The sequence below is a fragment of the Acidimicrobiales bacterium genome (assembly GCA_041394265.1).
GTDB lineage: Bacteria > Actinomycetota > Acidimicrobiia > Acidimicrobiales > SZUA-35 > JBBQUN01.
This window is the reverse complement of sequence record JAWKIO010000005.1, coordinates 3210753-3672125: the sequence shown is the minus strand read 5'-3', so window position 1 is coordinate 3672125 and position 461373 is coordinate 3210753. Positions and strand designations below refer to the sequence as shown.

The following is a 461373-nucleotide window of genomic DNA, read 5'->3' as shown; positions in this document are numbered from 1 at the left end:
GACCTTCCCCTGCGACAACCCCGGTGGTGTGGCTGGCGCACCGGGCAAGGCCTACATCAACGCCGACCCAGGCGTGATCCCCGCCGGAACGCTCCTGTCGTCGTCGCAGCCGTTCTTCGCCTACAGCGAGGAAGCGATCTACGACGACGAGACCAACCTGGTCGGTGCGCTCGCCGCCAATCCACCCACGCCGGTCTCGCTCGGCACGACGCCCGGGCCGGTGGAGGGCCTCTACGCCGGATCAGGCACGTTCTCCAGTGCCTCGATCGACACCGGATCGAGCGGCTCGTACGGCTATCTCGACCTGATCGGCAGCCTCCCGACCGGAACGACCGCTCGACTCCAGATCGCCACCGGCGTGGACGCAGCCTCCGCCGACGCTGCCACTCCCGTCGGTCCCGACGGCACCACCTCGACCTGGTACGAGGTGGGCAGCGACCTCGTCGCCTCGATGCACGAGGGCAACACGTTCATCCGCTTCGTCGTGACGCTCACCTCCACCGACCCATTCGCTTCACCCACGATCAGCGAGATCCGCCTGACCACCGACCTCGCCGAGTTCACCGCCGACGCCACCGGCACGGTGACGGTGCCGGTCACCGGTGGCGCCGGCTTGGCGACCCATCAGATTGCTCGCTTCACCACGTCGACACCGCTGGACTACGACGTTCGTGCCTTCTACGCCGGGGGCAGCGGCCTGCCCGATGCGACCACGCTGCGAGTGCGTACCGATCATCCCGACACCCACGTCGAGGCCGCATCGGGAGCGATCATCACGGCGTCGGGCAGCGACCATCCCCACAGTCAGGGCGACGCGTTCGACCTCATCCTCGACGAGGACATCGCACCGGGTTCGACGGTCACGCTCGATGTCACGGTCACGTTCGAAGCCGCTGATGGACTGGTGCTCCAGAAGGACGTCAGCTTCGTCATCACCGGCTGAGCGCCAGCGCGCTGATCAGTCGGTCGTCACTCCGGAGAGTTGCTCGAGCACCTGGGTGAACACCTCGGCGGGCTGAGCGCCCGGCACACCGGCCTGGCGATCGAACACGAACGTGGGCACCGACGTGATGCCGGCCTGCCCTGCGAACTCGAGGTGACTGAGCACCTCGGCCTTGCCCGCATCGCCCGAGAGCCACGCCCGAGCCTGCTCGGCGTCGATCCCGACCTCCTCGGCGAAGCGGATCAGGTTGTCGACCACACCGAGCGACTCGCCCTCGACGAAGTAGGCGCGCATCAGCCGCTCCTTCAGCTCGAGCTGGACGCCCTCGAGCTCGGCCAGCACGAGCAACCGATGTGACAGGAGCGTGTTCGCCCGCACGGCGTTGTCCATGTCGAACTCGAGTCCCTCACCGGCCGCCTCGTTGGTGACGTGATCGATGATCTCGCGGGCTCGCTCGGGTCCGCCGAACTTCTTCTCATAGCCCTCGATCACCGGAAGTCCCGGACCCTGGGGCGCGTGGGGATCGAGCTGGAACGAGCGGTAGGCCACCTGGATCTCGACCTCGGGATGGGCCTCGCGGAACGCCGCCAACCCTCGTTCCCACCGGCGCTTGCCGATGTAGCACCACGGACACACGACGTCGGACCAGATCTCCACGAGCATGCTGTTCGTCAACCCGAGCGGGCCCCAGACATTCCGTGCCGGGACAACTCCGCAGTTCGGACTATGTTCGTCGCGTGCTCCAACGTCTGCGCAAGCATCGGCCCGGTTCGAGGCCGGCCACCGCCTCGACCGACCCGGTCGTGGTCGACCTGCGAGCGGCCCTGTCCCCCGATCGCGTCCGTGACGACGGCGCCGAGCGAGCATTGCTCGGTCACGACGCCTCGGTCTTCGACGGCGGCGTCTCGGGTCCGATCTGCTTCCCGACCTCGACCGCCGAGGTCCAGGCCATCATGCGCATCGCCGCTGCGCACGGTCGGGCCGTCGTGCCTCGGGGCGCGGGGACCGGTCTCGCCGGCGGCGCGATCCCGCTCGGCGCCCCGATCGTGGTCGCCATGACCAAGATGAACTCGATCATCGACGTCGACACCGACAACCGGGTGGCGTGGGTCGAGCCGGGCGTGATCAACCTCGACCTCACGAAGCATCTGCAACCGCTCGGCTTCCACTTCGCACCCGACCCGTCGAGCCAGCAGGTCTGCACCATCGGCGGCAACGTCGCCAACAACTCCGGCGGCCCACACTGTCTGGCCTACGGCGTCACCAACTCCCACATCGTCGCCGTCGAGGTCGTCCTGGCTTCCGGCGACGTTGCGATGCTCGGAGGGTTGGAAGCCGAACCGGCCGGGCTCGACTTGCGAGGCGTGTTCGTCGGCGGCGAGGGCACGCTCGGCATCGCAACGAAGGTGGCGGTCACCATCACCAAGAACCCACCCGAGGTCCGCACGCTGCTGCTCTCCTTCGCTTCGGTGCGAGATGCTGCCAACACCGTCAGCGCCGTGATCGCTGCCGGCATCGTGCCCGCCGCCATGGAGGTGATGGATCAGCGCATCACCGTTGCCGTCGAGAACTATGTGCACGCCGGCTATCCGACCGACGCCGCCGCGGTGCTGCTAGCCGAGGTCGACGGACTGGCCGACGGTGTCGACATCGACGCCGCCGCCATCGGCGACATCGGCCGAGCGAATGGTGCCACCGATGTTCGGCTCGCCCAGACCGACGAGGAGCGAGCACTACTGTGGAAGGGGCGCAAGACGGCATTCGGCGCCATCGCCCAGATCGCTCCGGACTACTACCTGCACGACACCGTCGTTCCCCGGTCGAAACTGGCCGAGGTCCTCGAGCAGATCTATGCCATCGCCGACCGCCACGAGCTCCTGGTGATGAACGTCTTCCACGCCGGCGATGGCAATCTGCATCCGCTCCTCATCTTCGATGCCCGTGAGCCCGGCGTTCTCGACCGGGTCCACGCCGCCGGTGGCGAGATCATCACGGCGTCGCTCGACGCCGGCGGGGTGCTGTCGGGCGAGCACGGGATCGGCGTCGAGAAGCAGGCGTACATGGACCGGCTGTTCACCGACGACGACCTCGATCACCAAGCTCGGCTCCGGCGGGCCTTCGATCCCGACTGCCGGGCCAATCCGGGCAAGGTGCTGCCGACGGGCCACAGCTGTGCCGACATCCAGGCGCTCCGCTCGGTGCCCAAGGGAGTATGGGGATGAGCGGCACTTCCAGTCAGGCCACCCTGGCCTCGCACGACCCGGTGCTGGCTGACTTCGCCGACGAGGTCGGGGCCGACGGAGCCGTCGCCGTCCGCGGTGGAGGGACGCGCTGGTCGCTCGGCGGTCCGCTTGATGACGGCGTCCGCGTACTGTCGGCGCCGTCCGGCATCGTCGAGTACGTGCCCGAGGAGATGATCGTTCGGGTGCGGGCCGGCACCACGGTGGCCGAGCTCGACGCCGAACTGTCGGCCAGGGGCCAACGCACCGCACTCCCCCGGCGCAGCGACAGCTCGACCGTCGGTGGGGCACTCGCCGTGGGCGAGAACGATGTGGCCATGCTCGGCCGAGGCTCGGTCCGATCGGCGCTGCTCCAGGTCCGCTACGTCTCGGCTGAAGGGCGCATCATCACCGGTGGCGGGCCGACCGTCAAGAACGTGACCGGGTTCGACCTGCCTCGGCTCATGGTCGGCTCGCTCGGAACCCTCGGTCTGCTGGCCGAGGTCATCATCCGGACCAACCCGATCCCTGCGGCCTCGCAGTGGCTGAGGTCCGACGACGCCGACCCGTTCCGGGCCCGCGATGCGCTGCTCGCACCCAGTGCGGTGCTCTGGGATGGATCCACCACCTGGATCCAGCTGGAGGGCCACGGTCTCGACGTCGAGGCCGAAGCCCGGGCGCTCCGTGCGGTCGGCAGCTTCGAGGCCATCGATGGACCACCGGCCCTGCCGACGAACCGTTGGTCGCTCGCCCCGGCGGCGTTGCGTTCGTTGGGATCGCCCGACGGTCCCAACGGAACCGGCGCCTTCGTTGCAGCAGTCGGCACGGGACTCGTGTTCGCCGAACGGCCACAACCTGCTCGCCCGATCGATCCGGTCATCACCCAAGTGTCGAACCGCATGAAGCTCGAATTCGACCCCACTGGTCGCCTCAATCCCGGACGCACGCCGGGCAGAACCGAGTAGCCGATGGACCTCGAACTCGATCCCGACGACCTCAACACCTGTGTGCAATGCGGGCTCTGTCTGCCGTCGTGTCCCACGTTCCGGGTGACCGGCGACGAGACCATGTCACCGCGTGGCCGTATCGCCCTGATGCGCCAGGTCCAGAACCACGACGCTCCACTCACCCCCGAAGTGCTTCGTTCGTTCGAAAGCTGCGTGCAGTGCCGAGGCTGCGAGCCTGCATGCCCCTCTGGGGTTCCCTACGGCCACCTGATGGAACGGACGCGGGAGACGCTCGCCGAGGCTGGCGAGCTCACGCCTCGCTGGCAACGACTCGCCTTCAAGCCGCTGGCCCACCCTGGTCTGTTGCGTGCGGGGTCGAAGGCCATCGGGGTCGCCCAGCGCCTCCACCTGGTCCCCGACCGCCTGGGTCTCTCCGCCGAGATCCCGCTCCGCTCCGAGCCACTCACCGCCTCCGGTACCGATGTGTACCTCTTCACCGGTTGTGTGATGGATGCCTGGCAGCGCGAGGTCCACCGAGCAGGCCAACGCGTGATCGAGGCCGCCGGCTTCGGCGTGACCCCGACCAACGATCTCGCGCCGTGCTGCGGGGCGCTTCAGGCGCATGCCGGCCTCACCGGCGAGACCCGGGCGCTGGCCGAGCAGATGATGCAATCGCTCGACCCGGGCGACGGTCCGACGCCACGACCGATCCTGGTTGACTCCGCCGGCTGTGGTGCGGCCATGAAGGACTACGGTCACCTGCTCGGCACCGCCGAGGCCGTCGCCTTCGCCAACCGGGTCTTCGATATCGGTGAGTGGCTTGCTGCACACGTGGATCGACTCCCACAGGTCGAAGCGCTCGATCTGACCGTCGCCATCCAAGACCCGTGTCATCTGCGCCATGTCCAGAAGGTCCATGGCGCCACCCGCACGGTGCTTCGCCCGTTCGTACGCACGTTGGTCGAACTCGACGACGACGGCCTGTGCTGCGGCGCCGGCGGCGCCTACTCGGTGCTCGAACCCGAGCTGGCCGGCCAGATCCGTGAGCGCAAGCTCGGCTCGATCGGCCGAGCTGCGCCCGACGTGGTGGCCAGTGCCAACCCCGGGTGCTCCATGCATCTCGGCGCCGCTGGTGTTCCGACGCTGCACCCGATGGAACTCATCGATCGAGCGATCGCCGCCGCAGGAGTCCCACGATGAACACGCCGCCACTAGGTCGCGTCGCACTCCTCCACCCGGGATCGATGGGGGCAACGATCGGTGCGGCACTCGTGCACACCGGCCACACCGTGCGGTGGTCGGGAGAGGGTCGATCACCGGCCAGCCACGACCGTGCGCGAGCAGCCGGCATGGTCGATGCCGGCTCCCTGGTCGATCTTCTCCACGACGTCGACACCGTCCTCTCGGTGTGTCCGCCCGATGCTGCGGTGATGGTCGCTCGCCAGGTCAGCGAACTGGGCGGCGCCCGCCGCTACATCGACGCCAATGCGATCGCGCCCGAAACGGCTCGCGAGATCGCCGAGATCGTCGGGTTCGGCGGTGGCACGTTCGTCGACGGCGGCATCATCGGCCCGCCCGCTCACACCGCCGGGACCACGCGGCTCTACCTCTCGGGCGACGATGCCGAGTTGGCAGCCGGCGCCTTCGAGGGATCACTCGTCGAGGCCATCGCCACCGATGGCGGAGCCGGCGGCGCATCGGCGTTGAAGCTCTGCTACGCCGGTTGGACCAAGGGTTCCGCAGCCCTGCTCCTCACGATGCGCAGCGCTGCCGAGTCCGCAGGTGTCGCCGATGCGCTGATAGCCGAGTGGGAGCGCTCACAACCCGGACTGGTTCGTCGAAGCGAGCAGACGGCCGCCAGCGCGGCACCGAAGGCGTGGCGCTGGGTCGGCGAGATGGAAGAGATTGCCGCCTTCCTCGCCGCCGCCGAACTCCCCAATGGATCGTTCGCTGCCGCCGCCGAACTGTTCGCTCGGCTCGAGGGCTGCAAGGACCAGGTCGAGCCTCCCCTGTCGCTCGACCAGGTGATGGGCCAGATCAGGCGCTGAGTTCCTCGCCGACGTTGCGATGCCGCAGCCAGCGGATGCCTTCGATCAGCGCGGTCACCGACAGGGCGGCACCGAACGCGTAGAGGAACGCTGCGGTGTGATTGTCCTTGAACTTGTTGCCGAAGAAGTAGCCGAGCGATCCGGCGTAGGTGGCCCACAACAGGCCGGCGAGGGTGTCGAATGCGAGGAACCGCCGGTAGTCCTGCTTGGTCAATCCTGATGACAAGGTGATGGCGGTACGCCCGCCGGGGATGAAGCGAGCGGTGACCAGCAACATGCCGCCCCGGGTTTCGAGCTGCCCTTTCGCCCACTCGAGCCGTTGCTGGCGCGACGGTTTGTGGAAGAAGGATCGTTGGAGCCAATCACCGGCCCGACGACCGATCCAGTAGGCAATCGAATCGCCGGCGACCGCGCCACTCGCCCCGAACAGGATGACCAGCGCCAGCAACAGGTGCCCCTGTCCTGCCGCGATGCCTCCGAGGATGACGGTGGTCTCGCTCGGCACGACCGGCACCACCGAGTCCAGCAGGGCGATGGCGAAGATGATGGCGTAGAACCACGGGTTGGACGACAGGTCCGCCAGACCGCTGAACAGGGAGTCGAGCATTGCGGCAGGGTAGCCAGGTGGGGCCGTGGTCGATGCGCACCCTGACGTCGACGGCAGGCTGGCGGCTCGAAGCCTCGCCGGCGTTCGCTGTCTGATTCAGCGTTCGAAGTGGGCGACGGTCTCGATGTGGGAGGTGTGGCCGAACAGGTCGAACACCCGCACGTCACGTAGTAAAAACCCGGCGTCGATCAGCAGGGCAGCGTCGCGCCCGAGCGAGGCCGGGTCACAACTGACCAGAACCAGCGTGGTGGCGCCGGTGGCGGCGAGGACGTCGACGGCCGGCTTGCCGAGGCCGGCCCGGGCCGGGTCGGCGATCACGACCGTGGCCGGCGATGGCCACCACTGCTCGACCAGGGAATCGTGGACCTCGGCATCAGGTCCGAGGTTGACTCGGGCATCGTCGAGCGACGAGCGATTCGACTCGACGCCGGTCACGTGACGCTCACCGCCGAGCAAGGCACCGAAGAGGCCGCCACCGCAATAGGCGTCGACGAGCGGTCCGTCCTCGGCATTCGCGATCATCTCGGCTGCGGCGGCGACGAGCGCTTCGGCGCCGTCGGTCCGGCTCTGGAAGAACGAGTCGGCCGAGATGCGAAGGCGGACGCCGTCGACGATGTCGGTGATGGCGGTCGTTGCGCCGTCGAGTAACTCGTCTCGCCCGATCAGCTGCACGCCATCGGGCACGGTGCAGCCGGTCGCCGAAGGGGAGACGATCACCAGGCGCTCGCCGGTGTTGCCTCCGACCTTGATCGTCACTTCCTCGGCCCCGGGGAACCGGCCTTGCACGAGGATCTCTTCGGCCAACGGGTGCGCGATCAGGCAATGGTTCGGGACGACGACCCGATGCGACTGGGCAGCGCGGTAACCGGCGCGGTCACCGCTCACCGCCGCCCGGATCGTGGTGCGGTAGCGCTCGGACTCGAGCGGGGCACCGGCGATCACCGGCGGCGACGGGAGCTTGCCGATCCGCTCCAGCGCGTCGGTGACGATCCGCAAGCGAAGGTCATGTTGGGCGCCGATGGCGATGTGCTGCCAGTCGCAGCCGCCGCACCCCTCGGCGACATGGGGGCATGGCGGTTCGACCCGATCGGGTGACGGCTCGACGATCGAGACGATCTCACCTCGGCGGAAGCGCTTCTTGTCGAGCGTGATACGAACCTCGACTCGGTCGCCCGGGACCCCGCTGGCGACGAACACGACTCGTCCATCGGGGCCGACACCAACCCCGTCGCCGCCTTTGGCGATGCGCTCGACCGCCAGTTCGAACGTGTCGGGGGTCTGGTTGGCCCCTCCGTTGTCGTGTTCACCTTCTCTCCCGACAGCTCGTGAGGCACTCGTCGCCGCTCATCACATCACCCGCAACGATCATCGACGGACGCCGAGGTGGCAACTCGGTGCGAATCCGGCCACCATGGTGCGCCGCCGGACCGACCCATGAGGACGACGCCCGGCCTGCACCCTCGCACCACTGTCAAAGGACGTCATGTCGCCCGCTTCCGATCCGCAGCTCCCCGATCTGTTCATCACGCCTTCGGTCCTTCCCGCCGATTTCTCCAAGCTGGGCCAGGCCTGCGAGGAACTGACCGACGCCGGCGTGGACCGTATCCAGTGGGACGTCATGGACGGGCGCTTCGTGCCCAACCTCACCTTCGGCGCCGACGTGATCAAAGCCTGCCGCCCGGCGTCGAACGTGCCGTACGAGGCGCACCTGATGATCGAGGACCCCGACACCCTGATCCCCGATTTCATCGACGCCGGATGCGACATCATCATCGTGCACGTCGAGGCCTGCCGTCACCTGCACCGCACGCTGGCGAACATCGCCTCGCTGGGGGCGAAGCCGGCGGTGGCGCTGAACCCGCACACCCCGATCTCGATGATCGAGAACGTGCTCGATCTGCTCGACATGGTGCTCGTCATGACGGTCAACCCGGGATTCGGCGGGCAGGCCTACATCTCGTCGATGGAGCCCAAGGTCGACGCAACTCGGGCCCTGCTCGACACCGCCGACCATTGGATCGACCTCGAGGTCGACGGTGGCATCTCCAACTCGACCGTCGCCGGTGCCGCCGGGAGCGGCGCCAACGCGCTGATCTCGGGCTCGGCACTGTTCAAGCATCCGGGTGGCCTCACGGCCGGCGTCGATGAGTTGCGTGCCCTCGCCACCGAGGCGTGGACGAAACGCCTGGCCGGCTGAGAGCCGCGGTTGCTCCTGGCCGACGGATCAGCTGGATGCCGCCGACCGAACGGTCGGCGGCCATCGGCCTCAGGAGCTCAGTTCGCCCGTGCGGGTGATCACCCGGTCGAGCAGGCCGTAGTCGCGGGCCTCCTCGGCGGTGAACCACTTGTCGCGGTCGGAGTCGGCCGTGATCTGCTCGACGGTCTGGCCCGAATGCTCGGCGATGAGCTCGGCCATCTGGTGCTTGATCTTGATGAGGTTCTCGGCCTGGATGGCGATGTCGGACGCCTGGCCCTGCACGCCGGCGCTCGGCTGGTGCATCAGGATGCGGGCGTGCGGCAGGGCGTAGCGCTTGCCGGGAGCACCGGCGGTGAGCAGGAACTGCCCCATCGAGGCGCCCATACCCAGACACACCGTGGCGATTTCGGGCTTCACGAACTGCATGGTGTCGTAGATGGCCATGCCGGCGGTGACCGACCCACCCGGCGAGTTGATGTAGAGCCAGATGTCCTTGTCGGGGTCCTGGCCGGCCAGGTACAGCATCTGTGCGGCGATCGAGTTGGCGATCGTGTCATCGACCTGCTGGCCGAGGAACACGATGCGCTCCTTCAGGAGCTCCTGATAGATGTCGAACCCGAACCCTCCGCCGGGCGAGGCGGCCACCGGGGTGCCAGGAACGAGATTGGGCGTCATCGCGGGCTGTGTCATGGGCTGCAGGCTAGCGGGATCCGTTCGGGCTGGAGACGATCGACCACCCTGCCTCGACGGCGTCGACGTCGCCGCTCGTCGCCGTCAGCTGCGTGGGGTGTCGGACAGGAGCCAGTCGAAGGTGATGTTGCCGTCGCTGCCGGTGAGATCGATGTTCGACAGTTCGATGTCGTAGACGTCACCGGTTTCGGTGTCGGTCACGCCGCAGGTCACGACTGCGTCCGGTGTGACGACGATCGACGCCTCACCACAGTCGACGGTCTCCGCTGGAACCTCGACCTCGAACTGGTCCGCCAATGACTGCGCAGTGATGCGCTCGACCTCGCCGACCTTGGACCCGAGAATCACATTCGTGGTCTCGACCTCGACCCGATCGCCGCTCGCCGTGGCCAGGTAGCTGATGGTCTGGCCGGACTCGGTCGTGGCCGAGCAGGTGAACGTGTCGCCGTCGGCGGGCTTGTCGCCGCCCTCGGCGGGGTCGCACGTGGCGGTGACGGCACCGAGTCCGACGGTGTCGGCCAGGTCACCCTCGATCACCTCGACCGCCGCACCGTCGTAGTCATTGCCACCGCAGCCAGCCAACAGGAAGGCACTGGCGATGGCAGCGCCAATCGAGAGAAACATGCGTCGACCCGCAGATCGACGCGGCGTTGCAGAGGGTGCAGTCGGCGCACCGGCGGCAGGATCGACGGCAAGTACTGGGGTCATGGGACGCGAGCTCCTGGATCTGTGGTTGATGCACAGTCTGACGCACGTTCCCGGCCGCGGTTGCACGAACCGTCAAAATTCGACGAACAATCGGTTTCGATTCCGACTACTTGCCGGACTTGCCGCCCTTGCCGGACTTGCCATTCCCGTTGCCGCCATTGCCCTTGCCCGGGTGGTCGTCCTGGCTCTCGACTTCGAGCCCTGAGTCGTCGTCGCCGTCGTCGCTGTCGTCGCTGTCGTCGATCGAGTCGTCCATCGAATCATCGTGATCGGCGTCATCGTGATCCGCGTCATCGTCGTCGTGATCGACGTCGTCGCTCTCGTCCTCGTCGTGGTCCTTGCCACAATCGGTGTGCGCGGCCTGGCTCACGACCGAGCCCTTGCCCTTGCCGTCGAGTCGATCATCGTGGGCGACACCCGAGACGTACTCCCCGTGGTTCTTCGCGTCCTCGCACAGCACGTCGCCGTAGGGCACGCCCTCATCGTCGACGATGCCGGCCGTCTCGGTCACCGACTCGTCGACCTCGCCATCGATCGAGTCCTCCTCCGCAGGCACCTCCTCGGTCGGCGGTTCCTCGGTCGCTGCTTCCTCGACCGGTTGCTCCTCGGGCTGAGTCACGGGCACGAAGGTCTCCTGCGCAACCTCCTCGACCACCGTGGTCTCGGGCGATTCGTCACTGCCGGCGGGCAGCGTGACGGCGCCGGTGGCAGCGGCAGCGGCCGTGGCGGTCGTCATGGCGCCGGCGACAGCCAGGGACACGGCCTTGTTGGCGAGAGCGAACTTCATGATCATGAACGGACCTTTCCGGTGCGTGCGACGTTGCGTCGGCGACGAGGAACGCCGTGGCATCGGCACCAACCGGCCAAAACTTGAGGCGAGCACGACACCCCAGACCGTTCGCCTGATCGCGCTCGCCGCCGCGCTATGTTGCGGGAGCAGTGATCGGGCGCCAGCAGCGCCCGCCACGCATGCGGACGTGGCGGAATTGGCAGACGCACCAGGTTTAGGTCCTGGCATCGAAAGATGTGGGGGTTCAAGTCCCCCCGTCCGCACCATCGGCGATTCGGCCATCCGCTGCGTCGCGATCGGGACGTCGACGCGGCCAGTGAGCGGGGGGCGACGATACGTGGCGGTCGAAGCCTGCAAGACTTCCTGGTGGAACAGGTTTGGTCACGCTGCGTTGTGGGAACACGACGATTTGCGGTTGCCCCGCCACCATCGCCCGAAGGAAGTGCACCATGGCTCATCCCGCCACGCGCCACCCCGCCGCCGTCCCCGCTCTCACCGTCGACTTCACCGACGTGATCGATGCCCTCGTGTCCCCGATCCACGTCGACGCAGCACCGATCCCTGCACCCGACGACCAGGTCGCCGGCCGAGTCCACCTGCGACCAGTGGCTCCCGCCGATCAACGCCTGCCGGCCCATCACGACACGGTGGTCCCTGGCGCGATGGCTGGTGAACTCGTGCTGATGGACGACTTCGCCGGCGAGCTCCGCCGCTGGCTCTCGACGCCGCAGTAGCGCGCTCGCTGCTCGACGCCACCTCTCCTCTCCCACGGTGCCGCTGACGGCACCCACGTACCGCCGACGCCCGACCGAGTGCGCTCGCTTCGACAACTCCGGCATCACGGCATCGTCCCACCGGAGTTCCTGCGGGTCGGGCTCGGGCCGGTAGAGGCGAGGATGCAGTAGCATCGCCGCCGTGGAGCCGGTGGACGTGGTGCAGGCGTATTTCGACGAGGTCTATGGTGAGCGCAAGGTGGCCGCCGCCCGGCGCTTCCTGGCCGATCCGTGCCTGCGACATGAGCACGGCGAGCTGGTCGAGATGTCCCTGGAGCAGAACCTCGACCGCATCGGGCACTTCCTCGAACAGGCACCCGACCTCACCTTCGACAGCCCTATCCTCACCGGCAACGCCGAGTTCGTCACCTCGTGCTTCAACCTCATGTTCGGAGGCCGAGCGATCAGCGGCATCGAGGTCTTCCGGATCGTCGACGGCAAGATCGCCGAGACCTGGAACTCCACCACCCAGTCCGGTCGCTGGGGCTGACCCCCGCATGCTCCGACGTTTCTTCCGCCGCGCCGCCAACCGCACCACCTCCAACCGCAGCGCCTCGGGCCGCCCGGTCTCGAACGGGACCGCGTCCACGGGATCGGTCGACGCCACCTCCGGCATCTTCACGATCGTGCCGCCGTTGTCCGGCGAGCATCGTCGCCAGACCGACGCCGCGCTGGCCTCGCTCGTGCGCAACGGCGTGCTCTACGACGACGAAAACGACCTCGACGAGGTCTACGAGTACGTCCGGGTCAACGGCCCCGACGATCCGTGCGACCCGATCGAGTTCGGCGAGGTCGTTGGTTCGGTTGCGTCCACGCTCGACCCACTCACGAACCTGGCGTTCATCCCCAGATGGTCCGAAGTGACCGCCACCGACGTGGAGGAGTTCGCCGAGTCGATCTGCTGGTTGGCCGGCATCAACACCAGCGCCATCGCGCTGGCATCGGCCAACGACCCGAGCACGCTCACGGTCCGCTTCGAGATCGAATCCGGACTCGAGGTCGCGATCGAGACACGTCTCGTTCCGAAGGGGATTCCCGAGGGACTGATCGAAGGACTCGCCGACTTGCTCGATCCGATCCTCGAACCACGCCGGCTCGTCGTGACCTTCACCCTCGGCCATTGTGTGATCAGCGCACTCGACCCCGCACGCACGGCAGCAGTCAACGACGAGACCAACGCCGGCTACCTGCCGGCACGTCTCCCTTCGATCTGACTCGTGCCGCTGAGGCCCGACCCGGTCAACAGACCGGGGCCGACCTCAGCTCAGATGGTCGAGTGCCATTCGCAGGCTGATCATCGCCCGGCCGCGGTGGCTGAGTTCATGTTTCTCGGCGCTGGACATCTCGGCGAAGGTCTGCCCGTCGCCCTCATCGGGTTCGAAGACCGGGTCGTAGCCGAAGCCGTTGGCACCGCGGCCTACATCGATGATGCGCCCGGTGACCGATCCCTCACCCGTCACGCCGGAGCCGTCGGGCCGGATCAGCGCAACGACCGAGCGGAACTCGGCCCGTCGATCCTCGACACCGTCGAGCTCGCCCAGGAGCTTGGCGACATTCTCGGCGTAGGTTGCGTTCTCGCCGGCATAGCGGGCGCTGTAGACCCCAGGGCGGCCGCCGAGCGCGTCGACGAACAGGCCGGTGTCGTCGGCGATGGCATCACACCCGGTGAAGGTGGCGATCTCGGAGGCCTTCTTGATGGCGTTGCCCTCGAGCGTGTCGGCGTCTTCGATCGTCTCGGGTGCATCTGCCGGGCGAGGTACGACCTCGTAGCGGTCACCGAGCAACTCGACGAGATCCTTCACCTTGTCGGGATTGGCCGAGGCGATGACCAGGCGAGGCTTGCCACCCATCAGGATCGGGCAGGACGGACGGCCGGAGGCTCGGCAACGACCGCTCGCTGGAGTTCGATCAGCTCGGCGATCCCGCTGGAAGCCAGGTCGAGCATGGCATTCAGTTCGTCGCGAGCGAACACGGCAGCTTCGGCCGTGCCCTGGACCTCGATGAACGAACCGGCACCGTTCATGACCACGTTCATGTCGACCTCGGCGGTCGAGTCCTCGATGTAGGGCAGATCGAGGCGGGGCTCGCCGTCGATGATGCCGACACTCACGGCTGCGCAATGCTCGACGAGCGGGTGCTTCTTCAGCCCCAACCGAGTGATGGCGTCATGGAGGGCGATGTAGCCACCGGTGATCGATGCCGTGCGGGTGCCACCGTCGGCCTGGAGCACATCGCAATCGACGGTGATCGAGCGCTCGCCCAGGAGCTTCATGTCGCACACGGCACGCAAGCTGCGTCCGATGAGCCGCTGGATCTCCTGGTCGCGTCCGCTGACCCTGCGACGGATCCGCTCCGGGCTCGACCCGGGGAGCATGTTGTACTCGGCGGTGACCCAGCCCTTGCCACTCCCCCGCATCCACCGCGGCACGTCGTCATCGATCGAGGCGGTGCACAGCACATGCGTGCGACCGAACTTCACCAGGACCGAGCCGTCGGCCATGTCGGTGAAGTCGCGCTCGAAGCTGACCGGGCGGAGTGCGCTTGCGGTACGGCCATCGGGGCGGTGCCCGGCAGGTGCGGTCGAGGAGCTGGCGGAGTGTTCAGTCACAGGGTTCCCATCGTTCGGCGTTCACGAGTTCTGGCCCGAGCAGTCTGCTCCCGATCGCGGCGAACGCGCGCACATCGCCGGAGGAGATGAAGGTGTGTTGCCCGATTCGTGTGTGGTCCGAGTGCTCGAGTCCCGAGCTGTGCATCAGATCGGCCAGCGCGAACGCGGTCTCGTCGGCCGACGACACCAGGACGACGTCGGGGCCCATCACCTCGGCGATGACGCGAGCGAGGTAGGGATAGTGGGTGCACCCCAGCAGAAGGGCATCGACGTCGGCGGCTACGACGGGAGCGAGCAGGCGTTCGGCGAGGATCTTGATCTGTGGCCCGGTGGTGACCCCCCGCTCGACGAACTCGACGAATCCGGGACAGGCGCAGGTGATGAGGTCGACGAGCGGGTCGACCTTGCCGACGGCGTCGTCGTAGGCACCGGACTCGATCGTCCCGACAGTGCCGATGACCCCAACCCGGTGTCGCTCGGTGGCCTGCAGCACGGCCCGCACACCGGGCTCGATCACCCCGACCACCGGGACCGGGAGGTGGTCTTGGAGGAGCGTGAGCGCAGCGGCGGTTGCGGTGTTGCAGGCGATCACCAGCATCTTGACGTCGTAGGCCTCGACGAGGTGGCGACCGATCTCCAGCGAATACGCCCGCACCTCGTCGGCCGGCTTGGAGCCGTAGGGGTAGCGTCCGGTGTCGCCTAGGTAGACCAGGTCTTCCGCCGGGAGCAGGTCGATCGCCGCCCGAGCCACGGTGAGGCCACCGAAGCCGGAATCGAACATCCCAATGGGTCGGTCGCTCACGGGTACGGAGAATACCGGCGCCGCCACCCGACGTGGGCAATACGCCCCGATCGCTGGATGTGTGACGACCACCGCACCTACAGTCGTCTTCGTTGAGTTCGGCCGTTGGGACAGGCGGCAACGTTGCACATTGACCAGCGGCCGAACCAGGACTCGGGCCCCTCGGGGCCCAAACACATCGGGGTGATGACCGATACCACGGCGAACGGCCGGGCCCAGCGGCCCGGCCGTTTCTCGTTGTCACCTGGAGTCGCTCAACGCCCCTCGGCGTTCACCTCGTGCACGAGGTCCATGAGCTGACCGAGGCGGTCGACACGATCATCGAAGCCGTCGGCGACCGGCTGCACCCGTAGCGTCGTGACCCCACAGTCCCGGTAGGCCCGCATTCGATCTCGAATCACCTCGGGAGGACCGATCAGGTTGGTACCGAGGCCGATCTCGACGGGCACCCGGTCGGCCGCAGCGTCTCGGTCGCCCGCTCGCCACAGGCGTTGCACCTCGGCCACGTCGTCGCCGAAGCCCTGGCGGGCGAACGCATTGTTGTAGAAGTTCGTCGACCCCGAACCCATGGCTCCGAAGGTGAAGGCGTAGCCCCGAGCGTGGCGCTTGCCTGCCGCCGCGACGTCGTCGGTGAACTCGACGCTGGCAGCCACCGTGAGATCGAGATCGCTGAGACGGCGACCGGCGATGCTCGCACCATGGGCGATCTGGTCGAAGAAGACGTCGGCGGTCTCGGTGAAGAACGAGTTGCCGATCCAGCCATCGGCCAGCTCACCGGTGAGGGCAAGATTCGCCGGTCCGAGCGACGCGATGTAGATCGGGATCTCGGGCACCGAAGCGGCCGATCGGATCGAGACCCCGGCGCTGTCGGGCAACGGCAACCGATAGAGCTGGCCGTCGTAGGCAAGGCGTTCGCCGGCCACGATCATGCGAACGATCTCGATCGTCTCACGGGTCCGCTGGACGGGCTTGGAGAACTCGACACCGTGCCAACCCTCGATCACCTGCGGCCCGCTCGCTCCGAGGCCGAGCAAGAAGCGTCCGTTCGAGATGGCCTGGACACCCATGGCGTTCATGGCAAGCATTGCCGGGGTGCGGGCCCCGAGCTGAGCGATCCCGGTGCCCAACATGATCCGATCGGTGACCGCCGCAATGGCGGCGAGCGGGGTGAACGCGTCGACACCCCAGAACTCGGCCGTCCAGATGGAGTGCACCCCGAGCCGCTCGGCCTCTCGCGCATAGTCGAGGAACCGCTCGTCGGTTCCCGACGCCATGACGCCGATCTGCAGCGTCATGCGCCATCGCCTTCCACCAGCGCCCGCACGCCCTCGAGATTGGCCTCCATGTTGGTGCGATGTTCGGCCAGTCGCCGGGCGATGATCTTCGCCTCCTTGTCGGGCATCGCTTCGATCGCCGGCGTCAGGCCCGACGGCGCCGGGCCCATCCGGAAGGTCTGCGTGAGGGTGATCGTGTCGCCATTGGCCGCGAGGTCGAATCGCCAAACCGACGACGGGAACTCGGGATCACCGACACACCACTCGAACGCGTGTCCCGGGGTGCACTCGCGGATCGTGCACACGACCTCCCACCCGCCGATGGCCTGGTGCTCGTTGCGGCCCCGGAACCGGGCGCCGACGGCCGGTGCGTCGAAGCCGTCGATCCACTCGACGCCGGCCAGCTCCGTGGAGAACCGGGCCGGCAGCGTGATGTCGGACACGAGGGTCCAAACGTCGTCGACCGATCCAGCGATGTCGGTCGACACCGAAGTGGTCGGCCCCTCGGCATAGGTCCATGCTCGTGTTGCTTCGTCCATCGACCGAACATAGCAGGAGTGAGTTCCGATGTAGAACGCACCGCGATCTCCCTGGTGGAGAGGAATCCACCCGTCGCCGGGACGAGCACCCGAGTGATCCCCTAGTGTTCCGGTTCTGGTCAGGGGGCATCCCCGATTTGGGTTGGGTCGGGCTCACGTAGGTTGAGAACTACCGAAACAACCCCAACCACACCAGCAACACCACACACCGGAGGGAAACCGAAATGTCAGAAATCAACGATGTCCTCGAAGCGATCATGCGCAAGGTCCTCGGCAGCGAGACCGAAGCGTTGGCCTACTCAGAGGATCCGCACGGCTATCTCGTCGACCACGGGGTCAACGACTACGACCTCTCCGAGGTCAACCTGGGCGACACCGTCAGTGGCGTCGCCAACGAGCTGAACTTCAGCCCGCAGGTCACCCAGACGCTGGTCGAGATGCCCGCTCCTGCTCCGGCTCCCTCGGCTGCTCCGGTCGGTGCTTCGGCCCCCGGTGGCGCCACGGCTGCACCGGTCAGCAGCGGCGGTGGCGGTGGTGGTGGCGGTCACGCTGCTCCCGCCCCCACGATGGAGACCATCGAGCAGACGATCAACCAGTACGTCACCGAGGTCTACCAGACCAACGAGTACATCACCGAGAACATCGTCGACAACTCCCGCCACTTCAACCTCGACGTCGAGGGCGAGGTCCACGGCGACATCGAGATCACCGACGAATCCACCAATGTGAGCGCTCTCGGCGACAACTCCGCAGCCGCTGGCGGCGATCAGACCGGTGTGGCCACCGGCGACGCAGCCGTCGCCGCCGGCGATGACATCAAGAACTCCAACATCGCCACCGGTGAAGGTGCGGTCGCTTTCGACGGCGACAACAACGGTGTGGTCAACACCGGCACGAACTCGGGCATCATCGCCGACGGCGACGCCAACGGGGCCGTGGTCGGCGACGGCAACACGGTCAACAACATCGACGGCGATGACAACACCATCGGCGACGGCAACGTCGACTCCGACATCGACGTCGACGGCGACGCCGTGATCGGCGACAACAACCAGACCATCCAGAACTCGGACGACGTGAACGCCGGCTTCGGTTCGGGCGACGTGGTCGACCTCGAGAGCGCCGACATCGGCGGCGATGGCGACACCCAGCTCGCCTTCGGTGGCGGCAGCAACGCCACCCAGGACAACGACACCGACATCGACAACTCGATCAACGACTCGTTCAACGACGAGAGCTTCGAGCAGACGTTCGTCGAGGACAACTCGGTCAACGACTCCGGCAACATCGACACCGACGTCGAGGTCGAGGTCGACACAACGATCGAGGACTCCTTCCAGCAGGACAACTCGATCGAGGACAGCTTCGACACCGAGGATTCCTTCAACGAGGACTTCGAGCAAGACATCGATGCCGAGGACTCCACCCTCGACCACATCGAGATCGAGGACTGATCCTCCACACCTCGTCCCACAACGACGCAACGCCCCGGGAGTCCAACTCCCGGGGCGTTGCGCGTCTCGTGATCTGCGTTGTGTGAGCTGCGTTGCGCGATTCGAATCGTGTGATCCGGGTGGTGTGATCTGCGTTCCGGCGGCCCCGATGACGAGGGCGAGCGAGCCTAGAAGTAGATGACCTCGTCGAGGGTGCCAACGACGTCGTCGAGCGGTGCCGAGTAGGCGCCGGTGGACAGATACTTCCAGGCACCGTCGCAGACGATGAACACGATGGTGGCGTCTTCGTCGAGGCGGTCGGCGAGCTTCACCGCACCGGCGAGCGCGGCGCCCGAGGACAGCCCGGCAAAGATGCCGCATTCGTTGACCAACTTGCGGGTGTATTCGATCGAGTCGGCCGGCCGCACGATGCGCTTGCCGTCGAGCAGCTCCATGCCGCCCCACTTCTCGAAGACGGGCGGCACGTAGCCGTCGTCGAGACTCCGCAGGCCCTCGACCCGCTCGCCGCTCGGCGGCTCGACTGCGTAGATCTTGATGTCGGGCTTGTGTTCCTTGAGATAGGTGCCGACGCCCATCAGCGTGCCGCTGGTGCCGAGACCGGCGACAAAGTGGGTGATCTCGGGGACGTCGGCGAGGATCTCGGGCCCGGTGGTGTCGTAGTGCGCGGTGGGGTTGGCCTCGTTGCCGTACTGATAGAGGAACACCCACTCGGGGTTCTGCTCCGACAGTTCCTGGGCGTAGCGCACCGCTCCGTTCGAGCCTTCGCCACCCGGCGAGGCGATGATCTCTGCCCCGTAGGCCTCGAGCACCTGGCGCCGCTCGGGGGTCACGTTCTCGGGCAGCACGATCTTGAGGTGGTAGCCGCGAATGCGGCAGATCATCGCCAGCGCAATGCCGGTGTTGCCCGACGACGGTTCGATGATCGTCTTGCCGGGAACGAGGTCGCCGGCCTCCTCGGCTGCGGTGATCATCGCCAACGCGATGCGGTCCTTGACCGAACCGGCCGGGTTTTGTCCCTCCAGCTTGGCGAGGATGCGGACTCGGGGGTTGGGGCTCAGTTGGGAGACGTCGATGACCGGCGTGTTGCCGACCAGATCGAGCACCGAGGAGTAGACGGCCATGGGGTTCAACCTCCAGCGACGGCGGGCACGATGGCGACTTCGTCGCCTTCGGTGACCGAGGTGTCGAGTTTGTCGAGGAATCGGATGTCTTCGTCGTTGACGTAGACGTTCACGAACTTGCGCACCTTGCCCTCGCCGTCGAGCAGGTTGGTCTCGAGGCCCGGGTAGTCGGCGATGAGCGCACCGATCACGTCGCCGACGGTGTCGCCGGACACCGTGACTTCGGACTGGCCGTTGGCCTGAGGGCGAAGGACGGTGGGGAGACGGACAGAGATGGTCGACACGATGGGAAACCTCGAGAGTTTGTTGCTTGGCAGTACGCCCGTGACTCGCCACGGCGAGGCGGGTGGATGAATCCTGATAAAGCCGACTGGGCTTATCGGGATTCTAGTGTGCCAACACCACGGACTCTTCGCCTATTCCGAGCGGAGAGTTTTCCCAAACGCTGAAGCTGCGAAGTTCGGGGAAGCCCCAACCGAGGCTCACGATGGCCCAGTGCCACGTGGGCGGGATGAGCGGGTTGACCATCTCGCGCCGGTCGGTCGGCGACGGATAGGCCACGGTGTGGGTGTGGGAATGCACGACGCCCACGATCTGCAGGCCCGCCTTCTCGGCGGCCCGGTCTGCCTTGTCGAACTGCAACGGGTCGAGGGTGAACACTCGACTCGAGTCGGCGGCGTTGCGGATCGGCACGAACTGCTCGATCGGCGCCTCGGCGTCGACGGCGAGGACCACCCCACACGCCTCGAGCGGATAGACCCGCCACGCCTCGGCGAGGATCTCGAGCCACACCTGACGGCCGAGCTCGAAGGTTCGCTCGATCACCGGGGTCTGACCACCATCGAAGATCTCGACCCGAGCGGGTGCGATCTCGGTCGTCATCGGGCGTTTGCCGGAGCGCTCATCGATCGCACCCTAGCCGCCCGATTTGGCAAGGCTTGCCCGGTCACGCCTCGAGGTCGAAGATCGCCCGCCCGGCGATCCGGCCGTTGGCGAGAGCGTCGCACGCCTCGTTGACCTCGTCGAGCGAGAAGCGCTCGGTCACCATGTCGTCGAGCGGGAGGCGGCCATCGGCGTGCCATTCGACAAAGGTGTCGAAATCACGATCGGGACTGCACGAGCCGCCGATCGACCCGATGAACCGCTTCTCGGTCATCAGCACCGTGGTGGCGTCGAGATCGAGCGAGGTGGTCGGGACGCCGACGAGGACGGCGGTTCCTCCCGGCTCGACGCCGAACCGGCCCGGTCGCGCCGCCGCCACGATCTGCCCCATGGTCACGGCATGGCCGATGCAGTCGAACGCGTAGTCGACGCCTTCGATCGGGATCCCGCGGAATCCCAGACCCTCACGCCGGCCCGCTGTGATGGAGCGAATCGCTGCGATCGGATCGCCATCGGCAGCGTTGACGGCGTGCGTGGCGCCGAAACGTTGGGCGAACACCAACTTCTCGTTGTCGAGGTCGACGGCGATGATCGGGTCGGCACCCGCCGCGGCTGCCGCAGTCACGGCGGACAGCCCGACACCCCCGACCCCGAAGATCGCGACCGACTCACCGGGCTGGACCTTGGCGGTGTTCATCACGGCGCCGGCACCGGTCATGACCGCGCAACCGATGATGGCGGTGACGTCACGGGCGACCGATGATGGCGCCTTCACCACGAGCGACTCGTCGGCGATCGTGTGGGTCGCCCATGTGAAGACGTCTGCCGTTGTGGCCGCCGCGCCGTCGCCGAGATCGAGCGCGAACCCGCCTCGCCAGTGCGCCGCGGCTTCGGGGCTTCGTGGCACCCAGGCCACGAACACCATGTCGCCGGGAGCCACGTGTGACACCTCGTCGCCGACCGCCAGCACTTCGCCGGTCGATTCATGGCCGAGCAGGATCGGTGCAGAGCGCTCCCGATGGAGGTGGTGGAGCTGGGAATGGCAGATGCCGCTCGCCGATTGGCGGACGAGCACCTGCGTGGGCCCAGGATCGGGCAGGTCGACATCGCGCACCTGCAGCGGTCCCTCTGGCATGGCAACAACGACACGGGCAGCAGTGGCCACGGTGATCCCCCTTCGATCCTGATCACCCTGCACATTTGTCGAGGCGACGGGTCCCCGCAAGCCGATCCGGCCGTGGCCTCGCTAGCTGTCGTAGCTGAGGAACTGGGTGGCGGCCCAGCCGCAGCGCCGTTCGGCGGAGGCGGGGGTGCCTGGCGGCATCGCCAGCGCGATCGTGACCCACCGAGTACCACGGCTCGAGATCGTGACGGCATCGGGATATACGTCGACCTCGTCGTAGCCGAGCACCAATCGCTGGAGCACGGCATAGCTACTGTCGGCGCCGTCGCGGACGTTGAGCGCGGTGTTCACGCCCACCACCTTGCCAGTCGCCGATGGTTCGCCGGAGGGGCACACGGCCTTGCCTGAAGGTGACGCAAGTTCCGCCGGCTCGGTGAATCCCCACACCGCCAGCTGTTGCGACTCGGTCTTCGGAGCCGGACCGGTCGACGTGGTGGTCGACTCGACGGTGGTGGTGGTCGCTTCCGTCGTGGTGCTCGTCGGTTCGCTGGCCGTGGTGGTGGTCGACGCTGCCGTCGTGCTCGTGATTTCGCTGCTCGGGGTCGACCCGTTGTCGGGCTCCGTGGATGCCGTGGTGTCACTCGTCGTGGTCGATGACGAGGCGGCGTCGGTGTCGCCGTCACCGCGGTTGGCGAGATAGAGCGCACCGGCGGCGAGCAGCGCGGCGACCACCGCGGCCACGAGATACAGCCACCGTTTCGAGGACCCGTCGCTCGCAGCTGGCTGCCCGAACAACGTCGGACCAGTGGGCAACGAGCCCGCTGACGACTCACCGATCGTGATGGAACGGCGGGCCGCTGACATCTCGGCGGCAGGTGACGGGGTCGCCGCCGGCTGCTGACTGGCGGTGGGCGGCCGAGCGGTGGCCGGCTGAGCGGTGGCCGGCTGGGCGGTGGCCGGAGGCTGGGCGGCAGCGGGAGGGGCCGTGGGGGTCGCCTGGGGCTGGGCGGCAGCGGGCGGCTCGGGCGCCTGGGGTGCGACGGGGCTTGCTGGTGCCGGCCCGGAGGCGCTCGCCGCTGCGCCCGCCCCTGCAACTGCGGCACCAACGGCGGCAACCGCACCACCGGCCGCGGCACCCGCAGCTGCACCACCGGCCGTGGTCGGTGCGGTGGGTGTCGCTGCCGGGGTGGCCGAAGGTGGAGCGCCGTTCCACTCCATCGTCTCCCAACCGTCTCCCAGCGGGCGCCATCCGGCCTTCGAGCCGACCTGGTCCCGCATGAACGTCTCGCCCGCCGAGACCAGCATGGCAAGGGCGCGCTGGTCGAGGCCGACGGTCGTGATCACCAGCGGATCGTTGTGAATGGGGTTGACGAGGACCGCCCGAAATCCGCTGAGCTCGCGCCGCTGCTGGGCGTTCGTCGTCACCAGGCGTTCGATCGCAACGACCAGATCGGGTGGCGACAAGAGGACGTAGGTCTGGCCGGCGCCCAACGCACTCGACCCGACGCTGCCTTGACTGCCCACGAACATCAGTGCGTCGTCGAGGATGTGGATCGAGCCGGCCTCACAGTGAGCGCTCGGCGCCTCCCCGATCTGAAAGGCCAGACCGCAGCTCAGGCGGAGCAAGGAGCGAGCGGTTCGAGACGGCCCGAGGGTGTCGTACCCGTCGATGACAGCCTGCCCCAAACGAGCGTCGCGACGCAGCCGGAGCGTGTGCGATCCAAGCGTGAGCGTGGTGACGTCGACCGCTGGGTCACCTGCGGTGGCCGCGTCCGGAAGGTCGACCACCGCAGAGGCGAGCTGAGGAGCGAAGTACGGATTCCCCGCTTCGGTGGTCATGCCCTCACGGTCTGTTGCCACGTCTCACCAACCTCCGGTTGCGATGTGGGCCAGATGCTAGGAGACACGAGAAGCGATGAGGCACATGGGAGGTGTCGATCCGCCGCCTAGCCTGGACTGATGGCCGTGAAAATGGTGGCGACGGCGAAATCCGCCCGCCGGGACTTCGACATCATCGAGAGTTTCGAGTGCGGCATCATGCTGCGCGGGTCAGAGGTCAAGTCACTCCGTGAGTCCAAGGTGCAACTCAACGACGCCTACGCCCGGTTCGAGCACCACGAGCTCTGGCTGGTCGGTCTCAACATCGCCCAGTACACCCGGGCCAGCACGCATGTGAACACCGAGACCACCCGCAAGCGCAAGCTGCTGCTCCACAAGCACGAACTCGAGCGCATCGAGTCGAAGGTCAACATCGACCGCCTGCAGCTGGTACCGATGGCGCTCTACTTCAAGGACGGCCGAGCCAAGCTCGAGCTCGGCATCGGGCGTGGACGCAAGACCGTCGACAAACGCCAGATGCTGGCGAAGAAAGACGCCGATCTCGAGGCTCGCCGCGAACTGGCGCAACGCACCCGGTATCAGTAGTCGACCGGCAGCTACGCCCGCTTCTCGCTGGGGTATGGCGCATCGGCGTGCTCGACAGGCGGCGGCGCCGCCGGCTCGTTGGTGTGCGGGCTGAGCCACTCGGTCCGAGACTGGTTCCGGCCGTGGTGCTTGGCCTGATACAGCAACCGGTCGGCAGCCTGCACCAACGCTCGCGATGCTTCGGGAGCGGTGATCTTGCTGGAGCCGATCGCTCCGACACTCACGGTGACCCTCAGGATCAGACCTGCAACGTCGACCTCGAGATCGGCGACGTTGCGCCGGATCCGCTCCGCCGCCTGCATCAAGCCGTCGGCGTCGGTGACGACGGGAGCAACGAAGACGAACTCCTCGCCGCCGTAGCGGGCGATCATCTCACCCTGGCGAGTGATGTCGAGAAGGCGCTCCCCGATCACTTCGAGCACTCGGTCGCCGGCCTGGTGGCCGTGAGTGTCGTTGAGCGACTTGAACTTGTCGACGTCGATCATGGCGATGCCGAGTGCACCGGTCTTGACCCGACCCGTGATTCGGTCGTTGATGGCGCTGTCGAGGAATCCCTCGAAGCTCGCACGGTTCGGCAGTCCGGTGAGGCGATCGGTATGGGCTTCCATGCGCAGCTGTTCGCGCTCGATCGAAAGCTCGTCGATTTGTGAGGCCTGCAGTGCGGACGCCTGGGCGAGCTCGAGCGAGGTTGCGAGCACCTGGTTCCTGGCCTGCTCGAGCAACGCCGAGTAGTCCGGCGGGGTCTTGATGCTCATCTCGAGCACCTCGGCCATGTCGGCGATCTGGGCGCTGAGCCCCTCGGCGACTTCGTCGATGGCGGACTCATCGAGCCCGATGGCGGCAAGCGCTTCGAGGTCCGCGTCGGTCGTCTCGGCCGCAGTCCCTACGAGCAGTTTGCCGGCGAGACGGGCAACCCGCAGGACGGCGCCGACGTGGGCGACCGGCGGTTCCATCGTGTGGGTGTCTTCCCCGATCGAGAAGCGCAGCACGTCGGCGTAGAACGACGGCACGCCCCAATACTCGAGCGCAGCGATCATCAGGCCGACGTTGTCGGTCCCGAGGCAGTTGCGCTCGGCTTCGGGTGACGGCCAGTTGCTGTCGGACAGCAGGGCGCCGTAGCCCTCCGGCTCGAGGAAGAGGCAGAGCTGTCGGCCAAGGCCGTCGAACAGCCCGGCGAGGAAGGCCTCCGAGGAGGTGTTGCGCACCGAGCGGTGCGCCACTTCCCGAGCGGCGACCGCTTCGACGAGCCCCTCGTGCTGGAGTCGTTGCAGCAGGGCGTTGTCGATGTCGAGGTTCGAGGTGACCGCCTCGCTGATCACGAAACCGAGCGCGGTCAGCTTGACGGTCTGCAACCCCAGCTGCATGAGGGCGCGGTCGACCGAGGTGATCTCGACGCTGCGCTTGAAGGCTGCGGAGTTGGCGAGCCGGAGCATGCGGGCGGACAGGACGGGGTCGAGAGCAATCGCTTCACCCAACTCAGCGAGACCGACACCGGGCTGATCGCACAGATTGACGATCCGCAGCGCAGTGGCCGGAATGGCGGGAAGTGAGGCGAGCTTCTCAACGCTTGGCATGGATGGGGCACTGGACACGTCGGCAGCTTCGGAGGATGAAGCGATGACATGAGGAATGCAGTGGTCGCAGTTCCCTGGGACACCGCCCTCAGACGTGGGTCAGTCGGCCGTGACCAGCACCGACGCGGGCGCGGACCACCGCTGGTCGGCCGTCAGCGTAGTCAGGTCGGAGGCGGCGACCTCGCCGATCACGAGGACCGACGGCGACGGCACCGGGCGACGACCCAACTCGCCGAGGGCGAGACGCTCGACGTGTTCATCGGGAAGGGTGGCCTTCGTGATGACGGCCACCGGCGTGGTCGACGATCGACCGCCGGCGAGCAGCGCAGTGGCGATCTGCCCCGCCCGACGAGCACCCATCAGCACGACGAGGGTGAGACCGCACTGGGCCAGCGCATCCCAGTCGACGGGCGAAGAGTGCGGGTCCTGATGCGCCGTCACGACGCAATAGCCGCTCGACACACCGCGCCGCGTAACCGACACGCCGGCGGCGACCGGTCCCGCCACCGACGAGCTGATACCTGGAACGATCGTCGTCGCCACACCCGCACGGTGGCAGGCGTCGGCCTCCTCGGCGCCCCGTCCGAAGATCGACGGGTCGCCGCCCTTGATCCGCACGACACACTCGAGGCGTCGCCCAAGGTCGACGAGGAGCTCGTTGATGTCGTCCTGCGTTGGTCCGGGCAGTCCCGGCGTCTTGCCGACGTCGTAGCGCTCGGCGGTCGGTGACACGAAGTCGAGGATGTCGTCGCCGATCAGGCGGTCGTACACGACGGCGTCTGCCTCACCCAGGAGGCGAGCCGCCTTCAGGGTCATCAGTTCGGCATCGCCGGGTCCGACGCCAACGAGATGCACGGTCATGTCGGTACTCCTACGGCAGTGGCGAGTCGCCGGGCCAGTTCGTCGTGTTCGCCGGCAGCGACGAGCGGGAGGGCGTCGTTGTCGAGCACCTCGTTCCATCCGGCCACCTCGGTCGGCTGGCCGTTCGCTCGCATGCGGTCTCGCACACCGGCGGCGATGGCGAAGACGGCCAGGGTGTCGTGGTCGAGGAGTCGCTCGATACGTCGACGCAACCATGATGCGGTGGCCGGGCTCCGCCCCCCGCTCGAGATGGCGATGGTGATGCCGTCACGACGAACGACGGCGGGCAGGATCACGCTGCAGTGCTCTGGATCGTCAGCCGCGTTGCACCAGATTCGGCACGTTTCGGCTTCGGCGTAGACCTCGCCGTCGACCTCGGGACGGCCGGTGGCGGTGACCACCAGCCATTGACCGTCGAGATCGCTCGCTCGGAAGGCCCGGTGATGCCGCTCCGCCGCATCGACGGCGTCCATCTCCGGGCTGTGCTGCGGTGCGACCACCGTGACGATCGCGCCTTGCGATGCGTAGGCATCGGCCTTGCGGGCTGCGATCCGGCCGGCCCCGACGACGAGCACCGCCTTGCCCTCGACCCGCAATCCGACGGGGACGATCTCGATCGCCGACCGAGGTGTCGTGGCTGCGGGCTGGAGGTTCCCGGTCACAGGTGGAGTCCGCACTCGGTCTTGTCCGACCCGGCCCAGCGCCCCGAACGAGCGTCGCTGCCGGGTTCGACCGGTGAGGTGCACGGCTTGCAGCCAATCGACGGATAGCCCTGGTCGCGCAGCGGGTTGACGATGATCTGGTGCTGCAGTTCGTAGCCGGCGACCTTCGAGTCGCTCCACGAGATCAGGGGGTTGATCTTCACCAGGCCCCGCCGATCGACCTCGGCCATCGGCGCATCGGCCCGTGACGGCCCGTCGGCCCGACGCAGTCCCGACAGCCAGGCTCGGCGACCGACCAACGCCAGGTCGAGTTGGTCGACCTTGTGATCCGAGCAGCAGAAGCCGGGTCGGCCGGCTCCCGGGAGATGGCGCCACGGAACGACGACCCGCAGCTTCGGCCGGTAGCGCTCGGCGATGGCGAGCATCGTGTTGATGGTCTCGTCGAAGTGGAAGCCGGTGTCGATGAACACCAGCTCGATGGTCGGATCGACGCTGAGGGCCACGTCGACGAGCACGGCGTCCTGGCCAGAGCACAGCAGGCTGAGGTCGCTCCCGAACATCGAAACGGCACGACGCACGGCGTCTCTCGCATCCATGCGGTCATCGAACGAGGCGGCGGCGACCGAGGGGTAGACGATGGGCCGAGGCGGGACGAGTTCGGCGGGCCGGGTGGCGGTGGCAGCGGGCATCTCAGGCACCGGCCTTCTGTCCGGGGCGGGCGAAGGTCGGCAGGCCCTCACTCAATGCTGCGACACCGAGCCGGTTGGCCCAGTCACCGAAGCCCTCACCCTCGAGCCGTCCGCTCTTGTAGCGGTCGAGGAGTGGGCCGAGCACGTCACCGAGCTTGCGGAACGGCACGCCCTCGATCACCGGCTTGGCCAGGCGGGTGCCCGACGCATTGCCGCCGAGCCACACGTCATAAGCCGTCTTCGTCCGGGCAATCACACCGAGTTCGGCAACGTACGGGCGGGCGCATCCGTTGGCACAACCCGTCATCCGGGTCTCGATGCGGACGTCACCGAGCCCCCGATCACCCAGGTAGGAGTCGAGCAGGTCGGTGAGTTCCGGCAGCACCCGCTCGGCTTCGCCCAGCGCCTGGCCGCAGGTCGGAAGCGCCGGGCAGGCCATCGACGAGATGACCGAGAGGCTGAGCTGATCGGCACGAGGAACGCCGTGAGCGTCGAGCAGCGCTTCGACCGCAGGCTTGTCGTGGTCGGAGATGCCGCACAGCAGGACATCGTCTTGCGGGGTGATGCGGATCTCGTTGGCGAAGTTCTCGAGCACGGCGCGCACCGCCGTCTTGCGGGTGCGGCCAGGCTGGTCGTCGAGCCGGCCCGATGGCACCGGGAGGCCGATGAACCAGGTGTCGTCGGTCTGGCGATGCCAACCGAGGTAGTCACGAGACCCGCCCCACGCCGGGAGCGGCAGCGGATCGGCGAGTGGCTTGCCGATCCGGCGCTCCACTTCTTCACGCACCCAGGCAATGCCCTTCTCCTCGACCACGTACTTGAGGCGGGCGTGGCTTCGATCCTCACGATTTCCGAAATCGCGGAACAGCGTGACGATCGCCTCGGCGACATCGGGGATGTCGTCTTCGGCCACCCACGCCATCGGATCACCGAGCCGGGGGAACGTGGAGTCGTCGGAGTGTGAGCGGCCCAATCCCCCACCGACGATGAAGACCGCACCGGGCTCGCCGTCGGGGCTGTCGATCGGCACGATGCCGCAATCCTGGCTGTAGACGTCGATCGAGTTGTCGCCGGGCTCGGCGACACCGATCTTGAACTTGCGGGGCAGGTACCGGTCGCCGTAGATCGGCTCGACGCCCGGGTTCGTCCCGGTGAGATCCAGCGTTGGTGCCGGACCCGACGACAGGGCACGCTCACCGTCGAGCCAGAGCTCCCAGTAGGCCTCGGACTGGGGGCGGAAGCGCCCGGCGAGCGCACGAGCCAGCGAGTCCAGCCGCTCGAGGTTCCGCCCCTCGTAGGGCGCCGAGGTGACCATGACGTTGCGCACCACATCGCCGCACGCCGCGTACGTGGTGACCAGGCCGCAGTTGAGCTGGTTCACCAGCGAGTGGAGGTCACCCTTGTTGACGAAGTGGTACTGCACACCCTGGCGGCTGGTGAGGCGGAGTCGACCGTCGCTGATCTCGTCGGCGAGCCGGTCGATCTCGAACCACTGCTCGGGACGAAGCCGGCCACCGGGCACCGAGCACCGCACCATGCACGAGTACTCGAGTGCTTCCTTCGCCTGGGTCCGCTCACGGCGGATGTCCCGGTCATCTTGTTGGTAGATCCCGTGGAACTTGAGGAGCGTGCCCGATTCGTTGCTGAAGGCCGCCAGGTCGGCGTCGCCGAGTTCGGCACGGATCGTGCCCCGCAGGTGCTCGCTCGCCAGCTTCAGCGCCTCCGGACCCGAGAGCGGGGCGGGGTCCGATGCGGGGTCGGCGGTCAGGTGGTTGCTGGTGTCCATGAGGTGCGTCCAAATCCCGAGTCGTTGAGTCGGGAATGACCCTAGACCTATTCCCGACAAAATCAATCAGGTTTTAGGAGAATGACGCGAGAATGACGAGTTGGGGTCCCGATGCGCTCGCTTCGGGCCTCGGATCAGGCGGCATCGAGCGGTACCCCTGCGACCGACACTCGGTTTCGCCCCTCCACTTTCGAGCGATACAGGGCGCCGTCGGCCTCCGCCAGGAGCTCGGCCGATGTCAGTCCCACGGTGGCCGCAACGCCGATCGAGCAGCCGACGACCAGATCGGCGCCCGCCCACGGAATTGGCTGCCCGAGGATCGGCAGCAGCCGTTCGGCGAGGTCGCGCGCCTCGTGCTCTCGGGTCACGACGACGAACTCGTCGCCACCCAAGCGAGCGGCGGCGTCGTCGGCTCTCAAGGTCGAGCGCAGTCTGGCCGCCGTGGTCGCCAACACGTGGTCGCCGGCGGCGTGTCCCCATGCGTCGTTGATCTCCTTGAACCCATCGAGGTCGAGGTAGAGCAGTGCATAGCCACGGTTGCCCGTTGCGTCACCGTCGGTCGACTCGATCTGGTCCAGGTGATCGAGCAAGGCCCTACGGTTCAGCAGGCCGGTGAGGTCGTCGCGGTGGGCCAGGTCACTGAGACGATTGCTGAGGTCCTGGTTCTGTGAGATGAGAATCACGACCCGGACCGCCAGCACCACGATCATCACGATCGAGATCGCCGACGGAGTACGCCGCCATGCCTCTCCGTGCAGCAGCGGTACGACCAGGCCGACGACCGGCAGGCAGGTGATCAGCTGCTCGGACCGCGCCGACGGCGGTCGAGCCCGCAGGGTCGAGCCCATCGATGGCTGGAGGGCGGCCAGACCGAGAAGCGTCAGGCCGATCATCCACAAGAAGTCGTACCAGGTGCCGAACACCAGCGTGCCGGCGACCGCGTGCTTGAGGTGGATCACCCCGGCGACCGTCGTCACGAAGCCGCCCAACCCGATCGCACCGAAGGCGAATCGGGCCGAGCCGGCGAGGCGGGGCCACAGCAGCACGGTCGAGGCCGACGTCAGCGCGATGGCCACCGGGAACGAGGCGGCCAACAGCATTGGTCCCCGCAGCTGCACCATCGGCTCGAAGACCCACCACCACGACGCCGCGACGAGCCCCACGGTCAGCCAGAGGCCGTCGACGAACAGTCGAGCAAGCGCGAGACGGTCGACACCGCGCCGCCCGAACAGGAAGACGATGACCACGAGCGATCCGGCGACGGCGGGAGCCACACTGAGGGCCGCCGTGGGTGGCCCGTTCGACGATGCCGGGTCCATGGCGAACAACACGATGAGTGCGAGGAAACTACTGAAGAGCATCGCCCAGCCGAGCCGGTCAATGCCTCGCACCTTGACCATGGCCCGCACCACGGTGGCCAGGATCATCACACAGGCCACGCCGAAGCTGACATTGGAGACCCAATCGGTGGCGTCCTGCGAGAGCGGCAGGAGGTAAGCGATGCCGGTGCCGGCGGTGAGCACGGCCCAGGCGATCACCGCAACGGCGGTGAGCCGCTCGACCTTCGGCCGGCGGCGCGCGCGGGTGCGGAGTTCGGCGTCGTCGCCGCGGCGATGTCGTCCCACGAGGCCAAGCGTCGGCAGCGTCAGTCCAGCTATTCGCGTGGTTGCGATTCGCCGCTGACCCATGCGGGTGCAGCCCGAAGGACTGACGTCGGCGACGAGTGGTCAGGTCCGGAAGCCGGCGGCCTGACGAGCCAGCACGTGCTCGCCACGTCGGTCGAGTTCGTCGACTCCGATGCCGAGTTGCTCGGCGAAGTGCTCCCGGAGCAAGGACCACCCCAGCACCGTCGAGAGCGTGACGCAATGCGATGCCTCGACGTCCAAGTCATCGGGCAGGACGCCTTCGTCGATGTAGCGGCGTACGTCGGCGAAGACCTCGTCGGGTTGGTCGATCGGCCGGAAGCCTTCAACACCGTCGATCGCGAGCAACGCCATCACGACTGCCCACCCAGGGTGCTTGTTCGCGTTGCGAAACAGGGCGCGGCGATCGAGCGGGGCGCCGTGCTGTGTTCGCTCGGCTTCGATCGCGGCCCGATGCGTCTCGAGGAAGTCAGCGAGCGCGGAGCGAAGCAGTGCACCGCGACCACCGAAGTAGTGATGGATGAGGCCCCGGCTCACCCCTGCTTCGTCGGCGATGTCCTGCAATCGCAGGTCCGACAGGACACCCTCGCGATTGATGAGGCGGACAGCAGCATTTCGGAGCAGCGCTTCGGTCGCCGCCCGACCGCGCGAGCGTCCGGCCATTTCGGTGGAGGTAGCGGCCATCGCCGAGTAGGTTAGCAAATCGTCAATATTTGACGAAACGCCAAGGAGCGATTCCATGGGAGTGCAAGCGCCACCGACAGCCACGAACGGAACCACCATCTGGACGGGAACGCAGCGGGGCGAGTGCGAGGCGTTTCTCGGCATCCGGTACGCAGTGGCCGAGCGGTTCCAGGCACCGCGGCCCTTTTCACCCAGCGCTACCGAGGACGCATCGGTCCATGGCCATCGATGCCCACAACCTCCGAACCCGCTGCTTCCCGCCCCTGCCGGCGAGATCCAATCCGAGGATTGCCTCTTCCTCGACGTGTACACACCGGCCGCCGATCGGGGTGCACGGCCGGTGCTGGTCTGGATCCACGGCGGCTCGTACGTCATGGGAGCGGCGAGCGACTACGACGGCAGCGCCATCGCCGCTCGCCACGACGTCACGGTCGTTGCGATCAACTATCGCCTCGGGTTGTTCGGCTTCGTCGACGTGTCGTGCCTGGGAACCGACCACGTCGGTTCCGCCGCCAACGGCATCGCCGACCAAATCGCAGCGCTGGGCTGGATTCGCGACAACATCAGCTCCTTCGGCGGCGATCCGGACAACGTCACCGTCGCAGGACAGTCCGCCGGTGCCGGCTCGGTTCTGGGATTGATCGCAGCACCCGCATCGCACGGACTGTTCCGGCGGGCGATCGTCGCGAGCCCCGGTTCCCTGCTTCCCGAGCCGCCAGATCTTCACGTGCCACTCGCCGCCGCACTCGGCGTCACGATCGAAGGACTCGGAGACGCGCTTCTCGGAGCGTCGAGCGATCAGTTGGTCGCTGCGCAGCAGACGCTGGGGATCATCAATGCCGGTATCGACGGCACGGTCATCACGTCCGATCCCATCGATGCGCTCAGCGACACGGCGGCGCCGCTCGACGCTCTCATGATCGGCACCACCGCCGACGAAGGGACACTCTTCACCGCCATGCTCGGCGCCGACTCTCCGGCGCTGGCCGCGGCGACCGCTCTTGGCGTGCGACTCCTCGATCCGCCCGTCGGCGCTGGCCGCTACCTGGCGGGGCTACGAGCCGCGTCACCTGACGCCGACGAGCGGCGCCTCGCCACCGAGGTCTTCACCGACTCGTTCCGGCGCCTGGCCCTCCGCTGCGCCGATGCCAGCGCAAGCGGCAATCGAGTGACCTTTCTCTACCGGTTCGACTTCCCGACGACGAGCTTCGGCGGCGTACTCGGCGCCACCCACGGCTGCGACATCCCATTCATTCTCGACACACTTGACAGTCCGATGACCATGCACGACCCGAGCGACCCAACCACCCAGCACCTGGCCACGGTGTGGTCCGGCGCGATCTGCGCATTTGCTCGCACGGGAAGCCCCAACTTGGACGGTCTTCCCCGCTGGCCCGAATACTCTCCGGAGGCAGCGCCCTCCATGATCCTCGATGCGAAACCCAGCGTCGGGCAATGCGTCGACGAGCTCCGACTCAGCCTCTGGGGCGACCGCGAGTGATTGCCCCACACCCGGACAGAGACCGCCACGCAACTCGGGAACTCGCCGAGCCTCGGTGACGCTAGTCTTGTCATGCTCCCTCGGGAGCGAGCTATTTGACAGAGCATGCAAGCAACATCTGCATCTCTATCGACACGGGGCTGACCGGTTTCGACGTCGAGACGAGAAGTCGTAGTTGCGACCCGAGTTGCTCAGACTCGTAAAACAGGGCATCAACAGAAGCGCCAACAAGGCTGACTTCGCTCTCGCCGCCTGATTTAGGGCAGTGAAGAGGAAAACTGCGAGCCGTGAGGTCACGCGGGGCCAGACCACTACAGCCCGGCAACAGAAGTAGTGGTGGACGGTGGGAGAGACCACTGCCGGCAGGGAAAGACCGCTGACTCCCAGGAAAGACTGTGAGGTAGGGCGCAAGCCCAGCTGACCCGGCAGACCGGTTGCCTTCAAGGCCGGAACCTCGGGAACGGTCGTAGCGGCTCCGATGACTCCTTGGCGGACGGGGGTTCGATTCCCCCCAGCTCCACAACTTCATACGCAGACGTTTCCCGGGATCTGCCAAGGTGCGGATCCCGACTCGTTTACCAGGACTTTTGTCCACAGCTTTCCACTGAGGCGTGAGATCGTTTCTGGGGCGTTACTCCCGCGGTTACGCCCTTTCGGCGGATCGTTACTCCCGCGGTAACTCCCGCGGGGCTAGGCTTGCGCCACGGTTGTTCACCCGATTGCAGCCGGGATGGGGGCGTCGGGCTGTGCCGAGAAAGCCACGCGGGAAACGTACAACTGACAGCGACGGCGGCTACATCGTTGCGGCCAAGAACCCGAACGGCGACGGTTCGGTCTACTTCGAGCCGCCAGCGACGCGAGCCAACGGCACAACAACCAATGGTCGATGGCGCGCCACCTATCGAGGCGCTGACGGTCGAATGAAGCGACTGACTGCGGCAACTCGTGCGGAGGTCGAGCAACGGCGAGCGGAGAAGCTTGCCGAGCTCGAGCAGGTCTCCCCCACCCCGAGCCAGTTCAGTCGTGACACGACCGTCGCCGAGCTCATCGACTGGTGGCTGAACTCGATCGCTCGCCATCAGGTCAAGGCCTCGACCTACGACAGCTACCGCCGTTTCGGCGGCTACTTCAAGACGCAGTTGGGCTCACGCGCGGTGGTCGATGTGCGTGCCGAGACGCTGATTGCGTGGCAAGCCAACCAGCTCGATCGCCACGCTCCGCTCACCGTGCTGAACTCCCGGAAGGTTGCGCGGCAAGCGTTCTCCGAAGCGGTGAAGCTCGATCTCATACCGGCGAATCCGTTCGACCTCGTCCGAGCGCCTCGCGCTCAGCGGGTCAATGCTGGGCGGGCGCTAGCGCCCGACGACGCCAAGAAGCTCATCCTCGCTGCGCAGCAGTTCCGGCTTGGCGCCACGGTCACCTTGCTGTTCTGCCAGGGTTGGCGTGTGAGCGAGGTGCTCGGCTTGGCCTGGGAGGATCTCGACCTCGAGGCCAGCACCGCTCACATCCAGCGCGGCGCCACCTACAGCCCGTCAACCGGCACGGTGCTCGGACAGACCAAGACCTCCGGAGCACAAGGCGTCCACTTCTTGGCACCCGCCTCCGTTGTCCACCTTCGCGAACACAAAGCGCGCAACGAAGCCGAACGAGAAACGTTCGGGCTCGCCTGGCCAACACATTCCTTCGAGGGTCAACGGCTCTCGATGGTGTTCACCACTTCGGACGGATCGCTCGTCAATCGCCAGTCAGTCGTTCACACGATCGAACGGGCAGCACGAGCGGCCGGCCTCGACCCCACCGGACTCGCCACCCACACCGGCCGACGCACCGTGATCACCGCGCTCTACGCCAACGGCGGCCTCGACCTGGCCGACATCGCTCGCCACGTCGGGCATGTCGACACCGCTACCACCGCCGAGTACGTCCGCAGCCTGGGAACCAGGCCCCAAGACACTGCTCGCCGCGCCGCCGAACTCCTCGACCCGACACTCAGCACCGACCAGCCAGACGAGCCCTGAACAAGGGTCGCCTGCTGGGTCACTGGGGATCACCGTGCGGGTCGACACTCTGGCTGGGCGCCAGGTTTCGGGCCGAGGGCAGAGTCCCCCAATCCGCACAGGGGATCGCGCTCCCCATGGCCTCTTTGACCGTTACCAAGTGAAGGTGACGGTTGAAGGAGGCGGACAGTGGATGAGTTGACGCAGCGACCAAGCGGATCCTGGGCGAGCGAGCCGAGGTGCATGATCAATCACGCCGGTTCACGGTCGTGCTGGGAACCCAGCCAGCTCGGCCCGCTCGGATCGATCCTGGGCCGAAAGTGGACTCTCACGATCATCGCCAGCCTGCACGACGGCCCGGTCCGTCACGGTCAGCTCTGCCGCCGTCTGAGGCCGATTGCCCGCAAGGTCCTTCACCAGAGTCTTGACGGGCTCATCGCCGATGGCCTCGTCGAGAAGGTAGTGGACATCGATGAGTGCGGCAACGCCGCAGTCTCGTACGGACTCACGCCGTTGGGTACCTCGCTTCACACCGTCCTCGACGCCATGCAAGCCTGGACTGACCAGCACTCGCCATCCACCCAGACAACGTCATGAGCCAACTGAGCAATGCGCTCACATCGGCCAGCTCGACGCCTCTTCGCAGGCCGGGAACCGATTGGCCGAGGCCACCAGATTGAATCGGGTCGGCTCGAATCCGATCGTCGCCGGAATCAACATCAGGTAGCTCGTCCAAACCACGGATGTCCACCCGCATCGGCTCCCACGCATGCCACCTTCAGATCGATCGGGCCGCCCGCCAACGTCTCTGCTCCGGGCTCCCAGCTCCGGCTGAGATCTACGAACAACGCGATGGCCCCGGACGCCCCGTCATTGGCCGGCGACGAGCACTGACGACAATGACAACACCAACTGTGCGACCGCAGCCCCGCCCCATCGGCGAACGAGAGTGGCGGCGTCGCCTCAAGCGATTCGCTCAAGCCGCCACCAACCATGGCGATCCAACGCCACCCGGAGTTGCTTGCGCCCTGGCTGCCCGCATCGAGGACCCGGCACGCCCTGGCACCCGACTGGCATGAACTACAAGAGCCGACGCTCCGTCCTGACAGCCACTGTCGTCGCGATATCAAAGCGTCACCTACCGGCACTTCACGGGCATGCCCCAGTTGGATATCGGCCGCGCGATATGGGACGACTATCACTGCGCCCTCGTCGGGTACGCGGGCGATACCTGCAACCGGGTGAAACGCCCAGGGCACTCCAACCGGCCGGCCCCTGATCGAACGACCATAACGCTTGCCGTTCATAACGCACTACGTTATGCTCATCGAGATGTTGCAGTCGTTCCGTGACAAAGACGCCGAACGCGTCTGGCACCGGCAACGATCGAAACGCCTCGACCAACCCACACAACGCGCCGCCCTTCGAGAGCTGCTCATCCTCGACGCCGCAGACCAGATCGGCGACCTCCGGGTTCCGCCCGGCAACCGCCTCGAGAAACTCAAGGGCGACCGAGCAAACACCTACAGCATCCGAGTCAACGACCAGTGGCGCATCTGCTTCCGCTGGACCACCGCCGGGCCCGAAGACATCGAGATCGTGGACTACCACTGAGAGAAGATGACATGACCACGCCCACCATGGAACCCATCCACCCTGGTGAGATCCTGATGCTCGACTACCTCGAGCCGCTCGGCATCACCCAACACCGCGTCGCGGTGGCCATCGGTGTACCGCCGCGGCGGATCAACGAGATCGTGCACGGCAAACGCGGGATCACCGCCGACACTGCACTGCGCCTGGCTCGGTACTTCGGCACCAGCGAACGGTTCTGGCTGAATCTTCAGAGCCGCTACGAACTCGAGGTCCAACGAGACCGCCTCGCCGGAACCCTCGACCAAATCGAACCCCTGACCCTCGCGTAGAGCCGTCTCCACCGACGCTCGAGCGGCCAACCCGTAGAGTTTGTGTGGTCGCGGTTCACCGATACCCCCACCGCTCAGGGTTCTGGTCTCGAACAACGCCCCACAACGCCGGTTCTGCGGGTCAGCTGAATGCGTGGCGACCCGGCATTTGGACGATGTTCAACCGCTGCTCGGTCGCGGCCAGGGAATGGGGAGTGCACACCGTGACACCGGCGCAACCGTCATCATCGAGCACTGTGCCACCATGCCTCGCTCGCTCATCGCTCTACGTCAACGTTGCGCAAATGCATCCGCGGACATGTTTCGTCACGTTGCGTGGGGGTGTGACGCGGTACTGCCACGCTCGGTACTTGAAACGTGTCCGCGGACACGTTTCGTCACGTTCGGTGGGGACGTATCGCTGCAACACCACGCTCGGTACATGAAACGTGCGCTGTGACGCACCGGTGAGCGTCGATCACCACGATCAGCTTCGGCTCAGCGATTTTCAGTGCTGGTGATCGATCCCGATCGAGCAACGAGGGGCCATCCCTACCGCTCATGGCCGAGGCACGGAAGGTGCCCCACAACGCCGGTTGCGCAAGTGGTCCCCTGGTGGATGGAACGCACGGGTTTGCCGGGGCGGCTCCAGTCGGCGAGCTTCCGTGCCGATACTTCGCCAGTGGTCTCGCCGTTTCTTGACTCTGGACAGCTTCATTCCGGCTCGTACGTGTTCGTCCGGTCGCGGATGAGGATGGAAGACGACCAGCTTCTCGAGCTACTCGGGCTCGACGCCTACCAACCAACAAGTGCGCTCGTAGAACGCCAGCGATACGTCGTCGTCGGGAACTCGCCCGATTGGACCGTCATCGGGGACGACTGGGAGTGGGCGAAGTTCCACTCACGATCTGCGCCCGACGTTCTCAGCCGAATGACGAGCAAGGCCGAAGAGGTGCTTCTCTGCTCGCTCCCCGACACCGACGACGGCTTCGAGTTCTTCTACTGGCGCGACAACGTGCTAGTCCGGTCCTTCGAGAAGGTCTCCCACGATTGGGGACGGTCCTACGTCGTGGCGGAGACCGGTGCCCGGCTCTCAGCCGAGACCGAACCAATCGACATGCCAGCGGACGAGGCCACCGAGCGGGTCTGGGCGATCGCCCGGTCACTCGACTTCGACTTGGCGGACTCGCTCGGCACCTATCGCGTGTTCGCCGGGCCATCGACAGAACATCACATCGAGCTCGGTGCCGGGCTGACCAACATGCCGCGCGAGATCTTCGACAATCCGCGTCTCGGCCCCCATCTCGTGTGGCGAGGCGACTAGCGACTCCCTCCGCCGTCTTGCCAGCACGCAAAGCCAAGCATCCGGATCGACAGGAACCGGCCTCCGACGGTGGACAGCCCTTCATCGTTGCTCGAGAGCGAGCCGGCGGCACCTGACATCATCGACTCGATGCTTCCGGACGGATCGCAATTCATCGGCCTCGCCGAGGGCGGCGTCGCAACCTTCGGTCCGAGACATCACGTCCACAACCCGCTACGTCGCCCATAGGACGCGACCGCCAGAGTCGAACCATCGCCCTGATCGCCTGCTCGAGGTCGCACCCCTGCCGTCCCATGACCATCGTCGATGATCATCGGACCGAGATCGTGGCAAACCATCGGCCCAAAGCAAAGCTGGATGAGAAAGCAACCGAGCATGCACGCGACCGTCCCCTACCACTCGCCGCAGACCATTGAACGAACGTCCCTGATCGCCGGCCGTGGGACGTAACGAAGGGCACCCTGAGCGCAGCCATTCGGATCAGTTGTCACAATCTCTTGATATGCAGGTCCCACTGGATCGCCATCGGTTCGAAGCCCGCTCGTTCGTAGGAGCTCCGAGCGGGGGTGTGGCCCTCGTCGTTGGCGGTAGCGACAACGACGAACTCCATGGACGCTTCCTGGTAGCGATCGAACGCAAACCGGTTCAGCGTCGTCGCGATCCCATTTCCCTGATGCTTCGGGTCAACGGCGAGAAGATCGATATCAGCCACCCCGTGGTCGTCCATCTCGACCACAACGAAACCGGCCGGCTCACCGTCGATCTCATAGATCCACGCCTCATCGTCAGGGTCGGTGATGGCGCTGCGAATGTACGACGCCTGTGATGCTTCCCAGTCCGGCTCGATACGCACGAAGAGCTCCGGTCCGTACAAGTTCTCGAACGAGGCGTACACGGCTCAGAAAGCCTCCAAGCCGAACCGAACACACTGCTCGACATCGGCGTCGTCGATCGGGCGCACTCCCACCGGCCGGATTGCCATGCGTCCGGGATGCTCCGCCGTCCGATACAACAGCGCCGGCTGGACCGCTCGGCTTTCGAGACCTTCCGAGCGCAGCAACATGCGGGCTGCTTCATGGCCGGGAAGTCCCGGACGTACGCCTCGACATACGCGGCCCCGGCCGCGCTCAGATCGGCGAGCGCTTCGCTCAGGAGCCGCCGACCGACGCCGTCGCCTTGTTCATCGGGGTGCACTGCGATCATCAAGATGTTGCTCATGCCGGTCGAGGTTGCATGGGACGTGACCACCACCCCGACGACGAGGTCGTCATTGAGTGGATCAGGCGAAGGAACGCTTCAGCCACCACATCCGGTGCCTGATCCGGGCCGACGAGACCCGAAGCGAAACGCACCAGTTCAGCGGCGTGCCTGGCGTAGACGAGTTCATCCGACGAGCACGACACCATCATCGATCCTAGGTCGCCGCCGCTCACCCGCCAGGGTGACACCCAGCAAACAAATCCTGCCAAGCAGCTGCTCGTCAGACGGCACCTCCGAGTCAGAAAAGCCGGGACCGAAGCGGGATCAGGCGCTCGCGACTGCTCGACGGCGAACATCCGCATGAAGTGTCCCCTACGGCTCACGCCTATGGCGCTGAAGAATCTCCTCGACAGCGGGTGCGTTCGGCCTGATTGATTGTGTTCACGCTGCGGTTGCGGCCAGCCGGCTTGCGTAGCTGCGCGTTTGTACCGGTCCGTGCGGAATTTGTTGCGGAGGGGATGCGCGATCGTTCGGGTTTGTGACTCTAGACAGTGTGATCGACGATTTCGAAGCGTTCTACCGGGACCTGCATCCGCGACTGGTGTCTGCGTTGGCGACGATCGCCGGCGATCGAGACCTGGCCATCGACGCTGCCGACGAAGCCGCCGCCCAAGCCCTGTCACGCTGGTCGACGGTCGCTGCGATGGACAACCCGCAAGGTTGGGTGTTCCGAGTCGGTGTCAATCATCTGAAACGGCGGGCCCGACGCCGAGCCATCGAAACAACGCTCCTACGAAGACATCGTGACCCGCCCGCTGTGCTCCCGGGACCCACAGGTGAGATCTGGTCGCTGGTTGCCGATCTGAGCCCACGACAGCGGCAAGCGGTCGCACTTCGCCATCTCGGCCAGCTCACCGAACCCGAGATCGCTGACGCATTGGGCGTCTCACGAGGGACGGTGTCGAGCACGCTTCGAGCCGCCTACCAGCATCTCCGCACCACCATCGCCGACGACCTCCCCGAATCCCTAAAGGAGCCCGACCATGCTCGACCTTGACGAACTCGCACGCGACGCCATCGCAACACCAATCGCCCCACCCACCCAGACCCGAACGCTGGTCGAGCGCAACCGTCTCCGACGCCGCCGACAGACCCGGCTCCGCATCGCCGCTACCGCCGCCATCCTCTTGCCCGTCGCCGCTGCGGGCACCTATCTGGCCACGGACACCGCAACACAGACGGTCGATGCCGCCTCCGGTCCGGTGATCGTCTCGGGGGTCTTCGGCGACCATCTCGCACACGGCGACGCCGTGTGGCCCGAACAGCCCGAGCCATTGGACGACATCCTCCAACACCTCAACGATGACGTCCTGCGTTGGCCGGCCATTGATTGGGACCGGTCCGGCATGTCCGACACCGAGGGCGGCATCACCGGCAACCATCCCGACATCCCCGGCCGACGAATCGTTGTCCAAGTCCGCAAAGCGGGCGACGGCTGGCAGATCATCTCCCTCTACCCCTGGCCGAGACTCGTGCTCTCCGACGGCGAACTCGCCGGGTTCGCCGGAGTCGATCTCCCGTCGGACACTGCAACCGTCGAGATCTATCACAACGACGGCGAACACGAAACGCTCACCACACGAACCATCGAACCGGGGACCGACACCGACCAGGCGCTCCGTCTCGCTGAACTCGTGCCACCGGAAAAGGCGGGCACGTTCTTGATCGTCGGCCGGACCGACACCGGGCAAGCAACAATGGTGACGGGCCTCGATATCGGAGCACCTGACCGTCTCACTATCGCAATCGATGACCTTGTCGACGTCGCCGTCCCGGCCCCGCTGCCACCACGGCTGGATCAAGCCTTCATCGACACACCGAACCCTGCAGCCGATCTCGCAGGGACTGCCGTCATCGGCGGGCTTGGGCTGGGACTCGATCTGTATGTCGTGCCCTACTACGACAGTTCCGGTGCATGCCTCTACTTCGACGACAAAGCGCAGCAGGGCACCCACGGTGGCTGCATCGACCTGGCCCAACCCTTCAACGAGACCGGCTACATCAGTTACCAGCAAAATCGGAGCGAAGCGGACGGCTACACCGTCGCTGTCATGCCCGACACCGTCTCGATTTCGCCCGACATCGGCGGAACCATCGACTCGACCGGACAGATCCTCGTGATCCCCGGCAACTACGCCGAACGACTCATCATCGAAGACGGCACCCTTCGCATCAAGCCATGAGCCAACGGAAAACCAGCCACACCCCCGTCCCGCTCAGGCCGACCCGAACCTGTATGGAAACGCCAGCCATCAACGGCTTTGGAGTGCCGCCTTTCACTCACAGTCAGCCACGATCAGCCTGCCCCATACCGCCGGCAGTGGGTGGCGCTGCAGCGCAATGACAATCAGCAGCGAATACGATCGAATGGTGTCTGAACGCGGGCCACGGCGAGCGCTGGAAGGCTTCCATCAAAGTGTCTGCGGCGCCACGACCTTGGACGAGCGCCGGTGATGCTCCTACGGCGACACGCGACGACTATCGCCCTGCTCGGGTTACTCGTCATCGGGATGATCGTGCTCACACGCGACCCAACAGGGCTACGCGACATCAAAACTCTCCCTGTCGGCTTGTACACCGTCGAACGATCTGGCGAGCCTCCGATCTTTGTCTGGTGGGAATCCTTCGACAGCCACTACGTCGAATTCTCGGACGAGTCCGGCTCGACCCACCACCAACTGACCCGTGATTCCAAAGTCATCAGCTGGGAATTGGGCAACGTAATCGACCTGTCGAAGTCTGACTCGCCTCTCGACAACCCCACAGACGAGCAACTCGCCGCCATCGGATACGGCACCGCGCCACGGACCGTGGACACCGCAGACCAAAGGGCTGTGCCAGACGGAGCCCTGACGCCCCCCGGCCTGCTGGCCAGTGACTACACGCTCAACGGGACAACCATGACGCGCGGTGACGAAGAACTCGTTTTCTCCGGCGACGGCATTCCGTTGTCGGCAGTCTTGCGCACGGCTGAAGGACGAGTGGCCACCACAACGATCAGCTTCGAGCCCGGAGTGACCGCTGGCGATGTTGTTCCCGGCTGCACAGCACTGTCCACGATCGCGAAGAGTGTTGTCGCCCAATACCCGCCAGCTGGATGTGACTAGAAACGCCGCCACCACCTCCGGGATCAGGTGGCGGGCTCCAGACGAACCGATCTAGGTCGGCTGGAACCAGCAACTTCAGAAGTGACCCCTATCGCTCACGGACCATGCGCCGAAGAACGCCCCACAACGCCGGCCGTGGGACGTAACGAAGGGCACCCGAGCGCAGCCATTCGGATCAGTCGTCACAATCGCTTGATTTGCAGGTCCCACTGGATCGCCATCGGTTCGAAGCCCGCTCGTTCGTAGGAACGTCGAGCGGGGGCATGACCCTCGTCGTTGGCAGTAGCGACAACGACGAACTCCATGGACGCTTCCTGGCAACGATCGAACGCAAACCGGTTCAGCGTGCTCCCGATCCCATTTCCCTGACGCTTCGGGTCGACGGCGAGAAGATCGATATCAGCCACCCCGTGGTCGTCCATCTTGACCACAACAAAACCGGCCGGCTCACCGTCGACCTCATAGACCCACGCCTCATCGTCAGGGTCGGTGATGGCGCTGCGAATGTACGACGCCTGTGATGCTTCCCAGTCCGGCTCGATACGCACGAAGAGCTCCGGTCCGTACAAGTTCTCGAACGAGGCGTACACGGCTCGGAAAGCTTCCAAGCCGAACCGAACACACTGCTCGACATCGGCGTCGTCGATCGGGCGCACTCCCGCCGGCCGGATCGCCATGCGTCCGGGATGCTCCGCCGTCCGATACAACAGCGTCGGCTGGACCGCTCGGCTCTCAAAGCCTTCCGAGCGCAGCAACACTCGGGCCACTTCATGGCCGGGGAAGTCCCGGACGTACGCCTCGACATACGCGGCCCCGGCTGCGCTCAGATCGGCGAGCGCTTCGCTCAGGAGCCGTCGACCGACGCCGTTGCCTTGTTCATCGGGGTGCACCGCGATCATCAAGATGTTGCTCATGCCGGTGGAGGTTTCATGGGACATGACCACCACCCCGACGACGAGGTCGTCATTGTTCACCGCAACCATCGTTGCGATGTCGGAACCAGAGGTCCATGTGTCGAGCTGCGCGGCTTGGTCTGCTTCCCAGTCCGGCCGCAACGCATCGAAGAGGTCGTCACCGTAGATGGTTCTCATCGACGTGAACCCTTCGGCTTGGGCGGCCACGAGGAGATCGGTGCATCGGACGCGATCGCTGGGCGCGAACGGGCGAACAAGGGTCATCGAGGGCTCGGACAGCGGTACATGCTCGGCGATGCTAGATCGGCCGCGAAACCGGCACCCCGAATTTGGGCCAGCGGCCGATCATCACCCGGAAGTCGAGCGGTCGTTCAAACATCGAGCGGCCACTCGCAACGCTTCGAAATCTGACCGACCGCAATGCCCCATACCGTTCACGCTCGAGTCAGTGAAGAACGCCCCACAACGAATCCTCTTTGTGTCAAGTGGGTCTTCCGTTCGGTGTCGGAGCGCGTCGGGTTGACCCTGTGGCGGTGAGGGTTGTCGGGTTCTAGGTTGGTTGCCGGGTTCGGGAGTGACCTGTCCGAAGAGCCGGCCATTCAGGTGTGGAGCCGGTCACGCTGGACTACGAGTCGTTCCTGGATTGTCCTCCCGGACCCACCCTTCGTTCAGGCGTGGCGGAGTTGTTCAGCGTCGGCGACGAGGTGCCGGTAGACCACGTCGGAGATCCGTCGTTTCAACGCCCGCATCGCTTCCTTGTTGGTCTTGCCGTCGGCGACTTTGCGGTCGAAGTAGAGCCGTCCCTGGGTGCCGGGGTTGCGGAGCTGGGTGACCGCGATCATGTGGATCGCCCAGTTCAGTTGACGGTTCCCTTTCGGGTTGAGGCGATGCCGTTGCTTGTTCCCCGACGACGCTTCGATCGGCGCGGTCGCGTTGTACGACGCGTAGTGGGCACGAGATGCGAACCTGGCGATGTCGCCGGACTGGCCGATGATCGTCGCCGTACAGATCGGCCCGCACCCGTAGATCTGTTCCAACGACGTCGACGACGCAGCCACAGCAGCCCGGATCCGTTTCTTCGACGCTTTCATCTGCGTGTCGTAGCGGTCGATGTCCTCGAGGATCTCACGGCACAACTCGACCCGGAACGCTGCCATCGCATCGTTCGTCTCGATGTTGTCGAGGATGGTGTTCGCCCTGGTCGAAGTCATTTGGGTGGCGACCCCGCCCGGGGTCAGTTCGCCGAGGAGCGCGTGGAGTCGACAGGCCGCAACGTTCTTGAGGCGGCCGAGATCGCGATGGCGTTTGGCCAACAGCCGCAGCACTCGGGTGTGGTCATCGGCCGACACGGTCGCCAATCGTTTCGAGCGCAACGCGGCGATCGCGACCGAGTGGGCATCGTTGGGGTCGTTTTTCTGCGACCGGCCGGTGCTCAACACCCGGACCCGTGCGGCGAGCACGGCGGGGACGTCGACCACTTCCTCGCCGGCGGCGACCAACTGCTGGGACAACAGGTAGCCCAATCCTTGGGCCGATTCGATCGCCCAGCGTCGCTGGTCGAACCGGGCAGCCCAACACAGCAACTCGTCGGTTTGTGATGGTGTCGCTGCGACTCGGATCTCGGCGAGGTTGGTCTCGTTGGTGTCGATCGCGACGGCGGTGTGGGAGCCCTTGTGAGGGTCGATCCCGATGGTCACTTTCATTGTTCATGCCTCCTGGCTCAAAGGGGGTTGAACCGGGGCAGGCACTACTGATTCGGGTCGGTGATCTCACCTCTTTCGAGCCACACCCCAGTCACGGAACCAGCCGGTGAGCAATTCGTTGGAAAGCCAGCCCATCGAAGGCGGCAGCCGGTTTGCAGAGCTCACCAGCCAGCCCCATCAACGCTACGAAACAACCGCAACGCCTGCCCAAAGCCTCAATCAGCCGGCATCGAGACGTTGTTGTGGATCGAGTCACTCGGGCTCCGCTCTCGGGCGGTTGCGGCTATTGGTAGCGGGTGGCGAGTTGGAGTTGCCAGGATTTGATTAGTCGATCGAGGTCGGGGTCGAGATGTCGGGAGGTGGTTCGCTCGAGGACCGCTTGCGCTCTCTCGGGTGCCATCATCACGACTGCGTGAAGTGCGGTTGTGACGATTTCTCGATGGTCGTGGTTGTCGATGATCTGCACGAGGTCGTCGACGCTGTATGGGTCGCGGAGATCCCGGAGCATCTGTACCCCGGCAAGAGCTTGGTTGGTGTTGTCGCTGAGGGCGAGAGACAAGCAGTCCAGGAGAATCTGTGGATCGCGGCGGCGAGCCAGTGCCCGCAGTGCGTACATGTTCCCGCGACGCCACTGGTCAATGAGAACTTCGGCGGCGGCGTCGGTTTGTTGGATCTCGAGTGCGAGCCATGCACAGTGGCGGATCTGGACGGTGTCTCCGATGGTGGCCGCTGCTGTTGCTGGGTTGTTGATGAACTCGGCAATCGTGACCGGTAACAGCGGCGATGCGGTGCGGGCGGCTGCGAGGTAGCCGTACATTGATATCGGTAGAGCGTCCTGACGGGCGAACCCGTCAAGGGCTTTCCATGCCTTGGGATGGTTGATCTTTCTGATGCGGTCGACGGCTTCCGCTACGTGGTACGACAGGGCGTTCACGTACAGGTCGATAGCGCCCTCGATGTCACCGTTCGCGAGCGCGGCGTCTGCTCGTTTCAGGTCGTTGGCTGACGCCTCGCTCGCAGCTGCCATGGCGGCGACAGCTTGTTCGGCTGGCGTGGGAGGCCCCGGCGTCCGTGGTTGTTGGGCTTGAGGTGGCGGGGGTGCCGGCGGTTTGCCGATGATGCCGAGTCGGAACAGGATTGACTCGAAGTGGAACTGCAGCAGAGGCTCGAACTCGACGGTTGGGGCGAGTCGTGTGAGGAGTTCTAGCGCGTCTTCGGACTCGCTGGCCCAGCCGGCGAGCGCTTTGAGCGGTTCGAACTTCCACATCGGCTCAACGGAAGGGTCTTCGATCGTGACCATCAGTTCGTCCAGCGGTGTCGTCCACTCCTTGGCGGCTTCTTCGACCTGTCCGATGAACCATGACTCGAAGTCCGGATACTGGTTGGGGCCCATGACATCTAGATGCAGCACCTGCCATTCGCCTGCGGCGTCGATGTTGAGCGGGTTGAGCACGATCTGGCCGGCCTGTCCCCAATCGCCGATGGTCAAGCAATACACCGCGTGCCCGTCCTTGACGCCTTGTTCGCCGAGGAGGTAGCTCGCCTCGGGCGGAGGCGGTGAGAACTCGCAGCGTTCAAACATCGACACACCGTCATCACCCACCGACGGGTCAACAGCTTCGGTGACAAGGAGATCGAGGTACCAGGGGTCATAGTCCCGCGTCCACGCAACATCGTCGGTCGACAGCAGGTACGCCGGACGGCCAGTGAACGAGTCACCGTCGCTGATACCGAAGGCGCCATTCGTTTCCGCCAGGAACGCCCGGTACGACGGTGGAAGCGTCACGCCGAGCCGTGCTTCAAGTGCAGCGATCTGTGGATCGGTCGCTCCAGCGACGGTCAGATGTCCGGTCTCGCGAACTCGCTGTGGGACGCTGCTCTCGCTGAGACTAAAACGTGTGCGAAAACAATCGCGCGACCACTGTTCAATCAGTTCCGAAGGTACCGCCATGCCCAGATCGTACGGCCACTTCGCTAGCCCAGAGAACACAACCCGATAAGCAGAAGCACCAGGAACAAGCTGCCGGTCAATTCCTTCCCTCACTCACTTCGGGGCCATCGCTATTTGATCTCGGAGCGCTCTCGGAAACCGGTTGCAGCAAGTCTCGACGCGTCCCATACCGCACACGGCTCGAGGGTCGGAAAGCACCACCAAACGCCGGCTTGAGGTCGCGCGCATCGGGCTTGGCATCACGCTGGGGCGGCGAACTCGGCTGGACCTCGTAGCGTTTCCGGAGCATGAGGACACACGCCAACAACGAGCATGGGCAGCCGACCCTCACAGCCATCAGGCGACTGGCCACGGCCTCCTCTCGATGATCGCCGTCGTGTCGACCAGCAGCTGTACAGGCTCGGATACCGCTGAGCCGACGACGACCACTACGACAACGGAGGTGCTGGTCGAGATCGGCCAGACCGAGCGCGACGCCTACACCACGTCGGTTGACAACGAGGCGTGGATTGTTGGTGGCGCCGTGTTGGGGCCGGGGAGTGATCTTCGGGTTCGAGCCACCCGTTGTCCAACTCCCATGGTTGACATCCGAAATGTGGACGATGTCAATATGAACCGCCCTGGGTTCGTTGGAGGCTCCAGACCTTTGAAGTAAGGATGGAGTCATGCCACAGGAGATGTCGGTCGGGAAGCCGACCACGCGTCGTTACAGCGAGGCGGAGAAGGATCGAGCGGTGCGGATGGTGTTCCAGCTCCGTAAGGAGCTCGGCACCGATCACGGGACGATCAAGCGGGTTGCTGTCCAGCTCGGGATCGGGGTCGAGTCGCTGCGGGGGTGGGTGAAGCAGCGTGAGATCGACGACGGGGTGAAGCCGGGAGTGACCTCGGCGGAAGCGGCCCGGATCAAGGAACTGGAGCAGGAGCTGCGGGAGCTTCGCCGGGCGAACGAGATCCTCAAGCGGGCGTCGGCTTTCTTCGCGGCGGAGCTCGACCGTCCATCGAAGTGATCGTCGGGTTCATCGACGACAACCGTGACGAGTTCGGGGTCGAGCCCATCTGCAGAGCTCTGCAGGTGGCTCCGAGCACGTACTACGCGGCGAAGCGCCGTGAGCTGGTGCCCTCGGCGCGGGCGTTGCGTGACGCGGTGATGTTGCAGGTCGTGTTCGCTTTGTGGGTCACGAATCGCAAGGTGTACGGGGCCCACAAGTTGTGGAAGGCGGCCCGCCGGGCTGGGCATGATCTCGGCCGGGACCAGGTCGCCCGCCTGATGCGTGAGCTGGATATCGAGGGTGTTTCCCGGCGTCGCCGGAAGATCTTCACGACCGTGTCGGATCCCGACGCAGCCCGGGCACCGGATCTGGTGAACCGGAACTTCAAAGCGAATGCGCCGAACCAGTTGTGGGTGACCGACCTCACCTATGTGCCGACCCGGACGGGGATGGCCTATGTCTGCTTCATCGTCGACGCGTTCAGTCGCCGGATCGTGGGTTGGCGGGTTGCGTCGCACATGAGGACCTCGATGGTGCTCGATGCGTTGGAGATGGCCCGGATCAGCCGGGGCGGGCACCGGCTGGTCGGGTTGGTGACCCATTCCGATGCCGGTAGCCAGTTCACGTCGGTGCGTTTCACCGAGCGCCTCGACGAGATCGGTGCTCGCCCTTCGATCGGTACCGTCGCGGATTCCTACGACAACGCGCTCGCTGAGACGACCAATGGTCTCTACAAGGCCGAGTGTGTCCGGGGCCCCGATGCGCCGGCGGTGTGGGGCGACGTCGATCAGCTGGAGCTCGAGACTCTCGCCTGGGTGCACTGGTTCAACGAGCACCGGCTTCACGGCCACTGCGACGACGTACCCCCAGCAGAGTTCGAAGCAGCGTTCTACGCTGCCCAACAAGCCGACCCCGCCGGGGTTGGAAACCAATAAACCGAGCCTCCATCAGACCCAGGGCGGTTCAATATCAGCGCGTGGAAGTATTTCGATCCCGCCGATGATGTTGAGGATGCCCGTGACTTGGTCATGCGGATCCCGGCCGAGTTTCCCGCCGGCGACTATGACCTCATGGTGGTCTGTTACAACGATCACGACGTGTCGGACCGGGTCCGGCGTACCGTCTTCGAGGTGGCTGGTGCACCGGTATCGGCGACCGCTATCGGTGATGTGGATCCGCTGGTGCAGCCAACCTATTACTGCCTGCCCACCTTCGATCGCTGTCGACAGCTTCAGCCCTTCCCGCCCGACTTCCCGATCTGACGACGAGCTGAATCGCTCGGCGACACCGAACGCACGACTCCGGAGCGTGTCGGATACCCACCGGCCGTTCCTGCTCGCCGACCGTGACCCTGGTCGCCAATCGTGGGAGGAGTCGATCGACCGACTGTCGTTCCCAGGCGCCCCGAGCCTGGCCTGTACGGCACCAGCAACCCGCAACTGCCCCCTACCACTCACTGCTCGAGCAGCAAACAACGTCCCCTATCGCCGGGATCGAGACGCTCCGGCGCAGGTGCTGGTCTGCTGAAGCTACGTGTATCGCCGGACTGCGGACGCGCACCACGTTCACATCGTCTACGTCCAAGCGGGGTCGATGGCATTGCGCACCACGCTCACTTTGGAGGTGATCATGTCGTCCCCGGCTTGTGCGAATTTCCCACGAATGCGCGAGTGCTAGCGTTTGTCATGGGAGTCATTGCGAAGTTCGGCGACTTGCTTCGTCGGTTGACGGGTGGTCGCTCACGCCGAAGGGAGCGCGTTCGAGAGCGAGCGTTTCGCTCGCAGATTGACGAGGGCAGCCGTCGCTCGCGGGATCTGATCAAGAACCCGATCCCAACCGAAGGACATGGTCGATCGACGGGCGGCTAGGCAGCGCAAGGGTCCTGGGAACTGCGACCCATATCGCTCATGCCGTGAATACGGAAGACCTGCCCCCGACCGCCGGCCGTGGGCCATGGGTCTACGATCGTTTTGTGAGACGAGTTGTCTGCTTCAGTTGGATGGCGCTGTTCGTCGTGGCCGGCGCCTGCTCCGATGCTGACGACGCGGCGGAGAGCGTCAACACACCGGCAACCGAGGCGACGGCCACGCCATCGACGTCTCAGACGGCAACCACAGCGACATCACTGTCGACAACTTCGAGCACGCTGCCGCCGTCCACCCGGGATCGACGCAGCGACGTTGCCGACCTGGCCCAAGCGATCGATGCACGCAGGTTGGTGACCCAAGTCGACGACCAGATCCATCTCTCGGCAGACGGCCAGGTCACGGTCATCGACAGCGACAACGACGCGTGGGTGTGGTCCGATGGCCAGTTCGTCTACTGGTCGACCGCCACCGACACCGGCGACGGCGGGTACGAGTCGCGGACAGTGGCGAGAGCGTTCGACGGCGAGACCGTCTGCCAGCTTCCCGAACCGATCCATCATGTCACCGAGCGGAGCACCGGCGGCTATGTCGCTGCGGTCGAACGAGACCTTGACGAGGGCCCCGCTGATGATGCCCTTGTCGGCTATCCGGCGTTCGCCGTCGATTGCGCCACTGGTGACGAGCAGCCAATCGAACCGCTCCGTTTCGTCGGAGGCGAAACCGGAACGACCAGTGTGATCCGGGTCGGGGGGCGAACGTTCACCGCGTTGGGTGACGCTGAGGGCAACGCCGATGTTGCCAACGAGGACGGGATATCGATCAACGGTGACGACTATGCCGGATATCACGCTTTCAACGCTGATGGTTCGCTGGTTGTCTACGGTGAGATGAGCGAGGGCGTCCATGTTTCGGATGAGATCGTGTGTCGGGACACCGTCACGGGCGACGAGCTGTGGCGGACCATGCTCGAGCTCCCGTTCGGGTACCTGGGGTTCATCGGCGATCAGGTGATTGCCGAACAACCGGTCGAGTTCGCCGGGACGGAGTGGGCGGGCACCGCCTCGGTGGTCATCATCGACGCCAGATCAGGACAGACCCAAGCCAGCATTGCGACCACCCTCAAGGTCCTCCACGCCAGCTGATCGGGATACCCCCTACCATCCGGGTTGGGTACGGCCGGACCCGTCCCAGATCGCCGGCCTGGGGACGCACGCTTTGAGCGCTCGGCCGGGCGTTGTCATCGGGCACGGACGCGTGTCGGTTCGATCGACCCTCGACAGCTCTGGCTATTGGTCGCCGACAAGCTGAAGCAGGAACGCATCGCAGACCACGTCAGCACGGCCGGCTCCGCTCGGTCGGCCACCACAACAACGCCGTTGCGATCGCGAAGCGTGAACACGTGAGCTTCGCCATCCCAGCCGACCCGAACATGGTCGACATGTCGGCCGAGATCGTCGGGAGCGACGAAGCGGAGATCATGAATCCACAAGTCGGGCAACACCCTGCCGTCCCATCGCTCCTGGACCCGAATCAGCAGATCCGCCGACGCTTGCGCCGCTGCGACATCGGGACGATCCCTCAACACTGCCACGACCTCGCCCCAGGACCTCTCGATCACTCAGCGATCGTACGCCACCTGCTCAACGTCGATCGCCTGCGTACGGCAATGGCTCACGCCACCGGCCCGCTCGGGCATTGCCGGATTGGCCGTCGGCAACCACAATGTGGCTGTCGCTGCCTCAAGAATTCGAGCCTGTTTGAGGACTGCGGAACAGAGCGCCGGCTCGCCCATTCGCAGCGGAGCCCGATCCCGAATCTTCGCCCACCGCCACACGCCGAGTCAGTCCCGCCATACCGGTGTCGATGCGATCCCGAGATCGCTGAATTGCTCTGCGCCCGCTTCATCGAGCAGCCATGAGCTCGCCTGATTGACAAGGGTGCCTGGCCCGATTGACCGCATGAGCTTTCTCGGATCCAACACGAGACCACCGTCCTCGGGGCGGCCTAGCGATTGGATCATTCTGGACCGTGAGTAGTCGATCTTGTCTCCGCCGGAGCACCCATTGAGAGTCGGGATGAAGTACGGGTCGCCATCGACAGAGAACTCGAAGTAGAAGACATCGGGTACGAGCGAGTCGACCAGCTCTCGGACCGGCTGCGAGATGTAGTACCCCGACCCGTTGTATGACATCGGCGCTGGTTTCCGGCCAGAGGAACGAACCTGAACGCTAGGTCCGCCCCGACAAGTCGCTGCCAACCGCATCCCTTCGAACACCTGGACCAGGTCCTCAGGTTTGAACGACAGATCCGGCGTCGGGATCTGCGGCCGGAAGTACTTCTGACCTGGTCGTGGGCCTTTGGGCACATCAGAGATCTGAGCCGCCAACTCTCTTCGCCGTTGACTCCACATGCTGATTGGATGGGCAAACGCGTCAGCGCAGAACGCCTCACCGATCTCGATGACACCATCCACCTCGCTTGGACTCTGGCGCTCGAGTGACTCGGCGACCACTCCAATGGGGAGCCATGCTTCGAGCGGCCAGACGGCAAGCTGTACAAGTGGCTCATCATCAAGCACGGTGAGCTGAATCCGCAGCGGACCCCTCTGACGCACAATCCCGATGGGCTCAACGCCAGCGATAGAAACGGTCCAGCCAGAGTCGAACCCTGCCCCGGCGAGCGCTACATCAAGATCGACAAGCCAGTCAGGGGCTTTGACGGTGTCCGGCCACACCGGATGGTCATCATGAACAGCCCGGCTTCCTTGTGCCTCGACCCACCGGCGCCGGACCCTTCGAAGCTCACCGCTTGCGTCGTTGGACATGCCGATATCGCTTAGGTGATCGAGCACCTCCAACTGGTCCGCCCCGGTCAACTCCTTGCGGGTCGATCGGCCGAACAACTCCATCCACTCCCGAACGTCGAAAAACGGCGCTGTGGGCGTCGATCGAACCATGAGCGTCGGTGCGATCGGCAAGACAGACACGCCGGTGCGGGGATCGGACCCAACGACACGGATCTCGCACCCGTCCACCACCGCATGTATCCCCGAAGACTCAATCCAAGGTTCCCGCTGGGAAAGGTCGAGAACGGCTCGAAGCCAATCCGCCTCCCAATGTCCAGCCAGATCGGCAGGTCTGTACATCTACTGATCCCATCTCGGCCGCTGCGCGAACGACTCGTCGACGCATGCGACCAGCATCTCGAACCTCACCCACTGCTCACAGCAAATCCCCGTCGCAACTTTGTTCAGGCGCAAGCTGAAGAGTTCGGCGGGAAGATCAAGCAACGTGAGGTCATAGCTCATTGGCGCCATCCTCGCAGACCTCCGATGCCTGACGTCGGTCAATCCGTGAGCTCGGCCTTCTGCGCTCAAATCCTGCCCCCTACCACTCATGCCCGTAGCACCGAAGAGCGCCCCGAACGCCGGGAAGATGACGCACAATCTCGGTCGGGTGGATGGGAACCGAATGCCGGATACCGCGCGGCTTTCGACTCCGCCACGTCGAGCTGTGAAACGATGAGAGCGTGAATCTCGACGAGCCCGGCGCCCGCTGGACAGGCGTGTGCATCGACTGTGCTGACGATGAGGAGTTGGCCGCGTTCTACGGCCAACTGCTCGGCTGGGAAACGACTGCGAGCGACGGCAAGGGCTGGCGCCAGTTGCGCGATCCTGCCGGCGGGGTGGGGATCAATATCCAACGTGAGAGCTGGTATCAGCCACCGACATGGCCCGAGCAGGCCGATGCCCAGCACAAGATGATGCACTTCGAGATCGAGGTGGACGATCTCGAAGTAACGATCGCAGCTGCCGTCGCGGCTGGTGGTCGGGAGGCGCCTGTCCAGCCTGAAGATCGTGATCCGGAACGGATCCGAGTCATTCTCGACCCGGCCGGCCACCCGTTGTGCCTCTTCGTCACCGGCGAGTAGGCGAGCTCGATAATGGCACGTCTCGGAGCTGGCCACCCGCTCGAGAATGCTCGATCCTGCCGAATCCCGCTCGGGACGGTTCGAGGTTCTCCTAGGGTGCCGGCATGGAAGTGGAGGTGGTGGTTGCGCACAGCGAGCGTGCGACGTTGCGTGTCGGTGAGGTCTTCTTGAAGGTCGACTCGGATCAGAGCCGGACCGATGTAGAGGTCGAAGCAATGGGGTTGGCTCCGGTTCCGACACCTGAGGTGCTCTGGCGGAAGCCACCGGTGCTCGCACTCGCCGCAGCGGCAGGCCGACCGCTCGGTCGTCTCGGTGATCCGTCCTCGGCGTCGACAGCTGCGTGGGTCGCTGCGGGTGCGGCGGTTCGGGCCTTGCATGACGCACCGTTGCCGCCGTGGCCGGGGCGAGGGGTTGAGGCAATAGCGGAGCGGCTCGAAACGGAGAGTGAGTGGCTCACCGCCAACGACGTGTTGCCCACGGAGGTCGTGAACCGCAATCGACGGCTCGCAGAGACGGTGTTGCGGACATGGAAACCGTGCTTCATCCACGGCGACTTGCAGGTCGACCATGTCTTTGTGTCGGGCGACGAGGTGACTGCCATCATCGACTGGTCCGAAGCAGCCCAAGGCGACGCCCTCTATGACCTCGCGACGCTCACGCTCGGCTATCCCGAACGCCTCGACGATGTGATCGCCGGTTACGGGGCCGAGGCTGACCGTGAACTCGTCGCGGCGTGGTGGTCGCTGCGATGCCTGTCGAACATCCGATGGCTGGTTGAACATGGGTTCGGCCCAATCGAAGCGATGCCCGAGGTTGGGGTGTTGTTGCGTCGATGACTCTGCACGCAGGCACGAACCCGGACCGCGTCCGATCAGAACATCACGCTAAGGCGAGCCCTTGTACTGAGCAGAACGGCACCTACGCGAGCGGCAGACTGCCCCATATTGCTCAACAGCTGCGTCGCCAACCCTGCCCCTGAAAGGCCGGCAGTGGGTGACGTTGTAGCGCGGTGACAATCAGCCGCAAATACGATCGAATGGTGTCTGAACGCAGGCCACGGCGGGGCCTTGAAGGCTTCGATCCGAATATCCGCGGCGCTGCGAATTTGGACAAGTGCCAGTGAAGCCAGGACCGATTTGGAGCCGATGCACGTGCAAGACCGTGACACTGAGCAAGAAGCCGAGTTCCGGGGAGGGATACCGCTTCTCGGCGCGGTGACATGGGTCGGGGTCTTCGTGCCGATGATGTTCGGAACGACCCTCGTCGAGGTGCTGAAGGGGGACGGCATCGACGCTGTGGCTGAGCTTTCGGAGGGGTTCATCTTCTGGCTCGTGATTCTCATAGCCGGTGCTGCTCGAGCCTGGTTCGCATGGCGGACGGTGTTCATGGCTGTCGTGACGCTGGACGACCGAGCGATCACGGTGGTGAATCCGACCAAGTCGATGGTGATCGAGGTCGGTGACGCTGTCGTTCATCGGACGCCGCTCGCGTTGCCGTGGAACGGGCGGACGGTGATCAGCCAGAAGTCGAGCCCTTTGCCGGAGTACATCGCAGCAGCCGCGCTGGGCGTTCGATTGCCATTCGGGCGTGATGCCGAAGCAGAGTTCATCCGCAGGGCAGTCGACGCTGGGGCAACGCTCGGAGACAAGCTGTCCGGGGCCGACTGGTTGCGCTGGAGAGTCCGGGGCGCCAGAACGAGATAGACCCCCGTTTCCCTGGCCGAGAGCGGGGCCCGAGTCGAGTCAAGTGAAACGACCAGACGACTCAGAAGACAGCGAGCCAGGCGTGTCCCCTATTGCCCCTCACTCACCCAGCACAGCCGTCCCCGATCGCCGGCAAGATGACGCACATTCTTGATCGGTCCGTCGGCGGGATATTGCCGGATTTGGGGCGAGGGTCCCACGGCTCCGACAGCAGCTGCAGCGCAAGATCTGATGGGCCCAGAGGATCGCTATCCGTTTTCGGGTTGTCTGCAGCGTCCACCGAGTCGGCAGAGGCACCGGTCTGAGCGCGAGCATAGTCGCATGGCGGCCGATGGCTCTCCTCAACTCAGCCGTCGCAGAGGGGCAGCCAAGTTGCTCCCGGTCGCGATTGCGGCGGCGACTTCGCTGAGCATCGTGTTCGCAGGCTGTGGGTCGGACATCCCCGATGACTGGACCGCCGAAGTCGGACCCTGCATATCGATCGAGGAGCTCCAGTCCGAGATCGATCCCAAGCGGGAGGACCCTCCCGTTGTCTCACCTCGTGCAGACCTCGTCTACTACTGCGGAGTCATGGCCGCTCCGAGTTGCGCTGAGTATCCATCCGGTGGCGAACTCATTCGGACCGAATCGGGATTCACCATCCAATACCTGGGTGACGACTCTGAGCTGGCAGCCAAGACACCGGAGGATTGCCGAGGGAGTTTCGCCGTCTGGGCAGCAGAGCGTTTCGAGTTCGCGGATGACGAAGCAGTCGAGTTTCGTGGACGGAACCGATAAGTCGAGCTGCCGCCCGCGCCGCGTGCGACGCGCTGACGTGCGATCGCTCGACCGTCGACTCTTGACCAAAGTGCGGCTGTGGCCCATGAGGTTGGAGGTGGTGGCTGACGATTTGCTTTGCTCAAGGCTGGGCGGTCTGTGCAATTGAAACTCGTGACGGCGTGGCGCCGTCGGTCCGGCCACATGTGCTGGCGATCACCAACGGTCTCGAAGCATTCAGAGCACACCAGAACGAGGACAACGTCAACCTCGGCCAGGGCGATGTCGTCGTTGATCGAATCCCGTCGAACGTCGTCTGTCGGGTATCGGATCCAACTGGCCATGGACACCGGTGCAACGGACGGCGGTTCGCCAGCATGATGACCGACAAACCACCTCGCCGCTGGCGATGAAGACGGCTGACAACAGTGTCTCGATCTAACTGGTTTCCTGGCAGATGATCGCCATCCGGCCGACTTCTTTCGAGAGTGGCACGACGTTCCATTCGACTGACCCAACGGTGTAGGTGATCTCGGTGCCGAGGTCGACGCTGGTGAGATCGGCGGTGCCGGCGCCGTCCTTGCAGTCGATCTCATCGAAGAGCAGTCGGAACGGCATGTCCCTGATCTCTCCGACGTTGATGAGGGGAGTGTTGTTCCACTCCGCGAGCTTGTCGGCAGGATCATCGGGGCCCGAGTACACGAGCACGAAGTGATCCTGCTCATAGGTCCACTCGGCGGGGACGGCCTCGACCGGTCCGAGCGCTACGGCTGTGAGTTCGGGCGCCGGCGATGAGCAGCCAACGCCAAGCACGAGCGGCAAAGCCAGACCGGCGATCACGGTTCGGGCATAGCGTCGGAATCGGGATCGACACGGTCGGTTCACATCTCGATGTCTCGGCGCAAAGGCCAAGTGCGTGAGGCTGCTTGATCCGCCAAGCCGACAAGCCGTTCGGACACTCACGCGGTGAAGCAACAAACCGTTCCCCGAGCGGTGTTCGCCTGCCGCTGCTCGGGCGGAATGTCGGGCGACTCGGCTGGGCCAGTCGTGCGACTGCCCTCGGCTACATCGGCAACTGTGATCGCGCCGCCCACCGTGGCGCCGGGCTGTCGAGGAACGAAGCCACCCACGCGGCCGAAGGAATCGCCCCATACCGCTCACGCCTGTGCCGACAACCAACGTCCCAGACCGCCGGCTTGATGTCGCGCGCGACGAGTCGCATCACCTGCTGTTGGGCGGGTCAGTGACGCCCTCAAGGTTGCCCCCAGCGCAGCCACTGGGCTGGCCATCAGGCCGTCAGACATGCAGCTCCTACTGGATCGTGACGTCCAGCAGGTTCTCGCCGCTGACCGGATGACGATTGGGCTCAAGGCCCGCACGTTCGCATGAGTGCGAGGTCGGGGCGTGACGTGCGTCGGTTCAGCCACGAAGTTGAGTCTGGGCTGTCCTCTGGTCCACGTTCCTCGCCCGCAACGCCGACCTGGCATGGCTCTCACTGATCCCACGTGAGCATCGGCGACAAGTACAGCCCATCTGCCGCACCGTCGAGCTTTTCTGTCAAGTGGAGCACGAGGAGGCTTCCAACGACTTCGATAGCGCCAAGATCGAAGTCCTGCGCCATTGGACGGCGAGTCGAGAAGCTATCTGCCTCGCCGAACACCGCAGGCATCCTTGTGGCGTTCTCCTCCGCCAGTTCGGCCGACTTGTGCGCTACGAGTACTACGAAGTCCTTACTCGGCTGGTTCTGGACTACCACGCTCAACTCGAACCTGACCGGATTACCGAGCTGGGTCTCGCTCGCACGGCCAAAGTCGAGCAAGTTCTGCGTGCAGCCCGTCTCGCAGAGACGCTCGAGGACACCGTCGACCGAGCGGGCCGGGAAGGCCTCGATCTGGTTCCAGGGGCCAAACTGATCGACAGCCAGCGCAACCTCGTCGTATGCACCGCCCGGGCCAGTTTCGATCAGTGCCCGGACATCCCCCACGGTTGCCGACCAGAGGAGGATCCCCTCTGCGAACGCCATCTCGCCGGGCTGACCGATCGGCCTGAGCAACGATTTGCGACTGAAGTCCACGTTCGAACCGAATTCGACCAGCCTAAACGCCCCCAACTCCTCGACTGTCGCAACGTCAGCCCAGGGCGAACTCGAAAGAACACGAGCAATCGCGTCGTCGGAGTCAGCCGAGATGGCGGCAACGATCACGCCGCCATCGGTCGCGATCGCCTCGATCTCATCCGACGCAATACCGATCTCGCTCTCGAAGACCAGCAGGTCGGCATCTGCGCTCGGGCGAGCAACCCACGGCACCCATCGACTGTTCATCGCCCCTTGGACGTACACGCCAACGACGTCGCTGCCATCGCCAGCCAGCGCCATCAGAGTGGCAAGTCGATCGGGCGGCAACCCGGCGCGTTGGACGTCGTCGGCTGCTTCCACTTCCAGATCAGCCGAGACACGCTCGCTTGGCTGCGAGTTGTCGGAAACCGCCGACCCGGGCGATAGCACCACGTCGATGGAGTCCCGTCGGGTGGTGTAGCAGTGCCGTGCGATTCTGTTGGTCAAGTTCTTGGGGCTGCGGGCAATGACGTTAGCGGTTCTCCTTCGTGGTCGACGAGTGGTTCGAGACTTCCGGCGGCGATGTAGCGCCGGTCCGAGGAGATCATTTCGTCGTTGATCTCGACCAGCAACGCCCCGACGAGGCGGATCACCGACTCGGTGTTGGGGAAGATCTGCACGACATCGGTGCGTCGTTTCAGTTCACGGTTCAATCGTTCGATCGGGTTGTTCGACCAGATCTTGGACCAATGCGCCGGCGGGAACCCGGTGTAGGCCAACAGATCGGTCTCCATGCCCTCCAGCTTCGTCGCGACCTCGGGCGACACACCGGCGAGCTGGGTGACGACGTTACGCAACTGGGTGCGGGCCGACCCGGCGTCGGGCTGGGCGAAGATCGTGCGGATCAACGCAGCGATCATCAGGCGGTGCTGATGCTTGGCGACCGACAACAGGTTCCTCATCGCGTGGACTCTGCAGCGCTGCCAGCCGGCGCCCTGGAACACCCGCCGGATCGCTGCTTTCAGCCCGGCGTGGGCGTCGGAGATGACGAGGCGGACACCAGTGAGGTTGCGTTCTTTCAAACTCCGGAGGAACTCGGTCCAGAACGTTTCGTTCTCTGAGTCCCCGACATCGACGCCGAGTACTTCGCGGTAGCCATCGGCTCGGAGACCCGTGGCGATCACGACCGCTTTGGAAGTGACCTGGCCTGCTTCGCGGACATGGACGTAGGTGGCATCCAACCAGACATAGACGAAGCGTTGATGCCCCAGATCACGGTTGCGGAGCACTGCGACATCGGCGTCGATGTTCTTGCAGATCCTGCTGACGCTGCTCTTGGAGATGCCGGTGTCGCAGCCCAACGCCTTGACCAGGTCGTCGACCTTCCGGGTGCTGGTGCCGGTGATGTAGGCGGTCATGATCACCGCCCACAAGGCTTTGTCGATCCGGCGGCGGGGCTCGAGGAGCTCGGGGAAGAACGATCCCTGCCGGAGTTTCGGGATCCCCAGCTCGAGGTCGCCGGCGGGGGTCGATACCAGTTTCGGGCGGTGCCCGTTGCGCAGGTTGGTGCGGGCCAGGGTCCGTTCACCAGGTTCGGCGCCGATCCTCGCAGTGAGTTCGGCTTCGATGAGTTCTTGGAGGGCGTCGGTCAGAATCTCGGCGAGAGATCCGGCAAGGCCGGTCCCGGTGACTGCGTTGGCGACGCGTCTCGAAAGCGGATAGGGCAGACTCGTATTCGGTCATCGTGCGATTCCTTCTCAGTTCGTTTAGTCACTTCTGAGAATCGCACGGTGGCCACCACTCCGGAGGGAATACCCCTCCGATGGTCAGGCCGATCTACACCACGAGACGGGACTCACCCACCACGTCAGTCGATGATGAACACGCACCACCACCCAACACGAGTGACGCCATGACGACAACACCTACAGTCGAAGTGCGCCAGACCTGATTGCGGTTGGTCGTGTTCACCCCGAAAGTATCGGCGACAGCAGGCACGACTGGAGTGGAGTGGGGAAGGGATTTCGCGGTGAGGGGCTGCCCTGCTGAAGGGAAGTGTCATCGTGCCGAAGGGCATCAAGTCATCGCCTGAGTTCCGTGCTCAGGCCTGTCGTCAAGTCACCGAGTTCTCCCGACCGACCCGTGAGGTCGCCCGGGAGCTGGGCATCTCGCATGAGACTCTGCGAACCTGGCTGCGTCGAGCACGCATCGAGGAGTCCCGAGTGGCCGAAAGCGAAGAATCCGATCTCGAAGCCGAGAACAAACGGCTACGCGCCGAGCTGAAGACAGCGAAGGACGAGCTGTATTGGGCCGGCCAGGAGAACGAGTTCTGAAAAAGCGGCGGGCTTCTTCGCAGCCGAACAACGCCCGAAGCGTGGTTCGCAGTGATCGACCAGATCGCTGTTGCTGGGGAGAAGCCCGAATTTCCTGTTGTCCGAATGTGCGGGTGGGCTGGCGTGTCGGAGTCCGGGTTCTACGCCTGGCGTCGCCGCACCCCTCCGCGCCGGCTCGTCGCCGGGAGTGGCTGGCCGGTGAGGTCGCCCGGGTGTTCGCTGCCTCCAACGGGGTGTTCGGCTACCGCAAGGTGCATTCCCGGCTCGTCGATGAAGGGATCGTGGTGTGTGACCGTGTGGTGCGGGATCTGATGGTCGAACAAGGCCTGGAGTCGTGTCATCCAGCGCCGTGGCGGCATCTCACCCAACCCGATGGGACACCGCCGGCCCCCGACCTCATCGCCCGCGACTTCACCGCTGATCGGCCCGGTGTGCGTCTGGTCGGCGACATCACCCAGATCGACACGTGGGAAGGCCCCGTGTTCCTCGCGACGGTGATCGATCTGTACAACCGTGAAGTGATCGGCTGGGCCATGGCCGAGCATCATCGGGCCGAACTGGTGTGCGAGGCGATCGTCATGGCCCGCCGGAACCGGCGGATCCGGCGGCGAGCGATCTTCCATTCCGACCGCGGCACGGAGTACACCTCGAGGGCGTTCCGTCACTGCCTGCGTGTGAATGGGCGGATCCGTTCCTCGATGGGCCAGGTCGGCTGCGCCTACGACAACGCTGTCGCTGAGTCGTTCTTCGCTGCGTTGAAGAAGGAGCTCGTGCATCGCACCGAGTTCCCCACCCGGGCACGCGCTGAGGAAGCGGTTGCCAACTACATCGAGATCTTCTACAACCATCGCAGGCCCCACCAAGCGCTCGGGTACGCCACACCCGCCGCCTACCGGGCCCGTCGAGTCAACTCAACCGCAGCCTGACACCGCGCGATCCAGTACTCACTCCAGAGTGATCCGTACCAGGCAAGCGATGTCGAACACCCGCCGATCGAACGACCACAGCCGCTACGACCCGGCCCGCCCCATACCGCTCATGGCCGAGGCACGGAAGGTGCCCCAGATCGCCGGCTTGATGACGCAGCCTGTAGCGCGTTTCCATAGGGCCGAAGGCATCGATTTCAGCGAGCCCGCCGAACAGTTCACAAGCGACACGCGCCGATCCGCAACTCTCAACTTGGTGAGGATTGTGTTCATCCTGCGTGTGCCGAGACCACTCGACCGGTTTCGTCGAGCGTGAACCTGATTCGGAGTGGATCAATGTCATCGGTGCGTACTTCGTCTTCGGCTAGCTCGACCACGGTCTCGAAACCGGACTCGATTGCCCACCGGTGCACTTCGGCGTCGGTCAACCCGAGGAGCTGGTCCAGCGCGCAGCCGTCCGGACTACTGCAATCCAGGTCTCGAGCATTGACCAACTCTGGTGAATCGGCCGGCTCACTCTCCGGAGATGTGCCATCGGTAGTTGACGTCCTTGCTGTGGCTGGCTCGCCGACGGACAAAGTGATCGGGCGCGGATCGGCACGGGGCAGGTCGCGAACGGCTGCGTCGAGTAGGCCCTCACCGACGAACCGGCGTTCAAGGGCTACGGCGTAGATCGCTGGCCGCAGGGCCCTTTCGCACCCCACGTTGCCGCCTGGATGGAAGAAGTCGAGGACTACCTGGCCGTCTTGGTCGCGTCCGTAGCCGTCGAAGCGGACACCGCATGCACCGAAATTCACCCCGGCGCCGTGGGAGTAGGTGAGGATGACTTCGGTGTCGAAGTCGACGGCGATCTGTTCCGTCTCGGGTCCCTCGCCAAGCAGGGTCCACAGCTTGTCGTAGTCCTCCTGGTTGTCGATGATCTTGGATGCGCCGATGTCGATCGTGGAACCCGCACCGACCCAGCGCCAACCCGGGCCCGACAGCTGCTGCGGGCCGGGAACCACATAGTCGTTGGGATCTGCTCCCTTGACGCAGAGTTCCTCCGGATCAGCGAATGTGGCAAGGGTCGAGAGTGTGGTTTCGTCGAGCACGTTCAGGCGAAGCATTGGCAGCGTGCCGTCACCGCCGAGACTGTCGGCGGCACCGATCCCGGCCTCGATCGCAGTGGTGGCCAGCTCCTGGCCACGTTCGACGGTTGTGTCACCCTTGGGGGCCATCCCTGCTACCGGGCAGCGCTGAAACCCGGAGGCGGAAAGGATCGCCTCAGAGTCGATCTCGGGCCAGGTCCTCACTGGAAGGTCATCCATCGGACTTGCTGCGTCAGCGGGTCTTGAATTGTCGACGCTGGTCGTGGGCGCTGCTTCGACTGCCTGATCTGGGTCGCGACCGGCGAGTTTCCAACCGCTAAACCCGACGACGATCAAGAGTGCTGCTGCAGCGATCAGCTGTGTCTGCGGACCGCGACGGTCGTCTCGATTGTGGGCCAGCTGGTTTGTCTCGAGGGTGCCGTTGTCGACTCTGGTCTGGGTGGCATCGAGTTGGGCTTGGAATGTTGACCGGACGCGTTCGTCGATTGGATCGTTCATTGTTCGGCCTCCTTGTCGGTGAGCGTTTCTGCGAGGCGCTTGCGTGCCTGGTGAAGCGTTGATGTTGCGGTTGAAACCGAGATGCCGAGGAGGTCGGCGATTTCGGCCACCGGACAGTCTTCGAGATAGTGGAGTGCGACCACAGTTCGCTGCCGCATCGGCAACGATGCGACGGCTTCCCATACCGCCAGGTCCCCATGGAGTGTTGGCCCGGCATTTCGTCCAGCCGGTTCACGAACGAGACGAAGAAGCGCCTTGGTTTCGTTTGCCAGACGCCGGCGACGGTTCAGCGAGAGGTTGATGACCACTCGCCGAGACCATGCAGCTGGGTCGTCGTAGCGCGTGATCGTCTCCCAGCGCGAACGGGCACGTTCGAGTGCTTCCTGTGCGAGGTCTTCGCCCGTCGACGCGTCACCAGTCACGGCTGTTGCGAGGACAGCCAACGATGAGAACTGTCGTCGATAGAAGTCCTCGAAGACATCGGGCTGCCTGCTATCAAGTTCCAACTCGGCCGCTCCTACAACAGGTCGCACATCCAATACACCCGCCAGGCCGTCAACATGTCCACTGCACACGCAAGAAAGCCAGAGGCAGTACAGAACCAGACGCGGCCTGAGTCGGCAGGAAACGCCGGGGACCAAGAGCCTCGGGGCCTGCCCCCTACCACCCGCTTCCGCCGCTCAACAGACCGCCCCAGACCGCCGGCCTGGGGACGCACGAGGGAGCCGCTTTCGAGGCTTCGACGCCACGTTTCGAACCGTTCACCGGTCCCGAGGGAAGATCGTGGTGGATAGACGGCGAATGTGTCGAGGTGTCTCCGCACCCTGACACCCCCAGACCTACATCCGCCGACCGGCGACCTCGACCTGGTCGCTACCGCTGTGTCGCAACTGAACCTTCGGTTCATCACCGTCGACCTTGCCAGGTCCCGCGAACACGACGGCCTTCGAATCGTGGAGATCGGCGACGGACAAGTCAGCGACCGGCCACGAAGCCTCGATCCTCAAGCGCTCCTGCAACACATGAATGCGAGTTGAAGCAACCACCCAGGGGCTGTTACCACGACGAGTACGCGCCCCCTACCGCTCCACAATTATCTCCAACGACCTGCCCCACACAACGCCGGCCGTGGGCCGCACTCGGAGCCTGACGGTGAGCTGATGCTACGTATATCGCCGGCTCGGGGCACCCCCGGCCGACCCTCAGGCGCGTATCCTGCACGTTGTGGACGACCGGCAGTTCTCACTACTGGCAAACCTGATTGACGGGCTCGATCGTCTCTACGATCAGAAGTCGAGTGTGATCGACACCTACGCCCTACTTCACGCCACAGGGTGCGCCCTCTCGGGCTCAGATCTCGGTGAGGACATCGCCGCGGCTGCCGACGGCGTGCTGCGGGCGGTTCGTTCCGGAGCCGCAGAGCCAGAGAAGAACAGAGCCGCCCTCGCCGCAACCGACGCGCTCCGCGTGAAGGTATCCGAGGCATGGGGCGAGGGTTATCTGGAGCGATACCCACCGTCCGGACGCGATCCCAAGTAGTAGCGCTTCAGAGGACCTCTCGACTGCCCCAGAACACCGGTTGTGCGGGTAGTGCGGCATGAACCGGCCCGGGCAGAGCCGGCATCCACCAACCTCAGAAGTGACCCATACCGCTCACGCCCCTAGCGCCGAAGAGTGCCCCACAACGCCGGTTCGAGGTGGCGCTCAGTATCGGGATCAGGACGTCCGAGACGCGGTCCGGCTAACCAAGGTCCGAGCACCTGGGGAACCGAGCCTAGAGTCCGAGGGTGTCGATGCAGACGGCAGCTGGGGTCGACCCGGACCCGAGAGCCATGCGCTCGAGCATGCGGTCCCCGTCTCGGCGGCGCCTGATGCGATCGGAACCAGCCGCACGGCTGACGACGTTCCTTGCGGCCGTTTTCATCACAGCGTCGCTCGCTGGCTGCAGTTCGTCGGCCAACGAAGCGCTCCAGCGAAGAACGATCGACTGCTCGACTCGAATCGACGTCATTGAGGATCCGCCAGTGGAGTTCTCCAACGTCGTGCTCGACGCAGTTGCCTTCCCGGCCAACGGTTGGCCCTTCGGGGCCCGCAAAGGTGATCCGGGGACTACGACCGAAGGTTTCGTGTTCACGAAGTTCGGCCTTGTTGTTCGGACCGACATAGCGGTCACTATCGATGTCGTTGAACCCGCTGCCTCAGATTTCGTGATGGACTGGCCACCGCAGAAGAATGCCCCTGCCGGGCATGGTCTCAGCGTCGGCCCCTGCGCTGACGATGACTGGAACTGGGTGGTCTTCGCCGGCGGAATATGGCTGAGAGAGCCGACCTGCGTGACCGTCGACGTGCAGACCTCCGGCAAGTCGGAGAGATTCGACCTCGGCCTTGGCCTTGATTGTGTCGAGCGGTGAAACGACAGCGTCCCCAGAACGCGAACAGTGGACGGCCGCAGGATCGTCCCTGATCGCCGGTTCGGCGTGCACTTCTTGCCGGGTCGTGGTGCTGTCGCACTGGGCTTGACCGCCACTGGGTTCGAGCGGCGCATACCCGGCGTCCGCCGACAAACTCGGGTCACTCTGTCGCTGTCAGCCCGACGCCCTCACCATTCACGATCAGACCAGGCACAACGGCTGCCTCGATCACAGCCGGAACTGAACGAGGCCGCCGAGGCGACAGCACCAGCCCTATCCACACCATCGCTACGACAGCCACCAAAACCGCTGAGACAACCGACGCGACACCGAGCTGGCCCAGCACCCACAGTGCCACTGCACCAAGCAGACCCACACCCACCATCATCCCCTCGAGTCGGCGCCTCGGTGACAGGATCTGATCAACGCGGTCGACGACCGACCGGTCAACCAGTGGCGGCGACCTCAGTAGGTGAACCTCATCCGACGGCAGCGCCGGCCAGCCAACACGTCCCATCGCCTCAGCCAGGGCTCCCGGACGCTCCTCACGAAACGACACGCCGTACACCACGGCACGGCGCCTCGGCCACAACACCAACGGAACCGGGCTGTTCTGATCAGTTGCACGCCGACGAAACGACGGCGACATCACTGGAGCAACCGTCTGCAACGTCACCGTGGGCGCTGCCCACGCAGTCGTCGTGAAGAAATACATCACCGGGAACAAGCCGTACCTCGCGTATCGGGCACGATCAGCGAGCTGAGGGTCCGGCTTCGCCGTGTGTTGCTCGTCTTCGGCGAGGAACGTGTTGCCCCGGGCGAACGACCACACCCGGTCGGCGAAATACACCGGTGCGACCAGCGTGATCACATCAGGCTCGACCACGACGAAACACGGTCGCCGCCACCGGTAGGTACGGAGTCTGACCACCTCGCCGCGCTCGAACCATCCGGGAGCGATCGACCACCAACTCCGGGACACCCCTGCTGCGCCGCTCACGATCGGCGATCGTAACCGCACCCAACCAACCAGCGAGCGAACACCAGCTCCATGGGGATCCGGCCCCACCCGCTAATCCGACACCTGCGCCATGAACGCGTCCCCTACCAATCGCCGAGGAACACACCGGGATCATCCCCGATCGCCGGTTTGAGGTCGCGCGCATCGGGCTTGGCATCACGCTGGGGCGGCGAACTCGGCTGGACCTCGTAGCGTTTCCGGAGCATGAGGACACACGCCAACAACGAGCATGGGCACCCGACCCTCACAGCCATCAGGCGAGTGGCCACGGCCTCCCTCTCGATGATCGCCGTCGTGTCGACCAGCAGCTGTACAGGCTCGGATACCGCTGAGCCGGCAACGACCACTACGACAACGGAGGTGTTGGTTGAGATCGGCCAGACTGAGCGCGACGCATACACCACCTCGGTTGACAACGAGGCGTGGATTGTTGGTGGCGCCGTGTTGGGGCCGGGGAGTGATCTTCGGGTTCGGGCCACCCGGTGCCCAACTCCCATGGTCGACATCCGAAATGTGGACGATGTCAATATCAGCGCGTGGAAGTATTTCGATCCCGCCGATGATGTTGAGGATGCCCGTGACTTGGTCATGAGGATCCCGGCCGAGTTTCCCGCCGGCGACTATGACCTCATGGTGGTCTGTTACAACGACTACGACGTGTCGGACCGGGTCCGGCGTACCGTCTTCGAGGTGACCGGTGCACCGGTATCGGCGACCGCTATTGGCGATGTGGATCCGCTGGTGCAGCCAACCTATTACTGCCTGCCCACCTTCGATCGCTGTCAACAGCTTCAGCCCTTCCCGCCCGACTTCCCGATCTGACGACGAGCTGAATCGCTCGGCGACACCGAACGCACGACTCCGGAGCGTGTCGAATACCCACCGGCTGTTTTGCTCGCCGACCGTGACCCCGGTCGCCAATCGTACGAGGAGTCGATCGACCGACTGTCGTTCCCAGGCTCCCCGAGCCTGGCCTGTACGGCACCAGCAACCCGCAACTGCCCCCCTACCACTCACTGCTCGAGCAGCAAACAACGTCCCCTATCGCCGGGAGGATGACGCACATTCTCGGACGGGTGGATGGGTGCAGATTGCCGGTTTGTCAGCGTCTAGCCCGGATCTTTCATACGGCTGTTGGTGTTGAGATCCGTGTGGTCACGGTGAGTGATGCGAAGGCGGTGCGGATCCGCCCGATGGCGGCCAAGAGTTGGGTGGTCCATGGCCAGTGCTGATCGAGATGAAGAACACGCCCGGTCGGGGTGACCCGGCCAGCGACGGTGAGGAACCGGTGCCGTACCGTTTTCGGTGCCGCCTTCGCCATGGCGGTCCCGGCGCAGCCGATCCGCCGTGCCCAACACAACAGATCGTTCGCGGCGAAACACAACTGCATCCACAGATCGTTGCTGACGATGCAGTCGAACGGCAGGTTCGCCAGTCCGCAGGCTTTGGTATCGCGGATCACGTTCTCGGCCCGGGCACGCTGCCGTTGCCGTAGCTCGAGTCCGGCAATGTCGCCGCCTGCGGTGTCGGTGATGAACGCGGTATGGCGGCGGCCCTCGATCGTGTCGAACAAGGTGAGCTGTGCGCCCGGATGGGGGCGTTCACGACGAACGATCAACCGTGTCCGTTCCGGCCAGGCATCGAGGTTCACCAGGCCGGTGAGTTCGATCACCTCGGCCCCGGCCCGGGGTCGGCCATCGGTGTTGATCGCCGGGACCCAGGCGTCGTCTTGGCACAACATGATGGCGTCGCGTACGCGTTGATCGATCGAGTAGCCGATGGAGAACTCGGCGTTACGTAGCCGTGCTTCTTCGGTGAGCCAATGGTTCGCCCCGCCAGCATCGGCACGGATCACCAACCGATGCTGGATGAGGGTTGGATCATCGCCGAGGCCATGCCCGGCCGCCCAGGCGTCGGGGAGTTGAGCGACCGCGGCGTCCAGGACGGTGATGTGGTCGGCTGCGTTGTTCGCGCCCGCGTTGCCGGGCCGCATGATCCCGCACAGCATTTCGCCGGTCTCGGCGATCATCGCCAGCAACGGGTGATGCCCGTAGGTTCGTTTGTAGTTGGGTGCTGCGTCTTGCTTGTCGGTCTTGGTGGTGATCAGGGTCCCGTCGATATCGATGATCACGTCACCGGCGGGTCCCGCTCCGGCGGCCCATGCCCGAGCCCGGGCGTCACGACGGGCGATGTCGAGACGGCGGAACTCGGCCGGACCGACCCGATCGAAGGTTCGCCACACGGTCGGGTCCGACGCGACCGGGCCGAACATGGCCGGCTGGTTCCGTAACACCGCCAGATCAGCGAGACAGGTCGCTCCGTCGGCCAACGCCAACACCACCTGTGTCAGAGTCCGGCCCGGGTCATGACGACGACCCCCGAGGCCACGCATCGCCTCGGAGAACCCGGCGGTCATCCCGGTCAGATCGGCGGTCTCGGCCAACCATTCCAGACCGGCGTGGGTGGCCAGTCCCGTCCCGTCACCGGTCACCTTGCGTGGTCGAACAAGGCTGCTACCTTGGCTCATGAGAGCCCTCCGTTTCCTGGAATCCGATGTTTGCTTCGCAACACTCATCGTTCCAGGTCGGAGGGCTTTTCGCGAACCCGCTCACCGATCGCTATGCAAGATCCGGGCTAGTCTCGCCTGGTGATCAAGGACCGGCGCCTCTTCCTCATCCGACACTGCCAGTCTGCGGTCGACGCGACACGAGACCCGTCAACCTGGGGACTGACACCACGAGGAGCGAAGGACGCTGGTCGACTCGCTCGATCGTCGCTCTTCTCAGGGACCGCTGTTGTTGCGGCTGGTGATGAGCCAAAGATGGTTGAGTCAGTCCGGCCACTCGCCGATCAACTTGCGATCGGGCTAGGCGTCAGTGCTGGCCTCCGAGAGAGCACAAGCGGGGGCTGGGTCCCTGACTCGGAGTTCGAGCACGTTGTTCGCCGATTTCTCGAAGTGCCTGGTCAGGCTCCTGCAGTTGGCTGGGAGAGTGCGGAGACGACAGTCGACCGGTTCCTCACCGAAGTCGAGGAGCTTGCTGCCACCGAGCCGGCAGGAGACATCGTCGTGTGCACAGGTGGAAGAGTCTTGACGGCAACGCTGATCCAGATCGGGTTGCTCAGCACGGAGGACGCTCTCGACGCCTGGAGTGCACTCCAGATGCCGGATGTCGTCCCTGTTGCGTTCAACAACCGAGGTGAGCCATCGCTACCAGGATCGCCGCTCGTCGACACGATGTTGGACGCTCCCAAAGGCGACGACGGAAATCCGGACTGATCCACGCATCACGGCACATACGCGAGCGGTGGGGTGTCCCATATTTCCGGCCGATCTCAGCCAAGAACTCGCCCCCAAACGCCGGTCCGGGGACGCCCGTCGAGGCCTGGTGGTGGGATGATGCCACCGATATCGCCGGGCTGGTGTCGCTCCGGTGGTCCGAACTGACATCTCGACTTCCCTACTCGGGATATGACGCCGATGTGAATCGGAAGGGCGACACGCCGCTGTACGAGGCAGACGAGCGGCAACGAAGGCGCCCGATCGCCGCCATCGGCCTCAAACGAGTGAATACTGGGATCGATGCTCAGAGCCCCGATCGGAAACTGGATGGCGGTGATCGCCGGAGCGCTGGGCACCGTCAGTTGTCAAACCTCGGGACAGTCCGCAGAGGTACTGGTGGAGATCGGCCAGACCGAGCTGGCTGCCCATGAGGCGGATGTGGACAATCAGGCGTGGATCGTCGGCGAGTCGAGTGTCGCACCGGGGGCCGATATTCGGGTCCGGGCGACGTGGTGCCCGACCCCGAGCTTGCACGTCAATAGCCGTGACTTCAGCTACCAGTTCGGACGGCCATTCGATCCCGTCGAAGACACCGGCGACACGCGTGATCTGGTGATGCGTATCCCGGTTGACGTCGAACCGGGCGAGTACGACCTTCGACTCACCTGTGTCAACGACGGTGACGTCACCAACCGTGTTCGAGAGACGACCATCGAGATTGTCGGTCCCGCGGTGTCAGAGACGCCACTCAGCAATGTGGATCCATCATTGCGGCCGACGCGGTACTGCCGACCCGACGAGGACTGCATCCAGTTCTGATCGACCCCAACAAGCGGTCCCCGTCGTTGGGTTCGCCAAGCAAGAGGTGCATCAGCTCGCCAAGCTTGAGCAACCGGCCCCATCCAGGTGTCTCATACCAATCACGCTCCGATCACCGACGAGCATCCCCGATCGCCGGCTCAAGGTCAATCATCGACGGCTCGAACTTGATGGGTGCCGAGTAGCTGACCAATTCGGTGGTGGCGCTAGTGGTGCCCAATTTTCGTGGATCGGGTGCAACGCTTCTGGTGGGGTGCTCGTCCTTGCAGGAGATGCGCAGGACCGATCACGTCGATGACCAAGGACGGGTCACCGCACGTTCGGCGTCGGCGCTTCGAGTCACTCGAGGCGACGTATCCCGGTTGGGTGGGTCCAGTAGGGCGGACCGTCAGGAAGGAGAGACATTTCGGCGAACTTCTCGAGGATTGCGGTTTGAGCGTCGTTGAGTTCGCCGGTGAGCGTGACCGTCACCTGTGTGTGAGTGAGCTGGCAGTCGAGCGTCACGAAGTCGCTTTCGGGGTCGACTTCAACCGGCCAGGTGGCGGCCAGGCAGCGCCGCAACGAGAGCATCGCCAGTGACAGGAAACGTTCGGTTTCGGCAATGAAGGCCGGGTCGTCTGGTGTGGTGGTGCCGTCCCGGAAACATTCGGCCGAGAACGTGGCAGCGACGGTGACGCTCCGCTGGGTACGGGGCGCCCCGTTGTCCCGGGCGGCAAACGCTTCGCGGAGTGTCACTCCGGGAAAGCGGAGCCCTACGGCTGGGCCTTCGTACCACGGACCAAGGTGGTGGTCACCAGCCGACGTGCGGCTGACGTGGGAGAACTGGTCAGTCTGGGCGAGCAGCCCGTTGATGCAGAAGAGCGCTCGCCGAACCGACGCGCGGTCCCCGGTCACCCGGATCAACCTCTCGTCGTGGTGGATGTCGGCGTCGGAGTCGCAGAGTTCGTCAGCGAAGATCGAATCGAGCCAGATCTCTTCGGAGTAGGCCGGAAGGAATGGAGATACCTGGTGCACGCGGGAGATCTCGCGTTGCCAATCGAAGCCCGCGGCATAGTCGATGCGCGCCCAACCTCCTGGCAATCCGTGGTCCATGTCGTCGATTCCGAGGCCGATATCTCGGAACGAGGCAACGAGTTCACTGTAAACGTTGGCGTCCCAGCCGTTGCAGAAGCCATCAACCTGGAGTCGGCCGTTGACGTATCTGACGCCCATCAGCCCGTAGTTCGGCCCCTTTTCTTGTCCGCCCCATCTGAATTCGACAGCCCCGAGCGCGTTCTTTCGTTTCAATGGTTTCCCGTCCAACGCATCGAGAGCGCCCACGACGAGGTCTCGGTCTTTGATCGTCTTACGCTCGTCGAGGATTCGCGCTGTGACACCGCTCGGCGGGAGGTGTCGATCAAACCAGGACTTGACTAGTCGAACTTGGTTTGGGTTTGCGTTCGGGCAGTTCAGGGCGATCGAAGCTCCTCGCTGTTGCTCGGGGTCGAAAGGCGCAAGGCTGTCAAAACCAGTCACCGGCATGGGCCGGACGAAGGTCGGGCAAGATTTCAATTTCTTCACTCCTTCGAGATCCGGCAAGCGTCGACGCTGCGGTCGCCGATGACGATCACCCAGAACGCAGTCTTCGCCATACTTGCCGCATCCGCATACGGAATCGCACGGTTCGGGCTCCATGATCCGACCTGGGTGATCGAAGGAGCAGGAAGGCTCAGTGGGTCACTTTGGTTCCCATCCGCAGCATCCTTCACGTCGGGATCTCGGCAGAGGTAAGCAGAGGTCCACGTCTATCGGCCACGATCGGCCACATGGAACCCTCTCACTTTCTCGGAGCAGAGTCATCGTGGACCTTGGTCGGTCGATGAATCTGGAACTGGCATCACTCGAGTTCTGCCCCAGAGCGTGACTGCAAGCAACTCAATCCGCACCACCAATCGGTGCTTCCCCAAAACGCCCCAGGTCACAGCGCCGCAGAACCATCCCCGACCGCCGGCTCTCGGAATCATACATTCGTCCACGTTGGTGCTGTGATCGATGATTTTCTGAACTCGGCGACGTCCCTACTGGTGATCGAAGAGCATTGGAGCAATCGTGACTGACGAGAACCTGACCGCCCAGCGCCGCATCGACGCGCCGCCCTGCACCGTGTTCGCCTTGCTGGCCGATCCAGCCAACCACGCTGCGATCGACGGGACCGGATGGGTTCGGGGCCCACGTCGCGAGGGCGTCACGATCACCGCCGAGGGTGAGGTGTTCGACATGGCGATGTTCCATCCGCAGCACCCCGACGGCGACTATGAGATCGCCAATCGGGTGGTCGCCTTCGAGCCGCCTACCGTGATCGAGTGGGAGCCCGGCTTCTACGTCGACGACGGCCAACGCGAGTCCGGCCGCTGGACCTGGCGCTACGACCTTGCAGAGGTCGACGGCCAGACCGAGGTCACCCTCACCTATGACTGGTCGAACGCAACGAACGAGGCACGTGAGCGCTTCCAGTTCCCGCCGTTCGGGGTCGACAAGCTCACCGAGAGCCTGGACAACCTCGCTGCGCTGACGATCTGACCCGGCGGGACCGCGCCACCTACCAAGCCAGGGCAGTCCTCAAAGCTGGGTGCGAAAGGACCTGTCCCCGTACTCACGCAACGCGAGGTCCATCGGTCCCCCTCTAGTCAGTCGCCCGCGGCGAAGCGCTCGAGTCGAGCGGGGAATCACTTCCCAATGTGAGTCCTACATTGATGAAGTGCCTGCCGCAGTGACATTTGTTGAACTCATCGACGAGCTGGAAGCCAAGATCGAAGAAGCGGCCCCTGGGCTCCTCCAGCCGAACCCACCGGCAACAGCCCAGAGCATCAGGCTCGCCGAACGCCTCTTCGGCGAACCCCTCACCAATGAGCTGATCATTCTGGCTGAGCGTCACAACGGCTGCGCAGGATATCCCCTCAACCACTTTCACTGGCCATTGCCAAGCAACACTTTGGAGATGCAGATCCGCGATGCCGCCCCACTCGAGGGTGGCCCCTTCGAACCGCGTTCCACTGCGATCGTGTTCTCCTATCCAGGTGTCACACACCTCGCACTCGCACTCGACGAAAAGCATCGAGGCGAGGTGTACCGGCTGAACGCCCTTGACCACGAGCACAACTGCTATGCGGCCGGTTCCCTCTCCGAAATCTTCGAATCCTGGATCTACTACCTCGACCACGGCTACCTGACGTTCGTTCCCGGAGGACCGGGCCTCGTGCCAACCGGGTCCAGCTACCACTTGGTTTCCGGTGCGGACTCGTTCGACCTCCTCCTCGCTGCATGGCCTCGTGCGAACCCGCTTGCGATCACCAACAATGTCGCCGGGTCAAGCTCCACGGCGAGGGAGTTTGTCGAACGACGTCAGACCGACTTCGGGTTCGACCCTCGGATGGCAGAAGAACACCCCGAGCATTGGGCATGGTGGGAGGCGGCTACAGCTCGCGCCGGGAAGCTTTTTCAAGAGGTCAACGAATTGGAGTCGTAGGTGGCTTCCATAGCGGCCCTGGCGCAGCCCGCGGCCCTACAGGCTCATGTCCCACGAGGGCGGTGGTGGCCCGCCGACACCGTCAGCTATATGTCCAGCACCCTGTTGGACTCGGCCGCCAAAGCGTTCATGGCTTCGAGGTCGTTGCGTTGAACTGGCCTGGTTTGTGTGGAACCTCCCCACGGTGCGGTGCCCCATACCACTCGCTCTCCGAGCGCCGAATAGTGCCCCATACCGCCGGTCTGAGGATGCATCGAACAGATCGGTGATCTCTGTTCGAGGACTTCATCTGGGTCGAAGCGTGATGCTTCCCCTCGGACCGGTCACGGTCAGCAGCTCATCGTCGAGCGTCATGACCGGTTCCGACACCAACAGCTCGAGCATCGCCGTATCGCTCGGGCTGGGGTTCGGACACTCCTCGACCGGGACACCAACGATCGTGTTGCGAGGCTCAACGGTTTGCAGCCCACCGACCTGGGTGTGCACCACACAGGTCTCGAGTTCGACAGTGAGGATGAAGAAGGCCGGACTGATCAGAGACACGGTGGAAGCGTCGACACCGTCGATCGTGGATGACTCGCCATTGAAGCGGACACCGTTCGGGACCACTGGCACATTGCCAGCGGGATCATCGGTCGTGACGAGCAGACGGGCATGTTTCCCGACGAGCTCGACCGAGTCCGCTCCGACCATGACGTGCGGTTCGCCGAACAGCAGCTCGTCGAGTGCTTCGCCGACCTGCCGGTCAGGCTCGGTCGCATCGCACCCCATGCCCTCGGTGAGGCCGCCGCTCACCTGCGTCAGTCGACCGTCATCCAGCTGGTAGTCGAAGGAGCCGCCGCCCGCGCAGTTGCCGCGATCGATGATCGAAACCGAGTTCTCGGCGAACGATTGGAACACGACGTCGACAGGGACCTCTTCGCCGTCGATGGTGATCGACTCGGCCCGGTACTCAGGCCCGACCAGCCAGTGCGCCGCCGGCTCGCTATCGCTGACCTGGACCGTTGTGGTCGTCGGATCGGCGTCGGCGGATATGGCTTGTTCTACTGCTGCTTCGGGCTCGGGATTGTCGGCCGATGATGACGACGAGCCGCAGCCGGTGAAGAACATGCCCGTTGCGAGCATCGCGAGAAGTCGGCGGTTGCCCGAGAGTTGGCGTTCACGTTGGTTGCGGATCATGTTGTATGGACGCTCCCAGTCGTGTCGTGGTTCCAGTTGACGATTTGGCTCAAGCCGACGGTGGCAAAGACTGGCACGAGTGACCCATACCGCTCGCTCTCCGAGCGCCGAAGAATGCCCCATACCGCCGGCTTCGCGACAACAACAGGTTGGCGATTCGGCGAATGAATTCAGCTGGACATGCAGGTTTCGGCGTAGAGGCACTCGACCATCGCGTGATAGCCCCCAGTGCCATTCAAGCGGACCCGGATCACTGACCCCACACGGTCGACCACACTGCCAGCCAACGTGGGCGAGAGCTGAGGGATGCCGTCGATCTCAGGGTCCAAGACGAGCAGCACGGCTTCGTAGCCGATGTCTCCTGGAACATTCATCACGATCGAGACCTTGTCGATGGCAGGATCGAGCCGAAGGTGGAACGCCTGTGGAGGCGGCCCGTCGAAGCCAGCCAGCAATTCGACGACCAGATCGGAGCCCGCCAGTCGCTCGACTGCACCAGCCTGGGCAGCCAATGCCTGCTCGACGTACTCATGGATGGATGACCACACGACCGTCCCGCCAGCTACACCAACTTGGCCTCCACGCCCCAGCGGCCGTATTCCTCCAGCTTTGTCCATGTCAGACCTGTTGTCGTCGGCAGCCCAATCGAGGTAGTCACCCGACTCGGTCTCGACACGCATCAGGTCCGGGCTCCACACCGGATCCTGTAGGGCTGATGCCTCGATGTCGTCGGGTGAGTCCCGTCTCGTGGTGTAGATCGGCCTGACCATCGGAGGGGTATTCCCTCCGGAGTGGTGGCCACCGTGCGATTCTCAGAAGTGACTAAACGAACTGAGAAGGAATCGCACGATGACCGAATACGAGTCTGCCCTATCCGCTTTCGAGACGCGTCTCACCGGGACCGGCCTTGCCGGATCTCTCGCCGAGATTCTGACCGACGCCCTCCAAGAACTCATCGAAGCCGAACTCACTGCGAGGATCGGCGCCGAACCTGGTGAACGGACCCTGGCCCGCACCAACCTGCGCAACGGGCACCGCCCGAAACTGGTATCGACCCCCGCCGGCGACCTCGAGCTGGGGATCCCGAAACTCCGGCAGGGATCGTTCTTCCCCGAGCTCCTCGAGCCCCGCCGCCGGATCGACAAAGCCTTGTGGGCGGTGATCATGACCGCCTACATCACCGGCACCAGCACCCGGAAGGTCGACGACCTGGTCAAGGCGTTGGGCTGCGACACCGGCATCTCCAAGAGCAGCGTCAGCAGGATCTGCAAGAACATCGACGCCGATGTCGCAGTGCTCCGCAACCGTGATCTGGGGCATCAACGCTTCGTCTATGTCTGGTTGGATGCCACCTACGTCCATGTCCGCGAAGCAGGCCAGGTCACTTCCAAAGCGGTCGTGATCGCCACGGGTCTCCGAGCCGATGGCTACCGCGAAGTACTCGGCGTCGATGTCGGGGACTCAGAGAACGAAACGTTCTGGACCGAGTTCCTCCGGAGTTTGAAAGAACGCAACCTCACTGGTGTCCGCCTCGTCATCTCCGACGCCCACGCCGGGCTGAAAGCAGCGATCCGGCGGGTGTTCCAGGGCGCCGGCTGGCAGCGCTGCAGAGTCCACGCGATGAGGAACCTGTTGTCGGTCGCCAAGCATCAGCACCGCCTGATGATCGCTGCGTTGATCCGCACGATCTTCGCCCAGCCCGACGCCGGGTCGGCCCGCACCCAGTTGCGTAACGTCGTCACCCAGCTCGCCGGTGTGTCGCCCGAGGTCGCGACGAAGCTGGAGGGCATGGAGACCGATCTGTTGGCCTACACCGGGTTCCCGCCGGCGCATTGGTCCAAGATCTGGTCGAACAACCCGATCGAACGATTGAACCGTGAACTGAAACGACGCACCGATGTCGTGCAGATCTTCCCCAACACCGAGTCGGTGATCCGCCTCGTCGGGGCGTTGCTGGTCGAGATCAACGACGAAATGATCTCCTCGGACCGGCGCTACATCGCCGCCGGAAGTCTCGAACCACTCGTCGACCACGAAGGAGAACCGCTAACGTCATTGCCCGCAGCCCCAAGAACTTGACCAACAGAATCGCACGGCACTGCTACACCACCCGACGGGACTCCATCATGTCGTCCAGCGCGATCGATTCGAACGGCAACAGAAAGTGGGCGTTGAGCGGCCCGGTGACAATGCTCATGCTCTCTGCGACTTGCGCCGGTTCGATACCGAGCACCGGCGTCCAGCCAGCTGGGTCATCGACGAAGGCCCACAACAATCCATAGCTGATCACGGCGCCACGAGCTGTCAACTCTTCTGCGAATGGCTCGATTGGCTGGCCAGTTGACGGTCGTTCGATGCCTTCACGTTCTGCTGCCATGGCGATGTCGGTGAAGGTGATGTCGGCGAACGAGCCATCGAACTCGATGAGCTCCAGCATCGACGTGCCCAACTTGGCGCTCACGGGCGACGCAGCAGTCTCGTCGGCGCCGCACGACGCCGAGACGGTCAATGCCGCCACGGTCGCCAACACAGCCCCGGTTCGCGAACGACCGCGACGCCGCTCCGATGAATTTTCTGAGACTCTCGCCATTCCGACCGCTTCGCCAACTTCACCGGTGATCATCCGACTCGCATCGGCACCAAACACCGGCAATGAAGAACGAGGTGCAAACAGGAGGCGATCAACGAGGCCGGGTCAGAATCAGGAATCACAGCCAAGTAGGTGGGCTGGAGGTGATCCACCCGGACGTGCCCGCTACCGCTCGATAGCGTCGGCCCACCCACCATCTTTCGACCGCCGACCGCGGGCCGGGTGGCTCGGCGGTCGAAGCTCGGCGGCGTTGGTTGATCGTGCAGTCAACCTGATGCGCGGGTTTGCTAGCCGGCTTGACAGGTGGGCCGGGTGTAAAGGCCGGCGGGAATGACGATGGTCAACGGCCCGGATCTCAGTATCACCTCCTGGCTCGACGTCGAGTTGGGTAGAAAACGGAAGGAGAGGCCTACCTGGGTGTAGCCGTCGGGTAGCGGCGCACTCGACATACGCAGCGTCGTGTCGGACGAAATGATCGGTCCCGGCAGCGCTCGCACTCGCAACCGAGCGGACCAGCCCGCGTCACCAGTGAAGACCGAGCAACCAAACCCGACTGTATTGACGCGCTCGAATGTGGCGGCAGCGGCGGGAGGCGAGACCACGACAGCTTCGAGTCGGCTGCGTACTCGATCGGCCAGCACTCTGAGGTCAGCCTCGTTGGGCAGGACCCAGCCGCTGACCTCCACGATGCTGATCGAGTAACCGACCGCGATCGCTGCCGCCCGGGTGTAGAACACTCTGCCCCCGAAATTGGGTGACAGGTTGGTCATTTCCCATGTCACACAGGTGGAGCACCACGCCGGGACGGTCACGTTCCGGTAGGTGTCGGTTCCTCCGTAGTTGTCGACGAAGTCTGCGCACTCTTCCTGGAATGATCGTTTGATCTCGGCGATCATCGCCGAGGACCGGATCGGGTCGGAGAAGCCGTACACGTCGCTGGAGATGGTGAACTTGGTCATAGCGGCCACCGGGACGTCTTGGATGTAGAACGTGCCGCTGGCGTTCTCGGGCAGGACCAGTGGTTGTTCGCAAAGGGTTCGAGCGGGAACGTCGTTGACCGAGTACATCGGCCCGTCGATCGTGTAGGCGTCGAGTGTCGGGTCGACATCGCCAGGTGCGACCAGAACGACGGACAGATCAGGGCTGGTGCGGGTGAACGGTGCCCGCCGGATGAACTCGTCGTTGGCGACGATCCAGCGGACCACCTGATGTTTGGCCAGACCGTTGTTCATCTGGCCGAGCCAGTAGTCGAACCCGGCCTGGTCGGGGCTGCGACCCAAGATGTTGGTGTACACGACACTCAAGAAACCTGCATTGTCCAGGTTGGTGCCGTAGAGGTTGGCGAATTCTGCTGATTGCGCGAACCCCCAGGCGAGATCGTCTTCGGTGCGTCCGTCTTCGTATTGGTCGATCCAGTAGACCGCACCGGCGACATCCGGTTGACGGTCGAGGAACGCGAGGTAGAGGCGAAGCACACCAGCGTGCTCGTTGCGGTACTCCGGGGAGGCGACCAGTTCGGCCATCGACGCTGGTTGCCCCAGATCGACATCGGACGCGGCCACTGGGGCCACACCAACGGCCCACACCGTGACCGACAAACAGACCGCCGGCAACAGCTTTGTCAACATCTTGTGCAACATCCGCGCCCCTTCAACATTGTTGTGTGGCTGGGGACCATCGCACCTGTCACCCGAACGGTCAAACCACCATGACGCCCACACCGGCGGACGAGCCGTGCCCGACCCGTCCCCGATGCCGCTCGTTCATCGATGAGCGCAGTGGGTGTCCCCAAAACGCTCACCACTCAGGTTCCGAGAACCATCCCCGATCGCCGGTACTGTGACGCGATGGGAGCCCAGCGGATTGCGGCAGCGTTCACACCCGGAGCCCAGGACCTCTACTCGTTGTCGCCGGTGATGACCTGAGTGACGATCTTGCCCCTCGAATGCAGATCGAGCTGGTCGACGAGGCCAGTGGTCTTGCCTACGGCGCGGTGGCGTTGAGTGTGTTGGGTGATCACCGTTTCGAGGCGTTGGTCGACAGCGTGTCGAGCGAGCTGGTCGAGGCCGAGCAACCAGTCATCAATCGCGCGGCCTATCGCCCGGTCCCTCACCTCGATGCACAGATGCTCGAGGCATTCCGTTTCTTCTGAGCTGGCCAGCAACGGCCAGTTCCTGGCAAGGCCAACTCGATGAGGTGTGACCCGAGCTCGAGAGTGGCTCCGAACGTTGCCGACGTCCGAGCGTCAGGGCCACACCGGACGGTCCCTGATCGACATTCGCTGGCGATGCTGCCTTGTCGTGTGGTTGCCGATTTCGTCGGGGTGATGTGGTGCAAGTCGGCGGCTGGCTGCCTTGATGGGTGTCTGACTTGTCGTAGTCGCTGGGAGGCCGCTGTGTCACAGTGTTCGACGTTGCCAACATGACCGCTGATCGCCCCGACGGTGCTGGACTCGACACCTCGAGCGGGCAGCGAAGTTTCGAGGAGTTCTTCGCAGTCCAAGAGCCGCTGCTCCGTCGCGCTCTTGCGGCCGGGTTCGGGAACGATCTGGGCCGCGAAGCAGCCGCCGAGGCGCTCATGTACGGCTGGCAATGGTGGGACCGGGTCGCAGAACTCGACAACCCTGCCGGTTATCTCTATCGAGTTGGTGAGCGGTGGGCCGTTCGCCAACGGCGACGATCAATGCGTGCCACGGGTTGGGCGACGCAGCCATCGACCCCGGACAGGTTCGAGCCGGGCTTGGCCGGCGCGCTCGACTCGCTCACCGCCCGCCAGCGCCAGGCTGTCGTCCTTGTCACCGGATTCGGTCTCACCCACGCAGAGGCAGCGGACTTGCTCGGTATTGCCCGCACGTCGCTGCAAAACCATCACGAACGCGGTCTCACCAACCTTCGCCGCCATCTGGGAGCAGACACATGACCCTCGAGCAACAACTCCGCGAGTACTACAACAGCGACCCGATCACGCTCAACGAGCTCCAGCACCGCATGCATTCGGTCGCTGATCTCATCGATTTCGGACCAGTGGACACCGACGGGTTGACGCTAGATGACCTCGAGATTTCAACCGTGCACGATCTTGGTTCGGCGCCCGCTCGGAAGGTCACCCAGGCGCGCAATCCCGGCTGGGTGTACGCCGCCGCCGTGATGTTGATCCTCGTTGGCGTCGTGGCCGTCGTTCAACGCAGCACGTCCCCAGAAACTGCTGCGGTCGGATCGGCGGACCCGGCGGCTGCGGACATATGGGTGCAGATCGACCAAGGAGACGCGTTCGACCCCGCCCCCTCGGCCACACCGGACGTACTGGTCCAACCCATCAAGCAGAACAGGACCTTCGTCACCACCGTCAGGTCGACCGCTCTCGGCTATCTCGCGATCGGTACCGAACAACGCGACCAAGCGAGCACCGGGGTCGTGTGGCGGTCCGACGACGGTCACACCTGGACCCGGGTCACTGACCCAGACCATCTTTGGGGCGACGTCGAGACCCGACCCGACGGCTATACACGGCCGCCGGCTGCTGGACTGTGGACAATCGCCGAACACGACGGAACCGTCGTCATCGGCGGCTACACGTACCGAGATCCGGCGTCGACGTCGATCACCGCCGCCGCGTGGTCGACCACCGATGGAATCAACTGGACGACCGGGCGCATGCCCGATAATTCGGCTGGCCGGTCAGTGAGATCGATCATCGGGACCGACAACGGGTTCTTGGCGATCTCAGAAGAAGCGACCGATCCCGCTGGCCCGCAACTGTGGCGCTCGGTCGACGGTGTCGGCTGGCATTCTGTCCAATCCGATGGGCTGCCTGACGATGCGGTGGTGAGCTCGATGACAACCACCGATACCGGTACAAGGGAACGCATCGTCGCTGTCGGCTCCGCCGGGAGCCCCGACCCGCGACCCGGACTCTGGTACTCCGACGACAACGGCAACACTTGGCGCTCCGGCACCATCGACCATCGGCCGTCAGATCACCCGTTCGGCGAACTCACCGATGTCCAGACCGGTCCCAACGGGATGATCGGCCTCGGTAGCCGTCAGGGCGAGGGCGCCACCACTGACCAACTCGCCGGCTCGTATCAGCTTGTGGTGTGGGAAAGCAGCGACGGCATTGCATGGGACGAACGACCGATCGATTCAACCGAGAACCGCCCGTGGATGCGGCCGGGACTCGCCGTCGGCCCCGACGGTTTCGTCGTCACCGCCTACATCGAAACCGACGACGGGTATGAGGGGGTCAGCTGGATCAGCGCAGACGGCGGGCCCGTGGAATGGCTTGAGCACCCGACGGGCCGCGCCGGAGGTGTGCCGACAGCGACCAGCGACGGCTACGTGACCATCACGCCAGTCCTCGCCACCACCAAGTCAGGACCCGTTCCACCAGTCGCCGAACCGGCAGAGGTATGGACCCTCTCCACCGCCCGCAACTAACCCGACCCAGCGATCAGAGCAACGACCACGACCACCAAGTCGGCCCAACGTCGACCAGTCCCCGCAGCCGATCCCGATCCACCAACCAGGCGCCATCCCCTACCACTCACTCCCGATCACCGAAGAGCGTCCCTGATCGCCGGCCGTGGGACGGCGATTGAGGCATCCGAGAACGCGTCGACTGCGATGCTCTGAGAGCCCGTCACCGAGAGGTGAAGGTACGTATATTGCAGGGCGTCCGCATCGGTGTTCATGCTCAGAGTCACCCTCGCTGCTCCGAGACGGTCGGCAATCGAAGGACCACCATGCCCGCAAGCAGCGCGACGCCGGTCCCCATCAACCCAGCTGCCATCCAAACGATCGGCACCTGCTGCGCACCTGCCGAGGCCAGCGCAGTGAGCACGCCCAAGAACAACAGCAGCACCCCGCACCCCAATGCGCTACGAAATGCTCCCACCGGAGGGACTGGATTCCTCGCCACACCCAAGAACGCGTAAGACCCGAACGCGACGAGCGGCAGCCCGACGATTGCGGCGAAGAGCGACCAGGTAGCGAGCAGCCCGACAGCAACGGTGACCAAAAGAGCGACGAGAACGAGCACCCGGACCATCGTCCGGCGCACTGTCGAAAGCCTGTTCGGCACTGCTCGCTCATCGAGCGAGCCGCTCATCTCGCCAGAATGGAGCCGATCGTCGCTGGGCCAACTCACAGGACTAGCCCCTGCAGAGGGCGTCGTGAACGAGCTGCGTGATAGCGCCGCCTTTCCTTGCGCCATACGAGTGGCATCAACGAAGTCCGGGTGAACGCCGTCGATGATCACACCGATCGACTTGTCGTATTTCGCCTTGACACCGTTGACATGTCCTTCGGCGAACGGCAGCTTCCCCCAGGGGTGGTCTGTATCGGCAGACCATTTCGCGACGACGAACCAGATCAGGCTCACGGGAAGCAGGAACCATGGCCATATGGTTGTTCGACGAGCTTGGACTGACACCATCTTGGTGGCTGGGAGGCCAGACCGTATGCACACCATCGGGTAGTCCCCAAGCCGGAACCGTTCGATGTCGGTCACGTACTTCACCTTCTCAATCATTGCAGGTGCCTGAACGGCCAGGGAAGGCTGCGCACCACCAGCTGCGGGTGTCTCCTACCACTCACGGTCTGGCACCCGAACACTGCCCCCGATCGCCGGTGTCGTCCGCCAGCTGCAAGGGACCGGGGTTGCGCCAGCTACATGGGACCACTTTGTGAGGGTGGTGGGTCGGTGCGCTGATCATGGTCGGCCCGGTGTTCGGGGTCAAGGATTGGTTCGGTCGGCTCGCGGTCAGCCGGTCGGTTGGACCTGTGGTTTTTGTCGGTCTCGGTAGGACTCGCCTTCGATGACGAGTTCGTAGGCGGCGGAGGTGTATCGGTCGATCGCGGATTGGGCGAGGAGTTGATCGGCCATCAGGCCGAGCCATTCCGATGGGTCCCGGTTCGAGGTGATCACGGTCGAGGTTTTGCGGTGGCGTTCGACGACGAGTTCGTAGAAATCGTTGGTTGCTTGCGGGTCCAGGGTGTGGAGGGCGAAGTCGTCGATGATGAGCAGGTCGATGCGGAGCAGCCTTCGGATCTCGGTGTCGAGACTGTTGTCGAGCCGGGCGATCCGGAGCCGTTTGAACAGTCGGTCGGAGCGTTCGAACCACACGGTCCGCCCTCGCCGTATGGCGGTGTGGCCCAGCGCGGTGGCGAGGAATGTTTTGCCGACCCCGACCGGTCCGAGGATCAGGGCGTTGTGGTGGTTGTCGACGAAACGGATCGAGGCCAACTCGTCAAGGATGCTGCGGTCGTAGGTGACCGCTGCTGTCGGGTCCCAGTTGCCGAGGAGCATTGCCGGGTCGAGGCCGGCGGCTTTGGCTTTACGGGCAGCCGAGGTGGTGTCACGGCGGGTGACTTCGTCGCCGAGGAGGAGTTGGAGGAACTCCGCATGTGACGCTTTCGAGCTGCGGGCGAGGGCGAGCCGTTCGGGGAGGGTGTCGAGGACCTGCCCGAGTTTCAGCCGTTTCAAAGTGGCAGCCAACTCTGGGGTGACGTCGATGGGCGGGGTCATGGTGTCACCGTCTTCCCGGCAGCGAAGTGTTCCGGGTTCCGGGCGAACCGTCCAGTGATCACATTGTCGGGCACCGGCTCCGCCTCGGCGGCTTGGGCTTCGAGGGCCCGTTCGACCATGCGGACCACGATGTTCACGTTCCCGCATTCGGCGTCGACAGCCCGCTGGCAAGCAGCCTCGACGACATCGGGTCCGTAGCGTTCGATCGTTGCGAACAATCGGTAGACGTGACGCATCCGGGTCCACGGCAACGGCCCGTCGAGGACGAGGTCGACGAAGGCGCCAATATGGTCGCCGTGGCGGAACGCTCGACGGCGTTGGGAATCGATGTCACGCATCGCGTAGTCGGTTTTCTCCGATGGGAGATCGGCGGGGTCGGTGATCCGGCCGCCTGCCTTCGGCCGGGGATGGACCTTGACCAGCTGACCACGGTCGAAGATCTTGACCAGCACCCTCGTGGCGGTCACATCGACGTAGCAGCCGGGACGGTCGCCGGGCACCGAATACAGGGCTTTCGCGATTTCGATGTGATGATCCCGGTGAACTTTCGCCCGCCGATAGATCGGCAGATCATAGGGTTCGGCCGGGGCCGGCAGCAGCACGCCGGCTTCGTGATCAGCGAACACGACCGCCGGCTGGGCCTGCATGCTGCGGTGTGTCCGCATGCCGGCACGGCCACGACACCACACCTCGACCGCTGCCTGGGCCTCGGCCATGCAGCCGAAGTTTTCGCCGGCCCAGAACGAGGTCTGCACGAACTGGACCGCCCGCTCCACCCTCGCCTTGTCCTGCGGGGAACGTACCCGGGCCGGGTCGATCACGAACCCTCGGGCCTGCGCGTACTCGACAAACCCCTGATTCAACACCGGGTCCAGAGCGTCAGCCTTGGTGACGATCGTGGCCATGTTGTCCGGGATCACGACGCGGAACACACCGCCGTAGAACTCCCAGGCTGCTTCGAACCCGTCGATCACCGTGGCCATCGTCTGGTCGTGCGACAACCAGACGAAGCTGTAGCGGGAGAACACCGGTGTGAACACCAGCGCCCACACTCGCCGCTTCTTCCCGGTCTCCTCGTCGAACATGCGGCCGAGTTCGCCGAAATCGACCTGCAACTCCGCCCCCGGCTCCCCGTCAGCCAACCGCACCGTCGACGCCTTCACCGGCGGCCATTCGGCGGCGAGGAACCGGTTCAACGTCCGTTCCGGGACGAACACACCCTGCCTCGCGAGCAGTTCGACCATTTTCACTGCCGGCACATCCCCGGCGGCCACCCACGCCTCCACCTTCGACCGGTGCTCGAGCAGCAGCGCCCACGATTCGCCGTGACGATCCGGACGTTTCGGCGCCAACTGAGCCATCAACTCCCCAACGAACCCGTCGGTCAACACGCTCGAGCTATCACCGGCCGATAGGCCCAAACCTTTCGCGATATCGACCACCTTGGTCACGGTCTTTCGGTCGCATCGCACCAGCGACGCGATCCGCCGCAGCCCGTGGCCCATCAGCCACAACCTGAGGATCTCTCTGACTTCGAACACCGGAACCTCCCGGAACGCCATGCACACCGCCTTTCGGGTCAGTCGACGCAACGGCGGCAATCACAGCGTCAACGACACCGACCCCCCGGGACCCTCACGAATGGTCCCTTGCAGCTGGCGCAAGCCTGGTCCCTACCAACTGGCGCAGACCCCCCAAACTGGTCCCTTCCAACTGGCGCACGACACGCCGGTCGGCGGGATATTGGACCGGACGGCCAACGCACCCAGCGCCGATTAGGGGCAAGCGACCATCACCATCAGATCGGTCTTCATCGATACTCGAACAGCGAAGGGCATCTCCATCACCCCTGCCCGCTGAGGAGTGTCGATCATGACCATGCCTACGGATCACCCCCACCGAACAGCTCCAGCGTTGTGTGCGTGGTCGATGCTTGCCGCTCTCGTGCTGGCGGTCACGTTCGGTCTCCTCGCCGCGCTACAGACTGCCACCGTTGCGTGTCGGTATCACACCGTCGATGCCTGCATCCCGGTCCTTGAACCGCTCTTCGGTCTGATCGGCGCCGCTGCGATCTTCACGTGGCTGGCCACTTCTCCTCGACGGCACCGGTCGACGGTGTCGGGTCTCAAGTTGGCGGCGCTCGGAATCGCTCTTTGGGCTGCGCTCAACGTGTCGCTTGCACCGGTCATGTGCCCAGACCCCGGAAGGAACGACGTGATCTGTCACTTCGCTCTGCCGGTCGGCGCCGCAAGCTTTGTCGTGATCGCAGCCATCGGTTGGCCGCTTCAGCGACGCGAACCCGATCGAGATTCCGACGATCACACTCCCGCGTGATCGAACGCTCGAGGCCACTGACCGTCCCCAAACGCTCAAGTTCGCCGCGCCGCAGAATCGCCCTCGATCGCCGGTCAGGGGATCCACCATCACTTGCAGTGTCGGAGCAGTGGGTGGCCATGGCACCTGTTCCCGTGAGATTCGAGCCTCAGAGGGCGGCCCTGCCGGTCACTTGCACGTATCCGATTTCGAGGTCGACCACGAAATAGCGCCCGGTGTGGTCCCAGATCGCTGCGAGGTTGCCGTGAACGCGGAACCCCCAACCGTCATCGATTTCTTGGGCCTCGATGATGGGGTTGCCGTTGAGGCCTTCGGAGATGATGAGCCGGCCGTCGGGCGCACGTCTTGCGAGGTGGACGCCACTGGTTGCGATTTCCTCTGTCGGGGCGATGGTGGTGTCGGTCGCGAGTCGGTTGGCTTCGCTTCCGGAGATCGTTGCCGCTGGTAGCCGGGCGTCGTGGCGCTCCCACAGTGATGTGGCATCGGTGAGCAGGTGGAGCGACGTTGTCTGATCGATGGGCGTGATGCGGTGCCGGGTTTTGAGTCTTCGGTCGGGCATGTCCCAACGCCACACCTCAACGCCTGGTGTGACTGATGCGCCGCCTCGGACTGTGATGATCGCTGCGAGTGAGCTACTGGATCGGGCGAGCTGGTGGCAGATCCATTCCCGCTCCAGTTCCCTCCATGAAACGGTTGGGACTTGTTCCAGCATGTCGAGGTAGGCGATGCCCCTGTGGTCGACAATCGGCCACGAGAGCCCGTCGAAGCTCGTTGCGAAGAGGCTGGCGGCGACGTTGCCGTAGTAGTGATGTCGCCGGGTTGAAAGCTCGAGAACGTGGACCTCGTGGCTGGTGCCCCTTGCGGTGAGCAGAAGGGCAGTGCCGGAGTGGTCGGCGGGAACGAGCCGGTGGCATGGAACGCTCCATTGTGCTTTTGTGCGTCCGTCGTCGGTGAGTAGACGACAGCCGAGTTCTCCAAGTGCGAGGAGTGTCGTCCCGTCGCCGAGGGGTACTGCGTCGTGGATCTCGGTGTTTCCGGGCAGGTGGGCGTTGATGTGAACGGTCACCGGCGTGTGGGTTCTCGCGATGGGTTGCGGGAGGTCTGCCACGAGTAGCGGGTCGGAGCGTTGCCGTAGTGATCGAACTGCGGTTGAGAGCTGTCGATCTGTCTGTGGTTGGGGGATGCGCGCCATGGCCCGGGTCATTCGGCTGGCGATTTCTCGGTCGGCGATCGGGTCGTCAGGTCGCGCATCGGCCATGGAAATCGCGAGTGTGCGCATGGTGGCCGTGCTCGTTGTCCGGTCCTCGATCAGTGAGAAGAGCGAGTTCCGATGCTCCTGGCTCGGGTGGAGCGCTGTCTGGTAGACGCGGAGTGCGACAGCCTGCGTACCGCCGTGGGCGACGCCGCGGTCGATCAGGTTGACCAGGAGTGGACGAATTGTTGTGTCGGGCCAGCCGGCAACGACTGCTCCGACGAGGTCGCCGCTTCGTTCGAGTTGATCGACCCACGCCAGTCGGAGGTCGCGGGCGGCGGCCGGATCTGTTTGGTCGAGCTGGGTGATGACGGCTGAGAAGATGTTGTGTTGTCGGGCGGTTCTGATGGCCCGTTCGTGGTCTCCCGCGAGCCACCACAGTCGGGCTCGGAGGAGCGGCGCGAGGTTGCGGTTCTCGGCGAGAGTTGCTGCTAGTGGGTAGCGCTTGTGCCGCTCGAGTAGGGCGATGCAAAGGCTTGGATTGTTGAGGAGTTCGGCCAGCACGAATGCCGCTTCATCGATTCGGCCGCTGCTCTCGAGCTCCTTGGCTGCCTGCTGGTACAGCTCGGTGAGGTGCTGGCTCACGGTGTGGCCGAAGGGGATGGCACGGCCCTGGCCCGGACCGTTGGTCGAGATTTGCAGCTGATCGCGTCGCGTGGGTAGCCGGAGGGTCCACGCGCCTGCTCCGAGACCACCGATCGGTACGGCCTCGCGCAGCGCCCGATCGAAGTTACCGGTTCTGAACTGCTTGCTGAGGTCGTTGAGATAGCGGGCGTGGCGGCGCCCGACTTCATGCCGCATCGGTGTGCGAAGCACGAGTTTGGCCAGTCCCCCGCCACCACGTCTCGCCGCCGATGCTGATCCTGCCTGTCTGTTTGTTCGCAGCGTCCGCGACGCCGAGTTTCGTGCCGCCTGCTGGTTGAGCTCGCTGCGGAACCTGGACGCTGAACGCGATAGCCGCTTGACCTTTGCCGCCACTCGAAAATCGGGAGTAGGTGGAGGTGGATCGAACTCTGCAACGGTGCTGTGGGCGAGCGGAGCCTCCAGTGGGTCGAGTCGCACGATTTCGTGCGGCAGGGCGATCCAGTCCGACGGATCCAGAGTCGGTAATTGATCGATGGCGACCAACTGCTCAGTGCCGTGCACCCACCGAACGAGCGTGCCTTCTCCGACAGTGCGTCCTGGAGCCGCGGTGAGCCCGTCACCTGCTGCGATCACCATGGTCCCTGGACTGTTCTCAGCGCTCACCTCGCGTTCGTGTGAGAAGAGGAAGAGCCACGATTCGTCTGGCAGAAGCCGGAGCGAAGCCCCATTGGTCCAGTGGTCGAGGACACGTCGGCGGGCGGTGTCGACACCCACCATGTGTGGGTCGATGATGACACCGGAAGCGCGGTGGCGGCCATGGTGGACGAGATCGATCGGTCTCATCGGCGGTTGGTCCCGAGATGTAGCAGCACTTCGCCGGTTGCGAGGTCGGCGACGTCGATTGCCCCGTTGTCCCGTTGCATCGCGAGCAACGGTTCGGTGGGATGGACCGCCACGTCGGCGAGGTCACCGGAGAACTTCGTCAACGTCTTCGACGCCCCTGCAGTGTTCTCGAGCCGCAGTAGCCGACCGCCAGGCGATTGCACGAGCAGCGTCGGTAGTCCATCGAGATGAACCAGGCCGAGGCCTGTTGCCTCGTCGTCGATCCTGATTTCGCTTGTCGCCCCCCGCTGATAGATCCGCCAGTGGCCAGGTCCGACCTCGACACCGAGGTGGGCATGGTTGCCGACCATGACTCCGCGGCCCTGTTGCGGTAACCCGATGGCAACGCCACCGAACCAAAGTTGTCCGGTGTTGCTCCATACCACCCACGGCTGGTCGGCCGTGACACTCGCACCGATAGCCGCAGGGAAGATCCGACGTACCGACGACGGGGCGTCGATGCGCCACCACTGATCGGCGAAGCCGACAACGATCGAGCCGGACAGGAAATAGAGGGGAAGGAGATCGCCTCCCACCAGACCAGCAACCGATGCGTGGTCAAGCCCAAGATCGCTGAGCGAGATATCGATCAAGTCGACTGCGCCGAGCCGCTTCCCCACGACAACGACCCTCACCCCGCCCTCCATCGCAACAAGCGCGACCGTACGGGCTCCAACGACTGAGGCAGCAAGCACCGGTCCGGGGAACTGTCTGGCCCGAGGCCGGGCGCCAGACTCGCCCGGCGATTGGGGCACCCCGACGACCACGAGCTCATCGGCGCCGTCGCCCCGGCACAACAGCCGTCGAGGCGAACCAGGAAACCTGGGGAAACGAACAGGACTACCAGCTGCAGCGATCTGCAACTTGAGGTCTCGTCGAACTCCATGCCCCCGCAGCATCCGAATGCTGGTTGACGAGTCGGGCAGTTCCAAGTTGACGCTGCGTCCGTCGACAACAGCCGAGACCTCTGTCGCCCCCGAAGGACCCCAGCAGGATTCGGTTGCCCATAGACGCCGCCATCGATCAGGGATCACACTGTCGTGAAGCTGTGGCGCTCCGAACAACCAAGAAACAGACGATTCTCGATCGAGCGTTTCGTTCCAGGCGTCCACAGTCTCGGCCGACACCGTCGTAGGCCGCCGAGCCCGCAACCAGGCGCTGAACAGCTCAGGAAGCTCGCCATTGAGCCATGCGCCGGGCTCGTCACCAGCGATACCGACCACGAGCTCGACGTCATGCACCCGAGCGCGACGGGCTAGCACCGCCAGACCAGCGAGCTGCACGAGGCGAGGAGCCCCGATCTGGTCCGGTCCGCAGTCCATCAAGATCGAGATCCGCCCCGGCGGGCGCGGTCGGCGCTGTTCGACACGAAGATACGACAACTCCGCCATCGCGATGCGACGCAGGAACTCGTCGGGCTCGAACTCTGACAGCGCCCAGTCGCTCAACAGCAGCCGATCGAACGGCCCGCGCCGGTCAAGCCCCGCGAAGCCGTCCGGTTCAGCGACGCCGCCAGTGGCCGACGGATCTCCCATTGCGAGGTCGAGTCGCTTCGCCATCCGCTCGACACCCACCGCTACGTCGTCCGCCAGGAACCCCAACGAGGCCTCCCACGACGACAACCCATGCGCGGTCACTCCACGAGTCCTTGGCTAGGCGACTCGAGGCCACGCAGCATCGCAGCCGAGGGCGACCGAGCCGGTGGTGACGCCAACGCTGCCATCGATGGCGTCGCCACGACCACAGCGGCCGACTTCTGCCCGCGACACACTGCACGTCGAACAAGGCGGGCTGGAAGATCCGGGGCAAGAGTGGTCGGGCAGAGAAGGCCGTCGTCCATGCCGAGCCAGATCGCACCCTCGAACCACGGCAGAGCGTCACTGTCGCTCAGGGCGATGAGATACCGCTCGCCAACCACGACTCGTAGATCCTCGAAGGCGTCCACACGATCCGCGAGCAGCGCGGCATAGAGAGCCCTCGAAGCACCCTCGACCATGATCCCGACCACCCCAAGCGGCGGTTCGCGTGGTCCCCATCCAACCGTGATCATGCGCCGCTCGCTACACCCGTTCGATCAGACTGTCTCGTGCCAGTCGCAGGTCATTCGGCATGGCCTCGGTGGAGAAACCCGCATCGATCTCTCTCAACACCGCCTCGACCTTCAATCGGTGATCACCATCACCCGCCGAGGCAGACACAGCAAGCAGCCTGTCGGCCGCCTCCACGAGGCGCCGAGCGCGGGTCAGAGGGCCTGCGGACAGTTCCTCAGCCGCATATGGCAGCGACCGATTCTGCGACGACTGCAGCAAATCGCTCAATACCTCGCGAGCGATCGGCTGAGCCTCAGCCGAGGGGGCGACAAGTGGAAGTGGCCAGAGATCGGCCTCAGTCGCAGCCATACGCCCATCCAGCACCGACGCAGCTGCGACCAGCCCCTGTGCTCGCACCGCCCGCCGATCAGACAACACAATGCCAGCCGACCGCATCCGACGGATCGCGGATCCAACCAACGGCCGGACCTCGCCGAGATCACACTGCGCCCGCGCCCACGCGAGACGGTCAAGAACATCGATACCCACCGGCACAGACGACTGACGCTCGGTTCCGGTCCAGCCAGCCTCAAGCATCGTCTCCAGACTCGAGTCCGAGATCGAATCGACGAACACGTGCACCAAGAAACGATCAGCGAACGCTGCCAAGGAGCTGTCCTCAGGCAGCGCGTTCGTGGCACCAACACAAAGGCGCAACGGGACATGCCGCACAGTGGCTCCACGCCGGAACACCCGCTCGTTCAACACACCCAGCAACGTGTTCAAGATCGCAGTTGATCCAAGAAACACCTCATCGAGAAAGGCAACCTCGGCCTCGGGGAGCATGCCCGTCGTAGCGATCTCGACAACGCCATTCCTGAGGCGCTGGAGATCAACCGGGCCAAAAACCTCGTTTGGCTCAGTGAACCGTCCAAGTAGATACTCGAAATACGAGCCTCCCAGCTCGTTGGCGACTCGACGCACAGCTTCGGACTTCGCAGTCCCGGGAGGTCCAACAACCAAAACGTGCTCGCCGGCCACGGCAGCAAGCAACAACGATTCGACCAGCGACTCCCTATCCGTCAGACCAAGCTGGGCCCGATCAGCCACTCCACGCAAGGCCGACGCATCCGCAACCAACTGAGAGTCCATTGAACAAGTATCGGCGACGACGCCAGAACCCTGAGGGACCGCTCAGCAACAGCCCGGCTCCGGGCAAACACGACTGCCCCCTACCACTCACGACCGGAACGGCCGGATACCGCCCCATATCGCCGGTCCGGGGTCACCCGTCGAGGCCTGGTGGTGGGATGATGCCACCGATATCGCCGGGCTGGTGGCGCTCCGCTGGTCCGAACTGACATCTCGACCTTCCCTACTCGGGATATGACGCCGATGTGAATCGGAAGGGGCATCACGCCGCCGTACGAGGCAGACGAGCGACAACGAAGGCACCCGATCGCCGCTATCGGCCTCAAACGAGTGAATACTGGATTCGATGCTCAGAGCCCCGATCGGAAACTGGATGGCTGTGATCGCCGGAGCGCTGGGCACCGTCGGTTGTCAAACCTCGGGCGAGTCAGCGGAGGTGCTGGTGGAGATCGGCCAGACCGAACTGGCTGCCCACCAGGCGGATGTGGACAATCAGGCGTGGATCGTCGGCGAGTCGAGCGTTGCACCGGGGGCCGATATTCATGTCCGGGCGACGTGGTGCCCGACCCCGAGCTTGCACGTCAATAGCCCTGACTTCAGCTACCAGTTCGGACGGTCATTTGATCCCGTCGAAGACACCGGCGACACGCGTGATCTGGTGATGCGTATCCCGGGTGACGTCGAACCGGGCGAGTACGACCTTCGACTCACCTGTGTCAACGACGGTGACGTCACCAACCGTGTTCGAGAGACGACCATCGAGATTGTCGGTCCCGCGGTGTCAGAGACGCCACTCAGCAATGTGGATCCATCATTGCGGCCGGACGCGGTACTGCCGACCCGACGAGGACTGCATCCAGTTCTGATCGACCCCAACAGGCGGTCCCCGTCGTTGGGTTCGCCAAGCAAGAGGTGCATCAGCTCGCCAAGCTTGAGCAACCGGCCCCATCCAGGTGTCCCATACCAATCACTCTCCGATCACCGACGAGCGTCCCCGATCGCCGGCTCGAGGCCGCACGCCCTGATGCAGTGATGGGCACGAGTCATCTGTCAGCATTAGGGCAGCGTCGGGACCCAACGCAGGTTCCCGGCCGGAGATACGGTCGAGGCATGTCAATTCTTTCGGCCGCAAGCGTTGAGTGAGTCCGACAGCAACGAGGTGTTGAAGAACTCGACCGTCGTTGCATTATTCGCGCATGGCCTATCGTCAGTCCTCGCCATCTTCTCGGTGTTGGGTACCTCGATCGAAGCCAGCGCGAAGGCCGGGTTGTCGGCGTTCATCTTGGTGCCGACGCTCCTCGTCGTTCTGATGATCGTTCAGAGGCGGATGATGCCTCACGACGAGGGTTCAGAAGTGCCCATCGTCGGCGCATGCGGCTTTGGAACGCTATGGGCATTCACGATCCTCAGCTTCCTCTCCGTCCTCTGAGCTCGGAGGTCGCGCCAGACCGGGTGTCCCGATCGACCCGGCACGCCGCCAAGAACCTGAGCAACACATCGAGGTCACCCCTCGGCTGGTCGAGCACGCCTGGGCGGTCGATTGTCAGCATCGACTCCACGGACGATTGCACCATCGTTCTGGAGTGACGTCCGGATCGTTCGAGGCGGTGTTCAGGCTCGGTTGAGTTGACTCAAATACTCGTCGGTAGGCGGCGGGTTCCGCCCCGCAGCCCTTGATGGGACCTGCGACATGGTTGCTCGAGGATCTCGATGTAGTTGGCAACCGCTTCCTCATGTAAACCCGACGCCAGAGAAACGCAAGGAAGAATCTCGATGAAACCCAGTAACTATCTTCAACGCCGCGAAGAACGACTCAGCGACAGCGTTGTCGTAGGCGCAGCCGACCTGGCCCATCGAGGAACGGATCCGCCCATTCACACGCAGGCAGTGACGGAACGCCCTCGAGGTGTACTCCGTGCCGCGGTCGGAATGGAAGATCGCTCGCCGCCGGATCCGCCGGTTCCGGCGGGCCATGACGATCGCCTCGCACACCAGTTCGGCCCGATGATGCTCGGCCATGGCCCAGCCGATCACTTCACGGTTGTACAGATCGATCACCGTCGCGAGGAACACGGGGCCTTCCCACGTGTCGATCTGGGTGATGTCGCCGACCAGACGCACACCGGGCCGATCAGCGGTGAAGTCGCGGGCGATGAGGTCGGGGGCCGGCGGTGTCCCATCGGGTTGGGTGAGATGCCGCCACGGCGCTGGATGACACGACTCCAGGCCTTGTTCGACCATCAGATCCCGCACCACACGGTCACACACCACGATCCCTTCATCGACGAGCCGGGAATGCACCTTGCGGTAGCCGAACACCCCGTTGGAGGCAGCGAACACCCGGGCGACCTCACCGGCCAGCCACTCCCGGCGACGAGCCGACGCGGGGGTGCGGCGACGCCAGGCGTAGAACCCGGACTCCGACACGCCAGCCCACCCGCACATTCGGACAACAGGAAATTCGGGCTTCTCCCCAGCAACAGCGATCTGGTCGATCACTGCGAACCACGCTTCGGGCGTTGTTCGGCTGCGAAGAAGCCCGCCGCTTTTTCAAGAACTCGTTCTCCTGGCCGGCCCAATACAGCTCGTCCTTCGCTGTCTTCAGCTCGGCGCGTAGCCGTTTGTTCTCGGCTTCGAGATCGGATTCTTCGCTTTCGGCCACTCGGGACTCCTCGATGCGTGCTCGACGCAGCCAGGTTCGCAGAGTCTCATGCGAGATGCCCAGCTCCCGGGCGACCTCACGGGTCGGTCGGGAGAACTCGGTGACTTGACGACAGGCCTGAGCACGGAACTCAGGCGATGACTTGATGCCCTTCGGCACGATGACACTTCCCTTCAGCAGGGCAGCCCCTCACCGCGAAATCCCTTCCCCACTCCATTCCCGCCAGCCTGTCATGACGGCCCCTGCCCTCGACGTCGCTCAACACCGGACCGAAGACGTAGATCCACAGGCCAAGCATCGCAATGGTAAAGGAAGCGTTGACCACTCGTGTCAACACCAACACCTCACCCGCCAGCAGACCCAGCGCCGCCAGATAGAACACCGTTGGCAGCTGTTTGACAGAGGTTCGAATCGCTGCCCGAGACCAGCCGAGAGCATCGCGTGCGACGGGCGCGACCCGCAGCCCAACAAGGGCCTTGCCCGGGTCGCTCCGAATCGGGCGACGCCGAGCCAGTCGACGACCACGATCACGACCAGGCCCGTGAGCCAACGCCCAGTCGCGCTCCCGACGCCACTCCAACCAATCAGAGCTGCCAACACCGTCGTGTCGAGCCACCACGCAACCAGTCGACGCCCGACGAAACGACCCCGCTGCGGCCCGGAAGAGGCAGCAGGCCCGCTTGGAGGAGACGGACGATTCGACGGCCGCTTGCCATCTCTCCGAGTCATCGAACCGCGTTTCGCGCCGTTGGCGAAGAAGTCATCGGAAGCGATCGCTCTGGGTGGCCCAGGGAACATTCGAGGCGATCACGAACCACAACAACCCGGAGAACGAGTCGACCCGGCGTCCGGTAAACAGCCCCACGATCAGCAGCCGCTCTCGCACGGTCAACACGTGCGCCGCCGGGACCCACAGAAACCCCAACCGGTAGCGGGCAGCGAGAACGTCACCGGCAAGCACGTCGAGACCCAACAGGCGGGGCCGAACCTCCACCGAATCGGTCGAGAACCGAGTGACCCCGCCCTTTCGCTCGATCTCGATGGGTTGGTGGTCAGATCGAAAGAACCATCGAAGCGGGACCCGCCCGTTCGGGCCGAGGCGGGCCCGCTCTCGACTCGAGATGCCGAGCGACGAGACCACCAGTTGCTCCCCGCCGCACCCCAGCACGCACTGGCCCATCTCGGGATGGCCGACCGTCACCTTCGGATCATTCGGAAACATCACAGCGGCTACCCGACGTCCGCAACGAAACGACTTGAACAGTCCGCTGTCCGACACGAACCTCACGGCGCCCGGTCGATGGTCACCGATCCAACGGTGCGGCCGCGCAGCTGTCGGCTCCCGGCGGCATCACTCGATTGCACCCGAACTCACCCTTTCGGACCATCGCTGCCGACCAAGACCCATCCAACGATGTGACATCGGAAACTTCGATCGCCTCGATTCTTCCAGACCCCTGCCGTCCCATAACCATCGTCGATGATCATCGGACCGAGATCGTGGCAAACCATCGGCCCAAAGCAAAGCTGGATGAGAAAGCAACCGAGCATGCACGCGACCGTCCCCTACCACTCGCCGCAGACCATTGAACGAACGGTGAGGTAGGCCGCTGGCTTGGTGGATCGTTCGCTGCGGTTGAGGTCCCGACCAGGCCGTGGTGGTGGCGTTTCTCAGCGCACCGGCCCGGGACCAGCAGCCCCCGCAGGTTCAGTTCCGTTTCGCCAGCGGCCCCTATCGAACCGTGCGTGCGGTTCTCCCGCACACGGCTCTCCGACATCGTTCATCGTCAGGCATGCGCAGTGCTCCAACGTCGGACGCTTCCGGTGAGTCGATAGATGCCGAGTCCGGTGGCCCAGTCGTGATTGAACCGGGTGACCCGGAGTCGGCCTCGGGTGGCGTACTTGACGCTGGCCAGCTTTGACAGCCGCCAGTGCACGTAGCTGTCGATGGCGGCGAACTTCCGGTTCGAGTTGCCGTGCCGGAAGTAGGCCCCCAGCCCCGCAGCACGGGGTTGAGGTCAGCGACAACATGTTGCAGGTCGCGGCTGGCGAAGCGGCGGTCGGTGCGTTCACGAACCTTGGCCCGAACAGAGGCCATGGCTCGTGCCGACGGCCACTTCGACAGGTAGCGGCGATCTCCCCACTTCGACGGTGTCTTGCGGTGATGAAACCCCAAGAAGTCGAAGCCGTCCTCACCATCGACGAGGCACACGATGCGGGTCTTGTCGGGATGCAACCGCAACCCGAGGACGGCCAGCACCGCCTCGATCCGGCGGCGGGCTTCTTCGGCCCGTTGCCGGCTGGTGGTGAGGACCACGAAATCGTCCGCGTAGCGGACCAGCGTCCCCAGACCAGCCATCGACGCCCACGCCTCATCGAGGACGTGCAGGGCGATGTTGGCCAGCAGCGGGGAAATGGGTGAGCCTTGCGGTGTTCCCGTCTCCGAATCAGACACGATCCCACCCTCGAAAATCCCCGCTCGAAGCCAAGATCGCAGCAGCTTCAACATCGACCTGTCTGACACCCGCCGGGCCACCTGGGCCATGAGAGCGTCGTGGTCGATCTCGTCGAAACACGCCTTGATGTCGGCATCGAGCACCCAGTCGGCTCCCCGATTGGCTGTCACCCGGACCGCTTCGAGCGCCTGATGAGCCGATCGCTTCGGGCGGAACCCGAAACTCACCGGGGAGAAATCGGCCTCGAAGATCGGTTCGAGAACGATCTTGGCTGCCGTCATGACCACACGGTCAGCCACCGTTGGGATGCTGAGCGGCCGGGTCTGTCCCGGCTTGCCCGGCTTGGGGATGTGCACCCGCCGCAACGGCCGAGGACGGTATTGGTTGTCCCTCAACTGTTGGGCGAGACCATCGAGGAACGCTCGCACCCCATCGACGCCCCCGTCGGCGATCGACGTGATGGTCACGCCGTCAACGCCAGGAGCGCCCCGATTGGATGCCACCTCGACCCACGCCCTCCACATGATGTCGCTGCGGGCGACCTTGTCGAACAGGGCATGGAAACGCCGAACAGAGTCCTGCTTGGCGCTGCGATACAGCACGCGTTGAAGAGCTCGAACCTTGTCCACCTGTTCGGTTTCGCTGACGGACCTAGCCGAGAACTCGGCACTCATCAGGGTTCCTCACCTTCTCCGCGATGCATCGATGAAGCAGGGGCCCTTCGCTCAGACCGGGTTGTGTTGTCCCGACCCTCAACCGCTACTACGACCCCCTCCGACTTCCTCTCGGCCGCCCACCACTTCCCGGGACCACCGGTTATAGGCAGGACCGCTACCCGCCCCCACAGGACGGGGCCGAGGAGGATCTCTCCAGTTCCGAGGACACCCTTCTGACCATTCCACGCCCCCTGCGCCGGGAGGTTCATGGGCATCGGCTCCAAGACCAACGATGCCGTCCATGGCCTTCGCCCTTAGGGAACAGGCTCGGCTTCTCCACGTCCACCAACGGCGGACCGGCGTAACGACGCTGCAGGCTTCACTTCATGTTGCGGACTGGTCAGTCGCTCCGACCCCGCTTCGCACCCGGCCTCTCGACCACGCACGGGGGCCTCACTACCAGGGACCTTGGCGTCTCCCCGGACCGGACTCACACCGGCTGGCTGCCCTCAACTTGTCGCTTGGTTACATCACAACAACCTCCTTGTCATCATGGCGCCCAAGCTGCTGGACGCACTCCCTGATCGCCGGTTTCCGGGGACGCACGAGATGGACGGGCAATCGTCGGTGCTTCTTGGAACCGGCGAAAGGAACAGGACGACTTTCGCCTGTCCGACCATGTGAGATGATGGGCCAGTAGGTGCCATGCAATGCGCAGACGCCCAAGGGTGGCGGAGCGGTGCAAGCTGGAGGCGGCTCGTGAAGGAAATGTCGTTTGATGCTTTCGTCGCTGCCAGCCAGCGCAGCATCAACAGGTATCGACGGCTCGTCATAGACGCGGCGCAGCACGGCATGCTTGCCAGGCCGGATGGCCGCCGATTCGATCTGGAGTTCCCTCCAGTCCTAATCGCCTACAAGATGCCCACCTACTTCGCCGCGGAGCTGGTGGGAGCGGTCCCGCCTCCCTTCCCTCCGCTGGTGATCATCCGTCGCTCGTTACCTGGCCCACGAGCGTTTCTCGGTCAGTTCTCCGGAGCGCCGCAATCAACGACTGCGTTCCGATTCGAGGCGCAGCAATGTGACTTAGACGACGGGAACGGCGTAGTGATCTCCGGTGTTGCGATGGTCTCGGCCCGCGATCGCGAGGCAGTCGATTCCCGCTACCCCGAGCTGCGAGAGCATCAGCACCAGCGGGCGACCATTGAGGTCCAGCACACGATCGAGGGTGAGACGTTCTCACCGATCTACTACGAGGAGGGCGCGCAGCCGATCTGGCTCGACAACACACTCTCTATCTCAAGCAGCGCGGGTGCGGTTCGGGCTCGCTACTTTCAGGGCGCCTGGATGGTTCCTCGTACCTGGTCAGCGGCTCGCTTCACTGCTGCGTTCGAGGAACGTCATGACTTTCAAGACGGCGTGCGGTTGCACCCAGCGCTGACTGGTAAGAAGGGCCGGGAGCTACTGTCAGCAGCAAATCTGGCCAGTTTGCTTGTCGTGGACCGTGTCGGCGAGACAACCATCACTCGGTTCCTCGAACTCAATGACGGCCTGCTTCGCAGTGCACTCGCCGCTGATCGGATCATTCCCCAACCGCTCCTGCCATGGCTCGCCGGTAATCCCGATCCCGACGAGAAAGCGATTCAGCCCGACTTCCTGTTCGTCGACGCCGATGGACGGGGCCACATCTGTGAGATGAAGCTCCCACTCCTCGACAAGGCGAGTTTGACGACCGGGCGCAGGCGGCGCCGTGACCTCATCAAACCGGTTCGTGACGGGGTGGCGCAACTGGCGAACTACAACGAGTACTTCTCCCATCCAGCGCATCGTGACTACCTCGCCGAACGGTTCGCAGTCACGATCGATCCACAAGACCTTCGGCTTGTCCTGGTTGTCGGGAGCAACGAGAACTTCAGACCACAAGAAGTCCACGAAGCTCAGCGGATGCTGAAGCCCGTCGAAATCCTCGACTTCGACTCGCTCCGATCGCTGGCGCTTCTGGCAACTGGCGCATTGGCTCAGGTCTGGAACCGGTAGTCGCGGAACCCTCGGAGACCTCGTTGGGTGATCACGCATCGCTCGATCAAGCCGAAGGGAGCGCATTCGAGAGCGAGGGTTTCGCTCACCGATCGACGAACGCACTCGACGTTGCTGCGACTTGGTCAATAGCCAATCGCAGTTCGAGGACCGCAGGCGATCGACGCGTGGGTGAGCGCCAACACCCTGCGAGCGGCGGGATGCCCCATATTGCTCGAATGTCGCATCGATGAGTCCGCCCCCGATCGCCGGCTCGGCAACGCACCTGCGTTCGAGCAGACGTCGCCTGTTCTGCGGACTGGTGGGTACTCGACCGCAGCTTCACGCCTGGCGACCTACGATAGTCACATCCATCGATCGGAACGGCCTGCTCGGGTTGGAGTGGGCGACTACCACGGCGGGCAGCAATGACGAATCTCTCAAACCCGACAGTCCGCCACCGCCGCCCCACTACCCATCTCGATCTCGCTCACGGAGCGAGGCCGCTCTGATGTACCAGTTTGAGGGTCGAGACTGGTCTCAACTGGTGGGAGGCGTTCTCGAGTCGGTGACATTCGTGTCCAATGCAATCGATCTCGACTTCGGTCAGTGGGGCGTGACCTGTATGAACGGGCTCACCTTGAAGATTGACGGCCGGGTTGAGAACCTGGTGGTGTTGCCGACGAGCGCGAATTCGTTGCCAAGTCTCATCGGTGCCGCGGTGGAGAGCATCGCCGTCACGCCCAAGGTTCTGCGTCTCAACCTGAGCGACAGTGCATGGATCGAGCTGGTCGATGACAGCGTCAGCTACGAGTCCTACCTCTTCCGAACTCTCGACGGCGAAGTGGTGGTATGACGACCGGCCCTTCGTGACCAGTAGGCGGCCGCCGGGGGAACGATTGCACCGTGCGACACCGACGCACTTCTGCGAAGCTTCGTTGCGAACGTTGATGGCGGGAGTAGGGAATCGGGTGGGCTTCATGGAGGACTGGATCGCAGCATTTCTGTTACAGGGCGGTGACCGGTCAGGCCATGACCTGACCGAGGACGGCCGCCTGGATCTTCGCGGCATCGAGTTCCCGACCGTGGCCGAAGCCAAGGCGGGCGCGTTCCGCGTGGACCAGCTCACGTCCCTCGCAGCGCAAGGGATCTACGTTCGAGATCAAACATGGAGCGGACTCGATCTGAGCGGAGCGCGGCTCGAAGCGCTGTTTTTCATCAACTGTCGGTTCCTCGGCTGCGTGTTCGACGACGCCAACATGGCAAACACCGGGTTCTCCAGCAGCCGGATCGAACAATGCTCGTTCGTCGGAACGAACCTGCGATCAGCTGGCATCGGAAACGCTGGCACGATCCTCCGAGACGTCGACTTCTCGAGGGCGTCCCTCATCGACGCCCGGTTCACGGACGGAGACTTCGAACGCTGCGACTTCACCGGGGCAACACTCACCCGAGTGCGGTGCATCAATACCCGATTCCATCACTGCAACCTGTCAGCCAAGCTGACCGACATCCAGTTCTACGCCCAGAAACTCCTGACTCCCGACCCGGCTGACAACCTGTTCGCCCACTGCGACCTCTCAGGCGCCGACCATCGCCGCGTAGTGTGGCGCCGAGTCGATCTTTCCACGTGCCAGCTCCCCGAGGCCGAGTCGTCCCTCTGCTTCGTCTACGACGCTGCAGCCATCGAACGGGCAGAGCAAGACCTGAGGCAGCATCACGGTCAGGTAGGGGCAGGTGCAGCCGCCTACATCTCGGGCTACCGGAAATGGGCGCCCGAACATCCGGCGATCCTGTTGATGAACGCAAGCGATCCAGCACCTGACAGTGATCTCATTATTGATGCGCTGACCAAACACTGCGGCCGGATCGACAGACAGAGTCCCGTGGGGTGGTGGGGGTTCCGAGTGTGATGCTCGGTGTGTCAGGCCTCGAGTTGGGCCTGTGATCGGTCAGTGTCGCGCACCCGGTTGAGGTCTGCCATTGATCCTTCGGACATGTAGCGGCGGGCGACCGCCCACTCGTCGTGCTGATCAGCCAGGACCGCCCCGATCAACCGGATCGCGGCAGCGTCGTTGGGGAAGATCCCAACCACGTTGGTGCGCCGTTTCACTTCCTTGTTCAGCCGCTCCAACGGATTGTTCGACCAGACCTTGCGCCAATGAGCACGAGGAAACACCCCGAAAGCGAGCACATCGGTCTTGGCGTCACGCATCGACCCCGCAGCTTTCGGGAACTTCGCCTCCAACGTGTCGGCGACCTCGTCCCAACGGGCGTCGATCTCGCTGGTGGTCCCGAGCGTGAAGATCGACCGGAACGCGGCCGCCACCATTTCCTGCTGACCCTTGGGGACCTTCGCCAACAGGTTCCTGGCGTAGTGCACTCTGCACCGCTGCCACGATGCTCCGCTCAAACCCTTACCGATGGCGGCCTTCAACCCTTCGTGAGCATCAGAGATCACCAGGCGGACCCCGCCCAGTCCGCGTTTGCGCATCGAGCGGAGGAACGACAACCAGAACGTTTCGGCTTCGGAATCGCCGATATCGACACCGAGGACCTCGCGTTCGCCCTCAGCGGTGATCCCGGTCGCGATCACCACCGCACGAGACACGACCTGGCCCAAAGCGTCGTCGCGGACATGGACGTAGGTGGCGTCGAGATACACGTACGGGAAGCTGGTATGGCCAAGCGTCCGGTTCCGGAACGCTTCGACCCGTTCGTCGAGACCGGCGCAGATCCGCGACACCTCCGATTTGGAGATCCCGGTGTCGATCCCCATCGCCGAGACCAGGTTGTCGACGCTGCGGGTGGAGACGCCGTTGACATAGGCCTCCATCACCACCGCGTACAGGGCCTGATCGATCCGGCGTCGGGGTTCGAGGATGCTGGGGAAGAACGAACCCTTCCGGAGTTTCGGGATGCCAAGCTCGAGGTCGCCGGCCTTGGTCGACAACAGCTTCGGTCGGGTCCCGTTGCGGTGTGTCGTGCGGTCGATCGACCGTTCCCACGGGCCGGCGCCGATCTGTTCGGCCGCTTCGGCGTCGATCAGTTGTTGCAGGGCCCATTGGGCGAGCTGGCGGACCAGATCGGTGCCTTCTCCGATCGAGATCGCGTCGAGCAGGTGGTCAATGTCAGACTGTTGCAGAGTCATCGGTGTGGTTCTCCATGGTGTGCACTTGGTCGTACACACCGAGCATCACGCCGGTGACTCACCCAATGGTGGACCCGCTCCGAAACCCCACCACACCAAGGGACTCATACGATCGAAAAGTCGACCCACAGACCCCAGCCACCAGACTGACCACGAACTCCAGAGCAGCGAACGTCGCACCCCGTCGATCTTCACGGCCCGGGCGTCGATTGGTGCTACAGCGAGACCCAGCAGTAGAGGCCGTGGGATTGCTGTGTTGCCTGCCTGGCCAACCCAGCGAGTTGCTCAACCACACCTCGTGCGGTGCCCGGATCGATCCCCGAAGCTGAACCGTCGCCAGAAGTCCAGGCATCAGCCCCCGCATCGAGTTCGGCCACCGACGCTTGCCCCAGCATGTGCTTCACTACGGCCGGGAGTTTCATCACCCACCGCTCGTCAGAGAACGCAATCACGTCGTCAGGCTCAGCGAACCCATCCTCGCTGTCGGTCCCGTCCATTCTCGAGGCGAGACCGATCACCATCGACGGGTCGATCCCGCCCAACGACAACACACCCCCGATCTCGGTGCCCACCGGTGGCGCCGATGGACCCGCTGGCCACTCCAGGACCGCAGCAGCCTCCTCGTCACTCCCAACCACGAAATACTCATGCAGCATCGACACCCCAACACCGTCGCCGACCGGCACCACCTCACGCAACCGAACCGGCCTGCCCCCCGCTCGAAAGCCGCAACACATACTGCCGCCTACCACGCACCCAGCGACACCCCCAGAGCGCTCCCCAAGGCCGGCCGGAGGACACGTCCGGTGCTTCACTCTCGGCAGGCATCGGCCATGACAACATGACACCGGCGATCGTGCGGCGAGTTGACGCACCGAGAGAAGCGAGGTGGTGTGCAGAGCAGCAAGCACGGCATGGCTGAGCGCCGCTACGTACACGGCACCGACCGCTTCCGCGAAACGGTCTTCGGCAGCATCATCGCATTCATCGGACTTCAGCTCCTTGTGGCAGCGACCTTCTCGTCGAACACGCCAACGCTGTCACTCGCCGGTGCCGCGCTCATCGGCATCGGCGTCGCGGTGACCGTACGGGGCCGGCGTCTCGGCCTGGTGATCGCCGATGACCGTGTCCTGGTGCGGCGGTTCCTGTTCACACTGTCGTTCGAGAAGGACAAGTGCCGCCTGGTGATCGACGACGACCAGCCGATGTGGTCACTGCGCAAGTTCGCCCTCCTCAAGATCGCCGACGATCAAAGCCAGACCATCCATCAGATCTCATGGATCGGCAGGTGGACCAACGCACCGTCGCTGCGGGAGCTCCTGAACGAGATCGAAGCCACCGGGTTGGTCGTCGACCGACGCCCCGGCTGACCGCATCCACCGAGACAGCACCCTGCGTGCGGATGGCTTGTCCCTGCTGATTGCGTCGAGTCACCCATTCACCCCGGTGACCTTCGTGCGATGTCCTGGATCTCCCACAATTCCTGGAGATCAAACCATGCAAATCATCGAGCCCACACCATCCAGCCCCGGCCACAACGACAGCCCCCCGATCGACGAGGCCCACGTCGCTGCTGCGTCGTTTCTCGCCCGCTACAACGGCCGCACCCTCGACGCCTACCGGTTCGACTTGCGCAACTACTTCCAATGGGCATCCGACAACGACCTCGAGGTGCTGGCAGCGACACGCCCCCATATCGAACTGTTCCGGACCGCGCTGGAACGACGAGGACTGGCCGCCTCCACGATCGATCGTCGCCTCTCGACGGTGTGTGGCTTCTACCGGTTCGCCCACATCGACGGCCGGATCGCCACAAACCCGGCCCAATACGTCCGCCGTCCCAAAGTCCATCCGTCGGACTCGCGTGGCATGGACCGCTCCGAACTCGGCGTGTTCCTTTTCACCGCCGAGCGCCACAGCCCAGAGCACGCCGCCCTCGCTGTCCTTCTCGGTCTGAACGGTCTGCGTGTCAGTGAAGCGTGCGCCAGCAACATCGAGGATCTCGGTTCCGAGCGGGGACACCGGACACTACGAATCGTCGGCAAAGGCAACAAGCCAGCAGTCATACCGCTCGCACCACGCACCGCCCGCACCATCGACCTCGCGATCGGGGAACGAACCGACGGGCCGATCCTGCGTCGCCGTGACGGCCAACGCTTGGATCGGCGCACCGCCCACCGGTGGGTCCGCTCGATCGGGAAGCGAGGCGGCCTCGGACACGTCCACCCGCACATGCTCCGAGCCGGGTTCATCATGGCCGCCCTCGACGCTGGGGTCCCGCTACGTGACGTCCAACTCGCTGCACGCCACGCCGACCCACGAACCACCACCATCTACGACCACCGCAGACAAAACTTCGACCGCCACGCCGTCTACATCGTGGGTGCCTACGTCACCGGCGGATAGCCCCCCGGGTACGCGAACACGGGCGCGCCAGGTCGACTGGATACAGCCACGGAGCCGTGCGAAGGGGAATCCATGAAAGCCCGCTGCCGGAAGATGGAGCCACGGAGCACGCCGCTCATGAGATCAAGCCACGTCGGCGATGATCATCGCTTCTGCGCGAAGGCGGCGACGGCGAAGGCTGTGAGGCAGCACTCCCCGCTCGACGGCGAGTTCGTCGAAGCGCACATCCTGCACACGTGTGAGCGCCACGAGGCGAGCGTCTTCAGACGACACCACACCCCGCTTCACTGCCTCGCCGAGCACATCGACAAGGCGACTGGCCGGATCGGCTGAGGGTGCCGCCGCAACCGGGTGAAAGACCATTGGGTCGGGGATTTCCTTGCCAGCGTGGCGGAACAGCATCGCTGATGCGGCCTGCCTCGTGTCCAGGCCGATGTTGCCGCCGATGTTGTTCGGCCTCCGATCGAGCGGGTACTCAGCGATGCGTCCCCACGCCGCCGCAACAACGGTGGCGGCGACCTCCTCATCGCTGTGCGGTCCAGGAAGGAAGCGATTGGTGGTGCACACCATCCCCGGCATCTGGATGTGAAGCACGACTCTCCATGCGAGCGAGTCGGTCGCACCGCAGCGAATGAGCGCCGCGAGGACCTCGTCTCGGAGTGACCGGTCGGGGTCGTGCGCCCTGCCAACGACGGCGTTCAGATCACCGAATTCGTGCAGCGCCGGTTCTTCGGATTTCCACGTCTCGAGCGATACCGCCGCCTTTCGTGACCGAACGATGCGGGCCCACTCGTCGTTGAGATCGCGGAACAACTTGATCGACATGGCTGGTCTCCTCGCCTTGGGATAGGCCAGGAACCGTCACGAACCGCACTGCACCGACTTCTGCACCGTGCACTGCACCAACGCGAAGAAATCCCTGGTGCCACTGCACCGCCGACTGCACCGTGCAGTCGTCGGTGCAGTGCGACGGCACGCCTCACGTAGCGACAACGATTGACGCAAACGATCAGGAGATCGGCGTGCGCTCGTCGCCCTCTGCCTTCAATCCGAGGCTTCAGCGAAGACGGTCGACCTGCGCAGCGGACCACCGTGCGAGGGCGATCCCCGCCATCTCCGTCGCCTGGTTCCGGTCCGCCGTGACCACGAACACGAAGCGTTCGGCATTCACGTCGACAACCCAACCGGTGAGCGTTCCGCCAACCAACCGAAACTCGAGAACGTGGCCAAGCCGAAGGTCGATCGGCGCAACGAACCAACCGAACGCAGCGTCCCATGGCCACTCGGCCTCGACCCACTGACCATCGGCGATCCAGACGTTGGCGACCGACAGGCATGCTTGGCCAGATGGCAGGTCGAGAAGTCCGAGCCCCGGTCCGAGACGCAGTGCAACCGGACCCGGCGGGTGTTCGACCACCTCAGGTCTCAGGACCTTGTTGGGCACCCGCTCAACGCCAGCGGGGCGACGGCGACCGAACAGTCGCATGGCTGCATCGTAGACAGACCCAGTGTCAACGCAATCGACATCAGCTCGTCCGACATCGCCAGCCGCGCCGCTCCCAGGCATTGGCGGCGACGGGCGGCGCCAGCTCCGGTGCCAAGAAGGGCCGATGCCGAGCCAGCGTGGTCACAAACCGCCAGTAGTTCCACCCATGGTCACAGGTTGTGACACCCACCACTCTGGGTGATCGAAGGAGTCATCCACTGACATGACTGGGCGGAGCGGCGACGCAGCTACCTCCCGGCGGTCGTCGGCTGATCACGCTGGCGGCGCCGAAGAGGTTGGACACGACACGGTCCTGCACGTCAAGGGTGTTGCCACCGTGAGCCACATCTTGGGCCGCAAGTGGACCACCACCATCTTGATCGCCTTGACGGCCGCACCTGTCCGCCACGGTCCGCTGTGCCGCAAGCTCAGTGGCATCAGTCGCAAGGTGCTGCACGAAAGCCTCAACGCACTGATCGAGGATGGACTCGTGGAGAAGGTGATTGGCGTCGACGACCTCGACGGGGTGTCGGTCAGCTACGGCCTCACGCCTCTGGGCCGGTCTCTCGCCCCCGTCATTGCCGAACTGGACGTCTGGTGCGCACACCACTTGGATGAACTCACCCACGCAGGCTCTGGCGAGGGTGCTCGACTACGGGTCGAGCGGAGCGTTGAGCAGGGTGATCACCCCGAGGTAACCACGGTCACGTTGCAGTAACCGGGCGCTCCAGGTTGATCCTGGCGACCGTGACCACCCGACTCTGCACGATGCGACAGACGCCAAGGCGCCACCTGCGCCAGCATTTGTGCATGAGCCATGTCGCGTTCCGCCCGTCAACACCGCCTTCCTTCGTCATGCGACGCATCATTCCGCTCCTTGCGGCGGCAACTGTCACGCTCTCGGCGTCGGCATGCTCCTCATCGGGCAGCGAGGCAACAACAGCCTCCTCGACGACACAAGCCGAGACGACAACTACCTCCACCCTCGACACGACCACGACGTCGACGACCGCGCCTGCGGACACAGAGCCCGCGCCAGCGGTCCCTTCGGACGCCGAACTCGCTGACGCAATCAGCGCGTTCTGGGCGTTGTATGACGAACTCGGTGCGAGCAAGGAGCCGTTCGATCCAGCGATCCGCACTCGGCTCGAGGAGCGCTCGACCGGCGACGAGTTGGCGACCCTCTTCAACTACTTCCAGAGCAACGCCCGAGCCGGCTACTACATCCAAGGCGGCATCGAGAGCTCTCTCACCGTCGTGTCGGCCACGCCGACCGGTGCCCATGTCCGCGACTGCTATGACGACTTCAGCGGTCTGTACCGAATCGACACCGACGAGCGAGTCGATGTCGACGACCCGGCACGCCATCAGGTCGTCTACATGCTCGTGAACGAAGACGGCGTGTGGAAGGTCTCGAACATTCTCGATGAGGGGTCCGGGTGCATCGTTTCCTCCTGACGTTCGGTCTCGGCGTTGCGACGCTGGCGTGGTGCTCGTCATCTGCCGGCGCAGACACACGTGGCGCCGCATCGACTGACGAGTCGGGGGCCGACGCGATCGCGTCCACGTCTGTCTCGCACGGACAGAGCGCAGGAACACGGGAGGACTGCACCTACGAGCTGGTCCCGACCACCGACGACAACCCGGTGTACGACGTCGACGGAAGCGTGATCACCGTTGACGGAACGGGGAACTGGTACGAGAAGACGTGCGGAACGACGTTTGTCGGTACGTTCTACATCTCCCCCGCCAACCCGCTCGACTTGCTCGCTGAGGCCCGCAGCCGCATCAACCTGCCGCTACCGCAACCCAGCTTGAGCCCCAACGGCGAGCAGATCGTGAACCTCACGACGTGGATGTGGATCGAGCCCACCGACATGGCCGACCAATCGGCAACCGCAGCAGTGCCGGGGCTCGCCGTCACGGTGACTGCCGTCCCCGAGTCCGCCTTCTGGACGATGGGCGACGGGACGATCGTCACATGCACCGGATCCGGCACGCCATTCGATCCCTCTCAGCCGTCGGCATCCCAGCAGTCCGACTGCTCCCACGCCTACGAGCGATCCTCGATCAACGAGCCGGGCCACGCCTTTGCCGCATCGGTGGTGACCCGCTGGCGCCTTTCTTGGACGGTTGCCGGCGCTGGCGAAGGTGGCGATCTGGGGACCATCGACCGCACCACCACCTTCCTCGTTCCCGTCGCCGAGGTCCAAACCGTCAACGTCAACCCACGAGGTGCGCCATGACCACCATCCTCCGGCCGCCGACCAATGCACGGCTCAATGGGCAGACCAAGCCAGCCGCAGCTGCCAAGGCTCCGGCGCCACCGTCTGGCTTGCGTCGAAATCGACCACGAATCGCCATCGGTCTCGTCGTGATCGCACTCTGTGTTCTCGGTGTGGTGACCGCAGTTGCTCGAGGAGCCGAGCGCACGCTCGTCCTCTCGCTGGCCATCGACGTCCCGGCGGGCACGACACTCGGCCCGAGCGACCTCATCGCCGTCGAATTACCGGCCGACACCAGCCTGCCGACCATCGCCAACGACGACATCGACATGATCATCGGCACGACAGCGGCGATGAGTCTGTCTCAGGGGACACTGCTCCATCCGTCGATGGTGACCGACGAGGCCCGGGTCCCCGATGGCATGGTGCTGCTCGGCATCGTGGTCGACTCCGGCCAGTATCCGATCGACCTCCGCGAGGGCGACAGGGTCGAACTGGTCGAGACCGGGGCCGTCATTGCCGGCAGCGATGGCGGCGTAGTGAACCTGGGCGAAGCCGACGTCCGAGGAATCGCGGAGCCCACAACCGGCGGCAAGGCGCTCGTCGTCTCACTGATCGTGCCCAGGGATGCGGCGGACCGGGTGGCGATCTCGGGCTCACAGGGTCGCATCAGCCTTGTGGTCGTGGGTTCACGATGACGCTCGTCGTTGTCGTCGCAGCCAAAGGCGCACCCGGCGCCACCACAACGTCGGCCGCGCTCGCCGCCGCCGGTGCCATACGCAACATGCCCACGCTGCTGGTCGAGCTCGACCCGGCAGGCGGCTCGTTTGCGCTCGAAACGCAACGGTCGCTCGACCCGGGACTGGGCACCCTGCTGGCGGCGGCTCGACGTGGCCTCGATTCCTCCCTCCTGACTGCACACTCCCAAGTACTTGCGAGCGGGGTCGAGGTACTCCTCGCCCCGACGGCGCCCGATCGCGCCAAACGAGTCGTCACGACCTTGGCCGGTGGCCTCGCTGAGCTGCTGAAGCAGCGACCGGGCCTGACGATCGTCGATGGTGGTCGCTGGGACGGCGACAACAGCCTCACGCCCGTGTTGGCTGCGGCAGACCACGTGATCGTCCTTCTTCGACCCAACGCTTCCGGCACCGAGGCTCTCCGAAACCGCTTGTCGGGCCTGGCGGAGATCAACCGAAGCAACGCAGTGGTCTGCGTTGGCGACCAGCCGTATTCCGCTCAGGAGGTCGCCGCAGCGCTTGGCGTTGCAGCCGAAGCACCGATCGCACATGACGCCCGGGCCGCCCGACTCGTGGTCTCTGGCGTCCCCTTGGATCGTTGGCTTCGTCGATCCTCCCTCATGCGCTCCACCCTCGACATGGTCGATCGACTGACTGCCAATCACGACTCGGAGGTGCTGGTATGACCATGACGGCGCCCCAAACCAACGACGATCTCGTCGGTCGAATTCGTTCGTCGATCGCCGCTGAGTTGTTCCGGCAGACCCAGCAGGCCGAGGCCACTTCTGGGCGTCGACTGCAACGTAGCGATGAGGAACTTCTCGCTCGAGATCTTCTGAACCGCCATTTCGACGAGCTCGCCAGCGCAGCGATCGACTCAGGCCGCGAGCCACTCGATGATCGGACGGAGACCGAGGTCGGCCAGGCAGTTCTCGCCAGGCTCTTCCAACTCGGCCGCCTGCAGCCTCTGCTCGACGACACCCAGATCATGAACATCAATGCCAACAGCTTCGATCGGGTGTTCATCGAGTACGCCGACGGGTCGAAGGTGCAGGGCCCGCCGATCGCCGGGTCGGACGAGGAACTCGTCGAGATGATCCGCGAGATCGCTCGTCGCTACGGCTTGTCCGAGCGCGAGTTCAACATGGCGCATCCCAAGCTCCACATGCAGCTCCCCGATGGCAGCAGGCTCACTGCGGTGAACTGGCTCAGCGGCCAGCCCAGCCTGTCGATTCGACGACACCGGTTCATGCGGGTCGACATGGCGAAGCTCGTCGAGCTCGGCGCCGTCGACCACGCGCTCGCATCGTTTCTGTCGGCTGCTGTTCGAGCACGAAAGCGCATCATCATTGCTGGCGCCACCGGTGCTGGGAAGACCACGATGCTGCGCGCGTTGGCATCGGAGATCCCACCCGACGAACGAATCGTGACGGTGGAGACCGAGTTCGAGCTCGGTCTCGATCGGTTTCCCGATCTCCACCCCGACTGTGTCGCCCTCGAGACACGTGCGGCAAACGTCGAAGGCGTCGGCGAGTTCACGCTGGCCGATCTCGTGAAGCTGAGCCTTCGGATGGATCCTGGTCGTGTGATCGTCGGCGAGGTGCTGGGCGCTGAAGTCATCCCAATGCTCAACGCCATGAGCCAGGGCAACGACGGCTCGCTGTGCACGATTCACGCCCACTCCTCCGGCGAGGTATTCAACAAGATCGCGCTCTACGCGATGCAGTCGCCCGAACGCCTCGACCTGGTGACGGCGAATCATCTTGCAGCCGGCGCGATCGACCTGGTCGTCTTCATCTCGAAGAACGACGCTGGCCGCTACGTGTCATCGGTGCGCCAAGTGGTCGAGGCGATCGATCGTCAGGTCGTCACGAACGAGCTCTTTCGCCCGGGTCCTGACGGGCGGGCGGTCACCGGCGATCCGCTCCCCCATGACCTGGCCGCCGAGCTGGCCCTCCACGGCTACCGGGCCGAACGTGGTTCGGACTGGGGCCGGCAATGATTGCCGTTGCGATCGTACTCGGCTTGGGCATGGCTGCCGGCCTGTTGCTGGTGCTCGACGGAATGACCACGACGGCGAGCCATCCCAAGCCGGCAAGGCATCGGGCACCTGTCGACCACCGTCGTTGGGCGGTGTCTCTCGGCGCCGGATTCGTTGCGCTGGTGCTGACGCGGTGGCCGGTAACGGCACCGGCCGTCGCCGCCCTGGTGTGGTTCGCCCCGCACCTCCTCGGCGGCAATGCGAACCGAACCGCCGCCATGGAGCGCACCGACGCCATCGCCGGGTGGACCGAGATGCTGCGAGACACCATCAACGCCGCCCACGGCATCGAGGCCGCCATCACCTCCACCGCCGGGGTAGCGCCGCAGGCAATCCGTAGCGAAGTCCGCCAGCTTTCACGTCGGATCACCCACGAGCCGCTGGAACGGGCGCTGGCCGACTTCGCCGATGATTTGGCCCACCCGATCGGCGACCTGGTCGTCGCTGCACTGAGCGCAGCAGCGACACACTCCGCTCGAGACCTTTCCGAACTCCTCACCACCCTCGCCGCAGCGGCCCGAGATGAGGCAGCGATGCAGCTTCACATCGATGCGACTCGGGCGCGGATGCGAACGACGGTCCGAGTGATCACCGGTGTCACCGTGGCTACCGCCGCTGCCCTCGTCCTGTTCAACCCGACCTACGTTGCGGCCTACGCAACCTTGCCGGGACAGGTCGTGTTGTCGTTCATCATCGGTTGTTGGGGCGTTGCGCTGTGGTGGCTGGCCCGGATGGGCCGCTTTGATCAGCCCGAGCGATTCCTCATCGGCCGACCCCTGGAGTCGACGCCATGAACACGATTCTGCTCGGCGTCGGGCTGGGTGCCGGATCGATCGCAGTGTGGACCGGCATGTTCCCGGCGAGGTCGTCGCTCGCCGAAGCGATCGACCGCATCCATCAGCCACGCCAGGTGCCCGTCGTTGCAGCGGGCGATGAGTCGACGTGGACACGCCTCGTCGGGAGACCGCTGGCCTCCACCTCGTTGGTGTCGCGCATCGAACAGCGCTTTCGCACCGACATCCGGATCACCGGCTCGTCCGCCTCCGAACTGGCGGCGCAGATGGCGATGGCTTTTTTGGCCGGACTGATCTGGGCGCCAATGGTCGCCGGGATCATGGCGGCCGGCGGCGTCTCGGTGCCGTGGATTTTGCCGGCGTGGGGCTCGTTGCTCCTTGGACTCGCTGGCGCATGTGTGCCGCTCGCCATCTTGAGGTCCGCCGCAGCGGAACGGCGCAATGCGTTCCAACATTCCCTCAGCTGCTACCTCGACCTGGTGGCCATTCGCCTCGCAGGCGGTGCCGGTGTCGACGGTGCGCTCAGCCACTGTGCCGAGGCATCACCGAGTTGGGCGTTCACCGAGATCCGCCAAGCGCTGGTCGAAGCTCGGCTGATGGGTGAAGCACCGTGGACCGGCCTCGGTCGACTCGGCGAAGACCTCGGTGTACCGGCGCTGTGCGAGCTGGCGGCCAGCACGGCGCTTGCCGGCAACGAGGGAGCCCGCGTTCGAACATCTCTCACGGCGAAGGCTCGCTCGCTGCGAACCAAGGGTCTCGCCAGTGCCGAAGCCTCCGCCGAGTCGGCAAGTGAGCGGATGTCGCTACCGGTCGTGCTGCTGATGCTCGGCTTCGTTGCCTTTCTCGGCTACCCCGCCGTCCTCCAAGTTCTCACCGGTCTGTAATCACCATGAAAGGGCATCGACATGCTTCACTACCACTACCTCCGAGCCTGGGTGATGTCCCGGGTGCCGGGCCTCGACCGCGACAGCGAGCGCGGCAGCACGACCACCGAGACCGTGATCATGACGGCAATCATGGCCGGACTCGCGCTCTCGGTCGGAGCGATCATCGTTGCTGCCGTGATCGCCAAGGCGAACTCCATCTCCCTCGACTAGCGCGACGGCGCTCGGCCGGCGCCGCTGAATCGGGCACCGCAGGCGTCGAGATGACGCTCATCGTCCCGGTGCTGATGTTCATGGTGCTCCTGATCATCCAGTTCGGTCTCTGGTACCACGCAAGCGCGGTCGCCGAGGCGGCAGCACAGGAGGGCGTTCGGTCATCTCGAGTCGCCCAGGGCTCAGCAGACATCGGTCAGGCCCGGGCCGCCGAGTTCATGGCGGCGAACGCGCCGAGCCTGATCGAAGGCACCAGTGTGGTGGCCACCCGCACCACCGAGACCGCACGGGTCGAAGTCAACGGACAGCTCCGTTCGATCGTCCCCTTCGTGCAGCTGTCCATTCACGCAGAAGCCGAGTCGCCGACCGAACGGTTCCGGGAGGACGACCGATGACTCGGCATCGCCAGAGCGAACGAGGATCGGCCCCCGTCGAACTCGTGCTCGTCACCCCGCTCCTCGTCGGGCTGCTGCTGTTCGTTGTAGGCCTGGGTCGGCTGGCTGGCGCTGCGGGTGACGTCGAGACCGCAGCACGCGAGGCCGCACGAGCTGCGTCCAACGAGCGTTCGTCGTCCGCAGCGAGGCAGGCCGGCACGGAAGCTGCATCGACAACGCTGCGTGACCGGGGTGTCGAGTGTCGAAGCCTCTCGGTCGAGATCGACGCCGCGCAGTTCCGAGCCGACGGTTTCGTGACCGCCGCAGTGCGCTGCACCGTTGATCTACAGGATGCGACGATGATCGGCTTCCCAGGAGCCAAGACCTTGAGCGCAGCCTTCACCGCCCCCGTCGACCGCTACCGAGGAACCGACCAATGACACCTCGGAGCCAAGAGCGGGGATCGGTCACCGTGTTCACCGTCGTCATGACCGTGGCGCTGCTGTTCATGGCTGGGCTCGTCTTCGACGGAGGTCAGATCCTCAACGCCCGGCGAGTCGCCGCCAACATCGCAGAGTCGGCGGCCAGAGCGGGAGCCCAAGAGCTCGACGAGGACGCTGCCCGTGGCACTGGCGCCACCACGCTCGACGCCCGCCGCGCTGCGGCCCGAGCAAATGACTTCCTTGCTGCTGCGGGTCATGAAGGAGCAGTGACCGCAACCAGCGACACGGTGACCGTGACCGTTTCGATTCGACAGCCGATGGCCATTCTCGGTCTCGGCGGGCTGGCCGAGGCCACCGTCACCGGTACGGGCCGGGCTGTACCCCTACGAGCAATAGGCGAGAACGGACCATGAGGAAAACCAAACACCCACCGCTGCTCTCTGCGCTCGGCGCCGCCACGACACTCCTTGCGCTCGTGGTCGGAGTGCCCGCAGCACTCTGGGCGATGTCGGGGTCGCCGATTCCCTCGAGCTTTCCAGCGGTTGCCGACATCCTCGATGGCCTCACCCGCGGCCCGATCGCCGACGCCACCATCGTCAAAGGGGTCGCTGTCGCAGGCTGGCTCGCATGGCTCGTGATTGTCGGCTCGTTCCTGCTCGAGCTGACTGCCTGGGTCAGCGGACGGACGGCGCCGCAACTTGCGCTCGCCGGTCCCATTCAACCCGCCGTCCGGCGGCTCATTGCAACAGCGGCCCTTCTCCTGTCGAGCCCCGCATTCACCACCGCGCCCATCGCGGCGTCGCCCGCTCCCGTCGTTGCCGTAGCACAGCCGCTCCGAGCTGCACCTGCGACCTATCTCGCTCCCAAGCTCGCTTCAGTCGGGACCTCCGTTGTCGATACGTCGACCTCGGAGGCAAAGATCCATGTCGTGCAGCGCCGCGACACCCTGTGGGGGCTGGCGAGGACGCACCTCGGCGATCCCCTTCGCTGGACCGAAGTCTTCGACCTCAACCAAGGGCAGCCTCAGCCCGACGGTCGCACGCTCCAGGATCCGAATCTGATCGTTGTCGGCTGGACACTCCGATTCCCCGACGATGCGGTTGGCCTTGACGTCGCTTCGAGTCCCGTTGAAAGCGAACGGACTACAGAAGGTGCGCCGACATCCGACATTCCCGAGGACCCGGACCGGACCGGCACGGCCGAAACATCGGCCTCAGTGTCGAGTCCGCCTGCCAACACGCCGACCGAGGCCGCACCCGAGACGACGCTCCCTGCTGCTGTCACCACACAGTCGGTCGTCTCCACGCCGTCGGCACCCGTCGACGCTGCGCCGGTTCTCCCCGTCGTCGAAGCAAGCAGACCCCTGGTCGAGCTCGTCGGCGGCGGCCTTCTTGCCGCTTCGCTGGTGATTGCCATCGACCGCCTGCGCCGAGTCCGGACACGCCAGCGCAAAGCGTCGGCGACGAGACCCCTCAGCGAACAGCTCCGGGCAACCGAGATGAAGGTACGTCACAGTGCCGATCTGGAAGGAGTCACTCGCCTCGACCTGGCGCTCCGGGCACTTGCCTCTGGCCTTCACCACGGCGACGCCGACACCGCCTCGATCATTGCCGTGCGACTCGACGGCGGCGATCTCGAGGTTCTCCTCGACGCGCCAACGAACAGCATCCCGGACGGCTTCGAGGACACGGGCGACTCACGCGGCTGGCGGCTGCGGTCACCGATCGATGAAGCAGAACTTCGACACCTTGCCAACGGGGCCACGGCTCCACTGCCGTCACTCGTCACGATCGGACTGGCCGACGGAGACCCCCTCCTCATCGACATCGAAACCGCCGGCGTTCTGACCATCGGGGGGCCGGAAGATCAAGCCCTTCCCTACCTACGCCGCCTTGCGATCGAGCTGGCCATGAGCACATGGACCGATCACCTCGATCTCATCACCGTTGGCGAACCACTCGGCGACATCAGCGGGAGCCAGCGTGTCCGCCACTTCGCTGACGCTGCCGAGGCCGTCGGACACATCGAGCTCATCGCCACGTCGACCGGGGAGCAGCTCGACGCTGCCGGATTCGCGAGCACCGTGGAAGCTCGCGTCGCCGATGACCACGGCGACGGATGGATTCCCACGATTCTCCTTGCTTCGGCTCCGCTTGATAGCGATCTCGTCGATCGGCTCGCAAGCGCGATCAAATCCGGGCGTGGTGTCGGCGCCGTGGTACCTGGGCCGATCCCTACCGCTGGATGGCACGCACTCCTCGACGGTCCGACACTCCAGCTTCTGCCGCACAACCTGCAGCTGACGGCTGTCTCGCTCGACGCTGAGACCACTGGTGACCTCGATCAGATCCTCACCGATCTGGCTTTCGACCAGCCATGCGGCGACGAGGTACTGGCACTACCGGAGGACTCCGCCGACGATCTGCCCGATGCCATCGACGATTCGCATGCCGATGACGACGCCGTTGCCGAGGACCTCACGCCGTTCGTCGAGGCGACTGCTGAGGTGGAGTTCCGAGTGCTCGGCTCGATTGACGTCGTTGGCATCGGTCCGATCGAACGCCGCAAGTCGATGGAGATCGCGACCTACCTCGCACTTCATGCGCCCGAGGGCGTTACCGACGACCGGGTGAAGATGGTCTTCTGGCCCGATGGGGTGCCGGAGCCGCAGACGTTCAACACCACGATGTCGATGACCCGCAGCGCACTCGGCAACGACAGCGAGGGCGAGCTGCTCCTGCCCCACTTCGCTGCGGCGGGACAGCGCTTCAAGCTTGGCGACAAGGTGACGACCGACCTGGCTCGGTTCACGGCTCGGGTGAGCTTCGCCAAGTTGCAGCCTCCCTGCGCGGCCCGCCCCATCCTCGAAGAAGCGCTGAGTATGGTCCGCGGCCAGCCGTTCGACACGAGCCGGGGCTATGAATGGGCCTTCGCCGAAGGCTTCGTGGCACGAGCTTCCATCGCGGTTGCCGAGGCCGCCCACCGGCTCGCCTCTCTTGCACTGGAGGCAGGCGACACGAGCCAAGCCGAGTGGGCCGCAAGCCAAGGTCTTCGCGCTGCGCCAGGTGACGAAGCCCTCTACCGCGACCGCATGCTCGCCGCCCAGCAGGCAGGCAACACGTCAGCCATCAAGCAGATCATGAACGAACTCTGTGAAGCCGTCGAAGCCAACGAACCGTACGACCAACTCGAGCCCGACACCGTCGAACTGTACGAGAGACTCTCCGGCAAGAGCGCACGAACCGTCAGCTCACCACATCCTCGACACTGAGTGATCCGGCACTTCCACCGAAGCCCAAGGCAAAATCCATTTCGCCTTCGCCACCGCCATGTTCAACGCTGATGTTTCCTCCAAGCAATCATGGCGCTGCTCGGACACGTCTCCGCTCAGATGAGCCTGCGCTGTGGGCACCCGGTCGACACGACCGTCCGGGCCAAACACGAACGAGCACAAGGAGACGCATGTCCGTCGCGACCGCTTCCCCTCTCAGGGCCATACGCAAGACGCCTGCCAACTCGGGCCAGACTGAGTCAACCCCACTAGCCACTTACTGCGCCCGAGGCATTTGTCTCGATGGTTCCGAGGCATACAGCCTCTATCCAAGAGCGGCCGCAATCAACGTCATGATCAGGATGGCTGTACCTGTGACCACAAGGGTGCGAGGGAGATCTGCGAGTTGGTGACGGTAGATCGTCCTCACAGACTGGTCGACACGAAAACTCGGTGGCGGAGGTGTTCGTCGTCGCGCTCTAAGCCAGCGGATGAGGCCGGCGGCCAGGAACAGCGCGACTGCCATACCCGTAGACCACGCCACGTCGCTCCAAATCACGTGCATTGTCTTCCTATCCGTCCTCGGTGTTGAGGCGGCTTCGAGTCTATGGACTCTCGATCGACTTGCCCGGCAACGAGCAGGTCGAATAGCCCATGGGCGCGGATCACTGTCACGCAACCCAGACAGCTTGTGATCCCGGTGGCCGCACCGGAACCGAACCGAGCCCGCTGTCAGACATCAGAGTTGGTTCGCTCCGCCCTCGAGGCGACTACACAGCCCCTCACCTGCTACGCGACGAATTGACACCTTCGCAGCTCTCGGCGGACCCGAGTCCAGATTCGCAGCCTCTTTGAGACCTACACTTCCCCCGGGCAAGGCGCGCTAGTTGATCCTGCAAAGTGCCGCCACCAGCGCGTAGGGGTTCACGTCCTCCTGCCCAGCCGGGTGGAGTTCGAAGTGGACGTGGGGTGGGGTGAACGCGGCGTTGCCGGTGTTGCCGACGTACGCGATGACTTGGCCGCCGGCAACTCGCTCGCCTGTGGCGGCGGCGTTGAGCGAGTTGTGGGCGTAGTAGTACCTGGTTCCGCTGTCGCCGTTGAGCCAGACGGTGAGGCCACCGAGGCCGACATCGGTGTTGCTGACCCGATCGATCACGCCGTCCTCGACGGCGACGAGCGGCGTGCCGGCTCGAGCGAAGATGTCGGTGCCTTTGTGAGTCCGTCCACCTGATCTGGGGAACCCCCAGTCGTTGGTGAACCCGACCTCTCCCGCCACCGGGCAGAACATGCCGCCGACGCCAATGACCGTGCCGAGCCCGTACTCGATGGCTTTCGCCATGACCGCGTCGAGGTACGTCTGGCTGCGGTTGTATCGAAGGATCGCAGCATCGAGATCGCCGACCTCCTCGCTCCCTCCGCAGAGATAGGCGGCTGCGGTATAGATCGCATCCCACGCATTGTTCGCGTCGGGGCTCGCCCCGATCGGGCGGCCAGGTGCGACTCGACCCCACGACGCCCAGGTGGTCGACAGAAACTGCATCGGACCCGCAGCACGAGCCCAGCCGCCAGGCATCGTTTGGTCCGGCACGCGTGCCACGCCTGCGCTGCCGTTCAGCGGAGGTCCGAGGATCGGTGGCGTCACCTCGCCCGTCAGCGGGTCGAGACGTCCCGCCCCATGGCCCGACTCGATCGATCCGATCGCAGCCAGCACCTGCCAAGGCAGACCGCGACAGCCGGCGGCTGCGTTCATGTAGACCGGCAGCAGCGACGCCGGTATCTCCTCCATCGCCTTGGCGCTCGGTGCGCCTACTCCGGCTCCTGGTACGACGGCGACGCTGGCGACGGCGAGGACGAATGCGACGAGGGCGGCGCCCACTGCGGCGATCAGTTTCATGACGAATGAACCTCCGGTGCTTGTTGCTCACGGCACGGGAAGGCGGTCGCTCCTCCGAAGACGCGTCACGACTTGCGACAACGCAGAAGATTCACGACGGCCGTGTCGCGTCCTGACCCTCCGGGGCGCCTTCTGTGTCGAGGCCTTCCGCCGGGCCTCACCAACGTCACCGACAATCCCGGCCGGTCGGGGGAATCCGCACCCCCCAACCGGCCGGGAGAAAGGCTCTCCGCCATGTCCCTCATCGGACTCGGCGTCTTCGCTCAAGTCGACGCCAACCCAACAGCTGCCGGCATGCCAGGCGCCGATCTGCTTCAACAAATGCTCGATTGGCTCAGCCAGGTCGCCCTGTGGGGATCGCTCGCATCGATCCTCCTGGGCGCTGCGCTCTACGGACTCTCCCAACAGAGCGGCAACTACGCAGGCGGCTACCGGGGCAAGCAGCTTGCCCTCGCCGGAGTGATCGGCGCATGCCTCGCTGGCGTCGCACCGACAGCCATCAATCTCTTCTTCCAGGCGGCAGGCGGATGAGTCGACGCAGCACCCTCTCCAACAAGACAGTCGTCGCGCTCGTGGCGTCCGCCCTCATCGCGGGCATGGCCGTCCACTCACTCATCAATCATCCCGACGATCACATCGCCCCTGCGGTGGCGATCGCCCAGCCGCCGGAGAACGGCCCCGGCCCCTGGCGGATCGATGACGGTGTGCCCGCCGGGTTCAGCCACGACGAGGCCGGAGCCCTTGCCGCTGCAACGAGCTACGCGACCATCGGCCAAACGCTGATCGACATGGCGCCCACCCAGATCCCCGATGCGGTTCGCCGCTACGCAGCGGCAGACACTGCTGACGAGCAGACCGCCGACACCACCGCTCAGCTGGCTTCGCTGCGCCAGACACTGTCGGCCGGCGAAGGTCGCATCCGCTATGTGAAGACCGTCATCGCCACCCGGCTCGACGCTGTCACTCTCGAGCGAGCCGAGGTGCGGGTCTGGAGCGTTGGGGTGCTGTGGCGCCACGGTGCGGCCGAACCGCAAGCCGACTGGACGACCTCAACGTTCGACCTCGTTTGGGAAGACGAGACCTGGAAGGTCGAATCGGAAACGCTCGTGTCCGGTCCAGCACCCGCACCGAACGGCGGAACCCCACCCGTCAGTGCCGCCGAGCTCGATCGCCTGCTCGCTGGCTTCAGCATCGGCACGGTGACCCGATGACGAGGAGCGGGATGACGCCGATCGTCGCTCAGATCCCGATCGTCGATGACATCGTCGAATCCGCCGGGTCGATCACTGGCGGCGCCGCCGGGTGGGGATTCGAACAGGTGGCCGAAGGCATCGCGAGATGGGTCCTTGGCGCAGTGTCGTTCTTCGTCGAGGGGGTGGTCGACTTCCTCCTCAACTCGTCCAGCCCGAACCTCACGTCGGCCTGGTTCTCCGGTGCCGGGTCGCCCTTTGCCACCGTCCGCAACATCGCCGGACTCATGCTGCTGGCTTTCCTTTTCCTCGGCCTCATCCAAGGGTTGATGGCAGGAGACGTCGGCGGGATGGTTCGCCGAGTCGCCATGGACCTGCCGATGGCGATCATCGGAATGGCAGCCACGACGATCGTCGTCGATCGACTCCTCGCCCTGACCGACGCGCTGTCAGCCACAGTCCTCCAGAGCACCGACGCGCAGGCGGTGAACTATCTTGCCGGCTTCGGTGTCACCGTCTCGGGCCTGAGCGGAGGGTTCGCCGCAGTGATCCTCGGGCTGATGGCGATCATCGCCGGATTTCTGGTGTGGATCGAGCTGATGGTCCGCTCGGTGTTGGTCTACGTCATCGTCGCACTGTCGCCGCTGGCCTTCGCCGCCACCGTGTGGCCTTCGGCCCGAGGCGTGCTGCGGCGGATGGTCGAGCTTCTCGTCGCCGTCATCTTCTCCAAGCTGGTGATCGCCATCGCCATTTCGGTGGGGGTTGCGGCGTTGTCGGGTGCCACCGCTACTCCTCCTGATGCGCCGCTTGCCGATGATCTCGCAGCCGGGATGGGGAACCTGTTCGTCGGCACCGCGGTGCTCGGGATGGCCGCCCTCTCGCCCTTCCTCCTCCTGAAGCTGATCCCGATGGCAGAGGCTGCCCTCGTCGCCCAGGGAGTATCGAGGGCGCCGATCCGAGGGGCGCAGTCGACGATGAGCAACGTCTACCACGCCCAGTCGATCGGCCGTCTGGCCGGTGGGTCCTCGAGCGGATCCGCAAACAGCTCCGGCAATTCCGGCAGCGGGACGGCGAAGCAGACAGCACCGTGGGCTGTCGGCGCCGGTGCCCCCCCATCGTCAGCAATTAGTACCGGAGCCACCGGTTCGTCAGCCACGTCGACTGCTGCTGCCGCCGGCCCGGCCGGCGTCGCTGTCGCCACCGGCACGACCGTGCTGTCTGCGGGGACCGGAGCGATCGGCAAGACCTCACAAGCGGCCACCGACGCCGCCGCCCCGACGCCTCATGTCGAACCCCGCCGCAAGCCCAACAACGGAAGCCAGCAATGAACGAACCGCAAGCAGTCACGTACCGATTCAATCTGCGGGACCGCACCGGCTGGTTCCTCGGACTCGAAGGGCCACAGTGCGTGGCGCTCGGGCTCGGGGTCCTCGGCGCCGGTGCCCTCCTCAACGCTGGAGCGCCGGGACTGACCGTCTTCGTCCCACTGGTCCTGGCTGCCGCAATCGCGTTGGGCCAATGGCAAGGCCGCCCGCTGTACCTGCTGGCACCGATCGCCACGACATGGAGCTTCACACGCCTCACCGGCCGCCACCGGTGGTTCGCACCGATCACCCGGTTCACCGAATCCGGAGAGCGCACCACGTCGCAACCGTCGTTGCCGCCCATGCTCGAAGGGACCTCGATCGACGAATCCGAGGTTGCGTGGACTCGCAGAGGCCGCAGCGAGGGGACCGGGATCGTCCTTGATCGCACCGAGCGCACCGCCACCGCTGTTCTGCGGGTGAGTAGTCGTGCGTTCGCGTTGGCAGAGCGGGGTGAGCAGCAACGGATGCTGTCGATGTGGGGCGATGCCCTTGCAGCGTTCTGCACCGAACGAGGACCGGTCGCCAAGATTCGCTGGACCGAATGGGCCGCTCCCGCCGGTCTCGACGACCAGCGTCGCTACCTCACCGACCACCAGAGCATCTACGCCGACCCCGATGCCCTCGGCTCCTACCGTGAGCTGCTGGCCTCAGCGGGTCCGATGGTGACTCGTCACGAAGTCCTCGTTGCCGTGACCGTCGCCGAACGCAAGCTCCGCCGTCGCAACGGCGACCACGATCATGCGTCGATCGACGAGGTGTTGCTGGAGGAGGTGCGGTTGCTGTCCGGTCGGCTCGAGACGGCCGGGCTGTCGGCCAGCCTGCCGCTCTCCCCGACCGAGATCGCCGAGACGCTTCGCAGCAGACTCGATCCGTACTCCGTCCCCACGTTGGGTGCACGCAAGCGATCCCTGACCGAACTCGCCGGGATCGTGTCGGTCGTCAACGCCGGACCGATGAGCGTCGACGTGGCCTGGGATCACGTTCGGGTCGACCGTTCCGTTCACGCGTCGTACGTGTTCGCCGAATGGCCTCGGCTCGAGGTCGGCCCCACCTGGATGGAACCGCTCATGCTCCAAGCCGGCGGTATTCGTACCCTTGCTGTGCACTACGAACCGGTCGCCCACTCGCGGTCCCAACGCCAGGTCGACCGGGACAGCGTCAAACTCGCCGCCGACGAGGAACAACGCAACCGGTCCGGGTTCCGCGTCGGGGCACGACACCGGCGTGCCCAAACCGAGGTCGCCGATCGCGAGGCCGAACTGGTCGCCGGCTACCCCGAGTTCGAGTACGTCGGGACCGCCCACATCTGCGCACCCGACCAGGTCTCACTCGAGCGTTCCTGCTCGGAGTACGAACAGCTCGCCGCCCAGGTCGGCATCGAGCTCCGCCGACTCGACGGACAACATGACCTCGCCCTCGCCTGTTGCCTGCCGATCGGTCGAGGGATCGCCGGAAAGCGTGGACTGCAATGACCATTCGGCTTCGCAGACTCCACGTGCCCCGTCATCGTGGCACCACCGCTAACCTGTGCGCCGCCTACCCGTTCCTCGCCGAAGCCGGGCTCGGGGCACGTGGCGTCTACATGGGTACGAATCTGCTCACCGGTGGCAGCGGATTCGCGTTCGATCCGTTCGAGGCCTATACCGCCGGGCTGCTCACGAACCCGAACATGCTCCTTGCCGGTGAGCCCGGAACCGGGAAGTCGAGCACCGCCAAGGTGTTCATCTACCGCTCGGTCGGTGTGTTCGGCCGCTGGGTCGCAGTCGCCGATCCCAAGGGCGAGTACCTCCCACTCGCCGAGACGCTCGGGCTCTCGGTCATCAAGCTGCACCCCGGAGGCGCTCACCGGCTCAACCCACTCGACCCCGGACCGGCTGGCCGTACTGACGGACCCGATGAGCTGGCTCGCCGCCAGACCACCATGGTCGCCGCCCTGCTGTCGTCGGTCCTGCACCGTGATCTCACTCCGGTCGAAGACGCCGTCCTTGGCTGGGCAATAACCCACCTTGCCCGCCACGCCACCGGGCCGGTCACGCTCAACGATGTCGTCGCCGTCATGGCCGACCCGACCGCGGAGATGGCCCAACTCGCTCGAACCAACTCGGTCGAGCTTGCTCGCAGTGTCGAGGCGGCAATCTACGGTCTCGGCAAGCTCCTCGACAGGTCACTGCGAGGCATGTTCGATGGCCCGACCAACGTCACGATCGACTGGGACGGGCCGGGCATCGTGCTCGACCTCTCGGCGGTGCACCACGACCCGGAGGCGCTCACGCTCGTGATGATCGCCACCACCGCCTGGCTCCAAGCGGTGCTCGCACGACCCGATGGGCCCCGACGTATCCAGATCCTCGACGAAGCCTGGTCGCTGCTCGGCTCCGAACGCACCAGCAAGTACCTGCAATCGTGCTGGAAGCTGTCGCGTGCCTATGGGGTCGCCAACCTCGCCATCATCCATCGGCTCTCAGACCTCCGGGCTCAGGCCGACGACGGCACATCGGCGTCGAAGGTGTCGATGGGACTGCTCGCCGACACCCAGACCCGGATCCTGTTGCGTCAAGCCACCGACCAAGTCCCTGAAGCACGGGAGCTGCTCGGCCTCACCTCGACCGAAGCCGAGCTCCTCCCTCGTCTGGCCAAAGGCCGAGCGTTGTGGAAAGTGGGATCACATACCGCCGTCGTCGCTCACACCATCGGTCCGGCTGAGCGTGCGTTCTGCGACACCGACGCCCGAATGACTAACCAATGACGGCGCCCCACCCCTACGGCCGAGGACCAACCGGGCCGCCGGGCCCGCCGACGTGGGGCGTCGGCAACGACGTCGGCATGAACCTCGCCATCGGCGCCATCGTCATGATCATGGCGGTCGGCGCCGTCGTCTGGTGTGGCGCTCAACTCGCAGCTGTCGTCTTCGGCGACGGACTGATGCCCGCTGGCTTGGCGGACGCCGGAAGCGCACTCGTGCATCTCAAGGCCAACGCAGGCAACCCCAAGGCGGCATGGCCCGACGACACCGGGGCAACGCTGCCCGGTCCCCTCGCCTACTGGACCTGCACCATCACCGTCGCCCTCGTTGCGTTCGGAGCGATCGTGTCTGGCTACTGGCTCTGGACCACTCGATGGAAGGACCGAGCAAACCCGCTTGGCGTCACCCGACCCGGAGGAATGGCGTTGGCCAAAGACATGAAACACCTGACGGTGGAGGAACCAACTCTCGGCCGGATCACCCTCGGCCGGCTCGGCCGCAAACTCCTCGCCGCCGAACCGCAGACGAGCCTGGCCGTCATCGGTCCGACCGGCTGCGGCAAGACGGCCGGGTTCGCCATCCCCGCTCTGCTCGAATGGAAGGGACCGATCATCGCGACGAGCGTCAAGAACGATCTCCTCGATGTCACGCTCGAGCACCGACGCCAGCAGGGCACCGTCTGGATCTTCGACCCCACCGCCGTCACCGGACACACCGCAGCCGGATGGTCACCGCTCACCGCCTGCGACACATGGGGCGGAGCGCAGCGCGTCGCCGCCTGGCTCTGCGAAGCAGCCCAACCGAAACGAGACAGCGTCACCGACGGCGACTACTGGTACACCCAGGCCCGCAAAGGCCTCGCCCCCTACCTCCACGCCGCTGCCATCGGCGACAAGACCATGGCCAATGTGGTCCGATGGATCGACACCCAAGCGGTTGACGACGTCGAGGCGATCCTCCGAGAGCACGCCGGCGTCGAGGCCCACCTCGAGAAGCTGATGGTCACCGACGAAGCCCGCCAGCTTCGGCGCAAGTTCCAGCGGACGATCGAGGACCAGGTCACCGCTCAGTACCAGGCCGAGCATGACTTGATGGACGGCAGCAACCCATGGGTGACGCTCGACCCGAGGCAGTGGCCGATCGATCGGCAGCGGGAACTCAAGCGACGAATCGGCGACCAGCTGCACGCCGAGGTGAAGGCCGAACTGCTCAGCACTGCGCTGAAGGACATGGCCCCAACTGGAAGGCTCGACCCGCTGCTCGCCGCCCGAGCACTCTGGACCAAAGAAGCGCGGCTGCGGGGCAGCGTGTACGCCACCATCGAGAACGTGCTCGCCGGCTACGCCGACCCCGAGATCGCGAAGGCGACCAACATCAGCGAGATCAACCTCGCCACATGGCTCAGTGGCGACAACACCATCTTCGTGATCGCCACCGCCCACGAGCAGGCAAGACTACGGCCGGTCCTCAACGTGCTGATCCAACAAGCCATCCGCATTGCCTACGACACAGCAACGGTCAAGGGCGGCAAGCTCGACCACCCGTGCCTGGTCATGCTCGACGAAGCAGGCAACATCGCGCCCTTGCGTGACCTCCCCGGCTACGCCGCGACCGCAAGGAGCCACGACATCAGCCTCGTCACCATCTGGCAGGACCTGGCCCAGATCAAGAGCATCTACGGCGACCGAGCACAGACCGTTCTCAACAACCACCGGGCCAAGATGTTCGGCACCGGCATCGCCGATGACGCCACCCTCGACTATCTCAGCCGCCTCATCGGCGAAGAACGACGGACCGAATACAACCAGTCCGGAGACCTGCACGGCGGCCGTCGCAGCATCACGGAAACCACCCAATACCGCCGTACCGCCCCTGCCGACACCATTCGCAGGGTCCAGCCCAACCACGCCCTTCTGATCTACGGCCGAGACCTCCCGACGCAGGTGAGGCTGCGACCGTGGTTCAGGAATCCGACGCCAAGGGGTCAGACAGCACCCCGGAAGTGAGTGCCGACTACCAGTGGCTTCAAGCCGATAGTCGTCACTGGCCTTCGTCCCGACTCGACTCGGGTGGTGGCCGGGAGCCTCGGAAGACTTGCCGTCTAGACTCGAGCTCCCTGGGCGGTGAGTGATCCGAACATCGTCGTCGAACTCTGCAATCCGGAATCCAAGCGATGCTAATCAGCCATCGGCGTAGTCCGATGAGGAGAGAGGAGGTGGAAAAATAATGGGACGCGCTCAACGGGAACACGAGGAACTAGTTGAAGCGGGAATGCACTCATCGCCCGAGGGGCTGGCCTGCACGACCTGCGTTCTCGATGCCGAGCTCCGACGCTTCGTAGAAGATCATGGTCACGTTGGCACGTGTACCTACTGCGGTGGCGAGTCACGACTGGTCGAGGTATGACCTGAAGTTGTGGATGGCCGGTCTGTTCTGGGGCGCGGCGTACCTTCCTCGTTGAACGTAACGAGTAGCTCGACCCGGCGTGGCTGCGCTGGGGAGGAAGGAACGCCGATGTTGAGAGTAGTGACTGATGATGACGCCCGCGCGGAGATGCGGTCGTCGCTGGACGAGATCGTGTTGGGAGGCGCCCGCCGGATGCTGGCCGCCGCGTTGGAGGCCGAGGTCGACGCGTACATCGCCGACCTGGCCGATCAGCGTGACGCCGAGGGACGGCGGTTGGTGACACGGAACGGGCATGCCCGCGAGCGGACGGTGACCACCGCAGCCGGAGGGATCGGGGTGTCCGCGCCGCGGGTGAACGACCGCCGCGTCGATCCCGACACCGGGGAACGGGCCCGGTTCCGTTCCTCGATCCTGCCGCCCTGGGTGCGCAAGTCCCCCAAGGTCGCGGACGTGTTGCCGTTGCTGTACCTGCATGGCATGTCGACCGGTGACTTCGCGCCGGCGCTCACAGAGTTCTTCGGTTCGGCTGCGGGGTTGTCGGCGTCGGTGGTGACCCGGTTGAGCGCCCAGTGGCAGGACGAGCAGAAGGCGTTCGCTGCCCGCCGGCTCGATGACCGTGACTTCGTGTACGTGTGGGCCGATGGGGTGCACTTCAACGTCCGCCTCGAAGAAGAACGCCTGTGTTGCCTGGTCATCGTGGGGGTCCGCGTCGACGGCACCAAGGAACTCGTTGCGCTCACTGACGGTTACCGGGAATCGACGGAGTCCTGGGCGGATCTGCTGCGCGACCTCAAGCGGCGGGGGATGCGGGCCCCGATGCTCGCCGTTGGCGACGGCGCGCTCGGGTTCTGGGGGGCGTTGCGCGAGGTGTTCCCTGAGACCCGGGCCCAGCGTTGCTGGTTCCACAAGGTCGGCAACGTGTTGTCGGCGTTGCCGAAATCGGCGCAGCCGACCGCCAAGCGGATGCTGGCCGAGATCCGCGACGCCGAGGACCGCGTCCACGCCGAGCAGGCCGCTCGAGCGTTCGCGGACACCTACGGGGCGAAGTATCCGAAAGCGGTCGCGAAGATCACCGACGACCTCGTCCCGCTGCTCGCGTTTTTCGACTTCCCCGCCGAGCATTGGATCCACCTCAAGACCACGAACCCGATCGAGTCGACGTTCGCGACCGTCCGGCTCCGCACCCGGGTCACCAAGGGCCCCGGCTCACGAGCTGCTGGGCTTGCCATGGCCTACAAACTCCTCGAAGCCGCCCAGGACCGCTGGCGAGCTGTCAACGCACCCCACCTTGTCGCCCTCGTCCGAGCCGGCGCACGCTTCGACAACAAGGGGGTGATCATCGAACGCGACACCACCGAGGAAGCCGCCGCCGCGTAACCCAGGCAGAAACCCCATCCACAACTCTTGACTATTCCTCCTGGTCACATGGGCAGTTGATCTCTTCAGGGAGATGTCACAGTGCATCCGCCAGGAGTTCACACCGGAAGACCTTTCGGTTGAGATTCCGAGCCAGTCGTGGGAGGTCAACACCCCATCGGCCTGGTCTGCCGACATCCTCAATTTCTATGAAAACCCGCTAGGCGAGAGATTGGCCGACGCCTTCTGCGAGGCCTTTCCACTCGAGTGGGTCTCGAACCACGTCTGGACAGGGACGTACGACGACAACCTTCACTACGCATGGGATCGGTTCGCCCACGTGGTCAAGCACGAGACCCGCTTCGTCTTTCTCGACTCGGTCCTGAAGCCCTCACGACGCTACGGCGCCGACATTTCGATGCACGAGCTGCTGCCCGCGATCGGCAACATTCTTCATTCTTGCGGAGCAATCATCCCATTCCCTGCGGGTCAGCCCCTCTACAGAGGGCGAACTCACGACCCGAACGAGGTGCTGAGGTCCGCCGACGAACTCGGTGCCCCGGACCCAATCAATACCCCGTCACAGCGAATGAACCCCTCCGGTATTCCGTTCTTGTACGTTGCAACGACACCTGCGACTGTCGTATCGGAGACCCGCTGCCCGCCTGACCGATCGTTGACGATTGGGGCTGCACTGGGTCTGGTTGATGGTCAGATATGCGAGACTGTGGTCTCGTGGAAGGATGATCATCATGCCGAAGAAGTATCCGGAGGAGTTCCGAGAGGATGTGGTGCGGGTCGCGCGTAAGGGCGAGTCGACGAAGGCGCAGATTGCCAAGGACTTCGGGATCTCCGAAGCGTGTCTGCATCGGTGGCTGCGTGATGCGGCCGATGCGGATGCTGGGATCGAACCGGAGTCGGCCAAGCTACGCGAGCTCCGCAAGCGCAACCGGGTGCTCGAGCAGGAGAACGAGATCCTGCGCCGGGCCGCGGCGTTCTTTGCTCGTGATGCGCTCCCAAAATGACCTACCCGTTGGTTCGTGATCTCAAGGCTGACGGGATACCGGTGATGACGTCGTGTCGAGTGCTGGGGTTCTCGTCTCAGGCGTTCTACAAGTGGTGCGAGAAGCCCTACTCCGATCGGGACTGGGACGACGCCCACCTCGTCAACCTGTTGATGGACCTCCACGCTGATGATCCCGAGTTCGGGTATCGGTTCCTCACCGACGAGCTACACAAGATGGGAGTGGCCGTCACCGAAGGGCACGTCCAGCGGCTCTGTCACGAGCACCAGATCTTCTCGGTCATCTCCAAGAAGGCCAAGAAGCGGCCGCCGGCCGGGCCGCCGGCCCACGACGATCTGGTCAAACGTGACTTCACCGCGTCGGGCCCCAACGAGTTGTGGTTGACCGACATCACCGAGCACCCCACCGCCGAGGGCAAGCTCTATCTCGCCGCGGTCAAAGACGTGTGGTCAACCCGCATCGTGGGCTACTCGATGGGTGCCCGCATGACCGCCTCGTTGGCCGAGCGGGCGTCGACCAACGCCATCACGATCCGCGACATCAACGGCAACACCATTGTTCACTCCGACCGCGGCGGCCAGTTCCGATCGAGACGCTTCACCCGCGTGATCGACCTCCACGAACTGAGGGGTTCGATGGGCCAGGTCGGCTCCTCGGCCGACAACGCCGCCATGGAATCGTTCTTCTCCCTGCTCCAGCTCAACGTCTTGAACCGGCAACGCTGGGAAACCCGAGACCAGCTCCGCTCCGCGATCGTCCACTGGATTGGAGTGAGTACTGGATCGCGCGGTGTCAGGCTGCGGTTGAGTTGACTCGACGGGCCCGGTAGGCGGCGGGTGTGGCGTACCCGAGCGCTTGGTGGGGCCTGCGATGGTTGTAGAAGATCTCGATGTAGTTGGCAACCGCTTCCTCAGCGTGCCCGGGTGGGGAACTCGGTGCGATGCACGAGCTCCTTCTTCAACGCAGCGAAGAACGACTCAGCGACAGCGTTGTCGTAGGCTTAACCGGCCAATCTTGGCTCACATGTGCCCGTGTGGAGTCGGGTGGCGGTGTCTAGTTCGCTCGTTGTCGGGGTTGTCTGTCCTCGAGGTGGCGGAGGCGTTCTTCGTGTTGGCGGACTCTGTCGGCGATGGCTTCGAGAGCGGTGCGGAGGTGCCCGATTTCGTGGGTGAGGCTGGTCAGGGTTCGGGGATCGGAAGGCTGGTTTCGGTGGGCGTCGATGACTGCCCGGAGCTCAGGGGTGTTGTAGAGGGTGGTCCGGCTGAGACCTGTTCGTTGAGCGACCGCGGCGAACGTGACCCTGATCTGTTCGGCAGTGAGGTCGAGACAGGCTTGTTCGATGCCGTCGAGTTTGGTCATGCGCCGGCCTGTTCGATGAGATGATCGAGGCGTTCGAGGAGCCGGTGGTGTCGGTCGGCTTCGTCGATCCAGCCACGACGCTCGGCGTCAGCAGCCAAGGCACGGGTATCAACGCGTTGGGCAGCGAGGACGGTGACCGACGCAGCGTCGGTGCGCAGGTTCGGACAGTGCTCACAGATGTTGGCGTAGGCGCAGGCGCCCTGGGCGGGGGCTCGGAGGCAGTAGCCGCCGGCGAGTCTGGCTTTGATCGCTGGCTCGTCCCGCCAGTCGCCGCTGGTGTTGATGGCGTTCACCGGGATCAGGTCCCGGCCGGTCTGGGTGAGGGGCATGGCCCCGATCCTGGTCTTCGCGAGGTTGAGCGCTCGTTCGTATTCGGCCCGGACGGTCGTGTCGAACAGGTGCCCGTAGCGCAGGCTCATCTGCGCGGACACGTGCCCGAGGAGCGCCATGAGCGCTTGGAGAGAAACACCGGCGTTGACCATGGCGGTGGCGTAGGTGTGACGGAGTTGGTGTGGGGTGACAGGGCCGATCCCTGCGGCCTCGGCGGAACGGCTGAGTTCGTGACGGACCGCGGTTTGTGAGAGCCGGCGGCCGTGGTGGGTGAACAGGAACTGGGTGGGACGCCCGTCGCGGGGATGGTTGATCGGCCGGCCCGGGGTGCGGGTGTCGACGATCCGGTCGATCAGCGCGACGGTTTCGTCATCGAGGGGGACCATGCGTTCGGTGTCGAGTTTCCCGAGTGGGACTTTCAACCATGATCCGTTCCCGGCGATGTCGTGCACGCAGTCGAGTTCGAGATCGATGAGTTCACCGATACGGAGCCCGACCGCCCGGGCAAGGAGCAGGGCGTCAGCCGACAGCCGATACGGCGATGCTTCCAACGCGGCAGCGAGTCGACGATCAGCGTCGACGGGAAGGTAGCGGGGCAACGGTTTGGGGAGCCGGGGATGATCGGAACGGAAGATCAGTCGTCGTGGCGGTGCGTCGTCCCAGCCCCATTCGCCGATCTCGACCAGCATGTGATCGACCGCCCGGATCCGACGGTCCTGATCGGCGATCGTGAGCGGGAGCCCGGTCTTCGACGACGACGCGCCGGCGACGGAGTTCAGATACGGCTCGATATGGCGGCGCCGGTCGAGCCCGTTGAACGAGATGAGCGTCGGGTCGGTGTCGGTGAGGAACAGGCCGAAATGGTTGAGGCGGGTCGCCAACGCAGTCACGGTCTTGGGGCGACACGTGCCGGTCTTGCGTTCCAGGTAGGCGACCATCAACCCGCCGAGTTCGGGGGTGCAACCGGCGAACCGGTCCGTCAGAGGCAACGGTGTCAACGATGGCGGTGGTTGCGTGTCGAGCACGCCGAGATGGAACAACACCTGATGAGCACACACGATCGCGCTGCGATAGTGCCGCCAGCCCTGACCCGTAACCGCCTCACGATCGGTGCATGCCCGGGCCAGCGCGCCGAGGTCGGCGACGGTGATCTGATCGAGACGGCGACCGGTTTGGATCAACACCCGGCCGATCGACTGGGACCCGGCCCGGCGGGCCTGGATCGGGGTGAACCCGACCTCGACCGCCGCCGTAACAAACGCCGCCATGTCGTCGCCGATCGGCGTGCCGGCGCTGGCGGACCAGAACGCTGAGAGTTTGCGTCTCACCAGCCAATCCCAACCCGGGCGGACACGGCCCGACATCATCAACATCGCCAACAACGCCGTCGCTGACGGATCGATGGCGAGGCGAACGTCCAACGGTTCGGCCTCCCAGGCCGACGGCTCAGGCCATGCTCGCAGGAACAATCGGGCGGCGCGTTCCGAAGTCACGTTGCCCCGCCCCGTGGCGGTCATGTATTCCCGGTAGATCTCGAACAACTCGTCGCCCTGGGGCAGCGGGCCGGCTGGTTCAGGACTGGTGGCGTTGTCGTTGACGGGCAGCATCGAACTCAGCTTTGACATGGGTCGGAGCCAGATGGACATAGCGGGCAGTGGTGTCGATATGGGTATGGCCGAGCAGGGCCTGCATCACCGCCAGATCAACCCCGGCCTCGGCCAGCGCAGTGCCGAAGGTGTGGCGCAACGCGTGCGGATGCCCGCCCGCAACACCAGACAGTTCCCGGTGATACCGGAAGATCCGCCGCAGCCCGGCCGTGGTCAACGGCTGCCCGCGGGTCGGGCCCTTGGCAACGATGAACAACCGGCCGCTCGCCGTCTCGGGCCGCTCCGCCAGCAGGTAGGTCTGGATCACCCCGGCAACATCGACATCGAGCGGGACACGACGTTCCTTAGCGCCCTTGCCGTTCACCCGGAGCCAGCGGCCACCAATGTCGACATCGGTGACGTCGAGGCCGAGAACCTCGACCGAGCGCAGACCACAGAACACCATCAACCCGGCGATCGCCCGGTCACGCCACGTCAACAACGACCCAAACAAGGCCACGACCTGGTCGGCGTCGAGCGACCGTGGCAGCCGGTTCGCCTCGCGGACACGTATCGGTGAACGCCGCCGAGGGCGACGCTCGACATGCGACAACATGCCGCCACGCTCCGCCGGCGACCGACGACGCCTCAGCGCCCTTGGGAACCGGGTTCCCCAACTCCGGGCACCGCATCGTCCGGAACGTGAACATGCCCGACACCGCCGCCAACCGGAGGTTCACCGTCGACGGCGACAAAGCGTCAGCACGACGACCGTTCATCAACACCACGTTCGGTCCCGGCCGGCCAGCAACCCGCTCGACCCGGCACGCCGCCAAGAACCTGAGCAACACATCAGTCGTCACCTCGGCCAAGTCGATCTCCTCAGCATCGAGCCAACGGACGAACGCGAGGAGCCCGTAGCCGTACGTCCGGATCGTTCGAGGCGAATAGTTCCGGTCGGCCAGATAGCTCAAATACTCGTCGACCAACCCGAACCGTTCCGCCCCCGCACCCCGATCGACCAGACCCCGACATCGTCTTGCTCGAGGATCAACCCAGCGGCAGGCACACCAAAACATGTAAACCCGACGCCAGAGAAACGCAAGGAAGAATCTCAGGAAACCCAGTAACTATCTGGGCTCAAGCCGCCAACACCAGATCCGATTGGCCGGTAAAGGGGCAGCAGCCGACCTGGCCCATCGAGGAACGGATCCGCCCATTCACACGCAGGCAGTGACGGAACGCCCTCGAGGTGTACTCCGTGCCGCGGTCGGAATGGAAGATCGCTCGCCGCCGGATCCGCCGGTTCCGGCGGGCCATGACGATCGCCTCGCACACCAGTTCGGCCCGATGATGCTCGGCCATGGCCCAGCCGATCACTTCACGGTTGTACAGATCGATCACCGTCGCGAGGAACACGGGGCCTTCCCACGTGTCGATCTGGGTGATGTCGCCGACCAGACGCACACCGGGCCGATCAGCGGTGAAGTCGCGGGCGATGAGGTCGGGGGCCGGCGGTGTCCCATCGGGTTGGGTGAGATGCCGCCACGGCGCTGGATGACACGACTCCAGGCCTTGTTCGACCATCAGATCCCGCACCACACGGTCACACACCACGATCCCTTCATCGACGAGCCGGGAATGCACCTTGCGGTAGCCGAACACCCCGTTGGAGGCAGCGAACACCCGGGCGACCTCACCGGCCAGCCACTCCCGGCGACGAGCCGACGCGGAGGGGTGCGGCGACGCCAGGCGTAGAACCCGGACTCCGACACGCCAGCCCACCCGCACATTCGGACAACAGGAAATTCGGGCTTCTCCCCAGCAACAGCGATCTGGTCGATCACTGCGAACCACGCTTCGGGCGTTGTTCGGCTGCGAAGAAGCCCGCCGCTTTTTTCAAGAACTCGTTCTCCTGGCCGGCCCAATACAGCTCGTCCTTCGCTGTCTTCAGCTCGGCGTAGCCGTTTGTTCTCGGCTTCGAGATCGGATTCTTCGCTTTCGGCCACTCGGGACTCCTCGATGCGTGCTCGACGCAGCCAGGTTCGCAGAGTCTCATGCGAGATGCCCAGCTCCCGGGCGACCTCACGGGTCGGTCGGGAGAACTCGGTGACTTGACGACAGGCCTGAGCACGGAACTCAGGCGATGACTTGATGCCCTTCGGCACGATGACACTTCCCTTCAGCAGGGCAGCCCCTCACCGCGAAATCCCTTCCCCACTCCAGATCGAGGCCACCTACCACCGACGCCGCCGCCAACGAGGCCTCGGCAAACTCACCCCAATAGAGTTCGAGACCGTGTACACCCCAACTACCAAGGCCGCCTGACCTATACAACAGCACCATCAACCAAACTCAGTGCAGCCCCCTTGGCCGCTGGACAACCAACGCCCAGGTGGGTGAGTCCCGTCTCGTGGTGTAGATCGGCCTGACCATCGGAGGGGCATCCCCTCGGGTGTGGTGGCCACCGTGCGATTCTCAGAAGTGACTAAACGAACTGAGAAGGAATCGCACGATGACCGAATACGAGTCTGCACTATCCGCTTTCGAGACGCGTCTCACCGGGACCGGCCTTGCCGGATCACTGGCGGAGATTCTGACCGACGCCCTCCAAGAACTCATCGAAGCCGAACTCACCGCACGCATCGGCGCCGAACCCGGTGAACGGACCCTGGCCCGCACCAACCTCCGCAACGGGCACCGCCCGAAACTGGTATCGACCCCCGCAGGCGACCTCGAGCTGGGGATCCCGAAACTCCGGCAAGGATCGTTCTTCCCCGAACTCCTCGAGCCCCGCCGCCGCATCGACAAAGCCCTGTGGGCAGTGATCATGACCGCCTACATCACCGGCACCAGCACCCGAAAGGTCGACGACCTGGTCAAAGCGTTGGGCTGCGACACCGGCATCTCCAAGAGCAGCGTCAGCAGGATCTGCAAGAACATCGACGCCGACGTCGCCGTGCTACGCAACCGTGATCTCGGCCATCAACGCTTCGTCTACGTCTGGCTGGACGCCACCTACGTCCACGTCCGCGAAGCAGGCCAGGTCACCTCGAAAGCAGTCGTGATCGCGACAGGTCTCCGAGCCGACGGCTACCGGGAAGTACTCGGCGTCGATGTCGGGGACTCGGAGAACGAAACGTTTTGGACCGAGTTCCTCCGGAGCTTGAAAGACCGCAACCTCACGGGTGTCCGCCTCGTCATCTCCGACGCCCACGCCGGGCTGAAAGCAGCAATCCGGCGGGTGTTCCAAGGCGCCGGTTGGCAACGCTGCCGCGCACGCCATGAGGAACCTGTTGTCGGTCGCCAAGCACCAGCACCGCTTCATGATCGCGGCGTTGATCCGCACCATCTTCGCCCAACCCGACGCCGGGTCGGCCCGCACCCAGTTACGTAACGTCGTCACCCAGCTCGCTGGTGTGTCGCCCGAGGTCGCTACCAAGCTGGAGGGCATGGAGACCGACTTGTTGGCCTACACCGGGTTCCCGCCGGCGCACTGGTCCAAGATCTGGTCGAACAACCCGATCGAACGATTGAACCGTGAACTGAAACGACGCACCGATGTCGTGCAGATCTTCCCCAACACCGAATCGGTGATCCGCCTCGTCGGCGCGCTGCTGGTCGAGATCAACGACGAAATGATCTCCTCCGACCGGCGCTACATCGCCGCCGGCAGTCTCGAACCACTCGTCGACCACGAAGGAGAACCGCTAACGTCATTGCCCGCAGCCCCAAGAACCTGACCAACAGAATCGCACGGCACTCCTACACCACCCGACGGGACTCCATCCCCAGGTCAACCTCGTTGACTTGTCGCGGCTCCGGCCTCCGCCATCGATCTTTGAGCGGGAGACCGACTTGAGACGTGATCACGCACGATTCCTCGAACGGTTTGCAGCGAAGATCTCCCAACCGCTCGACCCGAGCGAACGAGCAGACGTCGAGTACGTGCCGACACAGATCGTCTCTGAGTACCTCCGACGCTGCGTCGCCAGTCGATCCGGGGAACCAGTGGCAGGCATCATGTATCCGTCGAGCGTCGATCCCGATGGAGTCAACATCGCGTTCTTTGGGGCGGTGTGCGATGACGGCCAGTTGACCTTTCCAGTCGATCTCCAGGGGATTGAACAGGCGCCTCTCATGGATTGATCAGCGTTCCCACGTGGCCTGGGTCTGGTCTGGACGGTACGCCGAACTCGCCGTCGATACTAGACAAGGCGGTGCACAGGTCCCATCAGCTCGTCGCCGATACCGGAAAGCCATCGAACAGCTACGGGCGTCCGACTTCTTGGTAGAGGACCCGCTACCCGAAAGTCGGACACCGTCGAGCAGCTCGCCCTTGTCCGGATCGGCGCCCGCCACCCGGGCAACAGCGCGTTGGGCCAGTAGCTCGGTTGCCTCGACGTCGACGTTCGCACCGATCCGGGTCCTAGATGGCTCGACGTACAATGCCCGGGTATGCGGCAGATTCGTCCGGTTCTCGCCTTCCTGTACGTGGCGGCGTCCTGCAGCTCGGGGGTAGTGCTTCGGGATTCTGCACTCGTCTCGACGAGTACGTGAACGGCGTAGTGTCAGGTGAGATCAGCGAGGTCGATCTGCTCGACGAGATCGACGGTCTCGGAGACCCAGGTGGCCGATTCAGCACGGGTCGAGATCGTCTCCGTGCAGCAGTCGAGAGCGGTAACACAGCTACCGCGATCGACCAGACGTTCACGTTGCAAGCCGACTGCATGGACTATCGAGACTCACGCTGACGCTCCAGTCGAGCAGGTGCCAAGGCAACGCTCAGTCGTGCCGTGCGCTCACCGCGGGTAGCACTCCGCTGCAGCGTCGATCCTCACCACACACACGACCCGCTCAACATGCCAACGCACCGCCACGCCACCGATCACCGGTGAACCAGTCGGTGACTCGGCCTCGCTGGCGATCTCGTCAACCGGCAACACATCGAGCACGGTGCAGCCGAGACTCGCCATATTGTCGGCGACCGCCGCCGTTGCTTCGGCTTCCCACCCGGGGAGAGCACGACCCGCGGCCGGGTACTGCTCGGTCGACCAGATCCCGTTGTCGGCGAGTTCCATGACTTCGGGCCGTACACCGAGCACCCGGCGAGTAGCCGGTCCAGAGCGAGAGGGTTGGTCACCATTGGGTTGCTCCTGCCGTCGAAATGATCCGTGCCGTCGACCGTGAGATGTTGAGCCTGTCGAGCGGTTCCCGAGGAAACCGAGGTCTAGCTGGCCCTTCCCGCAATCGGGCCACGACGTCGCCCAACGATTCCCCGCCGCGGGGAACGATCAGCCATTGCTCATGGTCCGAGAAGTCGGATGCACTCGTCGGAAGCGAGAACCATCGCGTCGAGCCACCCGATGAATGCATCCTCGTTGGTCGGGTCGGCCTGCCGTAGCTCGCTGACCCTCCTGGCTTCTTCCCACGCCTGGCCTAGAGGCGTGTCCTTCACCAGCTCGTAGTTGTTGGGATCCAGACTGAGGACAAGGTTCGGACCGTTCTCGACCGATGCGTCAGCGGCCTGGTTCACCCTGTCGCAGATCGCCTCGGCGTGATCCGTCTCGGTGTTGGCCTCGACCCCGATGCACGACGTTCCGAGTAGCACGACAGCGGCCGCTAGCAACGCACCACAGCTACCCACGGAGTTTCGCCGGTCAGTCATCCAAGAATCCGCAGACACTCGTCATACAACGCCACTGTGGCCATGGACCACTCAACAAACAGCTCTCCGTCGATCTCGTCGTCCTTCCTCGCCTCACTGGCTGATCTCGCTTCCTCCCAGAGACGACCTAGCTCGGTGCCCTCCAACAAGCGGTAGCTGTCGGGGTCCAGCTCGACGAGGTACTCGGCCCTGTCTGCGGGGTCGAAGATGGTCGCGTCCGCCGTGATCCTCTTACAGAGCTCCCTTGCCTGAGCCCGCTCGGTCTCGGTGTCAGCTCCAGACGAGCACGACACCCCGGAGAAGACCGCGGCAACACCCAGCAATCGGATCCATAGCGGAGAACGTCGATCAGCCACGGAGCTTCGCCAGTCGTCGCCGGGCCCGCCATCCGAGCACCGATTGCACGTCGGCCAGCTCGGCCCGTAGCCGCTCCTCGACCTCGGCATGCTCCCGTTCAAGGTCTCGAGACTCGGCCAGCTCAGCGAGCCGTCGGTCTCGGTCCTCGATCAGCCGGCCGATCTCACGCTCGCGTTCCTCGGCCCGGGCCGACGCGATCTCGGCCGCTGCTCTCTGCAGCGTCGCTTCCCGATCGGCCTGGTCCGCCCTGGTGCGTTCCTGCTCGACATCGGAGCGCAACCGTTGGGCCTCACGCCCGGAGCGTTCCAGATCCTCGACGAGGCGGGCCAGTTCCTTGGCTGTCTGCTCCCGTTCCCCGGCCAAGAGTGCTTCTCGCAGCTCGACCACTTTGGGAGGAACGTCGACACCGGCCGACGCTGGGATCGGTAGTTCGTCGGACGGGATCAGCCACGGCGCCGAATGCGAGTTGCCGTCCTTCTTTGCACCCGGCCACTCCCGTGCCTGGACACGACGCCGAACCGTTTTGGTGGACACACCGAGTGGGTCGGCGGCTTCTTCGAGCCCGAGGTAGCGGGTCACGCTGCCGCCCGTTTCGCTGCCAGCTCGTCGTCGAGCGCCACCGAGGCAACCACGGCACGAATCGTCGACGGGTACCACCGGCCACCGCGAGCCGTCGGTACTTCCTCGACCGTGAGTTGGTCGGCGATCGCCTGCAGCGTCATCCCGTCGGCACGCAACCGGGCCACACGATGCCGCACAGAGTCGGCCAGCTCCGGAGCCTGCCCGGACCACTGCCCCTTCGCCCACCGCTGCCGGTGGGTCATCGCCGCCCGCTGCCCGATGATCTCGGACTCGAATTGCGAGAACGAGCCCATGGCGTTCAGCATCATCCGACCGGCTGCGGTGCCCGTGTGCACCCCGACGTCGAGCACGATCAGATCCCATCCGTGCCGCTCAGCCCGGCCCATAATGCCGCCGAGGTCGACCACCGACCGGGCCAGTCTGGTCAGGTGGGAGGACACCAGGACGTCGGCCTTACCGGCGACGAGCATGTCGAGCGCTTCGGTGAGCCCCGGCCGTTTCCGCAGCGACCGGACCGAGATTCCCTCGTCGGTCGCATGGTGGACGACGGTCCAGCCACGGGCCTCGACCGCTGGCGTGATGGTCTGCTCCTGGTCGGTCAGCGAGAGCCCCGAGTCGGCCTGCTTGCCGGTCGAAACCCGGGTGTAGATGATCGCCCGCTTCGTGGATGCCATAACGGGACGTTACACGGACTGTTCCAACCGGTGAACAGCCGGAATCGACCAACGATTGCTTGAAGGTCAGAGTGGCGGAACTCCACCGAGCGTCTCTGTCAGGTCGCATCCAAGAATGGGAGCGGACGTGCAGCGAGAGGCCGCACCGCCCGAGTGACGCGTTGCGACTGGCGGATCACCAGGCTGGCGGTCGCGTTTCGCACTCCGGCGGCGCCTTCCCTCCGTATGGACAACGCAAAGGAACCGCCGCCCGGGAATGCGAGCGATGTTGTTGTTGCCTGCGAGATCGCGTGGCGTGCGTTCCAGGTCCAACATCCGGAGCTGCCTGATGCGGTGATCATCCTCGGGTCGGGGGTGGATCGGGGCCGGCTGGTCAGGCTCGGGCACTGGTGGGGCGGTCGCTGGGAGGCGGGCAACGAGCTTCGTGGTGAGGTGTTGCTGGCCGGCGAGGCGCTGCACCTGCCGGTCGAGGACGTGTTCGAAGTGTTGCTGCACGAGGCGGCGCACGGTCTGAACGCCGCCAGGGGCGTCAAGGACACGTCTCGGGGTGGGCGCTACCACAACGCCCGATTCAAGACCACGGCGGTCGAGGTCGGGCTGGACGTCGAGATGATGCCGCCCTACGGCTGGGCCAAGACGACGCTCACCCCTGCTGCGATCGACCGGTACGCCGCCGAGATCGACGATCTGCGCGACGCCATCCGTATCGCCCGGAGGCTCGACCCCGCTCGCACCGCTGGTGCCGGCCGGGAGGGAGCCGGGCCCGGCGAGACGGGGCAATCCAGGTCCTCAGCGATGGTATGCGGGTGTGGTCGGCGGATACGCATGGCGCCGTCGGTGGCGGCGCAGGGTCCGGTGATGTGCGGAGTCTGCGGCGTCGAGTTCACCGTTGGCGAGTCCGCCCAGACCGCGGCTTCGCCGGCCGATGTCGTTCACCTTCGACCGGTCGCAGCCCAGCGTCCCGTCGCTGTCAATTCTGATCAGGAGGCGGCGTTCGGTGTTCTCGGGGACTGGCTCGACACCCCGGAACGCTTCGCCACGGCCGCAAAGGTCATTGCCTGGGCTGGCCAGTCGGATGTGGCCGAAAGCGGCGGCCCTGCGCTCGATGGCGACGATCCGGGTGAGCTGAACGGTTTGGCCCACGCAGTACTTCGGGCGCAGGGACTGCTCAGCGGGCCAGACCTGGAAGCCGGCTCGTTGCTGTTGGCCGCAGGCGACCTCGTCGTCGTCAGCGCCGCTGCGGACGGCAACGGTGACCTCGTCCCCGATGTCGGCGTACTGGGTCAGGTCGTTGCGTGCGATCCGGCCCGCCAATCCGTCGTGGTCGACTTCCCGATCGCCGGCCACTACCGGCTGACCACCGCCGAGGCCGGGCGGCATCTCTCCTACGGCTACGCACTCCCCCACGACTTGACCAACCGGCTACTTCGCCAGAGAACCCCCGTAATGGAACCGGCGTCACCCGAGATGCCGACCGAAGCGATCGAGATCGGGTTGCCGTGACCGACCCGCTCGATTCTGCGCTTCGGTTGGCTCAACGAGGTTTCGAGGTCTTGCCCTGCCACGCACCGAGCAGCGGCGGCTGTTCGTGCCGTCAACCAGAGTGCGGCTCGCCGGGCAAGCACCCCCGCACCCGCAATGGCCTCTATGACGCGACGGTCGATCCATCGGCGATTCGTCGGTGGTGGCGGCAGTGGCCGGACGCCAATCTCGGGATCCGCACGGGCGCGGCCTCGGGGCTGGTGGTGATCGACGTCGACCCCGACCATGGCGGTCTCGATTCGATGCGGTCCCTTGCCGCCGAGCATGCGATCCCGAAGGGTCTACGGGTTCGGACCGGGTCGGGTGGCTGGCACCTCTACTTCGCCCATCCTGGCGGACACGTTCGCAACTCGGCGGGAACGGCCCTCGGCCCGGGGGTCGATGTGCGCGGCGACGGGGGCTACGTGATCGCCCCGCCAAGCCGCCACGCCTCTGGTGGCGTGTACCGCTGGACCGGGAAGTGGGAGCTGCCCGACCTGCCCGACCATCTCCTCGAGCGGATCCGCCCGCCCGAGCGACATGTCGCCGGCGATCAGAGTTCACCGCGCTCTCGGTGGACCGAGCCGGTCCGGATCGACCGTGCGTTGTCGGCTTGGGCTGCCAGAGCGCTGGACGACGAGGCCAGCCAGGTCCGCACCGCGGCATCGGGTGGCCGCAACCACCGCCTGAACCGGGCAGCGTTCAGCCTCGGCCAGATCGTCGGTGCCGGACTACTCGATGCCGACACCGTCGCCGACCAGTTGCATCACGCTGCGCTGGGCGCAGGTCTCGGAGCTCGGGAAGCAACCACTACGATCCGCTCCGGACTCCAGGCCGGAATGACCCGACCGCGCATCCCGGCCGAGCGTTCTGTCGACCCAGCGAACCCTCCTTCGGTCGAAGCATCGGTCAACATCGACCTCGACGTCGACATGGGATCAGGTTGAATCTGACGTAGCCTGAGCGCATGACACGACCAGTGGGGCGACCGGCCCGACCCACCACCATCGACCCCGACTTGCTGACCGCCACGCACGCCGCACTCCTCGCAATAGCGAAAGAACTCCGGCTGCCCGTTGACCGCTACTCCGACCCGATCACCGGCAAGCCGACACGTCGAGTCGAGCCACTGGCGCTGGCGAAGCTGGCGATCGACACTCAAGAGGCGTTGGAGGTCCTGGCTGCACGAGAGGTGGCCGCCTCCCGGGAACTGGAAGGGTCGACGTGGGGACAGGTCGGCGAAGTGTTCGGGATCAGCACCCAATCGGCCCACCACCGCTTCGCCAACAAGTAAGGGTCGGCCTCGGAGTCTGGGTCCGATCCCGAAGCCGCTATTGGAGTTCCATGACGTACTCGGCCTCAGCAGTCGTATCCACCGGCGCAGCCATGTCCCAGGCGACGGCTTCGGCTACCAGCCGCTCGTGCCGAGTCCGTCGATCTCGTTGCAGGACCGGCGCCGGACCCGCATCGGCGCCGACGAGGTAGTGCTCGGGATTGGCGGCGATCTTGGTTCGGCGATGGCTTTCCGCTCGCCGAACGATGTCATACCGGTCGACCACCTCGGCGTGCTCGTCGAACCAGCGCTCTCGATCCTGCTGTCGTTCACGAGCGGCCGTGAGGGCGACGTCGGTTCGGCCGATGGCACGATCAAGGGCGGCGATCTTTCGTTCGCTGCCCTCCCCCAGCGCCCATGCGTTTCGTCGGGTCTGGAGCGTCTCGAGCTCGGCGGTTGCTGCGTCGATGGCTTCAGTTGCTGAACGTGGTGCCTTGGCGAGAACCTGCTCCAACCTTGTGCGCTCGTCGGTGAGGGCACGGAGGGTCATAGTTTCAGCCAGGCGGTGCACGGTGGTGAGCCGGCCGGCTGTGTCGGCGACCATGGTGCCGGTACGGCGGCGAGTGAGGGCGTCGGCGATGTCGCCGAGGTCGAAGCGTATCGGGTCGGGGCGTTGGTGGGTTTCGTCGTCGTGATGAGTGATGGTGCCATCCACGATGTAGAGCCGACTCTGGTCACGGCCCCTGGTAATGGCCACGTAGCCCTCCTCGAAACTCGACTGGTCGGTCGGGTGGTAGCGGGCGGTGCCATGGGTGGCGCCCTGCACCCCGTAGCTCGTGCGTGCGTATCCGTGTTCCAAGCGTCCGGCCGCCAGATAGGTGCGTGGGACCCGGATGGTTCCTTCCCGCTCGAACGCCACCGTGACCTCCCCCGACTTGGGGTGCAAGTTCGTGACGGTGCCAGCGGAGCCGTTCTTGACGAACTCGCCACCGGCGGCGTTGCGGAGTCGGCGGTCGTTGCGGCGAGCGACGACCTGGTCGCCAACCAGATACTCGCGGCCAGCGACGACGAGAGGCTTGCCGGTAAGTTCGCCGTTGGCTTTGAGCAGAACTCGTGCCCGATCGTTGAGGGCGCGTCGGGTGGAATTCGGACCGGCGATCATCGGGTCAGCCCGCCCGTCGAGACGATCCGCATACCAGTCAGCCACCATCGCATCGAAGGACTCCCCTGCGGTCGCCGACCGCACGATTCGCCCGGCGACATCCATGCGGGCCAGGGCGTCGGCGATGTGGCCGTCTCGGTATTCACCGATGGCGAGCCGCTCGACCTGATCGGTCTGGCGGTTGTTCTCCACCAACCGGATCAGATCATCGCCCCGATCGCGACACAGGCGTTGGAACACGCCTCCGACATCGACCGGGCCGTGCTGGTCGGGGTCACCGATCAACACGATCGTCGCGTTCGCGTTGCGGGCATGGCTGGCGAGAAGATGCAGATCTCGGGTGGAGAGCATCGACGCTTCGTCGACGATCACCGTGCTGTCAGGTGCGAGTCCGCCCCACTGGTCGAGATCACGCAGCAACTTGGCGACCGTCGTTGCCGGCATGACCGACCGGCCGAACCCGGCGGCTGATTCCAACTCCGACGCCGCAGCTGCCGACACCGCGGCCCCCACGATCGCGACACCGGCTGCAAGGTGAGCAGCGACGGCGGCTTCGGTGGCGTAGGTCTTTCCCGCTCCCGGCCGCCCCGCGATCGGCAGGATTGCGTCCGCTCGCCGGCAGAGGGCTTCGACCATGACGACCTGCTCGCCCGACAACTCCGGGCGGGCATCGAGCACTGCACCAACCACTGCACCGTCGACTGCACCAGTTCGGCGTTGGCTGGTGTCGGCCCAGGTGAGGAGCTCCTCCTCGAGCGCCGCCAGCTCGGTCGTGGTGTAGATCGCCTGCATCGAAGTCGGCGGTTTGGGTTGTGTCGAGACTTGGGATGGTGCAGTGGCCGGTGCAGCGGGACCGGGCGTTGGTGCAGCCCGCCGTGTCCGATCGACGACGGCGACCGTGTCGCCGGTGAGGAAGGCGTCGGCGTGTGCTTCGATTTCGAGGGCGGTGCAGCTCGCCCCGAATCGTGACGCCAGCGCCTCGACCACATCGGTCCGACGAAACGTCGACGCCCGCTCCGTGAGCCCGGTCGGCTCCGCGAGGTCGTTGAACGCTGCCTGAAGCTCGGCCGGCGTCAGCGCCGCCGGCCGTTGCTTGCCCATGCAGGCCGCTACATGTGCGGCACCGAAGCCAAGGGCGGCAGCTTCAGAGCGCCACTGGTCGAACAGTGTGTCGGGATCGACCAAATAGTCCTTCGGTTTCCGGGTCTCCAACGTGGCGATCTGCGCAGCCCGCGCCGAGGTGTTGCCCGACTCGGCCATCACTTCCTCGATCTCGGTGCGCCGCTTCGAGAACGCCTCGATCACCCGCTCGGGCACCCCGGAGATGTCGGCGTACCCGTTGGTGACCTCGCCCCACTCGACACCCAGACGTTGCGACATCAGATGACGGAGATGAGCCTGATACAGATGCCCGGCCGATTTGGCGTGCTCGAACAGGCCACGGGCAGCGATCGCTCGCCACACCGGGCCGTCTTTGTCCCCGGCATCAACGAGCGTCAGGTTGGCGACCACCACGTGGGTATGGAGCAACGGATCACCGGCGCGGCTGGTCCGGTGATCGAACGCGGCAGCAATCAGCCCGTCGGTCTCGAGTTCACGCTGGGCCTTGTAGACGGTCACCCGGCCCTTGATCGCACGGGACTCCAGATAGCGAACGACCTCGTCGACTGCCTCGGTATGCGCCTGGCGGACCGTCGCCCGGGTAGCAGAATCGGCGAGTGCCCAGACCACGCTCACACTTTTCGGTGGCCGCAACGTGACGTCGTAGCCCGGTCTCGGTTTGCGCGGCTCGCTGGTGGCAGCGTGACGGTCTACTTCAGCCCGGGAGACTTCCCACACGTCGGGCCCGCCGTTGCCGTGATTGGTGACCTGCTTGCCGATCAAGTAGCTCCTGGGCTCGACCACCTGATCGTCGGGCGCTGCCTTGTCGAGCGCGTCCTGATACCGGGCACCTGCGTCAAGCAACTGACGCACGTACCGCGTGGAGACCCCAAGCGCTGTCGCCGCCCGCACAACGTCTACCGGCGCGTCACCGGACTGTTCGAGCGGGGTTGACGGTCGGCGCTGAGACGCGCGGCCAGCCGATCCCGCAGCCGAGATGAGGTACTCCCCCGTGTGAGGGTGCTGCCCGAGCAGTACTCGCCGGAAATGCTCGGGATCGACCTCCCCCTCCAACTCCAGCGTCGACCGGAGCGAGCCCACCCATCGCCCCTTCGCTTCCCCTTCCCCGGTGTAGTAGTCCTCCGCCGAGGTCGCCACCTCCCCCACGTAGTACTCGGCCGCTCCCGGTGTCAGCTTCCCGATGTTCAACATGCCCAGGAAGGCGAACCCGATGCTCCCGGCGCGACAACCGATCCCTTCCGATTTGAGCCACTGGCATCTCGTGAGCTACTTCCGCCACCGGCGGAAGTAGCAAGTCTGTGCCAGACATTGAGGGGTGGTTTGGTGCAGTGCGTCGGGGGTCGGTTCGGCGTGCGGGGAAGGGGTCGAGCTGGAGGGTGAGCCAGCGTCGAAGTGGGCGGAAGTCGGCGAGGTTGCGGTAGCGGGCGGCGAGCAGGCCGGAATCGATCGTTCGGGCGACGCTCGGCGTGCCGGCCACCGTGGCGACTACGTCGAGCCCGGTCACGTCCACGACGTCCCGCTCGGTCAGCGCCCGCCCGAACTCCGTCACGAGCACGAGCCCGTCAAGGTTGTGAGGGTCGGCCATCAGCGTCCTGAGGGCCAGATAGCACGGGCCACGCAGGACTCCGAGCGACCGCTCCCCCGGCCTACTTCCCGGCCGCCCGCTCTCGGGGTCGAGCGTGCCCTCGTCGACCACGGTCAGACCCTCGCGTCCTTGGCGACGGTCGGCGACGACCAACTTCGGCGCGACCTCGGCCGGGAGACCGCCGGGCTCGGCGAACCCCAAGAGAGCACAAGCCATTCGAGGGTCGCTGGTCACCAGCTCGGTCGGGACCATCGTGGCTGCGTGCATGGCGAGCACGCCGGCGATCGTGCTCGTGCCGGCCCCTCCACGGATACCGACGAGCCGGATCGTGTCGATCGCTCCGTCGCCGTCTGCCCGCTGGAGGGGGTCGGTGCAGTCGTTGGTGCAGTCCGTGGTGCAGTCTCCGGAGCAGCCGTTGGTGCAGTCGCAACTGGTCGTGCACGTCACCGGGAAACAGCCGCACGGGGGTCCGAGAGGGCGAGGATCACTTCCCCAAGGAACTTCGCCCTCGCCGAGATCTTCGCTCCGCAAATCGTTCATCGGACCTGCTCCAGCTCGAGCTCGTGCCGGCTCGCCAGTCCAGGCGGCAGCTTTCGAACATGGCGTAGCGGCAACGGCGCCAAGATGGTGCGGAGACCGAATGTGTCGCCGCCGATGGAAGCGATACCGAAGTCGACGAGCCGAGTCATGGTCCGCACGACCGGCGTGTTGCGGCTGACGTGAGCGCTGATGCCAAGGCAGGGACCAAGCTGACCGAGCGAGACCTCGATTCCGTCCGGGCTGGCGTCGAGCCAGTCCGCCATCCGCCTGGTCGCCCACGTGGCGGTGGGGCCGAGGATCGGCAGCCAGTACGTCTCGACGTAGCTGCTCCGAACGTCGTGACCGAGTTCGTCGACGACCGGATCGGCCAGTCGGATGACCTTGAGTGGGTCGTGGCTGGCGATCCAGCCACTCGTGTCTTGATGGCTGGATGCAAACATGCGAGTGTTCCTCCTGATGTTGTCAGATTCAATATGATTCAAGAACGGTGTGTCAAGGGGCTGAGCCCCTTGCTTCGGGAGCGTTGACACGTAGGTGTCAACCGGAGTCGGCCTTATCGTCTTGCTCCCGGAGGGAGCGAGAAGTCTGTATGGATCTCGACGTTCTCACCAGTGTCAGCAACGGTGTTGTCGCGTTGCGGGCTCGTCGAACGCCTTTCCTAGGAAACATCGACGAGGAGAAACCAATGACAACACACGAGAACACACATGCAAGCCGGGCCAAAGCTGAGATCGAGGCCGACAAGCCCGCGCAGCTGTTGGTGACCATTCCGCAAGCGGCGTCGCTTCTGGCGATCAGCCGCTCGACCGTCTACGAGCTCATCTGGCAACAAGAACTCGACCCCATCAGGATCGGCCGCAGCGTACGTCTACGGATGTCGGACCTGGAGGCGTTCGCCCGAGGAGACAACGAAGCTCACTCACCCACCGCGACCGAGACCGTTGACCGTTGACTTCGACACGAACCGCTTCCATGGCGGCGGCTGCCGCTGCCCCACTTGCGCCACCTCAAGCTGTAGTCGCACGTCCACGCTTGCGCCCGACATGACATCCGAGCCTTCTGACTTCCGGTAATATCCCCTTCCCGAAGGGCAGCGGCTACTCGTCGGCTTCCGCCTGGTTGTCGATGTCAAGTGGTGTCGCTGAGTCCCACAGCTTGCGGTTGTCTCTTCTCGTGGAGTCGGCGTTGTTGCCGAGCTTCACCAGCAACGTTGGATTCTTGCCGATCCCGTTCAGCGAGGCCCCGAGGGTCCACACCTCGTCTTCGGTCACGATGAAACGGTCGTGCAGCGTTTTGGGATCTGCCACCGCTCGAACCTCGAATGAGACGGCGCCCGCCCCATACTGCTCGCGTCGGGCGACCACCTCGTGGAGCGATTGTCTCCGCTCGTTGGCCTGACCACCCGATTTGAATGCGGTCAACGCTTGTGTGATTCGTGTTTCTTGGATCAGGAGCTGCAGATGCCTCCACTCGAGGTAGGGGTCAACAAGCATGTACGGCTCGAACCTTGACAATGATCGGACGAGTTCCTCCCATGCGACGTCCTCGCCCACACCTAGGCGGATCTCGTTGACCTCGTGGGCGGCTGCAGCACGCTGCTCGGCCAGCATGGCTTGGTGAACTGACAGCCCGAGGTCCGTGGCTGCGATTGATCCCCGATGGTCAATCTCCAAAGCCCATCCAAGTTCAATAAGCCGCTGCGCTAGGGGCCTCGACGGGCCGATCCCGAGACGCATCGTCCCGATCATCCCGGTCACCCCGAAGATGCTTTGAAAAGAACCCCTCTCGCAATCGTCCACGTAGGCCTCAATCTCTAGACCAGTCGGCCAGGCGTCAGGGATGCCGTGTTCGCTCAGCGAGACAACCAGATGAAGAGCACTCCGCAGACGTGGCTCGGAAATGAGTTCCATCACCGACCTCGCCGGTTGGGGTCGTGGCGGTTGGTGAGGTCTCGGATCGCATCAGATGAGGGGTTGACGTAGCGTTCGAGGGAGCGGAGTGAGCGGTGCCGGGATTTGGCTTTGATCATGGTGACGTCTTCGCCGGCCTCCGCGAGATGGGTGAGCCGGGAGTGGCGGAGCTGGTGCAGGGTGTGCCCGCCGGACGCTTGCTTCCAGAGTTCCTCGGCCCGCCGATACGACAGGCGGGCATGCCCGCTGACGGGGCATAGGTCGGCGGTGGCGGGGGCGAGGTGGGAGCGTGGCCGGCGGTCACCGATGAACAACGGCCCCGACACCCACGGCTGCAGCTTCCAGGTGAGAAGGCGGGGCAGCAAGCGGGCGGTGGTGGAGGACCAGTAGATGCGCTCCGCGTTGCCGCCTTTGCCGATGATGACCGCTTCCCGGTTGGCGGTGTCGATGTTCTCGATATCCAGACCCAACAACTCATCAGCGCGGGCCGCGGTGTCATAGGCCATCGCCCACAACACCCGGTCCCTGATGCTGTGGGCGGTGTTGCCCCACACGGCAGCCAACTCCGCATACAGGACGGGTCGGGCCCGACGTTCGGCCTCCACCGTCTTCTTCGGTGTGCGACGCCGGATCCCCCGGGTGGGGGAGGAGTGAACGAGCTCGTTCTCCACACACCACGCAAACAACGAAGAGAGGGTGGCCAGGTTCCGGTTGAACGTCGCCGGCGCCGTCCCCCCGTAGGCGTCGGTGAGATGCCGTCGCACCGCCGCCTTGGTGATGGCGGCCAACGGCAGATTCCCGAGGTCGTCGAGGAACCGCTCGAGCGTCACCTCATAGACCGCCACCGTCGACGCCGCGAGGTCCACCGCGGCCAGGAACCCGACGATCGCATCCACCAACCCGACCTCGGCCGATGCGGCGGCGGGCAGGGCGCGAACATTGGTCATGGCAGCGGGAGCTCCTGGGATCCGGTCGACACGGTTATCGCACTAAACGCATGCCATCACCCTACCCGGGCCGGGACTGCCGCGGGTTTGGTTGACATCGTATGCAGGGCCAGAGGTTCTGCTGGAAGGATGTTGCCATGCCGAAGAAGTATCCACTGGAGTTCATTCGTGATGTCGTGGCGGTCGCCCGGCGTGACGGCACGACCCAGGCCGAGGTCGCCAAAGATTTCGGCCTGTCGAAGACCACGCTGCAACGCTGGCTGGCTCAGGCCAACATCCATGACGGGATCAAGGACGGTCTCACCACCGCCGAGCAGAACGAACTCGTCCAGTTGCGGCGACACAACCGGCGCCTGGAGCAAGACGTCGAGATCCTGCGCCGAGCGACTGCCTATTTCGCCAAGGACGCCGCCCCAAAATGATGTACCCCTTGGTCCAGCGTCTCCAGACCGAGGGGATTCCTGTCGTGTTGAGCTGCGAGATCCTCGGGTTCACACCACAAGCGTTCTACAAGTGGCTGGCCCAGCCGTGCTCGGATCGTGATCTCGACGACGCCCGACTGGTCAACGCGATTCTCGATGTCCATAGCGATGACCCCGAGTTCGGCTACCGGTTCATCGCCGATGAACTCCAAGCAGCCGGGCATCACGTCGGCGAGCGGCGCGTGCACCGGTTGTGCCGTGAGCATCGGATCTGGTCGACCACGGTGAAGAAGGGCCGCATCAACGCAGGGAAGGGCCGGCCTGGGCCGGCGGTGCACGACGATCTCGTGCACCGCGATTTCACTGCTGAGCGGATCGATGAGATCTGGCTGACCGACATCACCGAACATCAGACCGCGGAGGGGAAGCTGTACTGCTGTGCGATCAAGGATGTCTGCTCGAACCGGATCGTCGGCTACTCGATTGATGAGCGTATGACCGCCAAGCTTGCGGCCACGGCGTTGCGCACTGCGGTCGCTCGCCGGGACCCGGAAGGACCGGTGATCGTCCATTCCGACAGGGGAGGCCAGTTCCGATCTCGAGCGTTCCGTCGTGAGCTCGCTGATGCCGGGCTGGTCGGCTCGATGGTTCGAGTCGCTTCGTGCCCATCTACCGGCCAATCGCGACAGGAAGACGTCCGCGCTTGTGCGCGCTCGATTGGCCGGTAGATAGGTGTTATCCGGGCCCGAAGGGCGGACCAATCTCCGATTGGCCGGATAAGCAGGTGACAACGCGGCGATGGAATCGTTCTTCTCGTTGCTGCAGAAGAACGTGTTGAACCGGCGGACATGGGCCACGCGTGAAGAGCTCCGGATCGAGATCATCGTCTGGATCGAACGGACCTACAACCATCGCCGCCGTCAACGACGACTCGGCAAGCTCAGTCCCATCGAGTATGAACTTGTCCACCACAACCCTCACGCCCAAGCAGCGTGAGACCACAAACCACTGTCAACCAAACCGCAGGCAGTCCCGATCGTCGGTATCGACCATGTGTTGCGTGGGCTCGGCGGGACGGCGAAGCGTTGGCGGGTCGATCGGATGGCGACGGTCATCACCCCCGGCACCGATCAGGTCCAGGCATCGTTCGCACCGGTCGCGAAGCATCACGGGGTTGGTATCGATCCGTGCCCGCCACGGCACGGTAACCGCAAAGGTGTCGTGGAGAAATCGATCGACTACATCACGCAATCATGGTGGCGGACGGCCCGGATCACCTCGATCACCGATGCGCAAGCCGGCCTGGGTCGGTGGTGTGTCGAGGTCGCTGATCATCGGCTTCGTGACCGTGGCGACGAACGTGTCACGGTCGCCGAAGCCGCCGCTGTCGAGCCGTTACTGAGCCTGCCGGCGGTCGGGTTCCCTGTCACGATCCGGCTCGAGCGGACCGTCGCGGCGAACGCGTTGGTGTCGCTTTGGGGGAACAGGTATTCGGTTCCGCCCGGTCTGGTCGGCGTGATCGTCGAGGTCCGGCATCGTCACGGCTCCGACACGATCGACATCGCCGCGTCAGGTCGTGTGATCACCAGCCACCGTCTCGCACCCGCCGGCGCGCACCGCATCGTCCGGCTCCCCGAACACACCACCGCGTTGGAGAACGTTGTGCTCGCCGCGTTCACCACCGATCGGCCCTGCGCCACCAAGAAGAACCGGCCCCCATCCGCGGCAGCGTTGGCGCTCGCTGTCCAGCTCGGCGCCGAAGTGTTTGCCGAACCGGTTGTCGATCTCGATGTCTACCGGCGTTTCGTCGAAGATCAGGGGGCGTGATGAACCCCAACAGCCAATACCAGCAGCTGCGTTCCTATCTCGCCTACCTCAAACTCACTGCCGCAGCCGAGGCGTTGCCTGCCGCGTTGGATCGGGCGTTGAAGACGAAGCAGAACCCGACCGAGTTCCTCGAACAACTCCTCGCGGTCGAGGTCGAAGCGACCGAAGCGCGACGGTTGGCCGGACGGATGAGGTTCGCGAACTTCCCGACCCCGTGGCGCCTCGACGACTTCGATTTCGCCGCCCAGCCATCGGTCGATCAAGCATTGATGCGTGACCTTGCGTCGTGCAGGTTCGCCAAGGACGCCACCAACATCATGTTCATCGGGCCGCCCGGTGTCGGCAAAGCCATGCTCGCCACCGCCCTCGGCCACGCCGCAGTCGAACAGGGTCTACGCGTCTACTACTGCACCGCGGCGGACCTGGCGGCCCGCTGCCGCAAAGCAGCCATCGAGGGACGATGGGCGACCACCATGCGGTTCTACGCCGGGCCGACAGTGTTGATCATCGACGAGCTCGGCCACCTCCCCATGCCCGCCGATGACGCCAACGCCTTGTTCCAAGTCATCGCCCAGCGCTACCTGAAAGGCTCCATCATCTTGACCACCAACCGGGGTGTCGGATCCTGGGGCGACATCTTCGACGACACCACCGTCGCCGCCGCCATGCTCGACCGGCTCCTCCACCGCTCCGTCGTGTTCAACATCACCGGCGACAGCTACCGGCTCCGAGCCCACCAAGCCCGCAACCGTCAACTCACCACCGGAGGCCACGACTAACATCACCAACACTCACCACTGAGGAAACTCGGTGAGCACAACTGGAGAAGTTCAGCGAGCGGCGGCACCGTCACAAACCCAGCGCTCGAAGGATGTCGAGATAGTCTGCGTAGCTACAGCTCGCTGCGGCGTCGACCTGCGCCTTGGTGGGAATCCCTGTACCTGGACGACTGAGACAAGTAGGCAGATCGCTATCGACCGCCGATATCGCACTCGGCGATCCGCTCCTCGACGCGACCTTGGTAGCGGGCATCGGTGCGAAGCCCAGACAAGAGAGCTTCGGCTTCGGCCTTCGAGGTCGCAATCGGGGCGTGCCACGGCGCAAGCTCAAGCTCAAGCTCAAGCATGAATGGGCTGCCAGTGCGGATCCACTCCCTCCGCAGCTCTTCGAGCTCGGTGCCGTTGTCGGCGAGTAGCCAGACGAGCTGCTCCAGAAAGTCGAATGGTGCTCTGAACGCTCGTCGGCGGGAGCCGCCGAGTGGGAGAGATGGCTCTCACCGGTCGAGCATCCAGACACCGATCCACCCAGCGCTGAGGCGCCAGGGACGTAGGCGCCGCAGGCAACGGCCAGCACCGCGACGATGACTGCGATCGTCCGACTGACCACGCAGCAGCAGCCCTACTGAGGTCCCCGGCGGACAAGATCGGTTCGCTCCTCGTCGAACATCACGTTTGCAATGAAGAGTCCGAGATCCCAGTCCTCGTCAGATACATGCGCCGTCGGGTCATCAGACAGATCTGGGCCCTTCGGGTATCGGAGCAGAACCTGTCCCCCCTCGTCGGCGACGGCGAACACCGCCTCGGGACCATCGTCATGCCAGGCGACCGATGTCTCGCCGTCGAGGTCGAAGACTCGGTCGTCGAGGCTGAGCCACAGGCGGCCATCGCTTCGGTAGAAGACGACATTCACTCCGTCGAGCGTGGCGTACCAACCATCCGTTCCGGTGGGCGACAGCCCCGGCGGCCTTCGTCGAGGCTTGAGCAGCCCGGACTCGGGCGTGAACTCGGCAACCAGATCGAAGCGGTCGTGGCATTGGACAAGCATCAGAATCCCAGGTCCTTGCCACCCGTGCGCGTTGCGCTCTCGATGATCTGGTCCCAGGTCTTTCCCTGTGCTCGCAGCCAGTCGATAGTCGGACCGAGCCGGTCTCCGTACTTCTGAAGGTTTCGAGCGTGGATTTGGGTCAGCATGTCCGGAGGCGTGAGGTCCTTGTACTGAATGCCGATCGCCCGCCGGTTCGCCCAGGCCTCGCGGGCGATGACCTCGGGATCTGCGCCGGCCTTGCGCCATGCAGCGACCTCATCTGCGAGTGATGCAACGTCGTCGACGTACGCCTGTCGAAGAGGTGGCAGTGCGTTTCTTGGGGCGACTGCGGCGGCGTCGGCTGCTTCGTCGGCGTATCGGAGTGCTTTGGCGCCTTTGAAGAGTTTGGTCCACGGGAGCGCAACGGCGATTTCGGCTGCACATCCGGCATCGATCGAGAGTCCTCCCGTGCCGTCGTTGCTACGGCATGATCGTTCGTCGAATACCAGGAATCGGGTTGCACCGACCAGGGCTGCCCATGCGGTTGCCCCGTTTGCGTAGTCCGGGACCGAGTAGATCTGCGACTGTTGCGTTCTGACATCGGCTTCCTCCGCGTAGGGGTATGTTCCCACGCCGTGGACACCGCCGGTGTGGACTTGGTCACCTTTCCAGCATTCTGGGCCGCGGCCCTGGTTGAAGCTGGTGATTCGGCCATCGGCACTGTAGTTGAAGCTTGAGATGCAGCCGCCCCCGCCGGGTTGCAGGATGATAGTTGCTGCTGCTGGTGTGACGGTGGGGGTGTTTCCGACGGCGACGGTGGCGTTGATGGTCTGGGCGACGGTGGCGTCCCAGTCGGCGGTGGTGATGGTCGGGGTGGTGCCTTCGTAGTTGCGGGTGGCGGGGTCGAGGCTGGTCGTGCCGAGGTAGACGGGTTTGCCGCCGACGTTGATTTGGTCGAGGCAGTAGTCGAATACCTGGTTGGCGCAGCGCCCGTCGGGATCCCAGTACTTGTTGGGGTTGTTGAGGGCGTAGGTGTAGCGGTTGAGGGTGAACGGTGTGACGAGTTCGCCGGAGTAGGTGTCTCGTGACAGGAACGTCGCACTGCTGGGCTGGTACCAGCGGGCGCCCATCCAGACGTGTCCGGTGGTGGGGTCGGTGTAGTCGGTTTGGTAGCCGAGGACGGGGTTGGTGGTGCCGGTGGTGGCGATCGGGTCGCCGTAGGGATCAAATGTGGCGGTGTCGGAGAGGGTGCCGTCGGGGTTGATGAGCCCGTACAGGTCGTTGTGGCCATCAGTTGCGGCATGGGTGACCGTGGTACCGGTGTCGTAGGCGAGGAGCCGTCCGGCGGGGTCTCGGTGGAAGGCGTTGGTGCCGTCGCTGGTGGGGTCGAGTTCGCCGCCGGTGTAGGTGACGTCGGCCGTGCCGCGGGTGGCGATCCGGTCGAGGTTGTCGTACCCGTAGCTGGTGGTGGTGGTCCCGTCGGTGATCCCGGTGAGCCGAGCCGCGGCATCGAACGTGTACGTTTCGGCCGGCCCGCTGGTGGGGGTGTAGGTCGCGAGGGTCCCGGCCGGGTCCCAGCTGTAGGTGCCGTCGGGATCTGATGTGAGCCGGTTCCGATCGTCGTATTCGAAACTCTCGGTACCGGCGGTGAGACGGTTGCCGTTGTTGTCGTAGGTGTAGATCACCCCGGTCGGCGGGGACTCACCCCCGCCACCGCCGGTGGTGGTGGGGCAGCCGGCGGCATAGTTTTGTGCGACTTCGGTGGCGGTGAGTGCTTCGTCGTAGATGGCGGCGAGGCAGATCTCGCCGAGCCATGCCCGGTCGTTGGATGACTCGTTGCCGATGTACAGCTTGTAGCTGGTGTCGAAGGTGTTGATGACCCCGGCGTTCCATGTGGTTTGGACGGCCCCGTCGGCGTAGATGACCTGGTTCCCGGCGGCGTCGTGGGTGGCGACGAGGTGGATGAGGTCGGTGTCGAGGGGGCTGTTGGTGGTGCGCAGGGTGGGGTAACCGTTGTTGGAGGTGTTGGCGGCACGGACCCGGAAATCGATCTCGTCGCCTTCTTGACCGAGGGTGGTGTTCCGCAGGTAGGCGCCGGAGGAGTTGGTGATGATCCGGGCCGGGCCGGCCTGGGTGGTGTTGGCGGGGGCGACCCACGCTTCGAGGGTGAGCGCATCGGATGCGTTGATCGCGTTGGCCACCTTTGTCGCCGGACCGGCGGTGGATAGCACGGTGGCGGAGTTGATGGCGAGGCCATCGGCGGACCAGGTGGTGTTGGCCGGATTCGCGATGGTCAAGTTCAGTGCGGTGCCGTTGCCGGAGGTGTCGGCCACGGTGGTGCCGGACTGGCCGGCGAACACGTATTCGACCACGGTCCCCGCCACCCGTGACGGCCCGCTCGAACCGTTGCCGGGGCAGGTGGGGGGCACAGCCGTTGCTGCGTCGTTCCAGGAGGTGAGCCGTCCGGCGAGGTCGTAGGTGTAGGCATTCAACCCTTCACCGGCGTTGCCGTCCAGGTCGGTGTCTTTGGCGATGAGTTGGCCGACACAGTCGTAGTGGTAGGCGGTGGAGGCGGTGGTGGTGCCGTTGTCGTCTTTGATGGTTTCGGTCGAGACCCGGCCCACGTTGTCGTAGGTGCCGGCGGTGTGTCCGTCACCGGCGTAGATGGTGTCGATGAGCCGGCCGGCGGTGTCGTAGGTGTAGTCGATCGACCACGCCCCCGACCCACCACCACCCCCGCCACCCGTCGTGGTGGGGCAGCCGGCGGAATAGTTCTGGGCGACCTCGGCCGCTGAGAGTGCTTCGTCGTAGATGGCGGCGAGGCAGATCTCGCCGAGCCATGCCCGATCGTTCGAGGTTTCGTTCGCGATCAACAGTTTGTAGTTGCTGTCCCAGTTCGTGATCGTCCCGACACCGCTGGTGGTGGCCTGCACCTGCCCGTCGGCGTAGATGACCTCGTTCCCGGATGCGTCGTGGGTAGCGACGACGTGGATGAGGTCGGTGGAGAGGGGGGTGTTGCTGGTTTGGAACATCGGGATCCCGTTGTTCGTCGTGTTCGACGCCCGGGTCCGCATGTTGATCTCCCCGTACTGCTGCCCCAGGGTGGTGTTGCGCAGGTAGGCGCCCGATGACAGGGTCATGATCCGGGCGGGGCCGTTCTGGGTCAGGTTGGCCGGGTCGATCCACGCCTCGAGCGTCAACTCACCCGTAGCGGTGATGGCGTTGTTGATCCGGGTCGCGGCGCCGGAGGTTTCGAGTTTGGTGGCGGTGTTGATCGACAGCCCGGTTGATGACCAGGTGGTGTTGGCCGGGTTGGCGATGGTGAGGTTTATCGCCGGGGTCACACCGGAGACGTCGGCCACGGTGGTGCCGGTGCCGCCGGCGAAGAGGTATTCGGCGATGCTGCCAGTCACACGGGTCGGGCCGGCGGGTGGGGTGCCGTCATAGACGGTGTCGGTTTGGCCGTTGGTCGTGTAGGTGAACCCTCGGGTTCCGGCCTCGTCGGTCCGGGTGACCGGACGGCCGGCCTGGTCGTAGGTGAACGAGGCATCACCCGCCCCGCCCGTCTGGCCGACCAGCAGGCCACGGTCGTCATAGGTCAACACGATCGGCGCGGTCGGGTGCGACAGGCGGACCGGGCGCTGGTCCCGGTCATACCCCCACGTTTTGGCGACCGTGGCCGCGCCGGGTTCGGTCGAGGTCTCCACCTCGGGCAGGCCGAGGGCGTTGAAGGTGCGGGTGACGACACGGCCACCCGGATGCGCTTCATGCACCGACTGGCCAGCCTTGTCATACGACATGGTCCAGCGGCGATTGGCCTCGGGTTCGACCGGGCTGGTGGTGGCGGAGGGCTCCAGGGTGATCTCCGGGAGGTTCCACACGTTGTACACATACCGGGTCGAATGCCCCTCACCATCGACCAGGCGGGTGTGGTTCCCGGCGCGGTCGTAGCCGTAGTTGGTGGTGATCGACGCCGACAACGACACCGTCTGGGTCACATCGGTGAGCCGGCTCAACGCGTCGTAGCCGTAGACGGTTTGACCGCCACGGGCGTCGGTGACGGTTTGAAGGTTGCCGGCGGTGTCCCAGGTGTTGGTGGCGGTTTGGTAGATGGTGCCGCTGGTGTCTTTGCGGGTGATGGTGAGGGCGCGGCCGAGGGTGTCGTAGTCGGTGATGGTGATCCCGTTGGCGGGGTCGTTGACTGATCGGGGGCGGCCGAGACCGTCGTAGAGGGTGGTGGTGGCGGTGAGGTCTTGGGTCTTCGTGGTGAGCGGGTTGCCGAAGGTGTCGTAGGTGACGGTGGTGGTGACGCCTTCACCGTCGGTGCTGGTGGTGAGGTAGCCGAGCCAGCTGTAGGTCATCGAGGTGGTGGCGGTCAGTGCCGGTTGGGTAGCGACGGCCCGGACCGCCATGCTGGTGGTCTCGAGGCGACCGAGTTCGTCCCAGATGTTGGTGGTGGTGGCCCCTTCGGGGGCGATGGTGGTGATCACCCGTCCGGTGCGGTCATAGAACGTCTGGGTCACTCCGGCTGTTTGCAGCCCGGTGTCGGCGGCGTTGGGGATCTGCGGGTCGGTGACGAGGGTGACCCGGTTGGCTCCGTCGTAGTCGTAGCTGGTGATGTGGCTGTTGCGGGAGGTGTAGGTGGCGACGTTGCCGTTGTTGTCATAGGTCCACGTCTCGGTCGGGGTGACCGTGGCCCCGGTCGGCGGGGTGTAGGTGGGGTGGGTGATCCCGGTGCGGCGGCCGTTGTCGTCGTAGGCGGTGATGGTGGTGTTGCCGTTGGGGTCGGTGGTGTGGGTGGGGTCGCCGAAGGTGTTGTAGCCGACCAGGGTGATGGGCATGGCGGTGCCGCTGGTCCAGCCGGCTTCGATCCCGGTGCTGGTGGTGGCGTGCTGGTAGGCGACAGCGGGTTGGGTGGTTTCGAACCGTCGTCCGACCGGGTCGTAGCGGACGTCGGTGCGATGGTCTTGTGGGTTGGCGCCCGACGCGTAGCCGAGCGGGCCGATGACGCTGACCGCGTGGCCTCGTTCGTCGTAGCTGGTGGTGGTGCGGGCGTCGTCTCCGTCATCGTTGGTGACGGTGACATCGACTGGCCTGCCCGCCGAGTCGTAGAGAGTGGTGGTGGTCAACGTGGTCAGCGACGCGTCATAGGCGTCGGTCCCGGTGACGGTGACCGTGGTCGGGTTCCCGGCCGGATCGTAGACATAGGTGGTGGTCCGGCCCCCGGTTTCGGAGGTGTGGAGCCGGCCGTTCGGGTAGTACCCGTTGGTGGTGACCGCTTTGTCCTGTGCCGCGGTCGCCGACGCGTTCCCGGCGATCGATTGGGTCAGGTAGCCGCCGGTGTAGGTGTCGGAAGCGACCGTGACCTGGGTGCCGTTGACCTTGACTTTGGTGGTGGTGCGCCGGCCGGCGTGGTCGTAGCCGTAGCTGGTTTCGATGAACGCTGAGGCGGAGGTGTAGGCGTTTTCGGTCTCGACACGGCCGGCCTGGTCATAGCTGTAGTCGGTCAGGACCCGGTCGGTGGGGGTGCCGCCGTGGCCGTCGTCGAACGCTTTCGCGGTGACGATGTCGGCCTGGTTCCGGGCGTCGTAGAGGGTTTCGACCCGGTTCCCTGCCGGGTCGATCACCGCGTCCACGTTGCCGTTGGCATCGAATTCTCGGCTGGTGACCTCACCCTCGGGGTCGAAGGTCTGATACTCGCGGTCGACAACGTCGAACACTCGGGTCCATTCCCGGTCCGGGTCGGTACCGACGATGTCTTCATCGAGTTGGCCGGTCTGGTTGTTGTTGGCGTCGTAGGTGTAGGTGGTGCGCAGACGGTGCGCAGTGTTGGTGACCGGGTTGGTCACCGGCGGCCCGGTCACCGTTTTCAGGTTCGAGTTGTTGTCGTAGGTGAACGACGTGGCCGCCGTCATCGTGTTGCCGTCGTCGGTGTAGGTGATCGTTTCGGTCAGGACCCGACCCAACGAGTCATGGGTGTAGACCGTGACCAGCCCGGCAGGGTCCTCCATACCGACCAGATCGCCCTTGGAGTTGTAGAAGTAGGTGGTCTTCCCCTCGCCGCCCTGGGCGCTGGTGTTGCCGTCGTAGTGGTAGCGCAACAGCCCGGCAGGCGGGACCCCTACCCCTGCATCACCGGTGATCGATGTCGACCCGTCGGTGTATACCCAGCGTTGCCGGGTCGTTGTTGTCTCGTCGGCGGCTTGTTCGCTGGTCTTGTTGCCGAAGGCGTCGTAGGTGAACGTCGTGCAGAAGGTCGTGTCGGTGGAGCTGGCTGAGCGGGCGTCACAGACCCGTGATGGTCCGGTGATGACGTCCGGGTTGGCGTACGCCGACGGGGTGTACGCGTAGTAGGTGGTTTCCGACGCGGTGCCGTCGGTTTTGGTTTCGCTCAACAGGTTGCCGTCGTCGTCGTAGTCGAACACGACACTGCGCCCGGACCCATCGATGATCCCGGTCCGGTACGGGCCGTCGTACTCATAGGTGGTCGTCGATGGCCCGTCCGGGGCGACGGCGGGGGCGACCATGGTTTTGGTGCGGTTCTGGGCGTCGAAGGTGAGCGTCCAGTCGTTCTGGCGGGCGTCGGTGATGATCGTGGTGTCATCGTCGACGTAGTCGAAACTGGTGGTGTCACCGGCAGGGTCGACCGTGGAGGTGACCAGCCCGTCGGTGTTGTAGTTCAGGGTCAGCGGATGCTGTGGGACACCGGAGCTGTTGTGGTTTTCGGGGGTGGTGATGGTGCGGAGCTTGTCGGGGCTGAGTCCGGTGGCCTCGTTGTCATGGTCGAACCAGGAGTAGCTGGTGCAGTTCCCTCGAGGATCACACGCTTTGGTGAGGAACCCGTTGGTGTACTGATAGGTCCAGTCCAGATTGACCCCATCGACCACCATCCGGGCCCGATCAACCTGCCACACCGGGCTGGCGGTGGTGCCGACGTTCAGATAGTTGAGGGTGATCGTCCGGCCCGAAACAACATCGGTGATCACACCCGGGTGCTGCCCGTGGACGATCTGGATCGACAGCTCGTGCCCTTCGGGGCTGGTCATCGACTCGATATCGCCGAATCCGGGGGAAGTGAACTGTTCGGTCGAGCCGTCTTTGTAGGTGATGACGAACTCGTAGCCCGTCGTGATCTCCGCGGTCGTGTTGGTCCCGTTGGCTGCCTTCCACAGTGTTGGTGACCCGTCCTGGGTGAACACGGTGGTCGAGGCGTCGCCGTGGTGGACGATGATCACACAATCGGGGCCTGGGGTGCCGTTCGTGCACTCGGTCGTCGGCGGGTACAACTCGACCGACGCTTCGAAACTGGTGCGGAACCCCGGACCGAAAATGCCGGCCTGGTCGCTGGCCGAGTTGAAGTTCCGGGTCAAGCCGAAACCGTCGGTGACACCGGTCGACGCGAAATCGACCGACGGGAAGAAGAAGTTCCCGGTGCCCGCATCCACACCGGACTCGCTGTTCGCGAACCCGCCAGCGTGATCACCGAGCGGGTTCGCACCCAGGCCGCTCATGCCCCGCATGACCGTCACATACTCGCACTGGGTCCAATACTCGGGTCCGCCGTTCGGATCCGACACACCGTCACGGGCCTGGACACACAACACGACCGGGCCCGGACTCGTCGGGAGATCCTCCACCGGGATCGTCAGCGTCGTCCCCGTGGTCGTGATCGCGTCAGCGTCGATGAACGGGTTGCCCGGTTCGGCCCACTTCACCCGATAGTTCGTCGGAGTCCACGCACCGGGGGCACCGGTGTCATAGGGCTTGTCGACGTTCACTACGATCGGCTCGTCAATCGCGATCGCGGTGCCGTCGTCGAGGTTGGTGACCCGCGGTGGGGCCGTCCAACGGATCGGCTGCTTCGCCGCCAGCGGGCTGCCCTCGATCTCGAACCAGGTCACCCCGTCATGGACCATCCCGAAATACACGTCGTACAAGCCCGGGGCGGTGAAATGGGAACCCCTGATCGCCAACAACATCCCCAGATCGGTGACCGTCGGTGTCCCTGAGTTGTACAGATCTGCCATGTTGGATGCGTCCGCGCTCGGGCAGGTACGCGCGCCGTCGAGGACATGCCAGCCCGACAACCCGCCCCACGTCGCCGCCGGGGCCGCCACGTTCGCCTGGTTGATGTGATAGGTGGCGCACACGTTCTTCGCCGGGTCGGTCTCCACCGGTGTCCCCGATGGCCAGTTCAACACGCCACGATTCGCGATCAGCATGGGGAACCGGCCATCCGACGCCGTCGTCGTTGTCCCCGGCACCGGCAGCAGAACGTCTTCGAAATCGTTCGTGGGGTCACCGATCATCGTGGTCGGCGTGTAGTAGGCGCCGTGGGTTTCGTAGTTGATCGTCAAATACGGGCGGGCCCATTCGGTGTCCCAGTCGTTGGAGTAGAACTGCTTGAACGCGGCCGACCCGGTCTCGGTCGACCGGATCTCGAACCCGTAGTTCGACCCGGGGAACTCGCTCCAATACTGGGCGATCGCGGTCACATCGAACCCCAACCAGTTATCGGCACACCCCGAGCCGCCGTAGGTCGACAGATTGAACGCCTCACCGACACTCGTCGACTCCGGCTTGTTCGTCCATACGATCCCCGACGGCGACCACGGCGTCGTCACCCGCCGCACATAGGTCGCGTGGCTGCTACAGGTGTTGGAGTAGAAATTGAGCAGGTTCAGCGACGCCGAATCGACCCGCCAACCCTTCGACGGGCCGAACGTGAACAGGTCGTCGTCAAAGATCGTGTACGACCGTGACCACAACCCCCCGGTGAACGGCCCGGCCCGCAAATTGTCCGATCCGACACGGTTATTCGGCTCGTTCTGCTGCACCCAGGTGTCGTTCAACGCACCGATCGTCACGATCGGATCCAGCGTCACCGGGAACGCCACCTTCGGATCAGCCAACCATTCCGGGTCGACCATCACCCTCGCAGTCGCCGTAGACCCATCGACCTGTTCGAGTTCCAACCAGACCTGAGTCTCGTTCTCCCCGTTCGCATCGAACGCCGGGCCGCCCGACCAGACCCCGCCCGGCACACCGTCCGGATCGAGCAACACGATCACGCCAAGGTCAGCACTGAACGACCAGCCTTCCGGGACCGTGAGCTGCTCAACGATTCCAGCCGCCGCGTCCGCGGTGTCGGCCACATAGTCGATCTTTGCGCCCTCAGGTGTCGGGGTCACGACCGTGTCGACACCATCCAACAACCCGTCGAACACGACCCGGCCCGCCTCGGCCGCCGGTACCGGCAACACATCGGGCCGGCCCGGCACGATAGGCACACGAGCGCCGACGCCGTCGAGGATCTCCTCCACCCGCTCAGGCCGACCGACAACGTCACGGCGCTGCCCGACCACGTCGAACGCAAACCGCTCGCCGTCGTCGGTCATCGTCTCGAACAGTGATCCGCCCGCAGCGTCCAGCCGGCCCGCAGGAACCCTGGTCGTGGACTGGCTGCCGTCGAACGCCAGTGCTGAACCGTCCCTGCTCACCACCATCGGCGGGGTGAACGGGACCCCCGTCTCGACATCGATCTCGGTCGGCGCGTCGGTGTAGACCGCGGTGATGGTGTTGTCAGGATTCAAAAACACATGCCGAGTCGGATCCGACATGTCCGGCAGATACCGGGACTCGCCCGGCACGAACCCGGTTTCGACCGGCCCGGCCGGCGCTACCGGCGACTTCCCTTCACGGATCTCGACACCAGGAAACTCAAGACCCTCTGGCGTCTCCGGAACATCCCACACCGTCCGCCCGGTCTCCGGATCCACCGAATACCCGGCCACACCCGTCGACTCGACCCCACCCGGCGCACCAGCGTCGGTATCAGCCACCGGCCGCGGCAACCGAGGATCCACACCATCGACCCTGTCGCCGACTGCACCCTCGACACCCTGACCACGATCAGGAACCGCCTGCGCCGACACCGCCGGCACCGCCGGGGTGACCGAACCGACCAACCCGATCGACAACAACAGTGCCCCGACAACACGACGGCGCTTCGCGGTGAACATGGTGAGACTCCCATCAACCAACGTTGCCGTGACTATCGGCACACCCAATGTGCGACTTGAGCCCCCACCGCGACCCAACCAGCCCCATCAACAAGCACCAGCAGCCGAAAACCCGCTCCCCGAGCCGAAACACCCCGGTTCGCTTGCCACCAGAAAAATCTCGCAGCAACGGCCCGACGCCAAGCACGCCCAGGTCGGATAGGCCGATCGACACCCCTCCCGTGAGCCGTCCCGCCCCAGTTCCTCAAGACCAGTTCACACCCGCCGATCACCTAGACGCCGAGCGGAGACGACTCCCCTCCACGCCCGCCAAAGGGCACGCTCGGCACCAACGGTTCAGCAGGGCCGTCGACACCCCGTCGACGGCCCTGACACCGTCAACGTCGATGGGGATGGCTCCCCATGTTGTGGTGTCACACCCGGCTGGGACCATGGGTGTTCATGGGCGGCCCGTCACTTTCATCAACACCGCTGGGCCGGGTCACACGCGGCGTGACCCGAGCCGCCTGGATCCTGGCATGGGTCGGGGTGTCCACGATCGGGGTGTGGTGGTTCCTCGAACACGCGGTGGTGCAGCCGTGGTGGGATCGGACCGACGGGCCGGAGCTCCCGGTCGACGTCGACCTCATCCCGTCGCCCATGTTCGCCGCATTCTTCGTCATCCCCGCCATCCTGTTGGTGCTGCCGTTGGTCGGATGGCGCCTGCGCTCGAGGTAGGTGAGCTCCTGGCGGTATCCGACACGAAAGTTCTTCCGGATGCGGCCCCCACCGCCACCGATCTCACGGTTCGGCACGACACCGACCGACGCGCTCACACTGTCACCGGGGTGGGGGGATGGCCGCGGGACCGTCTGGTACGGCATCACCCAGGGGTTCCTGTCCCCCGAGGGCCGGGTCGCACAAGGCGACGCCGGCGTCCTCGTCATCGGCCCGCCCCGGTCGGGGAAAACGTCGGGGGTGATCATCCCGACCGTCCTCGCCTTCGACGGCCCTGCTGTCACCGCCTCCACCAAACCCGATGTCCTCACCGCCGTCGGCGCTCACCGGCAACAGTCCGGACGACTGTGGTTGTTTGACCCGACCGGGACCACACCCACCATCCCCGGCGTCACTGCTGCACGCTGGTCACCACTGGTGTCGGTCACCGGATGGGACAGCGCCCGTGATGTGGCATCCCAGATGGTGAAAGCAGAGGACCGGTCACACAACACCCACTCCGACGCCGGCGACTTCTTCCGCGGACGAGCCACCGACCTCCTCGCTGTCGCCCTGTACCAAGCCCACCGAGACGGCACCGGTTTCGACGCGGTGCTCGAGACCCTGTCCTGGCCCCAAGAACTCTGGGCCGAAACCGCGAGAACCTTCGAAGAAGCCATGGCCGACACCGGCCACATCGCCGACCTGCTGGCGAGCCAGGCGGCGAAACGCCTTGCCGGGATGGCGCCACGCGAATACTCCGGCACCATCGGCACCGCCTCCAACACCCTCGCCGCCTACCAACGCACCTCCGGCCTCAACACCACCACCAACCCCAACTTCAACCCCGAGCAGTTCGCGACGTCGGGGGACACCCTGTTCATCGTCGCCGACGGCGCCCACATGGCCGAGGTCGCACCGATCGTCGTCGCCTTGGTCGACACCATCACCCGCACCCGCTACCGACTGCACACGATCGATCCGGGGGCACCACGGTTGTTGTTGGCGTTGGACGAGATCGCCAACCTCTGCCCGTTGCCGTCGATCACGTCGATGTGGTCCGAGGCCGGCGGGCAGGGCGTGACGTTGTTGGCGGCGGTGCAGGACATGACCCAAGTGACCCAACGCTGGGGTGCCGACCACGGCTGGCTCTCCCTCGCCACACAGAAGTTTCTGCTGCCCGGCATCGCCGATCACGACACCCTCCACGCGCTGTCGGACCTGCAGGGCGAGTACGAGCACCACCGCACCACCCACACCCGCGGCCGAGGCTGGGGCGCCACCGATTCGGAATCCGACACCTACACGTGGCGGCCCAACATCCCGATCGACACCTACACCCGCATCCCCGCTGGCACGGGCCGTCTCATTGTTGGTGCGACCGATCACGGGCTCATCACCCTCACCCCCGCCCACACCCACCCCCTGTGGGCCAACCACATCGGACCACCCCAACCCCGGACCCTCACCCAACTCGCCAACCAACAACCGGCAGTAGTGGCCGGCCCGGCCCCGGCCGGGTCATTCGCCGACACCGCTTCACGACAGGGCCGGCGATGAAGCAGCACCAGAACCGCAGCGACGGTGACGGCGACATCGTGGAAGGAATCTTCCTCGCCGGCGTCACCGGCGCGATCTTGATCACCTCCGTCATCGCCCTCCTCGTCGGGATCTTCACCGCTGCGGCTCTCACCCGGGTACGGCGCATCTGGTACCTCGCTGCCCTCACCCCCGCTATCCCGCTGGTTTTGCTGGCCCGCCATGCCCGCAACACCAACCCTGACCAGTGGGTCGGCGACACTCTGAAAGCTCCGTTCCGGACGCGGACCGTCTGGAACACCGACCCCACACCGTCGATCGGTGAAACCTGGGCCAACACCCCCTACCTCCACGGCTGGCTCACCGCCTCGATCTGCGCCGGGATCCTCGGCGCGCTCGCCGTCAGGCTCATCATCGACACCGGCCTCTGGAACCCCGACCTCACCTTCCTCCAACGCGGCACGAGCAGGAGCGGCGGGGGCGGGAAGTCGACCAAACCCACCACACCCGGATGTTAACATTAGACCGGGCGGTGATGCCTGGTTCCATCCGTGCGTCTCGCTCCGGCTTCTGTCTGCGAGAGTGATAGCCATCGGCACGATGCTTTGTGGAGATGTGGAGTGGAGATGCACGACGAGATCGTTGATCCTGAGGACAGGCGTCAGCATCTCGAGTTCATCCAATCGGTGATCACTCGGATGTCGGCGTCGTCGTCAACGGCAAAGGGTTGGCTGCTACCGGTCGTCACTGCCACCTACGGGTACGCGCTCACCAAACATGCCGACTCGGTGGCACTGCTGGGTGTCGCCGCTGTTGTGGTGTTTGCCATGCTTGATGCGAACTATCTGAACCAAGAACGGCTGTTCCGTGAGTTGTATGACCGTGTCGCGAACGGCGACCCGGTTCCCAAGTACTCGATGAAACCTCTCTCATCCACCGCCGAAGGCGCCGACGACACCCCGCGCCGAGACGGGAAGGCTCGGTGGCTGAGTGTCCCTCGTGGATGGTTTCCGCCCCGTCGGGTGTGGCTGTCGTGGGCGGTCGCCCCGTTCTATGGGTCATTCGTTGCGGTGGGTTTGGCCATCGCAGTCCGGACCCGTTAGATCGACTCGCACTCTCGGCGGAGCCGATCCCAGGCACGATCTTTCGCACCCTCGGAATAGTTCGTTTCCTTCGGCCAGATTCGACCAATTGCATCGTTTTCCCAACGAGGAACCAAATGGATGTGGAGATGCATCACGGTCTGGGTGGCCGCTTCTCCGTTGGACTGGATGAGGTTGAGCCCGTCAGGTTCGATCGATCGTCGGATCGCGCCAGCGAGCCCGACCGCTGCTGCAGCGAGTTGAGCGCCAGCGGTCGCGTCGAGCGCCCAGATGTCGGGGATGTGGCGTCGCGGGACCAGCAGCGTGTGGCCGAGGGTGGCTGGCTCGGTCGGGAAGAACGCTACGACACTGTCGGTACGGAAGATGACTCTCGCCTCAGGGTCCTCGCCGGCGATGATCACGCAGAACGGACAGTCAGGATCGTTTGTAGGCGTTGCCAACCCATCCCTCCATGTTGTTCTTGATGTTGTCGTACACCGCGTTGCTGGTGCTACCGGCAGGGTTGTGCAGTGTCACATAGTCAGCGACGGTGCCGCCACCTTTCAGACCGACCAGGCTGAACGGATCAACCCCCGCCGCATCAGTCTTCTGTTCGGCGTTCTTGAGACCGTGGATCCGAATGCCGACCAACGGGCGCTTCTCATTCCACGCCTTCGTTATCTCGTACTTCACCCACTTGCTGTCGGCGGTGTCGTTGCCGACGAGCACGATCACCGCCCGGGTGTAGAGCATCTGGACACGAATCCACTCTTCGATGGCTTCGTCGGTGTCCTCGCGCACTTCTTCCCAATCTTGGGGAGTGAAGGCTGCTCCACCCTCGACGGCCCCCATGTTCAGGACTTGCTGTACTCGCCAGTTGTCCCGACCGTAGTCGAAACTAAAAAAGACTGACTGTGCCATTGAAACTCCTCGATCAAACGAACTGCCGTTCGAAATAGTACTCGGACGTGATGACAGCAGAGTGTCCATTGCGTCTCCGCAGATGGGGATGTGTCCAGTTCGGGGGTCACGGTTCGCTTCTGCCCGACTTCTTCGAGGTCGGTGGCTGATGTTGAAGTTTTGGTTGGGGTGGCCGATACTGAGGTAGCGCCACGGTGGTATGCCGTGGTGAAGACGTAAGTCCCGGAGTGCCAGGCCGAGGGCTACCGCGAGGTGGCCGACTAGGACAGGAGCCGGGACTTCCGCATTTTTCAGGCCGTGTAGACCGGTTCGCCATCGAGCACTCCGGCGTCGCAGAGCTGTTTGAACCATGATGGGTCACCGGCGGTGTAGTAGGCGTGGAGCGCTCCGTTGATGGCGTCGGGGATCCAGAGAACCTTCTCGTTCTTGCTTCGCCAGTCGTAGGCGAACGGGACCCCACCATGCGGCTCGAAGTGGGTGAGGAGGGCGGTCTTGTCTTTGTTGTTGGTGACGGTGTCGCCGGACTCGATGACGAGGTGGTCGATTCCTTCGGCGACGAGGTCATCGGCGAGGGCGCAGAGCAGATCGAGGCGGGCAGGGATCTGTTTGTTGCGGGCGACGGATCGATGACGGCTCCGGGCGATGACACCGCTACGGGTCACGATGTCGATCATGCGTTGCCGGGCGGCGGGTCCTTCTCGGTGCCAGTGGAACCCGCGTGTCCGGTTCGGTGTGTCGGCGAACAGCAGCTCGAGTTCGAGAGTGACAGCAGCCACGTCGAGAGTGACAGCGCTGGTGAGCACGTAATAGATCCCGGCCCCCATCTGGGGTGAGGTCTCATCGATGAAGGCAACGAGCTCGCCGGCAAACGGTTCCCCGTCGGCCAAACCTGCCGGGGCGCTTCGCTGGGTCATGCCCGGATCCCCCGGCTTTGGGCCCGGCCTTTGGGGCCGAACGGGGATTGGAGGGTGTAACGGTTTTCGGCGGTGTACCCCACCGGCGACAGGGGCGCTTTCTTGTAGAACTTGGTGATCTCGATGAGCCCGCGGGACTCGAGCCCGTGCAGCCCGCGGGCTGCGGTATCGGCGCTGATCCCATACCAGTCGTGCACGTTCTCGAGCGGGAGCCGGAAGCCGTCGCCGAGGCTTCGGGCGATCAACAGCATTGCGATCTCGGGGAGGGTCAAGGTCAGGTACCAGCGATGCTCCTCATCGGGTCCTTGGGTCCAGAACGCTGCCGGTAGCTGTAGGTAGCGGTCCTTGGCATGCGCCGGGAGTTCGTAGGCGTCGCCGGAGCCGTCTTCTTTGCGCAGGTAGACGCGTGCCATCCGTTTGTAGCGTTGACGGTGGATCAGGCCTGCGTTCTCGAGACGGCGCCACAGTTTCGACATGTTGGAGCCGGCGGTCTTCGATCTCGGGAGTTCAGCGCCGAGCGCTCGTGCCCATACCGAGGATGGAAGGGCGGTTTCCCATGGGGCGGTGCTGGCTTTGGTGAGGACGAGGAGGAAGGCGAGCAGTGCTTGTGTGTCGTGCCGGGCAACGAAACCAGCGAGCGGGCCGGGAAGCGTACGATTTTCGTCAGATTGTTGGAGGAACGAGGTACGTAGGGGTGTGGTGCGACGGTTCGACTGGCGGATGATTTCGTCGACGGTGTCGAACGTTGAGGCGACGAAATCATCGCTTACCGGTTTCATGAGCATCAACATACCCATCAAGGCTGATCGAGTCACTCTTCAGGAGCTTTGAAGCGTGGCGATCTGGCATCGGTTTAGTTGCTGTTTGGGCGGTATCTATATACAGATCCGGTTGGAGCACCAGTGGCAGCACCATGACGAGTACCAGGTAGCAGAACCATGAAGGGTGAGGTGCCGCCCGGATTGCCCGGTGGTCACCGCGCTTTCACCCAATGGTTTCCGCCCTTCCCGAACATTCTCGATTTTCTCGCCGCCGGTGTGCCACCGCCCAACGGCTCACCACTCCATTCCGTGGTCTTGGGTGTGTTCGATCTTCGGCGCCTGCTGCTGTTCGATCTGTTGTTGCCAGTGGTTGCGGTAGTCGACCGCTCCGGGTTGTTGGTCGAAGGCGGTGGCGGTGTCGTGTTGGGTGGTCCAGGCGGCGAGTTGCCGGGTCAACGTTCGGACCTGCGTGGCGGCGGCTGGGGTGTTGTGTCGTCCGGTGCGTTCGATGAGGCTGGTGAGCCTGTCTCGTTCGGCGGGGTCGGGGTAGGCGGGTGGGGTGATCCCGTCGTATCGGGCAACGATCGCTTCGACTTGTTCGGCACGATGTTCCCGCATCTGCCGGTGAGCGGACCGGGTGCCGGGGTCGACCTGTTCCATCGCCCCCACCACTGCGTCGCCAGCGGACCAGACTCGTGGTTCGGCCGGTGCCGCATACTCGCCGGCCTCAACCGTGGGTTGCGCGGCGTGGAGGTGGGTGGCGTGCCGGGCTCGTGATCCGGCGACGTAGAGGCCATGGGATTCGGTGGACGGGCCGAGGAGGACGTGGGCGGTGTCGACGGTGGCGCCTTGTGCGGAGTGGATGGTGCGGGCATACCCCAACTGGGTGTTGGTCTTGGCGTAGTCCCCGTCGATCATCACCCGGCCGCCGTCACTCGTGCGGCCAAGGATCGCCCCGTCGGCACCCTGATGCTCCACTGTCACCCGAGTGCCGTTGCGCAACCATTCCGGTTCGCCGTCCGGTGCGGTCCATTCGATGTCGCGCCGGTTTTGTTTGGCAACGATCAGGTCACCGTCCATGTAGCCGGTGCGGGGGTGCCGGGTGTCGGGGTGGAGCTCACCCACGAGGACACGCCTCGTCTGCCATTGCTGATTGAGTGCCGCCGCGTCGGCACGGGTGCCGACAAGCATGACGGTGTCGAGCCCACGGTGCGCATCAGTCCAGGCGGCGTCGAGGACGGCGGTGCGGGCAGTGTCTGGGGTTTGGTGGCCGTGCAACCAGCCAGCATCCTCGAGTATCCCGATCACGGCGGGGTCACGGTCGCGTAGCCCCGCAGCCACCGCAGCGGCAGTGTCGTTTTGGAACCGGTGGGCGACACCGAGTTCGCTCACGGAGAGCCCGTTGCCGGGTAGTGGTGCGGCTTCGACCACATCAGCCAACACCCCACCGGCCTTCCGTACTGCCGCCAACTGTTCGGGGTCACCAACCAACACGACTTTCACGCCGACCTCGACGGCGTGGGCTCGTAGCCGGTCGAGGTGGGCGGTGCCGACCATGCCGGCCTCATCAACGATCACCATCCCCCGGACAGGGAGCTGCGGATTCAACAACCACGCATCGACCGTTTCGGCTTCGATCCCGGCGTCAGCAAGGAGCCGTGATGCCTGGGCCGAGGGTGCGAGACCGATCACGTCGCCGTGCTCTGCCCGCCAGGCGTCGGCGACACGAGCCACCGTGGTGGTCTTGCCGTGACCGGCCGGGCCAACAATGACCGACACCTGATTCCCATCGCCCAACACCGTCTCGACCGCCGCAGCCTGTGACGGGTCGAGCCCCTCGGTGTCGGCGTGATCAACAGTGCGGGCACCGGAGGTTTCGCACCAGCGCAGCACCCGGGCTTCCATATCGAGGGTGGCGGTGGTGGTGTGGATCGGCGTTCCGGGCCGCTCGAGTGTGGGCCGCCCATCGGAGTCTCGGACCGGGCCACCGACCGCCTCGACGGTCACGCATTCGGCCAGGACCTGAGCAGTGACCGCCTCAACAGTGGCCACGACGTCGGCTGCGTCGGTACCGGTGGTGTGGCGGGCGACAGCCCGGGCGACGTCATCCCGGGAGAACACCGCCGCCACTCCCCCAACCTCCTGGACCACCACGGCTGGCGTGACCACATCGACCGGGTCGGCGGCGACGGCGGGGACGAACAATTGATCGGGCTGGAGACCGTGTTCGATGACTTGGTCACGCCACCGCCCCAACAGTTCCTCGGTCGAATGCTCTTCAGCCGGTTTCGTGCTCCGGGTGCCGAGCGCCATCTGGTTGGCCATCGCCCGCTGCGTCGCGGTATCCGGCAGCTCACCGTCATGAGCCTGCGCCCACCCCGCCTTCCACTCCCCCATCGCTACATCGATCTCCGCCGACCGCGACGAAAACACTTCCACCACCCGCGGATCAACACCGATCAGTTCGGCCTGCCCGTTCCCATCCACCGGCCCGAACCGCAGACTGGTGGCGGCTTCGATTTCGGCTCGAAAAGCGGCCTGGTAGATCATCCCGACGGTTTTGGCTTGGGCGTAGACCGGCCGGGCATCGATCGCCCGCCTGAATCGCCCTGGTTCTGGTGGAGGCTCTGAGGGTCCGTGGATTTTGAGTAGGCAGTCCTCTCAGGCAATTGGAATCCGGCACACTCACGGTGCATTTCGTTACTCCCGCGGTTACTCCCACGCAGGCGATGAAGACAACTTCTGATCGACTTGACCAGGACAAAGAAGGTCAGATTGCGATGCAGAGGTAGATTCCCCCCAGCTCCAAGAGCTTTCGAGCATTGGCTCGAAGGTTGTTGGAGCTGCCCGGCAGCCCGATCACAACAGCTCGAGTCCCGGCATCGGGCCCGTACGCCCGCCCTCTCGGGCGGTCCATGGACGGAAACGGGCGTTTTCGCATGAATTCGTCCCACGACGCCCGAGTGACCGCGACGATCAGTGTGCGACTACCGTCCGCTGATGCTCTCGAACCCAACAAGACGAGCCGCGGCCCGACACCGATTCGCATCGCTATCAGCTCTCTGCCTTCTGGCGCCGTCGCTGCTGATCCCGACAACCGTCGACCCGGTCGGCGCAGCGACCACCACCGATGCCTGCGCCGTCCGCTCGCAACGGACCATCACGACCTCGAGCCAGCCCGTCCAACTCGGCGTCGACGCGGACGGTCGGATCTACGAGATGACCGTGGTCTCCACCGACGGAGGTCCATCGGTACCGTTCATCTACGGCGTCGTCCGTTTCACGCCGGCGGGTGCACGGGACACGACCTACGGTCCGGTCCGAATCGAAGCGTTCGGCAGCCGTCCCCTGATGGTCGTCGAGCGCGACGGTTCGGTGACCATCGCCACCTACACCAGTGAGTCGCACAGCGAGCTGCGCTATCACCGGATCGACGCCGACGGTCGCCTCTCGACGATCCGCACCATCGGGCGACCCGGCCACTACGTGACCGGTGTCGGCAGGTTCGACGCCGGAGAGCAACTGCTGTCGGGCGTCGTGGTGGTTCCACCAGGCGGAGGGGCCGCGACGGTACTCGTCCTCGACGTCGACACCGGCAAGATCCTGCGAGAAACCTCGGTCACCCACGTCGGGGATGTCACTGCCGTGTCGAGGCGAGCGTTCGCCCTCGAGGATGGTTCCGTGTCGATCGACGGCGCCCCACCCGTCCAGCTCCCGATCCCGTCGACCCACGATCGTCCGAGGATCACCGATCTCCTCGACGTCGACGGGGGCGTCGTCGCCGTCGGCTCCGCCGATGTCGTTGCGACCAGTCCGCTGTTCGCCCGGAGCCGTTCGCTGTTCGCCCGTTTCGCCACCAGCCCATCGACCCCGGAGGTGCTCACCATCGGCACCACCGTGCGCTCGTTCATCGCCGTCGACCCGGGCGGCCTCGCCGTACTCGACGAGCCAGAGGCCAACGGCTGGGTCGTCGGCGAACCGCGGCCGAAACGCGACATCGACGTCGTCCGTCTCGACTTCGACACCGGTGGTCAGACCGTGATCGCCGCCATCGACGACGAGCGGGCGGCCGAAGGGTTCCCGTCATCGGCCGTGGTCGTTCGACCTGACGGCTCGGCCCGCGTCATCAGCCAGATACTCGACAACACGCGACGTGTCATCGACGTCTGGGGCGACACGCCCACGCCACCCCGACCTGCGGCACTCACCGGACAGGTCGAGCGCTTGTATCGGGCCTACTTCGGGCGAGCCCCGGAGCCACCCGGGCTTCTCTACTGGCGTACGCAGCGGGCCCGAGGGCTCTCGATCGACAACGTCTCCGACGCCTTCGCCTCGTCCCCCGAGTTCACCGCCACCTACGGCTCGGTCGATGACGGCCAGTTCGTCGACCTCGTCTACCGAAACGTGCTCGGCCGCAGCGCCGATGCTGCCGGGGGCTCGTTCTGGGTTGGTCAGTTGTCGAACGGCACATCGAGAGGCGCCGTCATGACCGGATTCAGCGACTCGGCAGAATTCGTCGCCGCGACGGCGACCGCGCCCACGCACCTTGCGAGCGAAGGCCAGGTCGCCAGGTTGTACCGGGCCTACTTCGAGCGCGATCCCGACCCGACGGGCTTCTGTTACTGGGCCGGACAGATCGAGACGCTGGGCGTCGATGCCGTCAGCACCGAGTTCGCCCGATCCGACGAGTTCACCGCCACCTACGGAGCGCTGACGGACACGCAGTTCGTCGACCTCGTGTACGAGAACGTGCTCGGCCGATTGCCAGACGGCGCCGGAACGGCCTACTGGCTTGGCCAACTCGGCGCAGGCGTCGAGCGAGGACGGGTCATGACCGCGTTCTCCGAGAGCGCCGAGTATCTACTGCAGACCGACTCGCTACCGGCCACGCCCTGACGTCGGCGTTCGCGTTCGCCATCGTTGCGCTCGTCACCCCACTCGCACGATCGTCGTGCCGACGGTGGCGCCACCGAGCAGATCGACGAACGCTTGGGGCGCGGCGTCGAGGCCGTCGTACTCGGTGACTCTCGGCGCCAGCGCTCCTTCGTCGATCCAGTCGGTCAGCTGCCGCCGTGCCTCGTCGTAGCGCTCGATGAAGTCGAAGACCAAGAACCCCTCCATTCGGACACGATTGTTCACGAGCAACCCGGGCACGCCCCTCGGACCGCCACCGGGAGTGGACGTGTCGTACTGGCTGGCAGCGCCACAGCACGCAATGCGGCCATGGGTGTTCATGCGGAACAGGGCGCTCTCGAGAATCTCGCCGCCGACATTGTCGAAGTAGACGTCGACGCGGTCCGGCGTGGCCTCCTTCAGCTGCGAACGAAAGTCGGGACTCCGCCGATTGAGTGCGATGTCGAAGCCCAGTTCGTCGACGAGCAGTTCCGCCTTTGTGTCCGACCCGACGATGCCGACCACTCGGTTGCCGAGAAGCTTTGCGATCTGGCCGACGATGTGGCCGACCGAGCCGGCCGCAGCCGACACCATCACGGTCTCGCCGCCACGCGGACGCCCGATCTCGGTGAGTCCGAAGTACGCGGTGAGACCGTTCGTTCCCAGCACTCCCAACAAGTGAGCGGGATCCCGGGTCGCGTCGACGGGCGAGATCCGCTCGCCGTCGTGCACCGAGAACTCCTGCCAACCGGTGTCTGCCCGAACATGGTCGCCGACCGAGAACCCTGGATGCTCGGAGGCGACGACCTCGGCCACACCGGTGCCGCCCATCACGCGACCGGCGACAGGAGCGCCGGCGTAGCTGGCACTCCCCTGCAACCCGGCTCGCTGGCCGGCGCCGATCGTGATGGCGAGCGTTCGACACAGCACCTGACCGTCGCCGACCTCCGGCACCGGGGTCGAGTCGAGGGCGAAGTCCGACGGACGAAGTTGGCCCTCCGGTAGTGAAGCGATGACGATACGACGGTTCATGTGGCTACCCCCAGCCATTCGGATGCGTTGTCGGCGAAGAATCGGTCGACCGTGATCGGGTCGGCGGCAGCGAGCGAACGGGCGAACCGGCCGATCGGGTCCCGTCCTCCCTCGGCGTGCGGATAGTCCGACGAGAAGAGGTAGAGCGCGGGGTCGGAGATCGTGTTGAGGAGACCGACGTCCTCGAACGGATACGGCGTGAAGCGGAGTTGCGCACTCGCCTGTTCCGATGGTGATCGCGTCATGGCGGCCAGCCGGGGCTCCGACCGGCTCCAGATCGACACGGCGTGATCGAGTCGACGCAGCAGATCGGGCACCCATCCCGCTCCCATCTCGATCGCACCGCCGCGTAGCGACGGATGACGCTCGAGCACCCCGTCGAGGACGAGCGCCGACAAGAAGCGCATGGCTGGGTGGTGCACCACCATGAAGTCCTTGGAGCCGATCACCTCGGCGCCCACCATCTGCTCGTCGGGCAACCGCCCATCGTCCATCCACGACGATCCGATCGACAGCGGCCCGCTCCCCACGTGCAAGACGAATGGCATCCCGCACTCGGCGAGGCGAGCCCAGAAGCGCTCGTTTCGAGGATGTCCGGGGGCCGAGCCTCCGGGAGCCCGTGCGGGGATCCACACGAGTCGCAGTCCCATCGCCATCGCCGCATCGAGCTCGACGAGCGATCGCTCGGCATCATCGAGGTCACAGAGGGCGACACCGTGAAGCCGCGGGTCGGCATCGCAGAAGGCAGCGACGGCACGATTGTGCGCCCGGTAGGCCCCGTACCTCAGGTCGCGATCGCCAAGGTCGAACAGCGGCGCACACAACGACGTAAAGACCACCTGATGTTCGAACCCGAGCAGATCGAGGGCCGCTGTCCGTTCGGCCGGGTCGACGGCGCCGAGCGCGGCATGCCACTTCGGGCCGCGTCGCACGAGTTCCGGGCCGAGTGCCATGAGCGCGGCGCGCTCGTCGTCGGTGTGATGGCCCTGCGTGACATCGAGACGACTGCGACCACCGGCGATGGCCGGGAGCCGATCACGCACGGCCGGATCGGCGTGGTCCGTGAGGAACGTCGGGCCTTCCATCAGGTGGCTGTCGGCATCGACGATGCGCCGCCCGTCGGCATACGTGGCGGCGTCGGCCTCGCGTGCGTCGTCGATCATCTGTCGAAACGTAGTCGATCGTGGTCAGGTTGTTCCTCGCCGGTGGCAGCGCGTCAGGCGACATCCGGGATCGGGTGACCGTTGATGGCGGCCCGCCACTCGGGCGCTCGTCTCGTGATGGCCACGAAGCCCACGATCGCGATCACCGCACCGGTGCTGAAGGCGATGTGGAGGTCGGTGAGGTCGCCGAGAACACCGATCCCGAGAAGACCGAACCCGTAGGTGATCCCGAACGTCGCCTGCATCAGCGACATGACGCGACCACGACTGTCGGGCGGGGCGTCTCGCTGGATCACCGCCGACAGGCTGATGAAGAGACACGACCACGTCCCGCCCAGGAAGAAGATCGCGACGACGACAAGACCGAGGTTGGGCGCCAGCGCGTAGGCGAGGAGCATCGAAGACGCAGCGCTGACCGATCCGACCACGAGCGTCGAGCGGGGGTGCCGTTGCGCCAGGATCGAGATGACGATGCCGCCGGCGATGGCGCCGATCCCCTGGGCCGAGGCCACGATGCCCACCATCTGTGTGCTGCCGCCGTAGCCCCGTTGCACGTAGATCGGGATGAGTCCCATGAACGGCACCATCATCGTGTTCACCAACGCCAGCATCCTGAGGGCATGCCAGCAGCCAGGTGTGCCGCGCAGGGCGCGAGCGCCGGTGGCGAGGCGGCTGCGGATCGTGCCGCCATCTCCCCGGGGCTGGAACGGCTGCCGCAGCGCCAACACGGCAACGGCCATGACGAGAAACGAGAACGCGTTGAACGAGATGGTCCACGCCGGCCCCACGGCGAGCACGAGGAGCGACCCGATGATCGGCCCGACCACTCGCCCGCTGTTCCATGAGTAGACGCCGAGCGACACCATCTGCATGAGCTCCTCAGGCGGCACCAGGTCGGGTTGCATCGCCGCGTACGACGGCGCGCCGGTTGCTCCCGACGCACTGGCCAGCAAGATGAGCGCGGTGAGGACGATCGGGTTCCGCACCCCGGTACCCAGGACGACCGCGAGTACCGAGGTGATCACCGCCTGGGCGGTGAGTGCCGAGGCGAACACCTTTCGGCGGTCGAACCGGTCGGCGAGGAGCCCACCAACCGGCGAGGCGATGCCTTGTGGCATGAAGGTCGCAAGCGCAACGAGGCCGGTCTTGAGCGCGCTCCCGGTGTCGGCGGCCACGAGGCTGCCGACCACGATGAGCTGGACCCAGGTCCCGATGTCGCTGATGACCGCCGCGCCCCAGAGCAGCCGTACCGAGCGGTGTCGAAGAGGGACGAACGGATGGCTGGGCACGCCCTGCGAATGCTACCGCCCGGCACCATCCGCACGATTCGCCGACAGCAACTGTCGAGCCTGAAGCCCAGTCCCGCGAACTGTCCACACTGAAGCTCAGTTCCGGGCTTCAGTGTGGACAGTTCGCCAGGTTGGGCTTGAGTGTCGACGGTTGCCGTCAGAGCCCGGGGCCGACCGACCTAGATGTAGTGCTCTGACACCATCGCGGGCCGGTCGCCCGTGACGCCGTGCGCCTCGAGCCAGAGCTCCAGCTTCGGGCGTGGCAGCGGCCTCGACATGAGATAGCCCTGGGCCTGGTCGCAGCCGAGGCGACGAAGTGCCTCGAACTCGCCCTCGCGCTCGATGCCTTCGGCAACCACAGTGAGCCCGAGGTTGTGGCCAAGATCGATGGTCGAGCGGACGATGACCTCGTTGGACTGGTCGATGTCGAGATCGCAGATGAACGAGCGATCGATCTTGAGGGTGTCGACCGGAAGATCTCGCAGGTAGGCAAGCGAGGAGTAGCCCGTGCCGTAGTCATCGACGGCGAACGAATAGCCGAGCTCATGGAGTCGGTTCAGGCGTGCCGTCACCTCGTTGCGATCCAACATGATGGCCGTCTCGGTGATCTCGAACGAGATGTCGGCCGGGCTCAGCCCGGCGAACGCCACCATGGTGTCGATCCGCTGCGGCAGGTCACCATCGAGAAGGTCGCGAGTCGACAGGTTCACCGCCACCGGGAGGGTGATCCCCTTCGACTTGAAGAACCCGAGATCGCTGACCACGTTCTCGAGCACGGCGGTGGTGAGGTCCTTCATCAGGCCTGCGCCCTCGGCGATGGCGACGAACTCGTCGGGAGGAACGAAGCCGAGCTGCGGATGCTCCCAGCGCACGAGTGCTTCGGCTCCCACGACGCGCCGGTCGGCGAGATCGACCTTGGGCTGGTACCAGACCTGGAGTTCGCCACCGCTGATGGCCCGGCGGAGGCTGGACAGGATCTCGAGCCTTCTCGGCGTGTTGGTGTCGACCTCCGGGCTGTACAGCTGCCATCCGGTCTGGCGCCGCTTGGCCTCGAACATCGCCGCGTCAGCCTGCATCATCAGATTGGTGAGCGTGACGCCATCGTCGGGTTCGACGGCGATCCCGATGCTGACGCCGATCTGGAGCGAGAGGTCGCCGATGGCGATTGGCGCCGACAGCACATCGGTGACCAGGTTGGCGAGCACGATCGCCGCATCGATGTCGGTGCCCGGCGCATAGAGCGCGAACTCGTCGCCACCGAGCCGGCCCAGGACCACCTGGTCGTCGGCCACCGTTGCGAGACGATCGGCCACGATGCGCAAGGCACGGTCACCGGTCGGATGGCCGAGCGTGTCGTTGATGTCCTTGAACCGATCGAGGTCCATGACGAGCAGAGCGCCGCCATCGCCGCTTGCGCCCTCGACCTTGCGAGCGAGCCCGAGCCGATTGGGCAGACCGGTCAGTGCATCGTGGTAGGCCGCGTGAGCGAGGCGGTCGTTGGACAGCGCTCGCTCGAGTGCCACTCGCGCTTGATCACTGAACGCACTGAACATGGCAACATCGGCAGCATCGAACGCACCCACGTCGGTCGATCGTTCCCACACCACGACAACCACTCGCTGGTCGCCGTCGAGCGTGATCGGGCCAGCGATGCCGTCGGGGAGCGAAGGCTGGTCGAGGCCGCTGAGCAGGCACACTCGGTCGATACCGGCGAGTGCCGCCGCCAGAGCGTCGACATCGACCGACTCGGCGGCGTCCAGCTGATACACCCCTCCGAGTTGGCTCGAGGGCGGGGCGAGCATGGCGGCATTCGATGCTCGCAGTGATCGTGCGAATTCCTGCAATGAGGTGTCGACGACCTCCGGCGTTGTCGACAGACCGACGAGCTTGGCGGTGAACCCGCCAACACTCTCGAGGTCGGTCGCACGACGCGCGGTGCGGGCCTGGGCTCGTAGGACCCAGAACGCGCTGAGGGCCACGACTCCGACGAACACAAGATTCAGCGGCGAGGAGGCAACCGCCGCCGCGCCGATCACCGACAGGCTGCACGTCCCCAGCGCCACGGTCATCTGCGAGCGGACCACGTCGAGCAAGAGTCCCGCCTGTCGGTCCGGGTCGACCAGACTGATCACGAAGGCGACGGCGATCGCGCCAGCAACAACGGCGAACCATACCGCGACCCCCGCGGTCGCCCAGAACCACCCTCGATCCACCAATGGTGCGCCAACGACGTGCAGCAGGAAGCTGGCAAGCGCCGCTTCGAAGGTGAAGACGGCCAGATTGAACGTCATCTTCAACGCAGATTGACGCCGGATCACCAAGGCCACCAACGCGCCCACCAGTCGGGCCGCGACGAGCTGCATCGGACTCAACGTGACGATGCCGACGATCAACAGCGCCTCGCTCAGCGAGAGCGAGTGGGTGTGCTTCCTGATCTCGACGTGGGCGACGACGAACTCGGCCACGCAGAAGCCGGCAGCGAGGTACCACCACGACATCGTGCTCTGCCCTACGAGGGGCGTCGCCGATTGCAGTGGGCCCAGGAGCAGGAGCGCACCTGCCGCAAGAGCTGCAGCGAGCAGCATCACGAGGCCCTCGCGGTTGCCGTGGCGCGGCCGCCGCACGAGCGGCGCAACGGCGCGGCGAAGCAGCCAGGCCACTGAGCCGCGACTCGCGTTGGTCATCGTTCGGGTCACAAGACTCTCAGTCTCGGTTCGCCCGAAAACGCTATGAGGACCGCCTGAGGCGCTCGATCAGTAGACGATCGTCTCGGTCAGTGGCCTGCGGTCCCGCACTCGATCCCATCCGAGAGGGTTGAGATCGATGGCGTCAAAGTCACCGGTGGTGACCAACTCGGCGATCCCTCGACCGGTTGCGGGAGCGTGCATCACCCCGTGCCCGGAAAACCCCGTCGCGAACAACAGATTGGCGTAGCGGTCGTGAGGCCCGACGACCGCATTGTGATCCAGCAGGTTCATCTCGTAGTGGCCGGCCCACGATCTGCGGAGCCGCAACCGGTCCATCGCAGGAACACGAGCGACCAGCCGGGGCCAGAAGACCTCCTCGAACAACTCCCGATGGGGCTCGAAGTCGTCGTCCGCATCGGGATCGTTCGCAGCGTCGGGCTGGATGCCACCGATGAAGCCGCTGCCCTCGGGACGAACCCAGACGCCCGAGTTGTCGAACAGCATCGGAAACCCGTCGGCGGGCACCGGTGCCTCGAAGTGGAACACCGAGCGTTTCTTCGGCACGACCGGCAAGTCGATGTCGAGCAGGGCGGCAATGCGACCCGACTGGGCGCCGGCCGCGAGAATGCAGGTGTCACAATCGACCACGCCACCACCGGCCAGGCGGACGCCGGTGACAGCTTCGGCCTCCGACACAAAGCCCGCAACCGTCGCCTCCCGATAGTCGACGCCGGCGCGCCGAGCCGCCCGCTTCACCAACGACAGGAGTTGCCAGGCGTCGAACCACCCCTCACCCGAGCGACCGAAGGTCCCGATCCCCACTTCGGCAAGATCCAGGAAGGGGAATCGCGTCGCGAGTTCGGCGGGAGTGAACACCGCGACGTCGGCGCCGTGCGATCGCTGCATTGCCACCGCAGCCGTACGGGCATCGACCTCCTCCGGCGGACCCAGGAGGAGGTAGCCGTTCTCGACGTAACCAATGTCGGCGCCGTCCTCCTCGAACTGGGTGGCCAGGTCACGGAAGAGATCGATCGCATAGCGGCTCATCTCGATGCAGGTCGAGGTGTCGAACTGCGTCCTGATCGAAGCGGCCGACAGGGCCGTCGACGACCGCTGAAAGCTGAGGTCTCGCTCGACCACGGTGATGGGGCCGGTGTGCCCGGCACGTCGGAGCTCCCACGCGCAGAAGCTCCCGACGATCGCACCGCCGATGATGACGACTCGGCTCGTACGTGACGGTGACACAGGCACGAGCGCGTGATCAGTTTGGCGGAAGGCCCAAGTGGGCGCGGAAGCGGTTCTTGATGTGGACGGCGTCGCGTGTCGGCATGCTCCGCGGCGGAGCGTCGGCACGGATCTTGAGGACCACCAGCCGTGGGCCCGAGCTCGGTGTGCGCCGGTCGACAACCCACTGGTCGAGTTCGGTCTCGGCAGCAATCACACGGGTGTCGTCGAAGCCGGCCGCCGCGGCGATGGCTGCGAGATCGATCCCGAGCCCGGTGTGGCTGGTCTGCATTCCCGTTTCGCCGTAGCGCTCGTTGTCCAAAACGACGATGTCGAGGTTCGGCGGACCGACGGTGGCGATCGTGGCCAGCCCGCCGAGGGCCATCAGTTGCTCGCCGTCGCCGGTGATCACGAGGACCCGCCGGTCAGGCTGGGCCTGGGCGAGCCCCAGTCCAACGAGCGCTGCTCCTCCCATGGCGCCCCAGAGGTAGTAGTTCGCGTCGTGGTCGCCGTATGCGTGCACGTCATAGGTTGGCGACCCGAGGCCGGTGACGACGAGGTCGTCACGACGATCGGCCAGGATCGTTGCGACCGCCTGACGTCGGTCCAACCGATCGGCGGTCACCACTTCTTCGCCCCCAGCAGCCGCTGCGAGAACAGCACGGCGATCTGCTGGTCGCCGTCGTAGGCCATGGTCGTCGCCTGCTCGACCATGTCGATCACATCGACCGCCGACTCGGCCCGGAGCACGGTGATCCCCATGGCTTCGAGAACCTCCTGTGTGGCACTGCCCATCGGCACCTGCCACGGGTTGAACTCCGCCCATTCGCCTCGCATGGTGACGAGCATCAGCAACGGCACGCGGGCCATGACCGGCAGCGACAGCATGTTGATGCAGTTGCCGACCCCCGACGACTGCATCAGCAACACCGACCGGGTGCCGCCGAGCCAGCACCCGGTGGCAATGGCGATGCCCTCTTCCTCGGTGGTCAACACGTTGGTCGTGATCTCGGCATCGGCGAGACATCGATCGATCAGCGACGCGTGACCCGCATCAGGGACATAGCTCACATGCCTGACGCCGGCTCGACGCAACAGGGCATGGAGATCGGCCGGCCAGTCGGTCGTGGCGGGCGGGGCGTCGGATGCGACGTTCATGCCCTACTTCTACTACCTGTCGTGCCGGTTGCGATCGACGCCTTCGCAATCGAAGTACGGTCATGCGATGCCCGAAGGAGCACGATGACCACCTACAGCTTCCTCGACGACTACAGCGAGGGTGCCCATCCCGAGATCCTCGAGGCGCTGGCGGCCACGAACCTCGTCCAACAGACCGCCTACGGGAACGACGAGTACTCGATCGAGGCCCGACGACTGATCGCCGACGCCTGCGATCAGCCCGGTATTGACGTGCACTTCGTGAGCGGTGGCACGCTGGCCAACCTCACGATCTGCGCCGCCACGCTCCGACCGCACGAGGCGATCATCTCGGCCACCACCGGACACATCGCCCTGCGCGAGACCGGGGCGATCGAGGCCGTGGGCCACAAGGTCATTGCCATGTCGTCGGTCGACGGCAAGCTTCGGCCCGCCGATCTCGAGGCGGCCATCGCTGCGAACTCACAAGCCCCACACATGGCCAAGCCCCGGCTGGTGTATGTCTCGAACGCCACCGAACTCGGCACGGTCTACACGCGAGCCGAACTGGTGGATCTCCGCGCCGCATGTGATCGCCTCGGTCTGCTGCTCATGATCGATGGCGCCCGGCTCGGTGTTGCGCTCGCGTCGGATCACGCCGACTCGACCACGTTGGCCGACATCGCGAAGGTCGCCGACGTCTTCTGGATCGGGGGCACCAAGCTGGGCACCCTGCTCGGGGAGGCCATCGTGATCCCGCACCCCGATCTTGCGGTCGACTTCGCCTTCCACCTCAAACAGCGCGGTGCTCTCCTGGCCAAGGGCCGTCTCCTCGGGCTGCAGTTCCGGGCGCTGTTCGCCGACGGGTTGTTCCAGCGAGCAGCACGCCACGCCAACGACCGTGCTCGGGCGATGGCCGATGGCGTGCGCGCCGCCGGTCACCGTCTGTCAGCGGAGCCGGAGAGCAACCAGGTGTTCGCGATCCTGCCCGACACGCTGATCGAGTCGCTGAGCCGAGAGTACGCGTTCTACGTATGGGAGCGGCACGACGCAGACCACTCGGTCGTTCGCCTCGTGACGTCGTGGTCCACGCCAGCCGAGCAGGTCGACCGCTTCGTCGCTGCCTTGGGCTGACCGGTCAGGCCGTTGCGGCCTTGTCGAAGGCCGGTTTGCTGATCATGCCGTCCTTGCCGACCACCTCGGCGTAGCCGGTTGCGGTGTCTGCCGGGCCGGAGTCGGTCAACGACTTCACCTTCTCGATGATGGTGGCGCGGTTCTGCCACGCCCAGGCGGCAACTGCGGAGAACACAGAGGAACGAATCAGTTTCAACATGGGCGACTCGTACCCAGCGTGGCCGCTCGCAAACGACGCACGACGGCTGTGTCGTCAGCCCCGGCATCAGCTCCCGAGACGGTCGACGTTGGCGGCTCGAACGCTCGCCGCACCGTCGTGATGCCCAATGGCGTCGAGCCCATCGATCACGCCGAGCACGTCAGCCTGTGCTCGGTTCTGGCTCATCTTCACCTTGGCCTCGATGCGTGTGACCTCCACTCTCACGCCCACCACTGCCTTCAGCTGGGCGGCGATGAAGTCGGCCGGAGCATCGTCGACGCTCCACGCCGCGCCGTGGTCGAGTCGGCCCTCGTGCTTGTCGGTCAGGCCTCTCACCACACGTTCGATCCAGGCCGGGTCGTCGATCCACTCGACGGTTCCATACACGTGCGCAGCGACGTAGTTCCACGTTGGCACCACCTTGTGGTGCTCGGCCTTCGACGGATACCAGGACGGTGACACGTAGTGGTCGGTTCCTCGGACGATGACCAGGGCCTCGCCCTGGACGGTGTGTCGCCAATGGGTGTTGGCCTTGGCCACGTGTCCGAGCAGCGAACCATTCGGGCCGTCGAGGGGATCGTAGGTGAACGGCAACATGGTGGCCGTGAGACCGTCCGGCGACACCGTCACCAGATCGGCGGCGCCATGATTTGCCAACAGTTGGGCGATGGCATCGTCGTCGGCGGCGAAGTGGGCTGGCACGTACATGGGGCTACTCCTGATGCTCGAGAACGGAAGGCAGGTCAGTCACGTACTCGCTGTCGAGCGGGCGGACCATCACGATCTCAGACGGGTCTTCAGCCTGTTCGACCGTCGCGACGAAGCCGAGACGCTGATAAGCGGCGATTGCCCGCGGATTGTGTCGACGGACGTTGAGTACGACGGCTGAGCCTGTTGATCGCTTGCCCACGTCGCAACGGCGTCGACGAGCAAGTCGACGGTTGCTGTGCCGCGGGCGATCGGGTCGACCCACATCGAGATCAGCTCGATGCGGCCGGCCTCGTCGCGTTCGGTTCCACTCGCCTGCCCGACCGGCACGCCATCGCGCCATGCGATCACGTTGCATGGGACATCGGCCAGGCGTGATCGCCAGCGCTCGGGCGCGGCGTCGACCCAGTCATCGAGGGTGGACCCGAATGCGTCAGGAGCATCACCGAGCGCAGCGAGGCGTACCTCACGCCACACACTCCAATCATCAGGTCCCAGTCGTTCGATGGTCACCATTTGCTCGTCACTGCGCACGATCGAGCGGGCCTCGTTCGAGGAGCTCGTCGAGCTGACGACGGGTCCATTGCAGATTCTCGGAGTCACCCAGTGTTGCGTACCAGCCGAGGTGGCTCGCCCCGATCTGCAGCTCATAGACATGGTGCCGCAGTCCGAGGTCGACGAGGTCGCTGGCCGGCAGGGTCGGCACGACGCGTGACCACAGGTGGAGCGCGCCGATCCCGGCGTGCCATCGGCCCCAGAACGTGCACCACGCGAGGTCATACGCCGCATCACCCCACGTCGAGCACTTCCAGGAGAAGACTGCCGTGACGGCATCAGCCGCCGGGGACACGAGCACGTTGTAGTGGAGCAGGTCCGAGTGGACGAGCTGGCGGCGATCGACGCAGGCGTCGATGTTCGTGCGGATGGTGTCCTCGGCCGCGGTGAAGGTCCGCTCCACGTCGGGGTGTTCCGCCAACTTTGCTCGCCAGCCGGACGTGTGCCGCCCGGGTTGATCGGTGATGCCGTCGAGTAGCCAGTCTCGCCACGGTGTTGTCTCGACGCCGCTGTCGGGCACCGACCGCAACGCTCCGAGCAGATCGACGACCGTCGGACCCAGCGTTGCCGCCTCGTCGCTGTCGATCTCTTCGAGGAAGCGTCCTCGATGCCGACGGGAAACGGCGAACCAACGTCCGAGGCCCGCACCGATCTCGAGCACCTCGGGTACAGGTAGCCCGCCCGAGCCGTACCGCATGGCGAACTCGTCGGAACGGAAGCCGGCTGGGTCGTCGTTCAGACGCAGCACCAACTCGTCGTCACCGATCCGATAGCCGTACGCCGCCGACCAGAACCCGCCGCTCAACGGCTCCAGATCAACGGGCTCGCTGCCGTGGTGCTTGCGAAGGAAGTCGACGACCGCGTCGTCCGCTGGCCGGTTGTCGCTCGGTCGGTCCATGGTCGGCCAGTCTGACAGTCGCCGACGGCCGATGACGTTGAATTCGAGGCTCAGGCCAACCCGGCGACATCGGCGTAGCCGGCGAGGGTCGCCTCCATGGCGGCCGTCGGCACCAACCCTGCCAATACGCACTCGTCGGCGCCGAGTGATCGCACGACCTCGATCTTCGCTGCGAGCTCGTCGACCGTTTCGGTGCCGATCGGCAGCCCCACCTTGAGGTCGAAGTCGTCGTCATCGACCGACCGGCCCTCTTCGGCCACGACGGCTCGCAGGGTGTCGAGATGCGGTGCGAGTGCACCGCTCGCCCACCAGCCGTACCAGCCGTCGCCCAGACGTGCGGCACGACGCATCGCCGCCGTGGACTCCCCGCCGACGATGATCGGCGGCCCGCCCGGAGTGAACGGCTTCGGGTTGAGGACCACGTCGTCGAAGTCGACGAACTCCCCGTGATACGAGGCACGGTCCTGGGTCCACGCCGCCTTGATGGCCTCGAGGTACTCGTCGAACCTCCGCCCGCGGCGTTCCCACGGCACACCGAGCGCAGCGTACTCCTCGGACGACCAGCCACCGCCGACTCCGAGCTCGAAGCGCCCTTGGCTGAAGTGGTCGAGCGTCAGCACTTCCTTTGCCGTGAGCAACGCCGGCCGCTGGGGAAGGATCAGCACGCCGGTGCAGAACTTGAGGGTGGTGGTGACACCGGCGGCCGCCGCAACGACGAACAGTGGATCGAAGATGCCGGTGTCGGGACTCCAGTTGGCCGAGCCGTCCTCGGTGTAGGGGTACTTGGACTCGTAGGAACCGAAGAAGACGACGTGCTCGGGCACGACGAGCGAGTGGAAGCCCAACCCCTCCATCGTCTCGGCGTAGGCCCGCACGAATCCGAGATCGCGACGAGGCGAATTCCCGAACGTTCCGACGGCACTGATCCTCACGACGTACTCCGAACTCACTCGACGACGGCCCTGGCGGAACGTACTACGACCAGGCTCGAGGGCACGATGCGCTCGCTCGCACTCGACGGAAGACATCCGCACACGTCGTCCATCGTCGACAGTTCAATCGCGTACCCTTTCTGCCAAAGCCGTTTGTCTTCGCAACATATGTTCGATAACATGCCTCCATGGTCCTCGGCGGCAGTGAGGAAAACCGGGCTGGCGGCGACGCCTTCAGCGAAACGCTCGACGTTGCTGCGATCGCTGACGAGCATCTCGCCAAGTTCGTCCTCGAGGCCGAACTGGCCAACCGTCGCCAGCACGCCGAGTACCTCGAGCTCCTCGCCGAGGCCAACCGGCGAGGCTGCGCCAAGGATCCGATCCACCGCAACACCTCCACCTGGATGGCCGACGAGCTGCGAGCTCGCACCCGCTCATCCACCAAGACGCTCCATCTGGCCCGCCTCGCCTTCGAGCATCATCCCGAGATCGGTCGGCGCTATCGCAACGGCGAACTCAACCTCGACCACCTCGGCCTCTTCACCCACATCTGGCATCGCCGAGAACTCCGCGATGCCCTGGCCCGCGATCTCGAGCACCTGCTGCGCTGGACCACCAAGTCGTGGAACGAGTGCGCCAACCTGTTCCGAGCCTGGGAGGAGCTGGTCGATCCCATCGATCCGAACGACGAGGCCCAGAAGGCACACAGTCGTCGCGGCTTCGCCACCTCACGACTCGGCCATGACCTGCTCGGCGAGTTCAAGACCACAACGGCATTCTGGGCCGTGGTCGAGGCCGGGCTGCAAGCCAAGGTCGACGAGCTCTTCGAAGCCGACTGGGCCGAGGCCCGAGCCCGAGTCGGCGACGACGCCTGCGGCGAGGATCTCCTCCGCAGCAACAGCCAACGCTGGCACGACGCCGTGATCATCCTGCTTCGCCACGGCATCGGCGCCGATCCTTCCACCGCCAACGTGGTCGCCAATGTCGTTGCCGACGATCAGACCCTGATCGACGAAGCCGAACGACGCGACGCCGACCTCGCCGGTCGACCCGCCCCGGTCCGCCACACCGACGACGCCGTCGAACGCGCCGCCCACCATCGCTGCGAAACGGCGTCCGGCATGCCGCTCGCCCCGGCCGATGTTCTCGACTTCGCCATCGCCGGCCACCTTCGACTCTTCCGCACCACCACCGAAACCCACGACTTCACCGCTTCGGCAAAGGTCCGGCTGTTCAAAGGAGCCAAGCGACTCGGGATCCTGCTACGGGATCGCCATTGCCAGGGCGCCGGGTGCAACACCCACAGCGTGCACTGCGAGGTCGACCACACGATCCGCTACACCGACGGCGGGCTCACCGTTCCCACCAACGGCAAGTCCAGATGCGGCCCCTGTCATCGGCACAAGACTCGGCTCGAGACGCTCGGACTGTGGCCCCCGGACTGAGGGGGCTCAGTACACCACCTCGGTCGTCAGCTCGCCGTCCTCTCCCATGACGACGAGCAACCTTGACATGCACGGCATGCAGTAGAGGCGATCCCCGGCGCGGATGTCGCGCCGCGATCTGATGACGACCTTGCAGACCGGACACTGGATCTCGTTGGGCGCCAGCGTGTCACCGTCGCCCTCCCAGTGCCGGTAGAACTTGCGCCACTTCTTCGGCACCTCGAGGAACCCCGTCTCCTCGAGGTCGTAGTACTGCCGCTCGGAAGTGTCGACCTGATCGGTGATCGTGTCCTGGCTCACGTCAGCCCCAGTCGCTCGACCGCGTCGAGGTAGTCACGACCGAGCGCAACGCGGCGCTCGTCGCTGGCTGCCGCCTCGAAGCTGCCGAGCACCAACGGATCGAGCTCGGCCCGCAAGTCGGCAAGCCGGCCTCGCAACTCGGGCGCCGTCACCAGCAGGCCCCCAAGATCGTTCTCACCAAACCCGAGGTGGCGCCGCTCGTCCTTGATCACTCCGTCGAGGATCTCGGCGGTCAGTGCATCGGCGCTCCTGGCATGGGTCACGAAAACCGTGCTCTCCATCGTTTCGAGCACGACGTTCTGAGCGAAGACCGAGGCCTCCCAATCTCTCGCCGCCACCAGGTCGTGCAGGCGCTGTTTGAACACCAGCAGGTTCGGGTTCGCTCGTCGCTCGATCTCGGCCTCGGGGTCGGCAACCCCGAGCGATTGCAGCCGATGCAGGAAGACCTCGAGATGCCGGGCCTCGTCGACCACCTGGGTCGCCAGGAAGATCTTGGCGTGACGGTTGGGGGCGAAGTCGATCATCCCGCTGGCGCCGTCGAGTGCCGCCGTCTCGCCGACGCAGTAGTTGCACAGGGTCGTGATCAGCCGATCGCGATCGGCCGGTTCCAGATCAGGCTCGGGGGCATCCTCACGATGGCCGTAGGGCCGATCCGTGAGGTAGCCCTCGACGGCCTGGAACCAGAACTCGAACGAGCGCACCTGCTCGATGAAGTCGTCGATCTCGAGCGCATGGGGGTCGAACTCGTCGGCCACCGCACTCATCGGACCAGTTCCGGCGCCTGATACTCGAGACCGATCCTGGCCAGCCGCACCTTGAACTCCTCGATGACCGTGGCCTCGAGCACACCCTGGCGCTCCGGGTTCGACGCCGTCGCCAGGTTCACGCCGTGGTAGTCCATCGACGTGCCTTCGTCGACGCCACCTGCTGCCAGCTTCTGCGCCCTCGTGGCGTCGTCGATGCGGCCGTCGTCGGCAAAGGCGGTGGAGAACGTGGCCAGCATGTGGCCGGCCATCTCCTTCTGCATCTTCTCGATCTCGGGCTTCTTCTCGGGGTGCTCCCGGATGAGCGAACCGATGCGGTTCTCGCCGAAGCCCACGTGACGCCGCTCGTCGGCGATGGTGCCGCTGAGCGTGTGAGCGAACTTGGGATTCCCCTGCCGGTTCGAGACCTCCATCATCTCGAAGACGCTGAAGGCGAGACCTTCGAGCACGATGTTCTGACCGACGACCCCGGCGATGAAGTCACCGGCGTCGACCTTCTCGAGTAGCACCTCGGCGAATTTGACCAGATGGGGATTGACGAAGTGGTCGATCGTCGACTCGAGATCGGCTGGCTTCACGCCGAGGTCGTGCAGCCGCTGGGTGAAGATCTCGACATGACGAGCCTCGTCGAGCGTCTGGGTCGCCAGGAAGCGCTTGCTCGGATAGTCGGGCGCCGAGTTGATGAGCCCGGACGACGCCGCCAGGGCCGCACGCTCACCGACGACGAGTTGCACGGTCGAACGAATCGCCTCGGTCCGCAAATCGTCGTCGGCGACCAATACCTCGGGTTCACGTTCGGACTCGCCGTGGCCGTAGACGGTGTCTTCGAGATAGCCCTGCGGACACAGTTCGAGCCACCGCTGGATCGTGAAGGCATTGAGGAAGTCGGCCATGTTGCTCTCCAATCGTGAGTTGGAGGAGACGTTACGGATGTCACGTCATGGCAGACAGGGACCAAAGACTCTATTTCTTACGTCGTAAGGCCAGGGACTGTTCGTAGCGAGCGACGAGGGAATCGACGGGTTCCGGCGTGGTCACGATCGGCGTGGTCACGAGCGGCTCGGGCTCCAGCTCGACGGGTGGATCGTCCAGCACTCGAAGCCTTCGACCGAGCGACGACTGGCCAACCACATGCACGGTGATGCCGGCGCCGAGCACGAGGAGGATGTCGCCGATGCTGAACACGTTCGCGAACGGGATGCCCTCGGGGATGGCGAACACGTCGCCGAGGAAAGCCAGGCGAGCGTTCTCGACCGGGGCCGAGTTCTCGAAGGTCGGCGAATCGCTGATGATGCCGGCGGTCTCGAGCGCTTCGAGCCGGGCGGGCATGACCCCGCCGTTGGCGGCGATGGCGGCGGTGTTCATGAAGCCGCCGAGCACGATGATTCCCATGCCTACGACGTGGCGGTTCTGCCAGACGAAGATGAATGCCAGGAAGTAGCTCGCGAGGTGGAGCGCCGCTGCCGTGACGCCACCGAACGAGTCCGACAGCACCTCGATGAGCACGATCTGGATGACGAGTGACGTCACGATCGTCCACCATCCCTGGAGCCGGATCTCCCCGAGCCGGGACAGTTGCCCGCCGAGGAGCGGCACGGTGGCGACCAGAACGAGGAAGACGGCGGCGGTGATCATGACGGTGTGACTCGTGCGTCGGGGAGTTCGGAGAACTCGATGCGCCCCTGGCGGAGCATCGGGGTGAGGAGTTCGCTCGGCAGCGGAGCGGCGAAGAGGAACCCCTGGATCTCGTCGCAGCCGATCGAACGCAGGACATCGAGTGCTTCGACCGTCTCGACGCCCTCGGCGATCGTCTTCATTCCGAGGTTCCGTCCGAGCTCGACCACCGAACGCACGATGCTGCGATCGCTCTCACACGTCGCCACGTTGGTCACGAAGGCCCGATCGATCTTGATGCGGTCGACATCGAGGTCGCGCAGCACCGACAGCGAGGAGTAGCCGGTGCCGAAGTCGTCGATGGCGAGGCTGACGCCGAGCTCACGCAGATCGCCCAGGACCGTGCGGGCACGTAGCGGATCCTCCATCACGGCGTTCTCGGTGATCTCGAGCTCGAGCACCGCTGCCGGGAGTTGATGTCGTTCCAGTGCGTCGGCGACACGGGCAGCGAGCCGAAGGTCGTGCAAGTTGCGAGCCGAGACGTTGACGGCCACACCGACATCGATCCCGTCGTTCTTCCAGCGCCGGCACTGGGCGAGCGCGAGCTCGATCACGTGGTCGGTGAGGGGTGTGATCAGGTCGGTTTGTTCGGCCTGCGGCATGTACCAACTGGGTCGGACATCACCGTGGACCGGATGCGTCCACCGCAGGAGGGCCTCGACGGTCGTGACCGCTCCCGTGACCATGTCGACCTTCGGCTGGTAGGCCAGGCTGAGCTGGCCCTTCTCGATGGCGACGGCCAGTTCGCTCAGCAACTCGACCCGCTTGGGGCCGATGTCGTCCTTCATTCCGGCGAAGACCTGCACGCCCCCACCGAGCCGCTTCGCTGCGTACATCGCCGTGTCGGCATTGTGCAGCAGTTCTTCGATCGAGTCACCGTGCTTCGGGAACAGCGCCATGCCCATGCTGGCGCCGACGGTCAGGGGCACACCTTCGATCTCGAGTGGACGGGTGATCTCGGCACAGACTCGCTCGGCAATGGCCAGGGCCTTGGCGTCGGAGTCGATGTCGGCGATCAGGAGCGCGAACTCGTCACCACCCAGGCGAGCGACCTGATCGGTGGAACGCTCGGCGGCTTCGAGGCGTCGACCGATCTCGATGAGCACGAGGTCGCCGTAGCGGTGACCGAGACGGTCGTTGACCCCTTTGAAGCCATCGAGGTCGATGTGCACGAGGGCGAACTGGAGGTCGTCGGCACGCGACGCATCGACGACCATGGCGGCGTGGTCTTCGAACATGCGGCGATTGGCGATGCCGGTGAGTTCGTCGTGTGTGGCCTCGTGCTTGTTGCGGAGGGCGATCGACGCACTTCGGAAGATCACGAAGACGGTGAACAGCAACAGCGGGACGAGGATGAGCGCATCGAGTCCGATGACGACGAACACCGGGGCGAGCGCCAGCAGCAGCCCGTCCATGCCGGCGTTGATGCCAAGCGAACGTCGCAGCATCTCGCGCACGGGCAGGCCCTGGCTGAAGGCGACAGCCACGCTGATGAAGACGCTGTTGGCGGCGAAACCGGCGGCACAGGCGGCAATGACCGCAACCAGCCAGCGCAGGGTGACCGGGTCGCCGTCGGACACTCGCGAGAGGTCGTCGATGAGCGAGCCGACCACATTGCCGAAGGCCAAGCTCAGCATGAACTGGCCGGCGTTGAACATGGTCCGGTCGAAACGCTTCCGCTTGTGCAGGTCGCTCGCGATGGGTGCGACACAGACCGCCAAGAGGGCGCCCGCCAACGGTGCGATCAGCAGCAACGTGAAGGCGAAGGCCCACGATGCAGTGAGCTCGGTGTCGTCGGTCAGCGACGGAATTGGCCGGAGCTCGGTGGCAAAGAGAAGGATCGCGAAGACGACGAACGTGGCGTGGTGGTCACCGCTCGGCGACACACCGTCCAGATTCGCAAACGCGGTCGAGAGGACGAGGGCTGCGGCCAACACCGTGAGCCAGATCAGGAGGCTCAACCGATGGGCACGTACCTGCCGTATGCGTTGTCTCATGGTCGTGCCGATGTCCGATGGGAGCCGTCGAGGTGACTATCGGTCCACTGCACAGAGATTTGAGCCGGCGAGGAAGAACTCCTCGCCGGCCCGGTGAGGCACCGAAGCGATCAGTTGAACTTCCAGGGGGCACCCATCACGGTGATGAGGCCGCTGAGGCCGACGACGGCGGTGGTGGCGTAAAGCCGTGCCTTCATTGCGTTGCTCATGTGTTGCTCGTTTCTCACCATTTGCGAACGATGTCGCCATCGTTGCTCGGGGTGTCAATCGGGGTGGGGGTCATCCCAAGTCCTTCGGATTCGGATGTCTTGCTGACACGCATGACTACGACCGATTCGAGGGTGTTCTTGATGGGCACAAACTCCCGCCCACTAGGCCGTGCGACCCATTCGATTCCGGGCGCGAAAAAGCCGGCCCCAAAGGGCCGGCCTTCCGCTCGGACTAGAGGCCGATCGACTCGTCGATGAACTCGTTGGTGACGAGGTCCTCGGCGGTGATCCCCTCGGGAACGTTGATCGATGGCACCTGCTCCTGCACGACCTTGATGACCTCGCTGACTCGGTCCATGTCGAAGTCGCCAATGGTGCTGTTCGGGCCGTTGCCGACCATGTTCAGGCGGGTCATCTCACTGACCGTGTTGGTCATCCCGTCAGGGGTCAGCTGCCAGAAGCTGTCGATGTCGGTGACCGCTTGCAGGATCGCGGCATTGGTTGCTGCCGGATCGTTCTGGAAGTCGACCGCCGACTGCTGCAGCACCGGCACGAGGGCCGAGAGGCAGGAACGGTTCTCGTCGAGCTTCGAGTCGAGGATCGTCAGCGGGCCCTGATAGATCTCGAAACCGGCGTCGTGGATCAGCAGGAAGTCGACCGGCTTGCCCCACTCGGTGAACACGTTCTCGTAGTTGTAGGGCTCCTGCGTGGCGAACCCCTGCTGCATCAATGCGCCACCCTCGGCGATGAACCGAGTCGGGGCACCGTCGTACGAACCGTCGAGCTGGCCCGCATCGACGATGCCGGCGCCGACGAGGTACTCGGTGTAGGTCGCGCCACCGAAGTGGGCGATGACGGCCCCGGTCTCCTTGACCTCGTCCCAGCTCGAGATCGGGTAGGTCTCGGGATCGAACATGATGATCTGCGGATTGATGTCGAGCGGTGCGAACACGGCCGTGGTCGGGAAGTCCGCATAGTTGTTGATCGCTTCGTCGGTGTTGACGTAGCCGAGGAGGATGTCAGGGTCGGTGGCCATCACGGCAATCGTCGTCTGGTCACCCAGGAACGGACCGCCGGCGCGAACCTCGACCGTGATGCTGGGATCTGCGCTGAGCGGACCACTGAAGCGACCGGACTCGGGGTCGACCGAGCCCTCGCCGCCGGTCAGGTTGTACACCGCACCGTGCTCGGACTCGGGGAACCAGTCGGTCTGGATGACGATCGGGTTCGGGCAGTCGGCGAGGCTACCGGCTACACCTTCGGTGCTGCCGCCATCACTGCCGCCATCGCTGCTGCCGGCGTCGTCGGCAACAGCAGCGTCGTCGCCGCCACTGGCGCTGTCGCTGCCGCAAGCAGCGGCGACGAGCCCGAGAGCCATCAGCAGAGCCGACAGCTGGAGCCATCGTGCGTTGGATTTCGTGCGGTTCATTCTCTCTCCCATGTTGCGCGCCCGCCTCAACGGACGACGTGGATCATTGACGCTTGCGGTGCTTGCTCACTGCACTGGCTGGTGCCAATGACGGGTGAGCCGCTGTCCGAGCGAGCCGAAGAACTGAAAGAACACGATGCCGAGCAGCGCCGACAAGATGATGGCCGCCACCAGTTCGCCCGGCGACAGACGGCTGCTGTAGAGCAGGATGCGGTTCCCGAGATCTCGAGGGCCTCGCTGGAAGAAGAGTCCACCGACGATCGCGCCGATCACCGACAGTCCGGCCGAGATCTGGAAGCCGGTGAACATCGCCGGCAACGCGGCCGGGAGCTGCAGCTTGATCAGCTTGGTCTTGCGACTCGAGTTGTGGAGCGCGAACAGCTCGTGAAGTCCCTTGTCTGCCGACTTCAAGCCGAACAGGGTATTGGTGATGATCGGGAAGAGGCTGATGATCACGCAGACCAGAACCCGCGACCAGAAGCCGAACCCGATCAACAGGCCGATCAGCGGGACCAGTGCCAGCACCGGCACCGTCTGGAGGAAGACCGCATAGGGGTAGAACGACGTCTCGACCCACTTGGCCTGACTCATCAGCACGGCAAAGGTCACCCCGATGGCCATGGCGATGACCAGGCCCACGATCGCCACTTCAAAGGTCACCCAGAGGGCGCTCAACAACTGCCAGGGCTGATCCCCGATCTTGCCATCCCAGAACGAGGTGAGCACCTTGTGCGGGTAGGGCAACGCTGTCTTGCGTCCGTTCTCGTCGAGCACGAACCGGGCGTAGGCGTACCAGAGGGCAATGAAGCCGGCGAAGACCACCAGCGGGGGCCCCACCCGCTTCGCCACGGGGTCGCGCCGTGATGCCGGAGTGGGCGCCAGGACAGCGATCGGCTCGTCGGTCTCGACGACGGGCTCAGCGGCAACGACCTCGGTCATGTGTGTGCTCCTCGCAGGGCATGGCTCAGCTCGGCGCTGATGCGAGCGAACTCGGGATCGAAACGGAGGTCGGGATCGCGGGGATACCCGAACGGGATGTCGTGGGAATCGACGATCCGGCCAGGGCGACCGGACATGACGAGCACTCGTGTGCTCATGAACACCGCTTCGGTGATCGAGTGGGTGATGAACAATCCGGCGAAACCTTCCTGCTGGAACAGGCGCAGTGTTTCTTCGTTCATGAGCTCGCGGGTGATCTCGTCGAGTGCGCCGAAGGGCTCGTCGAACAGGAAGATCGGCGGCGACATCACCAGCGAGCGGGCCAACGAGACCCGCATGCGCATGCCACCGGAGAGCTGGCGTGGGTAGTGGGATTCGAACCCCGTGAGGCCGACCTTGCCGATGGCGTCCATCGCTCGCTGACGCCGGGACGGCGCTGGCTCACCGTGGAGTTCGGCGATCAACTCGACGTTGTGGAGCACGCTGCGCCACGGCAGAAGGGTGGCGTCCTGAAAGACGTAGCCGATATTGCTCCGATCGACCGAACACGAACCCTCGGTGACCTCGTCGAGACCGGAGGCCAACCGCAGCAACGTGCTCTTGCCACACCCAGAGGGGCCGACGACGGTGACGAACTCTCCGGGACGCACATCGAACGTGACGTTGCGCAGGGCGACCGTTCCGTCAGGAAACGTCTTGCCCGCGTCGACGAAGCGGAGAGCCGGTGCCGGCGCGGCATCAGTCAAGTCGATCATCTCCCGCATGCCTCGGCAATCTAGACACTACGGGTTTGACTAGCACGCAAGAAATGTGAAGGGTGTGTTTCGTCACGCCCTGGACCCTAGCCGTCTCGCCAGACGCTAGGTTCCGCATGTGCGACGACGGCTTCGAACGTTCCTGAGCATCGGGGTCTTGACGACCGCGATCGATCTGGCATTGTTCCTCGGACTGGAGGGTCGAGCCGGCGCCGTTCCCGCCGACGTGGTCTCGCTCAGTGTGGCGGCCGTGTTCTCCTACCTCGCCAATCGGTTCGCGACGTTCGGCAATGATCGGCAGAGTCGCTGGGTTCGCCACCCGATGACCTTCGTGTCGATGGCCACCATCGCCGGTGCACTCGATGTGATGATCGTCAGCTTCCTGACATGGGCCGGCGCTGCTCCGTGGCCGACGAAACTCGTCGCCATCGTGTTTGCCGCCGGCGCTCGGTGGCTGACCTACCGGTGGGTGCTGTTCACCGAGATTCGCCAGACGCTTGGTGAGCGGGTGTCGCAGGCGGCGGCTCCTGGTGAGGTCCGCCTGTCGGTGGTCGTGCCCGCCTACAACGAGGGTCACCGCATCGCCGACACGGTGAACGAGTTGCGAAGCACGATCGGCGTCGAGGTCGGCGATGACCTCGAGATCCTGGTGGTCGACGACGGCTCGCCCGACGACACCGCCGAACAGGCTCGAGCGGCCGGCGCCACCGTGGTCGTCCTCGACCCCAATCAGGGCAAGGGCGCAGCTGTGCGAGCCGGGATGATGGCCGCCACCGGCCGCTCACGAGTGTTCACCGACGCCGACCTCGCCTATCCCCCATCGGCCGTGCTCGACATCATGAACGAGCTGGAGTCCGGCTGGGACATCGTGGTTGGCAGCCGCCAACACGAAGAGACCACCACCCTCGTGAGGGCCCGAAGGATCCGCCAGCTCGGCGGCCGGGTGATCAACGCCATTACCCACCTCGTCCTTCTCGGCCACTTCCGCGACACCCAGTGCGGCATCAAGGGCTTCCGGTCCGATGTCGCCCAGTCGATGTTCCGACGGTGCCGCATCGATCGATTCGGCTTCGATGTCGAGCTGTTCTGCATCGCCGAGCTCGACGGCCGCAGCCTGCACGAGATCCCGGTGTCGGTCCGCAACACCGAGACGTCTTCGGTCCGACTGGTGCGTGACACGGTGCTGCTCACGATCGACCTGATCCGGATCCGGCGTTGGGCCGGCGAGGGCGTGTACCGCCGACCAACGTGACCAGGCCCCGCCGCCTGGTCTCGCTGATCGTGGCGATCCAGATCGCGATTCCTGCCCTCCTGCTCGCCCTCAGGGGTAGCGATCCCCGGCCGTCGGCGTTCGGCTGGCAGATGTTCACCTCGGGTGGTGGTCGCTACGCCGCGACCGTGGTCGGTCAGGACGGCAGCACCGAGGCGGTCGATGTCGACCGGCTCCTGCTCCGGCCGCGGGTCGAGGTTCGCCTCGACGACGCGCTCGTCCGCTATCTGTGCGCTCGTCCTGATGCGGCGGCGGTCACGGTGTCGTTCGACACCGACTCGACGACGGCCGAATGCTGATGCGCTCCGAGCGATGGTTCGTTCGTGTCCTCGGTACGGCGGCAGTGATCGACGCTGTCGACCAGGTCGGCGATGTCAGCATCGAGCCGGGCCGGTTGCGGGTGCCGGTGGTGATCGTGGGGGTCGAACTTCCGACGCCGACCTTGCCGACAGCCGTCGCCATCATCTGGCTGATCGGAGCCGTTCTGCTGATCGCAGGGCCGGTTCGACCGGGGGCGGCGGCGGTCGTCGTCGCATCAGGGCTCACGCTTGTGAGTGATCAGCAGCTCTACAGCAACCACACGTTCCTGATCTGGAACCTGTGCCTGCTCGTGACGCTCACATGGTCGAACCACTGGGTGCTCGGGTTGACGGTGCGTACGCAGATCTCGGTGGTCTATGTGTTCGCAGCCCTGTCGAAGCTGCGATCACCGTGGCTGTCGGGTGACGTGCTCCGCCGAACGGCCGACGGGGTGATCGGGCTCCCGATCGCCCGTGATCTTCCGGACCGGTCGCTGACCGCCGTGGCGTTGTGGGTGATCGTGGTCGAGCTGGTACTTGCGGTCTTGGTGTGGCGAGGGCGGTCGGTCGGTGTGGTCGTCGCCGGTGCGTTTCATCTCGGGATCGTCGCCGTGGTGGGCAACCAGGTGGGCCTGGTCGTGTTCGGTATTGCGATGCTCTCCCACTTCGCCCTTCCCGCGCTGGCCCGACCTGCTTCAACAAGCAAATCGGGAAGCATCCCCCCGGCGGGGGCACCCGCTGGATAACTTCGTCAACCGTGCAAGAACTCCGTCTCGACGACTCGACCGATCCCGCCACCCGCGTGGCGTTGACGCGGAACGACATCGCCCACCAGTCCGTCCAGGCACTCCTCGACGATCTCGACTATGTCACCACCCAGCTACCGGAGGCCGAGCGAGGGGCCGCCGCGCGTGCCGTGCTCGACCATCACCGTCCGGCGGTCAGCGAGTCGCTCCTGTCCGAGGAGGGTCGTCGCCTGCAGGCGGCGGCACGTGCGGCGCTGCACCAGCTGGCCGACACCGACCACGTGCAGACGTTCGACGACGTGCTCATCATCGATTCGCCACCGACAACCCAGCCGACCAGCTTGCTCGCGTCCGAGCGGCTCCGTCGCTTCGGCGTCACGCTGGGCATGACCGGCGCCATCGCCACCGGCGGCTTCGCTGTCGGCGCCATCCTGCAGCGCCTGGTCTGATCAGGTCGGCGCCAAGCGCCGGAAGTGGTCGATCACCAGCTCGTACGCGTTGCGTGTCGGGCTGCCTGGCGCCGGGTCGTACTCGATCGCCAGCACCGAATGCTGTTGCTTGTTTGCGCTCTCGAGTTCGACGGCGACGAAGCGCTCGCCGAACTCGGCACGTAGACGCTCGAAGCGTTCTGCCGGCACCAATGGATCGCCCGTGAACCGCAGGCCGACGACGCAGAGGTCTTCGCTCTCGACACGATCCTTGACCACGGCCAGGTCGGCTGGGTCGAGCCCGAGATCGGACTTGCCTCGTTTGGTCAACCCGAAGGGCATCGACGGCTGGCTCATCACCGGCACCCGCACCAACGGATCGACCGTGAGCGCCAGCGCGAAGCCGCCGGTGAAGCACATTCCGACGACGCCCACGCCGTTCGACACGGCGGCACCGCCCACTCGCTCGTGTGCGTCGGCGACGAGTGGCCGGAGCCATTCGGTGATCGGCGAGGTCTTCTCGCGAGCAAAGGCGACGAACTCCCGAGACACGCAGCCCTTGACGATCGAGGACAGCACGTACCCGTTCGAGAAGGGCCGTCCGGGGGTGCCGAAGAGGTCGGGCATGGTGACGCTGAAGCCTTCCGACACCACACGCCGGGCGAAGTCGGCGACGTCGGGCGTGATGCCGGGCATCTCGGTCAGGATGACGACGGCGGGCCCACTCCCCTGGCGGTAGACCGCACGGGTGCTGCCGGCTGCGGTGAAGGGCGAGCAGTCGAAGTCGTCGAGCGGATCGTTCACGTCGCAGCCCGGACGGCGGCAGCGAACTGCACGACGTCGTCGACGAACGATTCGGGCTGCTCGAAGGCGGCGAAATGGCCGCCCTTGGTGCGTTCGTTCCACGACACGATGTTGGTGAACATGCCCTCGCACCAGCGACGGACCGGCGGCACGATCTCCTTGGGGTAGACCGTGAAGCCCGACGGGATCGTGATGTTGCGGCGGTCCTTGGCCCGACCGAAACTCTCCCAGTAGATGCGGGCCGAGGACGTGGCCGACGAGGTTGCCCAGTACAGCATGATGTTGTCGAGCAGCTCGTCGCGCGACAACACGTTCTCGGGATGCCCGTCACAGTCGGTCCATGCCCAGAACTTCTCGAGAATCCAGGCCGCTTGGCCCGATGGGGAATCGGCGAGGGCGTAGCCGACCGTCTGGGGGCGGGTGGCTTGCTGGGTCGAGTAGCCCGAATCCCAGTCGCTGTAGTACTTCGCCCGCTCGAGCGCGTACAGCTCGTCGGGTCCGAGTTCGGTCTCGCCCGCCGGCGGACGCCCGCCCATGTTGAGGGTCATGTGCACACCGTCGCAGTGTTCGGTCTGCGAGCGACCGATGTTGGCCGTGACCGCCGAACCCCAGTCACCGCCCTGGGCGAGGTAGTGGTCGTAGCCCAACCTGGCCATCAGTTCGCCCCATACCTCGGCGATCTTCTCGACGCCCCAGCCGGTGCTGGTGGGCTTGCCCGAGAACCCGAAGCCCGGCAGTGAAGGCGCAACCACGTGGAACCCGGCCTCGGTCAACGGTTCGATCACCTTGTCGAACTCGACGATCGACCCCGGCCACCCGTGCGTGAGCACCAAGGGGGTGGCGTCGGGATTCGAGGAGCGCTGGTGGATGAAGTGGATGTCGAGCCCGTCGATCTCGGTGATGAAGTGGTCGAACCGGTTGAGCCGTGCCTCACGTGCCCGCCAGTCATAGGTGTCGGCCCAGTAGGCGCACACCTCCTGCACGTAGGCGAGCGGCACCCCCTGGGACCAGTCGTCGACCAGCTCGGCCTCGGGCCAGCGGGTGCGACGAAGTCGGTCGGCGAGGTCGCTGAGCACCTCGTCGGGGACGGCGATCGTGAAGGGCCGGATGTCGTTCATGGCGCCACTCTGTCGCACCCACGTCCCGCTCGCCAGACGAATCGGTACGTCGCTCTTTCGTAGCGCTCGAGCGTGCCGAGACTGCAAGAATGGACTCGACCGTCATCAAGGCCAACATCCCGAAGGGCGGCTCGATCTCGAGCGCCCAGTTCGAGTTGCGCCATCGCATCATCACGATCGTGCTGGCAGCCCACACGCCGGTGCTGCTCGTGATCGGCCTCGCCTCCGGTTACGCCTGGTGGCACGCCATCATCGAGAGCCTGCCACCCGCGGTCCTCGCCTTCTACGCCCGCACCGGACCGTCGCGACTGATCAAGTCGACGGTCAGCTCGGTCGGTCTGGTGGCCGCTGCGTCGATCCTCGTGCACTTCACCGGCGGACTCACCGAAGCCCACTTCCACTGGTTCGTCGTGCTGTCGCTGTGCGGCCTGTACGTCGACATCCGACCGTTCCTCGCCGCCGTGGTCTACACCCTCGTGCACCACGCCGGCATGAGCCTGTACGACCCGTCGCTGGTGTTCAAGACCGACTACGGCCAAGAGAGCCCGTGGCTGTGGAGTGGGATCCACGTCGTCTTCGTGGTCATGCTCATCGCATCGATCGCTGCCAACTGGGTCGCCTACGAGCAGCAGACCAAGATCGCCAACTCGCTGCTGCGGGCCCAGGAGAACGACATCCGCCACCGCGCAACGATCGAGGCCGACATGGCCAACCAGTCGAGCCGGCTCGCAACCTCGTCTGCCGGCATCCAGACGTCGATGGACGACGTGAGTGGCGTCGTCGGCCACTTCACGCAAGGCACCAGCAAGGTCAGCGACCTCATCCGAGGTGTCGTCGACATCGCTCACGAAACCTCCTCGCTCAGCGCCGATGCGAAGGCCACGATCGAGCAGCTCACCGAGAAGAGCAACGAGATCACCACGCTGGTCGCACTCATCGACGACATCGCCGCTCGCACCAACCTCCTCGCCCTCAACGCCAGCATCGAAGCGGCACGAGCCGGCGAGGCCGGCAAGGGGTTCGCCGTCGTCGCCAACGAGGTCAAGGACCTGGCTGAGACGACCCGGCATGCAACCGACAAGATCACTGCCACCACGGCGGAGATCCAGGCCCAGATGGCCGACTCCGATCACCGCATGGCACTGGTGATGGAACGGGTGAACGACATCGCCGGCGTGCAGGAAGAAATCGACCGGGAGATGAGTGAACAGTCATCGGCTGCACACCAGATGCTGGGACAAGTCGAGTACGCCACCAACGCCGTCCGCGAGATCATTGCGGGTGTGCAAGCGCTCAACGATCTCATGGAGGACGACATGACCGAGCACACGGCCACCGTCGACCTCAGCCGGGGTCCTCAGCGAATCTGACGCCTCTCACTCGGGCGACTAGCTTGCGCCCCATGGACATGACCTACCCGAGTGAAACCGAGGAATTCAGGACCAAGATCCGAACGTTCCTCGACGCCAACCTTCCCGACGACTGGCAGGGCATCGGTGCGCTTGCCGGGTCAGAGCGGGCCGAGTTCACCGAGAAGTGGCGGACAACGCTGCAGGAGAACCGCCTCCTCGCGGCCAACTGGCCCGCCGAGTACGGCGGCGGCGGCCTCAGCCACCTCGAGCACGTCGTGCTCAACGAGGAATTCGCCAAACGTGGCGTGCCAACGATGGGCGGAAACGACGGCTTCAGCATCGGGATGGTCGGCAACACCATCCTGTCGGTCGGTACCGAGGAGCAGAAGGCCTACTTCATCCCGCGCATCATGTCGGGAGAAGACGTCTGGTGCCAGGGCTACTCCGAGCCTGACGCCGGTTCCGATCTCGCCAACCTCGGCTGTCGGGCCGAGCTCGACGGCGACCAGTGGGTCATCAACGGCCAGAAGATCTGGACCAGCTCGGGTCACACCGCCAACTGGATCTTCGTCCTCGCTCGCACGGCCCCCGATGAGGCCAAGCACAAGGGCATCTCGTTCCTCCTCGTCCCGATGGACCAGCCGGGCGTCGAGGTCCGGCCGATCACCAACATCGCCGGCCACGATCACTTCAACGAGGTGTTCTTCACCGACGCCACCTGCCCGAAGGAGAATGTCCTCGGCGGGGTCAACAATGGCTGGTCGGTGGCCAACACCCTGCTCGGCTACGAGCGAGGCGTCGGGGCCACCACCCAATACCTGCCGTTCCGAGCCGAGCTCGACTCCTACATCGAAGCGGCGAAGGAACTCGGCAAGAGCGACGACCCGATGGTGCGCCAAGACATCGCTCGCTTCCACACCAAGGTCGAGATCATGCGCTACCGGGGCATGCAGGCGCTCAGCCGCTACCTCAAGGGTCAGCAACCCGGCCCCGAGTCGTCGATCGGCAAGCTGTTCTGGAGCTCGTACCACCAGGAGATCACCGAAGCGGCCATGAACTTGTTCGGGGCCGAGGCGATGGTCGGCTTCGGCGAAGATACCCGTGGCGGTCTCGGCGCACCGGCCATCGGCACCGCCAACACGGCGGCGAACTGGATGTCAAGCTTCTTCGTCGCCCGCCCGGGCACGATCTACGCCGGCACCTCCGAGGTGCAGCGCAACATCATCGGTGAACGAGTGCTCGGCCTGCCTCGGGAACCTCGGTCCGATGGTGGTTCGTGGAAGGAGAGCCAAGCGGCGTATCGCTGATCGTCGTCGTCCGTCCGGTCACCAGCGGCTCGCACCAGCGAACGCCGCTGGCGACCGACGGACCGATCAACGCCGCAACGAGCAGGGTGCCGGGGCCGAACGGTCCTCCGATCGCGATCCCCATCACGAGGAACGAGATCTCGAACGTCAGCCTCGTCAACGACACCGACCGCCCGAATCGCAACGACGTCGCCTCGCTGATCAGTTCGCCAAGTCCGGCGCCGAAGCCAGAGACCACGATGGCGCCGGCGCCGAGACCGATCACCGTGATTGCTGCCGCCTGCACCAGCATGCCGTAGACGAACGGGAGTGATCCGAGCGGTGCCATCACACTGGACAGCGGCCCGAGGACGGCACCGATCACGAACGGCGTGATCAAGGTGCCGAGCCTCGGAGGATTGCGGAGGACGGTCGCCATCACCATCAAGACGCCGGTCATCGACCACACGGCGACCGACAACGGGAGGGCGAGGCGTTCGGCCAGTCCGATCGTGAACACGTCGAGCGGGCCGACGCCGGTGTCGGTCGCCAGCGTCACGGCGACACCGAACGACACCAGGAGCGAACCGAGCGCTTGCGCCGTGATCCGACGCCACAGCGGCCCCGACGAGGCACTGCGCCGACGGCGCGCCGACGCCAACGCCAAGGCGCCCGCCCGAGAGACGGGGTGACGTTCCAGCCAGAGCAGCAGCCGGTTGGCGTAGGTCAACAGTTGGCGCATCATGTGAGTATCGGCTGGTCGCCCTGGCTTCCGAGGGTGAAAGCGGGCACAGCTGAACTCAGGAGAACTGGCGCTCGACCCAATCGGGGAAGACGTCGGGGGTGTCCTCGCTGGGCTTGAGCGACCACTGGGGGTCGCGCTTCTCCAGGAAGCTCACCACACCCTCCTTGGCGTCGGCCATGGCGCCCAACGCTTGGATGGCTCGGGAGTCGACGCGATGCGCTTCCATCGGATGGTCGAAGGTGAGGCCCCGCCACAGCATCGCCCGGGTGAGCGAGACCGACACCGGCGCGGCATGAGTGGCGATTTCCCGCGCCAACTCATACGCACGAGGGAGCAGCTCGTCATCGGGCAGGACCGTGACCAGCCCGCCCTTGCCGGCCTCCTCGGCCATCATGACCCGGCCGCTGTAGCACCACTCGAGGGCCTGGCTGATGCCGACCAGCCGAGGCAGGAACCACGATGAGCACGCCTCGGGCACGATGCCCCGACGGGCGAACACGAACCCGATCTTGGCGCTCTCGGCCGCCAGCCGAATGTCCATCGGAAGGGTCATCGTGATGCCCACACCGACCGCCGGTCCGTTGATGGCGGCGATGACCGGCTTCTTGGACTCGAAGATCCGCAAGGTGGTGCGGCCGCCGCCATCGCGCTCGACCTGGGAGGTATCGCGACCGCGAGCGCCGGCATTGAAGGTGTCGCCGCCCGCGTCACCGAGTTCGGCGCCGGCGCAGAATCCACGCCCGGCACCGGTGACGACCACCACTCGGATGTCGTCGTTCGAGTCGATGTGATCGAACGCCTCGATCATCTCGGTCATCATCTGGCCGGTGAAGGCGTTCAGACGGTCGGGCCGGTTGAGCGTGAGGGTGGCGATGTGGTCGGCCACCTCGAGCGTGATCTGTTCGAAGTCGAGAGTCATGCCTCACGTTCTAGCCCAGCGGGCCAAGAATCTCGATCTGGCGTACTGAGCTCGACCGTATTGCCCATCGGATCACGCACCGGGAAGCTCCAGTACCCGACCCAAGATGGCTGGTCCCGCCAAACCGGGACACCCTCGGCGAGCAGCGCCTCGACGGCTTCGACGAAGGCGCGTCCCTCGAGCTCGAACCCCCATGACGGCAGCGGTTCGACGCCCCCAGCCCAGCCGAGCTGAGACGACCAGCCCTGCCGAAGCTGAACCACGTCGGCATCCACCATCGTGAGCTGGAGCGATCCGACTCGGTAGCCCACCGCCTGCGGCTCGTCGGAGTGATAGACCTCCTCCAAGCCGATCAGCGCAGAATAGAAGTGACGTGCCGCGGGAAGATCGTTGCAGTGGAGATAGAGAAAGCTCTTCACGGACCGACCGTACCGCCTTGCTTGCTAGCGTCCCAGGGTGCATGTTGTCGGACTCGCCCTGGTCGCTGCGCTCCTGGCGGTCTTCGTCGGTGCGATCCTGCAGGGGTGCATCGGCTTCGGGATGGTCGTATTGGCCTTCCCCGTGCTCGTCTCGCTCGAACCTGCGCTCCTGCCCGGCACCGTGCTGTTGGCGTCGATCCCGCTCGTCACCATCAACCTGTATCGCAACTGGTCCGGCGCCGACTTCGGCGAGGTGGCATGGCTGATGAGCGGCCGCATTCCGGGCATGCTCGCCGCAGTACTGCTCGTACGAAGCGTCGATCGTTCGGTACTCGCCATCGGTGGGGGCCTCGTCGTGCTCGCAGCCGTCGCGCTGAGCTTGTGGGCTCCGTCGATCCAGCGGAATCGCGCCACCCTGGTCGGTGCCGGGGCCATCTCGGGACTGTTCGGCACCGCCGTCGGGATCGGCGGACCGCCACTCGGCCTGCTCTACCAACACGAGACCGGGCCGAAGCTTCGGTCGACCGTCAGTGTGCTCATGTTCGTCGGTGCTCCGCTCAGCGCCGCCATCCTGGCGATCAGTGGTGAGCTCACCGCCGCCGACCTTCGCACCGGACTGGTGTTCATGCCTGCGACAACGCTCGGCATCCTGAGCGCGCCGAAGTTCATCCCGTGGGTCGATACCCGCCTACGGGTCACCGTGTTGGTGGTGTGTGCCATCGCCGCCCTGGTCGCCATGGCCAGGGTGGCAATCGTGAACTAATCGAGGATGCGGATGGGAAGGATCCGGGGCCCGCGCACCTGACCGCCCGCCCACGTGACGGCCTCAGGATCGGCCAGTTCGAACTGGGGAATCCGACGGAGCAGCTCGGTGAGCGACACGATCATCTCCATGCGAGCCAGGTTGGATCCGGCGCAGCGATGGATGCCGACACCGAACGCGATGTGACGATTGCGCTCGCGGTCGATGATCACGTCGTTGGGGTTCTCGAAGACCTCGGGATCGCGATTGGCAGCCGGGAAGTTCATCAGCACCTTGTCGCCATAGTGCATCGGACAGCCGTTGAACTCGACCCCGTCGCGTTCGGACACGACTCGGGCCATGGTCACCGGCGAGTAGGCCCGCAGGAACTCTTCGACCGCATTGGGGATGAGTGACGGATCGTCGACGAGGCGCTGGCGATCCTCGGGATGTAAGGCAAGATGCCATACCGCTGAGCCGATCGAGCTCCATGTGGTGTCGATGCCCGCCACCAGCATCAGGTTGCAGGTGCCTTGCACGTGCTCGACCGGGATCTTCTCGCCGTCGATCTCGGTGTCGAGCAGGCGGGAGATGAGGTCGTCACGCGGATTGACTTGCCGGTCGGCGATCTCGGCCATGAAGAAGTCGGCGATCTTGCCCCGGTACTTCTCTCGGATCGCCGGGTTCGACAAGCCGAGCTCGAGCGTGCCTCGTACCCAGTCGACGAACTGGTCGGCATCGTCAGGGTTGATTCCCAACAGGTTGGCGATGACCCGCGGCGGGATCTGCTGGGCGTAGTCGACGGCGCCGTCGAAGCTGCCCGTGTCGATGAAACCGTCGATCAGCTGGTTGCAGAGCGCGACCGTCCCGGGTTCGTGTTCCTCGGTGGCGTGCGGCGAAAACGCCGGCAACAGCAGGCGGCGGGACCAGGTGTGGACCGGCGGGTCGGCGCTGATGGGTGGTGCGTTGACCGTGTGATACGCCCCACCGGGAAGGATGTTCTGCGCTGCCTCGGGCGGCCGGACCACGATCGGGTCCTCCGACGACAACTCCGGGACCATCCGAGCCAACGCCACGACGTCTTCGTAACGCGTGGGCAGCCACGAACCGCCCCACCGATCGGTGTGCGCCACCGGGCACTCACCACGAAGATCCTCCCAGATCGGGTAGGGATCGGTGATGTATTCGGCGTCGAAGATGTCGTAGTCGGTGGTCCAGTCCGTGACCGCCTCCCGTGGAGGCGGCCCGGTGATGGTGTCGTCGGTGTCGGCCACTGCGATCAGTCCTCGACGATGCTGATGGCGTACTCGGGGCAGTTGTCGATGGCGAGGCGGGCCTTGTCTTCCAATTCGGCGGGGACGACGCCGTCACCCTTCTCCGAGGCGTACCCGTAGTCGTCGACATCGAAGAGCTCGGGGGCGATCGAATAGCAGCGGTTGTGGCCTTCACACTTCTCGGAATCGACCTTGATGCGCATGTGCTCTCTCCTGAGTTGCGGTACGAGTTGGTCGGAACTTAGTCCAAGGACGGCGCCCGATGCCATCGTTCTGCCTTACAGCGCAAGGTACGGGTTTTGGGGTCCGGCAATAGGCTCCGACGATGCCGATCTCGCCCCATCGTCGCGACGCCATCGTGCTCGGCATCGCTGTCGGCGTCTTCGGTGTCGCGTTCGGCGTGTTGGCGACGACGAGCGGCTTCTCGGTCGCGCAGGCGGTTGCCATGTCGCTCCTGGTGTTCACCGGCGCTTCGCAGTTCGCCGCCGCCAGCGTGATCGGCGCCGGGGGCAGTGCGGCTGCAGCGTTGGCCTCTGCGCTCTTGCTCGCCGCTCGCAACGGGTTCTACGGCATCAGCGTGGCCAAGCTCGTCCCGCCGGACACGCCGTGGTGGAAGCGGGTGGCGACGGCCCAGCTCACCATCGACGAGTCGACGGCTCTCGGGTTGGCGCAGCAAGACCCGGCCAAGCGCTACGACGCCTTCCTCGCCGGCGGATTGTCGGTCTTCGTCTTCTGGAACCTGGGCACGCTCCTCGGCGCAGTCGGCGGCGATGCGATCGGTGATCCGGCGGCGCTCGGACTCGATGCTGCGTTTCCTGCCGGATTCATCGCTCTGATGATGCCGGCGCTGCGCCACCGCTCCGGCCTGCTCGCAGCCGTCGCCGGGGCGGGGATCGCTACCGCCCTCATCCCCTTCACGCGGCCGGGCATCCCCGTGCTCGCCGCCGCCCTCGGAGCGGTGCTCGCGTTCGTCACACTGGGGCCGTTGCCCGAGTGAGCTGGGCCGCCCTCCTCCTGCTCGCCACCGGCGCGTTCGCCTTCAAGGCGGCCGGGAACTTCGGCGTCGGCAGCGTCGCCGCCAACCCGATCGTGGTCGGACTCGGTCGACTGCTGCCCCCGGCCCTCCTGGCGGCGCTCATCATCGACGGCACACTGAACTCGGGTGGGTCGCTCGTGCTCGACGAGCGAGCAGCCGGCGTGATGGCCGGTGGGATCGCCGCCTACTTCAAGGCCCCCTTCTGGTTGGTGGTCGTGTTGGCCGCCACCGTGACCGGGGTGCTCCGCCAGTTCTAGCGCAGCAACGGCTCGATGAACCGTTGCCAGAGCGCTGCGAGCCACGACTCGTATCGCTCCACGTCCCACCCACGTTCGCCGGTGAGGCGGAGGAAGATCTGTGGGTCGGCCGAGGCCCAGATCGTGTCGGCAACGGTCCCGTCGACATCGTCGATCCCGAGGTCGTGCACGAACAGCGCCATGTTGTCGGCGCGCCGCCGAGAGAAGTACTCGAGGAGATCCCGAGCCACATGGTCGCCACCCGCCGCATCGCGCAGCACACCGAACAGCCAGGCGCCCCGTTCGTGCATCGCTGCAGTCGCCGCGGCATAGCGAGCCAGCTTGGCCAGGGGCTCGTCGAGCAGGCGAATCTCGGCCACGTAGTCACGCTCGATCGCTGGTACGACCTCGGACGAGCCCGACAGCGAGTGCTCGACCAACATGCCGATCATCTCGGGTTTGCGACCGATCAAGGCGTAGATCGTGTCGACGTGGACCTGAGCGTCGGCAGCGACCATTTTCATTGTGGTGCGGGCGTAGCCGATCTCGGCAAATCGGGTCGCCGCGGCGTCGAGGATCGCCGCCCGGGTGGCCGCGGAGGCGTCCACCCGATTGCTGTTGTCGTACCTTCGCTTGACGCCCTTCTCGTCAACCACGAGAATCTATCCTAATGGCTTCGGATAAAAACTTCTTCCAACGAGTGCAGGACGGCGAGCTACCGAGGCCACCGGCCGCCGACACGCTCGGCTGGTCGCTACGGAATCTGGACACCACCGCCGGAACGATCGAGGTCGGATTCGAGGCCAGCCCCGCGTTCACCAACCCGGTCGGCCACGTGCAGGGCGGCTTCCTCGCGGCGATGCTCGACGACACCCTCGGCCCGGCACTGGTGGCAACGCTCGACGACGAACAGTTCGCTCCAACGCTCGATCTACAGGTCCAGTTCCTTCGCCCCGCCCACCCGGGCACACTGATCGGACACGGTCGCGTCGTGCGGCGCGGTGGACGCATCGCCCACCTGGCAGGGGAACTGCGCGATGCAGGCGGCAGGGTGGTGGCAACCGCGACGGCGACCGCAATGATCGTCGAGACGTCGTTGTAACGCTAGGCGTCGAGATAGCGGGTCACGGCGATACCGGAGCCGACGGCGCCGATCACGGCGCCGACGATCAACAGCACCAGCGCGACCGGAGCGAGCTGGCTCGAGGTGAGCGCGAAGCTGTCGAACAGTCGGAAGTCGGTGCTGTTCAACGCGTTCCGGATGAGCCGGTTGAGGCCGAACACGGCCAGGCTCGACACCCCGGCACCCAGCAAACCTTGGGCCAGGCCCTCGAACATGAACGGCAGGCGGATGAACGAGTTGTTCGCACCAACCAACCGCATGACTTCGATCTCGCGTCGTCGAGCGAACAGTGCGGTGCGAATCGAGTTGTACATGAGCAGGCCCGAGGCAACGGCGGCCGCAAGCGCGGTGGCAAACATGATGCGCGAGGCTGCGCTGGTGAAGTCGTTCAGCTGTTCGATCGCTTCGGACGCGATGTCGATCTTCTTCACCCCGGCCAAGCCTTCGAACGACGCTCCGAGAGCGTTCACCACGGCGGGATCGGCGATCTCGGGCACGACCCGATATGAGGTCGGCAGCTGTTCGGGTTGGACCGCGTCGAGCACCTCGGGCGAGTCCTTCCAGAACTCGTTGAACTCGACCCAAGTCTCCTCGGTGTTGACGTAGCGGTAGTCCTTTACGCCCGGCGAATCGGCGAGGGCGCGATCGAGCGACGCCAGCTGATCCGTGGTCGCTTCCGCATCGACCCAGATGATGAACTCGACGTCGTCCTTGAAGCGGGTGTTCAGTCCGTCGACGCCCTGCCGGATGACGAGCGCGGCACCGAGCAGCGACAGCGACACGGCGACGGTGAGAACGGTGGCGATGCTGAGCGAGGGGTTGCGGACGAGGTTCTGGGCGGTCTCCCGCATGAGGTAGTCGACTCGAAGAGCCATGGGAACTCCTACTCGTAGACGCCGCGCGCCTGGTCGCGCACGATGTCACCGTTGGACAGCTCGATCACCCGGCGACGCATCGTGTCGACGATGCCACGATCGTGGGTAGCCATCAGCACGGTGGTGCCGGTCTTGTTGATGCGATCGAGCAACCGCATGATGCCGATGGCGGTCTGGGGGTCGAGGTTGCCGGTCGGTTCGTCGGCCAGGAGGATCAGCGGACGGTTCACGAACGCACGAGCGATCGAAACGCGCTGCTGCTCGCCGCCGGACAGCTGATGCGGATACTTGTCGGTCTTCTCCCCCAACCCAACCAGCTCACAGATCGCCGGGACCTGGTTCTTGATCACGTGACGGGGGCGACCGATGACCTCGAGCGCGAAGCTCACGTTCTCGCTGACCGTCTTGTTCGGCAGCAGCTTGAAGTCCTGGAAGACACAACCGATGTTGCGGCGCAGCATCGGAACCTTCCAGTTCGAGAGCTTGCCGATGTCCTTGCCGGCCACGAAGATGCGGCCGGCGTCGGGGTCTTCCTGCTTGTTCACCAGACGGAGGAAGGTCGACTTGCCCGAGCCGGACGGGCCGACCAAGAAGACGAACTCGCCCTTGGCGATGTCGGCCGACGCGCTCCGGAGGGCCACGGTGCTGCCGGGGTACTCCTTGGTGACGTCTTCGAGCTTGATCACGCTGCGCCCTTCGCCCCGTCGGTTCCGGTTGCCCGACGCCAACGAAGCCATGCTTCCATGAACGGCGAGACATCACCGTTCAGCACGCCCTCCGGATTGCCCGACACCAGACCGGAGCGCTCGTCTTTCACCTGCTGATACGGCTGGAGGACGTAGGAGCGGATCTGGCTCCCCCACTCCACCGCCTTCGACTCTCCTGCCTCGGAAGCGAGCTCGTCTTCTCGCTTCTGGCGTTCGAGGTCGACCAGCTTCATCGCCAGCATCTGCATGCAGCGGTCCTTGTTCTGATGCTGGCTTCGTTCGTTCTGACAGGACACCACGATGCCGGTCGGCAGGTGCGTGACGCGGACGGCGGAGTCGGTGGTGTTGACGTGCTGACCACCCGCGCCCGAGGACCGGAAGACGTCGATCCGCAGATCCTTGTCGTCGATGTCGACCTGATTGGCGGCGTCTTCGATGAAGGGCACCACCCCGAACGAGGCGAACGCCGTGTGGCGTCGGGCCTGGGAGTCGAATGGCGAGATCCGAACGAGTCGGTGGACACCGCGTTCGGCCTGCAGCATCCCGTAGGCGAAGCGGCCCTTCACGGTGAAGCCGACCGCCGACAGACCGGCCTCCTGGCCGTCTTGCCATTCGGTCACCTCGAGCGAGAACCCTCGCTTGTCGGACCACCGCTTGTACATCTCGAACAGCATGGCGGCCCAGTCCTGGGCGTCGGTGCCACCGGCGCCCGAATGGATCTCGCACACCGCGTCGCCCTCGTCGTACTGGCCGGTGTAGAGGGCCCGAAGTTCGAGTTCGGCGAACTCGGCGTCGAGTTTCGCGATGATGGCCTCGGCCTCGGCCATCGACTCGTCGTCGTTCTCCTCGGCCGCGAGCATCCAGAGGGTCTCGGCGTCGTCGATGTTCGATGCCAAGCGGTCGTAGAGGATGAGGTCGTCTTTGACCTGGGTGAACTCGGTCTGCACCTCGCGGGCGCGATTCGCGTCGTCCCAGAGATCGGGGCGACCCATCTCGGTTTCGAGCTGGGGCAGGCGGGCGCGGAGCTCACCGACCCGCAGGTAGTGGTCGGCCTCGGCGAGTTCGGTTCGCAGTCGTGCGATGGCGTCGGACAGATCAGGCATGGAGGGGCTCGTTGATCGTAGGGAAACGGGTCGGACGGGACGTGGCGGGCGTCAGCGTCCGTGGCAGACCTTGAACTTCTTGCCGCTCCCGCATGGGCAGGGATCGTTGCGACCGGTCTTGTCCCACTCGGTCTTGACGACCGGCTGGGCGACCTCGGGTTCGTCGTCGACCTCGGCTGCAGCCGCCGCCCGGGTCAGTTGGCGGGCCTCGGCCTTGGCGGCGCGAATGTCGGTGGTGCGGACCGCGGGCTTGACCATCGACGGCTTGGCCGCCGGTGCCGGTTCTTGCTTGACCGCCGGTGCTGCTGCCGCTTCGTCTTCCGGTGCCATGGGACCCGACGTGGTGACGTCGGTGACCTCGGGTTCGGCGGCCGTCTGACCAACCGAGCCGTCGGGGTTGACGACGGGGCGAGCTTGCGGCTGGAGCTGGGGCTGCGGGGCTTGCTGCACCTGGACCCGAACATGCATCAGGTAGCGGATGAAGTCGGTCTTCAGACCGATCATCATGCTCTTGAACAGCTCGAAGCCTTCACGTTGCCATTCGACGAGCGGATCGCGCTGACCCATCGCTCGCAGGTTGATGCCCTCACGGAGGTTGTCCATCTCGGCGAGGTGCTCACGCCAGCGCTGGTCGACGAGCTGGAGCATGATCTGGCGCTCGATCTGGCGCATCAGGTCGGGCGTGAGCTCGGCCTCGCGCTTGTCGTAGTAGGCGAGACCCTCCTGCTCGATCATCTCGATCATCTCGGCCGTATTGCGGGAGTCGGCGAGTTGCTCGGCGGTGATCTCGGTGGGCCAGAAGGTGGCGAGATCGGTGTGCAGGCTCTCGATGTCCCAACCGTCGTCGAGTTCGTCGATGCAGTAGGTGCGGACGATGGTCTCAGCCACCTCGCCGATGGCGTCGATGGTCTCGGACCGCAGATCGGCCTGATCGAGCACCTGCGCCCGGCGCCGGTAGATGACCTTGCGCTGCTCGTTGAAGACCTCGTCGTACTTCAGCACGTTCTTGCGGATCTCGGCGTTGCGCTGTTCGACCGTGGTCTGAGCCCGTTCGACCGACTTCGAGACCATCTTCGACTCGATCGGGACGTCCTCGGGGAGCGCCTTGTCCATCACCCAGTTCATTGCACCGGTGGCGAAGATCCGCATGAGGTCGTCTTCGAGCGACAGGTAGAACCGGCTCTCGCCCGGATCGCCTTGGCGGCCGGAACGGCCACGGAGCTGATCGTCGATGCGGCGGCTCTCGTGACGCTCGGTGGCGAGGACGTAGAGGCCGCCGGCGTTGCGGACGACCTCGGCGTTCTCGGTACAGATCGGCTTCCAGTAGGCGAGACGTTCGACGTAGTAGGCATCGCCCTCGTCGGTGGCCAGCTCGAACCCACTCGCGTGGGTGTCGGCTTCGGCCAGCTTCTCGGCGTTGCCACCGAGCACGATGTCGACGCCACGACCGGCCATGTTGGTCGCGACCGTGATGGCACCCGGCTGGCCGGCCTGGGCGACGACGTCGGCCTCGCGGAAGTGCTGCTTGGCGTTGAGGACCTCGTGCTTGATGCCCCGCTTGGTCATCAGGTTCGACAGCACCTCGGACTTCTCCACCGAGGCAGTGCCGACCAGCACGGGCTGATCGTTCTGCACCCGATGCTCGATGTCGTCGATGGCGGCTTCGAACTTCGCCAACTCGGTCTTGTAGATGAAGTCGGCCTGGTCGATGCGCTGTATGGGACGGTTGGTCGGGATCTGCACCACCGCCAGCCCGTAGGTGCTCTCGAGCTCGGCGGAGTCGCCGAGGGCGGTACCGGTCATGCCGGCCAGCTTGTCGTACATGCGGAAGTAGTTCTGCAGGGTGACGGTGGCCAGCGTCTGCTGCTCTTCCTTGATGCGCACGCCCTCCTTGGCCTCGACGGCCTGGTGGAGACCGTCGGACCAACGGCGACCGTCGAGCACACGCCCGGTGAACTCGTCGACGATCTTCACCTCGTTGTTGGCGACGAGGTAGTCCTTGTCTCGCTGGAACAGCTCCTTCGCCCGCAGCGCCGCCTGGAGCTGGTGCACGAGGTCTTGCTGGACGCCGTCGTAGAGGTTCTCGACGCCGAGAAGTTCTTCGACTCGCGTGATGCCGTCGTCGGTGATGGCGACCTGACGCTTCTCCTCGTCGACGTCGTAATGCTCGTCGCGCTTGAGTTGGCGGACGACCTGTGCGAACTGGATGTAGAGATCGGCCGCACCCTGCACCTTGCCGCTGATGATGAGCGGAGTGCGGGCCTCGTCGATGAGGATGGAGTCGACCTCGTCGACGATGGCGAACGAGTGACCGCGCTGCACCATGTCGGGCCGTGATCGGGCCATGTTGTCGCGCAGGTAGTCGAAGCCGAACTCGTTGTTGGTGCCGTAGGTGATGTCGGCCGCGTACTGCGCCCGCTTGAAGTTCGAGTCGGGGTTGCCCGGAATGATGAGCCCGACGGTGAGGCCGAGCCAGCGGTGCACCTCGCCCATCCACTCGGCGTCGCGCGATGCCAGGTAGTCGTTGACGGTGATGGCGTGCACGCCGTTGCCGGCGAGGGCATTGAGATAGATCGGCAGGGTCGACACGAGGGTCTTGCCCTCACCGGTCTTCATCTCGGCCACCCAACCGTTGTGGAGCGTCGCCCCACCCATCAGCTGGACGTCGTAGTGGCGCTGGCCGATGACGCGGGTGGCGGCCTCGCGCACGGTGGCGAACGCCTCGATCAGCAGGTCGTCGAGGGACGCACCGGCGTCGAGACGCTGCTTGAAGTCAGCCGTCTTCGCCTTGAGCTGGTCGTCGGACAGCGCCTGGAACTCGGGCTCGAGCGCGTTGATCGGGTCGACCAGGTTCTGCACGGTCTTCAGGCGTTTGCCGTCGCCTGCTTTGAGGATCTTGTCGAGAAGCTTCATCTGGCTGACGAGTCTAACGCCGCTAGCGGATGGCACAGGTGCACGTCAATGCCCTGTGCCATGCCAGCCGAATCAGCCGGCCTCGATATGGCCGATGTCGCCGTCGTCGCGGCGATAGACCACCGCCGACTGGTTGGTCTCGACGTTCACGAACAGATAGAAGTCGTGATTCAGCAGGTCCATCTGCAGCGCCGCCGCCTGCGGGTCCATGGTTCCCAGGACGAAGCTCTTGCTCTTCACGATGTTGTACACGGGCTCGGGATGGTCCTCGCCGTCGCCGTTGAGCAGGGTCTCGGGCACGAGATCGCTCTCGACCGCGATCTTCTGGTGACTCTGCTGACGGTTCTTGACCTTGGTCTTGAGCTTGCGGAGCTGCCGTTCGAGCTTGTCGACCGCAATGTCGACCGCCGTGAAGGGGTCGGGGGCCGAGACCTTGCAGCGCACGTGGTGGCCGTGGCCCTCCATCGTGACTTCGCAGAACTCCTTGTCGCCGATCCGGGGGTTCTTCTCTTCCCAGAAATGTACGTCGGCTCGGTCCATGCCCTTGAGGAAGCGATCGAGTCGCCCGATCTTCTCCACCGTCATCTGGCGAAGCGGCTCCGACACCGTCGTATGCCGACCGCTGACTGTGACCTCCATGGAGGCCCCCTTTCGTTGGCTTGACGTCTACACAGGATGCACCTGTTCGTTGCCCACCTTACGCCGGTTGCCCCAACCCTGGCTGCGGGCCAAAGGTCACTTCCGGCGACCGGCGTCGGTGCTGGTCAGACGAGGCGACGGTGGCGGCGACGACCTGACGTGCGCCGGCGGCGAACAGCGCATCGGCGCCGCGTCGAAGTGACGACCCGGTGGTGACGACGTCGTCGATCAGCAAGAGGCGACCGTGACAGGGGCGTGTCGCGACGACCTCGACGCCCGCCAGCCGTTCCGACCGGCTCTTGCCCTTCTGCCCGGTGTCGCCGGCCGGTCGAGCCAGCAGGGAGCGAGCCGGTTGGCCGAGCACGGCCGCCACGGTGCGAGCGAGAAATCGCCCCTGGTCGAAGCCGCGTGAACGACGATGACCGGGAGCGGCGGGAATCCACGAGACGGCATCGACGGGTTCGAGGTCGAGGAGCGACCGTCCCAGCTCACGGCCGGCGAGCCGCAGGATCGGACGACGCCCGCCGTTCTTCGCCGCAAGCAGCATGGCCGCCGCTTCGGGTGTGTAGGCGAACAACGATCGGACCTCGAGGTCGTGCTCGTCGCCGGGCTCCGGACTGGCCAGCCACCGCACCGGCGCCGACTCGAGTGCGTGCCAACAGGCAGCGCACACGGTCGCCGCCGGACGGTGACAGATGGGACAGCTTCGTTCGAAGAACATCCCCGGAGACTAGGGATGCCTACTGACAGGGACGCGTGCCGAGGGACGAGGCCGCTCGAGCGCGCGCACCAGATCGGCGAAGCCGTTCGGCAACGCCGAACCAATGTGTCAGTACCGATAGTGCTCGGGCTTGTAGGGGCCCTCGACCGGGACGCCGATGTAGTCGGCCTGTTCCTGGGTGAGGGTGGTGAGCCGGACGCCGAGGGCGTCGAGGTGCAGTCGGGCCACCTTCTCGTCGAGGATCTTGGGCAGCGTGACCACCTCGACCCCGTAGGACTCGGCGTTCTTGTGCAGCTCGATCTGGGCGAGCACCTGGTTGGTGAAGCTGGCCGACATCACGAAGCTCGGGTGGCCGGTCGCGTTGCCCAGGTTGAGCAGGCGACCCTCCGACAAGATGATGATCGACTTGCCGTCGACGAAGCGGAACTCATCGACCTGGGGCTTGATGTTGATGCGCTGCACGTCGGACTGCTTGTAGAGCCCGGCCATGTCGATCTCGTTGTCGAAGTGACCGATGTTGCCGACGATGGCGCCCTGCTTCATCTTGCTCATCGCCTCGGCCGAGATGATGCCCTTGTTGCCGGTGGTGGTGATGAAGATGTCGGCGGTGCCGAGCATGCGCTCGAGGGTGTTGACCTCGTAGCCATCCATGGCGGCCTGGAGCGCACAGATCGGGTCGACCTCGGTGATGACCACTCGGGCACCCTGGCCACGCAGGGCCTCGGCGGTGCCCTTGCCCACGTCGCCGTAGCCCATGACCAGAGCGACCTTGCCGCCGATCATGACGTCGGTGCCGCGGTTGATGCCGTCGAGCACGCTGTGGCGGGTGCCGTACTTGTTGTCGAACTTCGACTTGGTGACGGCGTCGTTCACGTTGATGCCGGGGAACTTGAGGATGCCGGCACGCTGCATCTCGTAGAGGCGGTGCACACCGGTGGTGGTCTCCTCCGACACGCCGCGGATGTTGGCCGCCATACGCGAGAAGATGGTTGCGTCTTCACCCTGCATCTTGCGGATGAGCTCGAGGATGACGCCCCATTCCTCGGGGTCGTTGTCCTCGTCGAAGGCAGGAACGGCGCCCTCGGCTTCGAACTGGGCTCCCTTGTGCACGAGCAGGGTGGCATCGCCACCGTCGTCGAGGATCAGGTTGCAGAATTCCTCGGCGTCGGGCCAGCGCAGTGCTTGCTCGGTGCACCACCAGTACTCCTCGAGGGTCTCACCCTTCCAGGCGAAGACCGGCACACCCTGGGGATTGTCGACGGTGCCGTTGGGGCCGACGACCACGGCGGCCGCCGCTTCGTCCTGGGTCGAGAAGATGTTGCACGACACCCAGCGGACGTCGGCGCCGAGCGTGGTGAGGGTCTCGATCAACACGGCGGTCTGGATGGTCATGTGCAGGCTGCCCATGATGCGAGCACCCTTGAGCGGCTGCTCGTCGTAGTACTCGGCCCGCAGGGACATGAGGCCGGGCATCTCGTGCTCGGCCAGCTCGATCTGCTTGCGGCCGAGGCCGGCGAGATTGATGTCGGCGACCTTGTAGTCACCGTCGAGCAGGGTGCGCGGACGTTCGTTCGATGTGGTCATTTCAGCTCCGGTACGTGCGGATGGGCGCTCGCGGAAGCGCCGCGACGGAAGGCTGAGGCCCACTGGCCAGATCAGAACAGCCCTGATGCAGTCCAAAGGGTAGCTTCCGAGCGGTCCTTCGGCTCTAGGTACTATCGGCCAATCGGCTCAGGTTGTGAGAGCGCCGTCAGTCGGCGTCGAGGAACCGGCGAAGACCCGCTGCGGCGCGATCGCCGATCTTGTCGAACGCCAGGCCGAGCAGCGGATCGGCAACACCCAGCACGCCACCCGGCCCGGTCAGGTCGAGATCGGCAACATACGTGACCGACGACCCGGAGGGCGTGTCGACGATGGTGATAATGTCGTCGGACCGCAGCATCGGCGACTCGGCCACAAGGTGCAGCAGCGACGGTTCGGCGAACTCCACCACGTCGTAACGAAGGTCGAGCGAGTTGCCCACGAATCCCTTGACGCTCAGCTCGTAAGCGGCATCGGGACCCGGACCGTTGCCCTCGACCTGCTTGGCGGCGAGCACGCCGGGATCCCACTCGACAAACCGGGTGACATCGCTGAGCCGCTCGAACGCAGCGGCCGCCGAGAGTGGAGAGTCGATCGTGGTTTCGTAATGCGCCATGCGGCCGAGGTTCCCGGATTGGTCGAAGACAAACCTGAGGTCAGCGAGCCTTCATGGCGCCGTCGATCGGGATCGCCGTACCGCTGAGGAACCGGGATCCATCGGACACGAGGAACGCGATCAGATCGGCGACCTCGGACGGCTCGCCGTAGCGACCGAGCGGGATGGCCGAGGCGACCGCCGCCTGGATCATCTCGGTGTCGACACCGTCGGTCTTCAGGCCGTCTTCGAGCGAGCGCATCATGCGGGTCTGGATCGGCGACGGGCAGATCGCATTCACCCGGATCTGATGAGGAGCGAACTCGAGCGCCGCCGACTTCGTGAGCCCGATGACCGCGTGCTTCGACGCCGAGTAGATGCTGAGGTTGCTGGACCCGGAGAGCCCGGCGACCGAGGACAGGTTCACGATCGAGCCGCCACCGTGCTCGATCAGCACGGGAGCAATGGCGCGCATGCCCTTCCACACGCCCTTCACGTTGATGTCGAGGACCCGGTCGACCATCTCCTCGGGGTATTCGAGCAGTGGCGTGATGGCGCCCTCGATGCCGGCGTTGTTCACCAGCGCATCGATACGACCGAAGCGTTCGAGCGCCTGATCACGCACGGTTTCCCAGTCGGCGGTGCTGGTGACGTCGGCCTCGATGCCGAGCACGTTGGCGCCCATCTCGGCGGCCGCTTTGAGCCCGGTCCCCGCAAGGTCGGTGGCCACCACGCCATAGCCCGACTTGGCCAGCTTGGCGACGGTGGCGAGACCGATGCCGCCCCCGGCTCCGGTGATGACGACGACGCCGGTCAGATCGTTGGACATGGTGCTCCTCGTGGTTCGGATCAGCCCTGGGCGAGCCAGTGCTTGAGGTCATCGACGATCGGCAGGGGGCCAGGATCGAGGTCTTCGTTTGCCGCCAACTCGAGCGTGGTGAGGTCGCCGACGAAGATCAGGTCGAGCAACTGAGCGACCGGGCCCTCGCCCTTGGCCTCGACCGACAAGATGTCGGCCATGACCTCGAGCGTCTTGTTCTCGACATAGTCGAAGCGACGTGCGGTCTGAGGATGCTCGAAGTCGTGCCGCAGCTGAATCTGGGTGAACACCTGCCGGGTGACGTCGCCGTTCTGGCCCCAGCCGACGAGCTCGTTGTGACACAGATCGGGCATCGGCGCCCAGAAGGCCGGGGTCTTGACGTTGTGGTTGAATGCGATCTTCCAGCGCTTGGCCGCCGTGGTGCCGATCACGCCGCCGCCGTAGATGATGGGCATGGTGCGCCCGATCTTGCGGGCGAGCTCCTTGGCCGGGCTCTTGTCGCCGACCAGTTCCTCGCGGCGGGCCTTGAGGTCTTCGACGGCGATGGCAAGCCAAGCTCGGGCGCCGGGGAAGAGGCCCACCTGTTCGAGCGCCAGCATCGCCGGAACGGCGAGGGCGCCGAGCTGGGCCCGGGGCATGGGAGCGTCGGACATGACCGGCAACACCGGAGCACCGGCACGGCGAGCCAGGGTTTCGAGTTCGCCGCCGTTGGTGACGGCCACCAGCGGGGCTCCCGCCTCGACCGCAGCCTCGAGCGATTCGAGGGTTTCCTCGGTCGTACCCGACGCCGAGACGGCGATGACCAGCGAGTTCGGGCCAACCCACGACGGCGGCAGATAGCCGCCGTACACACTGATCGGTCGGGGCGAGAACGGACGGGCCGAGGCGGCGGCGACATCGCCACCGAAGCCGGAATCACCCATGCCCAGAATCAAGACGTTCTCGATCCGAGTCGGATCGGGAAGGCCGGCAATGTCACCGATTGCGTCGAGCGAGCCTTCGATCTGCTCCGGCAGGGCGAGCATGGCGTCCCACATGCCAAGCGAGTCGAGTCGTGTCGTCATCGTGTTCCTTGCGTCGTTCGCGGATGGTTCGTTCGTTGGCGACTCAGGCGGCGAAGGTGGGGGCGACCCCGTCGGCCTCCGCCTTGGCCTGCAGTCGGTCGCACTCGGCGTCGTCAACGGTGGAGGCCTCGTCGATCAGCATCACCGGGATGTCGTTGTCGATCCGGTAGGTGCGCTTGAGCCGAGGGTTGAACAGCACAGCCTCGTCGGCGAAGTAGAGCAGCGGACCCTTGTCTTCGGGGCATGCCAGGATCTCGAGCAGTTTGGGATCGAGTGCCATCGGGCGCTCCTTCACGACGAGTGGTGGGTCAACGAACGGTCGCCACACTAGCGCCCACCCCAGCACCCCATGCCAGCCCACTCCCCGTCAGCGGGATCGGCCCACTCGACGCAGGGACGAACGCAGGCACACCCACCTCGAGAGGGCTGCCGCCGAGCGAAGCCGAACCCTGCGTGACGAACACGATGGCCGGCCCATCGACGAGAAACGCCTCAGCCGACAGCTCGACGCGAGTGAGCGAGAACTCGGCAACCGGCGAGTCGTAGGTGTGGATGGGACCGGAGGGGCGTTGGACCGGCACGTCGATCGGGCGGTAGTCGACGACCGAGAGCAGTTCGTCGATGTCGATGTGTTTGGGGGTGAGTCCGCCCCGCAGCACGTTGTCGGAGTTCGCCATCAACTCGACACCGACCCCTTGCAGGTAGGCGTGCAGGTTCCCCGAGCCGAGGTAGAGCGCTTCGCCGGGGGCGAGGACGACGTGATTCAGCAGCAGCGCAACGACGCCGCCGATGTCGCCGGGGAAGGCGGCGGCGACCTGAGCACAGGCGGCCAGGTCGGGGCCGAACTCGCCGGCGATCGGATGACGCTGCCGGAGGAGGTCGGCGGCACGTTCGGCCACCGCGTCGGCCATGGCGGCCGCCGTCTCGGCGCCGAGGCCCAACAGGAACGACATGACCGAACGCAGACGTGTTGCGTCGTCGTTGTCGGCCGAAAGGAGCGACCGGACCTCGGCGAGGCGGCCGTCGTCGAGCGCATCGAAGAGCCGACACGTGGCCTCGAGAGAGCGGAAGCCGCACTTGGCCTCGAACGGCGTCAGTGCGCAGATCAACTCGGGTTTGTGATTCGGATCGCGGTAGGTCCGCTCGGGAGCGTCGATCGCGATGCCGAGTTCGTTCTCGCGGGCGAAGCCGGCGATCGCTCGGTCGAGGTCGGGGTGGGCTTGGATCGACAGGGGGATGGCGGCGGCAAGCAACTTGAACAAGAACGGCAGCTGACCGAACCGTTCGTCGACCTCGGCACCGAGGAAGTTCCCCGGTTCGGCTTCGATCGCCTCGAGGAGGGTGCGTCCGTCACGCAGCCGGCTCGGGGCCTTGGGATGCGCTCCCATCCACAGCTCGGCCTCGGGCTCACCACTCGGGGGTTTCCCGACCAGGGTCGAGATCGCATCGCTCTGACCCCAGGCGTAGGGCTGGATGTCGCAGTCGAGGCGCTCGAACGGGGTCATGCCTGCGCCATGACCGCCTGCACCTCGGCCACCCGCTGGGCCACGGCATCGACGTCGGCCGCTTCGAGATTGAGGCGGAGCAACGGCTCGGTGTTGGAGGCTCGAAGGTTGAACCACCACTCCCCCAGGTCGACGGTGAGCCCGTCGAGCCGGTCGATCGTTGCCCCGGCGTAGTGGGCGGCGACATGGTCGATGACGGCGCCTGCGTCGGCGACCGTGGTGTTGATCTCGCCCGAGGCGGCGTAGCGATCGAGCGGCGCCAACAGCTCCGAAAGCGTGCCGTCGAAGGCGCTCAACTCGGCCAGCGCCATCATGGCGGCGATGAGACCGGAGTCGGCCCGCCAGTTGTCGGCAAAGTAGTAGTGGGCAGAGTGCTCGCCACCGAAGATGGCATTCTCCTCGGCCATGTGGGCCTTGATGAACGAATGGCCGACACGCGAGCGGAAGGCGGTGCCGTTCGATTCGGCGATGACCTCGGGGACGACCTTCGAACAGATGAGGTTGTGCACCACGGTGCGCTCCGGGTGCTTGGCCAAGATCGAGCGAGCGAGCAGCGCCGTGGTGAGCGAACCCGAAACCGGCTGCGCCTTCTCGTCGACGAGGAACACCCGGTCGGCGTCGCCGTCGAAGGCCAGCCCGATGTCGGCGCCGACTTCGAGCACCCGGGCCTGGAGGTCGCGCAGGTTCTCCATGTTGAGCGGATCGGCCGGATGGTTCGGAAACGTGCCGTCGAGTTCGGGATAGAGGAGATCGAGCTCGAACGGCAGATCGGCAAAGGCGGCCGGCACCACGAGTCCGCCCATGCCGTTGGCCGTGTCGGCCACGATCTTCAGCGGACGCAAGGCCTGCGTGTCGACGAAGCTGTGCACATGGTCGACGAAGGCGCCGAGGAGGTCGGTGACCCTGGTGGTGCCCGCCTGGCCGGCTGCCTCGGGTGGGTTGCCTTCGAGCACGGCTCGGGCGGTGGCCTTGATGGCGCTCAACCCGGTGTCCTGGCCGATCGGCGCGGCCCCCGACAGACACATCTTGATGCCGTTGTAGCCGGCAGGGTTGTGTGATGCCGTGAACATGACGCCGGGCATGCCGAGCGATCCGGCAGCGAAGTAGATCATGTCGGTCGATGCCAGCCCGATCTCGACGACGCCGAGTCCCTGTCGGGCCGCGCCGCGAGCGAAGGCCTCGACCAGTTCCGGACCCGACGGACGCATGTCGCGACCGATGACGATCTCGGTGGTTTCGGGCTCGACCTCGGCGATGAAGTTCGCGAACCCGATGCCGAGCGCCTCACACACTTCGGCGGTGATCTGGTCGGGATAGGTGCCACGGATGTCGTAGGCCTTCACGATGGCGTCGAGCGAGGTCACAGCAATGGAGGTCACCGGCTCCAGGGTACGCCAGCGTGGCAGGCAGATGGCCTCATTGGGTAGTGCTGTTCATCGCGACATCGGCCAACGGACCTGGTGCTTCCGGGTCGACCGGCGGATGCTCGACGTCGTCGGCCACCTCAGGGTCGGTGGCGATCGCCTCAGGATCGGGACCGGTCGGGCGGCGACGATGATCGGCAACGACGAGTGCGCCCAAGGCGATCAGGCCGAACAACGTGAGGAGATGGCCGAAGATGTCGATCACGGTGTAGCCGTAGTGCAGTTCGACGTTCGTGTCGGTCGGGATCACCACCATCAGGTTCGGCCCCGCTCGGTACGGGCCATCGGCACCGCTCGCCTTCCAGTTCGGGAAGTACGACGCCTTCACCAGCACCGGCTTGCCCACCTGGTCGACGGTGAACGAGATGCGGTCGGTATCGACATCGATGTCGGACACCACTGCCGGGACGATCTCGTCGCCATCGGAGGGAACGAGCACGTCGACCCGTTGCCATTCGTCGGGGCCATCTTCGGCCGGGAGGGCCTCGTATGACTGGGCCTGGTTGTAGTAGTTGACCGCCTGGCTGATCCAGCCGGTCTCCCACTTCCCGGCCAGCGCTCCCATGTCGGTGGGACCCGTGGCCACGATCGGGTCGTACTCGAGCCCCTCGACCAACTCGTTGCCGACGACCTCGAACACCACCCACGGCTCCGACGTGGCCACCTCGACGAGGTCGTCTCGCGATCGGGCCGCAGCGATAGCCGTGTCGGTCTGGGCCATGTAGTACTTGACGCCCATCACCTTGAGCTGGGCAACACCGGTGATGATGTCGAATCCCTTGTAGGGCAGTTCTCGCTGCGCCCGCGACGGGTTCTCCGACAGCACCGACTGGTTAAGGAAGTGGAAGGGCGTCGAGGCCGACGACTCGAAGTAGAGACCCTCCATCGATCCGATGCAGCCGTCGGTCCAGTGCGGCAGGAGCATCAGCGCCATCGGGGTGCCGTAGCGATCGAGGCCCGAGTCGTACTCCCACATGGCTCGCCCACAGCCATTGGTCTCGCCGAGCTGGTCCATGGTGTCGACCACGGTTCGGTACTCCAGGAACGACGGCTTCTCCTCGTAGCCCGAGTAGTTCCACGCCACCCACGACGGGATGAAGCTGCGGGCGTGTGAACGGATACCGGCCCAGGTGTAGACGCCGTTGGCGTTGACACCACCGCCGGGCAGGGCACGAAGGGGGATGGCGATCCCGATCAGCGTCAGCGCAACGCCGAGGGCCGTGGAGCCGATCATGACCCGGCGGTCCGGCCGGTCGAGACGTTCACTGACCGCCACGGCGCAGAAGCGGGCGATGTGGGCGATCCCCACCGCAGCGGCGAGGTAGACCGCCAGGTAGTAGAACGGCAGCAGTCGGGCGTTCCAGAGCTTGCCTTCTCCGAGGTTGGCGACAGCGACCGCGAACACCCCGGCCATGATCGAGAACATGATGCCCATGCGGTCGCGCGTGGCAATGGCGAGCACGGCACCGACGGCGGCCACGGGGAGCGCCACCTTCATGGGCGTGGTCAGCAGCAGCGGACCGATCTCGTTCTTGCGCTCCCAACCCATGTCGTTGAAGTAGGCCGACTGGAGGTAGAAGGGCGCCAGCCAGAAACATGCCAGCAGGGCGGCAACCGGGCCGGTGATCAGCAGCCAGGTGAACCGGCGGCGCACCCGTTCGTCGGCCACGATGATCGCGATCGCAACGGCGACGGCGGCGCCGGCCGTAGCGAGCAGGGTGCCGATCGGCACCACGTCGGCCAGCACCATCGGCGCCAGTGAGAACGTGATCGCAATGGCCAGCACCCACAGGCGCGGCACCTTCTGGTCGATCAACATCACCAACGTCAGGCCGAGGAGGGCGAAGAACAACGGGATGAGGTGCGACAGTGCAACGAGGGCGATGACCACGGCGGCGACGCCACGCGAGCTGCGTTCACCAGCGGCGTGCAGGTCCATGCCGCGAATGGCGACGCCCATGGCGACCAGGCTGAGACACAGCCCGATGGAGAACGCGAACTCACCGGCGAGGGTCGAGGCGATGTTGCCGCCGTAGATGGAGAAGTTGGTGTCGAAGAGGAAGACGGTGGCACCGAACGCGAGGAAGGCCGGCACCGGCTCGCGGGTGCCTGCCAGCTTGCCGAGCGACCAGGCGGCGACGGGAAAGGCCACGAGACCGCTCACGCTGACGAGCTTGAAGGCGACACCGTAGGGCGTGCCGACCACGAGAACGGCGGTCGTGATCCCGGCCAGGATGAGCGGCACCCGCCACGACGAGAACCGACGAGCGGCGAAACCGGCAGCAGCGAGCGCGACCGCGGCGATCGGGAGACCGATGACCGGACTGAAGCCGGCGTTGATGGCGATGATCGCCAGCGACGGGATCACCATGTAGAAGTGGTACGCCGGGAACCCGGCATACCAGTCAGGGGTCCAGCCGGTCAGTCGGCCCTGGGTCAAGAGGTGATCGCGCAAGAAGGCCGGACCCCAGACATGGGCGCCCATATCGCCACCCGATGGCGTGGTGTCCAAGAACAACAGGTCGGGTCGTAGCTGCACGAAGACGAAGACCGAGCAGGCGAGCGCCGCCAGGAACCCGAGGAACGTCAGCAGGCTGTCACCATCGGCGACCATCTCGTGATCGTCGGTCTGGTCGATCATGACCGGGGGTCGGACGACCTCGACCGGCGGATCGAGGAGCGCACCGCGAAGCTCATCGACCGACGTGCCGGTCGAGTCGCCGGCCACGGTGTCGGTCAGGGGGTCGTGGTCCACAGACATAACCGCCACATCGTGGCACCCCCGGGCGACGTTGCGTTGTCATCACCCAGATTCGTCGCCCGGCGGGCGCCGGTTCAGGATCGACGCTTGCCGGACCGAAGCCCCACCTCGGCCAGCACGGCCTGCAGCTCGACCGGCTCGCCGGCCATCGACCACAGGCGCGTGTCGCAGTTGTCGCAGGATTCCATGTCGACGACGCTGCCATCGAACTCCATGGCAATCACCACGGCATCGGCTCCGCAGCGGCGGCAAGGTCGGATCGTGCTGTCCATGCCCACTCGATCGGAGTCCGACCACGAAGCGTGAGTACGGTGTGGCGAAATGGACCGCCTGACCCGCCGCCGTTGGGCCGCGCGGCCCAATCAGCCCGGAAACCCGATCATCCGGAAACGAGGAACACGAAGGTCACGGCATTGAACGCGAGATGCGCGGCCCACGCAGGACCCAGCCGGTCGTACTTGACTCGTAGGTAGCCGAGGATTAGGCCGAACACGAGGAGGCCGGGAAACTGCAGCGGCTGGAAATGGACGGCGGCGAAGACGACGCCAGAGACGATGATCGAGGCGGTGTCCGCCAGCCGATGCCGCAGCGCTCCCATGAAGAGGCCGCGATAGAACATCTCCTCGACCAGTGGTGCCATGACCACGACGAGGATGCCCATCATGACGACGTCGAACGGGCCATCGATGCGATCGATCAGCTCGCGGGCGGCGTCGCCAGGGTCACCCTCGACCACCCGATTGATCGGCCAATACAGCAGCGGCAGCACCGCCAGTTGCGTCACCACACCGACCGGCAGTCCGATACCGAGGTCGGACGGGTGGATGCGCATCCCGAGATCGATGACCGGCCCGTTTCCCCGGCGGGTCGTGGTCACGATGGGGCCGACCCCGTAGGCCAACCACTGGGGGACCTGGAGCACGAAAAGGGCGTAGACCGGCAGGGTGGCGGGCGGCTCGGCACCCTCGATGCTGCGCAACGCCATCAGGACCACGAACTGCCCGAGGAACGCTGCCAGGTACCAACCGGCGACGTCGCCGAATCCCCATCGTGGTGCCGGCGGCGACAGCGGGGGGAGGGTGGTGGAACCGGGCGACGGCACGATCCGACCCTATCTTCGCGAGCTTCGGTGTGACGCACGCCGGACCGGCTGGCCCGACCAAGTCAAGCCCGACCCAGCCGCCTAGACTCGAAGCCATGTCTGACAAAGGCTCGACCCCGCCACCGCCTCCGCCCGGACGCAATCCCCGCATGCCCGGCCGCGCCGACGGTGGCTTCCCCCGATGGGCCCTCTGGGTCGTCGTCGGTGTGCTGATCGTCCTCATCGGTGTGATGGCCAGCCAGAACTCCCAAGCAACCAACGAGATCAGCTACACCGAGTTCAAGACCCAGGTCGTCGAGGGCAACGTCGAGTCGATCGAGTACGACAACACCAACGCGAAGATCGAAGGCGTTTATCGCTCGGCTCCTGACGGCGGCAACGACACCTTCACCACCACCGGGTTCTCGCCGATCCCCGACGACGACCTGCGCCTGCTCAGCCAGAACGACGTCGACGTCTCGCCGAAGACTCCCGGCGGCAGCATCATCATGAGCTTGCTCAGCCTGTTTCTCCCCCTCATGCTGATCATCGCCTTCTTCTGGTGGCTGTCTCGCCGCCAGCAATCCCAGATGGGCGGCATCATGTCGATCGGCCGCTCGAAGGCCAAGACCTACTCGACCGAGCGCCCCGGCACCACCTTCGAAGACGTCGCCGGCTACGCCGCGGTGAAGAAGGAAGTCACCGAGGTCGTCGACTTCTTGAAGGATCCGTCGAAGTTCTCCGACATCGGTGCCCGCATTCCCAAGGGTGTCCTGCTCGTCGGCCCTCCCGGTACCGGCAAGACCCTCATCGCCCGAGCCGTCGCCGGCGAGGCAGGCGTACCGTTCATGTCGGTCACCGGTTCGGACTTCATGGAGATGTTCGTCGGCGTCGGCGCCAGCCGGGTGCGCGATCTCTTCGCCGAAGCCCGCAAGATGGGGAAGGCCATCATCTTCGTCGACGAGATCGACTCCATCGGGCGCAAGCGTGGCGCAGGACTCGGCGGCGGGCATGACGAGCGTGAGCAGACGCTCAACCAGATGCTCGCCGAGATGGACGGCTTCGAGGCCACCGAGGGCATCGTGATGATGGCGGCCACCAACCGGCCCGACATCCTCGATCCGGCTCTGCTCCGACCGGGCCGATTCGATCGCCAGGTCGTCGTGCCGCTACCTGAGCTCGAGGACCGTCGGCAGATCCTCAACGTGCACATCAAGCACAAGAAGATCGCCGACGATGTCGACGTCGATCTCATCGCCCGTGGCGCACCGGGTATGAGCGGTGCCGATCTCGCCAACCTCGTCAACGAGGCCGCCTTGTTCGCCGTGCGCCGGGGCGAGAAGCGCATCCACGGCTCCGATTTCGATGCAGCCCGCGACCGTGTCCTCATGGGTGTGAAGCGCGACTCCATGGTGCTGTCGCCCCGCGAGCGTGAAGCCGTCGCCTATCACGAGGGCGGCCACGCCCTGTGCGCTGCGATCCTCCCCAACGCCGATCCGCTGCACAAGGTCACCATCATCCCGAGCGGCATGGCACTGGGCGTCACGATGCAGCTGCCACAGGAAGATCGTCACCTCTACCGCCGTGACTACATCGAGGACCGCCTCGTCGTCATGTTGGGCGGCCGGATGGCCGAGCAGATCGTCTACAACATGACCAGCACCGGCGCCTCCGACGACCTCATGAAGGCCACCGAGACCGCACAGAAGATGGTCAAGGAGTGGGGCATGTCCGACAAGGTCGGCCCCATGGCGTGGGGTGGCGGCGGCCAGGTGTTCCTGGGCGACGACCTCATGAGCGGCAAGGACTACTCCGACGAGACCGCTCGGGTGATCGATGAAGAGACCCAGCGGATCCTGCTCGACGCCGAAGACCGGTGCCGCGATCTGCTCACCACCTACCGACCGATCCTCGACCGCATCGCCAGCACGCTCCTCGAGAACGAGACCGTCAGCGGTGCCGAGATCGATCAGTTCGTGCAGGAGGCCCGGGCCAATGGCAACGGCTCGAGCTTCGACTCGGCGGTTGCCGCCAACTGATCATTCGCTGCTGAGCGAGTCCAGCGCGTCGATGATCGACTCGGCCTCGACCGGGCCGAAGAAGCTGGCGTGCACCACACCGTCGCGATCGACCACCAACGTGGTCGGGACGCCGTCGATCTTGTAGCGCTTGTGCAGCTCGGGGTTCTCCTGCACCAGCACCCGTTGCGCCCCGGTCCCCGACCGCTCGATCCCCGTCACGGTCGCCCACGCCAGCGGACACGAGTCGCAGGTCGACGAGGCAAAGACGACGACCAGGTCGAGGTCGGCCGGCACGTCGAAGTCGTCGCGGTCGAGCTGGCGAGGGGCGCGGTACGAGGGCGCCGACGGGGCATCGGGTCGGCGGCGTTGCAGTGCCCACGCCACACCCACCGCGATCACGGTGAGGGCGATCAGCACGAGGATGCGGGTCATTCGTTCGCTCCTGTTCCCTGGGCGGCGGGGCCGATTGGCGTCACCGACGGCACCCCGGGAATCACGGCGAGACGGCCCTCGGGGGTGACGACTTGGACCTCGACCGCCACGGGCGCGTCGGAGGTGACGACCACGGCCGCGTCGGCGACGGGGCCGGCGAGCGGGATTTGTGCCCGGCCCTCGGCCGGAACGGCGGAACGAACGGGAGGCAGCAGTTCCCCGGCGACCATCAGCTGGACCTCGACCAGCGCACCGGCCGGTGCCGTGACGACCAGCACGGATTGTTCGCCCTCACCGATGGTCATCCACGGCACGACCCACCGGTCGGACAGCACGCTGGACCCGTGCGAGATGCCGACGCCGGCGGTTGCGGTGGCTTGGATCAGCGGTACCACCTCGGGTTCGAGCGACGGATCCGGGATGGCATTGTCCTGTGACTCGACGTCTTCACCGTCTTGGAAACGACGAGGCGCACGGCCGAACCCGATCGAGGCATTGGTGCCACCGGCCCCGATCAGCGAGGTGTCGATCTTGGGAGTGACCTGCCAACGCTCGGCCACGATCCCCACGTCGTTGGTCGAACGCAGGGTGACGCCGAGCTCGGCCGGCAGCGGATAGCCGGCGCGGGAGAGTTCCTCGACGAGGTCGATGACGGCGATTCGTCCACCGGCGATGGTGATCTCGACCGGCACCAGACCATACGAGGAGCGATCCGCCGGATCGGCGAGATCGAACTCGAGGTCGATCTCGGCGGTGCTCTCCCCCGGGTTGTAGATGGTGACTCGCTGATCGCCGCCATCGTGCACCCGCCCCGCCGGAAGGTACCACTCGAGTCGGGGCGCGATCGCCGCCGACGTCAGTGCCACGCCCGACGGACCGAGCTGACCGTCGAAGAACTGAAGGCGCTCGACGGCGAAGCGGCCCTGCACCGACGTGATCTTCGTGGCGACATTCGCTTCGCGGCTGACGTAGTCGCCGACGTTGATGAGACGCACCGAGCGACCGGGAACAACGGCCGCCTGGAGATCGTCGGGCACTCGGGTGCGGGTGGCGGTCTGGAACTCGACGTCGAACACCACATCTTGGGAGAACGGATTCAGCAAGACGATGAACTGGCTCGAGTCGCGTGTGGTCGTGCCATCGGCGAAATACCACGAGTCGGACGTCTCGGTTCCACACGGCGCCTGGGTGATACCCCGGTTCGTGGCCACGTTGTGTCCGACCACCCCCTCGCCACCGACGATCTCGACGACGGCGCCGACGAGGTTCGACTGGTCGAGTTCGGCGACCTCGAACGTTTCGGTCGAGCGAGGAGGAAGGTCGATGCGAGCCGACGGGCCAGGCCCGCTGCCGTTGAGCAGGTTGATGGTGGCGACCGCATCGGTGTCGCCGGCGTTGGTCAGCGCCAGGGTGTGGAGTCCAATGCCTTCGGCCGATCCCGACCCGACTGGGCAGAACCACACCGTGCTCAAGGACCCACTGGCGTCGATCGCCGGGCTCACCGGCTCGGGCAGCGACACCTCGGGTTCGGGAACGGGCGCGATGTCGACGCGGTCGTAGGCGACTCCGGCGACCAGGAGTCCGATCAACACGATCACGGCAGTCCAGCGAGTCATCGGCTCGGATCCTCCGACGGTGTCATCGGCTCGGATCCTCCGAGCGTGCAATGGAAACACCAATCGCCACGGCTGCCGCCTCGGCGATCAGGAGCAACCAACGCAACCAGGCGACGGGGCGGTGGACCGACCACTGGTCGACGCCGCCGGCATCGACGGCCAGCAAGCCTCCTGCCGTCGGCGTGGCCGTGACGCCATCACCGCTGGCGACCCAGCCGTCGCCGGTGACGGCAACCAGGATCGACGCCGGTTCGGGGAGCACCTCTGCGTCGGGGTCGACCATCGGCGCGTTCCAGCTCCACGAGCCGGAGCCGAAGTCGGCGGCCATTCGGCGACCGACCGAAAGATCGGTGTCGAGGAAGATGTCGGCTCGATTGTCCAGGTCGGTGATGTCGTGCTCGACGCCGACGACCGGCCCGCGGGCAGCCTCGTTGCGGAACACCGTGAAGTCGGCGACGCCAGAGACTCGCTGGAGATCGAGCTGCCCGAGCAGCGCAGTGAGCGAGTCCTCGGGTGCCTCGAAGGTCTGGCCTGCGTAGGGAGCAGGCGCCAGGTGGGGCACCACGACCACGAAGTCGATGCCGTAGGGCGCGAGGAGCCGGCCGACACGTACCGTCTGACGACGCAGTGCAAGATCGAGTTGCTCGCCCACTTGTGCATTCAGCCCGTAGTTCCCGGGCGTGAAGCGCCCGAACGCCGTGGGTTCGCCGCCCTCGGTGATCGCATAGGTGACCCCCTCGGCCGATTCGAGCGAGTCGACGGGCAGGATCGACGGTTCGCCGATCCACAGCACCCGAGCGGGACCCTCGAGCTGCTCGGTCAGCAGATCGGTGGTTGCGGCATAGCTCTGCTCGGGCAGGTCCCAACGTCCGCTGTAGGAGTTGCGCAGGAGCTGCACACCCGCACCGGCCATGGCGACGACACCGAGGAACGCCACGACCTGGCGCCAGCCGAACTTGTAGCCGACGAGGTCGATCTCGACGGCGCGCGCTGCCGCACCGATCGACAGTGCTACGCCCACCGCAGCAGGGACGAGCATCAGCTCGGCGGCGGGGAGCTCGATCGGCAACCAGCCTCGTCGAGCGCTCCACAACAGCAGCCAGGCCGCAACAGCGAGCGACCAGCCACGAACACCAGCTTCGAGCCGCACGCCGGTGCCGATGAGCAGCGACAGCGAAGCGGCAAGGAGGAGGCCGAGTGTCAGGAGGCGCGGTTCGGAGATGCCCGGGGCGAAGCGGATGAGGTCGGCCAGCGAATCGAAGGTGGCTTCGGGCGACGGCGGCCCGACGAACCACTGCCACGTTCCACGCTGGATGATGTCGAACGTCCACGGAGCGTGCAGCGCCGCCGGCACCACAACCGCGGTGATGGCAGCGAGCACCAGGTTGACCATGCCCCGAGTCTTCGCCAACAGGAGGTTGCCGACGATCTGGCCGACGATCACCACCATCACCACGAGGATCACGGACGGGACGAACGTGGCGACTGCCGCCACGAGCAGCCCGAACCGGACCAGCCGGACCGGGAGCGTCCGCTGGACGATGTCTTGACTGGGCGACCCACCGATGTCGCCGAACGGCGCACTTCCCTGCACTCGCAGGAGGCTGCCAACGAGGAACGGACCGGCGCCGAAGACGACAAGGGCGTTCCACTGGCCGGCGCCGATGGCGGCGATCGACAGCGGGTTGGCGGCGTACGCCAGGGCGGCGAAGGCGCTGCCGCGAAGCGTGCCGTAGGGGCGGGCCAGGCGCCACGCTCCGAGCGTGCCGAGGAACAGGGGCCCGATCACCAGCAGGGTGTCGAACACGCCGGTCCCCCAGAAGAAGGCGAGCTTGCCGAGGCCGAGGACTCCGAATGCCGTGGCCGAGTTGCCCGTTCCACCGAGCCCGACGGTCCGCCAGTCGCCGAGATACTCCTTCAGAAGCGTGGCGGCGCCGGGGAGGTCGAGGAACTGTCCGGTGGCAACCACTCCACCCGTGATGAGTCCACGACTCCCGATGACGAGGACCAGGCCGATCAACGTCGAGATGATGAAGCCGTCGCGGAACGCACCAGCATCTTGACCGGTGAACGAGTCGCGGAAGTTGCCGGCGAAGGAGACGACCCGGTCGCCGACGTCGAACTGGCCCCGGAAAAAGCCGCTGAGGCGGGCCGAACCCGACATCTGGAGCGCTCCGACTTCACGATCGGACACGCTGCGCAGGGCGTGCACGACCTTGCGCCGCTCCCGGATCTGGCCGAGGTTGCGGAGGTTCCATGTGATGGCACCGACGGCCGATCGGGCCTGGCGTCGGCGACCGGCCACCAGCGAGTAGGCAGCTTCCATCAGCAGCAACGCAATGGCGACCGGCAGCATGCGGGCGAGATGCAAACGAGTCGACGTGACGCACAACGCTCGAAGTCGGTGCCTCGCAAGGAGCTGGCGCCGCTCGTCGGGGTCGGCCTCGATACCGAGGGAGCGGACCACGGCTCGCGGTACGGCGACGACCCTGGCTCCAGCGGTGTGGGCGCGCCAACACAGATCGAGGTCGTCGCCGTACCAGGTCATGGCCGAGTCGAAGCCGCCCAGTGCAGCGAAGAGGTCGGCCCGGACCAGCTGCACGCCGCTCGGGGCAAAGAAGATGTCGCGAACCGTGTCGTACTGTTCCTGGTCGAACTCGCCCGGCTCGACGTAGTCGACCTCGACGCCGAACTTGTCGGCACCCATGCCGACGCTGCGGAGCCGGCGAGGGTCGTTGCCGTCGACCACCTTGGGGGCGACGATGCCGGCGTTGGAGCGATACAGCTCCTCGACCAAGGACGAGGTGGTCGAGGGCTCGAGTTCGAAGCCGGCGGTCACGAACAGATAGAAGGACGCACCGGAGACGAGCTCGCTGGCCTTGTTCGCTGCGCCGGCTCGACCGAGGCGGTTCGGCATGCGATGGAGGTAGGCGTCGGGAAGAAGTCGGGCGACCAAGTCGGTGATCGGTTCGCCGTCGGTGGCATCGATCACGAGGACCGAGAGATTGGTGTACTCCTGCGCCGCCACCGATTGCAGGGTGCGCTCGAGATGGTTCGACCCCCGGTCGACGATGACCACGGCAACGATCGGCGGACCGCCACCGTCGCCAAGCAGCTCCTCGGACGCCAGTGGGGCGTCGATGGGGAGCTCAGAGGCTTCTGGTCCGACCACGAGGGGGTTCTCGGAAGAAGCAGCGCGGGCTGCAGGGGCGTCGGTCACGAGGCCGCAAGACTACCTCCGCAGAAGCTTCGCACCCGGCACCCCGGCCAACTTCGCCGCCGGCGGGAATGACCACGTCGTGCCCCCTCTCGCACACCTAGGGTGGCGATGTCGCTACCCTGTCGCAGTGGCCCACGCACTCGTCACCGGCGCAACCGGATTCGTCGGACCTCACCTGGTGGCCCACCTCACCGAATGTGGCGACACCGTCATCGGTTCCGATCCGGCCGATCCGTCACGGCGGGGCCCCGACCTGCTCGATTTCGACGGTTGGCGCGGTCTGGTCGCCGACGCCGCCCCCGACGTCATCTATCACCTTGCCGGTTGGAGCAATGTCGGCGCGTCGTGGGCCAATCCTCGCCAGGTCTGGCGAGTCAACACCGAGGGCACGCTCGCAGTGCTCGAAGCGGCTGACGGTGCCGGCGTCGCCCGAGTCGTCATCGTGTCGAGCGCCGACGTCTACGGCCCGCTCGATCCCGCCAGCATGCCGATCCTCGATGAACAGCCCACCAACCCCGCGTCGCCGTACGGCGCTTCGAAGGCGGCGGCCGAGGTCCTCGCCCTCCAGTTCGACCGCTCTCACGATCTCGACGTGGTCATCGCCCGGCCGTTCAACCACATCGGGCCGGGCCAGTCACCAGGCTTCGTCGTTGCGGCCTTCGCTCAGCGCATCGCCGAAGCCGAGCTCGCCGGTGGCGGTGAGGTCCGCCATGGCGACCTGTCCGCTCGGCGCGACTTCACCGACGTCCGCGACACCGTACGGGCCTACCGCCTCCTCGCCGAACGGGGAACGCCCGGGCGCACCTACAACATCTGCACCGGGCACGACGTGGCGATGAGCGAGGTGCTCGAACAGCTACGGTCGCTCGCCTCGGTCGAGATCGACACTGCGATCGACGAGTCGCTACTCCGCCCGATCGACGTGCCTGTGCACCGGGGGTCGGCGCGCCGACTCCACGACGACACCGGCTGGACGCCGACCATCCCACTCGACCAGACCCTGGCTGACGTACTCGAAGATGCAAGACTTCGCGTCGCGGCCGCCCACCCGACCGCTACCGACCCGCAGGAGCAAACATGACCAAGCGCGCACTCATCACCGGACTCACCGGCCAGGACGGTTCGTACCTGGCCGAGTTCCTCCTGGAGAAGGGCTACGACGTCGTCGGTATCGTCCGACGGTCGTCGACCGTGAACTTCGAACGTATCTCCCACATCCAAGACGACATCCGGATCGAGCAGGGCGACCTCCTCGACGAGGCCTCGATGCACGACGTCGTCCGGCGGGTGCGGCCCACCGAGATCTACAACCTCGGCGCCCAATCGTTCGTCCAGACCTCGTGGCAGCAGGCGGTGCTCACCGGCGAAACGACCGCCCTTGGCGTGACCCGCCTTCTCAACGCCGTGCGCGACATCGACCGTGACATCCGCTTCTACCAGGCGTCGTCGTCGGAGATGTTCGGCAAGGTCCAGGCCGTCCCCCAGACCGAGTCCACCCCGTTCTACCCCCGCTCGCCCTACGGCGTCGCCAAGCTCTACGGGCACTGGATCACCGTGAACTACCGCGAGTCCTACAACATGCACGCCACGAGTGGCATCTTGTTCAACCACGAGTCGCCGCGTCGTGGGCTCGAGTTCGTCACCCGCAAGATCACCAATCACGTGGCTCGGATCAAGCAGGGTCTCGCCACCGAGTTGCCGTTGGGTGACCTGCATCCCGAGCGCGACTGGGGATTCGCCGGTGACTATGTCGAGGCGATGTGGGCCATGCTCCAGCAAGACACCGCCGACGACTTCGTGATCGCGACCGGCGAGACCCACAGCGTGCAAGAGTTCTGCGAGATCGCCTTCAGCCACGTCGGGCTGAACTGGCAGGACCACGTGGTGCAGGACGAGCGGTTCATGCGTCCAGCCGAAGTCGATCTCCTCATCGGCGACCCGGCGAAGGCGAAGGCCCAGCTGGGTTGGCAGCCGAAGACCTCGTTCCGCGAGCTGGTCGAGATGATGGTCGAAGGCGACATGGAGCTCGTCGCTCGTCAACAGCGCGTCTGATCGATGCCCGATCAGAACGAACCAACGGCGGCAGTCATCTGCGGCGGCGTCGGCGCGGCCCGCCTGCTGCGAGGCCTCACGCGGCTCGTTCCCGGTGACCGGCTCACGGCGATCGTCAACGTCGGCGACGACCTCGAACTCCACGGACTCCACATCTCGCCCGACCTCGACACGATCACCTACACCCTTGCCGATGCCGTCAGCCCGGAGCGGGGTTGGGGTCTCGACGGCGAGACCTGGCAGGCGATGGAGATGGTGGGCCGCTACGGCGGGGTCGACTGGTTCAATCTCGGCGACCGCGATCTGGGCACCCACCTCTACCGCACCCACCTGCTCAGCACCGGGGCCACCCTCGCCGAGGCCACCGCCAAGGTGATCGCCGGTTGGGACCTCGACCTCACGGTGCTGCCGGTCACCAACGACCGCCTCCGCACCATGGTCACCACCACGACCGAGGGAGAGATCGGCTTCCAGGAGTACTTCGTGCGGCTCCAGCACGGCGTCCCGGTGTCGTCGGTCCGCTTCGCCGGTGCCGAGACGGCCGCACCCGCCCCGGGCGTCCTCGATGCCATCGCCTCGGCCGATCACCTCATTGTCGCTCCGTCGAACCCGGTCGTCTCGATCGACCCCGTCCTCGCCGTGCCGGGTGTGCGTGCGGCGCTGGCGGCTCGTCGCGACACCGTGGTCGGCGTGTCACCGATCATCGGCGGCAAGGCGCTGAAGGGGCCCGCCGACCGCCTGCTCGTCGAGCTCGGACGCGAGGCGTCCGCCGTGGCCGTCGCCGAGTGGTACCGAGACGTGGTCGGTGTGCTGGTGATTGACGAAGTCGACGCCGAGCTGGCCCCGGCCATCGAAGCGCTCGGCGTGCGATGTGTCGTCGCCCCCACGATCATGAGCGATCTCGACACCACCGTCGCGCTGGCCGAGGTCGTGCTCGACGCCTGATCTCGGCGTGGGACTCAGGTCGGCAGTGAGCCGACCGACTCGGCGTCCTTTGCGCGGGCCTCGGTGACGAGTGCCTGCCCGGCCTTCGAGCGAATCGCCCCGATCAGACCGGCAAGGATGATTGCCCCGCCGGCCAGGTGGACCCACGTGATCCCCTCGCCGAGGAAGATCCAGGCCATGGTCCCGGACACCACCGGCCCGGCGAGTCGCATCAGCGGTGGAACGTTTGCCGGGGTGTAGCGCAGGGGCCAGGTCATGACGACATGACCCAGGGTGCCGGGTACGACCGCCATGGCCAGCGCCCGCCACAGATCAGTGGTGCCGACGCTCCCGGGATCACTCCCGATCGCCAACACGAACAGCGACACCAGGACCGCCGCCGTCCCCATGACCGTGGTGAGGAACGCCACCACCGAGAGGTGTTCACGACTGATCTTCGAGATCAGGAAGAACATGGCGAAGAACGTCGTGCTGACCATGGCCATGGCCATACCGATCGGGTCGCCGTCCGGGCCCTGCGAGCTCCCGAGCACGACGAACGCAGCGCCGGCCATCGCCACGACGGACCACAGTCGGAACGCGGGCGCCGGTCGCTCCCCGAACATCGGGATGGCCGCGAAGCCGACGACGATCGGAGCAAGCGTGCTCATCAGGCTGGCATCGACGACGCTCGTCCGTTTGATGGCGGTGAAGAAGAAGACCTGGTTCAGCGAGAAGGCTGCACCCGCCAGCGCGGCCCATTTCAGCCCCTTCGGAGTGGCGAGCGAACGCCCACTCAATCGCTGGACGACCGCCGAGACGACCAGCACGCCGAACCCGAACCACAGCCGCCAGAACGACAGCAACACGCCCGAGGTGTCGGCCGAGCGGGCGAGCACCGGTCCGGTGCCGTACAGCACGACACCCAGCGCGATGAGGTGGTAGGGAAACCGCTCGGCGATGCGGTCACCCATGGGCTGCGAGGTGCTCACTGCTGGAGGTGTATACCTCCCCCACCCCCGGTGTCCAAACTGCCGCCTCGTCCACCACCATCTGTCGAGGCTGAAGCCCTCTCCGTCGAACTGTCGACACTGAAGCCCCATTCTGAGCTCCAGTGTGGACAGTTCGCTGGTTTGGGCTCGAGTGTGGACAGTTGGCGTAGTGGGTGATCGGGGCGGGGGTGCGCCAGACTGTCGGCCATGACGCTGCGACGGCTCGAGATCATTCCCATCGGCGGCCTACCCGAGATCCGTCCTGGCGACGACTTGGCCGGGATGATCATGGACGCCTGCGCCGCGTCGTTGGGTGAGCACGAGCAGCTGCGAGACCACGACGTGCTGATCGTCAGCCAGAAGGTCGTGTCGAAGGCCGAGGATCGGCTCGTCAAGGTCGATCCGACTGACCCCCAGTCGCACAAGCCACTGGTGCTGGCAGAGGCCCGGAGGGTCATCCGCCGCCGCGGCGACCTCATCATCACCGAGACCAAGCACGGGTTCATCTGCGCCAACTCGGGCATCGATCGCTCCAACGTCGACGCCGACGTGGCCTGTCTCCTCCCCGAGGATTCCGACCGCAGTGCGCGGCGACTACGAGACGCGATCAAAGGGCGTCAGGGCATCGACGTAGCCATCATCGTGGCCGACACCTTCGGCCGCCCGTGGCGGCGTGGACTCACCGACATTGCGATCGGCTGCGCCGGCATCAAGCCGATCCTCGACCTGCGAGGCACCGAAGACGCCACCGGCCGTGAGCTGCACGTGACCGAGGTGTGCCTCGTCGACGAACTCGCCGGTGCGGCCGAGCTGGTGCGAGGCAAGTCAACGGGCATCGCCGTTGCCCTGATCCGCGGCATCGACCCGGCATGGATGGGCGAGGGCACGGTGGTCGGCGACATCGTTCGCCACCCCAACGAAGACCTCTTCCGCTAGCCAGCCGCGCTCGAACTCTCGGCCCCTGAGCCCAGCCCCAGCGAACTCTCGGCTCTGGAGCCCGGAACTGGGCTCGACAGCCGAGAGTTGACCGGGGGTGGGCTGGAGCGCCGAGAGATGGAGGTGGTCAGCGGCCGCCGAAGCCCATGGGTTCGAGTTCGGACGGGCCGACGTGGGTGTCGAGCCAGTCGTTCATCGGGGCCATGTCGTCCCAGGCCTGGCGCACTCGCGTCACGATCTGCTTGGTGAAGATCCACTTCGGTGTGCCGAATGCCTTCGATGCAATGAGGCCCTTGCGGCGGAGGAGCTCGATGCGCGGGTGGTCCTTGGGGTAGCCGCGAGGCGCCGTCTTCAGTTCGTCGATGGCAGCGATGTCATAGCGCTTGGCCAACTGCTCGACGATGGCGGCGATCTCGGCACCCCGGGCGTCGTCGTCGACTGCTTCGCGGAACCGAGCCAGCTGATCCTTGGCCATGGCGTAGTAGCCCGCTCCCGCCATGAATCCCTCGGCCGAGAAGTGGACGTAGTACCCCGCTCCCCCTTCGCCCTCGGTGTAGGCGCCCTGCGCGGTCTTGTAGAGCGGCTTGCCCTTGGCGAAGCGGACGTCGTTGTACGGACGGAACAGGCGGAAGGGCCCGTAGTCGGACAATTCCTCACACAATGCAGTCATCGGTGCCTTGACCTCGGACTCGTACCGATGCTTGTTTGCAGTCCAGAACGCCTTGGTGTTGTCGTCTTCGAGCTCCTCGTAGAACTCGATACCGGCCGGAGACAGTCCGCTGAACGCCATGCCCCGAGCGTAGTGGGAGCGGGTTAGCTTGGCGGGATGAGCTTGCCGCCGCTGCTCCAACACCTTCCACCAGCTCCAGACCCCGACGCGCTGGTCGACGGCTTCGTCGATTTCGTCGCCGAGCAGGGCCTGTCGCTGTATGACGCCCAGGAGGAGGCGATCCTCGAACTCCTCGCCGGCAACAACGTCATCCTCAACACCCCGACCGGGTCGGGCAAGTCGCTGGTGGCCGCCGCCGCCCACTTCGCCGCACTCGCCGCCGACAAGCGAAGCGTCTATACCGCACCGATCAAGGCACTCGTGTCGGAGAAGTTCTTCGCCCTGCGCCGCGACTTCGGCGACGAGCGGGTCGGCATGATCACCGGCGACGCCCGGATCAACCCCGACGCGCCGATCATCTGTTGCACCGCCGAGATCCTTGCCAACTGGGCACTCCGAGATGGCGCCGAGGCCGACGTCGACGTCGTCATCGCCGACGAGTTCCACTACTACGCCGACCCGCAGCGAGGCTGGGCCTGGCAGGTTCCCCTTCTCGAACTGCCGCACGTCCAGTTCCTGCTGATCTCCGCCACGCTCGGTGCCACCGGCTTCTTCGAGAAGGACCTCACCCGCCGAACCGGCCGGGCAACGGTGACCGTGTCATCCGATCAGCGCCCGGTCCCCCTCGACTTCGAGTACCGGCGCACCACACTGCACGCCTCCATCGAGGAGCTGCTCGCCACCGGTCGAGCGCCCATCTACCTCGTCCACTTCACGCAACGGGAGGCGACCGAGGCGGCTCAGGGCTACCTGTCGCTCGACCCGCTGACGAAGGACGAGAAGGAGCACATCAAGCGGGCGATCGGCGGATTCCGATTCGACACCCCCATCGGCAAGGACCTCCGCCGCTACCTGACCGGTGGTATCGGCGTCCACCACGCCGGGCTGCTGCCGAAGTATCGGCTGCTGGTCGAGAAGCTGGCCCAGGACGGCCTCCTCAAGATCATCTGCGGCACCGACACCCTCGGCGTGGGCGTCAACGTGCCGATCCGCACCGTGCTGTTCACCCAACTGTGCAAGTACGACGGCACGAACGTGCGCACCCTCTCCAATCGAGAGTTCGCCCAGATTGCCGGCCGCGCCGGACGGAAGGGCTTCGACGACGAGGGCACCGTCTGGGTCCAGGCGCCGGAGCACGTCGTCGAGAACCTGCGAGCCGAGGAGAAGGCGTCGGCCAAAGACGGCAAGAAGGCGAAGAAGGTCGTCAAGAAGAAGCCGCCGGAGCGGGGCTACTCCCACTGGAACGAGGACACCTTCACTCGCATCGTCAATGGCGCGCCGGAACCGCTCATCTCCAGCTTCTCGGTCAATCATCAGATGGTGATGAGCCTGCTCTACCGTCCGGGTGATGGCTGCGGCGCGGTGCGAAAGCTGATGACCGACAATCACGAGACCAAGCGTCGTGGACGAAACCACATCCGCCGCTCGATCGCGATCTACCGTTCGCTGGTCGAGGCCGAACTGTTGGAGTTCCCCGACGAGCCCGACGAGTGGGGCCGGCGGGTCCGAGTCAATTTCGACCTCCAAGACGAGTTCGCCCTTCACCAGCCTCTGTCATTGTGGGCCATCGACGCGATCGGCCAGGTCGACGAGCCGGTCGAAGGGCTCGAGCTCATGCATGCGCTCGACATCGTCACCATCGTCGAGGCACTGATGGAGAACCCGGGGGTGATCATCGCCGCCCAGCTGAACAAGGCCAAGGACGCGGCGATGGCCGACATGAAGGCCAGCGGCATCGAGTATGACGAGCGCATGGCCAGGCTGGCCGAGGTCGAGCCGCCCCGGCCGAACAAGCGCTGGCTCTACGACAGTTTCGACGAGTTCCGTGTGCATCACCCCTGGGTCGGATCCGACAACGTCCAGCCCAAGTCGATCGTCCGTGAGATGTTCGAGGAGGGTATGACGTTCACCGAGTACGTCCAGCACTACGGCCTCAAGCGCTCCGAGGGCGTGGTGCTGCGCTACCTGTCCGATGTCTACAAGGGGCTGGTGCAGAACGTGCCAGCGGAGGCGAAGACCCACGAGCTCGACGACGTGATCGCTTGGCTCGGCGCCGTCATCCGTCAGGTCGATTCCAGCCTCATCGACGAATGGGACGCGCTCATCTCCGGCGAAGCCTACGTCGAACCCGAGGTCCGCTCGGTCGACGAGAACGACATCACCGCCAACGTGCGCGGCTTCCGAGTGCTGGTGCGCAACGAGGTGTTCCGCTGGGTGCAGGCCCTCGCCATCAAACGTCATGCGCCGATCCTCGGGTCGATCACCAACCCCGATGAGTGGACCCTCGACGACACCGTCGACGCCATGGCGCCCTACTGGATGGAGCACGACGAACTGCTCACCGACGGCGACGCCCGATCGGCCGGGCGCTTCATCGTCGATGGTGACTCGGTCACCCAGATCCTGCACGATCCCGAGGACTATGACGAGTGGCGCATCCTCGCCACCATCGACCGCGAACGCTCCAAGGAAGAGGGGCGGGCTCGACTCCGCCTCGACTCGATCGAGCGTCTCTGACCATGCGCGCTCAGGTTGACATCACATTGCACTGCAAGGTGATGTCAACTATGGTAGCGAGATGGCAATCACCGATGCACTCGACGCTCCGCTCCTCGTCGGCGACCCCGCAGCGTTGGCCGTCGAGCTGGCAGCTACTCACGCCGACGACCCCGGGTGGCTCGACGCCTTCGCCGACGCGCTCCAGCAGCAGCGTTCGGCCAATCAAGCCCGACGCGTCTTCGCCGTGTGGGGCATCAACCATTCGGAGGCGGGCCGTCTCTTCGGGGTCACGCGCCAGGCCGTGAGCCGCTGGGTGATCGACGGCATTCCCACCAGCCAAACCGTCGCCTTCGCCGATCTTGCTGCAGCGACCGACATCCTCGCGCACTACCTGCAGGCCGACCGGATCCCCGCCGTGGTCCGACGACCGGCGCCGGCGCTTGCTGGACTCTCCCTGGTGGATCTGCTGGGGCAGGGTCGCACCGGCGACATCGTCGGGGCCTGCAAGGCGATGTTCCAGTTCGCCGGAGCCCATCAGTAGCCATCGATGCCGACCCCGCACCTGGAGCTCGTCACCGAGCAGCTGGCTGACCGGCAACGGTGGTGGCGTATCGCCGACCCTTCATGGACCGATCCCGTCGATGCGGGCTACGCCGCCGTCGGTGGCGGACGGTGGAACCCGCCCGGCAGCTGGCCCACGCTGTACCTCAACGAAGACATCGTGACGGCACGCCTCAACCTCCAGCTCTTCACGAGTGCATGGCCGTATGAGCCCGAGGACCTCCGCCCCGAGCACGCACCCACGCTTGCTGCCGTCACGCTCCCCCGACGCCAGCACGTCGTCGACGTCCACTCCCCATCTGGGGTCACCGCCGCCGGCCTACCCGCCACCTATCCGCTGGATCGCCTCGGCAATCTCGTCCCGCATCCGGTCTGCCACACCGTCGGTCAGCGGGCGCACGCCGACGGTCGACGCGGCATCCGCTGCCGGTCGGCGACCAGTCCGCTCGGCGAAGGACGCGAACTCGCCTGGTATCCAGCCACGAGCCGCAGCCGGGCAACGGTCATCGAGACGCTGGAGTTCGCCGATTGGTATTGGCGTTGACGCCACCTACAGCAAGTGGTCCCACTGGCCTGACGAGCGCAGGGCAGTCACGATCGCCTTCACGTCTTGCGCCCGGTCCTTCGGACAGATCAGGGTGGCACCGTCGGTGTGCACCACGATCATGTCGTCGACACCGATCAGGGCCGTGAGGCGGCCCTCGGAGATGACGACGTTGTTCGACGAATCGAGCACCTGGAGGTCGCCGCGTACTGCGTTGCCGTGCTCGTCAGCCGGCGAGTGGCCGGCCACCTCGGGCCAGCTCCCCACGTCGTCCCACACGAAGGTGCCGATGCCCATGACGATGTTGTCGGCCTTCTCCATCAGCGCGTAGTCGATCGAGATCTTGTCGAGCGGCTCGAATGCGTCGGCCAGTGCAGCAGGGAAGCCGGCGCCATCGACGTGCGGGATGAGCGCCTCGATCATCGAGCCGAGTGCAGGGGTGTGCGTGGTGAAGGCTCGATGGAGTGCGTCGACCGACCAGATGAACATGCCGGAGTTCCAGGAGAACGAGCCGGAGTCGATGTAGGTCTGCGCCGTCTCGCGGTCGGGCTTTTCGACGAAACGCACCACCTTGCGGAAGGCCACATCGCCGTCGGACGCGAAGGAGTCGCCCGCCTCGATGTAGCCGAACGCCGTGCTCGGGCGAGTCGGCTCGATCCCGATGGTGACGAGAACATCGTTGGCGGCGGCCAGTTCGAGGCCCTCGCGCAGCGTCTGACGGAACACATCGAGCTCGCCCATCACGTGGTCGGCGGTCACGATGCAGAACACGCCCTGCGGATCTCGCGCCTTCACCACCGCACACGCCAGGGCGACGGCAGCCGCGGTGTCTCGGCGAGTCGGTTCGCCGATGACGTTGTGTGGCGACAGATCGGGAGAACAGGCAATCGTGGCCTCGACCAGGTCGGCGCTGGTGAGGACCAGCACCCGTTCGGCGGGGATCAGCCCCGCGAGGCGATCGACCGCCATTTCGAGCATCGTGCGATCACCGAGCAGCGACAGCAGCTGCTTCGGCTTCGCCATCGTGCTGGCTGGCCAGAATCGTTCTCCGTAGCCACCGGCGAGCACCACCGCGTAGAAGTGGGCTCCGGAATCCTGCGTGGGCATGCTCACTGTCTCCGATCGGAATGCTGCTGGAAGGCTCGACTGGCGGCACGACGAGGAGCGTCTCGACGTCGATTCGGTCGGTACGCCCGTCCTTCGCCCGAGATGTCGATCATCTCGGTGAACAGCCGCTCGTAGGCCGCCGCCTGCGTTTCCGGGGTGAGGAGCTCCTCGACGTAGTGACGGGCTCGTTGTCCCATTTCCTCCATCTCCATCGGCTGGGCCAGCAGTTCGTTGAGGGCCTCGAGAAAGGAAGCGGGATCGTCAGGCGGCACCGTGCGACCGGCATCGGCCCGGGCAACGATCAGGTCGACCTCGGACCCCAGGTCGATGGAGGCAAGGATCGGTCGGCCCGCGGCCATGATCCCGTAGAGCTTCGAGGGCGTCGAGGATCGCGACAGCCCGGTCTTGAGCAGGATCAGGTGAAGATCGGCCGCCCCGAGGAGATCGCTCACCCCCTCGCGACCCACGAAGTCGAATGTGCTCACGTTGTCGTAGCGAGCAGCCCACGCCTCGACAGCCGGTCGCCCGGCGCCTTCGCCATTGATCACGAAGTGCACGTCGGGACGGTCCGCATAGGCCGTGGCGGCGTGCTCGACCAGGTCGAACGACTGCGACAGCCCAACGTTCCCGGCGTACATGACGATGGTCTTGTCCTCGAGCCCCTTCTCGGCTCGCCAGGCGTTCTGCCGCTCGGTGACCTTGACCCGGTCGAGGTCGACGAAGTTGTGGATGATCCGCACCTTGTCGACGTCGGCGGGGTCGACCTTCGCCCGCACGTTGGCCGCCTGATCCTCGCTGAGCACGGTGACCGCCGCCGCCTGCCGGTACAGGCTGCGCTCGAGCTTCTTCGCCCCGTCGATCACCTTCGGGTTGCTCAACGCACCGAGTTCGACGGCGACGTCGGGGAAGATGTCCTGCACGTTGAAGATGAACGGCACCTTCCAGCGACGGGCAACCGCGGCGGCGGCATTGCCGAGGAAGATCGGAGGCGACATGGCGAGCACGATGTCGGGCCGCTCGAGGGTGAGCGCAGCAGCCGTGGCGATGGCGGTGAACCCGGCGAACGCCGCTGCCCGGGCCGGAACGTTGGACTTGTCGGTCGGGAACGGCCACACGCGAATGATGTCACCGGCGGTCGTGGTGGATCGCCGCCACGGCTTGCCCCGCCACTCGGGCTCCACGTCGTGAAGGCGGTACCACGGGAGCGAGGTGACGACGTCGACGGTGTGCCCTCGCTCGGCGAGCGCGAACACCAGCTTGGTCATGACCTCGCCGGTCGCTGCGTGCAGATCAGGTTCGAAGTGGGGGCAGAGAACGAGCAGCCTCATGGCGTGCATCACGATACGCCTCGCGAATCCCATCGAGCGGGAGGTCTATCGTGAGGGGGTGCGCGTCGCTGTGACCTTGACCCAATGCTGGCACGAAGTGCCGGGTGGTACGGCGACGGCGGCCCTCCATCTGGTCGATGCGCTTCGACGCCGTGACGACGTCGATCTCGTCGGCATCGGAGCATTGGGGCGACCCGACACCGCCTTCGTTCCACCGATTCCCACGAAACGTCTCCACCTTCCCTACCAGCTGCTCTACGAGGCGTGGCACCGTGGGTTCGATGCCCCGGAGTGGGTCAGCGGTCCGGTCGATCTCGTGCACGCCACAGCGCCGATGAGCCCACCCGTACGTCGGGCACCGATGGTCGCCACCCTGCACGATCTGTTCCCGGTGCTCGAACCGGCCAATCTCACGTCACGGGGCGTACGGATGATGACCCGTGCCTTCGAGTTGATGCGACGCGACGCCACACTTGTGATGTGTTCGAGCCAGCAGACGCTCGACGACTGCGTCGACGCCGGCTTCGAGCCTGACCGTCTCCGACTCGTTCCTCTTGGTGCCACCCCGGTGGTCGTGACCGCCGCCGACCGTGATCGCGTCCGACGGCGACACCACATCGATCGCCCGTACCTGCTCTGGGTCGGCACCGCCGAACCACGCAAGAACCTCCCGGTTCTGATCCAGGCCTTCCGCCAGGCTGCCCCGCCCGACCACGAATTGCTGCTCGTCGGACCCGATGGCTGGGGCCCCGAGGTGGCATCGCTCTTTTCCACCGACGATGCGATTCGGCATTTGGGCTTTGTCGAGGCGGCAGACCTTCCCGTCCTCTACGACGGCGCCGAAGCGCTGCTGTTTCCCAGCCGGCGCGAGGGCTTCGGCCTGCCGGCGGTCGAGGCCATGGCCCAGGGCACGCCGGTGGTCGGCGCAGCAGACACCGCGGTCGCCGAGGTGGTCGGCGCGACCGGACGACTTCTCGACCCGAGTGATGTCGATGCGTGGAGCGACACGGTCCGCTGCGTTGCCTCCAGCAGCGGCGACTGGAAGCGCCAGCGCAGCGAAGAGGCTCGAGCTCGCGCCGGCGACTTCACCTGGGATCGCACCGCGCAGCTGACCGTCGCGGTCTACGCCGAGGCCATCGAGATGGGATCACGGTGACGCAGATCCTGGCCGTCGTCTCGATGCCCCCGCCGATCACGGGTCAGGCGACCGCCGCCCGCATGCTGATCGAGGCGCTCGACGACGCCGGCGTCGACCATGTCGTGTTCGACACCGCAAGCCCGGTCGACTCCGCCGGTGTCGTTCCGGCGCTCCGCAGTGTCGGGCGAACACTCGCCAACGTCGCTCGATTGGCAACCACCAAGCATGCCGGTCGGGACACGATCGCCTACTTCCAGCTCGGGCAGGGCCCGTCCTCGATCCTGCGCGACCTTCCGATGCTCACGGTCGCAGCAGCACGCCGCTGGCGGATCATCGGGCATCTCCACGGCGGCGGCTGGCGCACCGGCCTCGACCAGGTTCCCGCTCCACTCCGCCGCCTCTACCTCCGGGTGCTCGAGCGGTCTGACACCATCGTCATCCTCGCCCCGCGGTTGGCCGTCATGTTCGACGGCCTGGGGCTGAGCGATCGGTTGCGCGTGATCGGCAACGGCGTCGAACGGCACCTGGCGCTCGCAGCGGTGGAGCACCCGAGCCGCTGGTCGGATCGACCGACGGTGGTGTTCCTGTCGAATCTGATGCCCGAGAAGGGCATCGACACTTTCCTCGACGCCGCCCGTCTGGCGGTCGAGGAGCAGCCTGCACTGCGATTCGTCGTTGCCGGCGGCGCCGACGCACCGGTCGACACCTCCTCGTGGCCGGCCAACGTCGTTTACCGGGGCGTCGTGCATGGCGCCGACAAGGAGTCGCTGCTGGCGGAGGCGCAGCTGCTGGCCCTGCCGACGAGGTACTGGGTCGAGGGCGAGCCGATCTCGATCCTGGAGGCATTTCATTTCGGGCTGCCGGTCGTGTCGTGCGACCAAGGCGGCATCGCCGATCTCGTGGGTCCTGACAACGGCGCCATCGTGCCGGCGAATGATCCCGTCGCGCTGCTCGGCGCCATCGTCATCAACACCATCGACCGGGAGCGGTGGGAACAGGTGTCGGACGCGAATCGCCGCCAAGCCCGCTCCGAGCACTCGCTCGATGCGCACCTGGCGGCGATGTTCGATCTCTTCGGCGTGAGCGCCTGACTACAGCCCGAGTACCTCGGCGAAGTGCTCTGCGGTCTTGGTGACCCCGTCGAGCAGCTGCACTTCCGCTTCCCACCCGAGCTCGCGTCGAGCGACGGTGAGATCAGGCTTGCGCTGTGTGGGATCGTCGACCGGCAGCGGTCCGAAGGAGAGCTCGCTCGACGAGTTCGTGATCTTGATGACCGCCTCGGCGAGTTCACGAATCGTGAATTCGTGCTCGTTGCCGATGTTGACCGGCAGCTGATAGTCGCTGTCGAACAGGCGGATCTGGCCCTCGATCTGGTCATCGACGTAACAGAAGCTACGGGTCTGGCTGCCGTCACCAAAGATCGAGATGGGCTGGTTCTGCAGCGCCTGGATGATGAACGACGACACGACGCGACCGTCTTCAGGACGCATCCGTGGGCCGTAGGTGTTGAACGTCCGCACGATGCGAACGTCGATGCCGTGGTAGCTGTGGTACGCCATCGTCATGGCCTCGGCGAACCGCTTGGCTTCGTCGTACATCGACCGCGGACCGATCGGGTTCACATTGCCCCAATAGGTCTCGGGCTGCGGATGCACGAGCGGATCGCCGTAGACCTCGCTGGTCGAGTTGAGGTGGAACTTGGCGCCCTTCTCGCGGGCCATACCCAGACAGTTGTGGGTGCCGAGGCTGCCCACCTTCAAGATCTGGATGGGGATGTGGCCGAAGTCGACCGGCGATGCCGGGCTGGCCAGGTGCATGATGCCGTCGACGTGGCCCGGCACCCAGATGTGGTTCGACACGTCGTGCTTGACGAACGTGAAGCCTTCGCGTGTGAACAGGTGCTCGATGTTGACCATACGGCCGGTGGCGAGGTTGTCGAGGCAGACCACCTCGTCGCCGCGGTCGAGGAGCCGTTCACACATGTGCGACCCCAGGAACCCGGCACCGCCGGTGACGACGATACGTGCCATCTAGCGGCCGATCCCGCGGTAGGTGAACCCACGACGAGTCAACTGGTGCCGATCCAACAGATTCCGGCCATCAACAACACACGACCCCGCCATCCGATCCTTCACCTGATCGAAATCCAACCAGCGGAACTGATCCCACTCGGTCATCACACACAACAAATCCGCACCATCGACCGCGTCATAGGCATCCGACACCACCTCGACATCAGGCAACTCGACCAACGACTCCGACACCGCCGGATCGAACGCCTTCACCTTCACACCCGCCGCAGTGACCCGCTTCAACACCTCGATCGCCGGCGACATCCGCAAATCATCGGTCCCCGCCTTGAACGTCAACCCCCACACACCAATCGTGCGGCCAGCAGCCTCACCATCAGCATTGTCAGCCAACGCATCCAACACCTTCTGCGCAGTGCGGTCGAACTGCTCATCGTTCACCCGCAACACCTCACGCAAGAACGTGAAGTCATACCCGTGATCCTCAGCAATCCGCACCATCGCAATGGTGTCCTTCGGGAAACACGAACCACCCCAACCCGGACCAGGCTTCAAGAACTCCTTCCCGATCCGATGGTCATAGCCCATCCCCAACACCACATCGTTCACATCCGCACCGACCGCCTCACACAAATTCGCGATCGCGTTCACGAACGACAACTTCGACGCCAGAAAAGCGTTCGACGCGTACTTGATTGTCTCCGCCGACACCGGATCGGTCACCATCACCGGCGCCCGCACCTTCGAATACAACCCGGCGACACGAATCGCGGCTTCCTGATCAGCAGAACCGATCACCACACGATCCGGGTTCAAGAAATCATCGACCGCGGTGCCCTCCCGAAGGAACTCCGGGTTCGACACCACCGCCACGTCGTTGCGGCCCAACACCCGGGCCACCACCTCGGTGGAGCCCACTGGCACCGTCGATTTGTTCACCACCACCGAGTTCGCCGGCAACACCGACGAGATCTGCGCCGCCGCGGTCTGCAAATACGACAGATCGGCCGAACCGTCATCACCCTGCGGGGTCGGGACACACAAATAGTGGAACTCGCAGTCCTTCGACGCCTCAGCAGCACCCACCACGAACTGGAGATTCCCGGCACGAATGCCTTCCTCGACCAGACGATCCAAACCAGCCTCCACGATCGGGATCTCACCCCGACGCAGCCGCTCGACCTTCTTCTCATCGATATCGGCACAGACCACGTCATGCCCCAAATGCGCAAAACACGCACCCGTCGTCAACCCAACATAACCCGTACCGATCACCGCGATGGAAGCCAAGGCCGTGTCTCCTTCTCACCAGTCGTACTTCTACGTCCGTCGTATGGACTCAAAGGGTACTTCGGCCCCCGGGCCCGTCGATCAAGCAAAAACGCCCGTCAACGGCACAGATCGACGGCCGTTTGTTCACTCTCGGTGACCTCGGTCACGAGCGTTCCCGTGGTGTCGGTGGCCTCGTCGGTTGTGGTCGTCGTGGTGCTCTCCGCCGGGTCGACCTCGGGCTGGGCACCGAACGAGATGATGACCTCACGTCCGGTCAGGCTGTCGGTCGGCACCAGTGTCAGCGCGCTCTCCGTGAGACCGAGCCGCACCAGTCCCGGGTTGTCGACGATCGCGGCGACCACGACCCTCGCTGCGCCAAGGCCGTCGGGGCCGTACCGTACCTCGATGCCTGGGGGAGCTTCGATGGTCTGGGGCTGGGACGGATCGAAACCGAGCTCGATCAGACCGTCGGTCGCCTCGAGCGCCAGGTCGCGGGTCGCCGCGTCGGTCTTCACCCTCACCAGCACGGTGCTCGGGTCGTCGACTGGGGCACCGGAGAACAGCGCGAGGAGCGGTGCGGCCTCGGTGTCCATCCCACGCACGATGCTGAGCGCTCCCTCGGTCGAGATGAAGCCGGGATAGCTGTAGGTCTGGAGTTCCTCCGGTTCGAAGGTCGAGTAGCGGCGGCCGAGGTCGACGAGCAGTTGCGGCGTCAGGTCCTGGTCGACGGTCACGCTCTCGAGCGTCGAGTCGATCAGATCGTTGAGCACGAAGGGATTGCGGGCGCCTCGGTCGATCGCCTTGCGGATGAGCCGCTTGAGGAAGTCTTGCTGCCGGCGGATCCGTCCGAGGTCGCCGCCGGGATCGGTGTGCCACACGCCGTCGGCATCCATCGTCTGGTAGTGGCGCGATCGCACGTACGCCAGCGCCTCTTCGGGACCGAGTGCGATGCATCCGGCCTCGAGCTGCTGGAACCCGGTCTGTGTCCGGTTGTGTTGAGCGTTCCAATCACGTGCCGGTTGCGGGAAGGCCACGTCGACGCTGCCGACGGCCTCGACCAGACCTCGGAACCCGGCGAAGTCGACATCGACATAGAAATTGATGGGAATCCCGAAGTTCAGTTCGATCGTGTCGATCAATTCGGCCGGACCGCCGATCGCGAACGCGCTGTTCAGCTTCGCGTTGCGGCCGGTCGCGGAGATCTCGACCCAGAGATCGCGCGGTAGCGACAGCAGCGCGACGGTGCCGTCACGCTCGTCGAGATGAGCGATGATCATGACATCGGAGTTCTGCTCCCCGACACGACCGACGGCGACCGGATCATCGGGGTCGAGGCCGGCCGAGCTGTCCGACCCGACGAGCAGGATGTTCAACACTCGGTCGCCGCTCTCGTCGCGCTCGACCTCGGTGAGCGACCCGGAGAGCTGTACGCGCACGAGCCGTTCGGCTCGTGTCTCGCCGAAGTAGAGCCCCGAAGCCAGCAGAAGGGCCGCAGCGATGGCGACGATGTTGACCGACAGCAGCGTTCGCTGCCCGGCCGAGCGATGCGGACGTCGGCCCATCAGGTTCGCTCCCCTGGCAGCACGACCAGCACGGTTCCCTCGGTCACCTCGACCTCGACGTTCGATGCGGCAGCCACGTTCGAGATGCCTCGGGTGGTGCCGGCATCGAGTGTCTCGTTCGAGAGCGGGTAGTGCAGACCGAGCGTGGTGACCCCGATCGCCGGGCCGTGGACCGGCAGCAGCGTGACGATCTGGTCGGGTTCGACCTCCAAGCGACGTCGACCCGTCACCACATGGAACCGGTCGGAACCGGAGAACACGTCGACGTCGACGTCGCGGTTGGCCGCTCCAGCGATGACGAGGAGGTTGGCCAGCTCGTGGTCAGCCCGCCCACCGCTCACGGCGGTCACCACGATGCGACGGGGGCAGTGGTCGAGCGCCCGTCGAAGGGCCAACTCGAGGTCGGATTCGTCCTTTTCTCGTGGGTGACGCTCGATCGCAGCGCCGGCGTCGGACGCGGCCGCCAGCGCTCGCGTGCTCACCGAGTCCAGGTCACCGACGACCAGGTCGACTGGCCGGCCGCATACCAGCGCATGATCGGCACCGTGGTCGGCGGCGATCACCAATGCAGTGGCAGGAAGACGAGATCGATCGAGCTCGGTTGGTGGGTCACCGCCGCCAAATACCAGCACCGTGTGCCACTGCTGATCATCGGTGGTGGGCGGAGCCGGCATGCGGCTCTGAGGCTACCCGCGTCAGGCTTCACGCTGGGGGCAACGCCCGGTTAACGTGGGCCGATGCACTCGCCGATCCGCTGCCGCGAACCCCGCCGCCGAGGAGTGCGAAGTAACGTCGGGCCGTCATGACCGTGCCGCGTTCCGCCGTTCGATGCCGATGGCGTCCGACTGCCCTCTCCCTCGTGCTGGCCGCCTTGATGGTCGGGTGCGGCCCGAGCGACCCTCAGCCTCGCGCCGAACCGACGTCTTCCACCACCTCGGCCCCCTCCTCCACCACCACGGCCAGCCTGGCCCCGACCAGCACGCCTGATGACGTCCTCTGTGGCACAGAACTTCCGGTCTTCCCGACCACCTCGATCACGGGTGACACCGTCGTGGATACCGAAGGCCTCGATGGCCCGGCCGACGGGGCAGACCCCGCGCTGGAGAACCAACTGGTTCGCCACTGGGACGGCGATGCCGGCACCACGATCGAGATTCGCTGGCCGGCGGGTCCGGGGCCCGACACCGAGTCGTCGGTCGAACTGACCCAGCTCATCGACACCGCCTCACCGTCGCCTTGCGACGTGGTAAGAGTGTCCGGCTACGGCCAGCAGGATCGACTCAACGACATCTTCGGTGTGTTCGTCGACAGTCTCGACGGCAGCGACGCCAAGCCGGCCTTCATCCAGCAGCAGCAAGAACTGGTCACCCCTGCGGTTGCCGACGAGCCCGGCGATTGTGACGAGCCAGTGATCACCTCACTCGACGCCGATGGTCTCCCCGAAGCCGATGCCGTGGTGACCCTCCTCGGCCGCTACGCCAACGACCGCACCAATGGGCATGGCTACGAGAGCTGCTTCACCGTCGCCGGCCTCCGCGAACTCGAGATCCAACTTGAGCGCGACGGAGCTCCCGACATCGTCCGGCCGGCGGAGTCCTTCGGTTTCGAAGCCGAGGCCCTTGCCACCTACCTCGACGCCGATCCGCTCCGAATCGTGCGCGAAACGCTTCGTGTCACCACCATCCCGGTCGACGGTGGTGTCCGCCTGCTGTTCAGTGCCCTCACCACCGGCCCCGACTCCAACGTCGGCGAGGAAGAGGCGATCGCCTTCATCGATGAGTTCCTGATCCTGCTCGGGGACGGCGACTACGACAGCGCCGCCGGCTATCTCGTCAACGAGGGTGTCAGCGACGCTGTTCTCGAGGCCATGCCGACCTTCGAGGACGAGCCGGGTGAGGCGCTCCGCCGCTACTGCCGCGATGCCTACTGCGATGTCACCTACAAGATCAACGAGTCGATCGATTTCGATGCGGTCAGCCGGGACATCGATGTGACCTTCTTCGGCGACGACGACACCGTCGAGGCGGTCATGGTCGTCGGTGCGTTCGAGGGCCAACTCGTGCTGCTGACGCCGCCGCCGGCTCGGTCATGACTCCTGGCGCGGGCTGATGCCGAGTTCGGCTTCGAGCGCCGCCAGTCGGGCTTCGAGCTGATCGATGCGCTCGACCAGAGCCGAGGACGATGTCGTCCCGGCAGCCCGTGGTGCGGCCGCCCGACCGACGGTGGGTTCGGCAACCACGGGTTCACCGGACAGGAGATGGGTCCAGCGGTTCTGACTCTGGCCGGGCTGGCGACCGAGGTCGACCACGAACGGGTCGTCGCCCTCGGCCAACGTCAGAAGGATCGTCTCGACGGCTTCGACGTCGGGGAACCCCACATAACGCTCGGTACGAGTCCTCAGCTCACCCGGCGTCTGGGCACCACGGAGGGCGAGCACGGCGAGCACCGCCTGCTGCTCCTCGTTGAGACCCCAGGTCTCGTCGACGATGTGGCGATGCTTCTGGGTGCGCCCGCCGGCGCTCGACGAGCGGGCGAGCTGATAGTCGTTGCGGAGCGCGAAAATGGCGTCGGTGACCTCGCGCTCGGTCAGTTGCACGACCGGGTCACGACTCGATTTCTGATTGCAGGCGGTGACCAACGCGTTGGTGCTGAGCGGGTACTGGTCTGGCGTCGTCGCCGCCTTCTCGAGCAGTGAACCGAGCACTCGGATCTGAACTGGTGTGAGGTCCATCGACGGTGACCCTAGCCACCACGACTCGGTTCGAGATGAACGACGAGGTGTGGCACGCTCTCGGCGTGCCTGTTGTCTCGCTCCCCACCTCGTCCTCGATCCAGCTCGCCGCCGATCACTGGTCCGGCGATCGCACCCCGGTCGTCCTCGCTCACGGCGGCGGGCAGACCCGTCACTCGTGGGGCCAGACGGCGGCGGTGCTCGCCGGCCACGGACACGAGGTCCTCTCGATCGATCTTCGCGGCCACGGCGACAGCGGCTGGGCCGGCGACGGCGACTACCAGCTCGAGGCGTTCGCCGACGACGCCCTCAGCGTGATCGAGTGGCTGGATCGTTCGGTGATCTGGGTCGGCGCATCGCTCGGTGGGCTCACCGGACTCCTCGCGTCCGCCCGACCCGGCGTGGCCATGGAAGCCATCGTGCTCGTCGACATCACGCCACAACCCGCACCGACCGGGGTCGACCGCATCCTGTCATTCATGGGGTCGAACGCGGTCGACGGCTTCGAGACGCTCGAGGACGTAGCTGATGCGATCGCCGCCTACCAACCCCATCGCCCTCGTCGCAGCGATCTGTCGGGGCTCGAGAAGAACCTGCGGCGGGGTGACGACGGACGATGGCGGTGGCACTGGGACCCCGCCTTCTTGACCTCACGTCAGAGCGTGAAGCAGGACGACCAGCGGTACTCCCCGGTCGAGTCCGCCGCTCGGGCGCTCGAGATCCCGACCCTGCTGATTCGGGGCCGACAGAGTGATCTCGTCACCGAGACCGAGGCCCGAGCGTTCCTCGAGATGGTGCCCCACGCCGGCTATGTCGATGTCGTCGACGCTGCCCACATGGTAGCCGGCGACAAGAACGACATCTTCACCAGCGCCGTGGTCGACTTCATCGAAGGCGTCTGACCCGACGCCAGCGCTCGTCGCTGTGAGGTGTCGGTTACGCCGGCACCGCGTCGACATGGCCGGCGTCGCGGAGGGCAACTCGGAGCGACTCCGCGATGGCGTCGAGCTCGTCGGCGAGAGGTCGAGTGTCGGCGTTGCGGAAGTCGAGATTGGCCATCGAGTCGAGCGGAACCACGTGCACGTGGGTGTGTGGCACCTCGAAGCCGGCGATCATCACGCCGATCCGTTCGCAGGTGATGACCGACTGCTGCGCCCGACCGATGATTTGGGCAACCTCCATCAGATGGGCGGCCACGGCCGGTTCGAGGTCGATCCAGTGGTCGATCTCAGCCCGAGGGATCACCAGGACGTGGCCGGGATGCAGGGGACGGATGTCGAGCATGGCGAAGCAGTGATCGTCGGCCCAGAGGATCCGGCCCGGGATCTCTCCCTCGATGATTTTCGTGAAGATCGACGGCATGGGCAGTGATGGTAAATCATGGGGCCATGTCTGACCCATCTGCCGCCGTTCTCGTCACCCTCGACCGGGGGGTGGCCACGCTCACCCTCAACCAGCCCGAACGCAAGAACTCCCTCGGTGCCGAGTTGGTCGACGAACTCGCCAACGCGCTCGACGACGCCATCGCCGATTCCGCCGTCCGAGTGATCGTGTTGACCAACGCCGGCAACACGTTCTGCGCCGGCGCCGATCTGAAGGACGCGAAGCCGGGTGTCGCCGGCAATTCGGGGCGAACGTTCGTCGAGGTGTTCGAGATCATCCTCGGGTCGCCCAAGCCGGTGATCGGCCGAATCGACGGCCACGCCACGGGTGGCGGTGTCGGCCTGGCGGCCGTCTGCGACATCTCGGTGATGCGTGACGACGCCAAGATCGGCTTCACCGAGGTGCGATTGGGTGTGGCGCCTGCCGTCATCTCGGTCGTGTGTCTCCCGAAGATGCGCCGGGCCGATGCGAGCGAGCTGTTCCTCACCGGGGAGCGATTCACGCCGCAGCGGGCCGCGGAAGTCGGTCTGATCAACGATGCCGTTCCCGCCGACGCCCTCGATGAGCGGATCGAGCACTACATCTCGATGATCGTCCGTGGGGGCCCGCTGGCGCTCGCCGCGGCAAAGGACCTGATCACTCGGGTACCCGAGCTCGATCAGGCGGCAGCGTTCGAGTGGACCACCAAACGGTCACGTGAGCTGTTCGAATCCGACGAGGCGCAGGCCGGAATCGCCGCATTCCGTGACCGCGCCGACGCCCCCTGGGTGCCATCCGGCTGGTGAACGCCCCCGGGCGGGGTCTGGCGTTGCGATCAGTCGATATCGGGATAGATCGATGGCGGCGGACCGGGCTGCCCCGGGCTTTCACACACCCAGCACGTCGATTCGATCGGACCGGTCCAGGCAACGTCGCACTCGTGGCAGCTCATGCGAACGCCGGAGCGTCGATGACGGGGCAGGGTGATGGGGGTTGCGAGGAGTGACACGACCCCACCATCGGCAACGACGCCTTTCGATTGAGGACTCGACCGAATCGAGTGATCAATCGTTGAAGATGCCGACCGTGCACGCCCGGTCGCGCATGTCGATCGGCGCCGTGTCGACCTCGACACACTCGTACTTCACCCCGACGCCGTCGATCGTCCACGAACGCACCAGACCGGTGTCGATGTCGATCTCGTAGGTGACCTCGGCTCCTGCTCGCTGTGCCTCGTCGATCACCGAAGCGGCGTCGAGCGGGTCGAACGCCCACTGCTGACCGGTCGGGTCGGTGGCGGATCCGTTCGCCCAGGCTTGCGCGACCTCGTGGCCGGTCGGCTCGGTTGTCGACGGAACGAGGTAGAGCTCGATCGTGTCGTCGCAGCCGGGGCAGATCGGCTGGAGCCGAACGTACTGGTAAGGCGACGGGAAGTTGTCCGACGCTTCGATGGCACCCGCGAGGTCGAAGGTGCCACCAGCCTCGGCCACGTTCGGCGTCGCCTCGCCGCAGGCGATCGTCTGCTCCGCTCGACCCTGGTCGGTCGAGTCGGCGACGACGATCGAGTACTCGGACGCTGCGCCGACCGGGGCTTCGATGTCGGCGAACGGGCTCGTGACATCGCTCCCCACCTCGGTCCCATTGCGCAGGACGGTGACCTTCTGAACGAGCAAGACCCCGTCCCAGCTCACCTCCGGGAGGCCGACATCGCTGACCCGCACGCCGCAGGCGATCTCACCGCTCTGGGCGAGGAGCTGCCCGCTGCCACAGGACATGGCCTCGCTGCGATTGCCGTCGGCGTCGATCGTCTCGACCGAGTAGCGGTAGGCGGTTCCCAGCTCGACGTCGACGTCACTGAAGGCGCCCGTCCCATTGGTGTCGGCGTCCGCAGGTTGGGTGGTGTAGATGACTTGGTCGTCGCGGCTGACCGCCACCGCCAACCCCGGTGCCTGACCAGCCCAGACCGGAGTGAGATCGACCTCGCTGGCCGTGACGTAGCAACCACTCACCGGTTCCAGTTCTCCGGTGACGATTTCGACCGGCTCGCCCTCACTCCCGCTTGCGTCGAGCTCACCCTCGTTGTCGCCCTCGTCGGTCGTGACATCGCTTCCCGCGCTGTCAGAACCGCCATCGCCGCCACACGAGGCCAGCAGGACGAACCCGAGAACGACGATCAGGGCTCGGAGCAACTTCATGGTTCCGTACCGTATCCAGACCGCCGGGCCACACTGTGGCATCCCTGATCCTTGCCGCCGAACTGGTAGTTTGAGCGCTTCCGCCCCCGAGGTCGTTGATGCTCTTCAACTCCATCGATTTCGCCATCTTCTTCGCCATCGCACTGCTCCTCTACTGGCGGTTGCCGGCGAGATTCCGAAATCACGTCCTCCTCATCGGGTCGATCTACTTCTACGGCCGCTGGAATTGGCGCTTCCTCGGGTTGCTGGCCATCTCGACCGTGGTCGACTATTCCGTCGGTCAGCTGCTGGCGAGGACCGAGGAGCCGTCGGCTCGAAAGCGGCTGTTGATCGTGTCGATGGTGACCAACCTCGGCATTCTCGGGGTCTTCAAGTACGCGAACTTCTTCGTCGACAGTTTCGCCGACATGGTCGGCGGACTCGGGCTCGACCCGAACAAGCCATTTCTGGACGTGGTGCTGCCGGTCGGCATCAGCTTCTACACCTTCCAGACGATGTCGTACACGATCGACGTCTACCGGCGCCGACTCGAGGCCGTCGATGATCTGCTCGTCTTCGCCACCTTCGTGGCGTACTTCCCCCAGCTCGTCGCCGGCCCGATCGAGCGGGCGAAGATCCTCCTCCCCCAGCTCCAGTCCCATCAGCGCTCGGTGAACCAGGCCCAGCTGCAGTCCGGCCTCGGACTCATTCTGCTCGGCCTGTTCAAGAAGGTGGTGCTCGCCGACGGAGTCGCCGCCATCGCCGACCGAGCCTTCACCGATCCGACCCAGCAGTCCTGGATCTCGGTCTTCACCGGCATCCTGGCCTTCGCCATCCAGATCTACGGCGACTTTGCGGGCTACACCGACATCGCCCGTGGGGTGTCGCGCCTCCTCGGCATCGAGCTGACGCTCAACTTCACCCAACCGTACCTGAGTCGGAACATCACCGAGTTCTGGCGGCGCTGGCACATGTCGCTGTCCAACTGGCTCCGGGACTACCTCTACATCCCACTCGGCGGCAACCGGAAGGGCCACGTTCGCACGTACGTGAACCTCATGGCCACCATGGTCCTCGGCGGGCTGTGGCACGGTGCCTCGTGGAACTTCGTGGTCTGGGGAACGCTGCACGGCTCGTTCCTCGTGGTTCATCGCTTGGTTCGTGGCGGTCGGGTCGATGACGGACCCCTGCGCTGGCGCGACCTTCCGGCCGTTGCTGCCACGTTCGCCGCCGTGTGCTTTGCCTGGGTCTTCTTCCGGGCGCCGGACTTCGCCACCTCCCGAGCCGTCCTGCGCCAACTTGCGCTCGAGCCTGGCGCATGGTCGCCGGCCGACACCACATTCGTGTTCGGGGCGTTCGTCGTGATGCTCGCCATCGACGGTCTGGCCCGCACCCGCGTCCTCGCACCCCGACTGCTGTGGGAACGACCGGCCGTCGCCGGCGTGCTCGTGTCGCTCACCGTGGTCGCCGTCGCCCTGTTCTCCGGCGGCGCACCCCGACCGTTCGTGTATTTCCAGTTCTGATTCATGCTGATGCGCTTCCGCCCACTCCTTCCGACGCTGCTCGCCACCCTCATGGCTGCCTCCGCCTGCGGCCAATCCGATGCCGAGGGCTACGAGGTCGCCGATCGGGTCATCGCCGCAGTCGGCCAACCGGCCGCTGCCGTGACCGTCGACGAGAGCGAGTGCACGCGCACCACCGTGGTCGACGAATACGGCTTTGAGGAGGAAGTGCTCGACTGTCCCGATGGTGCCGTGGTCACCGCCCCACCGGCAGCACTGATCGAGGGGGAACCATTGGACCCGGAGCTGATGCAAAACGTCGAAGGCGACCTTCCGGTCTGGGTGCTCGCCGACCTGGTGGCGACCTTGCCCGACGACGACCTTCGCCAGCGCTTCGAAGCGATCACGGCGACGATCGAGACGATGGACGCCACCTGCGGCGGCGACATCGGTCGCTGGCGCCAGTCCATCGGCGAGCTGGCCGACCAGGTCGAGCAGGCAACGCAGCGAATCAATGACGGAGCGCTCGAGGGGTTCGTCGGCTCACCGGAAGGGCGTGCCCTCGGACGGGCCTTCTTCGAACGGGCTGTGCTCGAAACCGGTTGTGGCCAGCCGGGCGCGGGCGAGCCGCTGAGCTACGACGACGTGGTCGCCGATGGCACACTCGCTGCGACCTCTCGAGCGCTCCTCGCATCGGCCGAGTTGTCTCGGCTGCTCCAGGCCGCGGTGATGACCGACCTGTTCCATTTCTTCTCGACGCTTCCCAACTACGAGTGGCTGCGGGCCCAGTCCGATCCCATTGATCTCGTCGTGTACGGCACCTCGCAGGCGGGCGCCGCCATCGACGTGCCGCTCCTCGCAGACCTCAGCGGGCGGCCGGTCGGCAATGCCTTCCTCCCGGGTTCGCTGGCCGAAGTCCAACAGCACTGGTTCCCCGAGGTCGATCAATACATCCACCCGCAGACGGTCGTGTGGATGATGGGAGCGATCGATTTGCTGATCGACTGCGAACCGAATGATCGTCCCGAGCAGTTCCTCGTCCGCCTCGAGAACCGGCGTCGGGCGTTTGCCTCGTCGGGCTGGTTTCGGACGCTCGACCCGATTTCGGTGATCCTCGGGCCGCCCGGGCCCCAGCGTGAAGCCCCGGGCAACGGCGACAAGAAGTCTTCGCCTGACGCTGCGGCGCTCGCCGCCCACCTCGAGGAGTACGCACCCCGCCTCGGGGCGACGAGCTTCTGTGCGTCGCGAGCCGAGGTCATCGCGGCAGCAGCGCAGCGTATGGTCGACAACGGCCAGGACGTCATCGTGATCGGCGCCCCGCTCAACCCGGCGGCCCTCGATCTCGCACCCAATCTGCTCCCCGATACCGCCGCCGCGCTCGAGCAGCTCGAAGGTGTGTTGCCGGCCGAGGTGAAGGTCGTCGACTTGAGCTCGACCCTCCAGGATCCCGGGTTGTGGAGCGATCTCACGCATGTCACCCAGTCCGGCGCCGCCGAGTTCACCCGACTGCTGGCGACGTCGATCGACGAGGGGTCGCCGTGACTTGGCGAGGGCGCTTCCTTTTGGCCTTCGTGGTCGTCGTGCTTGCCGCCGAGCTGGCGGCCAGAGCGACGATCGCGGCCACCGACGCTCCCGTGCTCCGCTGGCATGACGACGCCACCCAGCTGAAGGTGGCCCAGATGGACGAACGAGGTCCGGTCGACATGGTGATCGTCGGAACCTCGATGGCCCAGCAGGACATCGTGCCAAGCGTCCTCGCTGCGGCGCTCTCCGACGACACCGAGACCCCACTCTCGGTCTACAACGCGGCACTCAACGGCGGTGTCCCGGTGGTGATGGAGCCGTGGCTGCTGGACCAGGTCGTCGACCGCCTCCAGCCGGACACCGTGGTCTGGGGACTCTCGGCGCTCGACCTGTCGCTCGAATACGGCGACGCCACGCTCGATGCCTACGAGCAGGCGCTGGAGACCAAGTCCGGCGTGTATGCAACGGCCGACCGATGGGCGTCACGGCTTTCGGTGCTGATGGCCGATCGGCGAGTCCTGCGAGACCCTGACCAGCTGGTCGGCGACGGCGCCGATCGGAACCGTCGACGTTTGGCTGACGCCCGGGCCGAAGTCGGGCCCGACGGCGAACGGCAGAACTTCACCGTCGACACCGGCATTCGTCAATCGCAGGAGATCGCGCGGCGAATCACCCCGTTCCAGCTCGATCGCGACGACCTGGCGGCGATCGTCCGCACGGTCGACGCCCTCCGTGAGCGGGGCATCGAGGTCGTGTTCGTCGAGCTGCCGGTACCGAACCGATTCCGCCAGCTCTATCCCGGCGGCCCCGACCAGCACGACCTCGTGAACGCCACGCTCACCGAACTGGCCCGAGAACTCGACGTCGAGTTCATCACCCCCGAGGTGACGTTCACCGACCCCTCCTTCGTCGACTTCACCCACCTCAACGCCGAGTCAGCGAAGTCCTTCACCGAGTCCCTGGCCACATCGCTGCAAAACTGACCACCGAGCACGCGACCCGACAGCGGAGCGAGGTGTGCAACTCGGCGTGCCCGAAGGGCACACGTGAGCATCAGCGAACAACTCCGTAAGGGCTTCGGGCCCCCAGCTCACCGCACTACGCTGGCAGCGGCGCGAGTTGCGAGCGCCGGCGAGCAACTCGGTAAGTGCCGAGGCCCCCTGGGCCGAGGAACGACGTGGACCGTACAAGACTTGAACTTGTGACCTCTCGCGTGTGAGGCGAGCGCTCTAGCCAACTGAGCTAACGGTCCGGGACTCGGCAGGATAACCGTGCGCTTCCACATTTTGGCAACTCGGTCTGACAAGCTGGGTGGAATGCGCTGCTTCTTCGCCCTGCTGTTCTCGTTCGCCCTGATCGCCGCTGCCTGTAGCGGGAGTGGCTCGGGTGGTGGTGATGCGCTGCCGACCACGGTCGATCCCGATGGTCTGCCCGAAGACACCGTGTTGTTCGACGACGATGGTGGCGACACCGAGACCTCCCCCACCGAAACCACGTCGGTCGAAACGACCACGACCGCGCCGCCGACGCCGGCATCGACACCGAGTCTGGCGATCTTCCGGTTCGGGACGCTGGGCGGCTGGACGGGTTCGGGATGGCACCAGGACGATTCGTCGTCACCTGATGATGTGGGTGCGGCCGCCGGCGACCAGTTCCAGATGGCGGGCATCGGGGTCGAACCCGGCACCGTCGAGGGTGGCGCGCCGATGTTGGTGTGTGAACCGGCGGGCGGGTTTGGGGTCGAGACGTCGCCGGAGTTGCCCTACGACGGGTTCGATGGGTCGATCGCGATCGGGGTTCGCGCCGACTGGAATGCCCTTCCCCGGACCGCCGCCGTCACCGCCGGTGGAACCGGCGTCTATCTCGACGAGGTGGCCCGCCTGATCGGCCAGAACGGCATCGACCCGGCACTGGCCACGGTCGATTCGGTCGCCCGCGTCGACCTGGAGGGCGACGGGGTCGACGAGGTCGTCGTGACCGCCAATCGGTCGCCGAATTGGCCGGAGCCCGAGGCCGGCAACTACTCGCTGGTGTTCTTGCGAAAATTGGTCGACGAAGAGGTGCAGACCGCCATCCTGTTCAGCACCTACCTCGCAGAGACGCCGCCCGACTTCTATTGGGTACGAGCCCGGCTCGCCGGCTTTGCCGACCTCAATGGCGACGCCAAGCTCGAGATCCTCATGGCGAGCGAGTACTACGAGGGCGCCGGTATCGAGGCCTTCGAGTACGTCAACGACGATCTCGGTCCGGTCTCGGTGATCGGTTCCGGCTGCGGCGCCTGAGGCTTCGTCGGAGCGTTCTCACTCGGCCGGGTCGTCGTCGGGCAGGGCAACTCGCACGTCGTCGCCTTCGGTGACGACGTAGCGATAGCCGGGTAGCGGTGTCTCACCATCGGGGCCGAGGTCGACAGAGAGAAACTGCCAGTGGTCGCCGTCGAGCTCGAGGGTCGGACCGGGACCGGCGTCGGCGGTGTGTTCGGCGTTCTCGTGGCTCCAGCGCTTGTCGCGGAAGCCGACGCCCTTGACCTGGCACCGGGCGACCAGCTCGGCATCGGTTTGGAGATACACCCAGCCCCGCTCCCTGAGTTCCTTCGGCAGCGACGAGATCGGCAGCCAGTCCTTGTCGGCTCCTTGGACGTGGTAGCGCAGGTTGCTGGCGGGAATCTCGTAGGCGAGGTCTTTGGTGCCGGTGAGCGGTGGCATGACGTCGTCGGCGGACTTCGGCATCCGGGTGGAGACGCGCGGCTTGGCCGTGCGCACCCGCTCGGATGCTGCCCGACCGGTCGAGCTCGAGGCGGCACGCTTGCGAGGGGCGGGCGTCGGCTTCGGCGGTGCCGGCTCAGGTCGTGGGGGCTCGGGCTGCATGGCTCGCGGCAGCAACATGCAGTCGGTGCACGTCGCCCACGGTTGGGGCATGCCGTGTTCGCAGATGTAATCGGCCGGAACCTTCACGCAGTGTGTCTCCTTCTCGGGTACTCCCGACCATGATGGCTCAGCGCCGGATGAGTGCCTCGGTTTCGGGCGAAACTGGGGCAACGACCATGGCTGCGGTCAGATCGACGAGGTGGCTCGAGAACAACGCGACACCTGACCGACCCCGGTTGTTGCGGGCCCGGTTGGCCAGTTCGCCGTGAACGAAGCGGATGGCAGCGAACCGCCGGTGGAGCGGTCGCCCGACCGCCCCCTCCGGCATGTGGGGTTCGATACGGGTGGCCCAGTCGACCAAGCTCGGCCGCTCGACGACGAGCGGGTAGAGGGCACCGAAGCGCATCGGTCGGGCGAGGACTTCGTCGGCGACGAGCAGATAGTCCCGGCCGACATTGCCCAGCTGGTCGGCCAACGGATGGACGAGCGCGACGGCGAGGTCGCGGACCGATGCGTCCGGTTCGAGCTCGTTGAGCAGGGCCGAACGCGAGGCGTCGACGACAGCGCCGCGGTCCTCGAGGGCCTGGCGTAGCAGTCCGTCGCGATCACCGAAGTGGTATTGGAGCGCGTTGGTGTTGCGCTGACCAGCAGCACGGTTGATCGCACGCAGCGACGGTGCGTCGATCCCCTCCTCGGCAAACAGCGACAGGGCCGCAGCGATGAGGATCTCGCGTGTTCCGTCACTCACAACGTGAACAACACCTTCAGCACGTCGTCTTCTCGGGCATCGAACAATCGGTAGCCCTCGGCTCCTTCCGACAGCGGGAGGCGATGAGTGAACAACCCGTCGCCTCGCAGCCGACCCGACTGCAACAGGGGGATCACCTCGGACCACATCTCGGTCACCGGCGCCACACCGGCTCGCACCGTGAGGTTGCGATAGAGCAGCTGGTTCATCGCAAGTGCGGTACCGCCTTGTGGCAGCCCAATGAAGGATGCGGTCCCGCCGTGGCGAAGGAGCTGGGGTACCAACTCGACAGCGCTGCGATGCCCGGAGGCTTCGAAGACCCGATCGATCATCGCTCCGCCTGTCAGCTCCCGGACCAACGAAACGGTGTCGGCTCCGGGTTCGAGCGATCGAGCGCCCAGCCCCTCGGCATGATGGCGCCGTGCGGCCACCGGGTCGATGGCGAGCACCTCGGACGCACCGCGAAGGAACGCCAGTTCTACGCCGAGGAGACCGATCGGTCCGAGTCCGACGATCGCCACCCGGTCACCCGGTGCAATGTCGGCGCGACTCGTGCCGAAGTGGGCGGTGGCGAGCGCGTCGGTCAGTAGCAGTGCTTGCTCATCGCTCACCCCCTCGGGGATCGCCCGCACGGTGAGATCGGCGTTCGGGACCTGTACGAACTCGGCCTGCCCGCCCTGCAGGTCGGTCGAGAGTCCGAACGCATTGGCCTTGGCGCAGCGCCCACGCCGCGACCGGCACGCAGGGCAGATGCCACAGCCCGAGCCTCCGGCAACCAACACTCGATCGCCAGCCGCCACGGTGAAGACCTGAGGACCGGCATCGACGACGGTTCCGATGAACTCGTGTCCGACACAGAACGCAGGAACGTCGGCCGAGTAGTCGGTCCGGCCGATGCGGTCACCGTGATAGATGTGCAGGTCCGATCCGCAGATGCTGCAGGCCTCGACCGCGAGGATGACCGCGTTGTCGATCGTGCGTTCAGGATCTCGGTAGTGCTCGTACCGGATGTCGCGCGGCCCGTGAAAGACCAATGCCTGCATGTGTTGCTCCTCGAAGTGGTGAACCGATTTCGAGAGATTAACGCATGTGCGTTAATCTTTCGAGGCAACCCCCGAAGCCAAGGAGATCTGATGTTCGAACACTCCGCCCGTACCACCGCGCTCCTCGAGCAGTTGCGCACGTTCTTCACCGACCACATCGAACCGGCCGAAGCCGAGCGGCGGGCGTGGCACCACGATCCGGCCACGGCGTGGACTCCCTGGCCCGGTCTCGAGACACTCAAGGCCGAGGCCCGATCCCAGGGGCTATGGAACCTGTTCCTGCCGGAAGAGCACGGCGAATGGAGTCCCGGTCTGACCAACCTCGAGTACGCACCACTCGCCGAACAGATGGGCCGTGTCTCGTGGTCGAGCGAGGTCTTCAACTGTTCCGCCCCTGACACCGGCAACATGGAGGTGTTGGCCAAGTTCGGCGACGAACGCCAGCAAGAGGAGTGGCTGCGTCCCCTCCTTGCCGGTGAGATCCGCTCGGCCTTCGTCATGACCGAACCGCAGGTGGCGTCGTCGGACGCCACCAACATCGAGACCTCCATCGTGCGCGATGGCGACGAGTACGTCATCAACGGCCGCAAGCACTGGATCTCGGGTGCCATGGACCCCCGCTGCACGATCTACATCGTGATGGGCAAGACCGATCCGACCGCTCCCAAGCACGCCCAGCAGTCGATGGTCCTGGTCCCTGCCGGCACGCCGGGTGTCGAGATCATCCGACCAATGGACGTGTTCGGCGACCAGCACCCTCCGGGCGGCCACGTCGAGATGCGGTTCACCGACGTTCGGGTTCCGGCCGAGAACCTGATCCTCGGCGAGGGTCGAGGATTCGAGATCGCCCAGGGCCGTCTCGGTCCCGGACGCATCCATCACTCGATGCGCCAGATCGGTGCCGCCCAACGCTGCCTCGAGCTGATGTGCCAGCGCGGCGCCTCACGTGAGGCGTTCGGCCGCAAGCTCAGCGACCACGGCATGGTCCGCAAGGACATCGCCCTCTCGCGTTGTGAGATCGAACAGGCCCGCTACCTCACGCTCGCCGCAGCGGGCGAGATGGACCGGGTCGGCAACAAGGCTGCCCGCGACCTGATCTCGATGATCACGATCGTCGGACCGCAGATGGCGCAGAACGTTGCCGACCGTGCGATCCAGGTGCACGGCGGTGTCGGTGTCAGCTCCGACACGCCGATCGCCGAGATCTTTGCCCACGCCCGTTTCCTCCGCATCGCCGACGGTCCCGACGAGGTGCACATGAACCAGCTGGCTCGTTCCACCGTCGCACGCCACACCTGAGGTTCCGATTCGGAATCGGCTGCGGCGCTGTAACCGCCGCAGCCGATCACCGTCTCCACTGGTGTCTCGGCAACTGGCCGATCGACACGACTGGAGGATCCACATGGGAACCGAAGACGTCCGCAATGCACTCCACGCCATGGACGACGACAAGGTGCGAGCCCAACTGGCCGCCGGCGACCTTGCCGCCCTCGGCAACGCCGATCTCAGCGCCGAAGAACAGGCGATGGTCGTTGCCGCTGCCGATGACTTCCCCGAGGTGGCCGGCTTCTCGTTCAAGCAGTACACCTCGAGCTGGAAGGTCGAAGAAGGCGAGTCGGTCAAGAGCACCAGCTCGTACATCGACGGCAAGCTCGGGGACGGGGCGTTCGCCAAGGCCGTCAGCTACAGCGTCTTCAAGTTCTGAAATGAACACGACGCTCGCCACCGCAGGCGACGCCGGTGTCGTGCGACTCGACGGGCCGGGGCTGCGATCGCTCGTCGAGGCATTGCGCACGATGCCGGCCGACCGTGCCGCCGAACTCACCAACGCGGCGACCATCAGCGGCGGCTCATTCACGTCGATGGTCGACGAGGCGACGGTCACTCAACTGGTCGATGAGGGTGTGATGCGGCCGTCCGAGTTGGCGAGTGGCGAGAGAAGCTACGCACCGCAGGTGACCTTCTGGAATGCCGGCGGGCTGGTCACCGTGCTCCCGGCGCCTGGCACGCGAGACGCCAACGCCATCTACCTGTCGGGCGACACCCTGTGGTTGCTCGACTTCTTGTGGAAGCGGAACGTACGGGGCGCTCGGGCGGCCGAACTCGGCAGCGGGCACGGCTTTCTTGCTGCGGCCTTGGCCTCTCGTTTCGTCGAGGTGGTCGCCGCCGACATCGACGAGACGTGCGTCCGGTACATGGCCGCGACGCTGGCGGTCAACGGTCTGCAGCCACCGCGAGCAAGAGCGATGCTGGCCGACGTTGCGGCCGGTCTTCCCGCCGGCTCGTTCGATCTCGTCGTCGCCAATGCTCCCTGGTCGCCCGCGCCACCGCGACGAGACGACGGCGTCGGCGTGGTCTGGGCCGACGGTGGCCACCGCGGCACTGCATTGCCGCTCGAGTTCATCCGTCAGTCCGCCGACCTCCTGCTACCGGGAGGTGAGGCCGTGGTGCTGTGCCTCGACACCACCTGGGCCGACGGCGAGCAACCGCTGCAGGCTGGGCTTCGAGACGTGGTCGCAGCAGGGTTCATCGTGGAGGTACATCCCACCGAGGTGATCCCGGCGAATGCCTACGAGCGGCTACTGACCAAGACGCCGCAGTTGGTCCGAGCCCAGCATGTTGCCGTGGTCGTCACTCGTCCCGTCCGGGGCGAGACCCCCGACTCAGCCGCCATCGGCGACCCTTCGCCGGGGTGTCGTCATCAGCGGGCGCGGGAAGATGCGAGTGGTCGAGATCTGGAGGGATGACCTCGACCGCTCGCACCTCCTCGTGTTCGCCCGGGTCAGAGGTGCCGGCCAACGCGGCCGCCACGTCGGCCATCGTCGCAGGACGTTCGGTCGGGTCGAGTGAGAGGCACCGATCCACCAGCAAGGCAAGGTTTGTGGGGAGGTTCACATCGACGGTGACGAGCGACGCGGGGGACGTCGTGAGGCGCTCACGAAGATACTTGCCGAGGGCATGACCGTCGGCGTAGGGCGGCCGTCCCACCAGCAACCGATGGAGCAACACGCCGACCGCATAGACGTCGGAAGCGATCGTCGCCGGCTTGCCTTCGAGCTGTTCCGGCGCCAGGTGGCCGAGCTGGCGGGGATCCATCGCGCTCGCCGAGGTCGGTGAAGGTGACTCGAGCGTCGCCGCCAGTCCCAGGTCATGCACGATCAACCCGTGTTCCGAATCGGGCGACAGCGATGAGGCAGCGAGCGCGCCGTGCACCACGCCGGCCTCGTGCGCTGCGCCGAGCACGTCGCAGATCTTTTCGACGAGGTCGATCGCCGCGGCCGGAGCGACTGCTTCCGACGTGTCGATCAGAGGGCGTCGACGCTCGCCGACCACCCCCAACCATGGCCGATCGACCACCTCGACGACGGGCGCAATCCCCGGATGACCGATCGCCGCCACGGTCGACATCATCGTTCGGAGCTCGGTGGACGCCGAGGCCGGGTCACGCTCGGTCGGGTCGATCTGGTGAATGGTGACCGGGCGAGCGTCGGATGACCGCTCCGCCTCCCACAGGGTGCCCCACCGAGTTGGCGAGCCGGCGCCGCGGAGGCGGTAGCCGATGGGACCGTCGCTGATCGTGTGAGCATTCCGCTCGACGGCGCCACCGACGAACATGGTCGTGCGTCGTCCGGCAGGCTCGACCGGCGACGCTTCGAGCACATTGGCCGACGTCGCCCACAACGCTGCCTTCAGCTGGAACGGGCGAAGCTCGGGGTGCTTTGCCTTGACCAGCGTTGCGAGCCCGGCGATGTGCGGAGCAGCGAACGAGTTGCCGGTGATGGTGGTCGTCCCGCCGTTGATCCACGGCACCTCGATGTCGATGCCTCGTGCCAGGAACTCCGTCGGAGGATTGGGATTGGCGTGAAATCGCAGCGGGTCGGTCGAGGTGTTGCAGGCAACACTTGCGACCGAAGCAAAGAGCGACGGGTAGCTCGCCCGTTGCACATTGTTCGCCGCCGTCACGATGAACGTGTTGCCGAAATAGGCGCGGTCGCACACCTCGTGGAACGCAAGGGCCCACTCGCTCCGAGTCGTGCCGAGCGACAGGTTGACGATGTCGTACCCCTCGTCGACCGCCCACACCAAGCCGGCGTGGAACGCGGCTGCCTTCCCGGTCAGATTTGGACCCAGCACTCGGACACTGGTGATCGAAGCCTCCGGTGCCAGCGCATGGATGATCCCCGCAACCGCCGTCCCGTGACCAAACGCATCGTCGTGGGGGCCGTCGTTCTTGATCACCTCGCCATCGGGACTGACGGTGAACTCGACCGCAGCGTCACGATCGACGCACGACCCGAGCATCGGATGGTCGCTGTCGATCCCGCTGTCGATGACCGCCACCCGCACACCCGCTCCGGTCGAACCGGCGAACGCGACCTCGGGCGTGAAGTCGCGTACTGGTGCCGGCTTTGCGAGCCGTACGGCCAGCGAGTCGTGGGCCCAGGCGGGACGTGATCGGTCGCTCACGAACCCGTGCCGAGCAGGCCCCGCAACAGAGACGCCACTTCGCGGTAGCGCCGTTGATCTCGGCCGGCAAGGTCGGACAGCTCGGCCGCCAACGTCGCGGGCTCCGGCACCTCGATCACATCGTCGCGCTGTTCGCTGATCGCCACGGCAGCAACCTGCGCCAACGACGCGACGGCGTCGATGTCGTCGAAGCTGAAACCGGACCCGTCACGTTTGGCGGCCACCTCGAGCAGCACCAATCCCTCGCCGGCCTCGGCGACCACGAAGCTCGGCGGGACACCGGGGTAGCCACCGACGCCCTCGTCGCTCGCGTCGTCGGGCTTCGGCATCAGCGCCGTTGGCTGACCAGAGGCGAGTGTGTACCCACGTGCGCCCTTCACTTCGACCGCGTCGCCGATCCGAAGCTGCGGCATCACTCCATCGCTCGCGATGGCAGCGACGACGAATCCGTTCGCGGCACCGCTCAACAGCCAACCGCATTGGGCCCCGCTTGCAGCGATGGCCTCGTCAACGATCGTCTGTAGCAGTGGACGTGCAACCTGCGTCATATGGCAACCCCCTCGGTGTCGTGTGGTAGCTCGATCGCATCGCGCAGCCGCTTTCTCGCACGATGAAGGACCACCTTGGCGTTGCCCGGACTGATGGACAGCGCCTCGCCGATCTCCGTCGGTCCGAAACCGAAGTGGACGGCGAGCGAGAGCGCAGTGGCGTCCCGCTTCGACAGACCCCCGATTCCCGACTTGACCGAACGAGCAAGATCTCGCAGCTCGGTGATCTCGTCGGGCCCCGCCGTCGCCGATGGAAGAGCACCGAGCGCCAGATCGTCGTCGTTCTCGAGCGTCGGGCGACGAGCGTGGTGACGGTAGTGGTCGACGATCGCGCGTCTCGTGATCTGGAGGAGCCACGGCCGGAACAAGGCCGAATCTCGTAGCCCAGGGAGCTTGGTCCAGGCTCGAGCGAACACCTCCTGCGTGATGTCATCGGTATCGCGGTGCCCGCGTGCCTCGGCACGAACGACACTGCGAACGAGCGACTCGTAGCGCAGATGCAGCACGTTGAAGGCGGCATCATCACCCGCCGCCGCTGCGCTCGCCAGATCGGCATCGGACGCATTGCTCCTCATCACTTCCCCCCTTTGTTCACACCTGACCGACGGAACCTGATGTCGCCCGCAACCGAACCCGGCGACCCCATGACCACGAACCCGCCAACACAGGTGAAGAGCAGCAGGGTCGTCGCCGTTGCCGGCGCCGAGGACTGGCCGGCGACGGGTTCGACGACCGAGATGTCGACTTCGAGCACCGGCGTCCCATCGCAGGCGACCTCGACGACGTGATCGCCGACACCGAGGGCGACCGTGTCCAGGACGCCATCGACGATCGGCAGATCGACAGCGCCGGCCCGGGCGGTGAACGGCCGGTCGCATTCTGCGTCGATCGAAACCGGCGCACCGCGCGGGATCATTGCGTCATCGAGGCTCACCAACTCGTCCGGCTCGGGCGCTTCGGTCGTCGGCACGGTGGTCGTGGTGCTGGTCGTCGTTGGCGCCGTGGTCGACGTCGTCGTCGGCGCTGGCGTGGTGTCCTCCGACAGCACCTCGAGCGGTTCGTCAGGGCGAGTCGTGGTTGGCCGAGGCGCGGCCGTCGTGGTCGTCGTCGGCGCTGCGGTCGTCGTCGTAGTCGGCGCCGCCGTCGTGGACGTCGTGGGTGCAGCCGTCGTGGACGTCGTCGGCGCTGCGGTCGATGTCGTGGTCGTCGTGGGTGCAGCCGTCGTGGACGTCGTCGGCGCTGCGGTCGTCGTTGTGGTCGGCGCCGCCGTCGTGGTCGTCGTGGGTGCAGCCGTCGTGGTCGTCGTCGGCGCTGCGGTCGATGTCGTGGTCGTCGTGGGTGCAGCCGTTGTGGTCGTCGTCGCAGCAGGGACGGTGGTGCTCGTGGTGCCGGTGGTGGTCGTGGTCGGCACCGTCGTCGTGGTCGTCGGCACGGTGGTCGTCGTCGGCGGCACCGTCGTCGTGGTGGTCGGCACCGTCGTGGTGGTGGTCGGCACCGTCGTCGTAGTCGTCGTCGGCACGGTGGTCGTCGTCGGCGGCACGGTGGTCGTGGTGGTCGGCACCGTCGTCGTGGTCGTGGTGGTCGGCACCGTCGTCGTGGTCGTCGGCACGGTGGTCGTGGTGGTCGGCACCGTCGTCGTGGTCGTCGGCACCGTCGTCGTAGTCGTCGGCACCGTCGTCGTAGTCGTCGGCACCGTCGTCGTAGTCGTCGGCACCGTCGTCGTAGTCGTCGGCACCGTCGTCGTGGTCGTCGATGTCGTCGTGGTCGTCGTCGTTGGCGCCACGGTTTCGTCGTTGACGAAGCGGCAGTAGTACCAACTGGCCGAGCCGTCGATCGGGATGGAGATCACGAACTTTCCCGTGCCCGATTCGATGATGGACACCGCAACGGGATCCGAGACCTCGCCGTCGAAACTCACGTTGCAGGTGACGTTCGCCGAGGCGTCGGTCACCTCGGAGATCGTGAGCGTGCCGGACGAACCATTGAGCGTGAACTCACGCTGCCCGTTGTCGCCCATCGAGAACGACGCCGACACACCGGCTCCTGACACGGTGAAGGCGTAAGGACCTCCGCCAGGCGGATTCGTGTCCTTGACGATCCGTACATACGGTGCGTCCTCGTAGAGCTCGCAAACGCCTCCCGAGGCAGGGAGGACGAAGCTCTCTCCCACATCGACGAAGTCGACGTCGGTGTAGCAGTAGCCGTAGAGGTTGAACGGCGATGGATCGCCGAGGCGGCTGACCGACACCTGGTCGCCCTCGATCAGCGTCAGCGTGGTGGAATCGCCGTCAGACAGCGTCACGTCGACGGTCTCGACAGCGCCGGTGCCAAAACGAGTCCTCGTCACTCGATACGTCGCCGATCCGCCGTGCGGATAGTTGCTGAAGCTGATTTCGAGCGGCACCTCGGTGACACCCGGTTCAGCCGAGACATCGGGCTGGAAACCCACCGCACCCACCAGCGACGCGCAGATCGCGACAACGGCGACGATTCGCAGCACCATGCTGCGGCGTCCGTCCCGCCGGTTTCCACCCTCCTGCATGCACACTCCCTCAAGTCGGCAAGCAGGCGAAACGCTAGCTACGAGGCATTAACAGCGCGCTAACGAGATCTCGCAACGAGAATTTCCGACCGGCGTGTAACCATCGCGCTCTGCCGACGTCTGCCCCTGGGTGAGGACTCTCCGACCGACCGTTGTCCCATGAGCAACGCCGACACCGCAACGCTCGACGCCCTTCTCCCCGACTACGAGGTCGGCCAGGAGATCGGTCGTGGGGCAATGGGGATCGTGCACCTGGGCCGCCACCGTCACCTCGACCGACTCGTCGCCATCAAGGAGCTGCCGGCGGCGCTCATCGACGACCCCGACGTGCGCGCTCGGTTCCTGAGCGAGGCCCGCACACTCGCCAGCCTCGATCACCCCAACATCGTTCCGGTCTACGACTTCATCGATCGTGACGGACACTGTCTGTTGGTCATGGAGGCCCTACAGGGCGGCACGCTGTGGGATCGCTTCAGTCGCAACGGCCTGTCGATGCCGTCATCGTGTGCCGCGGCGATTGCGACGGCGTGCGGCGTCGAGCACGCGCATGCCAACGGTGTGCTCCATCGAGACATCAAGCCCGAGAACCTGCTCTTCGCAACGGAGCGGCAGCTGAAAGTCACCGATTTCGGCATCGCCAAGGTGATCAGCGGTGACCGCACGATGGGCACCATCGACGGCAGCGTGCTCGGGACCCCGGCCTACATGGCCCCCGAACAAGCCGAGGGTGAGACCCTTGGTCCTGCCGCCGATGTCTACGCAATCGGTGCGGTGCTGTTCGAACTCCTGTCGGGCCAGCTCCCCTTCGAGGGCGACTCCCCCATGACGCTGCTGGTGCAACGCATCATGCACGATGCACCCGACCTGAGAACCCTGGCCTCGACCGTTCCGGAGCCGATCGCCGACGTTGTTGCTCGCTCACTCGTGCGCGATCCGGGCCAGCGCATTCCTTCAGCCGCTGCCTTCGCTTCGCAACTCGGTGCCGCCGCAACCGAGAGCTGGGGCGAGGACTGGCTGGACCAGGCCGGCATCGAACTTCCGGATGCGACGCACACCACCAGTCGCCGCCCCACCGTCGAGCGACCCGGCGGCGCGGCCGAGACCGTTGCCCCCCGGAAGGCCGCCACCGACCGACCGGCCGAGCCCACTGTGGCGCCGCAGCGGCGACCACCAACCTCCGAGTCGATCCACCCCCAGCGGCAGCACACTCCGTCACCGGCACCTCCGATCGAGCGTGGCCAGCTCGTCGATGTTGCGGCCCTGATCAAGAAGCCCCCGCGCCGCTGGCCGCTCAACGCGGCAGCGGCTGTCGCCGTCCTTGCAGCGATCGCTCTGGTCCTTCTCACACCGTTCACGCTCGATCCCGTTCCCGCCGCCGCGCCGTCGCCCGCCATCAATGGCACGGCACTCGACAACGACACGACCACTTCGATCGACCTGAGTGCACCATTGGCGCTCACCGATCTCGGCGATGCCCCCGTGTCGGTGAGCCTCGCCTACGGAGGGATCGACGTCTGGAGCAGCAACGGTCTGCTCGAGAGCGAGGCCGAAATCGATCTCGGAGCGATCGGCTACGCCGTCTCGGGTCCGCTGACGCTCACCCTCGCCTCCGACGATGCCCCCGACGCCGTCTTCGGTGTCCGCTCGACTCGCCGCTGGTACGCAACGGCGCAGGCACCACTGCTGCTCGCCCTCCTTGCTGTCGGACTCTCGATGGTCGAGTACCGACTGCGATCGTTTCGCGACGGATCGATTCGCGTCTTCATGCTCATCGGCACGGCACTGACCTCGGCCGGGCTCGCCGTCATCGCCACGGCGTTGTACGCCCAGTACGCCGAACAATGGTTCCGCGTCGATGACCTGGTCCCGGTAGCCGTCGCCGGTGGTGTCGCCGGCGCGCTCGTCGGTCTGGCGAGAGCCAACCACGCGAAGGCTCGACGCCGGCGGACGCTCAGCACACGACTTCAATCCACCTCACGACTGGGAGCCTCCTCGTGAACCATCGCCATCACCGCCTCCTCGTCGTCCTGTTCGGGATCGCCGCCGTTGTTGCGAGCTGCGGCTCGAGCAGCGACGAGGACCTCGTCGCCGTCGACGCCACGATCGACAGCTTGTCAATCGCCGATGCCAGCCCGTCCAACCCGCTCCCCCTCGATCCGCGTGAGGAATCGACCCTCGCGCTCACGCTCGACAACACCACCGATCGTCCCGTTGCCGTCGAGCGGGTTCGGGTCGAGGGCGAGCTGCTCGGCCTCAATTTCTTGACCTACGACGTTCGTGTCCGGCTGACGCTCGAACCGGGCGAAACTCGCCAGCTCGACGTGCCGCTGGACTTCTTCGAACTCGAACGCCAGGCGAACGGCTATCTACGCTCGTACGTTCGCATCTACGACGACAGCGGGGGCCGTGTCGGGGGCCAGTCATTCGCTCTCGACATCAAGGGCGACTCGACCTCGATGATGGTCCTGTTCTCCATCGGCCTCTTCGCCATCACGGCTGCCACCGCCGCACTCAACATGCGCGACCTGCGTCGCGGACAGCTGCCCGAGCAGCGATTCGCCCGCGGCGTTCGCTTCTTCGTCCCCGGTCTCGGTCTCGGCCTCATGCTGTCGGTCGCCTTCAGCGTCTTCCGAATCTTTCCGCTTCCGGCGACCAGCTGGGTCCCGCTGACGGTCGTGCCCGCCTTGGCCGGGTTCTTCATCGGCTATGCCGTCATTCCGGGCCCGGACGATACGGCGCCGATCGAGAACCTCGATGACCTCGACGACGAGGAACTGCTGGAGGCGCTTCGGCCCGAGGACATCAAGGCCGAGCCCCAGAAGTGACCACTCGACCACGGAGAACGGTCGCGCTACGGTTCCCGTAGGAGGGAAGCGTTCAGGCAGTATGAGAAACCCACGACCGTCGCCGCTGTTTCGCCATACCCCGCCCGAGCTCACACCCGAACTTCTCGTCCGCCCCCGGCTCATCGGGATACTCCGGCGCCGGTTCGACGAGCGCCTCTTGACCGTGTCGGCCGGCCCCGGCTTCGGCAAGTCGATCCTGCTGGCTCAGGCGATCGAGGAGAACAAGCACGAACGGTTCGGCGACGACGTGTGGCTCGGTCTTGGCGACGACGATCATGACCCGGACCACTTTCTCGCCGGTCTCTACCGGTCGATCGCGGGACGGTCTACTCGGCGAGCGGTGTCGCCTGGCGACATCGCCGAACTCGTCGCCGACCGGATGCCCACGCCCGTTGCGCTGATCCTCGACGACGTCCACTCGTTGGGCAGCCCGATCGGGCCGGCGTGGCGGACGATGGCGCACCTGGTCGATCAATTGCCGGACAACGCACACGTGGTGCTCTCCGGCCGCTCGTTGCCGCCGCTGCGCGTCGGCCGTGGGAAGCGCGCCGAGCCGGAGGTCACCATCGACGAACGGAGCCTTGCCTTCGACGATCACGAGCTTGCCCAGTGCACCGGAGAGGAAGCGCCGGAGACGCTGGTGCTCGTTCCCCGCTGGCCGGCGCTGGCGTCCTTTGCCGGACGGCTCGACCACGAAGCTTCGGTGGCGTTCGTGCGGAGCGAAGTCGTCGCAACCCTGCATCCTGAACGGGCTCGGCTCCTCGCCCTGCTCGCTCCGTTCGCTGTCATTGATGACGCCGTTGTCGCGGCCGTCGCCGGCACGGGTGCGTGGACGGCACGACGAGTCTTCGACGGGTTGCCGCTCGTCGACCAGGTCGGTGACCAGTACGAGATGCACCCGCTCTGGTCGAGGGCGCTCGGTGATCATGTCGACGCAAAGGATCACGATCAGGCGTTGGCTCGCGGCGCCCGCTTGCTCCTCGACCGAGGTGAGCACGTCCGCGCTGCCCGTGCCGCGCAGTCGGCCGGTGACATCGGGCTCGTCGTCGAGGCCGTGCGTAGCTACTGCGAGCAGCCGCTGCTGAACACGACGGTCGACGACATCCGATCGCTCCAGTCGTTCCTACCCGCGGGCGATGCCACGGCGGGAGCCGAGCTCCTCCTCGAGGCAGCGCGCATCTGGACGGCGAGCGAGCGCACGGCCGAAGAGATCTTCGAACGCGCGGTCGAACGTGCGAAGGCCTCGGGAGATCGAGAGATCGAGGCACTTGCGCGATGGCGAGTTGCGCAACTGCAGTACGCTCACGACCACTCAGGACTCGTCCTCGACGCCCGCATCGAGCAGCTTGCGGCCGACGGGGTCGGCATGGCCCAGGCGACCGCGACCTTCATTCGTTCGGTCGTCGCCCAGCGCGCAGGCGATCCCCTCGAGGCACTCCGCGAGGTCGGGACCTTCGCCGCGCTGCAATCGCGTCTGCGACGCGTCACCATCGCCGAGCGTCTGGTCGACCTCGGACGACCCGAACAGGTCTCCGCCACGATCGAGTCGGTCTTGGCCGCCGACGACATCGACATCTTCGGCGCACAGGCGCTCTGGCTCCGTGGTGAGGTCGACCCCGAGCTGGCTTGGCCGCTCGCCCAACAGTTCCCCGCCATGGCAAAGGAGCGAAACGCTGCCCACGAGATCGTCTCGGTGAGCGGGGTCGTCGCCACCATTGCGATCGCAGCAGGCGAGTTCGACACCGCCCGTGCGATCGTCCAGGACGCTCGTCGGTTCGAGGCGTGCGTGGGCGACCACGTCGTCCTCATGCTCGACATCGCCGAAGCGGCGGTGGCGCTGTGCGTTGACAGCGAGGAACGAGCGATCGAAGGACTCGAGCGATCCCTGGAACGGGTCCCCCTCGGGCGCTGGCCGTCTCGAGCCCACCTCCACGGCCTCACGATGTTGCGAGCGCTCCTTCCCGACGAGGCATCGGTGCTCGATGACTGCGACCTCGGCCCATCCTTTCGCACGGCCGTCCGAGCTGGCGCCGCGATCGCAGCGGCACGCGCTGGATCGAACGCTCCGGCCAGAGCGCTGGACTGGTCGAGGCCGACCTTGCTGCGAGCCCACGTGCCGCCGCCATTGCTGGCTGAGCTCGCAGCGGCGGCGTCAGCCGACACCAACGAAGGCGCAGCTCGCGAGGTCTTGAGCGACGTTCCCTCGGTCGGTCGGTGGCTCGACCGGACGGCAAAGCGGTCCCGTCCTCGACAAGCCGGCGCCGTTGCGCACCTCCTCGCCGAACTCCCGCTCGATCCGGGGTATGTCCTCCAAGTTCGTACCCTCGGTGGGCTGGCGGTGTCACGGAGCGACGGTCGGGAGTTAGGCCCGGAGTGGGGTCGACGCAGACGTGTCCAAGACCTGTTCGTCTACCTTCTCGCCCATCAGCGACCGACCCGAAAGGCCGCGGCTGCTGCGCTCTGGCCATCACTGTCAGAGGCGAAGGCAGCAGCGAACCTCCGGGTGAATCTGACCCATCTCCACGCGGCACTCGAGCCTGGCCGCCAGCCCGGCGCTCGACCCTACTTCATCGACGCCACCTCGACCGATCTGCGACTGATCCGGGACTCGATCGAGATCGACACGGATCAATTCGACCGCCACATCGCCGAGGCGAGTGCGGCGGAAGCCGATGGCGTCCCGACCTCCGCGCTCGAGCACTATGCGGCAGCCAGCGACCTCTACCGGGGCTGGTACCTTCCGCTCGTCGAAGAGGAGTGGGTGGTACCCGAGCGGCTTCGTCTGCACTCACTCGCCCACGCTGCCATCTGCCGAACCGGCGAGCTCACCCTGGCCCGGGGTCGTCCTGAGCAGGCCATCGTGTCAGCAGTGCAGGCCCAACAACTCGACTCGATGTCGGAGCGAGCGCACCGCCTGTCGATCCGCTGCCATCTCGCACTCGGCAGTGAATCCTCGGCGCGCATCGCAGCACGTGGCCTGATCGCCCAACTCCACGACGACGGCTTGCGCCCCGACATCGAAACCCAACGTCTCCTGTCCCGCCTCGGCGTCGCCTGACACGACCACCTCGGCACCCGTCGCGGCGAGCGCCTCAGGCCGACCGACCGGATCGAGCGGCGGCGACCACGGCGGCAACATCGGCAGCCGAAATGCCCTCCTGGCGTGCCGCCATCGTCGCTCGCGCTGCCGACGAGACCGGACCGACGGTCGAACGAACCAAGAGTCGTCCACCGGGCGTCGCTGCCATCGTCGAACGGCCACGGGCCGCGTCGTCGATCTCGCGGTACTGCTGGCGCAGTTCCGCGAGTGAGTCCTCGGGCAGGGTCAAGAGCGTCAAGGGTTCCAGCGCCCGGAGCTGCACGCCTGTCGGGGTCCCCAGGAGTGCGTTCAAGCCGAAGACCTCACCCGACGCAATCATGCGTGAGGGAGCGCCCGCTCCCTCGTCCGAGACGAGTTCGCCTCTGCCGTCAGCAACAACGACGAGCTGGCCCCCCTCGCTCACGCTCGACCCGGGCGCCACGACCACACGACCGAACCGAGCCGCCAGGTCGGCGAGTTGATCGGGCTCGAGGTCGACGAAGAGCGGGAGCTTTGCCAACACCTGTTGCAGGTCGAACGGCGGCCGCTCCGGCACCGGCTCGCCAGTCTGCTCGGCCCACAACCGCGCGTAGAGCCCGCCGAGTGCGACGAGCTCGTCGTGACGACCGTGCTCGGCGATCTTGCCGGCGTCGACCACGTAGATCCGGTCGTAGTCGGTGACCGAGGTCAACCGGTGGGTGATCGCCACGACCGTTCGGCCTGCGCCGGCCCGTTCGAGCGTGCCGCTGATCTGGCGCTCGGTTCCCGGGTCGAGGGCCGAGGTCGCCTCGTCGAGCAACAGGATGGACGGATTCCCCACGAGCGCACGGGCGATCGCCACCCGTTGGCGCTGACCCCCCGAGAGGTTCCGTCCCGACTCACCGACCAACGTGTCATAGCCGCGAGCCAAGTTGCCGACGAAGCTGTCGACCTCGGCAGCGTCGGCCGCGGCGAGGATCTCGTCTTCGGTGGCGCCCACCGAGCCCAGCGCGATGTTCTCTCGCACGGTCGCATCGAACAGGAACGAGTCCTGGAAGACGACACCCATCTGCGAGCGCAGCGAGTCGAGTGAGCGATCGGCGACATCGACGCCGTCGATGGTCACCCGCCCTTCGTCGGGCTCGTAGAGGCGCATCAGCACACGCAGGATCGTCGACTTGCCCGAGCCCGAAGGTCCGACGAAGGCCACGCTGCTACCCGCCGGAATCGTGACGTCGACCTCGTCGAGGGCCCGGCGTTCGGGGCTGTACGACAGTGAGACGCCTTCGAGGCGAATCTCGCGAGCAATTGGGGCCAGCGATGGCAGGTCGGCACCCTCGGGCTCCGGCGGGGTATCGAGCACCTCGTCGATGCGAATGATGGCACCGACCGACGACTGGATCGACTGTCCGAGTGAAGTCAGGCCGACCACGGGGCTCAGCACCTCGCCCATGATCCCGAGGAAAGCCACCAGACCACCGAGCGTGAACCGCCCTTCGAAGATCAGCCAAGCGCCGAGACCGATCACTGCCAGACGAAGGATCGTCATGATGGACTCGACGGCGACGCCGAACATCCCGCCGAACAGGCTCATCCGCAGCTGAGCTCGAACGAGCCGATCGGTGGCGCGCCGGAAGCGCGCCCGCTCGTAGCCGGCGAGGCGGAAGAGCTTCACCACGGCGTTCGCCTGGTAGTTCTCGGCCGCCAGGGTCATGACGGCGCCACTTTCTTCCTGGACTGCCACACTTCTGGTCTGCGCGCCCGACGCCATCCGCCGGTAGACGAAGCCCACGATCGGGGCACCGGCCAACACCACGAGGCCGAGGAGGAAGTTCACGCGCAGCATGATGATGGTCGAGACCACGAGCGACACGACCTGAAAGATGCCGCCGTCGATGGCGGTCGTGAGACCGGCCTCGACCCGTCGCACGTCGTTCATCATCCGCGAGAGCACATCGCCCTGCGAATGTCGGGCGAGCCAGGCGTCGGGCACGGTCTGCAGTCGACCGAAGAGCTCTTCCTGCAGGTCACGAACGACGGAAGTCGAGATCGACGCACTCTGATACGTCTGACGAAGCCCAGCAACGAGCGTGACGGCAAAGGCTGCGCCGAGCGCTCCCAGCAGCATGACCACCTCCGACATCTCACCGCTCGGGATCGCCACGTCGAACATCCGCTTGGTGACGAACGGGTAGGCGACGGTGAAGGCCAGGCTCAGGAGCATGTACCCAAAGACCTCGGCCTGCCGCCACCGGTAGGGGCGCAGGTAGCGCCACGACATCTTCAGGAACTCGGTGATCCCGACGGTCGGTGCTTCTCGCTCATGGTCGGCTCGCCACGCTGCTTCGATCTGCTGCGCCGATCGCCCGTAGTGCTCCTTCCAGGCCTCGGCGACGTGGCCCGCCGGCGTCGTGAGCAGACGGCGGAACACGGCGTCGCCTTCCCGGGCGATGAGGTAGCGAACGAACGAGGCGGTGAGCAGGCCACGCTGATCGGGTGGCAGCGTTTCCAGAGCATCGGGAAGCGACGCCACGAGCTCCGGTTCGGGCTCGGGAACCCCGGCCAGGTGCATCCCGTAGCCTTCGATGAGATGGTCGAGGTCGCCGGCGCTCGGGAGCGCCGAGCCGAACAACAGCGCCATCGAGCGGTGCGGAGACTCGGGAGGTGATTCGGGCGTCACGACGAGCCAGACGGTGCTCGCGTCGGCGTCGACGACTGCGCCGCCGGTGACCAGCCGGTCGGGATCGTCGGGATCCGGGAAGGGATCGACGATGTTGATCGAGATCGGTGCGCCCCACGGCTCGGACCCGAACCCGGCGAGATCCCGCCGCGCCCGGGTTGCTGTGTCGTGCACTGGTTTCGCGACATCGGCACCAGCGGTGCCCGGCAGGTAGTTGACCGTCACCAACCCACCCTCGATCGAACTGAAGGGGTGCTTCGGCCGCTGGCTCTTCGCTGCCGGCGCCGTGATCACCGTCGCCTTGGCCGCTCCTGCGCCGTCGGCCGGCAACGCCTCGGGCTCGACGTCGGCGACGGCGGAAATCCGGATGGTCGAGTCACCGATCTCGATCGTCGACCCGGCACCGACGCGGCGGGTTCCTCGTAGGCGCGCACCGTCGATCCTGGTGCCGTTCGCACTGTCGAGGTCCTCCACCTCGACGGCATCGTCGAGCGGCCGAAGCACCAGGTGCCGGCGGCTCACGGCCGGGTCGTCGATGGTGATGCCGTCGGTCTCACGACCGACCTCGATGTCGCCGACGAGCGTGACGGTCTGCTGCTGGCCGTCCGAACTGTTGATCTCGATCTCGAATTCCACGTTGCTCCTTCGCCCCCACCCGGACGCCGAAGTGCTGGCGCGGTTACAGCGAACCGTGGCTAGCGTCGAGATTTGCCAGCGAGTGCGTAACCGTTCGTAGCGGCACACGTCTGGGGGTCGAGGCCATCGCTGGCCAGAGCAGGAACTCGGCCGACGACAGTACCGGCCAAGCCACACACGACGGTTGGAGAATCGGAGCGACTGGTGCCCGAAGCGCAGGAAGACCACAACACGAGTGCGAACTCACTCATCGACAAGCTCCGAGACTTCGCCGGCACCCTGAATGCCGAGGAGCGCCAGCTTCTGGCGGCGTTGCTTGCGCCGGGGGTGAACGCAGCGTGGGAGGAGCCCGCCGAGGTGAGCGGGTTCAGCGCCGAGTGGTCGGCCGATCAGCTGCCCAGCCATCTCAGCGATGCCATCCGGGGTCGCTCCCTCCGGGTCGAAGGCTGGTAGCTCGTGGGACCGGCCGTAGATCTCGCGTCGCCGCTATGTCGAGCGGAGGTGGTCGCCATCGACGAGGGCAGCTGGGCCCCCGCTGAACTCGCTCGCCTGACCGGACCGACCCCTCATCGGGTCAACGCCTATCTGAAGGGTGCAAGTTGGCCCTTCGAATCCGTCGCCACCACCGTCGGCGCCTACATCGACCACGTGCGGACCGGCGACGTCGAGCGACTTCGACGACTGCTTCCGACCACGACGGCTCCCGACGGCGCCGTCCTTGGCTACGACCCGTCGCTCGACATCGGCTTCTACGGAGCGCTGATGGTCGACCATCTCGATCGGTGTGTTCAGAGCGACACGGCCGCCTTGGCCACGCAGGTCGCGAACGGACGCTCGGTGGATGACGCCGTCATGCGCATCTACCTCAGCCGCCTGGGTTCGACCTCAGGGCTGCACTGGGACGGACGGCCAGCGTCGTTGCTCCAGCTCGATGGGGTGAAAGAAGGCATCCTCCTTCCTCCGTCCGCAGCTGATCGGATCGACCCGTTCCCGAATGTGGACGGCCCGAACAGCCAGCTCGATCCCTTTGCCGGGACAGCAGATCTGGAAGACCTCGATGCTCGGCAGTTCGTGCTGTGCCCTGGCGATGCACTCGAGATGCCGATCGGCTGGTGGCATTGCTTCCGGGCAGTGACCGAGACCTCGACGTCACTCAGCATCATGTGGCGCGACCGCTGAGTCGGCGCTTCACGCTGGCGTCATTCGACGAGCAAGATGTTGGGAATCGACGCTGGACGTGCCACTCGACAGAGGGCGTAGCCGATGCCGGCCCGTCCCCAGAACAGGCTCGGAGCATCGAAGGTCGTCGTCAGGTAGTACCTCGGCGGCACCCCGGCGATGGCCTCGGATGCCAGCGTTTCGGCAAGAGCATCGGCGGCGTTCCTCGCTGGCGCCGAGCCGAGGTCACGCCCGACGGCGTCAAGCATGACGAGCCGTCCCGATTCGCCGCAACACAGATGGCTCGGCCCGCGACCGGTGGTGCACATCGCAGGCAACGATGCGTCGAAGTGCTCGGTGACGTCTTCGACACGTGCTCGCATCACCGCCGACGAACGTGCCAGCAGGTAGCCCGTGGCGCCCCAACACCAGCTGGTCGTCGGCTCCCGCCTGCGTCCGACACGGTCGACGCGCCCGGCGACCCCGTCTCGCGCTGATGTCCGCTCGACGTCGAACGTCACCAACTCATCGGCCAGCGCAGCCACGTCGTCCAGGCGCAACGTGACCGCTGCTCGCTGCAGGGAATAGCCGAGGCCGCTGACACCGTGGGCGAACCCGGCACGTTGCAGGCCTCGAGCCGTCAGTGGCGTCTCGAGCTGACGACGAATCGTCGACGTCATCGCCTCGGAGAGATGCACCGTCTCGGCACGAAGGACGGTGTCAGGCCGTCGCTCGACGAACGCGAGCACACTGTTGAGCACCCCGCTCCAGCCCCCGACCAAATCCATGCGTGCGTCGTCCGTCGGCCGCTCCCCCAACACCTCGAGAAGCAGCGCCTCGGCGTCCGTGATCAGCTCGTCATCGCCCAACAGATCTCCGACCACCAGCTTCGCGTACGCCACGCCTGCTCGACCGGACTCCCACCACGGGGCGAGGAGCCGGTCGAACGATCCGTAGACGCAGCGTTGCGCCCAGTCGGCCCAGATCGCTTCGCCGGTCGCCACCGCCAGTGTCGCGAAGAACACACCGATGCCGGCTCGACCGGAATAGAGGTCCGCAGCATGGAACAGTCCGTTCATCCGTCGATGGCCGATCTGATCGACCTCGAGCCACATCGGTTCGATCTCGGTCCCGATGTGCTGTGCGACGAGGACCTCGGCATGCGCCCGAGCGGCCTCGATGAGGTCGGCGGCCTCGCGACGGGAACCTTCGACCAGCGGTTGCTGGGGAGGCAGGTCGAGGTTGCCCTCGTGCTGTTCGATGGCAAGTCTGACAAGTTGTCGTTGCGCGGCGAGGCGGGGACCACACAGCCAGTCGATCCGCTCCCGACGGCGGTCGGATCCGGCACGCACCAGCGCGCTCGGCACGACGTCACCGCCGTCGAGCAGGAGATCGAGGCCCTGGGCTCGGTGCAGCGGAATATCGAGTCGGGCGAGCGCTGCGGTCTCCGAGGCGTCGATCGCCTCCAACGCATCGCTTCCGAGCGAATCGACAACGGCCGCTGGGAGCTGCGGTAGACCTGCGACACGCTCGGCGAACACGGCACGGTCGGCAAGCGCCGCTGTGTCTGTCAGCGTCGCGAGTTGGTTCATATAGATCATCGTCGACCGGAGCAGCACCCGAGCCGGCAGTTCCACCCAGTCGTGGACGGGAGAATCAGGGCGCCGGGTGGCTTCGCTTCCTTCGTCAAAGCCTCGTTGGAATGCCCCGATATCCACCGCAACGTCGACGCCGTCGGCATCGACCGGCCGGTTGGCCTCGGCCCCCCACTCCGAGAGACGACGACAACGATCGATGGCGTCGGTGCCGAGCTGCCCCCACTCGTAGAGCCACGCCCCACCCGATTGCTGCCGGCGTGCCAATAGGCCCCCGACATCTCGAGCGACATCCCCGTCGCCGGTGAAGTGATTGGGCAACAGGCCGGTGGAGACGACCGTGTCATCGAGGCCGAAGTACCGCCCAGAGGGCGACTGCCACAGGATGGGTTGCTCCACGCATTCCAGGTCGATCGGCACGGGTGCGCCGTCGGCGGCGAGGACGTTGCCATTGTGGAGGTCCACCGCTCCGGCGACGTAGAGGGCCGCGGACATCCGACCGGCTCGTCGCCAGTAGTTGGCTGGATCGCTGCAGGAGGCCGATTCGACGTATTCCATCCATCCATGGGTGTGCCGGTCGATCACCCAGGGAACGAAGCTCGGATCGTCGGCTCGCTCGTGACACCAACGGATCAGGTCGAAGACTCGCCCTTCCTGTTCGAGCGAGCGGGGTTTGTACACGACCTTGTCGCCACGACTGGACGTGAGGATCAGGACCGAGGCCCCGCCATTGTGTGGATCGCCGAGCGGTCCGCTGCTCCGCGAGATCGTGGGGCGGTGACCGAGTGCAGCGGTGAGCAACCCAAGATCGTCGTCGATCCTGGCGAGCGTCTCCGTCGCGGTGCGGATCCACCGCTGTACGAGATCATCGAGCAGGTCGCCGAGGACCGGGAAGGCCTCGGCGAGTGCAGCTCCGTCGGATGAGGTGAGCGACGCCACGAACCGTTCGTACGACGTCGAATCGCTCGTTCCGGGGTCGGACGGCCGCAGACCGGACCGAAGGAGATCGAGCAGCGCCGGTGCGCCGATCGATGACAGGCGTTGGAGAAGCGCCCACCCAAGATCGTCGATCACCGCCCCGTCGATGGCCTCCGGGCAAGGAGGTAGGGACGAGCGAGCCTCGAGCACGTATGGTATGAACACGGATCCGAACGGAACCGTGGCGTCTACTTCGTGCATGCTGGTCCTCGTCCCAGCAATGCCCTCACCGGGTGATCGATACGTCTCATCGACAACGTAGCGAGCGGCGTCGGCCTCCTCTCGACCGACGCCGCCGATGCTCAGGCCAGCTTGAAGCTCGGGGCAGGGCAGGAACCTGCGGCCTTCGACTTGCAGACGTTGGTGTGACATGCCGTGTCGGTCGTGGTGTTGTTGCCGACGGTGCCTCCGTCCTTTGCGCCGAAGATCGGCCGGGCAACGTCGAAGCCCAGATCCATCTTGAGACCGCTCATCGCAAATCCGCCGACTTCGGCGTCGTCGTTGGTCTTCACCGTGAAGTGCAGGCTCTTTGGTGTTTCGACGTGCACGTTGATCCGATAGTCGGACAGATCGAGGTCGTCGTTCTCGGCGACCTCGGCAATGATTGGAGCAACCGTTCCATCCGGGTCGAGCACCAGTCGCTCCAGGAACCCGGGCTCGTTCGACACCCGATTGCTCAGGATCATCTCGACAGCGCTGTGTGCATCGATGGTGGCTTCGGTGGTTGACATGCTTGACTCCCTCATGGTCATGGTGTGTCTACGTGACGATCGGCCGGTGGTCGGGTTACACGCCGAGCTCGAATTGCCGGGCGAGTGCGACATACGCTGCCGCCTGCTGGTCGAGCGACATCGACAGGTCTTGAATCACGATCTCGTTCGTCTGGTACCTCGCCGCCAGCTCACAGAGCTGCACCCGACACTCCTCAGGCGTGCCGCCATACGACGCCGGCATCTCTGGCACCACGCTCGCCGCTGCGGTCACACAGCTGCCGTAGGCCGCAACGTTGTAGCGCGGCTCCGCCTGGCGATCGGTCGCCTTGAAGGAACGAACGTAGGTCGCCACCACCGACGCCCCGTCGGTACCGGCGGGCTTGAGATGGTCGTGGAACGAGTAGCTGCACCCGAGGCGCCCGGCCAGTTCGGCGCTGGTTGGGCTGACGCCACAGATCCAAATCTCAGGTGTCGACGTAGACGCTGGTCCGAGCGCCGATTGGCCATCGTCGTCGACGGCGCCTTCCACAACCATCTGCGCCAGCGCTTCGACCCGCTGTTCATATGACGCCCGGCTCGGATCCGGGCGGCCATCGAGCAGGCGGCGTGCCACCGCGCCACCGCCCGCCAGCGAGCTGGTGACACCAAGATCGATGCGTCCCGGATGGAACGATTCGAGGACGGCGAAGTCGGCAGCGACCGACATCGGACTCCGGAAGTTCAGCAGCACTCCGGCGGTGCCGATCCGAAGGCGTGTGGTGAGACCGGCAGCGATGCCTGCGAGCACGGTCGGGGACGCCGACTGACTCGACGAGTAGTGCTCGGTCAGCCAAAATCGCTCGTAGCCCAGTTCGTCAGCGAGAGGTGCCAGGCGACGCATATTCGTGGGCCAGCCGGTGTCGATCACCGACAGCCGGAGTCGATCAATCGGCATGGGTGATGGCAGCGACAGACGGCATGTCACCGTTGACGCCGTCGAACGCACCGAGTTACAGCTCAGCCGAGGCAGGCCGTCATGCCATCCTTCACGGGCTGGGTCAGCTTCGTGCCCTCGGGGCAGGTGGCGCCCGGGAGCGTGACGGCAATCAGCACACCGTCCTCGTTGCCGTCGCACGGGAGCGCGAGCAACCCGGCGTCGGGCAAGCGGCGAACGCAGGCTCCCGGGTCGATGCCGATGTCGGGGCCTCGGAACGTGGTGGTCGTGATGGCCGTGCCGGGGGTTCGCGCGTAGGCCGTGAACACGATGATGCCCACGATGAGGACGATGAACGCCGCCATCGGGAGCACTCGGAGCATCCAGGAGTTCTTGTACTCGATGTCGTCGGCCTGGCTGCGGCGCCGGGCGGCGAGAAACTCCGGATCGAGGAGGCGAGGGTCGATCCGGGTGACGCCGTCGGCCGACGTCTGCACTCCCGGTCGGGGCTGGCGCACCGGCCCGGCGAGGGAATGGTCGTAGGTCGTGCGACGTTGCTGATCGCCCAGGACTCGCCACGCCTCGTTGACGTCGCGCATCGAGAGTTCGGCCCGCTCGGCCTCGGCCGCCGGCATCTCCTGGAAGCGGTCGGGATGCCAGCGCCGAGCCTGCTCGTGGTAGGCGCGGCGGATCTCCTCGTGTGACGAGCTCGCCGGCACGCCAAGAACCTCGTAGTGGTTCTTCGTGGGAGGGGGCAAGGGGGTGGAACCTTTCGAGTCTCGACCCGGACAGCGTAGGGATGCTACACAGCGACCGACGGATCGAAGGGGCGTCACGTCCGTCGTTGTCAGGACCACTCGGGCCGCGTGCCCATCGACACTCGGGGAGCATCTCATGCGTTTGGCACTAGGACTTGGCTACTGGGGCAAGGGGGCGCCCGCCGGCGCGATGGAACAGATCCAGACGGCCGAAGCGCTCGAGTTCGACAGCATCTGGACCGCCGAGGCCTACGGGTCCGACGCACTCACCCCACTCGCCTGGTGGGGCGCGTCGACCTCGACGATCGGGCTCGGCACCTCGATCTGCCAACTGTCCGCCCGCACGCCGACGGCGATGGCCATGGCCGCCATGACGATGGATCACCTGTCGGGCGGCCGCTTCCGTCTCGGCCTCGGTGCCTCGGGCCCGCAGGTGGTCGAGGGCTGGTACGGCCAGCCGTATCCCAAGCCGCTGGCGCGTACCCGGGAGTACGTCGACATCGTGCGCAAGGTGATCGCTCGTGAGGAGCCCGTGGCCTACGACGGCGACCACTATCAGCTCCCGTTCGACGGTGGCGCCGGGCTCGGCAAGCCGCTCAAGTCGACCATCCATCCCTACCGGACCGACATTCCCATCTATCTCGGTGCCGAGGGGCCGAAGAACGTCGCACTCACGGCAGAGATCGCCGACGGCTGGCTTCCGCTCTTCTTCTCACCCAAGGACAACGACTTCTATGCGTCGGCGCTTGCGGAGGGCTTCGCTCGACCGGGTGCGCACACCACTCCCGACGCATTCGACGTCGCGGCGGTCGTCCCGGTCGTGGTGGGCGACGACATCGAGAAGGCAGCTGATGCCATCCGGCCGATGCTCGCGCTCTACGCCGGCGGCATGGGCGCCAAGGAGGCCAACTTCCACCTCAACGTCTTCAGCCGGATGGGGTTCGATGACGCATGCGCCACGATCCAGGACCTCTACCTCGCCGGCGACAAGGGTGCTGCCATCGCTGCCGTGCCCACCGAGATGGTCGAGGCCGTCGCCTTGGTCGGCCCGCCCGACAAGATTCGCGACGACCTGGCCGCGTGGGAGGAGTCGGTGGTCGACACGCTCGTCGTCAGCGGCCCACCGCCGCTGCTCCGACAGATCGCCGACATCGTCAACTGATGACGAGGCGCCGGCCTCGGTCGTTCAAACCTAGATGTCGAACGACACCAGCGCCTGCGAGCGCTCCCACGCCGACTCGATCTGCTTGGTCGTGACCAGCGAACCGTCGTTGCCCGAATCGGCGTCGAGCTGGGTCAGGATGGTCGTCAGCCGGGCATCGTGACGCTGCGAGATGGCCACCACCAGACGGCTGGCCAGCGCGGCAGCGACGAACGCGCTGACGCCACTGATGATCGTGAGAATGGCAAACAGCTTCGGCTGGGCAGCCCGGATCTCGTCATACCCGTTGCAGCCGAAGTAGGTGACGAGCGCGACCATCCAGACGATGCCCCAGTGCGGCAGTTCATCCTCGTAGCCGACCGGCGGCGAGCCGCTGCGCCACAGCATGCGGACGATTTCGAACAACCAGCTCCACATGAACATGCCCGAATAGGCCCAGAGGAGGACGGCCACAACGAGGAAGATCGGTGCGAGGTCGGCGAAGAAGATCGAGACGACGAAACAGACGATGCCCATGGCGAACGCACTGATGTGCCGCTTGGCGATGTCCCAGTACTTGATACGGGTGCTCTTTCCGACACAACGAACGTTGTTCCACGACAGCACGGCGAAGACCACGCAGCCGACGAAGGTGGCGAACGACAACAGACTGAGTGCGACCTGGAGTGCGCTGATCGATCGCGTGACGACATCGTCGACCGAGCTGTAGCGATGGCGTTCGAGCGCGAGGACGCCGAGCAGAACCAGCGCAACGCTCGGGATCGTCCAGATCAGGAACACGTTGCGAAGTGCAGCAGCGATGGTTGCGGTCGAACGGTAGCCGTCGACCATGTTGGCGATCTTCTGCTGGCGTCTCGTGTCCAGGCGCGACGGTCCGCCCTGGCGCCGGGACGTGCCCGCGGAGATCTCCAGCGATGAACTCACCACTCCTCCATCGGCACGACCCGGAGGGGAGTTGAGTCGCTTCCTCAGCCGCCGATCGCCAATCCGACGGCGAAGAGTGCCCCGATGGCGAGCTGAGCCTTGCCCGTCATTCCGAGCACCGGGATCAGCGCCGGGCCGAGCGCGCCCTCGCGAACCGCCCGAATCGGGGCTGCAGCCAGAAGGAGCCCGACCAGGGCGATGGCCGCTGGCGGTCGATCGACGGCTGCCACCAGGATGAAGACGCCAACCAGGGCGAACAGTGCGAGATAGAGGTTGCGCGTGGCCGGGTCGCCCATCCGAACCGCCAAGGTCTGCTTCCCCGACACCGTGTCACCCGGGATGTCGCGCAGGTTGTTCACCACGAGCAGTGCCACCGAGAGCAAACCGACCGGGACGGCCGCCACCACCGACAACTCGGTGATCGACTCGGTCTGCACGTAGGTCGAGCCGACCGTGGCGACCAGACCGAAGAACACGAAGACGAACACCTCGCCCAACCCGAGGTAGCCGTAGGGCTTCGGACCTCCGGTGTAGGCCCAACCGGCCAGGATCGATGCCGCACCAACGACGAACAGCTCCGGGCCGACCGCAACCGCGAGTGCGCCGCCCACGATGCCCGCAACCGCGAACGCAGCAGCGGCAGCTCGCTTGACCTCGCCCGACGTTGCCAGGCCGGAGGCGACCAGACGAACCGGACCGACCCGGGCGTCGTCGGTACCTCGATCGCCGTCGGCATAGTCATTGACGTAGTTGGTCGCGATCTGGAGCGCCAACGACACGACCATCGCCGCCACCGCTCGCCACCAGATGATGCCGCCCTCGGCGACACCGACGGCGGCCGCCGTGCCAACGGCGACGGGGACGACCGCGGCGGGCAAGGTGCGAGGTCGGGCTCCGAGTACCCAGCGATTGGTGGTCACAGCGACGCACTGTACTCGTGGGCACTGGGGCGGGAGTCTGTCGAGTGGAACGAGGCGGGTGAGGCGGGCGCGCTCTGGCATGCTGGGACGATGGCGATACATTCTCCGGCCGGTGAGGCGGCGCTGCAGCAGCTCCAACGCATCGCGCTCGCCCTGCCCGACGTCAACGAGCGACCGAGCCATCAGACGCCGACGTTCTTCGTCCGCGACAAGAAGGTGATCGCCCAGCTCTGGGACGGCCACCACGACGACGAGCGTCTGGCCATGTGGTGCCCCGCACCGGCCGGTGTGCAAGCCGAACTGGTCGGTCGCGAACCGGAACGGTTCTTCGTCCCCGCCTACGTGGGCCACCGGGGGTGGATCGGTGTCGACCTCGGTGTCGACCCCGATTGGGATGAGGTCGACGCCATCATCCGAGACGCCTACCGGTTGGTCGCTCCGAAAACGCTCGTCAAACAGCTCGACGAGCAGGGCTGACGATGCGAAAGGTCCTGATCGATACCGACCCGGGCATCGACGACGCGCTCGCCGTGCTCTACGCGTTCGCCGCTCCCGACATCGATGTCGTCGCCATGACCTCGATCTTCGGCAACTGTCTGACGCCGCGCTCCACCGCCAACATCGGCGTCCTCCAGCGGTTTGCCGACTCACCGATCGTGCTGGGCGCTGGTGCCCAACGTCCGCTCTTCGGACCGGCGCACCCACCGGCGGCCTTCGTCCACGGCGACGATGGCCTCGGCGATTGTGGTCACGGCGTCGAGCCGGTCGAGGCGGGTTCGCTCTCGGCGGCGCAGCTCATCATCGACACGGTGGCGGCGCAGCCCGGCGAGGTGTCGGTCGTCGCGCTCGGACCGCTCACCAACCTCGCCCTGGCACTTGCCATCGAACCCCGGGTTGCTGCCTGGGTCGATGAGATCGTCATCATGGGCGGTGCGTTCGGCGTGCCGGGCAATGCCAGCCCGATGGCCGAGGCCAACATCATCCACGACGCCTACGCCGCCGAACAGGTGCTCGCCGCCGAGTGGCACACCGTGCTCGTCCCGCTCGACGTCACGACGAACGTGCTCATGACGTCGAGCTATCTCGACGACCTCGGTCGCCACGGCGGCGAGCGGGGCCACTTCCTTCGGGAGGTGTCACGTTTCTACGAGCGCTTCCATCGGGCGAAGGGTGTCGACGGCGTACAGGCCCACGACCCCACGGCGATGCTGTACCTCTCGGTGCCCGATGCCTTCGACCTCGCCGAGGGACCGGTCACCGTGGCCATCGGCGGACCCACTCACGGCCAGACCGTCGCCGATCGACGGGGCCTCGACGCCCGGCCTGTCGAGTGGAGCGATCGAACCCCGATTCGCTACGGGCGGTCGGCCGACGATGGTCTGCTCCTCGACGCCTTCCGGAGCCACTTCTGCGATTGAGTTCGACCAGCGAGGACCGAGTCGCTACTTCGCCTTCCAGCTCGCCGCCTGGCGCGGCAGCACCTCGGCAGGATCGACCTCGGGGTCGAGGAGGGCTTCCGACACTCGTTCCATGCGGATCCCCTGCGATCCCTTCACCAAGATGGCGTCGCCGGCGCGTGGCGCGAGGGTCGGATCCGATGCGATGGCAGCCGCGGCGAGGGTCGAATCGGCGTATCGGTCGACCGATAGGTCTTCCGCCGCCTTTTCCATGCGAGGTCCGACCACGATGACCTCATCGGCGACGGCGACGGCGTGGAGCAGCACGCGTGTGTGCTCGCTGATCTCGTCGGGTCCAAGTTCGAGCATGTCGCCCAAGTATGCGATCCGACGAGTGGCGGGCAACGAGGCCAGCACGTCGAGCGACGCGATCGTGGCATCGGGTGAGGCGTTGTAGGTGTCGTCGACCAGCGTCGACCCCGACCGCCCGCGCAGCCGAACGAGTCGACCCGGTTCCGGGACGATGGCCGACAGGCCCCGGCCGATGGCTGTGTCGTCCATGCCCAACGACCGGCCGACGGCGATGGCCGACATCGCCGTCATCACTGCGTGATCACCCAGGATCGGCAACGGCACGGTGACGGCGCCCGGGCCGATGTCGGCCGTCTCGGAACGACCGAAGGTCACGCATCGTGCCGTCGTTCGGACCGCCATCGCCGCCACTCGTGGGTCATCGGCGTTCAGCACGCCCGTGCCGTCGCTCCGCAGGCCGGCGATCAGCTCGCCCTTCTCGTGCTCGATCGCCTCGATCGAACCGAAGGTTTCGAGATGCACCGGCTTCACGTTGGTGACGACCGAGACGGTTGGCGGGAACAGCGACACCAACTCGCGAATGTCGCCGACCAGCCGGGCGCCCATCTCCATCACGATCTTCACGGTCGCGGCCTGATCGAGCACGTCGGCATTCAGCACGGTGAGCGACAGGCCCAATGGGGTGTTCAGATTGCCGTGGGCATAGACAACGGGAAAGGACTGCCGCAGGACTGCGACGATCGCCCCCTTGGTGGTCGTCTTGCCTACCGACCCCGTGATCGCCACCACGTCGGCGCCCGCCCGCCGCACTCGCTCACTCGCCAGCGCCGTGAGATGACCGACCGTGTCGTCGACCACGACCATCTCCACGCCAACCGGCGCCGCAAGACCGGCGTCGACCGACGCCCGCTCGACGATCACCGTCGAGGCGCCACGCTCGACCGCCTGCTCGACGAAGTCGTGCCCGTCGAAACGTTCGCCGCGGATGGCGACGTAGGTGTCGCCAGGCTCGATCGTGCGGGTGTCGGTGGAGAACGCCATCGTCAGAAGGTATCGCTCGGGTCTGCGTCGGTGGCGCCGACCATGCTCACGCCACGCCGGCGGGCAGGGCTACCCTCGGCGCGATGGCTGCCATCGTCGAGGTCCACGGTCTCCGTAAGGTCTACTCCCGTCGCCGGGACGACGACGTGGTTGCGGTCGAGAACCTCGACCTCACGCTCGGTCATCCCGGTACGGTCCACGGCTTCCTCGGCCCCAACGGATCGGGCAAGACCACCACGATCCGGTGCCTGCTCGGCCTCATCCGACCGACCGCCGGGTCGGTGAGCGTCTTCGGTGCCGATTCAACCAACGCGTTCCACACCGTTGCGTCCCGCGTCGGAGCGATCGTCGAGAACCCAAAGCTCTTTCCTCCGTTCAGCGGCCGCAAGAACCTGCAGTTGCTCGCCGACATGGCAGGCCTCCCGTCGAGCGAGATCGACCGCGTGCTCCAGGTCGTCGGACTCGCCGATCGGGGCAAGGACTCCTTCGAGAGCTACTCGCTCGGCATGAAGCAGCGTCTCGCCATCGCCGCTGCCCTGCTCAAGAACCCCGATCTGCTGATCCTCGACGAACCGGCCAACGGTCTCGATCCCGCCGGTATCGCCGAGATGCGGGTGCTGATCCGCCAGATCGCCAACGAGGGCAAGGCGGTGCTGGTGTCCAGCCACCAGTTGGCCGAGATCGAGCAGGTCTGTGATCAGGTCACGATCATCCATCATGGACACCTCGTCGCCTCCGGCTCGCTCGACCAGGTCCGTACCCACGCTGGCCCCGATCTCGTCGTTGTCGAGATCGCCGACCGCGACGGCGCGATCGCTGCCCTTCAGGCCCATGGCATTGCGGCTCGTCCCCGGCCCCACCCGAACGAGATCGTGGTCGACATCGCGTTCGATCGCGTCGCCCAGGTCACCAAGACCCTTGCCGATGCCGGGCGCTACCTGACCGGACTCCGTACCGAGAAGGCCACCCTCGAAGCGGCGTTCCTGAACCTCACTGGCGGGCCGCCGCCGCCACCGGGCGGTCCGACCGACTCGCCACCGCCCGCTGTGCCACCGACGTCGCCGCCCATCGCCCCGCCGGCCCAGGCCCCGACATTCGAAGGTGGCCAACCGTCATGATGCGTCTCCTCATCGCCGACACCAAGCGCTTCTACGCCCGCCGCATGACGCTGTTCTTCCCGGCAGCCATCGCGCTCCTCATGATCGCCGGCATCGTCATCGCCTACTTCGTCATCGAGAACGGCGACAGCAACCCCGACTTCGTGAACGATATGGCGGGCGGCGTGAGTGCCACCGCCATTCTTGGTCCGGTCGCCAACCTCCTCCCGGTCATGGCCTTCGTGATCGGTGCGTCGTTCATCGGCGCCGACCTCAAGACGGGCATGCTCGAACAAATCCTCACCTGGGAACCACGACGACCTCGGATCGTCGCCTCCCGTGCGATCGCCGCCCTCGTCAATGTCGGTCTGATCTCCGCCTTCCTCGCGGCGTTCCTTGTCGCACTACTTTTCGGCTTGGCGGTGGCGATCGACACCTCCAGCGGGACCACCGGCGAACTCTGGCTGAACATCGCGGCCGCCATCGCTCGCACGGCCGTCGCCTGCGGACTGTTCGCCGTGATTGGCATCGGGATCACCCTCTTCGTGTGGAACTCGGTCGGCTCGATCGTCGGCTTCCTCATCTACTGGTTCATCCTCGAGAGCTTTCTCATCTCGACGTTCCTGCCCAAGGTGGCGGTGTGGCTGCCGATCACCAACGCCAGCTCGTTCGCGAGCGGTGCCGACGTGGAGCGCATCGAGGGCAGCGTCTTCAGCGGTGACTTCGAGATCGTGTCCCACCACGGCTACCGGACGGCAGGGGTGGTCCTGCTGATCTGGGCGCTGGCCTGCGGCACCGCCGGTGTCGTGCGCCTTCTCCAGCGCGACATCGACTGACGCTGCGAGCCGCGCCAGTACGATCTCGGCGTGCCTTCCTCCGCCGAGTCCTCGAACGACCTCCCGATCCGACTCATCGTCATCTTCGGCGGCGAGTCGGCCGAGCACGACGTCTCGTGCTCGACGGCGGTGCACGTGCTAGCTGCCACCGACAAGGATCGTTACGACATCCAGACGATCGGAATCGACCGCACCGGCGGGTGGGTCGTTGCCGAGGAGGCCATGGCGATCCTGGCCGACGGCGCTCGACCGCTCCCCGAACGACTGACCGCCGAGGGACCGGCCACCTCGCTCGTGCCCGCCGTTTCCTCCGCCCAACCCGGGCAGCAGATCGTTGTGCTGCCGCTGCTCCACGGGCCGCTCGGCGAGGACGGCACCATCCAAGGCATGCTCGAGCTGGCGAACGTGCCGTACGTCGGCGCCGGTGTCCTGGGCTCGGCTCTCACCATGGACAAGGCCAAGGCCAAGGAGGTCCTCCGGGCGACCGGCGTACCGCAGACTCGCTGGATGACCCTCTACGAACCCGACTTCGATGGCGATCTCTCGCCGCTCGTCGAGGAGCTCGGGCTCCCGATGTTCGTGAAACCGGCGAACATGGGGTCGTCGGTCGGCGTGACCAAGGCCCACGATCGCGCCGAACTCGCGGCGGCATTGGAACTGTCGTTCCGCTACGACGAGTGGGTTGTGGTCGAGGAAGCGGTCACCGCTCGCGAGATCGAGTTCGCGCTCCTCGGCAACACCGTCGTCGAGTGCTCGGTCGGCGGTGAGATCATCCCGGGCGCGGAGTTCTACAGCTACGACGACAAGTACGCCGACGGCATCGCCACCGACGTCATCCCCGCCGACATCCCCGCCGACGACATGCTCGCCATGCAGCAACTGGCCGAGATCGCCTACCGAGCACTTCGGGTCGAGGGCCTTGCCCGCGCTGACTTCCTCTACGAAGACGGCGGCCGGGGGCCGCTCCTGAACGAGCTCAACACGATGCCAGGTTTCACGCCGATCTCGATGTACCCGAAACTGTGGGCGGCGTCAGGTCTCGCCTACCCCGACCTCATCGATCGCCTGGTCGAGCTCGCGCTCGAACGCCACGCCCGCCGCAGCGCCAAGCGGGTCACCACCCACTGACACGCGCTCGCCTCACCAGTTCGATAGTTCCACCCGCCTTACCAGTTCGGCCGATTCGCCCGCGTCACCAGTTCGACGGTGCGTTCGCATCGACGAACGCAGCAAGCTCGTCGCCGCCGCGATGGCCACCCGGCTGGAGGATCAAACGGTCGACACCGAGGTCGGCATACGCCTCGAGATCTTCCGGTGTGAGGCGAGTACGCGGTGTGATGCTGATCTCGAGTCGACCCAGTTCGCTCGGGCGTTCGACCGTGTCGGCCAACCTTCGCAGCGCGGCGATGTCGTCGGCGGCCGTCGCCGGGTCTCGCATGAAGCCGTACCAGCCGTGTGCGAGCTCGATGGCCCGACGCCGCGCTCGATCGCTGTGACCACCCACGACCGTGTGGATCGACTCCTGCACCGGCTTCGGGTTCGCCGTCACCGACTCGAACGAGACGTACTCGCCGTCGAAGCTGACGGCGTCGCCTGACCAGAGCGTGCGCATCGCCGCGAGGTACTCGTCGGAGCGCTCACCTCGCCCGGCCAACGGCACACCGCAGGCGCTCATCTCGGGCTCGAGGTAGCCGACACCCAGACCGAACAGGAGCCGCCCGCCCGAGAGGTGGTCGACACTCGCCAGGCTCTTGGCCAGCACGGTCGGCTGCCGTTGCGGGAGGATGATGATCCCGGTGCCGAGCTTGATGGTGCTCGTCACGGCCGCCAGGTAGGCGAGTGCGTTGGTCGAGTCCACGAACGGCACCTCGGGCGCCGACGGCGATGGCGGTGCCTGGGGATCAGGCAGCACGAGATGCTCGCCCGTCCACACCGACTCGTAGCCGGCCGCCTCGGCATGGCGGGCCACCGCCACCATCACGGCCGGATCGGCCGCCGCCCCCACGTTGATCCCGAACAGTCCCAGATGCATCGGTGCCATGCCGCGGACCTTACCTTCCCGACCACCGACGGCGCCCATTCCGTCGGGCCTCCGCGCCATCCCACTGCTCCCACAACCCCACTGCTCCCACGACGTTCCGACGCGCAAAGCGCGGGGCGTCCCAACACTTTCGAGAAAGCTCAGGGGCTACCAGCAGCTGGCTGCTGGTAGGCCCTGAGCTTTTCTGGGTTTGCGGGTAGGCCCCGCGGTTTCGTCGGCAACAGTCCGGGCGGATGAGCTCGGTCGGGTGTGGTCAGCGGGTCGGCAACAACGACGCAGCAAGGAAGTCGAGGACGGTGCGCCGGAGGCGGGCGGCCACGCGCACGTCGAGTTCGAGCCCGACCGCCCGCAGTGCCTCGGGGTCGGTGACCACTCCGGCCACGGCGGCGTACGCCGACACGAGCAGGAGACGGGGATCGGCCGTCTTGAACACCCCGGCGGCCATTCCCTCCGACAACGAGCCGAGCGCGCGGTCGATCAACGGCTGCAGGTCGGCGAGCACCACTTCCGAGACGGGGGCGCCGAGCCGGCTGACCTCGCGCATGAGCGACAACAGCTCGGGTCGCTGGACCGCCAGCCCGAACGCGGCACGAACGATCGACTCCACCCGATCCCAACCGGGCTCGCTGTGAGCGGCGGCGTCACCCAGCACGCCGGCCAGCTCGTTGGCACCCCGCTGAGCGACCGCTCGAACCAGGCCGTCCTTCGAGCCGAAGTGGTAGAGCACGGTCTGCTTCGTCACCCCGATCGAGCGAGCAAGATCGTCGAGCGACGTGGCGGCGACCCCTTGGTCGGCGAAACGGAGCAGTGCCGCCTCGCTGACTCGATCGTGGGTGCTGGGCGCCGAACCGCTCACGGTGGCAACGTAGCCGGTCACGCCCGCTAAGATCGTGCTCTCCTTACCAATTGGTAGAGAGCCGGGGCCGAACCGAGCCTCGGCCGACACCAAGCGGCGGGGGCGTCCCGGGGCGACCGGACGTGTCACAGTCGACGACCTCACGGTGCACCAGCGAATGATCGCAGAACAACTGGCAGGCAAACGCATCGCCATCACCGGATCGACCGGCTTCCTCGGCACCGCCCTCGTCGAGCGGCTGATGCGCGCCGTCCCCGACTGCGAGCTGGTGCTGCTCGTGCGGCCCGGTAAGCGCTCCACGCCCACCCAGCGCGCCCGCCGAGAGATCTTCCGCAACAACGCGTTCGATCGCCTGCTGGAAGAACTTGGCAGCGACGCATTCTGGGAAGCGGTCGACCGCCGGGTCACCGTGATCGCCGGCGACGTGGGGACCGATGGTCTCGGACTCGACGACGACGGCCGTGCTGTCTTCGCCTCCTGCGACACCGTCATACACTCCGCCGCCACCGTCAGCTTCGATGCCCCGCTCACCACGGCGGTCGAGGTGAACCTGCTCGGCCCCACCCGCATCGCCGAGACCCTGCAATCACTCGAGGTCACACCGCACCTCGTCGCGGTGTCCACCTGCTACGTGGCCGGCAACCGGCGCGGCTCGGCGCCCGAACAGTTGCTGTCCGACAGCCCGTTCCACATCGACGTCGACTGGCGGTCCGAGGTCGAGGCGGCCCGACGGGCCCGCTCCGACTTCGATGCCGAGAGCCGGCGAGCCGAGAAGCTCGACGAGTTCCGAGCTGCGGCCGTCGAGGAACTCGGCGCCGCCGGCACCCCGCTGCTCGCCGCCAAGACCGAACAGGGCCGCCAGCGCTGGGTGTCCGAGCAGCTGGTCGAAGCCGGACGAGCGCGTGCCGCCTCGCTCGGCTGGCCCGACTCCTACGCCTACACCAAGGCGCTCGGCGAACGGGCGCTCGACGAGTCGAAGGGCAACATCCCGGTCTCGATCGTGCGGCCGTCGATCATCGAGTCGGCGTGGTCCGAGCCCTATCCCGGATGGATCAAGGGCTTCCGTATGGCCGAGCCCATCCTGATCAGCTACGCCCAGGGCCTGCTCAAAGAGTTCCCGGGCGTCCCCGAGGGTGTGGTCGACGTCATCCCCGTCGACCTCGTCGTCGCCGCCATCATCAACGTTGCCGCACGCGGCCCGCTCGACCACCTGGACATCACGCAGGTGGCATCGGGTACCCGGCAGCCACTCAAGTACCGCCAGCTCGTCGAGCTCGTGAACGGCTGGTTCACCGAGAACCCGCTGTACGACAAGAAGGGCCAGCCGATCGCGGTGGCGCCGTTCTCCTTCCCCGGTCGGGGTGCGGTCGAGCGCCAACTCGACCGCATGCAGAAGCAGCTCGACATGGCCGACAAGGCACTGAAGCTGCTGCCGCTGCGAGGCAAACAGGCGCTCATCGTGGCCGACATCGAGGACAAGAAGGAACAGGTCGACCGAGCGATCGGCTACGTGAAGATCTACGGCGCCTACGCCGAGTCCGAGGCGCTGTACGGGGTCGACAACCTCATCGCACTGCAGGCCTCCCTCGATCCGGCCGACCAGGTCACCATGGAGTGCGACCCGATCGTGGTCGACTGGGCCCACTACGTCACCCAGATCCACCTGCCGTCGGTGGTCGAACACGCCCGGGTGAAGACCAAGAGCGAGGCGTCCGATCCCGATGCTCGCACCAAGCGACTCCGCACCCGAGTGCTCGCACCCGAGCGCCAGTTGGCGGCCTTCGACCTCGAGAACACGATCATTGCGTCCAACGTCGTCTTCAGCTACAGCTGGCTCGCCACCCGACGCATGGGGCCGATGGATCGAGCCAAGTTCACGCTCAAGACCCTGCAGGAGGCACCCGAGCTGCTGGCGCTCGACCAGCGCGACCGCACCGACTTCCTGCGCCACTTCTACCGCCGCTACGAGGGTGCATCGGTCGCCGAGATGGATCGTCTCGGTACCGAACTCCTTGCCGACCACATCCTCACCAAGGCGTTCCCGGCCGCCCTTCGCCGAGTGCGTGAACACCAGCGGCTCGGCCATCGCACGGTGCTGATCACCGGTGCGCTCAACATCGTCGTCGATCCCCTCCGCCCGTTGTTCGACGACATCATCTGCGCCGAGATGTCGGTCAAGAACGGCCGCTACACGGGCGAGTTGCTGCGAGTGCCCCCCACCGGCGAGGTGCGAGCCCAGGCACTGCGTGACTACGCCGCCGAGCACGACATCGACCTTGCCGAGTCCGTCGCCTACGCCGACTCTTCCTCGGATCTTCCGCTCCTCGACGCCGTGGGCTTCCCCGTGGCCATCAACCCCGAGACCCGTCTGGCGTCACTCGCCATGAAGCGAGGGTGGTTGATCGAGTACTGGTCGAAGGCGCAGGGCGGCAGCGACCGCGTCCTGCCCCTCGGTCCGCTTCCTGTCCCCCGCCGCACCAGCCGCTGAACGAGTTCATTCCACCCATGGCCACCTCCCCCTCCACCAATCCCCGCCCCGGCTTCGTCCTCGACGTCGACCGACAGACACCGCCGATCCTGTTCCACCACGGCGAGGGCTTCCGCATGGAGAAGCTGCCGGTCGGGCGCAGCCGGGTGATCTACCCGAGCGAACCGCTGAAGGGGCTCGCCGATCCCGACGGTGCCATCGTCGACGCACTCCTCCATCCGATCGACGACGACCCCCTGCCCTCGCTGTTGACGCCGGGCATGAAGCTCACCATTGCGTTCGACGACATCTCCCTGCCGCTGCCGCCGATGGCACGACCCGACGTCCGCCAGCGCATCATCGAGGCCGTGCTCGACATGGCGGCCGAGGCCGGCGTCGACGATGTCCACATCGTCGCCGCGCTCGCCCTGCATCGCCGCATGACCGAGGCCGAGCTCCGCCATGCCGTCGGCGACCGTGTCTACGAGGCGTTCGCCCCGCACGGCCTGCTCTACAACCTCGATGCCGAAGATCCCGAGCAGATGGTGATCCTCGGCGAGACCGACCACGGCGACACCGTGCAGATGCAACGCCGGGCCGCCGAGTCCGACCTCGTCGTCTACGTCAACATCAACCTCGTCAGCATGGACGGGGGCTGGAAGAGCACGGCCACCGGGCTCTCGGGCTACGCCGGCGTTCGCTCGCACCACAACCCCGAGACCATGAAGAAGTCCACCAGCTTCATGGACCAGGAGAAGTCCGAACTCCACCGTTCGAACTGGCGCCAAGGCGACATCATCAAGAAGCACGGCCCCCGGATCTTCCAGATCGAGACCACGCTCAACACCAACACGTTCGGCTACGACGGCCCGATGTCGATGCTTCAGAAGCGTGAGTGGGAATGGTCGATGTCGGACCGGATCAAGTTCACCGCCATGCAGGCGGGCTTGAAGCCGATGTCCCCGGCGCAACGACGCAAGGTGTTTCACTCATGGAAGGCCCCGTATGAACTCACCTCGGTGCAGGCGGGCGAAGTCGAGGCCGTGCACCGCAAGACCACCGAGATGGTCTACAAGCAGCATCTCGTCCCGGTCGAGGGGCAGACCGACATCGTCACGATGGGCTTGCCCTATCTGTCGCCCTACAACGTCAACTCGATCATGAACCCGATCCTCGTCGCCGTGCAGGGACTCGGGTACTTCTTCAACCTGTACCGCAACAAGCCGGTCGTGCGCGAGGGCGGCGTGCTCATCATGAGCCACCCCACCACGTGGGAGTTCCACCCGGTGCACCACCCCAGCTACATCGACTTCTTCGAGCAGGTGCTGGCCGAGACCACCGACCCGGTCGTGATGCAGCACAAGTACGAAAAGCAGTACGCCGAAGACGAGTGGTATCGCCACCTCTATCGCACCAGCTACGCCTACCACGGGGTCCACCCGTTCTACATGTGGTACTGGTGCTCCCATGCCCTCGAACACCTCGGCCAGGTCATCGTGGTCGGAGGTGACCCGAGAGCGGTCCGTCGACTAGGTTTCCGACCGGCCTCGACCCTCCAGGACGCGCTCGAGATGGCCGAGGACACCGTCGGCCCCAAGCCGACCATCACGCACCTCCACAATCCACCCATCCTCATGGCCGACGTTCACTAGGAGATGTTCGTGGATTGGCTCCGGTTCATCACCGAAACTCCCACCGCACCGAAGGGTGTCGAAAAGCGCGTCGAGCCGTCCAACACCGGCGTCCGGTACGACACCGCCTGGGCCCGGCGACCGCTGGCCAAGGCCGTGCGCGAGGTCGGCGTGTACGGCTTCATGAAGCCGGCGGTCCGCATCTATGCCAAGCCGAAGGTGATCGGCGCGGATCGTCTCGATGCGGTCGACGGGCCGGTCATTCTCGCCGCCAACCATCACAGCCATGCCGACACGTCACTGATGCTGGCCACGCTGCCCGGTCACCTGCGTCGCGATCTCGCCGTCGTTGCCGGCGCCGACTACTTCTTCCCCAACCAGATCGCCGCTGCGGCCTCGGCCCTGTTCATCGGGGCGATTCCGATCGAGCGCACCAAGCTGTCGAAGTTGTCGATCGAGAACGCCGTCAACGTGATCCAGACCGGGCACAACCTCTTGATCTACCCCGAGGGCGGCCGCAGCCCCGACGGCTGGAGCCGTGAGCACCGGCCCGGGGCCGCCTTCGTCGCCAAACAGACCGGGGCCCCAGTCATCCCGGTCTACATCGACGGCACCGCCACGGTGCTGCCGAAGGGCCAGAACTGGCCCACCCGATCGCGCACCGCCGTGGTCTTCGGCAAGGAGCTGCGCATGGAGACCGGCGAAGACGCCCGTGCCTTCGCCGCTCGCATCCAGGCGAAGATCAACGAGCTCGCCGACGAGTTCGCCCACGGGTGGTGGGAATCCCGCAAGCGGGCGCACGCCGACAAGATCGAATCGCTGCAGGGTCCCGAGGCCGGTGCCTGGCGTCGCCGCTGGGCGCTTGGTCCCAAGCCCTCGGAACGGTCACGAGCGAAGGCCAAGCGCTGGCCCCAGCGGTGAGCCCCGTCCGCCTGCGCTGAACCGGTGTTCACCTTCCCGATCAAACCGATGAAGGCGAAGCTGGCGTCGTTGCCCACCGACGATGATCGCTGGGCCTACGAGATCAAGTGGGATGGCTACCGAACGATCGCCTTCGTCGACGCCGACCCGCCCCGGGTCCGGCTGCAGTCGACGAGCGGGCTCGACATGAGCGACCGGTGGCCCGAGATCGCGGCGATGGCCGCGGCGATCAACGCCGGCTCGGTGGTGCTCGACGGCGAGATGTGCGTGCTCGACGACGACGGCAAGCCGCGATTCGAGCTCATTCAACGGTCCGATCGCCCGGCGGTGTTCCACGCGTTCGACGTCCTCGAGATCGACGGCCACGACCTCACCTCGCTCCCCTACGAGAACCGCCGGACCCTGCTGGAGGGCGTGCTCGAACCCGGCCCGAACTGGATCGTCCCGGCGCATCGCATCGGCGGCGGGGCCGCTCTGCTGGCCGCAACCGCGGCGGCCGGCCTCGAGGGCGTGATGGCGAAACGCCTCGGTTCGACCTATCGGCCCGGCGCGCGTTCCGACGACTGGCGCAAGATCAAGAACCGTCAGCGGGTCGAGGTCACCATCGGTGGATTCAGCGCGGGAACGGGCGCCCGTGCCGCCACGTTCGGAGCCCTTCTCGTCGGGATCGATGCCCACGACGGCCTCGCGTTCGCCGGCGGCGTCGGCACGGGCTTCACCGACGTCACGTTGCGCTCGCTGCGGAATCGCTTCGAGTCGATGATCGTCGATGAACCACCGTTCACGACGGCCGTGCCTGCTGCCTACCGCCGCGGTGCCACCTGGGTTCGCCCCGAACTCCGCGCCGTGCTCGAGATCGCCGAGATCACGAACGAGGGGTACGTTCGCCACGCCAGCTTTGTCGGCCTGGTCGACGACTGAACGTCAGCTCGACACGTCGTCGGGCTGCAACGGGCCGTACGACGTCAATGCCGTGTCGATGATCCGATCGACCAGATCGGGATCTCCCTGCCAGTCGAACGCCGCGACCTGTGCTCGGCTGCGTCGTCCGGTCACCGCTCGAAGGAAGTCATAGGCGCTCGTGCGAAGGCGGACCGCCGACGCACTTCCTGGCTCGAATGTCCCCGCAGCACCCAGGTCGATCGCCAGCTCCGCTCCCACGCGGTCGGCGACGCGTTCCTGCAACTGCGGGACGTAGCGGCGCGCACCGATGGCCGTGGCCGCCGACACTCGGTCGGGTTCGATGCCGAGTGCATGTTCGATGTCGTGGACGTGCACAATGAGGTCGCCCAGGAGTCTCGGCGCCAGCCCCGGATCGTCCTCGAGCAGCGCGTCGAGTTCGGGGGCAAGACGCATCCACTCATCACAGATCGCCGACAGCGACGATCCGCGACGCTTCTCGACCTGTCGGGCAGTCCATGCATCGGAGCCGAGCCCCTCGAGGCGGCCGGCAACGAAGTCGGCGTTGATGCCGCAGACATGCGCCACGACGTCGGCGATTCGCCACGCCGGGGTCAGCGGCACGATGGTGTTCGCCTCGGTCGGCGACAGCGATCGGCACCGCTGCACGAGCGCGAGCCGAGTCGCTGCGTAGACCTCGACGGCGCTGGGTTCGGTCTCGGGCACTGCGTCAGTGTGCCATGCGGGCGACGGAAGCTACTCAGGCTCCGTCGTCGATGGGGTCGAATCGACGCGCGCCTCGCGCGCTGCGACCTTGGCCTCGGCGGCGGCATCGATCTCTGCGACCGTTTCCTCGGTCAGCTCCTCGGTGCAGTCGAGCAGTTGGTCACGGTCGCCGCAGGTGACGCCGAAGCGTTCGTAATCGCTGCCGACCGGTGCCTTCTCCCACAGTCGGTCGCACGACGCGCCGTCGCCCGCTTCGCAGCGTTCCCAGAGCCGGTCGAACAGCGGGTTGTCACCGAAGGTGAAGGGCTGGTCGTCGAACGCCAAGGTGTCGGGCTCGATCGGCTCGTCGAGCACGAACGCTGCGGCCTCCTGGCACGACGAGGTCAGCTCGGCGACCAAGGCGTCGTCCGCTGCGCTGCGATCGGCGCCGGGAAGCAGCGTTGCGAGCGGCAACTCCTGGGAACCGATGCCCACCAGGCAGTCCGCCACTGCCTGCTGCATCCCGGCGTCGACGTGGGCTGCGACGACCTCGTCGATCGTCGGGGCCGCCACCTCGGGAGAGGACGTACAGCCACCGAGCGCCAGGATCGCAGCGAGCGCGACCAGACCAGGAGAACGCACGGAACGGCGGGACACGATGCTCATCAGGGATCTCATCGGCACGAGTTGCCCATCGCTGAATGTCTGACGGAAACTCCGACCTCGCCACAAAGGAGATTCCATGCACCTCGAACTGAGCGCCCACGACGTCCTCACCACGACCCGATCCGTTCGCAAGCGACTCGATTTCGACCGACCGGTCGAGCGTTCGGTGATCACCGAGTGCATCGATGTCGCACTCCAGGCCCCGACCGGTTCGAACTCGCAGGGCTGGCAGTGGATGATCGTCGAGGACGCAGCGAAGAAGAAGACCATCGCCGACTTCTACGCGACGAACTTCGCGGCGTACGCCAAGATGGCCAAGCCGGAGTATGCAGCAGGCGATGTTCGGGCCGAGTCGCGTGAGCGGGTGGTCGATTCGGCCCAGTACCTCGCCGATCACTTCCACCGAGCGCCGTTCCTGGTGATCCCGCTGATCGCCGGCCGGCTCGACGAGGGCACCGGCACCATGGGGCAGGCGAGTGCGTGGGGCTCGATCCTGCCGGCGGTGTGGAGCTTCATGCTCGCGCTCCGCACCCGTGGCCTCGGCTCGGCCTGGACCACCCTCCACCTCCCGAACGAACGCGAAGTGGCCGACCTGCTCGGCATCCCGTTCGAGGGATACACGCAGGCCGGCCTCTTCCCGGTCGCTTACACCAAGGGCACCGACTTCAAACCGGCCAAGCGGCTCCCCGCCGACCAGCTGATGCACTGGGACACTTGGTGAGGATCAGTTGTCGTTGCCCCCGGGCTCGGCAGTGATGACGAAGCCGTCGATCGCGGCCTCGACGTACGAGGCAGTGCCCCGGTCACCTGCGGTGATCAGGAACTGCACGTCCTGGCCGGCGTAGCTCGACAGCTCGACCGACAGCGAGGTCCACTTGGCTTCCTTGTTCGTGTTGGCCTTGGCCCGCTCGTTCAAGATCACCTTGTTGCCGTCCTCGGTGATCATCACGACGGTCAGGGAGTCGTCGGACGTGGCATTGGTGAGGTACGACAGGTAGTAGTCGAAGTCGAGCCGAACGTCGGCACCCGCCGGGAGCGAGTACACCGGCGACAGCACCGAGCTCTCGCCCTCGTCGAGGTCGTGGTCGCCCATCTCGGGGCCGGTGCCCGACAAGGTGAACCAGCCCTTGTTGCCGCTCGGGGTCGAACCCATCTCGAGGAGGAGCTTGTTCCAGATGCCGACCGGCGGCTGTCCGTAACCCCACACGCCGGTCACTGCGGTGTCGGTGCCGTAGGGGTTGACGATCCAGCCGTCGACACCCTGTGCCAACGAGCCGAGGGTCACCGGGCCGTCGCTCTGGCCCGAGCCGCCGTCGGTGGATCCACCATCGGTGTTGCCCTCGCCGGTGCTCCCGTCGCCGGTCGTGCCACCGTCGGTGGTGCCGTCGCCGGTCGTGCCACCGTCGGTGCTCACGCCGTCGGTGGTGCCGTCGCCGTTCGTGCCATCGTCCGTGGTGCCATCGTCGGCGCTCCCGTCATCGGTCGAGCCATCGCCGGCACCGCTGCCGCTGTCGGTGACCTCGATGGTCCGCTCGATGGTCTGGGTGATCTGCGTCAGGCCCACGAAGTAGGTGACCTCGAGCTCGACGGTGTGGATCCCGGGTTCCACCCCGGCAGCGTCGAAGCGAATGGCGGCGAAGTCCTGGTTGCCGACGATGATCCGTGATCCCTTCGACAGGCTCGAGTAGTCGACCTCGTTGGGGTACCGGATGTCGAAGTCGCCGGCGTCGGCCACCCGCACCTCGATCCCCGAGGCGTTGTGCAGCGCCGAGATCTCCAGCGGGAACCACGCCGCTTCGCCCTGCGTAACCGAACCCAGGAGGCCACCGGCCAGCTCGAGCGCCTCGCCCTCGTACACCGAGGTGTCGATCAGGACGGTGCTGACGAAGGTCTGCGTGACCGGTCCGCTGTCGGAGTCGTAGGAGACGGTCAGGTTGATGTGCGGGTCGACGGCGTCCGGGCTCACGACGAGCTTGAGGGCGGTGAAGTCATACGCCGTTGGATCGAGCACGCTCGAGTCGTAGAGCGACGAGAAATCCCGCACATTCTCCTCGTGATCCTCGGGGTAGCCGATCTCGACGCCCTCGGAACCGACGGCGGTCACCGCGAAGTTGCGGGCCTGGAGCGACGAGTCGCCGACCCACATGAAGTTGACCCAGGCGTCCTGGCCGGGAAGCACGGCGCCGGTCGTCGTCGTGACGAGCGTGACCTCGGCATCACCGGTGCCGACGTCGGTGACGGCGCCCTCGGGAGCATCGGTCGTGGAGGTGGTGGGATCGACCTGGGCAAACGCCGGTGTCGCCGCCATCGCGGTGGCAGTGAACACGGAAAGGGAGAGGGCTTTCTTACGCATGCCCCTTCTACGGCCGATCGGGCCGCCAACTCAAGTGAAAACTCAAGCGATGAGCAAGTTCACCCGGTCGGCGCCTCACCGTCGACCAGCCGCAAACCCGTGGGCGACTCGCCGAGGTCGGAGCGGGCTGCCAACTCGACGACGAACTCGGTCACGTGCCCAGGGAACACGTGCTCCGACACCAACACCGCATGCCCGCCCGCATCGAACGTTGTGCGCTTGACAACCAGCACCGGCGACTGCTCGGGCACGCCCAGCAACCGAGCGTCGTCGCTGCCCGCCGCAGCCGCCCCGATGGTCTGGCTGGCTCGGCCCAGCTCGTGGGGCAGCAGGGAGTAGAAGGTCGATCGCTCGACGTCGGCCAGCGACAGCTCGGCCCCGAGGTCCTCCCGGCACCACACCGTGACCCGAGCGAACGGTTGGCCGTCGGCCAGGTTCACTCGCTTGGCGATCAACACTCGCTGCCCGAGCAACGGCGCAACGTGACGAGGTGCCGGGCCGAACCCGAAGTCGACCACCCGCCGCTCGGACTGCCGTCCGGAGGCCGCGAGCTGGGCCTCGATGGTGGCCAGACCGGTGAGCGGCTGCGGCACGGGATCGGCGGCCACGAACCACCCCGCACCCTGCCGAGCATCGACGAGCCCGTCGGCCTTGAGGACCTCGAGCGCCTTGCGGATCGTGACTCGGCTGGCGTCGTACTTCGCGACAAGACCTGCCTCGCTCGGGAGCACCTCTCCCGGCCCGTACTCCCCCTCGACGATCTGTCGACGAAGGGTCTCGGCAATTTCCTGGTAGCGGATCGTCCTCACTTGTATTAGAGTTGTATCATACGTCAACTCAAGCCAGCAACGCTTTCGAGCATCAGGAGCCCGCCCATGGCCGTCGGACCAGAAACCCCCATCACCTTGATCGAAGGCGTGTACGGCACGCTCGACGAGCGAGTCGGCAACTTCCGCACCCGAGTCGGACACCCACTCACGCTCACCGAGAAGATCCTCGCCAACCACCTCGATCAGCCTGACGCCGAGGTCGAGCGAGGCGTTTCCTACGTCGACTTCCGGCCCGACCGTGTCGCCATGCAAGACGCCACCGCCCAGATGGCGTGGCTCCAGTTCGACACCGCCGGCCTCGACGAGGTGCAGGTGCCCACCACCACCCACTGCGATCACCTGATCCAGGCCAAGGTCGAGGCCAAGCAAGACCTCCTTCGGGCCATCGATACCAACGAAGAGGTGTACCACTTCCTCGAGTCCATCTCGGCCAAGTACGGCGGCGGTTTCTGGAAGCCGGGCAGCGGCATCATCCATCAGGTCGTGCTCGAGAACTACGCCTTCCCCGGCGGCATGATGATCGGCACCGACTCCCACACCCCGAATGCCGGCGGCCTCGGCATGATCGCCATCGGTGTCGGCGGTGCCGACGCAGTCGACGTCATGACCGGGTTCCCGTGGAATGTGCGCTTCCCCAAACTGATCGGCGTGCACCTCACCGGCGAGCTCAGCGGCTGGGCTGCACCGAAGGACGTCATCCTCAAGGTCGCCGAGATCCTCACGGTGAAGGGCGGCACCGGCGCCATCGTCGAGTACATCGGCCCGGGTGCCCAGTCGATCTCGGCCACCGGCAAGGCCACGATCTGCAACATGGGCGCCGAGATCGGCGCCACCACGTCGCTGTTCGCCTACGACGATGCGATCGCCCGGTACCTGAAGAGCACCGGTCGCGAAGCCACCGCCGACGCCGCCACCGCCGTTGCTCACCACCTCCGCCCCGACGACGAGGTCCTCGCCAACCCGGCCGACTACTACGACCAGGTCATCGAGATCGACCTGTCGGCGCTCACCCCACACATCAACGGCCCGCACACGCCCGACCTCGCACGCGAGGTGAAGGACCTCGGCGCCGAAGCCAAGGCCGAGGGCTGGCCGCTCGAGATCAGCGCGGCGCTGATCGGCAGCTGCACGAACTCGTCCTACGAGGACATCACCCGAGCGGCATCGATCGCCCGGGAAGCCAAGGCCAAGGGCCTGTCGCTCAAGACCGAACTGTTGATCACTCCCGGCTCCGAGCAGGTTCGAGCCACCATCGAGCGCGACGGCCTCCTCGCCGACTTCGAGGCGCTGGGCGCCACGGTGCTCGCCAACGCCTGCGGCCCCTGCATCGGCCAGTGGGATCGCTCCGATGTCCGCCAGCCCGGCATCCCGAACGTGATCGTCACGTCGTACAACCGCAACTTCCCGAAGCGCAACGACGGCGATGCCGCCACGCTCGCCTTCGTGACCTCGCCCGAAACCGTGATGGCGCTGGCGTTGGCCGGCACGGTCGACGTCGACTTCATCAACGGCACCCTGACCAACGACGCCGGTGAAGAGGTCTCGCTGTCGGTGCCGGTCGGCATCGAGTTGCCGCCGCAGGGCTTCGACCCGGGCGAGGACACCTTCGTTGCGCCGCCCGCCGATGGCTCAGGTGTCGAGGTGGCGGTGTCACCGACGTCGGATCGCCTCCAGCTCCTGCAGCCGTTCCCGGCATGGGACGGCAACGACTACGAGAACCTGCCGGTCCTCGTGAAGGCGAAGGGCAAGTTCACCACCGACCACATTTCGATGGCCGGCCCGTGGCTCAAGTATCGCGGCCATCTCGAGAACATCTCGGGCAACCTCTACCTCGGCGCCGTCAATGCCTACACCAAGGCCGACGGCAGCGACTACGAGGTCGGCTACGGCAAGAATCAGCTGACGGGCGAGATCGACACCTTCCCGAACATGGCCAAGGCGTACCACGAGGCCGGTCAGCCCTGGGTCGTCATCGGCGACGAGAACATGGGTGAGGGCTCCTCACGTGAGCACGCAGCCATGGAACCTCGGTTCCGCATGGGCTTGGTGGCCATTGCCCGCTCCTTCGCTCGCATCCACGAGACCAACCTGAAGAAGCAGGGCATGGTGCCGCTCACCTTCGCCGACCCCGCCGACTACGACAAGATCGGCGAAGACGATCGGATCGCCGTCCGCAACCTCGCCGGGCTCACGCCGGGCGCTCCGGTCACCGTCGAGGTCACCACCCCCGCCGGGGACACCTGGAGCTTCCAGGCCAACCACACCTTCTCCCCCGAGCAGATCGAGTGGTTCAAGGCCGGTTCGGCGCTCAACGTGATCCGCCGCAACCTCGGCAAGTAATGACGCCATAACGCGAGAAGGCACCCTCCCGATCCGGGAGGGTGCCTTCTGCGTTTTGGTCAGCTCCTCGTCACCTCTCGACCCAGATCGGCGAAGCCAGGAGGCGACAGCCGACTCAATGTGACAGCGGCGAAGCCAGGAGGCGACAGCCGACTCAATGTGACAGCGGCGAAGCCAGGAGGCGACAGCCGACTCAAGGTGCCGGCACGAAGGACTTGGTGGAGAACTCGGTCGGAGCCGAGATCACGCCACCAAGGTCTTGTTCGACGTAGTCGATCCAGCCCTGGGCGTAGTCCAGGTAGGTGTCGACGTACTTCCCGGCGTCGAAGATCTCGCCCATCGTGAAGTAGCCGTCACCTCCGCTCGCCATGAAGTTGTTCGTCACGACCGTATAGGTGGTGGTCGCTCCGATCGGAGTCCAGCTTGTGGCACCTCGGGGACGAACCTCGACGTTGGTGACTCGCTGTCCTTGCGGCTTGGTGAGATCGGCGTCCCACCGCAGACCCGAGGCATAGGGGTAGGCACCCGACGACCCGTTCTCACGGGTGGCGTTCTCGATGCCTTCCTCGATCGAGGCCACGATCTGCGCTCCGGTCATCTCCATGTTGACCATGGTGTTCGCGAAGGGCAGCAGCTCGTAGGCATCGGCGATGGTGTAGTCACCGGCGAGGATGTCGACACGCACGCCGCCGGAATTCTGCAGCGCAATGTCGGCTTCGAAGCTTCGAGCGAGGAAGCCGTCGGCGACCAACTGCTGGACCTCACCACCGGTCTGCGCCGTCTTTTCGAGACAGCCATCGATGGTGCTGCGGCCCTGACCCGGGATGCGTTCGAGGCAGAGGTCGGTGGTTGCCCGACCGATCACCTGCTGTTCGAGGACGGCAACATCGGCGGCGTAGCCGTCGAGGATGGCCTGCGCCGCCGGGTCGGGAGTGACGATGTCGAGGTTCGCCTTACCATCGATGTACGCCTGGACCGCAGCCAGATCGGCTCCGGACAGCGCCACGTCGTCGCCGTTGGCGTCGGGTCGGGTGAACTCCTCACCGAGGATCAGGTGCGGCGTACCCGAGCATTCGGCGACATGGCCGTAGCGGTCCCACGACACCTCGAGCTCGCCGACGACCGCCGAGTACTGCCACGCCTGAGCGATGCAGACGGGGAGACCCTTGGCGTCGGTGGTCATCGTCGGGTACGGGCCACCGCTGGTGAGCCCGACCTCGTCGAAGTCACCGAGCAAGGTGTGGGAGTCGCCGCCGATGATGACGTCGACCCCACTCACCTGCGACGCCAGCCGGAGATCGTTGGCGTACTGGTAGTGCGTCACCAGCACGATCTTGTTGATCCCGACCCGTGTCATCTCGTCGACGTAACGCTGCGCCGTCTCGACCTCGTCGAGGAACTGCGTGGTCTTCAACGGGCTGGACGACAGCTTGGTCTTGTCGGCGATGTCGAGCCCGATGTACGCGACGTACTCGCCGTCGCCGTAGGGCTTGACGATCCAGGGACGGATGTACTGGTTCGGTCCCTCCATGGCGAGCGGGGTGCCGACCTTGGGCAACACGTTGGCGCCGAGCACTGGGGTGTTGCAGTCGCCCTCGGCCAGATGATCGAGGAACTCCTTCAACCCGCTGTCGGATCCGTCGAACTCGTGATTGCCGAGTTCGAAGGCGTCGAAGCAGATCTCGTTCATGAGTGCGGCGTCGGCCTCGCCACCGAAGAGCGAGTAGTAGAGCGTGCCCGTGATGGCGTCACCGGCATGGATCTTCATGACGGGCTCGCCGGCGTTCGCCGCCTCGAGTTCCTTGAACTTCGCGACGACCGACGGGAAGCCGCCAAGCTCAGCGTCGGTGTCGGCGCCGGCCAGCGTCAGCCCGACCCCGTCGGGGTCGAGATGTGAGTGGTGGTCGTTCATGTGAAGGATGTTGAGCGTGAAGTCGCCCTGGGGCTGGGTGCGCGCCCGCTGCTCGGGCGAGTCCGCGAACACCTTGACGACCTCGACCCGTGACACGCCGTTGGCCAACTGGGCCAGCCAGTACGCCTTGCCGCCGTCGTCAGGAGTGCGGCTGAGGGCGTCGGCGTAGAGATTGTCGAGGAAGACCGAGTCGGCCACCGAGGATCCGAAGCGGCGCTGACGCTCCGGCGACGAGAGGAAGAGATCGACGATGGCGTCGTAGCTCAATCCGCTCTGATTCTGCTCGAGCCAGTACGTCAGGCCATCGACGTCGGGCACTCGGCCCAAAATCGTGAGATAGGCCCGCTCGATGCGACCCACCTCTTCGTTCACCGCCATGCCGACGGGTGTGTCACCGGGCGCTGCCGCCGGCAGTGTCGCCGCCGGGAGCGGCGTCGCCTCGACCGGCGCCACCGCAATGGCTCCGGCTCCGGCGATCACCGCCAGCGAGGCCGTCGCCAGCCGTCGTTGTTGTTTCATTCCGCGCATGCATTTCCCCTCTGCTGAATTGCGAAAGGTCATAGCACGAGCGGCTTCGCCGACGCCCATGCAGGACACAGAATTGAGCCAACGGTCGCGGAGCGTTCACGTGCGCGCCACACTGCGTGGCGCGAAGCGTCCGCAGCAGAACAGAACGGCGTGGCGCGAAGCGGCCGCAGCAGAACAGAACGGCGTGGCGCGAAGCGGCCGCAGCAGAGCAGAACGGCGTGGCGCGAAGCGGCCGCAGCAGAGCAGAACGGCGTGGCGCGTCGCTCGCCCGAGTTACGACAGCGCGAGTTCGCGGCGCCAAGGCGGATTGGCACCGGCTCGTGACACCGTGATCGCAGCAACGGCCACCCCGAAGGCGGCGATCTCTCGCCACTCGTCGACGGTGACGGCATCGAGGCCACGCTCCGGTGCGTTGCGCTCGTACAGCTGCGTCAACACGGCGCCACAGAACGAATCGCCGGCACCCACCGTGTCGACGACATCGACTCGCTTGGCCGGCACGTCGACGATCTCGCCCGAGGCCAAGTGGACGGCCACTCCCTCGGGTCCAACCGTGCGGATCACGACCGACGCACCCCGCTCGAGCACCTCGGTGGGTGTCGTCGCCATCCAGTCGAAGTCCTCGTCTGACCCGCGGACCAGATCCGCCCGGTCGAGCCAGGCATTGGCGAAGCGCCACCAGGCATCGGCGTCGTCGCCCATGATCTGGGGGCGGACGTTCGGATCGAACGAGACGATGCCGTCGAAGGACGCCAGCACTCGCTGGTACTCGTGCGCCGTCGTGCCTCGGAAGATGCCGAGGGTTCCACCGTGCAGGATGGTGGCGGTCGAGTTGATCGCCTCGACGTCGAGTGGCTCGAGGCAAGCATCAGCGGTCCCCTCGCCCACGAACTCGAACGACTGCACGGGAACGGTCGTGACGATGGCCTGCGCCGTCGGCTCCGGCCCCCGCTGGGCGAAGCGGAGGTCAACCCCCGATGCTTCGAGGTGCGCCCAGATCGCGTCGCCGTGTGCGTCGGTCGACACCCGACCGAGGAACCCGCCGGGAGCGCCGAGGCGAGCGACGGCGATCGCCGCGTTCATGGGCCCACCGCCGGGTACGGCTCGCCCGTCGGGCAGCACGTCGACGAGCGCTTCGCCAGCAGAAAGAATCATGAAGGCGAAGGTATATGAGGTTGGTGGCAAAAAGAACGAAACCGTCGTTTCTCGGCCCTGGGGGCCTCGGCACTTACCGAGTTGTTCGCTGCGCTCACAACATCGCGCCGCTGGGCCTTGGCAAAAAGAACGAAACCGGCCTCGAGGGCCGGTTTCGGGGGCGTCAGGTACGAGGGGGACCGACCTAATCGCCTCGAGCGGCTTTCAAAAGGGGGACCGAAGGCCGCTCGATCTGGGGTTCACCCTACGAGACCGAGAAGTCATCTGTCCAGTAGTTGAGACCGATATCATCCATCACGAATCAAGATTGCGGTCGGTGGTCGGACTCGACCGCGTGTGAGCCGCAGACGGGTGTGGAAGGATCACGTGATGGACCTGCGGCAACTCCAAGCATTCCTGGCCGTGGTGGAGCATGGCGGGTTCACCGCCGCCGCCCGGGCCACGCACACGGTCCAATCCAACATCAGCACCCACGTCGCACGGCTCGAACGCGAACTCGACGCCACCCTCATCGATCGAGCAACGGGCCTGACCACACAAGAGGGCGACGCCGTCGTCAGCCGGGTCCGGCGCATCCAGAGCGAACTCGACTCGCTGCAAGCCGACGTCTCCTCGCTGCGTGGTTCACCACGGGGCACCGTGCGCATCGGCATCATCGGCACGACGGCCCGCTGGGTCACGCCGCTATTGGTCGACGCGCTGGCCCGCAAGGCCCCTGAGGTCCACCTGGTCATCGCCGAGGGCACCACCACCTCGCTCATCCTGCGTCTCCTCGACGGCGGCCTCGATCTCTGTGTCGTCGGCCTGCCTGTCGACGAACCCGAGGTCCGGTGCGAGCCGCTCTTCACCGAGGACCGGATCGTCATTGCGCCTTCCGATCACGAACTGGCGTCCGCCGACGGTCCGGTGTCGATGGCCGACCTGGCAAAGCACCGTCTCCTCCTCGCAGCGGAAGGCACCCCGTTCCGGCAAGAAGTCGATCACGCCTTCGCCGACCACGGACTCCGCGCCACGCCGCAACTCGAGGTCGACGGCCTTCGTCTCATGGCGAGCCTTGCGTTCCAGGGCTACGGCGTCGCCATCGTCCCGGCGACTGCCATCCCCGGCTGGCTCGGCGGGAGCTGGGTCAGCATCAGCGTGCCGGGTTTGGGTCAGCGCAGCGTGGGTGTGGCAGTCCGCCGACGCGGCATGCCCTCGGTCGCCGCCCAGGTCACCGAGGACGCGCTCCACTCGATCGTGGCGGCCGAGGCCGAACACGTCGACGGCGTCTTCGCTGCGGCAAATTCCGGTAGAACCGACGCATGAGTTCTTCGGTACCGATCTGGGCGTCGTCCTCCTCACAGACCCGAGCGGCGTTCACCAACCTCGACGGTCGGCGAGTGATGCTGGTGTCGATCAGCGACGGCGACAACCGAGGAGCACTCACGGTCCACGACGCTGCGGTACTCGAGCGTGCCTTCCGTTCCGCCCGAGAGGAACGGGTACCCATTGTCGGACTGCTCTCCACGTCGGGTGTCGATGTCGCCGAAGGTGTCGAAGCCGTCGTCGGCTGGGGCCGCGCCGCCAGCGAACTCGTCAAGTCGTCGGGCGTGGTTCCCATCCTGCTCGCGGCCACCGGACCGGTCGTGTCGGGTCCGGCGCTGATGCTCGGACTCGCCGACTTCACGTTCTTCACCGCCGACGCCTACGCCTTCGTCTCAGGCCCACACATGGTGGCGTCGTTCACGGGGGTGCCGATCACGGCCGAAGAGCTCGGCGGCGCCGGCTCACATGCCCGCTCCAGCGGCGTGGCCACGATGATCGTCGCCGATGGCGACGAGGTCATCGAGGCGATGTCCGCGGTGCTGTCGTACCTGCCCGATCATGTCGACGTGCTTCCCGAGCGGGCCGAGACCAGCGATCCGATCGACCGCGACACCGCCATCGCTGCCACGACCGTGCCGTCACATCCGACCGGTTCCTACGATGTGCGAGACATCATCCGCGACCTGGCCGACGACGACGAGTTCCTCGAGATTCGGGCGGCCTTCGCTCCCAATCTCGTCACCGGCTTCGCCACGATCGACGGCTTCACGGTCGGCATCGTCGCCAATCAAAGCCAGGCCCTCGCCGGGAGCATCGACATCCCGGCCAGCCACAAGGGTGCCCGATTCGTCCAGGCCTGTGACTCCTTCGGCATTCCGCTCATCACGCTGGTCGACACCTCGGGCTTCCTCCCCGGCAAAGACCTCGAATGGCGCGGCATGATCCGCCACGGTGCCCAACTCGCCTTTGCCTATGCCCGAGCCACGGTGCCCCGTATCGCACTGATCATCCGGAAGTCCTATGGCGGGGCCTACATCGTCATGGACTCTCGCTACATGGGGAACGATCTCATGCTCGCGTGGCCCAACGCCGAGGTCGCGGTGATGGGGGCCAAGGGAGCGGTCGAGATCCTCCATCGCAAGGCATCGCCCGACGAGCGGGTCCAGCTCGAACTCGACTACGAGGCTCGCTACCTCACGCCGTATCCCACGGCGGAACGGGGCTCGATCAGCGGGGTGATCGACCCGATCGACACTCGACGCGAAATCGGTGCGGCGTTGGCGATGCTGATCACGAAACGGGAGCCGTTGCGAGCCCGTCGCCACGACAACATGCCGCTGTGATCCGCCAGCGGTCGAGCGTCGCCGGGCTGACCAGGTTGACTTCGGCAACCTTGGCCGCCCGGAGCTACCCACGAACCCTCATCGGAGGGTACATTCGGACCGATAACTCTGAACCCGGGCACAACGGCGTGCTGGAGCGACGACGACATCCATCACACACACGACCTACCGACACAGGAGAGTGATTGACCGTGCCTGAAACCGTCACGATCACCGACAACCGCACGGGACAGAGCGTCGAGATCCCGATTGTCGACGGCGGAATCGACGCCAAAGAGTTCGCCAAGCTCATGCCCGGCACCTGGTTCTACGACCCGAGCTTCAGCGCCACCGCCTCGACCTCGAGTGCCATCACCGACCTCGACGGCGTCAACGGCATCCTGCGCTACCGCGGCTACCCCATCGAACAGCTCGCCGAGCAGTCGACGTTTCTCGAGGTCTGCTACCTGCTGCTCAACGGCGAACTGCCGAACGCCGAGCAGATGGACACTTGGGTCCACGACGTCACGTACCACACCTTCATCCACGAGAACATGCGCAAGCGGTTCATGGAGGGCTTCCACCACGATGCCCACCCGATGGGCATGTTGGTGTCGGCCATCGCAGCGCTGTCCACCTTCTACCCCGAAGCGAAGGACATCGACGATCCTGCCAACCGCTACCGGCAGATCAACCGATTGATCTCGAAGGTCCCCACCCTGGCGGCCATGGCCTACCGGGCCAGCATCGGCATGCCGTTCGTCTACCCCGACAACAACCTGAGCTACGCCGAGAACTTCCTCTCGATGATGTGGCGTGTCGCCGAGCCGAACTACACCGCCGATCCGGTGTTGGCCCGGGCGCTCGATGTCCTGCTCATCCTCCACGCCGACCACGAGCAGAACTGCTCCACCACCACGATGCGGGTCGTCGGTTCCAGCCATGCCGACCCGTACTCGGCGGCCGCCGCTGCCACCGCTGCGCTCTACGGTCCTCGCCACGGCGGTGCCAACGAGCAGGTCATCCACATGCTCCACGACATCGGCACCTACGACAACATCGAGCCTTTCATCGAGAGCGTGAAGAAGGGTGAAGGTCGTCTCATGGGCTTCGGTCACCGGGTCTACAAGTCCTACGACCCGCGGGCCAAGATCGTGAAGGAGCAGGCCGACAACGTCTTCGAGGTCACGGGTCGCAACCCGCTGCTCGACATCGCACTCAAGCTCGAAGAGGTCGCCCTCACCGACGACTACTTCAAGAGCCGCAACCTGTACCCGAACGTCGACTTCTATACCGGCCTCATCTACCAGGCCATGAACATCCCGATGGACATGTTCACCGTCATGTTCACGATCGGCCGGATGCCCGGATGGCTGGCCCACTGGCAGGAGCTCCTCGAGCAGGGCCAGCGCATCTCTCGTCCCCGCCAGCTCTACACCGGCGTCGGCGTTCGCGACTACGTACCGCTCGACGCTCGCTGAGCCGACCGGCCACCCCACTCGACACGACCGCCGGCTGGACCACCAGCCGGCGGTTGCGCGTTTCGGCTCAGACGTGGCGCAGTCCGTCGAGGATCGAGGTCGGCCACGGCCGCAATCGCAGACGACCGTCCACGGCGACCGCGCCATCGGGACCGGCCAGCACCGGATTGAGTTCGAGCTCGGCCAGCTCGGGCGCAGCGGCGGCGGCTTCGGCGAGCGCGACCAACATGTCTTCGACAGCGGCGCGGGTGTCTGGTCCTGCACTGTCGACGAGCCACGGAGCCGAACACAGCGCACGGAGGTCGGCACGGCTCGCGGGCAACGCCCGCACCTGACGGCCCACCAACCCTCCGATCGCACCGCCCGGGCTGATGGCGAGACTGGCGCCACGCTCGAAGTCCTGCACGAGATCGATCTGGAGATGGAGCCCGCTCGGCACCATGACCTGCACCGTGACCGGATCGAGATCGTCGCCGAACTGCTCACGCATCCGATGTAGGGTGTCGACGAGTTGCTCGGGCTGTTGGATGTCGAGCGCCGTCCCGCCGCTCTCACCGGCCGTGCGATGGGCGAGCCCGCGCCCTTTGAGCGCAACGGGGAAGCCGAGCGACTCGGCAGCAGCGATGGCCTCGTCGGCATCGGCAACGTCGATCGCTGCGGCGTACGGGACGCCGATGACGTCGAGCAGTCGCTGCGATTCGGCGTCGGTGAGATCCCGGCCCTCGGCGGCCGGCCGCTCGCCGAGCAATTCCGAAACCGTCGCAACGATCGTTGCTGCCCGCTCTTCGGTTGCCTCGACCAGGGGTGCCTCGGCGGACTGGCGCCATTCGGCATGACGTGCAAATCGTCCGAGAACGCCGGCAGCACCCTCGGGGAATCGGAAGGTGGGGATGCCTTCGATCGAGAACGCCTCGTTCGTGACGAGGCCGGCGGCGACGATCGGCTTGGTCACGGCACGATCGACCCGCTGGAGCAGTTCGACGAGTTCGTTCGCCGGTAGGTGCAGCGACGGCACCAACGCAACGAGTACGGCATCGACATCGGCGGACAACGCAGCGCGAACCACGGCTCGCTCGTAGACCGACAGGTGTTCCGACCCGCTCGTCGGCTGCTCCACGTCCTCGATCAGAAGGGCCTCGCCGTCGGGGCCGGCGATCTCGAGGCCGGAGCGGCGACAGGCCGCGACGGCGAGGCGAGCCACCGACGAGGTGTTGGACACGACGGCGGCACGGCGCCCTGCAGGCAGCGGCTGGTCGACGACGAAGCGGGCGTGGTCGGCGAGGTCGGAGATCTGGTCGACGAGGATGACACCCGACTGACGGAGGAGCTCGTTGAGATCGTCGTCGGGGGACGCGACGGCGAGGATCGGCTTCGTCGGTGAGATTTCGCGGGCGAGCGCCGTGAACGTTCGGAGGTTGCCGAAGTTCTCGATGTACAGGGCGATGGCCTTGGTCCGCTCGTCGACCGCCCAGTAGTGGAGCAGGTCGTTCACCGAGACGTCGGCCCGGTTGCCCAGGGCGGCAAAACTCGAGATGCCGACACCGGCACGGGCCAGATCGTCGAGCACGGCGGCACCGAGCGGGCCCGACTGCGACAGCAGCCCCACGTGCCCGGCCACGACCTTGACCGGGAGGAAGAGCGCCTGGAGGTTGACCTCGGGATCGGTGTTGGCGAGACCGAAGGCGTTGGGCCCGACCATTCTGACCCCCGCATCGCGCACCGTCGCCAACAAGCGTCGTTCGAGCTCGGCGCCCTCGGGGCCGGCGTCGGAGAATCCGGCGGTGAAGACCAGGGCCGAACCGACACCGGCGTCGACGCAGTCTTCGATGACCGACGCCACCGACGCCGCCGGCACGGCGATGATCGCAAGATCAGGTGCCGGCTCGATGTCTCCAATCCGTCGGTGGGCGTCGATCCCGAGGATGGCGTCGGCCTCGGGGTGCACGAGTGAGAGACTTCCGGCAAACGGGGCTTCGGCCAGGTGCCGGAGGACTTCGTGCCCGACCGAGCCCGGACGCCGGGACGCTCCGACCATCACGATCGAGGTCGGCTCGAGCATCCGGGCGACCGATCGAACCGTCGAGCGCCGGAACCGAGCGCCGATGGCGGCCTGGGCGTCGTCGGTGACGTCGATCCCGAGGGTCACCTCGATCACTCCGTCGGCGAACTTGGTCGTGACATCGAAGCCGGCTTTGCGGAACACGCGCAGCATGCCGTAGTTCTCCGGCAGGACAGTGGCGGTGAAGCCGTCGAGCTGCCGACGCCGGCCTGCGGCGGCCAGGAACTCCAACAGGATCGTCGCCAGCCCGCGACCCCGGTAGGCATCGTCGACGAAGAAGGCCACCTCGGCCTCGTTGCGATCGGTCCACGGTTCGTAGCGTGCGACCGCGATCAGGTCGTCGCCCCGGACCACCACGAAGGCCATGCGGTCGAAGTAATCGACATTCGTGAAGTGTTCGAGCTCGGCATCGCTCAGCTCGGGCCGGAAACGGAAGTAACGGAAGTAGATGGACTCGGGCGACTGCCGACCGTGAAAGGCTTCGAGTCGATCACGATCGCTCGGTCGAATCGGGCGGAGATGTGCAGTCGACCCATCGGCAAGCAGCACGTCGGTTTCCCAGGCGGCAAGGGCGGCTTCGAGGTCTTCGGGAGCTTCGGGCGCGTTTCCCACAACAGGCATCCTAGGCAGCCGCCGAAAGCCACGACGGACGCAATGACCGATGACCCTCCGGCGAGAAATCTCAAACTCGGAATAGTTGATCAGATAGGTCGGTTATAGAGTGGCATGATGACGACGACCACCCCCTCCCTCCCGACGGCGGCCAGCCCGAGGTCGCTCTTCGGTTTCCCCGCGCTGGTCAACGAGGTGGCGGCCCGGGTCGTTGCCTCGGGCGTGGTCCTGATGACGGCGCTCTATCTCGCCACCGGATCGCCGCTGGTCCTGGTCCCGCTGGTGTACGGGTTCCTCGCCCGAGTTGCTGCCGGCCCGAAGCTGTCGCCTCTGGGACGGCTCGCGGTCGAGGTGATCGTTCCTCGCTTGCCGGTTCGGGGACGCCTGGTTCCGGGACCACCCAAGCGTTTCGCCCAGAGCATTGGCGCCACCCTCTCGAGCGGCGCATTGATCGCACAGCTCACCGGACACACCGACGCCGCGTTCGCGCTGATCGCCATGATTACTGGCGCTGCGTTGCTCGAGGCGGCGGCAGGCTTTTGCCTTGGATGCACGATCTTCGGCTGGCTGATGCGAGCCGGGGTGATTCCGCAGGACACCTGTGAAGCCTGCAACGACTTGTCGAAGCATCCGGCTTTCGTCGACTGAGGGAACAGCCCTAGGGTGGGGCGGACTACCTGACTGTCCCTGTCATCCCGTTCGCTGAGCCTCGTTCCTTGCCCCCCTCCACCACCGTCAACGCGGCAATTCCGGTCGATCTGACCGAGTTCGTGGCGCCGTCGTACGCGGAGTTGGCCGAACAGATCGATACGCGACGAGAGGGTTTCGACGTTCGTCGCTTGTTCTTCGTGGTGATCACCCGAGGCGATGAGCGTCTGACACTGGTACTCGACGCCGGTTGGGTCCGCCTTCTCCAGGACATCGACGCGGTCGCCCCCGACGTGGTGCCGCAGATGACGATTCCGGCCACCGCGCTGGCGGCGATCCTGCCGGTCTGGCCCGGCGACTTCCTGCTCGTACATCCGCTCCACTGCCACTGGACCGAACGGCATGACGGGGTGCTGATCGCCCACGTCGACGACCACACCGGGCTCAGTTTTGGTGCAGGGCCTCGTTGAGTCCACTCCACTTGGCGCCGTTCGGATGCACCTCGACGGTGCCCGTTCGGCCGTTGCGGCGCAGCAAGAGGCCGTCGGCCCCACTCAGTTCACGGGCCTTGATGGTGGCGCCGTCGTCGTAGCCCTTCAGACCGCAGACGAGGACCGGCGTGCCACCGGTGACGTAGAGTCCGGCCTCGACGGTGCAGTCATCGCCGAGTGAGATCCCGATGCCGGCGTTGGCACCGATGAGGCAGCGCTCCCCCACCGAAATGATCGTCGTGCCACCGCCCGACAGGGTACCCATGGTGGAGCAGCCACCGCCGAGATCGGAATCGGCGGCCACCATGACGCCGGCGGAGATGCGGCCCTCGACCATGTTCGGGCCGACGGTGCCGGCGTTGAAGTTGACGAAGCCTTCATGCATCACGGTGGTGCCGGCGCCGAGGTGGGCGCCGAGGCGGACTCGGGATCCGTCACCGATGCGAACGCCCTGGGGCACGACGTAGTCGAGCATCCGGGGGAACTTGTCGACGTTGTAGACGTGAAGGTGCTGGCCGGCGAGGCGGAGATGAGTCTTCACGGCGTCGAACTGGTCGGGATCGATCGGGCCGTGGTTGCTCCAGACCGCATTGTTGAGCTTGCCGAAGGCACCGTCGAGGCTGATGCCGTGGGGCCGCACCTTGCACTGCGAGAGCAGGGTGAGCCGGAGATAGACATCGGAGGCCGACATCGGAGCGTCGGTCAACTCGGTGACCGCGACCGCCACGGCGATCCGTCGGTGTCCGGGCACGGGTGCCGGCTGATCGACCTGGGCCCAGGCCAGCAGAGCTTGAAGTGCTGTCAGGTTGGGGTGATCACGGCCGTCATCGACGAAGGGGGCGAAACGCTCGACGATCGCGGTGAGCGCAGCGGCATCGAGCTCGATGGTGCCGGTGGCGAATCCGCCGAGGGCGTCGGCGACCGCGGCTGCCGTGCCGGCGTTCTCGCCGAGATTCGTGACCAGGAAGTCGGTGTCGAGGGTCTTGGGGCCATCGGCCGAGTCACTGACCGTGGCGATGCCGAACCCATAGGCCGCCGGCGTGCGATAGCCGCTCCGCCCTTCGACCTCGGCCACCATCGCCTTGAAGTCGTCGACGGACCCAATCACACGCGAAGCAGTCATCCGGACACCCTACCGACCCCACCCACCCCGCTGGCACTGCACCAGCACCGAGTCTCGAACAACTCGGCGTGCGCTCTTACTGCGGAAGCGTTTCGGCGCCCTGCGCCGGAAGGCGGTAAGTGCCGAGGCCCCCCGGGCCAAGGAACGACGGCGATGTTGTGAGCGCCAGCGAACAACTCGGGGTGCCCGAAGGGCACACGTGGGCCATGAGGGAATTGAACCCCCGACCTCCTGCGCGTCATGCAGGCGCTCTAGCCAACTGAGCTAATGGCCCCGGAGCGGGCAAGACTAGCAGCGCTGCTGCGAGATCTCACCCAGGAATCCGAGCATTTCTGATGCGAGCGCAGAGCGGGATTTGAACCCGCGAATCACGGCTTTGCAGGCCGCTCCCTTAGGCCACTCGGGCATCTGCGCAGGGCTGCAGATCGTAGCCGCTCCCACCGGCCGTGCCACGAATCGTCGGGAGAACGACCGGGCGGGAGCGGCGTCGATCAGCCTTCGAGCGGCGAATGATGCGCAGCGATCGGTGCTTGGGCCTTGGGCTTGGGGGTCTGCTTGAGTGCTTCCATCGCCCGCTCGTTCTCGGCGATCTTCGCCATGATCGCCTTGCCCGCCTGAGCGAACGAGTCACGGTTGTCGATGACGTGCTGGTTGGACTCGCGCATCGAGTCGAGCATCCCGTTGACTTCGGGCATGACATAGCGGGCGACGAGGTCCCAGCTCTTCTTGGTCGCTTCGGGGTTGGCCCAGTCGTTGATGAAGCCGATGGCGACCCCGAACCCACCCGACACCTCGTACATCTCCCGTATCCGGGCGATCAGGTCGTCGGGTGTACCGATGATCGCCGCCGACCCTTCGACCCGAGCGAGCTCCTGGATCGCCTCGGCAGTGTCGGCGTAGTGGCGAGCGCCCGGGCGCTGGAGGGTGTCGACGTTGTACTCGTTGTGCCAGCGCAGTAGGCCCCACTCGACGTCACGCTCGGCCTGCTCTCGGGTTTCGGCGAGGTGCCAGTTGAACAGGATGCGCCAGTTGGCCCGGTCGACGGTTTGCCCGTGCTTGGCCGCCGACTCCTCGGCGAAGCTCCACTGCAGCGGGAGCGACTGGATGCCCTCGGTCGACATCGATCCGATCGACAGCACACCGATGCCGTGCTTCCCGGCCAGGGTCATGCCCGAGGGCGACACGCTCGAGGCGGTCGTCATCGGCAGCGGCCGCTGGACCGGGAGTACCTGGAGCGCGGCGTCGTGCAGCTCGAACCATTCGCACTCGTAGCTGAAGCGGGGCTCACCGTCGAGCAGACGCTTGATGACGCCGATCGCCTCGTCTTGCCGATCGCGCTGCACCATCGGGTCGATGCCGAGGGTGTAGGCGTCAGACGGGAGGGCTCCGGGCCCGGTACCGAAGATGGCGCGACCGTTGCTCATGTGGTCGAGCTGCACGATGCGCTGAGCGACGTTGAAGGGGTGGTGATAGGGCAGCGAGACCACGCCGGTTCCGAGCTTGATGCGGTGCGTGCGCATGGCGGCCCCGGCGAGGAACATCTCCGGTGAGGCGATGGTCTCCCAGCCGGTCGAGTGGTGCTCGCCGCACCAGAACTCGTCATAGCCGAGACGGTCGAGTTGCTCGGCGAGGTCGAGGTCACGCTGCAGCTGCATCGTGAGGCTCTCGCCGGGGAGATGATGGGGTGCGAGGAAGGCGCCGAAACGAAGGTTCATGGCGCCCGAACCTAGGTCAGGTCGGGGCGACGACTCCAAATGACCAGCCCGCCGCCCATGGCGATGAGCAGGAGACCGAGGCCGGCCAGGCCGGTGGTCTCGGACCCGGTGCGGGGGATCGTCGGCTGTGCGGCGGCCCCGCCCGAGCCTCCGGACGGGCTGGCCGGATTGGCCGCAGCGTAGAACCCGCAGTCGATGGTCAGGTTGGACGAGGCGTCGAGCGACGCCGTGGCGTTGTTGGGCGACTCGGCGGTCGGCTCGTCGGTCCCGATGGTGACCGCACCGGTGAGCTGGAAGCCGTTGGCTCCTGGCGCACAGTTGTCGTCGTTGTCGACGTCACCATCGGCGTTCGCCGTGGTGGGATCGGACGACACCAGTCCGACCAAGGGCCCGTCGCCGGTGAACTCCGAGGCGGGGATGCCGACGACGTAGCGGCCGGGGGCAAGGGCGTCGACCAGCCAGAGGCCGTCGCAGTCGGTCGTTGCCGTACGGATCGCATCGGCGGCATCGAGACTGCCGTTGTTGTTTCGGTCATCGGGTGCGCCATCGGCATCGGTATCGGTGAAGACGTCGACCCACACATCACAGATCCCGGCCTCGGTCGAGTCGACCCGGCCGTTGTTGTTGGTGTCGAGCCACACCTGGTTCCCGATCGAGTGGTCGAGCCGGAGAACGGCAATGTCATGGTCGTCGGAATCACCGGCATTGTTGGCGTCGGTGGCGAGATCGGCGAGCGAGGTGATGTCGATCACGGGATCGTTTGCAGGGTCGCCGTCGGGCGTGGAGTCATCATCGTCGCCACTGTCGGCGCTGATCTCGGCGGTGTTGACGAACGGCGCCTGGCTCGGATCGGCCACTTCGAGGGTGAGCGTGAGGCTCAGCGTCTCGCCCGGCTCGATCGCACTCCCCGCAGGAATGGTCCAGGTGACGGTACTTCCAGCGGCAGTACCACCGTCGCTGGCGCTCACGAACGAGGTGCCGGCCGGCAGCGAGTCGGTCACCGTGAACGCGCCCGAGGAGACGTTGCCCTGGTTGCGAACGTCGACCTGGTAGGTCGCCCGGCTCGTGTCGGCGGCGTAGCCCGTGAGGACCTTGGCCAGTGCGAGGTCGTAGTCGGGCACGACATCGCCGGGGATGGTCAGGCACATCGCAGCGATGTAGGACGACAGGCCGGTGTGCGGCTGGGTGAAGGCGCTCGGATCGGTCGATTCGGGATCCGGACCGGTGACATCGGAGACGGCGCCCTGGCCGTAGATGTTCCACTGAATCGTGTCGACCGAGGGTGAGCCCCAGTCGAGGATGGTCCAGTCCCGATCGGTGACCGAGCCGACGTTGACGAAGCTGGACCGGGCCTCGTTGAAGGCCGAATCGACCGCCAGCCCATGCGTGGGCCGGTCGAGTTGGATGATGGCGGCCGAGTCGAGACCGTTGATGCCGTTGCCGGCACCGTCGCTGTCGATCACCTGGGCGTCAGGGTCGGCGGCCGTCGGCTGGGCGAGCGTGCCCGAGGGTCCACCGCTGCGGAGGGCGAACTCCGACACACCCCACGTGCTCGAGGCGAACTTGCGCACGCCGCCGGTGAGGAGCTTGTCGATCTCGACGGTGGCACGGTTGGTGGTGCCGGTCTCGAAGAACTCGAAGGTCACGTTGCCCCGCTGCGCCGACTGCGGCCAGTAGCGGAAGACTTCCCGCAATGCGGCGTCGCCGAGCGCCTGCCGGTAGGCGGGAATCTCGTCGAAGTCGGCCGTGGCACCCGGATCCAGCAGGGCGAGCGCATGGGCTTCGCCGAAGGTGATACGCATGTCGACGTCGCTGCCGAGCACGCCGGTCAGGGTGAGGCTCGACCCGGTCGCCTGATTCTTGGTGCCACCGGGGGTGCCGAGATCATCGGAGCCTGCGGGGGCGGAACCCGCGGCATAGCCGCTCCAGTCGACACAACCGACGACATCGCCGGGGGCCGCAGCGACAGGGGTGGTGACAGCGCCGAGGGCAAGGCCCGTGCCGGCCAGGGTGACGGCGACAGCCGAGCGCGAGACGCGCGAACGGAGGGAACGAGACATGTGAGAAACTCCTCGACCGGCGATGTGACTTCTGCGGGCACACATCGAGGTCCAGCGGGAACAAGATCTGGACGATCATCGCACACGGCGAGCGCGGTGGCGCGGCACTCGTCGCTGATTGGCGACCGACCCGCTCAGCCGGTGGTAGCGAGCGTTGACGAGGGCAGACTCCTGCGGTGCACCGCTTCGCCTATCTGGCCGGGTTCGCCCTCACGAGTTCGGCCGGTGTGGTCTTCGTCCTGCTCGCCGACCTCAAGGCCCGCTACGGGCTTCCCGACTGGGGCATCGGCGTCATCGCATCGGCCGGCTTCGTGTCTGGCCTCGCCGTCCAACTCCTCATCGCGCCCCTCGCCGACCGAGGTGGTGCAGTGCTCCTCGGTGCGCTTGCGCTGGGCGCCGGTGTCGTCGGCACCCTGTGGTTCATCTTCGCTGCGAGCCTCGCACCGCTCGTCGCTGCCCGAGTCCTGCTCGGATGCGGGCTCGGTCTCTTCGACGTCGTGGCCCGCAAGGCGTTGGTCGGTCTGACCACCGAGGGCAGTGGTGCTCGACTCGGCACCTACCTGTCGGCCAGCGTCGGCGGCTTCCTCCTCGGCCCGCTACTGGGCGCTGCGCTGCAGCAGTTCGGGTTCCACGCACCGTTCGTCGCCGTGCTCGTCCTCACCATCGTGGCCGCCGGCCCTGCACTGCTCTGGCTGCACGGAGCACCAATTGCGACCGTGAGCACCGACCAGCCGGCGTCGATGCTGCAGCTTGCCCGACGCCCAGGGATCCGCGCCGCCATGCTGGGCCAGTCGGTCATCTTCGCCAACATCGGCATCTTCGACGCCGTCATCGACCTCTACCTCGAGGATCTCGGCGCCGGGAATACCACCATCGGCATCGTCTTGCTCCTGGTCGGGGCTCCGCTGTTGGTGCTCCCGACGATGGCCGGTAACTGGGTCGAACACATCGGCCCCCGACGAGTGCTCGTGCCCTTGCTGTGCGCCGCGGGCCCCGCCATTGCCGGGTTCGGCATGTTCCCGGTGCTGGCCACGATTGCCGTCGCCGGTCTGGTTCAGGGCTCGATCGAGTCCTTCGTCTTCCCCACCACCCAACTCCTGGCCCTCGACGAGACCGGCCCCCAACAGGCGGCCGCCGGTCAGGCGGTGCTCGGCATGACGGGTCTCACTGCGGCAGGAACCACGGCGCTCCTGGCACCGAGTGTCTACGCCTCGATCGGGGCACGACCCATGTTCGCCGCGATGGGCTCGCTCTCGGTCGTTGCGGCCGTTCTCGCTGCACGCCAAGTACGGCTGATGGACTAGGGTCCAGGCCATGGAAGTCGTCGCTGCCATCCTGGGTCTCGTCGCTCTGATCCTGCTCTTCTTGCTGGTCACGACTCGCCGCAATGCCGCGGCCGCCGCCACCGCTGCCGCCTCGTCACGGTCCGCCTTGACCGACGAATTGCATGCCGCTCAACGTGAGGCCGCCCGAGCAGCCGACGACCTCGAGTCGGCGCGAGCGGCCGCCGCTGCCGACACCGAGAAGGCCGCCAACGAACTCTCCGCTGCGTTGGCGGGCCAAGCAGCAGCCGTTGATCGTGCCGTCGCCGCCGAAGTCGCCCAAGCCGAGCAGACCGAGAAGCTCGACTCCCTCGAACGCTACGGCGTCGAGTTGAAGAGCGAGATCGCTGCAGCGAACGAGCAAGCCGAGTCGGCGCAAGCTTCGGCCGCCGAAGCCCGGGCCGCGGCCGACGAAGCGGCGGCCGAGCTCGAAGTGGCTCGGGCCGAGGCCGACACCCTACGAGCACAGGCCGCTGCGGTCACGTCGAGCGGCACCGGTGGAGCGTCCCGGGCAGCTGGCATCGACCCCGAGCTGTTGTGGGCGCTCGAGATGACTCGGAGCGAGCGCACGTGGCGGCACAGCGTGGCGGTTGATCCCAACGGCCCCAGCCCCTTCCCCGACGCACCCGACCCGCTCAAGCTGGCGGTCGAGGTCGAGGCATCAGCGCTGCGGGAGGAGGTCGGGGCGTTCATCCACGTGAAGTGGGACGCCGAGACCGTCGCCGATCCGATCCGTCGGTTGCTCATCCTCCGGGTGGCCAACGAACTCCTCGCCGCTGCCGCACGCGAACCGCAGCCGTTCGAACTGATCGCTTCGGGGGCCGACGACATCGTGCTCCAGGTGCGGGCGACCGAAGAGGGCGATCGTCAGATCGAGCTCGAACCGCCGGCGTTCGGCACCGACGTGATCGCCTATCGCTCTGACGACGAGGGGATCTGCATCACCATCAAGTGATGCGAACCCCCTCGACCGACGACCGATCGAGGCTGCCGCTCCTGCGTGCCGTCGCACGCATCTTCTCGTCGACGCCTCGGTTTGCGGCCGCGAGCTGGTGTGCTGTCGCTCGACGACCGCAGGCGCTCACTCGTAACTGCGGAACAGCACCTGGGCGACGCAGCTCGGCTTCGACGCACCCTCGCACTCGATGGTGACGGTCATGTGCAGCTGCACACCACCGGCGATCTCACCGACCTCGTCGAGCTGCACCCCGGCGCGGACCTTGGATCCGACCAGCACGGGCGACGGGAACCGGAGCTTGTCGAGGCCGTAGTTGACCCCCATCGAGAAGCCCTTCTGGATGAAGACCTGGGGAAGGAGCATCGGGATGAGCGACACGGTGAGATAGCCGTGGGCGATGGGGCCACCGAAGGGGCTCTCCTTCGTGGCGCGCTCGGGATCGGTGTGGATCCACTGGTGGTCGCCGGTGGCCTCGGCGAACTGCATCACGCGGTCCTGCGTGATCTCGAGCCAGTCGCTGTAGCCAAGATGCTGACCGACGAGCGCCTTCACGCCCTCGACACCGACGGCTTCGACAGGAGTTGACATGGTGGTGACCCTTTCGAGATGAGGTGGAGTCGACGGGACGTCGCCCACGAGCCAGGCCGTTGTAGCACCGACCACCCACCGAGTGCATCCCGACCCCACCCCACCCCCACCCGTTCTGTGCGCCATTCTCCTCGCGATCCCCGTTCTGTGCGTCAAACGCGTCGGCAGCGGGAACTGTGACGCACAGTTCGGGATTGGCGGTGAGTTTGACGCACAGAACCGAGGAGTGGACGACGGTCGGCGATCGAGTGTCACAGTGTGTGAGCAAGACTTCGCTCATGAACATCACGGCGGAAGCACTCATCATCGAATTGGCAGCACAACGACACGGTGCGTTCACGCGCCGCGAAGCCCTCGCCCGGGGCGTGTCGTCCTCGGCGCTCGACCGGCGGATCCAGTCGGGCTGGGTCGTCCGGCGACGCCGCGGCGTCCTCGAGGTACCAGCGCTGCGCGACGGACTCACCGACCACGCCCTGGCCACGTTGTCCGTGCGAGGGGCAGCGCTCTCCCATCGCAGCGCCGCCCAGCGTCACCGCTTCGCCCTCCCGGTTCCCCGCTCGATCGAGGTCGTCACCGCGTTCGGTGGCGCCGGCAACTCCCCGTTCGCCACGGTGCACCGCAGCCGACACCTCTCCGAGCACGACCTGGTCGAGCTCGACGGGCTCCTCGTCACGTCGGCGTCCCGAACGCTGTGCGACCTGGCAAGCACGCTCAGCCACCAGCGGCTGCTGCACCTCGTCGAGACGCAGCTCGTCGCCTCCGTCCCCTCCGCCGACGAGCTGGTCACCTGCTTCGAGTCATGGTCCGGGCGTGGTGTCACCGGCTCGGTCGCCATGCGCACCGTGCTCGACGCCGTCATCGACGACGAGCCCTACCCCGAGTCCGCCCTCGAGCTGCTGGCGATGCAACGCCTGATCGAGCATCGAGTGCTCGGCGCCCGACGTCAGTACCGGCCACCCTGGTACGACGGATGGCGAGGCGTGGTCGACTTCGCCTGGCCCGAAGCCAAGGTGATCCTCGAGGTCGACGGTCGCCGCTTCCACGCCACCTCGCAGTCCGCCGACGACGACGAACGTCGCGACCTCCTCGCCATCGAGAATGGTTGGATCGTCATCCGTGTCGGCTGGCGCACCCTCTCCAACCGGCCCTCCGACTTCATGCGGCGCCTGCGCACCATCATCGCCCGCCGCATGCAAGCCGCCGCCTGACACGACTCGTTCTGTGCGTCGAACTCCCCGCAAAAGCCGGACTGTGCGTCAGAGTTCCCGCAGCCGGGAAGTCTGACGCACAGAACGGATGGATCGGTGAGAATGACGCACAGAACCTGGGATTGGGGGTGCGGGGCGGGGCCGGTCAGATCATCGTGCGTTCTTCCCACATGCCGAACTCGGCGCCGAGGGCACCGATGATCTCGCCGACCGTGGCGTAGGCCCGGACCGCGTCGAGGATCGGCGGCATGGTGTTGACCAGCGGGTCGGCCGCAGCGGCCGTGACGGCGGCGAGGGACTCGGCGACTGCTGCATCATTGCGGTCGTGCTTGACGTTGCCCAGCCGCTTGAGCTGGCGCTCCTCGACCTCGGGGCCGATGTAGAGCAGCGGCGGATCGGCGTCGTCGCCCTCGGTGAAGGCGTTGACGCCGACCACGATGCGCTCGTTGTTGTTGACCTTGCGCTCGAAGGCATACGCCGAGTCGGCGATGCGGCCCTGGAACCAGCCTTCCTCGATGCCCTGGAACGTGCCCTCGAGCATCGAACCGCCGCCCATCTCGTCGACCTTGGCGAAGATGTCTTCGGCCTGGCGCTCCATCTCGTCGGTCATCCACTCGACGAACGGGGCACCACCGAGCGGATCGGCCACGCTGGCGGCGCCGGTCTCGTAGGCGACGATCTGCTGGGTGCGCAGCGCGATCCGGGCAGCCTTCTCGGTGGGAAGGGCGAGTGCCTCGTCGTAGGCGTCGGTGTGAAGGCTCTGGGTGCCACCGAGCGCCGCCGCCATGGCCTGCAACGCCACCCGAGCGACGTTGATCTCGGGCTGCTGAGCGGTCAGCGACACACCGGCGGTCTGGGTGTGGAAACGGAGCTTCAGCGAGCGCTCGGACTTGGCGCCATAGCGCTCCTTCATCCACCGGGCCCAGATGCGGCGGGCGGCGCGCAACTTGCCGATCTCTTCGAAGAAGTCGATGTGGCTGTTGAAGAAGAACGACAGGCGGGGGGCGAAGTCGTCGACGTCGAGACCGGCGGCAAGGGCGGCCTCGACGTAGGCGAACCCGTTCCCGAGCGTGAACGCCAATTCCTCGGCAGCCGTCGAGCCAGCTTCACGGATGTGGTAGCCCGAGATCGAGATGGGGTTCCACTTCGGCATCTCGGCCGACGTGAAGGTGACCAGATCGCTGATGAGTCGCACCGACGGCCGCGGCGGGAAGATGTATTCCTTCTGCGCCTGGTACTCCTTGAGGATGTCGTTCTGCAGCGTGCCGTTGAGCACCGCTCGCGGCGTGCCGTTCTTCTCGGCAACGGCGACGTACATGGCCAGCAGGATTGAGGCGGGCGAGTTGATGGTCATCGAGGTCGACACCGATGCGAGGTCGATCCCCTCGAAGAGATCTTCCATGTCGGCCAGGGTGTCGACGGCGACTCCGGCCTTGCCGACCTCACCCAGGGCGAAGTCGTCGTCGGAGTCGCGTCCCATCAACGTGGGGAGGTCGAAGGCGGTGGAAAGGCCCGTGCCACCGTCGGCCAGCAACTGCTTGAACCGCACATTGGTGTCTTCCGCGGTGCCGAACCCGGCGAACATCCGCATGGTCCACAGGCGTGATCGGTACATCGAGGCGTGGATGCCTCGGGTGTAGGGGTACTGGCCAGGGAACTCGCCGTCGTCGGGGCCGTAGACCGCCTCGACGGGCACGCCCGACATCGTTTCGAACGGACCCTCGCGCAGGGAGGACTTGGCGAATTCTTGTTCCCACTGTTCTTTCACAGGGGGAAGCTTAGACGTCCAATGAATCTTCCGTCGATTCATCATCGAGAGCGTCGGCACCCGGCACGAAGTCGCCCTCGGCGGCCCGCAAGACCTTGACGATGTCGTACAGCGACTCTCGTTCGGACTCGCTCAGCGCTCCTGCACCGTACTCGATCTGCCCCAGTGCCGCGGTCGCTTCCTCGACGACCTTTCGACCGGCGTCGGTGATGGCGGCGAGCACCGTGCGTCGGTCGACCGACGACCGACGGCGCTCCACCAGACCCTGCCGTTCGAGCCGATCGATGGCATTGGTGACACTCGCCGGATGCACCATCAGGCGGTCGCCCATCTTGCCGAGGGGGAGCTCGCCGGCCCGGCTGAACGAGATGAGGGTCAGGGCCTCGTAACGGGCGAACGTGAGGTCGAACGGGGCCAACGCCTCGTCGACGGCGCGTTGCACGATCTGATGCGCTCGCATGATCGACGTGGTGGCGACCATCGCCGACGATGCCGCGAACGCGCGACGGTCCCACTGGCGTCGCGCCTCGGCGATGGGGTCGAAGGTGAGCGGTTCGTTGCGAGCCACCTGGTGAACCTACCGGGTCTGCCGCTCAGAGGTCGTAGAACGCGCTGGCGGTGTCGTGGAACAACGCCGATCGTTCGTCGGGTGAGTAGTCGGCGGTGAGCTTCTGGAAGGTGTTCCACAGGACCGTGTAGCCGGTCGATCGCCGGTCGACGGGGAAGTTCGACTCGAACATCGAACGCCGGACCCCGAACTGTCCGATGCAGAACTCGATGTCGGGACCCCAGGCCTCGGCGAGGGCATCGGACGTGGGCGGCGTCGGCTGGTGATGCCAGTCGAGCCCGTAGACGGTCATGCCGATGCCGCCCAGCTTCACACTCACGTTCGGACACTCTGCGAGTTGGATGATCGAGCGGCGCCACTCGGCCCGGACCTCGTCGCGCCGACCCGCGTACGGCCCTACACCGAGCGGGCCACCGAGGTGATCGAGCACGATCAACACATCGGAATGGGCGTGGGCGAGGTCGACCAGCTCGGTGATCTGCGGGTGATAGAGCCACGCGTCGAAACGCAGGTCGTGGCGACCGAGTTGGGCGAACCCTTCGCGGAACGACGGCTCACCCATCAGACCTGGCGTCGGCCTGGTATGCGAGCGCCGAACGTCGGGACTCGGGTCGTAGGCCGTGGCATGACGGATGCCCTTGAACCGGCCGCCGCCCGCCTCGATGTGTGCCTCGAGCACCTCGGCAACATCGGCGCCGAGCGTGAGGTCGGCGAGACCGACGATGCCCTTGATCTCGCTGCCCTCGGTGTCGGCGCTCTCGATCGCCTGCGCCAGGACGAACTCGGTCTCCCCCACCGGCCGCATCGCTTCGGGTCCGTCGGCGCGGTAACCGGCGGTGCACTCGATGAACACGGTGCTGACGATGTTGTGACCGGCGCCGGTGTCGGCCCGCAGCTCTTCGAGGCAATACCGATCGGTCGGGAAGTCCCACAGGTGGTGGTGCGGGTCGCAGATCTCCTGCGCCGGATCGACGGGCTCCTCGGTGTAGAGGGCCAGCCAGTCGGCCTGTTGTTGGTCCATGACTACGGCTCGATTCCTGCTCGGGTGGCGGCCAGATCGGCGAGGGTGAGGTCTTCGATCGACAGGCCGACGCTCTTGAAGATGCGGGGTCGACCATCGGCCGACGCCGGTGCACCTTGACACACCAGATCGACGAGGTCACCTCGAAGCTGGTCCCACGACCACGCTCCGGTGTCGGCTGCCTGGATCAGATCGCCGGCCTCGACGCGGGCTGCTGCCTCGGCGTCGACCCAGACATCACTTCCGGCAACGAGCGCCGGTGGCATCTCGGCCTGATCCGGGAGATAGGCACCGATGGCGCTGAGGAACGAGCCATCCGGGAGTACGCCGGGCAGGATCGGCTGCTGAGCCGACGTGCACGCACAGACGATCTCGCACGACGAGGCCTCGGCGATCGAGCCCACTCGCGCCTCGAGACCTTCGCTCCGAGCAGCGTCGACCAGCGCCTCGGCCGACGCCGACGAGCGACTCGCCACCACCACGCTCGACAAGCTCGGCCGCACCGCTCGCATCGCTTCGAGGTGACCGTGTCCCTGAACACCGGCGCCGATGATGCCGATGGTGGTCGGGGCGTCCGGCGCCAAGTAGTCGGCCGCCAGCCCGGACGCAGCCGGCGTCCGCAGCGCGGTCAGGCACCCGCCGTCGAGCAGCGCCCGCACCCGGCCGTCGATGGCGCTGAACAACACGTAGAGACCTTGGATGGCGGGCAAACCTCGCTCGGGGTTGCCGGGCACCAACGTGATGACCTTCACCCCCGCATTCGACCCTGCGACGGCCGGCATGGTCAGCAGATTGCCGAGATCGAAGGCCGCCACCCCACGCTCGGGTGCTGGACGCCGCTCGCCGAACGCCGCCCGCAGCGCCTCGATCGTGTCGCCCATCGACACCATCGACCTCACCTCTTCAGCCGACAGGTATGGCACCGATGCACTCATACGTTCGCTCCTCGTTCGCTCACCAGTTGGTGGCGATGTACTGGGTCTCGCAGAACTCGTAGATCCCCTCGCTCGCGCCCTCGCGCCCGAGACCCGACTGCTTCATGCCGCCGAACGGTGCCGCCGGGTCGGACACGGCGCCCCGGTTCAGCCCGATCATTCCGGCTTGGATCCGCTCCGACACTGCCAGCCCGCGACCGATGTCGCTCGTGTAGACGTAGGCGGTGAGCCCCATCTCGGTGTCGTTCGCCATGTCGATCATGGTGTCGGTGTCGGTGAACGAGATGATCGGGGCCACCGGGCCGAAGATCTCCTGGTGCACGATCGGCGAGGAGTGCTCGACGCCCGACAGCACGGTGGGTTCGTAGAAGTAGCCGCGCCGGTCGAGCGGACCGCCACCGGTCATCACCGTGGCCCCTGCGCCGATCGCCGACTGCACGAGTTCGTCGATGTCGTCGATCGCCGCCTTGTTGATCATCGGCCCGCAGCTCACTCCGTCGTCGTGGCCGTCGCCCACTCCGACGGCCGCCATGGCCGCGGCGAGCTTGGCTGCGAACTCATCGACCACCGGTGCCTCGACATAGAAGCGGTTGGCCGCCGTGCAGGTCTCGGCCGAATGACGCATCTTCGCCACCATGGCACCTTCGACGGCGGCGTCGAGATCGGCGTCGGCGAAGACGACGAACGGCGCATTCCCGCCGAGCTCCATCACCGTCTTCAGCACCCGGTCGGCCGAACGGGCGAGTAGGACCCGGCCGACTTCGGTTGAACCGGTGAACGACACCATCCTGGTGGCCGGGTGATCGACGGCGGCATCGAACCACGAGCCCGACGATGCCGTAGGCACGATGTTGACCACTCCGGCCGGGACACCGGCCTCGATCATGAGTTCGCCGATACGCAGTGCCGTCAGCGGCGTGTCCTTCGCCGGCTTGATCACCGCCGTGTTGCCCGCCGCCAAGGCCGGAGCCAGCTTGCGGGTGATCATCGCGGCCGGGAAGTTCCACGGCGTCACGATGATGACGACGCCGATGGGGACATGGTGCACGATCATGCGGTTCGCGCCGGAAGGAGCGGTGGCGATCGAGCCGTGGATCCGCACGGCCTCCTCGGAGTTCCACCGGAAGAACTCGGCCGCATAGGCGACCTCGCCTCGGGCGTCGGCCAGCGGCTTGCCGTGTTCGAGCGTGATCAGATCGGCCAGCTCGTCGGTGTGGTCGATCATCAGCTGCCAGCAGCGGCGCAGGATCTCGCCTCGCTCGCGGGGAGCGGTGCGGGCCCAGGCGGCCTGAGCGGCGGCGGCCGCGTCGCACGCTGCCGTGGCATCGTCGGGCGTTCCGGCGGCGATGCTGGTGATCGTTTCGCCGTTGGCCGGGTTGATGACGGGGATCTCCTCGCCGGTTGCCCCGTTGCGCCACTCGCCGTCGATCAAGAGTCGTGTCTGCATGGCGTCATTGTGGCAGACGTCGGGGCGTCGGCACGCTCCGCTGGTCGACGGTCAGCGCATCGCGCGCAGGATCACGAACTTCGGTGTCGAGCCCACCACGTCGCAATTGCCGAACCGGCGCCGCAACTGCTTGTGATAGTCCAGGTGTCGATTCCCGACGACGACGAGCTGACCGCCGGGACGCAGCACCCGTCGAGCGTCGGCGAACATCGACCGGGCCGTGTCATCACCCCGGCTCTGGTGCGCATGAAACGGCGGGTTGTTGAGCACGACGTCGATCGAAGACGACTCGATGCCGCCGAGGGTGCGATCGACGACGAACCTCGTCGGCACCTCGACGCTCCAGGCCTTGGCATTCGCACGAGCCGACTCGATCGCCTGGTACGACTCGTCGACGAACGTGAGCGATCCGACCGCGGATCGGCGAGCAGCCGTGAGTCCGAGCAAGCCGTTGCCGCAGCCCAGGTCGAGAACGTCGGCCCCGTCCTCGATGCGTGGGAGGTGGTCGAGCATCGCCCGTGTTCCGATGTCGAGACGGCCTCGAGAGAAGACGTTCGCATGTTCGATCACCGGCGAGCCGTCATCGAGCTCGTACCGACTCGGGTACGGAGACGGTCCGACCTCGAGCGACGGATCGAACGACGGATGGATCAGGCGGGCCTTCTTCTTCGCCAACGAGGTGGGCGACGGGCCGACGATCGATTCGAACGCCTCGAGGGTCGAACGGTGGATCGACTTCACCATGCCACCGGCAACGATGACGCTGTCACGATGCAGCATCAGACGCAGCCTCCGAAGCTGATCCTCGAGCAGGGCGAGCGAGCGCGGCACCTTCATGACCACCACGTCGATCGGCGCTTCGGGCACCTCGATACTGGAGACGAAGTGCACCATCGACGCGCCGACGCCGTTGCGGTCCAGGTTCTGGGCTGACGCCTGTTGTGAGGTGAACGAGTCGCCCCAGGACTGCGGACGATGCTCCGCCAGGGCTACCGCCAGCGCACCGAAGAGATCGTTGACGATCAGCCAGCGCTCACCCATGACGCCACTGGCCCGGAGATGCTCGAGGATCAGCTCGTCGGCGGCGTCCCAGGCGCGGAGCGGACCATCGCCGGTGTCGGGCAGACGCCGCAGTTCGACGCTGCCGCCGGGGGTGGCCATCCGGTCACTCATCGGCTCGACGCTACCGGCGAGCCGAATCGAACGTCGGACGGCACCTGTGCCAGGCTGCACCACCAACGACCATCGAACGAGGAGTCCGCCATGCAGGCCGTCGTGCTACGCAACCGAGAGCTGATCGTCGACGACATCGCCGAGCCCACGCCCACCGAAGGCCAGGTTCTGGCCAAGGTGTTGGCCTGCGGCATCTGTGGCAGCGACCTTCACGCCGCCAAGCACATCGACCGCATGGCCGCCCAGGGCATCGGGAACCCGAGCCCGAAGCGGGGCCGGATCGATCCCAGCCGAGATCTCGTGATGGGCCACGAGTACTGCCTCGAGATCGTCGACCTCGGGCCCGGGAGCGAACACCTCTCGGCTGCCGGTACCCCACTGCAGGTGGGCGATCGAGTCTGCTCCCTGCCGATGTCGACCGCCCGCGGCATCTTCCAGGCGGTCGGCTATTCCAACGACATGAACGGCGGCTATGCCGAACGGATGGCCGTCGATGCTCGCATGTGCCTGCCCGTCGGCACCGACGTCCCCACCGAGCTGGCGGCGCTCACCGAACCCCTGGCCGTCGGCGAGCACGCGGTGGCGAAGGCCCGGCTCGAACCCGACTCGGTCCCGCTCGTCGTCGGTTGCGGTCCGGTCGGACTCGCCGTCATCGTTGCCCTTCGGGCGCGAGGGGTCGGCCCCATCATTGCGTCGGACTTCTCCCCCACCCGTCGAGCCCTGGCTGCTCACCTCGGTGCCGACGTGGTGATCGATCCCGGCAGCGAATCGCCGTACGACACCTGGGCCACGATGTGCTGGCCCAAGGGAGTCGACCGTCACGACCCGTTCAACGGGTTCGCTGGGATCACGGCCAAGCCGAACGTGATCTTCGAGTGCGTGGGTGTGCCCGGCATGATCGCCCGAGTGGCCGAGGGCGCACAGCGCGGCACCCGCATCGTGGTGGTCGGTGTCTGCATGGAAGCCGACCAGTTCGAGCCGTTCGTCGGCATCAACAAGGAGCTCGAGTTCCAGTTCGTGCTGGGCTACACCGGCGAGGAGTTCGCCACCACGCTGGCCAAGATCTCCACGGCATCGTTGCCGGGGATCGACGCGCTGATCACCGGCTCGGTCGACCTGTCAGGCACACCGCAGGCGTTCACCGACCTCGCCGACCCCGAGCAACACGTGAAGATCCTCGTCCGCCCCTAGCCACTGCGCCGCCCAGCGCTCGCCAAAGCTCAGGGCCTCCCCGCGGTTTGGTTCGGCGCGGCGTGGCCGGGCGCGGTGGCTATTGGCCGGTGAAGTTGGCGGCGCGCTTTTCGACGAAGGCGGCGATGCCCTCGCGGCCGTCGTGACGGCCCATCGACTCGGTGATGACGGCAGCCTCGAGCTCGCCCGCCTTCTCGAGTGAGGTGTCGTGGCCCTCGTAGACGATGCGCTTGGCCATGCCGAGCGCCCACGATGCGCCGTCGGCCAACTGCTGGGCCAACGCCGCGGTCTGCGCGTCGACCTCGTCGGGCGCCACGACTCGGTTGACCAGACCCCACGACTCGGCCTCGGCCGCCGACAACACTCGGTTGGTGAGCGTGAGGTCGAGCATCCGCCGCACGCCGATGTGGCGGGAGATGAAGTAGGTCGACGTGCCGTCGGGGGTGACTCCCGCCCGGGTGTACGCCATGGTGAACTTCGCCGTCTCGGACGCGACGACGAGATCGAAGGCCGACATGAGCGACATGCCCGCGCCACCCGCTGCACCGCCGACACCGGCCACGAACGGCTTGGGGGTGCGGTTCATGCGGTTGATGGCGGCGTGGAAGTCGACGAGCATCTGCGATGCCATCGTCGGAAGACCGTCGCCGGCGTCGTTGAACTCCTTCAGGTCGCCGCCGGCGCAGAAGACCTTGCCTTCGGCCGTGACCGAGACGGCCTTGACCGCGTCATCGAACTGGATCTCGATGACGACGTCTCGCAGATCGCGAGCCAGTGCCGGGTTGACGGCGTTGGCGCCCTCGGGGCGGGTGAACCGGACGTGGCCGACGCCGTCGCGGACGTCGTAGCTGAGCGTGGTGAATGCCATCGGCCGAACGTAGCCGACCGCCGAGTCCTGCGGTACCGACACCGCCTACCGGAGGGCGGCGATCGACCTCGGCGGCTCGGCGTGTTCCCGACCTGGCTCAGTCGATCGGCACGAACCAGCCGTCGCCGACCTTGGACTGGTTGCCACAGCGGGTGCCCGGTGCGGGCGTGACCAGGTCGATGAAGTAGTCGACGACGATGCCATCCACGCACTGGTCGAAGAACGTGATGGTGTGGCCCGGCCCGTCGTAGGTGAGCAGCACACTGTCGGCCAACAATTCGTCGAGCTTCACCGCGTCGGGATACGGCGTTGCGTTGTCGCCGGTGTTGCCGATGACGAGCAGCGGCGGCGTGCCCGTCGTGTCGAGCGTCGGCAGTCCGTCGATCTCGCCGGGGTAGGTGTCGCAGAAGATGCCACCCGGAAGCTGACCGACGATCGGCGACAGCTGCAGAGCCTCGGCGTACAGATCGGCGTAGTTGCCGTCGGACAATACGCCCGATCCATCGGCGCACAGCACCGACCAGAAGGTGGCCTCCTCGGAGCCGCCCTCGAACACCTCGGCGATACCGGCCACCTGTTGTACGTCGCCCTGATCCAATGCGGCAACGGCGTCGACGAAGGTCGGACCCCAGTCGCTCTGGTCGAGGTAGGTCATGCCGACCACGAGATTGCCGAGGTCGACCGGGCCGAAGGTGGTGCCGTCGGACATCGGGATCGGGGTGGCCTCCAGTTCGTCCATCAGCCGCAGGATCGTACGCTCGTAGCCCTCGTCGCGCAGGGGGCAATCGGGCGACTGTGCACAACCGGTGTCCCACCGCTTGATCGCCGCATCGATGGCGACGAGCTGGCCGAAGGTCTCCTCGACGAGGCCTTCGGCCGGTGGGACCGCACCGTCGAGCACCATCGCCCGCACCGACTCGGGGTAGAGGGTCGCATAGACCCACCCGATCTCGGTGCCGTAGCTGAAGCCGAGGTAGGTCAGCGCGTCGTCGCCAACCGCTCGACGCATCATGTCGAGGTCGTTGACCACCGCGACCGTCCCGATGTCGTTCACGATGGGGCTGGACGCAACGCAGGCCATGACCCGGTCCCACACGACCCGATCGGCGGCGACTTCGTCATCGAACCCATCGTCGCCGTCGACCAGCACCGTGGTCTCGTCGCCGATCTCGTCGTCGCAACCGAGACCCGAGGTGTCCTCGACGCCACGCGGGTCGAACGACACGATGTCGAAGCGTTGACGCAATTCCACCGGGACGAACGGTGTGAACGACTGGATCGTCTCGGTCCCCTCGCCACCCGGTCCACCGAAGTTCACGAAGATCGATCCGATCCGTTCCTCGGTTGAGCCAGTGGCCGCGAGGCGGGCCATGGCGATCGAGATGGTGGCGCCACCGGGATCGGCGTAGTCGAGCGGCACCTCGAGGTCGGCACAGTCGGCGTCGCCGCAGGGGCGCCAGTCGACGGGCTCCACGTCGGCTGGAGCGTCGGGTGCGGTCGTGTCCGACGACTCGCCGCCGACAGTCGTACCGGTCGCCGCGTCGGACGAGGTCGTCGACGATCCACTGAGCGCACCGGAACCCGGCTCGGCCGAGCTGCTCAACTCCGGACGATCACCGGAGGAGCACGACGCTGCGAGGATCGCCCCGGCGACCAGCGCGGCCATCCGCCGCAGTGGCCGGATCTCGGAGCGGCGAGAGGTCGAGAACGGATGCGGACGAGCGGGCATCCGCAGAGGCTACCGACCTCACACCCTGCGGTGAGGTCAACCCATGCCGGTGGTGACAGTTCGACCTGTCACCACCGGCGACGTGGGAGAACGATCAGGCGTTGCCGCCGAAGATCGACTTGACCTCGAGGAACTCCTTGAGGCCGTGAGCGCCGAACTCGCGACCGTTGCCCGACTGCTTGTAGCCACCGAACGGCGCCTTGTTGTCGAGCGGCGAGCCGTTGAGGTGCACCATGCCGGTGCGCAGGCGACGAGCGACGGACTTGGCCCGTTCCTGGTCGGCCGAGGACACATAGCCCGAGAGGCCGTACTCGGTGTCGTTGGCGATCTCGACGGCCTGGTCTTCGTCGTCGTAGGCCAGGATCGAGATGACCGGGCCGAAGATTTCCTCACGAGCGATGGTCATGTCGTTGGTGACGTTGGCGAAGACCGTGGGCTTCACGAAGTAGCCCTTGTCGATGCCGTCGGGGCGACCGATGCCGCCGGTGACGAGGGTGGCGCCCTCGTCGATGCCCTTCTGGATGAGGGCCTGGATCTTGAGGAACTGGGCCTCGGAGACCACCGGGCCGACGGCCACGCCTTCGGCCGTCGGGTCACCGACCGGGATGCCCTCGGCGGTCGTCCTCGCCACGGCGATGGCTTCTTCCATCTTGTCGGCCGGCACGAGCATGCGGCTGCCGGCGTTGCAGGACTGGCCGGTGTTCATGCACATGCCGAACAGGTCACGCGAGACGGTGGCGGCAATGTCGGCGTCGTCGAGGATGATGTTGGCGGACTTGCCGCCGAGCTCCTGCGCCACCCGCTTCACGGTCGGCGCTGCGTTCTTCGCCACCTCGATTCCGGCCCGGGTCGAGCCGGTGAAGGACACCATGTCGACATCGGGATGCGACGACAGCGGCACACCGACCGACAGGCCATCGCCGTTGACGAGGTTGAAGACGCCGGCGGGGACACCGGCCTCGTGCATGATCTCGGCGAAGACCAGGGCGTTGAGCGGAGCGACCTCGGACGGCTTCAGCACCATGGTGCAACCGGCGGCGATGGCGGGCGCCACCTTGGCGGCGATCTGGTTCAGCGGCCAGTTCCAGGGGGTGATGAAGGCGCAGACGCCGATCGGTTCGGAGACGACGGAGGTGGTGCCGATCTGCTCCTCGAACTCGTAGTCCTTGAGCGCAGCAAGGGTCGACATGAAGTGGCCGAGACCCGACGGAGCCTGGGCCCGGTTGGCGAGGGTGGACGGGGCGCCCATCTCGGCGGTGACCGCCGCGGCGATGTCGCCCATGCGGGACTTGTAGACCTCGATGATCTTCTCGAGAAGCGCCACTCGCTCCTCCTTCGAGGTGGCCGAGAAGGTGACGAACGCTGCCTTGGCTGCGGCGACCGCGTCGTTGACGTCGCTCACGCCGCCGGCGGCAATGGTCTCGAGGACTTCTTCGGTGGTGGGGTTGATGACATCGATGGTGTCGGTCGACTTGGGCTCGACCCACTCACCGTTGATGTAGAACTGACGTGCGTGATCCATGGGATTCTCCGGTTGGTCGTCAACGCTGATTCGCGCGTGAACCCAATCTTGCAGCCGGGCCTCCGGCTCGGCAACCCGGGCGCCGGTGTTCGGAGACACGCACCGACGAGGTCAGGCCAGTGCGAGCGTGTGGCGGAAGAGGCGTGAGGCCGGATCCGCGAGGTCCATCGGCGAATTGAAGTGGTTGAGCCCGGGCTGCGGTGGTTCCAGATCGGTGCCCCAACGATCGGCCAACATCTCGGACTGGCGCTGGAATTCGGGAGTATCGAGCTCGGCATAGGTGACCAGCACCCGCACCCCGGACGGCGGTTCCAGCCGAACGGGGCTGAGTGCGGCCACGTCGCTGTCGCTGAGCTGCATCACGTCGTTGACGTACGAGCGCTGAACCGGTGCGAGGTCGAAGACCCCGCCGATCAGGGAGACTCCGGCGATGTCGAGCGAATCGACACCGCCGGTGGCGGCCACCATCGCCGCCAGATGAGCGCCGGCCGAATGGCCGACGAGCACGACTCGCCCCGGATCGAACCCTGCGTCGTCGGCCAACTCCCCCAGCTCTTCCAGCGCCAGGCGAACGTCGTTGACGATGCCGGCGAGTCCGGTGGTCTGGCCGAGCCGATAGCTGATCGCGGCAAAGTGCACGCCCGCCTCTCGACAAGCTGGTGCGGCAAATGACGAGCTGTCTTTCGACAGCGCCTGCCAGAAACCACCATGGACGAAGACGACCAACGGTGCTCCCGGCTCACCGCTGGTGAACAGGTCGAGCCGATGCCGCTCATCGGGCCCGTAGGCCACGTCGATTCGGGCGACGTCGGCGAGCGCCTCCGGGGCCATCCGGCTCTGCTCGGCGTACAGCCAGAGGTAGTGATCGAGACGTTCGACCGTCGCGCTCGGCGAGAGCGCTCGGTCGAGCTCCGCCCTGGTCATCTCCCGGGGGTGCATCAGCTGGGACCTGAGGGGCGCGGCCGGGCGCCGAGCGTATCAGTCCTCGCGTCGCGCAACAGCTCGACGAAGTCCGACCCTCCGGTGCCGACCAGATCTGCGTCGTTCGAGGGCTTGCGGATGTAGTCGACCGACAGCCGGATGTGGCGCTGGCGGAACGAATCGAGCTCGCTGACGATCGCGTCGTACGCCGCCGTGACGTCCGGGGCGTCACCGCTGGTGGCGATTGCTCGCAGGGGCGATCGCTGTTCGAGGTCGACGATGAACCGGCGGTGTGGCGGTGGCATGTAGCGGCGCATCGCCCCGAGGAAGGTTCCAGCCACGCCCTGATGCGTGACCCCGAGCGCGGCATCGAGGGCCTGGATCACCGAGCTCTGCCCGGCACTGCCACCGGCGAGGATCCGGGGCGTTGGATCGACACCCTCGTAGACGACGCCGGGCTCGGGCCAGCCGGCGAGGAACGGACGCAGGCGGCCGTAGAAGAAGTGCGGGTCGCACCACTCCCGCATGCGTTCCAGGGCAACGTTGAGCGTCAGCATGGCGTTCGCGGTCGAGACGAGCCGCCCCAACAACTCGCCGTGATCGTGGTTGGCGGCCGCATTCGCTGCGGCATGGAGGTCGGCGATGATCGGCGCCGCGGCGAGTTCGACGCCGAGCGTCGCGGTGAAGAACCACGTCTCGTCGGTGCCGCCGTGGAAACCGACCAGCAGCTCGGCGTTGTCGGCGCTGAGCGGCTCGTCGACGTGGACCCGGCGCCAGTTCTGCAGCGCCATCGAAGCGTGCGACACGATCGGTTCGCGGCCCAGCTGCTCGGCCAGCGCGCAGACCGGCACGGCCAGGTTCGCCGGGACCGTGAGGTCGGGCTCGCCGTCGGACCACACCCAGGCGTTGGTGAGCACGGTCAGTGCAAGGAACAGGCGCTCCCGTTCGCGGTCGTCGTTGGCAAGCGAAGGATCGACCTGCGGCAGCGAGCGAATGGCCGCTCGTACCCGACCGGCGCGGATCAGCGGAGCCAGCGTCTGCACCACGTCTTCGACCGCGGCGAACGCCTCGGGCATGTCGACGAGCGGATCGCGGACGGGGACGAAGCCCGACGTCGTGCCGATCGCGTAGTCGGCGAGCGGGCGGAGCGGAGACCCCGACGGGTCATCGGATGGGCGATCGGCGGTGTCAGTCATCGGTCCTCCAGCATGCTCGGTCGTGCTCGGCGTCGCTCGTGGACGGCGCAGGACGTGACCGGGTGGCGAACGTTTGGGCCCGAACGATACTGTCGCCCGATGGCGCCCGTCCACGATCGACGCTGATGGCGAGAGGTTTCACGTCGGGGAACGACGACGATCTCATCGCCGCCGAGCGAGACGTTCAGGAGGCGATCGGCGATCTCCAGATCGATTTCGACTCGCTGGCCGCCGTGTCGAACGTCTTCCGGGTGGCCAACCTGGCCCGGTACCACATGGAACGGACCGTGCTCGCCGACCATGACCTGTCGTTCACCGCCTTCACCACGCTGTGGGTGCTCTGGGTATGGGGCGAACGAGAGGCCCGACATCTCGCCGCCGAAGCCGGCATCACCAAGGGGACCCTGACCGGCGTGGTCACGACTCTCGAACGTCGAGGACTCGTCGAGCGACGAACCCATCCGAACGACAAGCGCCTCGTCCTCATTGCTGCCACCGACCTGGGCAACGCCACGATGGCCGACCTCTTCCCCACCTTCAACGCCGAAGAAGCGCGCATCACCGACCACCTGTCGACCAAGCAGAAGAAGGCGCTGGCGTCGACGCTGCGGTCAATCGTGCGCACCCTCGAAGATCGATCCGACGGAGCTGGCGGGTAGCGCCACCCGGCGTGTGTCGACCAGAGGGCTCGAGGGCGCCCCTCTATACTCCGGCGATGGCGAGACAGATCGATCTGAACTCCGATCTCGGCGAGGGATTCGGCCCGTGGCCGATGGGTGACGACGACGCCATGTTGGAGCTCGTGTCGAGCGCGAACATCGCCTGCGGTGGACATGCCGGCGACCCCGAGACGATGTACCGGACGCTCAGCGTTGCGGCCGAGAACGGTGTCGTGGTCGGCGCTCACCCCGGCTACTACGACCGGGAAGGATTCGGGCGACGTGTCATCCCGATGTCGCCAGCCGAAGTCGGCCGGATCGTCGCCGCCCAGGTGGGCGCCCTGCGGGCGATCGCCGCCACCGTGCCGGTCGAGGTCCGCTACGTCAAACCCCACGGGGCGCTGGGCAACCTGGCGGCGGCCGACACCGACGTGTCCAAAGCCATCGTGGCGGCGCTCCAGTCGGTCGACGAACAACTCGCCGTGTTGGCCATCTCGGGAACCCAACTCGAGCACGTGGCGCGGGCCGAGGGCGTGGTGGTCTACTCCGAGGTCTTCGCCGACCGGGCCTATCTGTCGTCCGGCCAGCTCGTGCCCCGTTCCCAGCCCGGTGCGGTGCTGCACGACGCCGGCGAAGCCACCGAACGACTGCTCGGCTTCCTCGAGACCGGACTGATGCCGGTGGTCGACGGCGACCCGATACCTCTCGAAGCACATTCGATCTGCGTCCACGGCGACAGCCCGGTCGCCGTCGAGATGACCCGGCGCATCCGCGACACCCTGACGGCGAACGGCGTCGAACTCGTCGGCTTCGCCACGGCGCGGTGACCACGCCGACCTTCACGGCCATCGCCGACCACGCGTTGCTGGTCGAGTTCGCGACCGAGATCAGCGACCGTGCGAGCCATTCGGTCGTCGCGCTCGATCGAGCACTCGAAGATCAACCGCCGGCCGGACTCCTCGAGGTCGTCCCGGCGTTCGTCAATCTCCTGATCGACTTCGACCCGCTCGCCACCGATCACGATGCGCTCACCCACGCGGTGCTCGCCCTGTTGGCGAACGAGGATGCGCACACCACCGAACCCACCGTGCATCGGGTGCCGATCTGTTACGACCCGAGCCTTGCGCTCGACCTCTCGACGGTGGCCGCCGCCACCGGGCGCAGCACCGAGGCCGTGATCGAGGCCCACCTCGCCGGCGAGTACCGAGTGGCGATGTACGGGTTCGCTCCCGGCTACGCCTACATGGCGGGGGTGCCCGAGCCGATCCAGGTTCCGCGCAAGCAGGCCGCCGTGCGCGGGATCGCCGCCGGCAGCGTGATCATCGCCGGACCGCAATGCCTGATCACCACGCTCGACATGCCGACCGGGTGGTCGGTGATCGGGCGCTCCCCCACCCGAGTCCTGCGGCCGGATCACGCTGATCCGTTCCTCTTCGCTCCGGGTGATCGCGTGGTGTTCGAGCGGGTCGACCTGGCGAGCTACAACCGCCTGGAGGCGGCCGCCATCGGCACTGCGAGCCACACGTCATGACCGAGGCTCGGCTCCGTGTGGACCGGGTCGGACCGCACGTGTCGTTCCAGGACGCCGGACGTTTCCGGCAGATGCGTTTCGGCGTGCCGGCGTCGGGTCCGATGGACCGCCTCTCCCATGCGGCCGCAAACGTGGTGCTCGGCAACGAGCGCAACGCCACCGCGATCGAGGTGTCCGTCGCTGGTCTGACACTGACGTGCGATCTCGGGCCCGTTGCCGTTGCGGTGGTCGGTGGCGAGTTCGTTGTCCGGCACCGAGCTGGCGGGCGGCACCATCAGCACGAGGTCGACTCGTGGACCGTGGTCGGGTTGCGGACCGGTGATGAGCTGTCGATCCACGCCGGCACGAGCGGAAGCTGGACGTACGCGGCCTTCGCCGGGCACCTGGAAGCACCGGCGTGGCTCGGCCACACGGCGACGCATTCGATCTCAGGACTCGGCGGTGGGCAGCTGGGTGTGGGCCAGATCCTCACCGTGGCCGGTCCTCGGCTCGATGCGCGTCGGCTCGGGCCGGTGCCGCAACCGGACCTCTCGGCGCCACGCGGTCAGGCACGAGTCGTGATGGGCCCTCAGGACCACCACTTCCAACCCTCCGCCGTCACCACGTTCGAATCGGCCGAGTACCGCCTCAGTGATGCCTACGACCGAATGGGGGTGCGCCTGATCGGTCCTCCGCTCGAGCTGCGCGACTCGCTCTCGATTCCGTCAGAGCCGATCGTGCGTGGCTCGATCCAGGTGGCCGGCGACGGTGTCCCCACCCTGTTGCTCGCCGATCACCAGACCACCGGCGGCTACCCGAAGATCGCAACCGTCATAGCGAGCGACCTCGACGAGGTGGCGCAGCGGCGGCCGGGTGATGCGATCTCCTTCACACCTGTGACCCCGGGCGAGGCCATCGACATCGCCCGTCGTCGAGCCGCCGACGTTGCAACCTACCTCGAACGCCTTGCCGGACCGGGACGGACGCTGACGCACCGACTCATGCACGAGAACCTCATCGGTTCGGTGCCGACGCCCGACGATGAGTAGGCGGCGGGACGGGAGCCCTCACCAATACCCTCATAGACTGCGATGGTGTTGGGGGTACTGGGCGATCTGATCGAAGACATCGTGGTCACGCTCGGCGGCCCGATCCAGCTGGCGTCCGACACCGAGTCGCGCATCGTGCGGCGCCGGGGTGGCAGCGCCGCCAACGTTGCGGCAGCGGCGGCATCACTCGGTCACCGGGCACGGTTCCTCGGCCAGGTCGGCGACGATGCCATCGGCACGGCGCTGGTCGCCGAGCTCGCCGTCGCCGGGGTCGACACCGATGCGGTGCGACGCGGCGGGAGCACCGGCACGATCATCGTGCTCGTCGACGAGCAAGGCGAGCGTTCGATGCTCACCGACCGTCGATCCTGCCGCGACCTCGATAAGCCCGACCCGGCATGGCTCGACGGCATCACCACACTGCATGTCCCGCTGTATGGACTCGACGGTGGCGCACTCGCAGCGACCGCTCGCACGCTGACCTCGTGGGCCCGTGAGCAGACGATTGCCGTTTCGATCGACGCCTCATCGACGGCCTTGGTCGACGCGCTGGGCGGCAGGACAGCGACTCGTGGACTGATCACCGAACTCGCACCCGACGTGTTGTTCGCCAACGACGACGAAGCGACTGCCCTCGGCATCGACAATGCCGAGCTGGCGCCGCTCACCGTCGTCAAACGTGGAGCAGCAGCCGCGCTCGTCTACCGACCAGGCGTCGCCACCGTCGAGGTACCGACGGCCCCACTACCGGCCTTGACCGATTCCACGGGTGCGGGTGACGCCTTCGCTGCCGGCTTCCTCACCGCCGACTGGCGCATGGATCCCATCGGAGCGACCGACGCCGGGCATCGTGCCGCCGCAGCGCTACTGACGGAACGCTGATGATCAGTCGGCTTCAGCCGCTCGGCGAAGGAGCTCGTCGATCAGTCCCGAGTCGTGATCGCCGAGTACCGGCACGGCAGCTCGGGGATCGGGACAGTCCGACACGTTGAACGGAGGGCGGAAGACCTCGGCCGTGCCGGTCGGCGTGGTCACGGTCATGAACCGATCCCGGGCCCGCAGTTGCTCGTGCTCCCACAGCTGCAGCGGATCGTTGACCGAACCGTTGGCGATCCGGGCCGATGTCAGCCGGGCCATGATCTCGTCGGCCGGCACCGCCGTGAAGGCGGCGGCGATCTCGACCTCGAGCGCCTCCACATTGGCGATCCGAGCTTCGTTGTCGGCGAACCTGGGGTCGTCGGCCAGTTCTGGTCGCCGCAGCACTTCGTCGGCGAACAGCTGCCACTCCCGTGCGTTCTGCACGGCGATCAGGACCTGCCGCCCCTCCCGCAGCGGATAGACGCCGTAGGGAGCGATCAGTGCATGCCGGTGGCCGGCTCGGGTCGGCACCACACCAGTGGAAGCAGCGGCATAGACAGGCGGGGCGGTCCACTCGGCGAGAGCCTCCAGCATCGAGATCTCGACCACGGCCCCCTCACCCGTACGATCCCGGCGACGCAATGCGGCCAGGATGGACGTGAGCGCGTACATTCCCGCTGCGATGTCGGCCACCGAGAAGCCGACCTTCGAGACCTGGTCGGCACCTCCCGTCAACGCCATGGCCCCGGCCTCGGCCTGGATCGCCAGATCGTACGCCTTGTCGTCGGTGCGAGGTCCGTCGAGCCCGTACCCGGAGATGTCGCAGGCGATCAGGCCGGGGTGCCGTTCCACCATCTGTGCAGCGGCGACGCCAGCTCGAGACGCCGCCGCAGGACTGAGGTTCTGGATGAACACATCGGCACCGGCGACGAGCCGCTCGAAGCGGTCTCGGTCGGCCTCGTCCTTGAGGTCGAGTTCGATGGAGTCCTTGCCACGGTTGCCCCAGACGAAGAACGCCGAACTCCCGCCCACGGTCGTGTCGTACGCTCGAGCAAAGTCCCCCTCACCCGGTCGCTCGATCTTCAAGATCCGCGCGCCGAGGTCGGCGAGCTGCCTCGTGGCAAATGGCGCGGAGACGGCCTGTTCGAGCGTGACGACGATGACGTCGGCCAGCGGCGCCGTCATGCGTCGGCGACGATGCTGATGGCCCCGCTGGGGCAGCGCTCGATCACCACCGCCGCCCGCTCGGCCGACAGCGTCGCACCGTCGACCACCGTCGAGATGGCGTCGTCATTGATGAAGAACACGTCGGGCTCGAGCATCTCGCATTGCCCGATGCCGACACAGACCGTGTCGTCGACACGGACTCGGACGGCGTCGGTTGCCATGGTTTCGCCGGGTTCGGTCATGGTGTCACCTCGATGGTGTCGAAGTCGACCGACAGCACGCCATGCACGAAGTTCGAGGCGACGCGTCGAGCCGGTCCCGATGGTCGGAGTTCGATGTTGGAAGCCAACAACTCCTCGAGCAGCACCTTGATCTCCATGCGGGCGAGGAAGGCGCCGAGGCAGAAGTGTGATCCGCCACCGCCGAACGCGAAATGCGGGTTCGGATCGCGGGACAGATCGAAGACGAACGGATCGTCGAAGACGTCGGGGTCGCGGTTGGCCGAGGCGTACCACATCACCACCTTGTCGCCGGCAGCGATCGAGGTGCCGGCGAGTTCGGTGTCTTCGGCCGCGGTGCGCCGCATGTGGAGCACCGGCGTGGCCCAACGGAGGATCTCCTCGACGGCGAGGTCGATCTTGTCGGGGTTCGCGCGGAGCCACCGGAGCTGGTCCGGGAAGTCGGCCAGGGCCATCGCCCCGTGTGTGATTGCGGTGCGGGTGGTCTCGTTGCCGGCGAACACCAGCACGTGGAACAGGTTCCGGTACTCGCTGTGGCTGAGCGTGTCGCCGTCGTCTTCGGCCAGCACCAGGAGGGTGACGATGTCGTCCTTGGGCTCGAGGCGACGTCGGTTGCCGAGCTGTTCGCCGTATTCGAACAGGGCGTGGCTGGCCGGGCTGCTGAACGGCAGGAGGCGCAGCTCGGTCGTGTTGCCGAAGGCATCGGGCGGCAATGACGGCTGGTCGCCGGTGCCCTCGACCAGATAGTTCGACAGCTCGACGAGGTAGTCGGCGTCATCGACCGGAACACCCAGGATCGTGAGGATCACCCGGATCGGGAGCGGGGCCGCGACCGCCGCCACCCAGTCACCACCACCATCGGCCACATACGCGTCGAGCAGCTCGCGAGCGATGGCTCGCGTGGTGTCCTCCCACACCCGGATGTTGCGAGGCGTGAACGCCTTCGACACCAGCCGACGTAGTCGTGTGTGGTCGGGGGCGTCGGTGTCGATGATGGACCGTCGCGCCTCGAGCGCATCGGCTTCGAGGTCCCACAGGTTCGTGTGTCCGATGCCGGACGAGAACACTGCCGAGTTCGCCGAGACCGCCTTGATGTCGGCGTGGCGCGTCACTGCCCAGAACCCCGAGTCGGCATAGGGATGCCATACCAGCCCGGGCGTGGCGCGCAGCGCAGCCATCGCCTCGAAGGGGATGCCCTCGGTGTACTGCTGCGGCGAGGTGAGATCGGGGACGTCGGTGCCGAGTGTGTCGGTCATGTCAGCTGTGCTCCAGGTAGCGAGCCCGTTCCCAGTCGTTGATGTCGTCGCCATCGCCACCGTGTTCGCTGCCGAGTGCGATCTCGTGGGTGACGATCGAGGCAAAGCTCCGGGCGAATGTGTCGCCGAGCTGGCCGGCGAGCGCGCTGCCCTGGAACGCAGCGAGCGAGGCCGAGAGGTCGGTGGGGAGCGGCGTGCAGTCGCCGGGATCGGTGTACATGTCGCCGCTACTGGCGGGACCGAGTTCGAGCTTGCGTTCGATGCCGTCGCAGCCTGCGGCCAAGAGCCCGGCGATCATGAGGTAGGGATTGGCGTCGGCGCCGGCCGATCGGTACTCGACCCGGTTGGCGGCCGAGCCCGGCTCGACGATGCAGCGCGCCATGACCGTCCGGTTGTCGAGCCCCCAATGGATGTGGGTCGGACAGAACGTGTAGGGCCGCACCCGGCGTGGCCCGTTGACGGTGGAGGCACCGAGCACGGCCAGCGCGGACGCGTGTTCGAGCTGGCCGGCCAACCATTGCGACATGAGTTCGTTCGGCAGGTGCTGGCTGTCGGCGAACGCGTTTCCGCCGTTCGCCTTGAGGCTGGTGTGGATGTGCATGCCCGAGCCGGACTGGTCGGCCCAAGGTTTCGGCATGAACGTGGCCCGCAGGCCGTGGGCGTAGGCCACCTGCTTCACAATGCTCTTGAACAGCACGGTGGAGTCGGCCATGGTCATGGCGTCAGCCGGCCCGGTGTTGATCTCGACCTGACCCGGCCCGTACTCCAGGTTCGACGACTCGACCTCGATGCCGGCACCCGCCACCGCGTTGCGCATGTCGTGCAAGACGTCTTCGAGGTCGAGGCGCTGCGTGAGCGAGCTGTACTGGATGTCGGACATCGCCGGCTCCCAGTCGGGAGTGCACAGATAGAACTCGAGTTCGGTGGCGACGAACGGATCGATCCCGAGGGCATCACACCGTTCGATCTGTGTGGCGAGCACGCCACGCGGGGCCAGCGGGTGGCGAGCACCGGTGTGGTCGACAGCCTCGGAGAACACGATCGCATAGCCGGGCCGGTGGGTGAAGACCCGCGTGGTGACGAGGTCGGGCATCAGCTTGCAGTCGAGATAGCCCGAGTCCATGTTGACGAATTCGTTCTCGGGGAGATCGTTCTCGATGTCGAACACGAACATCGCATCGGCGATGTTCACTCCCGACGATGCGACCGTGGCGAGGAACCGGGCGATCGGCACTCGCTTGCCTCGGAGATGCCCCTGGGTATCGGGCGCTGCGACCTCGACGGTGTGGATGGCACCGGACGCTGCCAGCGACGCCAGGTGCTCGAGCGACATCTCTTCCATGTTGTCTCCTGTCGATCAGTTCGAGGTGGTGGCCGCCGACCCAAGGTAGGCCGATTGCACGATCGGGTTCGCCTGGATCTCATCCGGCGTGCCGACGGCGATCACGCGACCCTGGTCGAGGGCGTAGATCCGGTCGCTGATGCCGGTGATGAAGTTGAGATCGTGATCGATGACGAGGACGCCGGCGCCGATGGTGGCCGCCATGTGGCGGACCTGCTCGATCATCTCGTTGGACTCCGAGTCGCTCATGCCGCTGGTCGGCTCGTCGAGCAGGAGGAACTTGGGGCTCATCGCCGCAGCTCGCGCCAGTTCGAGGCGACGAGAGTTGCCGTAGTCGAGCTCGCTCGCCCGTCGGTCACGGTGTTCCCACAGCCCGGCCTCGGCGATCAGGGCATCGATGGGTGGGCGGACTCGGTCGCTGCGATGCACCTCGGCGACTCGAGCGGCGACCTCGACGTTCTCCCGCACGGTGAGTGACGAGAACAGGCGCAGGTTCTGGAACGTACGGACGATGCCGGAGCGAGCGAGCACGTGCGGCTTGGCACCGGTGAGGTCGGCGCCGTCGAGCACGACGTGACCATCGGTCGGCGGCACCATCCCGGTGATGACGTTGACCAGCGTGGTCTTGCCGGCACCGTTCGGACCGATGAGGCCGACGATCTCCCCGCTGTCGGCTTCGAGGCTCGCCGACGACAGCGCCTGGAAACCGCCGAACGACACCGACACATCGGTGGCGGTCAGCACGCCGGGCTCGGTGCGATCGGTTTCGGGGAGTGGGTCGGGGCGGTCCTCGTTCCCATGGCCGAAGCGCCGATACAGCCATTGGTCGAGCTCCCAGTCGTCGAGCAGACCCTCGGGGCGCAGGATCATGAACCCCAGCATGGCGAGGCCCAGGAAGATGTCGCTGAGACCTTCGCGGAAGATCACGTCGGCGATGGATCCGTCGAGGCCGATCCCGAAGAAGGTCTGGCCATCGGTGCCGAGGCGGCGAGTGAGCTCGCGTCCGGCGGTGATGACGACGACACCGAGCAGCGCCCCCGACAGACCCTTGCGGCCCCCGACGATCAGCATCACCAGGGTGAGGAGCGTGTATTCGAAGAAGAAGAACTTCGGCGTGATGTTGCCGATCGAGTAGACCCGCAGGCAGGCGGCGACGGCGACGATCGCCACTGACAGCAGCAACGCCACCATCTGCTGCACCTGGGGGTCGACACCCATGGCTCGGGCTGCCAGGTCGTCTTCCCGCGACGCCTTGGCCAGCCGGCCCGAGCGACTCTGGGCGAAGAGCCGAGCGACGATCAACGACAGCAGGAGCGCGAGGTAGATCGGCCAGCGGCTCTCGAGGGTCCGCCCGACGCTGAAGGAAAGGCCGGCCCGGTCGCCGCCGGTCAGGTCGGTCCAGTTGATGGCGAGCTCGTGGGTGACGAACAGCAGGGCCAGCGTGATCACGGTGGCCGACACCGCCCCGGACTGCGCTCCGGAGCGGGCGAGACCGAACCCGATGATCACGGCGACCACCACGGTGACGGCAACGGCGACCGCGCCCGCCATCGTGGGGCTGAGTTGGACCTCGTCGAGGCCCCACGGGGCGTTGCGGATCACGGTGCCCTTGCGTTGCGGGGCGATGGCCAACACGGCGAACGCATAGCCGGCGATGGCGCCGAATCCGATGTGGCCGAAGGACAACACACCCGTGTTGCCGATGTAGACCTGCAGCCCGATCACCATGACGGCATCGATCAACATGGCGGAGACCAGGTGCTCGGCCGACCCGCCGACGAGGGCGGTGTAGAGCAGGCCACCGCCGACCAGGATGGCGAACTGGGCGAACGCCCCGCCGAGCGGGAAGGTGATGTCGCGACCGGTGAGTCGGAACACGTCAGACCCTCTCGGCGTGGCTGACGGTGATCAACCCCTGCGGTCGGAAGATGAAGAGCAGGGCGATCAGGGCGAAGACCACACCGTCGGTGAGGCTGGCCACGCTGCCGGGCAGGTTCGAGCGAAGGAGCACCTCGGCCAGCCCGAGGACGAAGCCACCGATCACGGCACCCTTCAGCGACCCCAGACCACCGATGAGTGCGGCAAGGACGCCCTTCAACATCGGGGTGGTGCCGGCACCCGGGCTGGTGGCGCCCGCCCGCATCAGCCAGAACACGCCGGCGATCCCGGCGAGCAGACCGCTCAGAACGAATGCCCCACGGATCACCCGGTTCGACTTCACACCCATCAGACGGGCGGTGTCGAAGTCCTCGGCCGCCGCCCGTAGCGAGAGTCCGAACATCGTCCGCTGGAGGAAGGCGGCGGTGAGTCCGAGCACCACCAGCGTGACGACGATCACCAGCATGTCGAAGACTTCGATCGACACCGACCCGACGCTGAACGTGTCGGCGATCCAGCCCGTGCGGTCGAAGCTCTTGACCGAGGCCGAGACGTACATGAGGAAGATGGCCTCGACGACGAAGTGCACGCCGAACGAGGTGAGCAACATGGTGAAGTCGGGCGCGCCTCGAACCCAGCGGAACGCCACTTGCTCGATGATCACCGAGACCACGATGGCGGTCAGCACCACGGCCGGCGCGATCAGGTACCACGACACGCCACGGGTGAAGAGGAAGTACGTCACGTATCCGCTCACCGTGATCAGTTCGCCGTGGGCGAAGTTGACGAGGTGCATGACGCCGAAGATGACGGCGATGCCGAGCGCCAGGAGCGCATAGATGCTGCCCCGCCCCAGGCCGTCGACGAGATTCTGGATCAACTGGTTCAACGCAGTCCCTGTTCCCTCAGTTGCCGACGAACGTGTCGAACAGATCGTCACGGGCCAACAACTCGGCGCCGGTGCCCTGGGCGACGAGTGCCCCGCTGCGCAGCACGTAGGCCCGGTCGGACACCCCCAGCATGCGAGAAGCGTTCTGCTCGACGACGAGCAGCGTGCGGCCCTGATCCCGAAGCTTGACGATCAGGTCGAACACGACATCGATCAGGATCGGCGCCAGACCGAGCGACGGCTCGTCCATCATGAGCAGCCGTGGCTTCGACATCAGCGCTCGAGCGATGGCGAGCTGCTGGGCCTCGCCACCCGAGAGGTAGCCGGCCGAGGTGTGCCACTTGTCGGCAAGGACCGGGAACAGCTCGACCATCTCCTCCATGAGCGAGGAGCGCTCCGCCGCCGAGACGGTGACACCGCCGATCTTGAGGTTCTCGACGACGGTGAGATCGGTGAAGATGCGGCGGTGCTCGGGGACCAGCGCGATCCCGCTGCGCAGCATCTGATCGGGAGACGAGCCGGTGACGTCGCGCCCCTCGAAGCGAACGCTTCCCGCCGACGGCTTGAGCAGCCCGGCAATGGAGCCGAGCAAGGTGGTCTTGCCTGCGCCGTTGGGGCCGATGAGGCCGACGACCTCACCGGACCCGACGGTCAGGCTGACATCACGAAGGGCCGAGATCGAGCCGTACTTGGTGGTGACATTCTCGATCTCGAGCACGTATCAACCCCAGGAAGCGGCGAGGGTGTCCTCGGTGCCGACGACCTTGTGGATCGAGACCGGCTTGACCGGGATGCCGTTGGTGCCGGCGTAGCTCATCTCGCCGGTGAAGCCATCGAAGCTGCCGATCTGCGCAACCGCCGCCCCGATCTGCTCGGGATCGGTGCAACCGCAGTCGGCCATGCCCTGCAGACCGAGCAGGAGCGAATCGGCGTAGAGACCGGCGAACGAGCCGGACTCGATCGGGGTGCCCTTCGCCGCTTCGTAGGCCGTGAGCAGTCGATCGATGCGTCCGCCCGGCTCGACGAAGGCGTGGGTGGTGTGAACGATGCCGTCGATGTTCTGCTCGGCCAGACCACCGGTGGCCTCGAAGGCGTCGGTGCTCATGTAGGTGAGGGCATCGAGACCCTGGCCCTCGAGCTGGCCGCGCAGCGCCGTCAGCTGGAAGCCGAGCATCGCCGAGTAGACGACCTCGGTGCCGTCGGCCACCTCGGCCACGGCGTTGACCTGCGCCGAGAAATCGACGTCGTCGACCGGCACGTAGGTCTGGTCGATGACGACCTCACCACCACCGGCGGTGAAGACCTCGGTGAAGATCTCGGGGTTGTACCCGAAGTACGGACCGGGGCTCGAGAAGGTGATGGCCCGCTTGAAGCCCTGTTCGAGCGCGTATTCAGCGGCAGCCGTCGCCTGACCGGTGTCGTCGAAGGTGACGAGGAACGAGTTCGCAGCGACGTCAGGGAGGCTGGGCTCGGTGGAAGCCGCGAAGAAGACCGGGATCTTGCCCCCGGTGACCTGCAGCACCGGCTGGCCGAAGTCGGCGAACGGCGGGCCGATCATGAAGTGGGAGCCGAAGTCGACCAGGTCCTGCGTGGCCCGAGCGGTGACCTCGGGATCGCCCTGGATGTCTTGCACCGAGGTCTCGATCGGCGATCCGTTGTAGCCGCCCGAGCAGTTGATCAGCTCGACCAGGAAGTTCACGGCTTCGCTGCCGGGGATGTCGGCGAAGCCCGACACGTCACCGAAGTCGAGGGCCATACCGACCTTGATCGGCTCCCCGGTGGGCGCCTCGGCGCAGTTGTCGAGGTCGGCGTCGAGGACGGCGTCGATGTCGATCGCCGGCGTTCCCGCCGTGCCAACGGTGTCGGCGCCGTCGCTGGAGGACGAGCCGCCGTCGCCGGCGCTCGTGCCGCCGTCGCTTGCCGCATCGCTTCCGCTGCCGCCGCACGCTGCGGCGACGAGCGCCAGGCCCATCAGCAGGGCCATGAGTTTCTTCGAGGTCATTTCTTGGTTCTCTCCCTTATTGGCGGGTGGGTCACGCCGGACCCGATGCTCGACACTCGAGCCGAAGCTGCGGCATCGATGCGAGCCGGGACACGATGCCCGGCCCACGAATTGAAACACACTAGGACAATCGCAAAAGTCTCATGGCCTCTGTCTGAGCGAATCCTGACCGGTCGCCGATCCGGCTCACCCGGCACCCATGACGGACTCGTTCGCGACCACCGAAACGGGCAGTCGCTTGATACCGGTGACGAAGTTCGACCGCAGGTAGGCCTGGGGGCCCGTCTGTTCGATGGACTCGATGCGCTTGAGGAATTCCTGCAACGTGACCCGTAGCTCCATGCGAGCCAGCCAGGCACCGAGACAAAGGTGCGGACCGCCCCGGCCGAACGCCATGTGGTCGTTGGGGTCGCGACGCAGGTCGAGTTCGTACGGGTTGTCGAACTGCTCCTCGTCGTAGTCGCCGGAGATGAAGTAGGTGACGACCTTGTCGCCGGCCCGAATCTTGCGGCCCCGCATCTCGACGTCGCGTGTGGCGGTGCGCCGGAAGTGCATGGTGACGGTGGTCCACCGCAACAGTTCGTCGATGGCGAGGTTCCACTCGTCGGTGGAGGCCCCCTGGAGCCGACGGATCAGCTCGGGCCGATCGAGCAACGCCTTCATGCTGCCCGCCATCGAGTAGCGGGTCGTGTCGTTGCCGGCCGCCACCAGCAAGGTGAAGAAGTTGTTGAACTCGTGCTCGGTCAGCTGCGAGCCGTCGGTGGTGGTCGCCAGGAGCTGAGTGATGAGGTCCTCGGTGGGATCCGAACGACGCAGCGCCGAGATCTGTCGGGCGTAGTCGAACAAGGCGTAGCCCGACGGCGAACGGAAGGGCATCATCCGGTACTCGTCGGTGTCGGCCTGGTCGACGACGAAGTCGGTGAAGTCGGGGTCGGTGTTGCCGAGCAGCGAGTCGCCCAGCTCGACCAGCATCGGGCCGTCTTCGTCGGGCGTTCCCATCAGGCGACCGAGCATCCGCATCGGCAACTGCTTGGCGACGTCTTCGACGAAGTCGAACGAGCCCTTCGCCACGGCCTCGTCGCAGACCTCGGCTGCCAGCTCGCGGATCTGGTCCTCGTAGGACTCGACCGTGCGCCGGGTGAAGCCTCGACTGACGAGCCGCCGCAGTCGGGTGTGCGACGGTGGGTCGTGCTCCATGATCGTGCGACGGGCCTCGGTCTCCTCGGGGGTCATCTCTTCGAGTCGGATGCCCTGGGTGGAGGTGAAGGTTTCGACATCGCGGCTGACGTCGATGATGTCGCGGTACTTGGTGATCGCCCAGAAACCGGAGCCGTCCGTCTCGTCGATCCAACTGACCGGATCCTCGGCCCGGAGCCGCTTGAACTCCTCGTGGGGAACGCCGTCGAGGTAGGTGTCGTGAGCGGTCAGATCGATCGACGTGGATTCCCCGGGCATGAGCGCCGATAGTAGTTTGGACCCAAACGGTTGTCGACCGTGATCGTGTCAGGGGTCACACGACCGGCGGGGACCTAGCGCCGATTCCCAGACCGCCGAGACCGAGCGCGCTCCACCAGCCACGCCCAGACGGGCTCGTCGCCGTCGAGCATCTCCGGGTGCCACTGCACGGCGATCACGTCGCGACCGTCGAGCTCGATGGCCTCGATCGTGCCGTCGCCGGCCCGCCCCGCCAGCGTGAGCCCGTCGCCCAGCTGATCGATGGTCTGGTGGTGCAGGGAATTGGTGTCGAACGACGCGCCATACATCGCACCGATGCGGGTATCCGCCTCGAAGCTCACCGAGTGACTCCGGTCGTTGGTCGGCACGTCGTAGCGGGCGTGTTCGGGGACGCTCTGGTGGAGCGTTCCTCCGGCGAAGACGTTGAGGAGCTGGAGCCCCCGACAGATGCCGAGTACCGGCACGTCGAGTTCGACGGCCCCTTCGAGCAGGGCGAACTCGAAGGCGTCACGCTGTGGTTCGGTGTCGCTGGCGGTGTTCTCGTGGCCGTAGCGATCCGGGTCGACATCCGCACCACCGGTGAGCACGATCCCATCGAGTGAGCCGAGGTAGGAACGAGGGTCGGCATCGATCGGCAGGTGCACCGGCAACCCGCCGGCTCGCAGGACGGCCCGGGCGTAGTCAGCGAAGTAGAGGTCGACGTCGAGGTGTCCGAGGTTGTCGGGGAAGCCAGCCATCGTCGCCACCTTGCGGCGACGACCGGGCAAGCCGATGAGCGGCATGGAGTCGAGTGCGGTGTCAGACATGGCGGTCGTCCTTCGACGAGGTGATCGGGCGTTGGGGGTCGAGGTCGCTCGTGTCGAGATCGGTCAGCCCCACGAACTCGGTGAGGAACCAGTCGACGAGCCGGAAGGTCTTGGCCTTCGCCGACGGCCAATGGGCTGCGGTGTCGGCCAGAAGCTCCTCGACCGATCGGCCCTCGTTGGTCATCAGCTCGTGACCGCCACCGTGGAGCCAGCGTTCGACGTGGTCGAGGTCGACCTCCGGATGGAACTGCACGCCGAGGTTCGACCGGAGGCGGAAGGCCTGCACACAGGTGGCATCGCGGGCGAGGATCTCGGCGTCGGCCGGAGGATCACTGCGGTCGTAGTGCCATTCCATCCACGGCCCCTCGGCGATCACGTCGGGGACGCTCGACTCGATCGAACACCAGCCGACCTGCGGCGTGTCGGCAGGAATCGTCCGCCCGCCGTGGGCGGAGGCCAATGCCTGGAAACCGAAGCAGATCCCGAAGACGGGCACCCCGGCCGCGTCGGCGGCTCGCAGGAACTCGAGCTCACGACCGATCCACGTACCGATCGTGGCCTCGTCGTACACCGACCAGATCGCACCCATGGGGACGATCAGATCGAAGTCGGTCGGGTCGGGGAACGGCACGTCGCTCGAGGGGTCGTCGAAGGTGGCAATCTCGAGATCGACGAGCTCGATGCCGTGCTGCACCAGGCGTTCACCGACGAGCGTCGTCTGGGAGCCGGGGTCGTGGACGATGATCAGCGCTCGCATCGCAGCGAGCGTAGGGCCCAACCCTGGTCTCGTGGCAACGTTTGACCCCAAACGATCCTGCTCGGAAGTGCTACCTTGCGATGTCGGGCAGCGGGTTGTTCGATGCAGGGAGCGCCATGATCAAGACGAGCCGACAGCTGGAACTGGTGGCCAAGATGGCCGAGCTCGGGCCGGTGTTCGAGCGACGGGCAAGCGACTACGACCGGGATGCGTCGTTCCCCTACGAGAACTTCGACGACCTCGCCGCTGCCGGCTTCCTCAAGCTCTGCATCCCCGAACGTTTCGGCGGACTCGGCGCCGACTTCGCCACCTACGCCCTGGTGTCGGAAGAACTCGGCCGTCACTGTGGCTCGACCGCCCTCACGTTCAACATGCACACCGCCACCTGCCTCCTCACCGGACCCATTGCCGACGCACTCGAGCTCAGCCCCGACGACCGGGCCTGGCTCGACGACAAGCGCAGCGTCATGTTCGCCGACATCTGCGAGAACGGGACCATCCACGCTCAGCCGTTCTCCGAGGGCCTCAGCGCCGGTGCCACCACCGGCATCGCCACCACCGCCACCCCGGTCGAGGGTGGCTACCGCGTCAACGGTCGCAAGATCTTCGCCTCGCTGTCGGAAGCCGCAGGCATGCACAACGCGATCGTGGTGGTGCCCGGCGACGACCGGGTTCGCTTCATGGGCATTCCCGGTGATGCCGAGGGTCTGTCGATCGTCGGCGACTGGGATCCGCTCGGCATGCGCGGCACGGTGTCCAAGACGCTGATCTTCGACGACGTCTTCGTGCCGGCTGCCAACGAGTGGCTCCCTCCGGGCATGTTCGATCAGATGGCCGAGCAGTTCCCCTACTTCTACATGACCCTGTCGTTCGCCTACCTCGGCATCATGCAGGCAACGATCGACTTCACCCGTGACTATCTGCGGGGCGACGGCACCAGCTCTGCCCGGGCCGAGCACCCGCAGAAGCAGGCACTCTGGGCACAGATGAACCTGCGGCATCAGCAGGCGCAGGCGCTCACGTACCGTGTCCTCGAAGAAGCCGGCGCCTGTCCGACACGCGAGCAGATCCACCGAGCCTGGGCGGCCATGGTCACGACGATGGAGGGCGCACCGGAGATCGCCTCGATGGCGATGCGGGCGTGCGGCGGACGCTCCCTGCTCCGCCCTCTCCCCCTCGAGCGGCTGTTCCGCGACGCCCGCTGCGGAGCCACCATGCTCCCGTGGAGCGTGGAAGTCTGCCTCGACCGCCTCGGCCAGTACGCACTCGTCGGCGATCCCGACGCCGCCGACACCAAGGCCGGTCACGCTGCGGTGCACTCGTGAGCACACCACTCACCCAATGGCAGTGGATCGAGCGCTTCGGGCAACAGTTCGAGGCCTGCGGCCTTCGGTCCGACGAGACCACGATCTTGTTGAGTGAGACCCGTTCACGACCGGAGTTGGTCGAGACGGCACGCCTCGCACTCGAGCGGGCGGGCACGTCGACGATGCAGATCGTCATGCCGACACCGGCCAATCCTGGACCCGTTCCGATCCGAAGCACCGGCGCATCGGTGGCCATTGCCGGTCACCGCAGCGCGATCGCCGCCATGGCCGATGCCGACTTCGTGGTCGACTGCACCGTCGAGGGCCTGCTCCATGCGCCCGAACTCGGCCAGATCCTGAGCGGCGGCACCCGCATCCTCATGATCTCCAACGAACACCCGGAGAACTACGAACGCCTCCCACTCGACCCGGCGCTCGCCCCGAAGGTGGCAACCGGCAAGGCCATTCTCGAGGCCGCCACCACGATGCACGTCACCTCGGCCGCCGGTACCGACCTGACCGTTGCTCTCGACGGCGCGTTCCGCGCCGGATCGAGCGGCTACACCACCGAACCCGGCGACATCGCCCACTGGCCCGGCGGGCTCGTGTTGGCCTTTCCCGCTGCCGGCTCGGTCAACGGCACCGTTGTCCTGGCTCCTGGCGACATCAACCTGACCTTCCGTGAGTACGTCCGCTCCCCCATTCGGCTCTCGATCGTCGACGACTACATCGACGACATCAGCCCGGTCGACCCCGACGCGCCCTTCGATGCCGAGCTGTTCGCCAGCTACCTCGGGTCCTTCGGCGAGCGCGACGCCTATGCCACGAGCCATGTCGGCTGGGGAATGAACCCCGCCGCCCGTTGGGACACCCTCTCGATGTTCGATCGCTCACAGATCAACGGCACCGAAGCTCGCGCGTTCGCCGGCAACTTCCTCTACAGCACCGGTGCCAACGAGGTGGCAGGCCGCTTCTGCCGAGGACACTTCGATCTGCCCATGCGATCATGCACCGTGGTGCTCGACGGACCCGAGGGACGCCACACCGTGGTCGACACCGGCCGACTCCAGCCACCGCTCGTCTGACGTCGTTTGCTCGTCGTCCGGGCCGACACCCACCAACCAGCATCAAGGGGACCCACCATGACCAACTTCGCTCGCTATCGGGTGCTCTGGCCCGACCACCTCGGCCTCGCCCGCGGCAAGTACCTCCCGGCTCGTGTCGCCGATCGTGGGACCGCCTTCTGCGTGGGCACCTTCCTGCTGGGCTACGACCGTGAGATCTACGAGGTCGAGTGCGGGATGGATCCGACCGGCTTCCCTGATGTCGACGCCCGCTACGACATCGGCGACGCTCGCGCCGGATGGGAGCCGGGAACCGGCGTCCTCGTCACCGACCTCACCAAGGACGGGGCGCTCTATCCCGTCGCCGCCCGCACCGCTCTGCGCAAGGCCATCGCCGACTGGAAGGCCCTCGGCTACACCGCGAAGGTCGGCATCGAGCTCGAGGCCTACATCATGGAGCCCGACGGCAACGGCGGCTGGCAGCCCTTCAACACGCCGTCGGCGTTCGTCTACGGCACCGGCCCCTTCACGGATCCGACCGGACTGATCGACGAGTTGATGCTCGCCGCCGAAGCCAGCAACCTCCCGGTCGAGACGTTCAACTCCGAGTTCGACTTCCCCCAGTTCGAGCTCACACTCGAATACGGCAACGCGCTCGAAGCCATCGACAACATCTTCCTGTTCAAGGAGTTGGCCCGGGAAACGGCGCTGGCCCACGGCCTGCTGCTCACGTTCATCGACAAACCGATCACCGACAAGAGCGGCTCGGGCGTCCACATCAACTTCTCGATGACCGACGACGACGGCAACAACGCCTTCGTCGACACCTCGACCCACGACGGCCTGTCGAACCTCGCCCGCCAGTGCATCGCCGGACTGCTCGCCCATCACGAGGGGATGTCGGCACTCCTCGCCCCGACCGTGAACTCACACAAGCGTCTCCGACCGGGCGGGCTTGCCGGCTATTGGGCCAACTGGGGCTACGACCATCGTGTGGCGGCGGTTCGCATTCCTCCTCACCGGGGATCGGCCACCCGGATCGAGCAGCGCACCGGCGGCGGCACCGCCAATCCCTACATCGCAACGGCCGCCGTACTCCAGGCCGCGTTGCTCGGCGTCACCAACGATCTGCCGTGTCCCGAACCCGAGACCGGCGACGGCTTCGAGTCGATCAACACCGAGCGCCACGTTCCCGATTCGATGTCGGCAGGCCTCGACGCGCTCGAGGCCGACACCGAGCTGAGCACCGCCATCGGTCAAGCGTTGGTCGACAATTTCGTCGGTATCAAGCGGCACGAGTGGGACAGCTATGTCGCGGCAACGCCCGATTGGGAGACCAAGCTCGACGACGTGACGCCGTGGGAGCTCGACACCTACCTGCCGTTCCACTGATCCCGCCGACGAGCGTCGGCACTACCGTCGAGCGACTGGAGGAAGTCGCGCACGGCAGCGGCGAACGCCTTCGGAGCTTCGCTAGGCGTGAGGTGGCCGACGCCCGGGAGCACCATCAACCGGGTGTCCGGAATCGAGTCGGCCAGGAACTCGCTGTACGCACGCGGCGTCTCGGTGTCGAGTTCTCCCACGATCACGAGGGTCGGCGCCACGATGTCGGCCAGGCGGTCGCGAGTGTCGTGCGTCGGCAGGCACTCGACGGCGGCGCGCAGTCCGGCACTCGGGATGCGGCCGAACGCCTCGATGGCCCGCTCCCGCTCGCTGCCGTCGAAGCCTGCGGCCGTGATGGCGTCGATGACCGCTTCGGCCATCATCGCCGGCGTCACGCCGCGATCGAGGGGGTCGAGACGAAGCCGCTTCCACTCCTCGACATCGGTGCCGTCGGCACCGAAGACGGCGCTGGTGTCCGCCAGGATGAGCGCCTCGACCCGATCGGGGTGCCCGAGCGCAAGGTGCTGTGCCTGCTGGCCCCCGAATGACAGCCCGACGACGACGACTCGATCGATCGTGAGGAGGTCGAGCAGCCGAGCAGCGGCATCGGCGATCGCAGCGAACGAGAGCGGCTCGATCGGCTCGGACCGACCGTAGCCGGGAAGGTCCCACGCCACGCAGAACCAGCGATCGCTCAACTCGCTCAGCACGGTGTCCCAGGCAGTACGGCTTCCTCCGAGACCGTGGAGGAACAGCACCGCCGGGTTGGCCGGGTCACCGGTCTGGCGCCAGGCCAGGCCCTTGGACTCATCATCGACGAACGTCATGCGTTGATGATGACTCATCACCGGTGGAGATCGGTTTCCTACACTCGAAGTTTCCTGGCGGAATCGACGAGTTGGCGGGTATGGGACAAGGCCTTGCATATGGCGCGTTCGCAGTGTTGGCAGCCGCCGGCACCATCGCCGCGCTCGCCGCCGGCGGCCCCACGGTGGTCTCGGCCATCGAGCCGGGCCCTGCGCCGTCGGCTCCCTCGACCGCCCCACCACCAGCGACGACGGCCACGACCTCCAGCCTGGTCCGCCCGCCGACCTCGGTCCCGCTCGCCGAAACCACGAGGTCGTCGACGCCGGAGCCGACAACGACCTCCGGCCCACCCGACGGTTGGCGGCTCGTGTGGTCGGATGAGTTCGAGGTGTTCGACGCCTCGAAGTGGAGCGTCGAACACTCGACCTATGGCCACGGCAACGGCGAGCTCCAGTGCTACCAAGCGTCGAACGTCGTGGTGAACGACGGCCTGCTTCGCCTGATCGCCACTGACACGCCCACCGTCTGTCCTCGCAACGAGGCGCGGAACTACACCTCGGGCATGGTCCGTTCATCCGGCCTCGCCGACTGGACCTACGGACGGTTCGAGGTTCGAGCCCGATTCCCTTCCGGCAGCGGCCTCTGGCCTGCGGCGTGGCTCAGCCCGACCGACAGTGTGTACGGCGCCTGGCCCCGCAGCGGGGAACTCGACATCGTCGAAGCGCTCGGCCACGCCGACGACCGGGTGGTCGGATCCTTGCACTGGATGGGACCGAAAGGCCACGAACTCGCCAACCGCGAATACTTCCTGCCCCACGGCACCGGCTTCAACGACGACTTCCACACGTTCGCCGTGGTGTGGGAGCCCGATCGGATCGTCTGGTTCGTCGACGACGTCGAGTATCACCGGGTCGACGCGTGGCCGTCGACGGTCGGTCCCGCGCCGGCACCGTTCGACCAGCCGTTCTATCTCAAGCTCAATCTGGCGGTCGGGGGCGGTGCCGCCGGTCTCCCCGACGACTCGACCAGCTTCCCCGCGACCTACGAGATCGACTGGATCCGGGTCTACCAGCGGTAATTGCTCAGCGGCTCAGCCGCGTGGCGGCCGTTCGCTGGAGGAACACGCCCGCCGCCAGCAGCCACAGGCCGGAGAAGGCGAAGATACCGATGGTGGACCCGGTGACCGGCAGGGTCGGGCCGGCCGGCGGTGGGGCCGTGGTGGACGGCGCCTGGGTCGCCACCGGACCCGCGGGATCCGGGGCCGTGGTGGTGGTCGGGTCGATGATCTCGCCGCCGCCCTCGGGATCGAGTTCCCCGGTGGTCGGCGGGGCGGTGGTCGTGGGCGGAGCCGTCGTGGTGGTGGTCGGCGGCTCGACGGTGCAGTCGACCGTGATGACGAACCCGCCACTCGTGACGCCGTCAGGGCCGAGCTCCATGAAGACCGAGATCTCCGGGGCGATCTCTTCGAACTCCTCGGACTGGACGAAAAGGTCGGCCTCGCCCTCGACGTCGGGGATCACGAAGGTCTGATCGCCGGAGACGATGATCAGGTTGTTGTCGGGGTGAACCGACTCCTGGTTGATCGATTCAGCCTTGATCAAGCAGGTCTGGCCGATGGCGTCGGCCGGCACGGCGGCCGAACCAACCGGGATGAGGTCGCCCTCTTCGCCGTAGGCCACGTTGTCGACGTTGACCGTGATCAGCGGCTCGGCACCGGCGGGGCCGACAAGCATCGCGGAGAGGCCGACACCTCCGATGGCCACGACGGCCGCTCGACGGATCAGGAAGCTTCGCTTCACCAGGGAGTCCACACGCGCCTCTTTCTGCCCACAACGGTTGCACGATTGTGCACCGGCGACGTCGAACATCCCAACACGGCCGGCAAATCGTCCGTGAACAGGTGGTTTCGGGTCGAACGAGCCTTCACTCGGCGCTCGCGTTGCGCGGTCCGCGCTGGTGGCGACCCGCTACGGTCTGGCGCCATGGTCGACCCGTCACTGCCATCGGACCGAGCCGCGATCGAGTTCGATGTCGTGGTGCTCGGGAGCCTGAACGTCGACCTCGTCGCTCGCACTCCGCGGCTCCCTCGACCGGGTGAAACCGTGATCGGTTCGAGCTTCACCCAGGTCGCCGGGGGCAAGGGGCTCAACCAGGCAGTCGCCGCGTCACGGGCCGGCGCATCGGTGGCGCTGGTCGGCGCGGTGGGCGACGACGATGCGGGCGTGTTCCTCCGTCAGGTCGTGAGGGCCGAGGGCATCGACGATCGTTGGCTCGAGACCGTGCCGGGCGTGCCGACCGGCCGGGCACTCATCACGGTCGACGACGACGCCGAGAACGTGATCGTGGTCGTCCCCGGCGCCAACGCCTGGGAGGACGACGCGCTCGGTGACGACTCGCCGCTTCCCTACGGTCGGGTCACGCTTGCCCAACTGGAGGTTCCGCAGTCCGCAGTCGCCCGAGGCTTCGCTTCGGCGAGAGCGATCGGCAGCATCACGGTGCTGAACCCGGCACCCGCAGCGCAACTGATGCCGGCGCTCGTCGCCCGCTGTGACCTCGTCGTGCCCAACGAGCACGAACTCGAGCTCCTGGGCGGAGCCGAAGAGGTGGAACGGCTCGGCATCGAGCGGCTCATCGTCACCGAGGGAAGCAACGGGGTCACGTGGTTCACGCACGGCACGACGCACCACCACGACGCGTTCGTCGTGACCCCGGTCGACACCACGGGCGCGGGCGACGCGTTCTGCGGCAACCTGTGCGCTGAAGTCGCCGCCGGGCTCCCGCTCGACGAGGCCATCCGCTACGCCACCGCTGCCGGGGCCCTCGCCACCACCACAGCGGGAGCGGTGCCGTCGCTCCCCCATCGGCACGACGTCGACGAGTACCTCAGGCGCGCGTGACTGCGAGAGCGGAGGCCGCACCCGACCGTGGCGTCCGGTCCACGAACTTGGCGGCGAGCGGGCCGGCGATCGCCGAGAGCAGCACATAGCCGGCCACGAGGGCACCGAGCTCCGGTCCGTCGGCGAGTCCGGCGCCGAGCGCAGCAATGACGATCGAGAACTCACCTCGAGCGATGAGCGTTGCCCCGGCACGGAGCTTGCCCTTGCGTCCCGCGCCGATCCGCCCGGCCGCAACCCAGCCGGTGAGCATCTTGGTGGCGCCGGTCACGATCACGAGCCCGATGGCCGGCAGTGCCGCGCCGACCAGATCGGCCGGGTCGACCTGGAAGGAGAAGAACAGGAAGAAGATGGCGGCGAACAGATCACGAAGCGGCGAGATCAAGCCCATGGCGCGCTCCTCGGCCTTGCCCGACAGCGCGAGCCCGACCAGGAACGCCCCGATCGCGCCGGATACCTCCAGCTGCTGGGCGACGCCGGCAATGAGCAGCGTGACGCCGAACACCGCAAGCAGCAACGATTCGTCGCTTCCGCCGATCAGCGCATCGCTCAACCACTTCCCGTATCGCAGGGCAGCGAGCAGGAACACCGTCACCACGAGCAGGGCGACCGCCACGCTCGTGAGCGTCGCCAGCAGCGTGCCGCCAACGATCAGCGCCGCCACCACCGGCAGGTACACCGCCATTGCCAGGTCCTCGATCACCAATACGTTCAGGACGGCGGGTGTCTCCCGATAGCCGATCCGCCCCAGGTCGACGAGCACCTTCGAGACCACACCCGACGAGCTGACCCAGGTGGCACCGCCGAGCAACGCCGCCGCGAGCGGTGACCAGCCGAGCAGCAGTCCGAGGGCGACACCGGGGAGCGCGTTGGCCAACATGTCGACGATCCCGGTGCCGATTCCCGTTCGCAAACCCTCGCGAAGCTCGACATCGGAGTACTCCAACCCCAGGGTGAAGAGCAGCAAGAGCACACCGATCTCGGCGACGAGCGAAATGAACGATTCGCTCACGTCGAGTTGGACGAGTCCACCTTCACCGAGCGCCAGACCGGCGAGGAGGTACAGCGGTACGGCGGTGATCCCGAGCCGTTCGGCCAGGCGAGCCAAGACGGCCAGACCGAGTGCCGTGGCGCCGATCTCGACGAACGCAAGGGCGGCCTCGGCGCTCCCGGCGGCAACGATCACGGAACCAGCTCCCAGTGAGCGCCCGGCGTCATCGAGCAAGCAGCGCCCGCAGCGCCGCCAGCCCGTCGCTCGTCCCGACGGCCACGGCGACGTCGCGAGCCTCGAGCACGAAGTCGGGTTCGGGAGCAGGAACGGTCTGGTCGTCGCGCAGGACGGCGACGATCGAAGCACCCGTGCGGGCCCGATACTGGCCTTGCCCGATCGAGATCCCGGCCGCAGGCGAGGACGCCAACACCTCGATCCACTCGATCGACAGACCCTTGATGTCGTGTCGCATCGCCGTCACGGCCTCGGTGACCTGGCTGGCACCGAGGAGATCCGCCATCGTGCGAGTGTCGCTGCTCGACAGCACGAGCAAGGACGAGCACGCGTCGGGGTCGACACGGTCGTAGGTGACGATCTCACGCCGTCCGTCACGGTGGACCACCACCCCGACCCGATCACCGGCCTCGGTGTCGAACTCGTGTCGGACCCCGACCCCGGGCAACCTGGTTTCACGCACCTCGCTCATGACGAGGAGTCTGGCAGGAACCGGCGGTCCGCGGCCGGTCGGGCGGTGCTCACCGCAGTCCTTCGAACTGGCAACCGTTTCGCAGAACTTCGGGCCAGCGCCGTTTCAGGGCCTTCGGCCCTGGTGACCGGGGGGTCGCTCCGAGACGATGATCGCATCATCTCGGAAGAAGGAACCACGTGCCGATCTCAGCGACAACCGCCTCAGCGCAGCACTCGCCCGCTGATCTCGGTTGGCACGATCTTCACCCACAGTCTGCGCCACTTCTCCCGAGACCATGGGGTGAGTCCGATGTTCTCGAGTTGCTCGATCTCGGCCCAGCCGGTCACTTCGGCGGCCTGGCCACGGACCACCACGCTCCAGCCCGTCTTCGTCTGTGCGTCCCACTGGTCGACCTCGAAGCACACGGCCTGGCCTTCGGCGGCCGCCGCCATCTTCACCCCCTCGAGGGTGCGGAACACCACCGCTCCTTCGTGCCAGGCGAAGTTGACCGGCAGCACCAACGGTGCGCCGTCGCTCATGAATCCCACACGACCGATCGGCGTCGACGTGATCAGCTCGAGGCAGGTCGCCTCGTCGATCACGCCCATCCGATTGACGATGTCGATCGCCACGGTGTTGATCGAATCGGTGTCGATCTCCCCACTGCCCTCTTGCATGGCAACTCCTCGCTCTCGCTTGGGTTCTCCCGAAGTGAACCTGACATGGCGAGTGGGTGCCAGAGTCCAAGGTCCGAACGAAAGAAGACCGAACGATGAGCTCCACGCACATCACTGTCGACGGCAACGAAGCCGCGGCCCGAGTCGCTCACCGCGTGAGCGAAGTCATTGCGATCTACCCCATCACGCCGGCGTCGCCGATGGGCGAACTGGCCGACGCCTGGACGCAGGCGGGTCATCGCAACCTCTGGGGTGCCGTTCCCGACGTGATCGAGATGCAGAGTGAGGCCGGTGCCGCCGGCACCCTCCACGGTTCGCTGCAGGCCGGTGCGCTGAGCACCACCTTCACGGCGTCGCAGGGCCTGCTCCTCATGATCCCCAACCTGTACAAGATCGCCGGGGAACTCCTACCGTCGGTTGTCCATGTTGCGGCCCGCTCGGTCGCCGCACACGCCCTGAGCATCTTCGGTGATCACAGCGACGTCATGGCCGCCCGCCAGACCGGCATGGCCATGCTGGCAGCCGGCTCGGTACAAGAAGCCCAAGACATGGCGCTGATCTCGCACGCTGCCACGCTGCGCAGCCGAGTGCCGTTCCTCCATTTCTTCGACGGGTTCCGCACCAGCCACGAAGTCGCCACCATCGATGCGGTCGACGACGCCACGATCCGAGCCATGATCGACGACGACCTGGTCAACGCTCACCGTCTGCGTGGCCTCGACCCCGACCGACCCGTGCTTCGGGGGACGGCGCAGAATCCCGACGTCTTCTTCCAGGCCCGCGAAGCGGCTGAGCCGTTCCACCGGGCAGTACCGGGCATCGTCCAGGCCGAGATGGATCGCTTCGCCGAACTCACCGGGCGTCGGTACCACCTCATGGAGTACCACGGACACCCCGAGGCCGAGCGGGTCATCGTGATCATGGGTTCCGGCGCCGGCACGGTCGCCGAAGCCGTCGATGCGATGGTGGCCGACGGTGCCAAGGTCGGCGTGGTCGCCGTGCACCTCTACCGGCCGTTCCCGGTCGACGCCCTCGTCGACCTCCTCCCGGCCACCACCGAGTCCATCGCCGTGCTCGATCGAACCAAGGAACCGGGCGCCACCGGCGACCCGCTCTACCTCGACGTGGTCGCGGCCCTCGCCCAGCGGTGGCGGCGAGGGCCGATTCCTCGGGTGATCGGCGCTCGCTACGGCTTGTCGTCGAAGGAGTTCACGCCACCGATGGTGTTCTCGGTGTTCGACGAGCTGGCCGATCCGAACGGACGGACGGCGCTCACCGTCGGCATCGTCGACGACGTGTGCCACACCAGCGTCGACTACGACCCCGACGCCTGGCACGAGCCCGACACCGTGCAGCGGGCGGTGTTCTACGGCCTCGGGAGCGATGGGACCGTCGGTGCCAACAAGAACTCCGTGAAGATCATCGGCGACCGCACCGACATGTGCGCCCAGGGGTACTTCGTCTACGACTCGAAGAAGTCCGGTTCGACCACCGTGTCGCATCTTCGCTTCGGCCCCGAACCCATCCGCTCGGCCCACCTGATCCGTGAGGCCGACTTCGTCGGCATCCATCACTTCGGATCGCTCGACCGCCAAGATCTGCTGTCGGTTGCCAGACGAGGCGCCAAGGTCCTGATCAACTCGCCGTACCCGGCCGACGCCACTTGGGACCGGCTCCCGGCCGAGGCGCAACAGATCATCGTCGAACGAGACCTCGAGATGTGGGTGATCGACGCCGGCAAGGTGGCGCGCGAGAACGGGCTCGGCAACCGGGTCAACACGGTCCTCCAGACGTGTTTCTTCTCCCTCACCGACCTGATGGACACCGAGACGGCGATCGGCGCCATCAAGGACTTCATCGCAAAGAGCTACGGCAAGCGGGGCGAGCTGGCACTCAAGCGCAACTTCGCCGCCGTCGACGGCGCACTCGCCGGACTGCAGCGGATGCCGATCGGCGCAACGATCTCGACCCAGCATCGACCGCCGGCGGTTTCACCGAGCGCGCCGGACTTCGTCCAGCGGGTCACCGCTGCGATGCTCGCCGGTGACGGCGACCTGCTGCCCGTGAGCGCCCTTCCGGTCGACGGTTCGTTCCCGACCGGGACCAGCCAGTGGGAGAAGCGCACGATCGCGGCCGAGATCCCGATCTGGGACCCGGAGATCTGTATCGACTGCGCCCGCTGCGCTCTCGTTTGTCCTCACGCCGCCATCCGGATGAAGGTGGTCCCCGAGGCCAGCGTCGAGGGAGCGCCGTCGACGTTCCTCTCGAAGGCTCAGAAGGCCGATCCCAGCCAGCAGTTGATCATCCAGGTCGCACCCGACGACTGCACCGGCTGCGGGGTGTGCGTGAGCGTCTGCCCGGCCAAGAGCAAGACGGCCGTGAAACACAAGGCGATCAACATGGAGCCGATCGCCGAGCACCTCGAGACCGAACGGGTCAACTTCGAGCACTTCCTGTCGCTGCCCGAACGACCACGCATCACCCTCGCCCTCGATTCGATCAAGGGCTCCCAACAGGCGCAGCCGCTCTTCGAGTACTCCGGTGCCTGCTCAGGATGTGGTGAGACGCCCTACATCAAGCTGCTCACCCAACAACTCGGCGACCGCCTGGTCGTCGCCAACGCCACCGGCTGTTCCTCGATCTACGGCGGCAATCTACCGACCACGCCCTACACCGTCGATGCGAACGGCCGGGGCCCTGCCTGGGCCAACTCGCTGTTCGAGGACAACGCCGAGTTCGGCCTGGGGATCCGCCTGGCGCTCGACCACACCGAAGCCGACGCCCGGCGACTGGTGGCAGAACTGGCCCCGGCGATGGGTCCGCTTGCCGGCGAGTTGCTCGACAACCCGCAAGACGACGAGATGGCGATCGCTCGTCAGCGGGCTGCCGTCGAGCGACTCCGCGAGTGGCTCGCTGCGAACCCTGGCCCCCTCGCCGACAGGCTGGCGACACTCGCCGGCGACCTGGTGAAGCGCAGTGTGTGGCTCATCGGCGGCGACGGCTGGGCCTACGACATCGGCTTCGGTGGCGTCGACCATGTGCTGGCATCGGGCCGCAACGTGAACGTGCTCGTGCTCGACACCGAGGTCTACTCGAACACCGGCGGCCAGACCTCGAAGTCGACGCCTCGCGCCGCCATCGCCAAGTTCTCGGCCGGCGGCAAGGGAACGGCGAAGAAGGACCTCGGCATGATCGCCATGGCCTACGGCGACGTCTACGTCGCCCACATCGCGATGGGCGCCAACATGACCCAGACCGTCAAGGCACTCAGCGAAGCCGCTGCCCATCCGGGCCCGTCGCTCGTGATTGCGTACAGCCCGTGCATCGCCCACGGCATCGACATGGTCGACATGATGAACCACCAGAAGATGGCGGCCGACAGCGGGTACTGGCCGCTCTATCGCTACGACCCGCGGCGCGAGGCCGAAGGCGAACACAGCCTCCACCTCGACAGTCGCAAGCCGACGATCGACTTCAAGACGTTCGCCATGACCGAGGCCCGCTTCTCGATGCTGGCCCGGGCCAACCCCGAGCGGGCCGAGGCGCTCATGACCTCGGCCCAGCGCGACATCGATGACCGCTGGCATCTCTACGAGCAGATGGTCGAGGTCGAGCGCACGGCCCGGTTCGGCATCGTCGACGACCTCGACGACCACCCCGGGCACCTCGACCCGAATCCGGGCGACCCCGCCCACGCCATGTCGACCGCCCCCGAGGCAGGAGCCTGAGATGACCGACCTCACCACCACCTACCTGGGCCTCGAACTGGCCCATCCCATCGTCGCCTCGTCGTCGCCGATGACCGGATCGCTCGAGTCACTCCTCCAGCTCGAAGCGGCGGGCGCATCGGCCGTCGTGTTGCCGTCGCTGTTCGAGGAACAGGTCGAGCACGACCTCGACCTGCTCGAGCATGGCGCCTCCTATGGCTCGTCGCTGAGCCCGGAGAGCAACGACGGCTACTTCCCGTCACTCGACACCTACAACACGGGCTCGGACCGTTACCTCGACCTGTTGATCGAGGCCAAGAAGGCGCTTCGTATCCCGGTCATCGCCAGCCTCAACGGCACCTCCGATGGTGGCTGGGTTCACTATGCGACCGAGCTCCAGGACGAAGGCGCCGACGCCATCGAGCTGAACGTGTACCACGTCGCGGCCGACCCCGACCTGCGAGCCGCCGACATGGAGCGCCGCTACCTGCTCCTCGTCGAGAGCGTTCGAGCGAGCATCGACATCCCCCTCGCAGTGAAGATCGGCCCCTTCTTCAGCTCGACCGGCAACATGGTGCGGCAGTTGGCCGAGGTTGGCGCCGACGGGGTCGTGCTGTTCAACCGCTTCTACCAGCCCGACATCGATCTCGACACGCTGGAGGTCGTGCCCAACCTGGTCCTCAGCACCCCGGCCGAGATGCGGCTAGTGCTGCGCTGGATGGCGATCCTGCGGGGCCGGGTCGATGTCGACCTCGCCGCCACCACCGGCGTGCACGACGCCGACGGCGTCATCAAACTCATCCTCGCCGGCGCCGACGTCACGATGATGGCGTCCGCCCTCCTCCACCACGGCCCTGAACACCTCACACACGTTCTCGCCGGGGTCGAGTGTTGGCTCGGTGACCACGGCTACGACTCGATCGACCAGGCTCGCGGCAGCGTCAGCCAGGCGAACGTTCCCGACCCGAGCGCCTTCGAGCGCACCAACTACATGAAGACGCTCGTCAGCTACGCACCGACCAGCTGAAGCAGCGACGCCTTGGTGCCGGCTATTCGTCGGTGTCGAGGTAATCGAGGAGGGCAGCGGCGGCATTGTCGAGGTGGCGCAGCAGGAGGCCGTTCGCAGCTCTGACATTTCCCTCACGGGCGGCATCGAGCAGCGCTCGATGCTCGGCCTGGGAGGCGTCGTTGCCGCCGAGTCCGTCGGTGTAGAGCTCGACATACGGCGCAACGCTGGCGTGCAAGATCTCGGCCATGGCGAGGCCGCGATCCCAGCCCGATGCCCGATACAACGCACGATGAAATGCCCAGTTCTGCTCGGTCGATGACATCGTCGGCACCGATCCTGTGGCGAGCGCGAGCTCGGCCTCGGCCAGGTCGACGATCGAGATTGCCCGCATCGCTCGCTTCAGCAGGACGGGCTCAATCGCTCGTCGCAGCGAGTAGTTCTCTTCTGCCTCGTCGGCCGAGAGCGTTGGCACCACGACGCCGCGGTTGGGCTCGATTCGCAGCAGACCGAGTGCCGTCAACCGCTGTAAGGCCTCACGAACCGGGATCTTGCTGACACCGAGGCGTTCGGCCAACTCGTCTTGTCGTACCCAAGAACCCGGCGACAGCGCACCTCGCACCAGATCGCGCATCACCGCCTGCTGGACGAGGTCGACCGTTGACATGGCAAGGATCGTATACGATTCTACGATCGCCGCCCGGCACCGGGTGGCACCATCGATCGGAGCACCATGCCACTCGCCGACTTCCGCCGCGAACCCCTCCTCTTCGGCCCCTCGCCGATCCACCCGCTCCCCCGACTGAGCGCCGCCCTCGGCGGCGAGGTCGAGATCTGGGCCAAGCGAGAGGACTGCAATTCGGGCATCGCCTTCGGTGGCAACAAGGTGCGCAAGCTCGAGTACCTCGCCGCCGATGCCCTCGACACCGGCTGCGACACGCTCGTGTCGATCGGCGGCATCCAGTCGAACCACACCCGCCAGGTCACCGGCGTCGCCTGCCACCTCGGGCTCAAGGCCGTGACCGTGCAGGAGGGATGGGTCGACTACAACGACATGGTCTACGACAAGGTGGGCAACATCCAGCTCACTCGGATCATGGGTGGCGACGTCCGGGTCGATCCCGCCGGCTTCGACATCGGCTTTCGCGACAGCTGGAAGCGCGCCCTCGAGTCGGTGGTCGAGGCCGGCGGCACGCCCTACGCCATTCCCGCCGGCGCCTCCGACCACCGACTCGGTGGCCTCGGCTTCGCGAACTGGGCGGTCGAGGTCGAACAGCAGGAAGCCGAACTCGACACGTTCTTCGACACCATCATCGTCTGCACCGTCACCGGCTCCAGCCACGCCGGCATGATCGCCGGGTTCGCCATCTCCGACCGACCCGGCCGAAAGGTCATCGGCATCGACGCATCGGGGACCCTCGACCAGACCGTCGAGCAGGTCACCCGGATCGCCACCAACACCGCCGAGCTGATCGAGCTCGGTCGACCGCTGCGCGACGACGAGATCACCATCATCAGCGGCTACGAGGGTCCGGCCTACGGCGTACCCGATGCCGGCACCGTCGAGGCCATCCACCTCGCCGCTCGTACCGAGGGCATGCTCACCGACCCCGTCTACGAGGGCAAGTCGATGGCCGGTCTCATCGGGATGATCCGCAGCGGCGAGATCCCCGCCGGCTCGCGCGTGCTCTACTGCCACCTCGGCGGTCAACCCGCGCTGCCGGCATACGCCGGTTTCCCGGGCCTCGGCTCCCCCGAGCGTGAACTCTCGCACTGAACGCCGCTCGCACTAGGGTCCGGCGATGGACTTCGAACAGCTGGTTTCCCAACGTCGCAGCACCCGCGGGTACAAGCCCGATCCGGTGCCACAGGAGCTGATGGCCGAGATCGTCGCCATCGCCAAGCGGGCGCCGTCGTCGATGAACACCCAACCCTGGAACTTCCACGTGGTCACCGGTGCACCGCTGGAAGCGATCCGCAAGGGCAACACCGAGCGCATGTTGGCGGGTGCCGCCGTCGACCGTGAGATCAAGATGTCAGGCCACGGCTACCAGGGCGTCCACCGCGAGCGCCAGATCGAGATCGCCGTGCAACTGTTCGAGGCGATGGGCATCGAGCGCGACGACAAAGAGCGCCGGCAGGACTGGGTCATGCGCGGCTTCCGCCAGTTCGACGCGCCGGTGTCGGTCGTCGTCACGATCGACGCCGAGTTGGCCGACGACACCATTGCCCACTTCGACTGCGGCGCCGCCACCTACGGATTGGTGTTGGCCGCCACTTCCAAAGGCCTTGGCTGCGTGATCAACGGTCAAGGCATCATGCAGTCGTCAGTCGTGCGAGAACACGCCAACATCCCCGAGAACGAGGTGATCATGACCTGCGTCGCCATGGGGTATCCGAACGACGAGTTCGTGGCCAACCATGTGGTGTCACGGCGAGTGCCGGTCGACAGCGACGTCAGCTTCGTCGGTTTCGACTGATCACGTGAGCGAGCTCAGTCTCGCCACATCGACGCCATGTCGGTGACGTTCGCCCGCAACCGTTTGTAGCCGAGCCCCTCGGCATCGAGGAATCGTTTGGCCCGTTCGAGTGCCGATTGCTCGGCGGCCGCCGAGCTGGCGTCGTCGGCGTCGGATGGGAAGCGCAGCTCGTAGCGGAGATTGAACGACACGACCTGCTCGTCGTAGGTGAAGGTGCCGTCCTTGGTGAACGCCGAGTGGAAGTAGTCGTGCTCGGCCGCGTGCGCCCGCAACTCGGTCCGGTGGGCGTCGTCGAGGTCGGCGAACTGGCCTCGCACGACGGCTCGATAGATGGTGGTCATGAGGCCTCCGCTGGCTGGTCGAGATTTGTCCCCTGTGAACCAACCAGCGGCGGCCCCTGCTCAGGCCGACCGGTCGGGGAGTCCCAACATCTGGTCGACGAGCTCGGCCGGACGGGCTTTGTCGGCGAAGACGTTGTGCATCATATTTCGGTTCCGCGCCGCGGACGTGAGATAAAAGCGCTCGTAGAGGAAGCCACGACCGGCCAGGCCCGATCCGACGAAGTCCCACGCCATCCGGAAGAGGGCCGCCCGGTCGAGCGCGTTCACGTCGTCGGCACCGTAGAGGGTTTCGTCGATCAGGGGCCGCAACGCCGGATCGTCGAGCTGCTGCTTGGTCGGCGTGGTCAGCAGGTTGTGGCTGCCGATGAGCGTGATGATCTCGGCGACTCGTGGCATCCACGTGGCGAGCAGCGCCCGCATCGGGTTGAGGGGTCGGCCGTCGGGGAACCAGACACCGTCCTGCTCCCTTTCGAAGCCCTGCTCGATCGACAACTCGAGCGCCGAGCGGGTGACCTCGACGTAGCAGGCGATCTCGCCGAGCATGTCGACCGTCGACGGGCTGTGATCGCCGATCATCTCGGCCATGCGACAGGCCAGTCCGTAGGCGAACTGCAGCTTGGCCAGCGCCCGGGTGGTCGACTGGCTGGTCATGTTGATCGCGTAGCCGGTCTGCTGGATCGAGTTGTACACATCGACGTCGCCGTCGATGAAGATCCGATCCCACGGGACCACCACGTCGTCGAAGATGCAGAAGGCGTCCTGCTCGTCGAAGCGCGACGACAGCGGCTGGTCGAACGCCGGCCGACCGGACGACGACATCGAGTCGCGGCACAAGAACTTCAGGCCGGGCGTGTCGAGCGGGATGGCGAAGGCAAGGGCGTAGTCGTCGGCGCCAGGCGGAATCGGCAGCGCCGGGTAGACGGTGGTCTCGTCGGCGAAGGGCGCCAGCGTCGCCAGCACCCGCGCACCGCGAACGACGATGCCCTCGTCGGTCTCGCCGACCTTGTGGATGGTGACCTTGTTGTCGAGGATCCGCCCGTCGGTCCGCTTGTCGATCGTCGGCTGGATGATGGTGTGGGTCAGTGCGATGTCCTGTCGAGCCAGGCGCTTCTGATAGGCGACCAGATTGTCGGCGTGTTGCTGCCGCGAGCCATCGGCGCCGGCCCACACCCACGGTGCCGATGCGAAGCCCGAGAACTTCATGTTCATGTAGTCGGGCGTGCGACCCATCAGGCCGGAGGTTCCCTCGGTGAGTCGAAGGAGGCCCACGTGGCGACGGCGGAGGTCGTCCTTCGACCGGGGGATCATGTGGCTGATGCTGATGGGCTCGCCGGTTTCCGGGTCGGGGATCAAGCACTCGTCGGCGTAGGTGTGCTGACGGTCGAACTGGGCGGCCAACGAGGCAGCGCCGCCCGCCAGTTTGGGATGCGACGCGACATCGTCGATCCGCTCCCCGTCGACCCAGACGTCGCGATCGGTCGCAGCCAAACCGGCCAGATACTCCGCACCTGTACGTGCGCCCATGACGGTCCCCTGTCTCGCCGTTCCTTCGGCGTCGAACTTCACCGTAGCGATCACTACAGCGAGTCGAATGTCTAGTTCGCCCGCCGAACGGCCGCAAGGGCCAACGTCAAGTCAGCCGTTGAGCTGCGGCTTCGAGTGACGCAGCAAGCAGATCCGCCAAGGCCGACAGGTCGACGTCGTCCTCGGATTGCGCCGCGACGAAGATCCCATCGGCCGCCGCCATCGTGAACGAGGCCAGCAACCGCGGCGCCTCGGGTGTCGCCACCGCCCGTTCCGGCAGTGCCCGACGCCAGAACTCGGCGAGGTCGTCGAGCACCATCGCCCGGATCTCGATGAAGCGTCGACGCGCCGTCGGTTCCACGTCCTGCCGCTCGAGCGCCAGCATCAGGCCCAGCCGCCAGAACTCCGGACTCGATGCGATGCTGTCGATCGAGTCGTGGATCCGACGGGCGATCGCGTCGGCTCGCCCACCCTCGCTGTCGACCGGTCCCCAATCCGGCAGTGAGGCCCACCAGCGATCGAAGCTGTCGGTGATCATCTCGGCGAACAAGTGGTCCTTGTCGCTGAAATGCCAGTAGATCGAACTGGCCGGCAGCCCGGTCTTGGCCGACACCTTGGCGATCGAGGTCCCCTGATAGCCCAGCTCGTTCGCGATCTCGAACGTCGCCTCGAGGATGCGGGCTCGGGACTCCGCACCCTGCTTGCTCCGGCGGTCGGTCTTGGGTCGCATGCCATCCTCGGGGTCGGGTCACGTTCAGGGGCGATCGTCGCGACCAGGCGAACGAACAGCTTGCAGTAGGGTCGCCGCATGAGCAACGTCGAGACCGACTTCGTCAGCACGCAAGTGGGTCGCACGGCACCCCCGAACATCATCTTCATCCTCGCCGACGACCTGGGCTGGGCCGACCTTGGGTGCTACGGCTCGGACGCCATCACGACGCCAAACCTCGATCGACTGGCCGCAGGGGGCATCCGCTTCACCCACGGCTATTCGGGTTCACCCTGGTGTTCGCTCACCCGCATCTCGCTCTACACCGGCCGCCATCCCGGCCGACTCGAAGCCGGTCTCGAGGAACCGCTGCGCACGCGTCGCGACGGCAATGGCATCCCCGCCGACCACCCGACCCTGCCATCACTGTTGAAGGGCGTGGGCTACGACACGGCGATGTTCGGCAAGTGGCATTGCGGGTGGCTTCCCTGGTACAGCCCGCTCCGCATCGGGTTCGACACGTTCTTCGGCAACCTCGACGGCGCGATGGACTACTTCGAACACATCGGCACACTCGGCGAACCCGACCTCTGGGAGGGCGAGACGCCGGTCGAGATGACCGGCTACTACACCGACATCATCTCGGAGAAGGCTGCGGCGTACGTGTCGAGCGGGCGAGACCGTCCGTTCTACCTCCAGCTGAACTACACCGCCCCCCACTGGCCCTGGGAGGGTCGAGGCGACGCCGAGGTCGGTGCACGAATTCGCGCCGACTACGAGGACGGCGCCGTGCCGTTCCCACTCCTCCACAAGGACGCCGGGTCGCTGGCGAAGTACGGCGAACTGGTCGAGACGATGGACGACGGCATCGGCAGGGTGCTCGACGCACTCGATGCCGCCGGCAAGACCGACGACACCATCATCGTGTTCGCATCCGACAACGGCGGCGAGCGCTGGTCGAACAACTGGCCGTTCGTCGGCGAGAAGGGCGACCTCACCGAAGGTGGCATCCGGGTGCCGTTCATCGTGCGGTGGCCAGAAGCGGTTGCCGGCGGCCAACGCACCGATCGGGCCTCGATCACCATGGACTGGACCGCGACGCTGATCGACGCCGCCGGCGCAACACCCGATCCCGAGTACCCACTCGATGGCGTGAGCCTGCTGCCATGGCTGGTCGACGGCGCCGACTACCCCGAGCACGATCTCGTCTGGCGGATCTCGAGCCAGGGAGCGGTTCGCCGAGGCCGTTTCAAGTACCTGCGCGATCTCCGAGACCGAGCAATCCTCGGCAACTGGCCCCGGCGCTATGGCGACTACGAACTCCTCTACGACGTCACGGTCGACGGTCGAGAGGCAGCCGACATCGCCCGCCATCACCCCGACGTCGTGGCCGAGCTGCGAGCGGTCTACGACGCCTACGCCGCCCAACTCCACCCCTACCCCGCCAACCATCCCGGTGTGCCTCGCCACGCCCGCAGCGGTCAACCGGCCGTGAGCGAAGGCGACTGACCGCCTCGGAGGTGACACGGGGTCGCTCGCATTCACACGACTGACCACTCCCCAAGCAAACGCTTGGTTTGCCTTCCATCGTCGAATCGTGTCAGACTCGGCCATTCGGGAACGCCCAAAGGAGCCATGCCATGCCGTCACCGTCACGTCCACTTCTCCAGCATCTCGTCCTCAATGTCCGAGACATCGAGGCGTCCGAGCGGTTCTACGGCCTGCTCGGTTTCGAGCCGTGCGGCAAGCTGAACTCCCCCGGCGCCCCCGGCGTCGACATGCGGTTCTACCGAGGCGATGAAGGTCACCACCATGACCTCGCGTTGGTGCAGATTCCCAACCCCGAGGGCGCTGGTGCGCCGCCCAACTGGGACATGTTCACCGGCATCCCCGGCATCGCTCACTTCGCCTTGGCGTATCCCGACCGCGACTCGTGGCTTGCGCAGATCGAGTACCTGCAGAACGAAGGCGTCGAGTTCGCCATCCGTGGCAACCACGGCATGACCCACAGCGCCTATGTGGTCGACCCCGACGGTCACGGTGTCGAGGTGCTCTACGATCTGCCGCAGGAGGTCTGGGAGGGCGACGTCGACGCCGCACTGAGCTACTTCGAAGTCCTGCCGACCACCGGTCCCGAGTCACTGCTCGACGACAACGACTACGCCACCTTCGGCACCAACCAGTAGAGGATTCTGCCCCCATGCACATGACCGAGGCCCAACATCGCGAGGCCGCCGAGGCGCTCGTCCACGCCGAGCTCACTCGGGAGTGGATCGAGCCGCTGACGCTTCGCTATGAGGGGGCCGACATCGAAGATGCCTACGCCGTCGGGCAGCTGGTCACCGAGATCAAGGTGGCGAACGGTCGTGTCGTGAAGGGCCACAAGGTCGGCCTCACGTCCAAGGCCATGCGCTCGACCACGGGCGCCACCGAGCCCGACTACGGCACGCTCTTCGACAACTGGTTCCTCGACGAGGGCTCGAAGGTCTCGATGAGCATGATGAACCGGCCACTGGTCGAGATCGAGCTCGTTTTCGTGCTCAAGGAGAACCTCGGCGGCCCCGACGTCAACGCGGTCGACGTCATGCGGGCCACCGACTTCATCATTCCGGCGATCGAGGTGGTCGACACCCGCTACGCCAAGCGAGGGTTGCCCGGAGTCGTCGACAGCATCTCCGACGCCGCCTCGTGCGGGTTCATCATGGTGGCCGGCAACCCGGTGTCGCTGAACGACATCGATCCTCGCCACGTGGGCGGGGCCCTCTACAAGAACGGCGAGATCGAAGAGTCGGGTACGGCAGCCGCCGTCATGGGCAATCCGATCAACTCGGTCGCCTGGCTGGCCCGCAAACTCGACGAGTTCGGTGTCGAGATGCAGGCCGGGCACAGCGTGCTGTCGGGCTCGTTCATCAAGGCGCATCCCATCCAGGCCGGCGAATCGTTCGTCGCCGACTTCGGGCCGCTTGGCCAGATCAGCTTCGGCGTGACCGACTGACGAGACGAAGGCAACCATGAGCATCCTCGGAAACCGGGTCGTCCGTCGCGAAGATCGCGCCTTTCTCACGGTTGGTGGGTCATACGTGGCCGACATGCCGCTGACCGGCGACACCCACCTCACCTACGTGCGCTCGATCATGGGGCACGCCCGCATCACCTCGATCGACACCAGCGAGGCCCGCACCGCGCCGGGCGTCGTCGGCGTCTTCACCGCCGACGACATCGCCGAGATGGGGCTCGCTCCCAACGTGCTCCCGATCTTCCCCGAGGCGATGCGTCGCCCGTTCATGGCGAGCGACACCGTGCGCCATGTCGGCGAGCCGATCGTCGCCATCGTCGCCGAATCGCTGGCCGAGGCGATGGACGCCGCCGAGCTGGTGTTCGTCGAGTACGAGCCGCTCGAGGCCGTGGTCGACGTCGAGCAGTCGGCTCGCGACGAGGTGCTGCTGTTCCCCGAGCACGGCACCAACGTCGTCAGCCGGATGACCTCGCCCGACCAGGCCGACTTCACCGACGCCCAGGTCGTGGTCGAAGAACGAATCGTCAACCAGCGGCTGACCGCAGCACCGATCGAGCCTCGTTCGGGCGCGGCGTGGTGGACCGACGATGGCCGGCTCGTGCACTACTCGGCTTGCCAGGGCGCGCACCCGACCCGCGACCTGTTGGCCAAGATCTATGGGCTCGAGACCGAGCAGGTTCGGGTCGTGGTTCCCGACGTCGGTGGCGGCTTCGGCGCCAAGTCACGCAGCTACCCCGAAGAACTCACGCTCGGCTTCTTCTCCCGAGCCATCGGTCGTCCGGTCCGTTGGACCGAGACCCGCTCCGAGAACCTGATGGCGATGCCTCACGGTCGGTCCCAGGTGCAGTACGCCAAGCTGTCGGGCACACCCGACGGCATGATCACCGGGTATCAGCTCGACGTGTTCCAAGACGCCGGCGCCTACCCGATCATCGGGGCCGTGCTCGCCGGGATGACCCAGCGCATGCTCACGGGCACCTACGAGATCCGCAACGTCGGCTTCACCGCCACCACGTGTGTCACCAACACGGCGTCCACCACCGCCTATCGCGGCGCCGGCCGCCCCGAGGCCACGGTGGCCATCGAGCGCATGATCGATCGCTACGCCGCCGAGATCGGCATGGACCCGGCCGAGGTGCGCCGCAAGAATCTCGTCCCCCGATTCACCGAGCCCTACGTCACCGGTATCGGCACCACCTACGACGTCGGCGACTACCCCGCAGCGCTCGAGGCCGCCATCGAGGCCATCGACTACGACACCCTTCGGGCCGAACAGTCCGAGCGGCGAGCGCGGGGCGACCGCACGGCACTGGGTATCGGGATCGGCTGCTACGTCGAGATCACCGCCGGTGCCCCCGGCAGCGAGTTCGGCTCGGTCGAGTTCACCGACGACGGTCGCGTCCGAGTGGTGTCCGGTTCCACCCCCTACGGCCAGGGCCACGAGACCACGTGGGCGATGATCGTGTCCGATCGCACCGGCATCCCACTCGATCGCATCGACGTCGTCCATGGCGACACCGATCAGGTGGCGCGCGGCGGACTCACGGTGGGCTCACGGTCGGTGCAGATCGGTGGCTCGGCCATCGCCGCGGCAACCACGCAGCTGATCGACGCCGCCCGGTCGCTGGCCGCCGATCGGCTCGAGGCAGCCGAGGCTGACATCGTGCTCGATGCCGAGTCGGGCAACTTCCACGTGGTGGGGAGCCCGGCCGTCGCGGTGTCGTGGGACCAGCTGGCCGACCAGCTCGATGCGCCGCTGTATGAGTTCAACGACTTCACCGCCGAGATGCCGACCTTCCCGAGCGGTGCCCACATCGCTGTCGTCGAGGTCGATCTCGATACCGGCCTCACCACCCTGGTCCGCATCGTGGCCGCCGACGACGCCGGGCGCATCCTCAACCCGATGATCGCCGAGGGCCAGGTCCACGGCGGCCTGGCACAGGGCATCGCCCAGGTGCTGATGGAGCAGATCGTCTACTCCGACGACGGCACGCTGCTCACCGGCAACTTCATGAGCTACCCGGTGATCTCGGCCACTGAGCTGCCGTCGTTCGACGTCGTGCATCTCGAGACCCCCACGTGGGTCAACGAGTTGGGGGCCAAGGGCATTGGCGAGTCGGGCACCGTCGGATCGATCCCTGCGGTCTACAACGCCATCATCGATGCGTTGGCACCGCTCGGGATCCGGCATCTCGAAACGCCGCTCACCCCCGAGCGGGTGTGGGGTGCGGTCCAGGCCGCCCAGCCGAACGCGTAGGTTCGTCGCCGTTGGCCGGCTGCGGTCAGCCGGCCAACGGAACCGACCGGTTCAGTCGGCGATGTAGGCCATGAAGGTGGCGCGCATTGCGCCGCCATCATCGACGTGGGTGTGACGAGACGGACGCGACGCCTCGTCGGGGAAGTACTCGACCCAGGGGCCATCGATGATCGCTCGGGCTTCGGCACTCGGGGCCCAGAAGTCCATCTTGGCGACGTCGTCCCACGTGGCGCCGGCCTCGTCGAGCATGGCCTGAACATGGCGGAAAATGTTGGCGACCTGGGCGGCCGGATCCTCGGGCACGTTGCGGGTGCCCGGATCGAACGGGGCGATGACCGAACTCACCACGAGCGGGCCGATCTGAGTGGCGACCGGGATGGCGGTGAGATGACTGAGACCCTCGATGTGGATGGAACGTCGTTTGGTCACGGCTCAGCCCTTCGCCCGGTCGGCAGCCCACTGCTCGAACTCGGGTCGCCGGTCCTTCGACAGCGGGAACAAACCGACCGTCGACTCACCGGCCCGAACCCGCTCGATGGCGAAGGCCTCGACCTCCTCCTGGGCGACACAATCACGAGCGACTTCCGCGACCAGCGCGGCCGGGATCACCACGGCACCCTCGGCATCGCCGACGATCACATCGCCGGGCACCACGAACACGCCTGCGCAGGTGATCGGCTCATCGCAACTGAACGGCATGTGGTGCCGGCCCCAGGTCGAGCCGTGCGACGCCTGGTGATAGACCGGCTTGCCCAGCTCGGCGATGGCCGGCGTGTCGCGCAGAGCACCATCGGTGATGAGCCCGACCGCACCGCGGTGGTAGGCCCGCATGGCGTAGATGTCGCCGACGGTGCCGGCGTCGGGCACCTCGCGAGCCTCGATGACCAGGACGTCGCCGGGCTCGGCTGTTTCGGACAGCTTGCGCTGGGGATTCAGCCCCGCGGAGTAGGCACCGACCAGGTCGGCCCGATGGGCGACATAGCGAAGGGTGCGGGCTCGGCCCACCATGGACTGGCCGGGCAGCAAGGGCTTGAGGCCGGAGAAGAAGGTGCTGCGCATGCCCCGATTCTGGAGTTGGTGGGTGATGGTCGCCGTCGACACGCTGGCGAGCATCTCACGGAGCTCGTCGGTGAGGACGTTGGGAATGTCGGAGAGGTCGGTCACGACGACAGGGTCGCACCAAGCACGTGCTTGGTGCAAGTGGCTCGTCACAATCAGGCGACCGGCCGTTGCGCCAGGTGATCAGCGATCATCTGCGCCACCTCGCACCCACAACCGTGGCCATCACACGCCGCGTTGCCGGGGTGGCGGCCCGGCTCACCGACGACTCGACCGAGGCCGCCGATTGCGGCCAGCGAGCGCCGCCGCCGGTGCTCCTCCGGCACCGGGAACCACGAGCCTTCGAACACGGTGCCCTCGACCGTGATGTGCCCGAGTTCGGTGGGATCCACCGAGAACGGGTCATCGGCGAGCACCGTGAAGTTGGCGACCTTGCCGACCTCGATCGAACCGAGGTCGTGTTCGCGTCGCCACGAGTGGGCGGCACCGATGGTGACGGCCTCGAGCGCGTCCTGGACCGAGATGCGTTGTTCGGGTGCCGTCACTCGTCCCGAGTGGGTGATGCGGTTCACCCCGAACGACGCCATCGCCATGGGGTCGCTCGGCCCCATCGGCAGATCGGAGTGGTACGACAACGGGATGTCGTGGCGCAGCACCGACGCAGCTCGGACCATCGGGTCGGCTCGGTCGGGGCCGAGTCCGACCTCCCGGTAGCGGTCGGCGAAGCCGATCGGATAGTACGGATTGGCCGACACGATCGCCCCGAGCCGGCCGATCCGCTGCACCTGCTCCTCGGTCGACGTGGCGAAGTGCACGATCACGGTGCGGTGATCGATCCTCGGCTGTCGCTGCATGGCGTCGTCGATGATGTCGAGCAGGACCTCGAGTCCCAAGTCGCCATTGACGTGCACGTGGATCTGCCAGCCCGCGTCCCAGTAGGCATCGAAGTACCGGCGCAGCGTCGGCGGATCCATCAGCCACTCGCCGTGGTGGTGCGGATCGGGTCGACCTGCTGCGTCGAGGTAGCCGTCTCGCATCTGCATCAGCTGCGAGATGATCGCCCCGTCGGCAAACAGCTTCACCTGCCGGGGCACCATCGAGACCTTTCCTGCCGGGGCGCGGGCGACCTGCTCGTCGGCATCGTCGACCACCAGTGCTGGGTCGAGCCGCTGCACCGACTGATTCCGACCGTCGACGAGAAAGGTCGAGGTGAAGGGGACGTCGTGGCGTCCCAGGATCTCCTGGTACAGGTGCCAGGGCTCGACCTTCCAGCTGATGCCGGGCTCGTTGATGGCGGTGACGCCATTCATGTGGAGATACTCGACCATCTGCTCGAGGCCGTCGCGGAAGCGTTGCTCGGTGAGGAACACCGGCATCAGATGGCGGGCGAGGACGACCATCCAACCGCTCTCCCAGAAATGCCCTCGGTCGAGGTCGATCATGTCACTCGCCGCGCCGTGGCCTGCCATGTTCTCGGCGGTCACACCAAGGGTGTCCATGGCGGCAGTGTTGAGGTACCACTCGTGACACGACCGTTGCCAGATGGCCGTGGGCCGGTCGCCGACGATCGCGTCGAGTCGTTGCCGACTCATCGGGCCGTGCCACAGGAAGTGGTAGCCCCACGACCACAGCCATTCCCCCGCCGGCAACGCTCGATGCGCCGAAGCCAGGCGCTCGTCGTAGTCGGCCTCGGTGGGGGCCGCAGCGAACGTGCGGGTCGGCATGACCCATGCCTCGGGGGCAATGACCTCCGACGTGAGGGTCGATGCGGCGAGAAGCGGGTGGAGATGCTGGTCGATGAGACCGGGAAGGAGCACGCTGTTGGCGAACCGATCGTCGATGGTGTGCGGCCGGTCGCCGAGCGACGAGCGCACCTCGTCGAACGAGCCCACGGCAATGATTCGGCCGCCCTGCACGGCGATGGCCTCGGCGCGGGGTCGGGTGGGATCCATCGTGACGATGGACCTCGCACGAAACACCGTGAGATCGGCCCCGGGTTGCTGTTGCCTGTCGCCGTCGATCACGGTCCTCCCTCTGCTCACGCTCGCTCCCGCCGCCGACCCTAGTGCCACGGTTTCCGCTGCGGCTGCGCCAGGAGTCCAACGGCCCCCAACTTCCAGATCATGATCCTCCGCTACTCCACGAGAGCCAGCATGTACGGCGGTTTCATGCACGACAGCTTCCCTCCGTTCGACTTCGCCATGACCGCAACCGAGCCCGGCGGCACGCCGGTCGACATCGAGTTCACGCCGGCCCTCGTCGATCGTGATCGTCTCACCGTCGGGCTCCGTTTCCTGTGGGCGATCCCGGCACTGCTCTATGTCATGGCCATCACGATCGTCGGCGCCATCTGCTGGGTGGTGGCATTGTTCGCCGTGGTCGCCACTGGGAAGTGGCCAGAGGCGCTGCGGTCCTGGGTGATGAAGATGAACCGGGTGACCATTCGCTTCGACGCCTATGCGCTCCTTCTCACCGACGAGTACCCACCGTTCACGACCGACTGACGGCCGCCCTGGCCGGGGGTCTGACGTGTGGCCGAACTGGTGAGTAAGGTCACGCACGACCACCGACCTTCGCGAGGTACCGATCATGGAAACCACGGCTGCTGTACTCCGGACTGGCAACGGTCCGTTCTCGATCGAGACGCTCACGGTTGCCGAACCGTCGGCGCACGAAGTGCTCGTTCGGGTCGTCGCCGCCGGCATGTGCCACACCGATCTGTTGTCTCGTGAGCTCCCGCCCGAGTTCTTCGCCGGACCCGCGGTCTATGGCCACGAGGGTGCCGGCGTCGTCGAGGCCGTGGGCGACTCGGTCACCTCGGTGCAGGTCGGCGATCACGTCGTGCTGAGCTTCAACTCGTGTGGCGACTGCCCAGCCTGCAATAGGGGGAAGTTGCCGTACTGCTTCAACTTCTCCCTGCACAACATGTCGGGCGGCCGGCCCGACGGGTCGGCAGCCTTCACCGACGCCGACGGCAACCGTGTGGGCTCGCACTACTTCGGACAGTCCTCGTTCGCCGGGCACACGGTCGTCGCCGAGCGCTCGGTCGTGAAGGTCGACACGTCCTACGACCTCGCCAAGCTCGGCCCGCTGGGCTGCGGTGTGCAGACCGGCGCCGGTGCCATCTTGAACACCCTCGACGTCCAGCCGGGCTCGGCGGTTGCCATCGCCGGCGCGGGCGCGCTCGGACTGAGTGCGGTGATGGCCGCCAAGGTGGCCGGCGCGGGCACGATCATCGCCATCGACCGTCATCAGTCTCGCCTCGATCTCGCTACCCGGTTCGGCGCCACCGCCACACTGTCCGGCGACCCCACCACCTTCGCCGCCCAGATGCAGGAACTCACCGGGGGCGGCACCGACTACGCCTTCGACACGACCGGCAACGCCGCCGTCGTCCGCTCGCTCTACGAGGGCATGAACAACCTCGGGACCTTGGGCATGGCGGGCGTCGGCTTCGGCGACATCACCTTCGACTTCCTGTCGATGATCGGCGGCCGCACCATCACCGGCGTGATGGAAGGTGACTCGACCCCGAGCGAGTTCATCCCTCGATTGGCCGCGCTGAATGCGGCCGGCGACTTCCCGTTCGACGAGCTCATCACCACGTTTGCGATCGACCAGATCAACGACGCCGAGGCCGCAAGCGCCAGCGGCGAGGTGATCAAGCCGGTGCTGTTGTTCTGACCGAGGTCAGTGGGCCAAGCGAAGCGATGCGCCCGGACCCAGATCGTGTCGCTCGCCGTGCGCCCGAATCGCTACCGAGTGCTCGCCCAGGCTCGTGATCTCGGTTGCCTCTGCGGTCGCGGCCACTGCGAGCCAGACCCCACGGAAGTGCACACGGAACTCGAGCGAGGTCCATCCCGGTGCCAGCACGGGAGCGAGGTCGAGCTCGCCGTCGACAACGCGCACGCCACCGAAGCCGAGGACGGCTCCGATCCACGTGCCTGCCATCGAGGTGATGTGGCAGCCGTCGCTCGTGTCGGCGTTGATGTCATCGAGATCGAGGCGGGCGCTGCGGCGCAGCATCTCGTTCGCCTTGTCGAGCCGCCCGAGTCGGACGGCGAGCACCGCATGCACGGCAGGTGACAGCGACGACTCGTGCACGGTCATGGGCTCGTAGAAGTCGAAGTTCGCTCGCAACGTGTCGAGATCGAACCGATCCTCGAAGACCCACATGCCCTGCAGCACGTCGGCTTGCTTGATGAAACACGAACGGAGGATCCGGTCCCATGACCAGTGGTGGGAGATCGGGCGCTCGGCCGGGTCGAGTGAGTCGGCTGGGCGCAGCTCCTTGTCGAGGAAGCCGTCCTGTTGCAGGAACACACCCCGCTCGGCATCGAACGGCAGGTGGATCCGCTCGGCCACGTCGGCCCACACCGGGCGCTCGGCCGCTTCGTCGAACGACAGCGATGCGAGAAGGCGATCGGTCTCGTCGCCGTCGATCGAGCGAGCGAGGTCGATGGCCTCGGCGGCGTAGCGCAGCGTCCATTGCGCCATGAGGTTGGTGTACCAGTTGTTGTTGACGTTGTTCTCGTACTCGTTCGGTCCGGTCACCCCCAGCATGACCCAGGCCTGCTTGGGCTCGGAGTACGACACCCGCTGGGCCCAGAACCGGGCGATGCTCACGAGCACCTCGAGGCCACCCTCGAGCAGATAGTGAGTGTCGCCGGTCGTGCGGAGGTAGTTGAAGACCGCAAAGGCGATGGCACCGTTGCGGTGGATCTCCTCGAACGTGATCTCCCACTCGTTGTGGCATTCCTCACCGTTGATGGTGACCATCGGGTAGAGCGCCGCTCCCCCGCTGAAGCCGAGCTTCTCGGCGTTCTCGATCGCTCGATCGAGCTGCCGGTACCGATAGCGCAACAGGTTCTTCGACACGTCTTGGTCGGCGGCCAGCAAGTAGAAGGGCAGGCAGAACGCCTCGGTGTCCCAGTAGGTGACGCCGCCGTACTTCTCGCCGGTGAACCCCTTGGGCCCGATGTTGAGATCCGGGTCGACGCCGGTGAAGGTGGACTGGAGCTGGAAGATGCTGAATCGGACGCCCTGTTGCACCGGCTCGTCACCACCGATGGCAACGTCGCACGCCTCCCACTTGCGTTCCCACGCCTCGTGATGTGCCTGCCGAAGGGCATCGAAGCCCTGAGCCACTGCGTGGTCGAGCACGGCATCGATCGCCGAGGGGATCTGGTCGGGGGCGTGCGTTCGGGAGGAGATGTTCGCTGCGAACTTCACCACCTCGATCACCTGCCGAGGCTCGACGGCGAACTCGTGACCGACGCTCACGGACGTCGTGGTCTGCTGCGGTCGGGGTTCGGCCGTGGCGGCCGCCCCTTCGACCGTCACCACATGGTCGAAGCCCGTGCCGACGATGAAGCCGGTCTTCTTGGTCTCGAGCACGACGAGGCCGCGAGTGCCGTCGACCTTGGTGTCCACCGGATCCCAGAACCCAGCCTCGTGGTTGGAGTCTTCGTTGGTGACGTCACCGTCGATCCCGATGTCGAGTCGCACCACGGCGGGATTGTCGATCACGGCGATGCGATAGCGGATGGCCGCGAGGTCGGGATCGGCCATGCTGATGAACTTGAGCGACTCGACCTCGACCGTGCGGCCGCTGGCCAACGTGGCCCGGAACACCCGCTCGAGCTCGCCGGTTCGCAGGTGCAGGCGGCGCCGGTAGCTGTCGATGCGAGCCGTCGCCAGGTCGAGCGGTTCGCCGTCGATCTCGACCCCGATGGGTGTCCAGTCGGCGGCGTTGAGCACCTTGGCGAAGTAGTCCGGATAGCCGTTCTTCCACCACCCCACCCGAGTGGGATCGGGGTAGTAGACACCGGCGACGTAGTTGCCCTGCAGCGAGTCGCCCGAGTACTGCTCCTCGTGCGTTCCACGGCCGCCGAAGTTGCCATTCCCCAGCGAGAAGAGGCTCTCGAAGACCCGGTGGTTCGCAGCATCGAACTCCTGCTGCTCGATGGTCCAGGCATCACCGGCAAACGCACGCAACATTCGCGAACTCTACCAGGCTCAGCTGATGGCACCCGCCCCTGGGTCGTCGACTGCTGAAGGGACCACGACGAGAGGATTCGGTAGCTCAGGTGCCGGCCAGTCGCCAGCTGCGAGAACGCTCCGCAGCTCCCGCAATGCCGCGAGATGGGCGTCGACGAGGGCCGCGCCCCGCAGGTGCTCCCAATTCAGGATGGCCCCTACGCAGTCCACGTCGATCGGGGCATCGGCCGAGTACAGCTCCGTGCGGTCGCGATGCCGGTATCGGGCCTTGTGCTGCTCCCAGAACTCGAGTTCGACATCAAGGAGCTGGATCACCGCCTCGCACCCTAAGAACTCGGCCCGAAACCGCAGCTGGACGACGAACTCCTCTCCTCCAGGTGAGCGGCCGGGTTCGTACGGCTCGCCGAGCCAGTCGCCGAAGGCTTGCGCTCCGGCCTCGGTCACCGAATACCGCTTGGCATCCTGCGCTCCCTGCCGAGGCTCGACCCGATGCGCCAGCCAGCCGGCGTCGTCCATCGACCGCAGGCTGCGGTACACCTGGGTCATCGACGTGTTGACCCGCAGAAAGCGCCCGGTCGTCTCCATGAATCGTTGAAGCTCGTAGCCGGTCTGCGGGCGCTGCAGGAGCGCACCGAGCAGGATGAACTCGAGTTTGACTCTGGACATCGAACCTCCCGATGCCGTACGTCGACGGAGCTGGTGACGGCTGCCTGGTTGACGGTGGGCCCCGTCGTCGCGCACTATTGCACTTGCGCGATCGACTATGCCACAAGTGCAATCATCGGGCAACGACGCTGCGACCGACCGTCGCCGCACAACAGGAGACCATGTGACCGCCACGCGCCGACCCAATCTCGTCTTCGTCCTCACCGACGACCACGCCGCCCACTCCATCGGGTGTTACGGGTCCGTCGTCAACGAGACCCCTCGCATCGACGAGATCGCCGAGCACGGCGTCCGATTCGATCGCTGCTTCGTCACCAACTCCCTGTGCACACCCTCACGGGCCGCCATCCTCACGGGTACCTACAGCCACATCAATGGCGTCTACTCGCTCTTCACTCCGATCGACGCCAGCCAGCCGACCTTCATCTCGCTGCTGCGCGAGGCCGGCTACAAGACCGCCATGATCGGCAAGTGGCACATGGGTCACGGCGAGGGCCGGGACCCGCAGGGCTTCGACTACTGGGACGTCGTTCCCGGGCAGGGCGACTACTGGAACCCCACCTTCATCAGTGCCGAGGGCCGCCGCACGGTCGAGGGCTACGCCACCGACATCATCACCGATCTCGCCACCAGCTGGGTCGAGTCGCTCGACGACGATCAGCCCTACTGCATGCTCGTCTGGCACAAGGCACCGCACCGTGAGTGGCTGCCGAAGCCCGAGCACCAGGCGATGTTCGAAGAACCCCGCCCGCTCCCGGAGACGTTCTGGGATGACTACGCCACCCGTAGCGCATCGGTTCGTCGCACGGCCATGCGGGTCGCCGACCATCTGACCACGACCGATCTCAAGGAGGATCCGCCCGAGGGTCTCACCTACGAGGAGCAGGCAATCTGGAAGTACCAGCGCTACATGCGTGACTACCTCGCCTGCGTGCACTCGGTCGACGAGAACGTCGGCCGACTCATGGACTGGCTCCGCGACCGTGGCGAGTTCGACGACACCATGCTCATGTATTCGTCCGACCAGGGCTTCTTCCTCGGCGACCACGGCTGGTTCGACAAGCGACTCATGTACGAAGAGTCGCTTCGGATGCCGTTCGTCCTCAGCTACCCGAATGCCGTTCCCGCCGGCCGGGTACACGACGGCATCGTCACCAACGTCGACATGGCGCAGACCATCCTCGACGCTGCCGGTGTCGAGCCGCACGAGCGAATGCAGGGCCGCAGCTTCTGGCCGGATCTCGTCGGTGGGGAGCAGGACCCGGTCGAGGGCTTCTACTACCGCTACTGGGAGAACGACGACATCATCCACAAGGCGCCCGCCCACTACGGCTACCGCACCGATCGCTACAAGCTGATCTACTTCTACAACGACGGCTTCGGGCTCCCGTTCACCAGCTTCTTCTCCTACGCCCCCGAGTGGGAGTTGTACGATCTCGACGCCGACCCCACCGAGGTCAACAACTGCTACAACGATCCGGCCTACGCCGAGATCCGCGAGGATCTGAAGGCAGCGATGTGGCGGGAGCAGTCCCGACTCCTGGACGCACCGCACCATTCACAGCCGGTGCCCGCCGGGTGCGAAGACGTGCCGGTTGCCGAGATGCCAGAGCTACCTCGCTACGCCTGGCTCGACCTCGGCGGGATGATGGGCTGAGCCTCACTCGTCCGGCGAGGGTGTACGCCGAACGACTTGACCACCCAGCTGCCGCCGGGCAGCGTTCGGACATGAAGTTCGGCTACCTCTCCCACAACGACGCGGCGGGCATCCGGCCCGATCATCTGGCCACCGAGCTCGAGGCTCGTGGCTTCGATTCGATCTGGATGCCCGAGCACAGCCACATTCCGGCCGACAGAACCACGCCCTACCCGTCCGGGGGCGAGCTCCCGTCGAGCTACTACCACATGATGGATCCGCTGCTGTCGCTGATGGCGGCGGCGTCGGCCTCGTCGACCCTCGAGCTCTACACCGGCATCTGCCTGGTGCTCGAGCACGACCTCCTCGATCTCGCCTGCGCCACCGCGTCGCTCGACGTGCTCTCGAACGGCCGCTTCAAACTCGGGATCGGTGTCGGGTGGAATGAGGAGGAACTCGCCAATCATCGACCCGACCTCCCATTCAAGCTGCGCTACAGCGCCATGCGAGAACGGGTGGCGGCGCTGCGAACGTGCTGGGGTGACGAGCGGGCGTCGTTCGATGGCCGTTGGGATTCGTTCACCGACTCCTACGTCTATCCCAAACCGGTGCGGGGGACGGTGCCGGTGGCGCTCGGCAACGCCGGTCCGGTCGGGATCCAGCACGCCGCCGAATACGCCGACGAGTGGTGTCCGATCGATGCGTCGATGCTCAACACCAACGGGCGCCCCGATGTTGCCGGCGCCATCGAGCTGTTCCGCCGCCTCGCCACCGAGGCCGGCCGCGACGCCGACGCCATCCCCATCACGATCCACTCGTTCAGTGTGAACCTCGCTCGTTTCGAGAAGTACGCCGAGCTCGGGGTCGAGCGGATCGTGCTGTTCCCGCCCAGCATGAATGTGATCTCGACCGACGACACCCTCCGCCACCTCGACCACCTGACCACCGACGTGATCGCCCACTTCGCCTGATCGCCTGCTTGTCGCGTCTCGACGGAACCTGTCCGAACCTGAGACCCACAGCGACACACCCCACCGAACTCGAGAGCCCCAGCGTCAGAACTGACGCCGTGGCTCTCCAGAACGAGGAAGAGTGTCGCTCTGGCTCTCGAGAACCAGCGCTGGCGGTGGTGTCGCACCCGGCGCCCCGCCAGGCGGCCACGGGCGACCGTGTGCACTAGCGTCGCCTGAACGGGCCGAGCGGCCCGACCGAGGAGAGGACGAGATGCGAGTCGAAGGCCGAGTGTGCGTGGTGACCGGGGGCGGCAGCGGGATCGGCAAGGCGATGTGTGAACGCTTCGCCGCCGACGGCGCACGGATCGTGGTCGTCGTCGACCGTGATGGTGACCATGCGCGAGCGGTGGCCGACGCCATCGGCGGTGAGGCGGCCGTGGTCGATGTCGCCGACGCCGAGCAGATCACCGCCCTTCTCCTCGGCGTCGAGGAACGCCACGGCCCGATCGATCTGTTGTGCAACAACGCGGGAATCGCCAGCGGCGGCGACCCCCTGTCGACACCGATCGACGAGTGGCAGCGTCAGTGGGACATCAACGTGATGAGCCACGTCCATGCCATCCGGGCAGTCCTGCCCTCGATGCTCGCTCGCGGTGAGGGGCACATCCTCCACACGGCGTCGATGGCCGGCATTCTCACCAGCCACGGCAATGCGCCCTATGCCACGTCGAAGCATGCCGTCGTCGGACTCGCCGAATGGATGGCGATCACCTATCACGGTCAGGGCATTCGGACCTATCTGCTGGCGCCGCTCGGTGTCCGCACCCCGATGCTCGGCGACGCGGCCGACAGCGAGTGGGGCCGCACGGCCGCCGGTCCGATCCGGGAACCCGAGGAAGTCGCCCAGCAGGTGAGCGACGCGTTGGCCGAGGAGCGCTTCTTGATCCTGACCGACCCCATCGCCCAGGACTGGATGGAGTTCAAGACCAACGAGTCCGAGAAGTGGCTGCGGGGCATGCGCAAACTCCAAGCTCGCATCGACGCCGCCGACTGATCCGAGTCGGAACCGGAGAGCCTGAGCGTCACCGGCTGCGAACTGGAGAGCCCTGGCGTCAGAACTGACGCTCGGGGTCTCCAGAACGGGGGGTGGTGTCGCTCTGGGTCTCGAGAACTGGCTGAGGACCAGTGGGGACGCGGAAGAGGCCCACCGAAGTGGGCCTCTGACCGGGTGTTTCTGGAGCGGACGACGAGATTTGAACCCGCGACCCTCACCTTGGCAAGGTGATGCTCTACCAGCTGAGCTACGTCCGCATGAGCAGGCAATCATAGCGATCACCTACCGGAATCAAACAACTCCTGAGCAAACATCGCGAAAGCAAAGGAGCGACGTCGGGATCATTCGCTCGGGGGTCGCATGTCGATGGTGAGGGTGAGGATCCCGCCCTCCAACTCGCCCTTGGCGTCGGCGATCACGGCGTAGTCCATGAAGTCCTGCTCGGCCTGCTGGATGAACGCCTTGCGCTCATCGCCGCCGACCGGCGGCAGGTTGCGCTTCTTCACCGCCTCGGCCCGTTGCCGGTACCGCTCGATCATTGCGTCGACGTCAAAACTCTCAGCCATCGCCTCACCCTAGCGAAGCGCCCGGCCAGGCCCCGACTCAGACGTCGTTGCGCGGCAGCGCCTGAGGGCCGGTGAGCCGCAGCCAATCGTCGGCCTCGAGATCGTCGTCGGCGGTGGGAGGAGCCGTCGGGTACCCGCCTGGGGCGGAGAACTGAGCGGCGCCCGATGCCATCCCTCCGGCGGCGGCACGACGACGAGCGTCGGCGGCGGCGTCGGACGCGCTGGGAGCTGCGGTCCCGCCCCATTCCTGCTGGCTTGGGGACTGGTGACTCGGTGACGATTGGGCCGGGAGCGGAGCGGGCCGTGGCTCGGGTCCACGATCGACCGGCGCTCGGCGTTGCTCGGCCAGTCGACGATACGGGTCGGTGTGTCGCCAGTACCAAACCGTCAACACCGTCAGAAGCACAGCAACGAGGAGCAGGGCGGCGATGAACCACTTGACCGTGGTGCTGGTGACGCTCTCTTGGGCGATGAGAAGACCGGACACTTCGGTCGAATCTAGCGGACTCACACTTGCTCCCGGGGACAAGAGAACGTGGTTCTCCCGCCGATGGTCCGACGGTCGAGCTCGGTCCCACAGCGAGGGCAGTGCGCGCCGCGTGCCCGTGCCGACATGAGGACCCCCGTGTGTGAGCCACCGTCACGAACGAAGTCGCCCAGTACCTCGTGCAATGTGGCGAGCAACCGCTCGGCCTCGACATCGTCGAGCGACCGTGCGGGTCGAGCCGGATCGAGCCGTGCCCGCCACAGCGTCTCGTCGGCGATGAGGTTGCCGATCCCGGCGATGCGCTGCTGATCGAGGAGCCGGGCCTTGAGTGCCACGTCGCCCACCAGGACCCGCGCTCGCAGCCGCTCGGCGTCGATCGTGAACGCATCGGCACCGAGCCTCGACTCGTCGGGGTCGATGACGACGCCGCCCAGGCGACGCGGATCGCGGATCCGCAGACTCCCTTCGTCGGCGAAATGGATCACGAACCGGTCCCACGCCGGATCGTCACGGGTGCTCGAGTACTCGAGGTACTCGATCGAGGCCGTGCCATCGACGATCAGGCGTCCAGTCATCCCGAAACGCAACCCGAGCACATGGCCACTCGACAGGTCGAGGAGCAGCAGCTTGCCGATCCGACGGGTGGCGATCACTTCGGCGCCGACGCAGGCGGCCGCGACCTCGTCGGGTGAGGTGCCTTCTTTCAGGTACCACTCGTCGGGCGTGTCGACCGACGCGATACGGCGACCCACCGCCTGGTCGGCGGTACGCCGGTACAGCTCGATCTCGACTCCCTCGGGCATCGAGGCGCCGGTCAGGCCTTGGCCTGCTCGTCGACGAACCGCTCGACGATCGGGCCGAGCTGGGGGAACTCGATGAGGAAGCCGTCGTGTCCGTGGATCGACTCCAGCGTGGCGAACTCGACGAGCGGCGCGTTCCCCCGGCGCAGGATGTCGGCCAGCTCGAGTTGCTGCCTCGGCGTATAGAGCACATCGGAGTCGATCGACACCACGAGGGTCGGGCACTGCACCCGAGCGGCCGCGAGATCGAGACCGCCTCGGTCACGCCCGATGTCGTGCAGATCCATCGCCTTGTTGAGCAGCAGGTAGCTGTTCGCGTCGAACCGTCGAGCCAGTTTCTGACCGTGGTAGTCGAGATAGCCCTCGATCTGGAATCGGTCCCACATGGCGAACCGGTCGAGTTTGCCGACCACGGCTCGGCCGAAGCGCTGCTCGAGCGAGTCGTCGGATCGGTAGTGCAGCTGTGCGACGCGCCGCGCCAGCATCAACCCCTCGGCCGGACCGTCGCCGGGTTCGGCGTCGTAGTAGTCGCCCTGCCGCCAGCGCGGGTCCTGGGCGATCGCGAGCCGACCGACCTCGCTCCACCCGATCTGCAAGGGACTGGCGGCCGCCGCGCTTGCGATCGAGACCAGCGCGCCGACGCGTTCGGGGTACATGACGGCCCACTCGAGCGCCTGCATTCCGCCCATCGAGCCGCCCACCACTGCGGCCCACCGGCCGATCCCGAGATCGTTTGCCAGCAGCGCCTGGCTCCGGACGATGTCGCGGATGGTGATCACCGGGAACCGCGATCCCCACGGCAACCCATCATCGGGGTGGGGTGACGACGGACCCGTGGTGCCCTGGCACCCGCCGAGGACGTTCGCACACACGACGAAGAAGCGGTCGGTGTCGAGCGGTCGGCCGGGGCCGATCATGTCGTTCCACCAGCCTTCGGTTGGCTGGCCGTGGCCACTCGGGCCCTTCGCGTGGGCGTCGCCCGTCAGCGCATGGCACACGAGGATGGCGTTGTCGGCTGCCGCGTTCAGCTCACCCCAGTACTCGAACGCCAGCTGGAGCTCGCCGAGCAGGCCTCCGCCTTCGAGAGCGAACTTGCGACCACGCCCGACCGTGACGAAATTGCGCCAGGCCACCGGGTCGCCTTCACGCCAGGCACCGGTGGCCGGTAGCGGTTCGCCGGTCGGAGCGGCTCGGCGAAGCGGTCGCTCCGGGGTCGTCATGCGTTCGAGGGTACCAATGAGCGTGCTCGGGCGAGCCACCATTGCAGCACCGAGGGATCGGCAGCGGCGGTGCCATAGGCCCGCTGCATGAGGGTTGCCGCCTCGATGGCGGTCCGCACCGAATCGGCGGGGTCGCAGCCGTCGGCCGAGCGGACGATCGCTGCCGCCTCGTGCCATGCCCCATCGTCGACCGGCAGCGGGAAGTCGGCGAGGTCCCTCGCAGCGATCTTGATGGCCTCGACCGACATTGCCGTTCCGAACCAGCGGGCGAACGCCCACGCGACGACCGGCGGCGCGAGGAGGACCGCCGTCACCAGATCGAGCGCATCGGGCTCGGCGTGGAGCGCCAGCAACGGGGTCACCGGCGCCACCGTGCCGTCCCGGTCGACGAACGGCTCGAAGACCTTCGACTGGGTCGGCAGCAGCACTTTGGGTTGGCGGAGTTGCTCGAGCCACGACTGGGTGCGGCCGGGCACCTTCGAACAGTCGACGACCGGGGCATCCCAGCGCCGTTTGGCGAAGGTCGTGGGCCGTCGACCCCACCAACTCGTGAGGGGATCGAGCGAACCGACGGTCGCCACGCGAACGAAGCCGTCGGGCAGCAAGCCGGTGCTGCTGACGTCGGCCAACTCCACGCAGGCCTCGGCCAGGGCATAGAACTCGTCGCGGAACCCGGCGGTGGCCGACGACAGCAGCTCACCGAGCCGGCCCGGCGCGGCCACCGTGACCGGGGGAACACCGAGCGCGAAGGCGGCAGCCTCTGACCACGACGATCGCATTGGCCTCTCCGCCCCCTTCTCGCACACGGGCGCCCACACTCGCACGGAGGCATCGAACACGGCCGAGGTCGTCGCCCAGAGATCGATGATTGGCGCAACGTCGTCGACCCAGCTTCGGAGTCCGGCGGTGTCACGCCCGCCAAGCACCGACTGTGGCAACACGAGGCACACCCGTCCGCCCGGAGCGACCCGCTCGATACAGACGGCCAGGTGGATCGCCGCCAGGTCGGCGTAGGGGCCGAGGCGATCACGTCGCTCCTCTCGGGCGGCGTGTGCGGCGCCAGGGAACGACCCACCTCGCAGCGGGGTGGCGAACGGCGGGTTGCCGATCACGACCGAGACGCTCGGCCAGTCGTCGGGCCACCCGACCAGCTGATCACCGAGACAGATCCGCTCGACGGCTCCGGAGATGGCCTGGTCGGACGCACCGGCCAACCGCCCCCACGCTGCCACCGCGGCATGAGTGGCGCGCACGGCGCCCGGGTCGATGTCGAGGCCGCCGATCCGGGCCAGCGCCTGATCGGGCGATGACCCGAGTACGACCAGACGGTCGAGCGCCGCCAGCAGGAAGCCGCCACCACCGCAGGTCGGATCGATCACCAACGAGTCGCCCAGCACAGCGTCGGTGCCAGCAGTGAGTGCCCGCTGGACCAGCTCCTCGACCACCGGGCGCGGCGTGTACCACGCTCCACGCAGGGCCCGCTCCCCCGTCGACGCCGTCAGTTCGTGCACCGCGCCGATCAGCCAGGGGTCGGCCCAGCCACCGGGTGGCGGCTCGACCTCGGCCAACAGGGGCACGTCCTCGCCGCACACACGACGAGCGACAGCATCGACGACGTCGGTCGGCACGATGTCGGAGACGTCCGTTGGCACGACGTCGGAGACGTCGGTCGGTGCAGCGTCGGAGACGTCCGTCGGTGCAGCGTCGGAGACGTCCGTCGGTGCAGCGTCGGAGACGTCCGTCGGTGCAGCGTCGGGAGTGATGAGGGCGAGGTGATCGATCAGCCCACGGAGCCAGCGCCGTCGGACGACGGATGCGTCCACCTCAGTCGCTGCTGGGATCCCAGTGGTAGAGGTCGTGGAGTCGTTTGTCGTTGGAGAACATCTCGACGATCGGGATCTCGAGCCCGAGCCGCTTTTGGATGCGCTTGACCTCGAGTTCTTGGTCCCAGAGCACGAGGGTGACCGCAACGCCGGTGCCGCCGGCGCGTGCGGTGCGGCCCGAGCGGTGCAGGTAGGTCTTGTGGTCGTCAGGTGGGTCGAAATGGATGACGACGTCGACGTCGTCGACATGGATGCCGCGAGCGGCGACGTCGGTGGCGACCAGCGCCTGGATCTTGCCGTTGGTGAACCGGCCGAGTGCGGCCTCGCGAGCTCGCTGGCGGAGATCGCCGTGGATCGGTTCGGCACTCACACCCAGCTTCTCGAGGTCGTCGGCGAGACGGTCACACATGCGTTTGGTGTTGCAGAACACGATGGTCCGGTGTGAGTGCTCGACGATCGAGGCCACGACCTTCGACTGATCCATCTTGTGCACGGCGATGAACCGATGGGCCATCTGATCGACGGTGACCTCGGCCTCCTCGACCTCGTGACGAGCGGGATCGGTCTGGTAGCGGCGCACCAGCGTGTCGATTGCTCCGTCGAGCGTGGCGGAGAACAGCAGCGTCTGGTGCTCGCCCTCGATCCGGCGCAGGATCCATTCGACCTGTGGGAGGAAGCCCATGTCGGCCATCCGGTCGGCTTCGTCGACGATGACGATGCTGACGTCGGTGACCGAGACGGCGCCCCGGTCGAGAAGGTCGATCATCCGGCCGGGGGTGGCGACGACGAGGTCGAGCCCCTTGTTGATCTGGGCGATCTGCTTCTCGATGTCGGCGCCGCCATAGATGGCAGCGGTCTTGAGGCCGAGGGACTCACCGAGCGGACCGAGTTCGTCGACCACCTGCGTGGCCAGTTCTCGGGTCGGGACGAGGATGAGGCCGTGGATGTGCCCTCGTTCCAGATCCCCAATGCGCTGCAGCGCCGGCAAGCCGAACGCCAGGGTCTTGCCGGAGCCGGTCTTGGCCTTGCCACAGACATCTTTGCCGGCGAGGGCATCGTTGATGGTGAGTTGCTGGATGGGAAAAGCGGTTTCGATTCCCCGAGCGCTCAGGGCACTGGCCAGCTCGGGGACGACGCCGAGTTCGGCGAACGTGATGGACATCTTGTTCCTGTCGGTTTGCATTGCTGATTCGAAAGGGTATCGATTTGATACCCGATCAGCGGGAAGGCGGTCAGAGGTTGAGGGCTTCGACCAGGGTCGGCACCAGGGCGAGGTCGGCGACCTCGATCGGACCGTCGAATCCGGCGATCTCGACGGGTCCGACGACGGCCTTGGTGCGATTGACCCCGGGAAACAGATCGGAGCGGGCGAGGATCTGGCCCGGCTGGGCGATGTCGGCCAGCCGGGCAGCCAAGTTCACCGCCGAGCCGATGTGATCGTCGCCCTCGAAGAGAATGACGTTGCCGTCGGACACACCCGCGTGGAGCGGCAGCTCGATGTCGGAATCACGAACGGCCCGCATGATGCGGTGGATGGCCATGACGAGACTGGCGGTGTCGACGGAAACGAGCATGGCGCCGTCGCCCAACCATTTCGCCACCCGCACACCGGTGGCCGAACCTGCGGCCCGCACGATGCGCCGAAACTCCGACAGCTGCTCGACGGCGCGGTCGTCGCCGTTGGTCACCGTGTAGTGGGTGAACCCGGAGAGATCGATGAAGCCGAACGCCCGCTTGACGCGGTGGGTCGTGATCGGGCGTTGGAAGCCCATGTCGGCCGGATCCATCCCGACGACGCTACCCGACTGCAGGCGCGACAGTGACAAACGACCGTACGTTGCGTGCTGTCGACAACACGGGGGGTAGTTGCGGCAACGGAGAATTCATCGTTCGGACCAACGACGCGGCGGTCGAGGGAGTAGCGGTCGACAGCAGCGCGGTAGGGTGCGGCCATGGCCGCGCTCGAAGCAATTCCGACCTGGCCGGTGGCGCACGCGGCGGGAGGCTGGCTCGATCGATCCGGCCGCCAAGAGGTGGCAGGGCCCACAGATCGCACGTTCGAGCTTGCCTCGGTGACAAAGCCGATCTTCGCCTACGCCGTCCTCGTCGCCATCGAGGAGGGGACGCTGCGCCTCGATCAACCGCTCGGTCCCGGCCGCTCCACCGTGCGCCATCTTCTCGCTCACGCCTCGGGGCTCCCGCCCGAGATCGGTGGACCGACCGCCGAGCCCGAAACCCGGCGGATCTACTCCAACGCGGGATTCGAACTGCTCGGCGACGCCCTGTCGCAAGCCAGCGGGATGTCCGCCGCCGACTACGTCGCGCTTGCCGTGAGCGAACCGCTCGGGCTGCGTCGCACCTCGATCGGCTCCAACCCCGCCCACGGCGGTACCTCATCGGTCGAGGATCTGCTGTTGTTGTTGGCGGAGTGGCTCGAGCCCACCCTGATCCATCCAGCCACGATGGCCGCCGCCACCAGCGTCGCCTTTCCCGACCTCGCCGGAGTCCTCCCCGGTTACGGCCGCAAGGTGCCGAACCCGTGGGGTCTCGGGTTCGAGATCCGGGGCGAGAAGTCGCCGCATTGGTCCGGGCAGTCGAACTCGCCCGAAACGTTCGGTCACTTCGGACGAGCGGGCACGCTGGTGTGGGTCGACCCGGTGGCCGGGCGAGCGGCAGTCGCTCTCGCCGACCGCGACTTCGGTCCGTGGGCCATGGAGGCGTGGCCTGCGCTGTGCGATGCCGTCCTTGCGGAGTCGCTGGTCAGCACCTCCGCACCCTGAGGCGGCGCCGGGCCTACCGAAGGGAAAGTCTGCGTCATCGGTCAAGTTCGCTGCCTTGGGGCCGACGTTGCTCTTACAAGAGGGACGCATCGATGACCACCGAAAACCCACTGTTCGCCCAGGCCCGGGCTCGACATGCACTGCGAATGGCTGGTTTCGACGATCCCAAAACGCTGGAACGAGCTTCGAGCACGCGGAACGAGGTCTTCCTCAGCCCCGACCTCGTCGTGAGGGTCAATCGCCATCCCAACCAGCGACTTCGCCGCGAGGCGCTGTTGTGTCGGCATCTCCCTGATGCTCCATGGGCGCCCGACGTGCTCGCCTATGGCGGTGAGGTCGGAGCGGATTACCTGATCGTGCGACGTCGACCTGGCGCCCCACTCTCGCGGTGGTGGCCGGACCTGTCGTCCAACATGCGACGTGACGCCGTCCGTCAGTTGTGCACGGCGCTCGCCGTGCTGCACGAGACACAGACGCCGGTGCACATCCCTCGCATCGACAACTCGCCGCATCTCATCGACCCTCGCAACGTGACGCCGCTGGTTCCCCTGCTCCTCGCCATCGAGGAGCTGACGCCGATTGATCCCGGGTTGTTCGCTGACGTGCTCGACTATGTGCACCACACGGCCGACGCGTTGAGCGAGTACAGCCAGCGGACACTCATTCATGGCGACCTGAGCTTCGAGAACCTCCTGTGGAACGGCGCCGAGCTCACCGGCATCCTCGACTTCGAGTGGTGCCGGGGCGCGCCACTTGACCTCGAGCTCGACGTGCTCTTCCGCTTCTGCGCGTTCCCCCACGCTCACGTTGCGCCGGACTATGAGGCCCGCACGCTCGCCGCCGACTACGTCGACGTGCCGGTCTGGGTGGCCGAGGACCGACCCGATCTGTTCGAGCACCCGGCACTGTTCGAACGGCTGATGCTCTATGCCATTTCGTTCTCGGTTCAGGAACTGATCAGCCATCCGCTGGCCCCGAACACACCACGAGCAATCCTCGGCCCGATGCACCCGATCTGCCGCCTCGCCAACCTCCTCCACCATGGCGGGCACCTCACGGCGACACTGCAGCGCATCGGCCTCCCGGTCTGATCTCACCGGTCGGCGCAGCGCCCATCGGGACAAGACCGCGTGCCCCGTCGCACCAGCCTTCGAGCGGTAGAGTCTCCACGGTGAGTGGTGAACCGAGCACGAACACGACCCCGTCCGACCAATCCGCCGACCCGGCCGAGGCAACCACCCCGGCGTGGATCGTCAATCCGGTCGGGCCGTTGCGAGGCGACGTCGCCGTCCGTGGCTCGAAGAACGGTGTCACCAAACACATGGTGGCCGCCATGCTCGCCGACACGCCGTCGCGCATCTCCAACTGTCCCGACGTCGGCGATGTCGCCATCACCGCCGGCATGCTCGAAGCCCTCGGCTGCGGGGTCGAGGTCATCGACGGCGTGGCCAATGTCGACCCTCGCTTCATCGAGTCGAGTCGTGTTCCGGTGCGGTTCTCCGGCCTCAATCGCATCCCGATCCTGATGGTCGGGCCGCTCCTGCACCGGATCGGGCATGCCTTCGTCCCGCTCGTCGGTGGCGACGAGATCGGTGCTCGCCCGGTCGACTTCCACGTCGATGCCCTCCGCAAGATGGGGGCCGAGATCGAGTTCACCTCCGAGGGCCTCGAGGCCAAGGCGAGCAAGCTCCAGGGCGCACACATCGAACTCCCCTATCCCTCGGTCGGTGCCACCGAGACCATCCTCATGACCGCCGTGCTGGCCGAGGGCCGCACGGTCCTCGACAATGCCGCTACCGAACCCGAGGTCATCGAGCTGGCGCTCTTCCTCCAGCGCATGGGGGCACGAATCGAGATGCGGCCGAACCGTCGATTCATCATCGACGGTGTCGAATCCCTCAGCGGCGCCGCCCATCATCTGAAGGGTGACCGCATCGAGGCCTTCTCGTATCTCGTTGCCGGCCTCATCACCGGTGGCGAAGTCCGGGTCCATGGCTGCTCGCAGGACCGTCTCGTCACGGCGATCTCCACCCTCCAGGGCATGGGTGCCCGTTTCGAGATCACCGACTCGTCGATCTCGGCGTGGGCCGACACCCTCCACCCGGCTGCAGTGCAGACCGACACCCATCCCGGGTTCATGACCGACTGGCAATCGCCGATGGTCGCGCTCTTCACGCAGTGCCACGGCATGTCGGTCATGTACGAAACCGTGTTCGAGAACCGGTTCACCTACGTTCCGGCGCTCAAGCAGATGGGCGCCCAGATCGAGCTCTACAACACCCCACTCGGCAGCATCGAGACCCGATTCGTCGGCAGCTCGACGCCGTGCTCGGTCGTGGTGAGCGGCGGCAACCAGCTGATCGGCACCCAGGTCGACGTGCCCGACATCCGTGGCGGGTTCGCCTACGTCCTCGCTGCGGCGGCTGCCGAGGGCCAGACCACGATCACCGGCACCCACCACCTCGACCGCGGCTACAACCGCCCGATCGAGAACTTCGAGTCCCTCGGGCTCGACATCAAGCGGGTCGAGGTCCCGGTCGCAGCTGGCGCGAAGTAGCGCGAACTGGCAGGCTCGGCCCATGGCTGAACCTCTGGTCGTGCGTACCGATGCCGATGGCCTCGCCACGCTCACGCTGAACCGTCCCGACAAGCTTAACGCCCTCCTCCCCGATTCCTTCGTCGAGCTGCGCCAACACATCGACGCCATCGCCGCCGACGACTCGATTGGCTGCGTGGTGCTCGAGGGAGCAGGGCGATCGTTCTGTGCCGGCAACGACCTCGGCGGCATCGCCAGCGGAGCGAAAGCGCCGAGTGTCCACTTCGTTCCCGAAACGGTCGACGCGTTCGAGCAGCTGCGGCAACCGACGATCGTGCGCATCCACGGCCACTGCTTCACCGGCGGGCTCGAACTCGCACTCGCCGGCGACATCCTGATCGCCGCCGAATCGGCGAAGCTCGGCGACACCCATGGCCAGTGGGGTCTGGCACCGATCTGGGGCATGTCGGTCCGGCTCCCCGAGCGAGTCGGCCGCTCGACCGCCAAGGAACTGATGTTCACAGCCCGACGCATCTCGGGCACCGAAGCCGAAGCGATCGGCCTGGTCGACCACTGCGTTCCCGACGACGAGCTCGATGCCGCCGTGTGCTCGCTGGCCGAGCAGATCCTGGCCAACTCGCGCGGTACCAATCGCATCGTGAAGCAGTTGATCGCCGACCGCTTCGAGCGGCCTCGGGCCGAGGCGTTGCGGCATGAGCGTTCCCGCCCGCACGGCATGCCCGACGACATGGCCGAACGCATGGCGGCGGGCGGTCGTGGCTGAGCTCAACGCCATCACGCTGCGCACCACCGACATGGCGGCAGCCATCGAGTTCTACGAGCTGATCGGCTGCACCACGGTCTACGGCGGCCCGGACACCGACTTCGCCACGATGGCCATCGACGACTTCGTCCCGGGGTCGGCCACCAACTTCATCAACCTCACGGTCGAACGGGCCGAGCTCGGTCCGCCCTCGTTCTGGGGCCGCTACATCATCTTCGTGGACGATCCCGACGCACACTACGACCGCCTCGTCGCTGCCGGTCGCACACCGATGATGGCGCCGAGCAACGCCATGTGGGGCGAGCGCTACTTCCACATCCTCGACCCCGACGGGCACGAGGTCAGCCTGGCCCGACGGTTTCACGAAGGTGAACGTCCCGATCGATAGGGGCGTTCGATCCCGGTCGCACCGGGTCCGACCGATACCCTCGCAGACGTGAGCAACACTCCCACCACCCCCTTCGACTGGTCGCCCCACCCACTCGACTGGCAGCGTGCCGCCGGCGTGCTGTTCGACCTCGACGGGGTGATCACTCCGACGGCGCTGGTGCACGAACGAGCCTGGAAGGCACTGTTCGACTGGTTCCTCGAGCAGCGCGGCGCCGACCACGACGTGGCCGACCGCTCACCGTTCACCGTCGACGACTACCTGCGCTACGTCGATGGCAAGCCCCGCTATCTCGGCGTCCGGTCCTTCCTCGAATCACGCGGGGTCCACCTCCCCGAGGGCACACCCGACGACGAGCCCGGCCATGAGACGGTCTGCGCACTCGGCAACCGCAAGAACATCGAATTCAACCAGATCATCGAGGTCGACGGGGTCGACGCCTATCCCGGTTCGCTCGCCCTGCTCGACCACCTCGACTCACTCGGTGTCGCCCAGGCCATCGTGTCGTCATCCAAGAACGCCGTCCCGGTGCTCGCGGCGGCCGGGCTCGGCGGCCGCTTCGAGATCATCGTCGACGGTCTCGTCAGCGCCGAGCTCGGCCTGCACGGCAAGCCGGCTCCCGACGCCTTCCTGCTCGGCGCCGAACGGCTCGGGGTCGACCCGGCGCAGACGATCGTCGTCGAAGACGCCACCTCGGGCGTGGCAGCCGGAGCCGCCGGTGGCTTCGGCCTGGTGATCGGCGTCGACCGGGGCTCGTTCACCGACGAGCTGTTGGCCAATGGCGCCTCGTTCGTCGTCAAGGACCTGGGCGAATTGGTGCCCTGAGCCCGGCCGGCAACCGAAACCCTCGTACTCGCCCCGAAAACTCCGAAGAGAAGACCAATGCTTCGACACGACACGCCGCTCCACCTGCCGACGCCACGCTTCGACACGAGTGACCCGTGGCGCCTGGTCGAGACCGAATACGACGGCTCCGACCTGGGTCTGACCGAGACCCTGTTCGCCCTCGGCAACGGCTACCTCGGCATGCGGGCCAATCCCGAGGAAGGCCGCGAGGCCCACAGCCACGGCACCGTGCTCAATGGCTTCCACGAAACCTGGCCGATCCAGCACGCCGAGAATGCCTACGGCTTCGCCACCACCGGTCAGACGATCGTCAACGTGCCCGACGCAAAGGTGATGAAGATCTACGTCGACGACGAGCCCCTGCTCCTCGGTGAGGCCGACCTCGACCACTACGAGCGGGTTGTCGACTTCCGGGCAGGAACGCTCACCCGAGACCTCGTCTGGCGCACCCCGAGCGGCGGTCGAGTACAGATCCGCACGCAGCGCCTGATCAGCTTCGAGTATCGCCATCTCGCCGTGGCCTCGGTCGAGATCACCGCGCTCGACGCCTCGGCGCCGATCGTCATCTCGTCCCAGCTCCTCAACCGACAAGACGGTGAAGACGAGTACCACGTCCGTTCGGCGGCGCTGGGTGAGGGCATGGATCCCCGAAAGTCCCGCCGGTTCGGCCGCCGGGTGCTCGTCCCGCAGATCCAGCGTCACGACGGCGACGACGTCGTTCTCGGCTACCGGTGCGCCGAGAGCGGGATGACCGTCTCGGTTGGTTATCGCCACCTGGTCGAGTGTGACTGCGATGTCGAGACCGACACCGTCGTCTCGGCCGATCACGCCAAGACCGTGTTCTCGATCGAGTTGGCCCAGGGCCAGACGGTCAAGCTGTCGAAGATCATCTCGTACCACTCGTCGCGCGGCGTTCCCGCCGAGGAACTCGCCGATCGCTGCCAGCGCACTATCGCCCGTGCCATCAGCGTTGGACTCGACACCGTCTTCGACGCCCAGCGAACCTGGCTCGACGACTTCTGGCGCCGCAGCGACATCCAGATCGACGACGGCGGCGACGGCTCGCTTGCCGCCGACCAGCAGGCGATCCGGTGGAACCTGTGGCAGCTCGCCCAGGCGTCCGCTCGAACGCAGGAACAGGGCATTGCCGCCAAGGGCGTCACGGCCGACGGCTACGAAGGCCACTACTTCTGGGACACCGAGGTCTACGTCCTTCCGTTCCTCGCCGTGACGCACCCCGAACTGGCCCGCAAGCTCCTCCGGTTCCGTTGGAAGCTGCTGCCGCTCGCTCGGGAGCGAGCCCGCACGCTGAACCAGAACGGGGCGCTCTTCCCCTGGCGGACGATCAACGGTGAGGAAGCGTCGGCCTACTACGCCGCCGGTACTGCGGCCTATCACATCAACGCCGCCATCGCGTTCGCCATCGAGCGCTACATGGACGCCACCGACGACCTCGACTTCCTCGCCGACGAAGGTGCCGAGGTGCTCACCGAGACGGCTCGGCTGTGGGAGGACCTCGGCTTCTACACCACCAACGGATCGGTGAAGTTCCGCATCCACGGGGTAACCGGTCCCGACGAATACACCGCCGTGGTCAACGACAACCTCTACACGAACGTGATGGCGCGGTTCAATCTCCGCTTCGCCGCCAACACCGTCGAACGGCTGAAGGCCGAGCGACCCGCCGACTACCAGCGTCTGGTTCGCAAGACGGGCCTCACCGACGACGAGGTGGTGGCCTGGAACCGGGCCGCCGACCACATGTTCCTTCCCTTCGACGCCGACCTCGGCATCCACCCCCAGGACGACAGCTTCCTCGAGCGAGAGCCCTGGGACTTCGAGGACACACCCGACGAGAAGTACCCGCTGTTGCTGCACTTCCACCCGCTGGTCATCTACCGGCATCAGGTGCTGAAGCAGGCCGACGTCGTCCTCGCCATGTACTTGCGGGCCGACCACTTCACCGACGACCAGAAGCGTCGCAACTTCGACTACTACGACCCGATCACCACCGGCGACTCGTCACTGTCGGCGTGTGTGCAGGCGATCGTGGCCGCCCAGATCGGGCGTGACGAGCTGGCGTACGAGTACTTCCGCCAGGCGCTCTATGTCGACCTCGCCGACACCCACGGCAACGCGTCCGACGGGGTGCACATCGCGTCGACCGCCGGCGTGTGGGCCGGTGTGGTGTTCGGCTTTGGTGGGCTGTCGTTCGACGGTGACGCGCTGCGGTTCACACCCAATCTGCCCGAGGCATGGTCGGCGGCACGATTCCGGATGATGCGGTTCGGCACGCAGATCGAGGTCGAGCTGGCCAAGGACGGTAGCTGCACCGTCACCTCCCTCGAGGGCCCGAGCCTCAAGGTCGGCACGGCGACCGAGACCTTCGAGCTCGCTCCGGGCGCCACGCTCACCCTCCCGGCGACGACGGCCGACTGACCGATCGAGTTTCGACAACTCCGGTACCACGAGGCCGTCTGCGGCATCCACGTACCGGAGATGCCGACGCACGGCGAGCGGTACCAGCAAGTCCGGTACCACGGTGCCGTCTGCGGCATCCACGTACCGGAGACGCTGATCAGACGGGGGAAGCCGCTGGGGCGAACCAGGCGCCGTGGGGGTGGGTCCAGCCGATGGTCCTCGGCTCGATCTCGCCTCGATCGAAGTGAAGCGCACCGACGAGACTCGGGCTCGTCGGTGTGTCGACCGTGAAGTCGGGCAGCGCCAGACCCGGAGCGACACCCGGGAACTCCATGCTCAACCACACGATCGGCCGGTTTACCGAGGCAGCCCGCAGCACCTCGACCAGGCGCTCCCGGTCGGCGGGGCGCAGATACGCGGCCGCCCAAGAGGTGAGCACCGTGACCAGGAGGTCGGCAGGTGCCTGGTCGATCAGTGAGGTCAGGTCGTCGACCATGTCACCCTGCTCGATGCGAGGTGGGTTGCTCCGGAGCTGGGTGAAGGCCTGAGCGGCACGCTCGAGCCGGTGCGGTTGATCAGGCCAGAGACAAGCCTGCATCCAGGTGACGGCCTCATCGTCGGACAGATCGACCGGCGCCCGCTCCAGCCCGACTCGCCAACCAATGCAGACGAGCGATTCGGGAAGCGGAAGCATCGAATGCACGTGCGGTCCCCGCAGCTCGGACGCGACGAGCGGTCCACCGCTCGGACCGAATGCGCCGTCGTCGCCGAAGTCGATCCGGTAGCGATCGACCGCGAGGTTCAGGCCGGCGCTACAACCGGCATCGATGAGGGCCAAGCCTGCTGGCCCCGCACCGGTGCCCACATACGACTCGGCGACGGAGTGGAGCGCGAGCGACAGCGGTGCACTTCGCCCACATTCGTTGGTCTGGGTGAATCTGGTCGCCAGCAGTCGAGCCACCTCGTCACGGTGCGAGAGCACCACGTCGACAAAGCCTTCTCCGGCATCGTCGCTGCGACCCGACTCATAGATCTCGCACAGCCGGTCGAGCGCTGGGTCGCGAGTCGCCGGCCCACTTGCCCGGTGTCGCAGCACCAAGGCGTGTACTGCGGCCAGCAACAGGTTGGGCTGGCGAGCGTGCGACGGACCGTCGGCGGTGACCTGCAGCACCTCGGCCCGGTCGGCGACTGTCTCGCAGATCGAGCGGTACAGCGGGGTGTAAGTCCCGCATTCGTCGCGAGCGAACCGCAGCCACACTGCCCGCAACTGCTCGAGGTCGGGCGGGAAGTGAAGATCGATCGACATGTCCGCCAGGATCGATGCTCGGTGTCGCTGCTGCAATCTTGATTGCGTCGTGCTTGACGCGATCAACACCGGCCTGTCGCGGTCGACATCGCCTTGGCGCGACCGGCCCCGCTCTGGAGCGATCGGCCCGGCGAGGTGTCTCGCCTGGACCATTGCGTACGATGTCACCATGCGATTGACCGGTGATGACACGAGTGGTTCGTTGGTGGGGTTGTCGTTCGTCGACGCCTTCCGAGCGCAGGAGTTCCTGCTCGCCGCCAAGAGCCTCGACGCCAACAAGCACCTCAAGCTGAACGACGCCGTCATCGTGGTGAAGAACACCGATGGTCGCACCACCGTGCAGGAGACGCACGATCTCCAGCCGGCCAGCAGCGCCATCTCGGGTGCGGTCTGGTCCGGGTTCATCGGCCTCATCCTCGGCGGCCCTGTCGGTTGGGTTGCCGGCACCGTGCTCGGCGCCGGTACCGGCGCTGCCGCGGCCAAGGTCATCGATCTCGGGATCTCCGACGAGTGGGTCGAGTGGTTCCGCGACGAGGTCGAACCCGGCACCACCACCGTGGTGCTGTTGGTGGAAGACGTCGACCGCAACATGCTCGTGGCCGAGGCGGCCAGGTTCAACGGCGCGAAGCTCGTGATGTCGACCTTCGAACCATCGACCATGCAGCGCATCGGCGACGCACTCGGGTCGACCATTCCGGTCGTTCACCATGACGACGACACCGCAGAGCACGACACCGCCTCTGGCGCCGCAGACGACGAGATCACCTCCGGCGCCGCCGGAGAGGACTGATCGATGACCGGTCCGATCGGTCTCGTCGGCAGTGGGGAATTCCTCGCGTGCTCCGACGTGATCGACGGCGCACTGCTCGATCGGGTGTCGGGCCGCGCGGCCCGGGCCGTCATCATCCCGACGGCTGCGGGGCAGGAGGGGCCGACCAGCGTCGGTTCCTGGCTCGACAAAGGCATCGCCCACTTCGACCGACTCGGGCTCGAACCGGTCCCGCTGTCGATCATCGATCGCGTAGGAGCCGACGACCCCGCCAACGCCGAGCAGATCGGTGATGCGTCGATCATCTACTTCTCGGGCGGCAACCCGGCGTACGTCATCGAGACGATGCGCAACACGCTCGTGTGGGCTGCGGTGCTCGCCGCGTGGCGAGACGGTGCTGCGCTCGCCGGTTGCTCGGCCGGCGCCATGATGATGGGCTCGGTCACTGCGTCGCCCCGCCAGGCCGGCCTCGTCACGGGCCTCGGGGTGTTCGCTGACCTCTGCGTCATCCCCCACTTCGACCGCTTCGACTCGTTTCGCCCCGGCATGACCGACTCGATTCTCGGCTCGGTTGCCCCCGGCACCACGGTGATCGGCGTCGACGAGGAGACCGGGCTCGTCGTCCACGACGGCGAGTCGTTCGTGATGGGCCGCCGAGCGGTCTGGTCACTCACGAGCGAGGGTCGCACCGGCTGGCACCACGGCGACTCGACGACCCTCCGCCTCAGCATCGCAGATACCGACTGACCCGCACGACGCGGGTCAGAGGATCGGCCATTCGGCCTCGGGGTCGATCGGCCACCTCGGTCCGTCAGCGCGAGCATGCTCGAAGTTTTGGACCCGGAGCGTTGTCAACCCCGGGCTGTCGGCGGTCACGATCTCGGTCGCGAGGTCGGCGAATCCGGCGCGGAAGTGCTGGCTGCTCTTGAGCACCACGAGGCCGTAGGTCTCGACGTCGATGCCGTGAAGGGCGAAGACCTCACGATCGAAGACCTGCGAGCGTTCCGACACGACGATCACGTCGAGCCCGTCCCGGCCACCGACCTGCAGGCGAGCCGACCGCCCGTAGTCCGCCGCCACCCCAGCCAGCATCGGCGAGGAATAGATGAATCGGCCATCGGTCACGCATTTCACGTAGACGTCCAGCTCGAGCGGCGCACCGTGCAACTGGTCGTGCTTCCCACCAAGCGATACTCGAATGACCGAACTCGGCCCGGCCTCGTGTGCCTGCTGGGCGACCATTGGATCGAAGATCGTGGCGAAGCAGGCCCGCGCCGGGTTGGCCTCCACCAGCGCTCGCAGTACGTGCGTTGCGTCGCCCGGCGTGCCTCCGCCGGGGTTGTCGGCGGTGTCGTTGACGACCACCGGCCCGCCCTTCACAGCGACCAGATCCATCGCTCGGCGCAGTGCGAGCTCTGGGGTCAACGACTCACCCCGGAACTCCTCGCGCCGCTGCCAGACCTCGGCGGCGAGACGCTGGGCCACCGCACGGGCCAGTTCGGGATCGCCGTTGGTCGATACGACGATCGATGAACCGGCCTGCGGAATGTCGGTGTAGGGGAATCCGTGGAAGAACGCGGCACGCAGGACACCCGGTTCGTTTGTCGCTGCGAGACAGCGATCCCGGAGTTCGGCCGCAACGCCGCGGTCGGTCGTCGACGTCGGAATCAGGAGCGGAAGGCGTTCGACGACGGTTTCGGGCCGCCACTCACCCGAGGCCAACCGAGGAACGGCCTCGATCGCCTCGACTCCTCGCTCGTACATGTCGACATGCGGGTACTCGTAGACGCCGAGCAGGTAGTCGTAGACCTCGTTCATCTCCTCGGTGATGCTGCCGTGGAGGTCGAGGGTGGTCAGCAGCGGAATCGATTCGCCGATCACCGATCGGATCGAGGCACCGAGATCGGCCTCCAGGTCATCGATGCCTTCGACGATGCCTGCGCCATGGGTGTCGAGCACGACGGCATCCAGCGGCAACGCAGCCTCGATCCGCTCGACCAGCTCGTCCCGCAGCAGCGAATACGTCTCGGCTTCGATCGTCCCCGACGGTTGGGCGAAGGCGTGCAGCGTCGGCACCACTTCGTGCCCCGCCGCCCGTGCGCCGGCGATCATGCCGCCGATGAAGGTGCGCGTGCCCTCGTATCGCAAGATCCGCTCATCGCGGCGTACGCCGAAGGACGACAAGGACGTCATCCCGAACGAGTCGACGGCGTAGCTGTTGGTCTCGTGGACGATTCCTCCAATGGCGATTCGCATGAGGGCGAACCGTAGCGGTCCGGGCATAAGCCGGTCCGGGTTGGCGTTGGTGACGGGAGGCGACGACACTCGACCACTCGGACCACATGAGGTGATACACGTGTCCCCAACCAACGAGCACACGACCGTCGACGGCGTTTCGATCGATCCGAGCTCGATCGACCAGCGAGCGAAGATCGACCCGGCCTCGATGCCACTGTCGGTGCTGGATCTGGCCATCGTCGCCAAGGGCACCACCAGCGCTCAGGCGCTCGGCGAGGCAACCGAGATGGTCAAGGTCGCCGACCGATTGGGCTATCGCCGGTTCTGGGTGGCCGAGCACCACAACATGTCGAGCGTCGCATCGACCAACCCGCCGGTGCTGATGGCGCACCTCGCGGCCCATTCCGAGCGCATCCGTGTCGGCTCGGGCGGGGTCATGCTCCCCAATCATGCGCCGCTCGTGGTCGCCGAACAGTTCGCCCTGCTCGAAGCACTCAACCCCGGCCGCATCGACCTCGGCATCGGTCGGGCGCCGGGCACCGACCGCAACACCGCTGCGGCACTTCGACGCTCGGTTCAGGGGCTCGACGAAGACTTCCCTCGTCACCTGCTCGACGTCATGGGTCTGCTCGGCGATGAGCGGGTCGAGGAAGGATTGTTCAAGCACTTCCGGGCGACGCCAGTGGCGACCTCGGCGCCGGTGGTGTGGCTGCTCGGCTCGAGCGGGTTCAGCGCCCAGCTCGCCGGTGTGCTCGGCCTCCCGTTCGCCTTCGCCAACCACTTCGACATGGGTGGCACCGAGCAGGCGGCCCAGATCTACCTCGACCACTTCGAGCCGTCGGTCGTGCTCGACGCTCCGCATCTCATGGTCTCGGCCACCGTCGTCGTCGGCGCAACACCAGAGGAGGCCGACTACCTGGCCGCGCCGAGCAAGCTCCGGCGGTTCGCGCTCCGCACCGGACAACCGGTCGAGCTGGTCGGCCCCGATGAAGCCATGGCCCATCCGAACTTCGCCACCGCCACCTCGATGCCGAGCAACTCTCTCGTCGGCACCGCTGAGACCGTGGTCGAGGGGCTGCGTCAGCTCCGGGCTCGAACGGCAGCCGACGAGCTGATGCTCTACCCCGTCGCCCATGCGCTCGAGCATCGTGTCGCCTCCCTGGAGGGCATCGCTGCCCAATGGTCGACGACGTGAGCCTCGCCGCCCGTTGAACTCCTCGAGCTCAGCGGGCGAGCGAGCAAGCGATCAGCCTCGCTGGAGGCGGCCCGGGCGTTCGCCGGTGAGCTCGTCGTCGAGCACCGTGACCACGCCTCGCTTGATCGTGGCCTTGTAGCCCTCGACCCGCTGCATCAGTCGGGTGCCGCCGGCCGGCAGATCAGCCACGAGGTGGGGCGCCATCACCCGCAACTTGTCGTGGTCGATCACGTTGATGTCGGCCAGCATCCCTGGAGCGAGGACGCCACGGTCGGTCCAGCCGACGTGCTGAGCCGTCGCCTGGGTCTGGCGATGCACGACGTCTTCGAGCGGAATCAACTCACCGCGTGAGCGATCTCGCGTCCAGTGGGTGATTGCCGTGGTCGGCATCGAGCCGTCGGAGATGGCGTTGCAGTGGGCACCGGCGTCGGACAGACCGAAGATGGAGTTCGACGAGGTCATCATCTCGCGCACGTCGTCGAGGTCGCCGTTGGCGTAGTTCATCAGCGGGATGTAGAGCAGACGCTCGCCGTCGTTGTCGAGCAGGAGATCGTAGAGCACCTCACTCGCCGGTCGGCCCTGGGCCTCGGCCAGACCGGCGACCGAGTTCTCCGGCGTCGGTTCGTAGTCGGGCACATCGGCCAACGGGTACATGCGGTCGTATGCCGAATGGATGATCCGGGCGAACAGCTTGGGATCGGCGGCACCGTGCTCGGCAAGGATCGCCGCCTTCACCTCGGGCTTGGCCAGTTCGGCCAGGCGCTCCTGCTTCGACATTCCGGCCATCGCCACATAGGTGGCGCTGAAGTTCAGCGGGTTGGCCGACGCGTTGAGTCCGATCAGTACGCCGATGGGGCGAATGGCCACCTGCGCCTTGGCATGTGCACCGGCTTCGTTCCACTGGCCGATCGCATCGAGCAGTTCGCGGAACCGGTTGGGTGTGTCGTCGTTCTGCTGGACCGTGAAACTGATCGGGCGACCGGTCTCGGTCGCGAGACGCCGCAGCAGGTCGATCTCGGCGTCGACCAGCTCGTCGTCGTCGGACTGGTAGGCGTCGGAGATCAGCTGGATGACACCACGGTCGAGCTTCGACAGCGCCGAGGCGATGCCGAGGACCTCGTCGGTGGAAGCCTTGAGCGTGCCGATGCGTCGACCGGTGCTCGTGCGGTGGGCGATGGTGCGCGACGTGGTGAACCCGAGGGCGCCCGCCGCAATGGCCTCTTCGCACAGCAGCGCCATGGTGGCGATCTGGTCGGCGTCGGCGGCGATCTCGAGGTCGGCGCCGTCGTCACCCATCACGTAGTAACGGAGCGCGGCGTGCGGCACCTGTGTACCGATGTCGATTGGCCACTCCCGCCGCTCGAGTGCATCGAGGAACTCGGGGAAGCTCTCCCACTCCCACTGCAAACCCTCGGCGAGTGCGGCGCCGGGGATGTCTTCGACTCCTTCGAGCAGTTCGATCAGGTACTGCCGGTTGGTCGGGTGGGCCGGAGCGAAACCCACGCCGCAGTTACCGACGACGAGCGAGGTGACGCCGTTGATCGACGACGGAGCGAGGTCGGGGTCCCACGTGAGCTGGCCGTCGTAGTGGGTGTGGATGTCGACCCACCCCGGCGTGACGATCATGCCCGCGGCGTCGATGGTCCGCCGAGCTGGCCCGAGATCGGTCCCGATCGCGGTGATGGTGTCGTTGTCGATGGCGATGTCGGCCATGAAGCGCTCGGCTCCAGTGCCATCCACCACGGTCCCATTGGTGATGACGAGATCATGCATGTCGACCAGTCTCCCACCATCGGCCGCCGCAAGACCAACACGACGGCGCATCCGATGGCCGGACGTGGCTCACCGACGCCTGCTTGTATCGATCAAGAAACCACTTGACCAATGATCGGGAATCACCGATCATTCGGCAGATGTCGATCAATGGAGGGCGGGACGAACCCGACGACGCAGCCACCGATGCCACCGGCGGCCCCGACTACGACCTGGCGCCACTGGTGCACGCCGAGCGGCCCGAGCAACTGAAGGCGCTGGCCAGCCCGATCCGCAAGACGATCCTCGACCTCGTGCTCGACCGGGCGGCAACGGTGAGCGAGCTGGCCGAGGCGTTGGGACGTCCGAAGAGCAGCGTGGCCCACCACGTCGACGTCCTCACCGGGGTCGGACTGTTGGCCGTCGTGCGGACCCGTCGGGTGCGGGCCATCGACGAACGGTTCTACGGCCGGACCGGACGCACGATCATGATCGGCTCCGACCTCTCACCCGAGGAGGCAACCGGCACGAGCATGTTGCGAGAGGCGGCAGCCGAACTCGGCGATGCCACAACGGACTTCTCGACCCTGCGCCACGTCCGCATCTCGGCCGAACACGCCGAAGCGTTCTTCGCCCGTGTGGTCGAGCTGGCCGAGGACTTCACCCGACTCCCTCGTTCCGGGTCGACCGTCTACGGCTTCATCGGCGCCGTCTATCCCACCGAACAACCCGTCCTTCCCAACAACGACCGAGTCGAGCAGCCATGACGCCACCCGCCGACGACGCGACCGAGACGGTGACGAGCGACGACGCATTCGCTGCCCTCGAAGCGCCCACCCCCGGCACCGCACCGTCGCCGGGCAGGCTCGGGATCAACTACTACAAGCTGCTGACCGCCTCGGGGATCTCGAATCTCGGCGACGGCATCGGGCTCATCGCCTATCCCTGGCTGGCATCGGCGATCACCCGGAACCCGATCCTGATCGCGCTGGTGGCGGTCGTGCAGCGTCTCCCGTGGCTGGTCTTCAGCCTCCCCGCCGGGGTCATCACCGACCGCAACGATCGGCGCAAGCTGATGGTCTGGTCCAACGCTGCCCGCGCCGTGCTCACCACGGCGGTCGCCCTCATGGTGCTCCTGCGACAGGGCGACCTCCCCGGGCCCGATTCGGTTGCCGACAGCCAGCTGATCGTGTCCACCGATCTCGTGCTGTACCTCGTGTTGTTGCTCGCGACGCTCTCGCTCGGTGTCGCCGAGGTGCTCTACGACAACTCGGGTCAGACGTTCATGCCGTCGGTCGTCGCCTCCGACAAACTCGAGAAGGCGAACGGTCGAATGTGGAGCGTCGAGATGATCGCCAACACCTTCGCCGGACCACCGCTCGGCGCCCTCTTGATTGCTGTCGCCTTCTCGCTCTCGTTCTTCGTCGATGCGGCGACCTTCGCCCTGTCGGCGGCGATCATCGCCTCGATCTCGGTGAGCGTGAAACCCCGACCGCCCAAGGAACAGGCCACGAGCTGGACGAGCGAGCTGGCCGAGGGCGTCCGCTGGCTCTGGAGCCACGAGCTGCTCCGCCCGATGGCGATCATCCTGGGCCTGATGAATGGGCTCGGCACGCTGACCGGCGCCCTGCTGGTGCTCTTCGCACAGGAGGTCCTCGACACATCGGCGACCGAGTTTGCGCTGCTGAACACCGGCGGCGCCATCGGCGGCGTGATCGGCGGCTGGGTGGCGGGAAGCGTCGCCAAGCGCATCGGTACCGGACCCTCGCTGTGGCTCACCCTGCTCGGGGGTGCCGTGACCAACGTGGTGATCGGACTCACCAGCTGGTGGGGCATCACCTGGTTCATGTTCGCCGTGTTCATGATGCTCGCCGTGCTGTGGAACGTGATCACGGTGAGCCTCCGCCAAACGATCATCCCCGACGAACTCCTGGGCCGGGTCAACAGCGTTTACCGGTTCTTCGCATGGGGCATGATGCCGATCGGCGCCCTCCTGGGCGGACTGATCGTCTCGATCACCGACCGGTACGGCTCCCGAGAGCTGGCGCTGCGCCTTCCGTGGTTCATCGCCGCCGGAGGCAGCGTGCTGTTGTTCGTGTTCGGCGCCCCTCGACTGTCAACGGCCAAGATCGAGGCCGCCCGGTCGGCAGCCACCGCCGACACCTAGCACTGCAGGCAACTAGAATCGGCGGATGCCACAGGTCGAAGCCAACGGGATCACCATCGAGTACGAATCGACCGGCGAGGGCGAACCGCTCCTCCTCATCATGGGGCTCGCCGGCCAGCTCACCGACTGGTCCGACGACTTCGTCGGCGAGTTCGTCCAACGGGGTTTCCGGGTCATCCGCCACGACAACCGCGACGCCGGCCTCAGCACCGAGTTCGACTGGCCCACCCCCACCCGAGCGGCAATCGCCCGAGCCATGCTGCGACGCAAGCCCGTCGCAGCCGGCTACACCGTCGACGACATGGCCACCGACGCCGCCGGGTTGCTCGATGCGCTCGACATCGACGCCGCCCACGTCGTCGGCATGTCGATGGGCGGGATGATCGCCCAGTCGCTCGCCATCAACCACGCCCACAAGGTCCGCTCGCTCACCTCGGTCATGTCCAACACCGGCGACCGCAAGAACGGCGGGGTCAACAAGAGAGTGTTGATGAAGCTGGCCCGGGCCAAACCCCCAACCAAGGAGACGGCTGCCGAGGATGGCACCGAGATGTACTCCCTCTGGGCCGGATCGTCGTGGGACCGAGCCGAGCATCTCGCGACGGCTCGCCGAGCGGTGGAGCGTAGCTACCGACCGGCCGGCGTCGAGCGCCAAACGGCAGCCATCGCCGCCAGCGCCGACCGCACCCCTGGTCTGCGCAACGTCACAGCGCCGACCCTCGTCGTGCACGGACTCGAGGACAAGCTCGTGATGCCGTCCGGCGGTGTCGCAACCGCCAACGCCGTGCCCGGCTCACGGTTGCTCATGTTCCCCGACATGGGTCACGACATCCCACGGACTCGCCACACCGAGATCGCCGATGCCATCCTGGCCAACACCGAGCGAGGATCCGTACCCGTCGGCGTCTGACCCGCCGACTCCCGACGGCCTCGCCGGTCGCCGAACAAGCCAACGCCAGCAGCCCGGGGGACCACCATGAGCGCTCATCACGGACACGACGACGGACCACTCGACCCACCACATCTCGTCGAGGTGGCCGAGAACGTCTACGCCTACATCCAGCCCGACGGCACGTGGTGGATCAACAACACCGGGTTCATCGTCGCCGACGACGGCGTCACGGCGATCGACACCTGCTCGACCGAGCGACGTACGAAGGCGTTCCTCGAAACGGTCGCCGGGGTCACCGACGCGCCGATCCGTGTCGTGATCAACACCCATCACCACGGCGACCACACCCACGGCAATTACCTGACCCATCCGGCAACGATCATTGGCCATGTCCGGTGTCGCGATCTGGTCATCGCCTCCGGCAAGCCCAACTTCGGCAACATCTGGGACGGGCCCGAGTGGGGCGAGATCGAGATCGCTCCCCCGTTCGTCACCTTCGACGACCATCTCACGGTGTGGACCGGCGACGTCTGCGCCCAACTCCACTACATCGGCACGCCCGCCCACACCACCAACGACATCGTCGCCTACCTGCCCGACCAGAAGGTGCTCTACACCGGCGACCTGATCTTCAACGGGGGCACGCCATTCATGCTCATGGGGTCGGTGGCCGGCTCACTGGCCGCCGTCGAGCGGATCCGCCAGTTCGATGCCGACGTGATCGTCCCCGGCCACGGGCCGATCTGCGATCTCGCCGCGCTCGACCAGCACGTCCGCTACTACGAGTTCGTGCTCGCAACGGCCGCCGATGCGAAAGCCAGCGGCGTGTCGCCGCTCGAAGCCGGCCGCAGCGTCGACCTCGGCGAGTTCGCCGACCTGCTCGACGCCGAGCGCATCGTCGGCAACCTCCACCGGGCGATGCACGAACTCGACGGCAACGAACCGGGCTCCGCCATCGACCTCGTGGCCGCCATCGGCGACATGGTCGCCTACAACGGCGGCCAGCCACTCCGCTGTCTGGCCTGACCGCCCGTCCGTCGACGGCACCCTCGTCCCAAGCTGAGAGCCAGAGCGACAACCACCACCGTTTCCGAGACGAGGAGCGACAGTTCTGACGCCATGGGTCTCGAGAACCGTGGGGGGTGTCGTCATGGGTCTCGAGAACGGACAGGGGCGGCGCGAGTAGGGTCCCGGGCATGACACAGGGATCGAGTCAGCCTGCAGGATTCGGCGGTGAGACCGTCGCCGGGATCGCCCAACGAGTCCGCACCAGAGCACAGTCGGCCCGTGAGGTCACCGAGGCGGCCCTCGCCCGTATCGACGCGCTGAACCCCACACTCAACGCCTTCGTCGCTTGGGATGCCGACGGCGCCCTCGCGCAAGCCGATGCGATCGACCAGCGCATCGCCAAGGGCGAGGACGTCGGCCCGCTCGCCGGTGTGCCCATGGGCGTCAAGGATCTCGAGGCAGTCGAGGGATTCGTCACGAGCTTCGGATCGGCGCTCCACGTCAACGATGCGCCGGCGACCGCCGACTCGGTCCACGTCGCCCGCTACCGGGCGGCGGGCGCCGTCATCATCGGCAAGACCAACACGCCCGAATACGGGCACAAGGGCGCCACCGACAACGTCCCCTTCGGCGCCACACGCAATCCCTGGTCGACCGATCACTCCCCCGGCGGCTCGTCCGGTGGGTCGGCCGCCGCACTGGCCTCGGGCATGGTGCCGCTGGCCACCGGGTCCGACGGCGGCGGCTCGATCCGGATTCCGGCCGCACTCTGCGGGTTCTCCGGACTCAAGCCGACCACCGGGCGGATCCCGATCCCCGGCAGTGCGATGCCCGGCTCGGGGTTGCTGAGCGCGAACGGCCCGATGGCGTTGCGAGCCTCCGACTCGGCCTACGCCCTCGACGTCGTGGTCGGCCCCGATCCTCGTGACCCACTGTCGCTCCCCCACCCCGGTCAGTCGTGGGCTGCTGCGGTCGCCACCGCCGAAGCACCGGAACGAGTGGTGTGGTCGCCCACGTTCGGCTTCGCCGACGTCGACGACGAGGTCATGGAGGCATGCACCGCAGCGGTGCGAGCGTTGGAATCGGCCGGCACCGAGATCATCGAGGTCGAGTCGATCTTCGACGCCGACCCGGTCACCAGCTGGCTCGTGCTGTGGGTGGTGTCGCGGTTCAAGGCTCAGGGCCACCTCATCGACACGACGGAGTTCGAACAGCTGAGCGAGTCCATCAAACCGCACATCATGCTCGGCTCCCGGGTCACGGGCGTCGAGCACGCCCGGGCGCACGACGACGTCTACCGGCTCAACGCGCTGCTCGAGGACGCCTTCGACAAGGCACCACTCATCTTGAGCCCCACCACCGCGGGACGGGTCCCGAAGTTGGGCCACGACGGCACCATCAACGGCGTCGAGCAGCAGGGTTGGGTGCAGTTCACCTACGGCATCAACATGACTCGCAACCCTGCTGGCTCGGTGTGCGCCGGTCTCGACCGCGACGGACTTCCCATTGGGCTGCAGGTCATCGGTCGCCAACGCGCCGACGCCGAGGTCCTCGGTGCCATGGCCGTGTTGGAGGACGTCATCGGCTGCCACGCCGATCCTGCCAGTTGAGCCACCCGACCTGACGCCGGCGGCGCCCGACCCGATTCGTCGGAGGATTTCGTCGGAACTGGCGTCGGTGCTTGACTGGCGGGCATGAGCCAGCTGACTGAATCCGTACGCCTCGAACGTGAGGGCGACGTGGCCCTCGTCGTCGTCGACAACCCACCCGTGAACGCGCTGAGCCACCACGTGCGCCAGGGCATCCTCGACGGTGTCACCCAGGCCACCGACAGCGACGCCAAGGCGATCGTGATCATCTGCGACGGCCGCACGTTCATCGCCGGCGCCGACATCACCGAGTTCGGCAGCGCCCCCAAGGGCCCGTCGCTCCAGGCGGTGCAAGACGCCATGGAGAACAGCCCCAAGCCGGTCGTCGCCGCCATCCACGGCACGGCGCTGGGCGGTGGTCTCGAAGTGGCGTTGTGTGCGCACTTCCGTGTCGCCGACGCCGGCGCCAAGTTCGGCCTCCCCGAGGTCAAGCTCGGCCTTCTCCCCGGAGCCGGTGGCACGCAGCGGCTCCCCCGTGTGACCGGCGTCGAGAAGGCGCTCGACATGATGACCAGCGGCGACCAGATCGGCACCGACGAAGCCCTCGACTGTGGCCTCATCGACGAGATCGCCGACGACCTCCGGGCCGGCGCCGTCGCCTTCGCCAACAAGGTGGCGAACGAGGGCGCAACGCTCACCCGGATCCGCGACCGCGACGACAAGCTGGCCGCCGCCAAGGCCGACCCGTCGGTCTTCGCCAACATTCGCTCGAAGATCGCCCGCAAGACCCGCGGTTTCCTCGCTCCGGAATACAACATCCAGTGCATCGAAGCGGCAGTGAACCTGCCGTTCGACGAGGGACTCGCCGTCGAGCGCCGATTGTTCGGCGAGCTGATGAGCGACACCCAGTCGGCCGCACAGCGCTACTACTTCTTCGCCGAGCGAGCGGCCAACAAGGTCCCCGACATCCCCAAGGACACCCCGCTGGTCGACGTCAAGAAGGTCGGCGTGCTCGGGGCAGGCACCATGGGTGGCGGCATCGCCATGAACTTCGCCAACGTCGGCATCCCGGTCACGATCGTCGAGCGCGACGCCGAGAGCCTCGAGCGCGGCCTCGCCGTCGTCCGCAAGAACTACGAGCGTTCCTCGACCAGCACGCCCGAGTCCGTCAACGCTCGTATGGCCCTCATCACCGGCTCGACCGACAAGGCCGACTTCGCCGACTGCGACATGGTCATCGAGGCGGTGTTCGAAGACCTCGAGCTGAAGAAGAGCATCTTCGCCGAACTCGACCAGATCTGCCGGCCGGGCGCCATCATGGCCTCGAACACCTCGGCGCTCGACATCAACCAGATCGCTGCAGCCACCAGCCGGCCCGAAGCCGTCATCGGCCTCCACTTCTTCTCACCCGCCAACGTGATGAAGTTGCTCGAGGTCGTTCGCGGCGATGCGAGTTCCGACACCACCGTCGCCACCTCGATGGCAATCGCCAAGAAGATCAACAAGATCGCCGTTCTCGTCGGTGTCTGCCACGGCTTCGTTGGCAACCGCATGCTGTTCCAGCGAGGCATCGAGGCCAACAAGATCATCCTCGAGGGTGCCACGCCCGCCCAGGTCGACCGGGTGCTCTACGACTTCGGCTTCCCGATGGGCCCGTTCGCGATGAGCGACCTTGCCGGCCTCGACATCGGCTGGAAGGCCGAGAACTCGAAGAGCTCCAACGTCCGTGAGCTGATGTGCGAGAGCGGGCGGCGGGGCCAGAAGAACGGCCGGGGCTACTACACCTACGACCCCGAGACCCGAGCGTCCACACCCGATCCCGAGGTCGAGCAGATGATCCGCGACTTCGCCGCCGGCCAGGGCATCGAGCAGCGCGAGGTCACCGACCAAGAGGTGCTCGAGCGCTGTCTCTATCCGATGGTGAACGAGGGGGCGAAGATCCTCGAAGAGAAGATCGCCATCCGAGGCAGTGACATCGACGTGGTCTGGGTCAACGGCTACGGCTGGCCGGTCTACCGCGGCGGCCCCATGTTCTGGGCCGACACCGTCGGACTCGCCGAGGTCGCCGACAAGATCGCCGACTACTCCGAGCGCCTCGGCGGCGATCACTGGGCGCTGTCGCCGCTGCTGCGCAAGCTGGCCGACGAGGGTGGTTCCCTCCAGTCGACCAGCAACGGCTGATCCCGATGCCCGTACGAACCGAGCGACGCGACCGGATCACCATCCTCACCCTCGACCGCCAGGCGAAGCGGAACGCCATCGATCCCGAGATGACGGCGAGCCTCGATGCCGCCCTCAACGCTTTCGAGGACGACCCGGAGCAATGGGTGGCCGTCATCACCGGCGGCACCGAGATGTTCTCGGCCGGCAGTGACCTGGGAGCAGGCTCCGGCGAGCCCACGCCTCGGGGCGGTGAATACGGGATCATCCGCCGATCGCGCACCAAGCCACTCGTGGCCGCCGCCGAGGGTCTGGCCCTCGGCGGCGGGCTCGAGATCCTGTTCTGTTGCGACATCATCGTCGCCGCGTCGAACATCCGTCTTGGGCTCCCCGAGGTCAAGCGCGGTGTGCTCCCCACCAGCGGCGGACTGTTTCGGGCGCTGCGCTCGCTGCCGCTGCACATCGCCAAGGAAGTCGTGTTGACCGGGGCCGAACTCGACCCCCAGCTTGCGCTCCAGTTCGGGCTCGTCAACCGCCTCGTCACCCCGGGCACCGCCCTCGACGAGGCCATTGCCGTCGCCGAGACGATCGCCGCCAACTCGCCGACCTCGGTGCAGCAGAGCCTGCAGGCGATGACCGCCATCCTCGGCGCCGGCGACGACGACGGTTGGCGAGCGACCGAGGCGGCCAAGCAGGTTGTCTGGGCCTCCGACGATCGTGCCGAGGGCATCGCGGCCTTCTTCGAGAAGCGGCCGCCTCGATGGACGGGCCGCTGAGCCGGCCGGCGCCGCCGCCGAGGTCGATCAACTCGGCCGAGACCAACTGATGGAGACCTGCCGACCGAAGCTGAGCTGATGGTCGGTCTTGTCATGCGCCTCGTCGAATGGGCCCTGCCGGCGCGCCCATTCGAGCGTGACGACCAGCGTGAGCCGGAGATCCGTCGTCGCCTGCTCGCTCGAACCGGACATCTGATCGAGGTGGTGTCGGTGATGACGCCCCCGTTCATCTGCGGCTTCGCCATCGTGTTGTGGAACCAGTCGCCGTTCCGAGGCCTCGTGACCTGGGCCCTCCTGGTGCTGGGCACCGCCATCAGTTGCCTGCTCGCCGTCCGACAGATGAATCGGTCGTCCTTGCCCACCGTCCCGCCGGTGGCGCTCGTCGTCGCCATGGCCGTCTCCGGATCGACCTGGGGATCCATTCCGCTGGTCGCCATGCCGGACGATCCGGCCTACCGAGCACTCACCGGCATGCTCGTGTTCGCCCCGCTCGCAGCGAACGCCGTGTTCTCGGCGTCGGTGCCGAGACTCTTCTGGGCGTTCCATCTCGGTGTCGTGATCACCGCAAGCATCGGCTACCTCCGCTCGGGATCCGCGACCGATCTCGACACCGTGCTCGTGCTCGTCTACACGATCCCCTTTGGCGCCGTGATCTCCGCGATCAAGATGCGCCACGACGAACAGGGCATGTACTTCGCACTGGAGCACGAGGCCACCGCCGCCGAGTTGTCGGTCAGCAACGAACAGCTCGCCGTCGAAGCAAGCCGTGACTCGCTGACCGGGCTGTCGAACCGTACCGACTTCACCATGCGTCTCGAGCACGCCATGGCAACGGCCGAGGCGTCGACCTCGCAGGTCGGCCTCCTGTTCATTGACCTCGACCACTTCAAGGTCGTGAACGACTCACTCGGCCACGCGGCAGGCGACGAGCTCCTGGTCGAGGTGGCCAATCGCATCCTGGCTCGCCTCCGTCCGAGCGACGTGCTCGCTCGCCTCGGCGGCGACGAGTTCACCGTGTTGATCCCCGAGGTCGATGGTGTCGATGACGTGGCTCGCATCGCCGAACGTGTGTTGACGGCCTTCGACGAGCCATTCGACCTTCAGGGACGGCGCCACCGGATGAGCGCAAGCATCGGCGTCGCCTGTACCGGCGAGCAGGGTCTCACATCTGCCGACCTGCTCCGTCTGGCCGACGCTGCGCTCTACCAGGCCAAGGGAGAGGGCCGCGCCCGCACCTCGGTTTTCGACTCGTCGCTGCGAGCCCGCCTCGACGACCGTCTCGATGACGAAGCCGAACTGCGAGATGCGGTGGCGAACGGCGAGTTCACCGGCTGGTTCCAACCGATCGTCGACCTCACCTCCGGGCGGGTGGACGCTGCCGAGGGTCTGGTTCGTTGGGTCGGCCCCAACGGGATTCGGGACGCCGGCAGTTTCATCGAACTGGCGGCCGAGCTCGGACTCGACATCGACCTATCGGCGATCGTGTTGGACGAGCTGCACCGTCTCCAGGTCGAGCTTCGGTCCATCGGTGCCGAGATCGACCTGGGCTTCAACCTGCCACCGGCGCATCTCCTCGAGCTCCTCGCTCGATTCGACGGCGACGCGGATCTGAGCGGCATCACCGTCGAGATCACCGAGACCGGCGTCATCGCCGATGTCGAGCGTGTCGTGGAGCACCTTCTCGACATCCGGCGACGGGGGGCTTCCGTGTGGCTCGACGACTTCGGACAGGGCCAGTCATCGATGTCGTTGCTCACCCACCTACCGCTCGATGCGGTGAAGATCGACCGCGAGTTCGTCACGAACGTTGTCACCGACATCACGTCGCAGGCGATCGTTTCGGCCATCGCCGACATCGGCCATACGCTTGGATATCGCGTGATTGCCGAAGGCATCGAGACCTTGGCCCAAGCCGACGCGTTACGCGGGCTCGGCGTCACCCATGGTCAAGGCTTCTTGTTCGCTGCCGGCCTTCCCGGAGCCGACTTCCTCGCATTGGCCGATCAGGACTTCGACTTCTCGGAGACGCTGGGACTGGTGCAGCGACCTGGATGGCGCTGGCTCACACGAGCGCAGCAACCGCCGTTCCCATGAGATCGATGAAGTTGTCGCAGTAGAACCGCTGCTTGGTCGACTCGGGTACGTCGCCCAGGCTGCGTTCGAACCGCTCGAACGGGCGACGGCCACCCTCGACGTGGGGGTAATCGGTGTTGAACAGCAACACGTTCGGCCCCATCTGCTCGGTGACCCAGCCGATGTCCTCGGTGGGATAGGGCGTGACCCGCAACTGCCGCTCGATGTACTCGCTCGGTCGCAGTTCGAGCGATTGGAGGCGTTCCTCGTGACGGAAGAACGCGTCGAACGCGGACTCCATCTGCTTCGCCCAACTGGGGAGCCAGACACAGCCCTGTTCGACGACGCCGAACTTGAGGGTCGGGAATCGGTCGAGGACGCCATCGAAGATCATCGTGGCCAACGTCTGCATCGGGGGCACGGGAATGCCCATGTAGTCGACCGAGCGGAAGTTCTCGTCGCCGCCGTGGAAGTCCGTCGGGATCGGGAGACCGTTCACGAAGTAGTTGGGGTCGATCAGCTCACCGGTTCCCCCCACGTGGAAGACCACCGGGATGCCGACATCGGCTGCGGCTTGCCACACCGGATCGAGGCCACGATGGCTCGGCGAGTGGCCCGCTGGGCAACCCGACGCGACCAGCAGCGCCGCGGCGCCCATCTCGATCGCTTCGTTGGCCATCGCCGCTGCCCGATCGAAGTCGGCGAGCGGGACGTAACACGTAGGCAGCAGGCGTTCGCTCACCGAGCAGAACTCGACCATGCCTCGGTTGTGCGCCCGGGCGGCGCCGTAGGCCAGATCGAGGTCGGGCTGGTGCTCCCAACGGAACAGCCGGGCGTTGTGGAACGTGTTGAACATCAGCTGCGACTGGACACCGATGAAGTCGAGCACACGAGGCCGATCCTCGGCCAGGAACGAGCCGGTGGCGGCGAAGTTCTTGCGATTCATCACCTCGATGGCCTCGTCGGCGGTGTAGTCGGCCGACCGGTGCCGGTTGAGGATCTTGTCGAAGGCAGCGTCGAGATCATCGACACCCACCAAGTCGCCGAATTGCTTGAGCTCGTTGGCGTACTCCGGCCGATCCAGTTGTGCTCTGATGTCGGGATCGGCGTAATCCCGGAGCCAGTTGGGGGTCTCCATGATGTGAGCGTCGGCGTCGTGAACGATTCGGTCTTCGATGTAGGCCACGAAGGCATTCTGTCGCATGTCGCCGCTTCGGGGTAGTCAGACGTCACACCTGACACCGGAGGTGCCGGGCCTGAGCGCCCGAGCTACGTTGCGGCGATGCAATACGACGATGTCATCGCGGCTGCCTTCGTGCCGAGCCCGCCGGGCGCGACGCCGGCGCCCGTGCAGAACGCCTCTCCCGCCCGGCGGCTCCGCGACGCCATCGAGCCGATCGCCATGCACTCGGTGTGGTGCCGCACCACCAACGAAGCCCTTGCCGGTCTCGGCCTCGACTTCTTCTCGGGCTACGTGTGGAGCCGAGCGGCGCTGCTCGGTGAGCCGGCGCCCAGTGTGGTCGTCAGCGCCTTCGCCGTGTTCTCACCCGACCTGCTCGTCCCGGCCTTCGAAGCAGGCCGAGCCACGGTCGACCGCGACGACCTGTTGACAACCCGCGACGCAGCGACAATCACCAGCCTGAGCGCGGCGCTGGCCGAGGACGACGACCTCATCATGTCGGTGGCATCGGCGCTCCGAGCAGGGATCGAAGCCGCCGATGCGACCACACGACCGCTGTTCGCCGGTGGCAGGTCGCTGCCGTGGCCCGACGAACCGGTCGGCCAACTGTGGCGAGCATGCGAGCTCCTTCGAGAGCACCGAGGCGACAGCCACAACCTCGTGAGCGTCGACCACGGTCTCGACCCGATCGCCATGAACATCGTCACCGAGTGCTGGCTCGGCATGCCGTTCGGCAGCTACAGCGCCACGCGCGGCTGGTCGGCCGAGCAACTCGGCGCCACCGCCGACCGGCTCCGTGCCGACGGTTGGCTCACCGGCGACGAACTCACCCCCGCTGGTCGGCAACGACGGGACGAGATCGAAGCTCGGACCGACCGGCTGCAGGAGCCGATTGTCGAGGCACTCGGCGACCGCCTCAACGACATCGTCGAACAGCTGGGCGAATGGTCGCAGCGCTGCATCGACGCGGCCGCCTTCCCACCGAACGTCTTCAAACGAGCCGCCGGCTGACCGATCTCCGGCGCTGCGCTCGCTCACTCCCTCGACAGCATCTCCGGCGCCACGGTGCCGTCTCCGGCACCGTGGCAGAGGAGACGCCCGGACCACACCAACTCCGGTGCATGGGTGCCGTCAACAGCGCCCACATGGAGGAGATGCGGCTGGACAGGTCGACAGGTGGCGCCCCGGGCGGTGTGATCAGGGCCGGCGGGCGACGAGGTGGGACTCGCCGTCGGCCTCGGACGACCAGAGGATGTCGAGCACACCACCGAACGCGCCGACTAGCTCGCCCGGCACTGCCCGGAAGGGACCCGGGTCGCCGACGTGACCGACCGTCGACAGCACCGTGATCACGAGCAATCCGCCCGGAGCGACGGCGGCCGCGAGATCGGCGTAGTGCGCCGGGTCACGGAATCGCTGGCAGACGACCAGATCCCACCTACCCAGCTCGCCGTCGCCTCGAGGCAGCCCGTCGTCGAGGTCGATCGCCTCGAAGCGAGCCGAGCCGGCGGCCTTCCTCGTCGCCGTGCCGTCGATCCTCGCCAGCGTGCCATCGGTCTTTCCGGCGGTGCCGTCGACGCCGTGCGCCGAGGCCAAGTCACGTGCGGCAGCGAGCGCGACCGGGGAGACGTCGACGCCGAGTACCTCGAAGCCCCGCTGGGCCAACCAGACGCTCACTGAGCCCGAGCCGCAGGCCACGTCGAGCGCTCTCCCTCCCGTCGGCACAGCGATGCCGGACAGCTCGAGGGCGACCGGTGGTCGGGGTTCGATGGCCGTCGACGCCTGGCGATAGCGGTCGTCCCAGCGTTGCCGATCCTCGACCGACATCAGGCGTCGCGGTCGGCCTCGTCGTCGCCCGCAGCCACCAGTTCCTCGACACCCTCCGCCCCTGGGGCCGCTTCGCCTGCAGTGTCGAGCGCGTCGTCGCCAGCATCGAGATCGACGACGTCGTCGGCATCAGAAGGAGCGTGGTCGTCGTCGCGGCGGCCCGAGGCGACGAACCACACGAGCCCGACCACCACGGCGATGCCGGACACCCAGTGGTTCACCCGGATGCCGAGGATCTGCGACGCAGCGTCGACGCGGACCGACTCGACCAGGAACCGACCGAAGCCGTAGCCGGCGATCCACAGCGGAAGGAGCTGGCCAGGCTTGAGAATCTTGCGACGGTCGATCCAGATCAACGCAGCAGCAAGGGCCAGATTGAACAGACCCTCGTAGAGAAAGGTCGGATGGAAGGTGGTGTCGTTCGGGTAGGCCGCACGATGCTCGGCGTCGATCTCGAGCGCCCAGGGCAACGTGGACGGCCGCCCGTAGACCTCCTGATTGAACCAGTTCCCGAGGCGTCCGATCGCCTGCGCCACTGGGATGCCGGGAATTACGCAATCGACGAGACAAGGCACGTCCCAGCCCCGTCGTTTGGCGTAGAAGTAGCCGACACCGACACCGAGGATGAGGCCGCCCGGGATCCCCAGGCCGCCCTCCCAGATCTTGAAGCCATCGATCCAACGGCCCTGGTAGCTCTTCCAGTCGGTGATGAGGTGGTAGAGCCGGGCCCCGATCAAGCCCGCCGGGACACCCCACTTCGCCAGATCGGCGATGTCGTCACCGTTGCCGCCGATCGCTTCCCACCGCCGGCGACTGATCTCGACCGCGGCAACGACGCCGAGCGCGATCATCAGGCCATACATCGTGAACGTGAGTGGCCCGAGCTCGAGTGAGCTGAACGACGGCGACGGAATCGACGCCACCACTGCCGTGGACATCGCTCCGATGAGCATCAAGCGAACTGCTTGGGTGACAGGGCGAAGAGCTGCGACGGTCCGGCCTTGACCGAGGGCAGTAGGCCTTCGACCGTCGGCAGGATCTGGGTCTCGAAGAAGGCCGACGCTGCGAGCCGAGCGGCGTAGAAGCCATCGGCATCATCAGTGGCAGCAGCAGCGACGACGGCCTGCTGCGCCATGAAGCCCCCGCAGACCACCGTGCCGAGGAGGCGCAGGAACGGCGTCGAGCCGGCGAGCATGGCGTTGGGATCCGACGGACCGTTCTCGAGCAGCCACGCTGCCGCGTCGCGAGCGGTGGCGAGTCCCTGGCGCAGCGCCGCAGCGGCGTCGGCCATGCCGTCGACGTTGGCCAGCTCGTCGGCCGCCGTGTCGAACTCGGCGAGCAGCTCTTCGAGTACCGCACCGCCTCGCATCGGCAGCTTTCGGCCGACCAGGTCGGCCGCCTGGATGCCGTTGGTGCCCTCGTAGATCGGGGCGATGCGGCTGTCGCGCCAGAACTGGGCGGCACCGGTTTCCTCGACGAAGCCCATGCCACCGTAGATCTGGATGGTGATCGAGGTGAGCTCGACGCCGAGGTCGGTGCAGAGGCTCTTCGAGATCGGGATCAATAGGTCGGCCCGCTCACGGGCGGCCTCTCGCGCTGCGGGGTCCTCGGCGGAACGAGCGAGATCGATCGCGGCGCCGTTGGTGTAGAGCAGGATACGCATGGCATCGATCCACGACCGTTGGGTCATCAGCATGCGGCGGACGTCGGCATGCTCGATGATCGGGCTCTGGACGCCACGCTCTGCGCCGACCGCCGTGCCCTGCAGCCGTTCCTGGGCGTAATCGAGCCCCATCTGGTACGACCGCTCGGCAACCGACAGGCCCTGGAGCCCAACCGACAGACGAGCGTTGTTCATCATCGTGAACATGTTGCGCATGCCGGTGAACTCGTCGCCGACCGGCCAACCGATCGCACCCTCGTTGTCGCCGAAGCTGAGCACACAGGTGGGGCTGCCGTGGATGCCGAGCTTGTGCTCGATCGACACGCACGAGACGTCGTTGCGTTCGCCGGGGTTGCCGTCGGCGTCGAGGAGGAACTTCGGGACCAGGAACATCGTGATGCCCTTGGTGCCGGGAGGCGCCCCGGGGGTGCGGGCCAACACCAGATGGATGATGTTGTCCGACATGTCGTGTTCGCCCCAGGTGATCCAGATCTTCTGGCCCTTGATGCGATAGCTGCCGTCGCCCACCGGTTCGGCCTTGGTGACCACGGCGCCGACGTCGGACCCGGCCTGGGGCTCGGACAGGTTCATCGTGCCCGACCACTCGCCGGTCAGCATCTTGGGCAGGTAGGTGGCCTGCTGTTCTTCGGAGCCGTGGTGCTCGATGGCGTCGATGGCGCCCTGGGTGAGCAGCGGGCACAGCGCGAAGGCCATGTTGCCGCTGGTCATCATCTCCTGGATGGCGAGGGCGGTGACCCATGGGAAGCCGCCGCCCCCGTAGGTGGGGTCGAACGGAATGGCGCCGTAGCCGGCGTCGACGAACTGCTTGTAGGCCTTCGTGAACGACTCGGGGGCCGTGACCACGCCACCCTCGGACCACTTGGTGGTGATCTGGTCGCCGTCGACGTTGGTCGGGGCGATGACCTCGGTCATGAATCGCCCGATCTCCTCGAGCACCATGTGGACGGTGTCGGCGTCGATGCCGTCGAATTTATCGGTGGACAAGATGCTCTCGAGGCCCACGACCTCGTCGAGCACGAACTTCAGGGAGCGCAGGGGCGGCGAGTAGTTTGTCATCAAAGCAAATCTAGCCGCGTCTCGGCCAGCTCGGCTGTCGATGTAGCGTGCTCGGCGTGGCATCTGCGAACCCACCCTCGACCGTGCACCAGTACGAGCTGGCCCAGGGGATGTACGCCTTCATCGACTCGGCGCCGGGATTCGGCCAGTCCAACGTGGGTCTGGTCGTTGACGGCGATGGACTCACGGTCATCGACACGACGGCGACCCCGGCGAGGGCTCAGGCCGTGCGCAGCATGATCATGGAGCTCACCGAGCCGCTCGATCTGCGGATCAAGCGGATCGTGGTCACCTCGAGCCGGATCCCGTTCGCCGGCGGCACGAACGCGTTCTGGCCCGCGGCCTACTACGGCAGCCAGGCAACGAGCGACCAGCTCGACGACCCGGTCAACCCGCTCGCCCTCCAACGCCTGCTTCCCCACCTCGCCGAGGTCTACGACTTCGGCTTCACCACCCGCCCGATCACCCACACGGTCGAGGAGTCGGCGTGGCTGACCGGCTCGATCCAGGTGGTCCCCGCCCCCGGCGAGTCGCCGATGAACCTGCTCGTCGTCGCACCCGAGTCCGGCGTGGTGTTTGCCGGCGCACTCGCCGGCTTCGGGGTCACCCCGCTCGCCTTCGACGGCGACCCGGCCGAGTGGGCCGACACCCTCGAACAGGTCGCCGAGTTCGCCACCACGATCGTTCCCGGCCACGGCCCGCCCGGTGGCAAGGCCGACCTCCTCGACCTGGTCGGCTACCTACGGGCCGTGGTCGAGGTCGACGGCGACCTCGGCGCGCTGCCCGCCGGACCGTGGGACAATTGGACGAATCGGGAGTTCGACGCCGTCAACGTGGAACGAGCAGCGCGACGTCGCCGCGGCGATTCGGAGATCCCTGCGGCGATGTTCGAGTTGCTTGGATTGGCCTGAGCTGTCAGCGCTCCTGGGCAATCCCGGGGAGGCGCAGCGCCAGGGTCGGCTCAGACGAGCTGGGCGTCGACCTGGTCCATGGCGTCGTCCTCGGAGACGTCGAGAGCGAACGAGAGCTCGGAGACCAGCACCTTGCGGGCCTTGGAGTACATGTTCTTCTCGCCGGCCGACAGGCCCTTGGCCGCGTCGCGCAGCGCCAGGTTCCGAACGACCTCGGCCACCTGGTAGACGTCGCCGGACTTCAGCTTTTCCTGGTGGTTCTTGAACCGGCGAGACCAGTTGGCGGGCTCGCGGACGTCTTTCTTGGCCAGCAGGACGAAGAGGTCCTCGACATCTTCGAGGCTGATCGGCGGCCGCATGCCGACGTCGTCGACCCGGTCGACGGGAACCCGCACGGTGAGGTCGTCGTGCGCGGTCTTCAGCACGAAGTACTTCTTCTTCTCGCCATTGATCTCGATCGTCTCGGTCTTCTCGATGATGGCGGCCCCATGGTGGGGATAGACGACACGGTCGCCGGTCTTGAACGTCATGTGACTCCTCGGAACGAGCTTCCACCGCGCAGCGGAACACTCAAGGATGGCAGAGAGAGGACAAAATGCATACTCGCGCCGCTGAGCATTGCTGCTCGCAACGACGCCGAGCACGCGAAACTCAGAGCACGGTGAAGATGCCGCCCATCATCGACAGCACCATGGCCGCGCAGGCGATGACCATGAAGGCGAACATCCCCGGGCGCCGCTTGTAGAGCGGTGGGATATCGGTGGACGCGCTCGGGTGACCAGCCGCAGCACGCGCCCCACCCGCCGATGGGGCATCCGGCCTGGTGATGCGGCCACCACCTTCTTTGCGACGAGCCACGGGAGCCGATCAGCCCTCGACGACGATGGTCTTGCCGACCTTGTCCCACGGGGTCTGGGCCCGATCGTCGGTGAACAGCATCACGAGACCGGCGATGGCGAGCACCAGGAACACCAGCGACGCGATGATCCCGAGGATCGGGATGGCCTGGGCGAAGGTGAGCACGGCGTAGGGCACCATTCGCATGATGGCCGTGTTCAGGTCGGCCGGGGAGCCGTCTTCCTTGCGGGTCTTCATGCCGAGGGCCAGCTTGCCGGGGGTTGCACCGAGGTTGGCGGTGCAGAACACCTCGTAGGCGACGACCAAGGCGGCGTTGATGATGCCGGCGATGAAGAGCGAGCCGGCGGAGACCGTGTCGTTGCCGAAACCACCGGACGCCACCGCACCCGCACCGAAGATGAGACCAGCCGGGATGGTGATGATCACCCAGATCACACCGTCGATGATGCGGGCGAGGATGCGCTTGCCGCCGCTGGCGATCTGTGCGCCACCCACCATGGTGGCGCCGCCCGGCACGTTGCCGGCGACCGGCTGCGGGCCCCCCTGCCATTGACTACCGTCCCAGTAGCGCTGGGTGTCGGCGGGGTCTCCCTGTGCGTGGTACCAGCCCGGCGGCTGGCTCGGTACGTTGGTCACTGACGTTGCTCCTGGGTCGTGAGGTCCACTGGTGTGCGACCCTAGTGCACGTTAGTCCAGCCTGACTGGCCCATCGGGTAGTCTCGCCGATGAGGCGGGCGGCTCACGACGCGGCCCGCCCTGCCGAAGGAGCAGTGTGTCCCGAACCATTCTCGTCACCGGGGGTGCCGGCTACATCGGCAGCCACACCGCCATCGCCCTGCTCGAACGGGGCAATGAGGTCGTCGTCATCGACGACTTCTCGAACAGCTCGCCCCGAGCGGTCGAGGCCATCGAGCGGCTGTCGGGTCACGACGTCGAACTGATCACCGGCGACCTCACCGACCCGAGTGTCGCCGCCGCGATCTTCGCCGACCGTGCCATCGACTCGGTCGTGCACTTCGCCGGGCTGAAGGCCGTCGGCGAGTCCTGGGAGCAGCCGTTGCGCTACTACCAGACCAACCTCGGATCAACGATGAACCTCCTGGCAGCGATGGCCGAAGCCGAGGTCTTCGACTTCGTGTTCTCGTCCTCGGCCACGGTCTACGGCGATCCCGAGATCTTGCCGATCCCCGAGGGGGCCCCGCTGCGGGCCACCAATCCGTACGGCCGGACCAAACTGATGATCGAGGAGATCTGTCGAGACATCGCAAAGAGCGACGATCGATGGCGGATGACCATGCTCCGCTACTTCAACCCGGTTGGCGCCCACCCGTCAGGCGACCTGGGTGAAGACCCGAGCGGCCCGCCGAACAACCTCGTTCCCTACGTGATGCAGGTGGCCGTCGGGCGCCGGCCGAACGTGAATGTCTTCGGCAATGATTACGACACCCCCGACGGCACCGGGGTTCGCGACTACATCCACGTGGTCGACCTCGCCCTCGGCCATCTCGCAGCGCTCGAACACCTCGAACCGGGCTGCGCCGAGTACAACCTCGGCACCGGCAACGGTTCGTCGGTGCTCGAGGTCATCGAGACCACCGCGGCCGTCTCGGGCCGACCCGTCCCCTACGAGATCAAGCCCCGCCGTGCCGGCGACATCGCCACCTCGTTGGCCGATCCTCGCAAGGCGAACGAGAAGCTCGAATGGCGAGCCGACCGCAACATGGAATCGATGTTGCGCGACAGCTGGAACTGGCAGTCGAGGCATCCGAATGGCTTCGACGACGACCCCGATCCGTTGCCGGCCGACTGATCCGAGCCCTACTTCTTGGGCTTCTTGGGATCGCGCAGCTGGTCGTAGATCTCTTTGCACGTCGGGCAGACCGGGTACTTCTGTGGATCCCGGCTTGGCACCCACTTCTTGCCGCACAACGCCTCGAGCGGTGTGCCCTCGACCATGCTCGACATGATCTTCTTCTTCTTCACGTAGTGGGAGAACCGGTCGTGATCGCCCCCGTCGTCGAGGCGTTGATCGGTCCGCTCGTCGGTCAGAAGATCGGTGTCGAGGTCGGTCATGGCCGCAATCCTAGGTGGACGACCCGGCGGCGAGCACTCACGACGCCTCGGCGATGATCTCCCAGACCTGCTGGATCAACTCCGGTGGCATCTCGCCCGCCGCCCTCGTCAGCAGACGATTCTCCCCATCGAGGAAGACGACGTAGGGGAACCCGCCGGCTCCGTAGGAGACGAGCGCCGATGCGTCGGCATCGTCACGTAGCAAGGGCGACGACCAGGCTTCGGCCTCGAACCACGCCTGTGGTGGGTAGTTGCCCCGCTCGGCCGCGACTGCCGTGGAGACGCCGTAGATGTCGAGTTCGCCCGGCTGCACCCCGGCATCGATCAGCGCCTGGATCTTCGGGACCTCGACCTGACAGTGCGGACACCAGTGCGCCAGGAAGTACACCGCCTTCATACGGCCGTCGGGACCGATCGTGGACTCGTTGCCGTCGAAATCGGTCCCGACCAGCGTGGGCGCCACCTGACCGATCGACGGATCGACGTCGGGCGTGGTCGGACCACCCACATTCGGCATGGGTGACAGCGGCGGACCCTCGATCGACACCGCTGCCGTCTGCCCGTTCCCCTCGACCTCGCCCACCGTCGTGCTCGGCTGGGTGGTCGACGCGGCGTCGGCGGTCGTCGTGGTCGACGATGCGGTGTCGTCCGGCACCGTGGTCGTCGACTCGGTGGGGGCGGTCGACCCCTCGGGCTCGTCGGCCGAGGTGGTGCTTGGCGTCTCGGCGCTCGACTGCAGCTGGAGCGCAGCGTTGCCATCGTTGGGGTCTTGCGAGAACAGCAACGCCGCCACCCCGGCGAGGACGATGCCGAGACCAACGAGCCACTTGAGCGCACCTCCTCGGCGCTCGACTCCGCCGGGCTCCATGTCGCTGCCAGGCGCCACGTCGATCACCGGGTGGTCGGCGGGTCCGATGCCGCCGGTCGGCGACGAGTCGTAGCTCGGCGGGCCGCTGGGCGGCGAGAAGTCGCTCATCGGCCGATCAACCGATGGCGGAGCCCGCCGTGATCTGCCAGGCGGCCGCAATCGCTGCCGAACCCAGTTCGCCACTCGATCGGGCGAGCACCTTGTTGTCGCCATCCAGGTAGACGACGTACGGGAACCCACCGGCGCCGTAGCTCTGCAGCGCCTCGCTCGACTCGGTGTCTCGCATCGTGGTGACGCCCCAGCCCTCGGTGCTGTCGAGCCAGCGATTCGGCGGGTAGTTGCCACGACCGGCGCTGACCGAGGTCGACACGCCGTAGACATCCATCCCCTCGGGCAGGCTGCCCGCATCGATCAGCTCCTGCACGACCGGGACCTCGACTTGGCAGTGGGGGCACCAGTGAGCAACGAAGTAGACCGCTTTCGGACGACCGTCGGCCTCGATGACGATCTCGTTGTCGGCGAAGTCGGTGCCGACCAGACGGGGAGCGGTCATGCCGATCGCCGAGTCGTTGTCGGAACTCGTGAGACCACCCACGTTGGGCATCGCGGGCAGCGCGTCGCCCTCGATGGTGACGGCCGATGTTGCGTCGACGGCGTCGGGGTCGTTGCCCGCCCCGCTGCCGATGACGACGGCGATGAGGCCGGCGCCGAGGATGCAAATGGCGACGATGGCGATGAGAAAGCCGCGGCTACCGCCACCGGCCTTGGATGCGGACGTCATGATGTGGCCTCCTTGCGACCAAGCAACGATAGGGGGACGAAGACGCAGACCAGTCCGAACGCAGCGAACGCCATGGTGGGGATCGTGACGAACCCCCATGTGTCGACCCACCGACCCGAGCACGGGTTCGCTGGATCACACGAGGAGGTGAACAGGTTCGGCCATTGCTGCTCGGCCCGGTGATAGCTGGAAACTCCAAGGCCGACGACCGACAGGGCGAACGGCAGCCAGGCCAACTTGGGCTGCTTGAGCAGCATCGAGATGCCGAGCAGGATCGACGACGGGTACATCAAGAATCGCTGCACCCAGCACAGTTGGCACGGCTCGAAGTGGGCGATCTCGGAGTAGTAGAGGCTCCCGAACATCGCGATGGTCGGGGCCAGGAAGGCCATGAACGGGGCAATCGAACGCACCTCGTCCACCAGCGGCGCCACCGGACCCGGCACCCTCCCCGTAACGAGGCGGACGACGACGAGCGCAAGTGCGGCGAGGTTGATCGCCATCGCCCCCACGAACAGCAGGGCGAGGAACAAGCTGACGGTCTCGACGGGCATGGGGACCTTGCGGCAGTGGAGGGCGGGACGACGGGGATCGGTGTTGGTGTGGCCGATCGGCGGGAGCCGGTCGACAGTGGTCCGTCGACAGTGCCACGATCGAACGAGCGTAGGGCGTCCACACAAGACCACGGCGGATAAAGCCTTCGTCAAACGACTCGGTCTATCGTCTGGCGCCGTGCAGCTTGCCCTTCGAGAGATCGCACGAGCCAAACTCCGATTCGTGTTGTTGTCGATGGCCGTCGGCCTGCTGGTCTTCCTGATCCTGTTCCAGCAGGCGCTCTTCGGCGGACTGGTCACGAGCTTCATCGGAGCGATCGAACGCCAGAACGCTCCGGTACTGGTCTACGGAGATCAGGCTCGGCGAAACGTCGAGGCCAGCCTCATCTTCCCCGGACTGGCCGAGCAGGTGGCTGCCGTGCCCGGCGTGGCAACCTCCGGTCCGATCGGCGAGAACACCTTCACGGTCGATGCCGGTGGTGAGCTCCAGGACGCCGCCATCTTCGGGTACGAGCTGGGCGGACTCGGCGAACCGACCTCGCTGATCGAGGGCCGCCTCCCGGAAGGACCCGGTGAGGGCGTCGCCTCCTTCGGCAGCGACAACGTCGGTTTCGAGATCGGGGACACCGTCACGGTGCTCGGCGAGCAGCCCAGCGAGATCACGATCGTCGGTGTCGCCCAGGATGCCCGCTGGAGCGTGCAGGCCACGGTTTTCGTCTCGTACGACACCTATGTGCAGGCGAAGCAGGCGCTCGACCCTGCGGCGCAGGTGTTGCCATCGCTCATCGCCGTGCAACCCGACGACGGGGCCGACGCAGCAACACTCGCCAGGTCGATCACCGACGCCGTGGATGGGGTCGAGGCGCTCACGCGACAGCAGGCGATCGACGAGAATCCGGGTGTGCGCGGCGTGAACAGCTCGTTCGGCATCATCCTCGCCCTCGCCTTCATGGTGGTGGTCCTGGTCGTCGGGTTCTTCTTCCTGATCCTCACCGTGCAGAAGTCCAAGCCGCTCACGCTGTTGCGGGCCGTTGGGGCACCGCGGCGCTATCTCGTCCAGAACCTGCTCGGACAGATCGTTGTCGTGATGGCGGCGGGCATCCTCGTCGGCATCGGGCTGACGTTGCTGGTCGGCGCGGCCACCACTGGGGGCGCCATCGACGTGACCCTCGACCCAGCACAGGTGCTCCGCACGGTGGCCCTGCTGACCGTGCTGGCGCTCCTCGGCGGGTTGGCGTCGGTCCGGCGCGTCCTGCGGATCGATCCGATTCGTGCCACCGTCGACTCGGGGAGCAGCCTGTAGATGCGACTCGCGCTGCTCGAGGTCTTCCGCAAGCCGGGACGATTCGCTGTCGCCGGTGGCGCACTCACGATGCTCACGCTGCTGCTGCTCTTCTTGGGCGGCCTGCTCGACGGCCTCTATCTGGGCTCGACCGGGGCCCTTCGATCACAGCCCGACGGTGCCATCGTCTTCAGTGCCGATGCCCGTGAGTCGGTGCTGCGGTCCACCGCAACGACCGCCGAGCGCGACCAGATCGCCCAACTCGACGGTGTCGCCCGAGCAGGCGGGTTCGGGGTGACTCTGCTCGGCGTGAAGGTGCCCGGCGAGTCCGACATCGCCGACGGTGCGATCATCGGTTACGAACTCGATTCGGCGACGATCCCTGCGCCACCACCCGAGGGCGAGGCATGGGCGGATCGCACGCTGGAGGCGGCCGGCGTGTCGCTCGGCGACACCATCACCGTCGGCCCGGCGGCCACGCCGCTGGTCGTCAGCGGTTGGGTCGAGGACACCAACTTCCTCGGACAATCCGGCCTCTGGGTCTCCCCCACCACGTGGCGCACCGTGCAGAACGCCAACCGCCCCGACATCAGCGTCGGCCCCGACGACTTCCAGGCCGTCATCGCCGAGGCGGCCGACGGGGTCGATCCGAGCGACCTCGCCACCCGGATCGATGCCGGCGGCATCGGTGACACCAGCTCGCTGTCGACCATCGACGCAGCGAACACGCTCCCCGGTGTCGCCGAGCAGGGAGCCACCTTCAACGCGATCATCGGCACGACCTTCTTCGTGGTGGGCCTGGTGGTCGCCCTCTTCTTCGCTCTCCTGACGCTGGAGCGGGTCGGCCTCTACGCGGTCCTCAAGGCGTTCGGCACACCGAGCCGCACACTCGTGCTCGGTGTCGCCGTTCAGGCGTTCGCCGTCGCTGTCATCTCCTTCGGCGTCGGCGCACTCTTCACCTACCTCCTCTCGCTCGGCATCCCTCCCGACGTCCCGGTGCAGTTCACGATCTCCCGCGGCGTCATCACGTTGATCGGCATCACGATCACGGCGATCCTCGGCGGGCTGGTGTCACTTCGCCGCATCATCTCCGTCGATCCGGCTGCAGCGATCGGGGCGGGAGTCTGACGATGCCCATGACCCAGCGCACCGCAATCGGTCGGCCGACCACCGAAGGAGTACCCAACCCATGACGGCACTCGAACTCGATGACGTGCGAAAGGTCTACCGCTCGGGCGACTCCGAGGTCGTCGCGCTCGACCACTCGTCGCTCACCGTCGCCGACGACGAGATGGTTGCGCTCGTCGGACCGTCGGGTTCGGGCAAGACAACGCTCCTTTCGATCGCCGGCGGACTACTCACACCGACGGACGGAACCGTGACCGTCACCGGCGAACGGATCGACGGCTACTCGAGCAAGGAGCTGACGGCGTTCCGGGGCGAGAACATCGGCTTCGTCTTCCAGGCCGTCAACCTCGTGCCGTTCCTGAACGCCCGGGAGAACCTCACGGTCGTGGCCGAGATGCGAGGTTCGGGTGGCTCGGCGGCGAAGGCGAGAGCCGAGCAACTCCTCGACGAGCTCGGGCTCGGTCATCGGATGAAGAACCTGCCCGACCAGCTCTCGGGCGGCGAGCGCCAACGAGTCGCCATCGGACGCGCACTCATGAACGAACCCAAGCTCGTGCTCTTCGATGAGCCGACCTCGGCCCTCGACTCGAAACTCGGCGTCCAGGTCATGGAGCTGATCCGCTCCGAGATCAAGGGCAGGAACACCGCCGCCATCATCGTCACCCACGACACCCGGATGACCGACTACGCCGACCGGACCGTCGAGATCAGCGACGGACGCCTCCAGGCCTGAACGCAACGCTCAGGATCAAGCAGGAACCGCGACCTCGGCGAAGTCGAAGAACTGCGAGACCAGCGCGTACCCAACGATCGAGGTGAGCGGCCAGCTCGCCGACGAACCGTCGATATCGATCTCGACGGCGTCGACGTCGTGATCGTCGAAGGCACGGCGCAGTCGCCGGCCTTCGCTCAGCCCGTCGATCGCACACACGATCAGCGCCACCGCCTCGTCCTCGGTCAGTCCCAACGAAGGACGCAACGAGCCGCCGAGCCGTCGGATGGTGCGTGCATACGACGCCCTCAGGATGTCGAGTCGTCGCTGCTGGGCCGACCGAAACGCCTCGACGCTCCCGGCTGCTCGCGCCTGGTCGTCGTCGTCGGCCAGCGCCACGAGCGCCTTCACGGCGAGGTTGGCTTGGCGCAGGCGAGTCGGTGCTTCGGCGGCATCGATCGACGCCAGCTCGCGCATGACCGATCCGAGCACCCGGTGAACATCGGCGGACCCGAGCATCGCCTCACGGGCGCGGTCGGTCGCATCGTCGAGCGCCGTCAAGTCGATCACGTCCTGGTCCAGCGCAGCGATGCGGTCACGAACGGCGGCTTGAAACGCCGCCTGATCGGGCCACAGCCGGTCGTGCACGGACGCTCGCGTGACGCGTTGGCCGGTGGTTCTCTGGAGATGGCGGAACACTCTGGTGTAGGTGATGCCCTCAAGGCCAGTCCCCACACCCTCCAACCGGACGAGGTCGACGGCGGCGTCGACCACCAGTCGCTCGATTTCGTTCCGACTCCTTCGCACCATGAAACCAAGGTAGAGGGAGGGTCTGGCGCCCAACGAGTGCCGATCGGACCTTCGGCGTGGTCAGTTTTGCCCGATACCCGCGATGCACCACGAGTTCGACAACCGCTACGCCCTCGGTTGGAGGTGAGCCCGAGCCGCCGCTGCCACCTGGGCCACGGCTTCGGCGCCCTTGCCCACTACGGGTCCAAGTTGGAAGAAGATGTGCACCATTCCCTCGTACAGCCGGTGCTCGACTTCGTTCCCGGCATCGGCCAGCGCCTTTGCGTAGGCCGCGCCCTCATCGCGCAGCGGATCGAACTCGGCGGTGATCACGAGAGCCGGCGGCAGCCGCTCGAACGACGGCGCCCGCAGCGGCGAGGCCCGCCAGTCCCCGGCATCGTCAGGATGCTCGAGGTAGTGCGCCATGAACCAGTCCATCGTCTCCCGGGTGAGGACGTAGCCCGATGCGTTCTCGGTGTGCGACGGGAAGCGCTGGGTGTCGAGCATGTCGACGCCCGGGTAGATCAGCAGCTGGGCAGCGATGGCCGGTCCCGCGTTGTCACGGGCCATGAGCGACATCACCGCGGCGAGATTCCCGCCGGCGGAGTCACCCGCCACGGCGATCGGAGCACCCGCCACGGCGAGCTCGGCAGTGTTCGCTGCCACCCACTCGAGCGCAGCCCAGGAGTCTTCGACGGCGGCCGGGAATCGGTGCTCGGGGCCGAGGCGGTAGTCCACGGAGACCACGGTCTGCCCCGACTGCTTGGCGAGCGACCGGCATACCTCGTCGTGGGTGTCGAGGTCGCCGATGCACCAGCCTCCACCGTGGTAGTAGACGAGGATGCCCGCCGACGGTGTCGGGAGCGGTCGGTAGATGCGCAAGCCGACGTCGCCGTTCGGTCCCGGTGCCGACGCGTCGTCGACGGCGTGAAGCTCGGGGCCAGGCCCGGCGATGGCGACGAGACCGTGGTAGCCCTCGCGTCGCATCTCGGCCGTTTGCTGGTCGGCCGGTGGCGCGTCGGCGGCTGCGGCATTGATCAGGTCGACGAGGGGCTGGATCTGCGGATCGAGAGGCATCTCCGCACGCTAGAACGCCGGTGCGTCGCCGACCATTCGACGGGCGCTCCGAGTTCGGGAAGACTCGGCGAATGGCAGACAACGACACGACCCGGTTCGGTGACATCGCCGTCGAGCTCGACGATCAGCACGTGGCAACAGTCGAGATCCAACGACCGCCCAACAACTTCTTCAGCCTCAAGATGCTGCACGACCTGGCCGCCGCCGTCCGCTCGTGCGAGGACACCGGTGCGCGCGCCATCGTGCTCGCGGCCGAGGGCAAGAACTTCTGTGCGGGAGCGTCGTTCGATCCCGAGGAGGCGAAGCTCACCAGTGCTGCCAGTACCGACGGCGAAGAGCTGGCGAACCGTCACATCTACGACGAGGCCGTCGAGCTGTTCTCGGCCCAGCTGCCGATCGTCGCCGCCGTGCAGGGCGCTGCCATCGGCGGCGGGCTTGGACTTGCCTGCATGGCCGACTTCCGCGTCGGTGGCCCGGCCACCCGGTTGTCGGCGAACTTCGCCCGCCTCGGTTTCCACCAGGGCTTCGGGCTGAGCGTGACCCTGCCGGCGCTGGTCGGCCAGCAGCGGGCACTCGAACTGCTCTACACCGGCGCTCGGATCGACGGTGAAGAGGGGCATCGAATCGGCCTGCTCGATCGCTTCGTCGCCGACGCCGACATCCGGTCCACCGCACACGAGTTGGCCGTCGAGATCGCCCGATCGGCGCCGCTTGCCGTCGCCTCGATCAAGCAGACCATGCGGGGTCACCTCCCCGCCGCCATCCGCGAGGCGACGAACCGGGAGCGGGCGGAGCAGGAGCGGCTCACCGCGACCAGCGATTGGCAGGAGGGTGTGAAGGCGATGGCCGAGCGGCGCCTGCCGGACTTCACCGGGACCTGAGCCGGCATCCCGTTGATCGAGCCGGGGCGGGCATCACCAGGGCGCCGGCACCACCCCGACCTCGGTGGCGACGTGGGTCATCGCCACGTCGTGGGCGTCGATCGGGAGCTCCGACACGATGAAGCCGTCGCTGACACCGATGCGCAGCACCGCCGATCCGAGGCGCTCGAGCAGGCGGTCGTAGTAGCCGGCACCGAACCCGAGGCGGTGGCCGCGATGATCGAACGCAAGCCCCGGCACGAGGACGGCAACGACCTCTTCGTCGGGCACGATCGCCGATCCATCGACCGGCTGGCGGTAGCCGTACCGGTGGCGCTCGAGCGCCGACGTGGCTGGATGTATCCCCAGGTCGTGGCCACTCGTCGGGGTCCGGGTGAGTGCGAATCGGCACACCGGATCGTCGGCGAAGACCAGCGGACGCAGGTCGACCTCGTCGGGCATCGGGTCGAACGCCACCACCCAACCGTCGAGATCGGCGCGACGTAGGAATCGCTCGAGGTGCCAGCAGATTCGGGCGTTGTCGACTCGCAACGAGGTGCGGTTGTCGAGCGCTCGGCGCCGCCACGCTGCCTTGGTCACCACCGGTTCGTTGGCCACGAGGCCAAACATAGCGACCGACCTGCGCCGGTGGAAGACGCACAATCGGCGAGAAAGGTTCCGAAACGCTACTAGGTGAATCATCCCGCCTGGCCAAGCAAACCGGACATGACCACTAGAAAGAGTGGCGCTGGTTCCCTCCACTGGCCCGATACAGGACGCCCATGATCGAGCAGGTCAGAGAAACGCTCCGCTCGCCGCGGTTCTATCTTGCACTCTCGCTTTCCACGGTCACGGCCGCGCTCGTCGCGGTGCCGCTCGCCATTCAGGCCGTTCAGGTGCGCGAAGCGCAGCTGACCCCTCTCGGTGTGCCCGCAGCAGTCGGTGCCCCAGCGTCGACCACCGGCCAGCAGCCGACGAGCTCGATCGACCACGAGATCGCTGCGCCGGCACCCGACGTCGCTGCCCCCGAGACCACGCCGGCCACCGAGTCGACCAGCACCGCCGTCGCTGCTCCGGCCACCGATGCTCCGGTCAGCGACAGCACCGAGACCACGATCGACGTTGCGGCCACCGCGTCCACCGTGGCGGCGAGCACTGCTGCGCCCGACGCCGTCACCGAGCCGGCGCCGGCCGAGACCACGGTGGCCACCGCAGCTCCCACCACCTCGGCGCCGCCCACCACCACCCCCACGATGAGCACGCCATCGGTCGCCCGCCCGGGCACGACCGATCCACCAGCGCCCACAACGACCGAGCCCTTCCCGGTCGACCCGACCATGACCTTGGTCAGCACGTCGCCGTCCACCAGCGTCACCACCGTCACGACCAGTCCGGCCACGACATCGACCACGGTCGACACGGCGGCCACCTCGACGCCATCCACCACTTCGACCACCTCACCCTCGAGTTCGACGTCCACCACTCGGGTCACCACGGTCACGTCGACGACGACCGTCTCGACAACGACACCCCCGCCGAGCACACCGTCCAGCTCGAGGCCGGGAGCGCCTGCTGCTGGTCCGCCCGTCTCGATCCCGAAGGCTGCGAACTGATTCGATCCCGTCAGGGATAGGGGTGCGCCTCGACGAACTCGGCGTTCGCTGCGATCCAACGCACGGCACCGCTGCGCAACAAGCCGTCGTCGATCATGCTGAGCCAGTAGTCATAGCCGGCGGCGTCATAGCGCCGCCCGAGCACGTTGCGATAGACGATCTCGAGGAACTGGTGGTCGGTGACCGAGCCATAGGTGCGTTGGAACTCGTCGGACCGGGCGAAGTTGAAGGCCATGTCGTCGAGGGTCAGCCCGGTGCGGCTGAGCCCGATCCAATACTTGGCCCCGGCGATGTCGGGCTCGCGATTGAAGAAGGCCCAGTAGAGCCGGAGCGTGTCGGCGTCACCGGGCTGGAAGTCGTGGGCGGTCGTCATCGAAATGAGGTCCCCGGCGTTGAAAAGTGAGGTGAGCGCCACCGGGTCGAGCGTCTGCGGCCCGAGCGGCTCGGGCGCCGTCGTGGTTGTCGCCGTCGTCGGTGTTGCGGTGCTCGGCGTGGCCGTCGTCGGTGTTGCCGTGGTCGGTGTGGCGGTCGTGGGCGGGGCCGTCGTCGCCACGGTGGTCGGAACGGCCGTCGTCGGCACCACCGTCGTCGGCACCGTGGTCGTGACGGTACCGATCACCACCGAGACACAACCGAGTGGCGAGTCGCCGCCCGCTCCGAGGTTGCGTGCGGTGACACATACCAGCGTGACACCCGAAGCTGCGGTCGAGAGTTGGGCCTCGAAACCGTGGACCGGACCCGCCACGGGGTACATGGCGGCGACGTCGCTGCGAACAACGTCGGCCTTGATCTGGGTCGCTTCGCTACCGACCGACACCACGATCGGCACGGCGTCGTAGGGCTGGTTGGGGTCGATGGCGTAGCCCTTCACCCTGACGCTGCCGACGCCACCGGCCACCAGTTCGAGCAGTCCGATCGGGTTCGGGCTCGACTGGACCAGCGATGCGGAATCCAGGAGGTACGTGCCACGGTTGGCCGATGTCGGTGTTGCCATGACGACCTTGGCCCGGAGCCCGCTGTGCCCCGGAGCTTCGAGCGAGAGGGTCGCATCGAACCGCTGCCAGACATCGGTCACCGTGATGGCCAGCACCGAACTCTCCGTCTCGCCACCGATCGTCTCGAGCACGATCGACGCCGCCTGGGGCGATCCGCCGACGTGCGGGTGTCTCACCCACACCGAATAGGTGAAGGTCTGCCCGGCCGAGATCTGGGCGGCCACGTCTTGACCAACGCTCCCCCCGGCACTGGTGCCGCTGCTCGCCAACAGCGCACGAGTGCCCGCCTGGGCCATCGACGTGGCGATGCTCGTCATCGTCGTCGTTCCCGACTGGTCGATGATCGCCCACGGTGGGGTCGAGCCTGATTCGATGCCGCCGTTGGCCAGCAGGTTGGTCCCCGCTGCCGGAAGTGTCGGCAACGGTGCGGCGTCGGCGATCACCGTGAAGGTCGTCGTCCGGCCGGAGGTCGCCCCGGTGGCGACGACGGTCCACGTGGTCCCCGCCTGCGACGGGTCACACTTCCAGATCATCGTGTAGCTGCCGGTCGAACTGGAGCGGGCCGGGAGGAACTGCGCGGCGGGCGAGGCGGCGAACGAGATGTCCTCGCTACTCCCAGCGCCAGTGATACGACCGATGGAGCCGTACGAACCGCTGCATTCGACGGACACGATGCCGGGTTCCATCGTCATCGAGGAGCTACTCGCAGGACTCGAGATGCCGAAGACCAGCGCGCTCAACACCACCCAGGCGGCAAGCATGCGGCGTGCCACGGTCGTTCGGGCTCGCAGGCCTGCGGTCGCACCGCTCGCCCGCGCTCGTGTGGTGCTCGCCCGGCGGTGCCGTGTTGGTTCCAAGACGTCGGTCGCCCTGACCGAGGTGTCAACGTTGTTCATGGAGTCGTTCCTTCGACGTGGAGTGGCGTCGCTTCCGTGCTCGGCCGCCTGGCAAGCCAGGTCACCGTCAGCTTCGGCCCGCCGACTTCGACCTATGAGGTTCGACCGGTGGCCGTGCACGCAGTGACCGCCGGCGTCGTTTCGTGACGAAACGGTGTCGAAACGACGACAGCGTGCGTCGAGCAGGAACCAGCCCACCCCGAAGGCTCGTCGGAACGGCCGATCCAACGACACCAGGAGGCGGAGATGAGCCGAGCAGACCACCCACTGACGACCCGGGACCGAGCGAGCACCCGGACGCGACCGTTGACGGCCGCGGTCGCCATGGCCGTTGCCCTGACGGCGTGCGGAGGCAACGGTGACGACAGCGCCACCGAGGACCGGTCGTTCGCACCGGCCAGCGACGCAGCCGAGGGGTCGGATGCGGGAGCGGCCGAGGGCGTCGCCGACGACTCCTCCATGATCGCTGCCGAATCGACAGAGGAAGCGGGCGACAGCGCCGATACCGAGGCCGACGCAGCCACCGAAGGTCCCTCTACGGCCGAGGACTCGGCCGGTACCAACGGGTCGCCCGGAGGCACGCAGCAGGCCGGCCTCACCGCCGCCGAGCTCAACCGCTCGATCATCTACACCGCGACGATCGAGGTCGACGTCGACGATGTAACGTCGGCCGGGGTGGCGGCAGTCGACGCGGTCGAGCGAGCCGGCGGCTTCGTCTTCGGCCAGGACTCGATCGGCGGGGCCGAGCCTCGATCGGTGTTCGTGTTCAAGGTGCGACCGGCCGACTTCGATACCGCACTTGCGGCACTCGATGGGATCGGCGAGCTGCGCAACCAGGTCATCTCGGCCGACGACGTCACCGAACGAGTCGTCGATCTCGAGAGCCGCATCCAGGTGGCCGAACTCGGGGTCGCACGCCTCCGAGCCGCGCTCGAGGAGACCACCGATCTCACCGAGTTCGCAGAAGTCGAGCGACTGCTCCTCGAGCGCGAGACCGAGCTGGAGGTGATGCGGGGCCAGATCCGCACGCTGCAGGACCAGGTCGACCTGGCGACGATCACGCTGATCCTCACCCAGGACCGTGTCGAGAACAATCTGCAGCTCACGGTCACGTCGTACGAGGAGCACAACGGCGGCCTGTCGTGTCCGGGCCAGGCTGACAACCGCATCGAGGCCGGGACGGATCTCACCATGTGCTTCGAGTTGCTCAACGCCGGTGACCAGGCGCTCACGGATCTCACGCTGGTCGACACCGTGCTCGGGATCGACGACACCACGGCGCTCGTCACGGTCTACGGCAGCCTCGATGACACGCTGCAACCTGGCCAGAGCATCATCGTCGCCTTCGAGACCACGGCCGAGCGAACGGTGCAGACACGAACCGTCGCCGGTGGTCAACCGGTGGCCGTCGAGGGCGAGGAGCCAGCGGGCCCACCGGTCTCCACGATTCGCAACTCGACGATCCGGGTCACGCCGAGCGACGACGCTCCCGGCTTTGGCGACGGATTCGACCAGGGCAAGATCGTGATCTCCGGCATCTGGTCGGCAGTGCTCGTGACGATCGGCTTCGTCCTGCCGCTGCTGGTCTTGGTGCCGTTCCTCGTCGGCGCCGGCTGGTTGCTCCGCAGCTGGCGTCGGCGTCGGCCCACACCGCCGGCTCCGGCACCGGCTCCTCCGGCACCGACGCCTCCTCCACCAGCTGCGCCAGCGGAGCCGCAGGCCTCGTAGGCTCGGCCCATGAGCCATCTCGAGCTGGTCACCATCGTGGTCGAGGACTACGACGAGGCAATCGACTTCTTCGTCGGCGTCCTCAGCTTCGACCTCGTCGAGGACGTGCCATCCGAGACCAACGACGGGCGGCCGAAGCGCTGGGTCGTTGTTCGTCCTCCGCTGGCTGCGACGGGCATCCTCCTCGCCCAGGCCGACGGTGACGTGCAGCGGGCCATTGTCGGCGAGCAGACAGCCGGACGTGTCGGGTTCTTCCTGCGGGTCGACGACTTCGACGCCGCCCTCGCCCGCATGCGAGCCGCAGGCGTCGAACTGGTCGGCGAACCCCGCAGCGAGCCCTACGGACCGGTCGTCGTCTTCCGCGATATCGCCGGAAACCGCTGGGATCTGCTCGGTCCCCGACCGGTCGATTGACGCATCGCGGCGATCACCGCAACCATGGCGTCATGAGCGCACCCGCCATCCACCGAGTCGTCGTCGAAGGCCTTGCCCGCCTCCCCCAGTTCTGCCACTGCACCGTCGCCGACGGCTGGATCCACGTGTCGGGCACGCTCGGCACCAAACCCGGCGAGCTGGCACTCGTCGAGGGAGGCATGGCCCGTCAGACCACCCAGACCATGACCAATATCGGGCACATCCTCGAAGCCGTCGGCGCCACGTTCGACGACTTGGTCAAGGTGTCGGTGTTCGTCGACGACATGGCGCACTTCGGCGAGATGAACGCCGCCTACGAGGCGTTCTTCGACGGCGTGACGCCTCCGGCCCGGATCACGGTCGGCCGGGCCGGACTGGCGCTGGGCGCCGCGGTCGAGATCGAGGCGATCGCCTACAAACCGGGCGCGGCGCCTCGCAGCGACCGTGGCGCGTCGTAGCCATCAACCACACACGTCGGCGAAGACCCGCAGTACGTTGCCGCCGAGGACCGAATCGACGTCGGCAGCGGCGAAGCCGCGGTCGGTGAGCTGCTGGGCGACATCGCCGAATTGGCGATACTCGGTCAGCACCGGTCGGTAGTTGGCGTCGAGGTCGCTCCCGATCGCCACGTGATCGACGCCGATGAGGTCGACCAGGCGACAGATCTCGTCGACGTACTCCTCCAACGTCGTGGCCGTCACACCGGCGGGCCACGCGCCGACCAGCCCTCCGGCGTCGGCAACGACCCGAGCATGATCGTCGGTCAATAACCGTGGATGCGCTGCGCCCGGGCCGGCGAGATGGCTGTGCGAGATCACGATCGGCGCCGTCGAGACCTCGAGCGCACCGATCGTGGTCTCGAAGGTGGCGTGGGCCAGGTCGACGATCATCCCCAGCCGGTTCATCTCCGTCACGACCTCACGACCGAAGCCGGTCAGACCACCGTGGCGTGGCGCCTCGGTCTGGATGTCGCCGAGTTCGTTGACCCGGTAGTGGACCAGTGTGATCATCCGCGCCCCGAGCCGGTGGGCATCGACCAATCCCGAGGTGTCGCCTTCGAGAAAGTCGGCGCCTTCGCATGACACGAAACCCGATCCGCGACCGTCGTGGTGAGCGGCGGTGATGTCGGCGGCAGCGCGCACCTGACGGACGTCGTCGAACACGGTGCGTAGACCGGCCAGCTGGCGATCATGATCGCGACGCGCTTCTCCGGGCTCGAACTCTCGGCCGGCGCCGAGCCCGCCCGCGGCGTTGGCTCGCAGCACCGCCAGATCGGCAACGGTCGACAGGCTCACACAACAAACACCGGCCTCGGCGGCGACGCGTACCGAAGGCACCGTTGCGGCGGCGCCGAGTTGTCTGACTGCAGGGGCGGTGTCGTCGTAGCCGGCGAGGAAACAGCGGCCGGGGTGAGCGTGCAGGTCGATCCACGGTCCGTGCGGGCGGGTCCCGGTCATTCGTTCTCCTCGTCGGTCGACGCCGACGATAGAGCTGCCTCTGCGTCACGGCCAGCGATACCGTCGGCGACGCACCGTCACCAGGAGGGTGTGATGCTCCTCATCGGCATCGACACGTTGTTGCTTCTCGCATACTCGAGCACCCGAGCGGCGAACGGACCCTGCTCGTCGTCGAGTCGGAGCGGCGGAACCACGAACGACCGGCCGGCGACGAGGCCGATGTGCCGGTCGTTGATCTGCACACGATCGATCGCCGACCACGGCGTCAACGTCGTTTCCTCGCCATCGAACACCGCGAGGCCGTGCTGATTGGCGACGAGCTGGATCGCCACCATCCGTCCGTCACCATGACGCTCAGCGGCAGTGCGCGCCTGGTGCAGCGGAACGACAAGAATGGCGGCCCCAGCCGACCCCGACACCAGGCCGAGACCGATCGCCGGCCATGCGCTCAGCGACAGCGACGCAAGACCGAGAAGCGCTACCGCAAGGCCGAGCCCGAACATGATCGCGCCCGACGCAGTGGCCAGCGGCGACTGGATCGAGCGAAAGGCCCGACGCAGCTCACGATCGGAGTAGCGAAGGGTCAGCTCCGACGACGCTCGAGTGCTCGAATGGCGTCGAGGCGAACTCGCCAACACCGAGGACCGGCCGAGGCGGCGCATGGGCGGCGGCTGAGCGGTGTAGGCGTCGTGGATCACGAACATCAGCGTAGGTCACTCCATTTTCCGCACCAGCGGTCGACCTACCCAGCACGCATCCCGAGATCTACCCAGCGGTGGCGTGGCCGGCGGGCTCGCTGGTGAGGTCGATCAACATCCAGGTCGAGTCCTCGTCGACGAAGCCATGGCGACGATAGAAGCGGCGGGCGCCGTCGTTGGGTGCCTCGGTCTCCAAGGCCATCACGCGTGCTCCGTGGCGTCGGGCCTCGTCGATCGAGTAAGCGAGCAACCTCGACCCGAGCCCACTCCGCCGCCGCTCGACGTAGATCTCATCGAGGATGCAGTCGAGCCCGCCGGATTCGAGCGACCAGCCCCACGTCACGACGGAATAGCCCACCAGCTTGCCGACCGTGGC

At 66.1% G+C, this 461373-nt stretch carries 419 protein-coding genes, 5 tRNA genes, 1 other RNA gene, 5 pseudogenes and 1 other annotated feature (2 of these 431 running past the window's edge); of the genes and pseudogenes, 193 read left to right on the top strand and 237 right to left on the bottom strand.

Translation table 11 applies throughout. From position 1 onward, the window contains the following. Positions 1-943: the 3' end of a DUF2341 domain-containing protein gene (locus R2733_17875; GenBank protein ID MEZ5378376.1), read on the top strand. The gene continues 1571 nt to the left of window position 1, outside the view; only the last 943 of its 2514 coding nucleotides appear in the window; its start codon lies off the left edge, out of view; its stop codon occupies positions 941-943. 15 nt (positions 944-958) lie between these two features. Here the strand turns inward: R2733_17875 and R2733_17870 are convergent, their stop codons facing one another. After that, positions 959-1606: a DsbA family oxidoreductase gene (locus R2733_17870; protein ID MEZ5378375.1), complete on the bottom strand. Its 648-nt coding sequence runs from the start codon at positions 1604-1606 to the stop codon at positions 959-961. A gap of 74 nt (positions 1607-1680) precedes the next feature. Here R2733_17870 and R2733_17865 point away from each other — a divergent pair, with 74 nt between their 5' ends. From R2733_17865 to R2733_17850, 4 genes are read left to right on the top strand one after another with little or no spacing between them, the layout of a single operon-like run. Then, entirely contained in the window at positions 1681-3165 is a 1485-nt protein-coding gene (locus R2733_17865) for an FAD-linked oxidase C-terminal domain-containing protein (GenBank protein ID MEZ5378374.1), read from the top strand. Then, a complete protein-coding gene (locus R2733_17860) occupies positions 3162-4127 on the top strand; it encodes an FAD-binding protein (GenBank protein ID MEZ5378373.1) in 966 nt (321 codons plus the stop codon). Before R2733_17865 ends, R2733_17860 begins: the two co-directional genes overlap by 4 nt. A gap of 3 nt (positions 4128-4130) precedes the next feature. Continuing rightward, positions 4131-5309, top strand: a complete 1179-nt coding sequence (locus R2733_17855) for a (Fe-S)-binding protein (protein ID MEZ5378372.1) — start codon at positions 4131-4133, stop codon at positions 5307-5309. Beyond that, positions 5306-6157: a DUF1932 domain-containing protein gene (locus R2733_17850; protein MEZ5378371.1), complete on the top strand. Its 852-nt coding sequence runs from the start codon at positions 5306-5308 to the stop codon at positions 6155-6157. Before R2733_17855 ends, R2733_17850 begins: the two co-directional genes overlap by 4 nt. Here R2733_17850 and R2733_17845 read toward each other — a convergent pair. Beyond that, positions 6147-6764, bottom strand: coding sequence for a DedA family protein (locus tag R2733_17845; protein MEZ5378370.1), 618 nt, complete (start codon positions 6762-6764; stop codon positions 6147-6149). The two genes, R2733_17850 and R2733_17845, sit on opposite strands and share 11 nt — an antisense overlap. A 96-nt stretch (positions 6765-6860) precedes the next feature. Further along, on the bottom strand, positions 6861-8024 hold the full coding sequence (locus R2733_17840) for a TRAM domain-containing protein (GenBank protein ID MEZ5378369.1): 1164 nt from the start codon (positions 8022-8024) through the stop codon (positions 6861-6863). A gap of 223 nt (positions 8025-8247) precedes the next feature. Between R2733_17840 and rpe the strand changes: the two genes are divergently transcribed. Continuing rightward, the gene (gene rpe, locus R2733_17835; protein MEZ5378368.1) at positions 8248-8961 is read left to right on the top strand and encodes a ribulose-phosphate 3-epimerase; all 714 of its coding nucleotides are present in this window, start codon (positions 8248-8250) and stop codon (positions 8959-8961) included. 69 nt (positions 8962-9030) lie between these two features. Here the strand turns inward: rpe and R2733_17830 are convergent, their stop codons facing one another. From R2733_17830 to R2733_17820, 3 genes are all read right to left on the bottom strand, one after another. Continuing rightward, complete coding sequence (locus R2733_17830) at positions 9031-9651, bottom strand: ATP-dependent Clp protease proteolytic subunit (protein MEZ5378367.1); 621 nt, start codon at positions 9649-9651, stop codon at positions 9031-9033. A gap of 84 nt (positions 9652-9735) precedes the next feature. Then, positions 9736-10275, bottom strand: coding sequence for a hypothetical protein (locus R2733_17825; GenBank protein ID MEZ5378366.1), 540 nt, complete (start codon positions 10273-10275; stop codon positions 9736-9738). 190 nt (positions 10276-10465) lie between these two features. After that, complete coding sequence (locus R2733_17820) at positions 10466-11152, bottom strand: hypothetical protein (protein ID MEZ5378365.1); 687 nt, start codon at positions 11150-11152, stop codon at positions 10466-10468. Between the two features lie 178 nt (positions 11153-11330). On the opposite strand from R2733_17820, the gene R2733_17815 reads away from it, so the two are divergent. The 4 genes from R2733_17815 (at position 11331) to R2733_17800 (ending at position 13136) form a co-directional block, all read left to right on the top strand. Next, positions 11331-11415, top strand: a tRNA-Leu gene (locus R2733_17815). A 183-nt stretch (positions 11416-11598) separates the two neighbouring features. Continuing rightward, on the top strand, positions 11599-11883 hold the full coding sequence (locus tag R2733_17810) for a hypothetical protein (GenBank protein MEZ5378364.1): 285 nt from the start codon (positions 11599-11601) through the stop codon (positions 11881-11883). Between the two features lie 181 nt (positions 11884-12064). Further along, positions 12065-12412, top strand: a complete 348-nt coding sequence (locus R2733_17805; GenBank protein ID MEZ5378363.1) for a hypothetical protein — start codon at positions 12065-12067, stop codon at positions 12410-12412. Positions 12413-12419: 7 nt separating this feature from the next. Further along, a complete protein-coding gene (locus tag R2733_17800) occupies positions 12420-13136 on the top strand; it encodes a hypothetical protein (protein ID MEZ5378362.1) in 717 nt (238 codons plus the stop codon). A 45-nt stretch (positions 13137-13181) separates the two neighbouring features. Here R2733_17800 and rdgB read toward each other — a convergent pair whose 3' ends face one another. From rdgB to R2733_17775, 5 genes are all read right to left on the bottom strand, one after another. Continuing rightward, on the bottom strand, positions 13182-13772 hold the full coding sequence (gene rdgB, locus R2733_17795) for an RdgB/HAM1 family non-canonical purine NTP pyrophosphatase (GenBank protein MEZ5378361.1): 591 nt from the start codon (positions 13770-13772) through the stop codon (positions 13182-13184). Beyond that, positions 13772-14530, bottom strand: a complete 759-nt coding sequence (gene rph, locus R2733_17790; GenBank protein MEZ5378360.1) for a ribonuclease PH — start codon at positions 14528-14530, stop codon at positions 13772-13774. The genes rdgB and rph overlap by 1 nt, the downstream gene beginning before the upstream one ends. Continuing rightward, positions 14523-15332 (bottom strand): glutamate racemase, encoded by an 810-nt coding sequence (gene murI / locus R2733_17785; GenBank protein ID MEZ5378359.1) that lies wholly within the window; start codon positions 15330-15332, stop codon positions 14523-14525. Before murI ends, rph begins: the two co-directional genes overlap by 8 nt. Before the next feature lie 254 nt (positions 15333-15586). Further along, entirely contained in the window at positions 15587-16627 is a 1041-nt protein-coding gene (locus tag R2733_17780; protein MEZ5378358.1) for an LLM class flavin-dependent oxidoreductase, read from the bottom strand. Further along, on the bottom strand, positions 16624-17145 hold the full coding sequence (locus R2733_17775; protein ID MEZ5378357.1) for an SRPBCC family protein: 522 nt from the start codon (positions 17143-17145) through the stop codon (positions 16624-16626). Before R2733_17775 ends, R2733_17780 begins: the two co-directional genes overlap by 4 nt. Positions 17146-17369: 224 nt before the next feature. Here R2733_17775 and R2733_17770 point away from each other — a divergent pair, with 224 nt between their 5' ends. Next, positions 17370-18599, top strand: coding sequence for a hypothetical protein (locus tag R2733_17770; GenBank protein ID MEZ5378356.1), 1230 nt, complete (start codon positions 17370-17372; stop codon positions 18597-18599). Positions 18600-18766: 167 nt separating this feature from the next. Here the strand turns inward: R2733_17770 and R2733_17765 are convergent, their stop codons facing one another. The 5 genes from R2733_17765 to R2733_17745 all read right to left on the bottom strand — a co-directional run bounded on the left by R2733_17765 (position 18767) and on the right by R2733_17745 (position 23585). Continuing rightward, positions 18767-19720 (bottom strand): cysteine synthase family protein, encoded by a 954-nt coding sequence (locus tag R2733_17765; protein ID MEZ5378355.1) that lies wholly within the window; start codon positions 19718-19720, stop codon positions 18767-18769. Between the two features lie 5 nt (positions 19721-19725). Continuing rightward, the gene (locus R2733_17760; protein MEZ5378354.1) at positions 19726-20004 is read right to left on the bottom strand and encodes a ubiquitin-like small modifier protein 1; all 279 of its coding nucleotides are present in this window, start codon (positions 20002-20004) and stop codon (positions 19726-19728) included. Between the two features lie 103 nt (positions 20005-20107). Next, positions 20108-20602, bottom strand: a complete 495-nt coding sequence (locus R2733_17755) for a M67 family metallopeptidase (protein ID MEZ5378353.1) — start codon at positions 20600-20602, stop codon at positions 20108-20110. A 64-nt stretch (positions 20603-20666) separates the two neighbouring features. Next, on the bottom strand, positions 20667-21767 hold the full coding sequence (locus tag R2733_17750) for a zinc-binding dehydrogenase (GenBank protein ID MEZ5378352.1): 1101 nt from the start codon (positions 21765-21767) through the stop codon (positions 20667-20669). A gap of 81 nt (positions 21768-21848) precedes the next feature. Next, on the bottom strand, positions 21849-23585 hold the full coding sequence (locus R2733_17745; GenBank protein MEZ5378351.1) for a hypothetical protein: 1737 nt from the start codon (positions 23583-23585) through the stop codon (positions 21849-21851). 99 nt (positions 23586-23684) lie between these two features. Here R2733_17745 and smpB point away from each other — a divergent pair, with 99 nt between their 5' ends. Beyond that, a complete protein-coding gene (gene smpB, locus R2733_17740; protein MEZ5378350.1) occupies positions 23685-24149 on the top strand; it encodes an SsrA-binding protein SmpB in 465 nt (154 codons plus the stop codon). Between the two features lie 11 nt (positions 24150-24160). Here smpB and R2733_17735 read toward each other — a convergent pair whose 3' ends face one another. The 7 genes from R2733_17735 to R2733_17705 form a co-directional block, all read right to left on the bottom strand. Next, on the bottom strand, positions 24161-25723 hold the full coding sequence (locus tag R2733_17735) for a diguanylate cyclase (protein ID MEZ5378349.1): 1563 nt from the start codon (positions 25721-25723) through the stop codon (positions 24161-24163). Positions 25724-25822: 99 nt separating this feature from the next. Beyond that, positions 25823-26584, bottom strand: coding sequence for a uroporphyrinogen-III C-methyltransferase (cobA, locus tag R2733_17730; protein MEZ5378348.1), 762 nt, complete (start codon positions 26582-26584; stop codon positions 25823-25825). Beyond that, the gene (locus tag R2733_17725; protein MEZ5378347.1) at positions 26581-27246 is read right to left on the bottom strand and encodes a bifunctional precorrin-2 dehydrogenase/sirohydrochlorin ferrochelatase; all 666 of its coding nucleotides are present in this window, start codon (positions 27244-27246) and stop codon (positions 26581-26583) included. Before R2733_17725 ends, cobA begins: the two co-directional genes overlap by 4 nt. Beyond that, complete coding sequence (locus tag R2733_17720; GenBank protein MEZ5378346.1) at positions 27243-27935, bottom strand: phosphoadenylyl-sulfate reductase; 693 nt, start codon at positions 27933-27935, stop codon at positions 27243-27245. The genes R2733_17725 and R2733_17720 overlap by 4 nt, the downstream gene beginning before the upstream one ends. 1 nt (position 27936) lies before the next feature. After that, positions 27937-29721: an NADPH-dependent assimilatory sulfite reductase hemoprotein subunit gene (locus R2733_17715; protein ID MEZ5378345.1), complete on the bottom strand. Its 1785-nt coding sequence runs from the start codon at positions 29719-29721 to the stop codon at positions 27937-27939. 134 nt (positions 29722-29855) lie between these two features. Next, positions 29856-31346, bottom strand: a complete 1491-nt coding sequence (locus R2733_17710; GenBank protein ID MEZ5378344.1) for a GGDEF domain-containing protein — start codon at positions 31344-31346, stop codon at positions 29856-29858. A gap of 102 nt (positions 31347-31448) precedes the next feature. Then, a complete protein-coding gene (locus tag R2733_17705; protein MEZ5378343.1) occupies positions 31449-32048 on the bottom strand; it encodes a TetR/AcrR family transcriptional regulator in 600 nt (199 codons plus the stop codon). Between the two features lie 55 nt (positions 32049-32103). On the opposite strand from R2733_17705, the gene R2733_17700 reads away from it, so the two are divergent. The 3 genes from R2733_17700 (at position 32104) to R2733_17690 (ending at position 35567) form a co-directional block, all read left to right on the top strand. Beyond that, positions 32104-33549 (top strand): carboxylesterase family protein, encoded by a 1446-nt coding sequence (locus R2733_17700; protein ID MEZ5378342.1) that lies wholly within the window; start codon positions 32104-32106, stop codon positions 33547-33549. A 136-nt stretch (positions 33550-33685) separates the two neighbouring features. Beyond that, positions 33686-34072: a transfer-messenger RNA gene (ssrA, locus tag R2733_17695) on the top strand. Positions 34073-34469: 397 nt separating this feature from the next. Next, the gene (locus R2733_17690) at positions 34470-35567 is read left to right on the top strand and encodes a site-specific integrase (protein ID MEZ5378341.1); all 1098 of its coding nucleotides are present in this window, start codon (positions 34470-34472) and stop codon (positions 35565-35567) included. Positions 35568-35807: 240 nt separating this feature from the next. On the opposite strand, the gene R2733_17685 is transcribed toward R2733_17690, so the two are convergent. Continuing rightward, positions 35808-36116, bottom strand: coding sequence for a hypothetical protein (locus R2733_17685; protein MEZ5378340.1), 309 nt, complete (start codon positions 36114-36116; stop codon positions 35808-35810). 762 nt (positions 36117-36878) lie between these two features. On the opposite strand from R2733_17685, the gene R2733_17680 reads away from it, so the two are divergent. The 3 genes from R2733_17680 to R2733_17670 all read left to right on the top strand — a co-directional run bounded on the left by R2733_17680 (position 36879) and on the right by R2733_17670 (position 38774). Next, on the top strand, positions 36879-37160 hold the full coding sequence (locus R2733_17680; GenBank protein MEZ5378339.1) for a type II toxin-antitoxin system RelE/ParE family toxin: 282 nt from the start codon (positions 36879-36881) through the stop codon (positions 37158-37160). Between the two features lie 11 nt (positions 37161-37171). Next, positions 37172-37471, top strand: coding sequence for a HigA family addiction module antitoxin (locus R2733_17675; GenBank protein MEZ5378338.1), 300 nt, complete (start codon positions 37172-37174; stop codon positions 37469-37471). Positions 37472-38204: 733 nt separating this feature from the next. Then, positions 38205-38774, top strand: a complete 570-nt coding sequence (locus tag R2733_17670) for a hypothetical protein (GenBank protein ID MEZ5378337.1) — start codon at positions 38205-38207, stop codon at positions 38772-38774. A gap of 487 nt (positions 38775-39261) precedes the next feature. Here R2733_17670 and R2733_17665 read toward each other — a convergent pair whose 3' ends face one another. Then, positions 39262-39669: a GNAT family N-acetyltransferase gene (locus R2733_17665; GenBank protein MEZ5378336.1), complete on the bottom strand. Its 408-nt coding sequence runs from the start codon at positions 39667-39669 to the stop codon at positions 39262-39264. 858 nt (positions 39670-40527) lie between these two features. Here R2733_17665 and R2733_17660 point away from each other — a divergent pair. The 3 genes from R2733_17660 (at position 40528) to R2733_17650 (ending at position 43141) form a co-directional block, all read left to right on the top strand. Then, complete coding sequence (locus tag R2733_17660; protein MEZ5378335.1) at positions 40528-41031, top strand: sigma factor-like helix-turn-helix DNA-binding protein; 504 nt, start codon at positions 40528-40530, stop codon at positions 41029-41031. Then, positions 41018-42217, top strand: a complete 1200-nt coding sequence (locus R2733_17655) for a hypothetical protein (GenBank protein ID MEZ5378334.1) — start codon at positions 41018-41020, stop codon at positions 42215-42217. The genes R2733_17660 and R2733_17655 overlap by 14 nt, the downstream gene beginning before the upstream one ends. 267 nt (positions 42218-42484) lie before the next feature. After that, positions 42485-43141 (top strand): hypothetical protein, encoded by a 657-nt coding sequence (locus R2733_17650; protein ID MEZ5378333.1) that lies wholly within the window; start codon positions 42485-42487, stop codon positions 43139-43141. Positions 43142-43323: 182 nt separating this feature from the next. On the opposite strand, the gene R2733_17645 is transcribed toward R2733_17650, so the two are convergent. The 3 genes from R2733_17645 to R2733_17635 form a co-directional block, all read right to left on the bottom strand. Next, complete coding sequence (locus tag R2733_17645; protein ID MEZ5378332.1) at positions 43324-44232, bottom strand: GNAT family N-acetyltransferase; 909 nt, start codon at positions 44230-44232, stop codon at positions 43324-43326. A gap of 491 nt (positions 44233-44723) precedes the next feature. Next, positions 44724-45758 carry an IS110 family transposase gene (locus R2733_17640; protein MEZ5378331.1) on the bottom strand — a complete coding sequence of 345 codons (1035 nt, stop codon included), beginning with the start codon at positions 45756-45758 and terminating at the stop codon, positions 44724-44726. A gap of 283 nt (positions 45759-46041) precedes the next feature. Next, a complete protein-coding gene (locus tag R2733_17635; GenBank protein MEZ5378330.1) occupies positions 46042-47709 on the bottom strand; it encodes an SMI1/KNR4 family protein in 1668 nt (555 codons plus the stop codon). A 665-nt stretch (positions 47710-48374) separates the two neighbouring features. Between R2733_17635 and R2733_17630 the strand changes: the two genes are divergently transcribed. From R2733_17630 to R2733_17620, 3 genes are all read left to right on the top strand, one after another. Further along, positions 48375-49633 (top strand): IS3 family transposase gene (locus R2733_17630; GenBank protein MEZ5378329.1). Its coding sequence is split into 2 segments (ribosomal slippage): positions 48375-48678 and positions 48678-49633, totalling 1260 coding nucleotides; the frame shifts between segments, so codons are not numbered across the junction. Then, positions 48677-48790: a sequence feature (AL1L pseudoknot), on the top strand. (Overlaps the previous gene by 114 nt.) An 87-nt stretch (positions 49634-49720) precedes the next feature. Continuing rightward, positions 49721-49960 carry a hypothetical protein gene (locus R2733_17625; protein ID MEZ5378328.1) on the top strand — a complete coding sequence of 80 codons (240 nt, stop codon included), beginning with the start codon at positions 49721-49723 and terminating at the stop codon, positions 49958-49960. 710 nt (positions 49961-50670) lie between these two features. Then, positions 50671-51708: a hypothetical protein gene (locus R2733_17620; protein ID MEZ5378327.1), complete on the top strand. Its 1038-nt coding sequence runs from the start codon at positions 50671-50673 to the stop codon at positions 51706-51708. A 95-nt stretch (positions 51709-51803) separates the two neighbouring features. Here R2733_17620 and R2733_17615 read toward each other — a convergent pair whose 3' ends face one another. The 3 genes from R2733_17615 to R2733_17605 all read right to left on the bottom strand — a co-directional run bounded on the left by R2733_17615 (position 51804) and on the right by R2733_17605 (position 53873). Continuing rightward, the gene (locus R2733_17615; protein MEZ5378326.1) at positions 51804-52184 is read right to left on the bottom strand and encodes a hypothetical protein; all 381 of its coding nucleotides are present in this window, start codon (positions 52182-52184) and stop codon (positions 51804-51806) included. Between the two features lie 222 nt (positions 52185-52406). Next, positions 52407-53711 (bottom strand): hypothetical protein, encoded by a 1305-nt coding sequence (locus R2733_17610; GenBank protein MEZ5378325.1) that lies wholly within the window; start codon positions 53709-53711, stop codon positions 52407-52409. Then, complete coding sequence (locus R2733_17605; protein MEZ5378324.1) at positions 53712-53873, bottom strand: hypothetical protein; 162 nt, start codon at positions 53871-53873, stop codon at positions 53712-53714. 221 nt (positions 53874-54094) lie between these two features. On the opposite strand from R2733_17605, the gene R2733_17600 reads away from it, so the two are divergent. From R2733_17600 to R2733_17590, 3 genes are all read left to right on the top strand, one after another. Beyond that, complete coding sequence (locus tag R2733_17600) at positions 54095-54496, top strand: VOC family protein (protein ID MEZ5378323.1); 402 nt, start codon at positions 54095-54097, stop codon at positions 54494-54496. Between the two features lie 104 nt (positions 54497-54600). Continuing rightward, positions 54601-55332, top strand: coding sequence for a phosphotransferase (locus R2733_17595; GenBank protein ID MEZ5378322.1), 732 nt, complete (start codon positions 54601-54603; stop codon positions 55330-55332). A 231-nt stretch (positions 55333-55563) separates the two neighbouring features. Further along, positions 55564-56199: a hypothetical protein gene (locus R2733_17590; protein MEZ5378321.1), complete on the top strand. Its 636-nt coding sequence runs from the start codon at positions 55564-55566 to the stop codon at positions 56197-56199. A gap of 1194 nt (positions 56200-57393) precedes the next feature. On the opposite strand, the gene R2733_17585 is transcribed toward R2733_17590, so the two are convergent. The 3 genes from R2733_17585 to R2733_17575 all read right to left on the bottom strand — a co-directional run bounded on the left by R2733_17585 (position 57394) and on the right by R2733_17575 (position 60738). Beyond that, positions 57394-57795, bottom strand: a complete 402-nt coding sequence (locus R2733_17585; GenBank protein MEZ5378320.1) for a hypothetical protein — start codon at positions 57793-57795, stop codon at positions 57394-57396. A gap of 652 nt (positions 57796-58447) precedes the next feature. After that, positions 58448-59158 (bottom strand): hypothetical protein, encoded by a 711-nt coding sequence (locus tag R2733_17580; protein ID MEZ5378319.1) that lies wholly within the window; start codon positions 59156-59158, stop codon positions 58448-58450. 356 nt (positions 59159-59514) lie between these two features. After that, positions 59515-60738: an IS256 family transposase gene (locus R2733_17575; GenBank protein MEZ5378318.1), complete on the bottom strand. Its 1224-nt coding sequence runs from the start codon at positions 60736-60738 to the stop codon at positions 59515-59517. 336 nt (positions 60739-61074) lie between these two features. Here R2733_17575 and R2733_17570 point away from each other — a divergent pair, with 336 nt between their 5' ends. Continuing rightward, positions 61075-61344: a transposase gene (locus R2733_17570; protein MEZ5378317.1), complete on the top strand. Its 270-nt coding sequence runs from the start codon at positions 61075-61077 to the stop codon at positions 61342-61344. A gap of 41 nt (positions 61345-61385) precedes the next feature. Next, positions 61386-62270, top strand: a complete 885-nt coding sequence (locus tag R2733_17565) for an IS3 family transposase (protein ID MEZ5378316.1) — start codon at positions 61386-61388, stop codon at positions 62268-62270. Between the two features lie 269 nt (positions 62271-62539). Here the strand turns inward: R2733_17565 and R2733_17560 are convergent, their stop codons facing one another. Further along, the gene (locus R2733_17560) at positions 62540-63487 is read right to left on the bottom strand and encodes a hypothetical protein (protein ID MEZ5378315.1); all 948 of its coding nucleotides are present in this window, start codon (positions 63485-63487) and stop codon (positions 62540-62542) included. Positions 63488-63852: 365 nt separating this feature from the next. After that, complete coding sequence (locus tag R2733_17555) at positions 63853-64362, bottom strand: sigma-70 family RNA polymerase sigma factor (protein ID MEZ5378314.1); 510 nt, start codon at positions 64360-64362, stop codon at positions 63853-63855. Between the two features lie 718 nt (positions 64363-65080). On the opposite strand from R2733_17555, the gene R2733_17550 reads away from it, so the two are divergent. Both R2733_17550 and R2733_17545 read left to right on the top strand, forming a co-directional pair. Then, positions 65081-65395: a hypothetical protein gene (locus R2733_17550; protein ID MEZ5378313.1), complete on the top strand. Its 315-nt coding sequence runs from the start codon at positions 65081-65083 to the stop codon at positions 65393-65395. 485 nt (positions 65396-65880) lie between these two features. Beyond that, positions 65881-66267: a hypothetical protein gene (locus R2733_17545; protein MEZ5378312.1), complete on the top strand. Its 387-nt coding sequence runs from the start codon at positions 65881-65883 to the stop codon at positions 66265-66267. 160 nt (positions 66268-66427) lie between these two features. On the opposite strand, the gene R2733_17540 is transcribed toward R2733_17545, so the two are convergent. Beyond that, entirely contained in the window at positions 66428-66838 is a 411-nt protein-coding gene (locus tag R2733_17540) for a hypothetical protein (GenBank protein ID MEZ5378311.1), read from the bottom strand. 654 nt (positions 66839-67492) lie between these two features. Between R2733_17540 and R2733_17535 the strand changes: the two genes are divergently transcribed. Then, on the top strand, positions 67493-68110 hold the full coding sequence (locus R2733_17535) for a hypothetical protein (protein ID MEZ5378310.1): 618 nt from the start codon (positions 67493-67495) through the stop codon (positions 68108-68110). A gap of 301 nt (positions 68111-68411) precedes the next feature. Here R2733_17535 and R2733_17530 read toward each other — a convergent pair whose 3' ends face one another. Then, on the bottom strand, positions 68412-69815 hold the full coding sequence (locus tag R2733_17530; GenBank protein MEZ5378309.1) for an IS1380 family transposase: 1404 nt from the start codon (positions 69813-69815) through the stop codon (positions 68412-68414). A 120-nt stretch (positions 69816-69935) separates the two neighbouring features. Between R2733_17530 and R2733_17525 the strand changes: the two genes are divergently transcribed. Next, positions 69936-70565, top strand: a complete 630-nt coding sequence (locus R2733_17525) for a histidine phosphatase family protein (protein MEZ5378308.1) — start codon at positions 69936-69938, stop codon at positions 70563-70565. A gap of 303 nt (positions 70566-70868) precedes the next feature. After that, a complete protein-coding gene (locus R2733_17520) occupies positions 70869-71387 on the top strand; it encodes a hypothetical protein (protein MEZ5378307.1) in 519 nt (172 codons plus the stop codon). A gap of 339 nt (positions 71388-71726) precedes the next feature. On the opposite strand, the gene R2733_17515 is transcribed toward R2733_17520, so the two are convergent. Next, entirely contained in the window at positions 71727-72965 is a 1239-nt protein-coding gene (locus R2733_17515; protein MEZ5378306.1) for a hypothetical protein, read from the bottom strand. A gap of 510 nt (positions 72966-73475) precedes the next feature. On the opposite strand from R2733_17515, the gene R2733_17510 reads away from it, so the two are divergent. Further along, complete coding sequence (locus R2733_17510; protein MEZ5378305.1) at positions 73476-73946, top strand: SRPBCC family protein; 471 nt, start codon at positions 73476-73478, stop codon at positions 73944-73946. Positions 73947-73995: 49 nt separating this feature from the next. Next, positions 73996-74892, top strand: a complete 897-nt coding sequence (locus tag R2733_17505) for a hypothetical protein (GenBank protein ID MEZ5378304.1) — start codon at positions 73996-73998, stop codon at positions 74890-74892. A gap of 285 nt (positions 74893-75177) precedes the next feature. On the opposite strand, the gene R2733_17500 is transcribed toward R2733_17505, so the two are convergent. Both R2733_17500 and R2733_17495 read right to left on the bottom strand, forming a co-directional pair. Further along, the gene (locus tag R2733_17500; protein MEZ5378303.1) at positions 75178-76071 is read right to left on the bottom strand and encodes a hypothetical protein; all 894 of its coding nucleotides are present in this window, start codon (positions 76069-76071) and stop codon (positions 75178-75180) included. Between the two features lie 170 nt (positions 76072-76241). Beyond that, a complete protein-coding gene (locus R2733_17495) occupies positions 76242-76619 on the bottom strand; it encodes a hypothetical protein (GenBank protein MEZ5378302.1) in 378 nt (125 codons plus the stop codon). A gap of 301 nt (positions 76620-76920) precedes the next feature. Here R2733_17495 and R2733_17490 point away from each other — a divergent pair, with 301 nt between their 5' ends. Next, the gene (locus R2733_17490) at positions 76921-78150 is read left to right on the top strand and encodes an IS256 family transposase (GenBank protein MEZ5378301.1); all 1230 of its coding nucleotides are present in this window, start codon (positions 76921-76923) and stop codon (positions 78148-78150) included. A 22-nt stretch (positions 78151-78172) separates the two neighbouring features. Here the strand turns inward: R2733_17490 and R2733_17485 are convergent, their stop codons facing one another. After that, entirely contained in the window at positions 78173-78580 is a 408-nt protein-coding gene (locus R2733_17485; protein ID MEZ5378300.1) for a hypothetical protein, read from the bottom strand. Positions 78581-78948: 368 nt separating this feature from the next. Beyond that, positions 78949-80301 carry a DUF4214 domain-containing protein gene (locus R2733_17480; protein MEZ5378299.1) on the bottom strand — a complete coding sequence of 451 codons (1353 nt, stop codon included), beginning with the start codon at positions 80299-80301 and terminating at the stop codon, positions 78949-78951. Between the two features lie 305 nt (positions 80302-80606). Here R2733_17480 and R2733_17475 point away from each other — a divergent pair, with 305 nt between their 5' ends. The 3 genes from R2733_17475 (at position 80607) to R2733_17465 (ending at position 83097) form a co-directional block, all read left to right on the top strand. After that, positions 80607-80813: a hypothetical protein gene (locus R2733_17475; protein MEZ5378298.1), complete on the top strand. Its 207-nt coding sequence runs from the start codon at positions 80607-80609 to the stop codon at positions 80811-80813. A 269-nt stretch (positions 80814-81082) separates the two neighbouring features. Further along, positions 81083-81580 (top strand): sigma factor-like helix-turn-helix DNA-binding protein, encoded by a 498-nt coding sequence (locus R2733_17470; GenBank protein ID MEZ5378297.1) that lies wholly within the window; start codon positions 81083-81085, stop codon positions 81578-81580. Further along, positions 81577-83097 carry a sialidase family protein gene (locus R2733_17465; protein ID MEZ5378296.1) on the top strand — a complete coding sequence of 507 codons (1521 nt, stop codon included), beginning with the start codon at positions 81577-81579 and terminating at the stop codon, positions 83095-83097. The genes R2733_17470 and R2733_17465 overlap by 4 nt, the downstream gene beginning before the upstream one ends. A gap of 262 nt (positions 83098-83359) precedes the next feature. Here R2733_17465 and R2733_17460 read toward each other — a convergent pair whose 3' ends face one another. The 3 genes from R2733_17460 to istA form a co-directional block, all read right to left on the bottom strand. Continuing rightward, entirely contained in the window at positions 83360-84169 is an 810-nt protein-coding gene (locus R2733_17460; protein MEZ5378295.1) for a hypothetical protein, read from the bottom strand. Positions 84170-84421: 252 nt separating this feature from the next. Beyond that, positions 84422-85186, bottom strand: a complete 765-nt coding sequence (istB, locus tag R2733_17455; GenBank protein MEZ5378294.1) for an IS21-like element helper ATPase IstB — start codon at positions 85184-85186, stop codon at positions 84422-84424. Further along, the gene (istA, locus tag R2733_17450) at positions 85183-86691 is read right to left on the bottom strand and encodes an IS21 family transposase (protein MEZ5378293.1); all 1509 of its coding nucleotides are present in this window, start codon (positions 86689-86691) and stop codon (positions 85183-85185) included. The genes istB (R2733_17455) and istA overlap by 4 nt, the downstream gene beginning before the upstream one ends. Before the next feature lie 367 nt (positions 86692-87058). Between istA and R2733_17445 the strand changes: the two genes are divergently transcribed. Next, the gene (locus tag R2733_17445; GenBank protein ID MEZ5378292.1) at positions 87059-87520 is read left to right on the top strand and encodes a hypothetical protein; all 462 of its coding nucleotides are present in this window, start codon (positions 87059-87061) and stop codon (positions 87518-87520) included. 148 nt (positions 87521-87668) lie between these two features. On the opposite strand, the gene R2733_17440 is transcribed toward R2733_17445, so the two are convergent. The 4 genes from R2733_17440 to R2733_17425 all read right to left on the bottom strand — a co-directional run bounded on the left by R2733_17440 (position 87669) and on the right by R2733_17425 (position 93421). Beyond that, positions 87669-89573 carry a hypothetical protein gene (locus tag R2733_17440; GenBank protein ID MEZ5378291.1) on the bottom strand — a complete coding sequence of 635 codons (1905 nt, stop codon included), beginning with the start codon at positions 89571-89573 and terminating at the stop codon, positions 87669-87671. A gap of 623 nt (positions 89574-90196) precedes the next feature. Then, the gene (locus tag R2733_17435; GenBank protein MEZ5378290.1) at positions 90197-90859 is read right to left on the bottom strand and encodes a hypothetical protein; all 663 of its coding nucleotides are present in this window, start codon (positions 90857-90859) and stop codon (positions 90197-90199) included. 1013 nt (positions 90860-91872) lie between these two features. Beyond that, entirely contained in the window at positions 91873-92289 is a 417-nt protein-coding gene (locus R2733_17430) for a hypothetical protein (GenBank protein ID MEZ5378289.1), read from the bottom strand. Between the two features lie 10 nt (positions 92290-92299). Continuing rightward, positions 92300-93421 (bottom strand): AAA family ATPase, encoded by a 1122-nt coding sequence (locus tag R2733_17425; GenBank protein ID MEZ5378288.1) that lies wholly within the window; start codon positions 93419-93421, stop codon positions 92300-92302. A gap of 1135 nt (positions 93422-94556) precedes the next feature. On the opposite strand from R2733_17425, the gene R2733_17420 reads away from it, so the two are divergent. Beyond that, positions 94557-94850 (top strand): hypothetical protein, encoded by a 294-nt coding sequence (locus R2733_17420; GenBank protein ID MEZ5378287.1) that lies wholly within the window; start codon positions 94557-94559, stop codon positions 94848-94850. A gap of 302 nt (positions 94851-95152) precedes the next feature. Here R2733_17420 and R2733_17415 read toward each other — a convergent pair whose 3' ends face one another. From R2733_17415 to ltrA, 4 genes are all read right to left on the bottom strand, one after another. Next, positions 95153-95920, bottom strand: coding sequence for an IS3 family transposase (locus R2733_17415; protein MEZ5378286.1), 768 nt, complete (start codon positions 95918-95920; stop codon positions 95153-95155). A 293-nt stretch (positions 95921-96213) separates the two neighbouring features. Beyond that, on the bottom strand, positions 96214-96465 hold the full coding sequence (locus R2733_17410) for a hypothetical protein (GenBank protein MEZ5378285.1): 252 nt from the start codon (positions 96463-96465) through the stop codon (positions 96214-96216). 378 nt (positions 96466-96843) lie between these two features. Continuing rightward, positions 96844-97305 carry a hypothetical protein gene (locus tag R2733_17405; GenBank protein MEZ5378284.1) on the bottom strand — a complete coding sequence of 154 codons (462 nt, stop codon included), beginning with the start codon at positions 97303-97305 and terminating at the stop codon, positions 96844-96846. A gap of 510 nt (positions 97306-97815) precedes the next feature. After that, positions 97816-99141 carry a group II intron reverse transcriptase/maturase gene (gene ltrA, locus R2733_17400; protein MEZ5378283.1) on the bottom strand — a complete coding sequence of 442 codons (1326 nt, stop codon included), beginning with the start codon at positions 99139-99141 and terminating at the stop codon, positions 97816-97818. Between the two features lie 906 nt (positions 99142-100047). On the opposite strand from ltrA, the gene R2733_17395 reads away from it, so the two are divergent. The 3 genes from R2733_17395 to R2733_17385 all read left to right on the top strand — a co-directional run bounded on the left by R2733_17395 (position 100048) and on the right by R2733_17385 (position 103121). Further along, positions 100048-101229 (top strand): hypothetical protein, encoded by a 1182-nt coding sequence (locus R2733_17395; protein ID MEZ5378282.1) that lies wholly within the window; start codon positions 100048-100050, stop codon positions 101227-101229. A gap of 490 nt (positions 101230-101719) precedes the next feature. Beyond that, positions 101720-102064: a hypothetical protein gene (locus tag R2733_17390; protein ID MEZ5378281.1), complete on the top strand. Its 345-nt coding sequence runs from the start codon at positions 101720-101722 to the stop codon at positions 102062-102064. 124 nt (positions 102065-102188) lie between these two features. Then, positions 102189-103121 carry a pentapeptide repeat-containing protein gene (locus R2733_17385; GenBank protein ID MEZ5378280.1) on the top strand — a complete coding sequence of 311 codons (933 nt, stop codon included), beginning with the start codon at positions 102189-102191 and terminating at the stop codon, positions 103119-103121. An 11-nt stretch (positions 103122-103132) separates the two neighbouring features. On the opposite strand, the gene R2733_17380 is transcribed toward R2733_17385, so the two are convergent. Continuing rightward, positions 103133-104359 (bottom strand): IS256 family transposase, encoded by a 1227-nt coding sequence (locus R2733_17380; protein ID MEZ5378279.1) that lies wholly within the window; start codon positions 104357-104359, stop codon positions 103133-103135. A 215-nt stretch (positions 104360-104574) separates the two neighbouring features. Then, positions 104575-105021 (bottom strand): hypothetical protein, encoded by a 447-nt coding sequence (locus tag R2733_17375; protein ID MEZ5378278.1) that lies wholly within the window; start codon positions 105019-105021, stop codon positions 104575-104577. A gap of 252 nt (positions 105022-105273) precedes the next feature. Between R2733_17375 and R2733_17370 the strand changes: the two genes are divergently transcribed. Both R2733_17370 and R2733_17365 read left to right on the top strand, forming a co-directional pair. Continuing rightward, positions 105274-105729, top strand: a complete 456-nt coding sequence (locus tag R2733_17370; protein ID MEZ5378277.1) for a hypothetical protein — start codon at positions 105274-105276, stop codon at positions 105727-105729. Between the two features lie 127 nt (positions 105730-105856). Then, the gene (locus tag R2733_17365; protein MEZ5378276.1) at positions 105857-106765 is read left to right on the top strand and encodes a tyrosine-type recombinase/integrase; all 909 of its coding nucleotides are present in this window, start codon (positions 105857-105859) and stop codon (positions 106763-106765) included. 123 nt (positions 106766-106888) lie between these two features. On the opposite strand, the gene R2733_17360 is transcribed toward R2733_17365, so the two are convergent. Then, a complete protein-coding gene (locus R2733_17360) occupies positions 106889-107590 on the bottom strand; it encodes a hypothetical protein (GenBank protein MEZ5378275.1) in 702 nt (233 codons plus the stop codon). A 232-nt stretch (positions 107591-107822) separates the two neighbouring features. Further along, positions 107823-108251 carry a hypothetical protein gene (locus tag R2733_17355; protein ID MEZ5378274.1) on the bottom strand — a complete coding sequence of 143 codons (429 nt, stop codon included), beginning with the start codon at positions 108249-108251 and terminating at the stop codon, positions 107823-107825. 223 nt (positions 108252-108474) lie between these two features. Between R2733_17355 and R2733_17350 the strand changes: the two genes are divergently transcribed. The 13 genes and pseudogenes from R2733_17350 to R2733_17290 all read left to right on the top strand — a co-directional run bounded on the left by R2733_17350 (position 108475) and on the right by R2733_17290 (position 119233). Then, a complete protein-coding gene (locus tag R2733_17350) occupies positions 108475-108969 on the top strand; it encodes a helix-turn-helix domain-containing protein (protein MEZ5378273.1) in 495 nt (164 codons plus the stop codon). 92 nt (positions 108970-109061) lie between these two features. Further along, positions 109062-109709, top strand: coding sequence for a hypothetical protein (locus R2733_17345; protein MEZ5378272.1), 648 nt, complete (start codon positions 109062-109064; stop codon positions 109707-109709). Further along, positions 109691-110497 carry a hypothetical protein gene (locus R2733_17340; GenBank protein MEZ5378271.1) on the top strand — a complete coding sequence of 269 codons (807 nt, stop codon included), beginning with the start codon at positions 109691-109693 and terminating at the stop codon, positions 110495-110497. Before R2733_17345 ends, R2733_17340 begins: the two co-directional genes overlap by 19 nt. Beyond that, on the top strand, positions 110494-111174 hold the full coding sequence (locus tag R2733_17335) for an SAF domain-containing protein (GenBank protein ID MEZ5378270.1): 681 nt from the start codon (positions 110494-110496) through the stop codon (positions 111172-111174). The genes R2733_17340 and R2733_17335 overlap by 4 nt, the downstream gene beginning before the upstream one ends. After that, complete coding sequence (locus R2733_17330; GenBank protein MEZ5378269.1) at positions 111171-111899, top strand: hypothetical protein; 729 nt, start codon at positions 111171-111173, stop codon at positions 111897-111899. The genes R2733_17335 and R2733_17330 overlap by 4 nt, the downstream gene beginning before the upstream one ends. Next, positions 111896-113215, top strand: coding sequence for an ATPase, T2SS/T4P/T4SS family (locus tag R2733_17325; GenBank protein MEZ5378268.1), 1320 nt, complete (start codon positions 111896-111898; stop codon positions 113213-113215). Before R2733_17330 ends, R2733_17325 begins: the two co-directional genes overlap by 4 nt. Next, on the top strand, positions 113212-114048 hold the full coding sequence (locus R2733_17320) for a hypothetical protein (GenBank protein MEZ5378267.1): 837 nt from the start codon (positions 113212-113214) through the stop codon (positions 114046-114048). Before R2733_17325 ends, R2733_17320 begins: the two co-directional genes overlap by 4 nt. Then, positions 114045-114932, top strand: coding sequence for a type II secretion system F family protein (locus R2733_17315; protein MEZ5378266.1), 888 nt, complete (start codon positions 114045-114047; stop codon positions 114930-114932). Before R2733_17320 ends, R2733_17315 begins: the two co-directional genes overlap by 4 nt. A 21-nt stretch (positions 114933-114953) precedes the next feature. Further along, positions 114954-115145, top strand: coding sequence for a hypothetical protein (locus tag R2733_17310; protein ID MEZ5378265.1), 192 nt, complete (start codon positions 114954-114956; stop codon positions 115143-115145). Positions 115146-115189: 44 nt separating this feature from the next. Next, a pseudogene (locus R2733_17305) lies at positions 115190-115540 on the top strand (pilus assembly protein). Continuing rightward, a complete protein-coding gene (locus R2733_17300) occupies positions 115537-115959 on the top strand; it encodes a TadE/TadG family type IV pilus assembly protein (protein ID MEZ5378264.1) in 423 nt (140 codons plus the stop codon). Before R2733_17305 ends, R2733_17300 begins: the two are co-directional and overlap by 4 nt. Next, entirely contained in the window at positions 115956-116375 is a 420-nt protein-coding gene (locus R2733_17295; protein MEZ5378263.1) for a pilus assembly protein TadG-related protein, read from the top strand. The genes R2733_17300 and R2733_17295 overlap by 4 nt, the downstream gene beginning before the upstream one ends. Further along, positions 116372-119233, top strand: coding sequence for a BTAD domain-containing putative transcriptional regulator (locus tag R2733_17290; protein MEZ5378262.1), 2862 nt, complete (start codon positions 116372-116374; stop codon positions 119231-119233). The genes R2733_17295 and R2733_17290 overlap by 4 nt, the downstream gene beginning before the upstream one ends. 883 nt (positions 119234-120116) lie before the next feature. Here R2733_17290 and R2733_17285 read toward each other — a convergent pair. Beyond that, on the bottom strand, positions 120117-121127 hold the full coding sequence (locus tag R2733_17285; GenBank protein ID MEZ5378261.1) for a peptidoglycan DD-metalloendopeptidase family protein: 1011 nt from the start codon (positions 121125-121127) through the stop codon (positions 120117-120119). Positions 121128-121361: 234 nt separating this feature from the next. Between R2733_17285 and R2733_17280 the strand changes: the two genes are divergently transcribed. The 8 genes and pseudogenes from R2733_17280 to R2733_17245 all read left to right on the top strand — a co-directional run bounded on the left by R2733_17280 (position 121362) and on the right by R2733_17245 (position 131981). Beyond that, the gene (locus tag R2733_17280; protein MEZ5378260.1) at positions 121362-121658 is read left to right on the top strand and encodes a hypothetical protein; all 297 of its coding nucleotides are present in this window, start codon (positions 121362-121364) and stop codon (positions 121656-121658) included. Next, positions 121655-122338, top strand: coding sequence for a hypothetical protein (locus R2733_17275; GenBank protein ID MEZ5378259.1), 684 nt, complete (start codon positions 121655-121657; stop codon positions 122336-122338). Before R2733_17280 ends, R2733_17275 begins: the two co-directional genes overlap by 4 nt. Before the next feature lie 11 nt (positions 122339-122349). Continuing rightward, complete coding sequence (locus tag R2733_17270) at positions 122350-123645, top strand: hypothetical protein (GenBank protein MEZ5378258.1); 1296 nt, start codon at positions 122350-122352, stop codon at positions 123643-123645. Next, entirely contained in the window at positions 123642-125156 is a 1515-nt protein-coding gene (locus R2733_17265) for an SCO6880 family protein (GenBank protein MEZ5378257.1), read from the top strand. The genes R2733_17270 and R2733_17265 overlap by 4 nt, the downstream gene beginning before the upstream one ends. Next, a complete protein-coding gene (locus tag R2733_17260) occupies positions 125153-126430 on the top strand; it encodes a hypothetical protein (GenBank protein MEZ5378256.1) in 1278 nt (425 codons plus the stop codon). Before R2733_17265 ends, R2733_17260 begins: the two co-directional genes overlap by 4 nt. Next, on the top strand, positions 126427-128433 hold the full coding sequence (locus R2733_17255) for a type IV secretory system conjugative DNA transfer family protein (GenBank protein MEZ5378255.1): 2007 nt from the start codon (positions 126427-126429) through the stop codon (positions 128431-128433). The genes R2733_17260 and R2733_17255 overlap by 4 nt, the downstream gene beginning before the upstream one ends. A 508-nt stretch (positions 128434-128941) precedes the next feature. Beyond that, positions 128942-130210 (top strand): IS256 family transposase, encoded by a 1269-nt coding sequence (locus R2733_17250; protein MEZ5378254.1) that lies wholly within the window; start codon positions 128942-128944, stop codon positions 130208-130210. Positions 130211-130941: 731 nt separating this feature from the next. After that, a pseudogene (locus R2733_17245) lies at positions 130942-131981 on the top strand (IS3 family transposase). A gap of 25 nt (positions 131982-132006) precedes the next feature. Here the strand turns inward: R2733_17245 and R2733_17240 are convergent. From R2733_17240 to R2733_17215, 6 genes and pseudogenes are all read right to left on the bottom strand, one after another. After that, positions 132007-132211 (bottom strand): annotated as a pseudogene (locus R2733_17240) (integrase core domain-containing protein). A 56-nt stretch (positions 132212-132267) separates the two neighbouring features. Continuing rightward, complete coding sequence (locus R2733_17235) at positions 132268-132573, bottom strand: DUF6262 family protein (protein MEZ5378253.1); 306 nt, start codon at positions 132571-132573, stop codon at positions 132268-132270. Continuing rightward, on the bottom strand, positions 132570-134528 hold the full coding sequence (locus tag R2733_17230; protein ID MEZ5378252.1) for a tyrosine-type recombinase/integrase: 1959 nt from the start codon (positions 134526-134528) through the stop codon (positions 132570-132572). Before R2733_17230 ends, R2733_17235 begins: the two co-directional genes overlap by 4 nt. Beyond that, a complete protein-coding gene (locus tag R2733_17225) occupies positions 134476-135105 on the bottom strand; it encodes a tyrosine-type recombinase/integrase (protein MEZ5378251.1) in 630 nt (209 codons plus the stop codon). Before R2733_17225 ends, R2733_17230 begins: the two co-directional genes overlap by 53 nt. A gap of 524 nt (positions 135106-135629) precedes the next feature. Beyond that, entirely contained in the window at positions 135630-136274 is a 645-nt protein-coding gene (locus R2733_17220; protein ID MEZ5378250.1) for an IS3 family transposase, read from the bottom strand. Positions 136275-136332: 58 nt separating this feature from the next. Then, positions 136333-136548 (bottom strand): hypothetical protein, encoded by a 216-nt coding sequence (locus R2733_17215; GenBank protein ID MEZ5378249.1) that lies wholly within the window; start codon positions 136546-136548, stop codon positions 136333-136335. Positions 136549-137073: 525 nt separating this feature from the next. On the opposite strand from R2733_17215, the pseudogene R2733_17210 reads away from it, so the two are divergent. Then, a pseudogene (locus R2733_17210) lies at positions 137074-138232 on the top strand (IS256 family transposase). A 1059-nt stretch (positions 138233-139291) separates the two neighbouring features. On the opposite strand, the gene R2733_17205 reads toward R2733_17210, so the two are convergent. The 5 genes from R2733_17205 to R2733_17185 all read right to left on the bottom strand — a co-directional run bounded on the left by R2733_17205 (position 139292) and on the right by R2733_17185 (position 141770). Then, positions 139292-139570, bottom strand: a complete 279-nt coding sequence (locus R2733_17205; protein ID MEZ5378248.1) for a hypothetical protein — start codon at positions 139568-139570, stop codon at positions 139292-139294. 224 nt (positions 139571-139794) lie between these two features. Further along, a complete protein-coding gene (locus tag R2733_17200) occupies positions 139795-140157 on the bottom strand; it encodes a hypothetical protein (GenBank protein ID MEZ5378247.1) in 363 nt (120 codons plus the stop codon). Beyond that, positions 140154-140480 (bottom strand): hypothetical protein, encoded by a 327-nt coding sequence (locus R2733_17195; GenBank protein ID MEZ5378246.1) that lies wholly within the window; start codon positions 140478-140480, stop codon positions 140154-140156. The genes R2733_17200 and R2733_17195 overlap by 4 nt, the downstream gene beginning before the upstream one ends. A gap of 25 nt (positions 140481-140505) precedes the next feature. Further along, a complete protein-coding gene (locus R2733_17190; GenBank protein ID MEZ5378245.1) occupies positions 140506-141093 on the bottom strand; it encodes a hypothetical protein in 588 nt (195 codons plus the stop codon). After that, positions 141090-141770 (bottom strand): recombinase family protein, encoded by a 681-nt coding sequence (locus R2733_17185; GenBank protein ID MEZ5378244.1) that lies wholly within the window; start codon positions 141768-141770, stop codon positions 141090-141092. Before R2733_17185 ends, R2733_17190 begins: the two co-directional genes overlap by 4 nt. Before the next feature lie 225 nt (positions 141771-141995). On the opposite strand from R2733_17185, the gene R2733_17180 reads away from it, so the two are divergent. Genes R2733_17180 through R2733_17170 form a run of 3 tightly spaced genes read left to right on the top strand, consistent with a single transcriptional unit; the run spans position 141996 to position 144585 of the window. Further along, a complete protein-coding gene (locus R2733_17180; protein ID MEZ5378243.1) occupies positions 141996-143273 on the top strand; it encodes a hypothetical protein in 1278 nt (425 codons plus the stop codon). After that, positions 143270-144238 carry a bifunctional DNA primase/polymerase gene (locus R2733_17175; protein ID MEZ5378242.1) on the top strand — a complete coding sequence of 323 codons (969 nt, stop codon included), beginning with the start codon at positions 143270-143272 and terminating at the stop codon, positions 144236-144238. Before R2733_17180 ends, R2733_17175 begins: the two co-directional genes overlap by 4 nt. 20 nt (positions 144239-144258) lie before the next feature. Then, a complete protein-coding gene (locus R2733_17170) occupies positions 144259-144585 on the top strand; it encodes a hypothetical protein (GenBank protein MEZ5378241.1) in 327 nt (108 codons plus the stop codon). A 37-nt stretch (positions 144586-144622) separates the two neighbouring features. On the opposite strand, the gene mobF is transcribed toward R2733_17170, so the two are convergent. Together mobF and R2733_17160 are read right to left on the bottom strand one after the other, a co-directional pair. Next, on the bottom strand, positions 144623-148039 hold the full coding sequence (gene mobF / locus R2733_17165; protein ID MEZ5378240.1) for a MobF family relaxase: 3417 nt from the start codon (positions 148037-148039) through the stop codon (positions 144623-144625). Positions 148040-148969: 930 nt separating this feature from the next. Continuing rightward, positions 148970-149413 carry a hypothetical protein gene (locus tag R2733_17160; GenBank protein MEZ5378239.1) on the bottom strand — a complete coding sequence of 148 codons (444 nt, stop codon included), beginning with the start codon at positions 149411-149413 and terminating at the stop codon, positions 148970-148972. 149 nt (positions 149414-149562) lie between these two features. Between R2733_17160 and R2733_17155 the strand changes: the two genes are divergently transcribed. Continuing rightward, on the top strand, positions 149563-149925 hold the full coding sequence (locus R2733_17155; protein ID MEZ5378238.1) for a helix-turn-helix domain-containing protein: 363 nt from the start codon (positions 149563-149565) through the stop codon (positions 149923-149925). Between the two features lie 145 nt (positions 149926-150070). Here the strand turns inward: R2733_17155 and R2733_17150 are convergent, their stop codons facing one another. Both R2733_17150 and R2733_17145 read right to left on the bottom strand, forming a co-directional pair. Beyond that, on the bottom strand, positions 150071-150883 hold the full coding sequence (locus tag R2733_17150) for a hypothetical protein (protein ID MEZ5378237.1): 813 nt from the start codon (positions 150881-150883) through the stop codon (positions 150071-150073). Then, complete coding sequence (locus R2733_17145; protein ID MEZ5378236.1) at positions 150883-151830, bottom strand: tyrosine-type recombinase/integrase; 948 nt, start codon at positions 151828-151830, stop codon at positions 150883-150885. Before R2733_17145 ends, R2733_17150 begins: the two co-directional genes overlap by 1 nt. Positions 151831-151967: 137 nt before the next feature. On the opposite strand from R2733_17145, the gene R2733_17140 reads away from it, so the two are divergent. From R2733_17140 to istB (R2733_17120), 5 genes and pseudogenes are all read left to right on the top strand, one after another. Further along, positions 151968-152252, top strand: a complete 285-nt coding sequence (locus R2733_17140) for a transposase (protein ID MEZ5378235.1) — start codon at positions 151968-151970, stop codon at positions 152250-152252. Next, positions 152249-152980, top strand: a complete 732-nt coding sequence (locus tag R2733_17135; protein MEZ5378234.1) for an IS3 family transposase — start codon at positions 152249-152251, stop codon at positions 152978-152980. The genes R2733_17140 and R2733_17135 overlap by 4 nt, the downstream gene beginning before the upstream one ends. Before the next feature lie 55 nt (positions 152981-153035). Beyond that, a pseudogene (locus R2733_17130) lies at positions 153036-153248 on the top strand (IS3 family transposase). A gap of 105 nt (positions 153249-153353) precedes the next feature. After that, entirely contained in the window at positions 153354-154079 is a 726-nt protein-coding gene (locus R2733_17125) for a hypothetical protein (protein ID MEZ5378233.1), read from the top strand. Next, complete coding sequence (gene istB, locus R2733_17120) at positions 154079-154858, top strand: IS21-like element helper ATPase IstB (protein ID MEZ5378232.1); 780 nt, start codon at positions 154079-154081, stop codon at positions 154856-154858. The genes R2733_17125 and istB (R2733_17120) overlap by 1 nt, the downstream gene beginning before the upstream one ends. A gap of 619 nt (positions 154859-155477) precedes the next feature. Here the strand turns inward: istB (R2733_17120) and R2733_17115 are convergent. Together R2733_17115 and R2733_17110 are read right to left on the bottom strand one after the other, a co-directional pair. Then, positions 155478-155903: a hypothetical protein gene (locus R2733_17115; protein ID MEZ5378231.1), complete on the bottom strand. Its 426-nt coding sequence runs from the start codon at positions 155901-155903 to the stop codon at positions 155478-155480. Next, a complete protein-coding gene (locus R2733_17110; protein ID MEZ5378230.1) occupies positions 155903-165904 on the bottom strand; it encodes a LamG-like jellyroll fold domain-containing protein in 10002 nt (3333 codons plus the stop codon). Before R2733_17110 ends, R2733_17115 begins: the two co-directional genes overlap by 1 nt. 492 nt (positions 165905-166396) lie before the next feature. Between R2733_17110 and R2733_17105 the strand changes: the two genes are divergently transcribed. The 4 genes from R2733_17105 to R2733_17090 all read left to right on the top strand — a co-directional run bounded on the left by R2733_17105 (position 166397) and on the right by R2733_17090 (position 169242). Continuing rightward, entirely contained in the window at positions 166397-166621 is a 225-nt protein-coding gene (locus tag R2733_17105) for a hypothetical protein (protein MEZ5378229.1), read from the top strand. 39 nt (positions 166622-166660) lie between these two features. After that, positions 166661-168160: a type IV secretory system conjugative DNA transfer family protein gene (locus tag R2733_17100; protein ID MEZ5378228.1), complete on the top strand. Its 1500-nt coding sequence runs from the start codon at positions 166661-166663 to the stop codon at positions 168158-168160. Continuing rightward, complete coding sequence (locus R2733_17095; protein MEZ5378227.1) at positions 168157-168657, top strand: hypothetical protein; 501 nt, start codon at positions 168157-168159, stop codon at positions 168655-168657. Before R2733_17100 ends, R2733_17095 begins: the two co-directional genes overlap by 4 nt. A 108-nt stretch (positions 168658-168765) precedes the next feature. Further along, positions 168766-169242: a hypothetical protein gene (locus R2733_17090; GenBank protein MEZ5378226.1), complete on the top strand. Its 477-nt coding sequence runs from the start codon at positions 168766-168768 to the stop codon at positions 169240-169242. On the opposite strand, the gene R2733_17085 is transcribed toward R2733_17090, so the two are convergent. The 5 genes from R2733_17085 to R2733_17065 all read right to left on the bottom strand — a co-directional run bounded on the left by R2733_17085 (position 169239) and on the right by R2733_17065 (position 174409). Beyond that, entirely contained in the window at positions 169239-169682 is a 444-nt protein-coding gene (locus tag R2733_17085; GenBank protein MEZ5378225.1) for an HIT domain-containing protein, read from the bottom strand. The genes R2733_17090 and R2733_17085 overlap by 4 nt on opposite strands. Then, positions 169657-170142, bottom strand: coding sequence for a TIR domain-containing protein (locus tag R2733_17080; protein ID MEZ5378224.1), 486 nt, complete (start codon positions 170140-170142; stop codon positions 169657-169659). Before R2733_17080 ends, R2733_17085 begins: the two co-directional genes overlap by 26 nt. A 290-nt stretch (positions 170143-170432) precedes the next feature. Continuing rightward, the gene (locus tag R2733_17075) at positions 170433-171056 is read right to left on the bottom strand and encodes a hypothetical protein (protein MEZ5378223.1); all 624 of its coding nucleotides are present in this window, start codon (positions 171054-171056) and stop codon (positions 170433-170435) included. Beyond that, the gene (locus R2733_17070; GenBank protein ID MEZ5378222.1) at positions 171053-171835 is read right to left on the bottom strand and encodes a hypothetical protein; all 783 of its coding nucleotides are present in this window, start codon (positions 171833-171835) and stop codon (positions 171053-171055) included. The genes R2733_17075 and R2733_17070 overlap by 4 nt, the downstream gene beginning before the upstream one ends. A gap of 276 nt (positions 171836-172111) precedes the next feature. Next, positions 172112-174409, bottom strand: coding sequence for an AAA family ATPase (locus R2733_17065; GenBank protein MEZ5378221.1), 2298 nt, complete (start codon positions 174407-174409; stop codon positions 172112-172114). 408 nt (positions 174410-174817) lie between these two features. Here R2733_17065 and R2733_17060 point away from each other — a divergent pair, with 408 nt between their 5' ends. Further along, the gene (locus tag R2733_17060) at positions 174818-176713 is read left to right on the top strand and encodes a DUF4214 domain-containing protein (protein MEZ5378220.1); all 1896 of its coding nucleotides are present in this window, start codon (positions 174818-174820) and stop codon (positions 176711-176713) included. A gap of 33 nt (positions 176714-176746) precedes the next feature. On the opposite strand, the gene R2733_17055 is transcribed toward R2733_17060, so the two are convergent. The 7 genes from R2733_17055 to R2733_17025 form a co-directional block, all read right to left on the bottom strand. Further along, a complete protein-coding gene (locus R2733_17055; protein ID MEZ5378219.1) occupies positions 176747-177742 on the bottom strand; it encodes an NADP-dependent oxidoreductase in 996 nt (331 codons plus the stop codon). After that, positions 177739-178905: an amidohydrolase family protein gene (locus R2733_17050; GenBank protein ID MEZ5378218.1), complete on the bottom strand. Its 1167-nt coding sequence runs from the start codon at positions 178903-178905 to the stop codon at positions 177739-177741. The genes R2733_17055 and R2733_17050 overlap by 4 nt, the downstream gene beginning before the upstream one ends. Positions 178906-178958: 53 nt before the next feature. Then, positions 178959-180194 (bottom strand): MFS transporter, encoded by a 1236-nt coding sequence (locus R2733_17045; GenBank protein MEZ5378217.1) that lies wholly within the window; start codon positions 180192-180194, stop codon positions 178959-178961. A 179-nt stretch (positions 180195-180373) separates the two neighbouring features. Beyond that, complete coding sequence (locus R2733_17040; GenBank protein MEZ5378216.1) at positions 180374-182878, bottom strand: bifunctional diguanylate cyclase/phosphodiesterase; 2505 nt, start codon at positions 182876-182878, stop codon at positions 180374-180376. 69 nt (positions 182879-182947) lie between these two features. Next, on the bottom strand, positions 182948-184126 hold the full coding sequence (locus R2733_17035; protein ID MEZ5378215.1) for an FAD-binding oxidoreductase: 1179 nt from the start codon (positions 184124-184126) through the stop codon (positions 182948-182950). 16 nt (positions 184127-184142) lie between these two features. Beyond that, positions 184143-184730, bottom strand: a complete 588-nt coding sequence (locus tag R2733_17030; GenBank protein ID MEZ5378214.1) for a thiamine pyrophosphate-dependent enzyme — start codon at positions 184728-184730, stop codon at positions 184143-184145. Beyond that, the gene (locus tag R2733_17025; protein ID MEZ5378213.1) at positions 184727-185263 is read right to left on the bottom strand and encodes a thiamine pyrophosphate-binding protein; all 537 of its coding nucleotides are present in this window, start codon (positions 185261-185263) and stop codon (positions 184727-184729) included. Before R2733_17025 ends, R2733_17030 begins: the two co-directional genes overlap by 4 nt. Positions 185264-185347: 84 nt before the next feature. Between R2733_17025 and R2733_17020 the strand changes: the two genes are divergently transcribed. Then, on the top strand, positions 185348-186376 hold the full coding sequence (locus tag R2733_17020; protein ID MEZ5378212.1) for an aminotransferase class I/II-fold pyridoxal phosphate-dependent enzyme: 1029 nt from the start codon (positions 185348-185350) through the stop codon (positions 186374-186376). Between the two features lie 4 nt (positions 186377-186380). On the opposite strand, the gene R2733_17015 is transcribed toward R2733_17020, so the two are convergent. The 5 genes from R2733_17015 to R2733_16995 form a co-directional block, all read right to left on the bottom strand. Then, the gene (locus R2733_17015; protein MEZ5378211.1) at positions 186381-186575 is read right to left on the bottom strand and encodes a hypothetical protein; all 195 of its coding nucleotides are present in this window, start codon (positions 186573-186575) and stop codon (positions 186381-186383) included. 66 nt (positions 186576-186641) lie between these two features. After that, complete coding sequence (locus R2733_17010) at positions 186642-187283, bottom strand: FMN-binding negative transcriptional regulator (protein ID MEZ5378210.1); 642 nt, start codon at positions 187281-187283, stop codon at positions 186642-186644. Positions 187284-187352: 69 nt separating this feature from the next. After that, positions 187353-187796 carry a GNAT family N-acetyltransferase gene (locus tag R2733_17005; protein MEZ5378209.1) on the bottom strand — a complete coding sequence of 148 codons (444 nt, stop codon included), beginning with the start codon at positions 187794-187796 and terminating at the stop codon, positions 187353-187355. A gap of 10 nt (positions 187797-187806) precedes the next feature. Beyond that, complete coding sequence (locus R2733_17000) at positions 187807-188736, bottom strand: phosphotransferase (protein MEZ5378208.1); 930 nt, start codon at positions 188734-188736, stop codon at positions 187807-187809. Positions 188737-188786: 50 nt separating this feature from the next. Next, entirely contained in the window at positions 188787-189668 is an 882-nt protein-coding gene (locus R2733_16995) for an LLM class F420-dependent oxidoreductase (GenBank protein ID MEZ5378207.1), read from the bottom strand. A gap of 188 nt (positions 189669-189856) precedes the next feature. Here R2733_16995 and R2733_16990 point away from each other — a divergent pair, with 188 nt between their 5' ends. Then, positions 189857-191113 (top strand): DUF222 domain-containing protein, encoded by a 1257-nt coding sequence (locus R2733_16990; protein MEZ5378206.1) that lies wholly within the window; start codon positions 189857-189859, stop codon positions 191111-191113. Between the two features lie 6 nt (positions 191114-191119). Here R2733_16990 and R2733_16985 read toward each other — a convergent pair whose 3' ends face one another. The 8 genes from R2733_16985 to R2733_16950 all read right to left on the bottom strand — a co-directional run bounded on the left by R2733_16985 (position 191120) and on the right by R2733_16950 (position 199189). Next, positions 191120-191413 carry a hypothetical protein gene (locus R2733_16985; protein MEZ5378205.1) on the bottom strand — a complete coding sequence of 98 codons (294 nt, stop codon included), beginning with the start codon at positions 191411-191413 and terminating at the stop codon, positions 191120-191122. After that, positions 191410-192177 (bottom strand): ferritin-like domain-containing protein, encoded by a 768-nt coding sequence (locus tag R2733_16980; GenBank protein ID MEZ5378204.1) that lies wholly within the window; start codon positions 192175-192177, stop codon positions 191410-191412. Before R2733_16980 ends, R2733_16985 begins: the two co-directional genes overlap by 4 nt. Further along, complete coding sequence (locus R2733_16975) at positions 192174-193070, bottom strand: ferritin-like domain-containing protein (protein MEZ5378203.1); 897 nt, start codon at positions 193068-193070, stop codon at positions 192174-192176. Before R2733_16975 ends, R2733_16980 begins: the two co-directional genes overlap by 4 nt. Before the next feature lie 70 nt (positions 193071-193140). Continuing rightward, positions 193141-193812, bottom strand: a complete 672-nt coding sequence (locus tag R2733_16970; GenBank protein ID MEZ5378202.1) for a DUF5317 domain-containing protein — start codon at positions 193810-193812, stop codon at positions 193141-193143. Beyond that, positions 193809-195812 carry an EAL domain-containing protein gene (locus tag R2733_16965; protein ID MEZ5378201.1) on the bottom strand — a complete coding sequence of 668 codons (2004 nt, stop codon included), beginning with the start codon at positions 195810-195812 and terminating at the stop codon, positions 193809-193811. Before R2733_16965 ends, R2733_16970 begins: the two co-directional genes overlap by 4 nt. A 477-nt stretch (positions 195813-196289) precedes the next feature. Further along, entirely contained in the window at positions 196290-197435 is a 1146-nt protein-coding gene (locus R2733_16960) for a hypothetical protein (GenBank protein ID MEZ5378200.1), read from the bottom strand. Positions 197436-197552: 117 nt separating this feature from the next. Further along, positions 197553-198425, bottom strand: a complete 873-nt coding sequence (locus R2733_16955; GenBank protein MEZ5378199.1) for an ABC transporter permease — start codon at positions 198423-198425, stop codon at positions 197553-197555. Further along, positions 198422-199189, bottom strand: coding sequence for an ABC transporter ATP-binding protein (locus R2733_16950; GenBank protein MEZ5378198.1), 768 nt, complete (start codon positions 199187-199189; stop codon positions 198422-198424). The genes R2733_16955 and R2733_16950 overlap by 4 nt, the downstream gene beginning before the upstream one ends. 109 nt (positions 199190-199298) lie before the next feature. Between R2733_16950 and R2733_16945 the strand changes: the two genes are divergently transcribed. Genes R2733_16945 through R2733_16930 form a run of 4 tightly spaced genes read left to right on the top strand, consistent with a single transcriptional unit; the run spans position 199299 to position 201944 of the window. Further along, positions 199299-200432: a glycosyltransferase gene (locus R2733_16945; protein ID MEZ5378197.1), complete on the top strand. Its 1134-nt coding sequence runs from the start codon at positions 199299-199301 to the stop codon at positions 200430-200432. Beyond that, positions 200429-200749, top strand: coding sequence for a hypothetical protein (locus R2733_16940; GenBank protein ID MEZ5378196.1), 321 nt, complete (start codon positions 200429-200431; stop codon positions 200747-200749). Before R2733_16945 ends, R2733_16940 begins: the two co-directional genes overlap by 4 nt. Continuing rightward, positions 200743-201495 carry a hypothetical protein gene (locus R2733_16935; protein ID MEZ5378195.1) on the top strand — a complete coding sequence of 251 codons (753 nt, stop codon included), beginning with the start codon at positions 200743-200745 and terminating at the stop codon, positions 201493-201495. The genes R2733_16940 and R2733_16935 overlap by 7 nt, the downstream gene beginning before the upstream one ends. An 11-nt stretch (positions 201496-201506) precedes the next feature. Beyond that, positions 201507-201944, top strand: coding sequence for a hypothetical protein (locus R2733_16930; GenBank protein MEZ5378194.1), 438 nt, complete (start codon positions 201507-201509; stop codon positions 201942-201944). On the opposite strand, the gene R2733_16925 is transcribed toward R2733_16930, so the two are convergent. Together R2733_16925 and R2733_16920 are read right to left on the bottom strand one after the other, a co-directional pair. Continuing rightward, positions 201945-202727 carry a dienelactone hydrolase family protein gene (locus R2733_16925; GenBank protein MEZ5378193.1) on the bottom strand — a complete coding sequence of 261 codons (783 nt, stop codon included), beginning with the start codon at positions 202725-202727 and terminating at the stop codon, positions 201945-201947. Further along, entirely contained in the window at positions 202724-203845 is a 1122-nt protein-coding gene (locus tag R2733_16920; protein ID MEZ5378192.1) for an epoxide hydrolase, read from the bottom strand. Before R2733_16920 ends, R2733_16925 begins: the two co-directional genes overlap by 4 nt. An 89-nt stretch (positions 203846-203934) precedes the next feature. Between R2733_16920 and R2733_16915 the strand changes: the two genes are divergently transcribed. After that, positions 203935-205215 (top strand): methyl-accepting chemotaxis protein, encoded by a 1281-nt coding sequence (locus R2733_16915; protein MEZ5378191.1) that lies wholly within the window; start codon positions 203935-203937, stop codon positions 205213-205215. 32 nt (positions 205216-205247) lie between these two features. Beyond that, positions 205248-206504, top strand: a complete 1257-nt coding sequence (locus tag R2733_16910) for an acyl-CoA dehydrogenase family protein (GenBank protein MEZ5378190.1) — start codon at positions 205248-205250, stop codon at positions 206502-206504. On the opposite strand, the gene R2733_16905 is transcribed toward R2733_16910, so the two are convergent. The 3 genes from R2733_16905 to R2733_16895 are packed head-to-tail and all read right to left on the bottom strand — an operon-like array spanning position 206419 to position 208566. Next, positions 206419-207225 carry a hypothetical protein gene (locus tag R2733_16905; GenBank protein MEZ5378189.1) on the bottom strand — a complete coding sequence of 269 codons (807 nt, stop codon included), beginning with the start codon at positions 207223-207225 and terminating at the stop codon, positions 206419-206421. The genes R2733_16910 and R2733_16905 overlap by 86 nt on opposite strands. Positions 207226-207283: 58 nt before the next feature. Then, on the bottom strand, positions 207284-208147 hold the full coding sequence (locus R2733_16900; GenBank protein ID MEZ5378188.1) for a crotonase/enoyl-CoA hydratase family protein: 864 nt from the start codon (positions 208145-208147) through the stop codon (positions 207284-207286). Beyond that, positions 208144-208566, bottom strand: a complete 423-nt coding sequence (locus R2733_16895; GenBank protein ID MEZ5378187.1) for a VOC family protein — start codon at positions 208564-208566, stop codon at positions 208144-208146. The genes R2733_16900 and R2733_16895 overlap by 4 nt, the downstream gene beginning before the upstream one ends. Positions 208567-208603: 37 nt before the next feature. Between R2733_16895 and R2733_16890 the strand changes: the two genes are divergently transcribed. Further along, complete coding sequence (locus R2733_16890; protein ID MEZ5378186.1) at positions 208604-209329, top strand: sulfite exporter TauE/SafE family protein; 726 nt, start codon at positions 208604-208606, stop codon at positions 209327-209329. Here the strand turns inward: R2733_16890 and R2733_16885 are convergent. Both R2733_16885 and R2733_16880 read right to left on the bottom strand, forming a co-directional pair. Continuing rightward, positions 209326-210582: a cytochrome P450 gene (locus R2733_16885; GenBank protein ID MEZ5378185.1), complete on the bottom strand. Its 1257-nt coding sequence runs from the start codon at positions 210580-210582 to the stop codon at positions 209326-209328. The two genes, R2733_16890 and R2733_16885, sit on opposite strands and share 4 nt — an antisense overlap. A 5-nt stretch (positions 210583-210587) precedes the next feature. Further along, positions 210588-210785 carry a ferredoxin gene (locus R2733_16880; protein MEZ5378184.1) on the bottom strand — a complete coding sequence of 66 codons (198 nt, stop codon included), beginning with the start codon at positions 210783-210785 and terminating at the stop codon, positions 210588-210590. A gap of 122 nt (positions 210786-210907) precedes the next feature. Here R2733_16880 and R2733_16875 point away from each other — a divergent pair, with 122 nt between their 5' ends. Both R2733_16875 and R2733_16870 read left to right on the top strand, forming a co-directional pair. Beyond that, positions 210908-211579: an AzlC family ABC transporter permease gene (locus tag R2733_16875; protein MEZ5378183.1), complete on the top strand. Its 672-nt coding sequence runs from the start codon at positions 210908-210910 to the stop codon at positions 211577-211579. After that, positions 211576-211875, top strand: coding sequence for an AzlD domain-containing protein (locus R2733_16870; protein MEZ5378182.1), 300 nt, complete (start codon positions 211576-211578; stop codon positions 211873-211875). The genes R2733_16875 and R2733_16870 overlap by 4 nt, the downstream gene beginning before the upstream one ends. Here R2733_16870 and R2733_16865 read toward each other — a convergent pair. After that, positions 211872-212510: a TetR/AcrR family transcriptional regulator gene (locus tag R2733_16865; protein MEZ5378181.1), complete on the bottom strand. Its 639-nt coding sequence runs from the start codon at positions 212508-212510 to the stop codon at positions 211872-211874. The genes R2733_16870 and R2733_16865 overlap by 4 nt on opposite strands. A gap of 14 nt (positions 212511-212524) precedes the next feature. Here R2733_16865 and R2733_16860 point away from each other — a divergent pair, with 14 nt between their 5' ends. Then, entirely contained in the window at positions 212525-212956 is a 432-nt protein-coding gene (locus R2733_16860) for a PaaI family thioesterase (protein MEZ5378180.1), read from the top strand. A gap of 2 nt (positions 212957-212958) precedes the next feature. Here R2733_16860 and R2733_16855 read toward each other — a convergent pair whose 3' ends face one another. From R2733_16855 to R2733_16780, 16 genes are all read right to left on the bottom strand, one after another. Then, entirely contained in the window at positions 212959-213852 is an 894-nt protein-coding gene (locus tag R2733_16855) for a permease-like cell division protein FtsX (GenBank protein ID MEZ5378179.1), read from the bottom strand. A gap of 8 nt (positions 213853-213860) precedes the next feature. Further along, positions 213861-214538, bottom strand: coding sequence for a cell division ATP-binding protein FtsE (gene ftsE, locus R2733_16850; protein ID MEZ5378178.1), 678 nt, complete (start codon positions 214536-214538; stop codon positions 213861-213863). Then, positions 214535-215662 carry a peptide chain release factor 2 gene (prfB, locus tag R2733_16845; protein MEZ5378177.1) on the bottom strand — a complete coding sequence of 376 codons (1128 nt, stop codon included), beginning with the start codon at positions 215660-215662 and terminating at the stop codon, positions 214535-214537. Before prfB ends, ftsE begins: the two co-directional genes overlap by 4 nt. 51 nt (positions 215663-215713) lie before the next feature. Further along, positions 215714-218575 (bottom strand): preprotein translocase subunit SecA, encoded by a 2862-nt coding sequence (gene secA / locus R2733_16840; protein MEZ5378176.1) that lies wholly within the window; start codon positions 218573-218575, stop codon positions 215714-215716. Positions 218576-218647: 72 nt separating this feature from the next. Beyond that, positions 218648-219214, bottom strand: coding sequence for a ribosome-associated translation inhibitor RaiA (gene raiA / locus R2733_16835; protein ID MEZ5378175.1), 567 nt, complete (start codon positions 219212-219214; stop codon positions 218648-218650). Positions 219215-219272: 58 nt separating this feature from the next. Further along, positions 219273-219935, bottom strand: a complete 663-nt coding sequence (locus R2733_16830; GenBank protein MEZ5378174.1) for a hypothetical protein — start codon at positions 219933-219935, stop codon at positions 219273-219275. Positions 219936-220043: 108 nt separating this feature from the next. Next, entirely contained in the window at positions 220044-221519 is a 1476-nt protein-coding gene (gene ahcY / locus R2733_16825) for an adenosylhomocysteinase (GenBank protein MEZ5378173.1), read from the bottom strand. A gap of 166 nt (positions 221520-221685) precedes the next feature. Further along, on the bottom strand, positions 221686-222132 hold the full coding sequence (locus tag R2733_16820; protein MEZ5378172.1) for an SRPBCC family protein: 447 nt from the start codon (positions 222130-222132) through the stop codon (positions 221686-221688). Between the two features lie 40 nt (positions 222133-222172). After that, a complete protein-coding gene (locus R2733_16815) occupies positions 222173-222940 on the bottom strand; it encodes an SDR family oxidoreductase (protein MEZ5378171.1) in 768 nt (255 codons plus the stop codon). A gap of 20 nt (positions 222941-222960) precedes the next feature. After that, complete coding sequence (locus tag R2733_16810; protein ID MEZ5378170.1) at positions 222961-223995, bottom strand: SIS domain-containing protein; 1035 nt, start codon at positions 223993-223995, stop codon at positions 222961-222963. A 43-nt stretch (positions 223996-224038) separates the two neighbouring features. After that, positions 224039-224275, bottom strand: a complete 237-nt coding sequence (locus R2733_16805; protein MEZ5378169.1) for a Trm112 family protein — start codon at positions 224273-224275, stop codon at positions 224039-224041. A gap of 28 nt (positions 224276-224303) precedes the next feature. Continuing rightward, a complete protein-coding gene (gene manA / locus R2733_16800; protein MEZ5378168.1) occupies positions 224304-225500 on the bottom strand; it encodes a mannose-6-phosphate isomerase, class I in 1197 nt (398 codons plus the stop codon). After that, complete coding sequence (gene manB / locus R2733_16795; protein MEZ5378167.1) at positions 225497-226879, bottom strand: phosphomannomutase/phosphoglucomutase; 1383 nt, start codon at positions 226877-226879, stop codon at positions 225497-225499. The genes manA and manB overlap by 4 nt, the downstream gene beginning before the upstream one ends. A gap of 37 nt (positions 226880-226916) precedes the next feature. Next, positions 226917-229685 carry a hypothetical protein gene (locus tag R2733_16790; GenBank protein MEZ5378166.1) on the bottom strand — a complete coding sequence of 923 codons (2769 nt, stop codon included), beginning with the start codon at positions 229683-229685 and terminating at the stop codon, positions 226917-226919. A 74-nt stretch (positions 229686-229759) separates the two neighbouring features. Then, positions 229760-229957: a hypothetical protein gene (locus R2733_16785; GenBank protein ID MEZ5378165.1), complete on the bottom strand. Its 198-nt coding sequence runs from the start codon at positions 229955-229957 to the stop codon at positions 229760-229762. A 107-nt stretch (positions 229958-230064) separates the two neighbouring features. Beyond that, a complete protein-coding gene (locus R2733_16780; protein MEZ5378164.1) occupies positions 230065-230787 on the bottom strand; it encodes a CPBP family intramembrane glutamic endopeptidase in 723 nt (240 codons plus the stop codon). 95 nt (positions 230788-230882) lie between these two features. Between R2733_16780 and ftsH the strand changes: the two genes are divergently transcribed. After that, the gene (gene ftsH, locus R2733_16775) at positions 230883-232805 is read left to right on the top strand and encodes an ATP-dependent zinc metalloprotease FtsH (GenBank protein MEZ5378163.1); all 1923 of its coding nucleotides are present in this window, start codon (positions 230883-230885) and stop codon (positions 232803-232805) included. Here ftsH and R2733_16770 read toward each other — a convergent pair whose 3' ends face one another. The 3 genes from R2733_16770 to R2733_16760 are packed head-to-tail and all read right to left on the bottom strand — an operon-like array spanning position 232806 to position 238055. Further along, on the bottom strand, positions 232806-233219 hold the full coding sequence (locus R2733_16770; protein ID MEZ5378162.1) for a thioredoxin family protein: 414 nt from the start codon (positions 233217-233219) through the stop codon (positions 232806-232808). After that, positions 233216-234835 (bottom strand): DUF5719 family protein, encoded by a 1620-nt coding sequence (locus R2733_16765; GenBank protein MEZ5378161.1) that lies wholly within the window; start codon positions 234833-234835, stop codon positions 233216-233218. Before R2733_16765 ends, R2733_16770 begins: the two co-directional genes overlap by 4 nt. 22 nt (positions 234836-234857) lie before the next feature. Then, positions 234858-238055, bottom strand: coding sequence for a hypothetical protein (locus R2733_16760; protein MEZ5378160.1), 3198 nt, complete (start codon positions 238053-238055; stop codon positions 234858-234860). 127 nt (positions 238056-238182) lie between these two features. Between R2733_16760 and R2733_16755 the strand changes: the two genes are divergently transcribed. The 3 genes from R2733_16755 to cofD are packed head-to-tail and all read left to right on the top strand — an operon-like array spanning position 238183 to position 241052. Continuing rightward, positions 238183-239136, top strand: a complete 954-nt coding sequence (locus R2733_16755; protein ID MEZ5378159.1) for a GDP-mannose 4,6-dehydratase — start codon at positions 238183-238185, stop codon at positions 239134-239136. Continuing rightward, positions 239133-240107 carry a GDP-mannose 4,6-dehydratase gene (gmd, locus tag R2733_16750; protein ID MEZ5378158.1) on the top strand — a complete coding sequence of 325 codons (975 nt, stop codon included), beginning with the start codon at positions 239133-239135 and terminating at the stop codon, positions 240105-240107. The genes R2733_16755 and gmd overlap by 4 nt, the downstream gene beginning before the upstream one ends. A gap of 3 nt (positions 240108-240110) precedes the next feature. Then, positions 240111-241052, top strand: a complete 942-nt coding sequence (gene cofD, locus R2733_16745) for a 2-phospho-L-lactate transferase (protein MEZ5378157.1) — start codon at positions 240111-240113, stop codon at positions 241050-241052. 14 nt (positions 241053-241066) lie between these two features. Here the strand turns inward: cofD and R2733_16740 are convergent, their stop codons facing one another. Further along, the gene (locus R2733_16740) at positions 241067-242023 is read right to left on the bottom strand and encodes a DMT family transporter (protein ID MEZ5378156.1); all 957 of its coding nucleotides are present in this window, start codon (positions 242021-242023) and stop codon (positions 241067-241069) included. 207 nt (positions 242024-242230) lie between these two features. Here R2733_16740 and cofE point away from each other — a divergent pair, with 207 nt between their 5' ends. Then, entirely contained in the window at positions 242231-242959 is a 729-nt protein-coding gene (gene cofE / locus R2733_16735) for a coenzyme F420-0:L-glutamate ligase (GenBank protein ID MEZ5378155.1), read from the top strand. A 127-nt stretch (positions 242960-243086) separates the two neighbouring features. Here cofE and R2733_16730 read toward each other — a convergent pair whose 3' ends face one another. Continuing rightward, positions 243087-243749, bottom strand: coding sequence for a DUF2461 domain-containing protein (locus R2733_16730; GenBank protein ID MEZ5378154.1), 663 nt, complete (start codon positions 243747-243749; stop codon positions 243087-243089). A 36-nt stretch (positions 243750-243785) separates the two neighbouring features. Between R2733_16730 and R2733_16725 the strand changes: the two genes are divergently transcribed. From R2733_16725 to R2733_16715, 3 genes are all read left to right on the top strand, one after another. Continuing rightward, on the top strand, positions 243786-246305 hold the full coding sequence (locus R2733_16725; protein ID MEZ5378153.1) for a DUF3516 domain-containing protein: 2520 nt from the start codon (positions 243786-243788) through the stop codon (positions 246303-246305). A gap of 61 nt (positions 246306-246366) precedes the next feature. Beyond that, complete coding sequence (locus tag R2733_16720; protein ID MEZ5378152.1) at positions 246367-246828, top strand: hypothetical protein; 462 nt, start codon at positions 246367-246369, stop codon at positions 246826-246828. A gap of 6 nt (positions 246829-246834) precedes the next feature. Next, on the top strand, positions 246835-247392 hold the full coding sequence (locus R2733_16715; GenBank protein MEZ5378151.1) for an RES family NAD+ phosphorylase: 558 nt from the start codon (positions 246835-246837) through the stop codon (positions 247390-247392). Between the two features lie 6 nt (positions 247393-247398). Here the strand turns inward: R2733_16715 and R2733_16710 are convergent, their stop codons facing one another. Together R2733_16710 and R2733_16705 are read right to left on the bottom strand one after the other, a co-directional pair. Beyond that, positions 247399-248499: a sugar phosphate nucleotidyltransferase gene (locus tag R2733_16710; protein ID MEZ5378150.1), complete on the bottom strand. Its 1101-nt coding sequence runs from the start codon at positions 248497-248499 to the stop codon at positions 247399-247401. A gap of 2 nt (positions 248500-248501) precedes the next feature. Next, positions 248502-249827: a glycosyltransferase family 4 protein gene (locus tag R2733_16705; GenBank protein ID MEZ5378149.1), complete on the bottom strand. Its 1326-nt coding sequence runs from the start codon at positions 249825-249827 to the stop codon at positions 248502-248504. A 58-nt stretch (positions 249828-249885) separates the two neighbouring features. On the opposite strand from R2733_16705, the gene R2733_16700 reads away from it, so the two are divergent. Together R2733_16700 and R2733_16695 are read left to right on the top strand one after the other, a co-directional pair. Next, complete coding sequence (locus R2733_16700; protein MEZ5378148.1) at positions 249886-250983, top strand: glycosyltransferase family 1 protein; 1098 nt, start codon at positions 249886-249888, stop codon at positions 250981-250983. Next, on the top strand, positions 250980-252056 hold the full coding sequence (locus R2733_16695) for a glycosyltransferase family 4 protein (GenBank protein MEZ5378147.1): 1077 nt from the start codon (positions 250980-250982) through the stop codon (positions 252054-252056). The genes R2733_16700 and R2733_16695 overlap by 4 nt, the downstream gene beginning before the upstream one ends. Here R2733_16695 and R2733_16690 read toward each other — a convergent pair whose 3' ends face one another. The 4 genes from R2733_16690 to R2733_16675 form a co-directional block, all read right to left on the bottom strand. Then, complete coding sequence (locus R2733_16690) at positions 252057-252995, bottom strand: UDP-glucuronic acid decarboxylase family protein (GenBank protein ID MEZ5378146.1); 939 nt, start codon at positions 252993-252995, stop codon at positions 252057-252059. It abuts the gene before it with no gap. After that, a complete protein-coding gene (locus tag R2733_16685; protein ID MEZ5378145.1) occupies positions 252996-254270 on the bottom strand; it encodes a UDP-glucose/GDP-mannose dehydrogenase family protein in 1275 nt (424 codons plus the stop codon). 113 nt (positions 254271-254383) lie between these two features. Further along, a complete protein-coding gene (locus R2733_16680; GenBank protein MEZ5378144.1) occupies positions 254384-255829 on the bottom strand; it encodes an LCP family protein in 1446 nt (481 codons plus the stop codon). Continuing rightward, positions 255829-256503 (bottom strand): thiamine diphosphokinase, encoded by a 675-nt coding sequence (locus R2733_16675; GenBank protein MEZ5378143.1) that lies wholly within the window; start codon positions 256501-256503, stop codon positions 255829-255831. Before R2733_16675 ends, R2733_16680 begins: the two co-directional genes overlap by 1 nt. A 128-nt stretch (positions 256504-256631) precedes the next feature. On the opposite strand from R2733_16675, the gene R2733_16670 reads away from it, so the two are divergent. Beyond that, on the top strand, positions 256632-257921 hold the full coding sequence (locus R2733_16670) for a hypothetical protein (GenBank protein MEZ5378142.1): 1290 nt from the start codon (positions 256632-256634) through the stop codon (positions 257919-257921). Here the strand turns inward: R2733_16670 and R2733_16665 are convergent. Then, on the bottom strand, positions 257916-258560 hold the full coding sequence (locus R2733_16665; GenBank protein ID MEZ5378141.1) for a YceH family protein: 645 nt from the start codon (positions 258558-258560) through the stop codon (positions 257916-257918). The two genes, R2733_16670 and R2733_16665, sit on opposite strands and share 6 nt — an antisense overlap. Positions 258561-258565: 5 nt before the next feature. Between R2733_16665 and R2733_16660 the strand changes: the two genes are divergently transcribed. Further along, positions 258566-259462: an alpha/beta hydrolase gene (locus R2733_16660; protein MEZ5378140.1), complete on the top strand. Its 897-nt coding sequence runs from the start codon at positions 258566-258568 to the stop codon at positions 259460-259462. A gap of 34 nt (positions 259463-259496) precedes the next feature. Here the strand turns inward: R2733_16660 and R2733_16655 are convergent, their stop codons facing one another. Next, positions 259497-259922, bottom strand: a complete 426-nt coding sequence (locus R2733_16655) for an HIT family protein (GenBank protein ID MEZ5378139.1) — start codon at positions 259920-259922, stop codon at positions 259497-259499. 26 nt (positions 259923-259948) lie between these two features. Here R2733_16655 and R2733_16650 point away from each other — a divergent pair, with 26 nt between their 5' ends. Beyond that, entirely contained in the window at positions 259949-260728 is a 780-nt protein-coding gene (locus R2733_16650) for an enoyl-CoA hydratase-related protein (protein ID MEZ5378138.1), read from the top strand. A 258-nt stretch (positions 260729-260986) separates the two neighbouring features. On the opposite strand, the gene R2733_16645 is transcribed toward R2733_16650, so the two are convergent. Continuing rightward, the gene (locus R2733_16645) at positions 260987-262117 is read right to left on the bottom strand and encodes a hypothetical protein (protein MEZ5378137.1); all 1131 of its coding nucleotides are present in this window, start codon (positions 262115-262117) and stop codon (positions 260987-260989) included. Between the two features lie 98 nt (positions 262118-262215). On the opposite strand from R2733_16645, the gene R2733_16640 reads away from it, so the two are divergent. Genes R2733_16640 through R2733_16630 form a run of 3 tightly spaced genes read left to right on the top strand, consistent with a single transcriptional unit; the run spans position 262216 to position 266105 of the window. Next, positions 262216-263619, top strand: coding sequence for an MBOAT family protein (locus R2733_16640; GenBank protein MEZ5378136.1), 1404 nt, complete (start codon positions 262216-262218; stop codon positions 263617-263619). A 3-nt stretch (positions 263620-263622) separates the two neighbouring features. Then, the gene (locus R2733_16635; protein ID MEZ5378135.1) at positions 263623-265140 is read left to right on the top strand and encodes a hypothetical protein; all 1518 of its coding nucleotides are present in this window, start codon (positions 263623-263625) and stop codon (positions 265138-265140) included. Further along, positions 265137-266105 (top strand): hypothetical protein, encoded by a 969-nt coding sequence (locus tag R2733_16630; protein ID MEZ5378134.1) that lies wholly within the window; start codon positions 265137-265139, stop codon positions 266103-266105. The genes R2733_16635 and R2733_16630 overlap by 4 nt, the downstream gene beginning before the upstream one ends. A gap of 195 nt (positions 266106-266300) precedes the next feature. On the opposite strand, the gene R2733_16625 is transcribed toward R2733_16630, so the two are convergent. Then, positions 266301-266374: transfer RNA gene (locus R2733_16625), tRNA-Val, on the bottom strand. A 19-nt stretch (positions 266375-266393) separates the two neighbouring features. Between R2733_16625 and R2733_16620 the strand changes: the two genes are divergently transcribed. Further along, entirely contained in the window at positions 266394-267404 is a 1011-nt protein-coding gene (locus R2733_16620; protein MEZ5378133.1) for a hypothetical protein, read from the top strand. Positions 267405-267422: 18 nt separating this feature from the next. Here R2733_16620 and R2733_16615 read toward each other — a convergent pair whose 3' ends face one another. Genes R2733_16615 through R2733_16605 form a run of 3 tightly spaced genes read right to left on the bottom strand, consistent with a single transcriptional unit; the run spans position 267423 to position 269777 of the window. Continuing rightward, positions 267423-268073 (bottom strand): hypothetical protein, encoded by a 651-nt coding sequence (locus R2733_16615; GenBank protein ID MEZ5378132.1) that lies wholly within the window; start codon positions 268071-268073, stop codon positions 267423-267425. A gap of 40 nt (positions 268074-268113) precedes the next feature. Continuing rightward, positions 268114-268734, bottom strand: coding sequence for a TetR family transcriptional regulator (locus tag R2733_16610; protein MEZ5378131.1), 621 nt, complete (start codon positions 268732-268734; stop codon positions 268114-268116). Next, a complete protein-coding gene (locus R2733_16605) occupies positions 268731-269777 on the bottom strand; it encodes an alcohol dehydrogenase catalytic domain-containing protein (GenBank protein ID MEZ5378130.1) in 1047 nt (348 codons plus the stop codon). Before R2733_16605 ends, R2733_16610 begins: the two co-directional genes overlap by 4 nt. Before the next feature lie 90 nt (positions 269778-269867). On the opposite strand from R2733_16605, the gene R2733_16600 reads away from it, so the two are divergent. The 3 genes from R2733_16600 (at position 269868) to R2733_16590 (ending at position 272524) form a co-directional block, all read left to right on the top strand. Continuing rightward, on the top strand, positions 269868-271076 hold the full coding sequence (locus R2733_16600; GenBank protein MEZ5378129.1) for an acyl-CoA dehydrogenase family protein: 1209 nt from the start codon (positions 269868-269870) through the stop codon (positions 271074-271076). Between the two features lie 103 nt (positions 271077-271179). Next, the gene (locus R2733_16595; protein MEZ5378128.1) at positions 271180-271482 is read left to right on the top strand and encodes a hypothetical protein; all 303 of its coding nucleotides are present in this window, start codon (positions 271180-271182) and stop codon (positions 271480-271482) included. A gap of 1 nt (position 271483) precedes the next feature. Beyond that, the gene (locus R2733_16590; GenBank protein ID MEZ5378127.1) at positions 271484-272524 is read left to right on the top strand and encodes a methyltransferase; all 1041 of its coding nucleotides are present in this window, start codon (positions 271484-271486) and stop codon (positions 272522-272524) included. On the opposite strand, the gene R2733_16585 is transcribed toward R2733_16590, so the two are convergent. The 5 genes from R2733_16585 to R2733_16565 are packed head-to-tail and all read right to left on the bottom strand — an operon-like array spanning position 272409 to position 276609. Next, on the bottom strand, positions 272409-274244 hold the full coding sequence (locus R2733_16585) for a S8 family serine peptidase (GenBank protein ID MEZ5378126.1): 1836 nt from the start codon (positions 274242-274244) through the stop codon (positions 272409-272411). The two genes, R2733_16590 and R2733_16585, sit on opposite strands and share 116 nt — an antisense overlap. Further along, a complete protein-coding gene (locus R2733_16580) occupies positions 274241-274792 on the bottom strand; it encodes a hypothetical protein (protein ID MEZ5378125.1) in 552 nt (183 codons plus the stop codon). The genes R2733_16585 and R2733_16580 overlap by 4 nt, the downstream gene beginning before the upstream one ends. After that, a complete protein-coding gene (locus tag R2733_16575; GenBank protein MEZ5378124.1) occupies positions 274789-275367 on the bottom strand; it encodes a sigma-70 family RNA polymerase sigma factor in 579 nt (192 codons plus the stop codon). Before R2733_16575 ends, R2733_16580 begins: the two co-directional genes overlap by 4 nt. Further along, on the bottom strand, positions 275367-275840 hold the full coding sequence (locus R2733_16570; GenBank protein ID MEZ5378123.1) for a hypothetical protein: 474 nt from the start codon (positions 275838-275840) through the stop codon (positions 275367-275369). The genes R2733_16575 and R2733_16570 overlap by 1 nt, the downstream gene beginning before the upstream one ends. 13 nt (positions 275841-275853) lie before the next feature. Next, the gene (locus tag R2733_16565) at positions 275854-276609 is read right to left on the bottom strand and encodes a hypothetical protein (protein MEZ5378122.1); all 756 of its coding nucleotides are present in this window, start codon (positions 276607-276609) and stop codon (positions 275854-275856) included. A gap of 21 nt (positions 276610-276630) precedes the next feature. Between R2733_16565 and R2733_16560 the strand changes: the two genes are divergently transcribed. The 4 genes from R2733_16560 (at position 276631) to R2733_16545 (ending at position 283238) form a co-directional block, all read left to right on the top strand. Next, the gene (locus tag R2733_16560; GenBank protein MEZ5378121.1) at positions 276631-276855 is read left to right on the top strand and encodes a hypothetical protein; all 225 of its coding nucleotides are present in this window, start codon (positions 276631-276633) and stop codon (positions 276853-276855) included. Between the two features lie 638 nt (positions 276856-277493). After that, positions 277494-279332, top strand: a complete 1839-nt coding sequence (locus R2733_16555) for a protein kinase (GenBank protein ID MEZ5378120.1) — start codon at positions 277494-277496, stop codon at positions 279330-279332. Then, positions 279329-280159 (top strand): hypothetical protein, encoded by an 831-nt coding sequence (locus tag R2733_16550; GenBank protein MEZ5378119.1) that lies wholly within the window; start codon positions 279329-279331, stop codon positions 280157-280159. Before R2733_16555 ends, R2733_16550 begins: the two co-directional genes overlap by 4 nt. Positions 280160-280220: 61 nt before the next feature. After that, positions 280221-283238 (top strand): BTAD domain-containing putative transcriptional regulator, encoded by a 3018-nt coding sequence (locus R2733_16545; protein MEZ5378118.1) that lies wholly within the window; start codon positions 280221-280223, stop codon positions 283236-283238. A gap of 34 nt (positions 283239-283272) precedes the next feature. Here the strand turns inward: R2733_16545 and R2733_16540 are convergent, their stop codons facing one another. After that, positions 283273-286554: an ATP-binding cassette domain-containing protein gene (locus R2733_16540; GenBank protein ID MEZ5378117.1), complete on the bottom strand. Its 3282-nt coding sequence runs from the start codon at positions 286552-286554 to the stop codon at positions 283273-283275. Between the two features lie 204 nt (positions 286555-286758). Here R2733_16540 and R2733_16535 point away from each other — a divergent pair, with 204 nt between their 5' ends. Then, on the top strand, positions 286759-287007 hold the full coding sequence (locus tag R2733_16535) for a hypothetical protein (GenBank protein MEZ5378116.1): 249 nt from the start codon (positions 286759-286761) through the stop codon (positions 287005-287007). A gap of 3 nt (positions 287008-287010) precedes the next feature. Then, positions 287011-287733 carry a cupin-like domain-containing protein gene (locus R2733_16530; protein MEZ5378115.1) on the top strand — a complete coding sequence of 241 codons (723 nt, stop codon included), beginning with the start codon at positions 287011-287013 and terminating at the stop codon, positions 287731-287733. Between the two features lie 20 nt (positions 287734-287753). On the opposite strand, the gene lanM is transcribed toward R2733_16530, so the two are convergent. From lanM to R2733_16510, 4 genes are all read right to left on the bottom strand, one after another. Beyond that, entirely contained in the window at positions 287754-290450 is a 2697-nt protein-coding gene (lanM, locus tag R2733_16525; GenBank protein MEZ5378114.1) for a type 2 lanthipeptide synthetase LanM, read from the bottom strand. A gap of 137 nt (positions 290451-290587) precedes the next feature. Further along, entirely contained in the window at positions 290588-291016 is a 429-nt protein-coding gene (locus R2733_16520; protein MEZ5378113.1) for a hypothetical protein, read from the bottom strand. 55 nt (positions 291017-291071) lie between these two features. Then, complete coding sequence (locus R2733_16515; GenBank protein ID MEZ5378112.1) at positions 291072-291932, bottom strand: LLM class flavin-dependent oxidoreductase; 861 nt, start codon at positions 291930-291932, stop codon at positions 291072-291074. A gap of 62 nt (positions 291933-291994) precedes the next feature. Beyond that, complete coding sequence (locus R2733_16510) at positions 291995-292669, bottom strand: J domain-containing protein (GenBank protein MEZ5378111.1); 675 nt, start codon at positions 292667-292669, stop codon at positions 291995-291997. 136 nt (positions 292670-292805) lie between these two features. On the opposite strand from R2733_16510, the gene R2733_16505 reads away from it, so the two are divergent. Then, positions 292806-293831: an LLM class F420-dependent oxidoreductase gene (locus R2733_16505; protein MEZ5378110.1), complete on the top strand. Its 1026-nt coding sequence runs from the start codon at positions 292806-292808 to the stop codon at positions 293829-293831. A gap of 30 nt (positions 293832-293861) precedes the next feature. Here R2733_16505 and R2733_16500 read toward each other — a convergent pair whose 3' ends face one another. Together R2733_16500 and R2733_16495 are read right to left on the bottom strand one after the other, a co-directional pair. Next, entirely contained in the window at positions 293862-294755 is an 894-nt protein-coding gene (locus R2733_16500) for a hypothetical protein (protein ID MEZ5378109.1), read from the bottom strand. 44 nt (positions 294756-294799) lie between these two features. Beyond that, the gene (locus tag R2733_16495; protein MEZ5378108.1) at positions 294800-295675 is read right to left on the bottom strand and encodes a 1,4-dihydroxy-2-naphthoate polyprenyltransferase; all 876 of its coding nucleotides are present in this window, start codon (positions 295673-295675) and stop codon (positions 294800-294802) included. A 90-nt stretch (positions 295676-295765) separates the two neighbouring features. Between R2733_16495 and R2733_16490 the strand changes: the two genes are divergently transcribed. Together R2733_16490 and R2733_16485 are read left to right on the top strand one after the other, a co-directional pair. Further along, positions 295766-296152 carry an MmcQ/YjbR family DNA-binding protein gene (locus R2733_16490; protein MEZ5378107.1) on the top strand — a complete coding sequence of 129 codons (387 nt, stop codon included), beginning with the start codon at positions 295766-295768 and terminating at the stop codon, positions 296150-296152. A gap of 2 nt (positions 296153-296154) precedes the next feature. Then, entirely contained in the window at positions 296155-297093 is a 939-nt protein-coding gene (locus R2733_16485; protein ID MEZ5378106.1) for a nucleoside hydrolase, read from the top strand. A 24-nt stretch (positions 297094-297117) separates the two neighbouring features. Here R2733_16485 and murF read toward each other — a convergent pair whose 3' ends face one another. Then, a complete protein-coding gene (murF, locus tag R2733_16480) occupies positions 297118-298425 on the bottom strand; it encodes a UDP-N-acetylmuramoyl-tripeptide--D-alanyl-D-alanine ligase (GenBank protein ID MEZ5378105.1) in 1308 nt (435 codons plus the stop codon). A gap of 83 nt (positions 298426-298508) precedes the next feature. Between murF and R2733_16475 the strand changes: the two genes are divergently transcribed. The 3 genes from R2733_16475 to R2733_16465 are packed head-to-tail and all read left to right on the top strand — an operon-like array spanning position 298509 to position 301486. Beyond that, positions 298509-299543 (top strand): ABC transporter ATP-binding protein, encoded by a 1035-nt coding sequence (locus R2733_16475; protein ID MEZ5378104.1) that lies wholly within the window; start codon positions 298509-298511, stop codon positions 299541-299543. Beyond that, a complete protein-coding gene (locus R2733_16470; protein ID MEZ5378103.1) occupies positions 299540-300358 on the top strand; it encodes a hypothetical protein in 819 nt (272 codons plus the stop codon). The genes R2733_16475 and R2733_16470 overlap by 4 nt, the downstream gene beginning before the upstream one ends. Before the next feature lie 30 nt (positions 300359-300388). Continuing rightward, entirely contained in the window at positions 300389-301486 is a 1098-nt protein-coding gene (locus R2733_16465) for a D-alanine--D-alanine ligase family protein (protein ID MEZ5378102.1), read from the top strand. A 64-nt stretch (positions 301487-301550) separates the two neighbouring features. Here the strand turns inward: R2733_16465 and R2733_16460 are convergent, their stop codons facing one another. Together R2733_16460 and R2733_16455 are read right to left on the bottom strand one after the other, a co-directional pair. Further along, positions 301551-302399: an LLM class F420-dependent oxidoreductase gene (locus R2733_16460; GenBank protein ID MEZ5378101.1), complete on the bottom strand. Its 849-nt coding sequence runs from the start codon at positions 302397-302399 to the stop codon at positions 301551-301553. 253 nt (positions 302400-302652) lie between these two features. Next, on the bottom strand, positions 302653-303276 hold the full coding sequence (locus R2733_16455) for a TetR/AcrR family transcriptional regulator (protein ID MEZ5378100.1): 624 nt from the start codon (positions 303274-303276) through the stop codon (positions 302653-302655). Between the two features lie 136 nt (positions 303277-303412). Between R2733_16455 and R2733_16450 the strand changes: the two genes are divergently transcribed. The 4 genes from R2733_16450 to ligD are packed head-to-tail and all read left to right on the top strand — an operon-like array spanning position 303413 to position 309195. Then, positions 303413-305743, top strand: coding sequence for an HAD-IB family hydrolase (locus R2733_16450; GenBank protein MEZ5378099.1), 2331 nt, complete (start codon positions 303413-303415; stop codon positions 305741-305743). 17 nt (positions 305744-305760) lie between these two features. After that, positions 305761-307374: a lactate racemase domain-containing protein gene (locus R2733_16445; GenBank protein MEZ5378098.1), complete on the top strand. Its 1614-nt coding sequence runs from the start codon at positions 305761-305763 to the stop codon at positions 307372-307374. A gap of 9 nt (positions 307375-307383) precedes the next feature. Then, entirely contained in the window at positions 307384-308274 is an 891-nt protein-coding gene (locus R2733_16440) for a lysophospholipid acyltransferase family protein (protein ID MEZ5378097.1), read from the top strand. 24 nt (positions 308275-308298) lie between these two features. Next, on the top strand, positions 308299-309195 hold the full coding sequence (ligD, locus tag R2733_16435; protein MEZ5378096.1) for a non-homologous end-joining DNA ligase: 897 nt from the start codon (positions 308299-308301) through the stop codon (positions 309193-309195). Between the two features lie 3 nt (positions 309196-309198). Here ligD and R2733_16430 read toward each other — a convergent pair whose 3' ends face one another. Together R2733_16430 and R2733_16425 are read right to left on the bottom strand one after the other, a co-directional pair. Next, complete coding sequence (locus R2733_16430) at positions 309199-309900, bottom strand: hypothetical protein (protein MEZ5378095.1); 702 nt, start codon at positions 309898-309900, stop codon at positions 309199-309201. 30 nt (positions 309901-309930) lie between these two features. Further along, positions 309931-310545, bottom strand: coding sequence for a hypothetical protein (locus tag R2733_16425; protein MEZ5378094.1), 615 nt, complete (start codon positions 310543-310545; stop codon positions 309931-309933). A 76-nt stretch (positions 310546-310621) separates the two neighbouring features. Here R2733_16425 and R2733_16420 point away from each other — a divergent pair, with 76 nt between their 5' ends. After that, a complete protein-coding gene (locus tag R2733_16420; protein ID MEZ5378093.1) occupies positions 310622-311266 on the top strand; it encodes a nitroreductase family protein in 645 nt (214 codons plus the stop codon). Positions 311267-311269: 3 nt separating this feature from the next. Here R2733_16420 and R2733_16415 read toward each other — a convergent pair whose 3' ends face one another. Both R2733_16415 and R2733_16410 read right to left on the bottom strand, forming a co-directional pair. Then, positions 311270-312898, bottom strand: a complete 1629-nt coding sequence (locus R2733_16415; protein ID MEZ5378092.1) for a hypothetical protein — start codon at positions 312896-312898, stop codon at positions 311270-311272. Between the two features lie 59 nt (positions 312899-312957). Beyond that, positions 312958-313707 carry a GntR family transcriptional regulator gene (locus tag R2733_16410; GenBank protein MEZ5378091.1) on the bottom strand — a complete coding sequence of 250 codons (750 nt, stop codon included), beginning with the start codon at positions 313705-313707 and terminating at the stop codon, positions 312958-312960. A gap of 66 nt (positions 313708-313773) precedes the next feature. On the opposite strand from R2733_16410, the gene R2733_16405 reads away from it, so the two are divergent. Continuing rightward, positions 313774-316068, top strand: a complete 2295-nt coding sequence (locus R2733_16405; protein MEZ5378090.1) for an aconitate hydratase — start codon at positions 313774-313776, stop codon at positions 316066-316068. A gap of 193 nt (positions 316069-316261) precedes the next feature. Here R2733_16405 and R2733_16400 read toward each other — a convergent pair whose 3' ends face one another. Then, positions 316262-318508 carry a 5'-nucleotidase C-terminal domain-containing protein gene (locus tag R2733_16400; GenBank protein ID MEZ5378089.1) on the bottom strand — a complete coding sequence of 749 codons (2247 nt, stop codon included), beginning with the start codon at positions 318506-318508 and terminating at the stop codon, positions 316262-316264. A 273-nt stretch (positions 318509-318781) separates the two neighbouring features. Continuing rightward, the gene (locus R2733_16395) at positions 318782-319663 is read right to left on the bottom strand and encodes a carbohydrate kinase (protein MEZ5378088.1); all 882 of its coding nucleotides are present in this window, start codon (positions 319661-319663) and stop codon (positions 318782-318784) included. 369 nt (positions 319664-320032) lie between these two features. On the opposite strand from R2733_16395, the gene R2733_16390 reads away from it, so the two are divergent. The 3 genes from R2733_16390 (at position 320033) to R2733_16380 (ending at position 323771) form a co-directional block, all read left to right on the top strand. Then, positions 320033-320968 (top strand): LysR family transcriptional regulator, encoded by a 936-nt coding sequence (locus R2733_16390; protein MEZ5378087.1) that lies wholly within the window; start codon positions 320033-320035, stop codon positions 320966-320968. Beyond that, positions 320965-322311, top strand: coding sequence for a carboxyl transferase domain-containing protein (locus tag R2733_16385; protein MEZ5378086.1), 1347 nt, complete (start codon positions 320965-320967; stop codon positions 322309-322311). Before R2733_16390 ends, R2733_16385 begins: the two co-directional genes overlap by 4 nt. Before the next feature lie 191 nt (positions 322312-322502). Further along, positions 322503-323771, top strand: a complete 1269-nt coding sequence (locus R2733_16380; GenBank protein MEZ5378085.1) for a citrate synthase — start codon at positions 322503-322505, stop codon at positions 323769-323771. Between the two features lie 67 nt (positions 323772-323838). Here R2733_16380 and R2733_16375 read toward each other — a convergent pair whose 3' ends face one another. After that, the gene (locus tag R2733_16375) at positions 323839-326442 is read right to left on the bottom strand and encodes a GNAT family N-acetyltransferase (protein MEZ5378084.1); all 2604 of its coding nucleotides are present in this window, start codon (positions 326440-326442) and stop codon (positions 323839-323841) included. A 117-nt stretch (positions 326443-326559) separates the two neighbouring features. On the opposite strand from R2733_16375, the gene R2733_16370 reads away from it, so the two are divergent. Continuing rightward, positions 326560-327090: a DUF4395 domain-containing protein gene (locus tag R2733_16370; GenBank protein ID MEZ5378083.1), complete on the top strand. Its 531-nt coding sequence runs from the start codon at positions 326560-326562 to the stop codon at positions 327088-327090. 68 nt (positions 327091-327158) lie between these two features. After that, entirely contained in the window at positions 327159-327560 is a 402-nt protein-coding gene (locus tag R2733_16365; protein ID MEZ5378082.1) for a hypothetical protein, read from the top strand. Here the strand turns inward: R2733_16365 and R2733_16360 are convergent. The 5 genes from R2733_16360 to R2733_16340 all read right to left on the bottom strand — a co-directional run bounded on the left by R2733_16360 (position 327535) and on the right by R2733_16340 (position 332479). Continuing rightward, on the bottom strand, positions 327535-328704 hold the full coding sequence (locus R2733_16360; protein ID MEZ5378081.1) for a tetrahydrodipicolinate N-succinyltransferase N-terminal domain-containing protein: 1170 nt from the start codon (positions 328702-328704) through the stop codon (positions 327535-327537). The genes R2733_16365 and R2733_16360 overlap by 26 nt on opposite strands. 200 nt (positions 328705-328904) lie before the next feature. Beyond that, positions 328905-328978, bottom strand: a tRNA-Val gene (locus tag R2733_16355). 66 nt (positions 328979-329044) lie between these two features. Then, positions 329045-329118 (bottom strand) — tRNA-Cys (locus tag R2733_16350). Between the two features lie 77 nt (positions 329119-329195). Further along, positions 329196-330419, bottom strand: a complete 1224-nt coding sequence (locus tag R2733_16345) for an LLM class flavin-dependent oxidoreductase (GenBank protein ID MEZ5378080.1) — start codon at positions 330417-330419, stop codon at positions 329196-329198. Between the two features lie 11 nt (positions 330420-330430). Then, entirely contained in the window at positions 330431-332479 is a 2049-nt protein-coding gene (locus tag R2733_16340) for an SdrD B-like domain-containing protein (GenBank protein MEZ5378079.1), read from the bottom strand. Positions 332480-332655: 176 nt separating this feature from the next. Here R2733_16340 and R2733_16335 point away from each other — a divergent pair, with 176 nt between their 5' ends. After that, positions 332656-333783 carry an MFS transporter gene (locus R2733_16335; protein MEZ5378078.1) on the top strand — a complete coding sequence of 376 codons (1128 nt, stop codon included), beginning with the start codon at positions 332656-332658 and terminating at the stop codon, positions 333781-333783. Positions 333784-333793: 10 nt separating this feature from the next. Continuing rightward, positions 333794-334756, top strand: coding sequence for a hypothetical protein (locus R2733_16330; protein ID MEZ5378077.1), 963 nt, complete (start codon positions 333794-333796; stop codon positions 334754-334756). Between the two features lie 126 nt (positions 334757-334882). Here R2733_16330 and R2733_16325 read toward each other — a convergent pair whose 3' ends face one another. After that, complete coding sequence (locus R2733_16325) at positions 334883-335347, bottom strand: MaoC family dehydratase (GenBank protein ID MEZ5378076.1); 465 nt, start codon at positions 335345-335347, stop codon at positions 334883-334885. Positions 335348-335625: 278 nt separating this feature from the next. On the opposite strand from R2733_16325, the gene R2733_16320 reads away from it, so the two are divergent. After that, positions 335626-336555 (top strand): type IV toxin-antitoxin system AbiEi family antitoxin domain-containing protein, encoded by a 930-nt coding sequence (locus tag R2733_16320; GenBank protein MEZ5378075.1) that lies wholly within the window; start codon positions 335626-335628, stop codon positions 336553-336555. Between the two features lie 145 nt (positions 336556-336700). On the opposite strand, the gene R2733_16315 is transcribed toward R2733_16320, so the two are convergent. Genes R2733_16315 through R2733_16290 form a run of 6 tightly spaced genes read right to left on the bottom strand, consistent with a single transcriptional unit; the run spans position 336701 to position 343467 of the window. Further along, on the bottom strand, positions 336701-338323 hold the full coding sequence (locus R2733_16315) for a methylmalonyl-CoA mutase family protein (GenBank protein MEZ5378074.1): 1623 nt from the start codon (positions 338321-338323) through the stop codon (positions 336701-336703). A 10-nt stretch (positions 338324-338333) separates the two neighbouring features. Then, complete coding sequence (locus tag R2733_16310) at positions 338334-338891, bottom strand: MarR family transcriptional regulator (GenBank protein ID MEZ5378073.1); 558 nt, start codon at positions 338889-338891, stop codon at positions 338334-338336. 25 nt (positions 338892-338916) lie between these two features. After that, a complete protein-coding gene (locus R2733_16305) occupies positions 338917-339912 on the bottom strand; it encodes an amidohydrolase family protein (GenBank protein MEZ5378072.1) in 996 nt (331 codons plus the stop codon). Positions 339913-339914: 2 nt separating this feature from the next. After that, positions 339915-340847, bottom strand: coding sequence for an ornithine cyclodeaminase family protein (locus R2733_16300; protein MEZ5378071.1), 933 nt, complete (start codon positions 340845-340847; stop codon positions 339915-339917). Between the two features lie 19 nt (positions 340848-340866). Beyond that, on the bottom strand, positions 340867-342294 hold the full coding sequence (locus R2733_16295) for an NAD-dependent succinate-semialdehyde dehydrogenase (GenBank protein ID MEZ5378070.1): 1428 nt from the start codon (positions 342292-342294) through the stop codon (positions 340867-340869). Between the two features lie 51 nt (positions 342295-342345). Beyond that, positions 342346-343467 (bottom strand): methyltransferase, encoded by a 1122-nt coding sequence (locus R2733_16290; protein MEZ5378069.1) that lies wholly within the window; start codon positions 343465-343467, stop codon positions 342346-342348. Between the two features lie 90 nt (positions 343468-343557). Between R2733_16290 and R2733_16285 the strand changes: the two genes are divergently transcribed. After that, positions 343558-344658 carry a zinc-binding dehydrogenase gene (locus tag R2733_16285; protein MEZ5378068.1) on the top strand — a complete coding sequence of 367 codons (1101 nt, stop codon included), beginning with the start codon at positions 343558-343560 and terminating at the stop codon, positions 344656-344658. A gap of 79 nt (positions 344659-344737) precedes the next feature. Here the strand turns inward: R2733_16285 and R2733_16280 are convergent, their stop codons facing one another. The 5 genes from R2733_16280 to R2733_16260 form a co-directional block, all read right to left on the bottom strand. Further along, positions 344738-345526: an enoyl-CoA hydratase-related protein gene (locus R2733_16280; GenBank protein ID MEZ5378067.1), complete on the bottom strand. Its 789-nt coding sequence runs from the start codon at positions 345524-345526 to the stop codon at positions 344738-344740. A 97-nt stretch (positions 345527-345623) separates the two neighbouring features. Continuing rightward, positions 345624-347255, bottom strand: a complete 1632-nt coding sequence (locus R2733_16275) for an alpha/beta fold hydrolase (protein ID MEZ5378066.1) — start codon at positions 347253-347255, stop codon at positions 345624-345626. Positions 347256-347349: 94 nt separating this feature from the next. Next, positions 347350-348777, bottom strand: a complete 1428-nt coding sequence (locus tag R2733_16270) for an aldehyde dehydrogenase family protein (GenBank protein MEZ5378065.1) — start codon at positions 348775-348777, stop codon at positions 347350-347352. 111 nt (positions 348778-348888) lie between these two features. Then, a complete protein-coding gene (locus R2733_16265; protein MEZ5378064.1) occupies positions 348889-349701 on the bottom strand; it encodes an alpha/beta hydrolase in 813 nt (270 codons plus the stop codon). A 14-nt stretch (positions 349702-349715) separates the two neighbouring features. Next, a complete protein-coding gene (locus R2733_16260) occupies positions 349716-350894 on the bottom strand; it encodes a hypothetical protein (GenBank protein ID MEZ5378063.1) in 1179 nt (392 codons plus the stop codon). A gap of 125 nt (positions 350895-351019) precedes the next feature. Between R2733_16260 and R2733_16255 the strand changes: the two genes are divergently transcribed. Genes R2733_16255 through R2733_16235 form a run of 5 tightly spaced genes read left to right on the top strand, consistent with a single transcriptional unit; the run spans position 351020 to position 354994 of the window. After that, complete coding sequence (locus R2733_16255; protein MEZ5378062.1) at positions 351020-351553, top strand: MarR family transcriptional regulator; 534 nt, start codon at positions 351020-351022, stop codon at positions 351551-351553. A 56-nt stretch (positions 351554-351609) separates the two neighbouring features. After that, entirely contained in the window at positions 351610-352380 is a 771-nt protein-coding gene (locus R2733_16250) for a 5-oxoprolinase subunit PxpA (protein ID MEZ5378061.1), read from the top strand. Then, complete coding sequence (locus R2733_16245; protein MEZ5378060.1) at positions 352377-353084, top strand: allophanate hydrolase subunit 1; 708 nt, start codon at positions 352377-352379, stop codon at positions 353082-353084. Before R2733_16250 ends, R2733_16245 begins: the two co-directional genes overlap by 4 nt. Continuing rightward, positions 353081-354112 (top strand): biotin-dependent carboxyltransferase family protein, encoded by a 1032-nt coding sequence (locus R2733_16240; protein ID MEZ5378059.1) that lies wholly within the window; start codon positions 353081-353083, stop codon positions 354110-354112. The genes R2733_16245 and R2733_16240 overlap by 4 nt, the downstream gene beginning before the upstream one ends. A gap of 45 nt (positions 354113-354157) precedes the next feature. Next, on the top strand, positions 354158-354994 hold the full coding sequence (locus R2733_16235) for a PfkB family carbohydrate kinase (GenBank protein ID MEZ5378058.1): 837 nt from the start codon (positions 354158-354160) through the stop codon (positions 354992-354994). Between the two features lie 3 nt (positions 354995-354997). Here R2733_16235 and R2733_16230 read toward each other — a convergent pair whose 3' ends face one another. From R2733_16230 to R2733_16180, 11 genes are all read right to left on the bottom strand, one after another. After that, entirely contained in the window at positions 354998-356155 is a 1158-nt protein-coding gene (locus R2733_16230) for a CaiB/BaiF CoA-transferase family protein (GenBank protein ID MEZ5378057.1), read from the bottom strand. Beyond that, the gene (locus R2733_16225) at positions 356152-356379 is read right to left on the bottom strand and encodes a ferredoxin (protein MEZ5378056.1); all 228 of its coding nucleotides are present in this window, start codon (positions 356377-356379) and stop codon (positions 356152-356154) included. The genes R2733_16230 and R2733_16225 overlap by 4 nt, the downstream gene beginning before the upstream one ends. Beyond that, entirely contained in the window at positions 356376-357632 is a 1257-nt protein-coding gene (locus R2733_16220; protein ID MEZ5378055.1) for a cytochrome P450, read from the bottom strand. The genes R2733_16225 and R2733_16220 overlap by 4 nt, the downstream gene beginning before the upstream one ends. 1 nt (position 357633) lies before the next feature. After that, positions 357634-358974, bottom strand: a complete 1341-nt coding sequence (locus R2733_16215; GenBank protein MEZ5378054.1) for a glutamine synthetase family protein — start codon at positions 358972-358974, stop codon at positions 357634-357636. A 15-nt stretch (positions 358975-358989) separates the two neighbouring features. After that, positions 358990-360852, bottom strand: coding sequence for a branched-chain amino acid ABC transporter ATP-binding protein/permease (locus R2733_16210; GenBank protein MEZ5378053.1), 1863 nt, complete (start codon positions 360850-360852; stop codon positions 358990-358992). A 1-nt stretch (position 360853) separates the two neighbouring features. Continuing rightward, positions 360854-361741, bottom strand: coding sequence for a branched-chain amino acid ABC transporter permease (locus tag R2733_16205; protein MEZ5378052.1), 888 nt, complete (start codon positions 361739-361741; stop codon positions 360854-360856). A gap of 16 nt (positions 361742-361757) precedes the next feature. Then, complete coding sequence (locus R2733_16200; protein ID MEZ5378051.1) at positions 361758-362459, bottom strand: ABC transporter ATP-binding protein; 702 nt, start codon at positions 362457-362459, stop codon at positions 361758-361760. Positions 362460-362462: 3 nt separating this feature from the next. Further along, positions 362463-363743, bottom strand: coding sequence for an ABC transporter substrate-binding protein (locus tag R2733_16195; protein ID MEZ5378050.1), 1281 nt, complete (start codon positions 363741-363743; stop codon positions 362463-362465). A gap of 186 nt (positions 363744-363929) precedes the next feature. Next, positions 363930-365198 carry a cytochrome P450 gene (locus R2733_16190; GenBank protein MEZ5378049.1) on the bottom strand — a complete coding sequence of 423 codons (1269 nt, stop codon included), beginning with the start codon at positions 365196-365198 and terminating at the stop codon, positions 363930-363932. 74 nt (positions 365199-365272) lie between these two features. Next, positions 365273-366004 (bottom strand): gamma-glutamyl-gamma-aminobutyrate hydrolase family protein, encoded by a 732-nt coding sequence (locus R2733_16185; GenBank protein ID MEZ5378048.1) that lies wholly within the window; start codon positions 366002-366004, stop codon positions 365273-365275. Further along, entirely contained in the window at positions 365997-366761 is a 765-nt protein-coding gene (locus R2733_16180; protein ID MEZ5378047.1) for a gamma-glutamyl-gamma-aminobutyrate hydrolase family protein, read from the bottom strand. Before R2733_16180 ends, R2733_16185 begins: the two co-directional genes overlap by 8 nt. A gap of 116 nt (positions 366762-366877) precedes the next feature. Between R2733_16180 and R2733_16175 the strand changes: the two genes are divergently transcribed. Genes R2733_16175 through R2733_16165 form a run of 3 tightly spaced genes read left to right on the top strand, consistent with a single transcriptional unit; the run spans position 366878 to position 370524 of the window. Beyond that, positions 366878-368086, top strand: a complete 1209-nt coding sequence (locus tag R2733_16175; protein MEZ5378046.1) for an acyl-CoA dehydrogenase family protein — start codon at positions 366878-366880, stop codon at positions 368084-368086. Then, the gene (locus R2733_16170; GenBank protein ID MEZ5378045.1) at positions 368083-369153 is read left to right on the top strand and encodes a hypothetical protein; all 1071 of its coding nucleotides are present in this window, start codon (positions 368083-368085) and stop codon (positions 369151-369153) included. Before R2733_16175 ends, R2733_16170 begins: the two co-directional genes overlap by 4 nt. Before the next feature lie 57 nt (positions 369154-369210). Continuing rightward, complete coding sequence (locus tag R2733_16165) at positions 369211-370524, top strand: glutamine synthetase family protein (GenBank protein ID MEZ5378044.1); 1314 nt, start codon at positions 369211-369213, stop codon at positions 370522-370524. Here R2733_16165 and R2733_16160 read toward each other — a convergent pair. Next, positions 370506-371342, bottom strand: a complete 837-nt coding sequence (locus R2733_16160) for an alpha/beta hydrolase (GenBank protein ID MEZ5378043.1) — start codon at positions 371340-371342, stop codon at positions 370506-370508. The genes R2733_16165 and R2733_16160 overlap by 19 nt on opposite strands. Before the next feature lie 80 nt (positions 371343-371422). Here R2733_16160 and R2733_16155 point away from each other — a divergent pair, with 80 nt between their 5' ends. Continuing rightward, on the top strand, positions 371423-372400 hold the full coding sequence (locus R2733_16155) for a glycoside hydrolase family 16 protein (GenBank protein MEZ5378042.1): 978 nt from the start codon (positions 371423-371425) through the stop codon (positions 372398-372400). A 4-nt stretch (positions 372401-372404) separates the two neighbouring features. Here R2733_16155 and R2733_16150 read toward each other — a convergent pair whose 3' ends face one another. Continuing rightward, entirely contained in the window at positions 372405-373121 is a 717-nt protein-coding gene (locus R2733_16150) for a hypothetical protein (GenBank protein ID MEZ5378041.1), read from the bottom strand. A 183-nt stretch (positions 373122-373304) separates the two neighbouring features. Here R2733_16150 and R2733_16145 point away from each other — a divergent pair, with 183 nt between their 5' ends. Beyond that, positions 373305-374219 carry a ribokinase gene (locus R2733_16145; protein ID MEZ5378040.1) on the top strand — a complete coding sequence of 305 codons (915 nt, stop codon included), beginning with the start codon at positions 373305-373307 and terminating at the stop codon, positions 374217-374219. Here the strand turns inward: R2733_16145 and R2733_16140 are convergent. The 3 genes from R2733_16140 to R2733_16130 form a co-directional block, all read right to left on the bottom strand. Next, a complete protein-coding gene (locus tag R2733_16140; GenBank protein ID MEZ5378039.1) occupies positions 374206-375402 on the bottom strand; it encodes a cation:proton antiporter in 1197 nt (398 codons plus the stop codon). The genes R2733_16145 and R2733_16140 overlap by 14 nt on opposite strands. Before the next feature lie 28 nt (positions 375403-375430). After that, the gene (locus R2733_16135; protein MEZ5378038.1) at positions 375431-375913 is read right to left on the bottom strand and encodes a cation:proton antiporter regulatory subunit; all 483 of its coding nucleotides are present in this window, start codon (positions 375911-375913) and stop codon (positions 375431-375433) included. A 203-nt stretch (positions 375914-376116) separates the two neighbouring features. Then, positions 376117-376572 (bottom strand): pyridoxamine 5'-phosphate oxidase family protein, encoded by a 456-nt coding sequence (locus R2733_16130; GenBank protein ID MEZ5378037.1) that lies wholly within the window; start codon positions 376570-376572, stop codon positions 376117-376119. A gap of 95 nt (positions 376573-376667) precedes the next feature. Between R2733_16130 and nifJ the strand changes: the two genes are divergently transcribed. Together nifJ and R2733_16120 are read left to right on the top strand one after the other, a co-directional pair. Beyond that, a complete protein-coding gene (gene nifJ, locus R2733_16125; protein MEZ5378036.1) occupies positions 376668-380300 on the top strand; it encodes a pyruvate:ferredoxin (flavodoxin) oxidoreductase in 3633 nt (1210 codons plus the stop codon). A 1-nt stretch (position 380301) separates the two neighbouring features. Continuing rightward, entirely contained in the window at positions 380302-381306 is a 1005-nt protein-coding gene (locus R2733_16120) for a dihydroorotate dehydrogenase-like protein (GenBank protein ID MEZ5378035.1), read from the top strand. Positions 381307-381328: 22 nt separating this feature from the next. On the opposite strand, the gene R2733_16115 is transcribed toward R2733_16120, so the two are convergent. After that, positions 381329-381952 carry a GntR family transcriptional regulator gene (locus R2733_16115; GenBank protein MEZ5378034.1) on the bottom strand — a complete coding sequence of 208 codons (624 nt, stop codon included), beginning with the start codon at positions 381950-381952 and terminating at the stop codon, positions 381329-381331. 66 nt (positions 381953-382018) lie between these two features. On the opposite strand from R2733_16115, the gene R2733_16110 reads away from it, so the two are divergent. Beyond that, positions 382019-383062: a 1-aminocyclopropane-1-carboxylate deaminase gene (locus R2733_16110; protein MEZ5378033.1), complete on the top strand. Its 1044-nt coding sequence runs from the start codon at positions 382019-382021 to the stop codon at positions 383060-383062. Positions 383063-383087: 25 nt separating this feature from the next. Continuing rightward, complete coding sequence (locus R2733_16105; protein ID MEZ5378032.1) at positions 383088-383765, top strand: nitroreductase; 678 nt, start codon at positions 383088-383090, stop codon at positions 383763-383765. Between the two features lie 14 nt (positions 383766-383779). Here R2733_16105 and R2733_16100 read toward each other — a convergent pair whose 3' ends face one another. The 3 genes from R2733_16100 to R2733_16090 form a co-directional block, all read right to left on the bottom strand. After that, on the bottom strand, positions 383780-384106 hold the full coding sequence (locus R2733_16100; protein ID MEZ5378031.1) for a DUF6204 family protein: 327 nt from the start codon (positions 384104-384106) through the stop codon (positions 383780-383782). A 60-nt stretch (positions 384107-384166) separates the two neighbouring features. After that, positions 384167-385630: a 4-hydroxyphenylacetate 3-hydroxylase N-terminal domain-containing protein gene (locus R2733_16095; protein ID MEZ5378030.1), complete on the bottom strand. Its 1464-nt coding sequence runs from the start codon at positions 385628-385630 to the stop codon at positions 384167-384169. 106 nt (positions 385631-385736) lie between these two features. Further along, the gene (locus R2733_16090; protein ID MEZ5378029.1) at positions 385737-386360 is read right to left on the bottom strand and encodes a TetR/AcrR family transcriptional regulator; all 624 of its coding nucleotides are present in this window, start codon (positions 386358-386360) and stop codon (positions 385737-385739) included. A 78-nt stretch (positions 386361-386438) separates the two neighbouring features. On the opposite strand from R2733_16090, the gene R2733_16085 reads away from it, so the two are divergent. From R2733_16085 to R2733_16070, 4 genes are all read left to right on the top strand, one after another. Beyond that, a complete protein-coding gene (locus R2733_16085) occupies positions 386439-387848 on the top strand; it encodes a sulfatase-like hydrolase/transferase (GenBank protein ID MEZ5378028.1) in 1410 nt (469 codons plus the stop codon). 131 nt (positions 387849-387979) lie between these two features. After that, on the top strand, positions 387980-388525 hold the full coding sequence (locus tag R2733_16080) for a VOC family protein (GenBank protein MEZ5378027.1): 546 nt from the start codon (positions 387980-387982) through the stop codon (positions 388523-388525). A 14-nt stretch (positions 388526-388539) separates the two neighbouring features. Next, positions 388540-389334: a hypothetical protein gene (locus R2733_16075; protein MEZ5378026.1), complete on the top strand. Its 795-nt coding sequence runs from the start codon at positions 388540-388542 to the stop codon at positions 389332-389334. A gap of 16 nt (positions 389335-389350) precedes the next feature. Beyond that, entirely contained in the window at positions 389351-391612 is a 2262-nt protein-coding gene (locus R2733_16070; GenBank protein ID MEZ5378025.1) for a xanthine dehydrogenase family protein molybdopterin-binding subunit, read from the top strand. A 51-nt stretch (positions 391613-391663) separates the two neighbouring features. On the opposite strand, the gene R2733_16065 is transcribed toward R2733_16070, so the two are convergent. The 3 genes from R2733_16065 to R2733_16055 are packed head-to-tail and all read right to left on the bottom strand — an operon-like array spanning position 391664 to position 394623. Beyond that, complete coding sequence (locus R2733_16065) at positions 391664-392041, bottom strand: RidA family protein (protein MEZ5378024.1); 378 nt, start codon at positions 392039-392041, stop codon at positions 391664-391666. A gap of 3 nt (positions 392042-392044) precedes the next feature. Beyond that, complete coding sequence (locus tag R2733_16060) at positions 392045-392776, bottom strand: hypothetical protein (protein MEZ5378023.1); 732 nt, start codon at positions 392774-392776, stop codon at positions 392045-392047. Between the two features lie 50 nt (positions 392777-392826). Next, the gene (locus tag R2733_16055) at positions 392827-394623 is read right to left on the bottom strand and encodes an amidohydrolase (protein ID MEZ5378022.1); all 1797 of its coding nucleotides are present in this window, start codon (positions 394621-394623) and stop codon (positions 392827-392829) included. 171 nt (positions 394624-394794) lie between these two features. On the opposite strand from R2733_16055, the gene R2733_16050 reads away from it, so the two are divergent. Continuing rightward, entirely contained in the window at positions 394795-395175 is a 381-nt protein-coding gene (locus tag R2733_16050) for a DUF4389 domain-containing protein (GenBank protein MEZ5378021.1), read from the top strand. 85 nt (positions 395176-395260) lie between these two features. After that, the gene (locus tag R2733_16045; protein MEZ5378020.1) at positions 395261-396355 is read left to right on the top strand and encodes an NAD(P)-dependent alcohol dehydrogenase; all 1095 of its coding nucleotides are present in this window, start codon (positions 395261-395263) and stop codon (positions 396353-396355) included. A 6-nt stretch (positions 396356-396361) separates the two neighbouring features. Here R2733_16045 and R2733_16040 read toward each other — a convergent pair whose 3' ends face one another. Beyond that, positions 396362-398671 carry a family 65 glycosyl hydrolase domain-containing protein gene (locus R2733_16040; GenBank protein MEZ5378019.1) on the bottom strand — a complete coding sequence of 770 codons (2310 nt, stop codon included), beginning with the start codon at positions 398669-398671 and terminating at the stop codon, positions 396362-396364. Positions 398672-398689: 18 nt separating this feature from the next. Continuing rightward, on the bottom strand, positions 398690-399337 hold the full coding sequence (locus R2733_16035; GenBank protein MEZ5378018.1) for a PadR family transcriptional regulator: 648 nt from the start codon (positions 399335-399337) through the stop codon (positions 398690-398692). Between the two features lie 163 nt (positions 399338-399500). On the opposite strand from R2733_16035, the gene R2733_16030 reads away from it, so the two are divergent. The 3 genes from R2733_16030 to R2733_16020 all read left to right on the top strand — a co-directional run bounded on the left by R2733_16030 (position 399501) and on the right by R2733_16020 (position 402980). Then, positions 399501-400994, top strand: a complete 1494-nt coding sequence (locus R2733_16030) for a sulfatase (protein MEZ5378017.1) — start codon at positions 399501-399503, stop codon at positions 400992-400994. A 71-nt stretch (positions 400995-401065) separates the two neighbouring features. Beyond that, a complete protein-coding gene (locus R2733_16025) occupies positions 401066-401944 on the top strand; it encodes a TIGR03619 family F420-dependent LLM class oxidoreductase (GenBank protein MEZ5378016.1) in 879 nt (292 codons plus the stop codon). A gap of 253 nt (positions 401945-402197) precedes the next feature. Further along, a complete protein-coding gene (locus R2733_16020) occupies positions 402198-402980 on the top strand; it encodes an SDR family oxidoreductase (protein ID MEZ5378015.1) in 783 nt (260 codons plus the stop codon). Positions 402981-403161: 181 nt separating this feature from the next. On the opposite strand, the gene R2733_16015 is transcribed toward R2733_16020, so the two are convergent. The 8 genes from R2733_16015 to R2733_15980 all read right to left on the bottom strand — a co-directional run bounded on the left by R2733_16015 (position 403162) and on the right by R2733_15980 (position 409663). Beyond that, positions 403162-403237: transfer RNA gene (locus tag R2733_16015), tRNA-Gly, on the bottom strand. A gap of 84 nt (positions 403238-403321) precedes the next feature. Next, positions 403322-403546: a hypothetical protein gene (locus R2733_16010; GenBank protein ID MEZ5378014.1), complete on the bottom strand. Its 225-nt coding sequence runs from the start codon at positions 403544-403546 to the stop codon at positions 403322-403324. A 37-nt stretch (positions 403547-403583) separates the two neighbouring features. Further along, entirely contained in the window at positions 403584-404033 is a 450-nt protein-coding gene (locus tag R2733_16005; protein MEZ5378013.1) for a hypothetical protein, read from the bottom strand. 20 nt (positions 404034-404053) lie between these two features. Continuing rightward, positions 404054-404836: a DNA-formamidopyrimidine glycosylase family protein gene (locus R2733_16000; GenBank protein MEZ5378012.1), complete on the bottom strand. Its 783-nt coding sequence runs from the start codon at positions 404834-404836 to the stop codon at positions 404054-404056. Between the two features lie 11 nt (positions 404837-404847). After that, positions 404848-406053, bottom strand: coding sequence for a homoserine O-acetyltransferase (locus tag R2733_15995; GenBank protein ID MEZ5378011.1), 1206 nt, complete (start codon positions 406051-406053; stop codon positions 404848-404850). Next, positions 406050-407876, bottom strand: a complete 1827-nt coding sequence (locus R2733_15990) for an N-6 DNA methylase (GenBank protein ID MEZ5378010.1) — start codon at positions 407874-407876, stop codon at positions 406050-406052. Before R2733_15990 ends, R2733_15995 begins: the two co-directional genes overlap by 4 nt. Before the next feature lies 1 nt (position 407877). Next, on the bottom strand, positions 407878-409038 hold the full coding sequence (locus tag R2733_15985; GenBank protein MEZ5378009.1) for a DEAD/DEAH box helicase: 1161 nt from the start codon (positions 409036-409038) through the stop codon (positions 407878-407880). A gap of 70 nt (positions 409039-409108) precedes the next feature. Beyond that, positions 409109-409663, bottom strand: a complete 555-nt coding sequence (locus R2733_15980; GenBank protein MEZ5378008.1) for an adenylate/guanylate cyclase domain-containing protein — start codon at positions 409661-409663, stop codon at positions 409109-409111. 165 nt (positions 409664-409828) lie between these two features. Between R2733_15980 and R2733_15975 the strand changes: the two genes are divergently transcribed. The 7 genes from R2733_15975 (at position 409829) to R2733_15945 (ending at position 417649) form a co-directional block, all read left to right on the top strand. Beyond that, a complete protein-coding gene (locus R2733_15975; protein ID MEZ5378007.1) occupies positions 409829-410656 on the top strand; it encodes a serine hydrolase domain-containing protein in 828 nt (275 codons plus the stop codon). Between the two features lie 92 nt (positions 410657-410748). After that, positions 410749-411747 carry an aminoglycoside phosphotransferase family protein gene (locus R2733_15970; GenBank protein MEZ5378006.1) on the top strand — a complete coding sequence of 333 codons (999 nt, stop codon included), beginning with the start codon at positions 410749-410751 and terminating at the stop codon, positions 411745-411747. Between the two features lie 80 nt (positions 411748-411827). Further along, a complete protein-coding gene (murA, locus tag R2733_15965) occupies positions 411828-413213 on the top strand; it encodes a UDP-N-acetylglucosamine 1-carboxyvinyltransferase (GenBank protein MEZ5378005.1) in 1386 nt (461 codons plus the stop codon). 22 nt (positions 413214-413235) lie between these two features. After that, a complete protein-coding gene (locus R2733_15960; protein ID MEZ5378004.1) occupies positions 413236-413976 on the top strand; it encodes an enoyl-CoA hydratase/isomerase family protein in 741 nt (246 codons plus the stop codon). Then, positions 413969-414364 (top strand): VOC family protein, encoded by a 396-nt coding sequence (locus tag R2733_15955; GenBank protein ID MEZ5378003.1) that lies wholly within the window; start codon positions 413969-413971, stop codon positions 414362-414364. The genes R2733_15960 and R2733_15955 overlap by 8 nt, the downstream gene beginning before the upstream one ends. 48 nt (positions 414365-414412) lie before the next feature. Then, on the top strand, positions 414413-415189 hold the full coding sequence (locus tag R2733_15950) for an HAD-IA family hydrolase (GenBank protein ID MEZ5378002.1): 777 nt from the start codon (positions 414413-414415) through the stop codon (positions 415187-415189). A gap of 57 nt (positions 415190-415246) precedes the next feature. Next, positions 415247-417649: a glycosyl hydrolase family 65 protein gene (locus R2733_15945; GenBank protein ID MEZ5378001.1), complete on the top strand. Its 2403-nt coding sequence runs from the start codon at positions 415247-415249 to the stop codon at positions 417647-417649. Positions 417650-417788: 139 nt separating this feature from the next. Here the strand turns inward: R2733_15945 and R2733_15940 are convergent, their stop codons facing one another. Continuing rightward, on the bottom strand, positions 417789-418937 hold the full coding sequence (locus tag R2733_15940) for a DUF2332 domain-containing protein (GenBank protein ID MEZ5378000.1): 1149 nt from the start codon (positions 418935-418937) through the stop codon (positions 417789-417791). Between the two features lie 169 nt (positions 418938-419106). Between R2733_15940 and R2733_15935 the strand changes: the two genes are divergently transcribed. Together R2733_15935 and R2733_15930 are read left to right on the top strand one after the other, a co-directional pair. Then, entirely contained in the window at positions 419107-419727 is a 621-nt protein-coding gene (locus tag R2733_15935) for a DUF1269 domain-containing protein (GenBank protein MEZ5377999.1), read from the top strand. A 3-nt stretch (positions 419728-419730) separates the two neighbouring features. Beyond that, positions 419731-420453 carry a Type 1 glutamine amidotransferase-like domain-containing protein gene (locus R2733_15930; protein ID MEZ5377998.1) on the top strand — a complete coding sequence of 241 codons (723 nt, stop codon included), beginning with the start codon at positions 419731-419733 and terminating at the stop codon, positions 420451-420453. 15 nt (positions 420454-420468) lie between these two features. Here the strand turns inward: R2733_15930 and R2733_15925 are convergent, their stop codons facing one another. Beyond that, positions 420469-421962 carry a M81 family metallopeptidase gene (locus R2733_15925; GenBank protein ID MEZ5377997.1) on the bottom strand — a complete coding sequence of 498 codons (1494 nt, stop codon included), beginning with the start codon at positions 421960-421962 and terminating at the stop codon, positions 420469-420471. 100 nt (positions 421963-422062) lie between these two features. On the opposite strand from R2733_15925, the gene R2733_15920 reads away from it, so the two are divergent. Beyond that, positions 422063-423139 carry an LLM class flavin-dependent oxidoreductase gene (locus R2733_15920; protein MEZ5377996.1) on the top strand — a complete coding sequence of 359 codons (1077 nt, stop codon included), beginning with the start codon at positions 422063-422065 and terminating at the stop codon, positions 423137-423139. Between the two features lie 51 nt (positions 423140-423190). On the opposite strand, the gene R2733_15915 is transcribed toward R2733_15920, so the two are convergent. After that, entirely contained in the window at positions 423191-424912 is a 1722-nt protein-coding gene (locus R2733_15915; GenBank protein ID MEZ5377995.1) for an amidohydrolase family protein, read from the bottom strand. A 140-nt stretch (positions 424913-425052) separates the two neighbouring features. Here R2733_15915 and R2733_15910 point away from each other — a divergent pair, with 140 nt between their 5' ends. The 8 genes from R2733_15910 (at position 425053) to R2733_15875 (ending at position 435577) form a co-directional block, all read left to right on the top strand. Further along, a complete protein-coding gene (locus tag R2733_15910) occupies positions 425053-425658 on the top strand; it encodes a helix-turn-helix domain-containing protein (GenBank protein MEZ5377994.1) in 606 nt (201 codons plus the stop codon). After that, positions 425655-427058, top strand: coding sequence for an MFS transporter (locus tag R2733_15905; protein ID MEZ5377993.1), 1404 nt, complete (start codon positions 425655-425657; stop codon positions 427056-427058). Before R2733_15910 ends, R2733_15905 begins: the two co-directional genes overlap by 4 nt. A gap of 25 nt (positions 427059-427083) precedes the next feature. Next, positions 427084-427968, top strand: a complete 885-nt coding sequence (locus R2733_15900) for an alpha/beta fold hydrolase (GenBank protein MEZ5377992.1) — start codon at positions 427084-427086, stop codon at positions 427966-427968. A 66-nt stretch (positions 427969-428034) separates the two neighbouring features. Then, the gene (locus R2733_15895; GenBank protein ID MEZ5377991.1) at positions 428035-428976 is read left to right on the top strand and encodes an MBL fold metallo-hydrolase; all 942 of its coding nucleotides are present in this window, start codon (positions 428035-428037) and stop codon (positions 428974-428976) included. Positions 428977-429146: 170 nt separating this feature from the next. Further along, positions 429147-430568: an amidase family protein gene (locus tag R2733_15890; GenBank protein MEZ5377990.1), complete on the top strand. Its 1422-nt coding sequence runs from the start codon at positions 429147-429149 to the stop codon at positions 430566-430568. A gap of 84 nt (positions 430569-430652) precedes the next feature. Further along, the gene (locus R2733_15885) at positions 430653-432728 is read left to right on the top strand and encodes a 3-hydroxyacyl-CoA dehydrogenase NAD-binding domain-containing protein (protein ID MEZ5377989.1); all 2076 of its coding nucleotides are present in this window, start codon (positions 430653-430655) and stop codon (positions 432726-432728) included. A gap of 5 nt (positions 432729-432733) precedes the next feature. Then, positions 432734-433483: an enoyl-CoA hydratase-related protein gene (locus R2733_15880; protein ID MEZ5377988.1), complete on the top strand. Its 750-nt coding sequence runs from the start codon at positions 432734-432736 to the stop codon at positions 433481-433483. Positions 433484-433561: 78 nt separating this feature from the next. Then, positions 433562-435577, top strand: a complete 2016-nt coding sequence (locus R2733_15875; GenBank protein ID MEZ5377987.1) for an EAL domain-containing protein — start codon at positions 433562-433564, stop codon at positions 435575-435577. Here R2733_15875 and R2733_15870 read toward each other — a convergent pair. Then, positions 435546-436742 (bottom strand): amidohydrolase family protein, encoded by a 1197-nt coding sequence (locus R2733_15870; protein ID MEZ5377986.1) that lies wholly within the window; start codon positions 436740-436742, stop codon positions 435546-435548. The two genes, R2733_15875 and R2733_15870, sit on opposite strands and share 32 nt — an antisense overlap. 96 nt (positions 436743-436838) lie before the next feature. On the opposite strand from R2733_15870, the gene R2733_15865 reads away from it, so the two are divergent. After that, a complete protein-coding gene (locus tag R2733_15865; protein MEZ5377985.1) occupies positions 436839-437747 on the top strand; it encodes a hypothetical protein in 909 nt (302 codons plus the stop codon). A 186-nt stretch (positions 437748-437933) separates the two neighbouring features. Here the strand turns inward: R2733_15865 and R2733_15860 are convergent, their stop codons facing one another. From R2733_15860 to R2733_15850, 3 genes are read right to left on the bottom strand one after another with little or no spacing between them, the layout of a single operon-like run. Then, positions 437934-438563 carry a methyltransferase domain-containing protein gene (locus tag R2733_15860; GenBank protein MEZ5377984.1) on the bottom strand — a complete coding sequence of 210 codons (630 nt, stop codon included), beginning with the start codon at positions 438561-438563 and terminating at the stop codon, positions 437934-437936. After that, positions 438563-439516 (bottom strand): prolipoprotein diacylglyceryl transferase, encoded by a 954-nt coding sequence (lgt, locus tag R2733_15855; protein MEZ5377983.1) that lies wholly within the window; start codon positions 439514-439516, stop codon positions 438563-438565. Before lgt ends, R2733_15860 begins: the two co-directional genes overlap by 1 nt. Continuing rightward, positions 439516-441303 carry an acyl-CoA dehydrogenase gene (locus R2733_15850; GenBank protein MEZ5377982.1) on the bottom strand — a complete coding sequence of 596 codons (1788 nt, stop codon included), beginning with the start codon at positions 441301-441303 and terminating at the stop codon, positions 439516-439518. The genes lgt and R2733_15850 overlap by 1 nt, the downstream gene beginning before the upstream one ends. A gap of 56 nt (positions 441304-441359) precedes the next feature. Here R2733_15850 and R2733_15845 point away from each other — a divergent pair, with 56 nt between their 5' ends. Further along, the gene (locus R2733_15845) at positions 441360-442214 is read left to right on the top strand and encodes a hypothetical protein (protein MEZ5377981.1); all 855 of its coding nucleotides are present in this window, start codon (positions 441360-441362) and stop codon (positions 442212-442214) included. 50 nt (positions 442215-442264) lie between these two features. On the opposite strand, the gene R2733_15840 is transcribed toward R2733_15845, so the two are convergent. The 3 genes from R2733_15840 to R2733_15830 form a co-directional block, all read right to left on the bottom strand. After that, complete coding sequence (locus tag R2733_15840) at positions 442265-442744, bottom strand: CarD family transcriptional regulator (GenBank protein MEZ5377980.1); 480 nt, start codon at positions 442742-442744, stop codon at positions 442265-442267. 121 nt (positions 442745-442865) lie between these two features. Next, positions 442866-443072 (bottom strand): hypothetical protein, encoded by a 207-nt coding sequence (locus tag R2733_15835; protein ID MEZ5377979.1) that lies wholly within the window; start codon positions 443070-443072, stop codon positions 442866-442868. A gap of 9 nt (positions 443073-443081) precedes the next feature. Further along, a complete protein-coding gene (locus R2733_15830; GenBank protein MEZ5377978.1) occupies positions 443082-443708 on the bottom strand; it encodes an RDD family protein in 627 nt (208 codons plus the stop codon). A 136-nt stretch (positions 443709-443844) separates the two neighbouring features. On the opposite strand from R2733_15830, the gene galE reads away from it, so the two are divergent. Beyond that, the gene (gene galE, locus R2733_15825; protein ID MEZ5377977.1) at positions 443845-444882 is read left to right on the top strand and encodes a UDP-glucose 4-epimerase GalE; all 1038 of its coding nucleotides are present in this window, start codon (positions 443845-443847) and stop codon (positions 444880-444882) included. An 8-nt stretch (positions 444883-444890) separates the two neighbouring features. Here galE and R2733_15820 read toward each other — a convergent pair whose 3' ends face one another. From R2733_15820 to R2733_15805, 4 genes are read right to left on the bottom strand one after another with little or no spacing between them, the layout of a single operon-like run. Next, positions 444891-445145: a DUF3039 domain-containing protein gene (locus R2733_15820; protein MEZ5377976.1), complete on the bottom strand. Its 255-nt coding sequence runs from the start codon at positions 445143-445145 to the stop codon at positions 444891-444893. 37 nt (positions 445146-445182) lie between these two features. Further along, a complete protein-coding gene (locus R2733_15815; protein ID MEZ5377975.1) occupies positions 445183-446121 on the bottom strand; it encodes a hypothetical protein in 939 nt (312 codons plus the stop codon). Between the two features lie 7 nt (positions 446122-446128). Continuing rightward, positions 446129-446794 (bottom strand): thioredoxin fold domain-containing protein, encoded by a 666-nt coding sequence (locus R2733_15810; GenBank protein ID MEZ5377974.1) that lies wholly within the window; start codon positions 446792-446794, stop codon positions 446129-446131. Continuing rightward, positions 446791-447348, bottom strand: a complete 558-nt coding sequence (locus R2733_15805; protein MEZ5377973.1) for a disulfide bond formation protein B — start codon at positions 447346-447348, stop codon at positions 446791-446793. The genes R2733_15810 and R2733_15805 overlap by 4 nt, the downstream gene beginning before the upstream one ends. A 178-nt stretch (positions 447349-447526) precedes the next feature. Here R2733_15805 and R2733_15800 point away from each other — a divergent pair, with 178 nt between their 5' ends. The 3 genes from R2733_15800 to R2733_15790 all read left to right on the top strand — a co-directional run bounded on the left by R2733_15800 (position 447527) and on the right by R2733_15790 (position 450491). Beyond that, positions 447527-448651, top strand: coding sequence for an FtsX-like permease family protein (locus tag R2733_15800; GenBank protein MEZ5377972.1), 1125 nt, complete (start codon positions 447527-447529; stop codon positions 448649-448651). Then, the gene (locus R2733_15795; GenBank protein MEZ5377971.1) at positions 448652-449758 is read left to right on the top strand and encodes an ABC transporter permease; all 1107 of its coding nucleotides are present in this window, start codon (positions 448652-448654) and stop codon (positions 449756-449758) included. Between the two features lie 61 nt (positions 449759-449819). Further along, the gene (locus R2733_15790) at positions 449820-450491 is read left to right on the top strand and encodes an ABC transporter ATP-binding protein (protein MEZ5377970.1); all 672 of its coding nucleotides are present in this window, start codon (positions 449820-449822) and stop codon (positions 450489-450491) included. Positions 450492-450506: 15 nt separating this feature from the next. Here R2733_15790 and R2733_15785 read toward each other — a convergent pair whose 3' ends face one another. Both R2733_15785 and R2733_15780 read right to left on the bottom strand, forming a co-directional pair. Next, entirely contained in the window at positions 450507-451280 is a 774-nt protein-coding gene (locus R2733_15785; protein ID MEZ5377969.1) for a hypothetical protein, read from the bottom strand. A gap of 105 nt (positions 451281-451385) precedes the next feature. Further along, positions 451386-452336: an alpha/beta hydrolase gene (locus R2733_15780; GenBank protein MEZ5377968.1), complete on the bottom strand. Its 951-nt coding sequence runs from the start codon at positions 452334-452336 to the stop codon at positions 451386-451388. A gap of 71 nt (positions 452337-452407) precedes the next feature. On the opposite strand from R2733_15780, the gene R2733_15775 reads away from it, so the two are divergent. Next, positions 452408-453217 carry an enoyl-CoA hydratase/isomerase family protein gene (locus R2733_15775; GenBank protein ID MEZ5377967.1) on the top strand — a complete coding sequence of 270 codons (810 nt, stop codon included), beginning with the start codon at positions 452408-452410 and terminating at the stop codon, positions 453215-453217. Positions 453218-453250: 33 nt separating this feature from the next. On the opposite strand, the gene R2733_15770 is transcribed toward R2733_15775, so the two are convergent. The 3 genes from R2733_15770 to R2733_15760 all read right to left on the bottom strand — a co-directional run bounded on the left by R2733_15770 (position 453251) and on the right by R2733_15760 (position 456700). Continuing rightward, positions 453251-453814, bottom strand: coding sequence for a 5-formyltetrahydrofolate cyclo-ligase (locus tag R2733_15770; protein ID MEZ5377966.1), 564 nt, complete (start codon positions 453812-453814; stop codon positions 453251-453253). Between the two features lie 274 nt (positions 453815-454088). Further along, positions 454089-454739 (bottom strand): hypothetical protein, encoded by a 651-nt coding sequence (locus R2733_15765; protein MEZ5377965.1) that lies wholly within the window; start codon positions 454737-454739, stop codon positions 454089-454091. 80 nt (positions 454740-454819) lie between these two features. Beyond that, positions 454820-456700 carry a DUF4214 domain-containing protein gene (locus R2733_15760; GenBank protein ID MEZ5377964.1) on the bottom strand — a complete coding sequence of 627 codons (1881 nt, stop codon included), beginning with the start codon at positions 456698-456700 and terminating at the stop codon, positions 454820-454822. A 246-nt stretch (positions 456701-456946) separates the two neighbouring features. Here R2733_15760 and R2733_15755 point away from each other — a divergent pair, with 246 nt between their 5' ends. From R2733_15755 to R2733_15745, 3 genes are read left to right on the top strand one after another with little or no spacing between them, the layout of a single operon-like run. Then, positions 456947-458428 carry a DUF4349 domain-containing protein gene (locus tag R2733_15755; protein ID MEZ5377963.1) on the top strand — a complete coding sequence of 494 codons (1482 nt, stop codon included), beginning with the start codon at positions 456947-456949 and terminating at the stop codon, positions 458426-458428. Positions 458429-458437: 9 nt separating this feature from the next. After that, a complete protein-coding gene (locus R2733_15750) occupies positions 458438-458842 on the top strand; it encodes a VOC family protein (GenBank protein ID MEZ5377962.1) in 405 nt (134 codons plus the stop codon). Between the two features lie 32 nt (positions 458843-458874). Further along, positions 458875-459300 (top strand): RidA family protein, encoded by a 426-nt coding sequence (locus tag R2733_15745; GenBank protein MEZ5377961.1) that lies wholly within the window; start codon positions 458875-458877, stop codon positions 459298-459300. Between the two features lie 3 nt (positions 459301-459303). Here R2733_15745 and R2733_15740 read toward each other — a convergent pair whose 3' ends face one another. The 3 genes from R2733_15740 to R2733_15730 all read right to left on the bottom strand — a co-directional run. After that, entirely contained in the window at positions 459304-460299 is a 996-nt protein-coding gene (locus R2733_15740; protein ID MEZ5377960.1) for a membrane dipeptidase, read from the bottom strand. A gap of 77 nt (positions 460300-460376) precedes the next feature. Next, the gene (locus R2733_15735) at positions 460377-460997 is read right to left on the bottom strand and encodes a hypothetical protein (GenBank protein MEZ5377959.1); all 621 of its coding nucleotides are present in this window, start codon (positions 460995-460997) and stop codon (positions 460377-460379) included. A 67-nt stretch (positions 460998-461064) separates the two neighbouring features. Further along, positions 461065-461373 carry the 3' portion of a GNAT family N-acetyltransferase gene (locus tag R2733_15730; protein MEZ5377958.1) on the bottom strand. 177 nt of this gene lie beyond the right edge of the window, so the window shows 309 of its 486 coding nt (coding positions 178-486); its start codon lies beyond the right edge, outside the window; it ends in the stop codon at positions 461065-461067.

Excerpts from the sequence above, each read along its gene's own strand:
- R2733_16120 (MEZ5378035.1), top strand. The coding sequence starts at position 380,302 with ATGACCGACCTCACCACCACCTACCTGGGCCTCGAACTGGCCCATCCC.
- istA (MEZ5378293.1), bottom strand. The coding sequence starts at position 86,691 with ATGGGCCACGGGCTGCGGCGGATCGCGTCGCTGGTGCGATGCGACCGA.
- R2733_15980 (MEZ5378008.1), bottom strand. The coding sequence starts at position 409,663 with ATGGATCCGGCCGACATGGGCTTCCAACGCCCGATCACGACCCACCGC.
- R2733_16075 (MEZ5378026.1), top strand. The coding sequence starts at position 388,540 with ATGCACATGACCGAGGCCCAACATCGCGAGGCCGCCGAGGCGCTCGTC.
- R2733_17295 (MEZ5378263.1), top strand. The coding sequence starts at position 115,956 with ATGACACCTCGGAGCCAAGAGCGGGGATCGGTCACCGTGTTCACCGTC.
- R2733_16255 (MEZ5378062.1), top strand. The coding sequence starts at position 351,020 with ATGGCGAGAGGTTTCACGTCGGGGAACGACGACGATCTCATCGCCGCC.
- R2733_17440 (MEZ5378291.1), bottom strand. The coding sequence starts at position 89,573 with ATGCGGCATGAAGTCGGGCGCCGCCACGCCCGCTATCTCAACGACCTC.
- R2733_17265 (MEZ5378257.1), top strand. The coding sequence starts at position 123,642 with ATGAACGAACCGCAAGCAGTCACGTACCGATTCAATCTGCGGGACCGC.
- R2733_16680 (MEZ5378144.1), bottom strand. The coding sequence starts at position 255,829 with ATGGGCCGACGTCCGCATCGCTCGGCCGGGCAGCGAACGCTGCTGTCG.
- R2733_17335 (MEZ5378270.1), top strand. The coding sequence starts at position 110,494 with ATGACCACCATCCTCCGGCCGCCGACCAATGCACGGCTCAATGGGCAG.
- R2733_16285 (MEZ5378068.1), top strand. The coding sequence starts at position 343,558 with ATGCAGGCCGTCGTGCTACGCAACCGAGAGCTGATCGTCGACGACATC.
- R2733_17345 (MEZ5378272.1), top strand. The coding sequence starts at position 109,062 with ATGAGCCATGTCGCGTTCCGCCCGTCAACACCGCCTTCCTTCGTCATG.
- R2733_16145 (MEZ5378040.1), top strand. The coding sequence starts at position 373,305 with ATGGTCGACCCGTCACTGCCATCGGACCGAGCCGCGATCGAGTTCGAT.
- R2733_15985 (MEZ5378009.1), bottom strand. The coding sequence starts at position 409,038 with ATGTCCATCACGTTCGCCGAACTCGGCGTCGTCCCCGAGCTGGCCAGT.
- R2733_16050 (MEZ5378021.1), top strand. The coding sequence starts at position 394,795 with ATGATCCTCCGCTACTCCACGAGAGCCAGCATGTACGGCGGTTTCATG.
- R2733_16860 (MEZ5378180.1), top strand. The coding sequence starts at position 212,525 with ATGGCTTCGGATAAAAACTTCTTCCAACGAGTGCAGGACGGCGAGCTA.
- R2733_16215 (MEZ5378054.1), bottom strand. The coding sequence starts at position 358,974 with ATGGAAGAGATGTCGCTCGAGCACCTGGCGTCGCTGGCAGCGTCCGGT.
- R2733_17610 (MEZ5378325.1), bottom strand. The coding sequence starts at position 53,711 with ATGTACAGACCTGCCGATCTGGCTGGACATTGGGAGGCGGATTGGCTT.
- R2733_16710 (MEZ5378150.1), bottom strand. The coding sequence starts at position 248,499 with ATGCCCACGCAGGATTCCGGAGCCCACTTCTACGCGGTGGTGCTCGCC.
- R2733_17155 (MEZ5378238.1), top strand. The coding sequence starts at position 149,563 with ATGGATCTCGACGTTCTCACCAGTGTCAGCAACGGTGTTGTCGCGTTG.
- R2733_15970 (MEZ5378006.1), top strand. The coding sequence starts at position 410,749 with ATGACCACCGAAAACCCACTGTTCGCCCAGGCCCGGGCTCGACATGCA.
- R2733_16290 (MEZ5378069.1), bottom strand. The coding sequence starts at position 343,467 with ATGAGTGACCGGATGGCCACCCCCGGCGGCAGCGTCGAACTGCGGCGT.
- R2733_17700 (MEZ5378342.1), top strand. The coding sequence starts at position 32,104 with ATGGGAGTGCAAGCGCCACCGACAGCCACGAACGGAACCACCATCTGG.
- R2733_17355 (MEZ5378274.1), bottom strand. The coding sequence starts at position 108,251 with ATGCGACTGTTCGGTCGCCGTCGCCCCGCTGGCGTTGAGCGGGTGCCC.
- R2733_16025 (MEZ5378016.1), top strand. The coding sequence starts at position 401,066 with ATGAAGTTCGGCTACCTCTCCCACAACGACGCGGCGGGCATCCGGCCC.
- R2733_16705 (MEZ5378149.1), bottom strand. The coding sequence starts at position 249,827 with ATGAGGCTGCTCGTTCTCTGCCCCCACTTCGAACCTGATCTGCACGCA.
- R2733_16935 (MEZ5378195.1), top strand. The coding sequence starts at position 200,743 with ATGCTGATGCGCTCCGAGCGATGGTTCGTTCGTGTCCTCGGTACGGCG.
- R2733_16085 (MEZ5378028.1), top strand. The coding sequence starts at position 386,439 with ATGAGCAACGTCGAGACCGACTTCGTCAGCACGCAAGTGGGTCGCACG.
- R2733_15885 (MEZ5377989.1), top strand. The coding sequence starts at position 430,653 with ATGAGCCAGCTGACTGAATCCGTACGCCTCGAACGTGAGGGCGACGTG.
- R2733_17285 (MEZ5378261.1), bottom strand. The coding sequence starts at position 121,127 with ATGAAACTGATCGCCGCAGTGGGCGCCGCCCTCGTCGCATTCGTCCTC.
- R2733_16460 (MEZ5378101.1), bottom strand. The coding sequence starts at position 302,399 with ATGGCACCGATGCATCTGGGACTGTTCGGGATCAACGTGGGGGCGGCG.
- R2733_16325 (MEZ5378076.1), bottom strand. The coding sequence starts at position 335,347 with ATGTCAACTCCTGTCGAAGCCGTCGGTGTCGAGGGCGTGAAGGCGCTC.
- R2733_17235 (MEZ5378253.1), bottom strand. The coding sequence starts at position 132,573 with ATGACCAAACTCGACGGCATCGAACAAGCCTGTCTCGACCTCACTGCC.
- R2733_17735 (MEZ5378349.1), bottom strand. The coding sequence starts at position 25,723 with ATGCCAAGCGTTGAGAAGCTCGCCTCACTTCCCGCCATTCCGGCCACT.
- R2733_16915 (MEZ5378191.1), top strand. The coding sequence starts at position 203,935 with ATGGACTCGACCGTCATCAAGGCCAACATCCCGAAGGGCGGCTCGATC.
- R2733_16470 (MEZ5378103.1), top strand. The coding sequence starts at position 299,540 with ATGATGCGTCTCCTCATCGCCGACACCAAGCGCTTCTACGCCCGCCGC.
- R2733_16450 (MEZ5378099.1), top strand. The coding sequence starts at position 303,413 with ATGATCGCAGAACAACTGGCAGGCAAACGCATCGCCATCACCGGATCG.
- R2733_15960 (MEZ5378004.1), top strand. The coding sequence starts at position 413,236 with ATGGCTGAACCTCTGGTCGTGCGTACCGATGCCGATGGCCTCGCCACG.
- R2733_15940 (MEZ5378000.1), bottom strand. The coding sequence starts at position 418,937 with ATGTCGATCGATCTTCACTTCCCGCCCGACCTCGAGCAGTTGCGGGCA.
- R2733_15805 (MEZ5377973.1), bottom strand. The coding sequence starts at position 447,348 with ATGCCCGTCGAGACCGTCAGCTTGTTCCTCGCCCTGCTGTTCGTGGGG.
- R2733_15910 (MEZ5377994.1), top strand. The coding sequence starts at position 425,053 with ATGTCGATCAATGGAGGGCGGGACGAACCCGACGACGCAGCCACCGAT.
- R2733_16645 (MEZ5378137.1), bottom strand. The coding sequence starts at position 262,117 with ATGAAGTTGCTCCGAGCCCTGATCGTCGTTCTCGGGTTCGTCCTGCTG.
- manA (MEZ5378168.1), bottom strand. The coding sequence starts at position 225,500 with ATGACCCCGTTCGAGCGCCTCGACTGCGACATCCAGCCCTACGCCTGG.
- R2733_17775 (MEZ5378357.1), bottom strand. The coding sequence starts at position 17,145 with ATGGACGAAGCAACACGAGCATGGACCTATGCCGAGGGGCCGACCACT.
- R2733_17300 (MEZ5378264.1), top strand. The coding sequence starts at position 115,537 with ATGACTCGGCATCGCCAGAGCGAACGAGGATCGGCCCCCGTCGAACTC.
- R2733_16080 (MEZ5378027.1), top strand. The coding sequence starts at position 387,980 with ATGCCGTCACCGTCACGTCCACTTCTCCAGCATCTCGTCCTCAATGTC.
- murF (MEZ5378105.1), bottom strand. The coding sequence starts at position 298,425 with ATGGCGTTCTCCACCGACACCCGCACGATCGAGCCTGGCGACACCTAC.
- R2733_17595 (MEZ5378322.1), top strand. The coding sequence starts at position 54,601 with ATGGAAGTGGAGGTGGTGGTTGCGCACAGCGAGCGTGCGACGTTGCGT.
- R2733_16830 (MEZ5378174.1), bottom strand. The coding sequence starts at position 219,935 with ATGTTCTTCGAACGAAGCTGTCCCATCTGTCACCGTCCGGCGGCGACC.
- R2733_17800 (MEZ5378362.1), top strand. The coding sequence starts at position 12,420 with ATGCTCCGACGTTTCTTCCGCCGCGCCGCCAACCGCACCACCTCCAAC.
- R2733_16305 (MEZ5378072.1), bottom strand. The coding sequence starts at position 339,912 with ATGGACCAACAACAGGCCGACTGGCTGGCCCTCTACACCGAGGAGCCC.
- R2733_16385 (MEZ5378086.1), top strand. The coding sequence starts at position 320,965 with ATGAGTTCTTCGGTACCGATCTGGGCGTCGTCCTCCTCACAGACCCGA.
- R2733_16195 (MEZ5378050.1), bottom strand. The coding sequence starts at position 363,743 with ATGACCTCGAAGAAACTCATGGCCCTGCTGATGGGCCTGGCGCTCGTC.
- R2733_17715 (MEZ5378345.1), bottom strand. The coding sequence starts at position 29,721 with ATGGACACCAGCAACCACCTGACCGCCGACCCCGCATCGGACCCCGCC.
- R2733_15995 (MEZ5378011.1), bottom strand. The coding sequence starts at position 406,053 with ATGACGACCCCGGAGCGACCGCTTCGCCGAGCCGCTCCGACCGGCGAA.
- R2733_16230 (MEZ5378057.1), bottom strand. The coding sequence starts at position 356,155 with ATGACGGCGCCGCTGGCCGACGTCATCGTCGTCACGCTCGAACAGGCC.
- R2733_15780 (MEZ5377968.1), bottom strand. The coding sequence starts at position 452,336 with ATGCCTCTCGATCCGCAGATCCAGCCCCTCGTCGACCTGATCAATGCC.
- R2733_16900 (MEZ5378188.1), bottom strand. The coding sequence starts at position 208,147 with ATGACTCTCGACTTCGAACAGATCACGCTCGAGGTGGCCGACCACATC.
- R2733_15795 (MEZ5377971.1), top strand. The coding sequence starts at position 448,652 with ATGCGACTCGCGCTGCTCGAGGTCTTCCGCAAGCCGGGACGATTCGCT.
- R2733_17530 (MEZ5378309.1), bottom strand. The coding sequence starts at position 69,815 with ATGAGCCAAGGTAGCAGCCTTGTTCGACCACGCAAGGTGACCGGTGAC.
- R2733_16670 (MEZ5378142.1), top strand. The coding sequence starts at position 256,632 with ATGACCGTGCCGCGTTCCGCCGTTCGATGCCGATGGCGTCCGACTGCC.
- R2733_17690 (MEZ5378341.1), top strand. The coding sequence starts at position 34,470 with ATGAAGCGACTGACTGCGGCAACTCGTGCGGAGGTCGAGCAACGGCGA.
- mobF (MEZ5378240.1), bottom strand. The coding sequence starts at position 148,039 with ATGTTGAACATCGGGAAGCTGACACCGGGAGCGGCCGAGTACTACGTG.
- R2733_16265 (MEZ5378064.1), bottom strand. The coding sequence starts at position 349,701 with ATGACCAGGGCGGAGCTCGACCGAGCGCTCTCGCCGAGCGCGACGGTC.
- R2733_16295 (MEZ5378070.1), bottom strand. The coding sequence starts at position 342,294 with ATGCAGACACGACTCTTGATCGACGGCGAGTGGCGCAACGGGGCAACC.
- R2733_17150 (MEZ5378237.1), bottom strand. The coding sequence starts at position 150,883 with ATGGAACTCATTTCCGAGCCACGTCTGCGGAGTGCTCTTCATCTGGTT.
- R2733_16035 (MEZ5378018.1), bottom strand. The coding sequence starts at position 399,337 with ATGTCCAGAGTCAAACTCGAGTTCATCCTGCTCGGTGCGCTCCTGCAG.
- R2733_17430 (MEZ5378289.1), bottom strand. The coding sequence starts at position 92,289 with ATGATCACGGTTGGATGGGGACCACGCGAACCGCCGCTTGGGGTGGTC.
- R2733_16820 (MEZ5378172.1), bottom strand. The coding sequence starts at position 222,132 with ATGGCGCATTACGAAACCACGATCGACTCTCCACTCTCGGCGGCCGCT.
- R2733_16980 (MEZ5378204.1), bottom strand. The coding sequence starts at position 192,177 with ATGAGTGCGGTGGCCGACGAGTTCGACCCCCATGCGCTCGAGATCGAC.
- R2733_16560 (MEZ5378121.1), top strand. The coding sequence starts at position 276,631 with ATGGAGATCACGAACTTTCCCGTGCCCGATTCGATGATGGACACCGCA.
- R2733_15905 (MEZ5377993.1), top strand. The coding sequence starts at position 425,655 with ATGACGCCACCCGCCGACGACGCGACCGAGACGGTGACGAGCGACGAC.
- R2733_16070 (MEZ5378025.1), top strand. The coding sequence starts at position 389,351 with ATGAGCATCCTCGGAAACCGGGTCGTCCGTCGCGAAGATCGCGCCTTT.
- R2733_15875 (MEZ5377987.1), top strand. The coding sequence starts at position 433,562 with ATGGTCGGTCTTGTCATGCGCCTCGTCGAATGGGCCCTGCCGGCGCGC.
- R2733_16595 (MEZ5378128.1), top strand. The coding sequence starts at position 271,180 with ATGGGAACCGAAGACGTCCGCAATGCACTCCACGCCATGGACGACGAC.
- R2733_15930 (MEZ5377998.1), top strand. The coding sequence starts at position 419,731 with ATGACCGGTCCGATCGGTCTCGTCGGCAGTGGGGAATTCCTCGCGTGC.
- R2733_16415 (MEZ5378092.1), bottom strand. The coding sequence starts at position 312,898 with ATGCGTAAGAAAGCCCTCTCCCTTTCCGTGTTCACTGCCACCGCGATG.
- R2733_16220 (MEZ5378055.1), bottom strand. The coding sequence starts at position 357,632 with ATGACCGACACACTCGGCACCGACGTCCCCGATCTCACCTCGCCGCAG.
- R2733_16105 (MEZ5378032.1), top strand. The coding sequence starts at position 383,088 with ATGGACTTCGAACAGCTGGTTTCCCAACGTCGCAGCACCCGCGGGTAC.
- R2733_17480 (MEZ5378299.1), bottom strand. The coding sequence starts at position 80,301 with ATGTTGCACAAGATGTTGACAAAGCTGTTGCCGGCGGTCTGTTTGTCG.
- R2733_16605 (MEZ5378130.1), bottom strand. The coding sequence starts at position 269,777 with ATGCAGGCATTGGTCTTTCACGGGCCGCGCGACATCCGGTACGAGCAC.
- R2733_16515 (MEZ5378112.1), bottom strand. The coding sequence starts at position 291,932 with ATGCCGATTGATCGACTCCGGCTGTCGGTGATCGACACCGGCTGGCCC.
- R2733_17655 (MEZ5378334.1), top strand. The coding sequence starts at position 41,018 with ATGCTCGACCTTGACGAACTCGCACGCGACGCCATCGCAACACCAATC.
- R2733_17160 (MEZ5378239.1), bottom strand. The coding sequence starts at position 149,413 with ATGTTTGCATCCAGCCATCAAGACACGAGTGGCTGGATCGCCAGCCAC.
- R2733_17050 (MEZ5378218.1), bottom strand. The coding sequence starts at position 178,905 with ATGATCGACGACGCACGCGAGGCCGACGCCGCCACGTATGCCGACGGG.
- R2733_17385 (MEZ5378280.1), top strand. The coding sequence starts at position 102,189 with ATGGAGGACTGGATCGCAGCATTTCTGTTACAGGGCGGTGACCGGTCA.
- R2733_16990 (MEZ5378206.1), top strand. The coding sequence starts at position 189,857 with ATGGTCCTCGGCGGCAGTGAGGAAAACCGGGCTGGCGGCGACGCCTTC.
- R2733_17640 (MEZ5378331.1), bottom strand. The coding sequence starts at position 45,758 with ATGAAAGTGACCATCGGGATCGACCCTCACAAGGGCTCCCACACCGCC.
- R2733_17055 (MEZ5378219.1), bottom strand. The coding sequence starts at position 177,742 with ATGAACCGTCGTATCGTCATCGCTTCACTACCGGAGGGCCAACTTCGT.
- R2733_16655 (MEZ5378139.1), bottom strand. The coding sequence starts at position 259,922 with ATGCCGTCGATCTTCACGAAAATCATCGAGGGAGAGATCCCGGGCCGG.
- R2733_17290 (MEZ5378262.1), top strand. The coding sequence starts at position 116,372 with ATGAGGAAAACCAAACACCCACCGCTGCTCTCTGCGCTCGGCGCCGCC.
- R2733_17720 (MEZ5378346.1), bottom strand. The coding sequence starts at position 27,935 with ATGCCCGCTGCCACCGCCACCCGGCCCGCCGAACTCGTCCCGCCTCGG.
- gmd (MEZ5378158.1), top strand. The coding sequence starts at position 239,133 with ATGACCAAGCGCGCACTCATCACCGGACTCACCGGCCAGGACGGTTCG.
- R2733_16765 (MEZ5378161.1), bottom strand. The coding sequence starts at position 234,835 with ATGACTCGCTGGACTGCCGTGATCGTGTTGATCGGACTCCTGGTCGCC.
- R2733_16555 (MEZ5378120.1), top strand. The coding sequence starts at position 277,494 with ATGAGCAACGCCGACACCGCAACGCTCGACGCCCTTCTCCCCGACTAC.
- R2733_16665 (MEZ5378141.1), bottom strand. The coding sequence starts at position 258,560 with ATGGACCTCACACCAGTTCAGATCCGAGTGCTCGGTTCACTGCTCGAG.
- R2733_16300 (MEZ5378071.1), bottom strand. The coding sequence starts at position 340,847 with ATGAGTGCATCGGTGCCATACCTGTCGGCTGAAGAGGTGAGGTCGATG.
- R2733_17020 (MEZ5378212.1), top strand. The coding sequence starts at position 185,348 with ATGACCACCTACAGCTTCCTCGACGACTACAGCGAGGGTGCCCATCCC.
- rpe (MEZ5378368.1), top strand. The coding sequence starts at position 8,248 with ATGTCGCCCGCTTCCGATCCGCAGCTCCCCGATCTGTTCATCACGCCT.
- R2733_16905 (MEZ5378189.1), bottom strand. The coding sequence starts at position 207,225 with ATGCGCCAACTGTTGACCTACGCCAACCGGCTGCTGCTCTGGCTGGAA.
- R2733_17770 (MEZ5378356.1), top strand. The coding sequence starts at position 17,370 with ATGTCAGAAATCAACGATGTCCTCGAAGCGATCATGCGCAAGGTCCTC.
- R2733_15865 (MEZ5377985.1), top strand. The coding sequence starts at position 436,839 with ATGCAATACGACGATGTCATCGCGGCTGCCTTCGTGCCGAGCCCGCCG.
- R2733_16345 (MEZ5378080.1), bottom strand. The coding sequence starts at position 330,419 with ATGAACCTTCGTTTCGGCGCCTTCCTCGCACCCCATCATCTCCCCGGC.
- R2733_17780 (MEZ5378358.1), bottom strand. The coding sequence starts at position 16,627 with ATGACGCTGCAGATCGGCGTCATGGCGTCGGGAACCGACGAGCGGTTC.
- R2733_15925 (MEZ5377997.1), bottom strand. The coding sequence starts at position 421,962 with ATGCGAATCGCCATTGGAGGAATCGTCCACGAGACCAACAGCTACGCC.
- R2733_17315 (MEZ5378266.1), top strand. The coding sequence starts at position 114,045 with ATGAACACGATTCTGCTCGGCGTCGGGCTGGGTGCCGGATCGATCGCA.
- R2733_17810 (MEZ5378364.1), top strand. The coding sequence starts at position 11,599 with ATGGCTCATCCCGCCACGCGCCACCCCGCCGCCGTCCCCGCTCTCACC.
- R2733_17755 (MEZ5378353.1), bottom strand. The coding sequence starts at position 20,602 with ATGACGACCGAGATCGCACCCGCTCGGGTCGAGATCTTCGATGGTGGT.
- R2733_15840 (MEZ5377980.1), bottom strand. The coding sequence starts at position 442,744 with ATGACGTTCAAGACCGGCGACCGTGTCGTCTATCCCCACCATGGGGCC.
- R2733_17170 (MEZ5378241.1), top strand. The coding sequence starts at position 144,259 with ATGACACGACCAGTGGGGCGACCGGCCCGACCCACCACCATCGACCCC.
- R2733_16000 (MEZ5378012.1), bottom strand. The coding sequence starts at position 404,836 with ATGCCCGAGGGAGTCGAGATCGAGCTGTACCGGCGTACCGCCGACCAG.
- R2733_16155 (MEZ5378042.1), top strand. The coding sequence starts at position 371,423 with ATGGGACAAGGCCTTGCATATGGCGCGTTCGCAGTGTTGGCAGCCGCC.
- R2733_17040 (MEZ5378216.1), bottom strand. The coding sequence starts at position 182,878 with ATGACCAACGCGAGTCGCGGCTCAGTGGCCTGGCTGCTTCGCCGCGCC.
- R2733_16130 (MEZ5378037.1), bottom strand. The coding sequence starts at position 376,572 with ATGCAAGAGGGCAGTGGGGAGATCGACACCGATTCGATCAACACCGTG.
- R2733_15785 (MEZ5377969.1), bottom strand. The coding sequence starts at position 451,280 with ATGGTGCGAAGGAGTCGGAACGAAATCGAGCGACTGGTGGTCGACGCC.
- R2733_17395 (MEZ5378282.1), top strand. The coding sequence starts at position 100,048 with ATGCTTGCCAGGCCGGATGGCCGCCGATTCGATCTGGAGTTCCCTCCA.
- R2733_16405 (MEZ5378090.1), top strand. The coding sequence starts at position 313,774 with ATGGCCGTCGGACCAGAAACCCCCATCACCTTGATCGAAGGCGTGTAC.
- R2733_17425 (MEZ5378288.1), bottom strand. The coding sequence starts at position 93,421 with ATGGACTCTCAGTTGGTTGCGGATGCGTCGGCCTTGCGTGGAGTGGCT.
- lgt (MEZ5377983.1), bottom strand. The coding sequence starts at position 439,516 with ATGCTCATCGGAGCGATGTCCACGGCAGTGGTGGCGTCGATTCCGTCG.
- R2733_16880 (MEZ5378184.1), bottom strand. The coding sequence starts at position 210,785 with ATGCGCATCAAGGTCGATTCCGAGAAGTGTGAAGGCCACAACCGCTGC.
- R2733_16810 (MEZ5378170.1), bottom strand. The coding sequence starts at position 223,995 with ATGACGACACGACTCGACTCGCTTGGCATGTGGGACGCCATGCTCGCC.
- rdgB (MEZ5378361.1), bottom strand. The coding sequence starts at position 13,772 with ATGGGTGGCAAGCCTCGCCTGGTCATCGCCTCGGCCAATCCCGACAAG.
- R2733_15895 (MEZ5377991.1), top strand. The coding sequence starts at position 428,035 with ATGAGCGCTCATCACGGACACGACGACGGACCACTCGACCCACCACAT.
- cofD (MEZ5378157.1), top strand. The coding sequence starts at position 240,111 with ATGCCCGATCAGAACGAACCAACGGCGGCAGTCATCTGCGGCGGCGTC.
- R2733_17350 (MEZ5378273.1), top strand. The coding sequence starts at position 108,475 with ATGACTGGGCGGAGCGGCGACGCAGCTACCTCCCGGCGGTCGTCGGCT.
- R2733_17215 (MEZ5378249.1), bottom strand. The coding sequence starts at position 136,548 with ATGAGACTCTGCGAACCTGGCTGCGTCGAGCACGCATCGAGGAGTCCC.
- R2733_16260 (MEZ5378063.1), bottom strand. The coding sequence starts at position 350,894 with ATGACTGACACCGCCGATCGCCCATCCGATGACCCGTCGGGGTCTCCG.
- R2733_16225 (MEZ5378056.1), bottom strand. The coding sequence starts at position 356,379 with ATGACCGAACCCGGCGAAACCATGGCAACCGACGCCGTCCGAGTCCGT.
- R2733_16770 (MEZ5378162.1), bottom strand. The coding sequence starts at position 233,219 with ATGACCCGCATCCTCGTGCTGATCGCCCTCACCGTGATCGCGGTGGGT.
- R2733_17180 (MEZ5378243.1), top strand. The coding sequence starts at position 141,996 with ATGGACAACGCAAAGGAACCGCCGCCCGGGAATGCGAGCGATGTTGTT.
- R2733_16190 (MEZ5378049.1), bottom strand. The coding sequence starts at position 365,198 with ATGCCCGGGGAATCCACGTCGATCGATCTGACCGCTCACGACACCTAC.
- R2733_17850 (MEZ5378371.1), top strand. The coding sequence starts at position 5,306 with ATGAACACGCCGCCACTAGGTCGCGTCGCACTCCTCCACCCGGGATCG.
- R2733_16055 (MEZ5378022.1), bottom strand. The coding sequence starts at position 394,623 with ATGGATCCCACCCGACCCCGCGCCGAGGCCATCGCCGTGCAGGGCGGC.
- R2733_17260 (MEZ5378256.1), top strand. The coding sequence starts at position 125,153 with ATGACCATTCGGCTTCGCAGACTCCACGTGCCCCGTCATCGTGGCACC.
- R2733_17280 (MEZ5378260.1), top strand. The coding sequence starts at position 121,362 with ATGTCCCTCATCGGACTCGGCGTCTTCGCTCAAGTCGACGCCAACCCA.
- R2733_17465 (MEZ5378296.1), top strand. The coding sequence starts at position 81,577 with ATGACCCTCGAGCAACAACTCCGCGAGTACTACAACAGCGACCCGATC.
- R2733_16445 (MEZ5378098.1), top strand. The coding sequence starts at position 305,761 with ATGGCCACCTCCCCCTCCACCAATCCCCGCCCCGGCTTCGTCCTCGAC.
- R2733_17125 (MEZ5378233.1), top strand. The coding sequence starts at position 153,354 with ATGGCGACGGTCATCACCCCCGGCACCGATCAGGTCCAGGCATCGTTC.
- R2733_16165 (MEZ5378044.1), top strand. The coding sequence starts at position 369,211 with ATGACCAACTTCGCTCGCTATCGGGTGCTCTGGCCCGACCACCTCGGC.
- R2733_17635 (MEZ5378330.1), bottom strand. The coding sequence starts at position 47,709 with ATGGCGGTACCTTCGGAACTGATTGAACAGTGGTCGCGCGATTGTTTT.
- R2733_15820 (MEZ5377976.1), bottom strand. The coding sequence starts at position 445,145 with ATGACCGACCTCGACACCGATCTTCTGACCGACGAGCGGACCGATCAA.
- R2733_17250 (MEZ5378254.1), top strand. The coding sequence starts at position 128,942 with ATGTTGAGAGTAGTGACTGATGATGACGCCCGCGCGGAGATGCGGTCG.
- R2733_17135 (MEZ5378234.1), top strand. The coding sequence starts at position 152,249 with ATGATGTACCCCTTGGTCCAGCGTCTCCAGACCGAGGGGATTCCTGTC.
- R2733_16790 (MEZ5378166.1), bottom strand. The coding sequence starts at position 229,685 with ATGTCTGTGGACCACGACCCCCTGACCGACACCGTGGCCGGCGACTCG.
- R2733_17325 (MEZ5378268.1), top strand. The coding sequence starts at position 111,896 with ATGACCATGACGGCGCCCCAAACCAACGACGATCTCGTCGGTCGAATT.
- R2733_17360 (MEZ5378275.1), bottom strand. The coding sequence starts at position 107,590 with ATGTCGATCAAGTTGTTCCGCGATCTCAACGACGAGTGGGCCCGCATC.
- R2733_17270 (MEZ5378258.1), top strand. The coding sequence starts at position 122,350 with ATGACGCCGATCGTCGCTCAGATCCCGATCGTCGATGACATCGTCGAA.
- R2733_17095 (MEZ5378227.1), top strand. The coding sequence starts at position 168,157 with ATGAAGCAGCACCAGAACCGCAGCGACGGTGACGGCGACATCGTGGAA.
- R2733_16545 (MEZ5378118.1), top strand. The coding sequence starts at position 280,221 with ATGAGAAACCCACGACCGTCGCCGCTGTTTCGCCATACCCCGCCCGAG.
- R2733_16370 (MEZ5378083.1), top strand. The coding sequence starts at position 326,560 with ATGACGACGACCACCCCCTCCCTCCCGACGGCGGCCAGCCCGAGGTCG.
- nifJ (MEZ5378036.1), top strand. The coding sequence starts at position 376,668 with ATGAGCTCCACGCACATCACTGTCGACGGCAACGAAGCCGCGGCCCGA.
- R2733_17200 (MEZ5378247.1), bottom strand. The coding sequence starts at position 140,157 with ATGACTGACCGGCGAAACTCCGTGGGTAGCTGTGGTGCGTTGCTAGCG.
- R2733_17330 (MEZ5378269.1), top strand. The coding sequence starts at position 111,171 with ATGACGCTCGTCGTTGTCGTCGCAGCCAAAGGCGCACCCGGCGCCACC.
- R2733_17855 (MEZ5378372.1), top strand. The coding sequence starts at position 4,131 with ATGGACCTCGAACTCGATCCCGACGACCTCAACACCTGTGTGCAATGC.
- R2733_16045 (MEZ5378020.1), top strand. The coding sequence starts at position 395,261 with ATGGAAACCACGGCTGCTGTACTCCGGACTGGCAACGGTCCGTTCTCG.
- smpB (MEZ5378350.1), top strand. The coding sequence starts at position 23,685 with ATGGCCGTGAAAATGGTGGCGACGGCGAAATCCGCCCGCCGGGACTTC.
- R2733_17015 (MEZ5378211.1), bottom strand. The coding sequence starts at position 186,575 with ATGTTGAAACTGATTCGTTCCTCTGTGTTCTCCGCAGTTGCCGCCTGG.
- R2733_17025 (MEZ5378213.1), bottom strand. The coding sequence starts at position 185,263 with ATGAACGTCGCATCCGACGCCCCGCCCGCCACGACCGACTGGCCGGCC.
- R2733_17230 (MEZ5378252.1), bottom strand. The coding sequence starts at position 134,528 with ATGTCAAAGCTGAGTTCGATGCTGCCCGTCAACGACAACGCCACCAGT.
- R2733_16815 (MEZ5378171.1), bottom strand. The coding sequence starts at position 222,940 with ATGTCCAACGATCTGACCGGCGTCGTCGTCATCACCGGAGCCGGGGGC.
- R2733_17080 (MEZ5378224.1), bottom strand. The coding sequence starts at position 170,142 with ATGGCACAGTCAGTCTTTTTTAGTTTCGACTACGGTCGGGACAACTGG.
- R2733_16600 (MEZ5378129.1), top strand. The coding sequence starts at position 269,868 with ATGTTCGAACACTCCGCCCGTACCACCGCGCTCCTCGAGCAGTTGCGC.
- R2733_17490 (MEZ5378301.1), top strand. The coding sequence starts at position 76,921 with ATGACCGAATACGAGTCTGCCCTATCCGCTTTCGAGACGCGTCTCACC.
- R2733_16590 (MEZ5378127.1), top strand. The coding sequence starts at position 271,484 with ATGAACACGACGCTCGCCACCGCAGGCGACGCCGGTGTCGTGCGACTC.
- R2733_16575 (MEZ5378124.1), bottom strand. The coding sequence starts at position 275,367 with ATGAGGAGCAATGCGTCCGATGCCGATCTGGCGAGCGCAGCGGCGGCG.
- R2733_16640 (MEZ5378136.1), top strand. The coding sequence starts at position 262,216 with ATGCTCTTCAACTCCATCGATTTCGCCATCTTCTTCGCCATCGCACTG.
- R2733_16270 (MEZ5378065.1), bottom strand. The coding sequence starts at position 348,777 with ATGGATCACGCACGTCAGTTCTACATCAACGGTGAGTGGGTCGAGCCC.
- cofE (MEZ5378155.1), top strand. The coding sequence starts at position 242,231 with ATGACGCTGCGACGGCTCGAGATCATTCCCATCGGCGGCCTACCCGAG.
- R2733_16400 (MEZ5378089.1), bottom strand. The coding sequence starts at position 318,508 with ATGCGCGGAATGAAACAACAACGACGGCTGGCGACGGCCTCGCTGGCG.
- istB (MEZ5378294.1), bottom strand. The coding sequence starts at position 85,186 with ATGACCCCGCCCATCGACGTCACCCCAGAGTTGGCTGCCACTTTGAAA.
- R2733_17310 (MEZ5378265.1), top strand. The coding sequence starts at position 114,954 with ATGCTTCACTACCACTACCTCCGAGCCTGGGTGATGTCCCGGGTGCCG.
- R2733_17075 (MEZ5378223.1), bottom strand. The coding sequence starts at position 171,056 with ATGACCCAGCGAAGCGCCCCGGCAGGTTTGGCCGACGGGGAACCGTTT.
- R2733_17140 (MEZ5378235.1), top strand. The coding sequence starts at position 151,968 with ATGCCGAAGAAGTATCCACTGGAGTTCATTCGTGATGTCGTGGCGGTC.
- R2733_16485 (MEZ5378106.1), top strand. The coding sequence starts at position 296,155 with ATGCGAAAGGTCCTGATCGATACCGACCCGGGCATCGACGACGCGCTC.
- R2733_17680 (MEZ5378339.1), top strand. The coding sequence starts at position 36,879 with ATGTTGCAGTCGTTCCGTGACAAAGACGCCGAACGCGTCTGGCACCGG.
- R2733_17115 (MEZ5378231.1), bottom strand. The coding sequence starts at position 155,903 with ATGCTTGTCCAATGCCACGACCGCTTCGATCTGGTTGCCGAGTTCACG.
- R2733_15745 (MEZ5377961.1), top strand. The coding sequence starts at position 458,875 with ATGAGCGCACCCGCCATCCACCGAGTCGTCGTCGAAGGCCTTGCCCGC.
- R2733_16960 (MEZ5378200.1), bottom strand. The coding sequence starts at position 197,435 with ATGGCTCTCGGGCTCGTCGCCGCTGCTTGCGGCAGCGACAGCGCCAGT.
- R2733_16650 (MEZ5378138.1), top strand. The coding sequence starts at position 259,949 with ATGTCTGACCCATCTGCCGCCGTTCTCGTCACCCTCGACCGGGGGGTG.
- R2733_15915 (MEZ5377995.1), bottom strand. The coding sequence starts at position 424,912 with ATGCATGATCTCGTCATCACCAATGGGACCGTGGTGGATGGCACTGGA.
- R2733_16110 (MEZ5378033.1), top strand. The coding sequence starts at position 382,019 with ATGCCACTCGCCGACTTCCGCCGCGAACCCCTCCTCTTCGGCCCCTCG.
- R2733_17535 (MEZ5378310.1), top strand. The coding sequence starts at position 67,493 with ATGAGGACACACGCCAACAACGAGCATGGGCACCCGACCCTCACAGCC.
- R2733_15750 (MEZ5377962.1), top strand. The coding sequence starts at position 458,438 with ATGAGCCATCTCGAGCTGGTCACCATCGTGGTCGAGGACTACGACGAG.
- R2733_17605 (MEZ5378324.1), bottom strand. The coding sequence starts at position 53,873 with ATGAGCTATGACCTCACGTTGCTTGATCTTCCCGCCGAACTCTTCAGC.
- R2733_15935 (MEZ5377999.1), top strand. The coding sequence starts at position 419,107 with ATGCGATTGACCGGTGATGACACGAGTGGTTCGTTGGTGGGGTTGTCG.
- raiA (MEZ5378175.1), bottom strand. The coding sequence starts at position 219,214 with ATGGAGGTCACAGTCAGCGGTCGGCATACGACGGTGTCGGAGCCGCTT.
- R2733_16875 (MEZ5378183.1), top strand. The coding sequence starts at position 210,908 with ATGCCGATCTCGCCCCATCGTCGCGACGCCATCGTGCTCGGCATCGCT.
- R2733_16970 (MEZ5378202.1), bottom strand. The coding sequence starts at position 193,812 with ATGATCACCGCCGCCGTCTTCCTCGTTCTGGTCGCCACCGTGCCGCTC.
- R2733_16975 (MEZ5378203.1), bottom strand. The coding sequence starts at position 193,070 with ATGGCCGACTTCCTCAATGCCTTCACGATCCAGCGGTGGCTCGAACTG.
- R2733_16020 (MEZ5378015.1), top strand. The coding sequence starts at position 402,198 with ATGCGAGTCGAAGGCCGAGTGTGCGTGGTGACCGGGGGCGGCAGCGGG.
- ftsH (MEZ5378163.1), top strand. The coding sequence starts at position 230,883 with ATGTCTGACAAAGGCTCGACCCCGCCACCGCCTCCGCCCGGACGCAAT.
- R2733_16805 (MEZ5378169.1), bottom strand. The coding sequence starts at position 224,275 with ATGGCACTCGATCCCAAACTGCTCGAGATCCTGGCATGCCCCGAAGAC.
- R2733_16730 (MEZ5378154.1), bottom strand. The coding sequence starts at position 243,749 with ATGGCGTTCAGCGGACTGTCTCCGGCCGGTATCGAGTTCTACGAGGAG.
- R2733_17670 (MEZ5378337.1), top strand. The coding sequence starts at position 38,205 with ATGGAAGACGACCAGCTTCTCGAGCTACTCGGGCTCGACGCCTACCAA.
- R2733_17100 (MEZ5378228.1), top strand. The coding sequence starts at position 166,661 with ATGCGGCCCCCACCGCCACCGATCTCACGGTTCGGCACGACACCGACC.
- R2733_15775 (MEZ5377967.1), top strand. The coding sequence starts at position 452,408 with ATGGCAGACAACGACACGACCCGGTTCGGTGACATCGCCGTCGAGCTC.
- R2733_17645 (MEZ5378332.1), bottom strand. The coding sequence starts at position 44,232 with ATGAGAACCATCTACGGTGACGACCTCTTCGATGCGTTGCGGCCGGAC.
- R2733_16395 (MEZ5378088.1), bottom strand. The coding sequence starts at position 319,663 with ATGATTCTTTCTGCTGGCGAAGCGCTCGTCGACGTGCTGCCCGACGGG.
- R2733_16340 (MEZ5378079.1), bottom strand. The coding sequence starts at position 332,479 with ATGTCTCGTTCCCTCCGTTCGCGCGTCTCGCGCTCGGCTGTCGCCGTC.
- R2733_17060 (MEZ5378220.1), top strand. The coding sequence starts at position 174,818 with ATGCTCTCGAACCCAACAAGACGAGCCGCGGCCCGACACCGATTCGCA.
- R2733_16240 (MEZ5378059.1), top strand. The coding sequence starts at position 353,081 with ATGACCGAGGCTCGGCTCCGTGTGGACCGGGTCGGACCGCACGTGTCG.
- R2733_16855 (MEZ5378179.1), bottom strand. The coding sequence starts at position 213,852 with ATGGCTCTTCGAGTCGACTACCTCATGCGGGAGACCGCCCAGAACCTC.
- R2733_15740 (MEZ5377960.1), bottom strand. The coding sequence starts at position 460,299 with ATGACCGGGACCCGCCCGCACGGACCGTGGATCGACCTGCACGCTCAC.
- R2733_17520 (MEZ5378307.1), top strand. The coding sequence starts at position 70,869 with ATGCTCAGAGCCCCGATCGGAAACTGGATGGCGGTGATCGCCGGAGCG.
- R2733_16090 (MEZ5378029.1), bottom strand. The coding sequence starts at position 386,360 with ATGCGACCCAAGACCGACCGCCGGAGCAAGCAGGGTGCGGAGTCCCGA.
- R2733_17765 (MEZ5378355.1), bottom strand. The coding sequence starts at position 19,720 with ATGGCCGTCTACTCCTCGGTGCTCGATCTGGTCGGCAACACGCCGGTC.
- R2733_17845 (MEZ5378370.1), bottom strand. The coding sequence starts at position 6,764 with ATGCTCGACTCCCTGTTCAGCGGTCTGGCGGACCTGTCGTCCAACCCG.
- R2733_17370 (MEZ5378277.1), top strand. The coding sequence starts at position 105,274 with ATGGCTGAGCGCCGCTACGTACACGGCACCGACCGCTTCCGCGAAACG.
- R2733_17675 (MEZ5378338.1), top strand. The coding sequence starts at position 37,172 with ATGACCACGCCCACCATGGAACCCATCCACCCTGGTGAGATCCTGATG.
- R2733_16330 (MEZ5378077.1), top strand. The coding sequence starts at position 333,794 with ATGGAAGTCGTCGCTGCCATCCTGGGTCTCGTCGCTCTGATCCTGCTC.
- R2733_16175 (MEZ5378046.1), top strand. The coding sequence starts at position 366,878 with ATGATCAAGACGAGCCGACAGCTGGAACTGGTGGCCAAGATGGCCGAG.
- R2733_16715 (MEZ5378151.1), top strand. The coding sequence starts at position 246,835 with ATGCCGACCCCGCACCTGGAGCTCGTCACCGAGCAGCTGGCTGACCGG.
- R2733_17860 (MEZ5378373.1), top strand. The coding sequence starts at position 3,162 with ATGAGCGGCACTTCCAGTCAGGCCACCCTGGCCTCGCACGACCCGGTG.
- R2733_17475 (MEZ5378298.1), top strand. The coding sequence starts at position 80,607 with ATGCAGATCGAGCTGGTCGACGAGGCCAGTGGTCTTGCCTACGGCGCG.
- R2733_16520 (MEZ5378113.1), bottom strand. The coding sequence starts at position 291,016 with ATGTCAACCACCGAAGCCACCATCGATGCACACAGCGCTGTCGAGATG.
- R2733_16100 (MEZ5378031.1), bottom strand. The coding sequence starts at position 384,106 with ATGACCACCATCTATCGAGCCGTCGTGCGAGGCCAGTTCGCCGACCTC.
- R2733_17365 (MEZ5378276.1), top strand. The coding sequence starts at position 105,857 with ATGCAAATCATCGAGCCCACACCATCCAGCCCCGGCCACAACGACAGC.
- R2733_16275 (MEZ5378066.1), bottom strand. The coding sequence starts at position 347,255 with ATGCCCGCTCGTCCGCATCCGTTCTCGACCTCTCGCCGCTCCGAGATC.
- R2733_16320 (MEZ5378075.1), top strand. The coding sequence starts at position 335,626 with ATGAACATCACGGCGGAAGCACTCATCATCGAATTGGCAGCACAACGA.
- R2733_17830 (MEZ5378367.1), bottom strand. The coding sequence starts at position 9,651 with ATGACACAGCCCGCGATGACGCCCAATCTCGTTCCTGGCACCCCGGTG.
- R2733_16725 (MEZ5378153.1), top strand. The coding sequence starts at position 243,786 with ATGAGCTTGCCGCCGCTGCTCCAACACCTTCCACCAGCTCCAGACCCC.
- R2733_17070 (MEZ5378222.1), bottom strand. The coding sequence starts at position 171,835 with ATGAAACCGGTAAGCGATGATTTCGTCGCCTCAACGTTCGACACCGTC.
- R2733_17820 (MEZ5378365.1), bottom strand. The coding sequence starts at position 11,152 with ATGATCATGAAGTTCGCTCTCGCCAACAAGGCCGTGTCCCTGGCTGTC.
- R2733_16425 (MEZ5378094.1), bottom strand. The coding sequence starts at position 310,545 with ATGAGCATCGTGTCCCGCCGTTCCGTGCGTTCTCCTGGTCTGGTCGCG.
- R2733_16950 (MEZ5378198.1), bottom strand. The coding sequence starts at position 199,189 with ATGCGGGAGATGATCGACTTGACTGATGCCGCGCCGGCACCGGCTCTC.
- R2733_16160 (MEZ5378043.1), bottom strand. The coding sequence starts at position 371,342 with ATGACGTTCGTCGATGATGAGTCCAAGGGCCTGGCCTGGCGCCAGACC.
- R2733_17000 (MEZ5378208.1), bottom strand. The coding sequence starts at position 188,736 with ATGGACCGACCGAGCGACAACCGGCCAGCGGACGACGCGGTCGTCGAC.
- R2733_16390 (MEZ5378087.1), top strand. The coding sequence starts at position 320,033 with ATGGACCTGCGGCAACTCCAAGCATTCCTGGCCGTGGTGGAGCATGGC.
- R2733_16180 (MEZ5378047.1), bottom strand. The coding sequence starts at position 366,761 with ATGCGAGCGCTGATCATCGTCCACGACCCCGGCTCCCAGACGACGCTC.
- R2733_16490 (MEZ5378107.1), top strand. The coding sequence starts at position 295,766 with ATGGCGATACATTCTCCGGCCGGTGAGGCGGCGCTGCAGCAGCTCCAA.
- R2733_15880 (MEZ5377988.1), top strand. The coding sequence starts at position 432,734 with ATGCCCGTACGAACCGAGCGACGCGACCGGATCACCATCCTCACCCTC.
- R2733_17255 (MEZ5378255.1), top strand. The coding sequence starts at position 126,427 with ATGACGGCGCCCCACCCCTACGGCCGAGGACCAACCGGGCCGCCGGGC.
- prfB (MEZ5378177.1), bottom strand. The coding sequence starts at position 215,662 with ATGCCTGATCTGTCCGACGCCATCGCACGACTGCGAACCGAACTCGCC.
- R2733_17090 (MEZ5378226.1), top strand. The coding sequence starts at position 168,766 with ATGCACGACGAGATCGTTGATCCTGAGGACAGGCGTCAGCATCTCGAG.
- R2733_15945 (MEZ5378001.1), top strand. The coding sequence starts at position 415,247 with ATGCTTCGACACGACACGCCGCTCCACCTGCCGACGCCACGCTTCGAC.
- R2733_16360 (MEZ5378081.1), bottom strand. The coding sequence starts at position 328,704 with ATGACTGCTTCGCGTGTGATTGGGTCCGTCGACGACTTCAAGGCGATG.
- R2733_15890 (MEZ5377990.1), top strand. The coding sequence starts at position 429,147 with ATGACACAGGGATCGAGTCAGCCTGCAGGATTCGGCGGTGAGACCGTC.
- R2733_16580 (MEZ5378125.1), bottom strand. The coding sequence starts at position 274,792 with ATGACGCAGGTTGCACGTCCACTGCTACAGACGATCGTTGACGAGGCC.
- R2733_17390 (MEZ5378281.1), top strand. The coding sequence starts at position 101,720 with ATGTACCAGTTTGAGGGTCGAGACTGGTCTCAACTGGTGGGAGGCGTT.
- R2733_16135 (MEZ5378038.1), bottom strand. The coding sequence starts at position 375,913 with ATGAGCGAGGTGCGTGAAACCAGGTTGCCCGGGGTCGGGGTCCGACAC.
- R2733_17010 (MEZ5378210.1), bottom strand. The coding sequence starts at position 187,283 with ATGTACGTGCCAGCCCACTTCGCCGCCGACGACGATGCCATCGCCCAA.
- R2733_16185 (MEZ5378048.1), bottom strand. The coding sequence starts at position 366,004 with ATGTCTGACACCGCACTCGACTCCATGCCGCTCATCGGCTTGCCCGGT.
- R2733_17320 (MEZ5378267.1), top strand. The coding sequence starts at position 113,212 with ATGATTGCCGTTGCGATCGTACTCGGCTTGGGCATGGCTGCCGGCCTG.
- R2733_15860 (MEZ5377984.1), bottom strand. The coding sequence starts at position 438,563 with ATGTCGGTCGAGGATCGGCAACGCTGGGACGACCGCTATCGCCAGGCG.
- R2733_15900 (MEZ5377992.1), top strand. The coding sequence starts at position 427,084 with ATGCCACAGGTCGAAGCCAACGGGATCACCATCGAGTACGAATCGACC.
- R2733_17500 (MEZ5378303.1), bottom strand. The coding sequence starts at position 76,071 with ATGATCCGCAACCAACGTGAACGCCAACTCTCGGGCAACCGCCGACTT.
- ahcY (MEZ5378173.1), bottom strand. The coding sequence starts at position 221,519 with ATGACCACATCGAACGAACGTCCGCGCACCCTGCTCGACGGTGACTAC.
- R2733_15790 (MEZ5377970.1), top strand. The coding sequence starts at position 449,820 with ATGACGGCACTCGAACTCGATGACGTGCGAAAGGTCTACCGCTCGGGC.
- R2733_15975 (MEZ5378007.1), top strand. The coding sequence starts at position 409,829 with ATGGCCGCGCTCGAAGCAATTCCGACCTGGCCGGTGGCGCACGCGGCG.
- R2733_16785 (MEZ5378165.1), bottom strand. The coding sequence starts at position 229,957 with ATGGACAGCACGATCCGACCTTGCCGCCGCTGCGGAGCCGATGCCGTG.
- R2733_16475 (MEZ5378104.1), top strand. The coding sequence starts at position 298,509 with ATGGCTGCCATCGTCGAGGTCCACGGTCTCCGTAAGGTCTACTCCCGT.
- R2733_17705 (MEZ5378343.1), bottom strand. The coding sequence starts at position 32,048 with ATGGCCGCTACCTCCACCGAAATGGCCGGACGCTCGCGCGGTCGGGCG.
- cobA (MEZ5378348.1), bottom strand. The coding sequence starts at position 26,584 with ATGACCGTGCATCTCGTTGGCGTCGGACCCGGCGATGCCGAACTGATG.
- R2733_16250 (MEZ5378061.1), top strand. The coding sequence starts at position 351,610 with ATGGCGAGACAGATCGATCTGAACTCCGATCTCGGCGAGGGATTCGGC.
- R2733_17825 (MEZ5378366.1), bottom strand. The coding sequence starts at position 10,275 with ATGTTTCTCTCGATTGGCGCTGCCATCGCCAGTGCCTTCCTGTTGGCT.
- secA (MEZ5378176.1), bottom strand. The coding sequence starts at position 218,575 with ATGAAGCTTCTCGACAAGATCCTCAAAGCAGGCGACGGCAAACGCCTG.
- R2733_15850 (MEZ5377982.1), bottom strand. The coding sequence starts at position 441,303 with ATGACAAACTACTCGCCGCCCCTGCGCTCCCTGAAGTTCGTGCTCGAC.
- R2733_15760 (MEZ5377964.1), bottom strand. The coding sequence starts at position 456,700 with ATGAACAACGTTGACACCTCGGTCAGGGCGACCGACGTCTTGGAACCA.
- R2733_16095 (MEZ5378030.1), bottom strand. The coding sequence starts at position 385,630 with ATGGGCGCACGTACAGGTGCGGAGTATCTGGCCGGTTTGGCTGCGACC.
- R2733_16280 (MEZ5378067.1), bottom strand. The coding sequence starts at position 345,526 with ATGGCATTCACCACGCTCAGCTACGACGTCCGCGACGGCGTCGGCCAC.
- R2733_17405 (MEZ5378284.1), bottom strand. The coding sequence starts at position 97,305 with ATGTTTCCGAATGATCCGAAGGTGACGGTCGGCCATCCCGAGATGGGC.
- R2733_16720 (MEZ5378152.1), top strand. The coding sequence starts at position 246,367 with ATGGCAATCACCGATGCACTCGACGCTCCGCTCCTCGTCGGCGACCCC.
- R2733_17870 (MEZ5378375.1), bottom strand. The coding sequence starts at position 1,606 with ATGCTCGTGGAGATCTGGTCCGACGTCGTGTGTCCGTGGTGCTACATC.
- R2733_17275 (MEZ5378259.1), top strand. The coding sequence starts at position 121,655 with ATGAGTCGACGCAGCACCCTCTCCAACAAGACAGTCGTCGCGCTCGTG.
- R2733_17185 (MEZ5378244.1), bottom strand. The coding sequence starts at position 141,770 with ATGGCATCCACGAAGCGGGCGATCATCTACACCCGGGTTTCGACCGGC.
- R2733_16635 (MEZ5378135.1), top strand. The coding sequence starts at position 263,623 with ATGCTGATGCGCTTCCGCCCACTCCTTCCGACGCTGCTCGCCACCCTC.
- R2733_17225 (MEZ5378251.1), bottom strand. The coding sequence starts at position 135,105 with ATGTTGTCGCATGTCGAGCGTCGCCCTCGGCGGCGTTCACCGATACGT.
- R2733_16505 (MEZ5378110.1), top strand. The coding sequence starts at position 292,806 with ATGCGTTTGGCACTAGGACTTGGCTACTGGGGCAAGGGGGCGCCCGCC.
- R2733_15815 (MEZ5377975.1), bottom strand. The coding sequence starts at position 446,121 with ATGAGCGACTTCTCGCCGCCCAGCGGCCCGCCGAGCTACGACTCGTCG.
- R2733_16420 (MEZ5378093.1), top strand. The coding sequence starts at position 310,622 with ATGCACCTCGAACTGAGCGCCCACGACGTCCTCACCACGACCCGATCC.
- istB (MEZ5378232.1), top strand. The coding sequence starts at position 154,079 with ATGAACCCCAACAGCCAATACCAGCAGCTGCGTTCCTATCTCGCCTAC.
- R2733_16040 (MEZ5378019.1), bottom strand. The coding sequence starts at position 398,671 with ATGTTGCGTGCGTTTGCCGGTGATGCCTGGACCATCGAGCAGCAGGAG.
- R2733_17145 (MEZ5378236.1), bottom strand. The coding sequence starts at position 151,830 with ATGACCAATGTTCGCGCCCTGCCCGCCGCCGCATCGGCCGAGGTCGGG.
- R2733_17380 (MEZ5378279.1), bottom strand. The coding sequence starts at position 104,359 with ATGACTCTGCAACAGTCTGACATTGACCACCTGCTCGACGCGATCTCG.
- R2733_17560 (MEZ5378315.1), bottom strand. The coding sequence starts at position 63,487 with ATGGCCCCCAAGGGTGACACAACCGTCGAACGTGGCCAGGAGCTGGCC.
- R2733_16010 (MEZ5378014.1), bottom strand. The coding sequence starts at position 403,546 with ATGGCTGAGAGTTTTGACGTCGACGCAATGATCGAGCGGTACCGGCAA.
- R2733_17445 (MEZ5378292.1), top strand. The coding sequence starts at position 87,059 with ATGACCATGCCTACGGATCACCCCCACCGAACAGCTCCAGCGTTGTGT.
- R2733_16675 (MEZ5378143.1), bottom strand. The coding sequence starts at position 256,503 with ATGCCGGCTCCGCCCACCACCGATGATCAGCAGTGGCACACGGTGCTG.
- R2733_15810 (MEZ5377974.1), bottom strand. The coding sequence starts at position 446,794 with ATGACGTCCGCATCCAAGGCCGGTGGCGGTAGCCGCGGCTTTCTCATC.
- R2733_17205 (MEZ5378248.1), bottom strand. The coding sequence starts at position 139,570 with ATGGAACTCGCCGACAACGGGATCTGGTCGACCGAGCAGTACCCGGCC.
- R2733_16910 (MEZ5378190.1), top strand. The coding sequence starts at position 205,248 with ATGGACATGACCTACCCGAGTGAAACCGAGGAATTCAGGACCAAGATC.
- R2733_15755 (MEZ5377963.1), top strand. The coding sequence starts at position 456,947 with ATGAGCCGAGCAGACCACCCACTGACGACCCGGGACCGAGCGAGCACC.
- R2733_16955 (MEZ5378199.1), bottom strand. The coding sequence starts at position 198,425 with ATGACCGAGGTCGTTGCCGCTGAGCCCGTCGTCGAGACCGACGAGCCG.
- R2733_16115 (MEZ5378034.1), bottom strand. The coding sequence starts at position 381,952 with ATGTCAACGGTCGACCTCGTCCAGCAGGCGGTGATGCGCGATCTGGTG.
- R2733_16690 (MEZ5378146.1), bottom strand. The coding sequence starts at position 252,995 with ATGGCACGTATCGTCGTCACCGGCGGTGCCGGGTTCCTGGGGTCGCAC.
- R2733_17110 (MEZ5378230.1), bottom strand. The coding sequence starts at position 165,904 with ATGTTCACCGCGAAGCGCCGTCGTGTTGTCGGGGCACTGTTGTTGTCG.
- R2733_17470 (MEZ5378297.1), top strand. The coding sequence starts at position 81,083 with ATGACCGCTGATCGCCCCGACGGTGCTGGACTCGACACCTCGAGCGGG.
- R2733_16920 (MEZ5378192.1), bottom strand. The coding sequence starts at position 203,845 with ATGAACGACATCCGGCCCTTCACGATCGCCGTCCCCGACGAGGTGCTC.